Genomic DNA, 355,538 nt, shown 5'->3' on the forward strand with positions numbered 1-355,538 from the left:
ATAGGAGTGGCCGGTGATCCAGCCCACGTCGGCCGTGCACCAGTACACGTCGTCCTTGCGCGCATCGAAAGTCCACTTGACCGTCAGCAGCGACCACAGCAGGTAGCCGGCCGAGGCATGCTGCACGCCCTTGGGCTTGCCGGTGGAACCGGACGTATAGAGGATGAACAAGGGATGCTCGGCTTCCACCGGCACCGGGTCGCACTGTTCGGACTGGTCCGCCACCACGTCATGCAGCCACAGGTCACGGCCTTCCACCCAGGCGGTCTTGCCGCCGGTGCGGCGGTAGACGATGACCTGGCGCACGGCGTCGCAGCCGCCCATGGCGAAGGCCTCGTCCACGGCCGGCTTCAGCGGGATGGTCTTGCCGCCGCGCACCTGTTCATCGGCGGTGATGACCAGCGTGGCGCCGACGTCGGCAATGCGTTCCTGCAGGCTCTTGGAGGAGAAGCCGCCGAACACCACCGAATGGGTCACACCCAGGCGCACGCAGGCCTGCATCGCCGCCACGGCCTCGATCGACATGGGCATGTAGATGATGGCGCGATCGCCCTTCTTGTAGCCCAGCTTCTTCAGGCCGTTGGCCAGCTGGCAGACGCGGCCCAGCAGTTCGCGATAGCTGATCTTGTCGACCTTGCCGTCGTCCGCCTCGAAGATGATGGCGGTCTTGTCGGCATTGCCGTTCTGCAGGTGCTTGTCCAGGCAGTTTTCCGAGACATTCAGCTCGCCGTCGCCGAACCAGCGGAAGAACGGCGCCTTGCTGTCGTCCAGTACCTGGGTGAAGGGCTTGCTCCAGACCAGGTTCTCGTTCGCCTGGCGGCGCCAGAAACCGTCGAAGTCCTGTTCGGCTTCCAGGCACAGCTTTTTATAGGCATCCATGCTGTCGATGGCGGCGCCTTTCGAGGCGGCGGGTGACGGCGGAAACACGCGGGTTTCGACCAGCACGGATTCGATGGCATTGGGCATGACGGTCTCCTTCAGAGATTTGAAGCTGCTGTTTTTGTTTGCAGATCGATTGGTATACGTCGGGCACGTCCGATTCTAGCCGGCTTGGCGGTCCGTCACCGATTCGGAACCGGACGTGCGGCGCCAGGGGTCAACGGTTGAAATCGAGCATTTCGCTGGCATGGATCAGCGAAGTGGCGATGTCCACCGTCGAAACCCGCCTGGCCATGGCCTGCTTGCGGATCAATTCGTAAGCCTGGGTTTCGGAAATGCCTTTGCTGCGCATAAGGATAGCAGCCGCCTTGGCAATCTGGCGCTGGCCTTCCAGGCGGGTTTCCAGTTTGCGCAGGGTGCGCTGCAGATGGCGCGTCTCCCCATTGATCTGGCGCGCCAGCACCAGGATGGACAACAGCCCGAAGGACCGCACCGGCGCCGGCAGCACGGCGCGCGCGCCCAGGCGTAGCACGGCCTCGACGATGGTCGGGTTTTCATAGTTCACCACGGCGATCACCGTGGGGGCCTGCTCACCCTGGGCCCAGGGATAATCCTGATGCACCAGGTCCGGGCGCACCGCCAGGAATACCACGTCCGTGCCCTCGGCCGGCTGGGGCGGCGGCGGCCAATGGACCTGGGTGCGGCAGCCGATGCGGTCCAGTTGCTGCACCAGGCTCTGGCCGTCGGCGTCGTCGGGATGGAATACGGCCACGCGCAGGCTGCGCAGGTCGCGCAAGTAAGCAGGCATGGCGGGACTGGCGCGGCGCCCTGGGCTTTCCATTCAGGGCTCCAGCTCGGTCATCCTGACCGTCCAGTCGCCCAGGATGTGATTGACCAGATAGGGATCGGGCGCCACCGCGGCCGCCGAGGCGCGCACGACGGTGAATTCGCCATCGCCCCGCTGGCGGCCGATGCGGGGATGCAGCCACGTGTGGTGATTGCCTGGGTCGATGCGTACCGTGCCTTGCGGCGCCTCGAAGCTGCTGCCCAGCAGGGCCGGCAATAGCGCGTCGATCTGGTCGCTGCCGGCGCGGCGCAAGGCGTCGGCGTACATGTGGACCTGGAAATAAGCGGCTTCCCAGCAGAGGTTGGCGGTGACGTCGGCGCCGTGGTGGCGCCGCAGGCTGGCCAGGGCGCGCTGGTTGGCCGGCGTGTCCAGCGACTGGAAGTACGGCGCTGCCGTATAGTGGCCGCGCGCGACGTCCGCGCCCATCTGGCGCGCTTCCGCCTCGGACGTGGTCAGGCTGGCGATGGGCATGCGGGCGGGATCGAACCCGGCCTCGGCGTAGGCGCGGTAGAACGCCGCGGTGGCGTCGCCGACGACCGTGGAGAAGATGAAGTCCGGTTGGGTGGCGCGGATTTCGTCGATGACCACGCGAAAGTCCGCTTCCGTGGCGCCCAGGCGCACGTAGCGCTCGCCCACCCGGGCGCCGCCTGGACGCTGCAGCACCAGGTCGGCCATGATGCGATTGGATTCGTAGGGGTAGATGTAGTCGGAGCCGACCAGGTACACGCGGGGACCGTGGTGCGTGGTCATGTAGTCGGCCAGCTGCATGCTGTTCTGGTTGGGCGCGGCGCCGGTGTAGATGACGTTGCGGGAGTACTCGAAGCCTTCGTACAGCGTGGGGTAGAACAGCAGGCGGTTCCAGCGCTCGACCACGGGGATGACGGCGATGCGGCTGCTGGACATATAGCAGCCGAAGATGACGTTGACGCCGTCCTGGGCCACCAGTTGCTCGGCCAGTTGCGCGTAACGGGCCGGATTGGAGCGCGGGTCATGGCAGACGGCCACCAGCTCGCGGCCGTCTATGCCGCCAGCCTCGTTGATTTCGGCGATGGCCAGCTCGGTGCCGAGGCGTTGCGAAGCACCGATAGCGCCGGTCACGCCGCTGGTTGAAAACAGCACACCCACTTTGACGGGATCGAACTGGCTCACGCCTGGCTCTCCATGCTTGGAAGCTTGTTGGTCATGGTTTCGCACTCATAGTAGCAATCGTCCGAACGCACGCGCCAGCCGCGTGGGCAAGGCGGCGGGATCGGCGACGATGTCGTAGCCGCGCGCGCCGAACATGCGGCGGACGTCGTCGACGGCCTGGCCGTCCACCGCCAGGCAGTGGCAGCGGATGCCCAGGCCACGCGCTTCGGCAATGGCCACTCGGGTGTCCTCCACCAGATGGCGCGGATCGTGCACGTCGATGTCCGAGGGGGCGCCGTCGGTGACGACGAGAATGGCACGGCGGGTAGCGGTTTCCATCCGCGGACGGCCCGCGGCGCGACGAGCAGCGGACTCCATGCGCAGGCGGCCCGTGGCGTGTCGCAAGGCCGTCCCCAGGCGGGTCGACCACGCGGCCTCCTGCCCGTCGATGCGTGCGCAGGCAAGCGCGTCCAGCGGCTGGCCGAATTCGAGCAGGCGGACATAGCGCACGGCATGGCGGGTGTTGGATTGAAATCCGTGCACCGCCACGCGATGGCCCGCCGCGTCGGCGGCGGCGGCGAGCATCGAAGCGGCCTCGCGTTCCCGGTCCAGCAGGCGGTGGCCGTCCTGACCGCGATCGTTGGCGGACTCGGACAAGTCCAGCAGGACCAGCACGCTGATATGCCGCGCCCGCCGGCCCGGCGTGATGAACACGCGCGGATCCGGCATGATCGCCCCGCGCCGCGCCACCGCGGCGTCTATCACTGCATTGATGTCCAGGGTCTCGCCTTCCCACTGGCGCCTGAGCCGATGCGCCCGGTCCAGGTTCTGCCCCTGGGGCAAGCGCAACAGCCGGCGCCGACGGCCGCGCGGCGATGCCGGTGATGACGAGGCTGGCTGTGCCGCTGATGACGCTGATAACGATGCTGATGCCGATGTTGCGGGCGACGTTGGCAACGATGCTGGAGCGATATCCTCCAGGCGGCACCAATTCTCACGCAGCAGCCCCGCGCGGTGATGCCACTCTGGATAGTGGAATTGTTCACCGGCTTCCGTTTCGGGCGCTGTGGTATCGCCCGTATCGCGGACCTCGGCGCTTTCGCGCGCGGCGGGCACCGGTGAGGGGCGGGGTACACGCTCGCCAGGCGTCGACTGATCATCGGGATCATGTTCCGAAGGCGCGGCTTGCGCAGGCTGGACGGCGTCCTGTGACTGCAGCGCCACGGTGGCGGCTTGTGCCATGGCCGGGTGGTCCCACAGGCAGCTGTCGTCGTCGCGATGGCGCGGCCGGTGGTATTGGTCCGGGTCCATGCGTACACGCATCTGCCCAAGGTCGTTGGCGAGCATCTGGCCCAGTGCCGTGTAATCCTCGCGCCGCCGCCCGCCCGCTTGCCAGACGCGTTCGAAACCCTCCCGGCCCTTTTCCACCCAATAGTTGCCATCCGCGTGGCCGGGCCGCGCGATGGCCCGCGCCAGCCGCAAGGCCAGCGACGAAAAATCCAGCCCCGGCTCGGCCTCGTCCACGAATAAAGCCGCTTCCAGGCAGCGCGCGAAACCGGGCAACGCCGTGCCCAGCAGGCGTTCCACCCTGGCGTCCTCCAGCAATGACAGCACCGCCAACGTCATCGCCTTCATGCCTGCGGCAGGCAGCGCCGGCGGCGTGTAGCGCAAATGCGCCAACGCATGCGCCACCACCGCCCGATGCAGCGTCGAATCGAGCAGCACGTCTTCCGGCACCAGCAACCCCGACGACGCCAGCACGAGGGTTGCGGCCGGCACGGTTGCGGCATTGGCTGTTGCCAGAACCGCGACCCGGACATCTGCGCGCCCGAACGCGCGCAACGCGAGCTCCAGCCGCGCACACCCTCTTGCCGTCGCGTCATCACCATCCAGGCTTGCCACCAAACGCCTCATGCCCCCGCCACCTCCATCATCCAAACGTGGCATCGATGCAATCACTCAGCACCTGCAGGACGTCCGGATCGTCCGTCAACGATCCCATCAGCGTCATCTCGCAACTGGCGCGCGGATCCAGGCCGTCGCGCATCAGGCACCCCGCGTGGATCAACAGGCGCGTCGACGCCCCCTCCTCCAGGCCATGCCCCCGCAAGGCGCGCGTGCGGCCCGCAATCGCCACCAACTGCTCGGCGCGCGATAAAGCAATACCGGCCTCATGCGCCACCACCTCCGCCTCCGCCGCGGGCGAGGGATAATCGAACGCCATCGCCCCGAACCGTTGCCGCGTCGACGGCTTCAGATCCTTGGCCGCGCTCTGGTACCCCGGGTTGTACGACACCACCAGCTGGAAATCCGCATGTGCGGTCAACTGCTCACCCTTCTTGTCCAGCGGCAGCAGGCGCCGGCCATCGGTCAAGGGATGAATCACCACGGTCGTGTCCTGGCGCGCCTCGACCACCTCGTCCAGATAGCAGATCGCGCCATGCCGCACCGCCAGCGTCAGCGGCCCGTCATGCCACACCGTGCCGTCCGCATCCAGCAGATGACGCCCCACCAGGTCCGACGCCGTCATGTCCTCGTTGCACGCCACGGTGATCAGCGGCACGCCCAGCCGCCACGCCATATGCTCGACGAAGCGTGTCTTGCCGCAACCGGTCGGCCCGCTCAGCAGCAGCGGCAGCCGCCGCGCATGCGCCACCTGGTAGCGCCTGACCTCATCGCCCACCGGCCGGTAATACGGCTCGGCGGCGATACGCCACGCCGCCAGCGGGTCCTGGGTCGCAGGGGTCCCGGGGATCGCAGGAATCGCCACCATGGCTCAACGGTGTCCCACGGGCGCGTTCGGTATCCCTTCGATCGGGCATTCCTCCGTTCCCACCGTGCCGCGCGTAATGGCTTCCACCTGCTTGCGCGTGCCCTCGGGATCATTGATCCAGCGCGTGTAGAAGTTATAGGGGCAGGCCGCCACTCCCTGCGGATCCTCGCCGGAATTGATCTTGCCCGTGTAGCCCCGATGCAGCAGCTTGAACAGATGATTCTGCGACTGCATATTGCGCCGCGCGTCACGGATCAGCGACGTGGACAGTTCCGCGTACTGGATTCCCATGCTCTCCTCGCCGCACTCGCCCAAGGTACGCCCGTCGAAACCGACGATGGCCGAATGGCCGAAGTAGGAATACACGCCGTCGAAGCCCGCGGCATTGGCCACCGCCACATAGACGTTGTTCATCCACGCCATGGCCTTGGCTACCAGCACCTGCTGGTCCTTGGCGGGATACATATAGCCCTGGCAGCGCACGATCAGCTCGGCGCCCTGCATGGCGCAGTCGCGCCAGATCTCCGGATAGTTGCCGTCGTCGCAGATGATGAGGCTGATCTTCATGCCCTTGGGGCCTTCGGACACATAGGTGCAATCGCCCGGATACCAGCCTTCCACCGGCACCCAGGGCATGATCTTGCGATACTTTTGCACGATTTCGCCCTGGTCGTTCATCAGGATCAGGGTGTTGTACGGCGCTTTGTTGGGATGCTCCTCGTGGCGCTCGCCCGTCAGCGAGAACACGCCCCAGACCTTGGCCTGGCGGCAGGCCGCGGCGAAGATTTCCGTTTCCTCGCCCGGTATGGTGGCGGCGGTCTCGTACATCTCCTTGGCGTCGTACATGATGCCGTGCGTCGAGTACTCGGGAAAGACCACCAGGTCCATGCCCGGCAACCCCCGCTTCATGCCCACCACCATGTCGGCGATCTTGCGCGCGTTCTCCAGCACTTCGGCCTTGGTGTGCAAGCGCGGCATGTGATAGTTGACCACCGCGACGCCGACGCAGTCCTTGCTGCTGGATATATCTCCGTGTCTCATGAAGCACCCCTTGAAAAGTCTTGTGGATAAAAGCCGCGAAAAACAGACGAAAAAAAGCCCTCTCCCGGGAATGACTCCCGGAAGAGGGCTTTTTTGCCCAACGCTGGGTCGGCAACACTGGCGACCGGCGCTGAAAAGAATTTGGCTACAGCTGCCACGAAGACCGTGGCAACGACTGAGTGCGACTACTCTAGCAGCCGTCTCCGCGCGCCGGACATCGGTGCTAACCCCTAGGGGGCGTCGCCAGATGCCCGCGCACCGTCATTTTTCGGCCGCCGCCGTCTCCGCCAGGATCTGCCGGATCGCCTGTTCAAAGGCCTCCACCGGCTGGCCGCCGCTCAACAGGTACTGCTCGTTGAAGATGATGCTGGGCACGGACTGGATGCCCATGTCGATGTACTCCCGCTCTTCCGCGCGCACCTCGTCGGTGTACTGGCCGCCGGCCAGCACCTGGCGCGCCGCGGCGGCGTCCAGTCCGACCGACGCCGCGACGTCCACCAGCACATCATGATTGCTGGGATCCTTGCCATCGCCATGGTAAGCCTGCAGCAGCGCGGCCTTCAGCGGCCACTGCTTGCCTTCGATGCCGGCCCAATGCAGCAGGCGATGGGCATCGAAGGTGTTGTAGACGTAGGTGCGCGGCCCGAAAGCAAAGCCCACGCTGGCCCCGCGTGCACGGATCATGGCCTGCGATTCGGCGATCTGTTCGGGCGTGCGGCCATACTTCTTGCCCAGGTAATCGACGATGGCCTCGCCTGCAGGCCCCATCTGCGGGTTCAGTTCGAAGGGATGGAAGACGATGCGGGCATCCACCGCGTCTCCCAGGTTGGCCAGTGCCTGTTGCAGCGACCACAGTCCCACCGCGCACCAGGGGCAGGCAATATCGGAAACGTAGTCGATGCGGAGCGATTGAGTCATGTTGTTCAGCCTTTGCAGATATGCGCGATCGGCGCGATTCGCGTCATGTGGTTCGCTTCATGTGGTTCGCGTCATGCGGTTCGCTTCCTGCGAATCGTCCCATACGATTCGCATTGCACAGCGCGCCTATTGCCGTCCATCCTGGCGCCCTGCATCCTCGCGCAATTCATCCTTCACCATGAAGCCGTGCTTCAAGGGATCACGGTCGTCGATGAAAATGGTGTTGTAGCCCGTCATGCGCGCCCAGCCCTCGATGGATGGCACGATGGCGTCGAAGTCGCCGACCTTGGCGCGCGCCTCGACGCGGCCGCGGAACAAGGTGCCGATGATGCTTTCATGCACGAACGCATCGCCGACGTCCAGCTTGCCCTGGGCCGCCCACTGCGCCATGCGCGCCGACGTACCGGTGCCGCAGGGCGAACGGTCGATGGCCTTGTCGCCATAGAAGACCGCGTTGCGCGCATGCGCCTCCGCATGCCGCGGCACCCCGGTCCACTGCACGTGCGACAAGCCATTGATGGCGGGGTTTTCCGGATGCACGAACTCGTATTTCGCGCCGAAGGCCTGGCGCACGCGCGGGCTCCAGCGCAGGATGTCCGACGGTTGCACATGCTCCAGGCCGGGGAAATTCTGCTGCGGCGACACGATGGCGTAGAAGTTGCCGCCATAGGCGACGTCGGCCACGAGGGTGCCCAGGCCTTCGACTTCCGCCTCCAGCCCGCTGGCGTACAGGAAGGACGGCACATTGGTGATGCGCACGCTATCCACGTAGGCACCGTCCATCACATAGCGCGCCTGCACCACCCCGGCCGGCGTATCGATGCGCAACAGGCCCGGTTCGCGCGGCGTGACCAGCCCGCGTTCCAGCGCCATGGTCACCGTGCCTATGGTGCCGTGGCCGCACATCGGCAGGCAACCCGAGGTTTCGATGAACAGGAAGGCGATGTCGCAATCCGGCCGGGTGGGCGGATACAGGATGGCACCGGACATCATGTCATGGCCGCGCGGCTCGAACATCAGGCCGGTGCGGATCCAGTCGTAGTCACGCAGAAAATGCGCGCGCTTCTCGACCATGTTCGCGCCGACCAGCGCCGGCGCGCCGCCGGCAACCAGGCGCACCGGGTTGCCGCAAGTATGGCCGTCGACGCAGAAGAAAGTGTGAGAGTTCATAGACGTTCCCGCATACCCTGAGCCAGGTCGACCCGCCGCAACAGCGCCAGGCCGCCCACGAAGAAAAGTCCTGTGATGAGAATGGCCAGGCGATGATTCCCTTGCGTCAGCCAGGTGATCAGGCCATAGGTCAAGGGGCCGACCACCGCGGCCAACTGCACCGAAAACGTCCACAAGGCGAAGAATTCCGCCTGCCGTCCCGCCGGCGCCAGCGATCCCACCATGGCGCGGCCGGCGCTCTGGCTGGTGCCCATGCACAGCCCGGCCAGGAATGCCGCTACCCAGAACACCGGCACCGCCACGGCGAAATACGCCACCAGCACCATGACGATCCAGCCGCACAGTGTAATTGTCAGTGCCCGCTTGTGGCCGATGCGGTCCTGCATGTAGCCGAACAGGAAGGCCCCGGCCGCGGCGGCGATATTCACCACGAAGACCAGCAGCATGGTCTGTTCGGTGCGAAAGCCCATGGCCTGCTCCGCGTACACCGCTGCCAGCGTGATGACCACCGCCACGCCGGCCTGGTAGCAGGCCACGCACATCAGCAGGCGGCGGAACTGGACGTAGTGCGTGCGCGTCTCGCGCCACGCATGTGCCAGTTGGCTCAGCATGGCGGGCGTGGCGCGGCGCGCACTTCCCTCGGGCGCCGGCACGGCCCGTTCACGCAGGAACAGGAAAGACGGCAGGGCCGACAAGGCGAAGACGGCGCAAGTCACCAGGACCACCCAGGGCACGAACTGCTCCGCGCCCAGCCCGCGGCCTTGCGCCAGCGTCACCACCACCAGCGACAGGCCCAGGCTGAGCAGGCCGCCGCAATAGCCGAAGCTCCAGCCCCAACCGGACACCCGCCCCAGCGCATGTGGCCGCGCGAGCTCGGGCAGGAAGGCCGCCACCACCGACTCGCCGATGCAGTAGAAGTAATTGGACAAGGCAATGCCGATCAAGGCCGGCCAGACGTCGCCCGCCCCGACACGCGCCAGGCTGAGCGTCGCCAGGATGCAGCCCACCGTGCTGGCGAACAGCAGCCGGCGCTTGGCCGCGCGGGCGTCGGCGCGCGCGCCCAGCGTCGGCATGGTCAACATGATGGCCAGATAGGACAGCGACAGCGCGCCGGTCCAGGCCAGGGTGGCCCAATGTTCGCCGCGCCCGACCACGCCGACGAAATACGCGCTGAACACCGTGGTCAGGATGACCGTGGTGTAGCCCGAGTTGGCGAAGTCATACATGGCCCAGGCCCAGACCTCGCGCCGGGCCACGCCGGGATTCAGGCTGGTGGCCGCCAGGGCTGGGGCCGCGCCGCCCGCCGCGGCCGGTGCACCGGAATTACCGGAATCACCGGAATCACCGGAATCACCGGCCTGGCCAGCCTGGCCAGCGTTGCCGGCTTGCGGCGGCAGTGGCATTACAGGCCCAGGGCCGCGATGCCTGCCTTGGCGGTGGCGGCATCGTCAGCCGCCTGCACGCCGGACACGCCCACCGCGCCCACCACCACGCCTTGCGCGACGATGGGCACACCGCCTTCCAGCATGCCCGTCATGGGCGCCGACAGAAAGGCGTAGCGGCCGGTGTTGATGGAGTCTTCGTAGACCTTGGATTCGCGCCGCCCCACGGCGGCGGTCTGCGCCTTGGCCGGTGCGATCTGCGCCGAGATGGGCGCGGCGCCATCCAGGCGCAGCATTCCCAGCAGATGGCCGCCGTCATCGGCCACCGCGATCGACACCGCCCACTTATTGGACAGCGCATGCGCTTCAGCGGCCGCCAGGATCTTCTTGACGTCGTCGGCGGTAAGGACAGGCTTGCTATTCATCTCAGCGATTCCTTGATCAGTTCCAGTGCGTTGGGGTCCTCGATCGTTGCCAGGTCGCCGGGATCGCGTCCTTCGCACACCGCCACGATAGCCCGCCGCAAGACCTTGCCGGAACGCGTCTTGGGCAAGGCCGCGACGAACAGGATGCGCGCCGGCCGCGCCACCGGGCCCAGTTGCTGATCGACCACGCGCATCATATCGCCTTCCAGCGCGCGCATGGCAGCGTCGCCTTCGGCCTGGCCGGGATCCTTCAACACCACGAAAGCCTGCGCCACCTGTCCCTTCAGCGCATCCGCCACGCCCACCACGGCGCATTCGGCCACGCTGCCGTGGCTGCTCAGGGACTCTTCGATCTCCCGCGTACCCAGCCGGTGGCCGGCCACGTTGATCACGTCGTCGGTGCGCCCCAGGATGAACCAGTAGCCGTCGTCATCCACCAGTCCCCAGTCGAAAGTCGAATACACCTGGCGGCCCGGGATGGATTCGAAATACGTACGCACGAACCGTTCGTCATCGCCCCAGATCGTGCTCATGGCGCCCGGCGGCAACGGTGGCACGATGGCCACCACGCCCTTGCGGCCCGGCTCCAGGTCCTGGCCGGTATTTTCGTCGACCACCCTGACGTCATAACCATAGGTGGGAAAGGACGGACTGCCCAGGCGCGGCGGCGTGCGTTCGACGCCGGGCTGGGCCGACAGGATGGGCCAGCCGCTTTCGGTCTGCCAGTAGTTGTCGATGATGGGTTTGCCCACGGCCTCGCCGATCCAGCGCGCGGTCGGCTCGTCCAGCGGTTCGCCGGCCAGGTAGATGGCGCGCAGGGACGACAGGTCGTGGCGCCGCAGCAGTTCGGGATCCTGGCGCTTGAGCACGCGCACCGCGGTCGGCGCCGAGAACAGGGTGTTGACCTTGTAACGCTCGACCAGCCGCCACAGGATGGCGGCGTCCGGCCGCAACGGCGTGCCCTCGTAAAGCAGGGTGGCCTGGCCACCGATCAAGGGGCCATAGACGATATAGGAGTGGCCCACCACCCAGCCGATGTCGCTGGTGCAGAAAAAGGTCTCGCCCGGCTTGCCGTCGAAGATGTATTCCATCGAGGCGGCCAGCGCCACGGTGTAGCCGCCCGTGTCGCGCTGCACGCCCTTGGGCTTGCCGGTGGTGCCGGAGGTGTAGAGGATGTAGCTGGGCTCGGACGACTCCAGCCAGGTCACGGGCACGCGCGCGCCTTCATGGCGGGTGCGCAGTTGCGCATAGTCCCATTCGCCGTCTGCCAGCGGCGCCGGCGCCAGGCCACGATCCAGGACGATGACGGCGGCGGGACGCGACTGGCAGAGGGTCAGCGCCTGGTCCAGCAGCGGCTTGTAGGCCATGACCTTGCCCCCGCGCGAACCGGCGTCGGCGGACACGATGACCTTGGGCCGCGCATCGTCGATGCGTTGCGCCAGGTTGTGCGCGGCGAAGCCGCCGAACACCACGGAATGGATGGCGCCCAGGCGGGCGCAAGCCAGCATGGTGAATACGGCCTCGGGCACCATGGGCATGTAGACCAGCACCCGGTCCCCCTGCCCCACCCCCTGCTCGCGCAACATGGCGGCCACCGCGTTGACCTCTTCATGCAGCTGCGCCTGCGTATATATGCGCTCCTGGTCGACCTCGGTCGACACCCAGATCAGCGCTTGTCTATCCCCCTGAAGAGGGACCCAGCGGTCCACGGCGTTGTAACAAAGATTGGTTTTGCCGCCGACGAACCAGCGCGCAAATGGCAGGCGGCTGTCATCCAAAGTCTGTTGCGGCGGCATATCCCAGTGAATCCGGGCGCCCTCCCGGCGCCAGAACTCTTCCCGCTGATTGACGGAAACATAGTGGAAATCCCGGATTTTTTGCACGCGTGTCTCCTGTTATGGTTCAACTGTTTCAGATTCTTGTCGATCCTTACCAGTTATGTGGTCTTGTCAGAGAACAAATACAGTTCTCTCAAGACACCCGCTGCGGCTTCATCGGCGGCGAGGTATCCCTCGGATACCCAGGAGGGTCGACCTGCAGCGCTCTTTTTGAAGTTCGCTAGATTCTAGCCATATCAGTGCTGCTTAACTAATGCAAATCGTTACATTTTAGGTATACGCAAAGTCATCCTAAACTGTACGCAACATTGATAGAATCACGCGAGTTATTACAGGTCAGTTAACACATTGCGTTAACCTCCTTCAACTTTCACGGCGGTCGTCCGTCGTCTTCCAGGCGTCTCAAGCGCCTTCAAGCGAACAATGAACCGATACGGCCACCGTCTCTCACGATTCTTCTCTCCCCTCCTCCAGAATTCCCGCGCGCTGCGGCTCGGTAGCGTGACGCTAGGCGTCGCCATCCTGGCCGGCTGCGCCAATACCGGTACCTCTGACCGCTATGACTACGCATCGACCGATCTGGAAGGCTATGAAGCCCAGTGGGCCAGCAATGCCGACGATCCCATCGGCATGCTGTTGGCGGAGAAGCTGCGCCGCCCCGCGCGCGGCACGGGCATGGCCTACAAGTCGAGCGGCAACGGCACCGACAATGTGCTGCTGGCGGGCGAGGCATTGAATTACCTGGGCATCCGCTACCGCTTCGGCGGCTCGTCGCCGTCGACCGGCTTCGATTGCAGCGGCCTGGTTTCGTACGTCGCCCAACAATCGCTGGGCCTGAAGCTGCCGCGCAACGCCGCCGATATCTATCAGAAGGTGGGCGTATCGGTAGCGCGCAATGATCTGCAGGTGGGCGACCTGGTGTTCTTCAACACCATGGGCCGCCGCTATTCGCATGTCGGCATCTATCTGGGCGACGACCGCTTCGTCCACTCGCCCAGCGCCGGCGGCAAGGTGCGCATCGAGAGCATGGAACTGGCGTACTGGAGCAAGCGCTACAACGGCGCCCGCCGCATCGACAACACGCTCATCGCGCAGGCTCGTGCCGGCAATTGATATAAGCGCCAGGGCGCATTGCCCATAAAAAAACGCCCGTTCCATTGAACGGGCGTTTCGTTTCGGCGGAGCGCTCCTTTACGACTTCCCGACCATGGACCGCAGTACGCCATCGCGGCGGATCAGGCCGTGATACAGCGCCGCGGCGAAGTGGGCGACGAAGGTCAGGAAGAACAGATAAGCCAGCCAGCGATGCGCCAGCCGCAACCAGGCGAATACGGCGGGATCGGCCGGCGCGATCGGCGGCAGCGTCACTCCCGCCCACAGCGTCACCGGATAGCCGCCGGCCGACACCATCGCCCAGCCGATCAAGGGCATCGCGATCATCAGCCCGTACATCGCCAGATGCGAGCCATGCGCGGCCAGCTTCTGCCACGCCGGCAGGTCCGCGGGCAAGGGCGGCTGCCGCGATGCCAGCCGCACGATCAGCCGCAGACAGACCAGCACCAATATCGCGGCACCCAGCGGCCGGTGTAGCGACAGCAGCACGTCGTGCCACGTCGACACGGTGGCCGTCATGCCCACCCCGATGAACAGCATGGTGACGATCATCACCGCCATGAGCCAGTGCAGCAGGCGTGCGGGCCAGACAAATACAGTTTTCATCATTTTTTCTCCGAAGACAGGGGCGCCGCGCCGGGGACGCCGGCTTCTTCACTGGTACGCCGCAGATAGGAATCCGCGTAGGCGGCGGATCGCGCCGCCAGCAGCGGATCGCCGGAGACCTGGATGCCCTGGGGCAAGACGGTCGGGTCGTAGTTCACGTCCCGACAGGGACCGCTGTCCTGCGGCGCCACGTCATTCAGCACCAGGGTGCCGGCGTCTATGGTCTTGCGGTCGGCAGGCCAGGCCTTGGTGGCGTTGTCGACGGGATCGCCAGGGGCCGCCAGCGTCAATTCCAGTTTCCAGCTTTGCGCACCGGCCGCGATACGGCGCGGCAGATCCTCGCGCAGGATGTCCGGATCGCCGGCAGCCGCCACCTGGCCGGCGCCGTCGGTCTGCTGCGGCACCATGCGCCAGCGCACCGCCTGCCGGCCGCCGTCCTTGTTCACCAGATAGAAGGCGTTCAACGAGTAATACGTTTCGGTGGCGAAGCTGGCGCTGGGCTTGGCGCCCTTCACCCAGGCCAGGAACTCGGCCATTTCCGGATGCGCACCGACGAAGGCCTTGACCTTCGCGGGGTCGGGCTTGCCCGTCTTCGGATCGGGCGCGCTGGCGGTCAGTTGTTCATAGAAGGCCTGCGGTGTCGCCAGGGGGAAGACCGGCATGCTGTTCATGCCGGTGCGCCACTGCTGGCCGTCCGGCGCCGTCAGGCGCAGGGCCATGCTGCGGATCGGCACGCTGCTGTCCGGCGCATAGGGATTGCCGCCCGGCAGCGCGAAGCGGCCGACCACGGGGCTTTTGCGCGCCTCGAAGAACGGGGCGGTGGAATAGGCGCTGCCCGCGCCATTGCCTTCGAAATAGCCGATCACGCAGATACCCTTGGCGTGATTGCGCCGATAGCCTGGATGCTCGCCGCTATTGGCTTGCAAGGCGTCGACGACCTTTTTCGGGGTCAGCCGCGCGGGTGCCAGCCAGCCGCCGACATAGCCAAAGGCGAGCACGACGACCGCTACCGCGCCGCCGATGGCCACCCAACGCAGCGGCCGGTTGCCCGGATCGCCGTTTGAAGAACGCTGTGCCATGAAAATAACTCCCGACCGATGAGGTCCTGTACTGAACCGCTGTAAGACGCCGGAGCGCCCGGTTTATTCCTTTCCGAACCGCTGTAAGACGCCGCAGCGGCAGGTTTATTCCTTTAAACTTTTTTTGTTTTTGATGGAATAAGACGCCGCGCCGAACGTCTAACGAGGGCGATTGGCGTTTTTCTCCCGAGAGCAGCAGGCGCGTACCCTTCTGGCGCGCTTTCCAGGAAAGCCGGTCCGCTTATGTCTTCGACTGAACTAGATGCGCAATTGCGTGAACTGATCCCGCGACTGCGGCGCTTCGCGCTGTGGCTGACGCGTGACGTCCACGCCGCCGACGACCTGGTGCAGTCGACCATGGAGCGGGCGCTGTCGCGTTGGGGCAGCCGGCGCGGGGACGACAGCCTGCGCAGCTGGCTGTTCACGATCCTGCATCGGCGCTTCCTGGATGGACAGCGCAGCGCGAAGCGCCAGACGCGGTTGCTGGACAATCTGCAGGAACCCGATGAGCCGCATTGGCCATCGGCCGAACACATGGCCAGCACCCGCGCGACGCTCAACGCCTTCAGCGAACTGTCGACCGAACAACGAGGCCTGCTGCTGCTGATCGCGGTGGAGGGCTTCACCTACCAGGAGGCGGCCGACCTCCTGGACGTGCCGATCGGCACGGTGATGTCACGGCTGTCCCGCGCGCGCCAGGCCCTGCGCCAGCTGAGCGAGGGCAAACGCCCGGCGCCTTTATTGCGAGTCATGAAATGAGCAATTCCCCTGAAGATGACAATGTTCATCCCGCCGCCAACGGCCAGCGCGACGAAGGCGATCGCCGTGGATATGCTGGCGACCGGCGCGGCAAACACGGTCTTGCTGCCTACGCTGGCGACCGCCGCAAGAAAGATGATTTTCATGCGCACACTGGCGGCGGGGTCGACGATGACCATCTCCATGCCTACGTTGACGACCGGCTCGACGACGAGGCGCGCGAGGCCATCGACGAACATTTCGCGCGGCATCCGGACCAGGCCGCGCGGGCGCGGGCCTGGGCACAGGACGCGGGCGCGTTGCGGGAGGAACTGGATGACCTGCCCCTGCCGGCCTTCAATCCCGCCCTGGACCCGGCTGCCATCCGCGCCGGCCAAGCCGCGCGCTTGCGAAGCCGGTGGGCCATCGCGGCGTCACTGGTGCTATGCCTGGGACTGGGAACGGTGGGCGGCTGGCAGGCGCGCGACTGGCAAGGCACGGGCACGTCCTTGCGCACCTTGCCAATGAGCGACGCCATCGCGGCCTACAAGCTGATGGTGGTCGATCGCAGTGCCCCGGTCGACTTCGATGGGCCGAGCGTGGGTGACATGCAGGCCTGGCTGGTGCGCAATGTGGGCGCGTCCGCCAAGCTGCCGGACTTGAGCGCGGCGGGGTTCCAGCCACGGGGCGGACGCCTGTTCGCCACCGAAGGAGGCGCCGCGGCCATGGTCCTGTACCAGGACGCCGCGGGACATACGCTCAGTTTCTATGTACGTCCGCCGGAATCGCCGCAGCGGCTGCTGCCGGCGGGCCAGCGTGCCGATGGCGGACTGGTTGCGCGCTACGGCACGCGGCAGGGCCTGCTGTTCGCGGTGGTCGGCCCGCAGGCCAGCCTGGGCGAAACGGCGGTATCGCGCGCGCTGGACGAACAGACCTGACACCTGGTTCCATCGCGCTGCGCACTCGGCGCCGGCCAGCCGCCTCTGGCCGCAATCGCTGCGCCGGCCTGCGGCGCCCGTGCCGCGCCCCAGCCGCGCCCGGCCTGCCGCAAGACACGGCAGTCCGCACGCAGCAGCACGTAAAAAAAGGCCGTCGTGTGGGTTGATTTGCAAGATCAGCCCACACGACGGCCCTTCAATTATCCAGCTACTGCCGAACGCCGCCGTTAATGCACCTTCCCGGCGTTATTGGGATTGTTCGGACACAAGCCGCATTGGCTGAGCGCCTGTTGCATGCTGCATACCGAACGGCGGCAAGCCACCACCTTGATGCCGGCGCGCTGAGCCGAATGGCGGAACGTCTTCATGACGTTATGGCCAAGGAAATCGGTCAGCAGAATCACCAACTGCGTGCCCGTGGGCAACGCCAGACCGCGTTTCTGATGCGAAGGATCACGGCCACTGATGTGGTGCGTGATCGAAATATTGTGTCCCTTCAGCAAGTCCGGAATATTGCCTAGCCGGTCCGCCCCCACCACCACTGCGCTTAGTCCCGCCATGAGAATTCCCTCGTTGCGTCGTTGAAGTGGAATTAATGATAATGATTCTTGTTTGTTTGAGCAAGTAAATGAGAAGGCTTCTTATTTATATTTTTTATTGCCGGACGTAAAGACATAGCAGTTTCGATGTTCCCCCAGCCGAGCCGGGGGACCTGTCCGAAGAGGAAGGTGGGGGCTCCGCCGCCACAGGCCCCCTTCGCAGGACACCGGCTGGACCGGCGACGCCGTCGGGCCAAAGGTACGGCCGGCCTCGGCGAAGCAAAGCGGGCTCCGCCATTGCTGGGGAGCCCGCTTTGGGTATTCCGCTGCCGGCCGGGCCGGGCGAAATCCAGGGTTCTGCCGATCGGGAGTTCAGTCCGCTGTCTGCCCCTGCACCGCCTTCGCCACGACATTGCGCGTCAGGGCCGGCGCCAGCATTTCGATGAACGTGTAGACATAGTCGCGCAGGAACACGCCCGCCTTCACCCCCACCCGCGTCGTATGGGTGCCGAACAGATGCCCCACGGGCAGGCCGATCAGCCCTGTGTCCCGCCGCGGATCGTAGGCCACGCCGGCGATGATGCCGATGCCCAGGCCCACATCCACATACGTCTTGATGACGTCGGCGTCGATGGCCTCCAGCACGATGTCCGGATGGATGCTCTGGCTGGCGAAGACCTCGTCTATCGTCGAACGGCCGGTGAAGGCGCGGTCGTAGGTGACGATGGGATACGCCGCCAGTTGCTCCAGCGTCAGTCGCTTGGCTTCGCTGGACTTCAGCTCGGCCAGCTCGTGATCGGGCCGCACCACCACGGTGTGCTCCCAGGTGTAGCAGGGCAGCGTCGCCAGGCCCGGCGTCAAGGCCAGCGACTCCGTGGCGATGGCCAGGTCCGCCTGTTCATGCAGCACCATTTCCGCCAGCTGCGACGGACTGCCTTCAGCCAGGGACAGATGCACCTTGGGGAATTGCTTGCGGAAGGCGGGGATCACGCGCGGCAACAGGTAGCGCGCCTGCGTGTGGGTACATGCGATCACCAGGCCGCCCTCATCACGGCGGGCGAACTCGTCGCTGACCTTCTTCAGGTTATCGACTTCGCGCATGATGCGGTCGATGACCTGCGAGACGGCCAGGCCGGGCTTGGTCAAGCCCTTGATGCGCTTGCCATGGCGTTCGAAGATCTTGACGCCCAGTTCGTCCTCGAACTCGATGATGGCCTTGGACACGCCAGGTTGGGACGTATAAAGCATGCGCGCGGCTTCGGTAAGGTTGAAGTCGCGCCGTATGGTTTCTCTGACGAAACGGAATTGTTGCAGGTTCATGAGGGATCCCTAAGCTGGACCCCAATTATAGGTAATAAAGAATTAATTCTAAATTCCAAATTAGTATAAGCTTAGCTGCGGCCCTGGACTAATGGGGGGCGGAAGGAGTAACTATCAAGATGCGCCAACCCGGCGCGAGTCCCTCCCACAAAGAAAACCGATGGCCCGAAACAGCGCGCACGCCCCTTTGTTATGGATAGTCGCCTCCGGCTTCTTCATGCAGACGCTGGACACCACGATAGTGAACACCGCGCTGCCAGCCATGGCCACGGACCTGGGCGTCACGGCGCTGGCGCTCAAGCCGATCGTCGTCGCCTACATGATCACCATGGCGATGATCATGCCGGCCTCGGGCTGGCTGGCCGACCGCTACGGCAGCCGCAATGTGTACTTCACCACCATCCTGACTTTTGTCGTGGGCTCCCTGCTATGTGCCCTCTCCAGTTCACCAACCCAATTGGTGATGGCGCGCGTGCTGCAAGGCGCGGGGGCATCCATGCTGCTGCCGATCGGGCGCCTGACCGTTCTACGCACCGTATCGCCCAAGGAGTTCATCTCGGCGCTGGCATTCATGGCAATCGGCGGGCAGATCGGGCCGATATTCGGCCCCGTCCTGGGCGGCGTGTTCGTCCAGGCGCTCAGCTGGCACTGGATCTTCCTGATCAACGTGCCGGTAGGCCTGGTGGGGATGTGGGCCGTGCGCAAGTACATGCCTGCGCAACGGCTTGAAGACACGCCACGCTTCGACTTCATCGGCTGTGTGTTGCTGGCCGCCTGCTTGGTGGCATTCTCGGTGGCGCTGGACGTTCCCACGGCGGATCACCAGGCGGCCTGGGCCACCGGGTTGATCGTATTGAGCGGGCTGGCGGCGCTGGGCTACTACGCGCATGCACGCCGGCGCGAGTATCCCCTGTTTCCCCTGAGCCTGTTTCATGAAAGAAACTATACGGTGGGGATTGCCGGCAACCTGGTATGCCGCATCGGCGCGGCGGCGGTGCCTTTCCTCCTGCCCTTGATGATGCAGTTGGGCATGGGATATTCGCCGCTGCATTCCGGCCTGATGCTGGTCCCCGTCGCCGCCGCGGGCGCGGTCTCGAAATCCTGGGTGTCGCCCCTGATCATGCGTTTCGGCTACGAGCGTTTCCTGGTCGCCAATACGCTGTTCGTGGGCTTCTGGATCATCTCCTTCGCGCTGTTCTCGCCCACGTGGCCCTTGTGGTTGCAAATCGTCCAGCTGGCCGCGTTCGGCCTGGGCAACTCCATGCAGTTTTCCGCGATGAACAGCGTCACGTTGACCTCGCTGAATCCGCAGCAGGCGGGCCCGGGCAACAGTCTCTTCTCGATGTTCCAGATGGTGGCGATGGGCCTGGGCGTGACCGTCGCTGGCGGATTGGTGACGCTGATCGCCGGCCCCGCGCGCCACCTGGTGCCGGCCTTCACCTGGTCCTTCGTCTGCGTGGGGCTCATCACGTCGCTGTCGGCATTGGTATGGCTGCGCCTGGACAACCAGCGCCTGGCCCAGGTCGTGAAGCAGGCACAGCCGGCGTCCAAGGCGGCGTGAGGTCCGCCTGCGCGTGGGCGTCGGTCAATACGCGTCGCTGAATCGCTACCAGGCGCGTTTGCCGGATGCGCGGATCGTTAAACTGGCGCGATGAGCCCACCCCAAGATCCAGTGCAAGACCGGCTGATGTCCTATTTCCTCAGCGGCGCCGCCATCCGCAGCCGTAGCATCAGCGGCATCGTATTGTCCGGCATGGTCGACGCGCCCGCGCCGCCCGTGCGCCTGCTGGCTGATTGGGACCGGGAGATAGCGACAAATCTGGTCCTGGAACCAGGGGACGTTGAATCCATGCCGCTGGCACGCGCGCGGGCACGATGGCCGGACTACGGCCGCTGTGTTCAAGCGGCGGACGATTGGACGGGCGCACTAGGCCTGCCCGGCATCCTCGCCGCCAGCGACGTCGCGTTGATGGCTTGCCGGGGCGCGCGCTACCACCATGACGGCGCGCAATACGGCAGCGCGGCCTTCTGCAATCTTTTCATGAGCGAAGACAAGGGCCTCGATGTCCTCTTCCCCAATACGGGCCATCGCATCCCCCTGCGCCGGGGCACCGTGCTGATCTTCGACACCTGCCAACCGCACGGCGTCATCCCGCGCGACAAGAATGATTTCAACGAAACCGATTTCGCCCCCGACCAGGACAAGGTCCAGATCTTCCTGACCTGGGAACTTCCCATCGAAAACCCCGCCGTGGCGCGCGCGCTTCAGGTCGCGTTCGACATCGTTGCGCCAACGACCACGCCAGCGCATGAGGAACAAGTCTGCCTCGATGGCGAACCGGCTGAGATGTGCCCCGATTCGGGACTGTGGCGCCGGCTGCGTTAGCTCAGTCCAGCCAATTTTCGAGCGCCAGGCCGCGGGTATGCTTGAATTCCCGGAGGTTATCCGTCGGTCGTGACATCGAGGTCCGGCCTGGAGCCTGCCTGTCATTCCTCGACGAACAACGCCTGGTTTTCCTCGAAGAGTTGCACCACTGCGTCCACGACCGTGCGCACAGCGATGTTCTTGCGGTCGAGGCGGCGGGTCAGGAGCCAGATTTCGCGCGACGGCGGGGTGGCCGGCATGGGGCAATGGCGTAACGCTGGGTCCTGGCGGCCGATGTAATGCGGCAACAGCGCCAGGCCGATGCCGCTGCGGGCGGCGAGGGCCTGCCCTACCTGGTTGTTGGCGCGGAAAGCGATGCGCGACTGCGGGTGCTGGCGCGCCAGCCATGCGGCCTCTGGTAGATCGACATTGATCTCATCGAAACCGACGAAAACCGGCTCCCCACCCTGCTCGATGCGGCGGCACAGTTCAGGCGTTCCATAAAACCCATAGGCCATGCTGCCCAAGGGCTTGGCGATCACATCGCCATCCGTCGGCCGCCCCAGCCGGATAGCGATGTCAGCCACATGGCGGTCCAGGCTGATCGCCCGCACATCGGCAGCCAGGTCGATATCCAGGCCGGGAAAACGCCCCGCGACCACCGCCAGCCGCTCTATCAGAAAACCCAGGGCCAAACCCGGTGGCGCATTGACCCGCACCAGCCCGCGCGGCGTACCGTCCTGGCCGCCCCGCCCCAGGGTCTGCACGGCGCTTTCCATATCGCCGGCCGCCGCCAGCATGCGCTGGCCAGCCGCCGTCAGCGTGTAGCCCGAAGGACGCCGCTCCACCAGTTTTTCCCCAAACGTCGCCTCCAGGGACCGCAGCCGCCGCGCGATGGTCGCGTGATTGACCGCCAGCAGCCGCGCCGCCGCCGAAAGACTGCCATGACGCCCCAGCGCCAGGAAGACGCGGATGTCCTGCCAATCCAGCTCTGTGCGTTTTTTCTCAGTCATTGATAAATGATAGCGAATTCCGCACAGCGTCGCACCCGCCTATCTTGTCATCTCCCAACCAGTCCAGCCGGATACGACTCGCCGGCCCCGCTCAAGGAGCACACCATGAACACCACCACCAAAGTCGCCGTCGTTACCGGCGCCTCGCAAGGCCTCGGCGCCGGCATCGTGCAGGCCTATCGCGAACTCGGCTACGCCGTGGTCGCCAATTCCCGCAGCATCGTCCCGTCCAGCGATGACAAGCTGGTCACGGTCGCCGGTGACATCGGCGACCGCGCCACCGCCCGCAAGATCGTCGACACCGCCATCGAACGCTTCGGCCGCATCGACACGCTGGTCAACAACGCGGGCATCTTCATCAGCAAGCCCTTCACCGACTACACGGTCGAGGACTACACCCAGGCCCTGCACGTAAACCTGGACGGCTTCTTCCACATCACCCAGGCCGTGCTGCCCCACATGCTGCGGCAGGAAAGCGGCCATATCGTGCAAATCACCACGACGCTGGTCAACCAGGCCATCGCCGGCGTGTCCGCGGGCCTGGCCTCGCTGACCAAGGGCGGACTGGACGCCGCCACCCGCGGCCTGGCAATCGAATACGCCAAGCAAGGCATACGCGTGAACGCCGTCGCACCCGGCATCATCAAGACGCCCATGCACGCGCCGCGGACGCATGATTTCCTGGCCCAACTGCATCCCATGGGCCGCATGGGCGAGATCGGGGACATCGTCGAAGCGGTGCTGTATCTTGAACGCGCCGGCTTCGTCACTGGCGAAACGTTGAACGTCGACGGCGGCCAGCACGCCGGCCGCTGGTAATCAAGCATCCCTGACCATCCAGGAGTCCGCCATGCCCTACGTCAACATCAAGGTCACCCGCGAAGGCACCGCGCCCGGCGCCACCGCCACCACCGCGCAGCAAAAGAAAGCCCTCATCAAAGGCGTCAGCGACCTGCTCTTCGAAGTCCTGGGCAAGCCGCAAGCCTCGACCTTCGTCGTCATCGATGAAGTGGAGATGGAAAACTGGGGCGTAGGCGGTGTCACCGTGCCAGAGTATCGAAAGCAGCAGGAATAGCCCTGCGCGCTGCAAAGATCTGGCAATCGCGGGCGCGGCGGAACTGGCTTTGCCAGTCCGCCAGTGCCGCCTCCCCGAGGGCCACGCGCAGCGTGGTACGAAGAGCCTACTTCATCGAAATCGTCGAATTCACCGTGCGCCCGTGCCCCGACCAGCGAGCGGTGATGGTCTTGGTCTGGGTCCAGAACTGCACCGCCTGCTTGCCGTTGGGACCCAGGTCGCCCAGCTTGGAGCCGCGCGAACCAGTGAAGCTGAACCAGGCCACCGGTACCGGAATGGGAATATTGATGCCCACCTGGCCGACGTCGATCTCATTCTGGAAATAACGCGCCGCCGCCCCATCCTGGGTGAACAAGGCCACGCCATTGCCGTTGGGATTGCCGTTGATGAAAGCCACCGCATCCTCCAGCGTCTCCACCTCGACCACGCAAAGCACCGGCCCGAAGATCTCCTCGGTATAGATCTTCATATCGCCCTTGACCCCCGAGAACACGGTGGGCCCGACGAAATTGCCCTTCTCGAATCCGCTGATCTTGATATCGCGGCCATCCAGCAGCAACTGCGCGCCTTCATCCACACCTTGCTGGATCAGGCTTTCCACGCGTTTGCGCGCGGAAGGCGACACCAAGGGGCCAAGGTCAGCCTGCCGGTCGGTGCCATTGTTCACCTTCAGCTTGCGTGAACGCTCAACGAATTCCGGCAGCCATTCGCGCGACTTGCCGACGAACACCGCCACCGACGTGGCCATGCAGCGCTGGCCCGCCGCCCCGAAAGCCGCGCCCAACAGCTGGTTCAGCACGACCTCGGGATCGGCGTCGGGCAGCACCACGCAATGGTTCTTCGCGCCCATCATGGCCTGGCAGCGCTTGCCCGCGTCCGAAGCACGGTGATAGATCTCGGTGCCCACCCGCGTCGAGCCGATGAAGGACACCGCCTTGATATCGGGATGGTCGCAAATTCCCATGGCGATATCCGGTCCGCCATGCACCACGTTCAGCACACCCGGCGGCAAACCCGCCTCCAGCGCCAGTTGCGCCAGGAACAACGACGCGGTCGGATCCTGCTCGGACGGCTTCAGGATGAAGGTGTTGCCGCAGGAAACGGCGATGGGAAACATGAAGCAAGGCAGCATGACCGGGAAATTGAACGCAGTGATGCCGGCGCAGACCCCCAGAGGCTGGATCAACGTATAGACGTCGATGCCGGACGCAGCGTTCTCCGCATACTCGCCCAGCTGCAGGCTGGCGATGCTGCAAGCGTGCTCGACCACTTCCAGGCCGCGGCCCACTTCGCCTTCGGCATCCGGCAGGGTCTTGCCGTGCTCGCGCGTGATCATTTCCGCCAGCTTGCCGGTGTTGTCGCGCAGCAGTTGCTGGAACTTCAGCATGACACGCATGCGCGTACCCTGGCCGGCGTTGCGCCAAGTCTTATAGGCCTCCTTGGCATTGGCAACGGCGCGGTTCAGTTCCTCGGGCGTGGCGAAAGGCACTTGCGCCACCACCTCCTGGGTTGCGGGATTGATGACGTCGCGCCACTGCGTGGTCTGCGATTGAACCAGTTCACCGCCGATCAGCAGTGGCAGGCGGGGGATGTCGGTCATGATGGTCTCCTTGTTTCGATCTGTGCAGGTTCGCCTTGGCAGGCTCATTGGCGCGCGGTCTGCTGCACCAGCGGGCAGGTGGAATCGGCCAGCGGCTGGAAGGCGTCGGCGGCGGGAATCACCGATACCAGGCGCGAGTAGTCCCATTCGCCATGCGATTCGGACGGCGTCTTCACCTGGTACAGATACATGTCGTGGACAACCCGGCCATCGGGACGGATGCTGGCGTTACGCATGATGGGATCGTCGATGGGCATGCGGCGCATCTGCGCGGCCACCTTGTCGGCGTCCGTGGTACCGGCCGCCGCGACGGCGCGCAGGTAATGCAGCACGCTGGAATAGACACCGGCCTGGGTCATCGTCGGCTTCAGGCCGCGGAAGGCTTTCTCGTAGCGCGCCGCCCACTTGCGGGAAGCGTCGTCATAGTCCCAGTAGAAGCCATCCACATAAGAAAGGCCCTGGGCGTTCTGCAGGCCCAGCGCGCGCAGGTCGGACAGGAACACCAGCAGCGACACCAGCCGCTGTCCGCCTGCCACGATGCCGAACTCACGCGCCTGCTTGACGGCATTGACGGTGTCCTGGCCGCCGTTGGCCAGGGCCACCACCTGTGCCTTGGAGGACTGCGCCTGCAGCAGATAGGACGCGAAATCCGGTGCGTTCAAGGGATGGCGCACGCTGCCTACGGTGGTGCCACCGAGTGCCTTGACGGCCTTGGCGGTGTCGGCTTCCAGCGCATGGCCGAAGGCGTAATCGACAGTGATGAAGTACCAGGACTTGCCGCCGTTGGCCACGGTTGCCTTGGCCGCCGCCACCGATTGGGAATAGGTGTCGAACATCCAGTGGAAGCCGGTGGGCGAGCATTCCTTGTTGGTCAGCGCCGTGGTGGCCGGTCCGGAGAACAGGGCGATGCGGTGCTTGTCGCGGGCGATGCCCTGCACGGCCAGCGCCACCGCGGAATTGGTCAGGTCGGCAATGGCGTTCACATTGTCCTGGTCGAACCATTCGCGCGCGCGGGCCGCGCCGACGTCGGCCTTGTTCTGGTTGTCGGCCGATACCAGCGTGATGTTCATGCCCTTGCATTGGGCGGCCAGGCAGTCATCGATGGCCATCTGCGCGGCGGCCACGGACCCGGCGCCGCCCATGGCGGCATAGTTGCCGGACATATCCGTCAGCACGCCGATCTTCACGGCGGGCGAGGCGGCTTGCGCGGCATTCGGCGTCGCCAGGGCGGCCAGGATGCCGAATGCACCCAGGATGCTGAATGTGCTGATGGCGCTCATGGCGCGCATCGAGACCCGCGCGCGGACGGCGCGTGGCGACAGCGCCGGCAGGCCGCGGCGAATGCGGCCGATGCAGGAAGCGGCAAAGGGAAGTCGCGGAAGCTGCATGGGTTGCAGAAGCTGCGGAAGCTGCGGAGGTTGCGTGGGATGCAGAAGCTGCGGAAGCTGCAGAAGCTGAGGAAGCTGCGGAGGTTGCGGAAGTCGTGGAAGTCGCGCACGGGCGCGCGCCACGGCGCCCAGCGGAACTGGCGCGGCATTGCGGATGGTCATGGACTGTCTCCTGGTTCTTCGCTGCAAGCCGTGTGCGGTCTGACGCCACCTGAGGCCCGGGCGGTCTCTAACGGACCGTGGCCCAGTGTAGATGTGTAAAAATCGCCCAGCAATCGGGCAGAATGCACATACCTTGTGCAAAATTACACAACGCGGAAGACTTGGATATTTTTTGATGGGGGAGCCCCCATCGTGCCCCCCTTTGGGAAGAAGCCCCGCTGTATCAGTGCGTGAAGGGCGACAGCCCCAGACCGGGGGCAATAGGGCGTTGCAGTCTTTGGAGTATTCATGGATAGGGAGGCCCCATCCACCCTTAGGGCGTTGACACATTCGCCCAGCCTCGGGGCGATGGGGCGTCCCGATCATTGGAGTATTCCTGGATGGGGTGGGCCCCATCCACCCTTCGGGCGTTGAAACATTCGCCCAGCCTTGGGGCGATGAGGTCATTCCAATTGTTGGCGTATTCCTGGATGGGGCGGAGCCCATCCGCCCTGCGGGGCATAGGCACGTCCGCCCAGCCATGGGGCGATAGCCCAAAGAGGGGGCGATGGGGTCCTCCCCATCTTTAAATAAAACTTTCTATAAAAGAAAACCGGAGCGAGACACCATGCTGGACTGGGACAGCCTGCGTTATTTCCTGGCCGTGGCGCGCACACAGCGCGTCAGTGCCGCCGCCCGCCTGCTGGGCGTGGAGCACACCACCGTCGCGCGCCGCGTGCGGGCGCTGGAAGCCGAGATGGACATCCTGCTGTTCGAAAAGTCCCGCAGCGCCGGCTTCATGCTGACGGAAGACGGCCAGCGGCTGTTCGTCCACGCGGAACAGATGGAAACCTGCGTGCACAATGCGCGCGAGAACCTGTCGGGCGTCGGCCAGGCGCTCTCCGGCCATGTCCGCATCGGCGCTACCGAAGGCTTCGGCAGCTATGTGCTGACACCCCTGGCCGCCGACTTCCAGCGCCGCTACCCGCACATCACCCTGGACATCCTGCCAGTACCGCGCTTCGTCAGCCTGTCCAAGCGCGAAGCGGATCTCGCCATCACCATCGAGCGTCCGCAGCGCGGTCCCTATGTGTGCAGCAAGCTGTGCGACTACGCCCTGAAGCTCTACGGGACAGCCGACTACCTGGCCCGCCACCCACCCATCCGCCAGCGCGAGGATCTGACGAACCACACCTTCATCGGCTATGTGGACGAACTGCTGTTCAGCGAGCGCCTGCGCTACCTGGAAGACCTGCTGCCCGCCAGCCGCGTCGTCTTGCGCAGTACCAGCGTGATCGCCCAGTACCATGCGGCGCTGCAGGGCCAATCGCTGGCCATCCTGCCCTGCTTCATCGCGGCGCAGGACCCGCGGCTGGTCCCCATCCTGGAGCGCGACATCTCCCTCACCCGCAGCTTCTGGATGTACTGCCACGAGGACCTGCGCAAACTCAAGCGCGTCACCCTGCTATGGGATTTCATGCGCAAGTCGGTGCTGCGCAACGCCCCCCTGCTGGCAGGCCGCGCAGGCGCACTACGCTACCTGGCATGAAGCCATCACGCAGCGGCCGGCGTCGGCGGCTTGCCGTTGCCACCCTTGTCGCGGGGCGCCTTGACCCGCAAGCGCCGGTGAAACAGATAAAGGCCAAAAGCCAGCACCACCGCATGGATGGCCCAGGAGCCCACGCTGAAGGGGATGCGGCCGTCGCTGATCCAGGCCCGCACCAGGTTGATCAGGTTCATGTACAGCAAGGCAACCAGCCCGGAGATCAGCAGATCGCCGGAGCGGCCCAGACGCGGATTCACCGCGCCCAGCGGAATCGCCAGCAACGCCAGGTTCAGCGCGGCCAGCGGCATGGACACCCGCCACATCACCTGCGACCAGGAACTCGTCGTATTGTCCGCGACCAATTGCATGGTCGCGCGGGCCTTGCTGGACCGTTCCGCGGCAGCACGCGCGGCATCCACGGGATCGGTGCCGCTCTTGCTTTCCAGGCGCACGCCGTAATGATCGAAGGCCACCATGCGGAACTCGGCCGACCCCGGCTTCAAGTCGTAGCGATGGCCTGCACCCAGCACCAGGAATCGGTCGCCATTGGGCTGCACTTCGGTGTGGGCGCTGTCCGCGGTCAGCACGCTGAGCCATTCCGGATCGATGGCGCGCACGAACACATGGCCCAGTTCGTCATGGGGGTCGGTAGGGTTCTCCGCGAAGAACACCCGGTCGCCGCTGCTGGACTCGCCGAACTGGCCGGCCGTGACCTTGGAAAGATCCGAACGCTGTTCGAAGCGCTGGCGATACTCGCCGATCTGCCGGTAGGCCCAGGGCGACGCTTCAAGCGTCAAAACCGCGACGATGAAAGCCACCGGGATCGCCACGCGCATGACGGGACGCAGCCAGTCGGCCAGCGACAGGCCGCTGGCGAACCACACCACCATCTCGGATTCGCGGTAATTGCGGGTGACCGTGGTCAGCACCGCGATGAACAGCGCCACGGTCATGATGGTCGGCAAGGCGGTGATCGTGGAGAACGTCGCCAGGCCCAGCACCACGTCGGCGCCAATGGTGCCGCCCGCGGCTTCACCCAGCAGGCGCACCAGCAGAACACTGAGCCAAACCACTACCAGCGTAGAGAACACAACGCCTGCGTGACTCGTGATCTCGCTGACGACAGACCGTTTGAATAGGGACATGGGAAAATATGCGGGATAATCGTCCGCACTGAACGACACTCGGGAAAAAGCCCTCATGGAATTTAGCACACACAGCACCGCCTCCTTGCATCAGATCAAGACCGCCGCGCTGGCGGTGGGCGTCTACACCGACGGCATCCTGTCGGCCGCCGCCGAACTGATCGACCGCGCCGCCGACGGCGCCTTGCGTGAAGTGGTGAAAAGCGAATTTCGCGGCCGTACCGGCAGCACCCTCGTATTGCGCGCCCTGCCCGGCGTGACGGCCCAGCGTGTGGTGCTGGTCGGCCTGGGCAAGCAGGCCGAATACGCAGCGAAGGCCCACGCCACCGCCGAACAGGGCTTTGCCGCCTACCTGGTGTCGGCCCAACTGGCTGAAGGCGTCTCCACGCTGACCGGCAACACCTACGCCGACTCGACCGTCCGCGCCCGCAGCCGGGCCGCAGCCATCGCCGCCGGCAGCGCCTCGTATCACTACGACGCCACGTTCGGCAAGCCCGACCGCGACGCGCGCCCCAAGCTGAAGAAGATCACCCATGTGATCGAGCGCAGCGACGCCAGCCAGGCCCAGGCCGGCTTGCGTGAAGGCGGCGCCATCGCCAACGGCATGGAGCTGGCCCGTACGCTGGGCAACCTGCCCGGCAATGTCTGCACGCCGACGTACCTTGGCGAAACGGCCAAGAAACTGGGCCGTGAATTCAAGTCGCTGAAAGTCGAGGTGCTGGAGCGCAAGCAGATCGAGGCCCTGGGCATGGGATCCTTCCTGTCCGTGGCGCGCGGCTCCGACGAGCCGCCGCGCTTCATCGTGCTGCGCCACACCCCGGCCAAGCCCGCCGGCACGCGCAAGGCGGCCGCCGGCAAGGAAGCCGCCGGTCCGGTGGTGCTGGTCGGCAAAGGCATCACCTTCGACTCGGGCGGCATCTCCATCAAGCCGGCCGCCACCATGGACGAGATGAAGTACGACATGTGCGGCGCCGCCAGCGTGTTGGGCACCTTCCGCGCCCTGGCCGAACTGGAACTGCCCTTCGAAGTCGTCGGCCTGATCGCCAGCTGCGAAAACATGCCCAGCGGCAAGGCCAACAAGCCGGGCGACGTGGTCACCACGATGTCGGGCCAGACCGTCGAGATCCTCAATACGGACGCCGAAGGCCGCCTGGTCCTGTGCGACGCGCTGACCTACGCCGAGCGCTTCAAGCCTTCCGCCGTGGTCGACATCGCCACCCTGACCGGCGCCTGCGTGGTGGCCCTGGGTGCCGTCAACAGCGGCCTGTTCTCCAAGGACGACGCGCTGGCCGACGCCCTGCTGCAGGCTGGCCGCGATTCGCTCGACACCGCCTGGCGCATGCCCCTGGACGACGCCTACCAGGATCAGCTGAAGTCGAACTTCGCCGACATCGCCAATATCGGCGGCCCCCCGGCCGGCGCGGTGACCGCGGCCTGCTTCCTGTCGCGCTTCACCAAGGCGTACCCGTGGGCCCACCTGGACATCGCCGGCACCGCCTGGCGCGGCGGCAAGGACAAGGGTTCGACCGGCCGGCCGGTGCCCCTGCTCATGCAATACCTGCTGAACCAGGCCTGAGCTGCGCGGTTTGACCTCTCAGCAACTGGACAGGCAGGATTTGGACAAGCAGAACGCCATGCCGCGCATCGACTTCGCCTTCGGCGCATCCGACCGTCTGCGCACGGCCTGCCAGGTAGCGCGCAAGCAATACCAGGCGGGCCAGCGGCTGGTGGTGTACTGCACCGACGCCAGCCGCTTGGCGGCTTTCGATCGCCTGCTGTGGGCCTTGGACGATATTTCCTTCGTCCCGCACGTGCTGGCTACCGATGCGCTGGCCAGCGTCACCCCCGTGCTGCTGACGGCGGCGGATCCGGCGCGCGCGGCCGAGGTCGCCGGTACCGACGGCACCCCGCCCTGGCTGCTCAATTTGGACGATGGCTGCCCGCCCGGCTACGATGGCTATGCGCGGGTACTGGAAATCGTCTCGCAGGACGGCGACGACCGCCAGGCCGCGCGGAACCGCTGGCGCGAATATCTCGCGGCCGGCCATGAACCGCACAGCCACGCCATCGGTGGCGGGCAGCGCAGCCAGGAAGGATAAGTTTTCTTGCCCATGGAATTTACGCATGTCTGACGCCCGGGACCTGGATCCCGCCATCCCCACGCTGACGGTACAGGCCGATCCGGAAGCCCCGGCAGGCGTCGATGCGCACGCGGCGCAGGATCTGCCGCCCCTGCTCACTGACGTCGTGGAACGCGGTACCATGCAGTTACCGCCCGACCCGGTGCTGCGCGCCGCCCTGCAGGCCGAACTGGAGCATATGCTGGCCCAGGCACTGGAACGCGCCATGGCCCATGTACGCCAAGAAATGGAAGCCGAATTGCCCGCCGCCGTCACGCGCGTGCTAGCGCGCCTGCGGCCCGGTTGAAATCCCCCTTGATACGTAGCCATTTGGCCTGATATCTGCTGTGGTCCCGCTGATAAAATCTCGAACTTAAGGGAACTGTCAGGTATGCTTCGCGTCAAAGTACCTTGTGGCCATAGATAAAGGCCCTTACAGGAGTCAAAGCTCATGAACGATTATCGTCCGTCCCCATTTAACCGCGTGGGCGCTGCCGGCGCACCGGGCGAAGTTGTCCGCAACCGCGTCCTGCGCAACACCTACTGGCTGCTGGCCGTGTCGCTCATTCCGACCGTGCTGGGTTCCGCGGTGGGTCTGTACACGGGCATCAACCAGGTGATGGCCGCCAGCCCCGGCATGTCCGCCATCATCTTCCTGTTGGGTGCTTTCGGCCTGATGTTCGCCATCGAGCGCAACAAGAACAACGGCATGGGCGTTGCCCTGCTGCTGGGCTTCACGTTCTTCATGGGCGTCATGCTGTCGCGCCTGCTCGGCTTCGTGCTGGGGATGCAGAACGGTTCGCAGTTGATCATGATGGCTTTCGGCGGCACGGCCGTGGTGTTCGGCGCCATGGCCACCCTGTCGACCACCATCAAGCGGGACCTGTCCGGCATGCAGAGATGGCTGTTCGCGGGTGCCATCGTCATCCTGGTGGCGGCGCTGGCCAATATCTTCCTGCAACTGCCCGCCATGATGCTGGCCATCTCGACGCTGGCCGTGGTGATCTTCTCGGCCTTCATGCTGGTCGACCTGCAGCGTGTGGTCAACGGCGGTGAAACCAACTACGTCAGCGCCACCCTGGCCATCTACCTGGACGTGTACAACGTCTTCAGCAACCTGCTGGTGCTGCTGAGCGCGTTCAGCGGCGGCAACCGCAACTGATAGTGCCCGAGACCGGCCGGCCGTGGCAACGCGGCCGGCCGGTTTGCGTTTGGTGTCATAGGAGATTCTTCATGCCTACTCGCCGTCGCATCCTCCAAGCCGCCTGCGCTGCCCTGCCCGCCGGCTTGCTCTCCGCCGCCGTCCGCGCCGCGGATCATCCCTTGAATCACCGTCCCATTCCGTCCACTGGGGAAATGCTGCCCACCGTGGGCATGGGCACGGCCGATACCTTCGATGTGAATCCGCAAGGCGCGGACATGGCCGCGCTGGAAGACGTGGTCAAGCGCCTCATTGCCGGCGCCGGCAAGAACGCCGTCATCGACACCGCGCCCAGCTATGGCCAGGCCGAAGCCGTCACGGGCGCTCTGCTCGCGCGGCTGCAAGCACGCGATGGCATCTTCCTGGCGACCAAGATAGGCACCACGGGACGCGATGCGGCGCTGCGCCAGGTGCGCAACTCGCAGGCGATGCTGAATTCACAGCGGCTCGATCTGATCCAGGTGCACAACCTGATCGATACGGTCAACCAACTGGCGCTGCTGCGCGAACTCAAGCAGCAGGGGGTGACGCGCTATGTGGGCATCACCCACTACACGGAGTCGGCGCAGGACGAACTGACGCGCCTGGTCGAGCGGGAGAAGCCCGATTTCCTGCAGATCAATCTGTCGGTCACCGCGCGCGGCGCGGAGCAGCGCCTGTTGCCCGCCTGCCAGGCCCACGGCGTGGCGGTGCTGATCAACCGTCCATTCCGCGATGGTGCGCTGTTTCGCCAGGTGCGTGACAAGCCCTTGCCGGGCTGGGCGGCGGAAATCGACTGCACCAGCTGGGCGCAGGTGTTCCTGAAATTCATCATCGGCCATCCGGCGGTAACCTGCGTCATTCCGGCCACGTCCAAACCGGCCAATATGGCCGACAATGTGTTGGCTGGCAGAGGGCGGTTGCCCGACGCGGCCATGCGCAAGCGAATCGCGGATCTTTTTGTCTGAGTTATCGTCTGATCCAGACGTTCGCTACATCCGTTCGGTCCAGGCGCCTGACCCAGACGCCTGATCGATCCGTCCGAGCAACCTATTTGCCGCCGAGGCCAGGCCATGTCCAGCCCGATCAGCGCCCGTATCGCGATTGCCGGCCGTGCCATCGGGGTGCTGCCGGGCGAAGGGCGCGCGGCGCTGTGCGGTTTCGGGTTCTTCTTCTTTTTGTTCACCGGCTATTTCATGCTGCGGCCCATCCGCGAGACCTTGGGTATCGCGGCCGGTGTCGACAAGCTGCAGTGGCTGTTCACCGCCACCTTCGTGGTCATGCTGGCTGCCGTGCCCTGCTTCGGCTGGCTGGCCCGCCACACGCCGCGCGCGCGTTTCGTCACCTGGGCCTATGGCTTCTTCGCGCTCAGCCTGGTGGCGTTCGCGGCGGCGTTCCAGGCCGCGCCCGATAACCTCTGGGCGGCACGTGCGTTCTACGTCTGGATCTCCGTCTTCAATCTATTCGTGGTGTCGGTGGCCTGGAGCCTGATGGCCGATGTATTCCGCACGGGCCAGGCGAAACGGCTGTTCGCTTTCATCTCCGCCGGGGCCAGTACCGGCGGCCTGCTGGGTCCGGTGCTCGGCGGCTTGTTGGCCGAGCCCTTGGGCCCGGCCGGCCTGATCCTGCTGTCGGCCGCGCTACTGGCCGCCACATTGCCCCTGAAGTCCTGGCTCATGGGCTGGCGCGCACGCGGCGGCGCCGGGCGGCCGCAGGCTGCGGCATCGGGCACGGCGGCCGGCGCGCTGCACGCGCCTGGGACACCAGACGCGCGGGAGCTATCGGGCGCGCCAGAGGCCTCAGCCGTATCACACGCGCAGGTGCCCCAGGCCGCGATCACCGGCTCGCGGGGCCAGGATGCACGCCAGGACGACGACCCGTCGCGGCCCATCGGGGGCGGCATCATTGCCGGTGCGACGCGGACCTTCACCTCGCCGCTGCTGCTGGGGATTTCGGCCTTCGTCGTCCTGCTGGCGACGGCCAGCACCTTTCTTTATATGGAGCAGGCGCGCCTGGTGGCACATGCCTTCGCCACGCCGGCGCAACGTATCCAGGTTTTCAGCGCGCTGGACTTCACCGTGCAGTTGCTATCCCTGCTGGCCCAGCTTTTCCTGACGGGACAGCTGGCGCGCAGACTGGGCGTGACGTTCCTGTTGACCATCGTCCCGCTGGCTATCTGCCTGGGCTTCGTCGCGCTGGCGATCTGGCCTGTCTTCGGCGTCCTGGCCGTGGTCATGGTGATGCGCCGTGTAGGCGAGTACGCGCTGGTCCGGCCCGGCCGCGAAATGATCTTCACCACCGTACCCGCCGAAGACAAGTACAAAGCCAAGAATTTCATCGACACCGTGGTCTATCGGGCGGGCGACGCCGCCAGCGCCTGGGTCAAGACCGCCGTCGACACCTTGGGCCACGGCGTGGCGGTGGTCGCCCTGGTCGGCGCGCTCGGCGCGGCCCTATGGGCGATCTGCGGCTTCCTGCTGGGTCGCGCCACTGATGCGCGGCAACAGTCCGAGGCAGGAGCGGAACCGTCGTGGCTATCTGTGCGACAGGGAAGGAAAAACTAGGATCGTGGAACGTCGCCCTTTGGGCCGAGGCAGGACCAGGCCAGGGAGAAACGTCGCCATTGCGGCGTGCTGACGTCGATCAACCCAGCCGCTGAAGATCCAGCAACACCCGCCGCGTGGCCAGTTCGCGGCCGGCCAGGTTTTGCGCCAGGCGCTCGCGCAAGTCGCGCCGCAACGCGGGTTCGCCGGCGGGGTCTTCGAAATCCGGCATCTCGGCATCCACGCCGTAGCCGGTTTCAGCCAGCAGCGTCCATTCGAAACGGCGCAGCGCCGCGGCGGCCCGGCTGCCGGCCGCCAGCTGCGTCAAGGCCGTCTGGTACGCATCGAACAGCACGGGATGGGCGTCTTCGCGCGGCATCAGGCGCAGCAGCAGTTCGTTCATATACCAGGCCGACATCAAGGCGCTGCCGGCCAGCGGCAACACGCCGGCGATTTCGGCCCGCGTCAGCGTCTTGACCTCGCCCGCGCCGGTCCACGACAGGCTCAGGGGCTGAAACGCCGACAGCACCGGCCGCAGCACCGAATAAGGCCGCTTGGCGCCCTTGGCCACCATCGAAACACAGCCGAAGTCGCGTGAAAAAGCCTGGATCACCAGGGATGTCTCACGCCAGGCAGTCGCGTGCAACATGTATGCACGGCTGTCCTGCACCCGGGGGGAACGCCGGCTCATGGAAGGCTTACTCGTAGCCCAGATCGCGCAGCGCGCCCTCGCGCTCCGACCAGCCCTTGCGCACCTTGATGTACACCTCCAGGTGCACCGGCTTGTCCAGCATCTTGGAGATGTCCTGGCGCGCCTCGGACGCAATGCGCTTCATATGCATGCCGCCCGTGCCCAGCAGGATCGGCCTGTAGCTGTCGCGCTCGACCAGGATGCACGCGGCCACGCGCGCGCCCTTCTCGTTTTCTTCCCACTGCTCGATGACCACGGTACAGCCGTAAGGCAGTTCGTCGCCGACCAGGCGGAAGATCTTTTCACGAATCAGCTCGGCCGCGATGAAGCGGATGGGCCGGTCGGTCAGCGTGTCGGCCTCGAACATGGGTTCGTTCTCCGGCAGGCGCTTGGCGATCTCGTCCAGCAGCACGTCCAGCTGGCGATCCTTGGCGGCACTGACCGGAATCACCGCGCCATAGTCGTGCAGCGCGCTGAGCTTGGCCACATAAGGGAATAGTTCGTCGCGGCTCTTCAGCGCGTCGATCTTGTTGACGGCCAGGATGCAGCGCTCGCCCTTGGGCAGCAGCGGCAACAGCTTGGCATCGCCCTCCGACCACTTGCCGGCCTCGACCACATGGATCACCACATCGACGTCATTCAGGGCCTGCGTGACCACACGGTTCATCATGCGGTTCATGGTGCCGCCATGGCGGGTCTGGAAACCAGGCGTGTCGACGAAGACGAACTGCTCGTGCTCGCGCGTCAACACCCCATGGATGCGATGGCGCGTGGTCTGCGCCTTGCGCGAGACGATAGAAATCTTGCTGCCGATGAGGGCATTGTTGAGGGTGGACTTGCCGACATTCGGCCGACCGACGATGGCGACGAAGCCGCAACGGAAATTTTGTTCGCTCATTTCACTTCTTGGGCGACCGCAACAGGCAGGGATAGCTGCGCGGTCTTGCGCGCGCGGGGCGCACGCTTGGGGTTCTTGGCGGGACTGGCGGCCTGCGCCGCCTCCAGTGCGGATTTCGCGGCGGCCTGCTCGGCCGCGCGGCGACTGGCGCCGGCGCCAACTACCTTGATTTCCCACGCGGGGATGGCGCACTCGACTTCGAACTGCTGGCTGTGCGCTGCGCCATGCGTGGCAATCACGGTATACACGGGCAGGGCCAGCTTGCGGCCCTGCAGGAATTCCTGCAGCAGCGTCTTGGCGTCCTTGCCCAGGGTCTTGGGATCGACGGTGACGAGGATGGGCTGGTACAGGCGCGCGATGACGCGGCGCGCGGCGTCGAAGCCGCCATCCAGGAATACGGCGCCGAAGATGGCTTCCAGCGTATCGGCCAGGATGGACGGGCGGCGGAAGCCACCGCTTTTCAGTTCGCCCTCGCCCAGGCGCAGATCATGGGACAGTTCCAGCTTCTGCGCGATGTCCGCCAGCGATGCCTGCTTCACCAGGTTGGCGCGCAGACGCGACAGATCGCCCTCGTCGATCTTGCTATAGCGATCGAACAGCATGGATGCGACCACGAAGTTCAGGACGGAGTCGCCCAGGAATTCGAGTCTCTCGTTATGGCGCGCACCATGGCTGCGATGAGTCAGCGCCTGCTCCAGCAGGGCCTCGTCACCAAAGCGGTGATCCAGACGGGTTTGCAGCGCGGCTAGGGACATTGTTAATTGAATCGGCCGATCCGGCTCAGGTCGGAGAAATTCATCCAGATAAAGAACGCCTTGCCCACGATATTACCGTCCGGAACGAATCCCCAGTAGCGGCTGTCCGCACTATTGTCCCGGTTGTCGCCCATGGCGAAATATTGCCCTTCGGGGACCTTGCAGCGCACGCCGGCACGGTTGTATTGGCAATTCTGCGAGTTGGGAAACTGCCAAATGGGCTCATATTGCTGGTATTTTCCTTCTTCCAGCAATATATCGTGCTCAACGTCGCCCAATTTCTCCTTATATTTGGAGACATAGGCGACCCGGTCAGGCTCGAAGTAGTTGCCGTCGCGGGCATGGGTGACTTCCTGCCCGTTTACATACAGTTTCTTGTCCAGGTAAGCGATTTCATCGCCGGGCAGGCCCACGACGCGCTTGATGTAGTCCACGCTGGTATCCACCGGGTAGCGGAACACGATGACGTCACCGCGCTCCAGCTTGCCGGTGTTGATGACCTTGGTGTCCAGGATGGGAAGGCGGATACCGCGGCTGAACTTGTTCACCAGGATCAGGTCGCCCGATTGCAGCGTTGGCAGCATGGAGCCGGACGGAATGCGGAAAGGCTCGACGACGAAGGACCGCAGCACGAACACGAACAGGATCACCGGAAAGAAGCTGACCGCGTATTCGACCCACCACGGCGCGCGCGTGGCGGATTCCACCGCCGCGCGGCGCTGGCGTTCGGTTTCGGCGGGGTCGCCGCCATCGGTCTGCCCTGATACGGACCGATCGAATTGCGCCAGGGCTTCTTCGCCCTTGCGCCTGCGCGCCTTGCGCAACATCGTGATGTCCAGCAACCAGATGATGCCGGTAATCACCAGCAGGATGAACAAGATCAGCGCGAAATTCCAGCTCATGTGTAATGCCTTATCTCAACCTATTTGTCTTCCACTTGCAGGATGGCGAGGAAGGCCTCTTGCGGGATCTCCACGCTACCCACCTGCTTCATCCGCTTCTTGCCGGCCTTCTGCTTTTCCAGCAGTTTCTTCTTGCGGCTGATGTCGCCGCCGTAGCACTTCGCCAGCACGTTCTTGCGCAGCGCCTTGACGTTCTCGCGCGCGATCACTTCGGCGCCAATGGCTGCCTGGATGGCCACGTCGAACATCTGGCGCGGGATCAGTTCGCGCATCTTCGACACCACTTCACGGGCGCGATAACGCGCGTTGCTGCGGTGAACGATCATGGACAGGGCATCGACCTTGTCGCTGTTGATCAACAGATCGACACGCACCACGTCGGCCGCGCGATATTCCAGGAACTCGTAGTCCATGGACGCGTACCCGCGCGACACCGACTTCAGCTTGTCGAAGAAGTCCAGCACGATTTCGCCCAACGGGATCTCGTACGTCAGGTGCACCTGGCGGCCGTGATAGCTCATGTTGATCTGAGCGCCGCGCTTGTTGTTGCACAGGGTCATGACGGGGCCGACATATTCCTGCGGCATGAACAGCGTCACTTTGACGATGGGCTCGCGGATTTCGGCGATCTTGCCGATCTCGGGCAGGCGCGACGGGCTTTCGATGGAGATCACCGTGCCGTCGCGCTGTTCGACTTCGTACACCACCGACGGCGCGGTGGTGATGATGTCCATGTCGAATTCGCGCTCCAGGCGCTCCTGCACGATTTCCATGTGCAGCAGGCCGAGGAAGCCGCAACGGAAACCGAAGCCCAGCGCCTGCGACACTTCCGGCTCGAACATCAGCGCGGCGTCGTTGAGCTTGAGTTTTTCCAGCGAGTCTCGCAATTGGTCGAATTCGCTGCTTTCCACCGGGTAGAGGCCGGCGAACACCTGCGGCTGCACTTCCTTGAAGCCGGGCAGCGCCTGCGGCGCGGCCTTGCCGGCGATGGTGATGGTATCGCCCACCTTGGCATTGGCCAGTTCCTTGATACCGGCGATGACGAAGCCCACCTCGCCAGCCGACAGCGACGTACGCTGCACCGACTTCGGCGTGAACACGCCCACCTGTTCGCACAGGTGGGTGGCGCCGGATGCCATCAGCAGGATCTTGTCCTTGGGCCGCAGCACGCCATTGACGATGCGTACCAGCATGACCACGCCGACGTAGTTGTCGAACCAGGAGTCGATGATCAGCGCCTGCAGCGGCGCCTCGACTTCGCCCTTGGGGGCCGGCACGCGCGCGACCACCAATTCAAGAATCTCGTCGATGCCCATGCCGGTCTTGGCGCTGGCCAGCACGGCGTCCGACGCGTCGATGCCGATCACGTCTTCCACTTCCTGGCGCGCGCCGTCCGGATCGGCCTGCGGCAGATCCATCTTGTTGAGAACCGGCAGCACTTCCACGCCCAGCTCGATGGCGGTGTAGCAGTTGGCCACGGTCTGCGCTTCCACGCCCTGCGACGCGTCGACCACCAGCAGCGCGCCTTCGCACGCCGACAGCGAACGGCTGACTTCGTAGGAGAAGTCGACGTGTCCCGGGGTGTCGATGAGGTTCAGGTTGTAGACCTTGCCGTCCTGTGCCTTGTACGACAGGGCGGCCGTCTGGGCCTTGATGGTGATGCCCCGTTCGCGCTCGATATCCATGGAGTCGAGCACCTGGGCCGACATCTCGCGATCCGCCAGACCGCCGCAGCGCTGGATCAGGCGGTCGGCCAGGGTCGACTTGCCGTGATCGATGTGGGCGATGATGGAAAAGTTGCGGATATGCTGCATAGACAGGATAAGTGGAGAAAAGGAACGACCAAAAACAAGGGGGCGCCACGCGCCCCCTTGTTGCGGCAACCAAGGATTTTAGCCGGTTTGCCTTTATTTAGCCGGCTGGACCGCGACCCACTGGGTCTGGTCGCCCCGACGCACCAGCACGCCGATAGCCTTGGACTTGTCAACCTTGGCGGCCGTCTTGACGAACTGGTCGGGCGCGGTGATATCAGTGTCGTTTATTGCCAACACAATATCGCCTTCCATGATGCCGGCCCGGGAGGCGGCGCCTTCAGCCTGGCGCACCAGGACGCCGCCGGTGATTTTCATCTTGCGCTGCGTCTCGGCCGGCACGGGAACCACCGTCAAGCCCAGGGCGCTGGAGGATTCCGGCTCGGTCTTGGGGTTGGTCTTTTCCTTGGCGGCCGTCTTGGGCGGCTGGATTTCCGCGACCTTGACCGTCAGCGTCTGCGACTTGCCCTTGCGCCAGACCTGCAGGGGCGCCACGGTACCGGGCTTGGTTTCGCCGACCATGCGGGGCAGATCGGACCAGCGCGCGATGCTCTTGTCATTGAACTTGAGAATGACGTCACCCGGCTGCACGCCAGCGGCTTCGGCCGGGCTGTCGCCTTCGACGCTGCTGACCAGGGCGCCTTCCGCCTTGCTCAGGCCGATGGCGGTGGCCACGTCGTTGGTCACTTCGCCGATCTGCACGCCGATACGGCCGCGCGTCACCTTGCCATTGGAGCGCAACTGTTCGACCACGCGCATCACTTCGTCGATCGGGATGGCCAGGGAAATTCCCATGAAGCCGCCGCTGCGCGAAATGATCTGCGAGTTGATGCCGACCACCTCACCCGCCAGGTTCAGCAACGGGCCGCCCGAGTTGCCGGGGTTGACGGCCACATCGGTCTGGATGAAGGGCAAATAGTCACCCGTATCGCGGTTGATGGCGCTGATGATGCCGGCCGTCACCGTGGAGTCCAGGCCGAAGGGCGAGCCGATGGCCAGCACCCACTGCCCCTTCTTCAGCTTGGAGTCGTCGCCGATAGGCAGCGGCGTCAGGCCCTTGGCGTCGATCTTGAGCAGGGCGACGTCGGTGCGGTCATCGGTACCGATGACCTTGGCCTTGAATTCGCGGCCGTCGGTGGTGGTGACGAAGATGTCGGTGGCGTCGGTGACCACGTGATTATTGGTCAGCACATAGCCGTCGGCCGAAATGAAGAAACCGGAACCCACGCCACGCGGCACGGTGCGTTCCTCGGGGGTCTTCTGTTCCTTGTTGTCGTCCTTGGGCGCCTTCTCGCGCGGTGCGCGCTGGCCCGGCATGCCGGGCGGCTGGAAGTCGGGGCCGAAGAAAAAGCGGAACAGATCGTAGGGATCCTGGCCGTCCGCGCCGGGGCGGCGCACGGGCACGGTGGCCGTGGTGCGGATATTGACCACCGCCGGGTCGGCCTTTTCCACGATGCTGCTGAAATCAGGCATCGTGACCGTGGGCATGGGGGTCTGGGCTTGTGTCTGGGCTTGCGCCGGCGCCATGGCCGCGCTGGCCAGCGCCGTCGCGGCGCCCACCATAATCAGAAAGCGTCGCAGGAACCCCTGCGTCTTCTCATAGGAAAAGTTCATGTACAACTCCGCTTGGATATACGGGTCTTTCTACCATGGATTCAAGAACAAAATCCGCGCCGGCCCATCGCAAGCCGGCGCGCACCGTGTGATTTCTTGAAAATTTACTTATTTATTTCGGCGCCAATGCCGGCGGCGGGGCCGAGGGCGGCACATACTCGGTCGACTTGGCCAGATGCTCAAGCGTGGCCGAAGGCACCTCGCCCAGCGCGGTCAACCAGAAATCGGCGATGCGCGTGCCGTAGACGCTGACGGCGCCCCGTCGATAGGCCCCGTGAGGCTGGCGGCTGTTCCGTTTCTTGTCGAACGGCTCGATGAAGACGGAAATGGCGGCCAGGCCATCGGACAGTACCAATTGGCTGACCGACTCGTTGTGCCCCAGGACACGGCCCACCTGCGACACCTGGACAAAGCCGGCCGGCAAGGGAATGCGCCAGCCCTGCGCGGCCAGGTCGATCGGCTGCAGCGTGGACTGCTGGACCTTCCATTCCTTGTACGGCCAGCGCGACTCCAGCATCTTGCCGTCGACGTCCTTGCCCAGGCGCAGCGTGGTGAAAGTCACCTGTTCGACCACGCTATTGGCGCCAGACAGGGTCTGCGCCTTCAGCAGCAGGTCGTTCTGTTCATCGGCGCACAAACGATAACCATAGCGCGCCTTGTCCAGCGGCTCGATGGTGATCATGCGGCATTCGCGCCCGGCCACGCGGCGCGGCGCGGTTTCGCTATAGACCTGGTAGAAACGCGTCACCGCGGCGGGCGACCCCAGCAGCAGCCCCGGGAAACGGTCGGCGCGGCGCTGTTGCACCAGCACCGTCTTGCGTTCAGGCACCAGGCACTGCACGTCGTCGTTGTGGCGCAGGTATTCGCGCGGCTGGCCGTCCAGCACTTCGAGGCGTTCGCGCTCGCCGCTGCCGTCGACCATGTGTACCAGCCGCGAGGATTGGATCAACTCGCCCTGCTGATAGGTGAAGATGCCCGAATAGTCCAGCTTGCGTGCGGCTTCCTGGATGCGCGACAGCAGCGCCTGCGCTTCCTCGGCCGCCAGCGGCGTGCGTGCCGTCGTCGCGCCGCCCTGGGCAGCGGCTTGCGCTTGCGTCTGAGCTTGCACCAGGCCGCTGCCCAGGCAACCCAGCAAGGTTGCGAACGACAGGCTCATCACCCGCGAGACCCCGCGCAGACCAGGCAGCCCCAACGTCGCGATCATCAGCGCCCTGCTCCCAGGTCGAAGGAAACCTGGCGAATGGCGCTGGGGCCGGCCATTTGCATGTGCGCTTCCAGATAGTCGCTGAGCACCGGCTCCTCGGCGGCAGAACCCACGGGCGTGGCGTCGGCGATGATGCGGGTCTCCTGCATGGGCGCGGAGCCACCGAACAGCGAGGGCTGCGCCACCCAGACCACCGAAGCCACGGCGGCGGCCATGGCCGCCCCTGACAGGCCCAGCCGCCAGGCAGGACGCGTGAAGCGGCGCTTGCGCGGCGCCGCCACGATGGTCAGTTCATTGTCCAGCGCCGCCGCCAGGCGGGCGCGGAACACGGGCGTCGGCGTGATCGCCAGCTCAGGATTGCGCAGGACGTCGCCTATCAGATGGTAGGTATCCCAGGTTTCACGGCCTTCGGCGACCTCCAGGCCGTCGAGCCATTCCTCTGAACCCTCGCCATCCATCCAGGCCGACACCGACGCTTCCCAGGACGCTTCTTCCTCGGACAGGGCGGACGGTTCTGTGTGTTGCATGATGACTAGCTCCTTACCAGCGACGATCGGCATCGTTGCCGAGCATGGGCCGCAAACGGGCGGCGACGGCCTCGCGCGCACGAAAGATGCGCGAACGTACGGTGCCGATGGGACATCCCATGCTCTGGGCGATGTCTTCGTAACTCATTCCTTCAATTTCCCGCAGGACGATCGCCGTGCGCAGCTCTTCCGGCAACGCGTCGATAGCCGCATTGACCGTCTCGGCTATCTCGCGGCTGGCGAGCATCGATTCCGGGGTGCTTATATCGCTTAGGTTGTCCGCCTCGTTAAAAGTTTCACCATCTTCGTTTTCCAGTGCGGTCGGGGCGCTGGGACGGCGCCCGCTGGAAGCCAGCCAATTACGGGCCGTGTTGATGGCGATGCGGTACAGCCAGGTATAGAAAGCACTCTCGCCGCGGAACTGCGGCAAGGCTCGGTATGCCTTGATGAAAGCTTCCTGGGCGACATCCTCGATTTCCGAGTGGTCGCGGATCATGCGCGAGAGCAGGCGCATGATCTTGCGCTGATACTTGATGACCAGCAGATCGAAAGCTTTCTTGTCACCCCGTTGCACCCGGGCGACCAGCTCGGCGTCGATGTCACGCTCGCTCATGCTGTCCCCACGCGGCGCAGACGTCGCTGGCACGACAGGTTCAGCCGGCGCCAGGCAGCCGCCGGCAGTGCATCCTGCCAAATGGTGAAGGAAACCCGGCGCGCCTTGAATGGCCCCAGGCGGGGGCTCAGCGACGCAGGTAGATCGCCCTGCAAGGCCAGGCAGCGCCAGCCGCGCGTTGCGGCGGTCAAAGTCAGCGGGCGCCAGACGTGGCGTGTTTCCTGGCCTGAAACTCGTCCCGTGCCTCGGCCGCCACGGATATACAAAGCGTGATCCGCGGTGAAGAGCAAGGCCCGCACGGCGGCGGCTCGGCGCAAGCCCGTGGCGGGCAGGCTAGCCAGGATGGCCGCCAGCGCCAATGGCCAGGCCAGCCCCGCGGGCAGGCCCAGCCATACCAAGGCGCAAGCGGCGGCGGCGCCTCCGAGCCAGCGTAGCGCCGACTCGGCCACGGCTACCCAGCGCGGCGTTACCACCGGCACGCGCAAGGTCCAGCCGCTAAGCTCTCCGGGGCCCAAATCAGACCCGGCGAACAGCCATCGACCCGTTCGTGCCGCCAAACCCGAAGGAATTGGACAACGCAACGTTGATCTTCATCTGCCGCGCCTCGTTGGCGCAGTAGTCCAGGTCGCACTCGGGATCCTGGTTGAAGATGTTGATCGTGGGCGGAGACACTTGGTTGTACAAGGCCAGGGTCGTGAACACGGCCTCGATACCACCGGCGGCACCCAGCAGGTGGCCAGTCATCGATTTGGTCGAGTTGACCACCAGCTTGCGGGCGTGGTCGCCGAAAGCCAGCTTCAAGGCGTCGGATTCGTTCTTGTCACCCAGCGGCGTGGACGTGCCGTGGGCGTTGACGTAATCGACATCTTCCGGATTCAGGCCGCCATTACGCAAGGCGTTGACGACGCCGCGGCGCGGGCCGTCCTTGTCGGGGGCAGTGATGTGATGCGCGTCCGAACTCATGCCGTAGCCGACGAATTCGCCGTAGATGCGCGCGCCGCGCTTCTTGGCGTGTTCGTACTCTTCCAGCACCACGACGCCGGCGCCCTCGCCCAGCACGAAGCCATCACGGTCGATGTCCCAGGGACGCGACGCGGTGGCGGGATCATCGTTGCGGGTGGACAGCGCGCGCATGGCGGCAAAACCGCCAATGCCCAGCGGCGAAACAGTGGACTCGGCGCCGCCCGCGAGCATCACGTCGGCGTCGCCATATTCGATCAGGCGAGCGGAGTCGCCAATGCTGTGCAAACCGGTCGTGCATGCGGAAACGACCGCGTAGCTGGGTCCTTTCATGCCGTACTTGATGGTCAGCTGGCCCGAAATCAGGTTGATCAGCGAACCGGGCACGAAGAAAGGCGAAATACGGCGGGGACCGCGTTCGAGCAGCTCGGTCTGGGTCTCTTCGATACGGGGCAAGCCGCCGATACCGGAACCGACGATCACGCCGATACGGTCGGCATTTTCCTCGGTGACTTCCAGACCCGAATCCTGCCAGGCTTGCACGCCGGCAGCCACGCCGTAATGGATGAAGGTATCCATCTGACGCGCTTCTTTCACAGGCATGAATTGCGTGATGTCGAAGTTCTGGACTTCGCCGGCAATATGCGTGGTCAATGCGCTGGGGTCGAAACGGCTGATGCGGCGGATGCCGGAACGTCCGTTGACGATATTGTCCCAGGCAGTGGCAATGTCGTTCCCAACGGGGCAGACAATACCCAGTCCAGTGATGACGACGCGTCGTTTCACGGATGACTCCTCAAACAGACAAAACAAAGGCGGTTCGGAACATGCCGCCCGCGCGGCACGCGGAAACGCGGGATCCGCCGGAGTAACGCAAGCTACGCGAGCCGCGCTCAGGCATGGGCTGGATAGCCACGACCCCGCGCGATCGCGCGGTATGTTCGAAAACCGCCTCGGTTCCCGCCAGCGGGACCAAGTCCCACCGCGGGGAAGAAAAGGCTAGCTTACTGCTTACCGTGCGAATTGATGTAATCGATCGCTTGTTGCACGGTCGTGATCTTTTCGGCTTCTTCGTCGGGGATCTCGGTCTCGAATTCGTCTTCGAGGGCCATGACCAGCTCAACCATGTCGAGCGAATCGGCACCGAGGTCGTCAAGAAAGGAAGATTCGTTCTTGATCTCGGCTTCATTGACGCCAAGTTGTTCAGCGACGATCTTCTTGACGCGCTGTTCGATGCTTTCCATGCAGATCTCCAATTGGGAAAAATCCCGCGAATTATAGCCAAGCGCAGAGGAATGCAAACGCCAGGCCGTGAGAAAAAACTTATCCCTGATACGTATTAACCGGGGATACGCGAACACCGGATTTGGCGTTCTTTGCGACGAACCTCGCGCAACGTCGGCTTACCCACTTGAATTCTCGGGTGAACCGCCGCACGCGAGGCTCGTAGAAAATTACATATACATCCCGCCGTTCACGTGCAAAGTCGTGCCGGTAATGTAACCGGCATGCGAACTGGCCAGAAAAGCCACCGCATGCGCGATATCCGACGGCGAACCAAGACGGCCCAACGGAATCTGTTGCAGCAGCGCGGCGGTCTGGGCTTCACCCAGGACACGGGTCATGTCGGTATCGACGAAACCCGGCGCCACGCAATTGACGGTAATACCACGACTGCCCAATTCACGCGCCAGGGCGCGTGACATACCCGCCACGCCTGCCTTGGCGGCCGCGTAGTTGGCCTGCCCGGGATTACCGGACGAACCCACCACCGACGTGACGTTGATGATACGGCCCCAACGCGCTTTCATCATCACGCGCATGACGCCGCGCGACAGACGGAACACAGCGGCCAGGTTGGTGTCGATCACCGCATCCCAGTCGTCATCTTTCATGCGCATGGCCAGCGTATCGCGCGTGATCCCGGCATTATTAACCAGAATGTGCGGACCGCCATCCTTGGCCAGGGTTTCGAGCAGGCTATCGCAGGCCTGGGCGTCGGTGACGTTCAGCACCACGCCGCGGCCGCCGTGCGGCGCCAGGGCTTCGCTGATCGTCTGCGCGCCGGACTCGGACGTGGCCGTGCCCACCACCGTGGCGCCGCGTACGGCCAGTTCATGCGCGATCGCCTTGCCGATGCCACGGGTGGCGCCGGTCACCAGCGCCAGTTTGCCTTGCAGGTCCATAGCATTGTCCATATCAGTTGCCCCCAAGCTGCGCCAGCGCGGCGTCCAGCGAAGCCGGATCGGTGATGGCCATGCCGGTCAGTTCACCATCGATACGCTTGATCAGGCCCGCCAGCACCTTGCCGGGGCCGCATTCGACCACATGGGTCACGCCCTGCGCCTTGAAGGCCTGGATGGTTTCCACCCAGCGCACGGGATGCCACGCCTGGCGCACCAGCGCATCGCGGATGGACGCAGGGTCGCTGGGCGAAAGCACGTCGACGTTGTTGATGACGGGAATCGCCGGCGCGTTGACGACCACGTCGTTCAAGGCCTTGGACAACACCGCGGCAGCCGGTTGCAGCAGGCTGGAGTGGAACGGTGCCGACACCGGCAGCATGACGGCACGCTTGGCGCCAGCCGCCTTGGCGGCCTCACACGCGCGCTCGACCGCAGCCTTGTGGCCGGCGATCACGACTTGCGCGGGGGCATTGAAATTGACGGCTTCGACGATCTCGCCCTGCGCGCCTTGCGCACAGGCGGCGCGCACCGTGTCATCGTCCAGGCCGAGGATGGCAGCCATGGCCCCAGTGCCCACGGGCACGGCAGCCTGCATCGCGTCGGCGCGGATGCGCACCAGGCGCACGGCGTCTTCCAGCTGCAAGGCCCCGGCGGCGGTCAGCGCGGCGTATTCGCCCAGGCTGTGCCCGGCCACCACTTCCGGCAGCGGACCACCGGCAGCACGCCAGGCGGCGAAGAACGCCACACCGGCCGTCAGCATGGCGGGCTGGGTATTGGTGGTCAGGTTGAGCTGTTCGGCGGGACCCTGGCCAATCAGCGCGGCGAGGTCTTGACCCAGGGCCGCGCTGGCGCGTGCCACCGTATCGGTGACGGCGGCGTTGCCGGCCCAGGCATCGAGCATGCCGACCGATTGAGAGCCCTGTCCAGGGAATACAAAAGCGATCTTCATTTTTTAGCGGATTACCGTTTGGTGGCTGTCATTCTGGCAAGGACCGAGCCCCAGGTAAAGCCACCGCCCACGCCTTGCATGAGCACGGTGCAACCCGCGGGGACGCGGCCTTCACGGCGCGCGGCGTCCAGCGCCAGCGGCACGCTGGCAGCCGAGGTATTGGCGTGGCGGTCCACCGTGACCACCAGTTTTTCCGCCGGCAGGTTCAGCTTGCGCGCCAGGAAATTCAGGATACGCACATTGGCCTGGTGCGGGATCAGCAGATCGATGTCGTCCAGCGTCAGGCCTGCCTCGTCGCACACGTCGCGGGCGGACCGGTCGAGCACGGTGACAGCCTGCTTGAACACGGCCTGGCCGTCCATGCGCAGGAAGGGGTCGCCCACCACTTCGCCATAGGCCACGTTGCCGGCGGCGCAAAGTATCTTGGTCTGGCTGCCATCGGCGCGCAATTGCGCGGCCAGGATGCCCGGCTCGTCGGAAGCGCTCAACACCACGGCGCCGGCGCCATCGCCGAACAGCACGCAGGTGGACCGGTCATTCCAGTCGAGAATGCGGGAAAAGACTTCGGCGCCGATGACCAGCGCATGGCGCGAACGGCCGGCGCGCACGAAGCTGTCGGCCGTGGTGAGGGCATACACGAAGCCGCTGCACACGGCTTGCACGTCGAATGCCGCGCCGCCCTTGATGCCCAGCTTGTCCTGCACCAGGCAGGCCGTGCTGGGGAACACGAAATCGGGCGTCGACGTGGCGACGATGATCAGGTCGATATCGGCGGGCTGCAGGCCGGCATCCTCGATGGCAAGACGCGCCGCCTCGGTGGCCAGCATGCTGGTGGTGACACCGCGCTCGGCGATGTGACGCTGGCGGATACCCGTACGTTCGACGATCCAGTCGTCGGACGTGACGATATCGCGCTGGGCCAGTTCGGCAGCCAGCTCATCGTTGGAGACGATGCGCGGGGGCAGGTAGCTGCCCGTGCCGGCGATGGCCGAATACTGCATGGAATTCTGTTTCAAGCGGAGTCTCCCGCTGCGCGCGGCAATGCCGCCACGTTGTTGGTATGCACGCTCTGGTGTATCTGCGCCACGCTTTGCATGATGCGTTCCAGCAGCCTGCTGGCCACCGCCTCGCGCGCACGCTGCAAGGCGAAACCGAAGGCATAGACGTCAGCCGAACCGTGGCTCTTGATGACCACGCCACGCAGCCCCAACAGGGCCGCACCGTTGTAGCGCCGGTTATCGACGCGACGACGCAGGCGATTGAGGACGGGCGACGCGATGGCGCCCGCCAGCAGCGTAATCAGATTGCGCTTGAACTCTTCGCGGATGACGCTGCTCATCATCTTGGCCAGGCCTTCGACGGATTTCAGCACCACATTGCCGACGAAGCCGTCGCAAACGACGACGTCCACCGTACCCTTGAAGATATCGTTGCCTTCCACGTTACCGTAGAAGTTCAGAGGGCTGGCGCGCAACAGCTCCGCCGCCTCCTTGACGACCTCATTGCCCTTGATCACTTCCTCGCCGATATTCAGCAGGCCGACCTTGGGCCGTTCGCAATGATCCAGGGCCTGCGCGAGCGCGGTACCCATGATGGCGAACTGCAACAAGTGTTCAGCAGTGCAATCGACGTTCGCACCCAGGTCGAGCACCGTGGTGGCGCGACCTTCCTGGTTGGGAATGGACGTGGCAATGGCTGGACGGTCGATGCCGTCCATCGTCTTCAGCACATAGCGCGAGATCGCCATCCAAGCACCGGTATTGCCGGCGGACACGCAGGCGTCCGCACGACCGTCCTTGACTGCCTGGGCAGCCAGGCGCATGGACGAGTCTTTTTTGCGGCGCAGCGCGACTTCCACCGAATCGTCCATCGTGACGACCTCGGAGGCCGGCACGATCTCGATTCGATCACGCGGTACATCCCGCGACGCGGCCAATGCCTTTTCAATGGCATCGGGCAGGCCGACCAGCAGCAGCTGGGCGTCGGGACATTGCCGAGCGAACGCGATGGACGCAGGTATGGTGGTGGGCAGGCCTATATCGCCGCCCATGCAGTCAATGGCGATGCGTATCACGGGGGGCCAAGTATCAGCGCCAGCCTAACGAAGGGAACCGGTCACGCGTTACGCTGTGACTTATTCGTCGTTCTTGGTCTTGATGACCTTGCGGCCACGGTAGAAACCGTTCGGGCTGATGTGGTGACGCAGATGCGTTTCGCCAGTGTTCGGCTCGATCGCGGTCGACGGACCGGTCAGGAAATCGTGCGAGCGGTGCATACCGCGCTTCGAGGGGGACTTCTTGTTTTGTTGAACAGCCATGATGACTCCTAGAATCGGGGCGCATTGTACGCGATGCAGCCCGAATGTTGATCTCAATTTTTTTGCTTCAGTTTTTCCAGCACCGCGAACGGCGATGGACGCTTGACAGATTCGGGCTCTTCCTCATCTGCCTTACCCGCCGTACCAGGACACACTTCATGCCTGGGCACGTAGGGGATATTCAAAATCAGTTCATCTTCAACCTGGGCCAGCACGTCGAAACGATGCGACCCCACTACCTTTTCCGGGGCCGCCGCGCTCGAACCGGGCGCGCCGTCCTCGTCCATATCCTCATCGCCTTCATCATCCTCGGTGTCGCGACCGCTGAAAACGCTGTCCTCGTCCAGGTCGGACTCGCGGCGCACCAACTGCAAGGTCACCTCGGCGTCGATGGGAAACGCAAACGGTTCCATGCAACGCTGGCAGACCAGCATCGGGCTGCCTTGCACCTGCAGCTTCAGCAAGTACTCACCCGTGCCGCCCAGTTCGCCCCGCAACCGCCAATGCACCTCACCGCGCTCACCATCCTGCTGCTGCGGCAGGCCTTCGACAGCGCGTAACATCCGCGCCAGCGGCACTTTGCCCTCAGCCTGCTTACCGAGACGAACGAACGCGAATGCGTCGATGAAGACGCCGGTCGTTTCCTTCGAAGCAACCGCGGTCGGCGCAGCGGAAGCGACGCCCTTGCCGGACTTGGCCATGGCTCACCTCTTACACTAGCCGTCGTGAATCAAAGCAGAAACTGGCAATACGGATCAACTTCGTCCAACCAGTTCCTCAGATCGAGAGATCCAGCCCAAGGGCTGCATCAACCTGCCGCTTCCTGAGTAGCATCCCAGCCACTTAGAAACTGCAAGGAAAATCCCGCGAAACGTTAGATAATACTGTGACTTACGTCATAACGTCAAACCAAGCATGACTATTTCTCCACGCCGTCTGATTCTTGCCTCGACCTCGATATACCGTCGCGAATTGCTTTCGCGCCTCCGACTGCCCTTCGAAGTGGCCCCGCCCATGGTCGACGAAACGCCGGAGCCTGGTGAAAGCCCCGCCAACCTGGCGGTACGCCTGGCGCTGGCCAAGGCCAACGCCGTGGTGCAACAGCAGCCGGGCGCGGTGGTGATCGGCTCGGACCAGGTGGCGACGATCGATGGTACCCCTATCGGCAAACCGGGCGATTTCGCCCGGGCCCAGCGCCAGCTGCGCAGCCTGTCCGGCCGCGAAGTCGAATTCCACAGCGCGCTGGCCGTGACCGATGGCGAGCGTGTGGCCCATGCGGACATCATCACCCGCTGCCGTTTCCGTGAGCTTTCCGATGCCGCCATCGAAGCCTACCTGCTGGCGGAATCGCCCTATGACACCGCCGGCAGCGCCAAGGCGGAAGGCCTGGGCATCGCGCTGATGGAAAGCATCCAGAGCGATGATCCCACCGCCATCATCGGCCTGCCCTTGATTGCCTTGACCAGCATGCTGACCCTGTTTGGCCTTGACCCTTTGTTGGCCGGCACCGCGCAGGCAGCACAATGAGCGGCGCCGACCATGATGCCACGGCAGGGGCAGCCCCCGCCACACCGGCGCGCGGCACGGGTCCTGGCACCCTGCACCTGATCCCGGTGGGCCTGGGCGATGCGCCCGCCGAGCGCTGGCTGCCTGCCGAAGCGCGCAGCCTGGCGGCCGGGCTGGACTGCTACATCGCGGAGAACGCCAAGACGGCGCGCGCCTTCCTGAAGCAGATAGGGACGCTGCGGCCCCTGCAGGAAATCACCATCCACACCCTGGGCGAGAAGACCAAGGCCGATGAGATCGACGGCTGGCTGCGGCCCTTGCGCCAGGGGGGCGAAATAGGACTGGTGTCGGAGGCCGGCTGCCCTGCCGTCGCCGATCCCGGGGCGCGGGTAGCCGATGCGGCGCACCGCATGGGGCTGCACGTGCGGCCCTGGGTGGGGCCGTCCTCCATATTGCTGGGCTTGATGGCCAGCGGCCTGGACGGGCAGCGTTTCACCTTCCACGGCTACGCGCCGGTGGAGCCGGGCGAACGGGCGCGCCAGCTGCGCGCCTGGGAACAGTTGTCAGCACGCAACAACCAGACCCAGATGCTGATCGAGACGCCCTACCGCAATGCCGCCATGTTCTCCGCCTTGCTGGCCAGCCTGCGCGGTGACACCCGGCTGTGCATTGCCCGGTCGCTGACCACGGACGACGAATGGATACGCACGGCGACGGTGGCCGAATGGAAGTCCCGTCCGGCGCCGGACCTGGACAAGAAGCCGACGCTGTTTCTCTACCTTGCCCGATGATGCGCGCCGCGCTCACCTTGCTGGCGGTGCTGGCGTTGGCGGGTTGCGCGCGCCAGTGGCCGGCGGGACTGGACGTCGATACGTCCGTCACGGCGACCAGCCAGGACAGCCGGGTGCGTTTCATCGTGCTGCATTACACCGATGGCGATGAGGCCGCGTCGCTGCGCACCCTTTCGCGCGGGGACGTCAGTGCCCACTACCTGGTCAGCGACGAAGCGACCGGCCGGGGACGGGTGCGGGTCTACAACCTGGTGCCCGAAGCCCGCAACGCCTGGCATGCCGGCGACAGCAGCTGGTTCGGCCGCACGGCCCTGAACAATTCGTCCATTGGCATAGAGATCACCAATGAGGGTCCACTGCCTGGCCAAGCAGACCGTATGGCTGGGCAAGGGGAAGGACAAGGGCAGCCGCCATCGACGCAGCCGGCGCCGTGGCAGCCGCGGCAATGGCAGCCCTATTCGGAAGCCCAGATCCGGGCAGTCATCCTGCTCGTGCGGGACATCGCGCAACGTCATGGCGTGCGGCCGGAGAACATCGTCGGCCATAGCGACATCGCGCCGCAGCGCAAGATCGACCCGGGCCCGCTGTTTCCCTGGCGCCGCCTGGCACAGGAAGGCCTGGGCCGCTGGTACGACGAAAACGGCGCCCAGGCCGCCAGCCTGCGTTTTGCCGCCTCCACCCTGCCCGACGCCGCCTGGTTCCAGACCGAACTGGAACGCGTCGGCTACGACATCCCGCACACGGGCATCTACGACCCCGCCACCACCCGCGTCATCGCGGCCTTCCAGATGCACTACCGCCCCGCCCGCTATGACGGCATCCCCGACGCCGAAACCGCCGGCATCCTGGCCGTGCTACCAGGCGAAAGCGAATAAGCCGCGGGCGAGCGGCGCAAGAGGCAAGGATTTCTGAGAGGTTTTTTTAAAAAACCTCCACTTCTATTTTCTAAAGGACCCGACTCGTCCGCCTGGCGCGTGCCCACAGCACGACGCGCCATGCCAGCAGCACGGCCAGGACGGTGCCGTACCAAAGCGGCTGGGTGAAATCGTGCTTGCCGGCCTTGTGCCACCACAAATGCAGCAGCGCCAGCAGACCTATCACGTACACGGCCCGATGCAACCGCCCCCAATTGCGGCCCAGCCGCCGCATGGCTCCCTGGAAGGAAGTCAGGGCCAACACCAGCAGCAGGACAAACGCCAGGAATCCGACCAGGATGAAAGGCCGCTGCCCCACATCCTCCACCATGGACGCCGGATCGAACCCGCGATCCCAGCCCGCCCATGACAGGAAATGCAGCAGCGCGTAGAAAAACGTGAACAGGCCGCACATCCGCCGCACCCGCAACAGCGCCGGCTGCCTGATCAACCGCCGCAAAGGGGTGATACCCAGGGTCACCAACAGGCAGACGAAAGTCCATGTACCGGCCGAACGGGTCAAGAACTCGACCGGATTGGCGGTCAGGCCGTCATTCATGCCCAGCCAGACCCAGCGCAACAGGGGCACCAGCCCCAGGATGAACAGCAGCGGCTTGCACCGCCCCACCTGGCGCGCAGTCCACTGCCGCGGCGCGGCGCCGGACGGAAAGGAAGCAGTAGTCATCAGGACAGCGACATCGTGGCGGTATTCATTTGTATAGGCATCGATTCATGGCAGCGCCGCGCGGATTCATGGCAGCGCCGCGCGCCAGGGGCGTTGATTCTTAGCGACATTGATTCCTGGCCGAATCAATAATTCGCGCGCAGGTCCATGCCCTGGTAAAGCGACGCCACCTGCTCATAACCGTTGAACATCAAGGTCTTGCGCTTGGGACTGAACAAACCGTCACCGATCCGCCGCTCGGTAGCCTGACTCCAGCGCGGATGCGGCACATTCGGATTGACGTTGGCATAGAAGCCATATTCATTGGACGCGGCATCCATCCAGGAACTGACAGGCATCTTCTCGACCAGGCGGATCGCCACCAGCGACTTGGCCGACTTGAAACCGTATTTCCACGGCAGGATCACGCGTACCGGCGCGCCGTTCTGGTTCGGCAGCACCTTGCCGTACAGCCCGAAGGTGAGCAGCGCCAGGGGATGCATGGCCTCGTCCAGCCGCAAGCCTTCCGTATAGGGCCAGTTCAGCACGCCACTGCGCAGGCCCGGCATGGTGTCGCGCTGCGCGGCCGTGACGAACTGCACGAATTTGGCATTGCCCGTGGGCTCGACCTGCTTCAGCAACGCGGACAAGGAATAGCCGATCCAGGGAATCACCATCGACCAGCCCTCGACACAGCGCAGCCGGTAGACGCGCTCTTCCTGGGGCGCCAGTTTCAGCAGTTCTTCGATATCGAAGGTGCGCGGCTTGTTGACCTCGCCTTCGATACTGATGCTCCAGGGGCGTACCTTCAGGGCCTTGGCGTATTTGGCCGGGTCGCCCTTGTCCAGGCCGAACTCGTAGTAATTGTTGTAGGACGTGATGTCGTCATAGGACGTCTGCTTGTCCATGACCGTGTACTGGCTGTCAGGCGTTGCTGACAGGGCCGGCAGGCCGTCAGCCTGGGCCCTTGCGGGGGCGGCCAGGCCGGCCGTGCCCAAGGCTGCCAGGCCGGCGCCCGCCTTGCCCAGCCACGCACGCCGCTCGCGCCAGATGGGCTCCGGCGTGATTTCCGAGGGAAGAATGTCCGAGGGTTTGCGTATCAGCATGTCTGCCGGCTCCAAAGTAGGCGCGTCACCGTATGCCGCGTAATGCGCGACACAATGAATTATTCCATTCAGACAGGGCGCCTGGCGCGAATGTTCCCGGCGCGGGCGGCGCCTGCGTATCGCCCGGCGGCGATTATTTCACGCGCTTCTGACACGGAATCACGCGCCAGGAACCAGGCAATCCTCGGACCGCCCGCTCAACCCCGGTCGGCCAGCCAGGCACTCAGCTCCGCCACGTTTTCGACGATCACCTGCGGCGCACACCCCTCCAGCTCCTTGCGAGTATGCGCGCCATAGGTGACACCCACGCTGTGCACGGAGGCGTTGGCAGCCATATTCAGGTCGTGCGACGTGTCGCCGATCATCACCACCCGCTCGGGCAGCACGTTCAGCTCGTCCATGATTTCGTGCAGCATGGCGGGATTCGGCTTGCTGAAGGTCTCGTCCGCCGTGCGCGTCGCCTGGAATACCTCGGCCAGTCCACTGGCCGCCAGGGCACGGTTCAACCCGACCCGGCTCTTGCCGGTGGCCACCGCCAACTGGACATTGCGCTGCGCCAGGTCGGCCAGCAATTCGCGGATGCCGTCGAACAGCTTCAATTCCGGATCGCGCAGCAGGTAGTTGACGCGGTAACGCTCCAGGAAGCGCGGCGTCAGCGCCTTGGTCAGTTCGGGCACGGCATGGCGCAGCGCGCTTTCCAGCGACAGCCCGATCACCCAGCTGGCCTGCGAAGCCGACGGCACGGGCAGGTCCAGATCCCGGCAAGCGCCCTGGATGGCGGCCACGATGCTGTGGGTGGAATCCATCAAGGTGCCATCCCAATCGAACACCACCAACGAATAAGGCATGGTCAAACAGTCTCCAGCGTATTAAGTAGTTGCTCGCAGGCGGGCGGCAGGGGCGCGCGCAGCTCCAGCGTCTCCCCTGTCACCGGATGGGGGATGGTCAATTGATGCGCATGCAGGAACATCCGGTTGAAGCCCTGCCGCGCAAAAATGGCGCGGGTCTCATCGTCCCCATATTTATCGTCGCCGACAATCGGGAAACCGCTGGACGCCAGATGGACGCGGATCTGATGGGTACGCCCGGTACGCAGCTCGGCTTCCACCAGACTGTAACCGCCAAAGCGCTTCTTCAAAGTCACGATGGTGTGGGCCGCCTGCCCCTCACGGTCCACCCGCACCCGCCGCTCGCCGGACGCCGTCGTCCATTTGAGCAGCGGCAGCTTGATGTGCTGGCGGTCATTGACCCAGTCGCCCTGCACCAGCGCGTAGTAGCGCTTGCTGCCCAGCCCCTCGCGCAACATATGATGCAGGCCCAGCAGGGCCTTGCGCTTCTTGGCGATCATCAGCAGGCCGGAGGTGTCCCGGTCCAGGCGATGCGCCAGTTCCAACATAGGCGCCCCGGGGCGGGCGGCACGCAGACGCTCGATGACGCCGAAGGCCACGCCACTGCCCCCATGCACCGCGATGCCTGCCGGCTTGTCCACCACCAGCATGCCGTCGTCTTCGTAGACGACCGGGAATTCCGCCGGCGGCACCGCGCGCGGCGCGTCGGCGGCTGGCAGGCGGAACGGCGGCACACGTACTACGTCCCCGATTTCCAGGCGCTGGTCGGCCTGGACGCGTCCCTTGTTCACCCGCACATTGCCGTCACGGATGGCTTTGTAGACGTGGCTTTTGGGCACGCCCTTGCAAATGCGGAACAGGAAATTGTCGACCCGCTGACCTTCGTGTTCGTCGGTAACTTCGACCAAACGGACGGCAACGGGCGGATTGGGGGAAGCACCAGGGGATGATTCTTTGCGCATTGCGAAAAGCGGCATATAATCGGGACAGCCTTAAGGGGCTGAAATGGGGGGCTTTGGCTGAATGGCCGCTTGGCGTAGAGATGCTGTTTGCAACTCCGTCGGGTACGCTTTTTGGCAACGCCGTCCGGTGCGCAGGACGCTATTGTACCGCCTGCTCGATTTCAGCTCCGGGGTCATTCGGTCGCCGGCGCAACCGAGCCCAACAGAAAGTGGTGTGGCACATTTTGCCCGCTTTCATGACAGGACCGTTGCAGCCGCGCGCGGCTCTGAAGCATACGCAAGCATCGTCGCATTTAAAGCACCAGACGCGCGCCCTCTCTAAGTTAGTCGCCGCGCCTGAGTTCCCGCAGCAATTTTATTCGTCAACCACATCCGTGCTCCTGACTCTCCTGCTGACAGAACCCCGTGCCTATCGGCACGCAGTGCCCGCCTGACTGGCGCGGATACGCCTGGGCGCTGCCCAGGTACGGTCCGCAAGCCGCTTGTTCTTGCCGCAGTCCGCAGACCGTGTGATCCGAGGTCACGCGCCGATATCGGCGTGTCATGACTACGGAGAACCTTCTCATGAAGCGAATGTTGTTCAACGCGACGCACCAGGAAGAACTGCGCGTCGCCATTGTCGATGGGCAAAAACTCATCGATTTGGACATTGAGACTGCCGGCCGCGAACAGCGCAAAGGCAATATCTATAAGGGCATCATTACCCGCATCGAACCCGGCCTCGAAGCCTGCTTCGTCAACTACGGTGAAGACCGCCACGGCTTCCTGCCTTTCAAGGAAATCGCACGCAGCTACTTCAAGGAAGGCGTCGATGTTCGCACCGCGCGCATCCAGGACGCCCTGCGCGAAGGCCAGGAACTGATCGTCCAGGTCGAAAAAGAGGAACGTGGCAATAAAGGCGCCGCGCTGACCACCTTTATTTCGCTGGCCGGCCGTTACCTGGTGCTGATGCCCAACAACCCGCGTGGCGGCGGCGTGTCGCGCCGAGTCGAAGGCGAAGACCGCCAGGAACTGCGCGACACGATGGACCAGTTGCAATTGCCGCAAGGCATGAGCATCATCGCCCGCACCGCCGGCATCGGCCGCAACGTCGAAGAGCTGCAATGGGACTTGTCCTATCTGATGCAGCTGTGGACCGCCATCGACGGCGCCGCGCGCGACAATTCCGCCCCCATCCTGATCTATCTGGAATCGAGCCTGGTCATCCGGGCCATCCGTGATTACTTCTCGCCGGAAATCGGCGAGATCCTGATCGATACCGACGAGATCGCCGATCAAGCCACCGCTTTCATGAGCGTGGTGATGCCGGACAACGTGCACCGCGTCAAGCGTTACCGCGACGACGTGCCCCTGTTCTCGCGCTTCCAGATCGAGCACCAGATCGAAACGGCGTACTCGCGTACCGTCACCCTGCCCTCCGGCGGCTCGGTGGTGATCGACCACACCGAAGCACTGGTGGCGGTGGACGTGAACTCCGCCCGCTCCACGCGCGGTGCCGACATCGAGGAAACCGCCCTGCGCACCAACCAGGAAGCGGCCGATGAAGTGGCCCGCCAACTGCGCCTGCGCGACCTGGGTGGCCTGATCGTCATCGACTTCATCGACATGGAGGACAGCAAGAACCAGCGCGCCGTCGAACAGCGCCTGCGTGATGCCCTGCATTTCGACCGTGCCCGTGTGCAAATGGGCAAGATCTCGCGCTTCGGCCTGATGGAACTGTCGCGCCAGCGCCTGCGTCCGGCCCTGAACGAGGGCTCGCACATCACCTGCCCGCGTTGCAACGGCACCGGCGTGATCCGCGACGCGGAATCGAGCGCCCTGCACGTGCTGCGCCTGCTGCAGGAAGAGGCCATGAAGGAAAACACCGCCGCCGTGCACGCCCAAGTGCCGGTGGACGTGGCGACCTTCCTGCTGAACGAAAAGCGCGCCGACATCGCCAAGATGGAAGCCCGCCTGAAGGTCAACCTGGTGCTGATCCCCAACAAGCACCTGGAAACCCCGCATCACCACATCGAACGCCTGCGCCACGACGATCCGCGCCTGGAAGAGACCCGTGTCAGCTTCGAGCTGGCCGAGGCTCCCGCCACGGACGTCGCTTTCGCGCCCAAGGAAACGGAAGTGAAGGCGCGTCCGGAAGCGCTGGTCAAGGGCATCACGCCCTCGCAGCCCGCTCCCGTCGCACCGACGCCCGCGCCGGTCGCGCCCGCCGCGCCGGCCCCCGCCGGCATGGGTGGCTTGTTCAAGCGCCTGGTGGGCTGGCTGTCCGGCGGCGAAAAGGCCGCCGCGCCTGTCGCCGCGCCGGTCCAGTCCGAAGAAGCCAAGCGCGCCACCAGCCGTCCCAAGTCCCGCACGCATGACGGCCAGGACCGCCGTGGCGAACGCCATGGTTCCGACCGTGGCCGCGGTGGCCGCCGTGGCGAAGGCCGCGGTGCCGAGACGGCGGAAGCCTCGACCGATACCAACAGCCGCCATCATGTGCGCGGCGGCCGTCGCAACGATGCCGAAAGGCCTGCTCGTGGCGAACGCGGTGAGCGTGGGGATCGTGCGGAACGCGGTGACCGCGCCGAACGTGGCGATCGTGCGGAGCGCGGTGAGCGCGGCCAGCGCGATGCCGCCCTGGCAGCCAACCAGGCCGCCAGCCAGGCACTGGGCCAGGCCGATCAGGCTGAACGCAATCTGCCGCAGACGGACACCCAGGAGGACGGTACCCCCGCCCGCCAGGGCCGTAACCGCCGTGGCCGTGGTGGCCGCAACCGCCGCGAGGAATCGGGTGCCGATGGCGCGATGAGCGAGCAGGAAAGCATGGTCGCGGCCTTGGCCGAGACCGTGGCTGCCGCGCTGCCGCCGGATGGTACTGGCGAAGCCGCGACGCGCGATGCTGCCGCGACCGAGGGTGAGACCGACGAGTTCGGCAATCCCATCGCCGCGGAAGGTACGGATCCGGAACGGAAGCGTCGCCGTCGTCGTAGCCGTCGTGGTCGTCGCAGCTCGGAAGACGGCGTGAGTTCGGATGTGGAAGGCCAGGAAGATGGGCTGGACGCGTCGGAACAGGGCGATGACGATCGCCTGGCCGCCGATGCGCAAGCCGCGCTGTCGGAAGTCGCGACGCCTGTGGATGACAGCAAGCCGGTCGCTTCGGCCGCCGAGACGCATGTCGCGGCGCCCTTCGCCGAACTGTCGGAATCGACGCCTGCTCCGGCGGCTGCCGAACCGGTCACCACGGCGCCTGTTGCCGTGACGGCGCCGGTGCAGGTTGCCACGCCGGCCCAGATCGTTGCCGAAACGCAGGCAGCTGAATCGGCCGCCGCGCCGGCTCCGGTGGCTGCTCCGGTCCAGGCTGCTGCGCCGGTCCAGGCTGCTGCGCCGGCTCCGGCTGCTGCGCCGGCTCCGGCTGCTGCGCCGGCTCCGGCTGCTGCTCCGGTCCAGACCGCTGCTTCGGCTCCGGCTGCTGCTCCGGTCCAGACCGCTGCTTCGGCTCCGGCTGCTGCTTCGGCTCCGGCTGCTGCTCCGGTCCAGACCGCTGCTTCGGCTCCGGCTGCTGCGCCGGTCCAGGCTGCTGCGCCGGCTGAGGCTGCTGCTCCGGTCCAGGCTGCTGCTCCGGCTGAGGCTGCTGCTCCGGTCCAGACCGCTGCTCCGGCTCCGGCCCCGGCTCCGGTCCAGACCGCTGCTCCTGCCGCCGCTCCGGTCCAGACCGCTGCTTCGGCGCCGGCTGCGGCTTCGGTCCAGGCTGCTGCTCCGGCTGCCGCGCCGAGCAAGCAATCGCTGCATAACGTCGTCAATGCTGCTGGCCTGAGCTGGATCGAAACCGATCCTGAGCGCCATGCGCAGACGCAGCAACGCATTGCGGCGAGCCAGGTGCCGCTGCGCCTGGGTCGCGAGCGCAAGCCCGTGGCGCCGGTGTCCAGCGAACCGCTGCAACAGGTCGAGACGCGCCACTGATCGAATAGATCAGGCTAGTCAGCCCTGAAAACCCCGAGGCCCGGATCCATCCGGCCTCGGGGTTTTTCTTTGCCCGCCCGCAATGGCATCACGGCCCTCCCGGCCGCCCGCTCAAACGACAGAAAAATATAAAAAGGGGGGATGGATATCCCCCCTCCCCCCAAACCGACAATCCCGTAAGTCGCTGGAAACCCCCATCACCAAGCTCCCCGCTGGGCGATACCCAAGACAGGTGCGACGGGAGGTTCCCCCATCATCTGAATATTCTTTCTTATGACTTCCGCGCATCGCGCAAACAAAAAACCCCGGCGCAAGGCCAGGGTTTCCTATGCCGCCAGCAGCGGCAAATCACGACTACCGACGATCAGAACAAGTACGTGTACGTCAGGTTCGTCACATCCAGCCCCGGGTTCGGGGTCTTGATGCTGGCGTTCGAGAAGTGCGAATAACGCAGGCTGATCCGGTTGTGCTGGTCGAACTGGTAACCAAAACCGATATGGTCGCCGAACTGGAACGCCGTGCTGATGGTCTCGTCAGCGAACTTGGTCCGGTTGAATACCGTCGGACCCACACCGCCTTCAAAGAAGAAGCGGTCGGTGACCCACCAGCGGAACATCGGAATGGCATTCAACTGCCAGGCAGTCGAAGGATGGCCGCCACCGCTATGCGCCCACCAGTAAGCAACACCCAGTTCACCGGTCAGGTCCAGGCGGCCAAGGCTGCCGCTGGTCTGCCACAAAGGCGCCGTTTCGTAATTGATCGCGCCACGGTTGTAGCTGTCGCCAAAACCGCCCTGCACACTGATACCGCCCTTATCCTGGGCCTGGGCGGCCGGAACGGCACACGCCATCGCCAAGGCAGCCAACGCGCCTGCAACCAGGCTCTTTTTATAACCACTCTGCATGGGGAAACTCCAAGCTACATTTTTTCGAGGTAAAGATGCGCTGTAACTTATCAGAAAAAACTGACAACGACCATGAGACCAAGGTAAGCCTTGACGAACATGGGCAAGAAAGCCACGAAACACAGTTTTCGAAAATCAACACCAATCGAATGCCATGGCAATGCTCTCTGCCTGGCGCCGCGCGCCGATAGCACGCGGCGTGCCCGGCATCACGCGCTCAGGACCTCGACCGGCTGCCGCGTCAGCAACGCCAGCAGGCGCGCGATTTCATCACGCAGCTGGCGGCGGTCCACCACCATGTCGATGGCGCCCTTGTGCAGCAGGAATTCGGCGCGCTGGAAGCCTTCCGGCAGCTTCTCACGCACGGTCTGTTCGATCACGCGCGGGCCGGCAAAACCGATCAGCGCCTTGGGTTCCGCGATCACCACGTCGCCCATGAAGGCGAAGCTGGCCGACACGCCACCCATGGTGGGATCGGTCAGCACGCTGATGAAAGGCAGCTGCTCCTTCGCCAGGCGCGTCAGCATGGCATTGGTCTTGGCCATCTGCATCAGCGACAGCAGGCTTTCCTGCATGCGCGCACCGCCCGAAGCAGCAACGCAGATGAACGGCGTCTTCTGGTCCAGGGCCGCCTGGGCACCGCGGGCAAAGCGCTCGCCCACCACCGAGCCCATGGAACCGCCCATGAATTCGAACTCGAAGCAGGCCAGCACGGCAGGCACACCCTTGATCGAACCACTGACGACCACCATGGCATCGGTCTCGCCGGTCTGCTTGACGGCTTCCGCCAGACGTTCCGGATACTTGCGCGAATCCTTGAACTTCAGCGTGTCGACAGAACGGATGGACTGGCCGAGTTCGACCCGCCCTTCCAGATCCAGCAGCGAATCGACGCGCGCGCGCGAGCCGATACGCATATGGTGATCGCACTTCGGGCAGACGTGCAGATTGGCCGCGAGATCCTCGTTATAGAGCACCGATTCGCACGACGGGCATTTGACCCAGAGACCTTCCGGCACGCGCCGCGCCACAGGCTCGGACGTCTTGTTGATGCGCGGCGGCAGGAGTTTTTCAATCCAGCTCATTGTGAGTTTTATCCTGGTGGGGAACGGCGGCCGCTCAGGCCGTCGCGGGGTCCCGTTTTACGTTGTCCAGCGCCTGGCGGATAGTGCTCAGCCAGTTGCCGGCGGCGGTCGCGGCGGCGGCGGTCTGGCCGGCCGCGGGCACGCCTTCGATGGCTTTTTCCATGGTCTCGATCAGCTTGCTGCCGATCACCACGGCGTCGGCCACGCGCGCCACGCGCTGGGCGCTGTCGGCGTCGCGGATGCCAAAGCCCACGCCCACCGGAATGTGGACGTGACGGCGGATGGCGGCCAGCTTGGTCGCGACGTCGTCGGTATCGATATGGCCGGCGCCCGTCACACCCTTCAGCGAGACATAGTAGGCATAGCCACGCGCCACCTGGCCGACCGCCTCGATGCGCGCCTCGGTGCTGGTGGGCGCCAGCAGGAAGATGGGGGCCATGCCCTTGGCGCCCAGCAGCTCGGCGAACTCGCGCACTTCCTCGGGCGGGTAATCGACCACCAGCACGCCATCGACGCCCGCGGCCGCGGCCTGGTCGACGAAGGCGGCCTGGCCCATGGCTTCGACGGGATTGGCATATCCCATCAGCACCACGGGCGTGTCGGCGTCCTCACGGCGGAAGTCCGCCACGGCCTGCAGCACCTTGCGCAGGCTCATGCCCTGGGCAATGGCGCGTTCGGTGGCGCGCTGGATGACGGGGCCGTCGGCCATGGGGTCGGAAAACGGCACCCCCAGCTCGATGACGTCGGCACCGGCGCGTACCAGCGCGTGCATCAGCGGCACGCAGGACGCGGGCGAGGGGTCGCCGGCGGCGATATAGGGAATCAGGGCGGCGCGGCCGGCCGCCTTGCTGCGGGCAAAGGCAGCGCCGATGCGGTCTTTTTGTACGGTCATGCTGTTCACGCTCACCGGTGGATTACAGCTGAAGGCCGGCGCGCTCGGCGACGGTGTGCATGTCCTTGTCGCCACGGCCCGACAGGTTGACCAGGATGATCTTGTCCTTGGGCAGGGTCGGCGCCAGGCGCAGCGCGTAGGCGATGGCATGCGACGATTCCAGCGCGGGCATGATGCCTTCGATACGGCAGCAATCATGGAAGGCGCGCAAGGCTTCCTCGTCGGTCACGCCCACATAGCTGGCGCGGCCGCTGTCCTTGAGCCAGGCATGCTCGGGACCGACGCCCGGATAGTCCAGTCCGGCCGACACGGAATGGGTTTCCTGCACCTGGCCGTTCTCGTCCTGCATCACGTAGGTGCGGTTGCCGTGCAGCACGCCCACCTGGCCGGCGGCGATGGACGCCGCGTGACGGCCGCTGTCCATGCCCTCGCCGGCCGCTTCGACGCCGATCAGCTTGACATCTTCGTGCGGGATGTAGGGATGGAAAATCCCCATGGCGTTGGAACCGCCGCCCACGGCCGCGACCACGTAGTCCGGCTGGCGGCCGGTCTCTTGCGGCATCTGCGTCAGGCACTCGTTGCCGATCACGGTCTGGAAGTCGCGCACCATGCGCGGATAGGGATCGGGCCCCGCCACCGTGCCGATGATGTAGAAGGTGTTGGCGACGTTGGTGACCCAGTCGCGCATGGCTTCGTTCAGCGCGTCCTTCAGCGTGCGCGAACCCGATTCCACCGGTACCACCGTCGCGCCCAGCAGCTTCATGCGGTAGACGTTGGAGGCCTGCCGGCGCACGTCTTCGCTGCCCATGTAGACCACGCATTCCATGCCGTAGCGCGCTGCCACGGTGGCCGTGGCCACGCCATGCTGGCCGGCGCCGGTCTCGGCGATGACGCGCGGCTTGCCCATGCGGCGCGCCAGCAGTGCCTGGCCGATGCAGTTGTTGACCTTGTGCGCACCGGTATGGTTCAGGTCTTCGCGCTTGAACCAGATCTGCGCGCCGCCCAGTTCCTGCGACCAGCGGCGGGCGTGGTACACGGGCGTGGGACGGCCCACATAGTGCTTGAGTTCGTAGGCGAACTCTTCCTGAAAAAGCGGATCGGCGCGGAAATGGTCATAAGCCGCGCGCAATTCATCCAGGGCGTGCATCAGCGTTTCCGCGACGAACACGCCACCGTAGGGTCCGAAATGCCCTTGGGCATCGGGAAGATCGTAAGGTTTCACCAGGCTTCTCCCGCTGCGATACGACGCCATCGGCCGCATCGCCAGCTAGGCGGTCCACCCTGGATCGGGCAGTACCACCGACTTAGCAACCGGCTATTTTACCCGAGCGGCGCCGTTTGCCGCTTGCCGGCCGCCGCCGGACCATGCGCCGCCTGCGCGGCAGGGGCCGCCTTGGCGCCACGCAAGGCCCTCCCCGGCTGGATTACAGCGATTGCCCCAGCCGCCGCAGGAAGCCGACGCAGGTCGCCAGCTGGTCCAGCGCCACGTACTCGTCCGGCTTGTGGGCATGCTCGATGTGGCCCGGGCCGCAGACGACGGTGGGAACGCCGATGCCCTGGAACAGGCCGGCCTCGGTGGCATAGGCCACTTTGCGCGTGGCGGTGTCGCGGGTCAGCGCACGCACCAGCTCGGTGATGGCGGCCTGTTCCGATGCCTCCAGGCCGGGCGCGGCCGGACCCTGCTCGATTTCAACGCGGGCCGCGGGAAACTCGGCGTGCATGCGCGGCAGCAAGGTTTCACTGACATAGCGCTGGATATCCGCCTGGATGTCCCCGGGCGACATGCCGGGCAGGTTGCGGAACTCGTAGGTGAATTCGCAGGCGTCGGGAATCGTGTTGACGGCAATGCCACCGCGGATCTGGTTGGTGGTCAGCGTGCTGAAGGGCACGTCGTAGAACTTGTCGTAGGGCCCCTTGGCACGGTAGGCGTCGGCCAGGTCGCGGATGTGGCAGATCAGGCGGGCCGCATGCTCGATGGCATTGCAGCCCTGCGGCGTCAGCGAGGAATGCGCGGCCCTGCCGTGCACGCGGCAGTGGAAGACATTGATGCCCTTGTGCGCCACCACCACCTGCATGCCGGTGGGTTCACCCACCACGCAGCCTTCCGGCTGGATACCCCGTTCGCGCAGGTCGGCCAGCAGGTAGGGCGCGCCGGCGCAGCCCACTTCCTCGTCGTAGGAAAAAGCCAGGTGCAGGGGCTTTTTGCGCGGCATGGCGAGGAATTCCGGCACCAGGGCCAGGGATGCCGCAATATAGCCCTTCATGTCGCAGGAGCCACGGCCGTACAGGCGCCCTTCCCGCTCTTGCAGGACAAAAGGATCGGAGGTCCAGTCCTGCCCATCCACGGGCACCACGTCGGTATGCCCGGACAGCACGATGCCGCCCTGGGTGCTGCCGTCCTGGGCGGGCAAAGTGGCGAACAGATTGGCCTTGTTGCGGTCGGCGTTGTGCACCAGCACGGCATCGACGCCCTGCTTTTTGAGCGCATCGCGCACGGTCTCGATGAGTGCCAGATTCGAATTGCGGCTGGTGGTGTCGAACGCGACCAGTTTTTCCAGCCAGGCGCGGGTGGCGATATCGGCATCCTGCGCGGCTTGCGTGGGGGTATCCATGATGGCGGCGGCCCTGCGTGAACGAAACTGGCAGTTTAGGCTTATTTACGCGCGGCGCCCGTTACGCCGGCGACGTCCGTCAGCGCCACCAGGGCCCGGCTCAAGGCCTCGCCGTCGGGCACTTCCACCGTGAACACCATGTGCGCCAGCGAGCTGCGGCTCTGCGTATTGACGCCAATGACGTTGAGCCGCAGCTTGGCGAACACTTCGGACAGGTCGCGCAGCAGGCCCGACCGGTCATGCGCCCGGATGCTGACATCGACCGGATAAAGCGTGCCGCCGGTCTTGCCCCAGGTAACTTCGATGCTGCGTTCCGGTTCGCGGCTGGCCAGCGCGGCGTAGCTGTGGCAATCCGTGCGGTGGATGGACACCCCGCGCCCGCGCGTAACGAAGCCAACGATGGGGTCGGGCGGCGCCGGGCGGCAGCAGCGCGCCAGCTGGGTCATCAAGGAACCCACGCCGACCACCAGCACGCCGCTCTTGCCGCTTTTCTCCGTGCTTTCCGCGCGGCTGGCATGGGTGACGACCTGCGGCTCGGCGGATTCGGCGGACGCCGGCTGCTGGAACGCGCTGTCGACCTGGCGCAGGCTGAATTCGTCCTTGGCGGCCGCGACGTAGAGGTCGTCCGCGCGGGCGAAGCCCAGTTGTTGCGCCAATTGCTCCAGGTTGACGGCCGTCTTGCCCAGGCGCTGCAGTTCCTTTTCCACCAGGGCCTGGCCCTGGGTGATGCGCTGCTGCAGCTCGATGGCGTTGAACCACGCACGCACCTTGGAACGCGCCCGCGGACTGGCCAGGAAACCCAGCTGCGGGTTGAGCCAGTCGCGCGAGGGACCGCCGGACTTGGCGGACACGATCTCCACGGTTTGCCCGGTGGCCAGTTGCGTCTGCAAGGGCACCAGTTGCCCGTCCACCCGCGCGCCACGGCAGCGGTGACCCAGGTCGGTGTGCAGGTGGTAGGCGAAGTCCACCGCCGTCGAACCGGCCGGCAGTTCGATCACCCGGGCCTGCGGGGTCAGCACGTAAATGTGCTCGCCGCTGTCGGCATCGGTTTTCCTGGCCGTCTCGCGCGTGCTGTCGGTGTTCCAGGCCAGCAGCTGGCGCATCCACGCCAACTGGCGGTCGTAATCGCTGGACGCCGACACCTGGCCGCCGCGCGCGCCGGCCTCCTTGTAGCGCCAGTGCGCGGCCATGCCGTATTCGGCGAACTGGTGCATTTCGCGGGTGCGGATCTGCACTTCGAACGGCTTGCCATCCGCATCCGCCACCACCGTATGCAGGGAACGATAGCCGTTCGGCTTGGGACGCGAGATGTAGTCGTCGAACTCCTGCTCCATCGGCGTCCACATGGCATGCACCATGGCCAGCGCGGCATAGCAGTCGCGCACGTCGCCAACGATGACGCGCAGCGCGCGCAGGTCGTACAGATGCGCGAAGTCCAGCTTCTTGACCCGCATCTTGCTCCAGATGCTGTAGATATGCTTGGGCCGGCCGCTGACTTCGGCGGCGATGCCGGCCTTGGCCAGGGCCTCTTCCATGCGCGCCACCGCGTCACGGATGAAGGCTTCACGCTCGACGCGCTTTTCTTCCAGCAGTTTGGCGATCTGCTTGTAGCGATCGGGATCGGTGAAGCGGAAGGCCAGGTCTTCCATTTCCCATTTGATCTGCCAGATGCCCAGGCGATTGGCCAGCGGCGCGTACAGGTCCAGCGTTTCGCGCGCCAATTGCGGGTCGCAGGGAACCTTGGTGGCGGCGTGCCAGCGCAGGCTTTGCAGCCGCGATGCCAGGCGCATCAGCACGATGCGCAGGTCGGCTGCCATGGCCAGCAGCATCTTGCGTTGCATTTCCTTCTGCGTGCCGCTGCCGGCGGCGCTGTCGCTGGCATGGCGCGCCACCACGCCAAGGCGCAGCAGCGCATGCGCGCCGTGCACCAGGCGCGCCACATCGTCGCCGAAGTCCGCCGCCAGGGGATCGTTGCGCAGGTTTTGTGGTGGCACCTGGAGGTCGGCGGGCAAGGCCGCCAGCACCGCCGCGACACGGGTCGCGGCGTCGGTATGCAGGCCTGCCAGGATGCGCCCGACACCGGCGGCGTGGACGACCAGGGGCTCGCCGGTGATGGACTGCTGGCCGGCGTAGCGTTTTGCGAACGAACTGGCGGCGCGCGCCAGTTGCGCCCGGCCGGCCGGGTCCAGTCCGGCCGCGGCGGCGTCGAGCCAGGCGGCATCGAGGCCAACGCCGGAATCGACGGCGCCGGCGATAGCGGCAGGCTGCGGAGATTCGGGAGCGGAAGGCGGGGACATCGACGACGGGAACGACAGGAACCGGTTGGGAGTTTGACACTCTACACTAAGGCAGTGACGGCTTCGGCCGGCTTGGCATCAGGGTTTGCGTCAGGTCATTGCGGTGTCGCCGGAGGACTCGCGCAGGCGCGCCGGGCCTGGACTCCGTCGTGTGCCACCGCTTGGGGCTGCGCACGCGCACGGTGTGCCGTCCCTGCTGGCCGTGTTTGGCCTCCGGGCAGTGGGATTGCCGGGCCCAGCCCCGGCCCTCGGCCGGTGCGGCGCCGCGTGGCGCGGCGGCGCGCGCGGCCGGGCTTCAGATGAAAAAGGCATAAAGGAATAGGCGATTCATGTTTCGATGGCTCAAAGGGCGCGGGGCGCGCGATGCGCAGGTTGAAGCGGTGCGTACGCGCATTCCGGCCGAACTGTGGGAGCAGGTGCTGGACGCCTTCCCCTTCCTGTATCCCCTGGTGCAGGAAGAACAGGCGGCGCTGCTGGACCGGGCCGCCTGGGTGCTGGCCAGCAAGACCATGAACGGCGCGGGCGGGCTGGAATTGACCGACTTCATGCGCCTGTGCATCGCCGCCCAGGCCGCCCTGCCCATCCTCAACCTGGAACCGGCACTGTACGAGGGCTGGGACGAGATCATCGTCTACCCCGGCGGCTTCGTCATTCCGCGGCGGCGCGAAGATGAGGACGGCGTGGTGCATGAGTACGACGAAGACGCGGCCGGCGAGGCCTGGGAGGGCGGCCCGGTGCTGATTTCCTGGGAGGACGCACGCCTGGCCGAGGGCGGGTATAACGTGGTGATCCACGAATTCGCCCACAAGCTGGACTTGTTGACGGGCAGCGCCGATGGCGTGCCCAGCCTGGCGGGCCGGCGCGATATCGACGGGCGGGCCTGGCGCCGTGTGCTGGAACAGAGCCTGGACCAGTTCAGCGCGGCTCTGGAGGACGTCGAAGCCGCCATTCCGGCGGACGTGGATCCGGAGGGCCCGGAAGCCGGGCAATGGTATGGCCAGTTGCCGCTGGATCCCTATGCGGCCACCGATGAGGCGGAATTCTTCGCGGTCAGTTCGGAAAGTTTCTTCGCCGATCCCGCGCCGTTGGCCGAGACCATGCCGGAGTGGTACGCGCTGCTGCGCGCCTATTACCGCCAGGATCCGCTGGCGCGGCTGCAACACCATGAGGACAGGCAATCGCCATGACCAGTGCATCTCCTCGTCTGCTTATCGTGTGGCACAGCCGCACCGGCGCGGCCCAGGCCATGGCGCAAGCCGCCGCCGCGGGCGCCCGCGACGTCGCCGCCTGGGCCGTGGCGGATGAGGATCAGGATGCGGCTGAAGGCGCCGGCAAGGCGGCTGGGATTGAGGCGGCTGGGCTTGAGGCGGCTGAGCCTGAGGCGGCTGGGCCCGGGGCAGCGGCCGCTACGATGCCGCCCGCTGCTGTTGCCGCCGAGGCCCCGCTGACGCTGAATATTGTCATGCTGCCCGCGGCCGAGGTGCAGGCCGCGGATCTGCTGCAAAGCGACGGGTTTCTTTTCTGTGCGCCGGAGAACCTGGGCACGCTGAGCGGCGCCATGAAGGAATGCTTCGATCGCTGTTATTACGGCGTGCTCGATGCCGAGGGCGTCAGCCCGATCGGCGGACGGCCGTATGGCCTGATGATCAGCGCCGGGACTGATGGCACGGGCGCTGCCCGGCAGGCGGAGCGCATCTGCACAGGCTGGCGGCTGAGCCTGGCGGCGGCCCCCTTGATTGCCCGCAACGGAGCCCAATTCCCGGCCCAGATCCTGACGCCCAAGACCGTGGGGCCCGAGATCCTGGAAGACTGCAAGGAATTGGGGGGACTGCTGGCGGGACTGCTGTTGATAGGCGGCTAGCGCCATCGACAGGCAGCAGTGTGCACTCGCTGAATAAACTCGGCCGCTCCAGGAGCGGCCGAGGTGTCGCCGGGGTATCGCCGCGGGAATGCCGCCGGGGCATCACCTGGGAATGCCGCCGGCATTCGGGCGGAGCCGGACCCGCGCGGCGCGAAACGGTGCCTTAGGCGACCGCGGCCGTGACGACGATCTCGACCTTGTAGTCGGGATTGGCAAGGCGGGATTCAACGGTGGCGCGGGGAGGCGCGTTGCCGTCGGCAACCCAGGCGTCCCACGCCTTGTTCATGCCGTCGAATTCCTTCATGTTGGTGATGAAGATCTGGGCCATCAGGATGCGCGACTTGTCGGTGCCGGCTTCGGCCAGCAGCTTGTCGATGGTCGCCAGGACCTGGGCGGTCTGCCCGGTGATGTCCAGCGTGGCGTCATCCGGGACCTGCCCGGCCAGGTAGGCAACGCCGTTATAGACGGCCATATCCGAGAGACGCTTGGCGACATTGACGCGTTTGATGCTGCTCATGGGGTGATCCCTCCTGTTGGAAACCATCGATTATCGCCGCCTTCCGCCCATGAGGGAAAGCGCGTTCGCAACCGGGCCACTGGCCGGTTCACGCACGACACAACGCCACGAGTCGGGGCAAACGGTCAAATGAAAGAATGTTTTTTGGTGATGGGGGATACCCCCATCGCCCCTTTCTTGGGCTAGCGCCCCCATGGCCGCGGCAATCAGGGGCCAAGTACTGCCGCACCGCGCCCTGCGCCGCCCGCCTACCGCGTCCTGAGCCGCCAGGCCCACCGCATCCTGCGCCGCCAAGACCACCGCGTCCTGAGAAGCCAAGACCACCGCGTCCTGAGCAGCCTGGCGCACCGCGCCTCGCGTTGCCAAGCGCACCGCGTCCTGCGTTGCCGGGCGCGCGGCGTGGCGGCCGGCCTTGCTTACTTGCCGGCGGGCAGGGGCGGCAGTTCGAAGACCTGGCGCAGGTAGGCCAGGTACGCTGGATCGTCGCACATGGTCTTTTCCGGGGCATCGGACACCTTGGCTACCGGCTGGCCATTGCAGCGGACCATCTTCATGACGATCTGCAGGGGCTCATGCCCCAGGTCATTGGTCAGGTTGGTACCGATGCCAAAGGACACGCGGCAGCGGCCGGCGAAGCGGCGCGCCAGCTCCACGGCCTTCGGGAAGGTCAGGGAATCGGAAAACACCAGCGTCTTGGTGCGCGGGTCGACCCGGTTGGCGCGATAGTGTTCGATCATGCGCTCGCCCCAGACGAAGGGATCGCCCGAATCATGGCGCGCGCCGTCGAACAGCTTGCAGAAATACATATCGAAGTCACGCAGGAAGGCGTTGGTGCCATAGACATCCGACAACGCGATGCCCAGATCGCCGCGATACTCCTTGGCCCATACTTCCAGCGCGAAAACCTGGGAGTCGCGCAGGCGCGGCCCCAAAGCCTGGCAGGCCTGCAGATATTCATGGCCCATGGTGCCCAGCGGCAGCACGCCATGCTCGCGCGCCAGGGCAACATTGCTGGTGCCGGCGAACATCTTGCCCATGGTGTCTTTCATGGTGGCCACCACTTCCTGGTGCCAGGCCTTGGAGAAACGCCGGCGCGTGCCATATTCGGCCACCCGGAAATCCGCCATGGACGGATCGTCCACCACCAGGCTTACCTTGGATTGCAGGCGCGCGCGGCCCTCGGCCAGGTTCGGATGCCGTTTGGTATTGCGGAAATAGACCTCGTTGACGATGGCCAGCACGGGAATCTCGAACAGGATCGTGTGCAGCCACGGCCCTTTCACCGTGATCGAAATCTCGCCCTCTTCCTTGCCTTCGCTCACATGGATGCAGCGCTCAGGCAGATGAAACAGTTCAAGAAAATCGATGAAATCGCTCTTGATGAAGCGCAGGCTACCCAGGTACGCCAGTTCGTCGACGGTAAACCGCAGCTGGCACAAGTCATGGATTTCCGCGCGGATCTCATCGATATAGGGCCGCAGATGGACGCCGGTGTTGCGGCACTTGTACTGATATTCGACCTGGGCCGCGGGAAATTGGTGCAGGACCACCTGCATCATGCTGAACTTGTAGAGATCGGTGTCGAGCAGCGAAGTAATTATCATGATGTCGCGGAGGGGGCCGGCCTACGGCGTTTTGCCGCGTTAGCTATTGGGGAACCATAGCACAGCGCCCAGGCCGAGGCCGCGGGCGACTATGCCCCGGCCAGGGTTATCCCAGGAGCTTTTGCCCAGGTTTGGGTAAAATCTCTCTTTTCGCGGAAAAATAAACCCCGGAGTTCCACCGCATGACCCACGTCGTTACCGAAAACTGTATCAAATGCAAGTACACCGACTGTGTGGATGTGTGCCCCGTCGATTGTTTCCGTGCGGGCCCCAACTTCCTGGTTATCGATCCCGACGAGTGCATTGACTGTGCGGTGTGCATCCCCGAGTGCCCGGCCAACGCCATCTATGCGGAAGAAGACGTCCCGCAGGACCAGTTGCAGTTCATCGCGCTGAACGCCGAACTGTCGCCCGAATTCCAGAGCATCAGCCGCGCGACCAAGCCGCTGCCCGATGCCGACGACTGGAACGGCAAGCCGGACAAACTGCAATACCTGGAAAAGTAAACGGTGCACGCGCTCGAATTGCGCCTGAACCGCCTTCGAACTGCTAATGACCGACGTATCCAAATACACGCGCCAAACCGTTACTGAAGTCCGCAGCTGGGTGCCCGGCAAGCTGTTTTCGCTGCGTGTGACCCGCGATCCTGCCTTTTCCTTCAAGGCCGGGCAGTTCGCCCGCGTCGGCTTGCCCGCCGCTGCCGATGGCGAACCGGATGCCTCGCCGGATGCCGCGCCGACGCTGTGGCGTGCCTACTCCATGGTGTCCGGCCCGCTGGAAGATGCCCTGGAATTCTTCTCCATCGTCGTGCCCGAGGGCGAGTTCAGCCCGCGCCTGGCGCAACTGCGCGTGGGCGACAGCCTTTATATCGAGAAGAATCCCTATGGTTTCCTGACCATAGACCGCTTCTTCCCGGCTGCACCGGACGGGACTCAGCCGGAGCCGCAGCCGGGCCAACAGCCGGACCTGTGGCTGCTGGCCACGGGCACGGGCCTGTCGGCGTATCTATCCATCCTGCGTGATCCGGCGACCTGGACCTCGTTCCGTCGCATCATCGTCGTGCACGGCGTGCGCCATGCTGAAGAGCTGGCCTATCGGGAAGAGATCGAAAGCTGGTCCAACCTGCCCGAATTCGCCGCCGTTCATCGCGCCGATCCACGCAAATTGATCTATCTCGCCATTGCCACGCGCCAGGCCCTGCCCGGCATGCCCAGCGAACGCCTGACGACGCTGATTGCCGACGGACGCCTGGAACAGCTGGCGGGCGAGCGCCTGGACCCCAAACTGGCCAAGGTGATGCTCTGCGGTAACCCGGAGATGCTGTCGGCGGCACGTAAACTGCTTGGTGAAATGGGCTTCGCGCCGGGACGTCGCGGTATTCCCGGCAATTTGGCCGTCGAGAACTACTGGTAAGCAACAAAACGCACGTGATTCGCAATAAATCGTGCGTTTCGGGGCGTAAAAACGGATTTCTTGTAGAAATTCCCGTTTTCGCAACAAAAACGGCCGCCCCGCGGACTGCTCACCATGGATTTCGCTATAAACACGTGCCGCAGCGCAATAATGCGGGCGTGTACCACGGGTGCATCGGGTCTCGATCCGGCTGGTTTCGATCCGACCCATGCCCTACCCTTCCAGGCGAACCGCCGCGACGGATACCTGGTCAGAACGTAAGGATTTTCATCTTATGCTGTATGAATTGCATGAGTTGCAGCGCGCCTTCCTGACGCCTTTTGCTGCTTTCACAGAAGCGAGTTCGCAGCTATTTTCCAATCCCTATAGCCCCTGGGCCTATACGCCCGTTTCGCGCCAGATGGCGGCGGGCTATGAGCTGATGCATCGCATCGGCAAGGAATACGAGAAACCCGCCTGGGATCTGCCCACCACTGAAATCGATGGCGAGAAGGTCAAGATCATCGAGAAAGTGGCGGTGGACAAGCCCTTCTGCCGCCTGATCCATTTCCAGCGCGAAGGCATCGGTCAAAGCCGATCCATGGCCAAGCGCAAGGATCCCACCGTGCTGCTGGTGGCGCCCATGTCCGGCCACCACGCCACGCTGCTGCGCGACACCGTGCGCGCGCTGCTGCCCAACCACGACGTGTATGTGACCGACTGGACGGACGCCCGCATGGTGCCCGTTTCCGAAGGGCCCTTCCATCTCGACGATTACGTCTACTACGTGCAGGACTTCCTGCACTTCCTGGGCGCCGACACGCATGTGATTTCGGTATGCCAGCCCACCGTGCCGGTGCTGGCGGCCATCTCGCTGATGGCCAGCGCCAACGATCCCTGTCAGCCGCGCAGCATGACCATGATGGGCGGCCCCATCGATCCGCGCCAGAGTCCCACCCAGGTCAACAACCTGGCGATGACCAAGCCGTATTCCTGGTTCGAGACCCAGCTTATCCATCGCGTGCCGCCGCGCTATCCGGGCGCCGGGCGTCTGGTCTATCCGGGCTTCCTGCAGCATGCCGGTTTCGTTGCCATGAATCCGGACCGCCATATGAAGTCGCACTATGACTTCTACCTGGACCTGCTGCGCGGCGACGATGGCGACGCCGAGGCGCATCGCCGCTTCTACGACGAATACAACGCCGTGCTGGACATGTCGGCGGAGTTCTACCTGGACACCATCCGTATCGTGTTCCAGGAATTCCAGCTGCCGCGTGGCAAGTGGAAGGTGGGCGGCAAGCTGGTGAAGCCGGCCGACATCAAGAAGACGGCGCTGCTCACCATCGAAGGCGAGCTGGACGATATTTCCGGCCAGGGGCAGACGCGCGCGGCGCAGGACCTGTGCAGCGGCATCAGCGCCGCCAACAAGGCCCACTACACCGCGGAAGGCGCCGGCCACTACGGCATTTTCTCCGGCCGCCGCTGGCGCAACACGATCTGTCCTAAAATCGGCGAATTCATTCGGCAACACGCCTGAGCCGACGAAGGATGGTAGAAAAAGGGGCCTTGGGCCCCTTTTTCATTCCCCGCCGGAGAAGATGCGTCAAGCGCACGAGCGAGCCTTGGCCCTTGCACCTGTCCGCACGTGGCTGCGGGCGGATATGAAGCGGGATGGGTGAAACCCTCCCGCTTGGCTGCAGCAAGGCGACGCCGGGCTGCCCTGTGGCTTGGCCACGGGTCGCCTGTCGGGTGTGGGGTCCGATTTTCTTTCTGGAAGAAGCTGTTTTTCTTTATGTCCGACTTATCCCTGGTCGATCGCATCGACGCCCTGCTGCCGCAGACGCAATGCACCAAGTGCGGCTACGACGGTTGCCGGCCTTATGCCGAGGCGATCGCCGACGGCGCGGTGCCGATCAATCGATGTCCGCCGGGTGGCGATGACGGCATCCACGCTTTGGCCGGACTGCTGCATACGCCACCCCTGCCCCTGGATACCACACGCGGGCAACACGGTCCGCTGCTGCTGGCAGTGATCGACGAACAGCACTGCATCGGCTGTACGCTGTGCATCAGCGCCTGTCCGGTCGATGCCATCGTCGGCGCCAACAAGCGCATGCATACGGTGCTGGACGATCTTTGCACGGGTTGCGATCTGTGCGTCGCGCCCTGTCCGGTCGACTGCATCGACATGGTCCCCGCCGCGCGTGAGTGGACGCAGGTCGACGCCGACGCGGCACGCCAACGCCATGACCAGCGCCTGGCACGCCTGGAAACATCACCGCAAGAACCTGCGACGCCGGAGCGTGCCGTTGCCAGCGCGGAAGTCAGCGCGACCGATGCCGATGCCCGCAAGCGCGATGCAATCGCAAGCGCGTTGGAGCGCGCCCGTGCCCGGCGCAGTGCTAAATAACGGCCGAATCGCCACCGTCCCTATCCTCCCAAGCCCGATGAACCCCGCCAAACGCCGCGAGATCTTCGCCCGCCTGCAAGCCGCCAACCCCGCCCCCGAAACAGAACTGGAATACACCACGCCGTTCCAGCTGCTGATCGCGGTGCTGCTGTCCGCGCAGGCAACGGACAAATCGGTGAACATCGCCACGCGCAAGTTCTTTCCTCACCATGGCACGCCGCAAGGCCTGGTGGACCTGGGCGAGGAAGGCGTGGCGGAATACATCAAGACCATCGGTCTTTATCGCAACAAGGCCAAGAACGCCGTCGCCACGGCACGCATCATCCTGGAACAGCACGGTGGCGTCGTCCCCGACACACGCGAGGCGCTGGAAGCCCTGCCCGGCGTCGGCCGCAAGACCGCGAATGTGGTGTTGAACACCGCCTTCCGGCAGGTCGCGATGGCGGTCGACACGCACATCTTCCGCGTTGCCAATCGCACCAACCTGGCACCGGGCAAGGATGTGCTGGCCGTCGAGCTGAAGCTGATGAAGGTGGTACCCCAGGAATACCTGCTCGACGCGCACCACTGGCTGATCCTGCACGGCCGCTATGTCTGCGTGGCGCGCAAACCCAAGTGCCCGCAATGCGGCATCGCCGATCTGTGCGAATTCAAGCAGAAGACGCCGGCCTGACAGGCGTGCACGACGCGGCCGCCGCACGATGCAAAGAAGCGTCCGTCGCCACGCCGTACGGCGTGAAATGGAAAAAGCAGCACGCTGCCACAAACGTGCAATTTCCCGGCTATATACCGATACGTGATTTGGCCGTGCAGCACTTTGCATGAGAAGTAACGGGCGCAGCGCCTTGCCGCGCAGCGTCATCCCCCCTTGCGCCGCAACACCACCACCCCGTCACCGGCATGGATGGCCGCGTTGCGCGGCGGCGCGCCGCACCATGACGGCGCCGATTTCGCCACCTTAAACCTATGTAAAACCCCCATAGAATTTTGTTTCGCCCGTCCGCATACTCGCCGGCAACAAATAAAAATTTGGTGCTACTACATGGACGACACCATCCTGGAGACACAAGGCCTTACCAAGGAGTTTCGTGGCTTCGTCGCGGTGAAAGGCGTGAACCTGCGTGTCAAGCGCGGGCATATCCACGCCCTCATCGGCCCCAACGGCGCAGGCAAAACCACGTGCTTCAATTTGTTGACCAAGTTCCTGGCGCCCAGCGCCGGCAAGATCCTGTTCAACGGCCAGGACATCAGCAGCGAACGCCCGGCGCAGATCGCACGGCGGGGCATCATCCGTTCATTCCAGATCTCGGCGGTATTCCCGCACCTCAGCGTTTTGGAAAACGTCCGCATCGGCCTGCAACGCAAGACCGGCTTGTCCTATCACTTCTGGCGCAGCGAGAAAAAACTGCACGCGCTCGATGAGCCGGCCCGCGCACTGCTGGAGCAGGTCGACCTGTCGGCCTTCGCCGACGAGACCACCGTCAACTTGCCCTATGGCCGCAAGCGCGCGCTGGAAATCGCCACCACGCTGGCGATGGAGCCGGAAGTGATGCTGCTGGACGAGCCCACGCAGGGCATGGGCCACGAGGACGTGGACCGCGTGACGCGCCTGATCAAGCGCGTCAGCGTGGGCCGCACCGTACTCATGGTCGAGCACAATATGAACGTCGTGTCCTCCATCGCCGACCGCATCACGGTGCTGGCGCGCGGAGCCGTGCTGGCCGAAGGCAACTACGCCGAGGTGGCCAGCAACCCGGCGGTCATGGAGGCCTATATGGGCAGCACCGAAGGTCAACTGCAAGGAGCGCACGGATGAACGCGCCGGCGTTGGAAATCACCGATCTGCACGCCTGGTACGGCGAGTCGCACATCCTGCATGGCGTGAACATGAACGTACGCCAGGGCGAAGTGGTGACGCTGCTGGGCCGCAACGGCGCCGGCCGCACCACCACCCTGCGCGCGATTCTCGGCCTGACGGGCAGCCGCAAGGGTTCGGTACGCATCAACGGTACCGAATCGGCCGGCATGCCCACGTTTCGCATCGCCCACCTGGGTGTCGGCTACTGCCCCGAGGAACGCGGCATCTTTGCCAGCCTCAGTTGCGAGGAGAACCTGCTGTTGCCGCCCTTCGTGGGCGGCGCGCTGGGCGGCGGCATGTCGCTGGCGGAAATCTACGAGATGTTCCCCAACCTGCAGGAACGCCGCCATTCGCCGGGCACGCGCCTGTCCGGCGGCGAGCAGCAGATGCTGGCTGTCGCGCGTATCCTGCGTACCGGCGCCAACCTGCTGTTGCTGGACGAGATTTCCGAAGGCCTGGCGCCCGTCATCGTGCAGGCGTTGGGGCGTATGATCACGGCGCTGAAGCAACGGGGCTATACCATCGTCATGGTGGAGCAGAATTTCCGCTTCGCCGCGCCGCTGGCCGACCGCTTCTACGTCATGGAGCACGGCCAGATCATCGAACACTTCGACGCCGCACAACTGAACGAAAAACAGGAAACGCTCAACGAACTGCTGGGCGTATAAGGTCTCCGACCACAACCTGCCACCCGCCGGCACGACCGGCACCCCCTTACAAGAGGGAGAGGAGTCAACCATGAAGCTGCATACCCTAACGGCTGCACTGGCCCTGGCCGGCATCGGCGCAATCAGCCTGCCGGCGCACGCCGCCGGGATTTCCGATGACGTGATCCGCATCGGGTTCATTAGCGACCTGTCCGGCGTCTATTCCGACATTGACGGCAAGGGCGGCATCGAAGCGATCAAGATGGCCATCGAGGAAGCCGGCGGCAGCATCGACGGCAAGAAGATCGAACTGGTCACCGCGGATCACCAGAACAAGGCGGACGTCGCGTCGGCGCGCGCCCGTGAATGGTTCGACCAGCAGAAAGTCGACGTCCTGATCGGCGGCACCAATTCCTCCACCAGCCTGGCCATGGCCCAGGTGGCGGCGGAAAAGAAGAAGCCCTTCATCGCCGTGGGCGCGGGCGCATCCGACCTGACCAACGCCCAATGTTCGCCCTACACCGTGCACTATGCCTACGACACCGTGGCCCTGGCCCGCGGCACCGGCTCGGCGGTGGTGAAGAGTGGCGGCAAGAGCTGGTTCTTCCTGACCGCCGACTACGCCTTCGGCCACGCGCTGGAGCGCGACACCGCCAATGTGGTGAAGGCTTCGGGCGGCGAGGTCAAGGGTGCCGTGCGCGCGCCGCTGGGCGCGTCGGACTTCTCGTCCTTCCTGCTGCAGGCGCAATCGTCCAAGGCCCAGATCCTGGGCCTGGCCAACGCCGGCGGCGACACCATCAATTCGATCAAGGCGGCCAATGAATTCGGCGTCACCCAGACCATGAAGATGGCGGGCTTGCTGGTCTTCATCAACGACATCGACTCGCTGGGCCTGCAAGCCACGCAGAACATGTACCTGACCGACAGCTGGTACTGGGACCAGTCCGATGAAGCGCGCGCCTGGTCCAAGAAGTTCGAAGCCAAGATCAACCGCAAGCCTTCCAGCCTGCAGGCGGGCGACTATTCGGCGGTGACCAGCTACCTGAAGGCCGTGAAGGCCACCGGCAGCGACGACGCCGACGGCATCATGAAGTGGTTCAAGTCGAACAAGCTCAACGACATGTACGTGAAGGACGGCTACACCCGCGAGGATGGCCGCATGGTGCATGACATGTACTTGATGCAGGTGAAGACGCCCAAGGAATCGAAGGGCCGCTGGGACTACTACAAGGTGGTCGCGACGCTGCCTGGCGACGACGTCTACACCAAGCTTTCCGAATCGACCTGCAAGCTGGTCAAGAAGTAATCCGCGCCACTGCGCGCCGCCGCGTCCATCCAACGCGGCGGCGCGTCTACGCTTGTTCAACCGCCCGCCATCCACGCGGGCGCGCAGGAAACGCACACGATGACGGAAATCTTCGGCATCCCCTTGCAGGCGCTGTTGGGCCAATTGCTGCTGGGGCTGGTCAACGGCTCGTTCTACGCCATGCTTTCGCTGGGCCTGGCGGTCATTTTCGGCTTGCTGAACGTGATCAATTTCGCCCACGGCGCGCTCTACATGATGGGCGCCTTCGCCGCGTGGGCCGGCTTGAATTACCTGGGCCTGAACTACTGGGTCATGCTGATCCTGGGCCCGATCGTGGTGGGCATCTTCGGCATCGTCATCGAACGGCTGCTGCTGCGGCACCTGTACCGGCTCGACCATCTTTATGGCCTGCTGCTGACCTTCGGCCTGACCCTGCTGATCGAGGGCCTGTTCCGCAGCGTCTTCGGGGTCTCCGGGCAGCCCTATCCGCCGCCCGACGCACTGCGCGGCGCCACGAACCTGGGCTTCATGATCCTGCCCAACTACCGCGCCTGGGTGGTGGTGGCGTCGCTGGTGGTCTGTCTGGGCACCTGGTTCGTCATCGAACGTACCCGCCTGGGCGCGCTGCTGCGCGCCGGCACCGAGAACCCACGCCTGGTGGAGGCCTTCGGCGTCAACGTCCCGCGCATGATCATGCTGACCTACGGCTTCGGCGTGGCCCTGGCCGGGTTTGCCGGCGTGCTGGCCGCGCCGGTGCTGCAGATTTCCCCCCTGATGGGTTCCAACCTGATCATCGTGGTGTTCGCGGTGGTGGTGATCGGCGGCATGGGTTCCATCCTCGGATCCATCCTGACCGGCCTGGGCCTGGGCGTGGTCGAGGGGCTGACCAAGGTGTTCTGGCCTGAAGCCTCCAGCACCGTGGTGTTCATCATCATGGCCATCGTCCTGCTGCTGCGTCCCGCCGGCCTGTTCGGGAAAGAAAAATGAACCGACAAATTGCTGCCTATGTCGTCCTGGCCGTCCTGCTGGCCCTGCTGCCTTTCATGGGGGTGTATCCCATCTTCGCCATGAAGGTCATGTGCTACGCCCTGTTCGCGTGTGCATTCAACCTGCTGCTGGGCTTCACCGGCCTGCTGTCCTTCGGCCACGCGGCGTTCCTGGGGGCCGCCGCCTACGCCACCGGCCATGCCCTGAAGGTGTGGGGCATGCCCACCGAAGCGGGGCTGCTGTTCGGCGTCGCGGTCGCGGCCCTGCTGGGCCTGGCGGTGGGGATACTGGCCATCCGCCGCAGCGGCATCTATTTCGCCATGATCACGCTGGCCATGTCGCAGATGGTGTTCTTCTTCTTTCTGCAGGCGCATTTCACCGGCGGCGAGGATGGCTTGCAGAACGTGCCGCGCGGCCGCCTGTTCGGTTTCATCGACCTGGGCAAGGACATCAACCTGTACTACCTGGTGTTCGGCCTGTTCGTGATCGGTTTCGCCCTCATCTGGCGCGCCATCAACTCGCCTTTCGGGCAGGTGCTCAAGGCCTTGCGGGAAAACGAGCCGCGCGCCATTTCGCTGGGCTATGACGTCGACCGCTTCAAGCTGCTGGCCTTCGTGCTGTCGGCGGCGCTGGCCGGACTGGCGGGGTCCGCCAAGACCCTGGTGTTCGTCTCGGCGACCCTGTCCGATGCCACCTGGCAGATGTCGGGGCTGGTCATCCTGATGACGCTGATCGGCGGCATGGGGACGTTCCTGGGCCCGGTGATCGGCGCTTTCATCGTGGTGCTGCTGGAGAACAAGGTGGGCGATTTCGGCCAGGCCATGGCCAGCTGGACTGGCGTCGACTGGTTCCGCCAGCTGGGGGAATCGGTGACCATCGTCATCGGGCTGATCTTCGTGATCTGCGTGATGGCCTTCCGCCGCGGCATCGCCGGGGAACTGCAGGCCCTGGTGCAGAAGCGCCGCCCGGCACGGGGCACGCCGGCGGGGTAAGGATTGCAAAAAAATGGCCTCCCCCAACGGGGAGGCCAAAGACGTAGTGGTCACGTTACTGCACTACATCACTGCTCTATCGAGCACCGAATTGGCTGGCCCATGGTTACGCGCCAGCCACGGCCAGACTATCAAGCGAATGTTGTGCGAATCTTTGATTCCGGCAATCCGCCCGACAGGCTTCTGTAACGAAGCCCCGCTACGATCGGCGTCTTACGCCTGGGCAAGCCACTTGCGGGCGGGCGGCTCGCGTAATCGCGAAAATCGGCGCAAAATAGGGCTCTGATAGGTCTTATATAAGACATAAGACCCGGGCAGATCCCCGGGTCGCGTCCTTACCTTAAGCGCCGCTGACGGGCTGTCCTCCCATCAAGATGACAAGCCCGCCAAAACGCCTGAAAATGGCAGCTTTTGCGGACAACAACCACGGAGTCCATCATGCCGCACAACACCTTCGACACCCTCAAGACATTCAAAATCGGTGGCAAGTCCTGTCAGTACTATTCCCTTCCGGCGCTGGGCAAGGCCCTGGGCGTGGACGTCCAGCGACTGCCCGTCTCGATGCGCGTGGTGCTGGAATCCGTGCTGCGCAACTGCGACGGCCAGAAAGTGACCGAGGAACATGTCAAGCAGTTGGCGAACTGGCAGCCGACCGCCAAGCGCGAGGAAGAAATTCCCTTCGTCGTCGCCCGGGTGGTGCTGCAGGACTTCACCGGCGTGCCGCTGCTGGCCGACATCGCCGCCATGCGTTCGGTGGCTGCGTCCATGGGCAAGGATCCCAAGGCCATCGAGCCCCTGGTGCCGGTGGACCTGGTGGTGGATCACTCCGTGATGATCGACTACTTCGGCACCCAGAAGGCGCTGGACCTGAACATGAAACTGGAATTCCAGCGCAACCAGGAACGCTACCAGTTCATGAAGTGGGGCATGCAGGCCTTCGACACCTTCGGCGTGGTGCCCCCGGGCTTCGGCATCGTCCACCAGGTCAACCTCGAATACCTGGCACGCGGCGTCCACAAGGCCAATAACGTCTATTACCCCGATTCGCTGGTGGGCACCGACAGCCACACCACCATGATCAACGGCATCGGCGTGGTGGGCTGGGGCGTGGGCGGCATCGAAGCCGAAGCCGGCATGCTGGGCCAGCCCGTGTACTTTCTGACGCCCGACGTCGTCGGCGTCGAGCTCAAGGGCAAGCTGCGCGGCGGCGTCACTGCCACCGACCTGGTGCTGACCATCACCGAAATGCTGCGCCGGGAAAAAGTGGTCGGCAAGTTCGTCGAATTCTGTGGCGAAGGCACCGCCAGCCTGTCGGTGACCGACCGTGCCACCATCGGCAACATGGCGCCGGAATACGGCGCCACCATGGGTTTCTTCCCGGTCGACGACCGCACCATCGAATACTTCAAGGGCACCGGCCGCACGGAAGACGAAATCGAAGCATTCCAGGCCTATTTCAAGGCCCAGAAGATGTACGGCGTGCCCAAGGCCAAGGACCTGGATTTCTCCAAGCTGCTGACGCTGGACCTGTCCACCGTGGCGCCGTCGCTGGCCGGCCCCAAGCGGCCGCAGGACCGTATCGAGATCGGCAACGTCAAGAACACCTTCATCGACCTGTTCTCCAAGCCGGTGGCCGAAAACGGCTTCAACCAGCCCGCTGAAAACCTGGGCCAGGTCTACACCACCAGTGCCAAGACCAAGGTCAGGAACGGCGACATCCTGATTGCCGCCATCACTTCCTGCACCAACACGTCCAACCCCAGTGTGATGCTGGCGGCGGGCCTGCTGGCCAAGAAGGCGGTGGAAGCCGGCCTGAAGATCCCCGGCCACATCAAGACCTCGCTGGCCCCTGGCTCGCGCGTGGTCACCGAATACCTGACCAAGACCGGCCTGCTGCCCTACCTGGAAAAACTGGGCTTCAACGTCGCCGCCTATGGCTGCACGACGTGTATCGGCAACGCCGGCGACCTGACGGCGGACTTGAACGAAGCCATCATCTCGGAAAACCTGGTGTGCGCCGCGGTGCTGTCGGGCAACCGCAACTTCGAAGCGCGCATCCACCCGAACATCAAGGCCAACTTCCTGGCCTCGCCGCCGCTGGTGGTGGCCTATGCCCTGGCCGGCACCGTCACGCGCGACCTGATGACCGAGCCGGTCGGCAAGGGCAAGAACGGCGATGTCTGGCTGGGCGATATCTGGCCGTCCACCGAGGAAGTGCAGCACCTGCTGCAGTACGCGCTGGACCCGGCCGGCTTCCAGGCCAACTACGGCCAGGTCAAGTCCAATCCCGGCAAGCTGTGGGAAAAGATCAAGGGCGTCAGTGGCGAGACCTACAACTGGCCGTCGTCGACCTATATCGCCGAACCGCCCTTCTTCGAGGGCTTCGGCATGGAGCCCGGCGCCATCCCCGTCATCAAGGGCGCCCATGCACTGGGCATCTTCGGCGACTCGGTGACCACCGATCACATTTCTCCGGCCGGCTCCATCAAGGAAAGCTCGCCCGCGGGCAAGTGGCTGAAGGAACACGGTGTATCGAAGACCGACTTCAACAGCTACGGCTCGCGCCGCGGCAATCACGAGATCATGATGCGCGGCACCTTCGCCAACGTGCGTATCAAGAACCTGATGATTCCGCCGCTGGCCGACGGCAGCCGCTTCGAAGGCGGCGAAACGCTGTACCAGCCGTCCGGCGAACAGATTTCGATCTATGACGCGGCCATGCAGTACATCGCGGCGGGCACCCCCACCGTGGTGTTCGGTGGCGAAGAGTACGGCACGGGTTCCTCGCGCGACTGGGCCGCCAAGGGCACCCAGTTGCTGGGCGTGAAGGCCGTGGTGGCGCGCAGCTTCGAGCGCATCCACCGCAGCAACCTGGTCGGCATGGGCGTGTTGCCCTTGCAGTTCAAGGGTGACGACAGCGCGCAGACGCTGGGCCTGACCGGCGAGGAAACCTTCGACATCAGCGGCCTGGAAGCGGGCATCCGGCCGCAGCAGGACGTCACCTTGACCATCCATGGCAAGGACGGTTCGAAGCGCGACGTACAGGTGCTGCTGCGTATCGACACGCCGATCGAAGTCGACTACTACCAGCACGGCGGCATCCTGCCGTTCGTGTTGCGTCAGTTGCTGGCGAATGAGCCGGCCGCGGCTGCCGCGGCTTGAGTCGAATGACCAGCGGCCGCAACGCTTGCGGCTGAACCGGTCGACCCACGCGGGCAAACGGCTGGGCGCTTGAGGGCGCCCGGCTTTTTTTATGCCTGCGGCTTTTACGTGCCCTTTTCACGCCATTCGCAGGAACGCACCGGCATGACTCGACACGAAGGTGGAATCGCGGGCCAGCACTGCGCCCCGCGTCCCTCCACCTCATTTGCGAGATCACCTTGCCTGATACTGTCCAGTTCCGCGACTCCCCTACGCTTGCCTTTCCCCTTGACTGGACGCGGCCCGATGCGGTGCACGCCAACCACCCGCGACGGCGCAGCGCCATGTCCCTGGATGGTTCCACAACGTCCTCCGGCTTTTTCTCCGACCATGGCCGGGTGAGTCCGGTGCAGAACCAAAAGCAAAGAGCATCGATGCGGGGCAATCCTCGACGCTCCTTTCAGGATGCGCGGATTGGCGGCGGCGAACCCGCGGGCCAGCGAGAGGGCTCGGCAGCCCCGGCGAGTACGCTGCAGCACCTCGAGACGGCGCGGGGTTCGGTCCGCTTGAGCCGGAATCCGTTCGAAGGTGCCGGGGGCACCGAGTTTTCCGCGAATGGCGCGAATGTCGCGAATGTCGCGAACGCCCCGGATGCCACGGATGCCCCGGATGTCCCGCCCGCCTACAGCACTATCGTCGCCCCGGATACGGGGTCGACTGCGCCAGCCGCGCTGGGGGCGTTCGTTGCGGGGGATGGGGTAAGTGGCGTCGATGGGGTGGATCCAGCCAAAGACAGCTGGACGGCCTTGCAAGGAATGTGGGACGACGTGAATGGCGCGCCGCGGGCGGATGTGAGCCGCAGCGTCGATACGTTGTACGAAGCCTTGATGTCGCATGCCGAGCAGCACTCATCCGCATCGGCCGCGGCCGGCAGAGGCGCGGCCGGACCAGGTATCGCCAAGGCACTCGTGGGCCTGGTGGAATGCACGGCCATCGCCGATTACGCCACCTTGCGTAGCGCACTGTTCGACGGCACGCTGAATCCCCATCTCAACGGCGTGAGTCTCGAACGCTCGCGTGTCCTCGCGCGCCTGCAAGATCCAACGGACGCCGGCCGCCAGGCCATCATCGAGCAGGCAGGCAAGCTGCTGGCGTCGTCGGCCTGGTTCAAGAAAAAACGCAACCCGAACGCGCCGCAAGCGTTGCAGGACGCCCGCGCACTGGTTATCGGACTGCTCGACGCCCTGGGCATGAAGGGCCATGACATCGTCGCGCAGCGAGAATGGACCGAGAGCATCTCGCAAGCCAGGAGCGCCGTCGACGATATGTTGAACCTTCCAATCGACCAGCACCAGGCGGCCGGCGCCCGCTTGGTTCGCGCCCTGCGCAAGATGCGCAATGCCAGCGACACGCTGGACTTCACGCAGTCCGTCGACGCAAGACTGGGCAGCTTGATCGACGGCCTGTCCCCAGGCATGAGGATGCAATTGGAAAATCTGTGCGATGCCCGCACAGCCCAGGGCACCGCCACTGCGGCGGGCGCCTCGACTCGTGCCGAAATGGTGAACGCGTTCATCAAGCATGAACTGCACAAGTACGAAACCGACGAGCGCATGCAGGAGAAGCTGCACATCTTCTGGGAGAAACTGGGCAACTGGACATCCTTGTCCTGCTCCCCTGCAATTGACGGAGTTGCGCACGGTGCGCCGTTCCTGGAAAGCGGCTACCGGCGCTCGTGGACCGTGATACGGCATCTGTCCCGGCTGTACCAGCGGCTGCGCGGCTGGAGCCGGAAGCAACCGCTGAAGACCAATAACGCGATCAAGGACCTGGTGGATGGCCTGGTCGGCAACAAGACCATGAGCGCGGAAAAGTTGAGCAAGAAGCGCATCATGCTCAACCTCGCGTTCACCGCGGACGCGGGCGCTGCCCCGGCCCGGGACGAGGCGCAGGCAAGGCCCGACGACGGGGCAGGCGCGCTGGCGTATCTGCAGCACACCCTGCGCAAGCTGACGCCACGGGAGTTGCAGGCCTTGGAGACGGTATTGACCGAGCCCCAGGAACTGACGTCCGGGCTGGCGGCGTCGCTGGAGCAGCACACCTTGCAGACGATACTGGCGGATGCCCAGGGACTGACGCGCGAGCTGAAGTCGTCGCCGGCGCTACATACGGCGCTGGTGCGGAGCCTGAGGCGGGAAATCCATATTCGTGAATTGCAGCGCTACGCCACGGATATCCAGGCCGCGCTGAACCTGGGCCGCAGGGGCAAGGCAAACGCCAGGCGCCGTGGCCAGGCGCTGATCGCGGCCCTGGACGATTGCTATGCGACAGCGGCCCAGGTGCCGAATGACCAGAGCGCCGTCGAATTGATGACGTTGGCGATGCAACGCCAGGGAGACAGGAAATGGATCAGCTCCCTGGCCTTGCAAGACAGGCGCCTCGTCGCCTCGGCCGCCGACGATATGAACCTGGCGCTGCGGCACAAGTCCGACGATGGCAAACGCTGCCGCCAGCACTTGCTGGAGGTCTGTGCCTACGCGGCACAGCGGGCTTAGCGCCTGGTCGAACGCGCGTCAGTCCAGGCGGATGTTGCCCTTCTGGACGACTTCCGCCCAACGCTTGCGTTCGGACAGCAGGAAAGGATTCAACTCGGCGGGCGGCATGATCGCGACTTCGGCGCCTTGGTCGTTCAGCTTCGACTTGATCTCGGGCAGGTTCATGATGCGGGCCAATTCCTTGGCCAGCTGCGCCACGGCGTCCTCCGGCATGTTCAAGGGCGCCGCGACGCCCTGCCAGGTGCCCGACTCGAAATCCGTCACGCCCTGCTCGGCGATGGTGGGCACATTGGGAATCTGCGGCATGCGGCTGCGCTTGGACACTGCGATGGCCTTGAGCTTGCCGCTCTGGACATAGGGCAAGGTCGCCAGCATGCCGTTCATGATGATCTGCGTCTGGCCGCCGATGGTGTCCGTGACGGCCTGCGAGCCGCCCTTGTAGGGCACGTATTCCCACTTCGCGCCGGTGGCCTGCTCCACGGCGACACCTGCCACGTGGGGCGCGCTGCCCATGGCGGTCACGGCGAAATTCAGGCGTTCCTTCTTCGACAAGGCCACCAGTTCAGGCAGGGTATTGGCCGGCACCGACGGATGCACGGCCAGGATGTGCGGCGAATAGGCCAGCATGCTGACACCGCGCAGATCCTTGTTGGGATCGAAGTTCAGTTTGGTGTAGACGGACGGGCTGATCACCAAAGCGCCAAGGTCGCACAACAGCAGGGTGTGCTTGTCGTCGGACTGGACCACCATGGCGGCGCCCAGGTTGCCATTGGCGCCCGGACGGTTGTCGACGATGACGGTCTGCTTCAGCGCTTCAGCGAGCGGCTGGCTGACCAGGCGCGCGATGATGTCGGACGAGCCGCCCGCCGTATAGGGCACCAGCAGGCGAACGTTGCGATTGGGCCAGGCGGCCTCGGCACGCAGGGACGGGGCGGCGACGCCGAGCGCGGCAGCGCCAGCGGCCGTCAGAAAATGACGACGGTTGATAGACATTTAACTCCTCCACGCACCGGTTCAATGCGCTTTCTTCTTATAGGATGTCGGATGACATGGAGAATTCTGCCTTTCAACTTTGACAGCGTCAATATCGCAATTGTTAGGGATTTCCTGGCGGGATGAGCGGCTGAGAGCGGCTCGGTTTGCGCCACTCATATGACAAGTGGGGCACCTGCGAGGGATGGGCAGCTTCGCCCCCGCCACCGGGGGAAGTATTTCATCCCCGCCTGACGGCGGGGATGATTGAAGAGGGGCTTCACCGCCGCGGGCCGGCGATGCCAGGCAAAGGCCGGCGACGCCCGGCTGGGGCTGGCGAGGCCAGGCAAAGGCTGGCGACGCCCGGCAAGGGCCGGGGATGCCCGGCTGCCTCTGACTACGCGGTGACGGCCAGGGGTTCGGGGGAGTGGGCAGTGGCCGCGTGCAGTTCGCCGAACTGGTAGGCGTCCATGGCCAGGGCTCCATAGGCCACTTCGTCGATCAGGCGCACGCCGGGCCCTTCGCCCGCGCCCCATGCCACGTAGAACGGCATCAGGTGCTCGTCACTCGGATGCGCCTGGGCAGCAGCCGGGGCCCGCATTTCCCAATCCAGCAGCGTCGCAGTGTCGCCGGCCGCGATGTGCTGCGCGAACCAGGACTGGAAGGGCTCCACATAAGGCAGCGGGGCCGCGTCATGGCCGCGCTGCACGTGGCGCAGGTTGTGGGTCAGCGAGCCCGAACCGATGATCAGCACGTTTTCGTCGCGCAAAGGACTCAGCAATTGGCCCAGCTTGTATTGCGCGGTGGCATCACGGCCCGCATCCAGCGCCAGTTGCACGACGGGAACGTCGACGTCCGGGTACAAATAACGCAGCGGCACCCAGGCGCCATGGTCCAAAGGCCGCTTGGGATCGTCATGCACGGTCAAGCCTGCAGCGCCCAGCAAGCCCGCCACGCGTTGCGCCAGTCCAGGCGAGCCGGGGGCAGCATATTGCAGGCTGTAGAGCTCCTGGGGGAACCCGCCGAAGTCATGCCAGGCCTGCTGGCGATCGCGCGTACTGACCGCCAGGCCGTGGCCCATCCAATGCGGCGACACCACCAGGATGGCAGCCGGCTTGGGCAGTTGCCGCGCCCAGTCGGCCAGCGCCGGACCGGTACGGCCGGGGTCCACCGCCAGCATGGGCGAACCGTGGGAAACGAAGAGTGTGGGCCAGCGCACGGTGGCCTCCTTGAGCATGACTGAATGCGGCAAGTATGATTGTTTTCGTACGTGCAATAAATCGCGCCACCTGCTTTTTAAAATTCCGGCTTTCGCAACAATAGCTTCGACGGCCGGCAACGAGGACTTGGGGGCGGTCCACCCCGCCCTTCCCTTACACTATGGGGTTACGCAGTTATCCCAGGACGCCCGTACCCTCATGCCCCGCGCTCGCAGCAATACTCCTCCTCGCCTGACACGTGATGCCTCTCGACTGGTGTCATTGGCGCTCGCGCTCAACAGCTCCGGCAGCCGCGTCGAAGACGTATTCTGGGAAGGACAGCTGAACGTGGCCATTCCCAAGCTGCTGCGTGCCGGCAACGACGCCCCGCTGGACGCCGCGCTGGACCATCTGGCGCTGACCCAGCCTGGCGCCTACGAGATCCTGGTGGAGCAGGCGGAAACGCTGACGGAGTCCACCATCATCGAGAAAAACGGGGTCAACTACGACGTCCTGCTGTTCGTCATCCCCGTGGTCGCCTGGACCCGCTATGCCATTCCCACCGGTCCCGTGCCCGCCCCCGCCCTGCAGGCCCTGACCGCGCAACTGCACGGTCACGTGCTGGCCCAGGACGTGCGCATGAGCCTGCTGCCGCATCTGGTCAGCATCGACCAGATGCCGCGCACCTTCTCGGAAACCTGGCATTGGCTGCAAAGGCTGGGTTCCCAGGCATTGGGCGCCGAGACCGTGAAGCCTACGCTGAACGCGGAAGCCGAAACCGCCAATATGCTGGCCGACACGCGCTACATCGTCGGCGCCGCCGCCGTCGCGCAAGGCACGGCCCTGTTCCGTTGGCAGGAGCAGCCCGGCGAGGCGGGCGCCACGCGGGAAAGCTGTCTTGAGCAATGGATAGAACAGGCCCAGCCTACCCTGGCTACGCTATTGCCCGGCTGCGGCATCGAATGCCTGCTGCCCGACGCGTATTACGTCAACAATCGCGAAGCAGACCGGCGCGTGCGGCCCCTGGCCCTGCGTGCCGCGGTCAACTGGCTGGAATCCTCCGTCAATCTGCAGCCCTCGCAATTGCGCGCGGTGATCGCCGGCTGCGGCGAAACCCGTATCGACGAATACCGGGTGTCCTTCACCGCGCGCAGCAGCAACGACGTCATGTACGGTTGCGTGTGGCCGCTCTATGGCCGCGAAGACGACGACGCCGAACAGGAAGGCATCAATCCGGTAGAGGAAATCGCCGCCCTGCTCAAGGATCTGGGCGTCACGGAAGTACGCCGTATCCCGGGCGTGCTGCCCATGGATTTCTGCGAAGACTGCGGTGCGCCTTATTTCCCCAATCCCCTGGGCGAAATGGTGCATGCCGAGCTGCCCGACGACGCGCAGGCCGGGCCGGCGCATTTCCACTGATCCGCAGCGGGGCCTGGACATGCGCCGCGCGCCGACTTCCGCCCTGCGCGCGGACATCTTCTGCAAGCGGGTGGATAACTATGGCGATCTCGGCGTCTGCTGGCGCCTGGCGCGCCAGTTGACGGCCGAACACGGCTGGCGCGTGCGCTTGTGGGTGGACGATGTGCCCGCGCTGTGCCGCCTGGCGCCGCAGGCCGATCCCGATGCCGCCAGGCAGACCGTCGACGGCGTCGAACTGATCGCCTGGCATGACACCATGGCCGATATGCCCGCGCCGGGCGATGTCGTCATCGAGGCTTTTGCCTGCGATCCGCCGCCGGCATTTCGCGCGGCCATGCGCGCAAGCCGGCCGTTGTGGCTGAATCTCGAATACCTGAGCGCCGAGGATTGGGTGGCGTCCTGCCATGGCCTGCCCTCGCTGCAACCGGATGGCTTGTCCAAATACTTTTTCTTTCCCGGCTTCACGGCGCAGACGGGCGGCCTGCCGCGCGAGGCAAACCTGAGCGCGCAACGCGACGCCCTGCAACGCCAGCGCGGGGCGCAGCGCGATTTTCTCGCCGGCCTGGGTTTGCCCGCCGCCGTACTCGCCCAATGGGAAACCGGGGCACTGTTGACCACCTTGTTCTGCTATCCCGATGCACCCGCCGAGGCGCTGCCGGCAGGACTCTTCGCACCGGCGCGCGCGCCCCTGCCCGGGGTCTGGTCCGATGCCGGGCGGCCCGCGCTGATCCTGGTCCCCGAGGGGGTGGCGCCCGGGCTGGACGCCGCCGCGGTCCCGCCGCACTACGGCGTCACGGTGGTGCGCATCCCCTTCCTGGGTCAGGACGACTACGACCGTCTGCTGTGGTGTGCCGACCTCAATTTCGTGCGGGGCGAGGATTCCTTCCTGCGCGCCGCCTGGGCGGCCCGGCCGCTGGTCTGGCAGATCTACGTCCAGGAAGCGCAGGCGCACCTGGTCAAGCTGCAAGCGTGGCTGGCGCGCTACAACCCGCCGGCCGCAGCACGCAAGCTGATCGAGGCGTGGAATGGCAATACGGGCTCAGTAACCGGCCCGGGCGCCAACCCGGGCAACAGCCAGGGGCGTGGCCTGGATTCCGTCTCCGATATCCCCGCGGGCGGCGGCGCCGTGGCAAACGCGCTGGCTGGCGCCCTGGCGCCGGCCGCCTGGGAGGCTTGGCGCGCCCGTGCCAAAGCGTGGGATGCCGACTATGCTCAGCAGGCGAGTCTGGCAGACCGGCTGGTCGCATTTTGCGCAAAACACCGGGAAAAAGGTTAGAATCATGGGCTTTGCGGCTATTTACTTCCCGACTTTCGCCGCCCCCGCTCATCAGTGCATGCAGCGCCAGTAGTAGCAATACGAAGACGGCGACATCCTGAAGGCAGCGTGCGGCGCGGTGCACGGAAGGTATGGCCAGGCGGAAGTGGCAATGGTGCCAGCGACGCCAGAGTTTGGCGTCCAACCCGCAGGGCTGGGCCAACCCCAAGATACCCGGAGTTTTATCAATGAAAACCGCTCAGGAACTGCGCGTCGGCAACGTGATCATGGTCGGCAAGGATCCGCTGGTGGTCCAGAAGGCCGAATACAACAAGTCCGGCCGTAACGCGGCCGTGGTCAAGCTGAAGTTCAAGAACCTGCTGACCGGCTCGGGCAGCGAATCGGTCTACAAGGCCGACGAAAAGTTCGACATCGTCGTGCTGGATCGCAAGGAGTGCACGTACTCCTACTTCGGCGACCCGATGTACGTCTTCATGGACGAAGAGTACAACCAGTACGAAATCGAAGCCGAGAGCATGGGCGACGCACTGAACTACCTGGAAGAAGGCATGCCCGTCGAAGTGGTGTTCTACGACGGCCGCGCCATCTCGGTGGAACTGCCGACCAGCCTGGTGCGTGAAATCACCTACACCGAGCCGGCCGTGCGTGGCGATACCTCGGGCAAGGTGCTCAAGCCCGCCAAGATCAACAGCGGCTACGAAATCAACGTGCCCCTGTTCTGCGCCATCGGCGACAAGATCGAAATCGACACGCGCACGAACGAATATCGCAGCCGCGTGAACTGATTCATGCGCCGGCCTTGGGGCTGGCTGCCATGGAGCACGATCTGATAACAAAGCCCCTTCGGGGGCTTTGTTGTTGTGGGGAAAGGGCCACCAGCGGCGTGGGCGGCTTGCCCTTGCTATTGCAGGCGTTCGTCGTCGAAGATATCGGGCAGGCCGAGAACGTCGATGCCTTCTTCGGCCAGTTCGGCACGTTCCTCGGGCGTCGAGGTGCCGCGGATGGCGCGGTCTTCGGCCTCGCCTTGATGGATGCGGCGCGCTTCTTCAGCGAAGCGGGGGCCGACGTTGTCCGCCTGGCGCACCATCTCGCGGACCTGTTTGAAGATGGCAGCCTGCAGGCGCGCCATCTGCACCGACTCGGCGGTGGGCTCGGCACTGGCCGGCGCCGTGGCGACGGCGCCCTCGGCGGGACGCCTGGCCGCCTCCGGATCGCGAAAATGGCCGACGTTCAAGCGCGGCGCGGACAGGCGCTTGATCACCCTGCCGCTGCCGCACACCGGGCAGGACACGAGACCACGCGCCTGCTGGCTGTCGTAATCTTCATGCGACGCGAACCAGCCCTCGAAAATGTGGCCCAGTTCTTCGCACTGCAGGTCAAATACTTTCATCTGGATAGAGATATAAGAGCCACTACTTATGGCTACCCGTCTTGCGTTTGGCGCGGGAAGCCGGTTGCGGGCTGACGTCCGCTTGTTGCGCTTGCAGCGCGTTGATCTGGCGCTGCAGATCACGCAACTGCTGGCGCACGTCCTGCTGCTGTTCGTTCAGGGCCTGGGTTTCCTGGCGCGCCTGCTCCTGGCGGGCGGCGACCTGGGTCTCCTGGTCCTTGCGCAGCGCGGCGTCGGCCTGCAGGGTGCTCAATTCGGCATTGCGCTTGGCCAGCAGGCGTTCGTTGCGCGTGTACTCGGCCTGCAGCTTGATACGCTGGATGTCCGCCGACGCCAGGTCGGCCGATTGGCCGGCAAACGCCCGGTAGGTGGACTCGGCCTGGTTCTCCGAATTGGTCTTCAGCACACGCCAGAAATTCTTCTGCTGGAACAAGGCGACGTAGTAGGTCAGGTCTTCGCTCTTGAACAAGAGGCTGGCGCCGTAGCTACCGTTGTACGTGGTGCGCAACTCGGTCACCTGGCGCGACTGGATCAGCTGCTGCAGTTCGGACACGGTGCTCGCCGGGGCGTTGGGCGCTGCCGGCGTCGGCAACGGCGCCGCGGCCGTGGCGGGCGGCGTGACGGCGGCGGCCGGATCCTTGTTGTCGTTCTCCACCTGGACCACGGCGGGACGCTTGTCCGGCGTCTGTGCGCTGGCGCAGGCCATCAGGCCCGAAAAGACACCAGCCAATACCAGTATCCGGCCCACGGTACGCAGGGGTTCACGCTTCATGCAGTCCTCTTTCTCTTGCCCTTGATGGAATTTTTTGTAAACCAGCTGTTACTCCTTACAGCCGACCGGCAATCATAATCGGAAATAAACATCTCCGACGTATTCATTGTCTGGATAGCAACGAAATCGTCTGCCCGCCGGATACCGCAACCAATCGGCAACAGCAGGCGGTTCTTTCTGCGTGCCGGCACGGGGGGATGGAGCGGGCCGGGGGCCCGCTCCAAGCCACTTGGGTAGGCGAGGCTGCGAACTGTTGGCCAACGGCCGACGGAAAGCCGGCAACGGGCACGCGCGTTCATGGGTGCGGTGCCTCGGAGGTGCGTTTATCCCGTCTGATGGCCTCATCACGGCGCCTCGACGGCGCCGTCGGCCAGTTCCCCTTGGCCTTCGGCCAACTGGAATTTGCGCATCTTCTCCCACAACACCTTGCGGCTGATGCCCAGCATATTGGCCGTGTCCTGGCGCCGCCAGCCATTAGCCTCCAGCGCCGCCACCACACGGGCGCGCTCGGCCTGCTCGGCCGGCGTGAAAGGCGCGCGCGGGGCCACCGGGGCCTGCTGGTCCACGCCGGCCTCGCGCCGGGCAATTGAACCAGCCGCGGAGCCAGCCCCGTCGCCCACACCATGCCCCGCCCCCGGCCCCTGGCCCAAGCGCTCGAACACCCGCTCGATCCGCTCCCGGTCCCATACGCGGAACTGGCGGCGGATGATGCCCACCCGTTCCACCAGATTGGACAACTCCCGCACATTGCCTGGATAGCGCGTGCGCGCTACGCGATCGACAAGCCAGTCCGGTACCTCCACCGTATCGCCCGGCAGGTAGCGTTCCAGCAGTGCCTTGAAAATGGCCGCTTTCTCGGCCGGCCCGCGCGCCTCCAGGTTCGGCACGTACAGTTCGATCACGGCCAGGCGGTAGTACAGATCCGCACGGAAAGCGTCCTGCGCCACCAAGCCTTGCAGATTCTTGTTGGTCGCCGCCACCAGGCGAAAGTCCACATTGACCTCCGCGGTCGATCCCAAACGCGTGACCGTGTTCTGCTCCAGCACCCGCAGCAGCTTGACCTGCTGGTACAAGGGCAGATCGCCGATCTCGTCGAGGAACAGCGTGCCGCCATTGGCCTGCTCGAAATAACCTTTGTGCGCACCGACCGCGCCGGTGAACGCGCCCTTGGCATGGCCGAAGAAGTGCGCCTCGAACAAACCCTCGGGGATGGCGCCGCAATTGACCGCCACGAAAGGCCCGGCCGACCACGCCGCATGGTCGTGCAACAGCCGCGCCACGCGCTCCTTGCCCACGCCGGTTTCACCATGGATCAAGACACTCGCCCGGCAGTCGGCGAAGGTCTGCGCCTCGGCCAGCAGCGCGCGCATGGACTCGGACACCGCCACCAGCGGACGCGGCGCCCGCGCCGCCGCCCGTTCGGCGGCATGGGCGATACCCGCCAGACGGAACAGCAGCGCCCGCAAGGCCGCGCCGGTGAAGGACAAGGGCAGCGTGTACGAATACGCGGGCGGGTAGTAGCGCGGATCGCGATTACGTTCCTCGGACGCCACCCAGATGGCGGGTATCCCCTGCGTCGCCAGCCAGTCATAGCCGGAGAAGCGGGCATCGTTCATCACCGTCACGGACACCAGGGCCACCGCGGGCCGCGCGGCTTCGCGCGGTGGCGGAAAGGTCAGGCCGGCGTCGGCGCGGATCACGCTGACGTCGTAACCGGACAGGCAGCGCTCGGCGCGCGAGGCAATGTCCGACGTGCCTTCCCACACGTAGAGATCTATCTCTTCATGGATGGCCAGTTCGTTGGAGGGGTCAGTAGACAAGCTGCACCCCCTTGCCGTTGCATTGCAGGGACATCAGTTTCACGTCGACGCTGTTCAGATTCAAGCCGACGACGTCGTTGATCAGGCCCAGGATGGCGGCGCCGATGCCGTTGAGTATCGGTTGCAGCGCGGTGAACAGTGGTCCCAATATGCCCAACAGGGCGTTGGACAGCGTGGTACCGATGTTCGGTTTGCTGGTGAAGGACTTGGCAAGCTCAGCCTTGCAGCCGGCCTCGGTCCCGCCGTAGCCCAGCGGCAGGAGAGTGGCCGTCGCGCAGGCATTGGTCGGCACCACCGCACCCAGGAGATTGCCCACGACTGTGCCCAAGGCATTGACCAGGCCCGTCAGCAAGTTGCCGACGCCGGTCAACAAGCCAGCATTCGGTTGCTTGTCGATGTAGCCCGCCAAGCTTCCCGAGTTGGTTTGCGACAGCTGCAGGGCCGCCTGCCACAGCGCCTTGCGGCAAAGGTAGCCATCGCCGCCGATGTTCAAAGGCGCGGGACCGGTGGTAGCGCTGGGATTGCATGTATTGGCCTGGCGCGCCTGGTTCCACATGTCCTCGGCCAGCGCGGTGCTGACGGCAGCGGGCTGCGTGCCCGCCCCCGCCTGGGCGGAGCTGCCCAGCAGGACCGTCAACAAGGCATTGGCCAGGTTCTGGGTCGCCGTGCCCAGATCGAGGGACGTCATCGCCACGGTGGCCTTCTGCCCCGCGTACAACGTGGCCGGCGTCGGACCGTTGACCAGCGGATTCAGCGTGATCTTGTTGTTGACGCCCAGGTCGATGCCGGCCACCTTCAGCGTCAGCAACTGTTTGTTCTTCAAGCCCACGCTGCAGCTCTGCGCGGAGGAAAAGGCCGTGGCCTGCGTCAGGTCGCCAACGCACGTATCCAGTACCGACGTGGTCACCGCGATGGTGGCAAGGTCGCGCCCGGCACTGTCCTGGGTGGTGCACAGGTCAGTGAGCGTGCCTTGCCCCGTCACCAGGTCGACGACGATCGGAAGGTCGACCCCAAACGCCAGCACGCCACCGAGCAGCTTGATGGTGGGTATGGTGACCTGCAGGAAGACCCGCACCTGCGCGGTATAGGCGGTGGCGCCGACGCCGCCGATGGCGATCTGCGCCGGCTCGATGACGCTGAAGGCGGGCGTGATGGTGACGAGCTTGGCAATGCTGACCGGCACACCGCCCTGCACCGCGTTCTTGCCGGTGGCCACGCCCACGGCGGCGGCGATGAGGTCCAGCGCGTTGATCTGCGTGGACAGCGCGGATGCACCATCCGGCGCGGATATCTGGGCGAACAGGCTGGAGCCGCGGCCGGCGGCGGTGGACCCCAGCGTGACGTTCAGGGAACTCAGGCCCAGCTTCGCCTTGATGGTATTGACCAGCGTCACGTTGGCGGCCAGCAGGCCGCTCTGGCCGCCGACAATGGCGACGGCATCCAGCAGATTGTTCAGCGACACCGTATTGGCGGCCAGCAGGCTGTTCAACTGGCCCACGGTGATATCGGTGGAGACATCGATGCCCAGCTGCTTGAGCAGGCCGGCTGGTGTGATCTGCACGCTGGCCAAGCCGGCGTCGTAACCCACCAGCGCGGTCGAGTTGAGGTTCAGGCCCACGGCGGACAGCAGATTGATCAGCGTGCCGGGCTGCTGCCGGGTGGAGACCAGCGTCGACCCCACGGAGAACGCGGCGACGGGCGACCCGGGCCGCGACGCGACGGACTGCACGCTGATCGACTTGCTGCCCATGAAGGGGATCAGGGAGGCGACGTTACGGTTCATCGTCACCATGACCGCGTTGTAGCGCTGATTGCCCTGCGGGGCCGCCAGGTGGCGTGGGTCGGTGGTGTTCTTGACCGGATCCCAGCGCCAGCAGGTGGCCGCGATGTCGGCGGCCGCCAGGCCGGAGAAATTCGCCTGTCCCGCCTGCACGGCCGCGGTGGTGGCGGTGGAGCAATTCAGGGGCGTGCCGCTGCTCAGCACCTGCGCCCCGGTCAGCGCGGCAAGGTCGGCCGCCTTCTGCAGGTCACGCAAGGTATAGAACAGATAGCCAAGCTGCGCGCCGCCCAGCAGGATGACCATCACCAGAAGGCCCACCGCTGCCGGCACGAGGATCGAGCCTCGTTGGCGTTGCAGGCTGAAGCGCGAACGATGGGCAGGATGACGCGCACCATGAGGCGCAGGCTGACAGTCGGGACGACGGTCGGGACAAGGCGCGGGATGGCGGTCACTGGGCATGGCAGCGGCTCTGTTTATTGCGATTGGTCGGTCTTGACGCGTTCCTGGAACCACTGCGGGATGGGCAGTTTGAAGCTGTCCAGATAGCGGTCGAAGGCGGCGGTTGCCACCACGCCCAGCGTTGGCTGCGCGGGAGCCGCACGGCGGCCGTCGCCTTGCGCGGCCAGCAGGGCACGCGTAATGCCGCCGGTACCCGTCGGACCGACGTCGACCGGTGCTGGCGTCGCGGCCGATGGACGGGGCTCGGCGAATGCCGGCCCTTGCGGCGGTGCGGCGGTGTCGGCGCCGGACACCGGCATCGGCGTGTTGACCTGGCGCACCACGGGACGCGCGGATAGCGTGCTGTCCGCGGGGACCGCGGCAGGCTGGGCGGTCACGGTGGGAATCGCTGGCGGCGCTGCGCCCGGGTTGCCCGTGGTGGTTGCCGTGCCGGCACCGCCCGCGGCCCCCGTCAGCGGCGCGTTCGTCTGCGCCAGCGCGGCGCTGGACATCAGCGTCAGTAACGCCAGCAAGCCGGCCGCTTGCGAGGCCGGCTTGGCGGGAAGACGCGGGGCCCGCCCGGCCTCGGAAGGGATGAAGAAACTACGCTGCTTCATTTGAAACTCCAGATCACGGGTGGCCCGACGCCGCCTGGGCGCCGAATCGGTCCATCAAAGGTTGCAGGCCGAACAAGGAGCCGCTGGCCGCCGACGCATCGGTATTCGCAGCAGCGCCCACCTCGGCGGAGTTTGCCGCCTGCGGCGCCGCCTCAAGATTGCGCACCACTGGTCGCGATGCCGACGCAGCCGGCGCCTGCGCTGCCACAGAGACGGCCCGCGGCCGGGCCGCCGAGACGCGCATCGCGGCGGCCAGTTCCTGCACGCGGGCGCGCGCATCCGGACTGAGCGCGGCCTGTTCCATCACGCGATTCGCGCCGGCCGCGTCGCCCTCGTGCAAGAGCAGCAGCGCGAGATTGCCCAGCACCTTGGCGTTGCCGGGTTCCAGCTCGGCCGCCTGCCCCAAGGGCACGCGCGCCCCCGCCGCGTCACCGGCGCGCAAGCGTGCATACCCCAGGTCGCTCAACACCAGGGCATCGGTGGGATAGGCAGCCGCAGCCTTGGCCAGGTCGTCCGCCGCGCCGGCAAAATTCCCCTGCCCGCCCGCCAGCAACCCCAGCCCGCGCCAGCCGGCACCCGCCTGCGGACCGTTCAGCAAAGCGCGATAGGCCTGCTCGGCCGCCTCGGGCTGGGCCGTCATGCGCAAGGCATCCGCGCGCACGCGTGTCAGGTCCACCGACTCGCCGAACTGCTGGCGGTAGGCATCGATATAGGCCAGGGACGCGAACCACCGGCCCTGGTCCTGTGCCTGCCTGATCATGGACATGACCAGCTCCGGTTTGGTGGGCCGGTTGGCGCGATCGACTTCATCCTGCTTCTGCTGGATCATCGCCTGCTGTTCCTGCTGCTCGTGATACAGCTCCATGGCGGTGCTGCTCTGCGTCGCACAACCAGCCAACCCCACCAAGGCGGCCAGCGACACGCCCCTCAGCAGGCCGTTGCCGCAAGGCACGCGCCGTCCCCATGCCGATCGAGGTTCCATTTGCATCTCCCTATCCTCCCGCCACTTTGCTCAGGCCACGCACAACGGCCAGCAAGCCGGCACCGCCGGTCACGATGATCAAGGCGGGCAGCAGCGTAATCACCATGACGCCGGTCATCTTCACCGTCGTGCGCGCTACGCTTTCCCGCAGATCCAGCCTGCGCCGCTCCCGCACCCGTTCGCTGAAACGCGTCAAAGGTTCCTGCACCGCACCGCCGTGACGATCCACCTGGATCATCAAGCGGCAGATGGCATCGATATCATCGTTGTCGAACCCGTTCATGAGACGGCCCAGCGACTGCTCGCGCGAGCGGCCGCGGGCGTACTGGTCATTGGCCAGGCGCAGTTCATAGCCCAGCACCGGCATCACGCGCTGGAACTCCGTCACCACGGTATGCAGGCACTGGTCTATGGACAGACCCACGCCCTGCAACAGGCGCAGCAGGTCTATCAACAGCGGCAACTCGGCCACGGCCTCGCGCCGGCGCCGGCTGGCGCGGCGCATCATCATCCACTTGGGCAACATCCAGCCCATACCGAACCCGAAGAACACCACCACGGCCTTGGTCAGGGTTTCGTTGAGCAGCAAGGCCCGGTGTCCCACGAGTATCCAGGCCACGATCGGCAGCACGACCGCCAGCAGCGCCCGCATCAGGACGAACACCGAGCGTGCGCGGCCAATGTTGACGTAGCCGCACATGTCGATCAATTTGCGGTCTTCGTCCGCCAACAGGGATTCGCCCAGCCGTCCTTCTTCCAGGCGCCCGCCCACGGACTGCGCCATGGCCTTCAAGTACTCGATACGGCCCTGCGAGTCCGGCGTCGCCAGGGCGGCCTCGGCCCGGCGCCCTTCGCGCGCGGCCAATGCCCTGTCGATGACACGACGGTTGCGGCTCTGGCGCGCCGCACGCAAGGCAATGCCCGCCGCCAGCGTCAACAGCGCGAGCGCCAGGAACGCCACGGCGCCACCAAAAAAATGATTGCTGCGCAAGCCCTCCATCATCGCTTCCATGTTTGCTCCTAGACGCTGCGCGCCATGCGATAAAGCCAGAAGCAACCGCTGGCCTGCAGCACGACCGCGACGATCAGCATCTTGATGCCGGCCGGGTCGTTCCACATGGACATGAACAAGGCGTTGTTGAACATGATGATGAAGGCCGTCAGGCCCAGCGGCAGCAGCGCCAGGATCCAGGCCGACATACGCACCTCCGCCGACAGCGCCGACAATTCATCGCGCGCCTGCTCGACGTCCCGCATGAAGGCCGCCATGCGATCGAGGATCTGGTCGGTGCGGCCACCGAAGCGCATGGCCACCGCGATGACGGAAGACAGCAGGAACAACTGGCGCAAGCCATACAGTTCCGATACCTGACGCAGCGCGACGTCCAGGTCCTTGCCGGAGCGTGTCAGGCTTTCAGCGCGTGCCAGCACTTCCTGCAAGGGCTCGTTGACATTGCCGGCCGCGGTCTGGAAGGCGGACCCAAGGCTGCTGCCTATGGTCAGCAGGCGCACCATGCTCTCCAGGAACCCCGGCAACTGCGCCAGCATGCGCCGTTGCCGGCGGTCGATCTTCAGCCAGATACGGAATGCGGAAATGCCCACCAGCAGCACCAGCGCGCCGAGCGCGGCGAACGGACCGATAAACGCCAGCAACACGATGGGAACGATGAGCGCCGGCGCGAACATGCCAAGGTAGAACCCCACGCTGGAACGCACGCCGGCGCGCGCCAGCAGGTTGTCCCACCATTGATAGCCGGTGCGTGCCGCCGCCGAGCGCGTCGTGCCCGGCTCGCCGGCCGCCTGCCCGTCGCGCTGCCGGCCCAGCTGCCGTTCCAGAAAAGCCGAGGAAGCGGCACGCCGCTCACCGGAGCCGGCGTGGCGCCAGAGCATCACGGCCAGCATCAGCAGCAGCAATGCCGCCGCGCCGATCGCGAAGACCAACTGCCACATCACCATCAGCGCCTCCGGCTCCAGAAGCCGCCGCCAGCGCCGTTGCTGTCATCGGGCGACTCGCCGGGCGGCGTACCGCGCAGCTCGTCGCGCACCTTGGCGAGCTTGGGTGAGTGTGGATGAATACCCAGGCCTACCCAACGGTCCTTCTCCGAGCCATCGGGGGCAACGAAACTCTCATGCCGATAGAGTTCCTGCGTCGCGATGATGTTGTCGCTCATGCCGGTGACCTCGGTGATCGACAGCACGCGCCGCTTGCCGCTGGAAAGACGGCCGATCTGCACGATGAAGTCCAGCGCGCTGGCGATCTGGCGGCGCAAGCTGTCCTCGCTGCCCTGGAAACCGGCAAAGCCCGCCAGCATCTCGATCCGGTACAGGCATTCACGGGGCGAATTGGCGTGGATGGTGCCCATCGAACCATCATGGCCGGTATTCATCGCCTGCAGCATGTCCATCACTTCGGCGCCCCGCACTTCGCCCACGATGACACGATCAGGCCGCATCCGCAGGCTGTTGCGGATGAGATCGCGGATGGTCACCAGCCCCGACCCGTCGAAGCCGCCCTGGCGCGACTCCAGCCGCACCACGTGTGGGTGATTGAGCGAAAGCTCGGCGGTATCCTCCACGGTCACCACGCGCTCGGTCTCCGGCACGAAGAAGGCCAGGGCATTGAGCAGCGACGTCTTGCCCGAGCTGGTACCGCCGGACACCAGGATATTGCAGCGATACTTCACCGCCAGGCTCAACAGGCGGTGGATGTCTTCATCGAACGTGCCCAGCGTCAGCAGGTCGGCCGGCTTGAGCGGGTCCTGGCGGAATTTGCGGATCGACACCATGGGGCCGTCGACCGCAAGCGGTTCGATGACCACGTTCAGGCGCCCGCCGTCGGGCAGGCGCGCATCCACCATGGGACTGGATTCGTCCAGGCGGCGACCGATGGGCGCCAGGATGCGGCGCACGATGCGCAGCACATGCTGGTTGTCGGAGAAGCGCACGTTCTCGCGCGCCAGGACGCCACGGCGCGACACGAATACCTTGTCGTAGCCGTTGATCAGGATGTCCTCGACGGCGGCATCGGCCAGCAGGTCCTCCAGCGGCCCCAGGCCGGCCAGTTCCTTGGTCAGCGCGGCCGCGACCTGGCGCACCTCGGTTTCGTTGATCGCCAGCCGGCGCAGGCGCACGAAGCTGGCAACTTCGATATCGACGAATTCCTGGATGGCCTGGCGCGTCCAGCGGCCGAACTCGGCCCCCAGTTCCTCGATGCGCGAAAGCAGATGTTCATAGGCGGAATTCTTGATCTCCTGGAAGCGTTGCGAGACACCGAACGCCCCGCCCTCCTCGCCGAACTCCACCGTGGCTGTCATGATCATCGTATTGCCCCCTTCCGGCCGGACGGCATGCCGTCCCGTTCATCAATCACCAATCACCGACATGCGCCGCTGCACACCGGGCAGCCAGGTCGACAGCCAGCCGCTGCGCGAGCCTGGCGCCACATACTCCGCGGTCAGGCGGTCGGCCAGGTGCTGCACGGCCCGGACATAGACATCGCGCTCGGCGTCCTCGTGCAGCAGATGGCCCTGGTTGGTGCAGACCATCAGCGGCAGGGTACGGTCAGGGACGGTCCCCGCCAATTCAAGGTTGAAGCGTTCGGCGATCTGCGCGGCGGTCATGCCGTAGCGCTCGTCATAACGGTTGACCACCAGGCGCAGGTGGCTGCGGTCGACGTGCTGCTGGTCCAGTTCGCGCAGCAAGCCCGCCAGGGACACCAGTGCACCGACGCTCTGGTCGGTCACCAGCCAGGTTTCCTGGGCCGAGCGCGCCAGCCCCGCGACGAATTCGGCATTCGAGAAGCCGCCGGCGTCAGCCAGCAGAAGCCCATAGTGCTGGCGCATGCGTTCGAACAGCAGCAGCGAATCGGACAAGGAAATACCACGCATCTGTTCCACGTCGCGCGGCATGGACAACACGCTGATGCCGCTGCGGGTGTGCGCCATGGCCGAGCCCAGCAAGGTGGGATCGAGCCGGCGCAGATTGCGCACGGCCTCGGCAAAATCGAAATCGCTCTCGATGTTCAGGTAAAGCAGGCAATCGCCCACGGGCCAGCCCAGGTCGAGCAGCCCCACGCGCTCCGACAATGGCAGCCCGCTGCCGTCCTGCTGCCCCTTGCCGACCTTGGGAGCGCCCGGCCGGCTGGCGTTGATCTGCACCATGCGATCCTGCATGAGTCCAGCCAGGTGTACGGCCAGTGTGCTGGTACCGACGCCGGGACGGGCGCCCAACAGGGCCACGCTGCGGCGCGCACCGCGTCCGACCGCCGCGGCCATGCCGCCGTCCATGTGCATCACACGTTGCACCACCTCGCGCACTTCATCGGGCGCGACGCTGGGATCGACGAAGTCGCTGACGCCCGCGCGCAAGGCCGCGATCGCGCCTTCAGGATGCGCGACGTAGCCCACCGCCACGCGCGGCACGGCCGGCGCGACACGCGCCAGCATACGGGCCAGGTCCGCCGCCTGCAGCAACTTGCCCGGTTCGTTCTCGCTGCGCGTGAAGTCCAGGAAGACGACGCGCGGATCCAGTTCAGCCAGGCGCCTGGCCATATTTTCGATGCTCGGCAACTCCTGCATCAACAGGCCCATGTCACCGATGGCATTGCTCAACTGGGTGGCCACGTTCGAGTCGTTCGAGCAGAAAAGAAAGGAGCCCGCCTGCTGGGCCGCGATCCATTCCTTGGAGTGTGTTTTCATATTGCTCACCTTGAGAATCCCGGCATTTGCTGTCCACCCGCCGGCCCCATCAGGTAATAGCCCCACGCCGTCGTCGGGGTATTACCCACCTCTTCGCGCGCGCCGGGCATAGGCAGGCTCACGCCGCGCGCAATCGGCCGCACCAGGTGCGGCGTCACCACGATGACCAGTTCGCGGTCGTTCTGTGAATAGCTGACGCCCCGGAAGAAGGCGCCGATGATGGGCAGGTCGCCCAGGAAGGGCACTTTGTTGACGGCGGCCTTGGTCTGTCTTGAAACCAGGCCGCTGATGATGAAAGTCTCGCCATCGCCCAACTCCACGGTGGTGTCGGCCTTGCGCGTACTCAGCGCGGGGATGGTGGTGGTGGAAGTGGCCGAACCGGTGCTGCCGGTGGAGATGGTGATGCCATTGGTCGGATCCAGCTCGCTGGCCTCGGGTGCCACCTTCAGCGCGATGCGGCTGGGCGAAATGACGGTGGGCGTCACGCTGAGGCCGATGCCGAAGGGCTTGAATTCGACGTTCTGCGTACCCAGGCCGCCGGCGACGGGAATGGGAATCTCGCCACCCGCCAGGAAGCTGGCGCTCTGGCCCGATTGCGCCAGCAGCGTCGGTTCGGCCAGCACGCGCGCCAAGCCGTTCTGCTCCAGCAACGCCAACTGCGCGCTGAAGTGATTGGACGCGTAGCCAAACGCGAACCCATTGGTACTGGAAAGCAGGTCGCCGGGAATCAGCCCGGAGGCAATGGACCAGGGCCCCTTGCCGAAGCTGGAGGTAATGCCCACGTCCTTGATGGTGGATCGCTGCACTTCCACCATCTTGACTTCGACCTGCACGACCGAGCCCACATTGATCGTGGAAACGTCCACGACCTTGTCCTTGGCGCCCGCCGTGCGCGCGGCCTCGACGCCGGCGCGATGGTCGAGCACTGACGACGCCTGTCCGCTTACCACGGCGGCTTCTCCCGCCACATCGACCTGCGCGGTGCTGGCCGCGCCGCGCGCCGCCAACGTCGCCTGCACATCGCCCAACACGCGCACGTTCCAGACTTGCGGGGTCCGGTTGTTGCCGGTCCATACCTGCAACTGCGTCGTGCCGGCCTTCTTGCCCAGCACCAGCACCTGGCCAGCGCGATTCGGGCCCGGCGGCAGGACCTTGACGTCCGCCACATCGGGATCGCCGACGGCGATGCGCGCAGGCGATGCCCCCAGCGGCAAGGCGTATTGGCCGCGCACGGGCACGGCCAATTCTTCCGCCGGCGCGCCGACGGCGGGCGCGGTATTGGTCCCGTTAACGCTGCGTCCGGCCGGGGCGCCGGCCTGCGTTGTTGCCTGTGCTGCGGCCGCACCTCCCCCTGGCGCGCGCGTGCGCGCCGCCGGCTGCGCAAGGGCGGGCGTTATCGTGGCAGGCGACAGCGTCACTACCAATGCGATGGCCAGCCCGGGCAAGTACCAGCCGCGCCAGCGCCACGCAGGCGACCGCCACGAAGACGCCGGTGGCGCCACGCACGCCAGCGCCGCCGCGCGCTCGCCAGTCTTGACCGCGGTCAGCCTGCACTCCCCCAGGCTGCCGATCTCATTACGCGCTTGATCCTTACCGATTCTTATGTTTTGCATGCAACATCCAGTCTTTCTCAGTAGGAAACCTGTTCACTCGTCCCGCCCCGCACCACCTCCACCGACCGGCCGCTGCCCGCGCGCGCGGCACGTGGTGCAGCCGGCGCCGGTGCCGGCAGGTGCGTTTCCACCTGCGGCGCCGGCCCCGACAACTGCGGCAAGCTGTCACCCGCATAAGCGCGATTGACGGCATCGGCGGCTTCCGACTTCTGGCTAGCGTTGAGATCGGCACGCGCGGCCAGCACCGGAACACGGTTGGGAAACAGGGCGACGTCGGGAACGGCGGCATCGTCCGGCGCCCGCAATGCCAGTTGCAGACGCCCCGCGCGTGCCGCCAGCAGCAATTCATTGACCTGGGCCACCGGCACCGCCAGCATGGCATTGCGCGGCGCGGGTGGTGGTCCACCGGGATTGGCCTGCGCGGATTTATCGTTTGCATCCGGGCCGTCCAGCGATTGCGTGCCATAAGCCAGCACGCGCACGCGCGACTGCAGCAGGCGGGACTGCGTGCCACCGACTTCCTGGCCGCGCTCCAGCGTGATGAAGACATCGACCATATCGCCCGGCCGGATGCGGTTGCTGGCGCCGATGATTTCATCGACGGCGATCGCCACGGCGCGTTCACCGGACTGCAGGTACGAAGCCAGTCCGCGCGCCAGCTGGAATTTCGTCACCGGCTCGCCGGGCTGGATCGCGACCCGGGTCACCGCGTCGGCCAGAGGCGCGGTCGCGTCGAAAGACGCCGCGGGCTTGACGGGCCATTGCGCCACCGTCAGGGCAGCGGGTTCGATGCGCGTGCCCGCTTCGATGGCACGCGCGGCCACCACCACGGGGAAGGTCGGCGCGGCTTCCTGCTGGCTGCGCACGACGGCCGGCGCCGTGGGCGGCAGCGCCGCCGGTTGCGTGATCATGTGAAAAGCCATATAGCCCAGGCCCAGCGCGGCCAACAGCAAAAACAGCGCGAAGAGTTTGATTCCTTTACTCATGAAGACCCCTGGATCTGGACGACGGCGTTAGCGCTGAGGACGGTGGGAACCCACGTGCTATTCCACAGGGACTTCGACAGGGTGTTGACCGACTTCAGCAACGGCCAGTCGGCCGTGCTGGTTTGAAGGGAGATAGCGATGCACTGCGCCGGGGTGGCGGCGCCGGAGGGCCACGCGCAGGTCTTCGTGGTGGCCGCGCACGTGACCTGCATCCACCCCACCGCCTTGTTGGCGACGCGGCAACCTTCCGATGTCTTGACCGCGCCTGCCTGCCCGCTATCCAGTACGGCGCGCGCGCCTTCGGCAGCAGCACCGGTAAGAATCTGCTGTGCCCACATCACGCCACCCAGGCCGACGATGCCCATGAACACCAGCAGGAAAACCGACAGGATCAAGGCGAATTCGAGCGCCGCCACGCCGCGCTGCCGGGCAGCGTCCAGACGCGCCGAAACCGCCCGCAGGCGGCATGGCAGGCTCGTTCGTGATGGGATAAAGCGGGAAGCGCGCATATCAGCTGCTCCCCACGGGCGTACTGGTCGACGTGCTCATGCCATTGCCCAGCTTCGCCGTCGCCCGCGATGACAGCAGCGCCGGTACCACCAGCCCCAGGCCGGGAATGGTCGGAATGAGAGGATGGGCGCCGTAGGCATAGCTGACGACGACTTCGAATTGATCGGGGTCGAGGATATTGCTGCTGCACGTACCGCCGCCAGCCGTACTCAAGGCGCCTGATTTCGTGCAGACCGCCACGGCGGGCGTGGTCGCGCCCATTGACGTCAGCCAACTGACCCGATCGTTGGCGACTGCCAGTGCGGCAGCCGCGCGCGCCTGCATGGCGCCCTGCCCCTGTTGCCAGCGCAAAGTCATCCTGGCCGCATCATCGGCGGCGAGGTTAAGCGTTTGCTGCGCGGTAAAGATGAAGCCGTACGTTACGGCCCCGTAAAGCAGAACGAAGAAGACAGAGAACACCAGGGCGAACTCGACGGCATAAGCGCCACGCTGAGCACCGCCAGCGCGATATAGGCCGCGTAAGGCACGCCGCGCCGAGACCGCCCCTTCGGGCCTTGGCGAATCATGCGAAAAACCTGGTAGAGCGCATGCACCGCGCCGGGCACGCTGGCCCAGAGCACGGCAAGGCCAAGTATCCAGGGACCAGTGAACAATCCCAATACCGCCATGTACTTGACGTCCCCGGCGCCCATCATCCGCAGGCGCCAGAACAGAATGAAGGCCAGGCCCAGCAGGAAGCCGATCGCTGACTGTCCCGGACTGCGCGCGCCAGGGAGTGTCCCGGCAACCAGTCCTGTCCACATGACCACGAGCGCCAGCACCTGCATTGCCATGGCGGCAAGCAGCAGGGTGTTGGGCACGCGGCGCCAACGCAGGTCGTAGATCACGACGCATGCATTGAATGTGACAAAAACCAGCCACCAGGTTTGCTCCATTGTGGTTTACGTGTCAGGGGTCTCGGCGCGTAACGCAACCATCACGGATCATTATTTGGCCGCATCAGCCGCGTCCTTGACCTTCGCCCCGATGTTCTCGAACAGAGTGCTCAACTGGGGCCCGAGCACAGTCAATCCACCGATGATCACCACGGCCACCAAACCCGCGATCAGCCCATACTCAATGGCCGTCGCGCCCTCTTCGTCTTGCCAGAAGTGCTTAAGCTGTTGCATTTGCATGATCAACTCCCCCCAAAGGAAAGGGTTACTTCAACGAAAAACACACCGGCTACCCACGTCCGGTGCAACCATCGTGGGGCCGCGTCGCCGAAATACGATGCGGTCCCACGAATCCGAATCAGCTGGATCCCGGCGGCCGCGCGAGCGGGCTTGCAGAAGAATCCGTACTGTCAATCAAGGCATCGACGCGGGCCGCGAGATGCGCGCGGTACAGCGCCGACGTGCGATGCAATTGCCAGCGGATGGCCAGCAAGGCCAGCGCCGACAACAGGAATACGACGTACGGCAATGACATGCCGCCTATGGTCCAGTCCGCACTAGCGCGCGGCGTGGTGCACACCACCTGGCCGCCCGCCACCGCGGTGTAGTGCATGCCGCAAACGGCCACCGCCATCACCAGCGCGGCGATCGGCCGCTGCCATTCGTTCTGGATGTTGAAAGCCAGCCACAAAGCCGCGGTCGCCGCGGCAATCGCAATCACGACCGAGGTGACGACCATGCCTGGCTGGTAGAAAACGTCCGCCGGCATGCGCATCGCGGCCATGCCCAGGTAATGCATCGCCGCCACCCCCACGCCGGCCAGCACGCCACCGGCAATGCAACGGCCCACGGTGAACGCAGAGCGGCCCACATACCAGAAAGCGGCGCCCGAGAGCACCACCGCCACCACCAGGCTCAATATGGTCAAACCGACCTGATAGCCGACGATGAAAGGCAGGCGCTGCGACTGCATGCCGATGAAATGCATGCTCCAGATGCCCACGCCTCCCATGGCGAAAGCGGCCACGGCCACGTAGCCCATATGTGCGCCGTCATGACGGCCGCTGCGTATGCGGGTAGCGGCCAACAGCGCCACATAGGAGCCCAGTGCGGCCACGATGAAGGAAAGCGCTACGACGCTTTCCTGGAATGCGAGCGGAACGATATCGCCGGGGTTCATACGGCCTACCCCGGAAGATGGAATGGAGCACTACCGACCGAAAGCCACTGTCCTCGACATTCCCGTGTTACGTCTTGCCCTGCGAAGGTGTATGGCCTCATTGCAGTCCCCTATGCCTCGCTGTACTTGAATGAAATCTTATGAAGCAATACAAAAGATAGTCTTAACTATTAACACTTATTAAACATTAGGGGGAAACCCTAGGCTTGTTGTATTTATCGACTTCTTTTTAGACACACTACCCTAAATTCAGCCGTTTTAGCGGATGATTAGGCGGAAATTACGGACGGTTTGGTTTTATTTATGCAAATTAGTATTTTGTCGACAAGATACCGAAACAGGGTTGAGCGACAAGCCGGCGCAAAATTTGGGTAATTCTTGCGACTATTTCTGTTAGAAACTGACAAATTTCGCCAGAACATAGGCAAAAACTTTCAACGAGCGTGACGTGAAATCGAGGCAGTTAGGCGTAACAAGACGGGCGGATGGATGCCATTACCCGGCAAAACGCGGGGAATGCGGATCTAGTCCAAACGTATGAGATTCAGCGAATCGACACGCGATAACGGAGCCGCTCCAGGTACGCCGAAAGGACGGCAAGCCGGTGCCGCAAGTAATCGGGACGGAGTACCTCCCGCGCAACAGACAGGGGAAGTCATAGTGAAGAGCACGAGGACACAGCATTGCAGGCAGGCACGCCATAAACGCCTGTGCCACCCCGCGGCGCTGCTCATGGGGAGCATGTTGCTGGCCACACCCTATGCCCACGCCGATGGCCCCTTGCGCGGCAATCCGGTCGATTCCCTGCCGCCGATGGAAAAGCCGGCGCCAAAGGCGCCGGCACCCTTGCAGGCACCCACGCCGGAACAGCAGGCGCTTGCCGCCCGCATGGCCCAACACATCGTGCCGCGCCATTTCGATGTGTCCGGGGCGCACGTGATTCCCTTCGAGGAAATCAGCGCGATCCTGGCGCCGCTGGCGAACAAGGACATCACCCTGGGGCAACTGGTGCAACAGGTCGATCGCATCACCACGATGTATCGCGAACGCGGGTATCCGCTGTCTTTCGCCGTGGTGCAGAACCAGACCTTTGCCGAAGGCACGGTGGTGGTGACGGTGGTCGAGGGCCATATCGGCGACATGCGTATCGAAGGCGATATCGGCAACTCCGCCGACCGCCTGCGCACGCTGGCGCAACCCATGATCGACGAGAAGCCGCTGACGCAGGCCACGCTGGAGCGCCAGTTGAACCTGATGCGCATGGTGCCGGGCGTCGCGTTCACGCCGTCGCTGGATCTGCCGCGCCGCGCCGACGGCGCCAGCGAGCTGCTGCTCAAGGCCACGCACCGGCCCTTCAATGCCACCGCCGGCGTGGTGGACCTGGGCACCGGCATGCAGCCGCTGGTCAACGCCAGCGCCAACAGCCTGACACCGCTGGGCGAACAGACGAGGCTGACCGCCGCCGTCCCCTTCGGTACCGACGATGTGCGCTATTTCGCCGGCGACGTCACCGTGCCGGTCGGGTCCAGTGGCCTGGCGGTCAAGCTGGACGGCTATCACTACCAGGCCAAGCCGCAAGACGACACCGTGGAGATACTGGGCTTCAAACGCACGGTAAAGAACGACCGCATCGGCCTGGGCGTGAGCTATCCCTTCCTGTTGAACAACCAGAGTTCGCTGACCGGTACCCTGGGTGTGTATGCGGTCAATGCGCAGGATATCTATGACCAGCACGACACCGACTTGTGGCTGCGCCAGAAGACCCGCGTGCGTGCCGCTACCGCGGAACTGCGCTACATCACGGTGGGACCGGCCCGCAGCACGGACATCACGCTGGGCGTTTCCAAAGGCACCAATGGACTGGGCGCGCAGAAGACCATCGATTCGAACTACGGGTATTCAGCCACGCCGGACCTGGATCTGGACTTCACCCGCGTCAACCTGAATGCGAAGCAGAGCTTCACGCTGCCGGCGCAATTCGGGCTGGTGCTGGCCGGCGCGGGGCAGTTCAGCGACAACGTGCTGCCCAGTTCGGAACAGATGTCCTTCGGCAGCTGGCGCTTCGGCATGGGCTATCCACAAGGCGAGACCAGTGGCGACAAGGGGGTGGGCGCGTCCATCGAATTGAATCGCAAGTTCGCCACCGGCTGGCAGGTCCTGTCGGCCGTGCAGCCCTATGCCTTGGTGGACTATGCCCGGACCTGGTACAACGCGGCGGCGCTCAAGCCCTATAACAATCGCCACCTGTCTTCGATAGCCATGGGGGTGCGGCTGACGGACGACAAGCTCTATCTGTTCGACTTCAACGTGGCCAAACCCATAGGCTCGGCCACCTTGAACGACGACAGCCGCGGGTGGCGCTTCAATGCCAACTACCAGGTGTTCTATTGAGCCTGGCATGACGCAGACGCCGCGGTGAGCGTCCCGGTATCCCCCGCTCCTGGCAGCGGTCTTCTTAAGCAACATCAGGCGACTTTCGCGCATGCGCGACAGTCGCTTTTTTTCGATCGACGTTACGGCCCGACGTTACGTTACGTGGGGCCTTGTTCCCGTAACGCCACGGGGTCGAACCAGGGTTTGCCCCTGTTATTTTTCGTTGAAAAAGCAGCAGAGCATTTCTTGGCGCGCAGCTTTACACATCGCACAAGCCATTGATTTTTCTATATTTTCCTTAAATTGATCAGCAGCTGAAAAGCCACGGTAAGCAAGAAAACGCAAAGTTGGCATGGATTTCGCATTAGTTCTGTCATCGGGCCTTATCGAGCCCGTCATACCAAGACAGACAGAGACTGGAGCGTGCCATGCAAGCAACCGCGAAATTCCAAGGTATCAAGCGTACCGTGAGCCTCACCGTGCTGACCGCCGCCCTGCTGGGCGCGCTGGCGGGCTGCGGCGGCGGCGGGCATCACCACGACAGCGTCGCCGACAACGGCGGCATGCCTGGCGGCGGCGGAGGTGGTGGTGACGGCGGCGGCAACGGCGGTGGGGGTGGGGGCGGCGGCACCAACCCGCCCGGAGGCGGAGGCACGAATCCTCCGGGAGGCGGAGGCACGAATCCCCCGGGAGGCGGAGGCACCAATCCCCCGGGAGGCGGCACCACCACCACGCCTGGCCTGCTGCAAACGACGTTGACCAACACCGGCGGTGCCGTCGACAACGTGGCGCCCCTGGGCGCGGGTTCGCTGCTGGGTGATGTGGGCAAGGCCCTGGATCCCACCGTGGCGCCTGTCGCCAACACGGTGACCTCGCTCACCCAGCAAGTGGGCGCGACCACCGGCCTGGGTGCGCCTGTCGACAGCCTGCTGGGCCAGGTAGGCGGCACCGTGAGCAATCTGGGCGACTCGGTGTCATCGACCGCCCTGCCCGGCAACCTCAACACTGCCGTGGGCGGCCTGGTAAGCGGCCTGGGCGATACGGTGGCCAGCGCTGGCGGCCTGCTCAACGCCTCCGCCAGCAATCCCCAACCGCTGACCAAGGTGCTGGGCACGGCTACCAATGCCCTGGCCACGGCCACTGGCGCCCTGACGGCTGACGGCGGCCTGCTGCAACCGGTGAACAGCCTCCTGGGCCAAGTGACCGGGGGAATGACGTCCGGGACGCAGACGGCCATCCTGCAGCCGACGCTGGGCAACACCGGCACCGCTGTCGACAACGTGGTTCCGCTGGGCCTGGCGCAACCGCTGGCCGCGGTGGGTGCCTCGCTGGACAAGACGGTGTCCCCGCTGGTCGGCAAGGTCGCCGGTGCAACGCAGAACATCGGTGACACCAGCGGCCTGGGTGCCCCTGTCAGCGGTTTGCTCACCAGCATCGGCGGCACCGTCGCGAATGCCGGCAACGGCCTGGGCGGCACGCAACTGGCCGGCGTCAACGGCCTGCTCACGGGTGTCGGCAACGCCGTCAGCGCGGCCGGCGGCCTGGTCAGCAGCAGCAATCCCGCGGCGGCGAACCCGCTGGGCGCCGTGCTCGGCAACACCACGGCGGGCGTGGCGTCGCTCACCAGCGCAGTGGGTGGCGTGACCGGCGGGTTGACAGGCGGCCTGGCCGGCGCCGGTGGCGCGGGCGGCACGGGAGGACTGTTGCAACCGATCAACGGCTTGCTGGGCGGCGTCGGTGGCCTGCCGGCCGGTGGTGGCAACAACGGCGGCCTGCTGGCGCCCGTCACAGGCCTGGTGGCCTCGGTCACCGGCAACCTGGCCGGAACCGGCACCAATAACGGCGGCTTGCTCAGTGGCCTGATCAACGGCGTAACCAATGTGGCCGGCACGCCTGCCACCACGGCGCCCGCCACCACGGCGACGGGCGGTGCAGCCACCGGCGGCAGCACCGGTGTCTCGGTCGCCACCGGTAACGGCGGCCTGCTCGGCGGCCTGTTGGGCGGCACCACCGTGGCGGCCAACACTTCCGGCGGCGCCGGTGCGGCGGGCAGCACGACCACCACCACGACCACTACCAGCTCCACGGGCGGCACCACCAACAACGGCGGCCTGCTCGGCGGCCTCGTCGGTGGCTTGCTCGGCCGTCGTTGATTCCAACCGCGGTATCCGCCGCGCCAGCGCCTGGACTGACAGGGCTGGCGCGGCGGCAGACAGGCTCGCAGCAAGGGACCGAAGCCGAGACCCGCGGCTGGAGACCTGAGCCAGGACCCGCAGCGCCGCATCCGCGGCAATGCATCCGAATCGACATCTGAATCGTAAATATCCGAAGTGAACCACTCGAATCGTCTGCTCAGCAGTGAATCACCCGAAGTGACTTACCAAATACAACCAGGACAGGGAGTCCCGACCATGTTCGAAATCGAACCTTGCAATCACACCGACCGCGCCGCTGACATCGTCATGCCGCGCGCCAGCAGCGGTGAGCCGCAGCAGCATCTGCTGGAGGATATGGCGCTGATGCTGGGACGCCAGTTCAGCGTCTACACCGCCGTCTGCCAGGCCACGCTGGCCGAACAGCTGGGCATGCCCCTGTCCGACCTGCGCGCCCTGGAGATGGTGATCGAATTCGACGCCCTGCCCACCGGACAACTGGCGCAATTGCTGGGCGTCAGCTCCGGCGGCGCCACCGCCCTGATCAACCGGCTGGAGGAAGCGGGCTATGTCCAGCGCGACCGCCATCCGCTGGATCGCCGCATCATCGTCATCCGCCCGGTGGCGGCCCGCTGTGCGGCCCTGACGCAGCAGCGCCGCCTGGTGGCCGATGAAGTCATCCTGCAGGCGCGGCGTCACGACCATGAACAGGTGCAGGCGATGCACGGCTACCTGGCCCAGTGCATCCGCGCGCTGCGGCACGAAACCTTGTCCTGGCTGGAAACCCGGCACAACCCCGCCCTGGACGACTGAGCCTTTGAAACCAAGCCCTTGAACAAAGGGTAGATTTCGATCGCCGCGAGAACGTACGGCAGGCAACGCAGGTGGCCCTACCCCCTCCTCTGTGACGGCGGGAAGGCAAGGCCGATCGGCAACGCCGCCGCGCAAGGGCGAGGTGATCGAACCGCCTTCCTGGCGGCCACGCGGACCCTGGGCCACCGGGAGGCACGCAGCAGTACCTTGAGATCCGCGCCGGGGCGGATCTTTTTTTTGCTACGTGCCGAAGGACAGGCGCGGTACCGCCGCCAGCAGGCGCTGCGTCATCTCGTGTTCCGGTTCATGCAAGACCCGGCCGGTTTCGCCGTCTTCCACGATGCGGCCGCCGTACATGACGGCGATGCGATCCGCCAGATACTCCACCACGCCGAAGTTGTGCGTGATGAAAAGATAGGCGATGCCCAGTTCCGCCTGCAGCTCGCGCAACAGGTCCAGGATCTGCGCCTGCACGGAAACATCCAGGGCCGACGTCGGCTCGTCGCAGATCAACACCTTGGGTTCGACGGCCAGGGCGCGCGCGATGGCGATGCGCTGGCGTTGCCCGCCGGAAAACTCGTGCGGATAGCGCGTGGCGGTGTCCGCCGGCAGCCCCACCCGTTGCAGCAGCCGTTCGACGCGCTTTTCGCAGGCGGCGCGCGGCAGGTCCGCACGCAGGGACAGCACTCCCTCCAGCAGGATGTCGCCGATGCGCATGCGCGGGTTGAGCGACGCGAACGGATCCTGGAACACGATCTGGATGTCCTGCCGCAAGCGGGCCATCTCGCGGCGGTTGGCGCCGAAGATGTCGCGGCCGTTCAGCAAGGCCTGGCCGCTGATGGACGCGCCGCTGATCAGGCGCAGCAAGGCCTTGCCGGTGGTCGTCTTGCCGCAACCGGATTCGCCCAGCAAGGCCAGGGTCTCGCCGGCGCGCAGGGTGAAACTGACGCCGTCCACGGCCTTGACCCAGCCGCGGATACGCTTCAGCGGGCCCTTGCGCACGGGATAGTGCACCTTCAGGTCGCGCACTTCCAGGACGGGCGTGGCCGCCGTGGATGCGGATGCGTCGTTAGTGGAAACAGATCGGCGCGGGGACGGGAACGTGGCGACCTGGGCCACGTTGGCCCCCGTCGCCGAAGTGGCCGACAAGGGCCGGCCGCGTTTTTCGAACGCGGGTATCGCGTCGAACAACTGGCGTGCATACGGATGCCGCGGCGCTTCGAAGAACTGGCGCGCCGGCGCGCTTTCGACGATCTCTCCCGCCCGCATCAACGCTACGTGCTGGGCGACGTTGCGCACCACGGCCAGATCATGCGTGATCAGCAGGATCGCCATGCCCATGTCGCGCTGGATATCGGCCAGCAGGTCCAGCACCTGGGCCTGCACGGTGACGTCCAGTGCCGTCGTCGGCTCGTCCGCGATCAATAGCTGCGGTTCGGCGGCCAGCGCAATGGCGATCATCACCCGTTGCTTTTGCCCGCCGGAGAACTGCATCGGATAGTCGTCGATGCGCCGTTCCGGCTCCGGGATGCCCACCCGCCGCAACCAGTCGATGGCGCGCGCACGGGCTTGCGCGCCGCGCAACGGCGTATGCGTGCGCAAGGTCTCGATGATCTGCTCGCCGACCCGCATGACGGGGTTCAAACTGGTCGAGGGTTCCTGGAAGATGATGCCGATACGGCCGCCGCGTACTGCCCGCATATCCCGTTCGGGCAGTTGGTTCAGGTCCTCGCCGCCCAGGTCGACCTGGCCGCCCACCACGCGCGCGGCATCCGGCAGCAGGCGCAGCAGGGCCAGCGCGGTGATGCTCTTGCCGCAACCCGATTCGCCCACCAGGGCAAAGGTCTCGCCGCGCTCGATGGCCAGGCTCAGCCGCTTGACCGCCTGCGAGATCTGGTGCTCGCCCGCGATGTCGACGCGCAGGTCAGTCACGCGCAATACGCTACCAGAGGCGCTGCCAGGTGTGCCGTCAATTGCACTGCCGAATTCGCTGTCAGACCCGGCTTCAGCCAATTTCTCATTCATGGCGACTTCCTTATTTCGGCTCGTCACGGGCATCATCCGGTGTATCGCCACGCGGGCCGGAACTGCCGCTGGCGCGCGCATCGTTGTCCGCGTCACGCGTGGTTTCACGTGCCTCGGCCGTCACCGGCGACACGGCGAACACGCCACCCGTAGGCGCGCCGACCAGGGCGGCCGCCGAGAGCGGCCGGCGACGCGGACGGAAGCGGCGCGTGCGCGGGTCGAAGGCGGCCCGTACGGCATCGGCAAACAGGTTGGCGGCCAGCACCAGCGCCAGCATGAAGGCGAACGCCGTACCCAGGTTCCAGTAGATCATCGGATCCATGGACATCTCCAGCCGCGCACCGTTGATCATCGAACCGAAGGAATTCATCGAAGGGTCCACGCCTATGCCCAGATACGACAGCACCGCCTCGTACAGCACCAGCCCGGAGAACTCCAGCACCACCGTGATCAGCACGATGTGCATGACGTTGGGCAGCAGATGGCGGCGCATGATGGACCAGTCCGACACGCCAAAGGCGCGCGCGGCCTGCACGAACTCCAGCTCCCGCAGCTTCAGCGCCTCGGCGCGCAGCAGGCGGCATAGGCCGGCCCACCCCGTCAGCCCCAGGATCATGCACAGCATGAACAGCCGCAGGTCGGCGCGCGCGGCCGAGGTGTCGAACAAAGTGGGATTGTTGTCGATGTACACCTGCATCATCAGCACGCAGGCAGCCACCAGCAGCACGCCGGGAATGGACGTGAGCGTGGTGTAGAGATACTGGATGGCGTCATCCACCTTACCCTTGAAATAGCCGGCGGCAATGCCGAACACGATGGCCGGCGGCAGCATGGCCAGCGTGGTCAGGCTGCCGATCACCAGGGCCGTGCGTATGCTTTTCAACGCCTGCCACAGCACATCGTTGCCGGTGCGGTCCGTACCCAGTGCGTGATAGCCGGTGGCCCAGCCGCCCAGCGCGCCGGCGACCAGCGCCAGGCCCGCGAAGGTGATCCACATGGCGCGCCAGCGCACTTCCGTGTGGCCGTGCAGGACGTCGCGCGCGGCCTGGCGCCAGCCGCCATGCGTACGCGCCAGCGCCGCCGCCAGCAACAGGCCGCCAGCCAGGGCCACGGCAGCACCTGCCAGCAGGCCCAGGCCGCCGCGCCGCAGCACGTCGGGCACGCGTTCCGTGGCGGGATCCTGCAGATGGGCGCCGCCCGCGCGCAGGCGGGGAAAATCGCGCACCGGCTTGCCGTCCACCAGCAGGGTTTCCTTGGTGAACTGATGCGCGCGCAACGGCGCCGAATAGGTTTTCTCGGGTTGGGTCAGGACGGTGCCGCGCAGCAGGCTGTCCAGCAGCGATTGCGCGGCGGGCGCATACGCCGCCGGTGCGTCGATCGCGGCGCCCGGCAGCGGCGGCAGACGGGAGCGGTAATGCACCGAGTCCAGCAGGCCGATGACGGCGAACACCGCCAGGATGACCGCCGCGCACATGGCTGGCCCGTCATGCGATACCCGCGCCCAGGTCCCGCGCAGGGTCGGCGTCCGGCGCACATGCCAGATATAAGCCAGCACCGCCAGCACGATCAAAAACAGGGCGGCGTCGGTCCAGAGCAGAACGAATTTCGGCATGGTGCTCACTCGAATCGAACCCGGGGATCGGCCAAGGTGTAGGAGATATCGGCCAGGATGAGGCCGATGATGTACAGCACCGAGCCCAGGAACACCATGGCGCGCACGATGGAAAAGTCCTGCGCATTGATGGCGTCGATGGTGTAGCTGCCCAGGCCCGGAATGCCGAAGAAGGACTCGGCGATCAGGCTGCCCATGAACAGCAGCGGGATGGCGGATACCGTGCCGGTCAGGATGGGCAGCATGGCGTTGCGCAGCACATGGCGGAACAGCACAACGTTTTCGGTCAGGCCCTTGGCGCGCGCGGTACGCACGTAGTCCTTGCTGATTTCCTCCAGGAACAGGGTCCGGTAGAAGCGGGCTTCCGGACCCAGCCTGGATATCACCGCCACCAGCACCGGCAGGGCCAGGAACTTGATCATGTCCAGCCCGCCCGCATAGCCGGAATACGGCACCAGCCGCAAGCCCTTGGCAAATACCCACTGCCCCGCGATGATGTAGAACAGACCGGAAATCGACAGCAGCACCACGCATAGCACCACGCCCCAGAAATCCAGGCGGGTGGCGCGGAAAAACACCAGCATCAAGGCGAACGCGATACTGACGTACAGCCCCAATATGAAGGTGGGCAGCGCCAGCGACAGGCTGGGCCACATGCGGGTATTGATCTCGCGGCCTATGTCGCGGCCATTGTCGGACAGGCCGAAGTCCAGCGTCAGCAAGGGTACGGAGCGCTGGTAGAAGATGGTGTCGGTGACCTTGCGCGCACCCGGCGCCGTGGCGTTGTAGAACAGCGGTTTGTCGTAGCCGCGTTCCACCTTCCACTTTTCGATGGCGTCCTGGCTGATGCGCTGGCCGCCGATGGACAGGCGCGCCATGTCGTCGGGCGTGTTGACGGCAAAGAACAGGACGAAGGTGAAGAGGTTGACGCCGATCAGGATCAGCACGCCGTACAGCAGGCGACGGATGATGTAGGCGATCATGGCGCGTTCCCTTTGTGGTGTTCTGCCTGGGCTTGGACTGGGGTCTGGGCCGGGGTGTGGGCCGGATTCCGGCCTGGCGTGAATGCCGTCTGCGTTTCACGCCGCCGCAGGGCTATCCAGGATGGCCACACGGCCAGCACCAGCAGCGCCAGCAGCACCCACAAGGGCCACCAGCGCGGGAAATTCCACTCCTCGATCTTGCGCTCGCGCAAGGCGGGATCCAGCTTCATGTACTGCAAGGTATTGCGCACCATCTGGGTGGGCTTGGCGTTGCCCACCCACTGCTGGTACGCCCCGCCCGACTTTGGGAAATAGCCGAACATCCAGGGCGCGTCACGCTGGACGATGGCCACCATGCGGTCGATCAAGCGCTCCTTCTCGGGACCGTCGTCCAGGTATTTCATCTGCTCGAACAGCTTGTCGAACTCGGGATTCTCGTAGTTGGATGCGTTCTCGCCACCCGAGGCCGCCTTGGCATTGGGCCCGTACAGCAGGAACAGGAAGTTCTCCGCATCCGGGTAATCGGCATTCCAGCCCCACAGGAACATCTGCGCCGCGCCACGCCGCATCTTGTCCTGGAAGCGGTTGTAGTCGGTCGAGCGCACGTCCAGCTGGATCCCCAGCTTTTCCAGCTGGCGCCGCATCCAGTCGAACATGGGGTTGGCGCCCATGCCTGTCATGGCGTCGTAGTGCAGCACCAGGGGCGCACCCGTCTTGGCGTCGCGGCCGTCCGGATAACCCGCCTCGGCCAGTAACTGGCGCGCCGTCGCCAGGGACTTGCGCACCGGCTTGCCATCGACCAGGTCATAGACCTCGGGATTGATGCCGCCGGGCGTGCCCGGCTCGTGATAGCCGAGCACACCGGGCGGCACGGGACCGTAGGCCACCGCGGCCTGGCTGTTCTCGAAAATGGCGATGTACTCTTCCCAGTCGAAAGCGATGCTGATGGCCTGGCGCAGCTTGCGATTGCGTTCATCCTGCTCGGGCGTCTTGCCCCTGCCCACCACCGGGTCGTTCCAGTTGAAACCCATGTACCAGTTCTGCGTTTCGACCGCGGTGGGCAGCTGGATGCCGTGTTCCCGGTAGCGCGCCGCCTTCTCCGCCGAATCGCCCGCCGCCACCAGCATCGCGACGCCGTACTCGCCGCGCTCGACTTGGGGAATGTCGTAATAGCCCTGCAGGAATTTGCCCGACAGGGGAATGGATTCCTTTTCGATATTGAAGACCACGCGGTCGATGAAGGGCGTGGGCTTGCCGCAATCCGCCAGCAACCCTGCCGCGCGGTCCCCGGCTTCGCCCTCGCAGGGATAGGGCTCGCCATGGAAATTGGGATTGCGCGCCAGCACATGGCGGCGGTTCTGCAGGGACTCCACCATCATGTAGGGGCCGGTTCCCACGGGCCAGGTATTGAGCGACAGATTGCGGGTAGCCATGCCCGGCTGGTTGTAGAAGCGTTCCGCCTCCCAGGGGACCGGCGCGGTGAAGGTCATGGCCAGCCAGTACTTGAACTGGGGGTATTTACCCTTGACGCGGATGCGCAGCGTATGCGGGTCCACCGCCTGCACGCCATCGAAGCCATCGGCGCGCAGGTCCATCCAGGGCAGGTCCCGCTGGCCTGGCGGCAGGTCGCGCCGCTGGGCCTGGTCGGCCTGGCGCAAGTGATCGCCGTATTCCTTCATACCCACCACATAGTCGGCCATCAGTGAATAGATGGGCGAGACGATTCTCGGATTGGCCAGGCGGCGGAAAGCGTAGACGTAGTCGTCGGCGGTCAGTTCGCGCGTACCCGTCTTGGGGAAATCCATGACACTGGATTTGCCGTCCAGTTCATGGGGCTCGAGCGGATAGTAGGTGTAGCTGCCGTCGGCCTCGCGGGCGAATGCCGGATGGGGCTGGAAGCGGATACCGGGCCGGATATGGATGTCGTACACGCTTTCGGCGATGCTCTCGCCAGGCGCGTCGGCCGGCAAGGGCCGGCCCTGGGCGTCCAGGTAGGACGGCGGATCGATGCTGGCCGCTGCCCGTGGCACAAGCTTATAAGGCCGTTCCAGATAACCGTAGCCGTACAAAGGCTCGTAGACGTTGTACGTGTAGGGCGTTTCGTCGACCGAATAGGAACTGGCCGGGTCCAGATACTTGGGGGAATTGCGGGTGAAGGCGGTGTACAGCGTGTTCTGTTTTTCCGCGCCGGCTGGATGAGGGCTGTTGATGGCGCTTTCGCGGCCGCAAGCCGTCAGGGCGGCCAGCAGTCCCAGTAATCCCAGCAGTGCCAGCGCCCGGGCCGCCCCATCGGTCCAGGCCGCCCAAGCCGTCCGGGCCGTCTGGGCCTCCGCGGCGGCGGAGAGGCCGTGGCCGGCCACCCGTGCCCTCGATCGCATACCAGCCATCCGGTTTTCCCACTGTGTAAGTCCATGTAATGAGGGAAGGATAACAAACGGCGATGAACGGGCACTTGGAGATAGAAATAGGCGCCCTCGGCCGGCAGGCCAAGGCGGGACAAGCCTAGGGTTTACGCTTGGTCGATCCGAGTGGCTTGGGCCATTCCTGGGGGATGGATCGACGATGTGTGAACAGGTAGGCCCTTCTCGCCAGTTGGAAGCCCGCGAACTCCAGGCGGTTTCCCAGGCACAATTTCAGCCGGAAGTCGATATCGGCGTCAGGAGGCCAGTGCTTGAGCACCGCCACGCAAGGATCGGCATAGGTCAGATCCTGGCAAGCCAATACGAGCCGACGGGGCGGCAGCGCCTTTACTCCCGACTGCTGCTCGTAGGATCTGAACAGGGTGGGCAGCGTGACGCGATTCCTCACGCAATCGTTGACCAGTGCCGTCAATTGCGCGGGCCACCGGTGCTCGATATAAGTCGCATAGGCCGACAGTCCCAAGCCCAGCCGGTCGCGCAGCGCCTGATGGGTGGTCTGGTCGGTGACCCATGCGGCGGGAATTTCATGCAGGCACACGTCCGGCAAGGTCTTGCCGATGACGTGCCGCAATGCGCCTTGCGGGGGAATGGCAGGCGCCCCCGCGTTGACGCTGGCTTTGGCGTTGGCGTTGGCTTCGCTCCAATCGCGCAGATCTTTCAGAATGACGGGGAGCGCGCTCGAACGGTCGACATCGGTCCATGCCATCCCCTGCAACGCGTGCCCGCAACCTTCGACCTTCCAGGCCAGCTCTTCGTAGACGAACAGCGTGTAATCGGCGCCGCCAGGTTGCTCCGTCCAATGTCCCTTGTTCTGTGGCTGCCCCGAGATCAGGCCCAGCTTGTCCATGCGCGCCAGGAGCTCCACCGCGAGCGGGGCAGCATCCTTCATGACGCGATAGTCGTCGCCCTCGAAGGCAACAAGGTTGTAGAGATTGAGCGCTTCGCTCGCCGGGAGGCCGAAGCGCTCGCTGGTGGCGCGCCCCGTGGCGGCAAGCGCTCCCTCCAAGCCTGAGTCGCGCGGGCCCTCGAGCGGCAGGCCGGCTTGCAAAACGTCCTCTTCGTACGCCCTCAGCATTTCTTCCGCGATGGTCATGGCGATCGCGCTGGGCTTGAGGCTATTGCGTATCGACTCGCGCCAGTCCGATTTCTCCACCTCCCGAATCGATTGGTCGAAGGGCATGGCCACGTGCAGAGGATCGTTCTTCCTGGGCAAACCCAGCTGGTCGGCCATCTCGTCCCACAGCTCATTGACGAGATGGATTTCGTTATTCGCATAGAACTGCTGCAACGCGGCCTCCGCGCCTGGTTGAAAGAGCGCGAGCTCATCGCGCAGTTGGCTTACCCGGTTTCGATACCAGTCGCTCACGCGCTTCTGCAACTGTTGCGCGACCGCCTGCTCCTTGGCCTGCCATATCTTTTCACGCAGGCGTCCCGTGCCCAGGGCCAGATCACGCGCCGCGCTCGCCAGATTGCTCGTCACCCCCGGTGCACACACCGTCACCCCATCCGCCAGCCGCAAGATGGCCTGGACCTTGTCCTGCAGCGCCATCGGGGTGCAGTTGACGGTGCTATCCCCGCTCACCAGTTGCGTCGCTTCATGCAGCGCGGGCAGGCCGTAGCGATAGAGCAGCTCATCCAGCCTGCTGAAAGCGCCGGCATCCAGATTTTCAAGAAAGATATTGAACTGCTGGCGCACCCAATCGCCGCGAGAGGGTTCATGCGCGTCGATGAAGGCCACCAGCGCGCCTACATCCGCGCGCACGCACTCGTTCGCGCGTTGGAAATCCTCCGACAAACGGAATTGCTCGAAGGACCCGTGGTGGTCAGGCGAATAGCGGATCGCCGGCGCCGCCGGGTCGGCGGCGGCCGCGACGGCGGCTGGCAGGGGCAGCGTGGATTCGGAGAAGAAGTCCGGGTGGAATCCGGAGGTGGATGCGGTGAAAGCGTTGGAAAGCGGATGCATGGGATGACCCTCGGTCCTGGGAAGTGGACTGAGTGGACAAAGCGCCGAAATCGTTTCCTGCCCCTGGTTCCCTGCCCTGGGTTTCGTGCCCGCGGCTTCCTGCCCTGGGTTCATTGCCCGCGGTTTCCTTCCCCATGCGCGGCAACATCAAACAAACGTCAATGCTGGAGCCAGCCGTTCTGCCCCATGGCTCGATCAGGGCGTGGCGGTGGCGCCGCTGCTGGGGCACTTGCCGTGGTTCCAGCATTGATAGCGCCACTCCCAGGGTGCGACGGCGCCCGCCTGCGCCCATAAACCCTTGCGCTGGTCGCGCGCCTTGCTTTCTATCCCGGGCAGGGAGGCGTCGCGCAAGTACTCGCCATGGCGCGCCATATTGGCCCAGGCATAGCCGGCGTCCACCTGCTGCCAGTTGACCGTGTGGCCGCCCTCGCCCGGCAGGTCGCAGACGTCGCGGGCGTATTGGTCTTTTTCGTAGCAACGCGCCGTCAGCGTCTTGCCGGCCACCATGGCTTCCAGGCTCTTGCGTGCCGCCTGGCCGAAAGGCTGGCCAGGCTTGACCTCGCCATGCCCCACTTCCGGCGCATCGATACTGGCCAGGCGGACGCGCCGCTGGCCACCGTCCGTCTGCAAGGTGATGGTGTCGCCATCCGCGACATTGACCACCCGTCCGCGCAGCTCGTAAATGGCACCGTTGGCACCGCTGGCGCCAGTCGCGGCGCCGTCATTGCGCGGGCCATGCGAGGCGGACAGCCAGGCGACGCCGGCACCAGCCAGCGCGCAAGCCAGCGCGGCAACCGGTCGGGCCAGGCCGATGCGGCCCAGCAGATTGCGCAACGGGGAGCGCAGCGCGGCGGACGCAAGCGTACGGGGTGGGCGGGAGCGAAGAATGATGCGGTCTCCAGGGCCTGCGGGTTTGGGGGCATCCTCTTCCGACGGGGCGCCCATGCGTCCTTGCTCTGATGGAGCGCATATTACCTGGGCGCGGCGCCCGATGGGCAGGGAGCGTAACCCTTATGTCACACCCGCAGCAGCGATCACAGCGGTCGCCGCAGTTGCCGCCGTCAGTGTGGTTGCAGCGACCACTGCGGCCGCCGCGGTCACAGCCACCCGGCGCGGCGGAAACGCCAATACAGCAGGCCGCAGGCGACGGCGATGCCGCCCAGGGTGAAGGGGTAGCCGTAGATCCACTTCAACTCCGGCATGTGCTCGAAGTTCATGCCATAGATGCCGGCCACGGCAGTGGGCACCGCCAGGATGGCAGCCCAGGAAGCCAGGCGCCGGGTGGTGTCGTTCTGCTGTGACTGGCCGATCATCAGGCTGGCTTCGAAGGCGAAGGCCAGCGCTTCCCGCAAGGCGGCCACCAGTTCGTCGATGCGCACCACACGGTCGGCCACCTCGACGAAGTAAGGTCGCGCATGTTCGTCGATCGCCGTCATCTCCACGCGGGAAAGACGGCGGCAGATTTCCGCCAATGGCGCGATCGCATTGTGAATCCGCAAAAGATCGCGGCGCTGGCGATAAAGCTTGCGGATGTCCGAATCCTTGGCGCCACGTATCAACAGCTTCTGTTCGGCGTGCTCGACCACGCTTTCCAGGCGCGTGGCGGCCTGCACATACCGGTCCACCAGCAGGTCCAGCAGTTCGGATGCCACGTAGTCGCTACCGCGTGCGAGCAGGTCGGGCGCCGCTTCCAGGCGCTCGCGCACCACGCTGTGGCTGGCGGTCGCGCCCCGCCTTACCGTCAGCAGAAAGCCGTCGCCGATGATCAGCTGGGTCTCGCCGAACATGGGGCGGTCGCCCTCGACTTCCACCGTGATCGCCACCACCAGTACCACATGGCCGTAGTCGATGATCTTGGGACGCCGATGCGGTTCGCGGATTTCCTCCAGGGCTTTGGGACCCAGATTCAACGCGTCACTGACTTCGCCCAGCAATTCAGGATGCGGATTCTTCAGCCCGATCCAGAGCAAGTTGTCCGGCTTCCCGATATAGCCCGCGATGTCCTCGATGGGAATCCGTTGCGGCTGCCGGCCCTTGGTATAACCGACCGACGCCACCACCTCGCCGTGGTGATCGTCGAAATCGCGATTGAGTGGCGCCGCCACCGCGGGCGGCGGCTGGAGTTCGGGGTACAGGGGAGCCTGGTCATCTTGCTTCATGGTCAAGGATAGTACCGCCCTTCGATCGACTAATGGGTACGATTGCCTGGGAATGCGAGTTGCAGCGCACAAGACTCAAAACGAGTCCTGCGAAGCCATTGCAAGCTGGCCTGCGGCGCGGCTTGCAAAACGCGTTCCACTCCCTGACGACGGGCTGACGTGACAACGGAGATCCCATGGCCGCTTCCCATCGAACCGCCCTGCGCATCGGCATTTCCGGCTGGCGCTATGCGCCCTGGCGCGGCCGCTTCTATCCGCGTGGACTGGCGCAGGCAGAGGAGTTGTCGTACGCCGCTCACCAGTTCTGCACGGTGGAGATCAACGGCACCTTCTACTCCCTGCAACGCCCTTCCAGTTTCGTCGCCTGGCGTGATGCGACACCCAGGGGTTTTGTCTTCAGCGTGAAGGGGCCTCGCTACGTCACGCATACGCGCCGGCTGCGCGATATCGAAGAGCCGCTGGCCAACTTCTTTGCCTCGGGGGTGCTGGATCTGGGCGAAAAACTCGGACCGATACTTTGGCAATTCCCGCCCACGATGCGCTGGGATCGGGACGGCGATCGCTTTGAACCCTTCCTGCGCCTGCTGCCGCGCGACACCCATGCGGCCGCACGGTTGGCGCGTCGGCACGGCCCGCAGGTGAAGCGGACGGACATCCCTGGCAAGGCGCCACGCCTGCCGCTACGGCACGCTTTTGAAATTCGCCATGCCAGCTTCGCCACGCCGGCGTTCATCGCCCTGCTGCGCGCGCACAATGTCGCGCTGGTCACCGCCGACACCGCGGGCAAATGGCCCTGGTTAGAGGACGCCACCGCCGATTTTGCCTATGTCAGGCTGCATGGCGACAAGGCCCTGTACAGCAGCGGTTATGGCGAACGCGCCATTGCTGAATGGGCGCGGCGCCTGCGCGCCTGGGCTGCCGGACGGCAGGGCCCGCATCCCCGGTTCGCGGCGCCACGAGATTCGAGATTGGCCGGGCATGCGCGCGCACCGCGTGACGTCTACTGCTATTTCGACAACGATGTAAAGGTGATGGCGCCGCGCGATGCACGCGCACTGATGCAGGCTCTGCACCTGCCCATGGCGCCCGAGGTCCCGGCCGGCTCAGCTTTACCTGGCAACGGAGCGTAAATGCGCCCCCGCTCGGGCGCCCGCCGCAACGCGCCGGCCCCGGGGCATAGCATTTGCTGAGAAGGGAATCACCCAGGAATCGCCCAGGCCGCCCGGGCCATTGCGCCTGAACTGGCTCGCCCCCCCGCAGCCATCTGGATACAGGAGAAAACGATGACCGCCTCGAAAGACAAGGACCAGACATCCGACGCCAAGAAACAACGCCACGAAGGCACGGCTCAAAAACCGGAAGACAAGGTGCCGACCTATCAGGAAGCCTTGGATGATGCCGTCGAAGATTCCTTCCCCGCCAGCGACCCGATTTCTCCGGGCGTAGCCGAAAAAGCCGATCGTCCGGTCTCGACGGGCAAGGACGACAAGGACTGGAAGCTCAAGCCTGGCAGCGAGGAAAAGAAGAAGCACTGACGGGGTGGCACCACCACCCCGCCAGCCTCTCAGAACAATTTCCGCAGCCGCGCGCCCACGTCGATCTTCGCCACGGGCGCGTTTTCCTTTTTGCGCAGCGGCGGCAAAGGGGGCGCCTTGGGCATGGCCTCGAACAGGGGCGCAAGCGCATCGGGAATGAAGCGCGTGCGTGACCCATACACGTGGCGATCTCCCATGCCGGTCTGCTGATGGACATAGAAGCGCTGCGGCACGATCAGCTGCAGGTTTTCCTTGGCGCGTGTCATGGCCACATACAGCAGGCGCCGCTCTTCCTCGATTTCCTCGGCGCTGCCGGTGCTCATGTCGGACGGAATGCAGCCATCCACCACGTTCAACACGTAGACCGACTTCCACTCCTGGCCCTTGGCGGAGTGGATGGTGGACAGGATCATGTAGTCCTCGTCGCGCAGGGGCACGCCCGATTCGTCGCTGGTCGCGTCGGGCGGGTCCAGGGTCAGTTCGGTCAGGAACCGTTCACGGCTGCCGTAGCCAGCCCCGATGCGCGCCAGCTGATCCAGGTCGGCCTTGCGCACGCGCGCATCCTCATAAAGCCGTTCCAACTGCGGCGCATACCAGCGCAGGGCAATGTCCAGGTCGGCGGGCCAGCGCAAGCCGGGTGCGCGCAGGTCCCCATAGGTCTGGACCAGGCCGCCCCATTCCTCGCGCGCCGCCGCGCCCGGCTTGAACGCCGCCAGCACCGCCATCGGGTCGGCCGCCTGGTTCATTTCGTCGAGCAGGCGCGCGGCCGTGGCGGGTCCGACCCCGGGCAGCAGTTGCGCCACGCGGAAACCCGCCAGCCGACCTCGCGGATTCTCGGCCCAGCGCAGCAGGCCCAGCAGATCCTTGATATGCGCCGCTTCCAGGAAACGCAGGCCGCCGAACTTGACGAAGGGGATGTTGCGCCGCGTCAGTTCCAGCTCCACCGCGGCGCTATGACTGGAGGTCCGGAACAGCACGGCCTGTGACTTCAGGGTCGCGCCCTCTTCCCGCTGCGCCAGTACCTGATCCGCCACCCACCGGGCCTGGCCCGCTTCGTCGCTGACCGTCACCAATTGCGGCTTGTTGGCCGAGGCGCGGTCGGTCCACAGGTTCTTGGCGTAGCGTTCACGCGCCATGCCGATGACGGCATTGGAGGCGTCCAGCACAGGCTGCGTCGAACGGTAGTTGCGGTCCAGCGTGATGACTTCGGCGGGCTGCGCGAACTGCCCGGGGAAATCCAGGATGTTGCGCACCGTGGCCGCGCGGAAGGAATAAATGGCCTGCGCGTCATCGCCCACCACCACCAGGCCCTGACCGGTCGGCTTCATCGCCAGCAGGATGGCGGACTGCAGGCGGTTGGTGTCCTGGTACTCATCGACCAGGATGTGGTCGAAGCGCGCACCGACGTCGCTGGCGATGGCCTCGTGGCCCAGCATTTCCGCCCAGTACAGCAGCAGGTCGTCGTAATCCAGCACCTGCTGGTCCTGCTTGGCTTCGACGTAAGCGCGGAACAGGCGCTTGAGCGCGTCTTCCCACTGCGCGCACCAGGGGAAGGCCTGCTCGAGCACTTCGCCCAGGGGTGCCTGGCTGTTGACCACGCGCGAATAGATGGACAGGCAGGTGCCCTTGAGCGGGAAGCGCGACTCGGTGGAGCTATAGCCCAGTTCATGGCGCAGGATGCCCATCATGTCCTCGGAATCGCCGCGGTCATGGATGGTGAAGTTTTCCGACAGGCCGATGCGCCCGGCGCAATCGCGCAGCAGGCGCGCGCCGATGCCGTGGAAGGTGCCGGCCCAGGGCAGCGAGGGCGGCGTCTGCCCCGCCCGCATATTCATGACCTTGCGCAACACCGAGCCGACCCGCCTGTCCATCTCGATGGCGGCGCGGCGCGAGAATGTCAGCATCAAGATGCGCTGGGGGTCGGCGCCGTGCAGGATCAGGTTGGCCACGCGATGCGCCAGCGTGCTGGTCTTGCCGGAGCCGGCGCCGGCGATGACCAGCAGCGGCCCGGCGGGCTCGGCGCCGACACCGTACTCGGCCGCTGCGCGTTGCTGCGGGTTGAGACCGTCCAGGGGATGGGGCGGGGCTTCGATGGGCAAGGGCGAGGAGGACTCGGACATCAAAAGGGAGCAGCAGGCGAAGGAGGATTAAAAGCGCGATTGAAAGCGGGATTACAAGTGGGATTACAAGCGGGATTACAAGCGGGCATTACCGGCGGTGAACACAGGCGATGAACACAGGCGAAGCATGCCGTCGGGAAACACAGGCATAATACTGGATATCCATCCAGAGAACCGGATGAGCAGGCGTCTGCTCTACGGGTACGTCCCTTGCTCCGATCCGAGCAGGAACCCGAGCTCCTCGATTCCACGGGGGGCCTAACCGGAGACTTCCATGGCCGACCGTATCGTCAAACTGCTCAATGATCTCGTCGAAACGTCCAAGGACGGCGAGAAAGGCTTCCTCGCAGCCGCCGAGGACACCAAGGATGCCGACCTGCGCGACCTGTTCCGCGAACGCGCCACGGATTGCGGCAAAAGCGCGATGGAGCTGCAGGAGGTAGTCACCCGGCTGGGCGGCACACCGGAAACCGGTGGCCATGTGACCGCCGCCGTGCATCGCGGCTGGGTCCATCTGAAAGCGGCGCTGGCCTCGCGTACCGAAGCCTCCATCCTGGAAGAATGCGAACGCGGGGAAGACATCGCCAAGCGCCACTATGCCGATGCCTTGCGCGAACCGCTGCCGGAGGACATCCGCAGCATGGTCGAACGCCAATATAGCGGCGTGATGCGGCATCACGACCAGATCCGCGACCTGCACGACCGCTACCGCGAAAACGCGTGACAGGGACCTGGCGCCGACCCAGGACAAGCCAGGACAGCAGGACCGGAAAACGCAGACACCAGCAATGACCATACGAGTAGGCACCGCGTCCTGGACCGACAAGACCCTGCTGGCCTGCGGCCGCTTCTACCCGCTCACGGTGCGCGATGATGCCGCCGGCCGTCTGCGTTACTACGCCAGCCGCTTTCCGCTGGCCGAAATCGATTCGTCCTACTACGCCCTCCCCGACCCGCGCGTGGCGCAGGCCTGGGTGGAACGCACGCCGCCCGATTTCGTTTTCAACATCAAGTCGTTTCGCCTGTTCACCGGCCACCAGACGCCGCTGCGCGCCCTCGACGCCGACCTGCGGCGCGAACTGCCGCGCGCGGATCCTGAAACCGTGGTGTATGCGGACCAGCTGCCGGCGGAGATACGCGAAGAAACCTGGCGCCGATTCCTCCTGGCCGTGGAACCCTTGCGCATGAGCGGCAAACTGGGCGCCGTGCATTTCCAGTTTCCGCCGTGGGTGCGCGCCGACCGGCGCGGCATAATGCGGGTGAGCGACTGCGCCGCGCATCTGGAAGAAGACCTGCTGGCGGCGGTGGAGTTTCGCCACGCCAGTTGGTATGACGGTCCCGCCAGGCAGGCGGCGACGCTGGATTTCCTGCGGGAACGGGGTGCGGCGCATACCGTGGTCGATGCGCCGCAAGGCTACGACAACACCGTGCCGGCGCTATGGCAGGCTACGCGTGACGATCTGGCCGTAGTGCGCCTGCACGGGCGCAACAGCGCGGCCTGGAACAGCCGCGGCGCGGCTTCGTCCAGCCGCTTCCAATACGAATACAGCCCGGAAGAACTGGCCGAACTGGCGCGGCAGGTGCGCGAACTGGCCCGCCGCGTGCGCGAGACACACGTGGTGTTGAACACGAATTTCGAGGACCAGGGCATGCGCAACGCGCAGGGCTTGATCGACGCCTTGAACCAGGTGGCGGCGTGACGCGTCCACCACGTCCCGCTATCCTCCGCACACTGACGCGGGCAGCGGCAATGTGGCGCGGTAGCGCATCAAAGCGCCCGTGGCGCGTCGCCCAGATCGCTGGTCGCGGCGGGGACGGTGGCCGTATCTTCCTGGCCCAGTGCGCGGGCATAAGCCTGCTCGGTCAGCTGCACGAAACGTTCGACGCGGAAGGATTGCACGCACTTGCGGCGCGCGGCCGCGCCAGCTTCGGGCAGCAGGGCCGGGCGGGGCAAAAGGTGCTCCAGCAATAGCGTCAGGCGGCCGACGTCCCGTTCCGGCACCACCCAGCCATCCACATAAGGCGTGATGTTCTCCGGCAGGCCGCCGTGCGAGGACACCACCACGGGCTTGCCCATGGACATCATTTCACGGCAGGCAAAGGAGATGGTTTCGATGCTGTAGGAAAGCACGAAACCCAGGTCCAGCGCGCCGATGAAAGCACGAACGTCTTCCAGGCGGCCGACCCACGTGACGTGGTCGCGCATACCCAGTTCATCGATGCGGGCGCGCTGGCTGTCGGACAGCGGGGCGCCGGCCAGCGCGATCTGCACCTGCGCACGCAGATCCTGCGGCAGGCGCGACACGGCTTCGACCATGTCCAGCCAACCCTTGTAGTCGTCAGTGCCGGCATTGCTGCCCAGCAGGATGCGGCGGTCTGGGTGGCGCAGCAGGCGCGCGCGCAGGGCCGGCGCGTCCTTGCCCGGTGCGTCGGGCGCGTAGTAGCCGGTATCCACCCCATTCCCTATGGTGCTCAGGGAGCAGGAGCGATAGGGGCTGTCGGCCAGCATGCGGCGCGCGAACTCGCAGACGCCGATGGCATGGTCGGTACCGAAATTGGCGCGCAGCCAGCCGCTGAGCCGGGCAATGGGCCGGTCGTTGTGTTTGGTGAAAACGATGCGGGGCCGGCGCGCGCCCATGCCCAGGGTCGCCAGCATCGCCAGGCGATGGTCCGCCGAGCCGTTCACATGCACCAGTTCCACTTTTTCCCGCGTGATCAGGTCGCGCAGGCGCCTGGCGGCATGGAACACGTGGTGGATGCGGTTCGGAAAGGATTGCGCGTACACCTTCACCCCGGGCACCTCGGCGGCGCGCCGATGCAGGGCGCTGCCTTGAGGCGCGGCAACCAGGACGTCATGGCGGCGCGACAGGATGCGCGCCAGACTCAGCACATAACTGGTGTGCCCCCCGGTCCCCGTACTCGTGTGGAAATTGGTGTACAAGACCTTCATCCGCGCCCCCCGCGTCAACCCGCTGCCGCCCGACGGGCGGCCCTTGCAATGCAAGCATCATGACAGGTAAACACTGCCGCCATATGGCAGCGACGTGACAAAAGACTGCGGAGTCGCATTCGGTGCAACGTACCGGCAGAGCAAGCGGCCGCCGATCCTAGGGACAAAAAATAGGGGACGGCACCACAAGCTTTACCGCTGATTACAAACTACTGAGGATCACAGGGGTCGGTATTGGAACCCTTTGGTGAGGCCGCTCAGTGCAGGAACCCGATCGACAACCACGGAATGGCCGCCACGATGATGAGCCCGATCGCGATGGATACCAGGTAGCCGACGATGGCGCGCATGCCCCGGTCGGGAGACACCCGGCCGATCGCGCAGGCCGCGTAGTAGCCCACCCCGAATGGCGGCGCGAACAGGCCTATGCCCATGGCCAGGATCACCACCATGGCGTAATGCACTTCGTGGATGCCCATCTGGTGCGCGATGGGGAACAGCAGCGGCCCGAACAGCACGATGGCCGGAATGCCCTCCAGCACGCTGCCCAGGATGATGAAGGCGACGATGGACACCGCCATGAACGTGACCGCACCGCCCGGCAGTCCCGCCATCAGATGCGCCAGCTGGCTGGAGAAGCCGGACTGGGTCAGGGCCCAGGCCATGCTGGTCGCCGCGCCGATGATCAACAGGATGGCGCCCGACAGGCAGGCGGTATCGACCAGCATCGGCCACAGGCGTTTCCAGTCGAAACGGCGGTAGACCAGCAGGCCGATCAGGACGGAATACACGATGCCGATGGTGGAAACCTCGGTGGCCGTGGCCACGCCCTCCACCACCGCCGCGCGGATGACGAAAGGCAAAGCCAGGGCCGGCAAGGCGATCACCAGGGTGCGCAGGACCTCGGCGCCGCTGGCGCGGCCTTCGGGCGCCCGTTGCTGGCGCCGGCTGCGCAGCCCGACCACCAGGCACAGCATCACGCCCAACACCAGACCCGGCAGCAGGCCCCCGGTGAACAAGGCGGTAATCGACACGCCGGTGACCGATCCGATGGTGATCAGCACCAGGCTGGGCGGAATGGTCTCGGTCTGCGCGCCCGTGGCCGACAGCAAGGCCACCAGGTCGCCATCTTCCGCGCCGCGCTTGCGCATTTCCGGAAACAGCACAGGGGCCACCGCCGCCATGTCGGCCGCCTTGGCGCCCGAAATGCCGGACACCAGGTACATGGCGCCGATCAGGACATAGGACAGGCCGCCGCGCACGTGTCCCAGCAGGCTGGCCAGGAAAGCCACCATGCGCTGTGCCATGCCGGTCATCTCGATCAGCACGCCCAGGAAGACGAACAGCGGGACGGCCAGCAGGATCAGGTGCGACATGCCTTCGTCCATGCGCCCCACTACCACCATCATGGGGGTGCTGGTGGTCAAGGCCAGATAGCCGAAGGTGGCCAGGCCGAAGCAGAAGGCAATGGGCACGCCGGCGAACACGCAAGCCGCCACGACACCGACGAAGAAGATCAGCAGGTTGTAGTTGCCCAGGCCTTGCAGGACAGGCTGCGCCAGATAGAGCGCGCCGACCACCAGCGCCACCACCACGATGGCTTTCAGCGCGGTCTGCCAGTCGGCCCGTTCGACCAGGCGCAGCAAGGCCACCGCGATCATCAACAGCGTCCCTACTGGCAAGGCAGCCGCGCGCCAGATGTTGGGAATTTCCAGGGCGGGGGTGGTGACGTACTGTTCTTCGTACGCGTATTCGTAGCCCGGCCCGGCGATGAACAGCAGGAAGGCCAGCGCGGCGGCAATCGCCAGCATGTCGAGAAAAGCCCGCCGGGCCGGCGACGCGCGATTGACGAAGGCGGTCATGCGCATATGTTCGCCGCGCCGGAAGGCCACCACCGAACCCAGCATGGCCAGCCACAGGAACAGGATGGAAGCCAGCTCGTCGGACCAGACCAGGGGCGTGTGCAACACATAGCGCGCGACGATGCCGGCGAACAGGATGACGATCTCGGCCACGACCAGGATCGCGGCTGGCACTTCCACCAGCCAGCCGATGGCGTTATCCAGCCCCGCCGCCCACGGCCGCCGCGCCACGGCGGGCGCGGCGGTGGCGCCGGCAAGACCGGCGGCCGGCTGCATGGAAGGCGCGCTCATGAAAGCTTGCCGACCGACTGCTCGAGCAGGCCCCAGGCCTGGTCACCGTACTTGGCTTTCCATTCGGCATAGAAGCCCGCCTGGCGCAAGGCATCGCGGATGGGACCGGGTTCGGGCTGGTTGAACGTCAGGCCTTGCTGCGCCAGCTGCGTTTGCAGCTCGTTGTTCAAGGCCAGCACGTCGGCGCGCACGCCCATGGCGGCCGCGTTGATGTGCTTGGCCACCACCGCCTGCATGTCCTTGGGCAGCTTTTCCCAGGCGCGCCGGTTCGACAGGAACCAGAAGCCGTCCCACATATGGTTGGTCAAGGAGCAGTATTTCTGCACCTCATACAGCTTGGCGGTCTGGATGATGGCCAGCGGATTTTCCTGCCCGTCCACCACCTTGGTCTGCAGCGCCGAGTAGGTTTCGTTGAAGTTGATGCTGGCCGGGGCAGCGCCCAGGGCCTTGAACATGGAGGTCCACAGCGGGCTCACCGGCACGCGGATCTTCAAGTCCTTGAAATCGCCGGGACCGTTGATGGGCCGGTTGCTGGTGGTGACCTGGCGGAAGCCGCTATCCCAGATCTTGTCCATCACCACCAGGCCCTTGCCTTCGATTTCCTTGCGGATGTAGGCGCCCAGCTGGCCGTCCATGGCCTGCCACACCGCATCGTAATTTGGAAAGGCGAGGCCGATCCCGCTGATGGAGGACGCCGGTACCAGCGTGGAAAGAATCAGGCCGGACAGGGTGAAGAATTCGACCGCGCCCGAACGCAACTGGCTCAGCGTATCGGTATCCGAACCCAGCTGGCTGCTGGGGAAGATGGCCAGTTCGAAACGGCCATTGGTGTCGCGCAGGATATTGGCCGCGGCTTCGCGTGCGCGCACATTCATGGGATGCGTGGGCGGCAGGTTGTTGGCGTACTTGTAGCGAAACTCCGGAGCCGCGAACGCGCGGCCTACCGGCGCCAGCGCCAGGGCGGCACCACCGCCAGCCACCGCACCCATCAGTTTGCGTCGGGTCAAATCCATGCTGTCTCCTCTCTCGTTGTCTCCCCGTCCGTTTCATCGAAGTGGAAACGGTACGGAGCCGGCGCGCATGGGCGCCGATATCTTCTTTATTGTCTGCCTGCCTTTCTTGTCTATCATGGCGTACCGCCCGAGAGGCGGTACGCCAAGGTGCCATAGCGTACACAGCGATACATGGAGGAGACAAGACATGGATTACACCGATGGAGTGGTGCTGGTCACGGGCGGTGCATCGGGCATCGGCCTGGCCGTGGCGCGCGGCCTGCTGGACGAAGGGTGGAAGGTGCTGATCGCGGACCGATCGCCCGAAGCCCTGGAAGCGGCCGGCGCCGCGCTGCCCACGGACCGCGCGCGCCGCATCCAGCTGGACGTGACCAGCGACGACGAAGTGGCCGCGGCCCTGGACGATTGCGAACGGACCTTCGGCCCCCTGACGGGCCTGGTGAACTCGGCGGGCATCGGCCGCGACGTGCCTTTTTTGGAAACTGACACGGCCCTGTTGCGCCAGATCCTGGAAGTGAACCTGGTCGGCACCTTCGTCGCCGGACGGCACGCCGCCTTGCGCATGCGGGAACGCCATCATGGCGCCATCGTCAATATCGCCTCGGTGTCGGGACTGCGCGGCAACCTGGGACGGGCTGCCTATGGCGCTTCCAAGGGCGGCGTGGTCACCCTGACCCAGGTCATGGCGGTGGAGCTGGCCGCCCTGGGCATAAGGGTGAACGCGGTGGCGCCCGGTCCCATCGACACGCCGCTGGTCAGCCGCATGCATACCGACGCCGCGCGTGCCCGCTGGATCGCCGCGGTGCCGCAGAAACGCTATGCGACGCCGGAGGAACTATGCGGCACGGTGGCCTGGCTGCTGGACGGCGACCGCTCCGGCTTCGTCACGGGACAGACCATCGCCGTGGACGGCGGGTTCATGGCGGGCGGGCTGATTCGCCAGGAGGAGGCATGAGGCAGCGGGCTTATGGCAGCGGGCTTGAGGCACCAGGCTCGTGGCCTTCGGGCCGGCGCCGGCTTATCCCCACCCGACTTATCCCCAGTTTTTGTGGACAACCCTTGGGATAGCCGTCCAACAAGACAGACAATTCCCTTTTCCATCAAGGACTTGGCACTAACGGGCAGGCACCGCCCAGAGGCTCCCTCAGTGCCCGGTCCGAACGCAATGTTCATACAGCAGAGGATGGCTTCGTGCTAGATTTCGGTTCGCCCAAGCCGAGACCCCCATGATTCGAACGTTCACCCGTGACGAAATCCGACGCGTGGCCACTATCCTGGCCGAAGCGGCGGACGCTGAAGTGCTGCCGCGCTTCCGCAACCTGACGGCCGATGCGGTACGCGTCAAGAGTTCGCCGCAAGACCTCGTCACCGACGCCGACGAAGCCGCCGAGCGCTTCATCGGCGAACGCCTGAGCCGCCTGTATCCCGGCGCGGTGATCGTCGGCGAAGAAGCCTGTTCGCGCAATCCCACGCTGCTCAATGTCTGGATCGATGCTGAACTGGCGTTCGTCATCGATCCGATCGACGGCACCCGTAACTATGTCGCGGGCCTGCCGCTGTTCGGCGTCATGGTGGGCGTGGTCAGCCGCGGCGAAATCGTGGCCGGCGTCATCTACGATCCCATGGGCCGCGATTGGGCCATGGCCGTGCGCGGCGAAGGCGCCTGGCTGGAGAACGCCCACGGCCTGCAGACGCCGCTGAAGGTGGCGGCACCGGTGCCGGTCGAGGAAATGGTCGGACTGATCGCCACCCAGCACCTGGAAGAACCCTTGCGCGGCATCGTTCACCGCAACATGGCGCGCCTGGCCGTGGCCAACACCCTGCATTGCTCGGCGCACGAGTACCGCCTGATCGCCGGCGGCCATGCGCACATCCTGCTGTACGGGCAGCTGATGCCCTGGGACCACGTGGCGGGCTGGCTGCTGCACCACGAGGCGGGCGGCTATTGCGCCCATTTCGACGGTTCGCCCTACAAGCCCACCCACCGTTCGGGCGGGCTGCTGTACGCGCCCGATGCCGGCAGCTGGAAGGTGGCGCGCCAGGCGCTGCTGGAAGAGGCGGCGCCCGCGGTGTAACCGCCGTCATGGCCCCAGGCTCCTGGCGGATGGCCGGCACCACGGTCCCGGCCGCTGCTCCCTGCCCTGCCCGCCTGTCACCCTGCGCGCCGCACGGTCATTGCCTGCAAAGCCTGCGGGAACGGGTTACAACAACGGGAATATCGATTTCGAGTTTCAAGCGACTGCCATGAATGCCCCCATGAATCCCAAGGCCATCACCTGGAACCTGGGCGACATCGTCGCCGAACTGCGCACCGTGCGCACCGAGTGGCGCGAGCCGCTGGGCCGCCTGCGCCGCGATCATAGCGGCGGCCGCGAGTTCCCTTCGCAGGAAAGCCTGCGCCAGATCATCAAGGATCTCTGTGGCGCCTTGTTTCCCATGCGCCTGGGGCCGATCGACCTGCGCGAGGAAACCGAGGACTTCTACGTCGGCCACACCATAGGCGCGGCGCTGGACGCCTTGATGCACCAGGTGCGGCTCGAACTGAATTACATGGAGCGTCATAGCCATCCGGATCCGGACGACATCGAACAGCGCGCCAGCGACATCGTGCGCGCCTTCGGTGCCGGACTGCCCGCCGTGCGCCGCATGCTGGACGCCGACGTCATCGCCGCTTACCAGGGCGATCCGGCCGCGCGCAGCGTCGACGAAGTGCTGTTGTGCTACCCCGGCGTGATCGCCATGATCCATCACCGCCTGGCCCACGTGCTGCATGACCTGGGCGTACCGCTGCTGGCGCGCATCGTCGCCGAGATCGCCCACGCCGACACCGGCATCGACATCCACCCGGGCGCCACCATCGGCCGCAGCTTCTTCATCGACCACGGCACTGGCGTGGTGATCGGCGAGACCGCCATCATTGGCGATCGCGTGCGTCTGTACCAGATGGTGACGCTGGGGGCCAAGCGCTTCCCGCCGGGTGAAAACGGCGAGCTGAAGAAGGGCCTGCCGCGCCACCCGATACTGGAAGACGACGTCGTCGTGTATGCCGGCGCCACCATCCTGGGCCGCACCACCATCGGCCGCGGTTCGGTCATCGGCGGCAATGTCTGGATCACGCGCGACGTGCCGCCGGGCAGCAACGTCACCCAGGCCGGCGCGCTGAACGCCGCGCCCGACGCCGGCTGCGGCGGTTGAGCACGATGGCGGATGATGCGGCGGACGACGCAGTGCGGGCCGGCACGGTGCCGGGCGCCCCGGTTCGCGGCGGCGTAGCCGCCCTGCGCGACTTCGTGCTGGCCCATCCGCGCCTGTTCGTGCTCACGGGCGCGGGCTGCAGCACCGGATCGGGCATTCCCGATTACCGCGACGATGAAGGCGCGTGGAAGCGGCGGCCGCCCATCCAGTACCGCACCTTCATGGACGACGCCGTAGCGCGGGCGCGCTACTGGGCGCGCGGCATGATAGGTTGGCGCATGTTCGGCAGCGTGGCGCCCAACGCGGCGCATCGGGCGTTGGCCACGCTGGAGCAGCAGGGAGGCTTCGAACTGCTGGTCACGCAGAACGTCGATGGTTTGCATGAAGCCGCCGGCACGCGCGACGTGGTGGATCTGCACGGCCGCATGGACCGGGTGATCTGCACGCAATGCGGGCATCTGTTGCCGCGGCAGGAGATGCAGCAGTGGCTGGAAGATGCCAATCCCGGTTGGCTGCATCTGCATGCGGCGGATGCACCCGATGGCGACGCGGATCTGGAAGGCGAGGACTTTTCCCGCTTCCAGGTGCCGCCCTGTCCGGTGTGCGGTGGCCTGTTGAAACCCGACGTCGTGTTCTTCGGCGAGACCGTGCCACGCGATCGCGTGGACCGGGCCAATGCCGCGCTGGCGCAGTGCGGCGCGGTGCTGGTGGTGGGCTCGTCGCTGATGGTCTATTCCGGCTATCGCTTCGTCGCGGCCGCGTCGCGCGCCGGCCTGCCCATCGCCGCGCTGAATCTGGGCAAGACGCGCGCCGACGCCATGCTCACGCTGAAGGTCGAACAGTCCTGCGCCGAGGCCTTGTCCGAACTGGTGGCGATGCTGCCCGATCGAGCCATCCAGGCGAACCCGCCAGCCTGAGCCTGGAAGGCCACGGGCAAGTATCTCGCGGCCGTAGGCCCGGTCAGCAAACCACGGCAGGCCCTTCGCTTACCCATTCTTCCAGCACGGCTTCGAAAGTCATGCAGACGGGGTTGCGGCCCGATACGAAGCGGCCGGCATGCACGGCACCGGCGGGATCGACGACGGTGCCGCTCAAGCGTGCCACGGCCGCCCCCGCGTCGTCCAGCGCCACTTCCCCGTACAAGGTCATTACCTCCACCGCGGGGCCGGGCAGTTCCTGCAAGGCGGCACCCGCGCCTTCCAGGCTGGCTTGCGTCAGGCTGCCCAGGCTGCCGCGCACCATTGCGCGCGCGAACCCATGCGCCAGGCACAGCTTCTCGATACTTTGCACCAGGTCTTCATTCGGCCGCAGGCGCGCGTAGACGATGCGCCCGGTATGGCCATGCTCAATGGTCGGCATGGATGTCTCCCTTCGGTTCCGGTTGGAACACCGCGAGTTGGATGTGAGGGTCGTAGCGGCGGGTAAGCCGCGTGGCACTCAGGCCGTGAACGTAGGCGACACAGCCGCCCGAACCGATCACGCATTGTTCGGTCAGCAGGTGGCCACCGATCAGGCGGCCCTCCGCATCGACCAGCAAACCATGGCAATGCAGGAGCGGCGTACCCCGCTCGTCCTCGCCCAGCGTCGCGCCGGCGCCGATCATGCGCAGATCCTTGCCCAGTACGATGGGCGAGGTGTACGCGATGACCTGCTCGATATCGGGCAAGGGTCGCGCCAGGCAATAGGCGCCGCGGGTGAGGTGCCCGTCCAGCAGATTGATGGCGCATGCCGCCACGCCCCGCGCGCGCAGCGGCTGCACCAACGCGTCGTACAGGGTACGGCCCGCCGGCAGCACCAGGCGCAGCGCCGGCGCGCTGGGGTTCTCCACGCTGGTCCAGCGCGAAGCCGGCATCGGCCCCGGGTGGCGCAGCATACGTACAGGGGGAGGAATGACGCTGGCAAGGGAGATCGCGGCGGACGTCATGGCAGGTATCCCCGTTCCTGCAGGGCGTCGCGCACCAGCTTCTTGGTGATCTTGCCGTACCCGGAACGCGGCAGGGCGTCCCAGAACAGGACACGGCGCGGCAGCTTGTAGCGCGCCAGGCAGTTCTGCAGCCAGGCCATCATGGCGGGCTCGTCGATGGACTGCCCGGGACGCGGCACGCATACCATGATGCCCACCTCGCCCCATGTGGGGTCGGGCACGCCCACCACCGCGACTTCCGCCACGGCGGGATGCGCCAGCACCTTCTCCTCGATCTCGCGAGGGTAGACGTTGGAGCCGCCGGAAATGTACATGTCGGATGCGCGCCCCGTGATGTAGACAAACCCCTCGGCGTCCATATGCCCGAGATCGCCCGTGCGGAACCAGCCATTGCGAAACGCCTTGGCATTGGCCTCGGGATTGTTGTAATAGCCCGCGAAGACCGCGGGACCGCACACGCAGATCTCTCCCTGGACACCGGGCGCGAGCGGGCGGCCGTCCTCGTCCTGGATGGACACCTGCATGCCCGTGCGGGCATAGCCGCAAGTACCGATGCGGGCGGCGGCATCGTCTTCGAGCCGATGCAGGCTGGGCGGCAGCACGGTGATATTGCCCGTCACTTCACCCAGCCCGAAATACTGGACCAGCACCGGTCCCAATTTTCCCAGGGCACGTTTCTGGTCTTCGCGATACATCGGCGCGCCGGCGTAGATCACGTAGCGCAGCGAGCCATGATCGTGCAAGTCCACGCTGGGATGCTCCACCAGCATCTTGACGATGGTGGGCACGGTGAATAGATTGCTGACGCGATGCTCGCTGACCAGACGCCAGAGCTTGTCGGCGTCGAAGCGTCCATCCGGCGGCAAGACGGTAGCCGCGGCGCGCGCCACCTGCGTCAGCAGATGGATACCGGCGCCATGCGACAGCGGCGCCACGGCCATGCTGACGTCCTTCTCCGTGGTGCCCGGCATGAGGTCGCACAGATGATTGGTGACGACGAAGCCCATCTGGCCGTGGGTCAGCACCGCGGCCTTGGGGCGCCCGGTGGTGCCGGACGTGAAGAAGAACCAGCAGGGATCGTCGTATTCCACGTCGGCGTTGGCATCGAGGACCGCAGCGGCGTCATCGTCGGCGCAGGGGATCTCCCCCAGCCCGGAATCGTCCGCGCCGATACGCAGCAGCACGGCCAGGCCCGGCAGCGCGGCGGCCATGGCCGCCGCATGGTCCGGAAACTCCGCATGGCAGATCACGGCGCGCGCGCCCGATGCCTGCCCCAGGTAGGCAGCCTCGTCGGGCGTGATGCGGAAATTCGTCGGCACCCATACCGCGCCCAGGCGGAAGGCCGCGAACATGGTCTCGACAAAGGCCGTGCAGTTCTTCGAGTGCACCAGTACGCGGTCGCCCTTGCCGATGCCGTGTCGCGCCAACCGCCCGGCCAGCGCATCGACGCGCGCATCGAGCTGGCGCCACGTGACGACCTCCCGATCCAGGATCAGGGCGGGATGATCGGGAAACCGGCGCGCGGCCTGGGTCAACCAATACGCCAGGTTCATGACGCGGCGCGAGACCGGCGTGACATTCATCCCCGCGCCGCTCATCGCAGTCGCTCCAGGATGCTGACGTAATTGGCGACGGCTGCCCCTCCCATATTGAAGATGCCGGCCAGGCGCGCATCCGCAATCTGCATGTCGCCGGCCGCTCCCATCAATTGCATGCAGGCCATGACGTGCATGGATACACCGGTGGCGCCGACAGGATGGCCCTTGGCCTTGAGTCCGCCAGAGGGATTCACCGGCAGCTTCCCGCCTTTTTCAGTCCAGCCTTCGCGCACGGCCCGGTGACCTTGGCCCGGCGAGGTCAGTCCCATGGCCTCGTATTCGATGAGTTCGGCAATGGTGAAGCAATCGTGGGTTTCCACCAGATCCAGATCGTCGAGCGTCAGGCTCGCATCCGCCAGCGCGCCACGCCAGGCCCGCGCCGCGCCTTCGAACGCGATGGGATCGCGACGGCTCAGCGGCAGGATGTCGTTGACCTGCCGGCGCGCCCTGAATCCCACGGCGCGTTCCAGGCCGGACGCGATGTCGCTGGAGGCCAATACCAGGGCGGCCGCCCCGTCGGATACCAAAGAACAATCGGTGCGGCGCAGCGGCGCCGCCACGTAAGGATTTTTCTCGGAAACGGTATTGCAGAAGTCCACGCCCAGATCCTTGCGGATCTGCGCATAGGGATTGGCGACACCGTTGCGATGGTTCTTGGCGGCGATGCGCGCCAGCTCTTCCGATCGGTCGCCATAGCGATCGAAATACGTCTGGGCGATGCGGCCGAACACGCCGGCGAAGCCGCCCTCGATTTCGGCTTCCTCGCGGCGGTAGCTGGCATTGAGCAGGATATCGCCGATCTCCCGTCCCGGCCGCGCCGTCATCTTCTCGGCGCCCACCACCAGCGCGACCCGGCCACGGCCTGCTTCGATGAAATCCATGGCGGCGTAGATCGCCGCCGACCCGGTGGCGCAGGCGTTTTCCAGACGGTTGGCCGGCACATAAGCCAATGCGGGATCCGCCAGGGCCACCAGCGCGCCCTGGAAATCCTGCTTCTGGAAACCGCTATTCATGACGCCGACATAGATGCCGTCGACACCATCGCTAGTGATCCCCGCATGCGCCAACGCTTGCAGGGACACGCGGGCCATCAGGCTTTCGGTATCGGGGTCGTCCAGTTTGCCGAACGGAATGTGGGACCACCCCACGATGACGGCACGGTCAGGCATGGCTTATCTCCTCTCATGGTTCTACTGGTTTTAATCGTTCTACTGGTCCTGCTGCCTCTACGCGCTCTTGCGCGTCGGCGCATCCTTGCGCGGCACCACGGCCCCTTGGGCCAGGGCTTCAAGCTTCTTGGCCTCCTTGGCCAAATGCTTGGCCAACTGGAATTGCCGCTCCTCGTCCAGCCGGCTCTCGATGGCCGCGATGCTGAGCGCACCGGCCACGCCGCCAGCGGGGGCGCGCACTGGCACACCTATGCCCCAGGATCCCGGCACGATCAAGCCCCGGTTGACCGCATAGCCTTGCGCGCGCGCTTCCTTGACCTGCGACCATAGCAAAGCCGGCGAATAGTGGGGATAGCGCTGCGCGATCAGGGCGGCATTGGCTTGCAGGCATTGCTCGACCTCATCATCGGGCAATGCTGCCAGCATGGCCAGGCTGCCGGCGCCCACGCCCAGCGGATGGCGGTCGCCAGGTAGCAAGGCGTGCGTCTTGAGCGGGTAGTCGCCGTCTTCGCGCAAGACGCAAACGGCGAACACATGGCGACGAATCGAAAAGAAAGCGGAGTCACCGCAATCGTGCGCCAGGCCGGCCACGGTATCGGCGGCCAAGCGGCTCAGGCCATGGCGGCGCGCCGCGATATTGCCCATGACGTGGCACTCCGGCCCGAGAAAGTAGCGGCGCGTGCCCGCATCCTGTTCCAGCATGCCCTCGGCGACCAGAGCCGAAAGCAGACGATGCACGGTAGGTTTGTTCAAACCGGTGTCCTGCGTCAGCGCCAGCAGCCCGGCCCCGTCCGGCGCCGTGCGCGCCACGGCCCGCAAGACCCGCATGGCACGAGCGATCGCCTGGGCGCCGTCGACCCGGGTGGGACTATTCGTCACGCTGTCTCCCATCTTGTTTTTCCGCAGGTCCATTATGTGAACCAACTGGATTTTAATAAAATCTTCGGTGAAGGAATTTTACCGCTTTAAGTCTATAAATCAATGTGATTTAATAATCCATCACGTCTGTTAACGGGTTCATATTATGGACCTGCATAATTGCCGGCACATGCAAACCGGCATCATCCCGGCGGCCTGCCGCACAGCGCGGCGGCCAGCCGGACATAACCAGGAGACAGCATGAACGTGAATCGTCGCAAGTTCGTCGGCGCGGCCGGCGGCGTGGCCCTTATCAGCGTGGCGCCTGTGCGCCAGGCCCTGGCGGCCCCCGAGTATCGCTACAAGTACGCCAACAACCTGCCGCCCACGCATCCCATGAACGTGCGGGCCAACGAAGCGGCCAAGGCCATCGCAAAGGAAACAGACGGCCGTTTCGAACTGGCCATCTTCCCCAGCAGCCAGCTGGGTTCGGATACCGATACGCTGAGCCAGTTGCGTTCGGGCGCGGTCGAATTCTTCACCCTGTCCGGCCTGATTCTTTCCACGCTGGTACCGGCGTCCTCCATCAGCGGGATCGGCTTCGCCTTTCCAAATTACGATGCGGTGTGGCAGGCCATGGACGGCCAGCTGGGCGCCTACATCCGCAAGGAAATCGAAGGCAAGGGCCTGGTGGTGATGGACAAGATCTGGGATAGCGGCTTCCGCCAGGTCACCACCAGCAACCGGCCCATCAACGGCCCCGGCGATTTCAAGGACTTGAAGATCCGCGTGCCGGTGAGTCCGCTGTGGACCTCCATGTTCAAGGCCCTGGGCGCCGCGCCGGCCAGCATCAACTTCAACGAAACCTACTCGGCGCTGCAGACCAAGGTGGTGGACGGGCAGGAAAATCCGCTGGCCATCATCCAGACCGCCAAGCTGTATGAGGTGCAGAAATACTGCTCCTTGACCAACCATATGTGGGACGGCTTCTGGTTCCTGTCGAACCGCCGCGCCTGGGAAAAGCTGCCCAAGGACATGCAGGCGGTGGTGGCCAAGCACATCAACGCGGCCGCCATGGGCGTGCGCGCCGACGTGCTGGCATTGAACAACGACCTGCAAACGCAGCTGGCGCAGCAAGGCCTGACGTTCAACCAGCCCGAACCAGGTCCGATCCGCGACGCCCTGCGCAACGCGGGTTTCTACAAGGACTGGCAAGGCAAGTACGGTGACAAGGCCTGGGGCCTGCTGGAACAATCCGTCGGGAAACTGTCATGACGGCAAACATGACTCCAAACGCGCCGTCGAACGCAGCGCCCCCTGCGCGCGCCCAGGCGCCATCGTCATCCGCGTCCACGGAGGCCGCGGCGCCAAGGCTGTCGTGGGCGGCGCAGGCTGAAGCGGCCATCGGCCGGCTCGCGGAGATTCCCGCCGCCATTCTGGTACTGGCGGAGATCGCCATTCTGTTCGCCGGCATCGTGGCGCGCTATGTATTCCACAGGCCGCTGGTGTGGTCCGATGAACTGGCTTCCATCCTGTTCCTGTGGCTGGCCATGCTGGGGGCCGTCGTCGCGTTCCGGCGGGGGGAGCACATGCGCATGACCGCGTTCGTCAATCGCGCCTCGCCGGCGCGCCGCGCGTTCCTGGACATGCTTGCCGTGTCGGCGGCCCTGGCCTTCCTGCTGTTCATCCTGGCGCCGGGCTGGGAATACGCCCTGGAGGAACAGTACGTCACCACGCCCGCGCTGGAGATCCCCAACATCTGGCGCGCCGCTGCCCTGCCCGTGGGCACGTTGCTCATGATCGCCCTGGCGCTGTTACGCCTGCTCGAACGGGCCGGCTGGCTGACCACGCTCAAGGCCGTGGGACTGGTGGCCGCCATGGTGGGGATCCTGGTGGCGGCGCAACCCATGCTCGCCACCCTGGGCAACGCCAACCTGCTGATCTTCTTCGTCGGCATCGTGGCCGTATGCGTGTTCACCGGCGTGCCTATCGCCTTTTCATTCGGACTGGCGACCTATGGCTATCTGGCCCTGACCACGTCCACGCCCATGATGGTGGTGGTGGGACGCATGGACGAAGGCATGTCGCACCTGATCCTGCTGGCCGTGCCCCTGTTCATCTTCCTGGGCCTGCTGATCGAGATGACCGGCATGGCACAGCGCATGGTGGCTTTTCTCGCCAGCCTGGTGGGGCACGTGCGCGGCGGCCTGTCCTACGTCCTGATCGGCGCCATGTACCTGGTGTCCGGCATTTCCGGCGCCAAGGCGGCCGACATGGCGGCGGTGGCGCCGGTCCTGTTCCCCGAGATGCGCAAGCGCGGCGCGAACGATGGCGATCTGGTGGCGCTGCTGTCGGCCACGGGCGCGCAGACCGAGACCATCCCGCCCAGCCTGGTGCTGATCACCATCGGGTCGGTGACCGGTGTGTCCATCACGGCCTTGTTCACCGGCGGCTTGCTGCCGGGGCTGGTGCTGGCGCTGATGCTGTGCGTGGTGGTGCGCTGGCGCTACCGGGGCGAGCGGCTGGCTGGCGTGCGGCGCGCCTCGCGCGGCGAAATCCTGCGCGCCCTGGCGATTGCCTCGCCCGCCCTGGCCCTGCCCGTGGTGATCCGCGCCGCCGTGGTGGAAGGCGTGGCCACCGCCACCGAGGTGTCCACCATCGGCATTGTCTATTCCGTCCTGATCGGCCTGCTGGTCTACCGGCGCTTCGACTGGAAGCGGCTGGGCCCCATGCTGGTCGACACCGCCTGCCTGTCGGGTTCCATCCTGCTGATCATCGGCGCCGCGACCGCCATGGCCTGGGCCCTGACGCAGTCTGGCTTTTCCACCCAGCTGGCGCACCTGATGGCATCGGTGCCCGGCGGCGCGATCACCTTCATGGCCGTATCCATCGTCGTGTTCGTGGTATTGGGCAGCGTGCTGGAAGGCATCCCGGCCATCGTGCTGTTCGGGCCCTTGCTGTTCCCGATCGCGCGCGAGGTGGGCATCCATGAGGTCCATTACGCCATGGTGGTGATCCTGGCCATGGGCATAGGCCTGTTCGCCCCGCCGTTCGGTGTTGGCTACTACGCGGCCTGCGCGATCGGCCGGGTGCAGCCGGACAAAGGCGTCGGGCCGATCATGGGTTACCTGGCGTCCATCGCCGTCGGACTATTGGTCGTAGCGGCCATCCCCTGGCTGTCCACGGGTTTCCTGCACTAGCGCGAGGAGAAGAACGACCGCGTCGATCGGAACGCAGGCTTGCCCCGCTCTTCAGGCACGCGGATTGCGGTGACGCGGCGCGGCAATCTGGCCGTGCTTTGAGATACGCACATGCCGTTGACTTTTCCTGGCCTTCGCCTTCGCCTGGCGTCGCCGCGCCGTTCCCCGCCGTCGCGGAGGCGCGCATGAGCGCGCGCCGCCCATCCCGTACGCCGGCCGGCCGCCTGCCCGCCATCGCGGCAACGGCGTTGACGGCCGGAGGCGGCAGCCTGCCCGTTGATCCTGCCACGACGGAAGCGCCCGCCACTACCGCGCCCTCCGACGCGCCCGCTGGCGCCCCTGGCGCTGCATCTGGCGCATCCGCCAACCAGGCCGCGGCGGACACGGATGCCGCCTCCCATGCGCCCACGCAGTTCCCGGCTGCGCGCCGGATAGCCGACCGGCGCTATGCGGCAGTGATCGTGATTGCCGTATTGGCAGTGTTTTTCGCCATGCGGGAAGCGCGGGAATTCCTGATTCCGTTGGTGCTGTCGATCCTGCTCGCCTATGCGCTGGAGCCTTTGGTCCACACCTTGGTGCGGCGCGCGCGCGTGCCGCGGGCGATCAGCGCCACCTTGGTAATGGCGGCCTTGGTCACGGCGCTGGTGTTCGGAACGCTTTCCTTGCAGACCCAGGTGGGCGCTATCGTCGACAGCCTGCCGCAAACCGTACAGAAGGTGTCGCGCACGCTGCAGGGGTTCTCGGCCGGCAAGGGCTCTTTCGTGGACAAGCTGCGCGCGGCTGGCGCGGCTCTGGACAAAGGCGGATCGACGGGACGGCCCGGCAATCAGGGAGGCCCACCCCAGGAGCGGCCATCGGAGCGACTGCAGAACATGCTGCTGGCAGGCTCCATGGGCGCCGCATCAGGATTGGGACAGGGCGTGATGGTGCTCTTCCTGGTTTTCTTCCTGCTGTGCTCGGGAGACATCTTCAAGCGCAAATTCATCAGGGTGTGCGGACACACGATTTCCGAAAAGAAAATCAATGTCCACATGATCGATGAGATCAACCGGTCCATCCGCATGTATATGGCGATGATGGTGGTCACCAATATCCTGCTTTCCTTGTGCAGTTGGCTGGCGTTCCGGCTGCTGGGCCTGGACAATGCCGGCACCTGGGCAGTGGTGGCCGGCGCCCTGCACATCGTGCCCTACTTCGGGCCGCTGCTGGTGGCGGTTTTCACATTCATCGCCGCCGTGGTGCAGTTCGGCGAACTGGGCCAGGCCCTGGCAGTGGCCGGGGTGTCACTGGTGATCGCATCGCTGATCGGCATGGTGGTGCAGACCTGGATGACCGGGCGCATTGCCCGCATGAACCCGGTCGCCGTGTTCGTGATGCTGCTGCTGTTCACCTGGGTCTGGGGCGTCTGGGGCACGCTGCTGTCCGTGCCCATAGCCGTCATCGTCAAGGTCGTGGCGGATCACGTGGAAGGCCTGCACGGCGTGGCCGAATTTCTGGGTGAGTGAAGCCTGAAAGGCGGGCGGAAAATCGCTGGAAACGCGGCCTTGAACGTGGCATGAAACCCGGCCCGGCGCAAAGCCCGCGGCGGCGCCTAGGATCGAGCCAGGGACCCGGCCTCGGCCACCGCAACCCCATAGCCCCCCGGATTGCGTTGCTGCCACCGCCACCCATCCTGGCACATATTCTCCACCCCCAGCGTCGTGCGCCAGCGCAACAGATCCTGCGCCAGGCTGGCGTCGGCCCAGACCTTGTCGACGTCGCCAGCGCGGCGCGGCTCGATGCGCAACGGTATCGCCTGCCCGCTGACGCGTTCGAACGTCTGCACCAGCTCCATCACGCTGGTGCCCTTGCCGGTACCCAGGTTGATCGCGACAAACCCCGGATGCGCGCTCGCATAGTCGACCGCCCGCACGTGGCCCACCGCCAGGTCCATGACGTGCAGATAATCGCGCACCCCGGTGCCGTCCTCGGTCGGATAGTCCGCGCCGAACACCTTGAGAAAAGGCTGTTTCCCCACCGCCACCTGCGTGATGTACGGAAAGAGATTGTTCGGGGTATCGCGCGGATTTTCTCCTATCATCCCGCTCGGATGCGCGCCGATCGGATTGAAGTACCGCAACGTCACCGCGCTGAAAGCGCTGTCAGCCGCGCACACGTCCTGCAGCATCTGTTCGACGAACAGCTTGGTCCGCCCATAGGGATTGGTCGGCGCCAGCGGATGCGCTTCCGTGAATGGCAGGAAGCACGGCACCCCGTAAACGGTGGCGGACGAACTGAATACCAGCCGCTTCACGTCGTGCGCCCGCATGGCCATCAGCAAGGCCACCGTCCCAGACACGTTGTTGTCGAAGTACTTCAAGGGGTCGCTGACCGACTCCCCCACCGCCTTGACGCCCGCCAGGTGCAGCACGCATTCGATCGGCCGCCCATCGCGCCGGTGGATGGCCATCACCGTTTCCACCAGTCCAGGCGTGCGGATATCCCCCTGGATAAGGGGTATCGTGGTCCCAGTGATTTTCTCCACCCGCCTTACCGCATCGCGGCTGCCATTGCTCAGATTGTCCAGCACCACCGGCTGGTAGCCGGCCGCGATCAGTTCCACCAAGGTATGGCTGCCGATGTAGCCGGCGCCGCCCGTTACCAAGAGATATGACGACATCAACGCTCCCACCGCGCCGCGCGGCCATCATGGCCGCGCGGCGCAAAGTCCCGCAAAGTCCACCAGCACCGGCCTAGAACGGCAGCCGCAGGTCCGGCGCCACACTCAGCAGCTGGCGCCGGAAATCTTCCTGGATACGCGACAGCGCCGTGCCGCTGTCCCCCTCGAAACGCAACAGCACCGCCTTGCTGTCGCACACCGGGCGCACCAGGCCGAACCCATCGTCGTACTCGACCCGCACGCCATCCAGGTCGATGATTTCCCGCGCGTTCATGAAACGTCCGGTGGTCAACAGCGCACCGATCAAGGCCGCCGCGTCGATGCCCACCAGGTCCAGCTTCAGCGCCGGCGTGACGCAAGCCAGCGGCAAGCCGTCCAGCAGGTTCGACGGCGACTCGTGCAAGGCGACGATTTCCAACAGGCGCGCCGCCGCATACATCGCATCGTCATGGCCATGCCAGCGATCGCGAAAGCGGAACTGGCCATGGGTCTCGCCGGCCAGCACCGCCCCGCATTCGCGCATCCTGCCGGCGATGTGGGCCGCGCCGCCCCGCCCCATCACCGGCCGGCCGCCCAGGTTGCGCACCTCCCGCGCAAGGTTGCGCGAACCTTCGACGTCGTAGACCACCGGCGCGCCGGGATTGCGCGCCAGTACGTCGCGCGCGAACAGGATCAGCAGGCGATCCGCGGAGATCACCGCGCCTGACCGCGTCACCACCGCCAGGCGGTCGCCGTCGCCGTCCACCAGCAAGCCCAGCTCGTTGTCCGAATAGCGCAGGTTGGCCGCCAGATTGGCCAGCCGGCGCGGATCGGACGGCGCCATGCGGGGCCGTGTATAGGCCTCGGCGCTGTCGCTCGACAGCTCGGTCACTTCGCAGCCCAGGGCTTCCAGCAGGGACGGCGCCAAGGTGGCCGCCGCATCGTAATTGCAGTCGAGCGCCACCTTCACGGTACGCGCCAGGCGCACATCGCTGGCCACCCGCGCCACATAGCATGGCGAAGCGGCGATATGCATGCGCGCGCCCGGTACCTCGATCACCCGGGCACGCGGATCGCCCTGGCGCCCTGCCTTCACCTCTTCCTGCAAGTCGCGCAGGTCGTCGCCAACCAGCGGCTCGCCGGCCATCATGATCTTGAAGCCGTTGCGGTTGTCCTCGTCATGGCCGCCGGTAACCACCACGCCAGCGCCGGTTTCGGTCAGGCGGGTAGCGAAATACACCAGAGGTGTCGCGGCCATGCCGATGTCGATGACATGCGTGCCGCTGGCGCGTATACCGGCCTGCAGGGCCGCCGCCAGTTCGACGCTGGCGAGCCGTGCGTCCTTGCCCACCACGATGGCGCGTACGCCGCGGCGCCGGGCCCGGGCGCCCAGGGCCGCCCCCAGGCCGTGCGCATACACGGCATCGATGTCCTGCGGCACCCGCCCGCGGATCGCGTCCGGCTCGCACGGCGCCGGCGGCAGCTCCGGCACACGTGCCAGCGCCAACTTGCCACCGGCCACCAAGCCGGCACTTTCGGCATTCCACATCGATTGCATAGATCCCCCGTCGCGGGCTCAGGGTTGCTTGTCGCCGTAGTAGGCCGCGCGCGCATAGCGGTAGCGTCCATACTTCGAGCGCGAGCCCAGCCCCTCGGACTCCAGCTTCAGTCCGTTGAGCACCACCCCCGCCACCGGTGCGCCGGCCGCCACCAGGCGCTTGGCGGTCTCGCGGATCTCGCCCACCGTGTTCATGCCGGCGCGCACCACCAGCATGACCGCCGCGGCATGCGCACCCACCACCGCCGCATCCGACGACGACAGCACGGGCGCCGTATCGACGATGACGATGTCGTAGTCCGCCGCCAAGGCACGCAGGCAGTCGCCGAAGGCTTCGGACGCCAGCAGTTCGGAGGGATCGAAGGTCACCTTGCCGGTGGAGATGAAATCCACACCGTTCATGATGTTCCGCTTGGTCACCGCCTCCAGCGGCACCGTGCCGGCCAGCACTTCGAACAAGCCATTGTCCGAAGGCGTGGCGAAATAACGGTTCAGATGGCCGCGGCGGAAGTCGGCGTCGATCAGCAGGATGCGCTTGCCCACAGCCGCCTGGATGAAGGCGAAGTTGGCCGACAGGAACGACTTGCCCACGCCGGCGATCGGCCCGGTGAACACCACCACATTGTTGGACGTGTCGCGCATCGCCACCTGCAGCACCGTACGGAAACTGCGCAGGCTTTCAATGGGCGGCGTACTGCCGTTACTCTGGGCCAGCAGCGCGGGCAGGCGCGAATTCTTGCGCTTGCTGCGCCGCCACAGACGGCTCTGCAACTCGCTGTAGGGGATGGTGGCCAGCACCGGCAGGCCGGTGTAGCGTTCGATCTCGTCCGGATCGCTCAAGCCGCCGAACAGCGCGTTGCGCAGGAACGCCACGATCAGGCCCAGCACCAGGCCGATGGCCGCCGCCGCACCCACCACGATGGGCGCCTTGGGACGCAAGGGCTTCTCCGCCGGCAGGGCAGTGTCCACCACGCGCACCGTGCCGACCTTGCCGGCGCGGATCAGGCGCAGTTGCTGCGCGTTGTTCAACAGCGCGGTGTACAGGTCGGTATTGACCTTGACGTCACGCACCAGGCGCACCACGTCCTGCTCCAGGTCAGGCAAGCCCTTGATCCGGGTATTGAGCTGGTTGGCGTCGGTGGTCAGCGCGGCGATCTGGCGGTCGATGGCTTCGATGCTGGGATGCGACGCCGAGAAGCGCGTGCTCAACTCCTGGCGCTTGGTCTTCAATTCCAGGATCTTGTTCTGCGTCGCCACTGATTGGCCCAGCACCAGCTTCGCTTCTTCGCCCAGGTCGATGGTGCCGCGGGCGTTACGCAAGGCGTTGTAGCGGGTCTCGGACGCATCCAGTTCCTTCTTCAGCGCCGGCAGTTGCTGGTCCAGGAAGGCCAGCGACTTCTCCGCCTGCGCCGACTTGCGGTTGACGTTCTGGCGCACGTACTCCTGGCCGATCTCATTGAGGACCGCCGCCGTCTGCACCGGATCGCTGCCCTGCAGGGTGACGCCGATCACACCCGACTGACGGCCACGCTCGAAGATGCCAAGCCGCGCCTGCACGGCTTCGGTGGCTTCCAGACGCGAATTGCGGACCACCGTGAAACGGGTTTCCGGCGCGCCCTCCAGCGCATCGATCTGCACGTCTATGGTTCCGCCGGGGACCTGGAAGCGTTCCAGCTGGCCCACGCGGCCCTCGAAGCGGCGGCCGTTGACCGGTTCGACCAGCTCGTAAGCGCCAGCCCCAAGGGAAACCACTTCCAGCTTCTTGCCGATCAGGTCGTTCGGCACGTCGATGCGGTTGATGCGGATGCGTTCACCGCCCCATGCATAGCCGCCAGGTATGGCGTTGGTGATGGACGACGGCAGCGCGAAGCTGTCGTGGTTCTCGGCCAGCCAGCGGCCCACCAGTGGGAAATACCTGGGCTCGGCCTTCAAGTAAAGCTGGTAGTAGTCGACGGCATGCCCAACGACAAGGCGCGACCGGAGAATCTCCATTTCGCCCGACGTCGCCTGCTTGATGTCGAAGATGGAGGACACGTCTCCCAACATGCTCTTGGTAGCGGTCGGTGCTTCTTCCTCGACCTGTACCGCTATATCGGACTGGTACACCGGCGTGGCGAGCATGAAGTATGCAACGCCCAACAGGGTGGCCAGCACGGTGATCAGGATGATGATGCCGCGGTTTGCCATCAACACGTCCATGTAGGACGTCATGGGCGTTTCTGGCTGTCGGGCGGATGCGTACTCTAGCTGAAGAGGGGGCTGCATGGTGTCGACTCGCTAAGAGGTAAGGGACTAACACATGAAGGGGGGCCGGCGCGGGCCGGCCCGGTACTACCCGTTACGCGTTCGCCTTAGTTGTGCTGGACCGCGGTGACGGTCTGCACGGTCTGCGCGCTGGGGAACAACAAGGAAATGAAGCGGTTCCAACGCACCAGGTTGCCGGCGTCGACGAAGACGATGTCTTTCGCCTGCAACGGGAACTTGCCTGCCACCCCCAACGCCTGCGGTGAACTGGCATCCAGGTGGTAAATCTCCGGCGTTGCGTTCGGCAAGGAACGCACCACGAAGATCTGCGACGGATCGCTGGTCGTTTGGCTGGGGCCGCCCACTTCGCCCAGTGCCTCCGCCAGCGACATCTCGCCGTCATGCATCAACACGCCTTGCGGCAACGTCACTTCGCCCATCAGGTAAATCTTGTTGTCGCCCCGCGCTCCGATACGCACGATGTCGCCCGGCTGCAGCAGGATCGATGTCGGATCGAGATTGGCGGCGGTCAACTTGTTCATGTCCACGCGCACCGTCTGGCCGCCGCGCGTCACATACACACGGCTGCGATCGGCTGTTGCCAACACGCCGCCGGAACGATTGATCGCTTCCGGCAGGGTCATGGGAACATCGGTGATGGGCATCGGTCCGGGCGTCTTCACTTCGCCTTCCACGTATACGCGTTTGCTGCGATAACCTAGCACGCGCACCGTGATTTGAGGATCCTGAATAAAGTTACGTGAACCTCGGATGAGAGAGTTACGCACCTGCGCCTCAGTCAACCCGGCTACCTTCACAAGGCCTACGTAGGGGAACTGAACGTAGCCATCCGAAGACACCGGGTAGCCCGGAATGCCGGCACCCGTGTCCCCAAAGGTAAGTTCAGTCGGCCCCGTCCCAATGCTGTAGGTCTGAGTCGGAAGGACTAGTTCAGGATGATCCCAGACCACGATAGAAAGAATGTCCCCGGGTCCGATCACATAGGGGGTCGCCTTGCCAACAAGATTTCGAACGTTTTCAGGAAGCGGGCTGTTGGCGATGTCGCTCTGCTCGCGCGCCAGCGTCGGCGTGATCTCCTTGACCGTGACGACGCTGTTCGGATCGTTGGGATCGACCTGGAAATCCGACTTGTATCGCATGCCCGGCGCGAACGCGCACGCAGCCAGGGAAGATATGAGCGCGGCCATGGCGGCGGCGCGGACGAACGTTCGAAAGATTGGGTTCATGGACGTTCCACTGAAATGAGGGCTAGTGTTCCGCGTGAGGCCTGTCGCGGTGGTGTGTCGCGGTACGGGTGTCGCTGTACGGGCGTCGCTGCACGGGTGCCGCGGCAGTTGTGTCGCCGTACTACCGTCGAGTAACGGGTTGCGACATTCCACGCGAATTCGCCCTCAGCGCACATTAGGCTGATGGCCTAATACTTCACTTACGCCCTTTGGACGTTTCGACGCCGGCTCCCCCAACCTATGATTTTTGCGGGGTCTACAGCATGACGCAGCGCCGCAATGCGCTGCGAGCCAGCCACACGCCTAGGAGCGTTCTATGGATGCGTCAACGTTCGACGTGTCGGGCAAATTGCCCGGCACGAGCACCCTGTTTCGCGCTGCGGATGCCGCGCTTGTAGCCGTGACGGGCCTTGCCGCGATCGAATGGCAGGCCGCGCGCACAGGCCTGGACGTCTCCGCCATTCACAGCCTGCTCGTGTACTTCGGCACGTTGGCCACGCTGGTCGTCTTTCCCGCATTCCGTCTGTATGGGTCATGGCGGGGCCGCCCGCTCTATGACCTGGTCATACGCAGCCTGGCGGCGTGGACAGGTGTGTTCGCCATGGGCCTGCTGGTGGGCTTTCTCACGCATCAAGTCGCGTACGTCTCGCGCTTGTGGGCCGCGGTGTGGTTCGTCGCCGGCGCGGTGAGTGTGACCGGTCTCAGACTTATCGTGTATGCCGTATTGAGCAAGGCCCGCGATCGCGGCCTGAATCACAAGCGTGTGCTGTTGATCGGCTTCGGCACGCTGGGCCACGACATGTGGGCACGCGTGGCCGCCACGCGTACCGCCGGCTACGAAGTCATGGGCATCTACACCGACGGCAAGGAACAGCTGCCGCCCGGCGTGCGCCGCCTCGACAACCTGAGCGCCATCTCCGCATTCGTGCGCCAGCACGAAATTCGCGAAGTCTGGCTGGCGATGCCCATGGAAGCGGGTAGAGCGGTACGTGAAGTGATGTTCTTCCTGCGCCATGACCTGATCGACATCCGCTGGATTCCCGATGTCTTATCCGTGCGGCTCCTGGGCAGCCGCGTGGAAGAGTTCCTGGGCGTGCCCGCGATCGAGTTGAACAGTCTGCCCGCGGCTGGGATTCGCGGCATGAGCAAGGCCATCTTCGACCGCGCCTTCAGTGCGCTCGTGCTGCTGGGTCTTTCGCCCCTGCTGCTGTTCATCGCCGCGTGGATCAAGCTGGACTCGCGCGGCCCGGTGTTCTTCACCCAGCCGCGCCTGGGCGTGGACGGCGAAGTCTTCCGCGTCTACAAATTCCGCAGCATGACCGTGCACGCCGAACAGAATGGCGTGGTGACCCAGGCCACGCGCGACGATCGCCGTGTCACGCGCATCGGTGCCTTCCTGCGCAAGACCAGCCTGGACGAACTGCCACAGTTCATCAATGTGTTGCGCGGCGAAATGTCGGTGGTCGGGCCACGGCCGCACGCACTGGAGCACAACGAACAATACAAGGACCTGGTGGCGCGCTACATGATGCGCCATCGCGTCAAGCCCGGGATTACCGGCTGGGCCCAGATCAACGGCCTGCGCGGCCAGACCGAAACCGTGCGCAAGATGCGCGACCGCGTGGAATTCGATCTGTACTACATCCAGAACTGGTCTTTCCTGATGGACCTGCAGATCATCGCGCGCACCGCGGTTTCAGGATGGACTGGCAAAAATGTCTATTGATTCCGCTGTTACAGGCCTGAGCCAGGCCGACTTCCGCGTCGGCGTCGAACTGCTGCCTCTGGTCTCCATCGACCTGCTGCTGCGCGACGCCGGCGGACGCTATCTGCTGGGCCTGCGCGGCAATCCGCCCGCGCGCGGCAGCTGGTTCGTACCCGGGGGCCGCATCCGCAAGGGCGAGTCCATGGACGTGGCCCTGCGGCGCCTGTGCGACGGTGAACTGGGCTTGCACCTGCATCGCGACGAATGGCGCCTGCACGGCGTCTATGAACATTTCTACGACGACAACTTTGCGGGCGAACCGGGCCGCAGCACCCATTACGTGGTGCTGGCCTACATCGCCCAGTTGCCGGCCCCTTTCAGCGATCTTCAGGTCGAAGACCGGCTGGGCCGGCTGCCCACCGAACAGCACAGCGTTTACCGCTGGGCCCATCCCCGCGCCATGGCGCAGGACGACACCGTCCATCCCTATACCAGGGCCTACTTCTCGGAGCAGATGCGATGACCTCCCCTTATCCCGAATTCCGCCCCGTCATTCTGTGCGGCGGTTCCGGCTCACGCCTTTGGCCCTTGTCGCGCGAGTTGTTGCCGAAGCAGTTCATCCGCCTCACCGGCGAACGCAGCCTGCTGCAGAACACGGTGGCCCGCACGCTGCGCCACACCGGCGCGACACGCCCCATGTTGATCTGCAACGCCGCGCACCGCTTCATCGCTTCGGAGCAGATGCAGGAGCTCGATGCCACGGGCGCCGGCGGCTACGACGTCGAGCTGCTGCTGGAGCCTTGCCCGCGCAATACCGCGCCGGCTATCGCCGCGGCGGCGCTGCGCGCGATCCGCGACGGCGATGATCCCATCATGCTGGTCATGCCCTCGGATCACGTCATCGAGGAAGGCCCGGCCCTGACCGAAGCTTTCGCGCTGGCCCACCAGGCCGCCAGCGAAGGCGCCCTGGCGCTGTTCGGCGTGCGCCCCAGCGCCCCTCTCACCGGATACGGCTACCTGCGCACCAAGGCCGGCGAGCGGCCCTGGCAGACGGTGGAAGCCTTTATCGAGAAGCCGGACGCCGAACGGGCCACCGCCTTCCTGCGGGAAGGCGGCTACTACTGGAACAGCGGCATGTTCGCGTTCCGCGCCTCGATCTTCCTGCACGAGCTGGAACGCCTGGCGCCGGACATGATGGCCAGCGTGCGCGAAGCGGTGGCCAAGGGCAGCGGCGACGATGCCGTCTTCACCCTCGACCCGCGCGCTTTCGGCGCCTGCCGCGCGGACTCCATCGACTATGCCGTGATGGAACGCACCGACAGCGCCGTCTCCGTCCCGCTGGACGCCGGCTGGAGCGACGTCGGCGCCTGGGACGCGGTATGGGACATCGCCGCCAAGTGCCCGGATGGCAACTCCAGCAGCGGCGACGTGATGATCGACGACTCCCGCAACTGCCTGGTCCATTCGACCCACCGCCTGGTGGCCACCCTGGGCCTGGACGACATCGTCGTCATCGAGACGGCCGACGCCGTGCTGGTGGCGCACAAGAGCCGCACCCAGGACGTCAAGCGCATCGTCGAGACCTTCCGCGGCCAGCAGCGCGAGGAAATGGCCCACCACCGCGAAGTACGGCGCCCCTGGGGGTCCTACGACTCCATCGGCCAGGGCCCGCGTTACCAGATCAAGCGCATCACCGTGAAGCCGGGCGCGCGCCTGTCTTCGCAGATGCATCACCATCGCGCCGAACACTGGGTAGTGGTGTCCGGCACCGCCCGCATACACAACGGCGACAAGGACTTCCTTTTGACGGAGAACCAATCGACCTACATCCCTTTGGGCGAGGTCCACTGCCTGGAAAATCCCGGCAAGATCCCGCTCGAACTGATCGAGGTGCAGTCCGGCGCCTACCTGGGCGAGGACGACATCGTGCGCTTCGAAGACATGTACGGCCGCGTCTGACCACGCGCGCCGTTACGCCAATCCCCTACGAGTCAGCCGCATGGGAGCCGCAACAGCACGGCCAGAAGGATTAGGCCTCCCATGCGTCTTAGGACCTCCGGCCGATACCCCGGCCATTACCGCATCTGTAGTCTTCACCAGACACTCAGCCTAAAGGATACAACCATGCCAAAACGGGCATTGATCACCGGCATCACGGGACAGGACGGCGCTTACTTGGCCGAGTTCCTGCTGGAAAAAGGGTATGAAGTGCACGGCATCAAGCGCCGGGCCTCGATGTTCAACACGGCGCGCATCGATCACCTGTACCAGGATCCGCACGAGAAGCAGCGCAACTTCTTCCTGCATCACGGCGACATGACCGATGCGTGCAGCCTGATCCGTATCGTGCAGGCCGTGCAGCCGGACGAGATCTACAACCTGGCCGCGCAAAGCCACGTCGGCGTGTCCTTCGAGGAACCGGAGTACACCGCCAACGCGGACGGCCTGGGCACCCTGCGGCTGCTCGAAGCCATGCGCATCCTGAAGATGGAGGACCGCACCCGCTTCTACCAGGCGTCGACGTCGGAACTGTACGGCATGGTGCAGGAAGTGCCGCAGCGTGAGACCACGCCGTTCTACCCGCGCAGCCCCTATGCCGTGGCCAAGCTGTACGCCTACTGGATCTGCGTCAACTACCGTGAAGCCTACGGTATGTACGCGTGCAACGGCATCCTGTTCAACCACGAGTCGCCGCGCCGGGGCGAAACCTTCGTCACGCGCAAGATCACGCGCGCCCTGGCCCGCATCGCCCTGGGCCTGGAAAAGTGCCTGTACCTGGGCAACCTGTCCGCGCTGCGCGACTGGGGCCATGCCCGCGACTACGTCGAAATGCAGTGGATGATGCTGCAGCAGGAGCAGGCCAGGGATTTCGTCATCGCCACCGGCAACCAGTACAGCGTGCGCGACTTCATCAATATCGCCGCGCGCGAGCTGGGCATCCTGCTGCAGTGGGAAGGCGAAGGATTGACGGAAACCGCCACGGTCCTGCTGAGCCCCGCCTACGAACGGGTCAAACCCGGCCAGGTCGTCGTCCGCGTGGATCCGCGCTACTTCCGCCCCACCGAAGTCGAGACGCTGCTGGGCGACCCGACCAAGGCACGCGAGCAGCTGGGCTGGACGCCGCGCACCTCCTTCGCGGAGCTGGTGGGCGAGATGATCGCCAGCGACCTGAAAGAGGCCCAGCGCGACGCGCTGGTCGAGGAAAACGGCTACGAAGTCTACGCCTACAAGGAGTGAGCGCGTCATGGCCGATCTGGAACAGCGGATTTACGTGGCCGGCCATCGCGGGATGGTCGGGTCGGCCATCGTGCGCGAACTGCGCCGGCAGGGGTACCGCCACATCATTACCCGCCAGCGCGACGAACTGGACCTGGAGAACCAGAACCAGGTCAACCGCTTCTTCTGCACGGAGAAGGTGGACGTGGTGTACCTGGCGGCGGCCAAGGTCGGCGGCATTCTCGCCAACGACACCTATCCGGTCGACTTCCTCTATCGCAACCTGATGATCCAGGACAACATCATCCACGCCGCCCATGCCGCCGGCGTAAGGCGGCTGTTGTTCCTGGGATCGTCCTGCATCTACCCCAAGCTGGCGCCTCAACCCATCCGTGAGGATGCCTTGCTGACGGGACCGCTGGAGCCGACCAACGAGGCCTATGCGATCGCCAAGATCGCCGGGCTGAAGCTGTGCGAAGCCTACAACCGCCAGTACGGCACCCAGTACGTCTGCGCCATGCCGACCAATCTGTATGGCGAGAACGACAACTACGACCTGCGCAACAGCCACGTGCTGCCGGCGCTGATCCGCAAGTTCCACGAGGCACGCGAAGCCGGCGCGCCCTACGTCACGCTGTGGGGCAGCGGCCAGCCGCGCCGCGAATTCCTGTACGTCGATGATCTTGCGCGCGCCTGCCTCAGGCTGATGCAGGTCGAAGGCGCCGAGGGTCTCTACAACGTCGGCGTGGGTGAAGACCTGACCATTGCCGAACTGGCGGCACTGGTCGCCCAGGTGGTGGGCTACGAAGGCGAACTGACTTACGACAGCAGCAAGCCGGACGGCACGCCGCGCAAGCTGCTCGATGTCAGCCGCATGCAGGCCTTGGGCTGGCGCGCCGATGTCAGTCTGCGGCAGGGGATCCAGATGACCTATCGGCACTATCTGCGGCAGGTCGCCGAGCAGCCGTTGCCGCTGGCCTGACAGGGACTTTGGTCGAAACCGGGGGAGTTGTACGCATGCGTGGGCTGATCAAGAAGTACATCGGCTCCAATGCCTCGTTCTGGGGGCTGATGGAGTATGGCCTGGGGCCAATGGTGGCGCTGGCGGCGACGCCGGTGCTGTTGCGCCAGTTGGGCACAGTCGGCTTCGGCCAGTTCGCCATGATCATGGCACTGGCCGGCTTCGGCAACGTCGCCAACCTGGGCGCCGCGGTTACCGGCACCAAGCTGGTGTCAGAGCGCCTGCACGAGCCGGACGGCGCCTACCGGGGCGGCGCCGTTGCCTTCGCCCTGGTGGCCTGCGCCCTGGCGGGCGTCACCGCCATCGGCCTGCTCGGCTGGGGCCTGGTGGCGTGGGCCTGGCCGCACGCCACGTTCGGCGGCATTGCCGTCACCACTCTGGCCCTGCCTGCCCTGCTGGTGTACCTCAGCCAGCAGTTCGACCAGTTGTTCACCGGCTGCCTGAAGGGCCGCGAAGCCTTCGCCCGCACTGCCATCTGCGAGGTGAGCGGACGCCTGACCGCCTACACCGTGACGTGCCTGGTGGCGGCCATGACGGCTTCGCCCACCATCGCCGCCCTGACCCAGGCCGGCGGCCTGCTGGTGACGGGCCTGGCCAAGATGCACCTGTTTGCCCGCGCCAGCGATCGCTGGGCGGTACGGCCGTCGATGGACCGCAAGGCCATGGGCGCGGCCTTCCGCTTTTCGCGCTGGTCCTGGCTCAACAGCCTGAGCGCCGTGGCCTTCGGCTCGGTCGACCGGATCCTGGTGGGTTCGCTGCTGGGGCCGGCCACGCTGGCGATCTACACCATCGGCGCGCAGGTCGGACAGATCATCCACACTGCGTCCGTCGCCGTCTTCCAGAAGACCATGCCGCTGATCAGCCGCCTGTCCTCGGCGCCCGATGGCGGCCTGGCCGTGGCGCGCGAGGTGCGCCGCCTGATGGCCATCAACGTCAGCCTGTCGGTTACCGGCAGCATCGTGGCCCTGGCGGTCAGCGCACCGTTGCTAAGCCTGATGGTGGGCAGCCACGGCTATAGCGACGCGCACCTGGCCACCTTCCGTCTGCTGATCGTCGCCGCCGCCCTGCTGTCCTTGAACGTGGTCGCCCATTTTTCCCTGCTGGGCATGGGCAATGGCCGCGCGGTGGCGGTACTCAACGGCGCCGCCGGCGGCGTCATGGTCTGCCTGCTTTTCCTGTTGGTCGGCCCCTGGGGCGAGGCCGCGGCCGGTTGGGCACGCATCGGCTATTCGCTGACCACGCTGGCCGGCATCTACCTGGCGCTGCGGCAGTCCCAGACGCAGCGTTATCTGCCGGCGGCTGTAGCCCGCTGACCACCAACCCGTTTCAGCTCTGTCGTCACCCATTCCATGCTGAGGTCTCTCATGCGCAAGCGTTATCAGAAAGCCACCCAAGAGCTCAAGGACTTCGTCTCCCGCCTGCAACCCGCCACGCCCCTGGGCGCGGAGGAAGCCGCTGCCCTGCCGAAGATCTCCATCGTCACGCCTTCGTACAACCAGGCGCGCTTCCTGGAGCGCACCATGCTGTCCGTGCTCAACCAGGGTTACCCCAACCTGGAGTACATCGTCATCGACGGCGGCTCCACCGATGGCAGCGTGGACATCATCCGCAAGTACGAAAAGCATCTGACCTACTGGGAAAGCGAACCCGACCGGGGCCAGTCGCATGCCATCAACAAGGGTTTCGCCATGGCTACCGGCGACTACGTCGGCTGGCAGAACTCCGATGACCTGTACTTCCCCGGGGCGCTGCTCAAGCTGGGCCGCGCGGTGGCGCGCCGGCGGCCCGCCATCGTCAACGGCCATCTGTTCATCGCCAATGCCGATAACCGCATCTCGCGCCAGGTCTACTACACGCCCATGGACCGGCGCAAACTGACGGTGGTCAAGGCCTCGATTCCGAACCAGGTGGCCCTGTTCCGGCGCGATGCCCTGCGCAAGCACGGTTTCCTGAAGGAAGAAATGCGCTATTGCATGGACCTGGAACTGTGGAGCCGCCTGCTGCACGAGGGCCCCAACCTGATCGTCCCGGCGGCGCTGGGTGTCTACACCGCGCACGACGAAACCAAGACCGCGCTAATGCACGACGTGCACGTCAGCGAGCGCGCCCAGATCGTCGATCACATCCGCGCCGATAGCCGTATCGGCCCGCTGTTCGGTTTGTCCTGCCGCGCCGCCAAGGTGGCGGCCCATGCAAGGCAAGGCGACATCGACTACCTGGTCGAAAAAATCCTGCACAAGATGGCAGGCCGTGACGACTGGCACGCCAACTAGGATGAAGACCCATGTTCCGCAAAGCTGATGCCACCCAGACCAAACGGACCCAGCGCCTGTCCACCGTGCCCTTGCTATGCGGCATCCTGTTCACGTCGCTGGCGATGAACAATGACATATTCTTTATTGGCGCCGGGGGCTTCAAGCTGTCGCCCTTCGACTTCATGTTCGTCGGCATGCTGCTGTTCAAGCTGCTGCGCACGGCGGATCCGGCCGCGTATACCTTGCCGCCCCCGCGCATCACGGTGCTGCTTTTCATCAACCTGCTGGCGTTCACCTATCTCATGGTAATGACGGGCCGGCAGCAGGGGATCGACACGTCGGACGTCGCGCGCGACATGCGCATCGTGCTGTATTTCGTGGTCACGCCCTATCTTTGCTACAAGGACATCGACAGCGCCGACGCCTATCGCAAGCTGCAATGGGCGCTGGTCATAACCGGCCTGGCCGTGTCGACGATCATGCTGGCCCAGCAGGTGGTGGGATTCAACGCCGACGAGCCGCTGCGCGACCTCAGTCTCGGGGTCTGGGTGCTGCCGCTGTCCATCGTCTCGCTGCTCTACTTCCGCAAGCATCTGGACCTGAAGCCGCGCACCGCCTACCTGATGACGGTGTACATGCTGATGGGCCTGGTGTTCTCGCTGAACCGCAGCCAGTATCTGCAGTTGGGCCTGTCGGTGGGCATCGCCGTGCTGCTGGGCAGCCGTGTCGGCGCCTTCCGCAGCGCCGTCAAGATCTTCGTACCGGCATTGATCGCGGGCATCCTGCTGTTCGCCGCCATCGGCTACCTGGACGTGCTCGAATCGCGCCTGCTGACGGTGGAGTCGCTGGACGAGGATTCCAGCTACGGCGCGCGGGTGCAGGAATACGAAGGGCAGATGGAGCTGTTCCGCGAAGCGCCCATGTTTGGCCACGGCGCGGGCTACCGCAGCTGGGTGATGGGCGAGAACGGCTTCGAACTAAGCACCTTCGCGCACAATTCCTGGGCCTTCTACCTGATGAAGTTCGGCATCGTCGGCACCATCATCATCATGGCGCCGTGCCTGCTCCTGCTGCTGGTTACCTTGTGCCGGCGCTACAACGATCCGGAACTGGAACTGCACCGGCGTTATCTGATCGCCGTGGCCCCTGTCTATATCTTCATCGACTCCATGTCGGGCGGCCTGGCCTACGCCCCCAAGACCGCTTTCACCGGCTTCCTGCTGACGTACTGCCTGTCCCTGCTGCGCAACGATGTGCGCGCACCGGCGGCCGCGCCGCAGCAAGGGCCCCAGGTGGTGGTGTATCCCATACGCCCTCCGGTCTCGGTGCCGCCCATGCGGGCCGCGTGGCCGGCCCGCTCCGATCCGCGTTCCATCGCGCCGGCCCGACCGGCTCCTCCCACCCTCCCCCGGTTGCCGAATCATGGTTGATATTCTCTTTGTAGTGCCCGACTTGCACCGTGGCGGCGTGGGACGCTGCGTCTACTCCATGGTCGAGGAGTTGCCCGCGCACAATGTGACGACGTCGGTGTTCTGCCTGCGCGAAATCGAACACGAGTTCACCCCCAGCCGCGCCAGCGTCACGCGCGCCTACGCCAGCAAGCTGAGCAACCGTGCCATGCAGCTGCGGGCGCCGATGGCCTGGTTCAAGCTGTTGATGGCGATCCGGCGCGAACGGCCGGCGGTGGTCTGCTCGCACGGCCTGTTGTGCAACCTCATGGTGGCGGCCGCGCGCCGCCTGATGCCCGGCACGTTCCGCAGCGTGGCCTTCGAACACAACAGCCCCTCGGCGCATTACCGCAGCACCGAAAAAAGCCTGCTCAAGCGCGTGCTGCTGCGGATAGGCTACGGCGCGCACGATGCCGTGGTGGGCGTGTCCCAGGGCGTCGTGCGCGACCTGGTGGCGATGGTGCCCACCCTGCGCGAAAAGTGCCGCCACGTGTATAACGGCGTGCCGCTGGACCACGTCAAGCAACAGGCCCGCTCGGGCGCATCCGCCCTGCCCGAAGACGGCACGCTGCATGTCGTTTCGATAGGCCGGCTGGTCAACAACAAAGGCTACCAGACGCTGATCGACGCCGCGGTGCTGCTGGACGACCCGACGATCTCGTTCACCGTCATCGGCGAAGGTCCGCAACGTGCCGAGCTGGAACAGCAGATCCAGGGCTTGCGCACGCACAGCCGCATCCGCCTGCTGGGCCATGTCGACAACCCCTTTCCGACGCTGGCGGCGGCCGACATCTTTCTTTCGGTTTCCGAACGCGAAAGCTTCGGCCTGTCCCTGGTCGAGGCACTCTGCCTGGGCGTTCCCATCATCGCCACCGACTGCCCGTCCGGCCCGGCGGAAATCCTCGACGACGGGCGCTTCGGCGAACTGGTACCGGTGGGCGATGCCGCCGCGGTGGCGCGCGCCATCCGCCAGCTGGCCGCCGACCGCGGGCGGCGCCAACACCTGGCCGACCTGGGGCCGCGCCGCGCGCAGGACTTTTCCCTGGAACAGCACTGCCACAACGTGGTGGATCTCTTCCAACCCTTGATGCAACGGTAAACGCGACACCGCGTGGGAGTTAGAAATGAACCGTATTCCCGTATCTGTCGTCGTGATGACGAAGAACGAAGAACGCAACATCGAGAAATGCCTGCATGCGCTGGCCGATTTCGATGAAGTCTTCGTCATCGACTCGAACAGCACCGACCGCACCGCCGAACTCGCGCGCGACCTTGGCGCCATCGTCGTACCCTTTTCCTGGGACGGGAAGTATCCGAAGAAAAAGCAGTGGTGCCTGGAAAACCTGCCTTTCTCGCACGACGTCGTCCTGTACGTCGATGCCGACGAGGAAATGACGCCACCGCTGGCGCGCGAAATCGCCGCCAACCTGCCCCGCTTCGACAAGGGCGCGGGCGGCGCCTTCGTCGGCTTCAATTACGTCTTCTGCGGCAAGCCCCTGCGCCACGGCCACCGGGTCTACAAGCTGGTGCTGCTGCACCGCCAGCGCGCGCGCTTCCTGGACTACAACGACCTGGACGTGGGGCATATGTGGGAGGTGGAAGGCCATTACCAGCCCGAGGTGCAGGGCGACACCTTCGTCATGAAGGGGCGCATGGGCCACAACGACCATGACGGCCTGTTCCACTATTTCGACAAGCACAACCGCTATTCGGACTGGGAAGCCAACCTGCGCGTGAAAGGCCTGATGAACGATCCGCGCGAGGCCAATATGGGCATGCGCTCGCTGCTCAAGCGCGTGTTCCAGGCGCTGCCGTTCAAGGGGCTCACGGTGTTCCTGCATACCTACGTGTTCCACCTGGGTTTCCTGGACGGCAAGGTCGGCCTGGACTACGCCATCGCGCGTGCCATGTATTACTGGCAGATCGGCCTGAAGTCGCGCGAAGTGCGCCAGGCACAGCGCGCCGCCGGCCAGGCGGCCCGGTCCGACGCAGTCACTCAATCGGTTTCCCAATCCGCGCGCTGATGCGTGCGTGCCCTGCCCTCGTGTACAAGGAATCCGCCATGGACACCGTCCCCTCCCGCCAGCCGGCCCTGGACACCTTCCAGCGCCTTAATCTTTTCCGGCTGCCCGCCGGTTTCCGCGGGCGCAACGCCGTCTATGTGCAGCTATGGTGGATGGTGCACTCCACCCTGTTCCGCTACTCGCCGCAATTCGCCTACGGCTTCCGGCGCTGGCTGCTACGCCTGTTCGGCGCCGAGATCGGCCAGAAGGTGCTGGTGCGTGCCAGCGCCCGCGTGACCTATCCCTGGAAGGTGCGGATCGGCGACTACTCCTGGATCGGCGACGACGTGGTGCTGTACAGCCTGGGCCGCATCGATATCGGTAGCCACGCGGTGGTGTCGCAGCGCAGCTACCTGTGCGCCGGCGATCATGACGCGGCCATGCCCGACTTCCCCATCCGCGGCCTGCCGGTGATCGTCGAGGATGGCGCCTGGATCGCCACCGACGTCTTCGTCGGTCCCGGCGTGACCGTGCACAAGGATGCCGTGGTGGGCGCGCGCAGCTCGGTGTTCAAGGACATCCCTGGCGGCATGATCTGCCATGGCACGCCCTGCCGTCCCGTGCGTCCGCGTACCTCGACGGTGCGCTCATGAAAATCCTCATCCTGGGTATAAATTTCGCCCCCGAGCTGACCGGCACCGGCAAATACACCGGCGAGATGGCGGCCTGGCTGGCGGCCCGCGGCCATGACGTCAGCGTGATCACGGCGCCACCCTACTACCCGCAGTACCAGGTGCAGGAGGGCTACCGCGCCAGCCGCTATGCCAGTGAAACATGGCGTGGGGTTCATGTCGCGCGCGCCCCGCTGTGGGTGCCGCGGGTGCCCGGCGGCTTGAAGCGTATCCTGCATCTGGCTTCGTTCACCCTGACCAGCCTGCCGCTGCTGCTGCGCGCCGCCATCCGGCGGCCCGACGTGGTGCTGGTGGTCGAGCCGGCCCTGTTCTGCGCCCCCGCCGCATTGGCGGCCGCGCGCCTGTGCGGCGCGCGCGCCTGGCTGCACATCCAGGACTACGAGGTCGACGCGGCCTTCGAACTGGGCCTGCTCAAGGGCCAGCGCCTGAGGCGGATGGTCAGCGCCGGCGAACGCTGGCTGATGCGGCGCTTCGACCGCGTATCGACCATCTCGCAACGCATGCTGGCCTTGGCGCGCAACAAGGGCGTGGATGAGAATCGCCTGATGCTGCTGCCGAACTGGATCGACGTGGGCGCGGCGCGCGCCAGCGCGGCGGCGTCCGAGCGCGCCGGCCGCGGCGCCGCCGATTACCGCTGGACGCTGGGCATACCGGACGACGCGGTGGTGGCGATGTACTCGGGCAATATGGGCGGCAAGCAGGGCCTGGAGACGCTGGCGCAGGTGGCGCGGGTGCTGCGGCGCGAACCGCGCCTGCACTTCATCTTCGGCGGCGCGGGGCCGCAACGCGAGGCCTTGCAACAGGCCTGCGCCGCGTTGCCGCGCGTGCATTTCCTGCCCCTGCAGCCGGCCGAGCAATTGCCTGCGCTGCTAGCCTGCGCGGATGTGCACCTGCTGCCGCAACGCGCCGGCGCCGCCGACCTGGTGATGCCGTCCAAGCTGATCGGCATGCTGGCCAGCGGACGTCCCGTCATCTGCGCGGCCGCGCCCGGCACCGAACTGGCCACGGTCGTCGCCGGCTGCGGCCTGGTGGTGCCGCCGGAGCATCCGCGCGCGATGGCACGCGCATTATTGACCCTGCTGCGCGAACCGGACATGCGGCGCCGCCTGGGCGATGCCGCCGCACGCCATGCGCAGGTCCACTTTCACACGGATACCGTGCTGGGCAGGCTGGAAGACGCCCTGGCCCTGTTCGACCGGCGGCGCCCGTCGATCCGGGAACAGGTGCGATAACCCCGCAAAAAAAAGGCCGCAACGCGTCATGCGCGTTGCGGCCTTGCCTTTTCCACGGCGATACCTCATTGCGGCGGCGGCTCGGCTTCCTCTTCCGGTTCACCCAGCAGCCCCTGCTGCACGGCGATGAACGCCGCCTCGGCCTGGTTACGCGCGTTCAGCTTCCAATACAGCGTGCGTGCGTGGCTCTTCACCGTGGCGACCGAGATGCCGATCTCCTTGCTTATTTCGCGCATCGTGCGTCCCTTGGCGAGCATGCGCAGTATCTCTTCCTGCCGCGGCGTGAGCATGCGCATGGGGCTGTAGGGCCGTTGCTGCGCCACATAGGGCGAACTCTGCGAGGCGTCGACGATGAGCCGTGGGAAGCATTGCCCCCCTGCCAGCACAAGGTGCACGGCGGCGGTAATGGCTTCAGGCGTGGAAGATTTGGCGATGAAGCCGCACACGCCCTGGCGTGCCGCTTCCACCATCACCCGCGTGTCCAGCGAGTCGTAGAGAATCAGGGAATAGCGCGGCGTCAACTGCATCTGCGCACTGGCCAGCATATGCAGGTCGACGTCGGCGGCACCGGTGATGCCCAGCACGAGCAGCTCCACCGGGCGCACCAATGACATCGACACTTCATTGAGTTTTTGCGGCGTCATGGACATGACGCTTTCAGGACTGCGCGCCGACTCCAGGATATGCTGGATGGCGATGCGCAGGATGGCGTATTCCTCAATCAGTACGGTAGTCATCGGCGGGGAACCTCGTCACGGCGTGCGCGGCGTTCCACCGGGAATCGCGAATCACGTCATGTAATTCGCGAGCGGGAACACCAGCACCATGCTATCAGTGACGTGTCCCCATGCCTCTCCGTCTTGCGGATGACGGCAGCGCAGCCAGATTGCGCACCGCGCGCCGCCATCCCGACAGAAGCATCCGCCACACAGTAAACGGCGTAAGACTACTGTCCATGCAATTGGATGTGCTCACTCTCATTGCACATCACCACAGCAGGTCGCTACTAAGACCGATAGAGACCGAAGCGGGCATCCCGACGGGATAGCCCCCTGCTTACTGCGGCCTGCCACGCTCATACGCCACGCCACCTTGATTGCCCATCTCCCAATCCAGCGTCGCGCCACGCTGCAAGGCGGTATATACAGCTTCGCCCTTGTTCTTCACCTGCAGCCTTTGATACAGCGTGCACGCATGGGTCTTCGCCGTCGCCACCGAAATGTTCAACATGCGGCTGACCGTCTTGATGGGGTAGCCACGCGAGAGCAGCACCAGCACTTCATATTGACGCGGCGTGATCTTCAGCAGCTGGGCGCCTGCCGTGACCGGCATGGCCATCTTGGCCACCGTGACGCCGTCCATATCATTCAGGGGCACGGGTACCGAGCTACCCATACCGCCCAGGCTCATGGAAGGAGCCTCGTGCGTCGCCTGGCTCATCTGGCCGCTGGGAAAGCACTGGCCACCTGCCATTACCAAGCGGATGGCGGCTTCCAGGACTTCGATGGAAGCAGTCTTCATCAGGCAACCGTGGATGCTGCCTTCGGGCATGCGCGACAGCGCTTGCACGGGCATGCTGTCCACCAGCAACAGGATACGCTTGGGCGCCAACACACGGCGCACTTCCGCCAACGCTTGCCAGCCTGCATCGGTTTCTATGGGCATGCCAAATATCAGCAGCTCCGCCGACCGATTTTGCTCCGCGGCTTCGCCAAGATTGGCGAGATCCAGCCCTACTATTTCCCACACACCTTCGACCTTGCCAAGAATCTGACGCAAACCCAACCTCAATAGCGGATGGGCTTCAACCAAGACCATTTTCGACATAGCTTTCCCCAGAGAACATCATTCGTTGCAGACAAGAATGCAGCAGTGAATAGGCGTTTGCAGCGCGGACACACGATGGTTTTTTCTAGTTTGAGGTGCTTGCCAGCCGCAAGGACGAGCATAGGCGGGCGAACCGAAACTTTGGGTAGCCATCTGTTAGGATGACGTGATCCATGTTATGGGTTGACACCACCAAAAGCAAGCTTTGAAAAACGACATAAACGGATATAGAGCGCAGCCAACCGTTAGCATCATTCAAATCTACTAATCCGGTTCACCCGTTTTTTTCATTATCAAAACTCCCGTCAAAACACCGAAAAATAACTACATAAAAATGTAGAGAAAACATTCGGCGTGTAAGACAATGCAAGTACCGTTGGGCGCAGTAATCCTCCTCTTCAGACGTAACGCTAGGATTGACGCGGGTTTCCGGAGATCGGCAAAATTTGGGACCAGGGCGGTCCGGACAGCCCGGCATATTTTCTCGCTGCTCAGGACATATTAGGCACAGTTATTCCGCGCGTTATATATCCTGATTTAAGCGTACTTGTTATTCCATAAAAGCAAAGTCGAATACCGTATGCCCACCATGGTGGTGCCAGTGGTGCATCGAGGCGAACGGCTTGCGCAAGAAACTCGGGTAATGCACCGGCCCTTCGGCCTCGCTATACCTTGAAGGTGACAGCTCTTCGATGCGGTTCAACGAGACTCCCTTGCCATAGTGCAGGAAGCCCTGGGTCTGGGCGCAACGGATGATTTCGCCCTCGCCCCCCACCACGATGCCGGCATTGCGCGCCTTGATGGGCGAGCGGATGATGGGATTCATTGCATGCGGCGACCACGTCGTCGCATCCGGTCGATCGGCATAAAACGCGAACAGCTCGTCACAATGGCTGGTGCCGTCGGCGCGGTCGATATTGGTAAGCAGCCACCAGTATTCGCCGTACGGAAAAACAATCGTATCGACCGCTGAAATATCGCTCATCAGCACTTTGTAAATTTCCCATTTCAGCGGGAATTCAGTGCATTTCCATAATTCAATCGTTCGATTACCACATGTCTCCGGCACCATATAGGTCGCCCCATCGTGCTGAAAAATGAATGGAAAAGACAGGTGGTAAGGCAGGTCCAGTACTACGCCGAGGAAGTGAAACGCCCCATCCGCATAGGTGGCGACCGAGATCTTGCCCTTGCGCTCGCGGAAATAGTAATCCTCGAAAAATACATATGGCTGGCCTTCATGCGTATGGACGAAGGGATCAGCGAAGAATCGTCCTTTCGGCGGCTCCAGGATGGCAGCGGCGGACGTCACCATCTGCTCGCGCTCCGTCGGGCACATGGCGATGCGCCACGTGACGTTGCGGTTCATGGCCTTGCGCAACACAACACTGGATATCATCCATGCTTGGCGCGCCAGGTAGGCGGCGCCATCCCATTGGGCCGGTAGCGGACGCGCCATGGCCGTATGGATCTGCAGGTCGCCGGCCAGCGCAGGCGGCACGGCCGGTTCCCCCTTGGCGCGCAGGGTATCGAACAGCATGAAATTTCCCAGGCTGAGCGCGCGCGCCCGGTTCTTCAGCCAGAAGGGTTCGGTATTGAAGCTGCGCGAGTCCAGCAGGACGTCGTCCTTTTCCGTCTCGCCCAGGCGCCACAACTTGACGGTTGTATGGTCCGCGCGTTGGTAGACCTCCCAGAAGCCGGCATGGGTCACATCGGCCTTGCCCTCCAGTTCGGAATGCGCCAGCAGCCACGCGCCGCGCCGGGCCACGTTGGCCAGCAGGCCACGCACCGCCGGCACGCCAAGCACCAGGATGACGTCCAGGTCCAATGCGCGCGCGGCGGCCAGTGCTTCGCTCTCGGACAGCATCAGCGTCCCGGTCTCGTCACGTTGCAATGTCAGCCGGATGAGCGGGGTACCGGTAGGCACGGACTCCGTCAGCTCACGCGTCGCCAGCTGTTGCCGATGGCGCGTGTTCAGGATGCGGCTTTCCAGCCTGGCGACGGGACCCAGCCCCACGCTGGACCACGGCAGTGCCCGGCCGCCCCGAGAGCCCGTGGCTTCGGCCACCAGCACCGCGGCGATTTGGTATTTTTGCTCTCGTTTGAGCCAGTCGGCGACCTCATGTATCCAACCTGGCTGGCTAGTCGCGCCAACGAGCAGGGCTACCTTCGCTTTGTCCATTGTTGTATCCAAAGTTGAGTGTTCATGCTCGGACTTGGCAGTGATAGTGCGCGCTCTAATGCGAGCGCTCCAGAATGCGTTCACCCTAGACCGGACGAGCGACAGGCTCACGTCCTCTGTAAGGCGTAAGGACGAGAGCGGTCGCGCGCACGGGCAAAGCCCGCGCGCCTTTCAACCATGGGGATTAGGACAAGTTGCCCTGCAGGCAGGGCAAGGGACCGCGGCAGCCCATCAATGCAGCCGCGCGGCGGTGGGTCTCATGCTTGTTGTGTCCACCGCTGCCGGATCGACCGGCAAACCAAATACAAAAGAGGCGCCTACACCCTCCTGCGTAGCAAGCACGATGTCGTTGCCATGCAATTGCAGGATGCGGCGTACCGTCAGCAGACCCAGGCCGCCGCGCTCGCTGCTGCCCGATCCGGGCCCCCGATCGCTCCACACCGACGCCCGCGTGAACAGCGTGCCGCGCAGAGCCTCGGCCACGCCGGGTCCCTGATCCGAGACGCGTACTTCCAGGCGCGCGCCGTTGCGCCTCACCGCCACTTCCACCGTGCCGTTGGCGGGACTGTGGCGGATGGCGTTGTCCAGCAGATTGGTCAGCACCCGTTCGATCATGCCCAGGTCGGCCCTCACCGGCGGCAGGTCGTGGTCCAGCAGTGCGCTCAAGTGCACGCGCCGCGCTTCGGCCTGCAGCTCGAACTTCTGGAACACGTCCTGGATCAGCTCCGGCAACGAGAAGGTTTCAGCGTCGGGCTGGATCAGGCCGGATTCCAGCCGCGCCAGCTCGAACAGCGCTTGCGCCAGGCGCCCTACCTTGCGGCTCTGGTCCAGCGCCACCTCCAGGTAACGGCGGCGGTCCTGCGGGCTCAGCGTCTGCTCCTTGAGCAGCAGGGTTTCCAGATAGCCGTGCAGCGACGTCAGCGGCGTGCGCAGGTCGTGCGAGATGTTGGCGACCAGCTCGCGCCGCTGCTGGTCCTGGCGGGTCAGTTCGCGCCATTGTTCAGCCATGCGCGCCGCCATCTGATGGAAGGTCTGTTCCAGGATGGCGATTTCGTCGCGGGTGTAGGAGACCACCCCGGCCGTGGCGGCGGCCTGTGCCGCGGGACGCGCCAGGGCCGTCGCCGCGGCGGCATCGTCGCCGTCGAAGTCGCGCAGCGTGGCGGTCAGGCGGCGCAGCGGGCGCGTAATCAGGTTGAAGGCGGCCAGGCCGGCCAGCAGGCAAAGCAGCGCCACCAGGGCCATGGACCACAGCGTGGTGCCCAGCACCGAACTGACGGCGACATCGGCCGCCAGCATGTCGCGCGCTTCGCTTTGCAGTACGACGTAGACATAGCCATGCGGCTGGCCATCGACGTACAGCTGCGCTGCATTGAACACCTTATGTCCCGTCAGGCTGCGGGGATCGTCGCCATAGATGGGCAAGGGATCGCCCGCCAGCAGGCGCCGCAGTGGCGCGATGTCGATGCGATCGCGCAGCATGTGGCCACGCGGGGTGGCGTCGCCCACGATGCGGCCGTCGGGGGCCACCAGGTAGACCTCGACATTGGGATTGACCGCCATCAGCTTGTCGAACAACTCGCGTACGGCATCGCGGCGCAGGCCGCCAGCGTCCATCAGTTGCGAGGTGTCGGCGATGTGCTGGGCCAGGCCCATGGACAGGCGCTGGGCAGTCTGCGCGTCGTGCTGGGCATTGGCGCGTATCTGCAGCCAGGCCGAGGCGCCGCTGCAGGCCAGCAGCAATACCGCGAAAACCGCGGCCAGGCGCTGCGTCAGCGTGAGACGGCGCCAGAAAGACGGACGGGCTACGGCCTGGGTCAACGCTCTTCTCCCGCGGTGGCGAATTTATAGCCTTTGCCCCAGACGGTGAGGATACGGCGCGGCTCGGCCGGATCCAGCTCCACCTTCAGGCGCAAGCGGTTTATATGGGTATTGACGGTGTGTTCATAGCCGTCGTGCTGGTAGCCCCACACCTGGTTCAACAGGTCCATGCGCGAGAACACCTGGCCCGGATGGCGCGCGAAGAAATACAGCAGGTCGAATTCGCGTGGCGTCAGCTCCACCGGGCGGCCGTCGACCCTGACTTCACGCGCCAGGGCATCAATGTGCAGGCCGCCCGCGTCCAGGCCGGCGCCCTCCAGCCGGGCATTGCGGGCCATGGCGTCGCTACGGCGCAGCAGTGCCTTGACCCGCGCCACCAGCTCCAGCATGGAAAAGGGTTTGGCCAGGTAATCGTCGGCGCCCAGTTCCAGGCCGACGATGCGATGCAGTTCGCTTGAACGTGCACTGGTGATGATGATGGGCGTATAACGAGTCATGGCGCGCGCGCGGCGGCAGATTTCCAGGCCGTCGACGCCGGGCAGCATGAGGTCCAGCACCAGCGCATCCCAGCCGCCCGACTCCAGCAGCCGCAGGCCGGTATCGCCGTCCGCGGCATGTTCCACCGTATAGCCTTCGTCGCGCAGGTGCAGGCGCAGCAGATCGGCGATGTGGGCGTCGTCCTCGACGATGAGTACTCGTTTGGGGGCGGTCATGGATTCGAGGCTGGGTCCTGATGGCGTGGAATGATGAGGGCAGGCTGGCTGGCGGGCGTCGGCGCGGCCCGCGCGGCGCGCCTTCTGGTGACAGATTGTCCCTCTCCCCGGGGCGGGCAAGTATCACATTTAATTTAAGTTTGCGTGAGGACTTGGGTATCGGGGTGGCGCAACAATGCGTTCATCGTCCCGGCGCCCATAGCGATGGACCGGGCTACTGACAGGAGCAAGGCTATGAGCATCGAACGTCGACATTTCCTGCGCAATGCAGGGTTGGGGGCGCTGGGGGTAGGCTTGGCAGGCTGGCAATTGCTGAAACCCGCGGTTTCGGCATCGGCAGCGGGTTCGACCCCCGCGGCCGCCGGCGAGCCACTGGCGGTGACCCATACCGACGCCGAATGGCGCGCCATGCTGTCCGGGCCGCAATACGCGGTGCTGCGCCGGGAAGGCACCGAACGCCCGTACAGCAGCCCGCTGAACGATGAGCACCGGGATGGGGTCTTCACCTGCGCGGGCTGCCAGCTGGCGCTGTTTTCTTCCAAGACCAAGTTCGACAGCGGGACGGGCTGGCCCAGTTTCTACGCGCCGCTGGAGAACGCGGTCCATACGCACGACGACCGGTCGTTCGGCATGCTCCGTTCGGCGGTCAGCTGCCGGAGTTGCGGCGGGCATCTGGGGCATGTGTTCAACGACGGCCCCCGGCCCACTGGCTTGCGCTACTGCATGAATGGGGTGGCGATGAGTTTCAAGGAGCAGGCGGCTTAGTCCCCAGGCCCAGGGTCCAAGCCCCTGGTCACGGCACTTACGACGCACGTCCGGTTGGCAAAACCACCACGATTTTTTCGAGGCAATCATGATGAATTCTCGCTCGTCTTCCCGCTTTTCCGTCCGCAGGCTGCCCACTTTGCTCGCCGGCGCCGGCCTGGGCCTGGCCGTGGTGCTGCTGGCGCCCCAGCTTACCGCTCGCGCGGCCGAACAGGCTGTCTCCATCGCCGCCCCCGCGGTCGATGAACCGGCCAGCACCGCGACCACCGAAACGGCGGTATTCGCCGGGGGTTGCTTCTGGGGCGTACAGGGGGTGTTCCAGCACGTGAAGGGCGTGACGCGCGCGGTCTCGGGTTATGCCGGCGGCGCGGCCAATACGGCGCAGTATGAAGTCGTCAGCGAAGGGCGCAGCGGGCACGCGGAGTCGGTGCAGGTGACCTTCGACCCGCGGCAGATCTCCTATGGGAAGCTGCTGCAGATCTACTTCTCCGTGGCCCATGATCCCACTCAGCTGAACCGGCAGGGGCCGGATTCCGGGACGCAATACCGGTCGACGATCTTTCCCGCATCCGCCATGCAGCACAAGGTGGCCGAGGCCTACATCGCCCAGTTGAACAAGTCAGGGGTGTATGGCAAGCCCATCGTCACGACGCTGGAGGATGGAAAGTCCTTCTATCCCGCCGAGGCGTACCACCAGGACTTCCTCGTCCACAACCCCAACTATCCCTACATCGTCTACAACGACCTGCCCAAGATCAAGAATCTGCAGGGGATGTTCGGCGACTTGTACCGGGACCAGCCGGTCCTGGTGGCCCAGGCCAAGTGAGTTTCGCGGGCGCTTCCGGGCCCCTGCACCTTCAGCCCGGTGGCGGTCTGCCCGGAGGCGCTTGCGCGGCCCGGGCAGGACGGCTTACTCCATCTGCAATCCTGATTGCCGGATGGCGGCGCCCAGGCGGTCTTTCTCGCGCTTGATGTGCTCGGCGAACTGGGCGGGCGTGCCGCCTGCCGGTTCGGCGCCATCGGCGGCCAGGCTTGCGCGGATATTGGGATCCTGCAAGGCCTGGTTCAAGGCCGTGTTGAGCTTCGTGACGATAGCCTCCGGCGTGCCCGCCGGGGCCAGGATGCCATACCAGGAACTGGTCTCGTAACCTGGCAGCCCCTGCGAGGCGATGGTGGGAACGCCGGGCAGCGATGCCAATTCATGCGGGCCGGTGACGCCCAAGGGCACCAGGCTGCCATCCTTGATGTGCGGCAGAATGGCGACCACGCTGCTGAACATCAAGGGAACCTGGCCGCTCAGCAAGTCGGTCAACGCCGGCGCCAGGCCTTTGTACGGGACATGCGTCAGGTTCACTTTCGCATCGGTGGCAAACATCACGGCCGCCAGATGCGAGGACGAACCATTGCCATTGGATGCATAGTCCAGCTTGCCCGGCTCCTTGCGCGCCAGGGCGATCAGCTCGGGCACGGTGCGTATGTGCAGGCTGGGCTGCGCCACCAGCACCATGGGCGCCTGCGCCAGCAAGGTGATGGGCGCGAAGTCCTTGATCGGGTCGTACGGCAGGTTCTTGCGCAAGTTCGGGTTGATGGCATGGCTGCCTACGCCCCCAAGGAACAAGGTGTAGCCATCGGCCGGCGCCCGCGCCACGGTCTCGGCACCCACGGTGCCCCCCGCCCCCGCCTTGTTCTCCACGACGACGGCCTGGCCCAGGATTTCCCCCAGGCGCCGTCCTACCGTCCGCGCAACGTTGTCATTGCCGCCGCCCGGGGAGAACGGAACGATGAGGCGGATGGAATGGTCGGGGAAATTTCCCGCTGATTGTGCCGCCGCCGATTGCGCCGCCGCCGGCAAGGTCCAGCCGACCAGGCCCGCTCCCCCCGCCAATGCCAGGGCCAGTGCCCACGTCCTTCGGTTCATGATGTTTTTCCTTGTGCAGCGCGCGCGGCGCCCGTGCCGGCGATGCGGCCGAAGACGGCGCCGGAAACCAGGCCGGTGCCGCTGGGATAGTTGAAATAGAAAAGCCCGCCCACCATTTCCCCCGCGCAATACAGGCCCGGCATGGGATTCAGGTGCACGTCCAGGACCTGGCCGTCTTGCGGCCGGATGCGCAAGCCGCCGAAGGTGAACGTGATGCCGCAGGTGGTGGCATAGGCGTGATACGGCGGCGTGTCCAGTTTCTGCGCCCAATTGCTCTTGGGCGGCGAAATGCCCCGCGTGCCCAGGCCATCCTTGATGGTGGGATCGAACGCCACGCCCGGCACGACGGCGTCGTTGTAGGCGCGCGCGGTCTCCAGGAAGGCGTCGGCATCCACGCCTTCCAGCTTGCCCGCCAGTTCCTCCAGCGTGTCGGCAGTGACCTTGGTCATCATCTTGATGCGGTATTCGGACCGCAGCAGGTCATTGACCTTGGAGTCGAACACCTGCCAGGCGAACTGGCCCGGCTGCTTCAACAGTTCGCCGCCATACTTGGCGTAGGTGAAGGAATGGAAGTCATAGCCTTCATCGACGAACCGGCGGCCATGGGCGTTGATCAGCAAGCCGAAGATGTAGCTGTGCTTCTGGTACTGGTCCCCGATGTTGACGTCACCGAACTCAGGCGCATTCAATTCCCATCCCGTCGCGTGGCAACCGGACCAATTGCCATAGGGGGCCGCACCGATATCCAGTGCCATGCGCAGGCCATCGCCCTGGTTATAGCGGCTGCCACGAACTTTGGCCAGCTCCCAGCCCGGTCCCAGGTAGCGCGTGCGCATTTCGGGATTGGCTTCGAAGCCGCCACATGCCAGCACCACCGCGCCCGCGCGGAAATCCACAGGTTCCCCCTGCCGCATGGCATGGACGCCGCACACGCGTTCTGCCTGGTCCAGCAGCAGATGCTTGGCACGGGTGCTGTAATGCACGTCGATGCCGGCCTGCTGCGCGGCCTTGTCGAGGAACTGCACCAGGCCCGCGCCGCCACCGGAAACCTCGATGGGCAGGCGGCCGAAGAACTTGCGGCGGCCGTCCACCAGGCGCGACTGGCGGCCGTAGTTGGGCACGAAGCGCGTGCCCTTGGAGCGCAGCCACACCATGGTCTCCAGGCTCTGCGTCACCAGGATCTCCGACAGCTCCGGATCGGTACGGTAGCTGGTCAGGCGGAACAGGTCGTCGAAGAATTCATCGGTGGTGTTGGTGAAGAAATCGCTGGTGGCGATCTCATCGTCCGTCAGATCGGTCACGCGCTTGAGGTCTTCGACCGATTCGTAGGCGAAGCGCATCACGCCGCCCGCGAAGCGGCTGTTGCCGCCGGATTCCTCCTGCGATGCCGCTTCGAGGATGGCCACCCGCGCTCCCTCGTCGCGCGCGGCCAGGGCGGCGCACAGGGCGGCATTGCCCTTGCCCACCACGATCACGTCATAGTCCTGCTGTGTCTTCGGTCCGGTATCTTGCACTTCAATCTCCTCCACGAACGGCTTCTTCAATACGGCGGGTCAGCGTGGCGATGCGCGGCAGCGCATCGATGGCGGCAAGGTCGTTGGCGATGCCGTCCAAGGCGTCCTCGCGCAATACCATGCCGGCGCACTGCAGAAATTTTTGTCGCAACAGGTCGGCCGGCAAGGGGTGGGCGGACGTGCGACCCAAGGGCTGGGCGACGCTGGCGCGCAGCACGCGGCCATCGCGCAAGGTCAGGGCGACGTGCCCGGCGAAATGATTGGCAGGCGCAGCGTCGGCGGCGCTGCGGGATGCCCCTGCGCCGGCAACCTCTGCACCGGCAACCTCTGCGCGGGCAGCTCCTGCAGCGGCAGATCCTGCAGCGGCGCCCCTCGCATCGGCAACCCCACAGGCAAAGTCGCGCCGGCCCGCCAGGCTGCTGAAACCGAAGCGCTCCGCGGGTACGTCCGCATCGTCGTAGGCGACCGCACGCACGCGTGCCAGGACCGCCGCGACACGCGGATCACGCCAGGCGGGATCCTCGAAATCCCCAGGCGCGACCCGGCCGTCGACCAGCGCGCGGGCCAATACGTATTGCAGGCTGAACTTGGCATCCAGCGCGCTGCGCGGTTGCGGCCGGTTGGTATGGGCCAGGCGGCGGCTGTGTATGGCGACATCGATGCGCTCGACGTCCCCGGCCGCAGGGCGGTGCTCACGCACCAGGGCCAGCATGGCGTCGATGGCCGGATGCGTGCTGCCGCAACAGGCATATTGCTTGACGGCGATGCCCGGCTCGACCAGGTCGTAAGGCGCGGCCCAGGCTGCCATGGCCTTGTCGACGGCGTAGGTGCCGGGACCATTGAAGACGTCGAGGAAGCCCTGGGTGTGCTCGAAGACGGCCGCGCCGTTGGCGGTGTAGCCGAGCTGCGCCAACCGGGCGGCGTAGAGTCCATTACGTGCGCAATGTCCCACATGCAAGGGCTTGGCCATGGTGCCGAAATTGGCCTTGAGGCCAGAGGCGAACGACGCCGCCAGCGCCAGCGCGGTCGCGGTGGCGGCGCCATCCAGGCCCATCAGGCGAGCACAGGCGGCGGCCGCCCCGAAGCCGCCCAGCGTGGCAGTCGGATGCCAGCCCTTGCGATAGTGATGCAGATTGACGGCCAGGCCCAGCTTGGTCTGCACTTCGAAACCGGCGGCATAGGCAGTGACGAAGTCGCGCCCCGAACTGTTCATCTGCTCGGCCAACGGCAGCAGGGCCGACACCAGCGGCGCGGACGGATGCCCCCCCATGGTGTTGCTGCTGTCGTCGAAGTCCAGTGCGTGTGCGGCGGTGCCATTGACCAGGGCGGCATCCAGCGCGCCCAGGCGCTGTCGCGTGCCCAGGCGCAGGGCGGGACCGGCGGCGCCACCCAGGGCCTGGCAAGCCAGCACTGCCGCGGCCTCGCCACTGCCCCCCAACGTCACGCCCACCGTGTCCAGGATACCCACGCGTGCCCAATGCAGCGCCTGCGCCGGCAAGTCTTCGTAACGCAACGCCGCCACGCGTGCGCCCAGCCACTGCGCCAAACCTGGCGCGGCGCTCGCCGGGGCATCCTGCGCGGTTTCTGTCTCCATCTCCATCGCTCCTGTCCATGGCCGTGCGGCGCAATCGCCGCTGCGCCACATGGGGCATGCTCTTCGGGGCATGCTTTCGTTCGTACGTTCGTACTGTGGGCTTACGGTCGAAGCTATTCGCGCAACTGCTCTCAGGGCCGCCTGCCCGGCAGCTGTGGCAGCGCATCCGAAGCAGCCGCCGAAGCCACTTTAAAAATAGAGTACCACGGTATACTATTTTTCAGACAGTACGGAATTTCCCCTTTTCACTCCTACAAAACAGGCAGCCTCCATGTCGACGACAGCCCTTTCGGACAATCGCTACACCCGCGGCATCGCCCGCTTCGTCTCTGAATTGCAGTACGAGGCGATTCCGCCGGAAGTGCTGACCCGCATCAAGCTGCTGATGCTGGACTCGATCGGTTGCGCGATCTATGGCGCCGACCTGGAATGGACCCGCATCCTGCAGAAGACGCTGACCGGGCTGGACACCACGCAGGCCTGCGCCGTCTGGGGTACGCCCTACAAGCTGTCGGCACCGCACGCCGCGCTGGTCAACGGCACGCAGGTACAAGGCTTCGAACTGGATGACGTGCATCGCCAGGGCGTGCTGCACGTCGGCGCGGTGGTGCTGCCGGCCCTGGTCTCGATCGCGGAAACGCGCCGCGGCATGAGCGGCCGCGACTTTCTCACCGCGGCCGTGGCGGGTTATGAAATCGGTCCGCGCGTGGGCATCTGCATGGGCCCCGAACACATCGCGCAAGGCTGGCATTCGGGCGCCACGCTGGGCGTGTTCTCGGCGGCGGCCGGCGCGGCACGCGGCCTGGGGCTGGACGTCGATCGCACGGTCCACGCGCTGGGCATTGCCGGTACGCAATCGGCCGGCCTGATGGCGGCGCAATACGGCGCCATGGTCAAGCGCATGCACGCGGGCCGTGCGTCGCAGAGCGGCCTGTACGGCGCGCTGTTCGCCGAGCAGGGCTTCACCGGCATCCTCAACGTGCTGGAAAGCGAATATGGCGGCTTCTGCACGACGTTCTCCCGTTCCCAGGATCGCTTCCAGCTGGACGCCCTGACCGCCGACCTGGGCCAGGTCTGGCAAACGATGGGCGTGGCGCTCAAGTTCTACTCCTGCGTCGGCAGCAATCACAGCACGCTGGACGCGATACGCGCCATGCAGGCCGACCACGCCTTCGGTGCCGAAGATGTCGAGAAGATCCTCGTTCACGGCTCGCAGGTCACCATGGACCATGTCGGCTGGAAGTACGAACCGCAGGGCCTCACGTCGGCCCAGCTCAACCTGCCCTATTGCGTGGCCACCTGGCTGCTCGATGGCGATTGTTTCGTCGATCAGTTCACCGAGGACAAGGTGGCCGATCCCGACCGCATGCGCATCGCCGAAAAGGTGCACGTGGCGCACGACCCGGAAATCACCGCCAAGGGTTCCAAGTTCCGCCACAAGGTGCGGGTCGAAGTCACCCTGCGTGACGGCACGCACATGGAGCGCACGGTGGAAGCGGGCCGCGGCAACGAGAAGAACTTCGCCAGCGAAAGCGATATCGTCGAAAAATTCGAGAAGCTGGCCACCCATGTGCTGCCGCGCGACCATGTCGAGCAAATCCGCGATTGCGTGTTGGGCCTGGACAAGCTGGCCGACGGCGGCGCCCTGGCGCGCCTGTTGGCGGCCCGGGGTTGAGGGCCGTGGCCGCGGGAGGCGAGGCCAGCGCCAGCCGTCAGTTGGCCGCGTTCGCGGCGCGCCTGCGCTACGAAGATATTCCCGCGGCGGTGCTCGACCGCGCGCGGGCCTGCATCATCGATACGCTGGCGTGCTGCGTGCATGGCGCCAGCCTGCCCTGGAGCGCCGCCACCGCGGCCTACGCACGCCGCTACGGCGGCGCCGGGCCTTGTACCTTGTTTGGTGTGCCGGCGCCGGGCACCAGCCAGGCGGGCGGTCCTGCGCCTGCGACGCAGGCTGCTGCCGTTGCAAATCCTGGCGGGCCGGCCAACGCCATGGCCATGGCCTGCACCGGCGCGCCCGCCGCGGCGCTGGCGAACGGGGCGGCGGCGCATGCGTTCGAGCAGGATAGCCTGCGCTTCCCGGGCGCGGGCGTGCATCCAGGCGCCACGCTCGTGCCGGCCCTGGTCGCCGCCTGCCAGGAAACCGGCGCCAATGGCCGCCAGGCCTTGACCGCCTTCGTGGCCGCATGCGAGGTGCTCTTTCGCATCGGCGCCGCTACCCACCACAGCAGCGAAAAGCTGGGTTTTCATGCGCCCGGCCTGACCGGCCCCTACGGTGCGGCCATCGCGGCAGGCCTGATCCACGGCCTCGATGCCGACCGCCTGACGCAGGCCCTGGGCATCGCCGGTTCGCTGTCCGCCGGGCTGCTGGCCTTCACCAAGGCGGGCAATGGCGCCATGGTGAAACGCCTGCACCTGGGACGGGCGGCGGAAGCCGGCGTCGTGGCGGCCGCCCTGGCGAGCGAAGGTTACGAGGGCCCGGACACCATACTGGAAGGCCGCTACGGCTTTCTGGAAACGTACTGCAGCGACGGCGAACCCGCCTTGCTGACGCACGGCCTGGGCGACGCGTGGGAAACGCTGAAGATCTGCTTCAAGCGCTATCCCTGCCACGTCACTGCCCAGGCGCCCATCCAGGCGCTACGCGGGCTGATGGCGCAACACGGCTTCGGCGGCGCGGATATCGACGCCATGGCCTTGGGATGCAGCGAGAAGATCGTCAGCCACCATGGCATCCGCACGCCGGCCGATATCATGGCGGCACAGTACAGCGTGCCGTTCTGCGTGGCGCTGGCGCAGTTCCGCGACCCGGAAGATCCGGCGGCGTTCGATGCGCAGGCGGTGCGCGACCCGGCCATCCGGCAAGCCTGCGAACGCATCACGCTGAACGTGCAAACGGGCCTGCCCTCAGCCTGGAGCGCCAGCCTGACGCTGCGGCTGCGTGACGGGCGCACGCTGGAAACGCTGGCCGACGGTTTTCTGGGCTTGCCATCGCAGCCGCTGTCGGCCGAAGACCAGCGCCGCAGATTCCTGCTGCGCACGAGTGGCAGCAGGAATGGCAACGCCGCGGCCGGCGACTGGTACGAGCGCCTGGCGGACCTGGATAATCAGCCCGTTTTCCCGGTGTTGTAGAGCCTTCCGCGCCGCTTGACGCCACTACCGCCAGAAAAAGGGCAAGGCCTTCGGCTTTTCCATGAACCCGCCATACACCCGATGGCCTGTATAGGTCACCCTTGCGGCCCTTCCCCGCCGCCGCGCTTGGTATGGCGGGACAGCAGGCCCGGTCCGCCCCGCTGGCGGATCTCGCTGAGCAATTCGCTGTGCTGCAGCTGCACCCGTACCTTCAAGGCATTGCGCACATGGCGCCCCATGGCGGCACGTGCGCCCTCGGCATCGCGCCGCGAGATGGACTCGCAGATTTCCGCGTGCTCTTCCAGCACCTGGCGGCGCCTTTCCTCGATCACCAGCGTGGATACATTGCGGTAGGCAGACAGCGTGTCCGACGTGATCAGCAGGAACTTGAGCAGGAATTTATTGTGCGCGGCACGATAGATGGCCTCATGGAACACGCGATTGTGCTCGTTCATGCGGTCGGGCTCGTCCGTGATTTCCTTCTCGGCCTGCACCAGGTGACGCAAGGTGGCGATCTCGGCCTCGGTGGCGTGTTCGGCCGCCGACGCGGCGGCGGCGCCTTCCAGCAACTCGCGCACCGTATACAGCTGCTGCATGGCAGCGTCATCGATGGACGCGACGACCAGGCCGCGACGCGGATGCGGCGTCAGCAGGCCCTCGTTCTCCAGGCGGCGCAGGCCTTCACGTACCGGCGTGCGGCTGATACCCAGCCACTCGGCCACTTTGTATTCGGAGACACGATCGCCAGGCTTGATGTCGTTGGCCAGGATGGCGTCACGCACGGCATCGTAGGCGATGTCCCCCAGCAGAGCCTGAGAATCGGCAATGGTCTTCTTCATCAGGAAAATCTCGGTTCTCAAGTATTCACTATGTACCAGGGCGCAGCATAACGCAGCGGACGCATCCTTGCCTCGCTGCCGGACGGCACGAGGCCGGGCCGCCCTTCACTCCGACGCCGGGCCGCCGGCCTGCGCGGACGCGGATTCGTTCAGCCCCATCTGCGCAATCAGCATGTCGTACACGTGGCGTACCAATGGGTTGATCAGATCGTCGCGTATCCACAGGAAATACGTCACGTCGGGCAACGCCGGCAGGCCGTCCTTCTCACCCAGCACGCGCATGTCCGGGCTGAGGAACTCGACGCTGCGCGCGGTGATGCCCAACCCGGCCCGTACCGCCGCCCGGATGCCCACCAGATTGGGCGCAACATAATTGGTTTGCCACGGCAGGCGCGCCTGTTCCAGCGCATTGAGCGCGATACGGCGGAAGATGCTCGGCTCGTCCGCCAGCACCAGCGGCAGGGGCGCCGCCGCATCGTGTACATAGTTGGCCGAGCCTATCCATGCCGTGGGCGACGTCCGCAGCACAACGCCTTCCAGCCGCTGGTCGAACCGCGTGGATATCGTCATATCGAGGTCGCCCGCCGCCAGCGCCGTCATCAACGTCGGACTGCGGTCGACACGGATCTCCAGGCGCACCCGCGGCGACCAGCGTGCGATCTGTGTCAGCACCGCGGGCAGGATGGTATCGGCCACGTCATGCGGCGACCCCAGGCGCAGCTCGCCCTCCAGCTGGCCGTCCTGCATGGCGCGCACCGCCTCGTCGTTGATGGCCAGCATGTGGCGCGCGTAAGCGACCAGCTTGCGACCGTGAGTGGTCAGCAGCTTGTTGCGGCCATGCTTCTCGAACAGGGGCAGGTCCAGCAGATCCTCCAGGCGCTGCATCTGCTGGGTCACGGCAGACTGCGTCTTGTGCAGGCATAGCGCCGCGCCGGAGAACGTCTGTTCCTGGGCGACGGCGACCAGGGTGCGCAAAAGGTCCAAATCCAGGTTTTTCATGAGCGGCCAACATATCCGTGTAATCCCCACCTATTAGAACTACTTATGTTTTTTTAAATCAAATTAATTTGTCGTGAGAGAGCCCGCCTCGTAGAGTAATGAAAATATCTCGATTTACAAGGGAGTTCCCGCTAATGAGTTCGCAACACCCGCAACAGGCACAAATCTCCGACGCCATCGAAAGCATAAAAAATACTTTAGCAACGCAGGGGCTGAACCGGCAGAGCCTGGCCGGCGTGCTGGACGAGGTGGTCAACCTGGCCGGCCATCGCGACTGGTGGGACGCGGACCGCTACGCGCCCCCGGAAGGTGACGAACGCCAGGCCCGCTACCTCATCAGCGAAACCCCCGACCGCGAATACGCGCTCTATCTGAACGTCATGCGGCCCGGCAAGAAGATCGTGCCGCACAACCACACCACCTGGGCCTGTATCGCCGCCGTGGAGGGGGTCGAGTACAACTACGTCTATGACCGCCTGGACGACGGCAGCCAGCCTGGCGTCGGCCGTCTGCGCAAAACCGGCACCGTGGTGGTGGAACCGGGCAAGGGTATCGCGCTGATGCCCGACGATATCCATGCGGTCGAGATCCAGGGCGAAAGCGTGATCCGCCATCTGCACATGTACGGCCGTGCCCTGGAAACGCTGGACGAGCGTCTCGGCTTCGACCTGGACGCCGGCACCTGCAAGATCATGCCCATCGGCGTGCAAACCCGCCGCTGAATCGCTGCCTGGACGACCATCATGGATGAACACGACAAGCCCGAGGGCAAGGGCCCTGGCGGCTACGGCGCCGGCACCCGCCTGTTGCGCGCCGGCCGTCCCCACAGCGGCTGGGTCAACACGCCGGTCACCCGCGCCAGCACCTACATTTTCGACAGCGTGCAGCAGTGGCGCGACACCCGTTCGCGCCGCGACAAGGAACGCCTGATCTCGTACGGCGCACGCGGCACGGACAGCACCCATGCCCTGGAAGACGCGCTGATCGAGTTGGAGGGCGGCTACCGCGCCAAGCTGTATCCGACGGGACAGGCCGCCATCGCCGTGGTGCTGCTGGCCTATCTGAAGGCGGGCGACCACGTGGTGATCACCGACGCGGTATACGAACCGGTGCGGCGCTTCTGCGCCGAACACCTCACCCGCCTGGGCATCGAGTACAGCTACTGCCTGCCCGACGGCAGCGATCTGGCCGCGCAATTGCGCCCCAACACGCGCATGATCTATGCCGAATCCCCGGGATCGCTGGCCTACGAAATGATGGACCTGCCGGCCGTGGCCATGCTGGCGCGCGCGCATGACTGCTGGCTGGCGGTGGACAACACCTGGGGCTCCGGCCTGCTGTACCAGCCGCTGGCGCTGGGCGCGGACATCTCCATCATCGCGGCCACCAAATACCTGGGCGGCCATGCCGACGTCATGATGGGCGTGGCCATCACCAACGAACGCGCCTGGGCGCCGCTGGAGCGGGCAAGTGTGGATTTCGGCCAGACGGTGGGGGCCGACGACGCGTACCTGGTGCTGCGCGGCATGCGTTCCATGCCAGCCCGCATGGCCGTGCACGGCCGCAGTGCCCTGCGCATCGCCGACTGGCTGCAAGCGCGGCCGGAAGTCGCGCGCGTGCTTTGCCCGGCGCTGCCCGGCGACCCCAACCACGCCATCTGGCGGCGCGACTGCCGCGGCACCAACGGCCTGCTGTCGATCGAGTTCGCACCCGGTATCGAGGATGCCGACGTCGAGCGCATGATCGATGCCTTCAGGCTGTTCGGCCTGGGCGCCTCCTGGGGCGGCTTCGAAAGCCTGGTGGTTCCCGCCTATATGCTGCGCGCCCGCACGGTGGCGGACTGGAACGGCCGCGGCGCGGTACTGCGCCTGCACATCGGCCTGGAAGACACCGAGGACCTGATCGCCGACCTGGGGCAGGCCATGGCCGCGCTGCGCCGCTGAAATACCGCTTGCCGCGCGCCGGCGACTGCTCCCCGGGCCCTCCTGTCCAACCGTTCGCCGGACGCGGCGCCGCCTTGCCGCGCCATGTCGGCGCATTCGGCCTCTTTATCCCCGTAGAACCCTAGTCCCACACGATGACCACCACGCAAAACACCTCGCAGCCGCTGCCTCCCGTGGACGCCATGACGCTCAAGCGCTGGCTGCACGACGGCGCCGAGATCGCTTTCCTGGACGTGCGCGAGCACGGCCAGTACGGCGAGGCGCATCCCTTTTACGCCACCACCTTGCCCTATAGCCGTCTGGAGATCGAGGTCGCGCGCCTGGTACCGCGCCGCTCGACTCGCATCGTGCTGCTGGACGAAGGCGATGGCGTGGCGCAACGCGCCGCCAAGGCGCTGCAAGAACTGGGCTATGGCGATGTGCGCGTGCTCGATGGCGGCATGCCGGCCTGGCGCGCGGCCGGCCTGGTGGTCTTCGCCGGCGTCAATCTGCCCAGCAAGACTTTCGGCGAGCTGGCCGAGCACCTGCTGCACACGCCGCGCATCACGGCGACAGACCTGGCCGCGCGGCAGCAACGCGGCGAGGACCTGATCGTCCTGGATGGCCGCCCTTACACCGAGTACGGCAAGATGAACATCCCGGATGCCGTCTGCTGCCCGAACGGCGAGCTGGCATTGCGCGCGCAGACCCTCGCGCCCAACCCCGCAACGACCATCGTCATCAATTGCGCAGGGCGCACGCGCAGCATCATCGGCGCCCAGACCCTCATCGACCTGGGCGTGCCCAACCCCGTTCTGGCGCTGGAGAACGGCACGCAGGGCTGGTATCTGGCCGACCTGCAACTGGAACACGGCTCGCGCCGCAAGTATCCCGAGGCCATCGACCCGGCGCAATTGCCCGTCTTGCGCGAGCGCGCGCAGCGCCTGGCGCGCTCGCTGGACGTCCCCACCATCGACGCCGCCCAGGCCAGCGCGTGGCTGGCCGAAAGCGGCCGCAACACCTATCTGTGCGATGTCCGCACGCCGGAGGAATACGCCACCGGCACCTTGCCAGGGGCGCAGCATGCTCCTGGCGGCCAATTGATCCAGGCCACCGACCAGTATGTTGGCGTGCGTGGCGCGCGCATCGTGCTGTTCGATGACGAAGGCGTGCGCGCCCCGGTGGTCGCCGCCTGGCTCATCCGCATGGGTTGGGAAGTCTACGTGCTGGCCGATGGGCTGCGATCCGGTGTGTCCGTGCCGGTGGCGATGCGCACTGCCCGGACTATCCCCGCGGCAACTGCAGCGAACGTGGAATCTATCAGCGCATCAGCCTTGGCCGCCGCCGTGCGGGAAGGCGCCACGCTGGTCGACGTCCGTCCCAGCATGAGCTACCGCAAGGCGCACGTCCATGGCGCACGCTGGTCCATCCGCCCGCGCCTGCAGGCATTGGCGCTGGCGCCGCGAACCGAAGTGGTATTGCTGGCCGAGGACGCCGCCGTGGGCGCGCTGGCCGCGCGCGAGCTGCAGGCCCTGGGCGTGACCCGGGTCCGTATCAACACCGACACGCCGTCGGCATGGCGCGACGCCGGCCTGGCGGTCGAGGCCAGCCCCGCCCAGCCCACCGATGCCGACTGCATCGACTATCTGTTTTTCGTGCATGACCGCCATGACGGCAACAAGGCGGCTGCCCGTCAGTACATCGCCTGGGAGACCAACCTGATCAACCAGATCGATGCGCAGGAACGTGCCGGCTTCCGGTTGCCTGAGGATCACAAGTCCAGTTGAAACAGGCAGCTTGCCAGTGGCGCGCCCCGCCGGGGCCGCCGCTGGCGATCCGCCTGCCACTCGACGAGCCGGACGCACGATCCAGGCCGTTAACTCAAGGTTCAAGGGGAACCGCATGACACTCGCTTTCAAGCAAGCAGCCCGAGTTTCGTCCAATGCCGCCCGCGCGCGGCGTGGCCTCGCCGCCCTGACGGTCGGCATGAGCATTGCGGTGGCGCTACCCGCGCACGCCGCCTATCCTGAACCCGGCACGCCGATCCGCCTGGTCGTCGGCTTCCCGCCCGGCGGCGGCGCCGATGTCCTGGCACGCGCCGCCGCGGTGGGCATGTCCAAGGCCCTCAATGCCAACGTCATCGTCGAGAACCGGCCAGGCGCCAGCGGCATCATCGCCACCGACTACGTCGTGCGCGCGCAACCCGACGGCTATACGCTTTACCTCGGCACGCCGGGCTCGCTGACCATCCTGCCCAATCTGCAGAAAGTCCCTTATGACCCGGCCACCGGCCTGGCACCCGTGTCGGTGCTGGTGACCATGCCCAATGTGCTGGTGAGCAGTCCGAAATCAGGCATCAACAGCGCGGCCGACCTGATTGCCCGCGCCAAGTCGGGCAAGGACGTCACCTACGCATCCGGCGGCAACGGCACGATCGGCCAGATGGCGGCGGAGCAGTTCAACATGCTGGCCGGCATCAAGATGCGGCATATCCCCTACAAAGGCACCACGCCGGCGCTGACCGACGTGGTGAGCGGCCTGGTCGACGTGACCTTCTCCGATCCCTCGGTGCGCACCTTGACCGAAGGCGGCAAGCTCAAGGCGCTGGGCGTGACCACGGCGGGGCCATCCAGCGAGTTTCCTGGCGCGCCCCCCATAGGCAAGAGTATCCCGGGCTATGAACTGACCAACTGGTACGGCGTGCTCGCGCCCGGCGGGACGCCCAAGGCCGTCGTCGACACGCTGAACCGCGCGTTCGCCAGCGTCATGAAGGAACCTGATGTGATCAAGGTGCTCGCGGCATCCGGCATGACCGCCACGTCCAGCACGCCGGCCGAGTTCGGCGCGCTGATGGACAAGGAACGCGTCAAGTGGGCGGACCTCATCCGGAAAGCGCACATCACGCTGGACTGATCCGGACTCATCCGACAGGACCGCACACAGGATTGCATCATGATGACTTCCTCACGCCTTGAACCCGAGGAACGGCCCCCCGTGGCGCCGCCGCGGGAACATCGGTTTCCGCAGTTGGCCCATTGGGGGGCCTACACGGCCGTGGTGCGCGATGGACGCCTGGTCGATTGCGAACCCTTCGGCCCCGATCCCAACCCCTCGCGCCTGTTGGAGACCATCGCACCCATGGTCTATTCGCCACGCCGCATCGCGCGGCCGGCGGTACGCAAGGCCTGGCTGGAATCGCGTGGCGCGCGTGGCCGCGAACTGCGCGGCCGCGACGAATTCGTCGAGATCGACTGGGACACCGCGCTCGATCTGGTGGCCGCCGAAATCGCCGAGACGCGCGCGGAGCATGGCGCGCAGGGCATCTTCTCCGGTTCCTACGGCTGGTCTTCCGCCGGCCGCCTGCACCACGCCCGTTCGCTGATTCGCCGCTTCTATTTCGCCGGTGGCGGCGGCGTCGACCAGGTCGGCAACTACAGCTGGGGCACGGCGCAATTCCTGCTGCCGCACGTCATCGGCACCTATAACCCGCTCACCGGCCGTGTCACCTCCTGGCCCAGCATCGTCGCGCATGCCGAGGTCTTCGTCGCCTTCGGCGGACTGGCCTTGAAGAACGGCCAGGTGTCCTCCGGCGGCGCGGCCGAACACACCCTGGAATCCTGGCTGCGCAAGCTGGCGGCCGGCGGCGCGCGCATCATCAACATCAGCCCGACACGCGACGACTGTCCGGACTTCGTGCAGGCCGAATGGATACCCATACGGCCCAACACCGACGTGGCGCTGATGCTGGCCCTGGCGTATGAAATCCGCCGCCAGGGCGGCCAGGACGACGCCTTCCTGGCCAGCCACTGCGTGGGCTACGCGGCGCTGGAAGCGTACTTCCAGGGCCGTGAGGACGGCGTCGCCAAGACGCCCGAATGGGCCGCGCAGATCACCGGTATCCCCGCCGTACGCATCCGCGCACTCGCTGCACAGCTTTGCGGCAAGCGCAGTTATCTGACCTGCTCCTTCGCCGTGCAGCGCGCCCAGCATGGCGAGCAGCCCTATTGGATGGTGATCGCGCTGGCTGCGATGCTGGGGCAGATCGGCCTGCCCGGCGGCGGCTTCGGCTTCGGCCACGGCTCCATGAACGGCGTCGGCAATCCCCGCATCGCGACACCAGGTCCGGAGATGCCCGTGGGGCGCAATCCCTCCGGCCTCGCCATTCCGGTTGCGCGCCTGACCGAGATGCTGGAAAGCCCCGGCGCGCCCTACCCTTTTCAGGGGCAGACACAGCACTACCCGGATATCCACTTCATCCACTGGGCCGGCGGTAATCCCTTTCACCATCACCAGCAATTGCATCGCTTGATGCGGGCCTGGCGCGCCAAGCCCCGCACCATCGTGGTCAATGAAATCTGGTGGACGCCGGCGGCGCGCAACGCCGACATCGTGCTGCCCATCACGACGTCGCTGGAGCGCAACGACATCGGCGGCTCTTCGCGCGACTGCTACGCGCTGGCCATGCATCGGGCCATCGATCCCGTGGGCCAGGCGCGCGACGACTACGCTGTCTTCACCGACCTCGCCGAGCGGCTGGGCTACCGCGAACGCTATACCGAAGGCCGCGACGAGATGGCCTGGATCCGCCACATCTACGGCCAGTTCGCGCAGGCCCAGCGCCACGTCGGCATCGACGTGCCGGACTTCGAGGCTTTCTGGGAACAGGGCTACGTGAAACTGCCGCCACCGACGTCGGACTTCATCCTGTTCGAGGACTTCCGGTCGGACCCACAGGCCCATCCCCTGCGCACGCCCAGCGGCCGCATCGAGCTTTATAGCGCAACGCTGGCGGGTTACGGCCTGGCCGATTGCGGCGGCCATCCACGCTGGATCCCGCCGCGCGAATGGCTGGGGGCGGACACAGCGCGCGACTACCCGCTGCACCTGCTGACCATACAACCCGCCGACCGCCTGCATAGCCAGATGGACGCCGCGCCGCTGGCCCAAGGCAACAAGGTAGCCGCGCGCGAAGCCCTGCGCATGCATCCCGACGACGCCCGCGCGCGCGGACTGCGCGACGGCGACACCGTGCGCCTGTACAACGCGCGCGGCGCTTGCCTGGTGGGCGCCGTGCTGGACGACGGCGTGCTGCCGGGCACGGTGGTCATGGCGACGGGCGCGTGGTACCAGCCCGCCGACGAGGACGACGCCCCCGAAAGCGCGGGCACCGCCAACGTGCTCACGCTGGACATCGGCACGTCGTCGCTGACCCAGGGACCCAACGCCATGAGCTGCCTGGTCGAGGCAGAACGCTGGCGCGACGGCGGCGCATAGATACGTTCCTGACCGCGGCCATGCGTCCCGGCATGCCGCGGCGAAACCTGTTTTTTCTTATCGAGACCAAGAGATCATGCAGATGTACCTGTACAAGAAATTCGTCGCGGCGTGCCTGGCCGGCGTCGCGCTGGCCTGCAGCGCTCCCGCCCTGGCCGCTTATCCCGACGCCCCCATCACCTTCACCGTGCCCTTCCCCGCCGGCGGCGGTGTCGACCTGGTCGCGCGACTCTACGCACAGCATATCGGCCAGGCCACGGGCGCCAACATCGTGGTGGAGAACCGCGCCGGCGCCGGCGGCACCATAGGCGTCGGTATGACCGCGCGCGCGCCGGCTGACGGCTACCACATCGTGCTGGGCAGCCCGGGAAACATCAGCATCGCGCCCAGCGCGTATCGCAACCTGCCCTACAAGCCGCTCAAGGATCTCAAGCCGATCGCGATGGGCGTGCAGATGCCCATCCTTTTGCTGACCCATCCAGGCGCGCCCTTCACCAGCGTTGCCGATCTGATCAAGTACGGCAAGGCCAACCCCGGCAAGCTCAGCTATGGCTCGGGCGGCGCGGGTACCTCGCAGCATCTGGCAGGCGCGCTGTTCGCGCAGAAGGCCGGCGTCGACGCCGTCCACGTCCCCTACAAAGGTACCGCGCCGGTGCTCACCGACCTCATGGGCGGCCGCCTGGACTACACCTTCGGGGATAGTTCCATGATTTCTTCGGTGAAGGCCGGCAAGCTGAAGCTGTTGGGCGTGGGTGGGGCCAAGCGCTCGACCCTGCTGCCCGACACGCCCACCATCGCCGAAGCGGGGCTGCCCGGCTATGCCGCCACCAACTGGTATGGCTTCTTCGCGCCCGCCGGTACGCCTGACGCCGCCGTGGCGTGGCTGGCCAAACAGATCCAGGCGGCGCTGGACGATCCCGCCTTCGCACAACAGCTCAAGGCGCAATTGCTGGAAGCGCCGCCGCCGGGAATGGACAGTGCCGCTTTCACGAAGTTCGTCGCGCAGGATACCGACCAGTGGGCCGCGCTGATCAAGTCCATGGACTTGCATCTCGATTGAGACTGAGGCAGAGGCTGAGGCCGACGCAACGACGCGCGCGCTCGCGCAACGATAGCGAATCAACACCACGCAACACAGAACCCGGACAGGAGCCAGACATGGGAATCATCGGAAACTTTCTCGCGGAAAACACGGGCCCGGCCCGCCAGACCGGCACGCTCGCCGTCGGCAGCATGGCGTCGGGCATGGCGGTGGGCCTGCCTTACGTCGCCGTGCGCGGCGCGCAGCCAGGCAAGACGCTGTGGCTGCACGGCCAGGTCCATGGCGACGAAATCAACGGCATGGTGGCGGCGTTGCGCTTTGCCAACCAGCTGGATCCCGCGAAGATGCACGGCAATGTCGTCGTCACACCGACCGGCAACCCGCAGGCGCTGGACAGCCGCCGCAAACGCAATCCGTATGACGATCTGGATCTCGACCAGTGCTATCCCGGCAGCGCAGGCGGATTGATCTCGGAACGCCTGGCGCATGCCCTGTTCGCCGAAATCCGTGACACGGCCAGTTTCGTCATCAACCTGCACACCATGAATCCCCTGTTCAACTCCAAGGCCTATGCGGTATACAAGCTGCATCCGGGTAGCGGGGTCGAGGAGCAGGAACTTCTGCGCGCCATCGCGCTGTTCGAGCCCAACGTCGCGTGCCGCATGGACGTGGGGGGCAAGGGCGAACTGCCCGGCAACATCGCCGGCGCACTCGACTACCAATGCCTGGCCGCGGGCATCCCCGCCTTCATGGTGGAACTGGGCGGCGGCAGCCGCTACGAAGCCCACAACGTGGCGCTGGCCGAAAGGGGCTTCGCCCGCCTGGCCGGTCACCTGGGGCTCCTGCCGGGCGGGGCCGGCTACAGCGTGCCGACCGTACGCCGCGTGACGCGGCGCGGCTGGATCACCTTCACGCAGGGTGGCCTGTTCGTGCCTGAAGTCGAAGCCGGCGCAACCTTGAAGGCCGGCAGCGTGCTGGGCAAGTCGATGAACCTGCACGGCGAGCCCCTGGAAACCATCCGCCTGGCCAACGATGGCATCGTCATCGGCCTGCGGGGCGACCCCGTCATCCACACCGGCGAACGGGCCGCTTTCATGGCCCACGAATGGGACGAATTCCCCCTCGCATGAGGAGAATTGTCTGATTCACAATCACACCTTCGCACAATAGTCTGCGCCTATAGGGTTCATTACAACAATGAACTTCTATATTTAGACGGCTGGCGTATATTCAATTGCCCCTTGCTCAGCCGGGGGCAACAGGGATCGCTCCGAATACGCCGCTCCAGCACGGTGCATCCCGGCCCACACGGCCGGGTAGCGCTGATGCCGGCGTGGCGGCAATTGGGGCGCTTTGAGATAAAGAGCCCGCCGTGTCGCAACGCCCAGCCGTACTCCTGGACGCCGCAAACCGGTGATCGTACCGAGGCACGTGCTGGGCCGATTCCCCAACGGAGATCACATGACTAACGAAGCGAAGTGTCCATTCAATCATGCCGCCGGCAGCGGCACGACCAACCGGGATTGGTGGCCCAAGCAGCTGCGGCTGGACTTGCTGAATCAGCATTCCAGCAAATCCAATCCGTTGGACCCCGGTTTCAATTACGCCGAAGCATTCAAGAGCCTGGACCTGGCAGCGGTAAAGAAGGATCTCGCGGCCTTGATGACCGACTCGCAGGACTGGTGGCCGGCCGACTTCGGCCATTATGGCGGCCTGTTCATTCGCATGGCCTGGCACAGCGCCGGCACCTATCGTATCGGCGACGGCCGCGGTGGTGCCGGCCGCGGCCAGCAGCGCTTCGCGCCGCTCAATAGCTGGCCCGACAACGTCAGCCTGGACAAGGCGCGCCGCCTGCTGTGGCCGATCAAGCAGAAATACGGCCAGAAGATTTCATGGGCCGACCTGTTGATCCTCACCGGCAACGTCGCGCTGGAAACCATGGGCTTCAAGACCTTCGGCTACGCCGGCGGCCGCGAAGACACCTGGGAACCGGACCTGGACGTGTATTGGGGCAATGAGAAGACCTGGCTGGGCGGCGACGTCCGCTACGGCAAGGGCGCGGCAGGCCGCGACGCCAGCGACGAAGGCGTGCTGGTGGCCGATGCGGAGATGCATGGCCAGGAAGAAAGCCGCAACGACGACCGCCGGCTGGAGAACCCGCTGGCAGCCGTGCAAATGGGCCTGATCTACGTCAATCCGGAAGGCCCGGACGGCCATCCCGATCCGGTCGCCGCGGCGCATGACATCCGCGAAACCTTCGCCCGCATGGCCATGAACGACGAAGAGACCGTCGCGCTGATCGCCGGTGGCCATACCTTCGGCAAGACGCACGGCGCGGGTCCGGCCGACAACGTCGGCGCCGAGCCCGAAGCCGCCGACCTGGAACTGCAGGGCCTGGGCTGGCGCAATGAATTCGGCACCGGCAAAGGCGCCGACACCATCACCAGCGGCCTGGAAGTCACCTGGACGTCGACGCCCACCCAGTGGGGCATGGGCTTCTTCAACAACCTGTTCGGTCACGAGTGGGAACTGACCAAGAGCCCGGCCGGCGCGCATCAGTGGGTCGCCAAGAATGCCAAGGCCGACATCCCCCATGCGCATGACCCGTCGAAGAAGCTGTTGCCGACGATGCTCACCACGGATCTGTCGCTGCGCCTGGACCCGGCCTACGAGAAGATCTCGCGCCGCTTCATGGAACATCCCGACGAATTCGCCGACGCGTTTGCGCGCGCCTGGTTCAAGCTGACCCACCGCGACATGGGTCCGCGTGCGCGCTATCTGGGCCCGGAAGTGCCGGCCGAGGAACTGGTCTGGCAAGATCCCGTCCCCGCTGTCGATCATCCCCTGGTCGATGCCAAGGACATCGCCGCGCTGAAGCAGAAGATCGCCGCCACCAAGCTGTCGGTGCCTGAGCTGGTGTCGACCGCGTGGGCGTCGGCATCGACCTTCCGCGGTTCGGACAAGCGGGGCGGCGCCAATGGCGCGCGTATCCGCCTGGCGCCGCAGAAGGACTGGGAAGTGAACCAGCCGGCGCAACTGGCCAAGGTGCTGGCGGCGCTGGAAGGCGTGCAGAAGGAGTTCAACGGCGCGCAGGCGGGCGGCAAGAAAATCTCCATGGCCGACCTGATCGTCCTGGCGGGCTGTACCGGCGTCGAGCAGGCGGCCGAGAAGGCCGGGCATAAGGTGACCGTGCCGTTCAAGCCCGGGCGCACCGATGCCTCGCAGGACCAGACCGACGTTGAATCCATCAATGCCATGCAGCCGGCGGCCGATGGTTTCCGCAACTACGTCCATCCGCGCGTCGGCATTCCGGCGGAGCATCTGCTGATCGACCGTGCGCAATTGCTGACGCTGACGGCGCCCGAACTGGCCGTGCTGGTCGGTGGCCTGCGCGTGCTGCACGTACACACCGGCGCGGAAACGCACGGGGTGTTCACCGATCGGCCGGGCGCGTTGTCGAACGACTTCTTCCGCAACCTGCTCGACATGAACACCGCATGGAAGCCCAAGTCGGCGGCTCGTGACGTCTTCGAAGGCCTGGACCGCAAGACGGGTCAGGCCAAGTGGACAGGCACCCGCGTGGACCTTGTCTTCGGCGCCGACTCCCGCCTGCGTGCCTTGTGCGAGGTCTACGCCAGCGCGGACGCGGAGAAGAAGTTCGTCGACGACTTCGTCAAGGCATGGGACAAGGTGATGAACCTGGACAGGTTCGATCTGGCTTGATGCGGTTCGGACCTGGGCCTTTGTTCGGCCCATGCTGACGGCAACGAAAAAGCCCGGCCTGGATGGCGATCCAGCCGGGCTTTTTTTCAGAACAGCTTTTTGGCCTGCAGGGTGATGGTGAAGAGTTCCTGGGAGGGATTCTTGAAATTGCTCGCGTCCGGCACGCCGGTGTCGATGCGTTCCATATCATCGACGGCATACGATTTACGCGAGAAATAACGCTGCATCCTGCCGGTGGCCAGCAGATCACCCTTGAACAGCGCGGGACTGAAATTCGTCTTGTGGCGATGGAAATCGGTGCTGACAGCAACCAGGGTCCAGTGGCACATGCCCTGGCCGTAATAATCCTCGTCCTTGAGCAGGTCGAAGGTCAATTCCCCGCGATACGTATTCGGTCCGACACGCGTGAGTTCAACGGGCGCCCGGTACTCGGGCGCGATCGTCGCTCCTGTAAAGCGCGTCAGTGGCACACAGTTGGGCGTGTCCACCACGTAATCGGCGAACCCCTTGACCGGCTCGAACGCCAGCGACGGATCGCTTACCGTGGCCGTGATTTCGTACTTCATCCGTGCATCTGAATTCAGCTTGATGTCGGGCTTCTTGTTGCTCGCGGCGCTGGTACCGCAAGCGGCCAACGACGACAAGCAGGCAACACCCAGCAAAACCGGACCGAATCGCAACGCCGAGGCCAAGGCCATTCCAAGCTCCTGTTTATGAAACGTGTGCATACTAACCAGGAACGAGGCCGGGCGCGGCATGGCTGAGACAAGTGCTTGCAATATGGCGGCCGTCCCGCGCGACAAAATGGCGCGCTTCGGCTAACTTGCGGCGGTTCAACCGTGCTTTGGAGATCCAGCTTCATGCGTTCGACCCTGCAAGCCTTTGCGCTGATACTTGCCGCGGCAAGCCTGTCACCCGCGCTCGCCGCCGAACCCGCGGGCACCGCGTCATTCGATGGGAAATGGAGTTATGCCAGCGAGTGCAACTTCGGCCATTTCGCGTCGCTCGCGGTGACGCAGGGTAAGGACGGCGCAGCCACAGGCCAGTGGTCCGATGGCACGCGCGTGCGTGGCAGTGCTGGCGATCTGCGCGGTCATCTGGAGGGCAAGAAGCTGTTCGTGCGTTTCTGCACCGACGATGCCGAAAATGGCAGCACGCAATGTCCCGCTTATGAAAAGGAAGACTCCGCGTATCTGGTTCGCGAAGGTAAAAAACTGGCCTGGTACCGCAAGGTCGGCGCAGGCAGCAACAGCCAGTTCGAGAAATACCTGGAACTGCAACACGGCGATCGCAAGTCCATCTCGAAAGACAAGGCCTGCCCGAAAGACGAAGAGTGAAAGATGAAGGCTGAAGTGAGCGACGCGGCGCGACGCCGCCGCGTTGCGCGCAATGACAGCGCAAAATGAAAAAGCGGCTTGAAGGATAAACCTTCAAACCGCTTTTGACCGCTGAACTACACGGTGAATTGGTGCGCCCGGCAGGATTCGAACCCACGACCCCTTGGTTCGTAGCCAAGTACTCTATCCAACTGAGCTACGGGCGCTTTGGTACAGAAGCGAGATTCTAGCACAACTTTTTTGCGTGTTGCATGCGTATTTCACACATGCTGCACACCGCTGCGCGGCTTTCCTGCTTCAACCAATCTTGCTGGAACTTTGCGTACCCGGCTTTGCATCCGTGTCCGCGCTCAAGCAAGAACGAGACTATAGCAGAGTTTTAAATTCGTGCGCAAGTTCTTCACCTTGATTTCTGCATCGAAACAGAAAACACCGCTGGAAACACCCTCGCGGCCCGGGCCGCTCATCCGTCCCATATTATTTGGCACGTTTCCATTTCCGGGATGACCATGGAAGAACGTTACTCGCGCGCCCCGTCGACGGCCGATAGCCGGCGGGTTTTCTATGTCCGCCTGTTGACCGCCTCCGTGCAGGCCGCCCTGCTCTATGCCTTGCTGCGCATCGGTTCGGATGAGGACGCCATCAAGCACACCTGGCAGAGTGCCCATCCCCAGTTTTATGTACCGCTACTGCTGGCCGCGGTTTACGCGCCGTGCGCGTTGCTGCTGGGTGCCGGCCAGATGCGGGTGCGGCCGTTGATACTGTGGACGCTGATCGTGGCCCTGGCCGCCGCCGGCCTCGGCTATCACGATGCCATGCGCGGCGGCCAGTACGCGCACGACTACATGAACGGCCTGCCGCTGCCCTGGTTCCGCCTGTGGCTGGTCATGACCGCCGCGGGTTTCGTCGGCCAGGTCCTGATCACCGATGGCTATGGCAATGACGCGCCGATCGTCATCGACGCCACGGAAACCGCCAATGCCGCGGCGTCGGCGCCTACATTGGCTTCGGCGCCGGCGGCTGCGACGCATGCCTTGAGGTCCTACTACGCGCGCCACTTCAACACCGCCTGGCGCATGGGCCTGCAGATCGTCCTCGCCTTCGTCTTCATCGGCGTCTTCTGGCTGGTGCTGCAGCTGGGCGCCACCCTCTTCAGCACCATAGGCCTGCCGGGCCCCGAACGCATCATCCGCGAACTGGGTTTCATATTGCCCGCCTGCACGCTGGCATTCGCCATCGCGATCCACCTGACGTCCGTACAGTCATCGCTGATCCGCGGTCTGCGCCTGCTGGTGCTGACCCTGTTCTCGTGGCTGCTGCCCCTGCTGGCCATCATCGTGGCCGCGTTCCTGGTCAGCCTGATCATCCAGTCCGTGCAACCACTCTGGGACACGCGCTATGCCGCCTCGCTGCTGCTGAGTTCGGCCGCGCTGATGGTGTTCCTGATCAACGCCTGCTACCAGGATGGATCGCCCGAGCAGGAAGGTCAGCGTCTGCGCCGCTGGGCGGCCATGCTGGGCGCGGTGGAACTGCTGCCTCTGGTGGGCCTGGCCGCCTGGGCGTTGCAACTACGCGTGCGCCAGTACGGCTGGACGGTGGACCGCATCGTTGCCGCGGCCGTGTGCGTGCAGGCCGCCTGGTATGCGCTGGGCTATGCCTCGTCCCTGGTGCGCAGCCGCGGCTGGATGCAGCGCGTGGAGGCCACCAACATCAGCGCGGCGTATCTGTTCCTGGTCCTGGTGGCGGCGCTATTCTCGCCGCTGGCCGAGCCCGCGCGGCTGATGGTCGCCGACCAGGTCGCGCGTCTGCAAAGCGGCGCCACCGATCCCGCCAAGTTCGACTACAGCGCGCTCTACCAGGACGGCGGACATTGGGGCCTGGATGCCCTGAACGACCTGGCCGCCAACGCCACGGGCCCCAGCGCGGCCACCATCAAGGAGCAGGCGCAGCACGCGCTGAACTCCTATGTGTTCAATCGCGACTATGTCTATCGCGATCCCGACGCGGCATTGCTGGCCAAGACTGTCGACGTGCTGCCCGCCGGCCGCAGCCTGCCGGAAACTTTCCTGAAGAAGGATATCTGGACCAAAGTCGCATGGGGTCTGCCTACCTGCGCTTACGATGAACAGACCCGCTGCACCGCGCGCTTCATCACGCTTGCGCCAGGCGAGCCCGAGGCCATGATCTTCGCCGAAGCGAGCCAGCGCTATCTGTTCCAACCCGATGCCCAAGGCACATGGCAGCTCCTCGGCAGCCTCGAGGACAGTCGATCCTGCGGCGTGGTAACGAACAAGATCAAGCATGGCGAGATCCGCCCCGTGCCGCCCGCCCTGCCCGACCTCATGGTCGACGACCAGCGCCTGCGCATCGTTCCGCGCGACCAGCCCTGCGTCGATACCGCGACCCGCGACGTGCAATAAACCCACCCCCGCCCGCAGACGGATCCCGTGGCGACAGGCACAATACCGGGATGCCCCAGAGGCATCCCGCATCCTGCTCCCCCTGAAAAGCACAGGAGACCGTCCCATGTCTGTCCCCCGCAACGGCGCCGCGGCACTGGCGTCCACGCTGGCCGCGGCCGGTGTCAAACGCCTGTTCACCTTGTCCGGCAACCACATCATGCCGGTGTTCGATGCGTGCCTGGATGCCGGCATCGAGCTGCTGCACACCCGCCATGAAGCCGCGGCCGTGCACATGGCCGACGCCTGGGCCCGGCTGACCGGCGAACCCGGCGTGGCGCTGGTGACCGGTGGCCCGGGACACGCCAATGCAGTATCCGCGCTCTACACCGCCAGCATGGCGGAATCCCCCGTGGTGCTGTTGTCCGGCCATGCGCCGCACGCGCAGTTGGGCATGGGCGCCTTCCAGGAAATGCGCCAGACCGATATTGCCGCGCCTTTGACCAAGGCGGCCACGCTGGCCGCCAGCGCCGACAGCATGGCGCAGGACCTGCTGCAGGCGCTGCGCCTGGCACAGTCCGGCCGCCCCGGGCCGGTGCACCTGAGCCTGCCGACCGATGCCCTGGAGTCGGCCTGCACCCAGCCACTGCCCGCGCAGGCAGACATCGCCCCCATCGCGCAGCCCTTATCCGCGGAGTCGGCGCAAGCCTGCCTGCAGGCCTTGGCACAAGCCCGGCGCCCCTTGATCCTGACCGGGCCCGCGGCCATGCGTGGCGTGGACCAGGACGCGGCGACCGCCCTGGAGCAGGCCTGCGGCATACCCGTCATTGGCATGCAGAGCCCCCGTGGCGTGGCCGATCCGGCCCTGGGCGCCTACGCCGAAATGCTGGCACAGGCGGACTGCATCCTGCTGCTCGGCAAGCGTCTGGACTTCACCTTGAAATTCGGCAAGGCGCCGGCGCTCGCGGCCGACTGCACATTCCTGCAGATCGACGCGGACAGCATCGAATTCGAACGCAGCCAACGCGCGGTGGGCACGCGCCTGGCGCTGACGGCGCAAGCGGATCATCGCAGCGCACTGGCCGCCCTGCGCGATGCGTGCGCCGGCTATACGCCGCGCCATCCCGCATGGACGGCCGAGGTGCGCGCTGCCGTGGCGTATCGGCCGGCAGCGTGGGCCACGGCGACCGCCCAGCAACATGGCCGCCTGCATCCCTATCAAGCGCTGGCCCCGGTGCAGGCCGTCCTGGACCGTCATCCAGACGCCGTGCTGGTGGCCGATGGCGGCGAGATCGGGCAATGGGCGCAAGCCATCCTGCACGCGCCGGACCGCGTGCTCAATGGCGTGGCCGGCTCCATCGGCGCGGCGCTGCCGTTCGCGGTGGCGGCCAGCCTGGCGCGGCCGGGCGCGCCGATAGTCGCGGTAATGGGCGATGGCACCTTCGGCTTTCACGCGGCCGAGATCGATACCGCCGTACGCTATCGCCTGCCCTTCGTCGTCGTGGTCGGCAACGATGCCCGATGGAACGCGGAGTACCAGATCCAGGTGCGTGATTACGGCCCCGAGCGCACGGTGGGTTGCGAACTGCTGCCCACGCGCTACGACCTGGTCACGCAAGCTTTCGGCGGGCACGGCAGCCTGGTGACGATGTCGGAAGCCGTCACGCCGGCGCTGGCCCAGGCGCGCGGCTGCGGCCTGCCGGCCTGCGTCAACATCATGATCGAAGGCTTACCCGCGCCCGTGGTGCAGCGTTAGCCCCCTAGCCGATGCGCCAGCGCCACGATGATCGGCCCCAGCACCGGCAACAGCACGTTCGCCACCGCATAGGTCACCGTATAGCCCAATAGCGGCACGGCGCTGCCGCTGGCCGCCATGATGGCGCTGATGGAAGGCGTGCTGACGTGCTGGCCCGCAATCGCCCCGACCAGCAGCGGCCCGGGAATCTTCAGGAGCTTGTGACCTACCCATAGCGACAGGCTGGCTGGCCCCAGGGACACCAGCAGGCCGATCAGCGGCAAGGCCACCCCGTGTTCGCGTACCAGCGCGATGGCCTGCGGCCCGGCCGACAAACCGACGCAGGCCACGAACACCGCCAGCCCGAGATCCTTGAGCAGTTGCACCGCCGCGCCCGGCAGATGGCCGATATTCGGCCGCCGTGCGTTCAACCACCCGCACACCAGGCCGCTGACCAGCGCACCGCCACCCCCCCCCAGCGAGATCGGAATATCGCCGATCCGCGCGCCCAGCGTGCCGATGGCCAGGCCGGCCAGGATGCCGGCGCACAGGAACACCAGGTCGCTGCTGTCCGATGTGCGCAGCTCATTGCCTATGCGCACCGCGGCGGCGGCCACACGCGCTTCGGGGCCCACCAGCGTCACCACGTCGCCGTACTGCAGCACCGTCGACGGCCCCACCGGCAGCGCATGGCCGGAGCGCACGATGGATTGCACGAAGACGCCGTGCGCCGCCTTGGCCGACGCCCGCTGCGCCAACTGACGCAGGGTACGGCCATTGACGCCCTTGCGGCCGACCACCACGGTACGACTGGCCAGGCGCAGATCATCGGCCTGGGCCTGGTCTTCCGGCAGCCGGATTTCCGGACCGATCACCGCTGTCCCGCGCACGGCGTTATCGCGCAACGCCAGCACCACCACGATGTCCCCGGCCTGCAAGACGGCCGCCGGGTCGAGCGAAATGGCCGCGTCCGCACGCAGCACCTTGCTGATGGCGGAGCGTCCGCCCAAGGCGTGCTCCACCGCGGCTATCGTCTGTCCCGCTGCGTCGCGCACCTGATGCGCGCGGCCCACCAGGCGCGGCATGATGGGTTGATCGGACTGGTCCGCGGCGGTGTTCACGTCCAGTTCTTCTTCCAGCTTGCGCGCCGCCTGCCGCAGATCGATGCCCAACAAGGCCGGCGCCACCGCGCTGGTGAAAAACACGATGCTGATCAAACCGATCAGGTAGGTCAACGTGTACGCGGTGGCGATATTCGACTGCAGGCGCAGTTGCTCTGCGTCGGACAGGTTCAGATGCCTCAACGCCTCGGCGGCCGTGCCCACCACCGCCGACTCCGTGGCGGCGCCCGCCGCAAGTCCGGCGGCGGTGCCGGCGTCCAGATGCAGCAAGCGCGTCGCCGTCAGCACGATGACCAGCACCAGAATGGCTTCGATCAGCGGCAACGCGATATAGCGCAGGCTGGAGCGGTTCAGGTTGGCGAAGAACTGCGGCCCCCCTGAATACCCCATGGCGAAGATGAACAGGGCGAAGGCGACGTCCTTCGTATCGCCGCCCACGCTGCACCCCGTCTGGCCCAATACCAAGGCGACGATCAGGGTTCCGCAGACGCCGCCCAGCTGGATGGGCCCGACCCGCAAGCGGCCCGCCAGAAAGCCCAGGCCCACGGTGACGAATAACAGAGCGATCGGAACATCGCTGAAGAAACCGACCGAACACGTCATGGCGTCCCCTGGCACAAACTTACTTGGCGGCCTTCTTTGTTGCTTTCTTCACGGCCGTCTTGTCAGCCTTTTTGGCGGCCTTCTTGGCGGCCTTTTTGGCAGGCACATCCGCGGTTTTCTTGGCGGCCTTCTTGGCTGCTTTCTTTGCCGCTTTCTTTGCCGGCACGGGCACCTCGGCTTCCGCGGTCTGGACCACCGCGCCCCATACCGCGGCGGCCCGCGCCGCCTTCTTGCCCTTGCCCTGCGGGGCCGCGACGGGCTCGGGCGGAGCCATGTTCGACGCCACCTTGCGGTCGGCCGGCGCCGGCTGCGCGCCCACGCCCAGTTGCGGCACGACGCCACGCGGGCCCGAATGCACCTTGGCGCCCGTCTGCCACGCGTCGACGTATTCCTTGGCCGCCTCCACCATGGCCTGGCCGATGTTGGCGTAGTCCGCCTCGTTCAGGTTGGCCAGGGACACCCGGATGGACCACGGCGGCCCGCCAAAGCCGCCACCGTCCATCAACACCACACCGGATTTCTCCGCCAGGCGGAACAGGAAATCGATAGGCTCGTAGTTCTTGCGCATGTAATCGCAGAACTTGTCGCCATAGGCGTTCTGCGCCCACACCATGAAATCCAGCTCGACGTAATACCAGGCGCGTTGCTTGTCCTCGGGCGGCAGAGGAATGCCCAGGCCGCGCCACAATGCATCGCGGCGATCCTGCACGATCTTCATCGTCAGATGCTTGTAGCTGTCCTTCAGGTCCAGCAGATGGGACAAGGCGAAGAACGCCATCTGCACCTGCTGCGGCAGCGACAGCCCCGCCGTGTGATTCAAGGCCACATCACGGCTGTCGGCCACCATGCGGTCGATCAGCTTGAGTTTTTCCGGCTCCAGCGTCAACGCGCCATACCGTTGGTGCAGGCGCTTGCGCTCCTTGCCCGGCAGCTTGGCGATGCGCTTGTCCATGCGGTTCTGCTCGTGGATGGCGATGACGCCCAGGCGCCAGCCCGTGCAACCGAAGTTCTTCGAAAACGAATACACGCAAATCGTGTTGGCCGGCACCTCGGCCATCAGCGATCGGAAGTTGGGCACGAAGGTCCCGTAGACGTCGTCGGTGACGAGGATCAGGTCGGGATTCTTCTCGATGATGTCGACGATCTGCGTCATCTCCATCGGATTGAAGGCCACCGACGGCGGATTGCTGGGATTCACCGTCACCGCCAGCTTGATCTTGGGATCGGCCAGCTTGGCGATCTCTTCCGGCGGGTAATGCCAGTCATGAGTGCCGTCCGCGCGCAGGCTGCTGGCATTGATCGGCACGATCTTGAACTGGAAGCGCTCCAGATGCGAAATCTCGATGTAGGGCGTGAACGTGGGCAGGAACAGCGCGATCTTGTCGCCCTGCTTCAGCAAGCCATTCTGCTGCAGGGTATCGAAGATGTAGCACATGGCCGCCGTGCCGCCTTCGACGGCGAACAGGTCGAACTTGCCCGCGGGCGGCCGGCCGTCGCACATCTCCTTGATCAGGTAGTCGTGCACGATCTGTTCGGCATGCACCAGCATGCGATCAGGCACCGGATAGTTGTCGCCGATGATGGAATCGACCAGTTCGTGGATCCACGCGTCGGCGTCGAACCCCTTTTTCTTGACGCCGTATTGATAGACGCCGCCAAGGAAATCGGCGCCCGGCGCGCTCTTGTTCTCCAGCAGGAAGTCGCGCAGCCGATGGGCGATACCCACCTTCTCCGGCATGCCCGCCATGATGCCGTGGTCGTAGACGCGGCGCGCTTCCGCCATGGCGAAGTGGCCCAGAAGGAAGAAGGCTTCGCGTGGTTCGGTGGCGATCCAGTTGGGATTGCCGCGCCCCGCGTTCAACATGGTGGCGGTGGCGGTCTTCTGCCGATCGCGCGCCAGGTTGATGAGGAAGTCCTTGAGCTCGAAGGGCGACAACTGTTCCATCTCCTTCTGGCGTGAACGCGTGGTCTTGAGTGCCGAGGCCAGATCGGTGCGGACAGGCTTGGAGAGAGAGTTGGCATGCGCGGTCATGACGGCTCCAAAATAATCAAGGCGTGAAAAGGGTGGTGCGGCGGCGGGTTGCCAGGCCTTGGAGCGCTCAGGTCCCCAAGACCCCAGGGCTTGCCGCCAGGCCTAAGCCATCAGCAGGACGATGACGATGCCCCAGATGATCAGCAAGGTATTGCCGATTGCGTAAGGGATGGTGTAGCCCAGGGCGGGCACCTGGCTCTTGGCGCTTTCCGTGATCTGGCCGATGGCGGCGGTGGTGGTGCGCGCGCCGGCACACACCCCCAGCGCGATGGCCGGATGGAACTTGAAGACATAACGCGCCAGCGGCACCCCGATCAACATGGGCACGGACGTGGCGACGATACCCGCCAGGAACAGCTTGAGGCCCAGTTGCCGGAAGCCTTCGACGAACCCGGGCCCCGACGCGATGCCCACCACGGCGACGAAGGTGGTCAGCCCCACCGACGTCAGGAACCAGTGCACCGGCTCGGGCACTCGGCCGAAGGTGGGATGCACCGACCGCAGATAACCGAACACCAGCCCGGCGATCAAGGATCCACCAGAGGTCGACAGGGTCACTGGAATTCCGGACACGGTCAGCACCAGCGAACCCAGCAGGCCACCGATGACGATGCCGAAGCCGACGAAGACCATGTCGGTCTGCGCGGTCTGGCGGTCCGCATAACCCAGCTTGTCGACCACCCGTTCGACGTCGCGCTTGGCACCGACGATGAAAAGGTGGTCGCCGCGGTCCAGCTTCAGCCCCCAGTTGACGGGCATTTCATGGCCGCCGCGCACGACCTTGCGCAGAAACACGCCACGCCCCAGGGAGGCCTCGGGCATCAAGGAGATTTCGCGCAGCGTCTTGCCGGCAAGCTTCTTGTTGGTCAGCACCACTTCGATCAACTCGGCGGGCAGGTTGATGAGTTCGTGATCCTCCACTTCCGGGCCGATCTTGCCGGCGGCCTGCAATACCAGCACATCGTGGCGGCCCGCCACGCCCAGCACGTCACCAGCCTGCAGCACGGTCGTGGGCACGGCATCGACGACGCCGCCATCGCGCCGGATACGTTCGACGAACACGCGGTCATCGCCGAAGCGCGCTTCCAGGTCGGCCACGGTCTTGCCGATCAAATCGGCCTGATCCAGGCGGTAGACGCGGGCAATGAACTTGCGATAGCCAGAGAGCTCCAGAGAGTCCTGGCCGCCTGACATCTGCGCTTCGTACTCCTGGCACACCTTCACCAGATCGACCCGCATCAGCTTGGGACCGACGCTGGCCAGTAACCACGCGCTGCCGATGGTGCCGAAGATGTAGCAGACGGCATAGGCCACGGGAATGCTGTCTATCCAGTGCTTGCGGGTGGCCTCGTCGATCCGGGTCAAGCCATTGATCGTGTCCGTGGCCACGCCCATCACGGCGGAAATGGTCTGCGCGCCGGCGAGCAGGCCGGCGCCGGTGCCGGCATCGAAGCCGAAGGCCACTGCCGTGCCCCAGCTCGCCAACAGGCAGATGACGCACAGCACCACCGCGAACAAGACTTGCGGCAGGCCGTCGCTCTTCATGCCACGGAAAAATTGCGGCCCGACGCCATAGCCCAGGCCGAACAGGAATAGCAAGAAGAAAACTTGTTTGACGACTGGAGCGATCTGGATATCGAGCTGGCCGACCAGTACCCCAACCAGCAAGGTGCCGGTGACAGCGCCCAGGCTGAATCCCTTGATTTTCTTGGCGCCTATCCAATAACCCACGCCGAGCGTGAGAAAGATCGCCAGTTCCGGATACCTGCGCAGCGTGCCGAAAAGCCATTCCATTCCACATCTCCTGAAAGGACACTGGGAAAAGCGGCCAGATGCACACGCCATTCGTGATGCGCGAGTACACCTGCGGTGCTGACGGCGCAAGGGCGCACCGTTAGCGATAAGCGTGAATCAAGCGCAAAGCTGATTCATAAAAGCGAGACATCGCATGACAGAAAATTGCGCCAATGTTGACATAATCGGTTATCGGCGAGCTTAACTCCGCCCCCCTTTATTTCGTAACCTTTTATGACTTACAGGGGTGCTGCGCGGCGACTTCCGTGGAGGACAATGCAGACGCCGCAGTGGCATGCGGTATCCGCCACGCGGCCGTCTCGCAGTGTTTTTCCGCCGTTCCTAAACCAGGAGAACTGAATGCGTATTTCCCGTGTCCTTTCCTCGCTTGTCCTTGCGCTGGCTTGCGGACAAGCTGCCCACGCCGCGGGCGTGGGGTTCATGAACAACACCATCGTCGCCCACATCCCCAAACAGGACTGGCAGCAACTGGAAAAAACGATAGGGCAAGTGTTGAACGAAACGCCCGATGGAAAGACCACCACGTGGACCACGCAGACGAAACGCATGAAGGGCGGCCCTGTCACCGTGGCAATGACGCCGAAGAACACGACCAGCGAAGGCAAGTGCCGCCTGCTGTCGGCCGAGGTCTCGCAGCAAACCAAGAAGGAACCCTGGCAGTTCCTGTTCTGCAAGAACGCAGAGGGTGCCTGGCGCGCCAGCACCGACTGACCCTCTGAAGGACGCCTGCGGCCTCCCCGGCGCAGCGGCGCCCCGGGAGGCCGCAGGCATATCGTGAGAAGATAGCCCACGAAAAAAATCTGTACAGCCAGTTTTCAGCCAATAAAAGGAAAGCGAGTCATGGAAGCAATCGGGATCACCCTGGCGATGTTTGCCGCCGTGTTGGTCAGCGGCATGGTGGTCCGGGTCTTACCGGTCGCGGTGCCCTTGCCACTGGTGCAGATTGCCCTGGGTGCACTGATCTCCACCTTTTCCAGTCATGGCGTGCAACTCGACCCGGAAGTCTTCTTCCTGCTGTTCCTGCCGCCCTTGCTGTTCCTGGACGGCTGGCGCATTCCGAAGGAAGGCGTGCTGCGGGACAAGTATTCCATCCTTGAGCTGGCCTTCGGCCTGGTGTTCATCACCGTGCTGGGCGTCGGCTATTTCATCCATTGGATGATTCCGGCCATGCCTTTGCCGGTGGCGTTCGCCTTGGCGGCCATCGTCTCGCCCACGGATCCGGTGGCCGTGTCGGCCATTACGCAGCGGGTGGCCATTCCCAAGCGCATCATGCACATACTCGAAGGCGAGTCGCTGCTGAACGATGCCAGCGGCCTGGTCGCCTTTCGTTTCGCCGTGGTGGCGGCGGTGTCAGGCAGCTTCTCGCTGGGTTCGGCTGCCTTGTCTTTCTTGTGGGTGGCCATCGGCGGCCTGGCCACGGGCGCCATCTTCACGATCCTGGTGACCGCCGCCAAGAACCTGTTCACCCGCAATTTCGGTGAGGAGCCCGGCTCCGAGATACTGCTCAGCCTGATCATTCCTTTCGGCGCCTATGAGCTGGCCGAGCATATCGGCGCCTCCGGCATCCTGGCCGCCGTTTCCGCGGGGGTGGCCATGAGCTATGTGGAGTTGTCCGGCAAGACCATGGCCATCACGCGCATCCAGCGTAGCGCCGTATGGAACATGCTGCAGTTCACCTTGAACGGCATCATGTTCGTGCTGCTGGGAGAACAGCTGCCCGCCATCTTCCAGGGTGCGGTCAGCGTGGTGATGGACACCGGGCATTTGAATCCCTGGTGGCTACTGGTTTACGCGGTGGCCATCAACGTGGCGCTGGCCCTGTTGCGCTTCAGCTGGGTATGGATATCACTGGCGATCGGCCGCCGCATCGCTGCGCGCCGCGGAACACAGGCGCCGGAGCCCAGCATACGGCTGATGCTGGCCGTGTCCCTGGCCGGTGTGCGGGGCGCCATTACGCTTGCAGGTGTGCTGACGCTGCCTTTCGTCTTGGACAGCGGAGAGCCCTTCCCCGCACGCGATCTCGCCATCTTCCTGGCGGCGACGGTGATCATCGTTTCCCTCATCACCGCCAGCATCGGCCTGCCGCGCCTGCTGCGTGGCCTGGACGTGCCGGAGGAAGGCGAGCATCACCGCCAGGAAGACCAGGCCAACGCGGCCGCGCGGGAAGCGGCGCTGAAAAGTATCGAGGCCACGGCACACGATCTGACGGTGAAGAATCCGGAGGCCGATCCCACGGTTTATACGGAGATCGCCAATCGTCTCATGACCAGCCTGCAACAGCGCGCCACCGGTGGCCTGGACCACGACGTGGAGCCGGAGATCATCAGGCAGCATCTGGAAATCGAGCGCCAGATGCGGCTTGCTGCGTTGGCGGCGTCACGCAGCGAGCTTTATCGCATGGCGCGACAGGGCAAGCTGTCGGACGAGATGGCGCGCAATATGGTCAAGGGAATAGATTTGCAGGAAGCCCGGCTGCGGGTTTGATTGGGGCCACGATCCCTGCGATGGACGGCGGCGCCGCCACGGGCGGTCGCAGGAGGCGCGCTTCCAATCGCGCAAGTTGAAAACTTATGATCGAGACGGTCAACGTCACCGTCGCGACTCCCACACCAGCCATCCACCGAACCGATCTCGTCTCGACCGCCGCCATCATAGCTACGAGTTTTGCCATTTCACCGGTAAGCCTGGTATCGAGCGACGACATATTGCCGGTAAGCCTGGTATCGAGCGACGACATATTGTCGGTAAGCTTGGTATCGAGCGACGACATATTGCCGGTAAGCCTGTTTTCAAGCGACGACATATTGCCGGTAAGCCTGGCTTCCAGCGACGACATATTCTTATTGACCGTCGCACTATCGCCAGTAAGCTTGATCTCCAGCGACGACATATCCTTGTGGACCGTCGCACTAACACCAGTAAGCTTGAGTTCCAGCGACGACAGACCTCCCCTAAGCTCAGCCCCGAGCGAAGCCATATCACTGGAGAGCCTGGTTTCCAGCGACGACATATCCTTACGGACCATAGCCACATCACCGGTAAGCTTGGTCTCCAGCGAAGACATGGCACCGGTAAGCTTGGTTTCCACCGACGTTACTGCGTCGCGGACATCGGCCTTGGTGGCCAAGGTTGGCAAGGTCGAATCGATGATTGTTTCCAATCTGACCACGCGAGACAGGATATCGGCGTCGACCCGCCGTATCGTCATCGATGAATCGAACAAATGATAGCTACGCACTGGCTTCCCTCCTGAGGACGATGGCAGAGGCTTCGACGTGAACCGATGACTTTGCCCCTCGGCCACGGCAAGCCTGGATCGCAGGCCCGAACCGCGAGAACGACGCTTCGGTGCCCACCATTGGCCATTCATATGGCCTTTCCTAGGCTTAGGGAACAATCCAAGGCATTCCGTACTCATCCTCCACCTCCATCCACCACGCTGGTGATCGCAATGAAGGATTTATAGCCGGCCCCTGGCATCGCCGCTATTCGTAGACATACGCGAGGGATATCCCTAGGGCCTGTTAACGAACATGCATAACAAGCACGGTTAACGAACACTGTTAACGAACACGGTTAACGAATGCGCTTAACCAACACGGTTAACGAACACGCTTAACGAACGCGCTTAACCAACACGGTTAACGAATGCGCTCAACGAACGCGGTTAACGAACGCGCTTAACCAACATGGTTAACGAACGCGCTTAACGCAAACGTTTAACGCCCGCGGCCCGCGTGGCGGGCAAGGAAGCGATCCAGCTGTCCGGCGAAAGTCCTGCTGTCCTGTTGGGAGTAGGACGAAGGTCCACCGGTTTCCACACCCGCGCTACGCAACTGGTCCATCACGTCACGCATGGTCAGGCGTTCCTGGATGTTCTCGCGCGTGAACCAGTTGCCGCGCGGGTCCAGTACGTGGGCGCCTTTGTCCAGGGCACCGGCGGCCAACGGGATATCGGCCGTGATGATCAGGTCTCCCGCCTCGGCCATCTCGACGATACGTGCGTCGGCGACATCGAAACCCGCCGGCACCTGTATCGATTTGATGAAGGGCGAAGGGGGCGTGCGCAGATACTGGTTCGCCACCAGCGTCACGCATACCTCGACACGCCGCGCGGCCCGGAACAACATCTCCTTGACCACGCCCGGACACGCGTCCGCGTCAACCAGCACCTGCATCAGGCCATCCTGCTAAAAGAAAGTGCGGCCATAGTACTGCCCCACCGCTTCTACTCAAAACCGCCCCCGCGGGCCGGCCCCGTTGCCTGAACCAGCACGGCTAGGCAGCGCGGCTGAGTGTCTTGAAGAACTGCCACATCAGCAGGGAGGCATTCGGCCCCTGCCTGGCATGGAAACGCACGCGGCCATCGCCGCCGCTCCAGGCATGGCCCAGGCCGGGCACCTGGCACAGGCTGACGATGGGCCCTCTGCGCGACGGTGCGTCCAGGCGCACGTGATGGCGCGCGCTGTCGACGGCAAGGTCCTGCGTCGCGAACGATGCCGCGTCATCGATGTCGATGCCGTTGGCCCAGGCCAGCTGCTCGAACAACTGACGGCCGTTGCGCTTGTCCACGACGACATCAGCGTCGCCCTGCACGATGATGGCGGGCATGCCGGGAAAGGTGGAACGATCCCGCACCAACGGCTGCAGGGCCTCGGCCGCGGACGTCGCCACGCCATGCCGCATCACGCGCAGGCCTTGGCCCGCGTTATGCGCCGCGCCCAGAGCCGCACCGGAATGCATCCCCAGGCCGGCGAACTGCCCTGGATGCAGCAAGGCCGTCAGCGCCGCCATGTCGGCACCGGCGGACAAGCCCGCGATGTAGATGCGGGAAGGGTCGGCATGGTAATCCGCCACGGCGGTCGCCGCGATGCCGGCAATGGCATCGGCTTCGGCGTAACCATGCGCGGAGTCCGGCTGGTACCAGTGCCAGCAGCGGTTATGCTGCGCGCGGCGTGATTGCTGCGGATAGACCAGCAGCAATCCTTCACGATCCGCCAGCCTGTGCATGCGCGTGCCCAAGGCGAAGTCCCTGGCATTCTGCTCGCACCCGTGCAGCATGACCAGCATCGGGCAGCCCTTGCGCACCCGCGCCGGCACATAGACGAAATAGGACAGGCGTACCGGCCAGACTCCCGGTGTGGCCGGCGTGCGGTAGACACGCGCTTTCCAGGTGCCCGAGAACTTGGCGGGATCGAAATCCGGGTCGTTCCGCGCCGGCGCCTTGCTGATCGTCGGACGCTTCCTGGCGACCTTGGCCGCGGACTTCCGCGCGGCCGGCACGCGCAACATATCGGTGAACAAAGTATGGGGAGCCATCCCCCACGCCGTTCGCTGCAGCCGCGCCATCTTGCGTACAGCGGAAAAAAACAAGGCAGTCGATTTGTTTCGCGTCACGGTGAACCCGGCGATGGCGTGCTTGATGCTGTCCATTAAACCGGGTTTGCTGCAACGCAGCAACCATAAGAGGGAACGGTTACGTTTATGCGCGGCTGTCCATCATGGCGACGGCTGGCGGCCCAGCGCGGCGCGCAGCACGGCACTCAGGTCATCCGTGCGATAAGGCTTGGCTAGCACTGGAATACCCTCGCTTTCAGCCAGCCTGGCCTCCTGGCCCATATAGCCCGTGGTCAGCACGATGGGCAGTTCGACCCGGCGCGCGCGCAGTTCGCGCGCGAGCGCCAGCCCGCTCATACCGCCGGGCATCATGATGTCCGAAAAAACCACGTCGATAAGCCGGCCGTCAGCCAATGCCCCCAGGGCCGCGGCGGGGCTGGCAACGCGCGTGGCTTCGAAGCCCAGTTGCGTCATCATTTCACCCACCAGCGCGGCCACCTCATCATCGTCCTCCACGAGCAACACGTGTGCGGCCGTATCGGCCTTGGCGACCGGTGCATGGTCTATCAGCACAGCGGCCGGCAGCGGCTTCAGGCAACGCGGCAACAACAGGCGCACCTCCGTACCTTTTCCCAGTTCGCTGAAGATCTGCACGCTACCGCCGGACTGGTGCGCAAAGCCATAGGCCTGCGCCAATCCCAGGCCGGACCCCTTGCCTACATCCTTGGTGGTGAAGAAGGGTTCGAATACCCGCGCCTTGACCTCGTCCGACATCCCCGTGCCCGAGTCCACCACCGACAAGCTGACAAAGTCGCCCTTCAAGCCGCCGTCATCGACGTCCGGGACATTGTTGCCACGGATTTCGATGTTGCCGCCGCCGGGCATGGCGTCGCGGGCATTGACGGCCAGGTTCAGAAGCACCAGTTCGAGCTCCCCTGGATCGACTTCGACCAGCCACAGCGCGTCGGGAAAGCGCAGGCTGACCTTGATATCGCCGCTCAGGCTGCGGTCCAGCATATCCCGCATGCCATGGACTTGCCTTACCAGATCGACAGGCTGCGCCTGCAGCGACTGGTGCCGGGAAAATGCCAGCAGTTGCCGGGTCAGGCCCGCGCCGCGCTCCACGGCCTGGCGCATGGTCTGCAGCAGGCGATTGCGGCGGCTTTGATCGCCCAGGCGATCGAACATCTGCAAACCGCCCGAAATCACCATCAGCAAATTGTTGAAGTCGTGCGCGACGCCACCGGTCAGTTGGCCCAGGGCCTCCATCTTCTGGGCATGGCGCAAGGATTCCTCGACCAGCGCCCTTTCCTTCATCTGTGTGCGCAGGGCTTCGTTGGCCGCTTCCAGTTCCTTCGTACGGGCACGCACCGTGTCTTCCAACACGGCGGCGGCGCTTTCCCGCGCGTACAGCAAGGCGCGCATCTCATACTGACGGCCCCGGGCACGGACGGCCGCACGGACGGTACTGGTCAACGTAATGCTGCGGACCGGCCGTTCCAGCAGCGACACGTTGCGCAGTGACGCCAGCATCTTCTGGCGCCAGACTTCCACCGCGGGCTGCCGCAGATGACTTGTCAACACGACGAAAGGCACATCGGACCACGCCTGCTGGCGATCGACCCACGCGGCCATCGCTTCCAGATTCTTGCCGAACAGCGCTTCCTCGGTCACACATAAGGTGGACACACCCAGATCCGCCTCGACCAGCATCTCGTCGATGCCGCTGCAGACCTCGACTTCCAGGCCTGCGCGGCGCAGCACATTGGCCGACGCCGGCCCGTCCCGGCCTATGGGGGCATAGACCAGGACACGCGCTTCGCGCGCGTCAAGCGACGTCATGATCTTCGTCCGATACCGGAGGGAGTGTCTTGCCGATGTATTGGGGAGTCCCCGAAAACACGCCGCTGAATTCCCTCAGGGGCGGCCCCACGACAACGCCTCGGCGTGACAGCTTGAACTCGCGTATGGTCTGCTCGTGCTGTCCACTGCGCTTCTTGACCACCGAAAGCGCACGGCGCACCGTGCCCGCGTACTCGAAATAACGCAGCATGATGACGGAGTCGCTCAGGTAGCTGATGTCCAGCGGCGTTTCCATCGGTCCTGCCAGACCATGCTGCGCCATGACCAGTATGGTGTTGACCCCCTGCTGCCCCAGGTACATCAGCAACTCATGCATCTGCAGGATGAGGAAGCGACCATCAGGCATCGCGTTCAGGTAGCCGTTCAGGCTGTCGATGACGACGATGCGAGCACCGTCGACATCGACGCTATGCCGGACAATGGAAGCGAATTCGCCGGGCGACAGCTCGGCAGGATCGACCTGCTGTATGCGCAAGCGTCCGCTTTCCAGGGCCTCCTTGATAGGCATGCCCAGGCTGCTGCTGCGGGTCTCGAGCGTCTGCAGGCCTTCGTCGAAGGCGAAGACTACTGCATGCTCACCGCGCATCGCAGCCGCGATGGCGAAGGACAGCGCAATGGAGGATTTCCCCACGCCAGCCGAGCCTATCAACAGGGCATTCGTACCGCGCTCCAGGCCACCACCCAGCAGTTCATCCAGACCGGCATTGCTACTGGACACGTTCTCACGCGGGAAGGAAGAGTGATGCTCCGCGGCCACCAAGCGAGGATAGATTGCCAGGCCACCCTTCTTGATCGTGAAATCATGGTAACCGCCACGGAAATCGATCCCGCGCATTTTCACCACCCGCAAGCGCCGGCGCTGGGCGCCATAGTCGATGGCCAGCTGTTCCAGCGCCAATACGCCATGGGAAATCGAATGAAGCTGCAGATCGACGGAATCCGAGGACAGGTCGTCGAGAAGAATGACCGTGCAATTCCGGCTGGCGAAAAAGTGCTTCAGGGCCAGCACCTGCCGGCGGTAGCGCAAGGGCGTCTGCGCCAGCATGCGCAGTTCGGAAAGACTGTCCAGGACCACCCGGCTCGGATTCAAGGCTTCGACCCTGTCGAGGATAAGCTTGGTGGTTTCGTTGAGCTCGACCTCGGCGGGATAGAGAACCGTCAGTTCCCGTTCAGGGTCCAGCGTGGTTTCCGGCGGCACCAGTTCAAAAATGTCGATGCCGTCCAATGTCCATCCATGGCGTTGCGCGACCAGGGAGAGTTCCTGGCGGGTCTCAGAAAGGGCGATATACAAGACCGACTCGTTTTGGCGTGCGCCTGCCAGCAGGAATTGCATGGCGATGGTGGTCTTGCCGGTGCCCGGATTGCCCTCATACAGATACATGCGGTCGCGATCGAGACCGCCCGCAAGAATATCGTCCAGGCCATCGCTACCAGTGGAAATACGGGGGGGATCAACGTCTTTTGACGTGTGCTTTTCGATTTTTTCGTTCATGGCATTCCCTCCGCTTGGAACTGTTGATGTGGATTATCTCAAATCGCCAATGGCGTTCAGCCAGCGATACAACCTCCTAGCGTCGTCGTTGTCGATGTCATTGCTGAGCAATCAGGATGCTCGGCTGGAGCAAGCCGTGTGCCCGTGGAACGTTGCCGCCAGGGCACCACCCCAGGGCAAGTTGTCGGACAATAGCGGATTGTTGCCACTCGACACACCATGCCCAAGCCCGCCCTTTCCCTGACCGCGCGCATGCTGCCGTGGGCCGCCTTGCTGTTGCCGCCCCTGTTCTGGGCCGGCAATTTCATCGCCGGCCGGGCCATGCGGGACACCGTGACGCCCATGACGCTGGCGCTGGGCCGCTGGCTGATCGCGCTGGCGTGCCTGCTGCCCTTCGCCTGGCGCGGCATGCGGCGGGACGCGCGGCGCTATCTGGCGCATCGCTGGCTTATCCTGGGGACGGCCGTGACGGGCGTGGCGGCATTCAGTTCGCTCGTCTATGTCGGCTTGCACACCACCAGCGCCAGCAATGGCTTGCTGCTCAACTCCTTGATTCCACTACTGATTGTGCTCGCTGGAGCGGTGTTCTACGGCCACAGGCTAACGGCGGGACAAGGTGTCGGACTGCTCCTGTCCTGCGCCGGTGTGCTGACCCTGGTGCTGCAAGGGAATTGGACGCACTGGCGGCAGGTGACACTGGTCCCTGGCGACGCCATCCTGTTGGTGGCGATGGTCTGCTTTTCCTTCTACACCTTGTGGCTGCGGCAATTACCGCCGGAACTGGATCGCATCGGCTTGACCGCCCTGCAGATCGCCATCGCCATCGTCGTGCTGCTGCCGTTCTGGGTGGCGGAGCATGCCGGCGCCGCCAGGACCGACTGGACGCCGGCCAGTGCCGCGGCGCTGCTGTACGTCGGCTTGTTTCCGTCGGTGGGGGCCTACCTGCTCTATATGCGGGCCGTGCAGCACTTCGGCCCCGCGCGTGCCGGGCTGAGCATCCACCTGATTCCCGTCTTTGGCGTGGTGTTGTCCGCGCTGTTGCTGCACGAACAGCTACATGCGTTTCATGCTGTCGGTATTGCCGCCATCGCCGGCGGACTGGTCTGCTCCAGCCTGGGCCCGGCCCGGCGCGCGCCTGGCCGCGTGCAGGGCCGCCAGGAGCCCGGCAATACCTAGTGCCGATTGATGGCATGATGACAGGCCCACGCCGCTTACCCTGCACCTCTACCCTGTTCAGCATCGAGGAAATCCATGACATCTACTGCTGCCCCCGCCGATCGCCAGGCCGCCATCGCTCGCCACCTGGGTGTCACGCCCGCGTTCGATGCTGCCGCTGAAATAGAGCGCCGGGTCACGTTCCTGGCCGACTACCTGCGCGCCACGGGCAAGGCCAGCTATGTCCTGGGCATCAGTGGCGGCGTCGATTCGCTGGTGTCGGGCCGCCTGGCGCAGTTGGCGGTGGAGCGTTTACGCGCGGCCGGCCATCCCTGCACCTTCATCGCCGTGCGCTTGCCTTATGGCATCCAGAAAGACGAGCACGATGCCAGCCGCTCCATGGATTTCGTGGCAGCCGACCGGCGCATGACCGTGGACATCAAGCCCGCGGTGGATGCGCAACGCGATGCGCTGACCGCCGCCGGCCTGGCCCACGTCGATGAAGCCGCGGAGGACTTCATCAGCGGCAACATCAAGGCGCGCCAGCGCATGATTGCGCAGTACGCCATCGCCGGTGCGACCAACGGCCTGGTGATCGGTACCGATCACGCCGCCGAGGCCCTGATGGGTTTCTTCACCAAGCACGGCGACGGTGCGGCCGATGTGGTGCCATTGACCGGCCTCAGCAAACGGCGCGTGCGCGCGTTGGCCACCGCGCTGGGTGCTCCCGCCGATCTCGTCATGAAGGTCCCGACCGCCGACCTGGAAATGCTGCGTCCCCTGCGCCCTGACGAAGACGCCTTCGGCGTCACGTACGCGCAAATCGACGACTTCCTGGAAGGCAAGCCCGTCCCGGCCGACATCGCCAGCATCCTGCTACGCCAGTACGACGCCACCGAGCACAAGCGCAATGCCGCCGTCGCGCCGGCGAACTAGGCAGCCATCAGGCGGCTAATCGCCCCGGCATCGGGCAGGTCCGGCAGGCCATGGATGGTCTTGAACAGGGCCATGACCTTGTCACGCGGCAAGGCGGCGCCCGCGCAATCCTGGAACTTTTCCCACAGCTCGTCATCGGTCATGGGATAGTTCCCATCACGGCATGGCAGATCTTCCAGCCGGCAGGACAGCACCTCACCGGACGCCAGATGAACGATGACTTCGGCGCCCCACAGCCGGTCTCCCGTCAACGGCATGTCGGGGTGCGGGCTGGCGTCGATCCTGGGCAGCAGGCGCTGGATCTCCGGCGCCTGTATGGCTGCCTCGGAGAAATGATCCAGCCGTACCGACCCGCTCAACAGGGCGCGCGCCACCACATACTGGACGCTGAACTTTCCTTCCAGGGCCGTGCGCGGCTGCGGTTTGTTGGTATGCGCCAGCCGATTGCCGTTGGGCAGGATCCGGATACGCGCTATCTGGTCTTCCCGCAGTGAGCGTCCCCCCCGCAGCTGCAGCGCCGCCGTGACGGCGGCATGCGTGCTCCCGCAGCAGGGAAACTGCTTGATGCCGACGGAGCTGCCCGCGATTTCCAGGCTGCCATCCCGTGGTTCCAAGGCCAGCGCCGCCGTGTACTTGCCCCGTCCGTTGTAGACCTCGAAAAAGCCCTGCTTGTCCTCGAAAGTGTCCACCCCTGCGTCGTAGCCCGCCTGCGCCAGCCGCGCGGCCAACAGGCCGGACCGGGCGCACAGCCCGACATGCAAGGGTTTGACCATGCTGCCGAAATTCGCCTTGATGCCGGCAGCCATCGATGCGGCGATCGACAGCGCGGTCGCGAGCCTGCTCTCGTCCAGTCCGAGCAGGCACCCCAGCGCGGCCGCTACGCCAAACACGCCTAGCGTCGATGTGGGATGCCATCCCTTCGCATAATGCTCGGGATTGAGCGCGCGAGACAGACGCACCGTGACCTCCACACCCGTGACATAGGCTCTCAGCACTTCGTCGCCCGTGCACGTGCGCTCCTGGGCGACCGCCAGCAGTGGCGCGACCAACGGCGCGGAATGGTGGCCGCCGAAGACCGCGCAGATGTCGTCGTAGTCCAGCGCATGCGACGCCGTCGCGTTCAAGAGCGCGGCATCCAGGGCAGTGGTCTTTCTCGTGGTGCCCCAGACGAGACAGTCGCCGGAAGATCCGGCAACACCAGCCGCGCTGCCCAATAGCGTTACGCACGGTTCCTGCGCGCCCGCCAGCGCGACGGCAATCGTGTCCGCGATGCAGTTGATGGCGTTACGCGCCGCCTGGTCCGGGCAGGGACCGCGATAGGTACTTAGCGCGAGTTTCGCTACCTGCGTGGCGAAATCCTGAGCGTCGACGAGCTTCACGCTGCGTCCTCCGTAAACGGGAGCATGGTTGCCTCGAGCACACGATCTATTTCTTATCCGTGCCCGGCTTGCTCATGGTCTGGTAGTAGTCCAGCATCGCAACGATATCCTGGCCCTTGCGTCCACCCGCCATGCCCACCGCGATCATTTCCCTGATCACGGATGCCGCGGGCGTGGGCTGCATGAGCCGGCGCCCGAGCTCGATTCCCAGCGCGACATCCTTTTCACCAAGCTCGATCTTGAAGCCAGGCGCGTAGTCGCCTTCGATGGCCTTGGGAAAGCGCTTGAGGAAATGATGCGAGCGGCCGCCGCTCTGCGACAGCACATCGAACAGGGTCTGGGGCTCGACGCCCGCGGCGGTGCCCAAGGCGAACGCCTCCGCGGCCACGACGATATTTCCCATCGACATCATGTTATTGACCAGCTTGACGGTCTTCCCCGTGCCGACGTCGCCCGTCAGGTGCCGCGAACTGCACAGGCAATCCAGGATGTCACCGACGGCCTCGATATCTTCCGGCTTGCCGCCGGTCATGAGCACCAGCTTGCCGGCGGCCGCTTCCAGCGGACCGCCGCTGACAGGCGCATCCACCATCCGTACGCCGCACTTGGCCGCCTCGGCGCCGATGGCGACCATGGTCTCGGGGTCGATCGAACTCAGTTCTATGCCCACGGCGCCCTTCGCCATATGCGCAAGAATGCCGCCCTCGCCCAGCCAGGCATCCAGCGTGATGGCGGGATTGGGCAGGCTCGTCAGCACCACCTCGGCGCCACGGAGGGCCTCCTCCAATGTGGCGACGACCTTGACGCCATCCTTCGCCGCCAGATCGCGGCTGCGCTCGCTGGGGTCATACCCCGTGAGCGCATAACCTTCGCGCGTGAGATGCGCGGCCATGCCGCCGCCCATCTGGCCGATGCCAACAAATGCAAGCTTCTTCTTCATGATGCGTTCCTCGTTGATTTTTCCGTACAGGGTGATCCGCGCAGGCTTCAATCCGCGCGTCCGTTCATTCCTCGACCTTGATCTTTACCTTGTCGACCAGGGCCTGGTAGCCCTTGGCCTGCTCGATCTCGAAAGCGGTCGCCTGCTCGGGATTCGACCCTTCGGCCTGGTACGCCGAGGCCTCCATCCGTTCCTTGAACAGCTTGCTGTGCACGGCGGCATTCACCGCATCGGCAACCTTCTTGCGTATCGCCATGGGCGTATCCTTGGGAGCCCAGACCGCGTACCAGCTGTTCATCTCGAAACCCGGCAAGCCGCTCTCGGCGACCGTCGGCACGTCCGGCAACTGGGGCACGCGCTGTGCCGACGTCACCGCGATGACCCGTATCTTTCCGCTGGGCACATGGGGCAGCACGGATGTCAGCGGCTCGACCATGGCCGTTACCTGCCCACCCATGACCGCCGTGAGGGCCGGCGCGCCGCCGTTGTAGTTGATCAGCGTCGTTTCCGTCCCGCTGCGGCTGCGCAACAGCTCGACGCCCAGATGCCCCGCGGTGCCGGTAGAACTATTGGCCCAGGAGATTTCCCCGGGATGGGCCTTGGCCGCCGCGAACAGCTCGCCGATGGACTTGTAGGGCGCCTTGCTGGACACGACGACGCCCAATGGAACGCGACCGACGATGCTGATCGCATCGAAGTCCTTGATGCCGTCATAGCCGGCCGACGGCCGTATCATTGGATTGACGATCTGATGGTTGGCGTTCAGCAGCAAGGTGTAGCCATCGGGCTTGGCCTGTTTCACATAGCGCGCCCCGACCACACCGCCCGCGCCCGTTTTGTTCTCGATGATCACCGACACATTCAACTGCAAGGACAACTGCTGCGCCAGCACCCTGCCGACCGTGTCCACGCCGCCGCCCGGTGGCGCCGGCACCACCAGCGTGATGGGCCGGTCGGGATAAGCCGCCTCGGCGTTCGCGGCGGCTGCCGCGCCGCCCCCGGCCAGCAAGGCGGCGGCAAGCAAGCCGCGCCTCATGCGCCGCGAAATCGTGCTCTGGCGTATGTTTTTTTTGTACATGATCTTGTCTCCTTCGGCATGGTGGAACACCAGCCTTTGGTGGGGCGAAAACATCAAGTCTTTGCCGCGAACGGATCCCGTTCCTCTCCCGAGAAGTCGACCATCACATTTTTCAGGACACTGAATTCGAGCAGGCCTTCGTCGCCGCGTTCCTTGCCGTAGCCGCTTTCCTTGCGCCCGCCAAACGGCGCTTGCGCCGATACCATCCGATAGGTATTGACCCACACCACACCCGCGTCCATGGCGCGGATCATGCGCATGGCCCGGGAGATATTCTGAGTCCAGACACCCGACGCCAGGCCCAGCCTGGTCCCGTTGGCGATGTCAATCGCCTCTTCCTCCGTATCGAAAGGAATGATGGACAAGACGGGGCCGAAGATTTCGTTGTGGGCCACGGCCATATCCGGATGGACGTCGCGGAAGATGGTCGGCTTGATGAACAAGCCATCCTTGAGCGCCGCCTCCGTGGCGCCGCCTCCGCCGGCCGCCACTTTCGCCCCATCAGTCTTCGCCGACTCGATGGCACCGAGGATGCGCTCGAACTGCGGACGATTCGCCGCCGTGCCCATTTCCGTGGCGGGATCCAGCGGATTGCCCAGGACGATCTTGTTGGCCCGCTCCACCAATTTCTCGATCACGGTTTCATACACGGGACGCTGGACCAGCAGGCGCGACCCCGCGATGCAGGTTTGCCCCGTGGCCGCGAATATTCCCGCCAGCGCGCCGACGATGGCCCGCGGCAGATCGGCATCGTCGAAGATGATGTTGGGTGATTTGCCGCCCAGTTCCAGCGTCACGGGCACCAGCCGCTGCGCGGCGGCCGCCGCCACGCGCCGTCCCACGCCAGGACTGCCCGTGAAGCTGATCTTGTCGACGCCGTCCAGTTCAGTCAGTGCGCTACCGACCGCACCATCGCCCGTCACCACATTGATGACGCCAGGCGGAAAGCCCGCCTCCTCCACGAACCTGCAGAATTCCAGCGTACTTGCGGACGCGTGTTCCGACGGCTTGATCACCGCGCAATTGCCTGCCGCCAGCGCGGCGGGCAATTTGTTGGCAAGCAAGGCGATAGGCGAATTCCAGGCAGTGATCAGCGCGACCACGCCGTAAGGTTCGCGCACGGTGAAATCGAAGATATCGGGATGGTCGAGCGGAATGGTACTGCCGCGCAATTTGTCGGTCAGGCCCGCGAAATACCTGAACACTCGCGCGGCATAGACCATCTGCGCGCTGGTTTCACGGATCACCTTGCCGTTGTCGGTGGACTCGATCACCGCCATCGGCTTGGCTTCGCGTTCCAGGATTTCGGCCAGGCGCACCATCAGCGCGGCCCGCTTCATGCCGGGCATGCGGCGCCAACCGTTGTCGAACGCCTTGCGCGCAGCCGCGATCGCGGCGCGAACGTCGTCCCGGGAAGCCTGTGGAATGGTGGCCCACGGCTGCTGCGTGTAGGGATTCAGCGTCTCGAATCGCTGCCGTTCGGAGCCCGGCGTCCAGGCGCCATCGATGTACATCTCATAGGACTTCATGCGGAAAAATCTCCCAGCGTCAATTTGTAGGTCGCCGCGGCGGTGCCATGGAAGAGTGCCGAACGTTCATCCGGCGTGGCGGATGCGGCGATACGCTTGAATGCGTTCCACAGGACGACATACTCGGCCACGCGCCGATCCACGGGAAAATTGCTTTCGAACATGCAGCGCTGCGCACCGAACATTTCGATGCACGGCTCGAAGTAAGGACGCCAGGCAGCGGCAAGTTCCGCCGAACCGGGTGGCCGGTCCAGTTCGTCGAAATCGAAACCGAACGTCGCGGTGCCCAAGCCACCCAGCTTGACGCGCACGTTCGGGCAGGCGGCGAGCCGTCGCAGGCCCGGCAGCACTTCCTTGAGCGCGCCAGCGCGGTCATTCTGGTAAGGCCCCACGCCGAGCACGCCGCCGACGTGGTCCAGAATCAGGGGAACGTCCGGGAAGGCCTGGGCCAGCGAGATTACTTCCTCGATCTGCGGGTGATAGATCCACGCATCGAAGGAAAGGCCATGCTGCGCCAGCGTCGCATACCCCTGCCGAAATGCAGGGTCGCCATATAAACCCTTGGGCGGCCGGGGTAGCACGCCATGCTTGAAGGCCGCATGCCGTGCACCGGATTGCCGGATGCCCTTGAAGCGGCCTTGTCCCGCTTCGACGTGGGCGGCGAGCACTTCGCCGATCCGCTCGCCCAGCCGCAGGTCGGCATAACCGACGATGCCCGCGGCGATTCCGCCAGCCCCCTTGCCTGCCGCCGCGGTCTGTTCGATCACGTACTCGGTTTCGCCAACCGGCTTCAAATGATCTGGCCCGCCTGTCCTGTACGCATGGCCGCACTGGATGTAGACGGTGGCCGCCACCGCGTGGCCCGCCGCCATGTCCTTCGCCAGATCGCCGACCAGGTAGCCGCCCCAGTGCTCGGAAAAATGGTGATGCGGATCGATGATGGGCAGGTCCGGATCCAGAGCGGTTTCCGTGACGGCGCCCGCATGCTTCGTGACCGGCCGGTGCGCGATGACAGGCAGCGCATCTTCTTCAAGTTCGGACATGGTTGCTCCGGTTCCACTTCGCGTTTGTCTCTTTGATTCGTCTTATCATGACGTTCATATATGTGTACGCTACGTTCAACCTGCAGAACGACTCTACGCCGCTTCCATTGCCGGCGCAACCCTCCCTTCGCATAGAATGCGGATGTCATCGATAGCCTGCCTTGAGGAAAATGTGAGTTCAGACGTGAAGAGCGCAGTGCGTGTGCTACAGATTTTCCAGCTGTTCGCGGAACTCAAGACGCCGGCCTCACTGGCATCCATCAGCCAACGATTGGAGATGCCCAAATCGAGTTGCCAGGCCCTGCTGCGCACGCTCGAAGCACACGGCTACCTGTCCAATCGCGACGACACCAAGGACTACTATCCGACGCGCAAGCTCTTCGAGCAGATGCGGGTGATCGTCGAGCAGGATCCTTTGCTGAAGGACCTGATGCCTTTATTGCAGGCGCTCAGCGATGAAACAGGAGAGACCGTCTTCCTGGCGCGCCGCGAAGGGACACTGGTCCACTACATGGAAGTCGTGCAAGGCCGCCAGACCTTGCGCTTCGCCGGCCTGGCGGGCGACCGCAGCCCGCTTTACATCGGTGCCGCCGGGCAAAGCCTGCTGGGCGGCATGCCCAAGGCCGAGCGCGTGGCCCTGGTGAATCAGCTGGAATTCCAGCGCTACTCACCCAACACCATCGTCAGCGCCAGCGCGCTGCTCAAGCAGATCGACGAAGGCCTGAAGAAAGGCTGGTTCCTGTCGATCGGCGGCTTCCAGCAGGAAGTCTCGTCCATCGGCAACTACGTCTGGCTCAACGACAACCTGTACGCCATCGTGATCGCCGCTCCCACGCAACGGGTGGAGCGCAATCAAAAGAGCATCAGCCGGCACATCGTCGACTTGTGCGCGCGCGTCACCCAGCGCCCGGCCACCCGCCACACACGCTGAGCCATTCCCCCCGCAGTGCCCTGACCCTGCCTGGGCCGCGGGGCGCCTTCGCACGCCCGCTGAGGGTAATCACCAATGCACCGACGCGTCAGCGTGATTAGTATTTGCACATATTGTTTTGCGATATAGCTTATTACATAGCAATAAAGGTGATCCCACATGACTCAGTTCATCCTGACCGGCATCCAAGACAAAGTTGCCGTCATCACGCTCAATCGCCCCGAAAAGCTCAACGCCTGGAACACGGCGATGCGCAATGAAATCATGGCGGCGCTGCGCACCTACGACCAGGACCCGGCGGTCTCGGCCATCGTCATGACCGGTGCCGGCGACCGCGCTTTCTGCGCGGGCCAGGACCTGGAAGAAGCCAAGCACTTCGACGTCGCCCGTTCGGAGGAGTGGATGCGGGAATGGGAGACCTACTACGATTTGCTGCGTAGCCTGTCCAAGCCCCTGATCATGGCGCTCAACGGCACCACGGCCGGCTCCGCCTTCCAGGTGGCGCTGCTGGGCGACATCCGTGTCGGCCATCCGGGCGTGCGCATGGGACAACCGGAGATCAATTCTGGGGTCGCCAGCGTCACCGGCCCGTGGATCATGCGCGAGATGCTGGGCATGTCGCGCACCATCGAGCTGACGCTGACGGGACGGCTGATGGATGCGGACGAAGCCCATCGGATCGGCCTGCTGCACCACGTCGTGCCGGCCGATCAGGTGCTGGCCAAGGCCATGGAGATCGGCCGTGACCTGGCCACCAAGCCTCCCGTGGCCTTGCGCCTGGACAAGCAACGCTTCAAGGAAATGACCGAGGTGGGCTTCCGCGACGCCATCGAGTCCGGCATACGGATACAGGCGCTGTCGTACGCCTCCGGCGAACCCGCCCGCGTGATGGAGGAGTTCTTCCGCAAGCGCGCGAAATAAGTTACACCCGCCACGCCGTGGCGGCGCGGCAAACACATCAACTCGTCGGCAACAGATTTCGGGGAGTACATCATGATGGACCGCATTCAATCCAAACGCCGCAGCCTGGTCAAAGCCATGGGCGGCGGCCTGGCCGCCGTGGCCCTGCCCTTGCCCAGCCTGGCAGCTTCGAAGCAGATCGTGGTGTCGGACCCGGGTGGTCCTTACACCGTGGCGTACCGCAAGGCGTTCTACGATCCGTTCGAGAAGCAGACCGGCATCAAGGTCGTCAGCGTCGCGCGCGAATCGCAGCCCGTGGCGCAGTTCGCCGCCATGGTGCAGACACGCAACTACATCTGGGACGTGACCACGCTGACGCTGTCCGCGGACATCCCGTTCCTGGAAGAACGTGGGCTGCTCGAGCCGCTGAATCTGAAGGCCGCCGACTTTCCCGGCCTGATGCCCGAAGCCCTGACCGCCAACTGGCTGGGCGTGGACGTGTACTCCACCGTGCTGGCCTACCGTACCGACAAGATGCCCAAGGAGCATCCGAACAGCTGGGCGGACTTCTGGGACGTGAAGCGCTTCCCCGGCCAGCGTTGCCTGCGCCGCAATCCGCTGGACACCCTGGAGCAGGCCCTGATGGCCGACGGCGTTCCCATCGATCAGCTGTATCCGCTGGACGTCGATCGCGCATTCCGCAGCCTGGACAAGATACGCAAGTCGATCTCGGTATGGTGGACCGGCGGCGCACAGTCCACTCAACTGCTGCAATCGGGCGAAGTGGACATGCTGTCCCTGTGGAACGGCCGCGCCCAGGCGGCGATCGACGGCAAGGCGCCCGTGAGCATCGTCTGGAACCAGGGCCTGTATTCCATTGAAGGCTGGGGCGTACCCAAGGGCACGCCGCGCGCCGCCGAGGCCAAGGAATTCGTGATTTTCTGCGGCGACGCCAAGCGCCAGGCCGCCTTCACCGACGACCTGGCCTATGGCCCCACCAATCTCAAGGCCTACGACTTCATCAAGCCGGAGCGCGCCGCGCTGCTGCCCACGGCCAAGGACAACCTCAAGGGCATGCGCCTGCCGGACCCCGCCTGGTGGCAGAAAAATCGCCAGGCCGTCACGGAACGCTTCAACGCCTGGATCATCGGTTGACGGAAGACGGCCATCACGGACTCCTCCATGCCAGATTCTCCTCAGTTCTCCTCCCTGCGGCCCAAGTTGCAGACCCATGGGCTAAGCAAGCGCTATGGCGACACGCTGGCGCTCGCGCCCACCGACTTGCGCGTGGAAAGCGGTGAATTCCTGACCCTGCTGGGCCCTTCCGGTTCAGGCAAGACGACGCTGCTGCAGATGATCGCCGGCCTGGTTGCTCCCACCGAGGGCAGCCTGGAGATCGATGGCAAGGACGCCACCCGCATGCCGGCCAGCGAGCGCGGCATCGGGCTGGTGTTCCAGAGCTATGCCCTGTTCCCGCATCTGACCGTGAGCGAGAACGTCGCGTATCCCCTGCGCATGCGCAAGGTCGCGGCGGCGCAACTGGCTGGCGACGTGGCGGAGGTGCTGGACATGGTGCGCATGGGGGAATACGCCAACCGCTATCCGCACGAGCTGTCGGGCGGCCAGCAGCAGCGCGTGGCACTGGCGCGCTGCTTTGTCTATCGCCCCGCCGTGGTGTTGCTGGACGAACCGCTGGGTGCGCTGGACAAGAAATTGCGCGAGCACATGCAGCTGGAGATCCGCCGCCTGCACAAGGCGCTGAATGCCACGTTCATCTACGTGACGCACGACCAGGAGGAAGCCCTGACCATGTCCGATCGCATCTGCCTGATGAACCGGGCCAGGATCGAACAGCTGGGCACGCCGCTGGAACTGTACGACCGGCCGGTCTCCCGTTTCGCGGCGAACTTCCTGGGCAACTCGAATATCCTCGAAGGCCGCCTGGATGCCGGCGGCCTGTCCTGGAAGGACCGCACCCTGCCCTTGCCCCCGACCAACGGCACGGCGGACAAGGGCGCCGGCGACGGTACCGCCGCCTTGCTGGTGCGGCCGGAAACCGCGCGTCTTTGTGCCCCCGAGCAGGCGCTGGTGCAAGGCACCGTGTCGCAGGTGGTCTTCACGGGTGCCGATATCCGCGTGCACATCGATCCCGGCTGCGATTTCGAATTCCTGGTGCGCAGCAAGCGCGATACGGCGCCCACGCCCGGCGATCCCGTCGGCGTCACCTGGAACCCGGGCGAAGCGGTGCTGCTACAGCGCTAGGCACGCGGAACAGACCATGGCAGCGATCCCTATCCGTACTCCCCTGCGCGCGCGCTTTGCCCGCATCGCGGGCATAGGCGGCGCCGTGCCGGCGCTGTGTTTCCTGGCGCTGTTCTTCTGCCTGCCGGTGGCCGAGATCCTGGTCAACGCCGTCGTCGGCCAGGAAGGCCAATTGAGCGTGGCGCAGTTCCAGCGCCTGGCGGGCAACGCGGTTTATCTGCGCGTGCTGGGCAACACCTTCCTGATCTCGCTGCTCACCGCGCTGGGCTGCATCCTCATCGGCTATCCCATTGCGTATTTCCTCAGCCGCCTGCCGGACCGCGGCCGCGCGCGCTGGCTGGTTTGGCTGCTGATTCCCTTCTGGACCAGCTGGCTGGTCAAGACCTTCGCCTGGATACTGCTGCTGTCGCGCACGGGTGTGTTCGGCACCTTCCTGGTGTGGACCGGCATCGATGCCAGCCCGTCCGCGCTGGCGCCCTCCATGGGCGGCGTGCTGGCCGGCATGATCCACGGCATGCTGCCGCTGGCCATCATGACCATGTTGCCCATCATGCAGGGCATCGGCGACAGGCTGACGCTGGCCGCACAGACCCTGGGCGCATCCCGCATCGAGGCCTTCTTCACGGTCTACCTGCCGCTGTCCATGCCCGGCGTGGCCGCCGCGGGACTGCTGGTGTTCATCACCAGCCTGGGCTTTTTCATCGTGCCTGCTTTGCTGGGTACGCCGGCGCAGACCATGGTCGCGCAACTGGTGATCTCGACCATCCTGGAGCTGTTCGACATGCATTTCGCGGGCGCGCTATCGCTCGTGCTGCTGATCTGCGCCCTGGTCGTGTTCCTGCTGTACGACAAGCTGGTCGGCCTTTCCACCCTGGGCGGCGGCGATACGGCGCGGCCGCCGGGCACCTCGCGCATCATCCGTCTGCTGGTGGTGATCGGCCGCGTGGTCGACGGCGCGGCGCGCGGGCTGGCCGGCCTGACCGGCCGGCGTGCGGCCCGGCATGCGGACACCGCGGCACGGGACGCCAACCAGCCTGGCCTGCCGGGCCTGCGCGTCTACGCCTGGGTGGTGATGCTGGTGCTGCTGCTGCCGGTCGCCATCATCCTGCCCATTGCCTTCACCGATTCCTCCTTTCTCGCCTTCCCGCCGCGCGGCTTCAGCCTGCGCTGGCTGGAAGGTTTCTTCACCTCGCCCATCTGGCAGGCTGCCCTGTTTCGCTCGCTGGGCGTGGCGCTGGCCACCGCCATCGGTTCGCTGGCGTTGGGGTTCGGCGGCGCGCTGGCGCTGGTGCGCTTGTCGCCGACCGCCGCCAAGGCCACCTTCGCCTTCCTGATCGCGCCCTTGATCGTGCCGCGCATCGTCACCGCGGTGGGCCTGTTCTACCTGTTTTCCCGTCTCGGCCTGGCGGGCACCAATACAGGGCTGGTCATCGGCCACATGGTGCTGGCCATACCCTATGTCGTGATCACGATGGCGGCCGCCCTGAAGAATTTCGACTGGCGCCTGGTGGATGCCGCCTACACGCTGGGCGCGTCGCCCTTGAACCGGCTGACGACCGTGATGCTGCCGCTGCTCAAGCCCGCGCTGGTCGCCTCCTTCCTGTTCGCCTTCCTGGTTTCCTTCGACGAACTGACCATCGCCATCTTCGTCAGCGGCGGCCTGAAAACCACGCTGCCCAAGCAGATGTGGGACGACATGCTGTTGTCCGCCAATCCCACGCTGGCCGCTGTTTCCTTCGTATTGGTGATGGCCATCGCCGTCGCCGTGCTGCTGCTTTCCCTGACCCGGCGCAATCGCGCACGCTAATCGCATGCATCCTCACCCCCATCCCTACACCCGGTACTTCCCTGCGCGGCACGACGATGACGCCCTGGATGTGGTTGCCATCTTGCGCCATGGCTTGAGCACGGATCCTGCTCGTCCCTTGTTCTCCTTCGACGGCGATGGGTGGCAGGCCGGACGTGTGCGGGCGCAAGTGGCGCGCACGCAGGCGGCATTGCGCGGGCTGGGCATACGGGCGGGCGACCGCGTGGCGGTCATGCTGGACAACAGCCCGGAACATATGGCGCTGATCTATGCCCTGATGCTGATGGGCGCGGTGTGGGTGCCGGTCAACACCAAGCTGAAGACGCCGGGCATTGACTATCTCATCCAGCACTGCAAGCCCGTGCTGTTCATTGCCGGACAGTCCTATCTGGAATACGCGCGCGCGGCGCATCAGGCTGCGGGGGCCACGCGACTGGTGCCTGAAGAGGATCTGTGGACGGAAACAGCCGCCCCCCCAGGCCATATCCATGGCGCCGACGGCAGTCCTCCAGCGGACGCGCCACGGGACACGGGGGATCTACTGCTAGCGCCCGTCAAGCCGGAAGATTTGCTCTGCATCATCTACACCTCCGGCACCACCGGCGCGCCCAAGGGCGTGCTGTTCACGCACCGCATGATGCGCATTGCCAGCGAATCCGCCCTGGTGGTTGCCGACGTGCGCGACGGCGACCGCCTGTTCCTGTGGGAACCGCTGTGCCACATCGGCGGCGCGCAGATGCTGCTGGCGCCGTTCCTGGCGCGCACGGTGCTGTCCGCCGTCCCGCGTTTCTCGGCCAGCCGTTTCTGGGAGCAGATCGCGCAGGAGCGCTGTACGCAGCTGCATTACCTGGGCGGCATCCTGGACATCCTGATGCGGCAACTGGGCGAGACGCCGGCGCCAGCGCACACCTTGCGGCTGGGCTGGGGCGCTGGTGTATCGCGGCAGAACTGGCGCACCGTGCGCGAACGCCTGGGCATCGCGCTGCGTGAGTGCTACGGCATGACCGAAGGCTCCAGTTTCGCGACCGTGAATACCGACGATCTTCCCGGCTCCATCGGCAAGGCGCTGCCGTGGCTGAACATCGAGCTGCTGGACGAACAGGACCGGCCCGTGCCCGTCGGCGAATTGGGGCAGATCGTCGTGTCCTCGGCCATCCCGGGTACGTTCTTCTCCGGCTACCTGGACAATCCCTCGGCCACGGCAGAGGCTCTGCGGGGCGGCAAGCTCTACACGGGCGACATCGCGCGCGCGGACCGCGATGGGCATCTGTATTTCGTCGGCCGGCGCACCGACAGCATGCGCATACGCGGCGAAAACGTGTCGGCCTGGGAAGTGGAGCGCGTCGTCCTCAGCCATCCGGACGTAGCCGCGGCGGCAGCGATAGGCGTGGCGTCGGACATTGGCGAGCAGGAGATCCTGCTGTATGTGCAATGGCGCGTGGAGCACGGCGGCTCGTTCGAGCCGCTGTCACGCTGGCTGGGCGAGCATCTGGCGTCCTATCAATGGCCGCGCTATTACGCGGCGGTGGCGCAGTTCGAACTGACGCCCAGCGAACGCATCCGCAAGCATCAGCTATCGCGCGCGGTGGATCAGGCCTGGGACCGCCAGCGACGCTGATCAGAACTGGCCGGATATCGCGCCGGCCGCGGCGATCACCAGATTGGAGATGCGCTGCTCATCCTTCGTCCCGCGCCAGCGCGCGCGCGACACCGCCACGTTGACGGCGGCGATGGGATGGCCACGAGCGTCCAGGATGGGCGCCGCCGTGGAGATGTCGCCGATGTAGAACTCGCCCTTGGTATGCGAATAGCCCTGCTGGCGAAACGTCTCCAGCCGACTCATGATGGCAGGACGGTCGGCCACGGTCTGGGGCGTATGGGCGATCAAGTCCGAGCGATCCAGCACGTCGCTTACCTGCTCGTCGGGCAGGCGCGACAGGATCGCCAGCCCGGGAGCCGTACAGTAAGCAGGCAGGCGGCTGCCGGTGATCACGTGGGGATTCAATACGTGCTGGCTGACGATGCGCAACGTGAAGACGATATCCGTCCCTTCGAGCACCGTGATGTTGGCGGTCTCTTCCGTTTCGCGGCTCAACTGGTTCAGATAGGGTGCGGCGCGGCGCACCAGCTCGTTCGACGCCAGGTAATGGAAAGCGAAATCCAGCAGCCGCGGCGACAGGCTGTAGGTCTTCGTAAACGGATCCTTGACCAGGTAGCGCAGCGTGGTCAGCGTGAAGGTGAAACGCTGCGCCGCACTCATGTCCAGGTCCGCCAGGCTGGCGATCTGCGATAGTGACAAGCGCGAGTGCTTGTCGTCGAATACCGTCAGTACCCGCATGGCCTTTTCCACGGAGTTGACGAACAGCGTGGAAGAAGCGCCGGGCAGATCGCTATCGTCTTGCTTGGTACGCGTGCGAGGTTCCACTTCGGGCAGCCCATTGAGGCTTATTGCATATAAACAGGGCTTATTTTATAGCAATAGGCGGACATTGACGCCGCAGACTACGGCCTCGGCGATGCCGCGGCCGGGCTCAGACCTTGCGACTGCTGCTATGCTTCCTGCTAATCCCTGGCGAATGCTGTCACGGGAACCGGGAATGCGATGCTATCCACACTAATCTACCGTAGCCGCATGCAAGACGGAATGACGGCGCAAGAGATCGAACGGCTTACCGCTGCTGCCCGCGCTCGTAACGATGCGCTGGGCATCACGGGCATCCTGTTGTTCGACGGATTGCATTTTATCCAGGTGCTCGAAGGTCCCGATGCGGCGGTGGATGAACTTTTCGAGTCTATTTCCCAGGACCGGCGCCACTGCCACGTCGTCAGGCTTTTGCGCGACCATGCGCCGTCACGCCGGTTCGCCAGCACGGGAATGGAATTACTGGATCTCAGGCTCTATCCCGCGGGTGGCGGCCTTGACGCCCTGCTTGCCAAGGTGACGGGCAGCCAGGCCTACGAGGACCGCGTGCTGAAGATACTGCGGCCCTACGCCGAAGGCGGATGGAAAGACCATTTCGTCGAAGGCGCCGACGCCGCGCAGTGGGTCTTCCCGCAGATCGATGCCGCGCCTGCCGCGCCCGCGCGGCGCTTACGCAGCGGCCAACCCTGCCAATTCGCCCTCCAGCCCATCGTCGATCCCTTGAGCCGGACCATCAGTTCTTATGAAGCGTTGCTGCGCAGCGCTTCGGGCGGTCCTCCGGATGCGTATTTTTCCGCGCTTCCCAAAGAGGACTTGTACGAAGCCGACCTGCGCTCGAAAGTACACGCGTTCGAACTGGTCAACGAGCTCGGCATCCGTGATTGCAAACTGTCCATCAATCTTTTTCCCTCGTCATTGGTGGAGATTCCCAATGCCGTGGATATCCTCCTGCGGCAGATCGCGGACGCGACGTTGGTGCCACAGCAAGTCATCGTGGAGGTCACCGAACAGGAAGCCATCTCCAGCCTGAAGACATTTGCTTCGGCGATCGCGGAGTTGCGCCGCGCCGGCATAGGCGTGGCCATCGACGACTTCGGCGCCGGGTTCGCGGGCCTGGCGCTGCTGGCCGAGTTCCAGCCTGACAAGCTGAAGATAGACAGGACGATCATCAACGCCATCCATACCGATGGCGCGCGCCAGGCCATCGTTCGCTCCATGCTGCAAGCGTGCGCCGCGATGGGGATAACGCCGGTCGCTGAAGGGGTGGAGACCGTGGAGGAATGGTGCTGGCTGCAGGCAGCCGGGGTCGAACGGTTTCAGGGCTATCTTTTTGCCAGGCCTGCCTTGAACAGCGTTCCCCAGGTCAGGTGGCCCGAGCCCGCAGGCTGAGCGGCCAGGAGCAGCGTTGGGCGTCCTGTTTGGCGTTGCCTTCGCAGCCTGAACGCTAATGGCCACGCGTGGCGCAAAGGACTTCCACCAGATTCCCGAGATGCCGGTTCCCTGCCAGGGCGCCCGTGCGCACGCAGACCCGGTGATGACGCGCCGCCCAGGGTTCGGTCAGTGGCACGATGGCAACGCGTTCGGGGTCGCGCCGGCCCAGGACCGACTCGGGAACGATGCTGATGCCGGCGCCTGACGCCACCAGGCGCACGATCGCGTCGAAGTTGGCGACCTGCACTCGCACGTCCAGGCGGCTGCCCAGCGCGGCAGCCTGGTTCATCAGGTAGGTATGCAGCGCCGAGCCGTTTTGCTGACAGATCCAGGGCTCGCCAAAACACTCGGAAAAACGCAAGGCGCCATGCTGGCTCAGGCGGCTGCCCGGCGGCACCACCACGACGAAGCGATCCTCGCGATAAGGCAGGTACTCCAGATCGGGATGATCGGCGTCGACGGCCACCACGCCAATATCCGCCCGCCCTTGGGCCACGGCCAGGCAAGGCGCTGCTGGTGTCTGAAGTGAAGGACAACGGCGACATCGTGCGCCGGGCCGGCATCAAGGTCGACTGATCCGGCACCGCGCCCCAGCCAGCTTGGGCGTGGTCTCGATGCCTGGTGCAGTAGACTGGCCGTTGGCAGTGGATCTGCCAGCGGCCATTCGAACATCGGGACGGGGGACTGGTAATGTGCGGACGTATCGTACAGAGGCGCAACATCAATGACTATCTCGAAAAGATCATTCGCGCGCCGACCCCCGGTGAGATCTTCGGGGTGGACCTCGTGGGGCCGCGCTATAACATCCCGCCTGGAACGCGGCCACTGGTGATCCACGGCTTCGGCAAGGACGCTCCGCAATTCGAACGTATCTTCTGGGGCTACACGCCGTCCGGATGGAAGCGCCAGCCGATCAGCAACGCGCGGCTGGAGACGATCGCCGCGGCGAAGTGGCCATGGCAATGGCTCATGCGGGAAAACGGCCGCGTCATCGTGCCCGCCGATGGATGGTACGAATGGAAGCGCCTGACCGACGACCCGAAGGGGCCGAAGCAGCCGTACTACATCTACCCTGCCGACCACGAACCGCTATTTTTCGCCGCCGTATGCAATTGGCGCCCGGGCCAGGAACACGGCAAGCAACATGGCATGGCCATCGTCACCAACGACGCCCAGGGCGGCATGGTAGACGTCCACGACCGTCGTCCGGTGGCCCTGCCCGCCGAGCTGGCGCGGGAATGGATAGCTCCTGGCACGACGCAGGAGCGCGCGGCACAGATTCTTCAGGCAGGATTGCCAGAGACCTGCTTCAAATGGCATCTAGTACGGCCCGAGGTGGGCAATTCTCGCTATGAGTTGCCCAACGCCATCGAACCCATCGCAATTTGAAGGGAGAGGATCGCGGCGGCATCGCGGCGATCCAGGCCGGCGCCGTCAGGACTTCGCCGCGTCGCGCTGCGAAATCAAGGTCCCGGCGATCGCCCAGTTATCCCGCGGCACATCCTCGAACACCACGAAGACACTCTGCGGCGTGGCGCCGGCATGGTCCTGCATCGCTTGTGTGACCACCTTGGCAATGGCAGCTTTCTGTTCCGTCGTGCGGCCTTCGAGCATTTCGATACGAACGTAGGGCATCTAATTTTTCCTATGTCTTTGAAAATCCGGACCCGGCATCACGCCTTGTCCGGGGATTTGTCTATCACGTTGCGGCGAGACCAAGACCGTCCAGCGAGGCAGATCAGACCCGCCAGCCCCGAAAACGCGTTATCGAGAACGCCTTCAGATGTGCCTGCCGCGCCACTGCATCGCCACGGCCGTTGATCTCGTCCGCCAGCCAATCCGCGGTGTTGATGGACTCCGTCACACCCAGATGCCCGTGGCCGAAAGCACACCACAAGCCGGGAGCATCCGGCACGCTACCCAGTACGGGCATCGAATCCGGCAGGCAGGGCCGATGCCCCATCCACACCGCGCCACCCTCCAGCGCGATACCGCGCAGGCCCGCGCCGGCATGCTGCTGAAGCAGCATCGCGCGGCGCGTGTTCGCCGGTCGGTCCAGCGCATCGATCTCCACGGTGCCGGCGATGCGCAGGCCCCGCGCCATGGGATTCAGGAAGACCTTGCGATCGGCCAGCACGACAATGCGCGATAAGGCATCCTGGGCACCCCCCAGCTGCAGGTGATAGCCACGCTGGGTCTGCAACGGTACGCGCAAGCCCAGGCCGGCAAGCACACGCGCTGACCAGGCGCCCGCACTGATGACAGCGTGGTCCGCCTCCAAATCATTTGCACCGTCGGTCGCGCGCCACCCCGTGCGCGTGCGCAGGAGGGACGTCACACGGCCCTGCACGAAGCGCGTGCCGGCCTGCCGCGCTGCCGCCGCGATGGCCTCGCAATAAGCCTGCGGGTCCGTCACCCGGCCTTCATCCGGCAGGAAAACGCCCGCGGTATAACCCGGCGCAACGGCCGGTTCGAGTTCACGGATGGCGGCCGCGTCCACACGCTCGACACGCAGGCCGCGCGCCGCCTTCATAGCCCAGCCTGTCGCGTCCTTGCCCATGGCCGCGACATCCGGGTAGACATGCAGCTGCCCATCCCGGCGCACCAGATCCGGCCGGCCGATTTCATCGGCGAGCCGGGCATGGCGCCCGACGGCCCCTTTCAGCAAAGGCTTCAACGCGTCGGCGATACGTTCCACGGTGCCACGCCGCGCCGAATGCGCAAACCGAGCCAGCCAGGGCGCGCCGCGCAACCAGTACCGGGCCGGGATGTGCAGCGGCCCGGCGGGATCCAGCAGCATCGATGCCGTGTCCTTGAGCAGGCCCGGCATGGCCAAGGGCACGACCGAGCCGGATGACAAGGCGCCCGCATTGCCCGACGAGCACTGCGAGCCGGGCGCGTTGGGATCCATCACCGTGACGGACACCCCGCTACGCTGCAGGACGTACGCCGTGCACAAGCCGACGATGCCGGCACCGATGACGAGGGCCGTACGAGTTTCACTAGACATAGAGTTATTGAGGTTGCAGTCCGATCTGCTTGGTCACCTTCGACCATTTGGCGGACTCGTCGGCAAGATACTTGGCAAGATAGGCGGGCCCCTGCGGGTCCGGGACGATACCGCGATTTTCCAGGTCTTTCTTCACCGCGGCATCGTTGAGAGACGCAATAGTCGACTGCGACAACGCCTGCACCACCGCGGCCGGTGTGCCCTTCGGCGCCACCAGTCCAAACCAGGTGCCGCCGGAAAAGCCCGGCAAGCCGCTTTCCGCGACGGTAGGAAGATCAGGCAACAAGGCCGAACGTTGCGGCGTCGCCATTGCCAGCGCCTTGATCTTGCCGGCCTGTATCAGGGGCAGCACCGCGGTGATGGTGTCGAAGGTGATCTGGATCTGGCCACCCATCAAGTCGGTCAGGGACGGCGAACTGCCACGATACGGGACATGCGTCATCTTGATGCCAGCCTGCAGGTTCATCAATTCGCCGGCAAGATGATTGGAGGTGCCGCTACCGAAGGACGAGAAATTGACCGCGCCCGGATGAGCCTTGGCGTACGCGATCAGCTCCTGCACGTTGTTGGGCGGAAATTCCTTGTTGGCGACCAGCACGAAAGGCACCTGTCCGATCATGGCAACCGGCGCGAAATCCTTTTCCGCATCGTAGGCCACATCCTTCTTGGTCCACTTCGCGATCGACAGCTCGGGCGAAGCGGCGAACAGCAAGGTGTAGCCGTCGGGCGTCGAGTTGGCCACCAGGCCCGCTCCGATCACGCCCCCGCCCCCACCGCGGTTTTCCACCACGAAGCTGCCCTTCATGCGCTCGGTCAAGGACTTGGCGAGCACGCGCGCCGCGATATCCGTGCTGCCTCCGGCGGGATACGCCACCACCATGCGTACCGGGCGCGCCGGGTACGTTTCCGCGGCAGTGGCCACGGTTGTTGCGGCGGCGCAGCCCGCCATGACCATCAGCTTGAATAGAACCTTGTACATCGACATTCCCCTTGTGAACTTTTGATATGGCAGGGTTCTCGACCTTGCCTGAGGAAAGATTATCTCGATAGAATATTGAAACGCAATACTCGATATTGCATTCCAATATTGCTGATCCTCAGCCCCCAAGGAGAAACACCGCATGTCATCCACGCCTGCTTCCCGCATCGTCATCGATGGACTCGTTTTCCATGGCGACGGCAATCCCGAACCGCTGTTGACGGGCGGCGTGACCGCCGCCAACATCACCGTGGCGCCCTATCTGGAAGGTATGCAATCGGCCTTCGACAATATGAGCCGCTGGCGCCGCCTTGCCACGCTGCCGGACAGCAAGTGGAAGCTGGTCCTCAAAGCGCAGGACATACGGGCGGCCAAGCAGGAAGGCAAGGCGGGCCTGATCATGGGCTGGCAGAACACCTGGCCGCTCGATGCGAATCTCGACCGCATCGCCGGCTTTCATGCGCTGGGCCTGCGCGTCGCGCAACTGACGTACAACGAAGCCAACTTCGTGGGCGACGGCTGCGGCGAAACGCGAGGCGGCGGCCTCACCGACTTTGGCCGCAAGGTCGTGGCCGAGTTGAACCGGCTGGGCATCGCCATCGACCTGAGCCATTGCTCCGAGCAGACGGTGCAGGAAACCGCCGCGATGACGAGCCAGCCGGTTTTCCTTACGCACGCCAACGCCAAGGCGGTCGATGCGCGCGTGCGCAACAAGACCGATGACGCGATCCGTGCCGTCGCCAAGACGGGTGGCGTCATCGGCGCCAGCATCCATGGCTTCCTGAATTGGAGCGGCGATCCCAAGCAGCCGCCCACCCTGGAAAACTTCGTCAAGCACGTCAAGTACCTGGGCAATATGGTCGGCTTCGAACATGTCGGCATCGGCACCGACTTCGCCTGCCTGCAGGACACGGCCGAAGTGGACCGCATCCTTGAACTGAGCAAGAACTACCCCGGTCCCGCCGGCGTGTTCATCAACGCCTTCGGCAACCGCCTGGTCGACCGCTATCCCCCGCAGACGCCCTCCCCGCGCGAATTCCCGCACATCATCGAGGCGCTGGAGCGTGGCGGCCTGACGGCGGCGCAGGTAGACGGCATCGCGGGCGGCAACTTCCTGCGCGCATTCGAGCAGGTGTGGGGGTAAAGCAGAATGGCGCGCAGCACTGGCAAGGCCGTCCCGGCGGATGCGGATGACGCAGCGGTGGATCGTCTGTTCGTCAACTCGGTGGCCAAGTGCTTCCGCGTGCTCGAAACGTTCAACGAGGCGCAACGTCCGCTCAGTCTCAAGGAGCTGACTGCATTGTCCGGCCTGGAAAAAAGCGCGGCGCAGCGGCTCACGCACACCTTGTGCGTGCTCGGCTATCTGCGCCAGCATCCGCGTACCCGGGCCTATGTGCTGTCGTCGCGCCTGCTGGAATTCAGCCACAGCGTGTTGGCGACCGACCTGGTGCGCGAGGCGGCGGAATCGCACCTGCGCGCGCTGAGCGAGGCGTGCAAGGAGACCGTCAACCTGATGGAACTCGAAGGCGACGAGATCGTGTATGTGCTGCGCTTTCCCAGTACCCACCCGGTCAGTGTGGACCTGCACGTCGGCTCGCGGCTGCCCGTCTTCTGCTCGGCGGCGGGACGCGCCATCCTGCCATGGCTGCCGATGGCGGAGGCCGAACGCTTGCTGGCGGGACCGCGCAAGCCCATGACCGAGCACACCGTCACCGACCTCGACGCATTGCGCGGCATCCTGGCGCAGGTCAAGCGCGACGGCTATGTCATCAACAACCAGGAGGCTTTCATCGGCGATATTTCGCTGGCCGCGCCGGTCTTCGACCGCGACGGCGAGGTTGCCGCCGCCATCAATATCGCCGTGCCCTCGCCACGCTGGAGCATCGCGAAGGTGAAAAAGGAACTTGTGCCTTTGCTGCTGCAATGCGCACGGCGAATCACCGGCGACCTTTCAGGCAAGACCTGAAGGCGCTCATTCAAAAAGTTCGCAACGGAATTCCATGACTGGTGCAGTAGCCTGGGCGCACGCTGATCGCGGGCGGTATCGACACCTGTTTCGCCAATCCCGGCACATTCGAAATGCATATGGTGGCGGCATTGGACCGGCACAGCGGCATCCGGCGGGCCGCGGGCATTGCCGCCAAGGCGGGTTGCAAGCTGGGCGCGCCAACGCCGGTTGCCTTCTTCGCCTATCCCGACAAGCCCAGCATGCTGGTGGACGAGGGCTGCGGTTGCGTCCAGCCTGCCGGAGCATGCCATCATGGTGGACGAGGCCGTGACGACAGGCCGCAAGCAGAGCATGGTGTCGAGGCCAGGCGCGTTGACACGGCAGAGGCGTTGACGGCCGCGCAGGAGGCGTCCTATGCCAGGCCCGGAGCGTTCCTGATCGAGGCGATGATAGGCTGAGCGTGGCAGGCGCGGAGCGGCCTTGGGCCCTTGAAGGCCGCGCCGTGAATACAAGCCTGGGCATGGTTGGCTAATATCGACGGAACCAAGCTGACGCGGGGATGTCCATTCGCTGGCATCCTCGAATACGTTGAACCGCGAACGTCGTTCGCGTCAGCAAACTGTCAGCCTGCCAAACATGGCAATGTCCAGCGCCCTGCTTGTCCGGGCCCATCCTCGATCTACTGGCCACCACATGAAGTCTTCCCGCCGTACCTGGTTACGCAACAACCTGGCCGCCACGTGCGGCCTGGCCCTGGCCCCCGTCCTGTCCCTGCGCACGGGGCTTGCCGTCGCGGCCGCGGCGCCCGCCTACGCCATCGTCATGAACTCCGGCGAGGCCAGCGTCTCGGTCATCGACATGGCCACCCGCAAGGTGCTGCGCACCTTGCCCACGCTGCGTGAGCCCAGTCATTGGGCCCTGACGCCGGACCGCAAGCAGATGTATATCGCCGACGCCAGCGGCAACGCGTTGTTCGTCGTCGATCCGCGCCAGGCCACCGCGATCGGGCACAAGACCATCGCGGACCCTTATCAGCTGGGATTCAGTCCCGATAACCGCTATCTCGTCGTCAACGCACTGCGCTTGAATCACGTCGACGTCTACCGTGCCGACGACCTGTCGCTGGTCAAGCGTTTCGCCGTGGGCAAGATGCCCAGCCACCTGGATTTCGCGCCGGATGCGCGCACCAGCTTCAACTCCATGCAGGAGTCCAATTCACTGGTGGCCCTGGATCTCACCAATATGACCGTGCGCTGGACCACCGAGGTCGGCAAGACGCCGGCCGGTGTGCTCTGGCACAAGGGCAAGGTGCTGGTCTGCGTCATGGGTGCCGACCACGTTGCCGAGGTCGATCCCGTCAACGGCAAGGTGCTGCGCAAGATCAAGACGGGCGTCGGTCCCCACAATATCTTCCTGGCACCGGACAAGAAGACACTGTATGTCAGCAACCGTATTGGTGGCTCCCTGGTGGCCTTGGACGCCGATACCTTCGAGCTTCGGCGCACCTACCCGTTCCATGCGGCGGGGCCGGACGATATCGCCATTGCGCCCGACGGCAAGATCTGGATCGCCCTGCGCTTCCATGAGCAGGTCGCGGTGCTGGATCCTGAAAGCGGCAAGTACGAGACCATCGACGTCGGCCGCTCGCCCCATGGCATTTTCCTGTCCACGCAGCTGGCCCACACGGGTCCCGTCACCGCCGAGGTGCTTTGAGGACACGAGATGCTGACGTTCATTGACCGTTTTTTCAACATCCTGGCCGGGAATATCGACCAATACCTGGTCCTGCCGCTGCTTTATAAATTCGGCTGGATGCAGTGGGAGGAATTGTCCTTCGACTGGGCGCTGGTGTGTGTCTATGGCTTCTTCGCCGTCATCGCCACCTATGCCATCTGCTGGCCGCTGGAAGCGCTGTTTCCCATCGAGAAATGGGAGGATCGCAAGGCGGTATTCACCGACGCCATCTATACCGTCCTGAATCGCGTGGGCGTGCTGCCCATCGTCAGCTTCCTGCTGTTCTATGAAGTCCAGGTGTGGGTCAATGGCTATATCGTCGATATGGGTTATATCCCGCCCACGCTGGAAAGCATGGTGCCGTGGCTGATCGGCCATCCTGTCGTCACGTTCCTGGCTTATGCGCTGATCCTGGACTGTGCGGATTACTGGCGGCATCGCTTGTCGCACACTTTCCGTGGCTGGTATGCGTTGCACGCGCTGCATCATGCCCAGCGGCAGATGAGTTTCTGGTCGGATGACCGCAACCACCTGCTCGACGACCTGGTGGCCGGCGTATGGTTCGGCATCGTCGGTTTGGCGATCGGCATCCCGCCCCTGCAGTTCCCGCTGCTTTTCCTGTTCATGCGCTTCATCGAAAGCTTGAGCCACGCGAACATCAAGCTGTCGTTCGGGTGGCTGGGCGACCGCTTGCTGGTGTCGCCGCGCTTTCACCGCCTGCACCACGGCCTGCGCGCGGCAGGGCGCCGCTCCTGCAACTACGGCGCGGTCTTTCCGTTCTGGGACATGCTGTTCGGGACGGCGGACTTCTCCGACGAGTATCCGGCCACGGGGGACAAACGCGCACCCGAAGCCATGGCGACGGGTGGCTACGTCGCGCAGCAGGTCAGCGGCTTGCGTTTCTTCCGTGACGAACTGCGCGCGGGGCGGGCCAAGCGGCGATCGAACCCATCGCTTTCCGATTGAACGCGGCTTTGCGCGGCTGTATCGCAAGGAAAGCTATTGGGGCACCTCGACACCCGTCTGGCCTTCCTTGTGGATCACTTCCTTGAGTGTCTCCATGAACGATTGGGAGATCTGCGACATCGGTTCATCGCGCAGCCGGATAAGGTATGCCTTCAACAAGGGGCTGCTTTCGACAGGCCGCGTGACGAAGCGGCTCGCCGACCAGCTGCGCGCGGAGAATTGGTCGACCAGCGCGATGCCAGCACCGGCCTGGACCAGGGCGCAGGCGTTCTGCGGCGATCCGACCTCGACCACGGGACGCAGCGTCTGGCCGCTTGCCTCGAACATCGAGTGGACCATCTGTCCGAATGGCGAGCCTTTTTCATAGGCAATGAACGGATAGGCCACCAAGTCCTTAATCTGCAGCGACGCCCTGCGAGATAGCGGATGGTTGTAGGGACAGATACACACCAGGCTGGCCGTCGCCAGTTCTTCCTGCTCAAGATTGGGATGCGCGATGGGCAGGATCGTCAGCGCCAGGTCGGCCTGCCTCTTGAGAAGCCGGTCCGTCAGCGGGATGTGCGTGAGGTAGTGAAACGTCAGCTTCACGTTGGGATGGGTATGCCTGTAGCTGGCGATGGCCGTCGGAATCAGCATCTGGCCCAGGCTGGGGCTGGCGACGATGTTGAGTATGCCTTCCTGATGCTCGAAGAGCTCACGCGCCATGTCATTGACGCGCTGCACGCTTTCATAGACTGCCTCTACTTCGTGCAGCAGCTTCCTGGCTTCGGGAGTCGCGTGCAGGCGGCCTCGCACGCGCTGGAATAGCGGAAAGCCGATGCGTTCCTCCGTATGCGACAGCAGCCGGCTCACAGCAGGCTGAGATACGAAAAGGAGCTCGGAGGCACCACGGATCGTGCCGGTAATCATCACCGCGCGGAAAACTTCAATCTGGCGAAAGTTCAGCTTCATCTCTGATTTCCTGGTGCGATCTTGCCCGGCTGATAGCCAACTAGGGTTAACACTTATGCCGACCTTCCCGGCATAGGGGGATTGGTGAACCCCTATTTTGCTAGGAAAAACCCTCGTTGTAAGCACTTATCAGGCGTCATTGGCATAGGAATTCTTAACACAAAGTTAAGGACGGCCATTAAAGAAGCAATAGGCATGGCGCAGTGGCGGATCAATAATTTTCCCACTTCGACTTGAGGGCCTCGCGCGATGCAACAAGATCCAGGCACGACTGCTTCTTTCGACCTCACCATCAGAAATGGCCGTATTTCCAATGCCGATGGCACCTTCGTCGCGGACATCGGCGTGCGCGGGGGAGTGATCGTGGAGATTGCCCAGAACCTGCCCCCGGGCAGGGAAGACGTAGACGCCGCAGGCAAGTGGGTGCTGCCTGGCGGCATCGACAGCCATACCCACATCGAGCAGCTTTCGGGCATGGGCGTGATGTGCGCGGATGACTTCTACTCGGGCACGGTGTCGGCCGCCTTCGGCGGCACCACCACGATCATTTCCTTCGCAGCCCAGCACCGAAAGGACCGCATTCCAGACGTCATCGCCGACTACTCCCGCCGAGCGCGCGAGAAGGCGGTGATCGACTACGGATTCCACCTGATCCTGGCGAATCCCGACGAGCAGGCCCTCAAGCACGATCTGCCGGCGGTGATCGAAAGCGGCATTACGTCGCTCAAGGTCTACATGACCTACGACCAGCTCAAGCTGGACGACTACCAGTTGCTGGACGTGCTCGCCGTCGCAGGCGAGCATGGCGCGATGGTGATGTTGCATGCCGAGAACCACGACATGATCCGGTGGGTTGCGCGGCGGCTCCTGGAGCGTGGCCACACGGCGCCGAAGTTCCACGCCGTTTCGCATGATCCGCTCGTCGAATCCGAAGCGACCCATCGGGCGATTGCGCTATCGCGCCTGATCGACGTCCCGGTGCTCATCGTGCACGTCGCGGGCACGGAAACGGTGGACATCATCCGGAAAGCCCGGCACCTCGGCGCACAGGTGTATGCGGAAAGTTGCCCGCAGTATCTATTCCTGGAAGCCAAGGATTCCGACCAACCCGGACTGGAAGGTGCAAAGTTCTGCTGCAGCCCCCCGCCTGGCGACAAGGCATCGCAGGAAGCGGTCTGGGCCGGATTCAAGGACGGCACCCTGGGGGTCTATTCCTCCGACCATGCGCCTTATCGCTTCGATGAATCGGGCAAGCTGCCAAAAGGCGATGCCACCACCTTCAAGGAGATGGCGAATGGCGTTCCGGGAATCGAGCTGCGGCTGCCGCTCCTGTTCTCCGAAGGGGTGATGAAGGGCCGCATCAGCGTCGAGGAGTTCGTTGCCCTCACGGCAACGAATCATGCCCGGATGTACGGCCTGGCACCGCGCAAAGGTGCCATTCAGGTGGAGGCCGACGCCGATATCGTCATTTGGGACATCGAACGCAAGACGGTGGTGTCCGCAGGGATCCTGCATGACGCGGTGGGCTACACCCCGTACGAAGGCCGCGAGATTCAGGGCTGGCCCGTCCAGGTGTACAGCCGTGGCCGCTGTGTGGTCAAGGACGGCGCGCTGCAAGTAGAAAAAGGCAGCGGCCAGTTCATCGCGCGTTCGCGGCCAGACCCCGTCGTGAAACGTCCCGATCCGACCGCGCAGCGCAAAACGTTCGGCAATTTCATCGGTTTGAAGTCGGCAGCACTCAGCAAATAACCAGCGACGCCCAAGCCGGCGTCCACCTGCAAAGCAAGGGGAAGTTCATGAAAGTACTGATGCCGTTTTTTCGTCGTTGCGTCGTTTCCGGCGCGGTGCTGGCCGGGTGCCTTGGACAGGCTCACGCAGAAAGCGCCCCGTTGCGCACCGCCGTCGATTCCACCTTTGCGCCGCACGCCATGGCCAAGCTGGATGGCGGGGTGCAGGGTTTCAACGTTGACCTGGGCCAGGAGATCGCCAAGCGGCTGGGCCGGGAAATAAAGATCGAACCCGCGGAGTTCTCCGGATTGGTTCCAGGCCTCAACAGCCGACGCTATGACTTCCTGATCGCGCCTGTGACGGTAACGCCGGAGCGCGCGAAAACGCTGCTGTTTACCGAGGGCTATCTGGATACCGACTACACCTTCCTGGAAAAGAAGGATGCTCCGGCCCTGCAGAACCTGGAGCAGTTGAAGGGAAAGGTGATTGCGGTCAACAAAGGATCGAACTATGAATCCTGGGCCAAGGACAACGCCGAAAAGTACGGCTTTCGCTATGACGTGTACGGTGGCAACGCCGATGCCGTGCAGGCCGTGCTGGCAGGGCGGGCGGACTACAACCTGGCGGGAACCACGGTAGTGGCGTGGGCGGCGAAGCAGAATCCGCGCCTGGCCACCAGCTACACCATCAAGACGGGCCTGGTGTGGGCGCTGGCTTTTCGCAAGGACGACAGGGAAGGACGGCAGCAGGTGTCCAACGTCTTGAAATGCATGAAGCAGGACGGCACGGTATCCGCGCTGGCTAAAAAGTGGTTTGGCTTTGCACCCAAGCCCGATGACTGGGCGGTCCGTATCGCGCCGGGAACCGGTGTGCCGGATATGGATGGCTATGACGCCACGCTCGTGACACCGAAGTGCGGCTGAATACCGACGAGCTGAAACCCGACGACCTGGAGGCCTATCTTGGAAAACGGTTCTATGCTGAATATCTCCGACCTGCGCAAACAGTATGGCGACACCGAGGTCTTGCGTGGTGTCAATCTGACTGTCAACCGTGGCGAACTGGTGTGCGTCATCGGACCGTCAGGATCCGGCAAGAGCACCATGCTCCGTTGTTGCAACCTGCTCGAGGTGCCGACGTCGGGAAAGATACTCGCCAACGGCCACGATGTGACCGATCCGAAAACCGACATCAACAAGATGCGCCAGGATGTCGGCATGGTGTTTCAGCAGTTCAACCTGTATCCCCATCTCAGCGCCTTACAGAATGTCTCGCTGGCGCTATGCAAAGTGCAGAAGCGCAAGCCGGACGAGGCAAGGGAATTGGCGATGGCGGCCCTTGAACGCGTGGGACTGGGCCACAAGGCAGCGGCCATGCCCGCGCAACTATCCGGCGGGCAGCAACAGCGCGTCGGTATCGCCAGGGCGATTGCGCTGCAACCCCATATCATCCTGTTCGATGAGCCGACGAGCGCGCTTGATCCGGAACTGGTCGACGATGTCCTCGCCGTCATGCGGGAGCTGCGCGAAAGCGGCATGACCATGCTTGTCGTCACGCACGAAATGGCGTTCGCGCACGCCGTTGCCGACCATGTGGTCTTCATGGATGGCGGGGTGGTCGTCGAGCATGGCACCGCGAAGGAAATCTTCGAGCGTCCCCAGCTGGCCCGCACGCAAAGCTTCGTGTCGCGCTATTCGAGCAGGCTGGCGCACTGATGAACGGCAACGGTGGGTTCTTCTTCACGTTCTTCAACTTCGAAATCGCCGCGCAGTATGCGCCCGCCTTGGCAACGGGTGCGCTGATCACCCTTGGGACAGGTGCCGCGGTCGTCGTGTCGGGGACTGTGCTGGGATTAATCCTGGCCATCCTGCGTGCCTTGGCCATACGTCCGCTGACGATGGCGATCGTGGCGTTCGCCGACATCCTGCGATCGCTGCCGCCGCTGGTGATCCTGATCGTCCTGTACTTCGGCTTGCCGGAGGTCGGTCTGCCGCTGTCTGCCTTCCTGGTGACCTGGATCGCGCTGTCCTTGGTGCTTGCCGCCTATGCCGAAGAGAGCATCTGGGCCGGCATATCCTCCTTGCCTGACGGCCAGATGGAGGCGGCCCGCTCGACCGGCCTGGCCTGGTGGTCCGCGATGCGGTGGGTGGTGCTGCCCCAGGCAGTGCGCCGGGCCGTGCCGACGCTGACCAACCGGATCATTTCCATCACGAAGAACACCGCATTGGGTTCCGTAGTGTCCTTGAATGAACTGTTGAATGCGGCCCAGGGCGCCAGCAGCCTGTCGGGCAATCCCACGCCGTTGATGGTGGCCGCCCTCTCCTACGTCGTCATCTTCCTGCCCTTGGTCGTGTGCTCGCGTTGGCTCGAGAAGAACTGGGTGCGGGGCTAGGGACACGAAGATGGAAAATCTCATCCAGACTTTCTTCAACACCCAGGTCTACCACGACGTATTTCCCCATTTGCTGAAGGGGCTGTGGACAACGGTATGGCTTTCGGCGATCGTCATTCCGCTCGGGGCTATCGCAGGGCTCGGACTCGCCGTGACGATGGTCGAAACGCGAAGCAGGCCGCTACGGTGGGCTGTCGTCGCGTACATCGATTTCTTCCGTGCGTTCCCGCCCCTGGTGCTCCTGATCCTCGTTTATTTCGGCTGGCCTTTCCTGGGGGTCGAACTGGACAAGCTGACCGCGGTGGTCATCGCCTTCGTCCTGAACAACGCCAGCTATTACGCCGAAGTATTCCGGGCGGGCCTGGAGGCGGTGGCGAAGGGACAGATGGAGGCAGCCAGGTCGACCGGCTTGACGCGCAGGCAAGCCCTGCTCCATGTCGTCATACCGCAAGCGGTGCGCAACGTCTTGCCGGACCTGGTGGGCAATAGCATCGAGGTCCTGAAGCTGACCACGATCGCCAGTGTGGTGGCGCTGCCGGAGCTGCTGCGCGCCGCTCGCGATGCCCAGGCCCTGGTCTACAACCCGTCTCCAATCGTACTCGCCGCGTTCATGTACCTGGTTCTCCTGTGGCCGCTTACGCGGTGGCTGGGCCGGCTGGAGCACAAGAAAAAGCGCTGATCGAAAACACAAGGCCCCGCGGCGTCTACCGGCGCTCTTGATGAGGCTCCCGGGTGGCAGCTTCGTCCGGGGTCGGGCCGCATCAATTCAATTCCTGGAGTGTTCCAACATGGCATCGAAGCAGAATCGCCTCAATGAAGAAGCAAAAGGCGTCTACATCATCGCGGCAACGCCGTTCACCGATGACGGTGAAGTGGATCTGTACAGCATCGACTCCCTCACCGATTTCTATCTCGAAAAGGGAGTCACGGGCTTCACCATCCTGGGAATGATGGGCGAGGCGCCCAAGCTTACCGAAGAAGAAACCACGCTGGTCATGGAGCGAATCTTCAAGCGGGTGGCCGGCAAGGTACCCGTCGTCGTCGGCGTGAGCAACCCGTCCAACCGCAATATCGAGCGCCTGTCAAAAGAGGCGATGGAGCTTGGCGCGGCCGGCGTCATGGTGGCCCCCGCCGCGAACCTGAAGACCGACGAACAGGTTTATGGATACTACGCCGGGGTGGCGAACCTGCTTGGGCAGGACCTCCCTATCTGCCTGCAGGATTTTCCCCAGGCGACTGGTGTACACATGTCGGTGTCCGTCATCAACCGTCTCGTCGATGAGTTCCCCCAGGTCGTCATGCTCAAGCATGAAGATTTTCCCGGCATGGGCAAGCTGAGCCAGGTGCGCCAGCAAAGCGCGGCGGATGAACGCCGCCGGATCAGCATCCTGGTCGGAAACGGCGGCCTGTTCCTGCCGCAGGAAATGTTGCGTGGTGCCGATGGCGCGATGACCGGATTTGCGTACCCCGAGATGCTGGTCCAGGTGTGCCAACTGTTTGCCGAGGGACGCGCCGAGGCAGCAGAGGATCTGTTCAACAAGTACCTGCCGCTGCTGCGCCACGAATTCCAGTACGGTATCGGGCTGGCATTGCGCAAGGAGACCTTGCGCCGCCGCGGGGCCATTCGTTCAGCCTTCGTGCGCAAGCCGGGGCCGACGCTCGACAAGGTCGACCACGAAGAGCTGGGCCGCCTGATCCAGCGGCAGGATGCAGCGCTCGGCAAATGACATTTCTTAACTAATGAGAGGCAGTCATGGCAAAGACACTCTATGTCATCAATCCCAATTCCAACACGGCTGTGACGGCGGGCATCGATGCAGCCATGGCCGTGCTGCGAGGCAATGACGGCCCGCAGATCGAATGCGTCACCCTTCCCCAAGGCCCTGCTGGCGTCCAGACCCAGCAAGACGTGGATCGGGCAGCCGTGCTGGTGCGCGAATTCGCGGAGAGCCATCGGGATAACGCGGCGGGATTCGTTACCGCCTGCTTCAGCGACCCTGGACTGCATTCGCTGCGGGAGATCCCCGGCGTCGTGGCGATGGGTATCAGCGAGGGAGCCGCGCTGACGGCGATGACGCTGGGCAATAGTTTCGGCGTCATCGCGATCTTGCAAGCTTCCATCCCGCGCCACTTGCGGGCCTGGGCTGCCATGGGTATTTCGACGCGAGTCGCTGGAGAGGTGGCGATCGGTCGAACGGTGGCCGAGCTTTCCGACGCCGAGGGCACCCTGGCGGCAATGGTCGCGGCGGGTAAGACCCTGCGCGACCACCATGGCGCCGACGTCCTGGTAATGGGATGTGCGGGGATGGCCGGGTATCGGGATACGCTCCAGGCGGAGGTCGGAGTTCCTGTCGTCGAACCTTGCCAGGCTACCGTGTCGATGGCGCTCGGCCGTCTGCAACTGGGGTGGTAATCATGTCCGGCACGGATACTACCCTGGGCGCGGCGTTCCTGCAGAAGCTCCATGCCATCGTCGGCGATGCCGGCCTGGTGCGGGACGAGCAGGTGAAACAAAGCTGCGACGTGGACTGGCTGAAGAAATGGCACGGTGTCAGCAGCGCGGTCGTTCGGCCCGCCAATACCGCGGAGGTGGCCGCGGTGATGAGGCTGTGTCATGAAACACGCACCCCGGTTGTTCCCCAAGGGGGAAACACGGGAATGAGCGGGGGTGCCACGCCCGACGACAGCGGCGCCCAGCTGATACTCAGCACGGCCAGGCTGACGCGGATAAGGGAGGTCGATCCGCTCAACAATACGTTGACAGTCGAGGCCGGGGTTCTGCTTGCCAGCGTCCAGGAAGCGGCAGAGAAGGTGAATCGCTACTTCCCGCTGAGCCTCGGATCGGAGGGCAGCTGCACCATCGGCGGCAACCTTGCGACGAATGCCGGCGGGATCGCGGTGCTGCGATATGGGAATACGCGCGATCTCGTACTCGGTGTGGAAGTAGTTCTGCCCAACGGCAAGATATGGAACGGCCTGCGCGCCCTGCGCAAAGACAACACCGGGTATTCCTTGCGCGACCTTTTCATCGGATCGGAAGGCACCCTGGGCGTAGTCACCGCCGCGGTGCTGAAGCTTTTCCCCCGGCCGACTGCCAGGGTCTGCGCCTGGCTGGGCTGCAACGACATGCGTGACCTGCTGGAGGTGCTGGCCAGGGCTCGTAACGACTGCGGCGATCGGCTCGTGGCCTTCGAAATGCTTTCCGAGGAATCGCTGCAACTGGTGCTGGAACACGTCACCGACGTCAGGCGCCCGCTGGATGGCGAGCATCGTTATCACGCACTGGTCGAACTGGCGGATACGCGAGAAGAGGCGCTCGGGGCATTGCTGGAGTTCACCCTTGAAAAAGCAATGGAAGACGGTTTGGTGCGGGACGCTGCCATCGGTGCCAGCCTGGCCCAAAGGCAGGCCTTCTGGAAGGTGCGCGAGGGGATTTCGCTGGCGCAAGTGAGAGCGGGCAAAGCGATCAAGCACGATATCGCCCTTCCCATTTCAAGCTTGCCAGATTTCGTCGACGCTGCCGTCGCTGCGGTGCAACGGGTAAAGCCCGATGCTCACGTAATCAACTTTGGCCACATGGGTGACGGGAATCTGCATTTCAACGTGCTGGTGCCCATGGACACACCAGCGGGAGACTTGAATCACCTGGTGCAGAACGTGAACCGCGTCGTGCATGACCTGGTACACGAAGCTGGCGGCAGCATCAGCGCGGAGCATGGCGTGGGACAGCTACGCAGGGACGAAATGCGCCACTACAAGTCGGAAACGGAATTCGATCTGATGATGCTGCTCAAGCAGACGATAGACCCGAACCAGATCATGAACCCGGGCAAGTTGATTTGAGCAGACACAAAATCAACCACAGCCGCAAGCGAACCTGAGAATTGACGTACTGACCAGCGCGCAGCCTTGGGGCCGGGCTTGCCCCGTGATGGCCGGGCTGGCCGGCGCAACGATGCGCGACCTGCGCACTGATTCCGTTGATCGTGACTCGACTATCGCTCGCTCTTGGTCAAACAACGTCGTCAATTTATTTCCATTCTTCGTGGAATTAGATATATCGGCACCACTGCGCAAGCGCAGTCATAAACAATTTGACTAATCCAACAGACACATCGGAAACCGCTCGGCTCCGACCACGCTCTGGATAATACCGAGAAAAGCATGTGGCCCTACGTACGCCAAATCCACATATCAAATGCGGAATATCCAAAGGTGTAGAAAATCGTAGTTCTCAAAGGCCAAGACCAAGATGCGCGTGAGAGTCGGCACCCGCATCGACTGATTCGCGGCAACGAACGCAGCGCACAAAAGATCTGGTGATGGCTCAATCGTCTGTATGCTCGGTCAACTTCTCGACCTCATAGAGCTTCGTCGAAGCGACGCCGTCACGACGGGTAACAACGTTCACGCTGACCGAGTTGCGAGCGCCGATCTCGCCAATAAGCTCCGAAGCTTCGCTCAGCGCCTCATCAAGCGTTCGATCTGGCCCAAGAAGGGCTTCATAGAAGGAGTATTGATGTTCAGCCATGGTGGTCTCGAGTAGAGCCGCCAGCATCGTCAGGGCTGCCCTGGGTCGATGGTAGCATCGAACGCCGCCGCAACAAGGTGGCAAGCAGAAAGCAAAAGGGTTCGATCAATGGTGCGAACATTGTCGGGCCACCGTCCTGCAACAGGTTCTCGCGATTCGAATGGATGTTCAGCACCGCCATGACATCCTGCTTGGCGTCGGGCGAAACGATAGGCCGAGAGCTGAAGCTCCTGATATGCCTGTCTCCTATTCGTTCCTGCTTATCGGTGCAGCAAAACAAATCAGGTTCGTCACTTTAGCGCTGCTTTCGTCTCCGGGAAGCTCAAAGGGGCAACTTGATCCCCCCCTGCAGACTCGTCGTCTCGGAATGAATAGGCGAAAAAAAACCCGCAAGGCATACCTTGCGGGTTTTTCACTTATCCGGGCCGGCTCGATATCTTTCGATATCAAGCCGGTGGCGGAGACGCAGGGATTCGAACCCTGGATGCAGTTTTTAGCCACATACTCCCTTAGCAGGGGAGCCCCTTCAGCCGCTCGGGCACGTCTCCAGAAGAGTTTGCGATTCTAGCACGGATTTTCAGGCTTTGGCGTCATTCGCATGAAAGCTTCGCGCCGGCCATCCCTGCCAGAATCTCACGCTACATCGATCAAGCCTTGGCGGCAGGTGCCTGGTCCAGGCCGAAGGCCTTGTGCAAGGCGCGCACGGCCAATTCCATGTACTTGTCTTCAATGATCACCGAGGTCTTGATTTCGCTGGTGCTGATCATCTGGATGTTGATGTTTTCCTGCGAAAGCGTCTGGAACATCAGGCTGGCGACGCCAACGTGCGAACGCATGCCGATGCCGACGATGGACACCTTGGCAACCTTCTCGTCCGTGACCAGTTCCTTGGCCTTCACCGCGGGAATCACATCGCTCTTGAGCGTCGCCACGGCGCGCGCGAATTCATTGCGGTTGACCGTGAACGAAAAGTCGGTGGTACCCGCCACGGACTGGTTCTGCACGATCATGTCGACGTCGATGTTGGCGGCGGCGACCGGACCCAGGATGGAGAAGGCAACGCCCGGAGTATCCGGCACGCCCAACAAGGTGATCTTGGCTTCGTCGCGGCTGAAGGCGATGCCGGAGACAACGGCGGCTTCCATTTTTTCGTCTTCCTCAAAAGTAATCAGCGTGCCCGAACGCATTTCCTCGTCGAGCGGAATCAGGGGGTCGGTCAGCGAGGACAACACACGGGTCGGCACGCGGTACTTGCCCGCGAACTCGACCGAGCGGATCTGCAGGACCTTGGAGCCCAGCGACGCCATCTCCAGCATTTCCTCGAAGGAAACCACCGGCATGCGGCGCGCTTCAGGCACCACGCGCGGATCGGTCGTGTAGACGCCGTCCACGTCGGTATAGATCAGGCACTCGTCGGCCTTGATGGCGGCTGCCACGGCCACGGCCGAGGTGTCCGAACCACCACGGCCCAGCGTCGTGATATGGCCTTCATCATCGATGCCCTGGAAGCCCGTCACGATGACCACGCGGCCAGCATCCAGATCGCCACGGATACGCGTGTCGTCGATGGAGGAAATGCGCGCCTTGGTATAGGCGCTGTCGGTGCGCACCGGCACCTGCCAACCAGCATAGCTGCGGGCCTGCACGCCTTCGGCCTGCAAGGCAATGGCCAGCAGGCCGCTGGACGCCTGTTCGCCGGTCGCGGCGATCATGTCCAGTTCGCGGCCATCAGGCTGCGGCGTAATCTCGCGCGCCAGGCCCAGCAGGCGATTGGTCTCGCCGGCCATGGCCGAGGGCACCACGACAACTTTGTGGCCGGCGGCGTGCCACTTCGCGACGCGGCGCGCCACGTTCTTGATGCGCTCGACCGAGCCCATCGAGGTACCGCCATATTTGTGAACGATCAGGGACATCTCGTACTCTGGCTGGAAAGTGCCGGAACTAGCTGGCAGGCAAAGCCTAGTATTCTAACGTGTTCGTGAAAAAGTGCAGGAATTTGCTCGAAAAGCGGCTGTTCAAGCAGCAAAAGCTGCCGGAATGTGGGAAATCTCACGGTGATGCATCGCCGGGTTCCCGTGCCTCGATGCTCACCCGTCCGCGCACGCAGCGCACGCAATGCGCGCCATGCTCCCACAGCAATTGCCGGTCATGCCCCATGGCGTGCAGCTGGCGCAGCTGGCGCAGCAGTTCCGCCAGCCGCGCATCGCTGGGCATGCGGGCGCCATGCAGCCGCAGCCAATAGCGCAGCACATGCGCCTGCCGCGCCGGCGACAGCAAGCGCCACGCAGCAAGGGAGAAATCTCGCGCTCCCGGGGACGGGGGCGAGACGTCCTGTGCGCCCGGAGACGGGTGCAAGAGATCCTGTGTACCCGGAGACGGGGGCGCGAAGTCCTGCATGCCCGGGGAGGGATCAAGGCCGGCCAGGTCGGCGGCCGCCACTTCCGCCAGGATCTCCGCGCTGTCGGCGGCCTGGCGGGCGTGGCGGGCGACGATGGCCTGCCAGCCGGGCCAGCGCCGGTCCAGCACGGGGGTTAGCAGCGTACGTACTGCCGCGCGGGTATAACGCTGGTCCACATTCGATGGGTCCTGGACCGCGGCCCAGGCACTGTTCGCCGCATGCGCGGCGGCAGCCTGCAGGATGCGGGCTCGCGGCACGTTCAGCCAGGGGCGCAGATAGGTGATTCCATCGCGCTCGCTGGCTGCCGCCATGGCCGCCAGACCTTCCGGACCGGCGCCGCGCAACAGCCGCAACAGCACCGTTTCCGCCTGATCGTCCTGATGATGGCCCAGCAGGATATGCCCGACGCCATCGGCGTGCGCCGCATCGGCCAGCGCGGCGTAACGCGCGTCGCGGGCCGCGCCCTCGATGCCGGCGCCGCTGTCGGTGGCCACGTGGACATACAGCACCCGCACGGGCGGAGCTGCAGACGCAGACGATCCCAGCGCCGCGCCGAGCGCCTGCACGCGTTGCGCCCAGGCGTCCGCCTCGGCGAACAGGCCGTGATGAACGTGATAGATGAAAAGCGCCAGCCCAAGAGGCGCGGCCACGGCCGCTGCGTGCACCGCCAGCATGGCGGAATCGGCCCCGCCGCTGACGGCCACGCCGACACGGACATGGCCCGCTGACCGCAGCGCGGCCAGGATCGATCGCAAGGGCGCGATCAGGAGCGGATCGCTCCCCGCCGCTGATCCGGCAGCACTGTCCTGGCCTTTGCCATTCTCGCCGCCGGTCATGGGCTAGCCTCTCGCGGCCAGGGCGCGCCGGATCAGGCGCGCACTTCCTGCACGCGGCCGTAGGCGGCCACGCGCTGCAGACGCTGTTCGACCAGTTCATCAGCCGACAACGTGGACAATTGGCGCAAGGTATCGCCCAAGGCACGGCGCAGCAGGCGCGCCATGACGCGCGGATCGCGGTGCGCACCGCCTACGGGCTCGTTGATCACGCGGTCGATCAGGCCCAGTTCCTTCAGCCGCGGCGCGGTGATGCCCAAGGCCTCGGCGGCCTCGGGCGCCTTGTCGGCGCTGCGCCACAGGATGGACGCGCAACCTTCGGGCGAAATCACCGAATACGTGGCGAATTGCAGCATCAGCACCGCATTGCCCACGGCAATGGCCAGCGCCCCGCCCGAACCACCCTCACCGATCACGGTGGCGATGATGGGCACGCGCAGCTCGGCCATGGCATAAAGATTGTGGCCGATGGCCTCCGACTGCCCACGTTCCTCGGCGCCGATACCGGGATAAGCCCCCGGGGTGTCGACGAAGGTGAACACCGGGATCTCGAATTTTTCCGCCAGACGCATCAGGCGCATGGCCTTGCGATAGCCCTCGGGACGCGGCATGCCGAAGTTGCGCATGGCGCGCTCCTTGGTGTCGCGGCCTTTCTGATGGCCGATGACCATGCAGGGCGTGCCGTTGAAGCGGGCCAGGCCGCCAACGATGGACTGGTCGTCCGCATACATGCGGTCGCCGTGCAGTTCATGGAAATCGGTGAAGATTTCGCGCACGTAGTCCATCGTGTAGGGACGCTGCGGATGACGCGCGACGAGCGCGGTCTGCCAGGGCGTCAGCTTGCCGTAGATGTCCTTGGCCAGCGTCTGGCTTTTCTGTTGCAGCCGATTGATTTCGTCGGAGATGTCCACCGCCGAATCGGCCTGCACGAAGCGTAATTGCTCGATCTTGTTGTCAAGCTCAGCCAGCGGCTGTTCAAAGTCCAGGAAGGTATTGCGCATGAAGATGGGGATCCTGTTGGTGAGCCCTGTGAAACCCGTGGTCAGTATTGAACCGGAATCGGTTCAAGGCTGTGCCACAGATACCAGGTTGCCACGGTACGCCAGGGTTGCCAGGCCAGCGAAACCTCACGCGCTTCGAAACGCGAGACGGGTTCGCCGCTGAAATAGTGTAGCGAGATTGCCTTGAGCAATCCCGGATCGTCCAGCGGCAGGACGTCCGGCCGCTGAAGATTGAAAATGAGGAACATTTCGGCGGTCCAGCGGCTAATGCCGCGGATGGAGACTAGTTCGTCGACGACGGCCTCGTCCTCCATCTTGGACCAGCGGTCCGGATGCACCTTGCGTTCGCTGAAATGCGTGGCGAGGTCGTGCAGATAATCCGCCTTGCGCTGCGCGATACCGGCGGCGCGCAGGCCGTCCGCGCCCAGGCGCAGCACCGATGCCGGCGACGGCCGCGCGCCGGCCGCTTCCAGCAGCCGCTGCCAGGCCGTATCCGCCGCGCGCGCCGACACCTGCTGGCCGATGATGGCGCGTGCCAGGGTGACGAAGGGCGTGCTGCGTGACGTCAGCCAGACCTCGGGATGCTGCGGGATCAGCTTCTTCAGGATGCGGTCGCGCCGCAGCAGATGGCTGACGGCGTCTTCCCAGTAATGGGGCTTGGCAATGAGGATATCGGCGCTGGACATGGCGTGCATGCTTTCCTTGGACATGCCTTAAACCCGGCGCCAGTTGGTCTGGCCGCCCGGTTTGTCTTCCAGCTCGATGCCCTGCTCGCGCAATTCCTTGCGGATACGGTCGGCCTCGGCGAAATCCTTGTTGCCCTTGGCGGCGGCGCGGGCGGCGATGCGCGCATCGATGGCGGCATCGTCCAGCACCGCGGCACCCGCCACGCCCCCTTCAGCGGCGCCGGCCTTGTAACGCGTCGGCGCACGCAGATAGGTTTGCGGGTCTTGCTGCAACAGGCCCAGCAGGCCGGCCAGCGCCTTCAATTGGCCGGCCGCGCGCGCGCTGCCGCTGCGATTGGCGTCGTTGGCCAGCTGGAACAACGCGGCCATGGCGCCAGAGGTGTTGAAATCGTCGTCCATCGCGGCCTTGAAGGCCTGCGCCTGGGCGTCATCCCAGTCCACGCCCTGCTCGTCCGCGGCCACGTTGGCCAGGGTCTGGTAGAGGCGGTCAAGGGCATTCTGCGCATCCAGCAGATTGTCCGGTGCGTAATTCTGCGGGCTGCGGTAGTGATTGCGCACGATGAAAAAGCGCAGCATCTCCGCTTCACGGGGATTGACCGTATAGTCCGACCGCGCCTCGTCCAGCTCGCCGCTGGCGATGGTCTGGCGGATGGTGCGGAAATTGCCCAGCGACTTCGACATCTTGTCGGAATCCACCATCAGCGGGCCGCAATGCATCCATACATTGGCCAGCACGCCACCGAAAGCGCCTTCGGTCTGCGCGATTTCGTTCTCGTGATGGGGAAATTTCAGGTCGGGGCCGCCGCCATGGATGTCCAGGGGCAGGCCCAGCAGGCTCTTGCTCATGGCCGAGCACTCGATATGCCAGCCGGGACGGCCCAGTCCATAGGACGATTCCCATTTGGTATCGGCCGGCTCCTCGGCCTTGGCGGACTTCCACAGCACGAAGTCCAGGGGATCGCGCTTGGCCGAACCCACGGCCACGCGTTCGCCGGCGCGCAGGTCGTCGAGCGACTTGCCGGACAACTTGCCATAGCCCTCGAAACCGCGCACGGCATAGTTCACATCGCCGTCGTCGGCCTGGTAGGCCAGGCCCTTCGCTTGCAGCCGTCCGATGATGTCCAGCATCTCGGCCACGTATTGCGTGGCGCGCGGCTCATGGTCGGGCGTCTGCACGCCCAGGGCACGCTCATCGGCATGCATGGCGTCGATGAAGAATTCCGTGACCTCGCCGATGCGGCGGCCGGTTTCGACCGCGCGGCGAATGATCTTGTCGTCGATATCGGTGATGTTACGGACGTAGTCGACCTCGTAGCCGCTCACGCGCAACCAGCGCTGCACCACGTCGAAACCCACCAGCATGCGGGCGTGGCCCAGATGGCAGTAGTCGTAGACCGTCATGCCGCAGACGTACATGCGCACCCGACCCGCCTCAGCCGGCTTGAAAGGTGCTTTCGTACGCGATAACGTGTTGTAGATCTGCAGCATAGGTTCAGGAGTTAACGTCCGAGGATCATGACCGCGGCGGCGTTCGACCCCGTCGGCAAGGGACGGGAGGGAATCCGCGACAGCGCCAAACAGCCAGGCAGCAGACGGTCCAGAGCACTCGGAAACGGGGCCCGGGGGACTCGAAACGCAACCGAGGCTAAAATGGCGGTCGTCAAGTATAGCAAGCGGCCCGGTCCGCGCGCCTATCCCGCGCCAACCGGGCGCTTTCTTTCCGGAATCAATGTGAATAACATGCCGCGCCTCATCCCCGTCATCCTGGCCGCGCTGCTCCTGTCGGCGCCGCTGCAAGCCGTCCATGCCCAGGCCATGCCTGGGGGCTCCACGCAATCCATCAATTCCAATATGACCACCCTGGACACCCTGCCGCCCGAAGGCGGCTGGCAGGCGCTGGCCAATCTGCTCGACAAGGCCAAGCCGTCCACCGACACCCGCCTGACGCCCACGCCGTCGCAGGTCACCGACCGCATCGAATCGCTGCTGAACCAGGGCAAGAACGACCAGGCCCTGAAGATGATCGAAGACCGCATGGCCGCGACCAGCAACCGCGGCGCCAACGATGGCACCGACGTCCAGCTGAAATTCCAGTATGCCCGCGCCCTTGCCGCCCTGGGCCGCCTCGACGAGGCAATGGATGTTTACACTCAAATGACCCAGTTGTATCCGGAACTGCCGGAGCCCTGGAATAACATGGCGGTTCTGTACGTCGGGCGTGGTGACATCGACCGGGCCCAGGATGCGTTGAAAAACGCGCTGCGGGCGTGGTCCGACTACCCCGCGGCGAAGGCCAATATGGCTGACGTACAGTTGATGCTGGCTCGCCGTTCCTACTCCGAAGCGTCCAAGCTGGGCGTGACGGGGACGCAGAACAAGGCGCGTGCCGTCGACAACCTGCTGAATGAAAAGAAGCCTCAATGATTTCGTCTCACCCGTTTTTGCGCCTGCTGCGCCACGCGGCCTGCGGCTTGGCATTCGCCGCGCTGATGCCGGCAGTGGCCGGCGCCGCGCCCTCCTCCAACCAAGTCAAGACATCCACCTCTGAAGGCAAGACATCCATGAGCTCGAATCCCCGCGTCAAAGTACAAACCAATCTGGGCGACTTCGTCATCACCCTCGACGCCGACAAGGCGCCCAAGACCGTGGCGAACTTCCTTGCCTACACCAAGGAAGGTTTCTACAACGGCACGATTTTCCATCGCGTGATCGATGGCTTCATGATCCAGGGCGGCGGTTTCGAAGCCGGCATGAAGCAGAAGCCCACCAAGGCCCCCATCGAGAATGAAGCCAACAACGGCCTGAAGAACGACAAGTACACCCTGGCCATGGCCCGCACCAATGATCCGCAGTCGGCCACGGCGCAGTTCTTCATCAACGTCGCCAACAACGACTTTCTGAACTTCAGCGCGCCCACGGCCAACGGCTGGGGCTACGCCGTGTTCGGCAAGGTCACCGAAGGCACCGACGTCGTCGACAAGATCAAGGCCGTGAAGACCGGCAACAGCGGTTTCCACCAGAACGTGCCGGCCGAAGACGTCGTCATCGAGAAGGCCGAAGTCCTTGAATAAGGTCGCCTTGCCGGGCAGCATCTGGATCGCCTCGGACATTCATCTGGGACCGGCCACGCCGGCCACGGCGGAAGCGTTCCTGGGCTTTCTGGAAGCCGCCGCGGCAGAAGCATCGGCGTTGTTGCTGCCGGGCGATATCTTCGACGCCTGGATCGGTGACGATGTGATCCGCCAGGCGCCGCCCTGGCTGGTCAGCGCCCTCAAGGGCCTGGAACGCACGGCCAAGGCCATTCCCCTGTGGCTGGGTCGCGGCAATCGCGACTTCCTCATGGGCCAGGAACTGGCCGGCGCCGTCGGCGCGCAACTGCTGCCGGAACCGGCATTGCTGCAAACCGATTACGGCGACATCCTGTTGACGCACGGCGACGAGCTGTGCACCGACGACGAGGCGTACCAGAAGTTCCGCAGCATGGTGCGCGATCCGGCATGGCAGGCCGACTTCCTCGGCCGCTCCATTCCGGAACGGCTGACCCTGGCGCAACAGGCGCGCGGGGAAAGCACGGCCGCCAACCAGGCCAAGACCGCCGAGATCATGGACGTCAACAGCGATGCCGTGCAGGCGCTGTTCCGCCGTACCGGCGTGGCCACGCTGGTGCATGGCCATACGCACCGCCCGCAGCGCCACGTGCTGCAGATCGACGGCCGCAAGCGCGAACGCTGGGTCCTGCCCGACTGGGACTGCGATCACGCCCAACCGCCCCGCGGCGGCTGGCTGATCATCGACAGCGACGGCCTGCAGTTCTTCGATCTGGCTGAAGCGACGGATTGAGCAGGGCAGGCGCAGCCGAAAAAAAGGCCGACTGATGAAAATCAGCCGGCCTTTTCATTGCTTGCCCTGCGCCGCTCAGCGCAGGAACAGCACCAGTCCCACCAGGATCCCCAAGGCGATCCGGTACCAGGCGAAGACCCGATACGTGTGGTTGGCGACGAAGCGCAGCACCGCCCGCACCACCAGCATGGCGCTCAGGAAGGCCGCGATGAAACCTACGACGATGCCCGTGACATCGTGCTGGGTCAGGATGGCCATGTTCTTGTACGAGTCGTAGACCGTCGCGCCCAGCATGGTCGGCATGGCCAGGAAGAAGGAAAACTCCGTGGCCGTCTTGCGCTGGATGCCGGCAATCATGCCGCCGATGATGGTGGAACCTGACCGCGACACACCGGGCACCATCGCCAGGCACTGGGCACAACCGACACCCAGGGCCTGCTTCCAGGTGATTTCCTCCAGACGGTGCGCGCTGGCGCGCACCTCCGAAGCACTATCGTCCGCGGCCGAGTGCGGCCCCGGCGTGGCGGCCTGCGTGCGGCGTTCCACATACAGCATCACCAGCCCACCCAGCACCAGCGTGGTGGCCACCACCGCCGGGTGGTAGAACAAGGCCTTGATGGCCTTGATGAAGATGGCGCCGATCACCGCCGCCGGCAGGAAGGCCACCAGCAGGTTGCGCGTGAACATCATCTCGCTGCGCACGCCCGTGAACGTGCCGTGAATCAGCTGCCACAAGCGCGCGCGGAAGATCCACATGACGGCCAGGATGGAGCCGAACTGGATCACGACTTCGAACACTTTGCCGGAGCTGGACTGGAAGTTGATCCAGTCCCCCACCAGAATCAGGTGTCCCGTGCTGGAGACGGGAATGAACTCGGTGAGCCCTTCGATGATGCCCAGGAATGCGGCCTTGAGCAGATACAGTGTGTTTTCAGTCACGATGACAAGTCAGGGTAAGGTCAGGAATCGGAACCGTCATCGGCCTGGGCCACATCCAGCGACAGGCGTTGGACACGGACCGAGGCAATGCGGCGGCCGTCGAGTTGTAGCACCTCGAACGTGAAACGTACGTGAGGCGATACGAATTCGCAGGTATCGCCCGGCTGCGGCAGATGGCCGAAGCGCGATAGCAGATAACCCGCAAGCGTCGAGTATTCCTGAGCTTCGTCCACCAGGCCATCGGTCTCCAGTACCTGCTCCACATGGTGGAGGTCGGCCGCGCCGTCGATTTTCCAACGGCCCTCTTCTTCCGGGACGATGTCCGGCATTTCATCTTCGTCGGGGAACTCGCCGGCAATGGCCTCGAAAACGTCGATGGGTGTCACCAGGCCTTCAATGGCACCGAACTCGTCGGCCACCAGCACCAGCTGGCCGCGCGCACGCTTGAGGATATCCATCAGGCGCAGGATGCCTATCGACTCATGCACGATGATGGGCTCACGCAGGCGGTCGCGCCGCACCCGGCCTTCCGTGATGAGATCGCCCACCAGGTCCTTGGCGCGTGCGATGCCCAGCACCTCGTCCAGCGTGCCGCGGCAGACCGGGAAGAAGCTGTGCGGCGCGGCCGTGATCTGGGCGCGGATGGTGTCGGCATCGTCGTCGATGTCGATCCACGTCAAGTTGGTGCGCGGCGTCATGATGGAGCGGATGGAACGTTCCGCCAGCGTCAGCACGCCGCTGACCATATTGCGTTCCTCGACACCGAAGGCCGGCGGCTGCTGCGCCGCGTGGTCACCATCAGTCTCGGACTCTTCGTCGGCCGGCATGGCCGGGCGCTTGCCCAGCATGCGCAGCACGCCTTCAGCCGTGCGTTCCCGCATGGGCCGGCGCGCATCCATGCGCAGCAGGTTACGGCGCGCCAGCTGGTTCAAGGCCTCGATCAGCACCGAGAAGCCGATGGCGGCGTACAGGTAGCCCTTGGGCACCTTGAAGCCGAAGCTTTCCGCGACCAGCGAGAAACCGATCATCAAGAGGAAGCCCAGGCACAGCACCACCACGGTGGGATGCGCGTTGACGAAGCGGGTCAGCGGCTTGGAGGCCAGCAGCATGATGCCGATGGCGATCACCACGGCGATCATCATGATGGCCAGGTGGTCCACCATGCCGACCGCGGTAATCACGGAGTCCAGCGAGAACACGGCATCCAGCACCACGATCTGCGTCACGATGACCCAGAAGCTGGCATACACGCGCGGTCCATTGCTGACGTGCTGCGCGCCTTCCAGGCGTTCGTGCAGCTCCATGGTCCCCTTGAACAGCAGGAAGAAACCACCCACCATGAGGATCAGGTCGCGGCCGGACGGATTGAGCGGCCCGATGGAAAACAAAGGCGTGGTCAGCGTGACCAACCAGGACATCACCGACAGCAGCACCAGACGCATGACCAGGGCCAGTGACAGGCCGAGTATGCGCGCGCGATCGCGCTGCTTGGGTGGCAGCTTGTCGGCGAGAATAGCGATGAATATGAGGTTGTCTATCCCGAGAACGATTTCAAGGATGACGAGGGTAAGCAGGCCGACCCAGGCAGCGGGGTCCAGCAGCCACTCCATGTGGTACTCCAACAGTTGAGGAACCGGTAATCGTACCCGAAAAGCCGCGCGGCTCCGGTCACAATGCGGACATGCGCGCGCGAGGGGCGTGCGGATGAGGGATGTTTAGGCTTTGTGGACGATGGCGCGCGTGGCGCAGTCGAGGTGAAATACGTTCACAGATCCGATCGGCCCCCTGCCCCAATCGTCCGCGTTCCCCCTCTCCCCCCGGCCTACCCACAGCAGGCCCCGCGCGCGAGCAAGGCAGGCCCGACGGATCTGACCAGATTTGCATGGCGTGGCATCACGGCATGCGCGACGGCCGCCAGCCATGTCCCTTCAGCATGGAAGGGCAAGGTGGCAAAGGCCGCACTGGCCGCAGGGTCCATCCAGGGGCCGCCTCCGCAGGCGGCCCTTTCTTCATCACGGCATCTTCATCACGGCATCAGGCCGGCGTGGCGCCGCCCTGCAAGGTGGCCAGCACCTGGGTGAAGATCTTGGGCGTGGCGGCCAGCACATTGCCCGAATCAAGCCAGCCCTGCTCACCGGTGAAATCCGCCACCAGGCCGCCGGCTTCCATCACCAGCAGGCTGCCGGCAGCCAGATCCCAGGGCTTCAGGCCCACGCCGCAGAAGCCGTCCAGGCGGCCGCAGGCCACGTAGGCCAGGTCCAGCACGGTCGAACCCATGCGGCGCACGCCGACGACGCTTTCCGCCACCTGGCGGAACTTGCCGCTGCCCTGGTCCGCGCCGGCCGAGCCGGCCCAGTGGGCGCCCAGCAAGGCCTCGTGGTAACGCGTGCGCCCCGACACCCGCACGCGGCGGTCGTTCAGGAACGCGCCGCTGCCACGGCTGGCGGTGAACAGTTCATTGCGCGAGGGATCGAAGATCACGGCCTGGGTGACCACGCCCTTCTGCAGCAGCGCGATGGACACGGCGAAATTGGGCAGGCCGTGGATGAAGTTGGTGGTGCCGTCGATGGGATCGATGATCCACTGGTACTCAGCCTGCGCGGGGCCCTGCAGACCGAATTCCTCACCCAGCACGGCATGGTCGGGATAAGCTGCCTGCAGCGTCTCCACGATGGCGGTCTCCGAAGCCTGGTCGACTTCCGTGACATAATCCCGCGGCCCTTTCTTGGCTACGTTGAGTCTTTCCAGGTCGAGGCTGGCACGGTTGATAATAGTGCCGGCACGCCGGGCCGCCTTGATGGCGATGTTGAGCATCGGGTGCATAGATTTCCGTAAATTCGCACAAACGCGCAAGCGGCCGCCGCCGGCTTGCGATGGTCATTCCATCGCTGCCGTGGCCCTCGGGCGGGAACCCTTTCCCGACCCGCGCCGCCCCGTCAAACCGGGGCCTCGCGGCCCGAAACCAGGCCGGCTTGCTTGCGCCAAACGTGGCATTTTAAATGACTCAGGCATTTTCACGCGTTCGTTTCATCATGGTGCAGCCCAGCCACCCCGGCAATGTCGGTTCGGCGGCCCGTGCCATCAAGACGATGGGCTTCTCCGGACTGTCCCTGGTCGAACCCAAATTCAGCGATATGACAGCCCAGCCGGAGGCCATCGCACTGGCCAGCGGTGCCGGCGACGTACTGGCCGGCGCCAGCATCCACGCCACGCTGGAAGAGGCCCTGGCCCCGGTCACGCTGGCCTTTGCCCTGACGGCACGGGTGCGCGACCTGGGACCACCGCCCTGCGACATCCGCCAGGCGGCCGATCTGGCGCGCGCGCATCTGGATGAGCATGCCCAGGGCGAGATCGCCATCGTGCTGGGGACCGAACGGGCCGGGCTGACCAATGCCCACATCGCGGCCTGCCACCGGATCTGCCACATTCCCGCCAATCCCGAGTACAGCTCCCTGAATGTGGCCCAGGCCTTGCAGCTGGCCGCCTGGGAGCTGCGTTACGCCCTGCTGGCCCACGCCGGGGCACCCATGCTGCCGCCCACGCCCGCCGCCGCCCCCGACCCGGGCGCGGCGCCCGCCTCCAGCGCGGCAGTGCAGGCCTTCCTGACGCATTGGGAAGAAGCGCTTGTGGCGGTCAAGTTCCTCGACCCGCAGCATCCCAAGAAGCTGCTACCGCGCATGCGCCACCTGTTCAGCCGCAGCGCCCTGACACGCGACGAGGTGGACATGCTGCGCGGCGTCTGCACCGCCATGCTGGCCCAGGCGCGCAAGGCCGGCGAGAAGTAGGCCCCGAAGCGGCAAAGCCCCACGCCGCGCGCAAAACAAAGGGCGGCCCATGGGCCGCCCTTTTCAGTTCCTGCCCCGATCAGTCGACCGTGGCGCCGGAGGCCTTGACCACCACCGCCCACTGTTCCACTTCGGACTTGATGAACTGGCCGAACTCGGCCGGCGTCGTCTTGACCGCCACCGCGCCCAGCTGGTCATAGCTTCGCTTGACCTCGGGCTTGTCCAGCGCCTTCTCCATGATGGCGTTGAGCTTCTCGACCACTTCCGGCGGCGTCTTGGCCGGTGCAATCAGGCCGAACCACGACGACACGTCGAACTTCGGAAAACCCGACTCCGCCATGGTCGGCAGGTCCGGCGCGCTGGCCGAACGTTCCTTGGTGGTCACCGCCAACGCGCGCAGCTTGCCGCTCTGCACGTGCGGCCACGACGACGGCATGTTGTCGAACATGAACTGCACCTGGCCGCCGATCAGATCGGTCAGGGCCGGACCGCTGCCCTTGTAGGGCACGTGCATCACGTCGACGCCGGCTTGCTGCTTGAACAGTTCGCCCGCCAGGTGGATGGACGTACCGCTGCCCGAGGACGCGAAATTCAGCTTGCCGGGATGAGCCTTGGCGTAATCGACCAGTTCCTTGACCGACTTCACCGGCACGCTGGGATTGACCACCAGCACGTTGGGCACCTTGGCAGCCAGGGCGATCGGCGCGAAATCCTTGTTCAGGTCGAAGTTGACCTTGGGATACAGCGTCTGGTTGATCGCGCTGGTGACCGCGACGAAATACAGCGTGTAGCCGTCGGCCGGCGAACGCGCGACGTATTCAGTGCCGATGTTGCTGCCGGCACCCGGCTTGTTCTCGACCACGAAGGACTGGCCGGTGGCCTCGGTCAACTCCTTGGCCATGATGCGTGCGATCACGTCAGTGGTGCCGCCCGCGGAGAAACCGACGACGATGCGTACCGGCTTGTCCGGGTAAGCGGCCTGGGCCGTCGCCCCGAAAGTCATCACAGCGCATGCGCCGGCCAGGGTCGCGACCGTCCTGCGCAAAAGGGCAAGCTTTTGGCTCATTGCCTCACTCCGTATATTGTCCATTGATTGGACGTTTAAAATAATTACTGCCTGATTTTCGGTTATCAGGCAACATACGGCAACAAGATGTCCATGGCTTGGACGCCAATCCTGAGAGCACCTCCCCGGGAGCGCATCAGACGGACATTCGATTCAACGAGACAACGCGCCAGGCTGAGGCAGCGCGTGCTGATCGCGGCCAGAGGCAGGCGGAGGGGTTTACCGCCACCGCGCCCTGATCGTGGCAGCGCGAACGCACCCACCGGGCGCCCCTGGATTTCATGGAAGAAAGCCGCTCCACCTCCACCGGCCCCCGCACGCTGCGCCGCGGGCTGCAAGTACTGGCTGCCCTGCGCGACCACGGCAGCGATGGACTTAGCGTCACCGACCTGGCGCGCCACACGCAGATCCAACGTCCCACCATCTATCGCCTGCTGGCGGCCCTGCTGGAAGCAGGCCTGGCTTTGTCGGTGCCGGGCACCAAGAAGTACCGCGCCATGCTGGCACCGAATGCCGCCGTCAGCGAACCCGACCCGCGCCTGCGCCAGACCCTGCCGATTCTGCGGCGCCTGGCCGAACGCACGGGCGATGCCGTGTTCCTGGTGGTGCGCGAAGGCGACGAGTCGGTTTCCCTGCACAGGGAGATCGGCGGCTATCCGGTGCAGATCCTGGCCACCTACGCCGGCAAGCGCCAGCCGCTGGGCGTGGGATCGGGCGGCATGGCCTTGCTGGCGGCGCTGCCCGATGAGGTCGCACAGGGCATCGTGGCGCGCAATGCCGGGCAGCTGGACGAGTACGGCGGCATGACCACCCACGAGATGCTGCGCCTCATCGACACCACGCGGGCGCGCGGTTATTCAGTGGTCGGCAATCACGCCGTGCGTGGCGCGCTGGGCGTGGGCTGCGCGCTGCTGGACGCCAGCGGCAATCCCGTGCTGGCCATCAGCGTGACGGCCATCATCGATCGCATGCCCGCGCAGCGGCAACGGGAAATCGCCGGCTGGATCACGGCGGAACTGGCGCGCCTGAAGACGGTCTAGGCGGCCGGCGGCGTGGATACCACGCGTACCGGCACGGGCGGCTGGTAGCCATTCTGGTCCAGCAGCAGGCGCACCTGGCGCAGCAGGTCCCAGCGGTATTCCCAATAGCGCGGCGACTCCACCCAGGAACGGATGTTCACGGTGACGACGTTGTCGAGATAATCGAACACGCGGACTTCGGGCGCCGGGTCTTTCAAGGCCAGCGGATGCTCGTTGACCAGCGTGGTCAGCAAGGCGATGGCCTGTTCCAGGTCGTCGCCGTAGCGGATGCCCACCGGCAGATCGTAGCGGCGGGTGGCATTGCGGCTGAAGTTGGTGATGGTGGCATTCCACACGGTGCTATTGGGCAGGGAGATGTGGATCCCGTCCGGTTGCACCAGGCGTGTCAGGAACAGGCCCACTTCTTCCACCGTGCCGTTGCTGCCGGAACTCAGCGACACGAATTCGCCGGCGCGCACCGGCCGTAGCAGTAGCAACATGATGCCGGCGGCGATATTCTGCAGCGTGCCCTGCAAGGCCAGGCCGACAGCCAGGCCGGCCGCGCCCAGCACGGCGATGATGCTGGCCGTCTGCACGCCGAAGCGCGCCAGCACCGCCACCACCGTGAAGATGCGGATCGACCAGACGACGGTCGAATGGAAAATCGGGATGATGGTGGGATCGACGCGGGTCGAGCGCCGCGCGATGCGCTGCACCCATTTACCCAGCAGCGCTGAAATCCACCAGCCCAGCACCAGGATCAGCAGTGCGGTCAGCAGGTTCAGACCCAGGTCGAAGAAACGCGGGATCAGGTTGGTGATGTCTGCCATCGCTAGGTTCATGCGCTGCGCTCCCCGGAAAGGAGCGCACTTTAGCAGATGGACTTGCCGGGATGGCGGAAGGGACGAGGCGTCATCCCACGCAAACCAGGAGATGGCCCCGCGCCCTTCGGCACTGATTTTTTACAGGCGCACCGGGCCAGCGCGCAGCCGCAGCAGGTTGCCCAGGGCGCGCAGCGGCGCGGGCGCCGGCGGGCGTGGCACGCCCGGATGCAGCCAGCTATGCAGCACGCGCGTCACCAGCGGAATCAGCACGTAGGACAACACGGGTGTCATCAGGGAACAGGTCACCAGTACGCGCCAGAACGTGGGCATGGCCGACAGGGTGTCCTTGAAGACCAGGCTGAATGTCAGCAAGGCCGGGAAGTACACCACCCAGATGCTGAAGGCCTGCTTCCAGCGCGGCGGCGCGCTTTTATGCGGACCGAACCAGCTATCCATGCCCGTGGCACGGTGGACCTTGCTGGCGCGCACGAGTTGCGCCCCGCGCTCCAGCCACATGCGGCGGGGCAATGAGCGTTCGTAACGGTCCAGGCTGGCCGCATCGTGGAAACGCAGCACGATCTGGTACTGGTCTCCGCCCTCCGGCGGTTGCAGCACACCCGAGCCCAGAAAGCCGGGAAAGCCGGCGGCCAGGATTTCACCCTGCCGCAGCCAGGCGAGGAAGTCGCTATAGCGTTCGGGGGTGATCTGGCGGGTGACCAGCATGGTCACGGGGGGGCTGAGGGGCGTGGACATCGTGTACTCCTGCTACGGCGGCATGGGTGATAACCGTGGGTGGGTAATAACCCTGAGTACACTTAAGCAAAGAGTGTGCCAATGCGGCGATGCAGCAATGGCACCTGCCTGGATAGCCGGACGGCTGCGACGGCGCGAAATCACTGCACCGCAGCATGCCTCATATCAGTGATTTCCCTAGGTCAAGCACCAAGGTGGTGCATCATCCCTGTGCAGCCGTCTGGCGCGGCCTTACTGCCCGCGCGCGCCCACGCCCGCGCTCTTGAACAGCATTTCCTGGAACGCCGTGAAGATGCGGCGCATATTGGGGGCCTTGTAGGGGAACAGGTCTTCCGGGTCCATGGCGTGGACGATGCCGCAGGTGTCGCCTTCGAAGATGAGCAACTGGCCGGCGGGCGTCTCCGCGCAGTCCATGACGAAATAGTCGAGGCCGACGCGTTGGTGGATCTGCGCGAACGCAGCGGCGTGGCGCGCGGCGAAGCCGCTGTCGAAGCCCTGCATCTGCGCGCCTTCCTCGGCGCGGTTGGCGGCGTTCTCCAGCATGTCCGCGTTCAGGTAATGCACCATCCAGCGCGGCGAAATGCCCAGGTGGCCCAGGAAGGGCCGGCCCGCCACCATCACCACGCGGTACTTGCGATAGCGCTCATCGGCACTGCGGTAATCGATGAACTGCGAAAGATAGAAGGTCGCGGCTGGGGCCGCAGCAGCTGTCCCGACCGCCGTTTCACCTTGCGCTTCGGCTAGGCCGTCGGCGGGGCCGGCGGCAACGCTGGCCGTTGCGCCGGACGCGCCGTCGTGGGCGGCAAGGTAGGCGGCGAGTCCGGCCGGCTGGTCGATTTTTTCCAGGCCATGGCCCGCATGCGAATCCAGCGGGCGCACCAGGACGGGATAATCCACACCCGGCAACAGGTCCGCCGGCCGCGCCTGGCCGCTGGCCAAGGCGTCGAGCTCGGTCCGCGTGACGCGCCGGATCGCCGGCACGATGATGCCCTCGGCGCCTTGCAAAGCCGCGCTCAGGCCGTCGCGCGAGGTCTTCAGTACATGCTCGGGCCGGTTCACGACCGGGCGATGCCACTGCGCCAGTGGTGCCTGCAGCGTATCCAGGAGCGGCCGATTGGCGGCCGATTCGCCAATCGCGACGAGCAGCACGTCATGCTCGGGCAATTGCGCGGGCGCCGGGATGCCTTCGCCCACGTAGAGAATGTCCAGCGCGATAGAGGAATCGGCGACCAGGAATTCGAACGGCGTGTTGGCGAGGAAGTCGCCGCAAGCGACCAGGACCAGCAGCCGCAACGTCGCGGGCTGGCGGTCGGCGGGCATGTGATACAGCGGCTGAGTCTGTACCGCATGGCGCTGCAGGGCCATCGCGGTGTCGTGCTGGCCCTGCAACAGCAGGACCATGGACAGATCCAACGCGGCATTGGTGTCGCCCTCGTCCTGCTGGGCCCGCGCGAGCAGCTGCTGGCGCAGGCTGTCGAGGTCGCCTTGCTGGAAAGCGTAAGTGATCAAACGCCCCTTGCCGATGAGGTCGGGGTGCTGCGCGGAGGCAGCCGTGCCGGTCGCGGCTGCCTGCGCCGCCGTCGTAGTCGTCTCGGTCATCGTCGTATCGGTCATCGTTGCTTCTGTCATGGTCTTGCCTGATGTCAGGACTCGCGCCCTGCCAAGGCGGCGACGGCAGGGATGGCGTCATCGTCCATCCCTGGCGCTGGCGCTGCCCCGGTCAGTTGGGCACCGATAGCCAGCACGGCGTCGAACAGGCGCTGCGCGTCCGCATGCGTGCTGCGATGGTTGACGATAGCTGCCCGGATCGCCAGGGCGCCGCCGATGCGGGTGGTGGATGGCGCGGCCACGCCGGACTCCTGCAATTCCAGCACGATGGCCGCCGTCAGGCGGTCGGCCGCCGCCGCGTCTTCGGCGCGATAACGGAAGCAGACGATGTTCAAGGCCACCGGCGCCAGCAGCTCCAGGCGCGGCTCGGTCTGGACGCGCCGGGCCAGCCCTTGCGCCACGGCGCAGGTATGCGCGATGACCGCGCCCAGGTGATTCGCGCCGTACACCGTCAACGTGAACCAGGTCTTCAACGCCCGGAAACCGCGCGACAGATCCGGACCCAGGTCGCAAGGCCAGGGCGAATTTGCCGCCAGCCCGCGATCGTCGCGGCTCAGATACGCGGCGCTGGCCGCGAAAGCCGCCTGCTGGGCCGCGCTGTCGCGCACCAGGATGAAGCCGGCGTCATAGGGCACCTGGCCCCACTTGTGGAAATCGAAGGCAATGGAGTCGGCCCGCTCGATGCCCTTGAGCAAGGGCGCCAGCGTAGGGGCCAGCATGGCAAGGGCACCGAAGGCGCCATCGACATGGAACCAGAGTCGCTCGCGCGCCGCGATATCGGCCAGCGCCGTCAGGGGATCGATCGCGCCGACGTCTACCGTCCCGGCGGTGCCGGCAATCAGGAAAGGCCGCAGACCAGCCTGGCGGTCGGCATCGATGGCGGCCTGCAGGGCGGCCGGATCCATGCGGAACTGCTCGTCCACGGGAATCTTGCGCAAATTCTCGATGCCGAGCCCGGCGATGTCCATGGCCTGCGCAATGCAGCCATGCGCGCAGACGGAGGTGTACGCCACCAGACGATCCGCTTGCGCTGCCACGCCGGCCTGCCGCACCGCGCGCCCCAGCGCCGCGCTGCGGGCGACCAGGACGCCGATCAGGTTGGCCATGGACGTACCGGTGACGAACAGGCCACCCGCGCCCGCGGGCATGCCGAACAGCTCGGCCATCCAGCGCGCGATCTGGCGTTCCACTTCGATGGGGATCTGGTTGCGTCCGCCCAGATTGGCGTTCAAGCCGGCGGCCAGGGTCTCGGCCAGCATGCCGACGGCGCTGCCGCCGCCGTGCACCCAGCCCATGAAGCCGGGATGCGCGTTACCCACCGCGTACGGCAGGATCTCTTCCATGAACCGCGCGTGCGCGTCGGCCAGTTCGGTCGGCTGGCGCGGCATCGGGGTGCTGAAACCCGCTCGCACGGCGGGCGGCGCCGGTTGCCAGACGGGACGATCACGCAGCGTGCTCAGGTAATCGAACATGTCGTCGAGCATGCGGTGACCCTGGGCGCGAATGGCGGACCAATCGGCGGGATCCAGGGAGGTGTGGGGCTCGGCGGGAACGGGAAGGGATGGCTGGGACAAGGGCAAGATGTCTTCGGGCACGGGGCGTCACTGTCGGGCCAGCGGTCAACCTGGAGTCGACACGGAGGTCCACGCGGAGTGCGTGGCGGGACGGGGCGGCAGGGCCGGTTGCTGATTGATGAGGTTGCTGTATCAAGGGCAATGTTGCCACCGCGGGCGCCGCCAGGCACAGCGGATCAGCGGCCCAGTTGCCGGCCATTTTGGCCTTTTGGCTAGGGGTAAGCCCCAGGGCGGACCCGATTTACCTACAATTGCCCGGGATTGCTCCGCGCCGCCGCCGCCCGCAACACACGAAGTTTTATTGGGGTCACTTCGAAAGTCTCGTGAAAAGGGTCGTTTGGACAAGCAGCTGGCGGTGGCCGGAACCGACATACCGAGAGGCAGCAACAATGGCAGTGCAGGCGACCGATCCGCAACAGAAGCCGGGGAATCCAGATTCCCCCACGACAGGCCCTGGCTTGGGCGCTGACCCAGCTACAGTTTCTGGTTCCAGCCCTGGCCCGGGTTCCGGCGCCCCGTCCGCCAGCAAAGGCGTGGCCTGGCTGGTGGCCGGCGCGTTTTTCATGGAGATGCTGGACTCCACCATCATCACCACCGCCTTGCCGGAAATGGCCCGCACCTTCGGCGTGCGGGCTGCCGACATGTCCATCGGCATGAGCGCGTATCTGCTGGCACTGGCTGTCTTCATCCCCATCAGCGGCTGGGTGGCCGACCGTTACGGTTCACGCAAGGTATTCGGCGGCGCACTGCTCCTGTTCACCGTGGCGTCCATCCTGTGCGGCCTGGCCCAGACGCTGCCGCAATTCACCGCCGCGCGGGTCTTGCAGGGCTTGGGCGGTGCCATGATGGTGCCCGTCGGCCGCCTGGCCGTCCTGCGTGCCACGCCCAAGACCGAGCTGGTCAAAGCCATTGCCATCATCACCTGGCCGGGCCTGGCGGCGCCGGTCATCGGCCCGCTGGTGGGCGGCGTGATCACCACTTATCTGGGCTGGCATTGGATCTTTTTCCTCAACGTGCCCCTGGGCCTGATCGCCATCGTGATGACGCTGCGCCTGGTGCACGGCGAAGCAGGCGGCCGCCGGCCTTTCGACGTGTGGGGCTTCATCCTGACCGGCGTGGGATGCAGCGTATTCATGTACGCCATGGACTTGTGCGGCGAACTCACCGTCAACTGGCCCCTGGTAGCGGGACTGCTGGCGGTGGCGCTGGCGGCCTTGCTGCTGTCCGTGCGCCATCTGCGGCGGGTGGAGCATCCCCTGGTGGACCTGTCGCCCCTGCGTTATCCCACCTTCGCGGTGACGATGTATGGCGGATCCCTGTTCCGCATCGCCATCGGCAGCGCGCCTTTCCTGCTACCGCTGATGTTCCAGGTGGGCTTCGGGTTGACGCCGGTGCAGGCGGGCAGCCTGATGCTGGCGCTGTTCGCCGGCAATCTGGCGATGAAGCCGGGTACCTCCTGGGTGATGCGTACTTTCGGATTCCGCCGGGTGTTGGTGGTGAACGGCTTGCTGGTGGCGCTGGGGTTCGCCGGCTGCGCGATGCTGGGCGCCTCGACGCCCTACTGGTTGACGTGTGCCGTGCTGTTCTTCTGCGGGATGTGCCGGTCCATGCAATTCACCGCCTTGAACACGCTGGGTTTCGCCGACGTGCCGCGTGCTTCGATGACGGGTGCGACCACCTTGTTCAGCGCCTGCCAGCAGCTGAACGCGGGGATGGGGATTGCGTTCGGTGCGATTGCGCTGCGGGTCGCCGAGTGGGCGACCGGCCTGAGCGGCGTGCCGGCCGGCCCGACGGAATTCCGCCTGGCACTGTCCGCGGTGGCGGCGCTCGCCTTGGTGGCGATATTCGACAGCTTGCGCTTGCGCGCGGACGCCGGTGCCGCCATCAGCGGCCATGGCAGGCCCAAGGCTGCCTAGAACCTGGCGCAGGGACGGAGAGGCCTGCTTGGAGCCGTGAATGGACATAGGGAGGCGCTGCGAGCGCCTCCCTTTTCGTTCTTGATCCTACCGATGGCTGGCTGCGTGCGAACTCTTGTTGGCGGCCCGAGTGCGTGCGGCCTTCTTGGCTGCCGCGGAGCGGCCGGCGGCGCCCTTCGTAGCGGCTGCCTTCTTGGCCGAAGCCGAGCGATCGGCGGCGGTGCGCTTGGTCGCAGCTGAACGGGTCTGCGCCGACAGGGCGCGCTTGGAGGCGCCGGCGCTGCCTTCGCGCTTCAAGGCGCGTGTGGTGGCCGTGGCGCGGCGCGTCGATTTTCGCGCTGTGCTTCCAGCGGACTTCGTCTCCTTGGCGTGGGCTTCGTCCTGATGGGCCTTTTTCTTCGTGGCGGCGGAAGCGGTCGACTTGGTCGGCACCTTGACGCCTGCCCGGCGCGCTTCCGACAGGCCGATGGCGATAGCCTGCTTGGCGGAGCGGACGCCATGCTTGCCCTCACGCACACGGTCCACCTGCTCCTTGACGAATTCGCCAGCCTGGGTGGAAGCCGATTTACCCTGTTTCTTGTCATGGGCGGCACGAGCTACGGTTTTCTTCTCCGGCATGATGGATATCTCCTGGAATAAGGCCGCAAGCCTGATGAGGCCTTCTGGCGGCGATGTCAGTGCGTACCGACTCCAGCAAACCTTGTGCCCCCGGCTTGCGCAACCGCCCGCGACAGCGGACGCCGAGTGCCACGTGCTGCTCGTCTTTGCGCGGATTCACCGCGCGAAGTGCGTTGCTGCGGAGCAGGCTTCGGTTGAGCACGCCGCTTGCGGCACAGGCGTGCCGGCGGAGCACGTCGGCAGCGCGACCGCCGTCCAGCGGAACAGGAGAAGACTCATGACCAACCACGTTTACAAACAGGTCGAATTGGTCGGTTCGTCCACCACATCCAGCGATGACGCCATCCAGCGCGCGATCGAGCGCGCATCGAAGACGCTGCGCAATGTGGAATGGTTCGAGGTGACCACGGTGCGTGGCCATATCGAAAACGGCAAGGTGGCGCACTGGCAGGTCGGCCTGAAGATCGGCATGCGGATCGAGGAGCCCGGCGAGTAATCGCGACAGAAAAACGCAGCAGAGAAGCGCAGCAAGAACGCGGGCTCCGTAGCGGCGCCCGTGCTTTTGCATGTTCGCCGCACCTGCCTGTACCGAAATGCGCACCTCGCCTCCGGGCGCGGTTTTACGTCAGGATCCGATCGTCGGGATACTGGCGAGCACAGATATCACGATGCGAATTTCGCCACCCAGGCGACGTAGCGGTCCACCCACCCTTGCAGAAAGGCTTTGGTATCGGCGTTGGTGATGTTGAAGTCCTTGTCGATCAGGCCGTCCTTCATCTGCAGGAAAACTTCCGGCGTGGTCAGCGCGGGCGCGCCCTCGGCCGCCAGGATGTTACGCAAATGCTGCTGGGCCAGGGCCGTACCCGCGGCGCTGGGCGATGCGCCCACGATGCCCACCGGCTTGTTGTTCCAGTTGTTCTGCCCCCAGGGGCGAGTGCCCCAGTCGATGGCGTTCTTCAGCGCTGCCGGTACCGACCGGTTGTGTTCCGGCGTCACGAACAGCGCGCCATGCGCGCCAGCGATCAGCGCTTTCAGGGCCGCGGCCGCGGCGGGCATATCGTTTTCATCATCCTGGTTGAAGAGCGGAATGTCAGCCAGGCTGGCGTACTTGAAAGTGACGTTCTCCGGCACCAGTTTTTCCAAAGCATGGGCCAATTGAAGATTGATGGAGCCCTTGCGCAGGCTGCCCACCAGAACGGCGATGTCGTAGTTCATGAAACGCTCCTCATCGTTGGACACGAAGACCCAGTGTAGAGACCGGAACGTGACCGGGCAATGGCGGCACGCTGCTGCTTTGGCCGGTCGTAAAGTTCAGATTGAATTGGTATGACCGGATCGCCAGGCGGCATGCAGTAAATCGGCGCAGCAACGGACCACTGCCTCGGGGGCTTCCAACGGTGAAAGATGCCCCACGCCTTCCAATACCTGGAATTGCGCCGCAGGCAGGAGACCGGCGTAGAGCGGCTTCAGCACATCGGCGCGCTCTACCTGGTCGTGGTCTCCCACCACTATTCGCACGGGCACGGCGATGCCGGCAATGTCGCCGATGTCGGCGGTCATCCCTGCTTCGGTCCAGTACGACTTCGCCCGGTCGGCGCCGCCCAATGTGTCCGCGATCACCTGTTGCCTGTCGGCGTCGGCGAGCGGCCGGTGGGCCAGGATGCCCAAGGCCTGCGCGACACCTTCGGCGCTTTGGTACGACGCCAGCATCCCCGCGCGCACTTCCACGGGAACGGGCATGCCGCCAGGAGGCGACGGCGCCACCAGCACCACGCCGGCCAGGCCCGCGGGATTGCCTCGCGCCACGAGCTGCGCCACCTTGCCGCCCATGGAGTGCCCCACCAGGACGTAGCGCTTCACGCCCAAGTGCTGCACCAGCGCCAGGACATCCCCGGCCATCGCTTCCATGTCGTACCGGCCATCGAGCGGCCTGGACGCACCCCAGCCGCGCAGATCCACGGCGATGCAGCGCGCAGCGGGCGCCAGCAGCCGGATGACATGGCGCCACGTGCGCGAGGATCCGCCCCAGTAGTGCAGGAAGACAAAGGCCGGTCCGTCGGCGGCCGCAACGCCGTCGCCTACGTCTTCGTAATGGATGTGGGCGGCTTGGAGGGTGATCGATTCAGTCATGGCAGGTCCCGGAGAACGTCGAAAGGAGACCTATTGTTGATCCAAACCCAGCAGGTGATAATCAGGCCTGTAATTGAATCATTCAGTACTAAAAATAGATAATGTCCCTGGACACCCTGACCAGCATGACGGTATTCCGCGACGCCATCGACGGCGGCAGCCTGGCTGCCGCCGCGCGCAGGAACGGGCTGTCCGCCGAGATGGCCGGCCGGCATCTCGCTTCACTGGAAACACGGCTCGGCATCCGCCTGGTCAACCGCTCGACGCGCAAGCTGAGCCTGACGGATGGTGGCCGTGCGTATCTCGAACGCTGCCGCGCCATCCTGGACGAGATCTCCTATGCGGAGGCCGATGCCGGCGCCCTGCAGGCCGAGCCGCGTGGGCACTTGCAGGTCGCCGCGCCGCTGGCCTTCGCGAATACCGTACTGGCCCCCGCCGTGGACGCCTACCTGGCCCGGCACGAGCACGTCTCCATCGACCTGGATCTGGCGGAGCGCGAAGTCGACCTCATTGCAGCCGGCTTCGACGTGGCATTGCGGCTGGGCGACCTGCCGGACACCGCCCTCGTGGCGCGCAAGCTGGGGCAATTTCCCTTGGTGCTGCTCGCGTCTCCCGCCTATCTGGCCAGGCATGGCGCGCCGGCGACGCCCGAGGCGCTGGCGGCGCACGCCTTCCTGATCTACACCCAGACGGCAGCCCCGCAACGCCTGACGCTGACGGATGATCAGGACAGGCGGGTGAGCGTCAAGCTCGCGGGCAGGACCCGGGCGTCGGACATCGGTTTCCTGGTCGAGCTGGCGCTGCTGGGGCGCGGCCCCTTGCTGGCACCCTCGTTCGTGGTGGACCAGCACCTGAAGACGGGCCGCTTGATCCGCATACTGCCGCAATGGGCCGCCCGTATCCTGCCCTTCCATGCCCTGCTGCCCCATCGCACCTTGATGCCCGCGACCGTGCGCAGCTTCGTCGACTTCCTGGCAGCATGGTTTGCCAGATAAATACAGGACCGGACACCCATGCCGCAAACCGCAGTAACCGCCTCGGGGCAAGCCCGGCCCGATCTGGACGCAATGGCCAAGGCGGAATTGGCGCGATCCGGTTTTCGGCTGGCCTTTCCCGCGGTGCTGCAGGCCCGCTACGAGCAGGACATCGCATCGGAGCGGGTCAAGGAACTGCGCTTCATCGTGTTGTGGGGCGCGTCGCTCTATTTCATCCTTGGCGTACTGCTGAACCTGACCATCATCCCGCAGCCTGACTGGCACGGTGTCGCCATCCAGCTGACCGTGCCCAGCCTTCTCGCATTCGCCATCCGGCATCTCTGGCTGCGCGACAGCACTCCCTCGGCCATCCGTGAAACGGCATTGCTGACATGCTGCCTGCTCGCCACCCTGGCCGCCATCCTGATCGTTGCGATCAAGCCGAGCCCCGCCACGCTCAGGGATTTCCTGCTGGCCATTCCGCCAGCCAGCTTCGTCCTGATCTTCGTCCGCTTGCGCTTTCGCCAGGCCGCTGCGTTCTTCGTGGCCAATATCGGCGTGTATGCGCTGACGCTGTCCAGCCGCCCGGAAATCAGCCATGACGATGCCATGTTCCTGATCGGCTTCATGACCACCCTGCTCTTTCCGGCGCTGCTGGGCGCGCATACCTTCGAACGCGCCTCACGCCGGATCTACCTGCACGGGCTGCGTGACCGCCTGCGCAACGAGAACCTGACGGCCACGAACGCCGCGCTGGCCGACCTGTCCTATACCGATGCCCTGACCAACATTCCCAATCGGCGCCAGCTGGACAAGACGCTGGACGAATTTCTGGCTGAACCCGGGGCAGCCGGTGCGCTGCTGCTGGTCGATATCGACCTGTTCAAGGCGTTCAACGACCGCCATGGGCACCTCGCCGGCGATGCCTGCCTGCGGCAAGTCGCTCAATGCCTGCAATCGCATCTGCGGCATGCGGACCTGCTGACCCGCTTCGGCGGCGAGGAATTCGCCGTGCTGCTGCCGCACTCAATGCTGGGTGAAGCGATCCAGACCGCGGAGCGGCTGCGAGTCGCGGTGCAGGACCTGCGGTTGGCCGCCCCAGGCCAGTTGACCAGCGTCACGATCAGCATCGGCATCACGGCGCGCACCGGCCTGGACACGGCCGAGGCATTGATCGGCGCCGCCGATGCGGCGCTCTATGCCGCCAAGCATGCCGGCCGCAATCGGGTCGAGGTAGCCCGCAAACCCATGCCCTCGGCGGCCTGATACGACAGGCCTGGCGACCGCCGTCACATCGATTCTCTTCCAGGTATCCAGGCGCGCACGGAAGGCCGGCCGGGGCGGGCCGCTGTCAAATGAAACGCGCAGCCCTGAACGGCTGCGGATCGACCGGCGGCTTGTCTCCATACATCAGCGCGCCCAGCAGGGCCGCGGTGCCCGCACTGGTATTGAAGCCTATGTGCTGGTGCCCGAAAGCCAGCCACAGGCCGCGGCGTCCGGGCGTCTCGCCGATGACGGGCTTGCTGTCCGGCAAGGTCGGCCGCCGGCCCAGCCAGGGAATGCTCTCCAGCCTGTCGGCAAGCGGGAATATCGCGCGGGCCGTCCGCTCGCAGATATCCAGTTGCGTCGTGTCCGGGTCAGCGTCGCGGTCATTCAGTTCGACCCCCGATCCCAGGCGTATCCCCTGCTCCATCGGCGCCAGCACATAACCGCCCGCCACGTCGTAGACGGGCCGGTTCAGCGTGGCGCCGTTACGCGTGCCGAAATGCATGTGGTAACCACGTTCGAAGGCCATGGGAACGCGAATGCCCAGGCTGGCCAGCACATCGTTGGCCCATGGTCCCGTCGCGACCACCACCCTGTCCGCCTCCAGCTGGTCACCTCCGGCCGTCGCGGCCTGCCAGCGCCCGGTCTCCAGCTGTCGCAGGCGCGACACCGACGCCCGGGCCAGGGTTCCGCCCTGTCCGGCGAACAGCCTGGCATAGGCCTTCGTCACGGCGCCCGGGCTGTCCACCGAGGATGTGCCGTCCATCCAGATTCCGCGATGGAATCCGGCGGTGAGGCCAGGCTCCATGTCGGCAATCTCGCGCTCGCTCAACAGCTTGTACGACACACCGTAGCGGTCATAGGTCTGCCGCGCCAGGGCGCTGCCCGCGAAACTCCCGGCGTTGCGGTACAGGAAGATCCAGCCATTGGAACGCAGCCGGTGCGTGATATCCGCCTCGCGCAACAAGCGGCCATGCTCGGTGGCGGACAGCGATATCAATCCATGCAGCGCGGCGGCGGTCTCTTCGTAGCGGGCACGCCTGGCGTTGAACAGGAACTTCGCGCCCCAGCCAACCATGGACATCAGGTAAGACGGGTTGTAGCGAAACCCGACGCCCTTGTTCTTCAGCAGCGTTGGCAGATTGCGCAACAGATTGGGGTTGTTGAACGGCACCAGCGAACTCGTCGCCAGCACGCCTGCATTGCCATAGGAAGTTTCGCTGCCGGGCTCCTTGCGATCCACCAGCGTGACGCGGGCACCACGGCGCTGGAGTTCCACCGCGCAAGTGACACCGACCACACCGCCGCCAATCACGAGCACTTCGTTCTTTTCATTCATACAAGTCTGCCGATGATTCTGATGCCGCAAGATCCGGCCCAGGCCGGTGGCTGCAAACCGCCATTATCCAGGTCGGCGCGGTCCGGCGGGCCTACAATGCGTCTCGCAAGCCAAAAATTGCCTGAGTTTCAGACTGCTTAAGAGAACCGTGTCGCACGCCATCGATCCCTCCCATACCCCCATGATGCAACAGTACCTGCGCCTCAAAGCCGAGGCGGGTCCCTTGCTGCTGTTCTACCGGATGGGCGATTTCTATGAAATGTTCTATGACGACGCCGAACGGGGCGCGCGGCTGCTGAACCTGACGCTGACCAAGCGCGGCAGCTCCGCCGGCCAGCCCATCCCCATGGCAGGCGTGCCGGTGCACGCGATGGAGGGATACCTGGCGCGCCTGGTCGCCCTGGGCGAATCCATCGCCATCTGCGAACAGATCGGTGACCCGGCCGCCAGCAAGGGGCCGGTGGAACGCCGCATCGTACGCATCGTCACGCCCGGCACGCTGACCGATGAAGCCCTGCTGCCGGCCAAGGCCGACCGGTCGCTGGCGGCCGTGCACGTCAGCGGCGGCCGTTCGCCACGCGCCGGCATCGCCTGGCTGAACCTGGCCAGCGGCGAATTCCACGTCACCGAGTGCGCGCCGGCGCAGCTCGAATCCGAACTGCATCGCATCGGGCCGGCCGAAGTCATCTACGCCGACTGCGCCGAATTCGACTTCAGTTTCGACGGCGCCCGCAGCCGCGTGCCGGACTGGCACTTCGAAAGCGACGGCGCGCGCCAACAGTTGCTGGCCCACTTCCGCACCGACGACCTGGCTGGCTTCGACGTCGAGGACATGCCCGCCGCCATCTGCGCCGCCGGCGCGCTGCTGCGTTACGCGGCCCGCACGCAATCGCAGGGCTTGTCCCATATCCAGAGCCTGAGCGCACAGCGCCTGGGCGAATTCGTGCTGCTCGACCCCGTCACGCGGCGCAATCTGGAACTGACCCTGACGCTGTCCGGCGAGGATGCCCCCACGCTGTTCTCCGTGCTGGATGGCTGCCGCACGCCCATGGGCAGCCGCCTGCTGCGCCGCTGGCTGCACCATCCGCTGCGCGAAAACGCGCCCGTGCTGGCGCGCCAGACGGCCATCGCCGAGATGCTGTCCGACCGCATGGACGACAACGGCAGCTACGGTGGGAATGCGACCGCCACAGCGTTGCATGGCAGTGCAGCGCGCGGTGGATTCGGCGCGGCCACGCCGCTGGAAACCCTGCGCGCCGCGCTGGAACGCTATCCCGACCTGGAACGGGTAGCCACGCGCGTGGCCTTGCGTTCGGTACGCCCGCGTGAACTGGCCAGCCTGCGCGACGCCCTGCTGGCCTTGCCGGCACTGCGCGATGCCGTGCAGCCGCTGACGCGTTCCCCGCGCGTGACGGAACTGGCGACGCGGCTGGATCTCGATCCCGCCATCGCCCATCTGCTGCAGGAAGCCATCGCCGCGGAACCCGCGGCGGCGGTGCGCGACGGCGGCGTCATCGCCACCGGCTATGACGGTGACCTGGACGAACTGCGCACCCTGGCCACCGACAGCGGCGATTTCCTGATACAGCTGGAAGCGCGCGAACGCGAGCGCAGCGGCATCGCCAATCTGCGCGTGGAATTCAACCGCGTGCATGGCTTCTATATCGAAGTCAGCCGCGGCCAGGCCGACAAAGTGCCGGAAGACTATCGCCGCCGCCAGACGCTGAAGAACGTCGAACGCTACATCACGCCCGAACTGAAGACGTGGGAAGACCGCGTCCTGTCGGCCCAGGACCGATCGCTCGCGCGCGAGAAATGGCTGTACGAGCAGGTCATGGACGCACTGGCCACGCATGTGCGCGCCTTGTCCGAATGCGCCGGCGCCCTGGCTGAACTCGACTGCCTGGCCGCGCTGGCCGACCACGCGCGGCGCCACGACTGGTGCGCGCCGGAGCTGGCCGAGGAAGCCGACATCGACATCGACGCCGGCCGCCATCCCGTGGTGGAACGCAGCATCGAACGCTTCACGCCCAATAGCTGCCGCCTGGACGCGACGCGCCGCATGCTGCTGGTCACCGGTCCCAATATGGGCGGCAAGTCGACCTATATGCGCCAGATCGCGCTGATCGTCCTGCTGGCGCGCACGGGCAGCTACGTGCCTGCCACGCGTGCGCGCATCGGCCGCATCGATCGCATCTTCACCCGCATCGGCGCCGCGGACGATCTGGCCGGCGGCCGCTCCACCTTCATGATGGAAATGACGGAGGCCGCCGCCATCCTGGCCGCCAGCACACCCGCCAGCCTGGTCCTGATGGACGAGATCGGCCGTGGCACGTCGACCTACGACGGCCTGGCCCTGGCCTGGGCCATCGCCTTGCGGCTGCTCACGCACAATCGCGCCTTGACGCTGTTCGCCACGCATTACTTCGAAATCACGCGGCTGCCGGCGGAACAGCCGACCGCCGCCAACATCCACCTGGCGGCGGCCGAATCGGCCAACGGCATCGTGTTCCTGCACGAGGTGCGCGAAGGCCCCGCCAGCCGCAGCTACGGCATCCAGGTCGCGCAGCGCGCGGGCGTGCCGCCGGCGGTGATCCGCCAGGCCACGCGGGAACTCGAACGCCTGGAATCGCAAGGCGCGCCGACACCCCAGCTGGGCCTGTTCGCCGCCGCCGCGCAGGCCGACGCCATGGCGTCCGCGCGAGCCGATGCGGACGCGGACCAGGAAGCACTGGCCGCGCTGCGCGACGAACTGGCCGCCATCGATCCCGACAGCCTGACGCCACGCGAAGCGCTGGATGCCCTTTATCGCTTGAAAGCCGCGATGCGCTAAGGCCTGCCGTCGCCATGCCGCAAACCAAGTCTCCTGCCCTTGACTTGGCGCGGCCGCTGCCCACGCCAATGCCTGTTGCCACGGGCGATATGATGCCGAAGACCAAACCAGGACACTCATGAATCCGGATACTCCCCTGCAACTCCTCGGCGGCCGCACGCCGGCGGAATTCATGCGCCGCTATTGGCAGCGCAAGCCGTTGCTGATCCGCCAGGCCATCCCCGCCTTCCGCCCGCCGCTGACCATGGCGGGGATCAAGCGCCTGGCGCGCAACGACGACGTCGAGGCCCGCCTGATCTGGCGCGAGAACGGCGTGTGGCAGATGGAACAGGGACCTTTCGCGCGCCTGCCCAAGGCCGGCGAACCAGGCTGGACGCTGCTGGTGCAGGGCGTGGATCTGCATGACGACGCCGCCGCGGCGCTGATGCAGCAGTTCCGCTTCATTCCCGATGCGCGCCTGGACGATCTGATGATCAGCATCGCCACCGACGGCGGTGGCGTCGGTCCGCATTTCGACAGCTACGACGTGTTCCTGCTGCAGGCGGTTGGCCAGCGCGACTGGCGCATCGGCCGCCAGCGCGACCTCAGCCTGCAGCCCGGCCTGCCGCTGAAGATCCTGCGCGACTTCCAGCCCGAGGAAAACCACGTGCTGGACCCGGGCGACATGCTGTATCTGCCGCCGCAAGTGGCGCACGACGGTATCGCGCTGGGCGACTGCATGACCATCTCCATCGGCTTCCGTTCGCCCAGTCAGGCCGTGCTGGCGCGTGGCATGCTGGAGGCCGCCGCCGAACAGGTGATGGCGCGCGCGGGCCAGCCGGCGGGCCCCTACGCCGAACCGCCGCTGCCCGGCCCGGACCTGAAAGGCGTCTACCGCGACCCGGGCCAGCCCGCCGTGGCCCAAGCCGCCGCGCTGCCGGACGCGTTGGTCGAGGCAGCGCTTGCCGCGGTCGGCAAGCTGCGTTTCGATGAAGCGCTGGCGACGCGTTTCCTGGGTTGCTGGCTGACCGAACCCGCGGCCAGCGCGGTGTTCGACGGCCTGCCGCCGGAAGATGTCGATCTTGCCGTCGAGTGGCCCGCGCAGGGTCGCCTGGTGCTGGACCGGCGCAGCCGCATGCTGTATCGCCAACGGCAGCTATTCATCAACGGCGAGGTGGCGCCCGTGCCGCCCTCGGCCTTGATGCGCAGGCTGGCGGACGAGCGCGTGCTGGATTGCGCGACGGCCCGGCCCGGCGAGGCCGAGCAGGACGTGCTGGCCCAATGGCTGGATGACGGGTGGTTGCGGTATATCGCCGTCTGACAAGCGCTGGACGTTTCCAGAGTGCACAAAGGCCCGGGATAGGGCCTTTATCGTCACATCAAGCAAAACACGACACAGTATGGCAAGGCCTGTTTCCTTTGGGACGAGGAAGCTTTAATTTTCCTACTCAATCGAGGGATGGTTTCCTTTAGCCTGGATTAGTGATTTCCCTAGGTGTCGGCTCGCGATCCGGGGGAATGATTCACTAAAAGGAGAACTGCTCATGATGACCAAAACCCTGATCCTCGCTTCCGTGCTTGCCGTGTCGCTGTCGGCGTGCAACAAGAAGGAAGATGCGGCGCCCGCTGCTGGCGGCTCGACGCCCTCCACCTCGGCGCCCGCCACGACGGCGCCGTCCACCACCGCGCCCTCGACCACGGCGCCTTCGACGACGGCTCCTGGCGGCGCCATGTCGCCGGCGCCGTCCACGGGTGGCTCGACGACCGCCCCGAAGTAAGACAGTCTAGTCTTAGTACTCGCAGTACCGGCCCCGCCGGACCCGCAGGCCAGGGAAAACATTCCCTCGCGCGCGTGGCCCGGCGGGGCTTTTCTATCGTGGCGCCATGGAAGGTCATCGATATTTTTGATTTTCATCTCTCCCGAATGAGAGGCGGGAGACGGCTTCACCGAGACAACCGCGGCAAGGTAGCTTTGACGATCGGTCTCATGACAATCATGGCCTAGCCATTTAAGCAGTTCTTGCACCTTTTCTGTGGGGCATGATCCTCCTAAAGTGACGACATCGGCACTGGCCGGACAGCGATCACCGATCGCCAGTGACCAGGGCCACGACAAGGAAAGGATCATGTCCACGCTACACCTGCGCCACCTCGAATCCGACCAGGACTACGCCGCCAGCTTCGAAGTCATGCGCGCCCTGCGTCCTCATCTGACCGACCCGCAAGCCTACGCCGCGCAAGTGCGGCGGCAGGGCGAGCAGAGCTACCGCCTGCTGGCCGCCTGGCAGGACGACCAGGTCGTCGGCCTGGCCGGTTACCGCCTGCAGGAAAACCTGATCTACGGCCGCTTTCTCTACCTCGATGACCTGGTCACCGCCGACCACGTCCGCAGCCAAGGCGTCGGCGCACAACTGATAGCCGCCGTACGCGAAGCAGCGCGCCAGCATGGCTGCGCGAAATTCATCCTCGATACCGGCCTTGGCAATGCCCTGGCCCAACGCTTCTATTTTCGCCAAGGCCTGCTGTCGCAAGGCATGCATTTCGCCCAGGCTTTGTAAACGTCGCGACGACAGCGCGATCCCTGCCGGCAAGCCCGCGGCACACACGCCGCATCACCGCCAGTACCCACACCCCACGGAGTCATTCCATGAGCACCCTGCGCCTGCCTTACAACACCCTATCCCCCGAAGCCTACGCCGGCTTCATCGCCACCAAGAAAGCCTTGTCCAGAAGCAGCCTGGGCAAGCAGCTCATCGAACTGGTGAACCTGCGTATCTCGCAGATCAACGGCTGCGCCTTCTGCCTGGAAATGCACACCGCATCCCTGCGTGAAGGCGGCATACAGGCGGCCAAGCTCGACGGCCTGGCCGGCTGGCGCGTCAGCGCGCATTACGACGAACGCGAACGCGCCGCCCTGGCCTGGACCGAAGCGCTGGTGGATGTGGCCCACACGCACGCACCCGATGCGGACTTCGATCCCCTCAAGGCGCATTTCAGCGACGTGGAGATTTCCGACCTGACTTTCGCCATCGCCTTGATGAGCGCCTTCAACCGCATGGCGATCGGCATGCGCCAATAAAATCACGGACGCCCCAAAAGCCAAGGGCCGCCCTTCTGTCTCCAGAAGGGCGGCCCTTGGCTTTGTCAAACCCGCCGTCCGCTTGAACCGGACGGCGTCCTGCGATTACATCTTGTCGCGCAACACGCCGAGCAGACGTTGGGCAGTCGGGGTGTTGTTACGCTGACCATTGGTGTCGAGCACCGTGATCTGCGTGGTATCGCCCTGGCCCGCCAGGTGAACGCGGTATTGCGGCGCTTGTGCCTTCTTGTCGCTGCTGGAGAACAGGCGGCCGAAGAAGCCGGGCTGCTCGTTCTGCACACCGGTATCGGTATCGTAGTAGCGCACGAAGTAGTCACCAGCGGAACGGTCGCGGTCATCCACCGTGAAGCCGCCCGAATCCAGCGCCACGCCAACCCGGCGCCACGTGCGATCGAAGGACTCATTCACGTTCAGCAAGGCGCCATCGGCACGCACGTCCTGCACCTGCGGACGCTGTTGCGGTGCCTGTTCGGCATTGGCCACCAGCGTCTTGGCCTTGTCCGTGTCGGTACCCAGGAAGACCATCATGCGCGCCAGCATGGCGGCGTTCAGGCCCGGATCTTCCTTGCCATAGGTCCACTGCGTGTTGGAGGCCTCGACGTTGGCGGCGCCCACCACCTTTTCCACCATGTGCTGGTGGCTGATGAAGACTTCGGTATGGCCATTGACGCGTTCGACGCGGGTGCGGAATTTCTCGCGCTCGCCGCTATCGTAGGCTTGTTCGATCAGCATCCCGAGCGCCTGGCGCAGCCAGCTTTCCGGGATCTTGGCGCGGTTTTCCGCCCAGTTGGTCTCGATCAGGCCGGCGGCGGGATTATTGGTCTCGATGTTGAAACCGTTGCTGGTCCAGAAGTCGACGATCTTGGGGAAGACCTGGTCCGGCGGACCCTCGATCACCAGCCAGCGCAGGTCGCCGTCACGCTCGACATGCATGTCGGTACGAGCCGGCAGTACACCGCTGGCGGGCGAGTTGACCTTGGTCTCGGTCGCCTGTGCCTGCGATTGCGCCTGGTATTGCGAGAACGTGGTCGAGCCGGTCGCCGGCGCGCGGTAACGCGGGTCGTTGGCGGCCTGCGTGAGATCAGGCGGGATGCTCAGGGGATCGACCCGCTGCGTGCTCGCGCTTTTGTAGTCGATGGATTCTTCTTTACCCAGGAACTGATTAACTTCGCTGCAACCGGCCAGCAAGACCAGGGTAATCAATGCCGACAGGCCGGCATAGCGCTTGTTCATACGTATCCTCATAAATCCTTTAGAGCAGACCGGCGTCCTGGAGCGCGGCCTTTACCGTCGCGTGGTACTGGTCGCCGAGTTCAACCAGCGGCAGGCGATAGCCCAGGGGCATACGCCCCATATGTGCCAAAGCCCACTTCACGGGAATGGGGTTTGCCTCGATGAAGAGCGCCTTGTTAAGACGCGCAAGACGTGCATTGAGTTCACGCACCTTGGGCACGTCCATGGCCAGGGCTGCCGCACAGAGTTCGCGCATCAGTCGCGGCGCGACGTTGGCGGTCACAGAGATGTTGCCGCGCGCACCCAGCAGGATCAGCGCGGCCGCGGTGGGATCGTCACCGCTGAATACTTGGAAGCTGGCCGGCGCTTCGCGCAGCAGCAGCGCGCCGCGGGCGATATCGCCGGTGGCGTCCTTGATACCGATGATGCCGGGCACCTGGGCCAGGCGCAGCACGGTGTCGTTGCTCATGTCGGCCACGGTGCGGCCCGGCACGTTGTACAGCACGGTAGGCAGGTCGACCGCTTCGACGACGGCGCGGAAGTGGCGGTACAGCCCTTCCTGGCTCGGCTTGTTGTAGTAAGGCACGACGGACAGACCCGCCTGCGCGCCCACCGACTTCGCATGGCGCGTCAGGTGGATGGCTTCATCCGTCGAGTTGGCGCCCACGCCGGCGATGACAGGGATGCGGCCAGCCGCATGTTCCACTGCAACGCGGATCAGTTCGGCATGCTCGTCCATCGACACGGTCGGCGACTCGCCGGTGGTGCCGACCACGACCAATGCATCGGTGCCTTCGGCCACGTGCCAGTCGATCAGGTTGCGGTAGCTGGCGTAGTCCAGCGTGCCGTCCGGATGCATGGGGGTGACCAGGGCCACCATACTGCCCTGAAAATTTACGCCAGCGGCGTTTGCCGAGGATGCCATCGTGGAGGGGCTCCAGGGCCGGGGACGGGATTGCCCGCGGCCTTAATCCGTGAAACCCGGGAGTTTACCGGATACCGGCGAAATTCCTAGCGAGCAACGGGCAATCGTGGAGAAAGCTGCCGATTTCCGGCCGGTTCCTAAGAAATTTCTTACAGGAACCAGCTGACGATGGCCCCACCCAGCGCCAGGAAGGGGTGCATGAAGAAGCTGAGCGAGCCGGTGAACAGCAGCAGCAGGACGATCATCGTGCCGTAGGGTTCGATGCGCGAGTACTGCCAGGCCAGTTTGTGCGGCAGCAGGCTGAAGACGATACGCCCGCCGTCCAGGGGCAGCAAGGGCAGCAGGTTCAAGGCCATCAGCACCAGGTTGACCATCACGCCCGCATAGGCCATCTTCAGCCAGAACCCGTCCAGCCCCCCCGCTTCGGACAGCAGGCGCAGGATCAGGGCCCACAGGATGGCCATCAGCAGATTGGCGCCCGGCCCGGCCGCCGCCACCCACAGCATGTCCTTCTTGGGACGGCGCAGGCGGCCGAAGTCCACCGGCACCGGCTTGGCCCAGCCGAACAGCAGCCCGGGGCTGCCCAGCAGCTTGGACGCCAGCAGGATCATCAGGGGCACCAGCAGGGTGCCGACGGGGTCGATATGGCGCGCCGGGTTCAGGCTGACCCGTCCCATTTGCCACGCGGTCGGGTCGCCCAGGGCGCGCGCCGCGAAACCATGCGCCGCCTCGTGCAGGGTGATGGCGAATATGACGGGGATCGCATAAATGGCGATCGACTGGATGAGATCGTTCATGAATCAGGCGATTCCTAACTGGGCGGGGTCGCCGCGGCCCAGGCGCAGCACTTGGGGATCGGCGCCGGTCAAGTCGATCACCGTCGTCGATTGCGCGGGACAGGCGCCGGCATCGACAATCGCCGCCAGCTCATGTTCATAACGTTCGCGGATGAGTTCGCCATCGTTCAGCGCCTCGGTTTCGCCGTCGGGGATCAGGGTGGTCGACAGCAAGGGTTCGCCCACCAGTTCCAGCAAGCCCAGCGTCACGGGATGCTCGGGTACCCGGATGCCTATGGTCTTGCGCGAAGGATGGGACACGCGCCGGGGCACTTCGCGCGTGGCTTCCAGGATGAAGGTGTAGGGACCGGGCGTGGCCGCCTTCAGCAGGCGGTATTGGCGGTTGTCGACCCGGGCGAAATGGCCGATCTGGGCCAGATCACGGCAGATCAGCGTAAGATGATGCCGCTCATCCAGACCTCGCAAGCGACGCAAACCGTCGGCCGCGGCTTTATCATCCAGCCGCGCGATGACCGCGTAGCTTGAATCGGTGGGAACGGCGGCCAGCCCGCCGTCGCGCAGCAACTGCGCGGCCTGCTTCAACAGGCGAGGCTGGGGGTTCGCGGGGTGTACGGAGAAAAATTGCGCCATGCGATTATCCTAACATCCTGCATTGCGGCATCCGCGCGTGCGATGCCAGAAGGAGATGACTCATGCGCCTGGACGATTCCCGCGAAAGCGACAATGTGGAAGACCGCCGCGGCTCCGGCCCGATGATAGGCGGACGCGGCACCATAGGCATAGGCACCATCGTGCTGGCCCTGGTGGCGATGTACTTTGGCGTCGACCCTCGCATCGTCATGGAATTGGCGGGCGGCGGCGCGCCGACCCAGCAACAGCAGCAGGCGCCGGCGCGTACGCCACCGGCTGACGACAGTCGGGCGCGCTTCGTCGCCAAGGTACTGGGCGAGACGGAGGATACCTGGACCCAACTGTTCAAGCAGTTCGGCAACATGCCCTACACCGATCCCAAACTGGTGCTGTATACCGGCGCCACGCCCACCGCCTGCGGTACCGGCCAGTCCGCCATGGGGCCCTTCTACTGCCCCGGCGACAGCAAGGTCTACCTGGACATGTCCTTCTTCGACGAGATGAAGCAGCGTTTCCAGGCGCCCGGCGAATTTGCCCAGGCTTATGTCATCGCTCATGAAGTCGGCCATCACGTGCAGCATCTGCTGGGGATTTCCGGCCGGGTCGATCAGTTGCGGCGGCAAAACCCCTCACAGGCCAATGCGCTATCGGTCCGCCTTGAACTGCAGGCGGACTGCTTTGCCGGCCTCTGGGCCAATCACGCCGACGCCGCGCGCCACATCCTGGAACAGGGTGACGTGGAGCAGGCCTTGAATGCCGCCAGCGCCATTGGTGACGATCGCCTGCAGAAACGCAGCCAGGGCTACGTGGTGCCGGACACCTTCACCCACGGCACGTCGGCGCAGCGGGTGCGCTGGTTCAAGCGCGGGCTGCAGTCGGGCGACATCAAGCAGTGCGATACGTTCGGCGCCACCCAGCTGTGACGACAGCTTAGCGCGCCGGGAAACCCGTCAAGGCGTCGACGATCTCGCGGCCGTGCGATACCGCTGCGTGCACGGCCTCGGCCGGGCTGTAGACGAAACCACCGTCGACGAAGCAGGGAATCGGATACGTATCGGCGTCCTGCTGCAGCGAAGCGGGAACGACCTCCACGACAGCCGTGAAGATGGGCGCGCTGGATGACTTATCGATCTTGCCAGTGCTCTGCAAACCACGCGCGACCTTGGCGGTCAGGCGGAAACCTTTATAGACGTGATGATTTTGGTGCACTACAGGACCCCTCTCATTTATAGGGAGAATAGCCGTGTGTCGTGACAATTCGCGGAATATTTTGTAACGCTGAAATGACTAAAGGTTAAATAGGAATTACCCGTACGCGCTAACTCCAGCCTCAACTTTATGGGGTCGCATGGAAATGCCTATGGGAATTAACTCAGGCATGAGAATTGCTGAGCATCCTGTTGATAAAAACAGGTACGTGGGTGGACACGCATGGTCACGTTGTTCCATGGCCACGGCCGGCACGGAGAATCCATATGCTGACTAAAGAACAACTCAACGTACTCAAGGCCATCCACAGCGGCGACGCGTTCGCGGACAACCCGCACACGGAGCTCCTGCTGGAGCGCGGGCTGCTGTCACGCCAGCCGGGCATGAAAGGCCTGGCCGTAACCCCTGCCGGCCGGCGCGCGATGGGCCTGGGCGAGGCGTTCGGCGATTCGATTCTCGACGCGATCCTGCCGGGTGAAGGCGCCAATCAGGCTGTGAAACCGCACTAAGAGCACATAAAAGCCAGGGGCCGCTGTTCAACGTCAGCGGCCCCTGGCAGTTCCTGTTCATCGCAGGTGGCGCCAGGCGGCCCGGTTGTTGAACAGAGCCGCCGGCGCATCAGTGACTGACGAGGTCAAGCACCTTGCTTCAATGCCGCGGCGATCTGCTCCGCCATGCCCGTGAAGCCCGCCAGGTACTGCGGGCTTTCCGAACTGGCTTGCAAATTGGCATGGTTCTGGGTCAGGCGGGCTTCAATGGCCTCGCTCAGTCCAGGGGTGCCGCGCGCGACATGCAGGGTGCACAGCAAGGCGCTGGCCAGCGCACTGATCTGACCACCTTGGTGGGCGATGGTCTGTGCGACCAAGGCCAGTTTTTCATCGGTATCCATGATTTTCCTCGCTAATCGATGCAAATGCCGGCGGCAACGGCGAGCGTCGGGAAGCGTAATAAAGACGGCGCATCCCTTGGAAACCGCTCCGGGACTGAACGCGCGGCCGGCGAGCCCGCGCATCCTAACATGGCGGTATCCGGGCCCTGAGCACGCTGGACGGACTGCAACTTCCGACGGGCTTGGCGGCGCAGCGTTGTCGTGCCAAGCTTTGGCTGGCACGGCGAGCAACACAGCGTATGTACAAGTAGAAGGATAAGCAATCCATGACCAAGCCCGTCAAGATCACCCTGCTCACTCTCGTGGTCGTGGCCGCCCTTGTCGCGCTGGGCGCTGCCCTGGCCACCCATATGGTCGTGGGCCGTATCAATGACGTGCTGGGCGACCAGGGCCATGCCGAGCAGATCCACGTCGGCCTGGACGAAATCGTCCTGGAGAATGTCGAGATCGGCGCGCCGCCGGACTGGCCCGCGCGCCAGACCCTGCGCGCGGCCCGCGTCGTGGTGATCCCGCAGTGGCGCTCACTGCTGTCCGACGAAATTTCGCTGGAACGCATCACCGTCAGCGATTACTACCTGACCCTGCTGCGCCCACGCAATGGCGCCATCCGCTATCTGCCGACCTTGCGCGAGCATCGCGATGAGGAAGCGTCGGGAACGGACAAGGATGGCGACGGCACGGCGCGCCGCCGCGCGGTGAACATCGACAAACTGGAATTGCGCAACGGGCACCTGGATTTCTACGATGCCGCGGTCGCCACCCCGCCCTACAAGGTGCCCCTGGACGAGTTGAATGCCGACATCGGCCCGGTGCGCCAGCCCGCCTCGGATCAACACACGCAACTGCATGCGCAGGGGCAGATGGTGGGCAAGAACCGGCGCGGGAAGATGGAACTGGAGGGCTGGGTGGCCTTGCCCAGCCACGATGCCGACATTCAGGTACGCCTGCGCAGCGTCGATGTGGCCCTGGTCGCGCCCTATCTGCAGCGCCGGTCCCCGGCGGCGCTGGCGGGCGGGCTGATGGATCTGGACATGCGCACCCAGGTACAGAAGGACCAGTTGCACGCGCAGGGCCACATCACGCTCACCGACCTGAAATTCGCTGACGGCGACGCGCCCTTGCTGGCACTGCCGCGCAAGGCGGTATTGGCCGCGATGGAAGACCACAAGGGCAAGGTCAGCTTCGACTTCTCGCTTGCCGGCAACCTGCATGATCCGAAGTTTTCCATGGACGAAAGCCTGGCCATGCGCGTCACCGCCGGCTTCGCCAAGGTACTGGGGGTCAGCGTCGAAGGCGTGGCGGGCGGCGTCGGCGACGCCGTGAAGGGCCTGGGCGACGCCTTGGACGGACTGCTGAAGAAGTAAGCAGGCGGCACAGGTCTTGCGTCCGTGCAGCCGTCTTCGGCTTCGGATCTGGACCATGACCACGCCACGTTCTCCCTCCTCGAATCGAGAGCTGCCCACCGCGCCCGGGCAGGCCCGGCAGCAGCCACAGCACCAGGTGCCGCCTTCCCGGCGGCGCATGGGCTTGCGCCCTGGCCATGCGTCGGGCGTGCATGCGCTGTTCGAGCGCTTCGCCGCCAAGGTCACATCATGGACGGGATCACCACTGGCGTTCGGCATCGCGTTCGGAATGGTGGTGGTCTGGGCCGTGACGGGCCCCGTCTTCGGCTACTCGGAAACGTGGCAGTTGGTGATCAACACCGGCACGACCATCGTCACCTTCCTCATGGTGTTTCTGATCCAGCAAAGCCAGAACAAGGACAGCCATGCCGTGCACCTGAAGCTGGACGAATTGCTTTGCGCAATCGTGGAAGCGGACAATCGCCTGGTCGACATCGAAGAACTTGACGACCATGAGCTCGATGAGATGGCCGACCGCTATCGGCGGCTGGCGCAACGTGCCCGCGCGCATCGCCGCGAGATGCAGCAACGCGGCGCGGGCGATGGTGAGAATGAATGAAGTGGGCTGGACGCCCGGCAAGCGCGATCAGGGCGCCTCGATCGTACGGATCGAAGCGCGGCGCATCAGTGTCAGGCCACCCAGCCGGCATCGGGAACCGCCGGACCCGGAGTGGGTAAAGGCGGGGATTTGGGCTTCTCACCGGCGGGAGGCACGTCCGGCGGAAGACCGACATCGGGCAATCCAGGCGGCGTGGTGGGATCCGGGGTGTGGGGAACGGGAATATCCGGATTCTCGGGCAGACCCGGGGTGCGGGTGTCGGCAGGTTTCATGGCAGATCTCCTTTTGACGACTGCTGGAACAAGTGCGCTCAAGGTAAATGAGCGCCACGTGAACTCGAGTTGATTTCACTGGACCGCAACTTGCATGCCCCGCCCTGACCGCTCAGACAACCGGGACGGGTGCCATCCTCTCTTGCGACGCCTCCCAACTGGCGCGCGACCGGGAGCGGGCCGGCAGCGGCTCCACGAACGACGCCGATTGCACTGCGGGTACGCGTCGCACATCGATGAAGACGGCATGGCCTGTACCCATCACCGCGTTGCGCGCGCGGTATCGCAATGATGCCCGCTCCGATACCTTCACCACATCCGCCGAAACACCGCGGCCAACCAGGTAGGCGCTGACCTCATGTGCACGTGGCACTCCCATCTCTTCGAACATGAGGTATTGCGAATTGATTTCCACGCGCGTCATGTCGCACGCCCGTATGCTCCTGGCCAGGTCATCCAGGGTGCGCACGAGCCCCGGGGAAAAGTCCTTGCGCGACAAGGGCACATCCTCCAGGCGCATGGTGAACGGCTGCGCCACGCCGATTCCTGGGCTGCCCGAATCGCAGTGCGCATAAGTGAGCGACACTTCGACCCCGAATCGCAGAGCCAGGCCCATGCCGTGTTCGCGCAGCTTCCTTACCTGCTTGACCTTGACATGCACCTGCGCTTCGTCGATGCCGGCGGTGAGCAGGTATTCCTTGATGGCATCGACGCGCGCCTGGGCCTTGCATTCATCCTTCACCAGCAGGAAATAGGCAGCCAGGTCGACACGATCCACGGCCTTGGTGCGACAGCGAACCACGATGTCATCCAGCTTGCGTCGCAGCCCCGCGTCGAACTCCGCGATTTGCTCGGGGACGTTCAACACGTCCTCGGAGGTCTGCGTGCTACCTGAACGGGGCCCCGAGGACACGGGCGCGGCAGCGGTTTCCTGCCGGGCGACGAGCTCCGCGCGAAACTCACTTCCTGCCGCGGCGGCACTGCCTTCGCGGCCTCCGGCTTCGGCTTCGGCCTTGACCATGCGGCCTGTGCAGGTGGCAGACAGGTCGGTGGGGGAGCTCATGATGATGTGGTCATAGACGTAGCAGCCACGCAGACCGGCATCGCAGGACATACGGGTCATTCGTCCTCCAGATAGCCGATGTTCATGCCGCTGGAACGGGGCAGGTAATGGACCAGGTAATCCGTCGAGGGCTGCAAGTGCTGCTGGATCACGTCGGCCAACGCCGTACTGAACACGGCCAGGCATTGACCGGTCGACGGGTCCATGACGGTGATGCCATCTGGGCCATGCTCATGGCCGACGCCGGCCAGGGAAATCATCAGCGCTTTCTCGTCGCCCTGCAGGACGATGCTCGCGTGCTCGTCGAGTGTCGCGCGGATTGCCTGGAACTGGTCCGCCCAGGACACGGGCTGCAAGGATTTCGCGGGGAGCGGCGGTGCGCCCACGATGTCATATCTTTTCAGGAAATCGAGTCCTTCATCACGGCGCTTGCCCTGCATCACCAACATAAGTTGGCATAGCGTGCTGGGCGTCAGGGATGGCGCATGGCTGTCATCCGGGACGAGCAGCCAATCCGCATAGCCCAGGTCGCTTTCCATGGAATAGGCCAGATAGCCCGCCCCCTTGTGGCGGGGGGCGTAGTAGCCATCCAGAACCGAATAGCACACCGTTTCGTCCGGTCCTGGCGAGCAGTACAGCAAGGAAGCGGTATCCATCGCACTGTCGATGGACGAACGCTTGCGCGAGACGGCTTCGTGGGAAGGATGCATGCGGGCGCGCGAGGTGCCGGCGGTGACGGTAAAGCCGGTGCTGACGCCGGCGGCGAAGCCGGCGCTGGACCCGGCGGGGCGGCGCGGATCCGCGGCAGGCTCGGCGGCTTGGCTCGCGGCTTGGCTAACCGAGCGCGATCGCTCGCCGGAGAAACAGGAAAGGGAGTTACCCATGAACATTTCCCGCCAAGGCTTTGCCGCGTGTCCGCCACAAGCAAGTATCGATCGAATTTCCCACCAGACTCCCCTCCATTGCGAAAGCAAAATATCTGAGTCGGTTGCGGATTCTTCTGCAAGGTTCCCTTTAATTGCGGAGCAGGGCAAAAAAAAACGCGCCCAAAAGGGCGCGACGTCGCACAGGCCTGACACAAGAAGAAGGCGCTTTGGGCCGCAGGCCCAAAGCACAACGTGGGGCAGGTTAATTACCTGGGCACCCGGCGGGGTGCCCAGGTAATGACCGACCATCTCGGCGTCCGGGAAAGAAGCCTGAGGCGTCCGGCAGCGCTGCCTACTCGTATTTCTTACCGTTCTCCAACAATTCGGGCGTACCGATCAAGGCATTGAGCTGGTCGAAGTCCAGCATCGAGTCGCGCCAGGGCGCGGTGCTGCCGTGTTCGCGCAGGCTGCCGTAGTAGCGCTGCAGCATGAATGAAACGGCGCGTGCGGTGCCGCCCGGGAAGATGACGATGGAAAAGCCCTTGGCACCCAGTTCCTGGGCGCTCTTGACCGGCGTCAGGCCGCCTTCGACCATATTGGCCAGCAGCGGCACCTTGCCCTTGAAGCGGCTGCAAGCAGCTGCCATCTGTTCGTCGGTACGCAGGGCCTCGACGAACACGGCGTCCACACCGCATTCACGGTACTGTTCCGCCCGGTCCAGGGCCGCTTCCAGGCCCTCCACGGCCACCGCGTCGGTGCGCGCCAGGATCAGCGTATCGGCGCTATGGCGTGCATCCAGGGCCGCCTTCAGCTTGCCGCACATTTCCCGTACCGGCACCACGCTCTTGCCGGCCAGATGACCGCAGCGCTTGGGAAAGCCCTGGTCCTCCAGCTGGATCATCGCCGCGCCGGCCCGTTCGAAACCGCGCACGGTACGCTGGGTGTTCAGCGCATTGCCGAACCCGGTATCGCCATCGACGATCACGGGCGTCTGCACTCGCTCGGTAATGCGCGCCAGGGTCTGCTCGACTTCGCTATAGGTCGTCAGGCCCACATCGGACCGGCCCAGACGGGTATAGGCGATGGACGCGCCCGACAAATACAAGGCGTCGAAACCGGCCTGCTCGGCGATCAAGGCGGAAAAGGCATCGTAGATGCCCGGGGCCAGAACGCAGTGGCCACTGGAGATTTTCTGTTTGAGGGTATTCGGCATCATGTCCTCGTATCAGTCGGATGGGAAGCGCCGGCATCACACCCGGCGGAAATGATCATCAGGAAATATTCGGCCTGTTCAGGGCTTTTACCCCGGGCTTTCACCCCGGGCTTTCACCCCGAGGCCGTCACAACATCAACGCATGGGATTCGCCTTCAGGCTGCCGTCGGCAAGACGGCGCTTGAGCTGCGGCAACAGGCCGCCGGCCTGCACCATGTCGCGCAGGAAATCGGGGATCGGTGCACAGGCCAGCGCCGTACCGTCGTCGCGCAACACGCGGCCGCCTTCCAGGTCCAGCCCGATGTGCTCACCCTCGGCCAGGATCTCGGCCTGCGGGCAGGTCAACAGCATCAAGCCGACATTGAAGGCGTTGCGGAAATACAAGCCGCTGTAGTTGGGCGCGATCACCGCGCTGATGCCCAACGTCACCAGCGCGGCCGCGGCCTGCTCGCGCGACGAACCGATGCCGAAGCCGGGCCCCGCCACCAGCACATCGCCGGGCCGCACTTGGGCGGCAAACTCGGGCCGCACGCGCTCCAGGCAATGTTGCGCGATTTCCTCGATGCTGAATTTCATGTAGGCGCCAGGCGCCAGTTGATCGGTATCGACGTCGGCGCCCAAGCGCCATACTCGGTGGGAATTCATCGCTGTCCTCCTGTCAAGCCAGCATGTCGCGCGGATCCGCCAGGCGGCCGGCGACGGCGGCAGCGGCCACCGTGTAAGGGGAAGCCAGATAGACCTGCGCCGTGCGCGCGCCCATGCGGCCCTGGAAATTACGTGCAGTGGAAGCCACCACATTGGCCCCTTCTGGAATGGAGCCGCCGTAGCCCGAACAGGCGCCACAGGAATTGGGCAGCAGCTGCGCGCCTGCCTGCATCAGGATCTCCATGGTGCCTTCTTGCGCCGCCTGCTGTTGCGCCTGCGCGCTGGCGGGCGCCACCATCAGCGTCACGCCGGCCGCTACGCGCCGGCCCTTCAGCACCTGCGCGGCGGCGCGCAGGTCTTCCAGCTTGGCGCCCGTACAGGCGCCGATATAGGCCACCTGCATGGGAACAGGCTCGTAGTCGCCGATCGGCCGCGAATTGGCCGGGCTGTGCGGCGCCGCCACATGGGGCGCCAGCGTGGCGGCGTCGAAGTCGTAGCGCTCCGCCGTCGCATCCGGGTCGGATTGCCAATGGTCGATATCGATGGCGGCGGCATCCGCGACGCCCGCCTGCGCCAGGTACGCCACGGTTTTCTCGTCGGGCGCCACCAGGCCAACCTGGGAACCGATTTCCGCCGACATGTTCGACAACGTCATGCGTTCCTGCATCGACAGGGCACGCACGGCATCGCCGCAGAATTCCACCGCCTGGTAATTGCCGCCGTTCATGCCGAAGCGGCCGATCATGTGCAGCATCATGTCCTTGGCCGTCACACCCGGCGTCAAGGCATTGTTCCAGCACATCATCATGGTGCGCGGTACCTGCACCCAGATCTCGCCGGTGGCGACCACGCCCAGCATCTCGGTACTACCGACGCCGAACATATAGGCGCCGAAAGCGCCGCCGGTGGGTGAATGCGAGTCGCCCCCCACGCACAGCATGCCGGGCCGGATATGGCCGTGTTCAGGTACCACCACGTGGCAGATGCCGATGCTGTCGTAGACATGCGGCAGGGACTGTTCCACCGCCCACTCGCGGGCGATACGCACGATGCGGCGCGACTCGTCGTCGGCCTCGGGCACGTAGTGGTCCATGACCAGAACGACTTTCTCGCGGTCCCAGATGCCCGTGCCCAAGGCTTCGAGCATGGGCTTCAGGCGGCGCGGACCACTGGAATCATGGAACATCGCCAGGTCGACGCGGCAGGTCAGGATGTCGCCCGGAACGACGGCGTCGCGGCCGCTGGCGGCCGCCAACAGTTTCTGGGCAAGAGTCTGTGCAGGCATGGTGAGCCTCTCGAAATCAGTGACGCCTGGCACCGGCGGGAGCCGCCGGCAACCAGACGGGAGTGCCCGACGTTTCATGCGCCTGCATGTCCAGGCGATATTCGAAACGATCGGGCCGGTAGCGGGCGTCCAGGTATTCAACCGGACGGCCGCTGGTATCGCGCACCAGTCGGCGGATATTCAGCAAGGCGGACGCAACAGGCACTTGCAGGGCCTGCGCGCTGTCCGGATCGGCCATGACGGCGGTCACCGTCTGCTCCGCGCCCATGACGCGTATGCCCAGGTCGCCAAAGATCTGCAACAACGGCTTGCTGCCCAGCGCCTTGCGCGAGATCCGCTTGCCGATGGCGTCCGGCACATAAGTCTGCAGATAGGAGAACACCGCGTCCTCATAGCTGCGCACCCGCACGGAACGATGCACCGGCGCGCCCACGGGCACCTCCAGGCGGCCCGCCACCGCGGGGGACGCCGGCTCGACCGCCAGTTCCAGCAGCTTGACCTGCGTATGCATGCCCATGCGGGAAAGATGCATCATCAGGGCATCGACGCTGGCGCCCTGCTGCGGCGTGGCCATCTCGGCCGGCGCCTGCGCGAAGGTGCCGCGCCCTTGCCGCCGTGACACCAGGCCGTCCGCCGCCAGCGTATCCATGGCGCGCCGCACCGTCAGGCGCGATACGCCGTAGGTTTCCGCCAGCGCATGTTCACCGGGCAGCGCTTCGTCACCGAAGTCGCCATCGAGCAGCCGCTGGCGCAGCAGCAGATAGACCTTGTGATAAAGCGGAAGCGGACTGGCGCCGTCACCCATCGTCTTAGTCCGGTGTGGCGCCGGAGGCCTTGACCACTTCAGCGTAGCGGTCGATGTCCTCGCTGACGAACTGCTTCAAGCCTTCCGGCGTGCTGCTCATGGCCTGGGCCGATTCCTGTTCCAGCAGGCGCTGGAAGTCCGGATCGGCGACGGCCTTGCGTGCGGCGGCGTTGAGCTTTTCCAATGTTTCCGGCGGCAGCTTGGCCGGGCCGAACATGGCGAACCAGGCATTGGATTCGAAGCCCTTGATGGCGCTGCCGATCGGCGGCACATTGGGCAGCACGGCCAGCGGCTTGTTGCTGGTCACACCCAGCGCCTTCAGATTACCCGCCTTGATGTGGGGCAGCGCGTTCAGCGTGCTGGCGAACATCATGTCCACCTGGCCGCCGAGCAGGTCGGTGATGGCCGGGGTGGTGCCCTTGTAGGGCACGTTGACGATGTCCAGGCCGGCCATCAGCTTCATGCGCTCACCCGCCATGTGCAGGGAGGAACCGATGCCGCCCAGCGCCATGGTGAACTTGCCAGGATGGGCCTTGGCCTCCTGGATCAGGCCGGCCATGTCGCTGGCGGGGAAGTCCTTGCGCACCACCAGTACGCTGGGCACGGAGGCCAGCATGCTGATCGGCGTGAAGTCCTTGCGCGGATCGAAGGGCAGGTTCTTGTACAGGGTGGCATTGATCGAGAAGCTGGTGAAGCTGACCAGCAGCGTATTGCCGTCCGCGGCGCTCTTGGCGACGTAGTCGGCGGCGATGTTGCCGCCGGCGCCCGGGCGGTTCTCGATGATCACACTGCGGCCGAGTTCCTTGGACATCTTGGCGCCGATGCTGCGGGCGACGGTATCCGTGGTGCCTCCGGGCGGCGCGCCGACGACGAGCCGGATCGGTTGGCCCTGGGCCTGGACGGTGGTGAGCGGGGAAAGTGTTGCCACGATGGCCGTGGCGGCCGCGAGCATGAGGACACGGCGAGGGATTGCCATGGTGTCTCCTGTATAGTTGTACTGATAAGCATACAACTAGAGGCGGACCTGTACAAGCGCGGGTTTTCCAAGGCGAGCCATTCATATGTGCCGTATTACGTGGCAACTTCTTCAGCGCGGCAGCTTCCTATCCTGGCAGGGATAAAGGAACGGCGAAGATGCGCGCCTGGCTGTCCAGCCAGCGGCTGAAGAGATGCGCTTCGCTGCTGGCCGAGGGATTCATGCCGTAGTAGTACCGGCCCATGGGCAGGCGCAAATCGGGCAGCGGACAGGCCAGCCGGCCTTCGGCCAGATCGTTGGCCAGCAGGGACACCGGGGCGATGGTAAAGCCCAGTCCGTCGATGGCGGCCTGCAGCACGAAGTGGGAATGGTCGAACAGGATCTGCGCCTTGGGCCGCAAGCGCCGGATGCCGAGATGCCTCTTCCAGTCGTCCCAATCCGTCCTGCGGGTCTTCGCCAGCAAAAGCGTGAGCGATGCCAGGGCAGCCGGTGCGTCGATGCCACGCATCAGGCGCGGCGCGCCCACCAGCAGGGCTTCGTCTTCCAGAAAGGGATGCATGTCCAGCGTGTCAGGCCAGTGCTCCAGGCCGCGCCGGATGGCGATGTCGTAAGACGCGTCCGTGGCAGTGGGCGCGGCGGGGACATTCAGCGGTGCAATGCTGGTGAGTATCCGCGGCTCGATGCCAGGATATTGCGCGACGAAATCCGACAGGCGTGGAATCAGCCAACGTACCGCGAAGGTAGGCCGCACATTGATCCGCACGGTCCTGCCCGCGGCCTGTGCCATGACTTCGCGTGCCGCTGCCGTAACCTGGTCCAGGGCCGGGCCGGCCTCCGCCAGGAACTGCTGGCCAGCCGCCGTCAGGCGTACTAGCCGCACACGTCGCTCGAACAGCGCCACGCCCAGGAAGTCTTCCAGCGTCTTGACCTGCCGGCTGATGGCGCCATGCGTCACGTGCAGGTCGACGGCGGCCAGGGTGAAACTCTGGCGACGCGCCGCCGCCAGGAAAGCACGCACGGCATTCAGAGGGAGTTGGGCAGCCATGCGTGAGATTTTATCACTCATGATCCGCACGATTCTCGTTTGTCATCGCGGTGAAATATGCGCACCATGGCGGCCATCATGAAAAACACCGCAGCGGTTCCCGACGCATCCCCCGATACCGGCACCCGCGCCGCCCCCGGCGAGTCCGCCGCAAAGGCCATGGCGGGGGCAAGCACGGAGGCCGCCAGGGACGCCACCATCAACGCCAATTCGCGCCGCGCCGCCGCGACGCTGGCGCTGACGTTGCCTGGCGACACCGTGCTGTACCTGCTGCTGCCGATGTACGCGGCGCAATTCGACGTGACGCTGGCGCAAGCCGGCATGCTGCTGGCGGCGAACCGCCTGGTGCGCATCGCCGGGTATGGCTGGGTGGCGCGCTTCTATGCACGGCACGGCGACCGTCCGACCTGCATGTTGGCGGCGCTGGCGGCGACGATCAGCGCGCTGGGCTATGCCACCCTGTCCGGCTTCTGGGCGCTGGTGCCGCTGCGCCTGCTGTGGGGGCTGGCCTTCGCGGCGCTGAACCTGTCGACGCAGGCGATGGCCACGGCCGATCCTCGCGGATCGGCGCGGCGCAACGGCCGCTCGCGCGCCATCATCGCCATCGGACCCGTGGTCGCGCTGCCACTGGGGGCATGGTGCGCCGATATGTGGGGGCCGCGCGTGATCTTCTTCGTCCTGACGCTGGCGGCGCTGGCTGGCGTGGCGGCCGCGCGTCACCTGCCTGCCCACCCGCACCCCGTCCCTTCGACGCCACGCCGCCTGCGCCTGCCCGGCAGCCTGGATACCTGGTCATTCCTGGAAGGCTTCACCCTGGATGGCCTGTTCATCATCGGGCTGTCCTACCTGGGCAAGGATCTGATGCCTGCCGGTTCGGTCATCGTGGCCGGCGCGGTGCTGGCACTGCGCTACCTGGGCGAGATCGTGCTCAGCCCCATCGGCGGCCGCATGGCCGAACGCTACGGCGCCGAACGCCTGCTGGTGAGCCTGTCGCTGTTGACGGCGGTGGTGCTGGTGGGTTTCGGCGCGGGCTGGATATGGAGCTGCGCCGCCGCCATCGTGGTGCTGCGCGCCTTGCAACTGCCCCTGTTGCCGCCCATCGTCGCCATGCGCACCCCGGGACCGGGCCGCGTGCAGGCGCTGGCGGCGCGTTCCGTGTGGCGCGATATCGGCGCGGGCACCGGGCCTTTGCTGGCCGGCCTGGTGCTGCCGCTCGTGGCGCCCGTGTGGATCTACACCGTCCCCGCCATCCTGCTGGCCCTGGCCGCGCTGGCCTGCGTGCGGCGGCCGGCGGCCTAGCACTGGGCCGGCGCAGGATCCCGCGCCCGGGTTGCCAGGCTGCCGCCAGCGCAGCGTCAAGCCCGCAGTTGCTGCGCCATGGCCTGCAGGGCCAGGGTGTAGCCCTGCACGCCCAAGCCCGCGATCACGCCTGTGGCCACGGTCGAAATGAGCGAATGCCGATATAGCTCATCGCGTTTGTGGATATTGGTGATGTGCACCTCGATCAAGGGCCGGCTCTGCAACTTGGCGCCATCCAGCACCGGCACGGAGAAAAAGGAAAAACCGGCGGGATTGAGGATGACGCCGGCATTCGCCTCGAACGCCTCCTGCAGCCAGTCGACCATCACGGATTCGCTATTGGTCTGGCGGAAATGGCAGCGCAGGCCCAGGGTCTCGGCCAGCGCCATGACGTCGGCTTCAATCTGCGCCAAGGTGGTGTGGCCGTATAGATGCGGCTCGCGCTTGCCCAGCATGTTGAGGTTGGGACCGTTCAGTACGTATACGAGTTCGGACATGGTGTTCTGCTTGTCGTGTTGCGATGGAAATACGGTTCAACGGCTGTTGCCGAGGCGGGTGGCGGAGTCGGTACGATTCATGTCGATGCCCCGGGTTTCCGGTCCCCACAGGATGGCGATCAGCGATATCACGTTCAGGGTGGCGACCAGGGCCACCACCGCCCAGGGCGACCCATTGCTGATGGACAGCAGCCACACCGCCACCATGGGCATGGGGCCGCCGGTCAACAGGTTCGCGCCCGTATAGGCCAGTGCCGATCCCGAGTAGCGCACATTGGTCGGAAAGGCCTCGGCGAACGCCACGGGCTGGATGCCGCTCTGGTATTGGGTGAAGCCCAGGAAGAGGCCCATGATCAGCAGCATGGGCACGAAGCTCCTGGTGTCCAGCACGGAGAAATAGACCAGCGAGATCAGCAGCGTGGCGATGGATCCCAGGGCCAGCGCCTTCTTGCGGCCGATGCGGTCGCTGAGCGTGCCACCCAGCAAGGCGCCGCCGATGGCGAACACATTGGCACCCATCAACAGCATGAAGGCATCCTGCTTGGGCACGCCCAGGGTCTTGGTGATGTAGCTGAGCGAGAACACCACGATCAGGTAGAACAAGGCGGCCGGCCCGCAGAAGAACAACATCCAGCGCAGCAGCGGCTTGTAGTGGAAGCGCACGGCATCGCGCAACGGATTGCTGACCTCGACGACATTGCTGGATCGCTGCATCTGCACAAAGGCCGGCGTCTCATGCACCTTGAGCCGGATGTAGACCCCCACGATCACCAGCAGGAAGCTGGCCAGGAAAGGCACCCGCCACCCCCACGCCTCGAAGGCGTCGGCGGACATGGACGCGGACAGGCCGAACAGCACGGCATTGGCGACGATCTGGCTAATGGGCGAACAGATGCCGCGCAGGCCGGAGTACTTGCCGCGCCGATCGGCGCTGGCGTGTTCGATGGCCATCAACTGGCCGCCGGTGGACTCGCCGCCCAGCGCGAAGCCCTGCACGATGCGCAGCAGCACCAGCAGGATGGGCGCCCAGACGCCGATCTGCGCATAGGTGGGCAGCAGGCCCATCAGGAAGGAGGACAGGCCCATCACCGAAACCGTTGCCAGCATCAGGTTGCGGCGGCCGAACTTGTCGCCCAGCGATCCGCAGACGATGGCGCCCAGTGGCCGCGCGGCCAGGCCCACGCCGAAGGTGGCGAGCGAGGCCAGCAAGGCCGACGTCGGCTCCATCGCGGGGAAGAACAATTTGGGCAAGACCGTGGCGGCCAGTGCGCCGTATAGCGCGAAATCCGTCCACTCCAAAGCCGTGCCTATGGTCGCGGCGGTTACCGCGCGGGTCTGCATGGCGCTGTCGCTGCCCTGCGCCGGTGAGGCGGACGCCGTTGCCGGCGTTGGTGTAGATGGCGCGGTGCTCGATGGTGTTGCCGCCGTGGTGGCGCTCGACGCTTGATTCATTCCTGTCTCCTGTCCCGTTATATCGGCATGGCGCTGCCAGCTGTCGTGTCGCCGGCTACCGCCACCGGCCGCGCGCTGTGGCGCGCGTCAAACCGGCGATGAGGATCTTAATGACAGAATTGGAACCCTGTTCCGAAGTGGAATCGCATGCCACAATGCGAAAAAATAGAACCAGGAGACAGGCAATGAGCGGTGTCATGGAGCGCACGCTGGCCATACTCGAACTGCTGGCCGGACAGGTCGGCGGCACGCCGTTGGCCTTCATCGCCGACGAGCTGGATATCCCCCGCAGCGCTTGCCATCGTTTGTTGACCGACCTCAAGAGCCATGGCTACGTCCGCCAGCTGCGCGAGCACGGCGACTACGTCCTGACCACCAAGCTGGTGGGCCTGGGACTGAGTTTTCTCAGCACGTCGGGCATCGTCGACATGGCGCAAACCACCCTGGACCGTCTGGCGGAAACCTCCGGTGAACTGGTGCGCATGGCGCTGGTCGATGGCGATCGCATCACCTGGGTGGCCAAGGCGCAGGGGGCCATCAAGGGGCTCAAATACGATCCTGACATGGGCATGGACACGCGACTGTCCTGCACGGCCACCGGCCACGCGTGGATGATGACCATGTCCGACGAACGCGCCGTGGAATTGGTGAGCCGGCAAGGCTTCGGACCGCCCAAGGACTTCGGACCGGCGGCGCCGACCACCATCAACGGCTTGCTGGCCTTCCTGGCTGCCGCGCGCAAGCGGGGCTATGCGACCATCGTGGAAGTCTTCGCGCCGGGCATGACCGCGATGGCGGCGCCCATCATGCGCAAGGGCTATCCGGCCACGGGTGTGATCAGCATCGCCGGGCCCTTGATCCGGCTGGATGAAAAACGCATGGCGGCGCTGGGCTCCGCCCTGTTGGCGGCCGCGGCGGAACTGGCCGCCGCCAGCCATGCTTCGCCCTTGTTCGAACGGTTCAAGTGATGATGGATTCAGGCGATGAACGGCTCATGCGATGAGCGGGCCACGCGATGGCGGGTCATGCGATGATCCCGCGCACTTCGCGCGCGAAGGCTTCCGTCGGCGTGCTCAAGGCGCGGTCGGCGCGCCGCAGCAGGCCTATCGGTTCTTCGGTGCCTTGCGTCACGATCGGCAGGACGGTCAACGCGCCCTCACCCGCCAGCCGTTTGATGGCTGACGTAGGCGCGGCCCAGACGCTGTCCGTGGTGCGTGTGACCAGGCTGCCCAGGTAGGCGTCGGCCGTTTCCAGGCAGCCGCGCGGCAGGGACAGTCCGTGCCGCGCCAGCAGGCTTTCCAGGCTGTGGCGCGGGATGGAACCCAAGGCCGGCACCACCAGCGGCCAAGCCACGGCGTCGGCCAGCCCGACGCTGGCGCGCGCCAGGGGATGGCCCGTGCGCACGGCGAACAAGAGCGGCTCCGGCCCCAGCGATTCGAACCACAGGCCTTCCATTGCGGCCGGGTCGTCCATGCGGCCCAGGACCAGGTCGAAAACGTCGGCCTTCAGGCTGTCGATCAGCATGCGGTTCATGTCCGTGCGCACGGTCAGGCCGACGTCTGGATGGCGTTGCCGGAAGGCGTTGACGGCATCGAGCAATAGGGCCGGGACGATGCTGGGCAAGGCGCCGATACGAACGCATTCGACCGGGTGCGTGGCGGCGCCGTCGAGACTTTCCGCGGCGGCGTCCAGGCCTTCCATGACGCGCAACGCATGCCGCAGAAAGCGCATGCCTTGCGCCGTCAGCGAGGTGCCGGCGCGCTGGCGCGTCAGCAGGCGCATACCCACCATGTCCTCCAGTTCGGTCAACGTCTTGGAGACCGCCGGCTGGGTCAGGCCCAGCTGCGCACCGGCACGCCCCAGGTGGCCCGTCTGCGCCACGGTCACGAAGCACTGGAGATGCCGCAGACGCACGCGGGAACGGAAAGGGGAAAGTGCACTTTCCATAATTAAATTTCATGCAAAACACGCGATAACTCAATTTACATGAATTATCTATCGCCCCATAGTCCTGGAAATTAGCCATCCAACGATAAATAGACGGAGACAGATGCGATGACCCGCCCGGCCCAGTACCGCCGTCCCTATTGGGACACCCAACCTGCATACCGCTTCGATCCCTACGGTTCGACCCATTTGCGTTCGCCCCAGCAGCCGCTGGTCATCCTGCCGCAGTCCTTGTCTGAAGTGACGGGCCCCGGGCTGGACACGTCATTCGTTAGACGCGACGACAACGACCTGACGGCGGGCCACGGCGGCCAGCCTGTCGGCGAACGCATCCTGGTCAGCGGCCGCGTACTCGACGAAAACGGCCGCCCCGTTCCGCATGCCTTGATCGAGATCTGGCAAGCCAACGCGTCCGGCCGCTATGTGCACGAACGCGACCAGCACGATGCGCCGCTGGACCCGCACTTCTCCGGCGAGGGGCGCGTGGTGACTGACGATCAGGGCCGCTATCAATTCAAGACCATCAAGCCGGGTGCCTACCCCTGGCGCAACCATTACAACGGCTGGCGTCCGCAGCACATCCATTTTTCGCTGTTCGGACGCGCGTATGCGACCCGGCTGGTCACGCAGATGTACTTCCCTGGCGACCCGCTGCTGGCCTTCGATCCGATCTTCAACTGTGTGCCGGATACCAAGGCGCGCGAGCGCCTGATCGCCACCTTCGACTGGGAAACCACGCAGCCCGAGTACGCGCTGGGCTACCGTTTCGATATCGTGCTGCGCGGCCGCGACGCCACGCCGATGGAGTGAGACCATGCTTTACGCCACCGCATCCCAAACCGTAGGACCCTATCTGCATATCGGCCTGGCGGACCGCTATTGCGACGACCTCACTCACGCTGCCGCCAGCCTGCACGACCGCCGTATCGTGATCGAGGGCCGTGTGCTCGATGGGCAAGGCGCTGCCGTGCCCGACGGCATGGTGGAGATATGGCAGGCCAATCCGCATGGCCGCTACGATCATCCGGACGACACGCGGGAAGCCTTGCCGCTGGTCGACGGGTTCACGGGCTTCGGGCGTGTGCCCACGGGGGAGGACGGGTCCTTCCGCTTCGTCACGGTGAAGCCCGGGCCGGTGCCGGACGTGCATGGCGCCCCGCAGGCGCCGCATATCCTGGTGTCGGTATTCATGCGAGGCCTGCTCAAGCATGTCGCCACGCGCTTGTATTTTCCTGACGAGGAAGCGGCCAATGCCAAGGACGATGTATTGCGGCGGGTGCCCGTCGAGCGCCGCGCTACGCTGATCGCGCGGCCGGGGAGCCATCACGTGCTGCAGTGGGACATCGTGCTGCAAGGCGAAGGGGAGACGGTTTTCTTCGATATCTGATTGGTTGAATGAGGTCTCCCCAAGGGCAGACCGCATGGGCCCAGGATGGAAAGAAAACGTTGTCTCCCCCTTGGAGAGACAACAGTGATCAATACGAAGAGAGAAGATGCATGCCCAGCTTTGCAGGCTTTGGGCTCACGGCCCCCATGTTTGGCAGTCCTGAAGCGTTGGAGATTTTTTCCGCGCAGGGTTTCATTCGCCGCATGCTCGATGTCGAAGCCGCGCTGGCACGCGCCGAGGCCCGTTGCGGGGTGATTCCCGCCGCCGCGGCGGCGACGATTACGCAGGTATGCCTGGCGGCAGATGACAATGCCGCCGACGGCCACGGCGTCGAGCGCAAGCACGTGACCGGCCACGGCGGCGTCCGGCATACCGTCATCGACGCGGATGCCTTGGCGCAGGCTGCGGTGGCGGCGGGCAATCTGGCGATTCCCTTCGTCAAGCAGCTGACCGCCGCGGTGGCGGCCCAGGACCAGGAAGCCGCCCGCTACGTACACTGGGGCGCGACCAGCCAGGACATTCTCGATACGGCACTGGTGCTGCAACTGGTCGACGCCCTGCAACGCCAGGACGCGCAACTGCTACGGCTGGCGGATGACTGCGCCACCCTGGCCCGCCGCCATCGCGACACGGTCATGGTGGCGCGTACCTGGCAACAGCACGCCCTGCCCACCACCTTCGGCCTGAAGGCCGCCGGCTGGCTCGACGCCCTGCGCCGCGACCTGGCCCGCCTGCACGCCACCCGCCTGCGCGTGCGCACGCTGCAATTCGGCGGCGCGGCGGGAACGCTGGCCAGCCTGGGCCCTCAGGCGCCCGACGTCGCCGCTTGCATGGCGGACGAGCTGGCGCTGTCGCCACCGGCCCTGCCCTGGCATACCCATCGCGATCGCCTGGTCGAAGTCGCCAGCACCCTGGGCATGCTGTGCGGCACGCTGGGCAAGATGGCGCGCGATATCTCCTTGATGATGCAGACCGAAGTCGCGGAGGTCGCGGAACCGGTGGGCGCCGGCCGGGGCGGCTCCAGCACCATGCCGCACAAGCGCAATCCCGTGGGCTGTGCCGCCGTCCTCACCATCGCCACGCGCGTGCCGGCGCTGGTGGCCACGCTATTCGCCGCGATGCCGCAGGAGCACGAACGCGCACTCGGAGCCTGGCAGGCGGAATGGGACACCCTGCCCACCCTCGTCATACTGGCCGCCGGCGCGCTGCGGCAGATGGGCGAAGTGATCGCGGGGCTGCAGGTGGATGAAGCCCGCATGCGTGCGAATCTGGACATGACCGGCGGCCTGATCATGGGCGAGGCCTACATGCTGGCCCTGGGCGAGCGCCTGGGCCGCCTGCCGGCGCATCATCTGGTGGAGCAGGCCGCGCGCGCGGCCACGGCCACGGGCATGACGCTGCGCCAGGCGCTGCAGGATCGCCTGGCCGCCGACCCGGCCCTGGGCGGCCTGCTGGATGCCGCCACCCTGGACAGCCTCGGCGATCCCACCCGCTACACTGGCCAGGCCGCGCATTTCGTCGATGCGGCGCTGGCCGAATGGCAGGCGGCGCGAGCGGACAATGCCCGTGGAACCGTCCCTGGCGGGTAAGCTAGCCCGCCTTGGCATCATGGCCGCGATGAGCGACCAGGCGCTGCCCGGTGGCGGCCGCCACGTTGGCGCGGCATCGTCGGCTGCGCCAGCCGCATGAAACACCCCATTACGGAGACAATCTTGCCTGCCCCAGAGAATGACACCGAACGCTATGAAGCCGGCCTGCAGGTGCGCCGCGAAGTGCTTGGCACCGAACACGTGGACCGGTCGCTGCAGCGCCTGACGCCGGTAAACGAAGAATTCCAGAATCTCATCACGCGCTACGCCTGGGGCGAGATCTGGACGCGTGAAGGGCTGCCGCGCCACACGCGCAGCCTGCTGACCATAGGCCTGATGGTGGCGCTGAACCGCAACGAGGAATTGAAACTGCACCTGCGCGCGGCGCGCAACAACGGCGTCACGCGTGACGAAATCAAGGAAGTGCTGCTGCAGACCGCCATCTATTGCGGCGTCCCGGCAGCCAACTCCGCCTTCCATTTGGCGGAAGAAATATTCACCAGCCAGGACGCCTCGGGCGAGACCTGAAGGAGGGCCTGGGCCCGGGCCGGGCCGGACGCGCACCGCACCGCCCAGCCGGGCCTGGGTTGAGTCCAGCAACAACCTACACCTGGCCTGATCCCCGCCTGCGAACCCGGTTTTCAGGACCCGCCGGGCCAATGAATGCGATACTCGTCCCGCCATGGCCGGGCAGGCCCACCCGCCGCCCGTGCCGCAAGTATCCATTCATTCAAGGTATCTATCGATGAAGCACTACGACTACATCGCCATCGGCGGCGGTAGCGGCGGCATCGCCTCGGTCAACCGGGCGGCCTCTTACGGCAAGAAGTGCGCGCTGATCGAGGCGAAAGAACTCGGCGGCACCTGCGTCAACGTGGGCTGCGTACCGAAGAAAGTCATGTGGCACGCGTCGCAGATCGCCGAGGCCATCCACCAGTACGGCCCGGACTACGGCTACGACACCAAGGTCGAACGCTTCGACTGGGCCCGCCTGATCGAGAACCGTACCGCCTACATCCATCGCATCCACGCCTCCTACGAATCCGGCCTGGATCGCAACAAGGTGGACGTCATCCGCGGCTACGGCCGCTTCATCGATTCCCACACCATCGAAGTGAACGGCGAACGCATCACCGCCGACCACATCCTGATCGCCACGGGCACCCAGCCGGCGTGGCCGGACATCCCGGGCGCCGACCTGGGTATCGACTCCGACGGTTTCTTCGACCTGCCCAGCCTGCCGCCCCGCATCGCCGTGGTCGGCGCCGGCTACATCGCCGTGGAACTGGCTGGCGTCATGCACGGCCTGGGCGCGAAGACCCACCTGTTCGTACGCAAGGACTCCGCTCTACGCAACTTCGATCCCATGTTGCGGGAAACCTTGATGCAGATCATGGATACCGAAGGCCCCGAGGTCCACCGCCAGTCCGTGCCCAAGGCCGTCTTGAAGAATGCGGATGGCAGCCTGACCCTGCAATTGGACAACGGCGAGATGTGCGTCGTCGACTGCATCGTGTGGGCCATCGGCCGCGTACCCGATACCAGCGGCCTGGGCCTGGACGCCGCCGGTGTCCGCGTCGACGGGCGCGGCTACATCGAATCCGACAAATACGAACGCACCAACGTACCGCACATCTACGCGGTGGGCGACATCACCGGCAAGATCGAGCTGACTCCCGTCGCCGTGGCAGCCGGCCGGCGCCTGTCGGAACGGCTGTTCAACAACAAGCCCGACGAACATCTGAACTACGAGAACGTCCCCACCGTGGTGTTCAGCCACCCGCCCATCGGCACGGTAGGCCTGACCGAACCGCAGGCGCGCGCGCGCCACGGCGATCAGCAGGTGAAGGTCTACCAATCCGGCTTCACGGCCATGTACACGGCAGTCACCAGGCATCGGCAGCCGGCGCGCATGAAGCTGGTGTGCGTGGGGCCGGAGGAGCGCATCGTCGGCATCCATGGCATCGGCTATGGCATGGATGAAATCCTGCAGGGCTTCGCAGTGGCCCTGAAAATGGGCGCCACCAAGAAGGATTTCGACGACACCGTGGCGATCCATCCCACTGCATCGGAAGAGTTCGTCACGATGCGGTGATGCGGCGGGATCTCGACACAATCGCGAATACCGAAAGGTTAGGAAGAGTTAGTTTGTAACCATTAAAAGCTCTTCCTCGGCAATTCCTTGTTGGAAATTGCAAGAATACTGCCAGAATCGACAATTGGTGTCACATTGAAAGACATACCCTTACATATCCCACCCCTAATCTTCGTCACCCTAGAGGCACTGCGTAGGCAGGAGGATTAGGCCCTAAGCATGACCCGCCCCCCCCCCACTGCCCTCGGAGCGCAAGGACTTGTGCAACCTCGGGCGGCCGTAACGACAAGCCGCCGCAACAGAGATGGCTGGGGAAGACAATGAAATACGTAAATCGCGTTTCCATGTCCGTGCTGGCGGCCGCGTTCGCCACGGCGCCGATCCAGGGCTATGCGGCGGTCTACAGCAACGGCACCAACACCGCCACGTTCGCGGTCACGCTGACGATCGCGGCAAACTGCACCATCGCCGCCAATCCCCTGGCCTTCGGCTCGCAAGGCGTGCTGGCCACCGCGGTCAACCAACAGACCACGCTGGCCGTCACCTGCACCAACACCACCCCCTACAACATCGGCCTGGATGCCGGCACCGTCACCGGTTCGACCGTGGCGGCGCGCCTGCTGGCGGGCACCGCCACGGGCAATACCGGCACCACGGTGGCGTACCAGTTGTACCAGGACGCCGGCCGCACCACGGTCTGGGGCAATACCCAGAGCACCAACACGGTGGCCGGCACGGGAACGGGCGCGGCACAGACCTTGACGGTGTACGGCCAGGTTGCCCCGCAGAACACGCCGCGGCCGGATACTTACCAGAGCACGGTCACCGCCACGGTCTTCTTCTGACGTGGGCCGCAACGCCTTCGCGGGCGCCCTGTTCTACGCGCTGTTCTACGTATTTGCCACGGCAACCACCGCGCACGCCGCCAGCCTGCAGATCACGCCGGTCATGGTCAATTTGCGCCCCGACGAGACCGCCACCGCCATCACCCTGAGCAACGACGGCAGCGAGCCCATCTATGGCCAGGTGCGGGTCTTCCGCTGGGACCAGGCCAACGGCGAGGACGCCCTGGCGCCCACCCAGGACATGGTGGCCAGCCCGCCCCTGATCGAAATGGGCCCGGGCGCGCGCCAGATCATTCGCCTGCTGCGCACAGGCCCCCAGGCCCCACAGGCCGAACAGACTTTCCGCATCCTGATCGACGAAATCGCACCGCCGGAGCTGGGCACGCAGTCCGGCGTCACGGTGCGGCTGCGTTACTCGGTGCCTATCTTCATCACACCTGGCGCCGTGTCGCCGCCGACTCTGGCTTGGACGGCCCAACGCGTCGGCGGGCAGTGGGTATTGGAAGCCCGTAACGACGGCGGACGGCATGCCCAGGTTGCCGCCGTCCAGCTGGTTTCCGGGGAGCGCGTCTACGACATCAACAAGGGTTTGCTGGGCTATGCGCTGGCCGGCCGCACGCGACGCTGGCAGTTGTCGCTACCTCCCGATGCCGTGCTGAAAGCACCGCTGAAACTGCGCGCCCGCATCAACGCCAATCCCGCCGAAGCCGCCGTGACCTTGTCGCCGGGGCCGTGAAGGCGAGGGGGGCATGGCTGGCCGGCAGCACATCCGCGCATGGCAAGGACTGGCGGCGGCCAGCGCCTGCCTGGCCGCGCTGGCGCTGCCGCCGCAGGCAGAGGCACAGGCCGACGTACAAGCACAGCGCGCCGCGCCGCCGCAGCGGCCCGGCAGCCCGACGGCGGCCACGCATGAGGTTTACCTGACCGTGAGTTTCAATGGGGAAGCGACCGCGCTGATCTCCCGTTTCCGAGAGGCGGGCGGGCGGCTTTATGCCTCGCGCAAGGATCTGCTGGACCTGGGCCTGGCTGAAACAGGCCTGCCCGCCGGCACGGCGGACACCGATGTGCCGCTGGATCGCATCAACGGCCTGACCTACCGCTACGACCCCGCGCAGCAGTCGGTCGACCTGCGCATGCCCGACCGGCTGCGCCGGCCCTACGGTGTGGACACGCGCGGCCTGCAGCCCACCCCGCCGGCACGTTCCAGCCGCGGCCTGCTGCTCAACTATGACGCCTACGCGCAGACGCAAGGCCGCGACAGCCTGGCGATATGGACCGAGGAACGCTATTTCTCACCGGAAGGCGTGTTGTCCAATACCGGCATCGGTTACCTGTACGGCCCGCAACGTAAATACATCCGCTACGACACGGCCTGGATCAAGTCCGACCCCACCGACCTGCGCACTACGCAGATCGGCGACATGATCTCGTCCTCGCTGGACTGGTCGCGTTCCATCCGCCTGGGCGGCCTGCAATGGCGCCGCAACTTCGCATTGCGGCCCGACCTGGTCACCTTTCCCCTGCCCAACCTGGGCGGCAGCGCGGTGGTGCCGTCGGCCGTGGACGTCTACATCAACAACGTGCGGCAGTACTCCGGCAACGTCCCCAGCGGCCCCTTCGTCGTCAACAGCGTGCCCGGCATCACCGGTGCCGGCACCGCCAGCGTGGTGACCCGCGACGCGCTGGGCCGGCCGATTTCCACGACCCTGCCCATCTATATCGACTCGCGCATGCTGTCGGCAGGCTTGTCCAGCTATTCGGCCGAGTTGGGCTTCCTGCGGCGCAACTACGGCCTGACGTCGTTCGACTACAACCGCGACCCGGCCGGCAGCGGCTCCGTGCGTTACGGCATCAGCGACGCCCTGACTCTCGAAGGCCATGCCGAAGCCAGCACCGGCATCTACAACGCCGGCGGCGGCGCCCTGGTACGACTGGGCTCGGCCGGCGTGCTGAACGGCTCGCTGGCCGGCAGCAGCGGCCGCAACACCGGTATGCAGGCCAGCATAGGCTATCAATACATCCGGTCCGACTTCTCGCTGGACGCGCGCACCACGCGCAAGATCGGCAACTACGGCGACCTGGCCTCCGCCGCCGTCGACGGCACGCCAGTGGCCGACAGCGACGACCGCGTCACGGTGGCGGTACCGCTGGGCCAGCGCCAGACCGTGGCGGTGAGCCTGCTGAGCGTGGCCTACCCCGGCGTGGACAAATCCCGCGTGGGCTCGGTGGCCTGGTCGTATAACGCCGGCAGCCAGGTGACGTTCAACGTCAACGCCTTCAAGGACTTCGGCCAGGGCAATTCCAACGGCGTCTTCTTCTCCGTGAGCATCGGCCTGGGCGACGGCCGTTCCGGCAGCGCCAGCGTGGGGCGGCAGAACGGCGAATCCACCTACAACGTCGGCGCGGTACAGACACCGGACTACGGCGGCGGCTGGGGCTGGGGCTTGCAGACCGGGCGTAACGGCCCCGCCGACTATCGCCAGGGCTGGGGCCAGTACCTGGGCCGCTACGGCCAGATCACGGCCACCGCGCAGAGCTATGGCGGCGAAGACAGCCTGGGCCTGGACCTGAACGGCAGCGTGGTGCTGATGGACGGCCACGTCGAGGCCGCGCGGCAGATCTACGACGGCTTCACCCTGGTGTCCACCGACGGCGTCGGCGGCATACCCGTGCTGAGCCAGAACCGCGTGATCGGCAAGACGGGCAGCAACGGCTATCTGCTGGTGCCCAACCTGAATTCATACCAGCACAACCAGGTGGGCATCGACAGCCTGAAGCTGCCGCCGGATGCGCGGATCGAAAGCACCGAACAGGACGTGGTTCCGCAGACGCTGTCGGGCGTGGTCACCCGCTTTGGCGTGACGCGCTATTCCGCCGCGTCCATCATCCTGCATGGCACGGACGGCCAGCCCTTGCCGGTCGGCACCCGGGTCCATTTCGTGGAAGGCAATAGCGACACCATCGTCGGCTACGACGGCATCACCTTCGTCGACGGCCTGGCCGCGCGCAATACGCTCACGGTCACCAACGACAAGTTGAGTTGCAGCGTGAGCGTCGCGTACCAGCGGCCGCAGGACGGGTCCTTGCCCACACTGGGGCCCTACCCCTGCGGGGCCGCGACGCCGGCTGGGGGGCGCAAGTGAATTGCATCAAAGGCTTGAGAGGCTTGCGGTCCCCCTTACTGGCATTGGCTCTGGTGCTTGCACTGTGCGCGATAGCGCCGACCGCGTCCGCGCAAACCTGCTCCGCCGCGATGACGCCGCTGAACATCCCCTCCGTCAGTCCCGTGCGCGGCGTCAGCTATACCGGCAGCGCCACGCTGACGGTCACCTGCACATGGGGGCTGTTGAACCTGGCGCCCAACGCGCAGGTCTGCGTCAACCTGGGCACCGGCAGTACCTCCACCGGGCAGAACCCGCGCACGCTGGGCAATGGCAGCAACCGGCTGCAATACCGCATCGCCGCCAATGTGGGCTACAGCCCGCTATGGGGGTCGACCGCGACGTCCACCACGCCGATCTCGGTGGTCCTGCAGCAGCCGCTGCTGGGTACCGTGGCGTCCACCAATGTGACCATCAACGCGCAGACACTGCCCAGCCAGCTTACGGTGCCTACCGTCAACAACGAAGCCACGACCTATACGGAAAGCTTCGCCGGCGTGGCCACCATTGCGTATTCCTACTACCTGCTGGGCACGGCGCCCGCCTGCAGCACGCTGACGCCGCAGGGCACCTTCACGCCGACCATCACGGCGTCCGTCATCAACGACTGCCTGATCTCCGCCACCGCCATGAACTTCGGGTCGACGGGGTTGATCACCGCGGAGCGCAGGACCACCAGCCAGTTGACGGTCCAGTGCACCAACAACGCTGCTTACCGGATCGCGCTCAACGGGGGCGCCAATGGGACGGTCGCCGCGCGCAACATGCAGTTGTCCGGGGGGACGGCCAGTCAGCGCGTGCCCTATCAGCTTTATACCGATGCGGCGTATTCGATTCCGTGGGGCGACGGCACCGCCGGCACGTCAATGGTGACCGGGCTGGGCACCGGCACGGCACAGACCGTCACGGTCTATGGCAGAGTGGCCGCGCAGGCAGGCGGGCCGACGCCGGGCTCGTACAGCGACCAGGTCCAGGCCACGATTTATTTTTGATGGGCAAGGCGCGGCGCCTTTGTTGCATCGCGGCGCGCGGGGGGCGGCGCCTGCCAGGCGCCAGGCTTAGAACGTCACGACCCAGGTGGCTGCGCCGATGGCGGCATTGGCGGCGCCCGTCGCCGCGCTTTCGTTTTCGGGGGCGGCACCATTGGCGGCTGCCGTATCGACCGCCGTGGCCGAGGGCAAGGCGCTTTGCATGGCGATATTGGAAACCTCGTCATGCAGGCAGGTCACGTCGGGCCCCGCCTGCGGCTGGCGCAGCAGATCCCGGCTCTGCACGCTACAGGTGCTCTGGATGGTGAAGCTGACCGCCAGGTCGGCGGAGGGTCCCATCACGGCTGCGTCCGCCTGGCCAGGCAGGAACGGGGCCGCAAGCACGACCACCGACACCGCGGCAAGGGTCGCCACGGTCGCCCTGCGCGCTACGGAGGAAAAGAAAAAATGGGGCTTCATGCCGAACTGCCTTGCAGTATCTGGGGGACCGAAATTCGCCGACTCGCGATTTTCGCAGAAATAGGCGGTTACATGCGATTTGGCGGTACGGTCTTGCCGCGCCCGCCATTCGACGTGGCATAAAAGCCGCAACGATGCTCAGCAATATGCGCCAGCGCCCGCCCATAAGCCGTAACGCCGTCCGCCCATAAACAGGACTATATGCCCCCATAGAACCGCCTCGTCTGGCGCCCCCCGGGCCGTCTCCCTACCATTTGTCCATCTTCAATCCCCTGCTGAAGCGGGAATCTGGAAACGGGAATCACGCATGTACAGAATAGGCGTCGATGTGGGCGGTACGTTTACCGACCTGGTACTGGTGCACGGCGAAAGCGGCCGTACGATCTTCCACAAGGTGCCGTCCACGCCGCACGATCCGTCCGAGGCGATCCACCGCGGCGTGGTCGAGCTGATGGCCGACAACCGGCTGGACCCGGCCGGCATCCGCCATATCGGCCACGGCACCACGGTGGCCACCAATCTGGTCATCGAGGGCAAGGGCGCGCGCTGCGCCCTGATCACCACCCGCGGCTTTCGCGACATCCTGGACATCGGCCGCCAGACGCGGCCGCATAATTTCGACTACGGCGTGCGCAAGCCGCCGGCGCTGGCACCGCGCCGCTGGCGCAAGGAAGTGCGCGAGCGTGTCGACGCGGCGGGCACCGTACTGGAAGCGCTGGACGAGGACGACGTGCGCCGCGCCGCCGAGGAACTGAAGGCCGACGGCGTCGAAGCCATCGCCATCTGCTACCTGCATTCCTACCGCAATCCCGACCACGAACAGCGCACCCGCGCCATCGTGCGCGAGATCCTGCCCGACGCCTACATCTGCCTGTCCAGTGAAGTGCTGCCGGAATTCCGCGAGTACGAGCGCTTTTCCACCACGGTCCTCAATGCCAAGGTGGGCCCGCGCATGGAGAGCTACCTGGGCAATTTCCTGGCTCGCGTCAAGGACGCCGGCGTTCGCCACGAGCCCTACACCATCCATTCCAACGGCGGCCTGATGTCGGTCGAGGCGGTGCGCCGCTTCCCGGTCAAGACCTGCCTGTCCGGCCCCGCCGCCGGTGTCGTCGGCGCGGCGACCCTGGGCCGCGTGATCGGCTATCCCAACCTGGTGACCTTCGACGTCGGCGGCACCAGCACCGACGTCTCGCTGATCGCCGACGGCCAGGCCATGTTCAGCGCCAGCCGCAGCGTGGCCGGCTATCCGGTGAAGACGCCCATGGTGGACATCCACGTCATCGGCGCGGGCGGCGGCAGCCTGACCTGGATGGACGACGCCGGCTCCCTGAAGGTGGGCCCGGAAAGCGCCGGCGCGGTGCCCGGCCCGGTGGGTTACGGCCGTGGCGGCCAGCAGCCGACCATTACCGATGCGCAGATCTCGCTTCATCGCTTGAATCCTGTCGCCGTGCTGGACGGCAAGATGCCCATCCACGCCGACGCCGCCAAGCGGGCCCTGCGCGAACAGGTGGCCGACAAGCTGGGCTTGAGCCTGGAAGCGGCGGCCGAGGGCGTGATCCGTATTGCCAATGCCAATATGAGCCGCGCCATCCGCGCCGTGTCCACCGAGCGCGGCTACGACCTGGCGAATTTCGCGCTGATCGCCTTCGGCGGCGCCGGTCCGCTGCATGCGCTGGGCGTGGCGCGCGAATGCGGCATCGCCACCGTGATCGTGCCGCAGGAGCCGGGCAATATGTGCGCGCGCGGCATCCTGCTGACCGATATTTCCTTCGACTTCGTCGCCAGCGATATTTCCCTGGTCAGCGCGGAGAACTGGCCCCGCGTGCTGACGCGCTTCGAGGCCTTGCATGAAGCCGCCGACCGCTGGCTGGACGAGGAACAGGTGGCGACAGAACAGCGCCGCTACCAGCGCCAGATCGACGCCCGTTACGTGGGCCAGAACTTCGAGGTCCAGGTACCTGTCGAGGGCCGGCTGGATGAAGCCGCCCTGGCCCGCTTCGTCGCCGACTTCCATGATGCGCATCGCAAGGAGTATGGCTACGACGTGCCGTCGCGTCCCATCGAAATCATCAACTGCCGCATGAAGGCGATCGGCACGATTACCAAGGCGCCGCTGGCTCCCATGGAAATCAAGGGCGACGGGGCCGGCACGACCCCATCGCGTGGCCAGCGCGACATCTGGTTCGGTGAAGGCCACGGCTGGCTGCCGTCGCCCGTGTATCACCGCGCCAGCCTGGCGCCCGGCGCGCGCATCCTGGGACCCGCCGTCATCGAAGAGATGAGTTCCACCACGGTGCTGGAACCCGGTCACGACATGACCGTGGACGCCTACGGCAACCTCATCATCACTATTGCTTGAACCATCCTCGCAGGGGACAGAAATGTATCAACCGGAAGCCGTGCGCGACCCCATCGAGATGGAGGTCTTCAACAACCGCCTGCTGTCGATCACCGAGGACATGAACAACACGCTGGTGCGTTCCTCGTTCTCGACCAACATCAAGGAACGCAAGGACTGCTCCGTCGCGCTGTTCGACGCGCGCGGACGCCTGGTGGTCCAGGGCACCCAGATTCCGCTGCACCTGGGTTCGCTCAACGGTGCCGTCACCAGCGTGCTGGCCCGCTACGGCGCGGACGGAATCCATGAGGGCGATGTCTTCATCTGCAACGACCCCTACCTGGCCGCCGGCAGCCACCTGCCCGACGTCAACCTGGTGACGCCGGTCTTCCATGACGGCAGGCTGGTGTTCTTCGCCGCCAACGTGGGCCATCACTCGGATTTCGGCGGCGTAGTGGCCGGTTCGATCGCCGGCAACCTGCGGTCCATCTTCGCCGAGGGCCTGCGCCTGCCTGTGATACGCATCATGCGGACGGGCGTGCTGGACGAGGACCTGCTCAATCTCATCGCCAATAACACCCGCGATCCCGAAGAGCGCGCGCTGGACCTGAAAGTACAGATCGCCACCAACGCGCGCGGCGCCGCCGCCGTGCAGGGGCTGATCGCGCAGATGGGCCTGGAGAAAACCCTGGCCGCGGTGGACGACGTCATCACCTACACCCGCAATCGCCTGCGCATGCGCATCGCCGGCCTGAAACAGGGCACCTACCAATTCGAGAACTGGCTGGACGACGACGGCCTGGGCGATGGCGCACCGGTGCCGGTACGCGTCTCGGTCACCGTGCTGCCAGACCGCCTGGTCTTCGATTTCACCGGTACGGGGCCGCAGGCGCGCGGCGCCATGAACCTGCCGGTGAATGCGCTGAACGCGTGCGTCTACTACGCGGTCAAGGCCCTGCTCGATCCCGCGCTGGCCGCCAACGAAGGCCTGTTCGAACCGCTGGAAATCATCCTGCCCGCGGGCAGCATCGTCAATCCGAACCACCCGGCCGCCGTGGGCGCGCGTTCGCTGACGGCGCAGAAGGTGGCGGGTGCCATCTTCGGCGCCTTCCGCGGCGTGCTGCCGGAAAGCCGGGTGATGGGCGCCGGCAACGACGTCTGCCCGGCCATCGTGTTCTCCGGCGGCAACCGGGGCCGCGCGGGCGAGTTCGTCTACCTGGAATCCATCGGCGGCGGTTCCGGCGCGACGGCCGACGCCGATGGCATGGACGGCATCCACGTGCACATGACCAACTCTTCCAACCTGCCGGTGGAGGCCTTGGAAAACGAATACCCGCTGCGTGTCGATGAATACGCGTACGTGCAGGACTCCGGCGGCGCCGGGCGCCAGCGCGGCGGCATGGGCCTGGCACGGCAGATCCGCAGCCTGGTGGACGGCATCGTGTTCACGGCGCGGGCCGATTCGCATACGGTGGGCGAGGCTTCTGGCGCGCTGGGCGCCGGGCCGGGTCGGCGTGCGCGTCTGGAATTGCGCGAAGCCGATGGCACGGTGCGGGCGCTGCCGTCCAAGCCTGCGGCGCTCACCTTGCTGGCGGGCCAAAGTGTGCGCATGGAGACGTCGGGCGGCGGCGGCCTGGGGGCCGCCTCGGAACGCAGCGCCACTGACGTCGCCGGCGACCTGGCGGACCAGGTGGTGACGCCGGAGTGGGCGCAGGCCCACTATGCGACGCAACTGCGCGACCTGCAGCGCAGTTAAGCGGTGAAGCGGTGAAGCGGTCAAGCCGCTGCGCCGCGTCACGCTCCCGGCGCGGCGCCTCCCCGCGGCCGCGGCGTCCCGTGCGCATCGGCCAGTGCTTCCGCTTCCTGCAGGATGAAGCGCCGTAACCAGGCGTGCGCCGCATCGGTCTGGTGGCGCTCGTGCCAGAACATGGAGATGCGCAAGCGGGGCAGCGGCAAGGGTGCCGGCAGGACCACCGTTCCGCTCAAGGGCGCCAGTGCGCCGGCCATGCTGGCGGGCAAGGTGGCGATGAGGTCCGAATCGCGCAGGACGAAGGGCACGGCCAGGTAACTGGACAGCATCATGGCGACGCGGCGGCGCCGCCCCTGTTCGGTCAGGGCGGCATCCAGCTGGATGTTGAAGTAGCCGGCATGGCCCACGGCGTCCATGTGCTCGTAGTCGAGGAAGGTATCCACGTTCCAGGGCCGCGCCAGCAAGGGATGGCCGGCGCGCACCAGGCAACAGGCGCTTTCCTCGAACAGGAAACTGGCGCGCAGGCTGTCCGGCGGATTCGGATAGTGGCCGATGTAGAGCTCGATGTGATTCTGCGTCAGCATGTCCTGGCCCCCGTGCGGCGTAGGCGGCAGGATGCGCAGGCGGATGTGCGGCGCGACCGCGCGCAGGCGTGCCACCAGGCCCGGCAGCGCGATGAACTGGATGTAGTCGCTGGCGTAGATCTGGTAGCTCTTGTGGGCGTCGGCCGGGTCGAAGTCCGTGCCGGCGACGGTCTCGCTGCGCCAGGCTTCGAGCAAGGGCTTGAATTCGCGGTGCAGATGCATGGCGCGTTCGGTGGGCTGCAGCGTGTTGCCGTGGCGTATCAGCAGCGGATCGCCGAACAGGTGGCGCAGCCGGCTCAGGGCCGAACTCATGGCGGGCTGGGTAATCCCTAGCTGGGCGGCGGCTTTGGAAACGCTGCGCTGGGAGATCAGCGCGTCGAAGTGAGGCAAGAGGTGTAAGTCCACGGACTGCATCGTGTCTGGTCTATAGGTCCATAAGTCGCACTATGTAGGGCGCGTCCCCGGATGTTCGTACCATGTCCCCGGGAGCAGGCGCCCGCCGGAACGGGCTCGCATCCAGGGCTGCAGGTAAACGAGCAGGTGTGTACCGGGCCCGCTGTCTTTTTACTACGACTCAATGGGAAGGATCTCACTATGAGCACAAGGGGAAAACTGGGCATGATGCTGGCGCTGGCCGCATCGCTCTGTACGGCAAGCGCCGTGGCGCAGGAATCGGCGGCGCAATGGCCGGATAAACCCGTACATTTCATCGTGCCGTTCGCGGTGGGCGGGTCCACGGATCTCGTGATGCGGCGGGTGGCCGACGAGCTGGGCAAGGAAACCGGCCACCCCATGATCGTGGAGAATCGCGTGGGCGGCGGCGGCCTGGTGGGTGCGTCGTGGATCACGCGGCAGAAGCCTGACGGGTATACCCTGATGATCGGCACCATCTCCACCCATGCCATGCATCCCAGCGTCTTCAAGTCCCTGCCCTATGACATCTTCAAGGACTTCACGCCGGTCACGATGATAGGCACCATTCCGGACCTGATCGTGGTCAACCCGCAGGTGCCGGCCAAGACCTTGCCGGAATTCATCGCGCTGGCCAAGGCCAAGCCGGGCCGCATCACGTACGCGTCCGGTGGTCCGGGCACGTCCAGCCATCTCGGCGCGGAGTATTTCGCCGCCGAGGCCGGCATCAAGCTCAACCACATCCCCTACAAGGGCAGCGGACCGGCCCTGGTCGATGCGCTGGGCGGCCATGTGGACATGATGCTGGACGTCATCATGACGTCGCTCGAACCGGTCAAGAACGGCCGCATGCGGGCCCTGGCGGTAACGTCGCTGACGCGCTCGCCGCTGATGCCCGACGTGCCCACCGTGGATGAACTGGGCATCAAGAATTTCGAGGCCATCATCTGGTTTGCCATCTATGGCCCGGCCGGCCTGCAGCCGGACATGCAGCAACGCATCGCCGACCGCATCGACCACGTGTTGCAGCGTCCCGACATGAAGGCATTCCTGCTGCAGCAAGGCATACAGGTCGCCGGAACCGGCCCGGCCCAGTTGTCGCAGCAGATGCGCACCGACTATGCCAAGTGGAAGCACGTGGTGGAGATCTCGGGGTTCGAGCCGCAATGATGGGGCTGACCGCGAAGGCTGACTGCGGGGGCTAGGAGCGGGGATACAGTTCCCGCACCACGTCCAGGAATTGCCGCAGCACCTTGGTCTCGGGCCGCGCCTTGGGCGTGGCCAGGACCAGGCGGTTATAGATCACCGGCGGCCCTACCTGCGCGGCCTGCAGCAGCGGCCGCGTGCTGTCATGTATCAGCATGCTGGCCGGCACCAGGGTATAGCCCAGGCCATCCGCCACCAGGCGCAGCATGGTCAGCACCACGCCCGCCTCCGCCACCACGTTGAGCTGGATGCCGCGCGGCGCCAGCGCCGCGTCGACCTGGGACCGTATGGCATTGGCCCGTCCCGGCAGGATCATGGGATATCCCGCCAATGCGCGCAGCGTTACACGCTTGGGCAGCGCGGGCGCATTGGCGGGCCCCACCAGCATGAACGCCTCGCGCGACAGCGCGCGGTATGCCAGCCGTGGGGAATGCGGCGGGTCATACAGCAACGCCACATCCAGGCGCCCTTCGATCAGCAATTCGCGCAGATGCAGGCTGATGCCTTCGGAAATCGCCACCAGCGCGCGCGGCAGGCGTCCCCGCATCCGTGCCACCATTTGCGCGCCCTGCGCCAAGGCCACCTGCGATGGCAGCCCCACCGCCAGCGTGCCGGAGGGATTGCTATGCAGGTCACGCAAGGCGCCCCGCGCCTTCTCGGCGGCCGCCAGCATGCCACGGGCATGTTCCAGCAAGACCTCGCCGGCCTCGGTCAGGCTGGCGCCATGGCCCGTGCGCACCAGCAGGCGATGTCCGACGCTGGCTTCCAGCAAGCCCACCTGGCGGCTCAGCGTCGACTGGGACAGCCCCAGGGAAACCGCGGCGCGCGTAAAGCTGCCGCCATCCGCCAGCGCCGCGAAGTACTGAAGCTGTTTGAGATCCATGGCTTCGCCTCATCGAGAATCGGCATATCTGATATCGAATATATACCGCCCGGGCGCCCCGGACGCGGCGACATAATGCGCTGGCTTCATGGAGGAGATAAAAAAATGCGCATTCTGTCCCACACGCTGGCAGCATTGCTCGTCGCCACCGCGACAACGGCGGCAGCGGCCGCCAGCTTTCCCGATCATCCCATCACCATCGTGGTGCCCTACTCCGCCGGCGGCGGTGTGGATACCCTCGTGCGCATCATTTCGCCGCTGCTCGCCCAGAAGCTGGGCCAGCCTGTCCTGATCGAAAATCGCGCCGGCGTATCGGGCATGGTCGGCGCGGCCATGGCGGCGCGCGCCAAGCCCGACGGCTACACCCTGCTCGCCGGCAACACGACGACCAATGTCACCAATCTGTTCGTCTACAAGCAGTTGCCTTACGACCCGCGCAAGGACTTCGTGCCCTTGGCCATGGTGTCGCGCGGTCCCTGTGTGCTGGTCGTACCGCCCGACAGCAAATTCAATTCGGTGCAGGATGTCATCCAGGGATTGAAGGCCGCCCCGCCCGACACGCTGACCTATGGCACCAGCGGCAACGGCAGCTTCCAACACATGTCCGCCGTTCTTTTCAGCAGCCTGACGCAAACCCATATGCGCCAGATCGCCTACAAGGGCAGCCCGAATGTACTGACCGACGTCATCGGCAAGCGCCTGGACATGGCATTCGAAGTCATCCCCGTGGCGGAGCCGCTGATCAAGGCCGGCAAGGTCAAGGCCCTGGCCGTCACCAGCAAGACGGAGATCCCTGCACTGCCCGGGGTCAAGCCGGTGGCGGACCTGGGCTTGCCGAACTTCGAGATGGTGGCGTGGAAGGGCATATTCGCACCGGCCGGCACACCGGAGCCGGTCGCCCGCAAATTGGGCGAGGCGCTGTCCGCCGTCATCCAGTTGCCGGAAATCCGCCAGCGCATCGAGAGCCTGGGCGAAATCGCCGACGGCCGCAGCAACGCTGCCTTCGGCCAGGCCGTGCAGGCGGATATCGCCTATTGGGGCCCCATCCTGCACAACGCCGGCGTGCAGCCCGAATGACTACCGAATAGCCGCGGCAGAGCCACTGCATAGCTGCGGAATAACCAGCGGACAGCCGCCTGGCGGCTCGGCCAGACTCCCCACCGCATAAACGCCCCAGACCCAGCCCACCATGAAAATCACCGAACTCGACCTGAAGGTCGTCAGCATTCCCCTGCCCACGCCCATTCCCAGCGCGCGCATCGTCATCAAGTCAGCAGACTGCATCCTGGTGAGCCTGAAAACGGACGACGGACTGACGGGCGAAGGCATGGTCTTTACCCTCAACGGCCACCGTCTGGCGATGCTGCACGCCATGCTGCGCAGCCTGGAACCGCTGGTCCTTGGGCTGGATCCACGCATGAGCGGCGCCTTCTGGAGCCGCGCCTGGGCCGATATCGCTTTCCTGGGCCACCGCGGCGCCACCGTCGTCGGCCTGTCGGGTATCGACATGGCCTTGTGGGACCTGCGCGGCAAGCAGGCGGGCCTGAACGTCAGCCATCTGATCGGCGCGTGCCATGAATCGCTGCCCATCTATCGTAGCGGCGGGCTGCGCCTGTCGTCTTCCATCGACCAGTTGCAGGACGAGGCCCAGGCCTTCCTGCAGCAAGGCTATCGCGCCATGAAAATGTCCTTGGGCAAGGCCTCGCTGCACGAAGACGTGGAGCGCGTGCGCGCGGTGCGCCAGGTCATAGGCGCGGAAGTGAAGCTCATGGCCGACTGCAACCAGCAGTTCACCGCCGACCGCGCGATCCGGCTGGGACGGCGCCTGGAGGAATTCGAACTGGCGTGGATCGAAGAGCCGGTGCCGTATCACGACCATGCCGCGGAAGCCGTGGTGGCCGCGGCGCTGGATACGCCCATCGCCAGCGGTGAAAGCGAATATGCGCGCCACGGCATGCTGGAGATGCTGCGCCAGCAGTCCGCCGACATCCTGATGCCCGACCTCCAGCGCATGGGTGGGCCCACGGAATTCCTCAAGGTCGCGCATCTGGCCGATGTCCATGGGGTGCGCATCTCGCCTCACTTATTCACGGAAATGAGCATCTCCCTGGCGGCAGCGCTGCCCAACGCGCTGATCGTGGAACACATGCCCTGGTTCGCGCCGCTTTACGGCGCCGCCCCCACGCCGGATGCGGAAGGCCGCGTAGCGGTTCCCACGGCGCCGGGTTGGGGCTACAGCTTCGACGCGGCGGCGGTGAAGCGCTACGCGGTGTAGGGCCGCGCGGTGCAGTTCCACGCTATCCAGCGCCGCGCGGCGCATCAGCACGTGGCTCAAGCCGGATCGACACTGCTCACGGCGGTATCGGAGCTACGCTTGCCTGCCGCTTCCAACAGCAACACCGTGAGCATCATCAGCGCAGCGACGAGAAACAGTACCCGGTGATGGCCGCCCGAGGCATTGAACAAGGCGGAGAATCCATACGCGGAGATGGCCAGGCCGGAAGCGGACATGACGCTGAGACGTGTCCACACCAGGCTTTGCCGCGCGGCACCATGAGGCACCAGCTCGTGGGCCCGCGCCAGCACCAAGGGCACGATGCCGGGAGCGAACGTCCCCACGATCACGGTCAGCACGCCCAGTGCCACCAGGTTATCGACGACATAGAAGCCGAGCAGATCCAAGACTATCGCCACCGTCACGATGCGAATCGTGACGCGAGGGCCCAGCCGGTCGGCCAGGTAGCCATATAGCGGCGGCCCGGCGATGGCGCCCAGGCCGTAGACTGCCCAGAACACCGATCCCACGTACGCGCCCTGGCCCAGGCCCCGTGCAATGAAGTCGACCAGGAAGACCATGTGCGGCAGCGCCGCGCCCGCCAGCAAGATGTATTGCACATACAGCACGCGCACGTCGTGGCTGAACGGCTGCGGCGATATTGCCGGGACTCGCGCCGACGCGGGTGCCACTGCGGGTGCCACTCCGGGTGCCGCCGCCTGTGCCGGCGCCAGCGCAGGCAGGCCCGCATGCCGCGCCTGCGAGTGCGGCGTGCGCGCCGGCACACTGGCGGGCCAGGCGAACCAGCTGACCGCCGTCAGCACAAGGGACAGCACGCCCAGCCCGATCCAGGTTTGCGCCAGGCCCAGTTCGAGCAGCAAGGGAATGATCGTGCCGGATCCCGCGATACCCAGGCCCAGCCCCAGGAAGATCGCTCCACCAGCAGCGCCTTTACGCGCGGCGGGCACGTGCGGCAGGATGGTTCCCGCCACCAGCACCATGACGACGCCGCCCGCGACGCCGGACAGGAAACGCCAGCCGAAGTACCAGGCGAAGGACAGCGGCAGGGCACAGCCAAAGAACGCGGCCGCGATCAGCACCATCATCAGCCGCAGCACATGTTCATTGGCCATGCGCGCGGCGATCGGCCTGCCTGCCAGCGCGCCCACCACATAACCGGCCAGGTTGGCCGCGCCCAGATACACCACCGCGGATTGGGCGAACCACCCCGCATGGATCAGTTCGGGAATCAAAGGCGTGAAAGCGAAACGCGCCAGGCCAACGCTTTCCAGGCTGGCGCACAAACCGGCGAATATGTACCGCCAGACCAGCAGGCGGTCCACTTGCGCCAGGGGAAGGGGAGGAGTGGGGGAGGTCATCGGGGATCTACCAGGTGAGTAGCGCAAAGGGAAACAGCGGCTACGGAATGAGTTCGGCGGGAATGACGTCAGAGGACCGGGGTTCTTTGACATCAATGTCAAGATTGACACACTAGTCAAACTTGACGGTAGTGTCAAGAATATGTTTGAATCCCCTCACACCTGTTAGCCGCACTGGAGCGATGGATGGCTGGAGTCCGCCAATTCGACGAACAAGCCGCATTGGACAAAGCGCTGTCGCTGTTCTGGAAACAGGGCTATTCCAATACGACCATGCAGGAACTGGCGGCGGCGACAGGCGTGCAGCGCGGCTCCCTCTACAACGCCTACGGCGACAAGGAGACCCTGTTCCTGCGTGTATTCGGGGTGTATCGGCAGCGCTATATCGGGCAGATGCGCGAGGCGCTGGACAAGCCCGACCTGCGCGCTGCGCTGCGCGGCTTCTTCGGCTTCGCCATCAAATCCATGACGACCGGGCTGCCCACACGTGGCTGCCTGAGCACGAAGACGGCCGTCGGTACCGAGGACCTGGACGAGACCTTGCGGGGCGCGATACGCGAGCTCGTCGACGACATCGAAAGCGCCCTGTACGACAGGCTGACGCGCCCGGATGTGAAAGGCCAGCTGCGCATGGACCCGCGCCAGGCGGCCCAATTGTTCGTGACGATGACACGCGGTCTGGTGGTGATCGAACGTGTCTATCAAGACGAGAAACGCATGCGGACCATGGCCGACCTGCTGATCGAACAGTTGCTGGTGGCGGCATAAATCGACACCACGGATCGACTCATTGTTGCAGTGTCTGGAAGAATCAATTTCCGAATACTGAGTTCCCCTGACGCCCTGGCGCCATTAGGATGGCGCATTTACCGCTTGCCGAATTGCCTCTGGCATCGCCAGGGCCGGCGGTGGGATCCATCCAGGACCTATCCATGAATACCCAGACCACATCCATCAATACTCCCCTCGCCCTGTTCGCGCGCGTCCTGATCGGCCTCCTGTTTTTCATCGCCGGGGTGCGCAAGCTGTTCGCCTTTGCCGGCACGGCGGGCTACTTCGGCAGCCTGGGCTTTCCCGTCCCGGAAGTCGTCACCGCGCTGGTGATCCTGCTTGAGATCGGCGGCCCCATCCTGTTCGTGCTTGGCTGGAAATTGCGTCCCCTGAGCATCCTCATGGCCATCTACACGCTGCTCACCGCGCTTATCGCGCATCGCTTCTGGGCGGCCGACGCCGCGGCGTTCAGTGGCCAGCTGAACAACTTCTTCAAGAACGTGTCGATCTGCGGCGCCTTCCTGTACGTGGCAGCCGTCGCGCCTTTCGCGCGCAAGAACTAGCCAGGACACGTCTCCAAGGCCGGCAAGTCATACCTTGGTGCAATAGGCTGGCAGGAAGCGCGCCGTCTATCCTCGCGGCTCGCTTATCCTTGCCGTACCGCCATGTCCCGTATCATCCCGACGCGCAGCGCCTTTATCGGCGCCGCCTGCGTCCCGCTCGTTCTCCTTGCCACCGCCAGCGCGCCTGCCTCGGCCCAAAGCTCCCTCACCTTGTATGGCCGCCTGAATACCGCCGTCGAATACAGCTGGGTCAGCGGCGCTTCCGCGGACCGCGGCCTGGCCCGCATGACCAACAACCGCTCCGTGTTCGGCTTGCGCGGAACCGAGTGGCTGGGCAACGGCTGGTCGACCATCTTCCAGATCGAAAGCGGCATCTCGCCCAACAACGGCGAAGGGCAGATCGCCAGCCGCAACAATCGCCTGGGTTTCGATTCGCCCTACGGCACGTTCTTCCTCGGCCAATGGCACACCGCCTATACCGAGTCGACCATGGGCTTCGATCCCTACTATCCCACCACCGCGGGATACATGGCGCTGATCGGCAATGGGTCCGCGGCGCAGACGGACAATGTGCAGAACACCAGCTCCTTCGACCGCCGCCAGAAGAATTCGCTGCACTACCGGTCGCCCACCCGGAACGGCTTCGACGCCGGCTTTTCCTGGGGCACGCCGGAAGAACGCATGAACACGCCGCGCGATCCGCAGCTGTTCTCCTGGTCAGGCGGATACACCAACGGCGGCCTCAGCCTGGTGCTGGCCTATGAGCTGCATCGCAACTACCAGGCTGCCAACACGCACGACGATGCCATCAAGACCGGCGTGTCGTACCAGTTCCCGACGACTCGCATCAACCTGCTGTATGAACAGCTGCGCTACGAAACGGCGACGGGGACGCTGGCCCGCAAAGGCTATTACGTCTCCGTGATGCAGCAGTTGGGCGGCGGCACGCTGACCGGCGCCGTGGGCGTGGCCGCCAACGGCACCGGTAGCGCGGACGAGACCGTCGGCTTCATCAAGCGCGGATCCGATACCGGCGCGGTGCAGTACACCCTCGGCTACGACTATCCCCTGTCGAAGCGGACCTCGTTGTATGGCTACTACTCGCGCATACGCAACCGCGCCAACGCCGCGTACGATTTCGCCATCAACGACCTGTCGGTGCCCGCCGGCGCCAGCCCGCAGACGGTCGCGCTGGGGCTGAAGGTCTACTTCTAGGCGGCCGCGCCGGCAGGCACGGGGCGCCATCCGGATGGCTTGCGCTCATGGCGAACGGCGCGTGCGCCATGGCGCAGTCTGTTCGTCCCGGTGGAATAGTGTTTTTCCGCCAGCCTGCTTACTTGAAATCCAGAAACCCGGCAGCATGTGGGGTCTATATCTTGCTTACGCTAGGAAATGCCCGGCATGTCGACCACCTGCAAATTGAGCGCGTGCTGGAAAGAGCGCCGTCCCCTTATTCCCACTGCCGTGCGGCGCTGGCTGGGCCTGGATGCCATCGCGCGTTCGCGCCTGGTCGAAGGATCGCAGCAGCATGACGGCGAACGCTTCCGCAATGTGGCGCCGGCGCCCGCCGAAGGCTTGGGCAAGATGCTCGGCATCATGTGGAACATGCTGGTGCACAAGCCCAAGGACACGGTGCCGGCCGGCCCCATTCCCGTGGACACGCTGACACGCGCGGCACTGCTGGCCGCGCCGGACCAGAGCATGTATCGCCTGGGGCACTCGACGCTGCTGTTCAAGCTGCATGGCCAGTTCTGGCTGACCGACCCGGTGTTCGGCGAACGCGCGTCGCCCTTCAAGTCCATGGGGCCGCGCCGTTTCCATGCGCCGCCCATTGCGCCGGACGACCTGCCGCCGCTGCGTGCCGTCATTCTTTCCCACGACCATTACGATCACCTCGATCGCGACACGGTGCTGGCCCTGGCCGCCAGGACCGAGGTCTTCCTGACCACCCTGGGCGTGGGTGACCGCCTGATCGAATGGGGCATCCCCGCGCACCAGGTACGCCAGTTCGATTGGTGGAGCAGTGTGACGCTGGATGGCGTCAAGCTGACCGCCACGCCGGCGCAGCATTTTTCCGGTCGCAGCCTGCTGGACCGTAACCGCACGCTGTGGGCGTCCTGGGTGATCGACGACGGCGCCGTGCGCGTGTTCTTCAGCGGCGATACCGGCTACTTCGACGGCTTCCGCGAGATCGGCAGCAGGCTGGGGCCCTTCGACGTCACCTTCGTCGAAACCGGTGCCTATGATGCCCAGTGGCCCTATGTACACATGCGGCCGGAAGAAACCGTGCAGGCGCATATGGACCTGCGCGGCCGCTGCCTGGTGCCCATCCACAACGGCACCTTCGATCTGGCCATGCACCGCTGGACGGATCCGTTCGAACGGGTGACGGCCATTGCCCGTCCGCGCGGCGTGGTGCTGTCGACGCCCCGCATGGGCGAACGCCTGGACCTGGCCGCGCCGCAGCCCGGTACGGCCTGGTGGCGCGACGTGGACAAGGCGATGAGCAAGAAAACGGCCAAAGAGGTCGCCAACCAGGTGAACAGCTAAGCGGCCCACTGCGTCCCCGGCTAGGCGGACGGCGTCGGCAGGCTCAAGGCCTTCCCGGCCAATGCCTCACGTAAGGTGTTCAGCCTGTCCAGGCTGGCGACGGTCTGCCTGGACGTTTGGCCCGCCAGTCCGACCAGCAGTGCTTCCAGCAAGGCGAGCGTGGCGGTGTGCATGCCCAGCAGATTGGCCTTGCCCCTGGGTACGGTAAGCGTGAGCGCCACCCTGCCCTGCAGCTTGGCCTTGAGACTATCGGTGATGAGAACGGCGGGGATCTTCAGCCGCTTCGTCTCCGCCAGCAGCAATTCGATCTCGGCATAGACGCGGTCATAAGCCAGCACCACCACCGCATCTCCCGGCCTGAGCGCATGCAGGTCGTCGGCGAACAACAGGCCGGTGCGCCCCAGGCTCAGGGCCTGGCAACCGAAGCGTCCAAGCTGCACAGCAAAATACCGCGCAATGGCGTTCGACGGACCGATGCCGAATACCGCGACGCGGGTTGACGTCGCGAGTAGCTCCACCACCCGCCTGAAATCCCGATGATCGGTCTGGTCGCGCAAGGTCATGAGCGTATCCAGCAGATACCCCCAGCGTCCTCTGGAACGCCTCATCCGGCTCCTCACCCAATTCCTTCACCGTCCGCGTTACCCGGCTGGACAGTGAATTCCCGCCCTCTTCGCGATGGCCGCGGCGGCGCTGATCATGACCTCCTCGCGATGCTTCTGAAAGAAAAGCGCAACGCGCTTTTCGGCGATACGGTCATCCAAAGGCTTCCTGGCCATGTCCTGCACCCTCATCTGTAGTGAGCACTACGCATGCTTCAATTTCCGTCACGTACGCTACCAGACGATCTCCCCCTAAACCCGACCCCGTGTTCAAGGCGGTCCTGCTGGAAGGGCTCGAAGTGGTCTTCATCGTCATTGCGGTGGGCTCGGGCCAGGGGCTGCTGTTTGCCGCTGCCGTGGGCGCCCTGGCCGCGTGCGTGGCTGTCCTCGTCATCGGCCTGCTGGTGCGCAAGCCCCTCAGCGGCGTGCCGGAGAACACCCTGAAGCTGTTCGTCGGCGTCTTGCTTTCGTCATTCGGCGTGTTCTGGACGGGGGAAGGCCTGGGTATCAAATGGTGGGGCCACGACCTCGCCCTGCCGGTCTTCGCCCTCGTCTTCCTGGTCCTGGCCAGGACACTGATCGCCTATGTGCGCCGCTCCACGGCAAGGAAAGAACATGAAGCTGCTGCTTGAAGTGGGTAAGGAACTGCTGGGCATGTTCGTCGCTGACGGTTTACTTACAGCCGCGACCTTGGCACTCGTTGGTGTCACCGCATGCGTGCAGCTTGCAGGCATGCCCGCGCTGGCATGCGGTGCCGTGTTGCTGCTGGGCGCGCTGCTCATCGTCGCCACGACCGTCATCCGTGCCGCGCGATCCTGATTTCATAAAAATTCGACTGTAGGCAGGCGACACTCGAAAACTCGACAACAGGAACCTGCCGAAGACCCATGCCCATTGAGGACCGAGGGACCGCAACGCGTGCCGCCAGCAGCGTTCGGCACCGTATCCCCGCGCCTTCGCACCTGCTCGTATTGCGGGAGAACACCGCCTGGAACACGCTCCAGAATGATCACCTCGCGGCCAACGATGACCATGTGTCCCGGTCGGAAGGCTCGGCGGTGAACGGCGCGGCGCCCTTTTCCCGGCGGCGGCATGACAGTTCCAATTCCGCGCAAGCGCGGCGCATCATCGTGTGCGCTGACGACTTCGGGATGAGCAAGGCCATCAACGAAGGAATATTGGCCCTTGCGCGCAAAGGCCGGCTGAGCGCCGTCAGTTGCCTGACGACGACGCCTTTCTTCCGCGAGGATGCGCACCGCCTGAACACGCTGGACGTGGACGTCGGCGTGCACCTGAATTTCACCGAACCGGGTCTGCATCCGGAGACGTCGCGTCCCCTGCCCCGCCTGATCGCCAGGACCTACGCAAGAACACTGAGCCTTGCGCGCCTGTGCGCGCAGATCGAGCGGCAACTCGATGCGTTCGAGGCGACGCTGGGACATCGCCCGCATTTCGTCGACGGGCACCAGCACGTCCATCACCTGCCGCAAATACGCGAAGCGCTAATTGGCATCTTGCGCCAGCGCTATGGCGACGATCTGCCCTGGGTGCGTTCGTCCCGTCCCGGCCTGCTGGCGGGACTGCCCTTTTCCTTCAAGGCAAAGGCCCACATCATCGGCGCCCTCGGCGCGCATCGGTTCGCGCGCCAGGCCTATGTCGCCGGACTGCACACGAATCGGTCGCTGCTGGGAGTCTACGACTTCCGCGGCGGCATCACGGGCTATGTCAGGCTGCTGCTCACGTGGCTGAACAACGCCGACGACGGCGACCTGCTGATGTGCCACCCCGCCCTGGCCAGCGCCGATGACGATGCGTTCAGCGCCCAGCGCAACGCCGAATTTACCGTGCTCAACGACGATTCATTCCCGGCATCGCTGCTGCGCAAAGGCCTGCGGCTGGCACGCCGGCCTTGACGGCAACTTGATCCGGCACCGCCACCCCGGCGGCACACGCACAACGTCGCGACATCCATCGTCAAACTCCAATGAGCACCGGCGGATCATGCTCCGAGCCATGAACGACGGCATCGGCCCCGGGGGCTAACCCCACGTTGGCGGCACATGCGCCAGCAAATAATCAAGACTGCTGGCCGGCCTGGTCGTCAAGCCGTGGGATAACGTATCGCTGTACGCCAACTACATCGAAGGCCTGAGCAAGGGCGACATCGCACCGGCCACCGCCTCGAACGCGGGCGAGGCCTTCAAGCCCTACAAGGCCAAGCAGGAAGAAGTCGGCGTCAAGGTCGACCTGGGCGACAGCATGGTCACGCTCAGCACTTTCCAGATCCGCAAGCCCAGCGGGCAACTGGTGGGTACACGGTATGAGGCCAGCGGTGAACAGCGCAATCGCGGCGTCGAATTGGATCTTTCGGGCGAACCGTTCAAGGGCCTGCGAGTGGTCGGCGGCGTCACCTATATCGACGCCAAGCTCACCCAGACCGCGAATCCGGCCAACGAAGGCAATCGCGCGGTGGGCGTGCCGAAGGTCATGGCGAACCTGGGAGCGGAGGTCGATCTGCCCTGGATCCCCGGCGCGTCCTTGAACGGCAACGTGACCTACACCGGCAAGCAGTATGTCGACCAGGCCAATACGCAGTCCGTGCCGTCATGGACGACGCTGGACCTGGGGGCGCGTTATTCGACCAAGGTGTATGGGCGCGATACCACGATCCGCCTGACTGTGCTGAATGTCTTCAACCGGTCCTACTGGTCCGGCGTGGCTTCGTATGGAACGATCTCGCAGGGCATTCCGCGGACGCTGATGCTGTCCGCCTCCGTGGACTTCTGATCACCGCGGCGCCGTGCGCCGGCGCTGCAGCGGCAGTTCGATGGCCAGCACGGCGAGGCCGCCCATGGCGTAGGCCGCGACGTCCCACCAGTCGGCCGTGCTGCCCAGGACGACGCGCAGAACAGGGTTCGGGATACGCCAGCCCACATGGGCCGTGAGATATTGGCCGAACTCCACCACGGCGCCCACGCCGAAAGCCAGGCTGGCGAGCAGCAGCACGGGGGCGCGCAACACCGTCTTGAACACGTAGTACACCCAGATCACCGCCAGCGTGTCGCCCAGGAAGCTGCGCACCCAGCCCCAGCGCGCGCCGACGGTGGCGATGACGACCAGGACGATGAACAGCAGGACGGCAGCGGCCAGGGCGCGCGGATTGAACTGGATTTTCATGGGCGCGATGGTAACCCGGCGCGTGGAACGGCTGCGTTACGCCGCGGGCCCCGGGGGCATCGCGGGCATCGCCGTCGCTTCGGCGATACGCGTCGTTGCGTCGGCGGGGCGCACCGGCGGCCAGCCCTGTCTTCAGCGCCAGGCACGTGTTGCGCGGCGGTGGTTCTAATCCTGCTCCTCGCGTTGCCGCATCAGTTCGATGTAGCGTTGCGCGCCCAGTCCCAGCGGGCGCTCGCGGGACCACACCACGTCCACCCATAGGGGGCGTTCATTGGTGATGTTGTCGAAGGGAATTTCGACCAGGCTGCCCGCGCTGACCAATGGGCGCACCAGGCTTTGCGGCAGATAGGCCCAGCCCAGGCCGCCTTGCACGAGGCGCAACGTCGCCAGGTGATTGTCCGTGCGCCAGATGTGGCGCGACAAGGCGAAGCGCGGATCCAGCTGTTCCGCCAGGCGGCTGGCGACCACGATCTGCCGCAGGTCGATCAGGTCTTCCATCTGCAAGGGACGTTGCCGCGACCACGCGCGATGGCTCGCGGGGTCCGCCACGGCGACCAGGATCTCCTCGCCCAACTCCTGGAAGGCCTCGCGCTCGTCCATGTGGGCGCGCTCGAACACCAGCGCCAGTTGCACGCTGCCCTCGTGCATCATGCGCAAGGCGTCTTCCTGCGGGGCGGTGATCACTTCCACTTCGAGCGAGGGATATTCCGCCGCCAGCACGGTCAATGGCAGGCTCCATGGCGTCGACATCAACTCGGGCGCAATGGCCAGGGTCAGGCGCTGCTCCAGGCCCTGGTGCAGGGACAAGGCATGCGAGTCGAGCTGGCGCAGCTGGCTGGCGATTTGCCGCGCCAGCGGTTCGAGCGATCGTGCCGCGTCGGTGGGGCGGGGTTCGCGGCCCACCCGGTCGAAGAGTTTCAGGTCCAGTTCGGCTTCCAGCTGGGCGATGGCCATGCTGACCGCGGATGGCACGCGGCCCAGGGTCCGGGCCGCCGCGGAGAAGGAGCCGGTGTCCAGGACCGCCAGGAAGATCCGGATGTTATCGGATGAGAAGGCCACGTAATCTATCAGAATTATTGAAAGATCCTGACTTTATACATCAGGTTCGTTGGCATAGAGTGTGGGAATTACGCGGGCCCACTCAGGCCCCATTGGAGTGAAACATGCAGGGCATCAAACGGCGGATCGTGTACGTCACGATCTATGAAGCCATCGCGATTGCGATTACCACGGTCGGCTTGTCGGTGTTTTCCGACAAGAGCGCCGCGCATGCCAGCGTCGCGGCCGTCGCCGCCACCACGGTGGCGATCGTCTGGAACCTGGTTTTCAACTACCTGTTCGAACGGTGGGAAGCGCGCCAGCCCGTCAAGGGCCGCAGCATCCGCCGCCGCATCGCCCACGCCGTCGGCTTCGAAGGCGGCCTGGTGGTCGTCCTGGTGCCCCTGTTCGCCTGGTGGATGGGCATCTCGCTGCTCAGCGCCTTCATGCTGGACCTGGGCCTGATCGTCTTTTTCCTGGTCTATACCTTCGTCTACAACCTGTGCTTCGACAAGGTATTCGGCCTGCCCGACAGCGCCCGCTCCACGCAGGCGTAATCAAGCCGCACGCCGATCCCCGCCGTCGGGCATCACCGCGCACAGGCGCACGCCCGGCGGAATGGGCTTGCCGCGCATGGTGTCGCAAAGGAAATGCAGGAAGTGTTCCGACCCGCTGGATAGCGCCCGTAGCTGCCGCGTGATCAGGCAGATCTCGCGCTTCAGGCTGGGAGTACGCAATTCACGGAACACGAACTTCGCCACGTCCCGTTCGCTGGCCGCCAGCGCGGGCAGCACGCTATAACGGTTGCCGATGCTCAGCATCGAGTACAACGCACTGGTGTTGGAGATCTCATCATGCGGCGCGTCGAATAGCGCCGGCTTGCCGGCATGCGCGCGCAAGTACGCGCCTATGCCTGTATCGGAGGAAAAACCGATATAGCTGGCCGGATCGAGGGCCTCCCAATCGACAGGCCCCCGCTCTCGCGCCAAGGGATGATCGCGCCGGCACACGATACCGTAATGATCCTCGAACAGCGGCGTGTAGCTGAGTTCCTCGTAACCGCGATACCGGCTCTCCACCGCGAAATCGATTTCGCCGTTGACCACCATCTGTTCCACCACCGCCGCGCTGGCGCCGCGCAGTGAAATGGTGATGCCGGGATACGCAACGCGGAATCCCTCGATGGCGTCGACCAGGAAATAATTCACCACCGACGTGATGGCCGCGATGCGGACATGCCCCTGCCGGCCATCGGAAAACGCCTGCAGATCGCTGATGGCGCCATCGAACTGCCCGATCACGCGCAGAGCCTCGGCCTTGAAACTGGCCCCCGCCTGCGTCAACGTGACGCGCCGCGTGCTGCGGTCGAACAAACGCACGCCCACTGCTTCCTCGAATTGCTGGATCGTCGACGTCAGTGAGGACTGCGTCACCGACATGCGCGACGCCGCCGACGTAAACGCCCCCGTGTCGGCGATTGCCACGAAACAGCGTAGATGACGCAAGGAGACGTGGCGAGACATGGCGCGAGTCGACTCGGTCCGCAAGGAACACAAAAGCAAAAGGTGATCCGAGCATATATTTGAAAAAACGAATAATCAATAGATGTAAACCATTTGTTTTGATCAACCTACCTGCCTAGAATCTGGCGACATCTGGCGGTCATCCACCGTGCAAGAAACGGCGTCCCGCCTACCGACCATGGAGCGCTTCGACCCGATGTCCTCGACTCAGATTCAACCGTTGGCGCCGGACGGCTACCGCCTGCGCCTGCCCGGCCCCACCTTCGTGCCCGAGCGCGTGTTACAGGCCGGTGCACAGCTGGTGGTCAATCACCGCGGCCCTGAATTCCGCGCCGCGCTGGTGCGGGCCGAGGCCGGCCTGCAACCCATCCTGGGCACCAGAAACCGCATCTTGTTCTACGCGGCATCCGGCAGCGGCATGATGGAAGCGGCCATCGTCAACGTGGCGGGTCCAGGCGATGAACTCCTGATCGTCACGCATGGCCAGTTCGGCGAACGCTTCACCACCATCGCGCAAGCCGTTGGCGCCAAGGCCGATGTGATCGCCACGCCGTGGGGCGAGGACATCGACATCGACGCCGTGCAAGCCCGCCTGCGCGAAAAGCCCTATCGCGCCATGGTGGTGGTGCATAACGAAAGCTCCACGGGCATCGTGGCGGACCTGGCCAGCCTGGGCGCATTGGTGCGCAACAGCCCCACGCTGCTGGTGGTGGATTCCGTCAGCGGCCTGGGCGGCATCGAGATGAAGCAGGACGAATGGGGCGTCGACATCCTGGTGTCGGCGTCGCAGAAGGCCTTGATGTGTCCGCCTGGATTGGGGCTGGCCAGCATCAGCCCCAAGGCCTGGGACGTGATCAACGGCGGCGGCCGCCTGCCCTCGTTCTATTGGGATTTCCGCCGCGCGCAGGCTTCCGCCGAGAAAGGCGAGACGCCTTTCACGCCGGCGGTAGGCCTGGTCGCCGGCCTGCTGGAAGCCCTGGACATGATCCACGCGGAAGGCCTGCCCCAGGTGCTGGCGCGCCACACGCGGTTGGCGAATGCCCTGCGCGCCGGCGGCGCCGCCATCGGCTTGAGCGATTTCGGCACGGGCAAGCGCAAGTCCGCCACGGTGGTGGTGTTCGACGTGCCTGCCCCGCTGGATGGCGCGGTCATCGTGCGCGAGCTGTACCAACGCCACCGCACAGTGATTGCCGGTGCGCGCAACCGGCTGTCGGGCAAGGTCATACGCATCGGCACCATGGGCGCCATCGACGCCGACACCATCTACACCGACCTGGCGCATCTGGAGAACGTATTGCCTGACCTGGGGCATGCGTTGACGGCAGGCGCGGGCGTCGCTGCCGCAAAGGCTTATCTGGAGTGAATGTCTCACCGCGCCGCGAGCAGCATCGAAGGCGCACACAACAAGGGGAAGTCATGCAATACAAGAACAGCTTGGTAGGTGTATTGATAATGGCTGGCGCCGCCGGGGCCGCCGCCCTGGCCGCGCCGTCCGCGCAGGCCGCCGACGGCCATGTCGTGCTGTACTCGGCCAACGACGACACCGTCAATAAACTGATCGCCGAGGCATTCAAGAAGGAAACGGGCATCACGGTGGACGTGGTGTCGACCGGCTCCGGCGTGCTGTTCCGGCGCATCATCTCTGAACAAGGCAATCCGCAAGGCGACGTGGTGTGGGGCGTCAGCGCCGCGCTGCTCAAGCAGAACAGCAAATTCTTCGACGCCCATGCGACCAAGGGCGCGGATCAGGTACCCGCGCAGTATCGCGACCCGAACAATCTGTGGATAGGCACCAATCTGCAGGTGGCCGTCATCAGCCAGAACACCAAGTCCATCGACGCCGCCAAGGGTCCGAAGACATGGGAAGACCTGATGGATCCGCAGTGGAAAGGCAAGCTGGTCTACACCGATCCGGCGAACTCCGGCTTCTCGTATGCCACGGCCAGCGGCCTGCTGGGCGCATGGGGCGACAACGATGCGGCCTGGGCCAAGGTGAAGAAGCTGATCGCCAACACCAAGGTGCTGAACCGCTCCACGCTGGTGTTCGACGGCAATGGTACGGGCGAATATCCGCTGGGCATCTCCCTGGAGTATGCCGGCTACCTGTGGGCGCACAACGGCGCACCGGTCAAGGTGATCTATCCGGCCGACGGCACGGTGGCCCTGGCCGAAGGCGCGGCCGTCATCAAGGGTGGCCCCAACAATGCCAACGCGCGTGCCCTGGTGGACTTCCTGGCCAGCAAGCCCACGGAAGAAATGCTGCTGAAGTCGACCTTCCGCCGCCCTGCCCGCCAGGACGTTCCGCTGACCGAGTCGGGCGGCATGCCACCTTTGGCGCAGATCAAGCTGCTGCCCTACGACGATGCGAAATGGGAAGCGGCGCGCACCGACACGCTGCGCAAGCTGAAGGACATCATCCAGGAAACGCGTTGATCGTATGACCGCCATACGTATCGACAATCTCACCTGCACCTTCGGCGAGCTGCGTGCCGTCGACGGTATTTCCGCAACGATCGAGCATGGCGAACTGTTCACGCTGCTGGGGCCTTCGGGCTGCGGCAAGACCACGCTGCTGCGCTCGATCGCCGGCTTCAACGATGTGAACGCTGGCAGCATCTGGCTGGGAGACAAGCGCATCGACAGCCTGCCGGCGCACCAGCGCAATATCGGCATGGTGTTCCAGAACTATGCGATCTTCCCCAATCTGAACGTGGCGGACAACGTCGCGTACGGGCTGCGCGCGCGCCGTGTCCCCGCGGCGGACATTGCCACACGCGTGGAGCAGGCCTTGCAGCGCGTGCGGCTGGAAGGCTACGGCACGCGCTGGCCCCACCAGATGTCCGGCGGGCAGTTGCAGCGGGTGGCCATCGCGCGTGCCCTGGTCATCGAACCGGCGGTGCTGCTGTTCGACGAGCCGCTGTCTAACCTGGATGCGCAATTGCGTACGGAGATGCGGGTGGAGATCCGGCGGCTGCAGCAGTCGCTGGGCCTGACCGCGGTGTACGTCACGCACGACCAGGAAGAGGCGCTGGCCATCTCGGACCGGGTCGCCGTGCTGCGCGGCGGCCGCATCGAACAGGTGGGCTCGCCGGAGGAAATCTACCGGCGGCCGCAAACGCCTTTCGTGGCCAGCTTCCTGGGCGGCACCAATATGCTGTCCGGCGTGGCGGGCGCCTTCGATGGCACGGCGACACCCGTCGCCACCTGCGGCGCGACGATAGCCGTGCCGGGACGCGTCGCGGACGCCGGCAGCAAGGTGCTGCTGTCGATCCGGCCGGAGGCCTTGCGGGTGGCCGAAGGCGCGCCCCTGCAAGCCAGGCTCATACTGCGCGAGTTCCTGGGGCAGATCCAGCGCCTGCACGCGGAACTGCCCGATGGCACACCGCTGCGGGTGTCGGCCTTGGGCGCGGCCACGGTGGGCGTGCACGAAGGCGCGACCTTCGGCCTGGCCTACGATCCGGCGCAAATCGTGGCGTTTCCCGCGCCATGAAGGGATTCCGCCTATCCATCACCGCCATCGCCCTGGTCCTGCTGGCGGTCTTCCTGTTGTATCCACTGGCGCTGGTGTTGGACACCAGCTTGCGGACGGAAGGCAGCGGCACGTTCACACTGGCGAATTACGCCAAGGTGTTCTCCAGCGCTTACTACACCAACAGCGTCATCAACAGCCTGACCGCCGGCGTATTGGCAACGTTGTGCGCGACGGCCTTGGCGGTGCCGCTGGCCTTCTGCCTGGCGCGCGTCAACCTGCCGGGACGCACGGTGCTGCTGACGCTGGCCTCGCTGCCCCTGGGCCTGCCGTCCTTCGTGGCGGCCTATGCGCTGGTGCTGCTTTTCGGCCATGCGGGCGTGGTGACCACGGCATTGCGGGACATCGGCCTGCCCATCGGGTCGATCTACGGCATGCCCGGCATCGTCATCGTGTTCACGCTGACGCTGTATCCCTACGTGCTGATGCCCACCATCGCGGGGTTCAAGGCCATCGACATCTCGGTGGAGGAAGCCGCGCGCAACCTGGGCGGATCGCGCTTCCACGTATTCCGCACGGTGCTGCTGCCGGTGGTGATGCCCGCCGTCCTGGCCGGCGCGCTGCTGGTGTTCATCGAGACCCTGGAAAACTTCGGCGTGCCGGCCGTGCTGGCGGAGGACAAGCCTTTCCTGGCGGTGGACATCTTCAAGCTGTTCGCGGGCGAGGCCGACAGCAATCCGGCGGCCGCGGGCGCCTTGAGCGTGCTGCTGATCGCGGGGACCTCGGTGGTGCTGCTGATCCAGCGCCGCTACCTGGGCAAGCGCCGCTTCACCACCAATGCGCGGTCGGCGCCGCCGCCATTGCCCTTGTCGCGCGCCTGGCGCATTGCCGCGGCCACGTATTGCTGGGGCATGGTATCGATTTCCCTGCTGCCTTTCGCCGCGGTGCTGATGATTTCCTTCCTGCGCTTCCGTGGGCCGGTCCTGCACTGGCAAGCCAGCCTGGGCAACTACGTCGAGCTGATCGCGGGTTCGTACCAACCGCTGTACAACACCCTGATCCTGGCCAGCGTGACGGCGATCGTCGCGACCGTCATCGGCGCGCCCATCGGCTACGTGGTGGCGCGGCATCGCAGCCGCCTGACCGGTGTGCTGGACATGGTGGGCATGGTGCCCTTCGCGGTGTCTGGCACGGTGCTGGGCATAGGCTTGATCCTGGCCTTCAACGAGCGGCCGTTGCTGCTGACCGGCGGCTGGTTGATCCTGGTGATCGCCTACGTGGTGCGCAAGCTGCCCTTCGCGATCCGGTCGGCGTCGGCCATCGTGCACCAGATCGAGCCCAGCCTGGAGGAAGCGTCGATCAACCTGGGCGTGTCGCCGATGCGAACCTTCGCCACCTTGACCGTGCCGCTGATGATGAGCGGCCTGGTCGGCAGCATCATCCTGGTGTGGATCACCGTGGCGTCGGAGTTGAGTTCGACCATCGTGCTTTACACCAGCCAATGGTCCACCATGACCGTGCGCATGTACCAGTTCCTGGAAGGCACCGCGCCGGGCACCGCCACGGCGGCGGCGGCCGTGCTGATCCTGTTCACCGCCGTGCCGCTGCTGCTGGTGAATCGCCGCCTGCGCCGCCAGGATGGCACCTTGCTTTAGGCTTTTCCGGTTCAGGTGCGCTCGGTTTCAGGCGCATCTGGCTTCAGGCGTTTTTCGTTTCAGGAAACATCCGTGATCCCGACCCTTCGCAGTGACAACATCGCCACCGCCCATCCTTCCATCGTGCGCGCCGTCGCCGAGGCAAACGAGGGTCCGGCTGCCGCGTACGGCGATGACGACTACACCGCCTTGATGAATCGCAGGTTTTCGGATTTCTTCGGAACGAAAGCCGTGGTGTTTCCCGTGTCGACCGGCACTGCCGCCAATGCCTTGTCGCTGGCGAGCTGCGCGCGGCCCTATGGCGGCATCTACTGCCATCAGGAGGCCCATATCCACACGGCGGAAGGCGGCGCCACCGAAGCCTATACGGGCGGCGCGAAACTGATTCCGCTGCCCGGGGCCGACTACAAGTTGTCGCCCGACGTCTTGGCCGATGCCCTGCGGCATGCCGAGCGCGGCGTGCGCAATCGTCCCCAGCCCGATGCCGTGTCCATCACCCAGGCCAGCGAATATGGCACGGTGTATGGGCTGGACGAGATCGGCGCGATCGGGGCCGCCGTGCGCGAGGCGGGCGTCGTGTTCCACATGGACGGCGCGCGTTTTGCCAATGCCTTGGCGACGCTGGGCTGCGAGCCGGCGGACATGACCTGGCGCCAGGGGGTGGACATCCTGTCCTTCGGCTGCACCAAGAACGGCGGCATGAACACGGAAGCCATCGTGGTGTTCAAGCCGGCGCTGGTCGAGCCGCTGTCGTATCACCTGCGGCGTGCCGGCCAGACGTGGTCCAAGATGCGCTTTTCCGCCGCGCAGTTGATGGCCTATATCGACAATGGGCTGTTGCTGCAGTTGGCGGGGCAGGCCAACGCCCTGGCGGCGCGCCTGGGGCGGGAATTGAGCGCCCTGCCCGGTGCCGAGCTGGTGGCGCCGGTGCAGGCCAACCTGGTGTTCCTGCGCTTGCCGCAGGCGGCGATCGACAAGCTGGCCGAGGCCGGTGTGCGCTTTGCCCGCCGGCGCGGGGGCATCATCCGCCTGGTGACGCGTTTCGATGGCAGCCAGGAGGAAGTCGACGCGATGGTGACGTTGACGCGGGCAGCCTTGGGTGGAGTTTGAATTGCTGCGCAGGACATTTTGCGAAATGCGCCGGGAGTGCCGCTTGCAAGGCCTGAGACGGCCATGAGGCGACCACGCTCCTATTTACTTTGGCGCGACTTCTTATAAAAATCGATACGGCACGCCGAGTCAGTTTCTCTTAGACTGCCGGCTTCTTCCATTTGCGCCACCGCCATCTCCGATGCGCGGCCCTGGGCGGCAAGAATTCAAAAGGAGCGTATCGCATGACCACGGAAAAAGTAGCGCTGATCACGGCGGGCGGCAGCGGCATGGGCGCCGCGGCGGCCAGGCGCCTGGCCGCCGATGGCTTTCACGTTGCGGTCCTGTCCTCGTCGGGCAAGGGTGCGGCCCTGGCGGCCGAGTTGAAAGGCATAGGCGTGACGGGTTCGAACCAGTCCAGGGACGATCTGGCCAAGCTGGTCGACCAGGCGATGGCCAAGTGGGGCCGGGTGGACGTGCTGGTGAATAGCGCGGGGCATGGACCCAAGGGACCGCTGCTGGATATCACCGATGAAGACTGGCACAAGGGCATGGACACCTACTTCCTGAACGTGGTCCGTCCCACCCGGCTGGTGACGCCCATCATGCGCCAGCAGAAATCGGGGGTGATCCTGAACATCTCGTCTGCCTGGGTCTTCGAGCCATCGGAGATGTTCCCCACCTCCGCCGCCTTCCGCGCCGCGCTGGCGTCCTTCACCAAGATCTTCACGGACAACGAGGCGAAGAACAATATCCGCATGAACAACGTGCTGCCGGGCTGGATCGACAGCCTGCCGAAGACCGAAGAACGGCGCTCGGCGGTACCCATGCAGCGCTATGGCACCAGCGAGGAAATCGCCGCCACGATCGCGTTCCTGGCCTCCGACGGCGCAGCCTACATCACCGGCCAGAACATCCGCGTCGACGGCGGCTTGATGCGCAGCGTTTGAGGCTCGTCGACAGGTGGAGGCGACAGCGCTGAAGGCATATCGACCCAAGCGACCTCGTTCCGCCGGCTCAACGCTCGACGATCGCCTCACGCCGGTGGAAGATCAAGCCGCTTTTCGCAGGTTGCTCGACAGATGAACATCGACATGGATATCGGCGTAGGGGCACAACAGCGCACCGGTCTCGTCTCTTTCCAGAAGCCCCAGTTCAACCAAGGCCTGTGCGTCCTGGTGCACACGACGAACGTCTCTACCCAGTCGCCTTGCGAGCTCCCGGACGCCCACCACTCCAGCGCCCATCAGCTCGCGGGTCATTTCCCAACGTAGTTCCGTCAACTGCCCAAAAAATGCACCAGGCGATTCGAAATTGAGCGTTTCGCCTTGGTATTTTCCCGACTTTGCCGCCGTGGACGCGCGTTTCCCGGCCTCGGCCAGAAAGCGACGCCAATCCTTATTCATCGTGATCGTGAGTGTGCGTTCCAAGATCATTCCCTCCGCTTGTCCACTTCCGCGGCGAAATCCGCAAGCAATTGAGCTACACCTTTGAATTGGTAAGGTCGCTCTTGCCTATCCAAATGCATGTGATCGCCTTTACCGCGTTCATTATCGAATCCCACAATGCGTCGCCCATCTCGGGCGTAAACAAGCCGATACTTGAATCCGTGACAAGTGGGCGGCACGGGCTCTGGCACTTGCCAGATAACGATTTGCAGAATGCTGCCATCAGCATCCACGCTTTTTTCGCTGACGATAAGTTTAGCGCGCATGTTGTCAAAAATGCCAACAAATTGAGCGCCGCTTCTTGCTCGGGCGCCGTGGGCAAACGGGCGACCCTCGGCATCGTAGTTAATCGTCTGTCGGGGCGTCCGCGTGCGTTAGCACCAGGACGAGCCGGTTTGTTCCCTTTGGAGCAGATCGATGAGCTTCTCTTCTCTTACGCAATACCTGCGAAGAACGCTGGTACTGGCGCGATCGCTCTGGCGTGCTACAGATACGGCGTTGCCAGCCAGATGATCTTGTTGCGCAGGCGCTTGGTGAAAGGTAGCGCCTTCAGGGCTTCGAGGGTTTGGGGCCGGGCATTGGCGATGGCGGCGTCGATGCGGGCGCTGATCCAGCTGGCGATCTCGCGGTCGTAGATTTCCGTGTCCAGCTCGAAATTCAAGCGCAGGCTACGCGGGTCCAGGTTCGATGAACCGGTATAGGCCCACGCGTCGTCCACCGTCAACAGCTTGGAATGGTCGAAGGCGCCTCTGGTGCGCCAGACCAGGCATCCATACCGTATCAGCTGGTCGATCTGCGCCATCATGGCGTAGTCGACCAGGCGCAGGTTGTTCTTGCCCGGAATGACGATGTCCACGCGCACGCCCCGGCGCGCGGCCGTGGCCATGGCGCCGATCAGCGTCTGGTCGGGCAGGAAGTATGGCGACTGGATGCGAACGTGGCGCTGGGCGACCGCCAACGCGCCCAGCAGGACGTCATGGGTGCTGTTGATGGACCGATCGGGGCCGGACGGCACGCAGCGCACGGCGGTATTGCCGCGTGGCGCCAGGTCGTCATGGAACCATTCGGGGCCGGTCAGGGATTCCCGGGTGGTGAAGTCCCAGTCATGCGCGAAGACCGATTGCAGCTGGGCCACGATCGGCCCTTCGTAGCGGAAATGCGTATCGCGGTTGGTGGCGTCCAGGGACAGCGCGCGCACGAAGGCCGCGCGGATGTTCATGCCGCCGGAAAAACCGATGCGGCCGTCGACGACCAGTATCTTGCGGTGGCTGCGCAGATTGGCGTAAGGCATGCGCAGCACGCCCATGGGATTGGTCATGAAGCGCGCGGTCGGGACGCCGTTCTTCTTCAACAGCCGCACGATGGGTGGATGCGAGTAGCGGGCGCCGACGGCGTCGATCAATACGCGCACTTTCACCCCGCGGCGATGCGCTTCGATCAATGCTTCGGCGATCTCGCGGCCGATGGGGTCGTGGTCGAAGATGTAACTCTGCAGCGCGACGGTGCGTTGCGCGGCGCGGATGGCCTGCAGCATGGCGGGATACGCCTCGTCGCCGCCGTCCAGGGGCTGCACCAGGTTGCCGCCCAGCAGCTGGAAGCGGCTGATGTGATCGGTCAACGTCGTCAGGGAGGCGAACTGCGGTCCGGTCAGCGGCACGACGTCGACGGGTTCGGCTTGCGGTTCCCGCGCGTAATAGACCATGGCCTCGTCGCGCTGCTGGGAAACCCGTGTGAGCCGGATGCGATTGACGCCTGCCACCACATAGACCGCGGCGCCGAACAGCGGCGAGAACAGCACCAGGCCCACCCAGCCGATGGCGGCGCGCACGTCGCGCTTGGTCATGGCGGCATGGACGGCGGCGCCGAAACCCGCCACGGTGCTGACGGTAAAGACGATATGGGGCCAATAGGCGGTCAGCAGATCGTGCAGGTCGGACATGCGCTCGTGGTGGCAGGTGGGACGGAATGGGAAAGGCGGGCCGGTTCCCCCGGCGCACAGGCAGGAGGATAGCAAGCCTGGAACAGCCGCGACCCTTGCGCCGAGGGGGCAGGCATTAAGGGAAATGGAGGACTGGATACTTCTTAAAAAATCGTGCTAGAATCTCTTCTCTTTGCAGCGGTGGCTGTAGCTCAGTTGGTAGAGTCCTGGATTGTGATTCCAGTTGTCGTGGGTTCGAGCCCCATCAGCCACCCCATTCTTTCCCTATAAAAATCAATTAGTTAAGAGTGGATGCAAGCTTCCCAGGGAAATTTCCGGGAAGAATCGTAGATTCCAAGCGTGCCATCTCCGCATCGTTCTGGGATCCATCGACCCATTTCGCGTAAGTCCTTAAGAACATCTCCACACTGTTGCCCAATTGCTTTGCGCAGAATGCCGGCGTCATGCCCGCCATGAGCATTGCCGTAGCGTAGGTGTGGCGCATGTTGTAGGGACGACGATACCGGATCCCGAGCCGTTTGAGCGTCGGCGTCCAGAAGCTTCGGCGAAATGCGCGCTCATCGACCCACGCCGTTCGATAACGGGGATCTCGGAATACCTCCTCGCCTGCGATGTGAGTGTGCGCGCGCTGCCTCTGGATAGCATCCAGCGAGCGGCTATTCAGTCGCACCAGTCGTGTGACCGAAGTCTTCGTGCGGTCCTTCCTTTCGCCTCGAACCACCGCCTCGCTGACTTGAAACGCGCCCGATGCCAGATCGACGTTCGGCCAACGCAGCCCAAATAGCTCAGACGTCCGTACTCCAGTCCAAAACCAGAATTCGACCAGATTGTGCACCTCGCCGGGGTAACGCTTTCCCATCTCTGCGATGATCGCCTCACGCTCAGCCGCTGTGAAGGGGTCGGGAGGATCCTTCTGATATTTTGCTCGTGGGATGTCGGCGGCGGGGTTGTCCGAAATCAGCTTATCCTTCACCGCCAGGGATAGAGCGTCGCGGAGCACGGAAACGTAGTTGTTGATCGTCTTCCCGCTGAGATCCGGCCTGGACGCGATCGCTGTCAGGATGTGGCTATGCTTCAGGATCGGGAGCGCCATGCCAGCCATGACGCGTCCCCGTTTATCGCACACCGAAGCCTTCCAGAACTTGATCGCACTGCTGTAACCCTCTCGCGTAGACGTTTCGATACGCTGAGCGGAAAGCCATAGATCCAAATGCGCCCCGACTGTGCCGACACTCGCAGCGGCGCTTTTCGGGAAGTACTCGGCTATGCTGAAAGTCCCGTGTCTGATCTTGTCGCGGACTTCGGCGGCGAGCCGACGGGCGTACTTCACGTTTGCAGGCGTCGGAGCCATCGGCTCTTCGTCGATCATCAGGGTATGCCGCTCGCGCTTTCCCTCGTAACTGAAAGAGATGCGAATCGACTTTTCGCGGAGTTCAACCCCGTCACCTTTACGCCCCATGGCGGCCCTCGATCCAACGTTCATAGCCCTTGATGGAGATGAAGACGCCACCATCGGGAGAGCGCTCAAACTCCCTCCCCTCGATCCACTTCCCTTCCTCTATCTTGCGGCGGATCGCCTTCTCGCTCAGCCCGGTTATCGCTGAAGCGAGGTTGATCGTCACGTAAGGCGCGGGGGTAACCTGCGTAGCGGTGTTATTCATCGTCCAATCCTTCTTGGTCGTTTCGATCATGCTGCATATTGTGTCGTTCATCATCAACAATCGGTACATCTTCCCAGTGGCCCCAGCCGAGGGGGCTGGCCGCTGTGTGGGTCATCATCAGGTGGTGCTCGATGCGGCTCACGTAGCGGTGGCGCGCCTGTAGCACCAGGGTCTGGGTGCCAGCCGCATCAGTGCGCCGCACCTGGCGTAGTTCAATCAGGCGCATCGGGAACCTCCTTGGCGTCACCGGGTACCAACCCACCGTGACCCTCGCAGCGTGGCCGGAGATCGCTCTGATCCGATCCCTCGGTCTGGTGGGGGTCACACAGGGCGGCGGCGCGCCCATCACAAGCGGCGCACCGATAAGGCCTGTACCATTTCCTCGCATAGGCTGGGAACTTGCGGTATCGACTATCTGTGACGTACTGGATGTATACGGGAGTGGTGGACTCCCAAGCGATAGGTTCAGGCCGCCTCTGCTGGTACAGAGCCAAGATAGCCCGTAGGTCAGCCGCGCGAACTGATATCGAAACAGCGCTGTCTCGGTAGGCTATTTCGGAAAGCCGCGCATATATCTCATCGGCGCCCGCCGCCCGCGCCGCGGCCTCCAACAATTGGCGGTCATTCATCGAGGTCACCTCGCTTCATGAAGCAAATCCAATGGGTACCCGCCCGCTTGCCCGACTGGTGCCCGACCAGCGGCTTGTGGGGCGTCAACGCCAGGATCTCGCCCACCTTAATCTGGGTCTCGTTCCACTTGAAGATCAGCACGCCGTCGTTGGACAACACGCGAAAGCACTCCGCGAAGCCGCGCCGGAGATCCTCGCGCCAGTCGTCGGTCAGGATGCCGTACTTCAGCCCAAGCCAGCTCGCCAGGCCAGCCTTGCGCAGGTGAGGCGGATCGAACACCACCAGCTTGAACGAACCATCCAGAAAGGGCATTGCCCGAAAGTCCATCTGCAGGTCGGGGGTAACGTTGAGCGCGCGGCCGTCGCACAGGGTGTGCTGCTCGCTGCGGATGTCGCCGAACAGTACGCCCTGGGCCTGCGGATCAAACCAGAACATGCGACTGCCGCAGCAGGGATCAAGAACGTCAGCTTGCATCGTTCGCCCCCTGAGCAGCGGCGCGCTGGGCGATGGCTGTGGCGATGCCCTCGCTGATCTCCCGGGCGAGGTCGCGCTCGTCATCGTCATCCAGGTCAGTGCTGATGCCGCCATCGAACTGGTACAGCTTTGCGCCGCCGTAGCCGTTCTCCAGCGTGATCTGAATTTCGTAATCCGCCGGCAATTCCCTGCAGGCGCGCTCGACTGCTTCGCCAAGCGCTTTCTGACGCTCCGCATCGCTCCCACCTTGCTGCCGCGCCAGTTCTCCGGAATTTCCGGATAACTCATCGCCCTGCGCACGCTCCGCAATGACGCCCAGAGCCTCTTTCCAGGGGCAATGCAGGTTGCTGTGTTCGCCCACGTCCACGCCGAAATGCTTCCCTATGGCTTCGGCCATCTTGTCGGCCATATCCTCGGCGTGGTCGCGTTCCGTCAGGGCTTGATCGAATTGCCGATATCGTTCGGCATCGCCCTGCGCAACCGTCAAGGAATGCGGTACGGTTGGGGCGGCGTCGGCAAGAGCGGCGAACCGCGCCATAATTTCCGCTCCTTTGTCCTTTGCGGACTTATTGTCACCGCTCTTGACGTGAGCCCCGTAGGAAGTAACAAGCCCAGCGAACTCGTCCAACTCCTTGGCGAGTTCAAATACGTCTCTATCGCTGGGTTTCCTGGAGTTGATCTGACGCAGGAGTTTTACAAGCCCGACGATATGAGAGCGGGCAGTGAGAGGGAACGATTTGATATTGGCTTCCGTTGCCCATTTCTCCGCGTTGTCCACAGCCGAAGACCACGTCGCGCCCGCATCCCCTTCGGAATGTGAAGTTTGCTTCTCAGGCGGGGCGGCGTAGAGTTTTCGTACCTCGTGCGTGCTTGCGAATTCCCATTCGTCGGTTGGTTCAATCTCGAACCATCGGCCGCTTTGCGGTCCGTCTTT

At 65.0% G+C, this 355,538-nt stretch carries 320 protein-coding genes, 3 tRNA genes and 2 pseudogenes (1 of these 325 only partly in view); 151 read left to right on the forward strand and 174 right to left on the reverse strand.

The window, feature by feature from the left end; genetic code table 11:
• The 11 genes from acs to CEY05_RS10610 form a co-directional block, all read right to left on the reverse strand.
• Positions 1-966 carry the beginning of an acetate--CoA ligase gene (gene acs, locus CEY05_RS10560; RefSeq protein ID WP_088598415.1) on the reverse strand. The gene continues 1,014 nt to the left of window position 1, outside the view, so only the first 966 of its 1,980 coding nucleotides appear in the window; it begins with the start codon at positions 964-966; its stop codon lies beyond the left edge, outside the window.
• A 130-nt stretch (positions 967-1,096) separates the two neighbouring features.
• The gene (locus tag CEY05_RS10565; protein WP_088598416.1) at positions 1,097-1,720 is read right to left on the reverse strand and encodes an ANTAR domain-containing response regulator; all 624 of its coding nucleotides are present in this window, start codon (positions 1,718-1,720) and stop codon (positions 1,097-1,099) included.
• Complete coding sequence (locus CEY05_RS10570; RefSeq protein ID WP_088598417.1) at positions 1,721-2,875, reverse strand: transporter substrate-binding domain-containing protein; 1,155 nt, start codon at positions 2,873-2,875, stop codon at positions 1,721-1,723.
• Positions 2,876-2,920: 45 nt separating this feature from the next.
• A complete protein-coding gene (locus CEY05_RS10575) occupies positions 2,921-4,633 on the reverse strand; it encodes a nitric oxide reductase activation protein NorD (protein WP_158219313.1) in 1,713 nt (570 codons plus the stop codon).
• 151 nt (positions 4,634-4,784) lie between these two features.
• The gene (locus tag CEY05_RS10580) at positions 4,785-5,627 is read right to left on the reverse strand and encodes a CbbQ/NirQ/NorQ/GpvN family protein (RefSeq protein ID WP_088598419.1); all 843 of its coding nucleotides are present in this window, start codon (positions 5,625-5,627) and stop codon (positions 4,785-4,787) included.
• A gap of 3 nt (positions 5,628-5,630) precedes the next feature.
• Complete coding sequence (locus CEY05_RS10585) at positions 5,631-6,668, reverse strand: aliphatic amidase (protein ID WP_088598420.1); 1,038 nt, start codon at positions 6,666-6,668, stop codon at positions 5,631-5,633.
• Between the two features lie 261 nt (positions 6,669-6,929).
• On the reverse strand, positions 6,930-7,586 hold the full coding sequence (locus CEY05_RS10590) for a DsbA family oxidoreductase (RefSeq protein WP_088598421.1): 657 nt from the start codon (positions 7,584-7,586) through the stop codon (positions 6,930-6,932).
• A gap of 126 nt (positions 7,587-7,712) precedes the next feature.
• Positions 7,713-8,756: a 4-hydroxyproline epimerase gene (locus CEY05_RS10595; protein ID WP_088598422.1), complete on the reverse strand. Its 1,044-nt coding sequence runs from the start codon at positions 8,754-8,756 to the stop codon at positions 7,713-7,715.
• Entirely contained in the window at positions 8,753-9,982 is a 1,230-nt protein-coding gene (locus CEY05_RS10600; RefSeq protein WP_233161493.1) for an MFS transporter, read from the reverse strand. The genes CEY05_RS10595 and CEY05_RS10600 overlap by 4 nt, the downstream gene beginning before the upstream one ends.
• Before the next feature lie 176 nt (positions 9,983-10,158).
• Positions 10,159-10,563 (reverse strand): heme-binding protein, encoded by a 405-nt coding sequence (locus tag CEY05_RS10605; RefSeq protein ID WP_088598424.1) that lies wholly within the window; start codon positions 10,561-10,563, stop codon positions 10,159-10,161.
• Positions 10,560-12,446: a propionate--CoA ligase gene (locus CEY05_RS10610; protein WP_088598425.1), complete on the reverse strand. Its 1,887-nt coding sequence runs from the start codon at positions 12,444-12,446 to the stop codon at positions 10,560-10,562. The genes CEY05_RS10605 and CEY05_RS10610 overlap by 4 nt, the downstream gene beginning before the upstream one ends.
• A 378-nt stretch (positions 12,447-12,824) precedes the next feature.
• Between CEY05_RS10610 and CEY05_RS10615 the strand changes: the two genes are divergently transcribed.
• A complete protein-coding gene (locus CEY05_RS10615) occupies positions 12,825-13,514 on the forward strand; it encodes a C40 family peptidase (protein WP_088598426.1) in 690 nt (229 codons plus the stop codon).
• Between the two features lie 78 nt (positions 13,515-13,592).
• Here the strand turns inward: CEY05_RS10615 and CEY05_RS10620 are convergent, their stop codons facing one another.
• Both CEY05_RS10620 and CEY05_RS10625 read right to left on the reverse strand, forming a co-directional pair.
• Complete coding sequence (locus CEY05_RS10620) at positions 13,593-14,123, reverse strand: cytochrome b (protein ID WP_088598427.1); 531 nt, start codon at positions 14,121-14,123, stop codon at positions 13,593-13,595.
• Positions 14,120-15,199, reverse strand: coding sequence for a catalase family peroxidase (locus tag CEY05_RS10625; RefSeq protein ID WP_088598428.1), 1,080 nt, complete (start codon positions 15,197-15,199; stop codon positions 14,120-14,122). The genes CEY05_RS10620 and CEY05_RS10625 overlap by 4 nt, the downstream gene beginning before the upstream one ends.
• Before the next feature lie 243 nt (positions 15,200-15,442).
• Here CEY05_RS10625 and CEY05_RS10630 point away from each other — a divergent pair, with 243 nt between their 5' ends.
• Entirely contained in the window at positions 15,443-15,958 is a 516-nt protein-coding gene (locus tag CEY05_RS10630; protein WP_088598429.1) for a sigma-70 family RNA polymerase sigma factor, read from the forward strand.
• Positions 15,955-16,875, forward strand: a complete 921-nt coding sequence (locus CEY05_RS10635; protein ID WP_233161451.1) for an anti-sigma factor — start codon at positions 15,955-15,957, stop codon at positions 16,873-16,875. Before CEY05_RS10630 ends, CEY05_RS10635 begins: the two co-directional genes overlap by 4 nt.
• A 227-nt stretch (positions 16,876-17,102) precedes the next feature.
• Here the strand turns inward: CEY05_RS10635 and CEY05_RS10640 are convergent, their stop codons facing one another.
• Both CEY05_RS10640 and CEY05_RS10645 read right to left on the reverse strand, forming a co-directional pair.
• Complete coding sequence (locus tag CEY05_RS10640; protein WP_088598430.1) at positions 17,103-17,435, reverse strand: DUF2325 domain-containing protein; 333 nt, start codon at positions 17,433-17,435, stop codon at positions 17,103-17,105.
• A 351-nt stretch (positions 17,436-17,786) separates the two neighbouring features.
• On the reverse strand, positions 17,787-18,734 hold the full coding sequence (locus CEY05_RS10645; RefSeq protein WP_088598431.1) for a CysB family HTH-type transcriptional regulator: 948 nt from the start codon (positions 18,732-18,734) through the stop codon (positions 17,787-17,789).
• A 91-nt stretch (positions 18,735-18,825) separates the two neighbouring features.
• Here CEY05_RS10645 and CEY05_RS10650 point away from each other — a divergent pair, with 91 nt between their 5' ends.
• The gene (locus CEY05_RS10650) at positions 18,826-20,295 is read left to right on the forward strand and encodes an MFS transporter (protein ID WP_143220366.1); all 1,470 of its coding nucleotides are present in this window, start codon (positions 18,826-18,828) and stop codon (positions 20,293-20,295) included.
• Positions 20,296-20,421: 126 nt separating this feature from the next.
• A complete protein-coding gene (locus tag CEY05_RS10655; protein ID WP_233161452.1) occupies positions 20,422-21,120 on the forward strand; it encodes a hypothetical protein in 699 nt (232 codons plus the stop codon).
• A gap of 101 nt (positions 21,121-21,221) precedes the next feature.
• On the opposite strand, the gene CEY05_RS10660 is transcribed toward CEY05_RS10655, so the two are convergent.
• Positions 21,222-22,112 (reverse strand): LysR family transcriptional regulator, encoded by an 891-nt coding sequence (locus CEY05_RS10660; protein ID WP_088598434.1) that lies wholly within the window; start codon positions 22,110-22,112, stop codon positions 21,222-21,224.
• A gap of 105 nt (positions 22,113-22,217) precedes the next feature.
• On the opposite strand from CEY05_RS10660, the gene CEY05_RS10665 reads away from it, so the two are divergent.
• Together CEY05_RS10665 and CEY05_RS10670 are read left to right on the forward strand one after the other, a co-directional pair.
• Positions 22,218-22,931, forward strand: coding sequence for an SDR family NAD(P)-dependent oxidoreductase (locus tag CEY05_RS10665; RefSeq protein WP_088598435.1), 714 nt, complete (start codon positions 22,218-22,220; stop codon positions 22,929-22,931).
• Positions 22,932-22,962: 31 nt separating this feature from the next.
• Positions 22,963-23,187: a 4-oxalocrotonate tautomerase family protein gene (locus CEY05_RS10670; RefSeq protein ID WP_088598436.1), complete on the forward strand. Its 225-nt coding sequence runs from the start codon at positions 22,963-22,965 to the stop codon at positions 23,185-23,187.
• A 106-nt stretch (positions 23,188-23,293) separates the two neighbouring features.
• Here CEY05_RS10670 and CEY05_RS10675 read toward each other — a convergent pair whose 3' ends face one another.
• On the reverse strand, positions 23,294-24,787 hold the full coding sequence (locus CEY05_RS10675) for a CoA-acylating methylmalonate-semialdehyde dehydrogenase (protein WP_088598437.1): 1,494 nt from the start codon (positions 24,785-24,787) through the stop codon (positions 23,294-23,296).
• A gap of 44 nt (positions 24,788-24,831) precedes the next feature.
• Positions 24,832-26,076 (reverse strand): ABC transporter substrate-binding protein, encoded by a 1,245-nt coding sequence (locus CEY05_RS10680; RefSeq protein ID WP_369825932.1) that lies wholly within the window; start codon positions 26,074-26,076, stop codon positions 24,832-24,834.
• 868 nt (positions 26,077-26,944) lie between these two features.
• Between CEY05_RS10680 and CEY05_RS10690 the strand changes: the two genes are divergently transcribed.
• Entirely contained in the window at positions 26,945-27,865 is a 921-nt protein-coding gene (locus tag CEY05_RS10690; RefSeq protein WP_088598439.1) for a LysR family transcriptional regulator, read from the forward strand.
• Positions 27,866-27,870: 5 nt separating this feature from the next.
• On the opposite strand, the gene lptF is transcribed toward CEY05_RS10690, so the two are convergent.
• Positions 27,871-29,007 carry an LPS export ABC transporter permease LptF gene (lptF, locus tag CEY05_RS10695; protein WP_088598601.1) on the reverse strand — a complete coding sequence of 379 codons (1,137 nt, stop codon included), beginning with the start codon at positions 29,005-29,007 and terminating at the stop codon, positions 27,871-27,873.
• A gap of 55 nt (positions 29,008-29,062) precedes the next feature.
• Between lptF and CEY05_RS10700 the strand changes: the two genes are divergently transcribed.
• The 6 genes from CEY05_RS10700 to CEY05_RS10725 all read left to right on the forward strand — a co-directional run bounded on the left by CEY05_RS10700 (position 29,063) and on the right by CEY05_RS10725 (position 34,871).
• Entirely contained in the window at positions 29,063-30,583 is a 1,521-nt protein-coding gene (locus CEY05_RS10700) for a leucyl aminopeptidase (protein WP_088598440.1), read from the forward strand.
• A gap of 58 nt (positions 30,584-30,641) precedes the next feature.
• Positions 30,642-31,106 carry a DNA polymerase III subunit chi gene (locus CEY05_RS10705; RefSeq protein ID WP_088598602.1) on the forward strand — a complete coding sequence of 155 codons (465 nt, stop codon included), beginning with the start codon at positions 30,642-30,644 and terminating at the stop codon, positions 31,104-31,106.
• Positions 31,107-31,131: 25 nt separating this feature from the next.
• Entirely contained in the window at positions 31,132-31,434 is a 303-nt protein-coding gene (locus CEY05_RS10710; protein ID WP_088598441.1) for a hypothetical protein, read from the forward strand.
• A gap of 144 nt (positions 31,435-31,578) precedes the next feature.
• Positions 31,579-32,289 carry a Bax inhibitor-1/YccA family protein gene (locus CEY05_RS10715; RefSeq protein WP_088598442.1) on the forward strand — a complete coding sequence of 237 codons (711 nt, stop codon included), beginning with the start codon at positions 31,579-31,581 and terminating at the stop codon, positions 32,287-32,289.
• A 71-nt stretch (positions 32,290-32,360) separates the two neighbouring features.
• Complete coding sequence (locus CEY05_RS10720; protein ID WP_088598443.1) at positions 32,361-33,275, forward strand: aldo/keto reductase; 915 nt, start codon at positions 32,361-32,363, stop codon at positions 33,273-33,275.
• 105 nt (positions 33,276-33,380) lie between these two features.
• Entirely contained in the window at positions 33,381-34,871 is a 1,491-nt protein-coding gene (locus CEY05_RS10725; protein ID WP_088598444.1) for an NTP/NDP exchange transporter, read from the forward strand.
• A gap of 79 nt (positions 34,872-34,950) precedes the next feature.
• Here CEY05_RS10725 and recO read toward each other — a convergent pair whose 3' ends face one another.
• From recO to CEY05_RS10815, 18 genes are all read right to left on the reverse strand, one after another.
• Entirely contained in the window at positions 34,951-35,541 is a 591-nt protein-coding gene (recO, locus tag CEY05_RS10730) for a DNA repair protein RecO (RefSeq protein WP_088598445.1), read from the reverse strand.
• A gap of 7 nt (positions 35,542-35,548) precedes the next feature.
• On the reverse strand, positions 35,549-36,439 hold the full coding sequence (gene era, locus CEY05_RS10735) for a GTPase Era (protein ID WP_088598446.1): 891 nt from the start codon (positions 36,437-36,439) through the stop codon (positions 35,549-35,551).
• On the reverse strand, positions 36,436-37,194 hold the full coding sequence (gene rnc / locus CEY05_RS10740) for a ribonuclease III (protein WP_088598447.1): 759 nt from the start codon (positions 37,192-37,194) through the stop codon (positions 36,436-36,438). Before rnc ends, era begins: the two co-directional genes overlap by 4 nt.
• Before the next feature lie 2 nt (positions 37,195-37,196).
• On the reverse strand, positions 37,197-38,096 hold the full coding sequence (gene lepB, locus CEY05_RS10745) for a signal peptidase I (RefSeq protein ID WP_088598448.1): 900 nt from the start codon (positions 38,094-38,096) through the stop codon (positions 37,197-37,199).
• A 20-nt stretch (positions 38,097-38,116) separates the two neighbouring features.
• A complete protein-coding gene (gene lepA, locus CEY05_RS10750) occupies positions 38,117-39,910 on the reverse strand; it encodes a translation elongation factor 4 (protein WP_088598449.1) in 1,794 nt (597 codons plus the stop codon).
• A gap of 93 nt (positions 39,911-40,003) precedes the next feature.
• Complete coding sequence (locus tag CEY05_RS10755; RefSeq protein ID WP_088598450.1) at positions 40,004-41,521, reverse strand: DegQ family serine endoprotease; 1,518 nt, start codon at positions 41,519-41,521, stop codon at positions 40,004-40,006.
• A 112-nt stretch (positions 41,522-41,633) separates the two neighbouring features.
• Positions 41,634-42,725 carry a MucB/RseB C-terminal domain-containing protein gene (locus tag CEY05_RS10760; RefSeq protein WP_233161454.1) on the reverse strand — a complete coding sequence of 364 codons (1,092 nt, stop codon included), beginning with the start codon at positions 42,723-42,725 and terminating at the stop codon, positions 41,634-41,636.
• On the reverse strand, positions 42,725-43,252 hold the full coding sequence (locus tag CEY05_RS10765; protein ID WP_198952736.1) for a sigma-E factor negative regulatory protein: 528 nt from the start codon (positions 43,250-43,252) through the stop codon (positions 42,725-42,727). The genes CEY05_RS10760 and CEY05_RS10765 overlap by 1 nt, the downstream gene beginning before the upstream one ends.
• A gap of 13 nt (positions 43,253-43,265) precedes the next feature.
• Positions 43,266-43,865 (reverse strand): RNA polymerase sigma factor RpoE, encoded by a 600-nt coding sequence (gene rpoE / locus CEY05_RS10770; protein ID WP_088598451.1) that lies wholly within the window; start codon positions 43,863-43,865, stop codon positions 43,266-43,268.
• Positions 43,862-44,380 carry a hypothetical protein gene (locus CEY05_RS10775; protein ID WP_143220368.1) on the reverse strand — a complete coding sequence of 173 codons (519 nt, stop codon included), beginning with the start codon at positions 44,378-44,380 and terminating at the stop codon, positions 43,862-43,864. Before CEY05_RS10775 ends, rpoE begins: the two co-directional genes overlap by 4 nt.
• A 1-nt stretch (position 44,381) precedes the next feature.
• Positions 44,382-45,611 carry a beta-ketoacyl-ACP synthase II gene (fabF, locus tag CEY05_RS10780; RefSeq protein WP_088598453.1) on the reverse strand — a complete coding sequence of 410 codons (1,230 nt, stop codon included), beginning with the start codon at positions 45,609-45,611 and terminating at the stop codon, positions 44,382-44,384.
• 218 nt (positions 45,612-45,829) lie between these two features.
• Positions 45,830-46,069, reverse strand: a complete 240-nt coding sequence (gene acpP / locus CEY05_RS10785) for an acyl carrier protein (protein WP_003813816.1) — start codon at positions 46,067-46,069, stop codon at positions 45,830-45,832.
• Positions 46,070-46,279: 210 nt separating this feature from the next.
• Positions 46,280-47,023 (reverse strand): 3-oxoacyl-ACP reductase FabG, encoded by a 744-nt coding sequence (gene fabG / locus CEY05_RS10790; RefSeq protein ID WP_088598454.1) that lies wholly within the window; start codon positions 47,021-47,023, stop codon positions 46,280-46,282.
• Between the two features lies 1 nt (position 47,024).
• Positions 47,025-47,960 carry an ACP S-malonyltransferase gene (gene fabD, locus CEY05_RS10795; protein WP_088598455.1) on the reverse strand — a complete coding sequence of 312 codons (936 nt, stop codon included), beginning with the start codon at positions 47,958-47,960 and terminating at the stop codon, positions 47,025-47,027.
• Positions 47,961-47,971: 11 nt separating this feature from the next.
• Positions 47,972-48,961 (reverse strand): beta-ketoacyl-ACP synthase III, encoded by a 990-nt coding sequence (locus CEY05_RS10800; protein ID WP_198952761.1) that lies wholly within the window; start codon positions 48,959-48,961, stop codon positions 47,972-47,974.
• An 11-nt stretch (positions 48,962-48,972) separates the two neighbouring features.
• Complete coding sequence (gene plsX / locus CEY05_RS10805; protein ID WP_088598457.1) at positions 48,973-50,034, reverse strand: phosphate acyltransferase PlsX; 1,062 nt, start codon at positions 50,032-50,034, stop codon at positions 48,973-48,975.
• Between the two features lie 60 nt (positions 50,035-50,094).
• Positions 50,095-50,277, reverse strand: a complete 183-nt coding sequence (rpmF, locus tag CEY05_RS10810; RefSeq protein WP_088598458.1) for a 50S ribosomal protein L32 — start codon at positions 50,275-50,277, stop codon at positions 50,095-50,097.
• A gap of 53 nt (positions 50,278-50,330) precedes the next feature.
• A complete protein-coding gene (locus CEY05_RS10815; RefSeq protein ID WP_088598459.1) occupies positions 50,331-50,978 on the reverse strand; it encodes a DUF177 domain-containing protein in 648 nt (215 codons plus the stop codon).
• A gap of 214 nt (positions 50,979-51,192) precedes the next feature.
• Here CEY05_RS10815 and CEY05_RS10820 point away from each other — a divergent pair, with 214 nt between their 5' ends.
• Genes CEY05_RS10820 through CEY05_RS10830 form a run of 3 tightly spaced genes read left to right on the forward strand, consistent with a single transcriptional unit; the run spans position 51,193 to position 53,449 of the window.
• Positions 51,193-51,804, forward strand: coding sequence for a Maf family nucleotide pyrophosphatase (locus CEY05_RS10820; RefSeq protein WP_088598460.1), 612 nt, complete (start codon positions 51,193-51,195; stop codon positions 51,802-51,804).
• Complete coding sequence (locus tag CEY05_RS10825; RefSeq protein ID WP_088598461.1) at positions 51,801-52,574, forward strand: SAM-dependent methyltransferase; 774 nt, start codon at positions 51,801-51,803, stop codon at positions 52,572-52,574. The genes CEY05_RS10820 and CEY05_RS10825 overlap by 4 nt, the downstream gene beginning before the upstream one ends.
• The gene (locus CEY05_RS10830; protein WP_088598462.1) at positions 52,571-53,449 is read left to right on the forward strand and encodes an N-acetylmuramoyl-L-alanine amidase; all 879 of its coding nucleotides are present in this window, start codon (positions 52,571-52,573) and stop codon (positions 53,447-53,449) included. Before CEY05_RS10825 ends, CEY05_RS10830 begins: the two co-directional genes overlap by 4 nt.
• A 70-nt stretch (positions 53,450-53,519) precedes the next feature.
• Here the strand turns inward: CEY05_RS10830 and msrQ are convergent, their stop codons facing one another.
• From msrQ to CEY05_RS10850, 4 genes are all read right to left on the reverse strand, one after another.
• Positions 53,520-54,173 (reverse strand): protein-methionine-sulfoxide reductase heme-binding subunit MsrQ, encoded by a 654-nt coding sequence (gene msrQ, locus CEY05_RS10835; RefSeq protein ID WP_088598463.1) that lies wholly within the window; start codon positions 54,171-54,173, stop codon positions 53,520-53,522.
• Between the two features lie 125 nt (positions 54,174-54,298).
• Positions 54,299-55,258: a protein-methionine-sulfoxide reductase catalytic subunit MsrP gene (gene msrP, locus CEY05_RS10840; RefSeq protein ID WP_088598464.1), complete on the reverse strand. Its 960-nt coding sequence runs from the start codon at positions 55,256-55,258 to the stop codon at positions 54,299-54,301.
• Positions 55,259-55,455: 197 nt separating this feature from the next.
• Positions 55,456-56,106 carry an HAD-IA family hydrolase gene (locus tag CEY05_RS10845; protein WP_088598465.1) on the reverse strand — a complete coding sequence of 217 codons (651 nt, stop codon included), beginning with the start codon at positions 56,104-56,106 and terminating at the stop codon, positions 55,456-55,458.
• A gap of 2 nt (positions 56,107-56,108) precedes the next feature.
• Positions 56,109-57,083: an RluA family pseudouridine synthase gene (locus CEY05_RS10850; RefSeq protein ID WP_088598466.1), complete on the reverse strand. Its 975-nt coding sequence runs from the start codon at positions 57,081-57,083 to the stop codon at positions 56,109-56,111.
• A gap of 549 nt (positions 57,084-57,632) precedes the next feature.
• Here CEY05_RS10850 and CEY05_RS10855 point away from each other — a divergent pair.
• Positions 57,633-61,007 (forward strand): Rne/Rng family ribonuclease, encoded by a 3,375-nt coding sequence (locus CEY05_RS10855; RefSeq protein WP_088598467.1) that lies wholly within the window; start codon positions 57,633-57,635, stop codon positions 61,005-61,007.
• Between the two features lie 364 nt (positions 61,008-61,371).
• On the opposite strand, the gene CEY05_RS10860 is transcribed toward CEY05_RS10855, so the two are convergent.
• The 6 genes from CEY05_RS10860 to CEY05_RS10885 form a co-directional block, all read right to left on the reverse strand.
• Positions 61,372-61,911: an acyloxyacyl hydrolase gene (locus tag CEY05_RS10860; RefSeq protein WP_088598468.1), complete on the reverse strand. Its 540-nt coding sequence runs from the start codon at positions 61,909-61,911 to the stop codon at positions 61,372-61,374.
• Between the two features lie 209 nt (positions 61,912-62,120).
• Positions 62,121-62,996 carry an acetyl-CoA carboxylase, carboxyltransferase subunit beta gene (accD, locus tag CEY05_RS10865; RefSeq protein ID WP_088598469.1) on the reverse strand — a complete coding sequence of 292 codons (876 nt, stop codon included), beginning with the start codon at positions 62,994-62,996 and terminating at the stop codon, positions 62,121-62,123.
• Between the two features lie 34 nt (positions 62,997-63,030).
• On the reverse strand, positions 63,031-63,888 hold the full coding sequence (trpA, locus tag CEY05_RS10870) for a tryptophan synthase subunit alpha (protein WP_088598470.1): 858 nt from the start codon (positions 63,886-63,888) through the stop codon (positions 63,031-63,033).
• A 22-nt stretch (positions 63,889-63,910) separates the two neighbouring features.
• Positions 63,911-65,110, reverse strand: coding sequence for a tryptophan synthase subunit beta (trpB, locus tag CEY05_RS10875; RefSeq protein WP_088598605.1), 1,200 nt, complete (start codon positions 65,108-65,110; stop codon positions 63,911-63,913).
• Positions 65,111-65,312: 202 nt separating this feature from the next.
• Positions 65,313-66,464, reverse strand: coding sequence for an acetylornithine deacetylase (gene argE, locus CEY05_RS10880; RefSeq protein ID WP_198952763.1), 1,152 nt, complete (start codon positions 66,462-66,464; stop codon positions 65,313-65,315).
• A 77-nt stretch (positions 66,465-66,541) separates the two neighbouring features.
• Positions 66,542-68,797: a bifunctional (p)ppGpp synthetase/guanosine-3',5'-bis(diphosphate) 3'-pyrophosphohydrolase gene (locus tag CEY05_RS10885; protein WP_088598472.1), complete on the reverse strand. Its 2,256-nt coding sequence runs from the start codon at positions 68,795-68,797 to the stop codon at positions 66,542-66,544.
• Between the two features lie 329 nt (positions 68,798-69,126).
• Here CEY05_RS10885 and CEY05_RS10890 point away from each other — a divergent pair, with 329 nt between their 5' ends.
• Both CEY05_RS10890 and CEY05_RS10895 read left to right on the forward strand, forming a co-directional pair.
• The gene (locus CEY05_RS10890; protein ID WP_088598473.1) at positions 69,127-69,984 is read left to right on the forward strand and encodes a zinc-dependent peptidase; all 858 of its coding nucleotides are present in this window, start codon (positions 69,127-69,129) and stop codon (positions 69,982-69,984) included.
• Entirely contained in the window at positions 69,981-70,658 is a 678-nt protein-coding gene (locus CEY05_RS10895; RefSeq protein WP_233161455.1) for an NAD(P)H-dependent oxidoreductase, read from the forward strand. The genes CEY05_RS10890 and CEY05_RS10895 overlap by 4 nt, the downstream gene beginning before the upstream one ends.
• Positions 70,659-70,821: 163 nt before the next feature.
• Here the strand turns inward: CEY05_RS10895 and CEY05_RS10900 are convergent, their stop codons facing one another.
• Entirely contained in the window at positions 70,822-71,175 is a 354-nt protein-coding gene (locus CEY05_RS10900; protein WP_088598474.1) for a RidA family protein, read from the reverse strand.
• Positions 71,176-71,591: 416 nt separating this feature from the next.
• Positions 71,592-72,779, reverse strand: coding sequence for a nicotinate phosphoribosyltransferase (gene pncB / locus CEY05_RS10905; RefSeq protein WP_088598475.1), 1,188 nt, complete (start codon positions 72,777-72,779; stop codon positions 71,592-71,594).
• A 182-nt stretch (positions 72,780-72,961) separates the two neighbouring features.
• On the opposite strand from pncB, the gene fdxA reads away from it, so the two are divergent.
• The 12 genes from fdxA to CEY05_RS10965 all read left to right on the forward strand — a co-directional run bounded on the left by fdxA (position 72,962) and on the right by CEY05_RS10965 (position 88,067).
• Positions 72,962-73,285: a ferredoxin FdxA gene (gene fdxA / locus CEY05_RS10910; protein ID WP_088598476.1), complete on the forward strand. Its 324-nt coding sequence runs from the start codon at positions 72,962-72,964 to the stop codon at positions 73,283-73,285.
• 46 nt (positions 73,286-73,331) lie between these two features.
• Positions 73,332-74,192, forward strand: coding sequence for a ferredoxin--NADP reductase (locus CEY05_RS10915; RefSeq protein ID WP_088598477.1), 861 nt, complete (start codon positions 73,332-73,334; stop codon positions 74,190-74,192).
• A gap of 274 nt (positions 74,193-74,466) precedes the next feature.
• Positions 74,467-75,708 carry a polyhydroxyalkanoate depolymerase gene (locus tag CEY05_RS10920; protein WP_088598478.1) on the forward strand — a complete coding sequence of 414 codons (1,242 nt, stop codon included), beginning with the start codon at positions 74,467-74,469 and terminating at the stop codon, positions 75,706-75,708.
• Between the two features lie 255 nt (positions 75,709-75,963).
• Positions 75,964-76,581: an electron transport complex subunit RsxB gene (gene rsxB / locus CEY05_RS10925; RefSeq protein WP_088598479.1), complete on the forward strand. Its 618-nt coding sequence runs from the start codon at positions 75,964-75,966 to the stop codon at positions 76,579-76,581.
• Between the two features lie 37 nt (positions 76,582-76,618).
• Positions 76,619-77,254, forward strand: a complete 636-nt coding sequence (gene nth, locus CEY05_RS10930) for an endonuclease III (protein WP_088598480.1) — start codon at positions 76,619-76,621, stop codon at positions 77,252-77,254.
• A gap of 369 nt (positions 77,255-77,623) precedes the next feature.
• Positions 77,624-78,397: an ABC transporter ATP-binding protein gene (locus CEY05_RS10935; protein WP_088598481.1), complete on the forward strand. Its 774-nt coding sequence runs from the start codon at positions 77,624-77,626 to the stop codon at positions 78,395-78,397.
• On the forward strand, positions 78,394-79,107 hold the full coding sequence (locus CEY05_RS10940) for an ABC transporter ATP-binding protein (RefSeq protein WP_088598482.1): 714 nt from the start codon (positions 78,394-78,396) through the stop codon (positions 79,105-79,107). The genes CEY05_RS10935 and CEY05_RS10940 overlap by 4 nt, the downstream gene beginning before the upstream one ends.
• Positions 79,108-79,177: 70 nt before the next feature.
• Positions 79,178-80,392: an ABC transporter substrate-binding protein gene (locus tag CEY05_RS10945; protein ID WP_088598483.1), complete on the forward strand. Its 1,215-nt coding sequence runs from the start codon at positions 79,178-79,180 to the stop codon at positions 80,390-80,392.
• 99 nt (positions 80,393-80,491) lie between these two features.
• Positions 80,492-81,379, forward strand: coding sequence for a branched-chain amino acid ABC transporter permease (locus CEY05_RS10950; protein WP_088598484.1), 888 nt, complete (start codon positions 80,492-80,494; stop codon positions 81,377-81,379).
• Positions 81,376-82,371 (forward strand): branched-chain amino acid ABC transporter permease, encoded by a 996-nt coding sequence (locus tag CEY05_RS10955; protein WP_088598485.1) that lies wholly within the window; start codon positions 81,376-81,378, stop codon positions 82,369-82,371. Before CEY05_RS10950 ends, CEY05_RS10955 begins: the two co-directional genes overlap by 4 nt.
• Before the next feature lie 438 nt (positions 82,372-82,809).
• Positions 82,810-85,533, forward strand: coding sequence for an aconitate hydratase AcnA (acnA, locus tag CEY05_RS10960; RefSeq protein WP_088598486.1), 2,724 nt, complete (start codon positions 82,810-82,812; stop codon positions 85,531-85,533).
• A 755-nt stretch (positions 85,534-86,288) separates the two neighbouring features.
• Positions 86,289-88,067, forward strand: a complete 1,779-nt coding sequence (locus CEY05_RS10965) for a hypothetical protein (RefSeq protein WP_143220372.1) — start codon at positions 86,289-86,291, stop codon at positions 88,065-88,067.
• 18 nt (positions 88,068-88,085) lie between these two features.
• Here CEY05_RS10965 and CEY05_RS10970 read toward each other — a convergent pair whose 3' ends face one another.
• Together CEY05_RS10970 and CEY05_RS10975 are read right to left on the reverse strand one after the other, a co-directional pair.
• Positions 88,086-89,060 (reverse strand): tripartite tricarboxylate transporter substrate binding protein, encoded by a 975-nt coding sequence (locus CEY05_RS10970; RefSeq protein WP_088598489.1) that lies wholly within the window; start codon positions 89,058-89,060, stop codon positions 88,086-88,088.
• Positions 89,061-89,436: 376 nt separating this feature from the next.
• Entirely contained in the window at positions 89,437-90,258 is an 822-nt protein-coding gene (locus tag CEY05_RS10975; protein WP_198952764.1) for a class III extradiol ring-cleavage dioxygenase, read from the reverse strand.
• Between the two features lie 199 nt (positions 90,259-90,457).
• On the opposite strand from CEY05_RS10975, the gene CEY05_RS10980 reads away from it, so the two are divergent.
• The 3 genes from CEY05_RS10980 (at position 90,458) to efp (ending at position 93,718) form a co-directional block, all read left to right on the forward strand.
• A complete protein-coding gene (locus CEY05_RS10980; RefSeq protein WP_088598491.1) occupies positions 90,458-91,657 on the forward strand; it encodes a DUF2863 family protein in 1,200 nt (399 codons plus the stop codon).
• Positions 91,658-91,700: 43 nt separating this feature from the next.
• Positions 91,701-92,933, forward strand: a complete 1,233-nt coding sequence (earP, locus tag CEY05_RS10985) for an elongation factor P maturation arginine rhamnosyltransferase EarP (RefSeq protein WP_088598606.1) — start codon at positions 91,701-91,703, stop codon at positions 92,931-92,933.
• 227 nt (positions 92,934-93,160) lie between these two features.
• On the forward strand, positions 93,161-93,718 hold the full coding sequence (gene efp, locus CEY05_RS10990; RefSeq protein WP_088598492.1) for an elongation factor P: 558 nt from the start codon (positions 93,161-93,163) through the stop codon (positions 93,716-93,718).
• 116 nt (positions 93,719-93,834) lie between these two features.
• Here the strand turns inward: efp and CEY05_RS10995 are convergent, their stop codons facing one another.
• The 17 genes from CEY05_RS10995 to CEY05_RS11070 all read right to left on the reverse strand — a co-directional run bounded on the left by CEY05_RS10995 (position 93,835) and on the right by CEY05_RS11070 (position 110,653).
• Positions 93,835-94,329, reverse strand: coding sequence for a DUF1178 family protein (locus tag CEY05_RS10995; RefSeq protein ID WP_198952765.1), 495 nt, complete (start codon positions 94,327-94,329; stop codon positions 93,835-93,837).
• A gap of 16 nt (positions 94,330-94,345) precedes the next feature.
• Positions 94,346-95,095, reverse strand: a complete 750-nt coding sequence (locus tag CEY05_RS11000) for a DUF2968 domain-containing protein (RefSeq protein WP_088598494.1) — start codon at positions 95,093-95,095, stop codon at positions 94,346-94,348.
• Positions 95,096-95,439: 344 nt separating this feature from the next.
• A complete protein-coding gene (locus CEY05_RS11005) occupies positions 95,440-96,915 on the reverse strand; it encodes a sigma 54-interacting transcriptional regulator (RefSeq protein WP_233161456.1) in 1,476 nt (491 codons plus the stop codon).
• Entirely contained in the window at positions 96,905-99,154 is a 2,250-nt protein-coding gene (locus CEY05_RS11010) for a TadG family pilus assembly protein (RefSeq protein WP_143220374.1), read from the reverse strand. Before CEY05_RS11010 ends, CEY05_RS11005 begins: the two co-directional genes overlap by 11 nt.
• A gap of 14 nt (positions 99,155-99,168) precedes the next feature.
• Positions 99,169-99,750, reverse strand: coding sequence for a DUF3613 domain-containing protein (locus CEY05_RS11015; RefSeq protein WP_233161457.1), 582 nt, complete (start codon positions 99,748-99,750; stop codon positions 99,169-99,171).
• Between the two features lie 13 nt (positions 99,751-99,763).
• Positions 99,764-100,732, reverse strand: a complete 969-nt coding sequence (locus tag CEY05_RS11020) for a hypothetical protein (protein ID WP_143220376.1) — start codon at positions 100,730-100,732, stop codon at positions 99,764-99,766.
• Positions 100,733-100,742: 10 nt separating this feature from the next.
• Positions 100,743-101,744: a type II secretion system F family protein gene (locus CEY05_RS11025; protein ID WP_088598497.1), complete on the reverse strand. Its 1,002-nt coding sequence runs from the start codon at positions 101,742-101,744 to the stop codon at positions 100,743-100,745.
• Positions 101,745-101,752: 8 nt separating this feature from the next.
• The gene (locus CEY05_RS11030; RefSeq protein WP_369825917.1) at positions 101,753-102,688 is read right to left on the reverse strand and encodes a type II secretion system F family protein; all 936 of its coding nucleotides are present in this window, start codon (positions 102,686-102,688) and stop codon (positions 101,753-101,755) included.
• Positions 102,688-104,052, reverse strand: a complete 1,365-nt coding sequence (locus tag CEY05_RS11035; RefSeq protein WP_088598498.1) for a CpaF family protein — start codon at positions 104,050-104,052, stop codon at positions 102,688-102,690. Before CEY05_RS11035 ends, CEY05_RS11030 begins: the two co-directional genes overlap by 1 nt.
• A 42-nt stretch (positions 104,053-104,094) precedes the next feature.
• Complete coding sequence (locus tag CEY05_RS11040) at positions 104,095-105,438, reverse strand: pilus assembly protein CpaE (RefSeq protein ID WP_088598499.1); 1,344 nt, start codon at positions 105,436-105,438, stop codon at positions 104,095-104,097.
• A complete protein-coding gene (locus CEY05_RS11045; RefSeq protein ID WP_088598500.1) occupies positions 105,435-107,042 on the reverse strand; it encodes a type II and III secretion system protein family protein in 1,608 nt (535 codons plus the stop codon). Before CEY05_RS11045 ends, CEY05_RS11040 begins: the two co-directional genes overlap by 4 nt.
• 17 nt (positions 107,043-107,059) lie before the next feature.
• On the reverse strand, positions 107,060-108,028 hold the full coding sequence (gene cpaB, locus CEY05_RS11050) for a Flp pilus assembly protein CpaB (protein WP_088598501.1): 969 nt from the start codon (positions 108,026-108,028) through the stop codon (positions 107,060-107,062).
• Positions 108,025-108,444: a TadE/TadG family type IV pilus assembly protein gene (locus CEY05_RS11055; RefSeq protein WP_158219314.1), complete on the reverse strand. Its 420-nt coding sequence runs from the start codon at positions 108,442-108,444 to the stop codon at positions 108,025-108,027. The genes cpaB and CEY05_RS11055 overlap by 4 nt, the downstream gene beginning before the upstream one ends.
• Before the next feature lie 94 nt (positions 108,445-108,538).
• The gene (locus CEY05_RS31420) at positions 108,539-108,997 is read right to left on the reverse strand and encodes a TadE/TadG family type IV pilus assembly protein (protein WP_233161458.1); all 459 of its coding nucleotides are present in this window, start codon (positions 108,995-108,997) and stop codon (positions 108,539-108,541) included.
• Complete coding sequence (locus CEY05_RS31425) at positions 108,958-109,473, reverse strand: prepilin peptidase (RefSeq protein ID WP_198952737.1); 516 nt, start codon at positions 109,471-109,473, stop codon at positions 108,958-108,960. Before CEY05_RS31425 ends, CEY05_RS31420 begins: the two co-directional genes overlap by 40 nt.
• Before the next feature lie 51 nt (positions 109,474-109,524).
• Positions 109,525-109,713 (reverse strand): Flp family type IVb pilin, encoded by a 189-nt coding sequence (locus CEY05_RS11065; protein WP_233161459.1) that lies wholly within the window; start codon positions 109,711-109,713, stop codon positions 109,525-109,527.
• 118 nt (positions 109,714-109,831) lie between these two features.
• Positions 109,832-110,653 (reverse strand): MHYT domain-containing protein, encoded by an 822-nt coding sequence (locus CEY05_RS11070; protein WP_088598504.1) that lies wholly within the window; start codon positions 110,651-110,653, stop codon positions 109,832-109,834.
• Positions 110,654-111,394: 741 nt separating this feature from the next.
• On the opposite strand from CEY05_RS11070, the gene CEY05_RS11075 reads away from it, so the two are divergent.
• Positions 111,395-113,044 (forward strand): ShlB/FhaC/HecB family hemolysin secretion/activation protein, encoded by a 1,650-nt coding sequence (locus CEY05_RS11075; protein ID WP_088598611.1) that lies wholly within the window; start codon positions 111,395-111,397, stop codon positions 113,042-113,044.
• A 195-nt stretch (positions 113,045-113,239) separates the two neighbouring features.
• On the opposite strand, the gene CEY05_RS31235 is transcribed toward CEY05_RS11075, so the two are convergent.
• The gene (locus CEY05_RS31235; RefSeq protein WP_158219315.1) at positions 113,240-113,380 is read right to left on the reverse strand and encodes a hypothetical protein; all 141 of its coding nucleotides are present in this window, start codon (positions 113,378-113,380) and stop codon (positions 113,240-113,242) included.
• Positions 113,381-113,454: 74 nt separating this feature from the next.
• Here CEY05_RS31235 and CEY05_RS11080 point away from each other — a divergent pair, with 74 nt between their 5' ends.
• Positions 113,455-115,179, forward strand: coding sequence for a collagen-like triple helix repeat-containing protein (locus tag CEY05_RS11080; protein ID WP_088598505.1), 1,725 nt, complete (start codon positions 113,455-113,457; stop codon positions 115,177-115,179).
• A 258-nt stretch (positions 115,180-115,437) separates the two neighbouring features.
• A complete protein-coding gene (locus CEY05_RS11085; RefSeq protein ID WP_369825920.1) occupies positions 115,438-115,992 on the forward strand; it encodes a MarR family winged helix-turn-helix transcriptional regulator in 555 nt (184 codons plus the stop codon).
• Positions 115,993-116,232: 240 nt separating this feature from the next.
• Here CEY05_RS11085 and CEY05_RS11090 read toward each other — a convergent pair whose 3' ends face one another.
• From CEY05_RS11090 to CEY05_RS11120, 7 genes are all read right to left on the reverse strand, one after another.
• Positions 116,233-118,017 (reverse strand): ABC transporter ATP-binding protein, encoded by a 1,785-nt coding sequence (locus CEY05_RS11090; RefSeq protein ID WP_088598506.1) that lies wholly within the window; start codon positions 118,015-118,017, stop codon positions 116,233-116,235.
• A gap of 10 nt (positions 118,018-118,027) precedes the next feature.
• The gene (locus CEY05_RS11095; protein ID WP_088598507.1) at positions 118,028-119,629 is read right to left on the reverse strand and encodes an ABC transporter permease; all 1,602 of its coding nucleotides are present in this window, start codon (positions 119,627-119,629) and stop codon (positions 118,028-118,030) included.
• Between the two features lie 5 nt (positions 119,630-119,634).
• On the reverse strand, positions 119,635-120,612 hold the full coding sequence (locus CEY05_RS11100; protein WP_088598508.1) for an ABC transporter permease: 978 nt from the start codon (positions 120,610-120,612) through the stop codon (positions 119,635-119,637).
• Positions 120,609-122,990, reverse strand: a complete 2,382-nt coding sequence (locus tag CEY05_RS11105; RefSeq protein ID WP_088598613.1) for an ABC transporter substrate-binding protein — start codon at positions 122,988-122,990, stop codon at positions 120,609-120,611. The genes CEY05_RS11100 and CEY05_RS11105 overlap by 4 nt, the downstream gene beginning before the upstream one ends.
• Before the next feature lie 124 nt (positions 122,991-123,114).
• Positions 123,115-124,770, reverse strand: coding sequence for a hypothetical protein (locus CEY05_RS11110; protein WP_143220378.1), 1,656 nt, complete (start codon positions 124,768-124,770; stop codon positions 123,115-123,117).
• 420 nt (positions 124,771-125,190) lie between these two features.
• On the reverse strand, positions 125,191-125,940 hold the full coding sequence (locus tag CEY05_RS11115; protein WP_088598510.1) for a thermonuclease family protein: 750 nt from the start codon (positions 125,938-125,940) through the stop codon (positions 125,191-125,193).
• Positions 125,941-126,092: 152 nt separating this feature from the next.
• Complete coding sequence (locus tag CEY05_RS11120; RefSeq protein WP_088598511.1) at positions 126,093-127,154, reverse strand: magnesium and cobalt transport protein CorA; 1,062 nt, start codon at positions 127,152-127,154, stop codon at positions 126,093-126,095.
• Positions 127,155-127,330: 176 nt separating this feature from the next.
• On the opposite strand from CEY05_RS11120, the gene CEY05_RS11125 reads away from it, so the two are divergent.
• Both CEY05_RS11125 and CEY05_RS11130 read left to right on the forward strand, forming a co-directional pair.
• Complete coding sequence (locus tag CEY05_RS11125) at positions 127,331-128,284, forward strand: DUF72 domain-containing protein (RefSeq protein WP_088598512.1); 954 nt, start codon at positions 127,331-127,333, stop codon at positions 128,282-128,284.
• A 153-nt stretch (positions 128,285-128,437) separates the two neighbouring features.
• A complete protein-coding gene (locus CEY05_RS11130) occupies positions 128,438-128,689 on the forward strand; it encodes a hypothetical protein (protein ID WP_088598513.1) in 252 nt (83 codons plus the stop codon).
• A 29-nt stretch (positions 128,690-128,718) separates the two neighbouring features.
• Here the strand turns inward: CEY05_RS11130 and CEY05_RS11135 are convergent, their stop codons facing one another.
• Positions 128,719-130,809, reverse strand: coding sequence for an ATP-dependent helicase (locus CEY05_RS11135; protein WP_088598514.1), 2,091 nt, complete (start codon positions 130,807-130,809; stop codon positions 128,719-128,721).
• Positions 130,810-131,083: 274 nt separating this feature from the next.
• Between CEY05_RS11135 and CEY05_RS11140 the strand changes: the two genes are divergently transcribed.
• Both CEY05_RS11140 and CEY05_RS11145 read left to right on the forward strand, forming a co-directional pair.
• Positions 131,084-131,533 (forward strand): PA2169 family four-helix-bundle protein, encoded by a 450-nt coding sequence (locus CEY05_RS11140; protein WP_088598515.1) that lies wholly within the window; start codon positions 131,084-131,086, stop codon positions 131,531-131,533.
• A gap of 64 nt (positions 131,534-131,597) precedes the next feature.
• Positions 131,598-132,509: a DUF72 domain-containing protein gene (locus CEY05_RS11145; RefSeq protein ID WP_088598516.1), complete on the forward strand. Its 912-nt coding sequence runs from the start codon at positions 131,598-131,600 to the stop codon at positions 132,507-132,509.
• 68 nt (positions 132,510-132,577) lie between these two features.
• On the opposite strand, the gene CEY05_RS11150 is transcribed toward CEY05_RS11145, so the two are convergent.
• From CEY05_RS11150 to CEY05_RS11160, 3 genes are all read right to left on the reverse strand, one after another.
• Entirely contained in the window at positions 132,578-133,759 is a 1,182-nt protein-coding gene (locus tag CEY05_RS11150) for a glycosyltransferase (protein ID WP_088598517.1), read from the reverse strand.
• Positions 133,760-134,016: 257 nt separating this feature from the next.
• Positions 134,017-135,912: a TRAP transporter large permease subunit gene (locus CEY05_RS11155; protein WP_198952738.1), complete on the reverse strand. Its 1,896-nt coding sequence runs from the start codon at positions 135,910-135,912 to the stop codon at positions 134,017-134,019.
• Positions 135,909-136,925: a TRAP transporter substrate-binding protein gene (locus tag CEY05_RS11160; protein ID WP_088607520.1), complete on the reverse strand. Its 1,017-nt coding sequence runs from the start codon at positions 136,923-136,925 to the stop codon at positions 135,909-135,911. The genes CEY05_RS11155 and CEY05_RS11160 overlap by 4 nt, the downstream gene beginning before the upstream one ends.
• A 187-nt stretch (positions 136,926-137,112) precedes the next feature.
• On the opposite strand from CEY05_RS11160, the gene CEY05_RS11165 reads away from it, so the two are divergent.
• From CEY05_RS11165 to CEY05_RS11180, 4 genes are all read left to right on the forward strand, one after another.
• Positions 137,113-137,880 carry an SDR family NAD(P)-dependent oxidoreductase gene (locus CEY05_RS11165; RefSeq protein ID WP_088598519.1) on the forward strand — a complete coding sequence of 256 codons (768 nt, stop codon included), beginning with the start codon at positions 137,113-137,115 and terminating at the stop codon, positions 137,878-137,880.
• Positions 137,881-138,151: 271 nt separating this feature from the next.
• Positions 138,152-139,000 (forward strand): inositol monophosphatase family protein, encoded by an 849-nt coding sequence (locus tag CEY05_RS11170; protein ID WP_088598520.1) that lies wholly within the window; start codon positions 138,152-138,154, stop codon positions 138,998-139,000.
• 169 nt (positions 139,001-139,169) lie between these two features.
• A complete protein-coding gene (epsC, locus tag CEY05_RS11175) occupies positions 139,170-140,120 on the forward strand; it encodes a serine O-acetyltransferase EpsC (RefSeq protein ID WP_088598521.1) in 951 nt (316 codons plus the stop codon).
• A gap of 5 nt (positions 140,121-140,125) precedes the next feature.
• On the forward strand, positions 140,126-141,037 hold the full coding sequence (locus CEY05_RS11180) for an NAD-dependent protein deacetylase (protein WP_088598522.1): 912 nt from the start codon (positions 140,126-140,128) through the stop codon (positions 141,035-141,037).
• Positions 141,038-141,080: 43 nt separating this feature from the next.
• On the opposite strand, the gene CEY05_RS11185 is transcribed toward CEY05_RS11180, so the two are convergent.
• The 5 genes from CEY05_RS11185 to CEY05_RS11205 are packed head-to-tail and all read right to left on the reverse strand — an operon-like array spanning position 141,081 to position 145,690.
• Positions 141,081-141,479, reverse strand: coding sequence for a PCC domain-containing protein (locus CEY05_RS11185; RefSeq protein WP_088598523.1), 399 nt, complete (start codon positions 141,477-141,479; stop codon positions 141,081-141,083).
• Positions 141,466-142,044 carry a DUF296 domain-containing protein gene (locus CEY05_RS11190; protein ID WP_088598524.1) on the reverse strand — a complete coding sequence of 193 codons (579 nt, stop codon included), beginning with the start codon at positions 142,042-142,044 and terminating at the stop codon, positions 141,466-141,468. The genes CEY05_RS11185 and CEY05_RS11190 overlap by 14 nt, the downstream gene beginning before the upstream one ends.
• On the reverse strand, positions 142,041-143,642 hold the full coding sequence (locus CEY05_RS11195) for an acyl-CoA synthetase (RefSeq protein WP_088598525.1): 1,602 nt from the start codon (positions 143,640-143,642) through the stop codon (positions 142,041-142,043). The genes CEY05_RS11190 and CEY05_RS11195 overlap by 4 nt, the downstream gene beginning before the upstream one ends.
• Positions 143,639-144,811, reverse strand: a complete 1,173-nt coding sequence (locus CEY05_RS11200) for an acetyl-CoA acetyltransferase (RefSeq protein WP_088598526.1) — start codon at positions 144,809-144,811, stop codon at positions 143,639-143,641. The genes CEY05_RS11195 and CEY05_RS11200 overlap by 4 nt, the downstream gene beginning before the upstream one ends.
• Positions 144,812-144,868: 57 nt before the next feature.
• Complete coding sequence (locus CEY05_RS11205) at positions 144,869-145,690, reverse strand: IclR family transcriptional regulator (RefSeq protein WP_233161461.1); 822 nt, start codon at positions 145,688-145,690, stop codon at positions 144,869-144,871.
• 240 nt (positions 145,691-145,930) lie between these two features.
• Here CEY05_RS11205 and CEY05_RS11210 point away from each other — a divergent pair, with 240 nt between their 5' ends.
• The 3 genes from CEY05_RS11210 (at position 145,931) to CEY05_RS11220 (ending at position 150,374) form a co-directional block, all read left to right on the forward strand.
• Positions 145,931-146,944, forward strand: a complete 1,014-nt coding sequence (locus CEY05_RS11210; RefSeq protein WP_088607521.1) for a TRAP transporter substrate-binding protein — start codon at positions 145,931-145,933, stop codon at positions 146,942-146,944.
• 8 nt (positions 146,945-146,952) lie between these two features.
• Positions 146,953-148,869 (forward strand): TRAP transporter large permease subunit, encoded by a 1,917-nt coding sequence (locus CEY05_RS11215; protein WP_088601143.1) that lies wholly within the window; start codon positions 146,953-146,955, stop codon positions 148,867-148,869.
• A 185-nt stretch (positions 148,870-149,054) separates the two neighbouring features.
• Positions 149,055-150,374 (forward strand): AI-2E family transporter, encoded by a 1,320-nt coding sequence (locus CEY05_RS11220; protein WP_088601127.1) that lies wholly within the window; start codon positions 149,055-149,057, stop codon positions 150,372-150,374.
• A gap of 86 nt (positions 150,375-150,460) precedes the next feature.
• Here CEY05_RS11220 and galE read toward each other — a convergent pair whose 3' ends face one another.
• The 4 genes from galE to CEY05_RS11240 form a co-directional block, all read right to left on the reverse strand.
• Complete coding sequence (galE, locus tag CEY05_RS11225; RefSeq protein ID WP_088601126.1) at positions 150,461-151,528, reverse strand: UDP-glucose 4-epimerase GalE; 1,068 nt, start codon at positions 151,526-151,528, stop codon at positions 150,461-150,463.
• 73 nt (positions 151,529-151,601) lie between these two features.
• Positions 151,602-153,056, reverse strand: coding sequence for a phosphomannomutase/phosphoglucomutase (locus tag CEY05_RS11230; protein WP_158219316.1), 1,455 nt, complete (start codon positions 153,054-153,056; stop codon positions 151,602-151,604).
• 27 nt (positions 153,057-153,083) lie between these two features.
• Positions 153,084-155,276 (reverse strand): polysaccharide biosynthesis tyrosine autokinase, encoded by a 2,193-nt coding sequence (locus CEY05_RS11235; protein ID WP_233161463.1) that lies wholly within the window; start codon positions 155,274-155,276, stop codon positions 153,084-153,086.
• 140 nt (positions 155,277-155,416) lie between these two features.
• The gene (locus CEY05_RS11240; protein ID WP_233161464.1) at positions 155,417-156,556 is read right to left on the reverse strand and encodes a polysaccharide biosynthesis/export family protein; all 1,140 of its coding nucleotides are present in this window, start codon (positions 156,554-156,556) and stop codon (positions 155,417-155,419) included.
• Between the two features lie 316 nt (positions 156,557-156,872).
• Here CEY05_RS11240 and CEY05_RS11245 point away from each other — a divergent pair, with 316 nt between their 5' ends.
• From CEY05_RS11245 to CEY05_RS11300, 12 genes are all read left to right on the forward strand, one after another.
• Positions 156,873-158,282, forward strand: coding sequence for an undecaprenyl-phosphate glucose phosphotransferase (locus tag CEY05_RS11245; protein WP_088601123.1), 1,410 nt, complete (start codon positions 156,873-156,875; stop codon positions 158,280-158,282).
• A complete protein-coding gene (locus CEY05_RS11250) occupies positions 158,272-158,784 on the forward strand; it encodes a GDP-mannose mannosyl hydrolase (RefSeq protein ID WP_088601122.1) in 513 nt (170 codons plus the stop codon). The genes CEY05_RS11245 and CEY05_RS11250 overlap by 11 nt, the downstream gene beginning before the upstream one ends.
• Positions 158,781-160,220, forward strand: coding sequence for a mannose-1-phosphate guanylyltransferase/mannose-6-phosphate isomerase (locus CEY05_RS11255; protein WP_088601121.1), 1,440 nt, complete (start codon positions 158,781-158,783; stop codon positions 160,218-160,220). The genes CEY05_RS11250 and CEY05_RS11255 overlap by 4 nt, the downstream gene beginning before the upstream one ends.
• A 165-nt stretch (positions 160,221-160,385) precedes the next feature.
• The gene (gene gmd / locus CEY05_RS11260; protein WP_088601120.1) at positions 160,386-161,498 is read left to right on the forward strand and encodes a GDP-mannose 4,6-dehydratase; all 1,113 of its coding nucleotides are present in this window, start codon (positions 160,386-160,388) and stop codon (positions 161,496-161,498) included.
• A 7-nt stretch (positions 161,499-161,505) separates the two neighbouring features.
• Positions 161,506-162,459, forward strand: a complete 954-nt coding sequence (locus tag CEY05_RS11265; protein ID WP_088601119.1) for a GDP-L-fucose synthase — start codon at positions 161,506-161,508, stop codon at positions 162,457-162,459.
• 35 nt (positions 162,460-162,494) lie between these two features.
• Positions 162,495-163,811: a lipopolysaccharide biosynthesis protein gene (locus CEY05_RS11270; RefSeq protein ID WP_088601118.1), complete on the forward strand. Its 1,317-nt coding sequence runs from the start codon at positions 162,495-162,497 to the stop codon at positions 163,809-163,811.
• A 51-nt stretch (positions 163,812-163,862) separates the two neighbouring features.
• A complete protein-coding gene (locus CEY05_RS11275) occupies positions 163,863-164,771 on the forward strand; it encodes a glycosyltransferase family 2 protein (protein ID WP_088601117.1) in 909 nt (302 codons plus the stop codon).
• A gap of 11 nt (positions 164,772-164,782) precedes the next feature.
• Positions 164,783-166,183 carry an O-antigen ligase gene (locus CEY05_RS11280; protein ID WP_088601116.1) on the forward strand — a complete coding sequence of 467 codons (1,401 nt, stop codon included), beginning with the start codon at positions 164,783-164,785 and terminating at the stop codon, positions 166,181-166,183.
• On the forward strand, positions 166,176-167,300 hold the full coding sequence (locus tag CEY05_RS11285; protein ID WP_088601115.1) for a glycosyltransferase: 1,125 nt from the start codon (positions 166,176-166,178) through the stop codon (positions 167,298-167,300). The genes CEY05_RS11280 and CEY05_RS11285 overlap by 8 nt, the downstream gene beginning before the upstream one ends.
• A 25-nt stretch (positions 167,301-167,325) precedes the next feature.
• Entirely contained in the window at positions 167,326-168,225 is a 900-nt protein-coding gene (locus CEY05_RS11290; RefSeq protein WP_088601114.1) for a glycosyltransferase family 2 protein, read from the forward strand.
• 38 nt (positions 168,226-168,263) lie between these two features.
• Positions 168,264-168,857, forward strand: coding sequence for a putative colanic acid biosynthesis acetyltransferase (locus tag CEY05_RS11295; RefSeq protein ID WP_088601113.1), 594 nt, complete (start codon positions 168,264-168,266; stop codon positions 168,855-168,857).
• Entirely contained in the window at positions 168,854-170,128 is a 1,275-nt protein-coding gene (locus CEY05_RS11300) for a glycosyltransferase WbuB (protein WP_088601112.1), read from the forward strand. Before CEY05_RS11295 ends, CEY05_RS11300 begins: the two co-directional genes overlap by 4 nt.
• Positions 170,129-170,193: 65 nt before the next feature.
• On the opposite strand, the gene CEY05_RS11305 is transcribed toward CEY05_RS11300, so the two are convergent.
• The 5 genes from CEY05_RS11305 to CEY05_RS11325 all read right to left on the reverse strand — a co-directional run bounded on the left by CEY05_RS11305 (position 170,194) and on the right by CEY05_RS11325 (position 176,668).
• Complete coding sequence (locus tag CEY05_RS11305; RefSeq protein ID WP_088601111.1) at positions 170,194-170,865, reverse strand: response regulator transcription factor; 672 nt, start codon at positions 170,863-170,865, stop codon at positions 170,194-170,196.
• 319 nt (positions 170,866-171,184) lie between these two features.
• On the reverse strand, positions 171,185-171,955 hold the full coding sequence (locus tag CEY05_RS11310) for a response regulator transcription factor (protein ID WP_088601110.1): 771 nt from the start codon (positions 171,953-171,955) through the stop codon (positions 171,185-171,187).
• Positions 171,956-172,505: 550 nt separating this feature from the next.
• Positions 172,506-174,248, reverse strand: a complete 1,743-nt coding sequence (locus CEY05_RS11315; RefSeq protein ID WP_233161466.1) for a hypothetical protein — start codon at positions 174,246-174,248, stop codon at positions 172,506-172,508.
• 120 nt (positions 174,249-174,368) lie between these two features.
• Complete coding sequence (locus CEY05_RS11320) at positions 174,369-175,955, reverse strand: HAMP domain-containing sensor histidine kinase (protein WP_088601108.1); 1,587 nt, start codon at positions 175,953-175,955, stop codon at positions 174,369-174,371.
• A complete protein-coding gene (locus tag CEY05_RS11325) occupies positions 175,952-176,668 on the reverse strand; it encodes a response regulator transcription factor (RefSeq protein WP_088601107.1) in 717 nt (238 codons plus the stop codon). The genes CEY05_RS11320 and CEY05_RS11325 overlap by 4 nt, the downstream gene beginning before the upstream one ends.
• Positions 176,669-176,902: 234 nt before the next feature.
• On the opposite strand from CEY05_RS11325, the gene msrB reads away from it, so the two are divergent.
• Positions 176,903-177,433 carry a peptide-methionine (R)-S-oxide reductase MsrB gene (gene msrB, locus CEY05_RS11330; RefSeq protein WP_088601106.1) on the forward strand — a complete coding sequence of 177 codons (531 nt, stop codon included), beginning with the start codon at positions 176,903-176,905 and terminating at the stop codon, positions 177,431-177,433.
• 91 nt (positions 177,434-177,524) lie between these two features.
• Entirely contained in the window at positions 177,525-178,259 is a 735-nt protein-coding gene (gene msrA / locus CEY05_RS11335; RefSeq protein ID WP_088601105.1) for a peptide-methionine (S)-S-oxide reductase MsrA, read from the forward strand.
• Positions 178,260-178,343: 84 nt separating this feature from the next.
• On the opposite strand, the gene CEY05_RS11340 is transcribed toward msrA, so the two are convergent.
• Genes CEY05_RS11340 through CEY05_RS11350 form a run of 3 tightly spaced genes read right to left on the reverse strand, consistent with a single transcriptional unit; the run spans position 178,344 to position 182,459 of the window.
• Positions 178,344-179,351, reverse strand: a complete 1,008-nt coding sequence (locus tag CEY05_RS11340) for a tripartite tricarboxylate transporter substrate binding protein (RefSeq protein WP_088601104.1) — start codon at positions 179,349-179,351, stop codon at positions 178,344-178,346.
• Positions 179,348-180,865, reverse strand: a complete 1,518-nt coding sequence (gene tcuA / locus CEY05_RS11345) for an FAD-dependent tricarballylate dehydrogenase TcuA (protein ID WP_198952740.1) — start codon at positions 180,863-180,865, stop codon at positions 179,348-179,350. Before tcuA ends, CEY05_RS11340 begins: the two co-directional genes overlap by 4 nt.
• A gap of 1 nt (position 180,866) precedes the next feature.
• Positions 180,867-182,459 (reverse strand): MmgE/PrpD family protein, encoded by a 1,593-nt coding sequence (locus CEY05_RS11350; RefSeq protein WP_158219317.1) that lies wholly within the window; start codon positions 182,457-182,459, stop codon positions 180,867-180,869.
• A 271-nt stretch (positions 182,460-182,730) separates the two neighbouring features.
• Here CEY05_RS11350 and CEY05_RS11355 point away from each other — a divergent pair, with 271 nt between their 5' ends.
• Complete coding sequence (locus tag CEY05_RS11355; RefSeq protein WP_088601101.1) at positions 182,731-184,134, forward strand: MmgE/PrpD family protein; 1,404 nt, start codon at positions 182,731-182,733, stop codon at positions 184,132-184,134.
• A gap of 5 nt (positions 184,135-184,139) precedes the next feature.
• The gene (locus tag CEY05_RS11360) at positions 184,140-185,588 is read left to right on the forward strand and encodes an MmgE/PrpD family protein (protein WP_158219318.1); all 1,449 of its coding nucleotides are present in this window, start codon (positions 184,140-184,142) and stop codon (positions 185,586-185,588) included.
• Between the two features lie 95 nt (positions 185,589-185,683).
• Here the strand turns inward: CEY05_RS11360 and CEY05_RS11365 are convergent, their stop codons facing one another.
• Together CEY05_RS11365 and CEY05_RS11370 are read right to left on the reverse strand one after the other, a co-directional pair.
• Positions 185,684-186,427, reverse strand: coding sequence for a GntR family transcriptional regulator (locus CEY05_RS11365; protein ID WP_088601099.1), 744 nt, complete (start codon positions 186,425-186,427; stop codon positions 185,684-185,686).
• Between the two features lie 105 nt (positions 186,428-186,532).
• The gene (locus tag CEY05_RS11370; protein ID WP_088601098.1) at positions 186,533-187,426 is read right to left on the reverse strand and encodes a LysR substrate-binding domain-containing protein; all 894 of its coding nucleotides are present in this window, start codon (positions 187,424-187,426) and stop codon (positions 186,533-186,535) included.
• Between the two features lie 134 nt (positions 187,427-187,560).
• On the opposite strand from CEY05_RS11370, the gene CEY05_RS11375 reads away from it, so the two are divergent.
• From CEY05_RS11375 to katG, 8 genes are all read left to right on the forward strand, one after another.
• Entirely contained in the window at positions 187,561-188,148 is a 588-nt protein-coding gene (locus CEY05_RS11375) for a hypothetical protein (RefSeq protein ID WP_088601097.1), read from the forward strand.
• A gap of 21 nt (positions 188,149-188,169) precedes the next feature.
• A complete protein-coding gene (metC, locus tag CEY05_RS11380) occupies positions 188,170-189,369 on the forward strand; it encodes a cystathionine beta-lyase (protein ID WP_088601096.1) in 1,200 nt (399 codons plus the stop codon).
• Positions 189,370-189,503: 134 nt separating this feature from the next.
• The gene (locus CEY05_RS11385) at positions 189,504-191,135 is read left to right on the forward strand and encodes a rhodanese-like domain-containing protein (RefSeq protein WP_088601095.1); all 1,632 of its coding nucleotides are present in this window, start codon (positions 189,504-189,506) and stop codon (positions 191,133-191,135) included.
• Positions 191,136-191,250: 115 nt separating this feature from the next.
• On the forward strand, positions 191,251-192,261 hold the full coding sequence (locus tag CEY05_RS11390; RefSeq protein WP_233161467.1) for a tripartite tricarboxylate transporter substrate binding protein: 1,011 nt from the start codon (positions 191,251-191,253) through the stop codon (positions 192,259-192,261).
• 39 nt (positions 192,262-192,300) lie between these two features.
• Positions 192,301-194,622, forward strand: coding sequence for a molybdopterin guanine dinucleotide-containing S/N-oxide reductase (locus CEY05_RS11395; RefSeq protein ID WP_233161468.1), 2,322 nt, complete (start codon positions 192,301-192,303; stop codon positions 194,620-194,622).
• Positions 194,623-194,698: 76 nt separating this feature from the next.
• Positions 194,699-195,682: a tripartite tricarboxylate transporter substrate binding protein gene (locus tag CEY05_RS11400; protein ID WP_088601094.1), complete on the forward strand. Its 984-nt coding sequence runs from the start codon at positions 194,699-194,701 to the stop codon at positions 195,680-195,682.
• A 98-nt stretch (positions 195,683-195,780) separates the two neighbouring features.
• A complete protein-coding gene (locus tag CEY05_RS11405; RefSeq protein WP_088601093.1) occupies positions 195,781-196,794 on the forward strand; it encodes a M14 family metallopeptidase in 1,014 nt (337 codons plus the stop codon).
• Between the two features lie 331 nt (positions 196,795-197,125).
• Positions 197,126-199,387 (forward strand): catalase/peroxidase HPI, encoded by a 2,262-nt coding sequence (gene katG / locus CEY05_RS11410; RefSeq protein ID WP_088601092.1) that lies wholly within the window; start codon positions 197,126-197,128, stop codon positions 199,385-199,387.
• Between the two features lie 86 nt (positions 199,388-199,473).
• On the opposite strand, the gene CEY05_RS11415 is transcribed toward katG, so the two are convergent.
• The gene (locus tag CEY05_RS11415; protein WP_088601091.1) at positions 199,474-200,085 is read right to left on the reverse strand and encodes a hypothetical protein; all 612 of its coding nucleotides are present in this window, start codon (positions 200,083-200,085) and stop codon (positions 199,474-199,476) included.
• Between the two features lie 162 nt (positions 200,086-200,247).
• On the opposite strand from CEY05_RS11415, the gene CEY05_RS11420 reads away from it, so the two are divergent.
• Entirely contained in the window at positions 200,248-200,724 is a 477-nt protein-coding gene (locus CEY05_RS11420) for a hypothetical protein (RefSeq protein WP_088601090.1), read from the forward strand.
• Positions 200,725-200,853: 129 nt separating this feature from the next.
• Here CEY05_RS11420 and CEY05_RS11425 read toward each other — a convergent pair.
• Positions 200,854-200,930 (reverse strand) — tRNA-Arg (locus CEY05_RS11425).
• Positions 200,931-201,233: 303 nt separating this feature from the next.
• On the opposite strand from CEY05_RS11425, the gene CEY05_RS11430 reads away from it, so the two are divergent.
• On the forward strand, positions 201,234-203,144 hold the full coding sequence (locus CEY05_RS11430) for a DUF4153 domain-containing protein (RefSeq protein ID WP_158219319.1): 1,911 nt from the start codon (positions 201,234-201,236) through the stop codon (positions 203,142-203,144).
• A 106-nt stretch (positions 203,145-203,250) separates the two neighbouring features.
• Positions 203,251-204,879, forward strand: a complete 1,629-nt coding sequence (locus CEY05_RS11435; RefSeq protein WP_088601088.1) for a thiamine pyrophosphate-binding protein — start codon at positions 203,251-203,253, stop codon at positions 204,877-204,879.
• Here the strand turns inward: CEY05_RS11435 and aspT (CEY05_RS11440) are convergent.
• The 3 genes from aspT (CEY05_RS11440) to aspT (CEY05_RS11450) form a co-directional block, all read right to left on the reverse strand.
• Positions 204,876-206,582 carry an aspartate-alanine antiporter gene (gene aspT / locus CEY05_RS11440; RefSeq protein ID WP_088601087.1) on the reverse strand — a complete coding sequence of 569 codons (1,707 nt, stop codon included), beginning with the start codon at positions 206,580-206,582 and terminating at the stop codon, positions 204,876-204,878. The genes CEY05_RS11435 and aspT (CEY05_RS11440) overlap by 4 nt on opposite strands.
• Positions 206,583-206,601: 19 nt before the next feature.
• Complete coding sequence (locus CEY05_RS11445; protein WP_088601086.1) at positions 206,602-208,614, reverse strand: bifunctional aspartate transaminase/aspartate 4-decarboxylase; 2,013 nt, start codon at positions 208,612-208,614, stop codon at positions 206,602-206,604.
• A gap of 102 nt (positions 208,615-208,716) precedes the next feature.
• Positions 208,717-210,408, reverse strand: a complete 1,692-nt coding sequence (gene aspT / locus CEY05_RS11450; RefSeq protein ID WP_088601085.1) for an aspartate-alanine antiporter — start codon at positions 210,406-210,408, stop codon at positions 208,717-208,719.
• A gap of 360 nt (positions 210,409-210,768) precedes the next feature.
• On the opposite strand from aspT (CEY05_RS11450), the gene CEY05_RS11455 reads away from it, so the two are divergent.
• Positions 210,769-211,140 (forward strand): hypothetical protein, encoded by a 372-nt coding sequence (locus CEY05_RS11455; RefSeq protein WP_088601084.1) that lies wholly within the window; start codon positions 210,769-210,771, stop codon positions 211,138-211,140.
• Between the two features lie 129 nt (positions 211,141-211,269).
• Complete coding sequence (locus CEY05_RS11460) at positions 211,270-212,913, forward strand: Na+/H+ antiporter (RefSeq protein ID WP_088601083.1); 1,644 nt, start codon at positions 211,270-211,272, stop codon at positions 212,911-212,913.
• On the opposite strand, the gene CEY05_RS11465 is transcribed toward CEY05_RS11460, so the two are convergent.
• The 5 genes from CEY05_RS11465 to CEY05_RS11485 all read right to left on the reverse strand — a co-directional run bounded on the left by CEY05_RS11465 (position 212,873) and on the right by CEY05_RS11485 (position 219,121).
• Positions 212,873-213,667 carry a hypothetical protein gene (locus CEY05_RS11465; protein WP_143220384.1) on the reverse strand — a complete coding sequence of 265 codons (795 nt, stop codon included), beginning with the start codon at positions 213,665-213,667 and terminating at the stop codon, positions 212,873-212,875. The two genes, CEY05_RS11460 and CEY05_RS11465, sit on opposite strands and share 41 nt — an antisense overlap.
• A 481-nt stretch (positions 213,668-214,148) precedes the next feature.
• Positions 214,149-214,607: a YaiI/YqxD family protein gene (locus tag CEY05_RS11470; RefSeq protein WP_088601081.1), complete on the reverse strand. Its 459-nt coding sequence runs from the start codon at positions 214,605-214,607 to the stop codon at positions 214,149-214,151.
• Positions 214,608-214,707: 100 nt separating this feature from the next.
• A complete protein-coding gene (locus CEY05_RS11475; RefSeq protein WP_158219320.1) occupies positions 214,708-215,748 on the reverse strand; it encodes a PHB depolymerase family esterase in 1,041 nt (346 codons plus the stop codon).
• A 180-nt stretch (positions 215,749-215,928) separates the two neighbouring features.
• Positions 215,929-217,608 carry an ATP-binding protein gene (locus CEY05_RS11480; RefSeq protein WP_088601079.1) on the reverse strand — a complete coding sequence of 560 codons (1,680 nt, stop codon included), beginning with the start codon at positions 217,606-217,608 and terminating at the stop codon, positions 215,929-215,931.
• Complete coding sequence (locus tag CEY05_RS11485) at positions 217,595-219,121, reverse strand: ATPase domain-containing protein (RefSeq protein WP_088601078.1); 1,527 nt, start codon at positions 219,119-219,121, stop codon at positions 217,595-217,597. Before CEY05_RS11485 ends, CEY05_RS11480 begins: the two co-directional genes overlap by 14 nt.
• A gap of 219 nt (positions 219,122-219,340) precedes the next feature.
• Here CEY05_RS11485 and CEY05_RS11490 point away from each other — a divergent pair, with 219 nt between their 5' ends.
• Together CEY05_RS11490 and nadE are read left to right on the forward strand one after the other, a co-directional pair.
• On the forward strand, positions 219,341-220,297 hold the full coding sequence (locus CEY05_RS11490; protein ID WP_088601077.1) for a DMT family transporter: 957 nt from the start codon (positions 219,341-219,343) through the stop codon (positions 220,295-220,297).
• A gap of 75 nt (positions 220,298-220,372) precedes the next feature.
• Positions 220,373-221,212 carry an ammonia-dependent NAD(+) synthetase gene (nadE, locus tag CEY05_RS11495; RefSeq protein ID WP_088601076.1) on the forward strand — a complete coding sequence of 280 codons (840 nt, stop codon included), beginning with the start codon at positions 220,373-220,375 and terminating at the stop codon, positions 221,210-221,212.
• On the opposite strand, the gene CEY05_RS11500 is transcribed toward nadE, so the two are convergent.
• From CEY05_RS11500 to CEY05_RS11520, 5 genes are read right to left on the reverse strand one after another with little or no spacing between them, the layout of a single operon-like run.
• A complete protein-coding gene (locus tag CEY05_RS11500; protein ID WP_158219321.1) occupies positions 221,209-222,591 on the reverse strand; it encodes an MmgE/PrpD family protein in 1,383 nt (460 codons plus the stop codon). The genes nadE and CEY05_RS11500 overlap by 4 nt on opposite strands.
• Before the next feature lie 46 nt (positions 222,592-222,637).
• A complete protein-coding gene (locus CEY05_RS11505; protein WP_088601074.1) occupies positions 222,638-223,582 on the reverse strand; it encodes an NAD(P)-dependent oxidoreductase in 945 nt (314 codons plus the stop codon).
• 13 nt (positions 223,583-223,595) lie between these two features.
• On the reverse strand, positions 223,596-224,609 hold the full coding sequence (locus tag CEY05_RS11510) for a tripartite tricarboxylate transporter substrate binding protein (RefSeq protein WP_158219322.1): 1,014 nt from the start codon (positions 224,607-224,609) through the stop codon (positions 223,596-223,598).
• 53 nt (positions 224,610-224,662) lie between these two features.
• Positions 224,663-226,138: an aldehyde dehydrogenase gene (locus CEY05_RS11515; RefSeq protein ID WP_088601072.1), complete on the reverse strand. Its 1,476-nt coding sequence runs from the start codon at positions 226,136-226,138 to the stop codon at positions 224,663-224,665.
• Positions 226,135-227,181: an amidohydrolase gene (locus CEY05_RS11520; RefSeq protein WP_088601071.1), complete on the reverse strand. Its 1,047-nt coding sequence runs from the start codon at positions 227,179-227,181 to the stop codon at positions 226,135-226,137. Before CEY05_RS11520 ends, CEY05_RS11515 begins: the two co-directional genes overlap by 4 nt.
• 184 nt (positions 227,182-227,365) lie before the next feature.
• Between CEY05_RS11520 and CEY05_RS30910 the strand changes: the two genes are divergently transcribed.
• From CEY05_RS30910 to CEY05_RS11550, 6 genes are all read left to right on the forward strand, one after another.
• Positions 227,366-228,112 carry an IclR family transcriptional regulator gene (locus tag CEY05_RS30910; RefSeq protein WP_158219323.1) on the forward strand — a complete coding sequence of 249 codons (747 nt, stop codon included), beginning with the start codon at positions 227,366-227,368 and terminating at the stop codon, positions 228,110-228,112.
• A 159-nt stretch (positions 228,113-228,271) separates the two neighbouring features.
• On the forward strand, positions 228,272-229,033 hold the full coding sequence (locus tag CEY05_RS11530) for an enoyl-CoA hydratase/isomerase family protein (protein ID WP_088601069.1): 762 nt from the start codon (positions 228,272-228,274) through the stop codon (positions 229,031-229,033).
• Positions 229,034-229,108: 75 nt separating this feature from the next.
• Positions 229,109-230,167 carry an ABC transporter substrate-binding protein gene (locus tag CEY05_RS11535; protein ID WP_233161494.1) on the forward strand — a complete coding sequence of 353 codons (1,059 nt, stop codon included), beginning with the start codon at positions 229,109-229,111 and terminating at the stop codon, positions 230,165-230,167.
• Between the two features lie 27 nt (positions 230,168-230,194).
• The gene (locus CEY05_RS11540; RefSeq protein WP_369825921.1) at positions 230,195-231,274 is read left to right on the forward strand and encodes an ABC transporter ATP-binding protein; all 1,080 of its coding nucleotides are present in this window, start codon (positions 230,195-230,197) and stop codon (positions 231,272-231,274) included.
• Positions 231,275-231,290: 16 nt separating this feature from the next.
• The gene (locus tag CEY05_RS11545) at positions 231,291-233,081 is read left to right on the forward strand and encodes an ABC transporter permease subunit (RefSeq protein ID WP_088601067.1); all 1,791 of its coding nucleotides are present in this window, start codon (positions 231,291-231,293) and stop codon (positions 233,079-233,081) included.
• A 4-nt stretch (positions 233,082-233,085) separates the two neighbouring features.
• Positions 233,086-234,699: an AMP-binding protein gene (locus CEY05_RS11550; RefSeq protein ID WP_088601066.1), complete on the forward strand. Its 1,614-nt coding sequence runs from the start codon at positions 233,086-233,088 to the stop codon at positions 234,697-234,699.
• On the opposite strand, the gene CEY05_RS11555 is transcribed toward CEY05_RS11550, so the two are convergent.
• The gene (locus tag CEY05_RS11555) at positions 234,700-235,506 is read right to left on the reverse strand and encodes an IclR family transcriptional regulator (protein WP_233161469.1); all 807 of its coding nucleotides are present in this window, start codon (positions 235,504-235,506) and stop codon (positions 234,700-234,702) included.
• Between the two features lie 177 nt (positions 235,507-235,683).
• Here CEY05_RS11555 and CEY05_RS11560 point away from each other — a divergent pair, with 177 nt between their 5' ends.
• Entirely contained in the window at positions 235,684-236,892 is a 1,209-nt protein-coding gene (locus tag CEY05_RS11560) for a diguanylate phosphodiesterase (protein ID WP_088601065.1), read from the forward strand.
• A gap of 55 nt (positions 236,893-236,947) precedes the next feature.
• On the opposite strand, the gene CEY05_RS11565 is transcribed toward CEY05_RS11560, so the two are convergent.
• Entirely contained in the window at positions 236,948-237,430 is a 483-nt protein-coding gene (locus CEY05_RS11565; RefSeq protein WP_255407758.1) for a LysR substrate-binding domain-containing protein, read from the reverse strand.
• A 194-nt stretch (positions 237,431-237,624) separates the two neighbouring features.
• Between CEY05_RS11565 and CEY05_RS11570 the strand changes: the two genes are divergently transcribed.
• Positions 237,625-238,323 (forward strand): SOS response-associated peptidase, encoded by a 699-nt coding sequence (locus CEY05_RS11570; RefSeq protein ID WP_088601063.1) that lies wholly within the window; start codon positions 237,625-237,627, stop codon positions 238,321-238,323.
• A 45-nt stretch (positions 238,324-238,368) separates the two neighbouring features.
• Here the strand turns inward: CEY05_RS11570 and CEY05_RS11575 are convergent, their stop codons facing one another.
• The 3 genes from CEY05_RS11575 to CEY05_RS11585 form a co-directional block, all read right to left on the reverse strand.
• Entirely contained in the window at positions 238,369-238,569 is a 201-nt protein-coding gene (locus tag CEY05_RS11575) for a 2-hydroxymuconate tautomerase (RefSeq protein WP_088601062.1), read from the reverse strand.
• 103 nt (positions 238,570-238,672) lie between these two features.
• The gene (locus CEY05_RS11580) at positions 238,673-239,944 is read right to left on the reverse strand and encodes an FAD-binding oxidoreductase (protein WP_088601061.1); all 1,272 of its coding nucleotides are present in this window, start codon (positions 239,942-239,944) and stop codon (positions 238,673-238,675) included.
• A gap of 4 nt (positions 239,945-239,948) precedes the next feature.
• Entirely contained in the window at positions 239,949-240,923 is a 975-nt protein-coding gene (locus CEY05_RS11585) for a tripartite tricarboxylate transporter substrate binding protein (RefSeq protein ID WP_158219325.1), read from the reverse strand.
• Positions 240,924-241,065: 142 nt separating this feature from the next.
• Here CEY05_RS11585 and CEY05_RS11590 point away from each other — a divergent pair, with 142 nt between their 5' ends.
• The 5 genes from CEY05_RS11590 (at position 241,066) to CEY05_RS11610 (ending at position 245,571) form a co-directional block, all read left to right on the forward strand.
• Positions 241,066-242,067 carry a dipeptidase gene (locus CEY05_RS11590; RefSeq protein WP_088601060.1) on the forward strand — a complete coding sequence of 334 codons (1,002 nt, stop codon included), beginning with the start codon at positions 241,066-241,068 and terminating at the stop codon, positions 242,065-242,067.
• A gap of 6 nt (positions 242,068-242,073) precedes the next feature.
• Entirely contained in the window at positions 242,074-242,889 is an 816-nt protein-coding gene (locus CEY05_RS11595) for an IclR family transcriptional regulator (RefSeq protein WP_088601059.1), read from the forward strand.
• A gap of 119 nt (positions 242,890-243,008) precedes the next feature.
• Positions 243,009-243,329 (forward strand): hypothetical protein, encoded by a 321-nt coding sequence (locus tag CEY05_RS11600; RefSeq protein WP_143220389.1) that lies wholly within the window; start codon positions 243,009-243,011, stop codon positions 243,327-243,329.
• Between the two features lie 235 nt (positions 243,330-243,564).
• Positions 243,565-244,584 carry a YncE family protein gene (locus CEY05_RS11605; protein ID WP_088601057.1) on the forward strand — a complete coding sequence of 340 codons (1,020 nt, stop codon included), beginning with the start codon at positions 243,565-243,567 and terminating at the stop codon, positions 244,582-244,584.
• 9 nt (positions 244,585-244,593) lie between these two features.
• Complete coding sequence (locus tag CEY05_RS11610) at positions 244,594-245,571, forward strand: sterol desaturase family protein (protein ID WP_088601056.1); 978 nt, start codon at positions 244,594-244,596, stop codon at positions 245,569-245,571.
• A gap of 33 nt (positions 245,572-245,604) precedes the next feature.
• On the opposite strand, the gene CEY05_RS11615 is transcribed toward CEY05_RS11610, so the two are convergent.
• Positions 245,605-246,522, reverse strand: a complete 918-nt coding sequence (locus tag CEY05_RS11615; RefSeq protein ID WP_088601055.1) for a LysR family transcriptional regulator — start codon at positions 246,520-246,522, stop codon at positions 245,605-245,607.
• A gap of 249 nt (positions 246,523-246,771) precedes the next feature.
• Here CEY05_RS11615 and hydA point away from each other — a divergent pair, with 249 nt between their 5' ends.
• The 8 genes from hydA (at position 246,772) to CEY05_RS11655 (ending at position 254,485) form a co-directional block, all read left to right on the forward strand.
• Positions 246,772-248,271 (forward strand): dihydropyrimidinase, encoded by a 1,500-nt coding sequence (hydA, locus tag CEY05_RS11620; protein ID WP_088601054.1) that lies wholly within the window; start codon positions 246,772-246,774, stop codon positions 248,269-248,271.
• 59 nt (positions 248,272-248,330) lie between these two features.
• Entirely contained in the window at positions 248,331-249,173 is an 843-nt protein-coding gene (locus CEY05_RS11625; protein WP_369825933.1) for a transporter substrate-binding domain-containing protein, read from the forward strand.
• A gap of 54 nt (positions 249,174-249,227) precedes the next feature.
• Positions 249,228-249,965 carry an amino acid ABC transporter ATP-binding protein gene (locus tag CEY05_RS11630; protein WP_088601052.1) on the forward strand — a complete coding sequence of 246 codons (738 nt, stop codon included), beginning with the start codon at positions 249,228-249,230 and terminating at the stop codon, positions 249,963-249,965.
• Positions 249,965-250,642: an amino acid ABC transporter permease gene (locus tag CEY05_RS11635; RefSeq protein WP_088601051.1), complete on the forward strand. Its 678-nt coding sequence runs from the start codon at positions 249,965-249,967 to the stop codon at positions 250,640-250,642. The genes CEY05_RS11630 and CEY05_RS11635 overlap by 1 nt, the downstream gene beginning before the upstream one ends.
• A gap of 10 nt (positions 250,643-250,652) precedes the next feature.
• A complete protein-coding gene (locus CEY05_RS11640; RefSeq protein WP_088601050.1) occupies positions 250,653-251,321 on the forward strand; it encodes an amino acid ABC transporter permease in 669 nt (222 codons plus the stop codon).
• A gap of 109 nt (positions 251,322-251,430) precedes the next feature.
• Entirely contained in the window at positions 251,431-252,369 is a 939-nt protein-coding gene (locus CEY05_RS11645; RefSeq protein ID WP_088601049.1) for a dihydrodipicolinate synthase family protein, read from the forward strand.
• Positions 252,370-252,395: 26 nt separating this feature from the next.
• Positions 252,396-253,055, forward strand: a complete 660-nt coding sequence (locus CEY05_RS11650; RefSeq protein ID WP_088601048.1) for an aspartate/glutamate racemase family protein — start codon at positions 252,396-252,398, stop codon at positions 253,053-253,055.
• 2 nt (positions 253,056-253,057) lie between these two features.
• Complete coding sequence (locus tag CEY05_RS11655; protein ID WP_088601047.1) at positions 253,058-254,485, forward strand: FAD-binding oxidoreductase; 1,428 nt, start codon at positions 253,058-253,060, stop codon at positions 254,483-254,485.
• Positions 254,486-254,969: 484 nt separating this feature from the next.
• On the opposite strand, the gene CEY05_RS11660 is transcribed toward CEY05_RS11655, so the two are convergent.
• The 8 genes from CEY05_RS11660 to cysS form a co-directional block, all read right to left on the reverse strand.
• Complete coding sequence (locus tag CEY05_RS11660) at positions 254,970-255,173, reverse strand: hypothetical protein (protein ID WP_143220391.1); 204 nt, start codon at positions 255,171-255,173, stop codon at positions 254,970-254,972.
• A complete protein-coding gene (locus CEY05_RS30915) occupies positions 255,166-255,354 on the reverse strand; it encodes a hypothetical protein (RefSeq protein ID WP_143220393.1) in 189 nt (62 codons plus the stop codon). The genes CEY05_RS11660 and CEY05_RS30915 overlap by 8 nt, the downstream gene beginning before the upstream one ends.
• 274 nt (positions 255,355-255,628) lie before the next feature.
• Positions 255,629-255,721 (reverse strand) — tRNA-Ser (locus tag CEY05_RS11665).
• 99 nt (positions 255,722-255,820) lie between these two features.
• A complete protein-coding gene (locus CEY05_RS11670) occupies positions 255,821-257,086 on the reverse strand; it encodes an aspartate kinase (RefSeq protein WP_088601045.1) in 1,266 nt (421 codons plus the stop codon).
• A 136-nt stretch (positions 257,087-257,222) separates the two neighbouring features.
• Entirely contained in the window at positions 257,223-258,317 is a 1,095-nt protein-coding gene (gene tilS, locus CEY05_RS11675; protein WP_369825934.1) for a tRNA lysidine(34) synthetase TilS, read from the reverse strand.
• A gap of 122 nt (positions 258,318-258,439) precedes the next feature.
• Positions 258,440-259,405 carry an acetyl-CoA carboxylase carboxyltransferase subunit alpha gene (locus CEY05_RS11680; protein ID WP_088601043.1) on the reverse strand — a complete coding sequence of 322 codons (966 nt, stop codon included), beginning with the start codon at positions 259,403-259,405 and terminating at the stop codon, positions 258,440-258,442.
• A 41-nt stretch (positions 259,406-259,446) separates the two neighbouring features.
• Positions 259,447-260,091 (reverse strand): DNA-3-methyladenine glycosylase, encoded by a 645-nt coding sequence (locus CEY05_RS11685; protein ID WP_088601135.1) that lies wholly within the window; start codon positions 260,089-260,091, stop codon positions 259,447-259,449.
• A gap of 27 nt (positions 260,092-260,118) precedes the next feature.
• Positions 260,119-261,579, reverse strand: coding sequence for a cysteine--tRNA ligase (cysS, locus tag CEY05_RS11690; protein WP_088601042.1), 1,461 nt, complete (start codon positions 261,577-261,579; stop codon positions 260,119-260,121).
• 243 nt (positions 261,580-261,822) lie between these two features.
• On the opposite strand from cysS, the gene CEY05_RS11695 reads away from it, so the two are divergent.
• From CEY05_RS11695 to CEY05_RS11705, 3 genes are all read left to right on the forward strand, one after another.
• Positions 261,823-262,515 carry a tetratricopeptide repeat protein gene (locus CEY05_RS11695; RefSeq protein WP_369825923.1) on the forward strand — a complete coding sequence of 231 codons (693 nt, stop codon included), beginning with the start codon at positions 261,823-261,825 and terminating at the stop codon, positions 262,513-262,515.
• A 137-nt stretch (positions 262,516-262,652) separates the two neighbouring features.
• Entirely contained in the window at positions 262,653-263,162 is a 510-nt protein-coding gene (locus CEY05_RS11700; protein ID WP_088601133.1) for a peptidylprolyl isomerase, read from the forward strand.
• Entirely contained in the window at positions 263,155-263,931 is a 777-nt protein-coding gene (locus tag CEY05_RS11705) for a UDP-2,3-diacylglucosamine diphosphatase (RefSeq protein WP_088601041.1), read from the forward strand. Before CEY05_RS11700 ends, CEY05_RS11705 begins: the two co-directional genes overlap by 8 nt.
• 75 nt (positions 263,932-264,006) lie before the next feature.
• On the opposite strand, the gene CEY05_RS11710 is transcribed toward CEY05_RS11705, so the two are convergent.
• The 3 genes from CEY05_RS11710 to CEY05_RS11720 all read right to left on the reverse strand — a co-directional run bounded on the left by CEY05_RS11710 (position 264,007) and on the right by CEY05_RS11720 (position 267,693).
• Positions 264,007-264,870, reverse strand: a complete 864-nt coding sequence (locus CEY05_RS11710) for an undecaprenyl-diphosphate phosphatase (RefSeq protein ID WP_088601040.1) — start codon at positions 264,868-264,870, stop codon at positions 264,007-264,009.
• A gap of 20 nt (positions 264,871-264,890) precedes the next feature.
• Positions 264,891-266,480, reverse strand: a complete 1,590-nt coding sequence (locus CEY05_RS11715; RefSeq protein WP_088601039.1) for a TerC family protein — start codon at positions 266,478-266,480, stop codon at positions 264,891-264,893.
• 424 nt (positions 266,481-266,904) lie between these two features.
• The gene (locus CEY05_RS11720) at positions 266,905-267,693 is read right to left on the reverse strand and encodes an inositol monophosphatase family protein (RefSeq protein ID WP_088601038.1); all 789 of its coding nucleotides are present in this window, start codon (positions 267,691-267,693) and stop codon (positions 266,905-266,907) included.
• Positions 267,694-267,869: 176 nt separating this feature from the next.
• Between CEY05_RS11720 and CEY05_RS11725 the strand changes: the two genes are divergently transcribed.
• Positions 267,870-268,655: an RNA methyltransferase gene (locus CEY05_RS11725; RefSeq protein WP_088601037.1), complete on the forward strand. Its 786-nt coding sequence runs from the start codon at positions 267,870-267,872 to the stop codon at positions 268,653-268,655.
• Between the two features lie 79 nt (positions 268,656-268,734).
• Here the strand turns inward: CEY05_RS11725 and CEY05_RS11730 are convergent, their stop codons facing one another.
• Entirely contained in the window at positions 268,735-269,721 is a 987-nt protein-coding gene (locus CEY05_RS11730; protein ID WP_088601036.1) for a tripartite tricarboxylate transporter substrate binding protein, read from the reverse strand.
• A gap of 281 nt (positions 269,722-270,002) precedes the next feature.
• On the opposite strand from CEY05_RS11730, the gene CEY05_RS11735 reads away from it, so the two are divergent.
• The gene (locus CEY05_RS11735; protein ID WP_088601035.1) at positions 270,003-270,761 is read left to right on the forward strand and encodes an IclR family transcriptional regulator; all 759 of its coding nucleotides are present in this window, start codon (positions 270,003-270,005) and stop codon (positions 270,759-270,761) included.
• Here the strand turns inward: CEY05_RS11735 and CEY05_RS11740 are convergent.
• The 4 genes from CEY05_RS11740 to CEY05_RS11755 all read right to left on the reverse strand — a co-directional run bounded on the left by CEY05_RS11740 (position 270,758) and on the right by CEY05_RS11755 (position 275,520).
• Positions 270,758-271,582, reverse strand: a complete 825-nt coding sequence (locus CEY05_RS11740) for a mechanosensitive ion channel family protein (protein ID WP_088601034.1) — start codon at positions 271,580-271,582, stop codon at positions 270,758-270,760. The two genes, CEY05_RS11735 and CEY05_RS11740, sit on opposite strands and share 4 nt — an antisense overlap.
• A gap of 120 nt (positions 271,583-271,702) precedes the next feature.
• The gene (locus CEY05_RS11745; RefSeq protein ID WP_233161471.1) at positions 271,703-272,317 is read right to left on the reverse strand and encodes an antibiotic biosynthesis monooxygenase; all 615 of its coding nucleotides are present in this window, start codon (positions 272,315-272,317) and stop codon (positions 271,703-271,705) included.
• A 231-nt stretch (positions 272,318-272,548) separates the two neighbouring features.
• Positions 272,549-273,946, reverse strand: a complete 1,398-nt coding sequence (locus CEY05_RS11750) for a RimK family alpha-L-glutamate ligase (RefSeq protein ID WP_143220397.1) — start codon at positions 273,944-273,946, stop codon at positions 272,549-272,551.
• A gap of 14 nt (positions 273,947-273,960) precedes the next feature.
• Entirely contained in the window at positions 273,961-275,520 is a 1,560-nt protein-coding gene (locus tag CEY05_RS11755) for a pyridoxal-dependent decarboxylase (RefSeq protein ID WP_233161472.1), read from the reverse strand.
• Positions 275,521-276,032: 512 nt separating this feature from the next.
• Between CEY05_RS11755 and CEY05_RS11760 the strand changes: the two genes are divergently transcribed.
• Positions 276,033-277,415, forward strand: coding sequence for an MFS transporter (locus CEY05_RS11760; protein WP_233161473.1), 1,383 nt, complete (start codon positions 276,033-276,035; stop codon positions 277,413-277,415).
• 87 nt (positions 277,416-277,502) lie between these two features.
• Here CEY05_RS11760 and CEY05_RS11765 read toward each other — a convergent pair whose 3' ends face one another.
• Positions 277,503-278,033: a DUF6496 domain-containing protein gene (locus CEY05_RS11765; RefSeq protein WP_088601030.1), complete on the reverse strand. Its 531-nt coding sequence runs from the start codon at positions 278,031-278,033 to the stop codon at positions 277,503-277,505.
• Between the two features lie 277 nt (positions 278,034-278,310).
• On the opposite strand from CEY05_RS11765, the gene CEY05_RS11770 reads away from it, so the two are divergent.
• Positions 278,311-278,529 (forward strand): dodecin, encoded by a 219-nt coding sequence (locus tag CEY05_RS11770; protein ID WP_088601029.1) that lies wholly within the window; start codon positions 278,311-278,313, stop codon positions 278,527-278,529.
• Between the two features lie 167 nt (positions 278,530-278,696).
• On the opposite strand, the gene CEY05_RS11775 is transcribed toward CEY05_RS11770, so the two are convergent.
• Positions 278,697-279,248, reverse strand: a complete 552-nt coding sequence (locus CEY05_RS11775) for an NADPH-dependent FMN reductase (RefSeq protein ID WP_088601028.1) — start codon at positions 279,246-279,248, stop codon at positions 278,697-278,699.
• A gap of 96 nt (positions 279,249-279,344) precedes the next feature.
• The gene (locus CEY05_RS11780) at positions 279,345-280,163 is read right to left on the reverse strand and encodes an alpha/beta fold hydrolase (RefSeq protein WP_088601027.1); all 819 of its coding nucleotides are present in this window, start codon (positions 280,161-280,163) and stop codon (positions 279,345-279,347) included.
• A gap of 101 nt (positions 280,164-280,264) precedes the next feature.
• Between CEY05_RS11780 and CEY05_RS11785 the strand changes: the two genes are divergently transcribed.
• A complete protein-coding gene (locus CEY05_RS11785) occupies positions 280,265-281,158 on the forward strand; it encodes a LysR family transcriptional regulator (RefSeq protein ID WP_088601026.1) in 894 nt (297 codons plus the stop codon).
• An 18-nt stretch (positions 281,159-281,176) separates the two neighbouring features.
• Entirely contained in the window at positions 281,177-282,403 is a 1,227-nt protein-coding gene (locus tag CEY05_RS11790; protein WP_088601025.1) for a GGDEF domain-containing protein, read from the forward strand.
• Between the two features lie 85 nt (positions 282,404-282,488).
• Here the strand turns inward: CEY05_RS11790 and CEY05_RS11795 are convergent, their stop codons facing one another.
• Entirely contained in the window at positions 282,489-283,742 is a 1,254-nt protein-coding gene (locus CEY05_RS11795; RefSeq protein WP_088601024.1) for an FAD-binding oxidoreductase, read from the reverse strand.
• Positions 283,743-283,923: 181 nt separating this feature from the next.
• Between CEY05_RS11795 and mutS the strand changes: the two genes are divergently transcribed.
• The 5 genes from mutS to CEY05_RS11820 all read left to right on the forward strand — a co-directional run bounded on the left by mutS (position 283,924) and on the right by CEY05_RS11820 (position 289,633).
• Entirely contained in the window at positions 283,924-286,575 is a 2,652-nt protein-coding gene (mutS, locus tag CEY05_RS11800; protein WP_088601132.1) for a DNA mismatch repair protein MutS, read from the forward strand.
• A gap of 118 nt (positions 286,576-286,693) precedes the next feature.
• Positions 286,694-287,875, forward strand: a complete 1,182-nt coding sequence (locus CEY05_RS11805) for a cupin domain-containing protein (RefSeq protein ID WP_088601023.1) — start codon at positions 286,694-286,696, stop codon at positions 287,873-287,875.
• A 223-nt stretch (positions 287,876-288,098) separates the two neighbouring features.
• Entirely contained in the window at positions 288,099-288,332 is a 234-nt protein-coding gene (locus CEY05_RS31240) for an endopeptidase (RefSeq protein ID WP_088601022.1), read from the forward strand.
• A gap of 348 nt (positions 288,333-288,680) precedes the next feature.
• Entirely contained in the window at positions 288,681-289,112 is a 432-nt protein-coding gene (locus CEY05_RS11815) for a GNAT family N-acetyltransferase (protein WP_088601021.1), read from the forward strand.
• Between the two features lie 89 nt (positions 289,113-289,201).
• Positions 289,202-289,633, forward strand: coding sequence for a carboxymuconolactone decarboxylase family protein (locus CEY05_RS11820; protein WP_088601020.1), 432 nt, complete (start codon positions 289,202-289,204; stop codon positions 289,631-289,633).
• A 105-nt stretch (positions 289,634-289,738) separates the two neighbouring features.
• Here the strand turns inward: CEY05_RS11820 and bamC are convergent, their stop codons facing one another.
• The 4 genes from bamC to CEY05_RS11840 form a co-directional block, all read right to left on the reverse strand.
• On the reverse strand, positions 289,739-290,887 hold the full coding sequence (gene bamC / locus CEY05_RS11825; RefSeq protein WP_088601019.1) for an outer membrane protein assembly factor BamC: 1,149 nt from the start codon (positions 290,885-290,887) through the stop codon (positions 289,739-289,741).
• 19 nt (positions 290,888-290,906) lie between these two features.
• Positions 290,907-291,812 carry a 4-hydroxy-tetrahydrodipicolinate synthase gene (dapA, locus tag CEY05_RS11830; protein WP_088601018.1) on the reverse strand — a complete coding sequence of 302 codons (906 nt, stop codon included), beginning with the start codon at positions 291,810-291,812 and terminating at the stop codon, positions 290,907-290,909.
• Positions 291,813-291,961: 149 nt separating this feature from the next.
• Positions 291,962-292,609, reverse strand: a complete 648-nt coding sequence (locus CEY05_RS11835) for a site-2 protease family protein (protein WP_088601017.1) — start codon at positions 292,607-292,609, stop codon at positions 291,962-291,964.
• 3 nt (positions 292,610-292,612) lie between these two features.
• Positions 292,613-293,239, reverse strand: a complete 627-nt coding sequence (locus CEY05_RS11840) for an L-threonylcarbamoyladenylate synthase (protein ID WP_088601016.1) — start codon at positions 293,237-293,239, stop codon at positions 292,613-292,615.
• 62 nt (positions 293,240-293,301) lie between these two features.
• Here CEY05_RS11840 and CEY05_RS11845 point away from each other — a divergent pair, with 62 nt between their 5' ends.
• On the forward strand, positions 293,302-294,162 hold the full coding sequence (locus CEY05_RS11845) for a neutral zinc metallopeptidase (protein WP_198952741.1): 861 nt from the start codon (positions 293,302-293,304) through the stop codon (positions 294,160-294,162).
• A 7-nt stretch (positions 294,163-294,169) separates the two neighbouring features.
• On the opposite strand, the gene CEY05_RS11850 is transcribed toward CEY05_RS11845, so the two are convergent.
• Positions 294,170-294,448 carry a hypothetical protein gene (locus tag CEY05_RS11850; protein ID WP_088601015.1) on the reverse strand — a complete coding sequence of 93 codons (279 nt, stop codon included), beginning with the start codon at positions 294,446-294,448 and terminating at the stop codon, positions 294,170-294,172.
• Between the two features lie 266 nt (positions 294,449-294,714).
• Here CEY05_RS11850 and CEY05_RS11855 point away from each other — a divergent pair, with 266 nt between their 5' ends.
• Positions 294,715-294,957: a hypothetical protein gene (locus CEY05_RS11855; protein ID WP_088601014.1), complete on the forward strand. Its 243-nt coding sequence runs from the start codon at positions 294,715-294,717 to the stop codon at positions 294,955-294,957.
• A gap of 125 nt (positions 294,958-295,082) precedes the next feature.
• Here CEY05_RS11855 and CEY05_RS11860 read toward each other — a convergent pair whose 3' ends face one another.
• The gene (locus CEY05_RS11860) at positions 295,083-295,337 is read right to left on the reverse strand and encodes a hypothetical protein (protein WP_088601013.1); all 255 of its coding nucleotides are present in this window, start codon (positions 295,335-295,337) and stop codon (positions 295,083-295,085) included.
• 266 nt (positions 295,338-295,603) lie between these two features.
• Between CEY05_RS11860 and CEY05_RS11865 the strand changes: the two genes are divergently transcribed.
• Positions 295,604-296,701, forward strand: a complete 1,098-nt coding sequence (locus CEY05_RS11865) for a DUF748 domain-containing protein (protein ID WP_088601012.1) — start codon at positions 295,604-295,606, stop codon at positions 296,699-296,701.
• Between the two features lie 157 nt (positions 296,702-296,858).
• Positions 296,859-297,299, forward strand: a complete 441-nt coding sequence (locus CEY05_RS11870; RefSeq protein ID WP_088601011.1) for a low affinity iron permease family protein — start codon at positions 296,859-296,861, stop codon at positions 297,297-297,299.
• Between the two features lie 71 nt (positions 297,300-297,370).
• On the opposite strand, the gene CEY05_RS30925 is transcribed toward CEY05_RS11870, so the two are convergent.
• From CEY05_RS30925 to CEY05_RS11910, 9 genes are all read right to left on the reverse strand, one after another.
• On the reverse strand, positions 297,371-297,571 hold the full coding sequence (locus CEY05_RS30925; protein WP_143220401.1) for a hypothetical protein: 201 nt from the start codon (positions 297,569-297,571) through the stop codon (positions 297,371-297,373).
• A gap of 112 nt (positions 297,572-297,683) precedes the next feature.
• Positions 297,684-298,694: a hypothetical protein gene (locus CEY05_RS11875; protein ID WP_088601010.1), complete on the reverse strand. Its 1,011-nt coding sequence runs from the start codon at positions 298,692-298,694 to the stop codon at positions 297,684-297,686.
• Positions 298,691-299,518, reverse strand: coding sequence for a hypothetical protein (locus tag CEY05_RS11880; RefSeq protein ID WP_088607523.1), 828 nt, complete (start codon positions 299,516-299,518; stop codon positions 298,691-298,693). The genes CEY05_RS11875 and CEY05_RS11880 overlap by 4 nt, the downstream gene beginning before the upstream one ends.
• 334 nt (positions 299,519-299,852) lie before the next feature.
• On the reverse strand, positions 299,853-300,716 hold the full coding sequence (locus tag CEY05_RS11885; protein ID WP_088601008.1) for an oxaloacetate decarboxylase: 864 nt from the start codon (positions 300,714-300,716) through the stop codon (positions 299,853-299,855).
• 132 nt (positions 300,717-300,848) lie between these two features.
• Positions 300,849-301,358, reverse strand: coding sequence for a 3-isopropylmalate dehydratase (locus CEY05_RS11890; protein WP_088601007.1), 510 nt, complete (start codon positions 301,356-301,358; stop codon positions 300,849-300,851).
• A gap of 13 nt (positions 301,359-301,371) precedes the next feature.
• Entirely contained in the window at positions 301,372-302,643 is a 1,272-nt protein-coding gene (locus tag CEY05_RS11895; RefSeq protein WP_088601006.1) for a 3-isopropylmalate dehydratase large subunit, read from the reverse strand.
• Positions 302,644-302,659: 16 nt separating this feature from the next.
• On the reverse strand, positions 302,660-303,448 hold the full coding sequence (locus CEY05_RS11900; RefSeq protein WP_088601005.1) for a GntR family transcriptional regulator: 789 nt from the start codon (positions 303,446-303,448) through the stop codon (positions 302,660-302,662).
• Between the two features lie 4 nt (positions 303,449-303,452).
• On the reverse strand, positions 303,453-304,424 hold the full coding sequence (locus CEY05_RS11905; RefSeq protein WP_198952742.1) for a tripartite tricarboxylate transporter substrate binding protein: 972 nt from the start codon (positions 304,422-304,424) through the stop codon (positions 303,453-303,455).
• A gap of 127 nt (positions 304,425-304,551) precedes the next feature.
• On the reverse strand, positions 304,552-305,490 hold the full coding sequence (locus CEY05_RS11910; protein ID WP_088601003.1) for a LysR substrate-binding domain-containing protein: 939 nt from the start codon (positions 305,488-305,490) through the stop codon (positions 304,552-304,554).
• Between the two features lie 138 nt (positions 305,491-305,628).
• Here CEY05_RS11910 and CEY05_RS11915 point away from each other — a divergent pair, with 138 nt between their 5' ends.
• Positions 305,629-306,768 (forward strand): MFS transporter, encoded by a 1,140-nt coding sequence (locus tag CEY05_RS11915; protein ID WP_088601130.1) that lies wholly within the window; start codon positions 305,629-305,631, stop codon positions 306,766-306,768.
• Between the two features lie 56 nt (positions 306,769-306,824).
• Here the strand turns inward: CEY05_RS11915 and CEY05_RS11920 are convergent, their stop codons facing one another.
• Positions 306,825-307,265, reverse strand: coding sequence for a type II 3-dehydroquinate dehydratase (locus CEY05_RS11920; RefSeq protein WP_088601002.1), 441 nt, complete (start codon positions 307,263-307,265; stop codon positions 306,825-306,827).
• 36 nt (positions 307,266-307,301) lie between these two features.
• Positions 307,302-308,606, reverse strand: coding sequence for an MFS transporter (locus CEY05_RS11925; RefSeq protein WP_088601001.1), 1,305 nt, complete (start codon positions 308,604-308,606; stop codon positions 307,302-307,304).
• Positions 308,607-308,902: 296 nt separating this feature from the next.
• Between CEY05_RS11925 and CEY05_RS11930 the strand changes: the two genes are divergently transcribed.
• Positions 308,903-309,685 carry an IclR family transcriptional regulator gene (locus CEY05_RS11930; RefSeq protein WP_088601000.1) on the forward strand — a complete coding sequence of 261 codons (783 nt, stop codon included), beginning with the start codon at positions 308,903-308,905 and terminating at the stop codon, positions 309,683-309,685.
• A 55-nt stretch (positions 309,686-309,740) separates the two neighbouring features.
• Here the strand turns inward: CEY05_RS11930 and CEY05_RS11935 are convergent, their stop codons facing one another.
• Positions 309,741-310,664 (reverse strand): LysR substrate-binding domain-containing protein, encoded by a 924-nt coding sequence (locus tag CEY05_RS11935; protein WP_088600999.1) that lies wholly within the window; start codon positions 310,662-310,664, stop codon positions 309,741-309,743.
• A 108-nt stretch (positions 310,665-310,772) separates the two neighbouring features.
• Here CEY05_RS11935 and pcaH point away from each other — a divergent pair, with 108 nt between their 5' ends.
• The 9 genes from pcaH to CEY05_RS11980 all read left to right on the forward strand — a co-directional run bounded on the left by pcaH (position 310,773) and on the right by CEY05_RS11980 (position 320,733).
• Positions 310,773-311,474, forward strand: coding sequence for a protocatechuate 3,4-dioxygenase subunit beta (gene pcaH, locus CEY05_RS11940; protein ID WP_088600998.1), 702 nt, complete (start codon positions 310,773-310,775; stop codon positions 311,472-311,474).
• Between the two features lie 4 nt (positions 311,475-311,478).
• Positions 311,479-312,051, forward strand: a complete 573-nt coding sequence (gene pcaG, locus CEY05_RS11945; protein WP_088600997.1) for a protocatechuate 3,4-dioxygenase subunit alpha — start codon at positions 311,479-311,481, stop codon at positions 312,049-312,051.
• A 110-nt stretch (positions 312,052-312,161) separates the two neighbouring features.
• Positions 312,162-313,640, forward strand: a complete 1,479-nt coding sequence (locus CEY05_RS11950) for a 3-carboxy-cis,cis-muconate cycloisomerase (RefSeq protein WP_369825924.1) — start codon at positions 312,162-312,164, stop codon at positions 313,638-313,640.
• A gap of 123 nt (positions 313,641-313,763) precedes the next feature.
• Complete coding sequence (gene pcaC / locus CEY05_RS11955; RefSeq protein WP_233161474.1) at positions 313,764-314,168, forward strand: 4-carboxymuconolactone decarboxylase; 405 nt, start codon at positions 313,764-313,766, stop codon at positions 314,166-314,168.
• A gap of 217 nt (positions 314,169-314,385) precedes the next feature.
• Positions 314,386-315,735, forward strand: a complete 1,350-nt coding sequence (gorA, locus tag CEY05_RS11960; RefSeq protein ID WP_088600995.1) for a glutathione-disulfide reductase — start codon at positions 314,386-314,388, stop codon at positions 315,733-315,735.
• Between the two features lie 344 nt (positions 315,736-316,079).
• Complete coding sequence (locus CEY05_RS11965; protein WP_369825935.1) at positions 316,080-316,580, forward strand: spore coat U domain-containing protein; 501 nt, start codon at positions 316,080-316,082, stop codon at positions 316,578-316,580.
• A gap of 1 nt (position 316,581) precedes the next feature.
• Positions 316,582-317,316, forward strand: a complete 735-nt coding sequence (locus CEY05_RS11970) for a molecular chaperone (RefSeq protein ID WP_233161475.1) — start codon at positions 316,582-316,584, stop codon at positions 317,314-317,316.
• 13 nt (positions 317,317-317,329) lie between these two features.
• Positions 317,330-319,723, forward strand: coding sequence for a fimbria/pilus outer membrane usher protein (locus tag CEY05_RS11975; protein ID WP_088600993.1), 2,394 nt, complete (start codon positions 317,330-317,332; stop codon positions 319,721-319,723).
• Between the two features lie 23 nt (positions 319,724-319,746).
• The gene (locus CEY05_RS11980; RefSeq protein ID WP_233161476.1) at positions 319,747-320,733 is read left to right on the forward strand and encodes a spore coat U domain-containing protein; all 987 of its coding nucleotides are present in this window, start codon (positions 319,747-319,749) and stop codon (positions 320,731-320,733) included.
• 66 nt (positions 320,734-320,799) lie between these two features.
• Here the strand turns inward: CEY05_RS11980 and CEY05_RS11985 are convergent, their stop codons facing one another.
• On the reverse strand, positions 320,800-321,189 hold the full coding sequence (locus tag CEY05_RS11985) for a hypothetical protein (RefSeq protein ID WP_088600991.1): 390 nt from the start codon (positions 321,187-321,189) through the stop codon (positions 320,800-320,802).
• A 307-nt stretch (positions 321,190-321,496) separates the two neighbouring features.
• On the opposite strand from CEY05_RS11985, the gene CEY05_RS11990 reads away from it, so the two are divergent.
• Together CEY05_RS11990 and CEY05_RS11995 are read left to right on the forward strand one after the other, a co-directional pair.
• Positions 321,497-323,548, forward strand: coding sequence for a hydantoinase/oxoprolinase family protein (locus CEY05_RS11990; RefSeq protein ID WP_088600990.1), 2,052 nt, complete (start codon positions 321,497-321,499; stop codon positions 323,546-323,548).
• 22 nt (positions 323,549-323,570) lie between these two features.
• The gene (locus CEY05_RS11995; protein WP_088600989.1) at positions 323,571-325,283 is read left to right on the forward strand and encodes a hydantoinase B/oxoprolinase family protein; all 1,713 of its coding nucleotides are present in this window, start codon (positions 323,571-323,573) and stop codon (positions 325,281-325,283) included.
• A gap of 38 nt (positions 325,284-325,321) precedes the next feature.
• Here the strand turns inward: CEY05_RS11995 and CEY05_RS12000 are convergent, their stop codons facing one another.
• Positions 325,322-326,251, reverse strand: coding sequence for a LysR family transcriptional regulator (locus CEY05_RS12000; RefSeq protein WP_233161477.1), 930 nt, complete (start codon positions 326,249-326,251; stop codon positions 325,322-325,324).
• Positions 326,252-326,455: 204 nt separating this feature from the next.
• On the opposite strand from CEY05_RS12000, the gene CEY05_RS12005 reads away from it, so the two are divergent.
• Entirely contained in the window at positions 326,456-327,442 is a 987-nt protein-coding gene (locus tag CEY05_RS12005) for a tripartite tricarboxylate transporter substrate binding protein (protein WP_158219326.1), read from the forward strand.
• A gap of 31 nt (positions 327,443-327,473) precedes the next feature.
• Here the strand turns inward: CEY05_RS12005 and CEY05_RS12010 are convergent, their stop codons facing one another.
• Complete coding sequence (locus CEY05_RS12010; protein WP_088600986.1) at positions 327,474-328,361, reverse strand: LysR family transcriptional regulator; 888 nt, start codon at positions 328,359-328,361, stop codon at positions 327,474-327,476.
• 105 nt (positions 328,362-328,466) lie between these two features.
• On the opposite strand from CEY05_RS12010, the gene CEY05_RS12015 reads away from it, so the two are divergent.
• Together CEY05_RS12015 and CEY05_RS12020 are read left to right on the forward strand one after the other, a co-directional pair.
• Complete coding sequence (locus CEY05_RS12015) at positions 328,467-329,438, forward strand: tripartite tricarboxylate transporter substrate binding protein (protein ID WP_158219327.1); 972 nt, start codon at positions 328,467-328,469, stop codon at positions 329,436-329,438.
• A 112-nt stretch (positions 329,439-329,550) separates the two neighbouring features.
• Complete coding sequence (locus tag CEY05_RS12020; protein ID WP_088600984.1) at positions 329,551-330,636, forward strand: mandelate racemase/muconate lactonizing enzyme family protein; 1,086 nt, start codon at positions 329,551-329,553, stop codon at positions 330,634-330,636.
• 56 nt (positions 330,637-330,692) lie between these two features.
• On the opposite strand, the gene CEY05_RS12025 is transcribed toward CEY05_RS12020, so the two are convergent.
• On the reverse strand, positions 330,693-332,015 hold the full coding sequence (locus CEY05_RS12025; RefSeq protein ID WP_088600983.1) for a YbfB/YjiJ family MFS transporter: 1,323 nt from the start codon (positions 332,013-332,015) through the stop codon (positions 330,693-330,695).
• Between the two features lie 186 nt (positions 332,016-332,201).
• Between CEY05_RS12025 and CEY05_RS12030 the strand changes: the two genes are divergently transcribed.
• The 4 genes from CEY05_RS12030 (at position 332,202) to CEY05_RS12045 (ending at position 335,899) form a co-directional block, all read left to right on the forward strand.
• On the forward strand, positions 332,202-332,783 hold the full coding sequence (locus CEY05_RS12030; protein ID WP_088600982.1) for a TetR/AcrR family transcriptional regulator: 582 nt from the start codon (positions 332,202-332,204) through the stop codon (positions 332,781-332,783).
• A gap of 164 nt (positions 332,784-332,947) precedes the next feature.
• Complete coding sequence (locus tag CEY05_RS12035; RefSeq protein ID WP_088600981.1) at positions 332,948-333,349, forward strand: DoxX family protein; 402 nt, start codon at positions 332,948-332,950, stop codon at positions 333,347-333,349.
• A gap of 102 nt (positions 333,350-333,451) precedes the next feature.
• Positions 333,452-334,564, forward strand: coding sequence for a porin (locus CEY05_RS12040; protein WP_088600980.1), 1,113 nt, complete (start codon positions 333,452-333,454; stop codon positions 334,562-334,564).
• Positions 334,565-334,750: 186 nt separating this feature from the next.
• Positions 334,751-335,899, forward strand: coding sequence for an MBL fold metallo-hydrolase (locus tag CEY05_RS12045; protein ID WP_088600979.1), 1,149 nt, complete (start codon positions 334,751-334,753; stop codon positions 335,897-335,899).
• Positions 335,900-335,919: 20 nt separating this feature from the next.
• Here the strand turns inward: CEY05_RS12045 and CEY05_RS12050 are convergent, their stop codons facing one another.
• The gene (locus CEY05_RS12050; protein WP_088600978.1) at positions 335,920-336,507 is read right to left on the reverse strand and encodes a MurR/RpiR family transcriptional regulator; all 588 of its coding nucleotides are present in this window, start codon (positions 336,505-336,507) and stop codon (positions 335,920-335,922) included.
• Positions 336,508-336,767: 260 nt separating this feature from the next.
• On the opposite strand from CEY05_RS12050, the gene CEY05_RS12055 reads away from it, so the two are divergent.
• The 4 genes and pseudogenes from CEY05_RS12055 to CEY05_RS12070 form a co-directional block, all read left to right on the forward strand.
• The gene (locus CEY05_RS12055; RefSeq protein ID WP_198952743.1) at positions 336,768-337,133 is read left to right on the forward strand and encodes a hypothetical protein; all 366 of its coding nucleotides are present in this window, start codon (positions 336,768-336,770) and stop codon (positions 337,131-337,133) included.
• Positions 337,117-337,320 carry a hypothetical protein gene (locus CEY05_RS12060; RefSeq protein WP_088600977.1) on the forward strand — a complete coding sequence of 68 codons (204 nt, stop codon included), beginning with the start codon at positions 337,117-337,119 and terminating at the stop codon, positions 337,318-337,320. The genes CEY05_RS12055 and CEY05_RS12060 overlap by 17 nt, the downstream gene beginning before the upstream one ends.
• Before the next feature lie 68 nt (positions 337,321-337,388).
• Positions 337,389-338,414, forward strand: a complete 1,026-nt coding sequence (locus tag CEY05_RS12065) for a ChbG/HpnK family deacetylase (RefSeq protein WP_088600976.1) — start codon at positions 337,389-337,391, stop codon at positions 338,412-338,414.
• Between the two features lie 172 nt (positions 338,415-338,586).
• Positions 338,587-339,288: pseudogene (locus tag CEY05_RS12070) on the forward strand (TonB-dependent receptor); the annotation flags it as partial.
• Here CEY05_RS12070 and CEY05_RS12075 read toward each other — a convergent pair.
• Both CEY05_RS12075 and CEY05_RS12080 read right to left on the reverse strand, forming a co-directional pair.
• Positions 339,289-339,678 carry a DUF2809 domain-containing protein gene (locus CEY05_RS12075; RefSeq protein ID WP_088600974.1) on the reverse strand — a complete coding sequence of 130 codons (390 nt, stop codon included), beginning with the start codon at positions 339,676-339,678 and terminating at the stop codon, positions 339,289-339,291.
• 165 nt (positions 339,679-339,843) lie between these two features.
• Positions 339,844-340,737, reverse strand: a complete 894-nt coding sequence (locus CEY05_RS12080; protein WP_088600973.1) for a LysR family transcriptional regulator — start codon at positions 340,735-340,737, stop codon at positions 339,844-339,846.
• Positions 340,738-340,841: 104 nt separating this feature from the next.
• Here CEY05_RS12080 and CEY05_RS12085 point away from each other — a divergent pair, with 104 nt between their 5' ends.
• Positions 340,842-341,273: a PACE efflux transporter gene (locus CEY05_RS12085; RefSeq protein ID WP_088600972.1), complete on the forward strand. Its 432-nt coding sequence runs from the start codon at positions 340,842-340,844 to the stop codon at positions 341,271-341,273.
• Here the strand turns inward: CEY05_RS12085 and CEY05_RS12090 are convergent, their stop codons facing one another.
• A complete protein-coding gene (locus tag CEY05_RS12090; RefSeq protein ID WP_088600971.1) occupies positions 341,274-342,239 on the reverse strand; it encodes a LysR family transcriptional regulator in 966 nt (321 codons plus the stop codon).
• Positions 342,240-342,435: 196 nt separating this feature from the next.
• Here CEY05_RS12090 and CEY05_RS12095 point away from each other — a divergent pair, with 196 nt between their 5' ends.
• From CEY05_RS12095 to CEY05_RS12120, 6 genes are all read left to right on the forward strand, one after another.
• Positions 342,436-343,602, forward strand: a complete 1,167-nt coding sequence (locus CEY05_RS12095; RefSeq protein ID WP_158219328.1) for an alanine--glyoxylate aminotransferase family protein — start codon at positions 342,436-342,438, stop codon at positions 343,600-343,602.
• 53 nt (positions 343,603-343,655) lie between these two features.
• Complete coding sequence (locus tag CEY05_RS12100) at positions 343,656-344,672, forward strand: extracellular solute-binding protein (protein ID WP_088600969.1); 1,017 nt, start codon at positions 343,656-343,658, stop codon at positions 344,670-344,672.
• Positions 344,673-344,676: 4 nt separating this feature from the next.
• Positions 344,677-345,729, forward strand: coding sequence for an ABC transporter ATP-binding protein (locus tag CEY05_RS12105; protein ID WP_088600968.1), 1,053 nt, complete (start codon positions 344,677-344,679; stop codon positions 345,727-345,729).
• Positions 345,726-347,363, forward strand: a complete 1,638-nt coding sequence (locus tag CEY05_RS12110) for an iron ABC transporter permease (RefSeq protein ID WP_088600967.1) — start codon at positions 345,726-345,728, stop codon at positions 347,361-347,363. Before CEY05_RS12105 ends, CEY05_RS12110 begins: the two co-directional genes overlap by 4 nt.
• A gap of 72 nt (positions 347,364-347,435) precedes the next feature.
• Positions 347,436-348,473: a low specificity L-threonine aldolase gene (locus CEY05_RS12115; RefSeq protein WP_088600966.1), complete on the forward strand. Its 1,038-nt coding sequence runs from the start codon at positions 347,436-347,438 to the stop codon at positions 348,471-348,473.
• Positions 348,474-348,697: 224 nt separating this feature from the next.
• Complete coding sequence (locus CEY05_RS12120; RefSeq protein ID WP_088600965.1) at positions 348,698-349,402, forward strand: SDR family oxidoreductase; 705 nt, start codon at positions 348,698-348,700, stop codon at positions 349,400-349,402.
• A 102-nt stretch (positions 349,403-349,504) separates the two neighbouring features.
• Here CEY05_RS12120 and CEY05_RS12125 read toward each other — a convergent pair whose 3' ends face one another.
• From CEY05_RS12125 to CEY05_RS12135, 3 genes are all read right to left on the reverse strand, one after another.
• Positions 349,505-349,882, reverse strand: a complete 378-nt coding sequence (locus CEY05_RS12125) for a hypothetical protein (RefSeq protein WP_198952744.1) — start codon at positions 349,880-349,882, stop codon at positions 349,505-349,507.
• A 2-nt stretch (positions 349,883-349,884) separates the two neighbouring features.
• Complete coding sequence (locus CEY05_RS12130; RefSeq protein WP_088600963.1) at positions 349,885-350,166, reverse strand: DUF6516 family protein; 282 nt, start codon at positions 350,164-350,166, stop codon at positions 349,885-349,887.
• Positions 350,167-350,384: 218 nt separating this feature from the next.
• A complete protein-coding gene (locus tag CEY05_RS12135) occupies positions 350,385-351,839 on the reverse strand; it encodes a phospholipase D-like domain-containing protein (protein ID WP_088600962.1) in 1,455 nt (484 codons plus the stop codon).
• Positions 351,840-352,019: 180 nt separating this feature from the next.
• Here CEY05_RS12135 and CEY05_RS12140 point away from each other — a divergent pair.
• Positions 352,020-352,095, forward strand: a tRNA-His gene (locus CEY05_RS12140).
• A 21-nt stretch (positions 352,096-352,116) separates the two neighbouring features.
• Here the strand turns inward: CEY05_RS12140 and CEY05_RS12145 are convergent.
• The 5 genes and pseudogenes from CEY05_RS12145 to CEY05_RS31245 all read right to left on the reverse strand — a co-directional run.
• Positions 352,117-353,298 (reverse strand): site-specific integrase, encoded by a 1,182-nt coding sequence (locus CEY05_RS12145; protein ID WP_088600961.1) that lies wholly within the window; start codon positions 353,296-353,298, stop codon positions 352,117-352,119.
• Positions 353,288-353,500 carry an excisionase family protein gene (locus tag CEY05_RS12150; RefSeq protein ID WP_088600960.1) on the reverse strand — a complete coding sequence of 71 codons (213 nt, stop codon included), beginning with the start codon at positions 353,498-353,500 and terminating at the stop codon, positions 353,288-353,290. Before CEY05_RS12150 ends, CEY05_RS12145 begins: the two co-directional genes overlap by 11 nt.
• A complete protein-coding gene (locus CEY05_RS12155) occupies positions 353,493-353,726 on the reverse strand; it encodes a hypothetical protein (RefSeq protein WP_143220404.1) in 234 nt (77 codons plus the stop codon). The genes CEY05_RS12150 and CEY05_RS12155 overlap by 8 nt, the downstream gene beginning before the upstream one ends.
• Before the next feature lie 395 nt (positions 353,727-354,121).
• Positions 354,122-354,604 (reverse strand): class I SAM-dependent methyltransferase, encoded by a 483-nt coding sequence (locus CEY05_RS12160; protein ID WP_088600958.1) that lies wholly within the window; start codon positions 354,602-354,604, stop codon positions 354,122-354,124.
• Positions 354,594-355,538, reverse strand: a pseudogene (locus tag CEY05_RS31245) (hypothetical protein); the annotation flags it as partial. The pseudogene CEY05_RS31245 and the gene CEY05_RS12160, both read right to left, overlap by 11 nt.

It is taken from the genome of Achromobacter sp. HZ34, from assembly GCF_002209485.1.
GTDB lineage: Bacteria > Pseudomonadota > Gammaproteobacteria > Burkholderiales > Burkholderiaceae_B > Bordetella_C.

Coding starts and splice junctions, on each gene's coding strand:
- CEY05_RS11115 (WP_088598510.1), bottom strand. CDS start 125,940: ATGGGCGCCCCGTCGGAAGAGGATGCCCCCAAACCCGCAGGCCCTGGA.
- CEY05_RS11285 (WP_088601115.1), top strand. CDS start 166,176: ATGGTTGATATTCTCTTTGTAGTGCCCGACTTGCACCGTGGCGGCGTG.
- CEY05_RS11595 (WP_088601059.1), top strand. CDS start 242,074: ATGGCGCGCAGCACTGGCAAGGCCGTCCCGGCGGATGCGGATGACGCA.
- CEY05_RS10815 (WP_088598459.1), bottom strand. CDS start 50,978: ATGGCCAAGTCCGGCAAGGGCGTCGCTTCCGCTGCGCCGACCGCGGTT.
- era (WP_088598446.1), bottom strand. CDS start 36,439: ATGAGCGAACAAAATTTCCGTTGCGGCTTCGTCGCCATCGTCGGTCGG.
- CEY05_RS11265 (WP_088601119.1), top strand. CDS start 161,506: ATGGCCGATCTGGAACAGCGGATTTACGTGGCCGGCCATCGCGGGATG.
- fabD (WP_088598455.1), bottom strand. CDS start 47,960: ATGAAGATCGCTTTTGTATTCCCTGGACAGGGCTCTCAATCGGTCGGC.
- CEY05_RS12150 (WP_088600960.1), bottom strand. CDS start 353,500: ATGAATAACACCGCTACGCAGGTTACCCCCGCGCCTTACGTGACGATC.
- CEY05_RS10825 (WP_088598461.1), top strand. CDS start 51,801: ATGAGCGGCGCCGACCATGATGCCACGGCAGGGGCAGCCCCCGCCACA.
- CEY05_RS11210 (WP_088607521.1), top strand. CDS start 145,931: ATGAACGTGAATCGTCGCAAGTTCGTCGGCGCGGCCGGCGGCGTGGCC.
- CEY05_RS11020 (WP_143220376.1), bottom strand. CDS start 100,732: ATGGAACCTCGATCGGCATGGGGACGGCGCGTGCCTTGCGGCAACGGC.
- CEY05_RS11515 (WP_088601072.1), bottom strand. CDS start 226,138: ATGAAGTCCTATGAGATGTACATCGATGGCGCCTGGACGCCGGGCTCC.
- CEY05_RS11305 (WP_088601111.1), bottom strand. CDS start 170,865: ATGACTACCGTACTGATTGAGGAATACGCCATCCTGCGCATCGCCATC.
- CEY05_RS11480 (WP_088601079.1), bottom strand. CDS start 217,608: ATGACGTCGCTTGACGCGCGCGAAGCGCGTGTCCTGGTCTATGCCCCC.
- CEY05_RS11490 (WP_088601077.1), top strand. CDS start 219,341: ATGCCCAAGCCCGCCCTTTCCCTGACCGCGCGCATGCTGCCGTGGGCC.
- CEY05_RS10645 (WP_088598431.1), bottom strand. CDS start 18,734: ATGAACCTGCAACAATTCCGTTTCGTCAGAGAAACCATACGGCGCGAC.
- CEY05_RS11930 (WP_088601000.1), top strand. CDS start 308,903: ATGAGCGGTGTCATGGAGCGCACGCTGGCCATACTCGAACTGCTGGCC.
- CEY05_RS11835 (WP_088601017.1), bottom strand. CDS start 292,609: ATGAACGATCTCATCCAGTCGATCGCCATTTATGCGATCCCCGTCATA.
- CEY05_RS12135 (WP_088600962.1), bottom strand. CDS start 351,839: ATGTCCGACCTGCACGATCTGCTGACCGCCTATTGGCCCCATATCGTC.
- CEY05_RS11750 (WP_143220397.1), bottom strand. CDS start 273,946: ATGACAGAAGCAACGATGACCGATACGACGATGACCGAGACGACTACG.
- CEY05_RS11640 (WP_088601050.1), top strand. CDS start 250,653: ATGGAAAATCTCATCCAGACTTTCTTCAACACCCAGGTCTACCACGAC.
- CEY05_RS12050 (WP_088600978.1), bottom strand. CDS start 336,507: ATGAGGCGTTCCAGAGGACGCTGGGGGTATCTGCTGGATACGCTCATG.
- CEY05_RS11200 (WP_088598526.1), bottom strand. CDS start 144,811: ATGCCTGACCGTGCCGTCATCGTGGGGTGGTCCCACATTCCGTTCGGC.
- CEY05_RS11190 (WP_088598524.1), bottom strand. CDS start 142,044: ATGACGTCCGCCGCGATCTCCCTTGCCAGCGTCATTCCTCCCCCTGTA.
- fdxA (WP_088598476.1), top strand. CDS start 72,962: ATGACCCACGTCGTTACCGAAAACTGTATCAAATGCAAGTACACCGAC.
- CEY05_RS12045 (WP_088600979.1), top strand. CDS start 334,751: ATGTCGACCACCTGCAAATTGAGCGCGTGCTGGAAAGAGCGCCGTCCC.
- CEY05_RS11875 (WP_088601010.1), bottom strand. CDS start 298,694: ATGACCCGTATGTCCTGCGATGCCGGTCTGCGTGGCTGCTACGTCTAT.
- CEY05_RS12130 (WP_088600963.1), bottom strand. CDS start 350,166: ATGCGCGCTAAACTTATCGTCAGCGAAAAAAGCGTGGATGCTGATGGC.
- CEY05_RS30925 (WP_143220401.1), bottom strand. CDS start 297,571: ATGAAACCTGCCGACACCCGCACCCCGGGTCTGCCCGAGAATCCGGAT.
- CEY05_RS10890 (WP_088598473.1), top strand. CDS start 69,127: ATGTTTCGATGGCTCAAAGGGCGCGGGGCGCGCGATGCGCAGGTTGAA.
- CEY05_RS11430 (WP_158219319.1), top strand. CDS start 201,234: ATGGAAGAACGTTACTCGCGCGCCCCGTCGACGGCCGATAGCCGGCGG.
- CEY05_RS10820 (WP_088598460.1), top strand. CDS start 51,193: ATGACTATTTCTCCACGCCGTCTGATTCTTGCCTCGACCTCGATATAC.
- CEY05_RS12075 (WP_088600974.1), bottom strand. CDS start 339,678: ATGAAAATCCAGTTCAATCCGCGCGCCCTGGCCGCTGCCGTCCTGCTG.
- CEY05_RS11270 (WP_088601118.1), top strand. CDS start 162,495: ATGCGTGGGCTGATCAAGAAGTACATCGGCTCCAATGCCTCGTTCTGG.
- CEY05_RS11840 (WP_088601016.1), bottom strand. CDS start 293,239: ATGGCGCAATTTTTCTCCGTACACCCCGCGAACCCCCAGCCTCGCCTG.
- CEY05_RS11385 (WP_088601095.1), top strand. CDS start 189,504: ATGACCACCACGCAAAACACCTCGCAGCCGCTGCCTCCCGTGGACGCC.
- CEY05_RS31240 (WP_088601022.1), top strand. CDS start 288,099: ATGATGACCAAAACCCTGATCCTCGCTTCCGTGCTTGCCGTGTCGCTG.
- pncB (WP_088598475.1), bottom strand. CDS start 72,779: ATGATAATTACTTCGCTGCTCGACACCGATCTCTACAAGTTCAGCATG.
- lepA (WP_088598449.1), bottom strand. CDS start 39,910: ATGCAGCATATCCGCAACTTTTCCATCATCGCCCACATCGATCACGGC.
- CEY05_RS11815 (WP_088601021.1), top strand. CDS start 288,681: ATGTCCACGCTACACCTGCGCCACCTCGAATCCGACCAGGACTACGCC.
- CEY05_RS10860 (WP_088598468.1), bottom strand. CDS start 61,911: ATGCAGAGTGGTTATAAAAAGAGCCTGGTTGCAGGCGCGTTGGCTGCC.
- CEY05_RS11070 (WP_088598504.1), bottom strand. CDS start 110,653: ATGAACCCCGGCGATATCGTTCCGCTCGCATTCCAGGAAAGCGTCGTA.
- CEY05_RS11420 (WP_088601090.1), top strand. CDS start 200,248: ATGCGTTCGACCCTGCAAGCCTTTGCGCTGATACTTGCCGCGGCAAGC.
- CEY05_RS11965 (WP_369825935.1), top strand. CDS start 316,080: ATGTCCGTGCTGGCGGCCGCGTTCGCCACGGCGCCGATCCAGGGCTAT.
- CEY05_RS11655 (WP_088601047.1), top strand. CDS start 253,058: ATGTCCGGCACGGATACTACCCTGGGCGCGGCGTTCCTGCAGAAGCTC.
- CEY05_RS11770 (WP_088601029.1), top strand. CDS start 278,311: ATGACCAACCACGTTTACAAACAGGTCGAATTGGTCGGTTCGTCCACC.
- CEY05_RS11350 (WP_158219317.1), bottom strand. CDS start 182,459: ATGGAGACAGAAACCGCGCAGGATGCCCCGGCGAGCGCCGCGCCAGGT.
- CEY05_RS10635 (WP_233161451.1), top strand. CDS start 15,955: ATGAGCAATTCCCCTGAAGATGACAATGTTCATCCCGCCGCCAACGGC.
- CEY05_RS11355 (WP_088601101.1), top strand. CDS start 182,731: ATGTCGACGACAGCCCTTTCGGACAATCGCTACACCCGCGGCATCGCC.
- CEY05_RS11680 (WP_088601043.1), bottom strand. CDS start 259,405: ATGCGCAATACCTTCCTGGACTTTGAACAGCCGCTGGCTGAGCTTGAC.
- CEY05_RS10580 (WP_088598419.1), bottom strand. CDS start 5,627: ATGGTGGCGATTCCTGCGATCCCCGGGACCCCTGCGACCCAGGACCCG.
- CEY05_RS30915 (WP_143220393.1), bottom strand. CDS start 255,354: ATGGCGGTGCTGAACATCCATTCGAATCGCGAGAACCTGTTGCAGGAC.
- CEY05_RS10690 (WP_088598439.1), top strand. CDS start 26,945: ATGCTGGACTGGGACAGCCTGCGTTATTTCCTGGCCGTGGCGCGCACA.
- CEY05_RS11590 (WP_088601060.1), top strand. CDS start 241,066: ATGTCATCCACGCCTGCTTCCCGCATCGTCATCGATGGACTCGTTTTC.
- CEY05_RS10605 (WP_088598424.1), bottom strand. CDS start 10,563: ATGAATAGCAAGCCTGTCCTTACCGCCGACGACGTCAAGAAGATCCTG.
- CEY05_RS11910 (WP_088601003.1), bottom strand. CDS start 305,490: ATGAGTGATAAAATCTCACGCATGGCTGCCCAACTCCCTCTGAATGCC.
- CEY05_RS11250 (WP_088601122.1), top strand. CDS start 158,272: ATGTCTATTGATTCCGCTGTTACAGGCCTGAGCCAGGCCGACTTCCGC.
- CEY05_RS10940 (WP_088598482.1), top strand. CDS start 78,394: ATGAACGCGCCGGCGTTGGAAATCACCGATCTGCACGCCTGGTACGGC.
- CEY05_RS10650 (WP_143220366.1), top strand. CDS start 18,826: ATGGGGGGCGGAAGGAGTAACTATCAAGATGCGCCAACCCGGCGCGAG.
- CEY05_RS11035 (WP_088598498.1), bottom strand. CDS start 104,052: ATGATCATGACAGCCACGGTGGAGTTCGGCGAGGAGGGCGGGGCGTTC.
- gmd (WP_088601120.1), top strand. CDS start 160,386: ATGCCAAAACGGGCATTGATCACCGGCATCACGGGACAGGACGGCGCT.
- CEY05_RS11920 (WP_088601002.1), bottom strand. CDS start 307,265: ATGTCCGAACTCGTATACGTACTGAACGGTCCCAACCTCAACATGCTG.
- CEY05_RS10755 (WP_088598450.1), bottom strand. CDS start 41,521: ATGAACTTTTCCTATGAGAAGACGCAGGGGTTCCTGCGACGCTTTCTG.
- CEY05_RS11240 (WP_233161464.1), bottom strand. CDS start 156,556: ATGAACCCAATCTTTCGAACGTTCGTCCGCGCCGCCGCCATGGCCGCG.
- CEY05_RS10670 (WP_088598436.1), top strand. CDS start 22,963: ATGCCCTACGTCAACATCAAGGTCACCCGCGAAGGCACCGCGCCCGGC.
- CEY05_RS11700 (WP_088601133.1), top strand. CDS start 262,653: ATGAGCTCGAATCCCCGCGTCAAAGTACAAACCAATCTGGGCGACTTC.
- CEY05_RS10660 (WP_088598434.1), bottom strand. CDS start 22,112: ATGACTGAGAAAAAACGCACAGAGCTGGATTGGCAGGACATCCGCGTC.
- CEY05_RS11455 (WP_088601084.1), top strand. CDS start 210,769: ATGCGTATTTCCCGTGTCCTTTCCTCGCTTGTCCTTGCGCTGGCTTGC.
- CEY05_RS11065 (WP_233161459.1), bottom strand. CDS start 109,713: ATGCAAATGCAACAGCTTAAGCACTTCTGGCAAGACGAAGAGGGCGCG.
- recO (WP_088598445.1), bottom strand. CDS start 35,541: ATGAGCCGGCGTTCCCCCCGGGTGCAGGACAGCCGTGCATACATGTTG.
- CEY05_RS31235 (WP_158219315.1), bottom strand. CDS start 113,380: ATGCCAACTTTGCGTTTTCTTGCTTACCGTGGCTTTTCAGCTGCTGAT.
- dapA (WP_088601018.1), bottom strand. CDS start 291,812: ATGGCATCCTCGGCAAACGCCGCTGGCGTAAATTTTCAGGGCAGTATG.
- CEY05_RS10950 (WP_088598484.1), top strand. CDS start 80,492: ATGACGGAAATCTTCGGCATCCCCTTGCAGGCGCTGTTGGGCCAATTG.
- CEY05_RS10765 (WP_198952736.1), bottom strand. CDS start 43,252: ATGCAACACACAGAACCGTCCGCCCTGTCCGAGGAAGAAGCGTCCTGG.
- CEY05_RS11645 (WP_088601049.1), top strand. CDS start 251,431: ATGGCATCGAAGCAGAATCGCCTCAATGAAGAAGCAAAAGGCGTCTAC.
- CEY05_RS11400 (WP_088601094.1), top strand. CDS start 194,699: ATGCAGATGTACCTGTACAAGAAATTCGTCGCGGCGTGCCTGGCCGGC.
- pcaH (WP_088600998.1), top strand. CDS start 310,773: ATGACCCGCCCGGCCCAGTACCGCCGTCCCTATTGGGACACCCAACCT.
- CEY05_RS11220 (WP_088601127.1), top strand. CDS start 149,055: ATGAGCGCGCGCCGCCCATCCCGTACGCCGGCCGGCCGCCTGCCCGCC.
- CEY05_RS10590 (WP_088598421.1), bottom strand. CDS start 7,586: ATGACTCAATCGCTCCGCATCGACTACGTTTCCGATATTGCCTGCCCC.
- msrB (WP_088601106.1), top strand. CDS start 176,903: ATGAGCATCGAACGTCGACATTTCCTGCGCAATGCAGGGTTGGGGGCG.
- CEY05_RS11435 (WP_088601088.1), top strand. CDS start 203,251: ATGTCTGTCCCCCGCAACGGCGCCGCGGCACTGGCGTCCACGCTGGCC.
- CEY05_RS11670 (WP_088601045.1), bottom strand. CDS start 257,086: ATGTCCCTGATCGTTCACAAATATGGCGGTACCTCGATGGGCTCGGTC.
- CEY05_RS10845 (WP_088598465.1), bottom strand. CDS start 56,106: ATGCCTTATTCGTTGGTGGTGTTCGATTGGGATGGCACCTTGATGGAT.
- CEY05_RS11160 (WP_088607520.1), bottom strand. CDS start 136,925: ATGGATTTGACCCGACGCAAACTGATGGGTGCGGTGGCTGGCGGTGGT.
- CEY05_RS11905 (WP_198952742.1), bottom strand. CDS start 304,424: ATGGCAATCCCTCGCCGTGTCCTCATGCTCGCGGCCGCCACGGCCATC.
- CEY05_RS11235 (WP_233161463.1), bottom strand. CDS start 155,276: ATGACGTCCTACATGGACGTGTTGATGGCAAACCGCGGCATCATCATC.
- CEY05_RS11630 (WP_088601052.1), top strand. CDS start 249,228: ATGCTGAATATCTCCGACCTGCGCAAACAGTATGGCGACACCGAGGTC.
- CEY05_RS11145 (WP_088598516.1), top strand. CDS start 131,598: ATGACCATACGAGTAGGCACCGCGTCCTGGACCGACAAGACCCTGCTG.
- CEY05_RS11405 (WP_088601093.1), top strand. CDS start 195,781: ATGGGAATCATCGGAAACTTTCTCGCGGAAAACACGGGCCCGGCCCGC.
- CEY05_RS11030 (WP_369825917.1), bottom strand. CDS start 102,688: ATGGTGATGTGGCAGTTGGTCTTCGCGATCGGCGCGGCGGCATTGCTG.
- CEY05_RS12160 (WP_088600958.1), bottom strand. CDS start 354,604: ATGCAAGCTGACGTTCTTGATCCCTGCTGCGGCAGTCGCATGTTCTGG.
- CEY05_RS10655 (WP_233161452.1), top strand. CDS start 20,422: ATGTCCTATTTCCTCAGCGGCGCCGCCATCCGCAGCCGTAGCATCAGC.
- CEY05_RS11310 (WP_088601110.1), bottom strand. CDS start 171,955: ATGTCGAAAATGGTCTTGGTTGAAGCCCATCCGCTATTGAGGTTGGGT.
- nadE (WP_088601076.1), top strand. CDS start 220,373: ATGACATCTACTGCTGCCCCCGCCGATCGCCAGGCCGCCATCGCTCGC.
- CEY05_RS12105 (WP_088600968.1), top strand. CDS start 344,677: ATGACCGCCATACGTATCGACAATCTCACCTGCACCTTCGGCGAGCTG.
- CEY05_RS12120 (WP_088600965.1), top strand. CDS start 348,698: ATGACCACGGAAAAAGTAGCGCTGATCACGGCGGGCGGCAGCGGCATG.
- epsC (WP_088598521.1), top strand. CDS start 139,170: ATGAATGCCCCCATGAATCCCAAGGCCATCACCTGGAACCTGGGCGAC.
- CEY05_RS11790 (WP_088601025.1), top strand. CDS start 281,177: ATGCCGCAAACCGCAGTAACCGCCTCGGGGCAAGCCCGGCCCGATCTG.
- cpaB (WP_088598501.1), bottom strand. CDS start 108,028: ATGAGTAAAGGAATCAAACTCTTCGCGCTGTTTTTGCTGTTGGCCGCG.
- rsxB (WP_088598479.1), top strand. CDS start 75,964: ATGTCCGACTTATCCCTGGTCGATCGCATCGACGCCCTGCTGCCGCAG.
- CEY05_RS11230 (WP_158219316.1), bottom strand. CDS start 153,056: ATGTGGAATGCCGAAAGTGCCGGCTTGGTGGCCGGTGGCAAGTTGGCG.
- CEY05_RS11660 (WP_143220391.1), bottom strand. CDS start 255,173: ATGGCTGAACATCAATACTCCTTCTATGAAGCCCTTCTTGGGCCAGAT.
- CEY05_RS12010 (WP_088600986.1), bottom strand. CDS start 328,361: ATGGATCTCAAACAGCTTCAGTACTTCGCGGCGCTGGCGGATGGCGGC.
- CEY05_RS11785 (WP_088601026.1), top strand. CDS start 280,265: ATGTCCCTGGACACCCTGACCAGCATGACGGTATTCCGCGACGCCATC.
- lptF (WP_088598601.1), bottom strand. CDS start 29,007: ATGTCCCTATTCAAACGGTCTGTCGTCAGCGAGATCACGAGTCACGCA.
- CEY05_RS11650 (WP_088601048.1), top strand. CDS start 252,396: ATGGCAAAGACACTCTATGTCATCAATCCCAATTCCAACACGGCTGTG.
- CEY05_RS12005 (WP_158219326.1), top strand. CDS start 326,456: ATGAGCACAAGGGGAAAACTGGGCATGATGCTGGCGCTGGCCGCATCG.
- aspT (WP_088601085.1), bottom strand. CDS start 210,408: ATGGAATGGCTTTTCGGCACGCTGCGCAGGTATCCGGAACTGGCGATC.
- CEY05_RS10720 (WP_088598443.1), top strand. CDS start 32,361: ATGCCTACTCGCCGTCGCATCCTCCAAGCCGCCTGCGCTGCCCTGCCC.
- CEY05_RS11255 (WP_088601121.1), top strand. CDS start 158,781: ATGACCTCCCCTTATCCCGAATTCCGCCCCGTCATTCTGTGCGGCGGT.
- CEY05_RS12020 (WP_088600984.1), top strand. CDS start 329,551: ATGAAAATCACCGAACTCGACCTGAAGGTCGTCAGCATTCCCCTGCCC.
- CEY05_RS11530 (WP_088601069.1), top strand. CDS start 228,272: ATGACTCAGTTCATCCTGACCGGCATCCAAGACAAAGTTGCCGTCATC.
- CEY05_RS10600 (WP_233161493.1), bottom strand. CDS start 9,982: ATGTATGACTTCGCCAACTCGGGCTACACCACGGTCATCCTGACCACG.
- lepB (WP_088598448.1), bottom strand. CDS start 38,096: ATGAGCTGGAATTTCGCGCTGATCTTGTTCATCCTGCTGGTGATTACC.
- CEY05_RS11985 (WP_088600991.1), bottom strand. CDS start 321,189: ATGAAGCCCCATTTTTTCTTTTCCTCCGTAGCGCGCAGGGCGACCGTG.
- CEY05_RS10665 (WP_088598435.1), top strand. CDS start 22,218: ATGAACACCACCACCAAAGTCGCCGTCGTTACCGGCGCCTCGCAAGGC.
- CEY05_RS11340 (WP_088601104.1), bottom strand. CDS start 179,351: ATGAACCGAAGGACGTGGGCACTGGCCCTGGCATTGGCGGGGGGAGCG.
- galE (WP_088601126.1), bottom strand. CDS start 151,528: ATGTCGTCATATCTCTTGGTAACGGGCGGCGCCGGCTACATCGGCAGC.
- CEY05_RS11520 (WP_088601071.1), bottom strand. CDS start 227,181: ATGTCCGAACTTGAAGAAGATGCGCTGCCTGTCATCGCGCACCGGCCG.
- CEY05_RS11460 (WP_088601083.1), top strand. CDS start 211,270: ATGGAAGCAATCGGGATCACCCTGGCGATGTTTGCCGCCGTGTTGGTC.
- CEY05_RS11290 (WP_088601114.1), top strand. CDS start 167,326: ATGAACCGTATTCCCGTATCTGTCGTCGTGATGACGAAGAACGAAGAA.
- CEY05_RS11720 (WP_088601038.1), bottom strand. CDS start 267,693: ATGCACCCGATGCTCAACATCGCCATCAAGGCGGCCCGGCGTGCCGGC.
- CEY05_RS10955 (WP_088598485.1), top strand. CDS start 81,376: ATGAACCGACAAATTGCTGCCTATGTCGTCCTGGCCGTCCTGCTGGCC.
- CEY05_RS11155 (WP_198952738.1), bottom strand. CDS start 135,912: ATGAGCGCGCCTTCCATGCAGCCGGCCGCCGGTCTTGCCGGCGCCACC.
- CEY05_RS11535 (WP_233161494.1), top strand. CDS start 229,109: ATGGACCGCATTCAATCCAAACGCCGCAGCCTGGTCAAAGCCATGGGC.
- CEY05_RS11370 (WP_088601098.1), bottom strand. CDS start 187,426: ATGAAAAACCTGGATTTGGACCTTTTGCGCACCCTGGTCGCCGTCGCC.
- CEY05_RS11105 (WP_088598613.1), bottom strand. CDS start 122,990: ATGCGATCGAGGGCACGGGTGGCCGGCCACGGCCTCTCCGCCGCCGCG.
- CEY05_RS11010 (WP_143220374.1), bottom strand. CDS start 99,154: ATGCCCAGTGACCGCCATCCCGCGCCTTGTCCCGACCGTCGTCCCGAC.
- CEY05_RS11135 (WP_088598514.1), bottom strand. CDS start 130,809: ATGTCCGAGTCCTCCTCGCCCTTGCCCATCGAAGCCCCGCCCCATCCC.
- CEY05_RS11725 (WP_088601037.1), top strand. CDS start 267,870: ATGACTCAGGCATTTTCACGCGTTCGTTTCATCATGGTGCAGCCCAGC.
- CEY05_RS11510 (WP_158219322.1), bottom strand. CDS start 224,609: ATGTACAAAAAAAACATACGCCAGAGCACGATTTCGCGGCGCATGAGG.
- CEY05_RS11150 (WP_088598517.1), bottom strand. CDS start 133,759: ATGAAGGTCTTGTACACCAATTTCCACACGAGTACGGGGACCGGGGGG.
- CEY05_RS11375 (WP_088601097.1), top strand. CDS start 187,561: ATGAGTTCGCAACACCCGCAACAGGCACAAATCTCCGACGCCATCGAA.
- CEY05_RS11795 (WP_088601024.1), bottom strand. CDS start 283,742: ATGAATGAAAAGAACGAAGTGCTCGTGATTGGCGGCGGTGTGGTCGGT.
- gorA (WP_088600995.1), top strand. CDS start 314,386: ATGAAGCACTACGACTACATCGCCATCGGCGGCGGTAGCGGCGGCATC.
- CEY05_RS12090 (WP_088600971.1), bottom strand. CDS start 342,239: ATGTCTCGCCACGTCTCCTTGCGTCATCTACGCTGTTTCGTGGCAATC.
- CEY05_RS12025 (WP_088600983.1), bottom strand. CDS start 332,015: ATGACCTCCCCCACTCCTCCCCTTCCCCTGGCGCAAGTGGACCGCCTG.
- CEY05_RS12035 (WP_088600981.1), top strand. CDS start 332,948: ATGAATACCCAGACCACATCCATCAATACTCCCCTCGCCCTGTTCGCG.
- CEY05_RS11140 (WP_088598515.1), top strand. CDS start 131,084: ATGGCCGACCGTATCGTCAAACTGCTCAATGATCTCGTCGAAACGTCC.
- CEY05_RS11845 (WP_198952741.1), top strand. CDS start 293,302: ATGCGCCTGGACGATTCCCGCGAAAGCGACAATGTGGAAGACCGCCGC.
- CEY05_RS11885 (WP_088601008.1), bottom strand. CDS start 300,716: ATGATGCCGAATACCCTCAAACAGAAAATCTCCAGTGGCCACTGCGTT.
- CEY05_RS11445 (WP_088601086.1), bottom strand. CDS start 208,614: ATGACCGCGCATGCCAACTCTCTCTCCAAGCCTGTCCGCACCGATCTG.
- CEY05_RS11995 (WP_088600989.1), top strand. CDS start 323,571: ATGTATCAACCGGAAGCCGTGCGCGACCCCATCGAGATGGAGGTCTTC.
- CEY05_RS10945 (WP_088598483.1), top strand. CDS start 79,178: ATGAAGCTGCATACCCTAACGGCTGCACTGGCCCTGGCCGGCATCGGC.
- CEY05_RS10830 (WP_088598462.1), top strand. CDS start 52,571: ATGATGCGCGCCGCGCTCACCTTGCTGGCGGTGCTGGCGTTGGCGGGT.
- CEY05_RS11585 (WP_158219325.1), bottom strand. CDS start 240,923: ATGTACAAGGTTCTATTCAAGCTGATGGTCATGGCGGGCTGCGCCGCC.
- accD (WP_088598469.1), bottom strand. CDS start 62,996: ATGAGCTGGATTGAAAAACTCCTGCCGCCGCGCATCAACAAGACGTCC.
- CEY05_RS11195 (WP_088598525.1), bottom strand. CDS start 143,642: ATGAGCGGCGCGGGGATGAATGTCACGCCGGTCTCGCGCCGCGTCATG.
- msrP (WP_088598464.1), bottom strand. CDS start 55,258: ATGCTGATACGCAAACCCTCGGACATTCTTCCCTCGGAAATCACGCCG.
- CEY05_RS11820 (WP_088601020.1), top strand. CDS start 289,202: ATGAGCACCCTGCGCCTGCCTTACAACACCCTATCCCCCGAAGCCTAC.
- CEY05_RS11280 (WP_088601116.1), top strand. CDS start 164,783: ATGTTCCGCAAAGCTGATGCCACCCAGACCAAACGGACCCAGCGCCTG.
- CEY05_RS10625 (WP_088598428.1), bottom strand. CDS start 15,199: ATGGCACAGCGTTCTTCAAACGGCGATCCGGGCAACCGGCCGCTGCGT.
- CEY05_RS11395 (WP_233161468.1), top strand. CDS start 192,301: ATGATGACTTCCTCACGCCTTGAACCCGAGGAACGGCCCCCCGTGGCG.
- CEY05_RS10970 (WP_088598489.1), bottom strand. CDS start 89,060: ATGTCTATCAACCGTCGTCATTTTCTGACGGCCGCTGGCGCTGCCGCG.
- CEY05_RS12065 (WP_088600976.1), top strand. CDS start 337,389: ATGCCCATTGAGGACCGAGGGACCGCAACGCGTGCCGCCAGCAGCGTT.
- CEY05_RS10715 (WP_088598442.1), top strand. CDS start 31,579: ATGAACGATTATCGTCCGTCCCCATTTAACCGCGTGGGCGCTGCCGGC.
- CEY05_RS12155 (WP_143220404.1), bottom strand. CDS start 353,726: ATGCGCCTGATTGAACTACGCCAGGTGCGGCGCACTGATGCGGCTGGC.
- CEY05_RS11540 (WP_369825921.1), top strand. CDS start 230,195: ATGCCAGATTCTCCTCAGTTCTCCTCCCTGCGGCCCAAGTTGCAGACC.
- CEY05_RS11075 (WP_088598611.1), top strand. CDS start 111,395: ATGTTGCTGGCCACACCCTATGCCCACGCCGATGGCCCCTTGCGCGGC.
- CEY05_RS11855 (WP_088601014.1), top strand. CDS start 294,715: ATGCTGACTAAAGAACAACTCAACGTACTCAAGGCCATCCACAGCGGC.
- CEY05_RS11015 (WP_233161457.1), bottom strand. CDS start 99,750: ATGAAGCAGCGTAGTTTCTTCATCCCTTCCGAGGCCGGGCGGGCCCCG.
- CEY05_RS10760 (WP_233161454.1), bottom strand. CDS start 42,725: ATGATCGCGACGTTGGGGCTGCCTGGTCTGCGCGGGGTCTCGCGGGTG.
- CEY05_RS11765 (WP_088601030.1), bottom strand. CDS start 278,033: ATGCCGGAGAAGAAAACCGTAGCTCGTGCCGCCCATGACAAGAAACAG.
- CEY05_RS11625 (WP_369825933.1), top strand. CDS start 248,331: ATGCCGTTTTTTCGTCGTTGCGTCGTTTCCGGCGCGGTGCTGGCCGGG.
- CEY05_RS12085 (WP_088600972.1), top strand. CDS start 340,842: ATGCAGGGCATCAAACGGCGGATCGTGTACGTCACGATCTATGAAGCC.
- CEY05_RS11860 (WP_088601013.1), bottom strand. CDS start 295,337: ATGGATACCGATGAAAAACTGGCCTTGGTCGCACAGACCATCGCCCAC.
- CEY05_RS10855 (WP_088598467.1), top strand. CDS start 57,633: ATGAAGCGAATGTTGTTCAACGCGACGCACCAGGAAGAACTGCGCGTC.
- CEY05_RS11415 (WP_088601091.1), bottom strand. CDS start 200,085: ATGGCCTTGGCCTCGGCGTTGCGATTCGGTCCGGTTTTGCTGGGTGTT.
- CEY05_RS11990 (WP_088600990.1), top strand. CDS start 321,497: ATGTACAGAATAGGCGTCGATGTGGGCGGTACGTTTACCGACCTGGTA.
- CEY05_RS10980 (WP_088598491.1), top strand. CDS start 90,458: ATGCCCCGCGCTCGCAGCAATACTCCTCCTCGCCTGACACGTGATGCC.
- CEY05_RS10915 (WP_088598477.1), top strand. CDS start 73,332: ATGACCGACGTATCCAAATACACGCGCCAAACCGTTACTGAAGTCCGC.
- mutS (WP_088601132.1), top strand. CDS start 283,924: ATGATGCAACAGTACCTGCGCCTCAAAGCCGAGGCGGGTCCCTTGCTG.
- msrA (WP_088601105.1), top strand. CDS start 177,525: ATGAATTCTCGCTCGTCTTCCCGCTTTTCCGTCCGCAGGCTGCCCACT.
- CEY05_RS10675 (WP_088598437.1), bottom strand. CDS start 24,787: ATGACCGACATCCCCCGCCTGCCACTGCTGATCGGCGGTGAACTGGTT.
- rpoE (WP_088598451.1), bottom strand. CDS start 43,865: ATGAGCGAGCGTGACATCGACGCCGAGCTGGTCGCCCGGGTGCAACGG.
- acpP (WP_003813816.1), bottom strand. CDS start 46,069: ATGGAAAGCATCGAACAGCGCGTCAAGAAGATCGTCGCTGAACAACTT.
- pcaG (WP_088600997.1), top strand. CDS start 311,479: ATGCTTTACGCCACCGCATCCCAAACCGTAGGACCCTATCTGCATATC.
- CEY05_RS10710 (WP_088598441.1), top strand. CDS start 31,132: ATGTCTGACGCCCGGGACCTGGATCCCGCCATCCCCACGCTGACGGTA.
- CEY05_RS10800 (WP_198952761.1), bottom strand. CDS start 48,961: ATGCAGTATTCGGCCATCGCCGGCACGGGCAGCTACCTGCCCCCGCGC.
- CEY05_RS10900 (WP_088598474.1), bottom strand. CDS start 71,175: ATGAGCAGCATCAAACGCGTCAATGTCGCCAAGCGTCTCTCGGATATG.
- CEY05_RS11120 (WP_088598511.1), bottom strand. CDS start 127,154: ATGAAGCAAGATGACCAGGCTCCCCTGTACCCCGAACTCCAGCCGCCG.
- nth (WP_088598480.1), top strand. CDS start 76,619: ATGAACCCCGCCAAACGCCGCGAGATCTTCGCCCGCCTGCAAGCCGCC.
- CEY05_RS10680 (WP_369825932.1), bottom strand. CDS start 26,076: ATGCGCGCCATGAGCGCCATCAGCACATTCAGCATCCTGGGTGCATTC.
- CEY05_RS11915 (WP_088601130.1), top strand. CDS start 305,629: ATGGCGGGGGCAAGCACGGAGGCCGCCAGGGACGCCACCATCAACGCC.
- CEY05_RS11245 (WP_088601123.1), top strand. CDS start 156,873: ATGGATGCGTCAACGTTCGACGTGTCGGGCAAATTGCCCGGCACGAGC.
- CEY05_RS10895 (WP_233161455.1), top strand. CDS start 69,981: ATGACCAGTGCATCTCCTCGTCTGCTTATCGTGTGGCACAGCCGCACC.
- CEY05_RS11890 (WP_088601007.1), bottom strand. CDS start 301,358: ATGAATTCCCACCGAGTATGGCGCTTGGGCGCCGACGTCGATACCGAT.
- CEY05_RS11895 (WP_088601006.1), bottom strand. CDS start 302,643: ATGCCTGCACAGACTCTTGCCCAGAAACTGTTGGCGGCCGCCAGCGGC.
- CEY05_RS10620 (WP_088598427.1), bottom strand. CDS start 14,123: ATGATGAAAACTGTATTTGTCTGGCCCGCACGCCTGCTGCACTGGCTC.
- CEY05_RS11485 (WP_088601078.1), bottom strand. CDS start 219,121: ATGAACGAAAAAATCGAAAAGCACACGTCAAAAGACGTTGATCCCCCC.
- CEY05_RS11600 (WP_143220389.1), top strand. CDS start 243,009: ATGGTGGCGGCATTGGACCGGCACAGCGGCATCCGGCGGGCCGCGGGC.
- CEY05_RS12100 (WP_088600969.1), top strand. CDS start 343,656: ATGCAATACAAGAACAGCTTGGTAGGTGTATTGATAATGGCTGGCGCC.
- CEY05_RS11610 (WP_088601056.1), top strand. CDS start 244,594: ATGCTGACGTTCATTGACCGTTTTTTCAACATCCTGGCCGGGAATATC.
- katG (WP_088601092.1), top strand. CDS start 197,126: ATGACTAACGAAGCGAAGTGTCCATTCAATCATGCCGCCGGCAGCGGC.
- cysS (WP_088601042.1), bottom strand. CDS start 261,579: ATGCTGCAGATCTACAACACGTTATCGCGTACGAAAGCACCTTTCAAG.
- CEY05_RS11130 (WP_088598513.1), top strand. CDS start 128,438: ATGACCGCCTCGAAAGACAAGGACCAGACATCCGACGCCAAGAAACAA.
- rnc (WP_088598447.1), bottom strand. CDS start 37,194: ATGTCCCTAGCCGCGCTGCAAACCCGTCTGGATCACCGCTTTGGTGAC.
- CEY05_RS12110 (WP_088600967.1), top strand. CDS start 345,726: ATGAAGGGATTCCGCCTATCCATCACCGCCATCGCCCTGGTCCTGCTG.
- CEY05_RS11085 (WP_369825920.1), top strand. CDS start 115,438: ATGTTCGAAATCGAACCTTGCAATCACACCGACCGCGCCGCTGACATC.
- fabG (WP_088598454.1), bottom strand. CDS start 47,023: ATGGACAATGCTATGGACCTGCAAGGCAAACTGGCGCTGGTGACCGGC.
- CEY05_RS11295 (WP_088601113.1), top strand. CDS start 168,264: ATGGACACCGTCCCCTCCCGCCAGCCGGCCCTGGACACCTTCCAGCGC.
- CEY05_RS12145 (WP_088600961.1), bottom strand. CDS start 353,298: ATGGGGCGTAAAGGTGACGGGGTTGAACTCCGCGAAAAGTCGATTCGC.
- rpmF (WP_088598458.1), bottom strand. CDS start 50,277: ATGGCTGTTCAACAAAACAAGAAGTCCCCCTCGAAGCGCGGTATGCAC.
- CEY05_RS11935 (WP_088600999.1), bottom strand. CDS start 310,664: ATGGAAAGTGCACTTTCCCCTTTCCGTTCCCGCGTGCGTCTGCGGCAT.
- CEY05_RS11775 (WP_088601028.1), bottom strand. CDS start 279,248: ATGAACTACGACATCGCCGTTCTGGTGGGCAGCCTGCGCAAGGGCTCC.
- CEY05_RS11090 (WP_088598506.1), bottom strand. CDS start 118,017: ATGAATGAGAAATTGGCTGAAGCCGGGTCTGACAGCGAATTCGGCAGT.
- CEY05_RS11475 (WP_158219320.1), bottom strand. CDS start 215,748: ATGGCTCCCCATACTTTGTTCACCGATATGTTGCGCGTGCCGGCCGCG.
- CEY05_RS11745 (WP_233161471.1), bottom strand. CDS start 272,317: ATGTCCACGCCCCTCAGCCCCCCCGTGACCATGCTGGTCACCCGCCAG.
- CEY05_RS11575 (WP_088601062.1), bottom strand. CDS start 238,569: ATGCCCTACGTTCGTATCGAAATGCTCGAAGGCCGCACGACGGAACAG.
- CEY05_RS11950 (WP_369825924.1), top strand. CDS start 312,162: ATGCCCAGCTTTGCAGGCTTTGGGCTCACGGCCCCCATGTTTGGCAGT.
- CEY05_RS11605 (WP_088601057.1), top strand. CDS start 243,565: ATGAAGTCTTCCCGCCGTACCTGGTTACGCAACAACCTGGCCGCCACG.
- CEY05_RS10615 (WP_088598426.1), top strand. CDS start 12,825: ATGAACCGATACGGCCACCGTCTCTCACGATTCTTCTCTCCCCTCCTC.
- CEY05_RS11870 (WP_088601011.1), top strand. CDS start 296,859: ATGGGCTTGCGCCCTGGCCATGCGTCGGGCGTGCATGCGCTGTTCGAG.
- msrQ (WP_088598463.1), bottom strand. CDS start 54,173: ATGACTACTGCTTCCTTTCCGTCCGGCGCCGCGCCGCGGCAGTGGACT.
- CEY05_RS11180 (WP_088598522.1), top strand. CDS start 140,126: ATGGCGGATGATGCGGCGGACGACGCAGTGCGGGCCGGCACGGTGCCG.
- CEY05_RS31425 (WP_198952737.1), bottom strand. CDS start 109,473: ATGGAGCAAACCTGGTGGCTGGTTTTTGTCACATTCAATGCATGCGTC.
- CEY05_RS11730 (WP_088601036.1), bottom strand. CDS start 269,721: ATGAGCCAAAAGCTTGCCCTTTTGCGCAGGACGGTCGCGACCCTGGCC.
- CEY05_RS11275 (WP_088601117.1), top strand. CDS start 163,863: ATGCGCAAGCGTTATCAGAAAGCCACCCAAGAGCTCAAGGACTTCGTC.
- CEY05_RS11045 (WP_088598500.1), bottom strand. CDS start 107,042: ATGCAAAACATAAGAATCGGTAAGGATCAAGCGCGTAATGAGATCGGC.
- hydA (WP_088601054.1), top strand. CDS start 246,772: ATGCAACAAGATCCAGGCACGACTGCTTCTTTCGACCTCACCATCAGA.
- CEY05_RS11570 (WP_088601063.1), top strand. CDS start 237,625: ATGTGCGGACGTATCGTACAGAGGCGCAACATCAATGACTATCTCGAA.
- CEY05_RS11780 (WP_088601027.1), bottom strand. CDS start 280,163: ATGACTGAATCGATCACCCTCCAAGCCGCCCACATCCATTACGAAGAC.
- CEY05_RS11615 (WP_088601055.1), bottom strand. CDS start 246,522: ATGAAGCTGAACTTTCGCCAGATTGAAGTTTTCCGCGCGGTGATGATT.
- CEY05_RS11000 (WP_088598494.1), bottom strand. CDS start 95,095: ATGAAGCGTGAACCCCTGCGTACCGTGGGCCGGATACTGGTATTGGCT.
- CEY05_RS10725 (WP_088598444.1), top strand. CDS start 33,381: ATGTCCAGCCCGATCAGCGCCCGTATCGCGATTGCCGGCCGTGCCATC.
- CEY05_RS11365 (WP_088601099.1), bottom strand. CDS start 186,427: ATGAAGAAGACCATTGCCGATTCTCAGGCTCTGCTGGGGGACATCGCC.
- CEY05_RS11880 (WP_088607523.1), bottom strand. CDS start 299,518: ATGGGTAACTCCCTTTCCTGTTTCTCCGGCGAGCGATCGCGCTCGGTT.
- CEY05_RS10850 (WP_088598466.1), bottom strand. CDS start 57,083: ATGCCGCTTTTCGCAATGCGCAAAGAATCATCCCCTGGTGCTTCCCCC.
- CEY05_RS11025 (WP_088598497.1), bottom strand. CDS start 101,744: ATGGAAGCGATGATGGAGGGCTTGCGCAGCAATCATTTTTTTGGTGGC.
- CEY05_RS12015 (WP_158219327.1), top strand. CDS start 328,467: ATGCGCATTCTGTCCCACACGCTGGCAGCATTGCTCGTCGCCACCGCG.
- CEY05_RS12040 (WP_088600980.1), top strand. CDS start 333,452: ATGTCCCGTATCATCCCGACGCGCAGCGCCTTTATCGGCGCCGCCTGC.
- CEY05_RS11975 (WP_088600993.1), top strand. CDS start 317,330: ATGGCTGGCCGGCAGCACATCCGCGCATGGCAAGGACTGGCGGCGGCC.
- CEY05_RS10595 (WP_088598422.1), bottom strand. CDS start 8,756: ATGAACTCTCACACTTTCTTCTGCGTCGACGGCCATACTTGCGGCAAC.
- trpA (WP_088598470.1), bottom strand. CDS start 63,888: ATGACCGTACAAAAAGACCGCATCGGCGCTGCCTTTGCCCGCAGCAAG.
- CEY05_RS11740 (WP_088601034.1), bottom strand. CDS start 271,582: ATGAACCTAGCGATGGCAGACATCACCAACCTGATCCCGCGTTTCTTC.
- metC (WP_088601096.1), top strand. CDS start 188,170: ATGGATGAACACGACAAGCCCGAGGGCAAGGGCCCTGGCGGCTACGGC.
- CEY05_RS12095 (WP_158219328.1), top strand. CDS start 342,436: ATGTCCTCGACTCAGATTCAACCGTTGGCGCCGGACGGCTACCGCCTG.
- CEY05_RS11215 (WP_088601143.1), top strand. CDS start 146,953: ATGACTCCAAACGCGCCGTCGAACGCAGCGCCCCCTGCGCGCGCCCAG.
- aspT (WP_088601087.1), bottom strand. CDS start 206,582: ATGACGTGTTCGGTCGGTTTCTTCAGCGATGTTCCGATCGCTCTGTTA.
- CEY05_RS11165 (WP_088598519.1), top strand. CDS start 137,113: ATGGATTACACCGATGGAGTGGTGCTGGTCACGGGCGGTGCATCGGGC.
- CEY05_RS11900 (WP_088601005.1), bottom strand. CDS start 303,448: ATGGGTGACGGCGCCAGTCCGCTTCCGCTTTATCACAAGGTCTATCTG.
- CEY05_RS11080 (WP_088598505.1), top strand. CDS start 113,455: ATGCAAGCAACCGCGAAATTCCAAGGTATCAAGCGTACCGTGAGCCTC.
- bamC (WP_088601019.1), bottom strand. CDS start 290,887: ATGAACAAGCGCTATGCCGGCCTGTCGGCATTGATTACCCTGGTCTTG.
- CEY05_RS11805 (WP_088601023.1), top strand. CDS start 286,694: ATGAATCCGGATACTCCCCTGCAACTCCTCGGCGGCCGCACGCCGGCG.
- CEY05_RS12030 (WP_088600982.1), top strand. CDS start 332,202: ATGGCTGGAGTCCGCCAATTCGACGAACAAGCCGCATTGGACAAAGCG.
- CEY05_RS11925 (WP_088601001.1), bottom strand. CDS start 308,606: ATGCAGACCCGCGCGGTAACCGCCGCGACCATAGGCACGGCTTTGGAG.
- CEY05_RS11560 (WP_088601065.1), top strand. CDS start 235,684: ATGCTATCCACACTAATCTACCGTAGCCGCATGCAAGACGGAATGACG.
- CEY05_RS11865 (WP_088601012.1), top strand. CDS start 295,604: ATGACCAAGCCCGTCAAGATCACCCTGCTCACTCTCGTGGTCGTGGCC.
- efp (WP_088598492.1), top strand. CDS start 93,161: ATGAAAACCGCTCAGGAACTGCGCGTCGGCAACGTGATCATGGTCGGC.
- CEY05_RS10705 (WP_088598602.1), top strand. CDS start 30,642: ATGCCGCGCATCGACTTCGCCTTCGGCGCATCCGACCGTCTGCGCACG.
- CEY05_RS11095 (WP_088598507.1), bottom strand. CDS start 119,629: ATGCCGAAATTCGTTCTGCTCTGGACCGACGCCGCCCTGTTTTTGATC.
- CEY05_RS11300 (WP_088601112.1), top strand. CDS start 168,854: ATGAAAATCCTCATCCTGGGTATAAATTTCGCCCCCGAGCTGACCGGC.
- CEY05_RS10885 (WP_088598472.1), bottom strand. CDS start 68,797: ATGTCCCCGCCTTCCGCTCCCGAATCTCCGCAGCCTGCCGCTATCGCC.
- CEY05_RS11735 (WP_088601035.1), top strand. CDS start 270,003: ATGGAAGAAAGCCGCTCCACCTCCACCGGCCCCCGCACGCTGCGCCGC.
- CEY05_RS11185 (WP_088598523.1), bottom strand. CDS start 141,479: ATGCCGACCATTGAGCATGGCCATACCGGGCGCATCGTCTACGCGCGC.
- CEY05_RS11580 (WP_088601061.1), bottom strand. CDS start 239,944: ATGTCTAGTGAAACTCGTACGGCCCTCGTCATCGGTGCCGGCATCGTC.
- CEY05_RS10700 (WP_088598440.1), top strand. CDS start 29,063: ATGGAATTTAGCACACACAGCACCGCCTCCTTGCATCAGATCAAGACC.
- CEY05_RS10585 (WP_088598420.1), bottom strand. CDS start 6,668: ATGAGACACGGAGATATATCCAGCAGCAAGGACTGCGTCGGCGTCGCG.
- CEY05_RS11125 (WP_088598512.1), top strand. CDS start 127,331: ATGGCCGCTTCCCATCGAACCGCCCTGCGCATCGGCATTTCCGGCTGG.
- CEY05_RS11325 (WP_088601107.1), bottom strand. CDS start 176,668: ATGACCGCCCCCAAACGAGTACTCATCGTCGAGGACGACGCCCACATC.
- CEY05_RS11470 (WP_088601081.1), bottom strand. CDS start 214,607: ATGCAGGTGCTGGTTGACGCGGACGCGTGTCCGGGCGTGGTCAAGGAG.
- CEY05_RS10565 (WP_088598416.1), bottom strand. CDS start 1,720: ATGGAAAGCCCAGGGCGCCGCGCCAGTCCCGCCATGCCTGCTTACTTG.
- CEY05_RS11685 (WP_088601135.1), bottom strand. CDS start 260,091: ATGTCCAGCGCCGATATCCTCATTGCCAAGCCCCATTACTGGGAAGAC.
- CEY05_RS10630 (WP_088598429.1), top strand. CDS start 15,443: ATGTCTTCGACTGAACTAGATGCGCAATTGCGTGAACTGATCCCGCGA.
- CEY05_RS11545 (WP_088601067.1), top strand. CDS start 231,291: ATGGCAGCGATCCCTATCCGTACTCCCCTGCGCGCGCGCTTTGCCCGC.
- CEY05_RS12060 (WP_088600977.1), top strand. CDS start 337,117: ATGAAGCTGCTGCTTGAAGTGGGTAAGGAACTGCTGGGCATGTTCGTC.
- CEY05_RS11715 (WP_088601039.1), bottom strand. CDS start 266,480: ATGGAGTGGCTGCTGGACCCCGCTGCCTGGGTCGGCCTGCTTACCCTC.
- CEY05_RS10640 (WP_088598430.1), bottom strand. CDS start 17,435: ATGGCGGGACTAAGCGCAGTGGTGGTGGGGGCGGACCGGCTAGGCAAT.
- CEY05_RS11550 (WP_088601066.1), top strand. CDS start 233,086: ATGCATCCTCACCCCCATCCCTACACCCGGTACTTCCCTGCGCGGCAC.
- CEY05_RS11635 (WP_088601051.1), top strand. CDS start 249,965: ATGAACGGCAACGGTGGGTTCTTCTTCACGTTCTTCAACTTCGAAATC.
- CEY05_RS10920 (WP_088598478.1), top strand. CDS start 74,467: ATGCTGTATGAATTGCATGAGTTGCAGCGCGCCTTCCTGACGCCTTTT.
- CEY05_RS11390 (WP_233161467.1), top strand. CDS start 191,251: ATGACACTCGCTTTCAAGCAAGCAGCCCGAGTTTCGTCCAATGCCGCC.
- acnA (WP_088598486.1), top strand. CDS start 82,810: ATGCCGCACAACACCTTCGACACCCTCAAGACATTCAAAATCGGTGGC.
- CEY05_RS11170 (WP_088598520.1), top strand. CDS start 138,152: ATGATTCGAACGTTCACCCGTGACGAAATCCGACGCGTGGCCACTATC.
- CEY05_RS11100 (WP_088598508.1), bottom strand. CDS start 120,612: ATGATCGCCTACATCATCCGTCGCCTGCTGTACGGCGTGCTGATCCTG.
- CEY05_RS10935 (WP_088598481.1), top strand. CDS start 77,624: ATGGACGACACCATCCTGGAGACACAAGGCCTTACCAAGGAGTTTCGT.